Source organism: Pseudomonas massiliensis (assembly GCF_000826105.1).
In the GTDB taxonomy this organism is placed as follows: domain Bacteria; phylum Pseudomonadota; class Gammaproteobacteria; order Pseudomonadales; family Pseudomonadaceae; genus Aquipseudomonas; species Aquipseudomonas massiliensis.
This window is the reverse complement of record NZ_CCYK01000006.1, coordinates 169,987-627,628: the sequence shown is the minus strand read 5'-3', so window position 1 is coordinate 627,628 and position 457,642 is coordinate 169,987. Positions and strand designations below refer to the sequence as shown.

The following is a 457,642-nucleotide window of genomic DNA, read 5'->3' as shown; positions in this document are numbered from 1 at the left end:
GTATTGCCCGAAAGGGTGCGCAGCGCAGCCAGTGGCTGATTCAACTCGTGGGCGATGCTGGTGGACATTTGTCCAATGGTCGCCAGCTTTTCGGCACGAACCAGTTCATCCTGGGCCTTGCGCAGCGTTTGCTCGGCTTGGCGCCGCTCGCGGATCTGGCTTTTCAATCGCTCGTTGCTGTTGCGAAGTGCCTTGGTACGGTCAGCGATGCGCTTCTCGAGCAGGTCATTGGCCGTTTCCAGGGCCTCTCGCGCCGCCAGGCGGGTAGCGACCACTTTGCGCCGCTCATTGCGGGCGATAAGCAAGAAAACCAGCAACGCGAATCCGAAGGCAACCAGCACCCCATGCACGATGGATTCCCTGCGTTGGTCCTTGAGCGGGGTGAGCAGTGTCAGATGCCAGGGCGTATCTGTCACCGCGAGGCTCTGGGCAAGGTAGCGAGCGGGGCGCCGATCGCCGTAGCCATCATCCTGGCCAAGGATAAGGCGTTCCGCCCCAGGCCCGACGGATTCACGCTGCGAAAATTGCAGCTCATCCAGGGGAAAGCCGTAGTACTGAAGGCTGCGAGCAAGGCGCGCACGGCTCTCTTCATCCAGTGGTTCGACGGATTTGAGGCGACGAGTCGCATCGCTGGAAAGAATGATGATGCCGTTCTCGTCCGAGACAAAGGCCTCCAGCCGTGCCTTCTGCCAACGAGCTTCCAGAGCGTCCAGGCGGACCTTGACCACCGCGACTCCGACTATCCTGCCTTCGGCTCGCAAACCGTGGGCCAGGAAGTAGCCGGCCTCGCCGGTGGTAGTGCCCAGGCCATAGAAGCGTCCCGGCCGCCCTAGCAGGGCATCCTTGAAATAGGGCCTGAAGGCCAGGTCTTCGCCAATGAAGCTGTCAGGGTCTCGCCAGTTACTGCTGGCAAGCACATGACCGTTTACATCCATCAGGAAAATGGCGCGGCTGCCGCTGCGCTCGCGCAGGCCTTCCAAGTACTGGTTCACCGCGGCGATGGGCGCATCGCCCACGCCGGACAGCAACGTCTGCACGCTGCGTTCCAGTTCCAGCACGCTTGGCAGATAGGTGTACTTGTCCAGCTCGCTTTCCACTGCCCGGGTATGGAGTTCGAGCTGACGGGCTCCTGCGTCGGCTTGCGCTTTCAAGCCCAGGCGCTCGCTCAATGTATAGCCGACCAGCCCCAGGGCGAGTGTGACGCACAGTAGTAGGGCCGCGAGCAACCATTGACGCAGGGAGGGAGTGTTCACGGCGGGACGGGAAGGTTCGAAGCGCTAAGTGGGCACTATTTCAACACAGCGCTCGCGCTCGCCACAACCGCTACGACCGCCCGCCGGCGGTGCCGCTCAGGCCGCCTGTACCTTGCCCTTCTGTACGGTCTGACTTGGCAGGTAAGCCTCCAGCGCGCGTTGGCCCTCGCTGTCCAGGAACAGGCCCAGCTTGGTTCGGCGCCAGAGGACATCTTCGGCCGAGGCCACCCATTCGTTGTCGCGCAGGTAGTCGACTTCTCGCGCATAGAGGCCCGCGCCAAAATGCTGGCCAAGGTCTGCCAACTGTTGGCAACCTTCCAGCAGGCGCCATGCGCGGCTGCCATAGGTGACTGACCAACGCGTGGCCACCTCGGCTGGAAGCCAGGCAGCCCTGGCGACAAGCGCCTCGGCCAGCACCTTGGGCGTGGTCATGTCCTCGCCGCCAGGTAATGGCTGCTTCGCCGTCCAGCTCGGGCCCATGGCAGGGAAGAAGGGCGCCAGCTGACCCATGGCGGATTCCGCCAGCTTGCGGTAAGTGGTCAGCTTGCCCCCGAACACCGACAGCAGGGGCGCCTGGCCGGGCTCCTGGCTGAGTGCCAGGGTGTAGTCGCGGGTGATAGCCGACGGGTTATCCGATTCGTCGTTGCACAGCGGGCGCACACCAGAGTAGGTACGCAGTACATCCGCGCGGGTCAGTTGATGCTTGAAATGATCATTGACCACCTTGAGGATGTAATCTGTCTCCTGCTCAGTGATCGCCACCTTCGATGGGTCACCGGTATATTCCCGGTCCGTCGTCCCGATAATGGTGAACCGGTCAAGATAGGGAATGGCGAAGACGATGCGCTGGTCGGTGTTCTGCAGGATATAGGCGTGCTCGCCATCGTACAGGCGCGGCACGATCAAATGGCTGCCCTGGATCAGGCGAATGCCATAGGGTGACTGCAGCTTGAGGTCTTCACGGATGAACCTTGCCACCCACGGCCCCGCCGCGTTGACCAAGGCTTTTGCACGGATGCTGTATGGCTGGCCCTCGGCGTTCTCCAGGCTCAGCGTCCACACCCCCTCGGTACGCTCGGCGTGAACGCAACGGGTACGAGTGCGGATCTGAGCGCCATGTTCCCGGGCTGCCATGGCATTGAGCGCGACCAGTCGAGCATCGTCCACCCAGCAATCGGAATATTCGAAACCGCGCTTGAGCTCGGCCTTGAGCGGGTTGCGTGGGCCGAAGCGCAGGCTGCGCGAGGCAGGGAGCTTCTCGCGCTTGCCCAGGTGGTCATACAGGAACAGCCCGGCGCGAATCATCCAGGCCGGACGCAGGTGCGGCTGGTGGGGCAATACGAAGCGCATGGGCTTGACGATATGAGGCGCCTTGGCAAGCAGTACCTCGCGCTCGGCCAGGGCTTCGCGAACCAGGCGAAACTCGTAATGCTCAAGGTAACGCAGGCCGCCATGGATCAGCTTGCTGCTGGCTGAAGACGTGTGGCTGGCCAGGTCATCCTTTTCACAAAGGAACACCGACAGCCCACGCCCGGCGGCATCGGCCGCGATCCCCACGCCATTGATGCCACCACCGATGACTGCGATGTCATAGAGGGTATCGGGCGACTCTGGGATAGCGGGCATGTTGGCCTCCAATCGAACTCGAAAATGATTTCGAACATAGAATGTTCATTTTCGAAAATGGTAGCTCAACATCCCTAGCCATGCCAGCACGCTTCGATTGAATTTCTTCATCGAATGAACCGAAAAGAACAATTATGAAAATGCGCGGAACCTTTCAGCTTTCATATGGCCGCTTCAAACCACTTCCAGGCGTACCTTGTGCTGGTTCAGCTGTTGAATCAGCATCGGATCAGGCCCACGGTCGGTAACCAGGCAATCGATCAGCGCGATCGAACCCAGGCGGACCATGGCATTGCGGCCGAACTTGCTGGAGTCGGCAGCCAGTATCACCTGTCGCGCATTAGCGATGATGGCTTGGGAAACGCGCACTTCCTGATAGTCGAAATCGAGCAGGCTGCCGTCTTCCTCGTCGATACCGCTGATGCCCACCAGGGCGTAGTCCACCTTGAACTGGTTGATGAAGTCCACACAGGCCTGTCCGACCACGCCGCCGTCCCGGCGTACGTTGCCACCTGCCAGAAGCACTTCGAAATCTTCCTTGCCGCTCAGGATAGAGGCCACGTGCAGGTTGTTGGTGATGATCTTCAACTGGTTGTGGCCCAGCAGCGCACGAGCGATGGACTCGGTAGTAGTGCCGATATTTATGAATAGCGAGGCGTGGTCGGGGATCTGCGCGGCGATGGCTTCGGCGATGCGCTGTTTCTCATCGCGCATCTGGTCGGCGCGCATGGCGTACGCCGTGTTTTCAATGCTCGAGTCGTACGCGGCCCCGCCATGGTAGCGGCGTAGCAGGCCGCCTTCGGCAAGCTGATTGATGTCCCGGCGAATGGTCTGTGGCGTGACCACGAACAGCTGGGCCATTTCCTCGATACTGACGTAGCCTCGTTCACGCACCAGGTCGAGGATCTGCTGCTGACGGGGGGGCAGGTTCATTGGGCGTCCTTTGATGCTTTTATCAAGTTTTTCCCATGATGCCGCACCGATGCCGAGATTTGCTAGGTTCGAAGGGAAAAGCCGGGCATCATCGGCGGGTGGAGCGCGCCAAGGCGCCCCAGGCCGAGCATGCTCGGCGAGGCACCTGGGCACGGCGATTTACTGCGACCAGCCCCGGGTGCGCTCCACGGCCTTCTGCCATCCGGCGTAGGCCGCCTGGCGCTGCGCTTCATCGACCTGGGGCGTGAACTGCCGCTCGATTACCGCCTTGTCGCGCAGTTCGTCCAGGCTGCTCCAGAAACCGCTGGCAAGGCCGGCTAGGTAGGCAGCACCCAGGGCAGTGGTTTCACGCATCTGCGGGCGTTCCACAGGGGTGCCGAGGATGTCTGCCTGGAATTGCATGAGGAAGTTGTTGGCCACCGCCCCGCCATCCACTCGCAGGGTGCACAGGCGCTCGCCGGCGTCCTGTTGCATGGCATCGAGTACGTCGCGGGTCTGGTAGGCAATCGATTCCAGCGCTGCGCGGATGATATGGTCCACCTTGACGCCGCGGGTCAGTCCGAACAGGGCGCCACGGGCGTAAGGGTCCCAGTAGGGCGCGCCAAGGCCGGTGAAGGCCGGCACCAGGTAGACGCCGTTGCTGTCCTTCACCTTGTTGGCGAAGTACTCGGTATCCAGGGCATCGTTGACCACCTTGAGCTCGTCCCGCAGCCATTGCACGGTGGAGCCGCCATTGAACACCGCGCCTTCCAGCGCATAGGCGACTTCGCCGCGCGGCCCGCAGGCCAGCGTGGTCAGCAAGCCGTGACTGGAGGCTACGGCCTTGTCACCGGTGTTCATGAGCAGGAAGCAGCCGGTGCCGTAGGTGTTCTTGGCCTGGCCGGGAGCTACGCACATCTGGCCGAACAGGGCAGCCTGCTGGTCTCCGGCGATACCGGCAATGTCGATCCCGCTCTTGGTCTGGCCGTAGACCTCGGAGGAAGGGCGCACCTGGGGCAGCATCTGCTCGGGAATGTCGAGCACTTCCAGCATGCGCTTGTCCCACTGCAGGGTGTGGATGTTGAACAACAGGGTGCGCGAGGCGTTGGTGTAGTCGGTGACATGCACCTTGCCGCCGGTGAATTTCCAGATCAGCCAGCTATCGACCGTTCCGAACAGCAGCTCCCCGCGGCGGGCGCGTTCACGGCTCCCTTCGACGTGGTCGAGAATCCACTTCACCTTGGTGCCGGAGAAGTAGGGGTCGATGACCAGGCCGGTGGTTTCTCGAATGTAGTCCTCGAAACCGTCGCGCTTGAGCTGTTCGCAGATTTCCGTACTGCGTCGGCATTGCCAGACCACCGCGTTGTGGATGGGACGGCCGGAAGTCTTGTCCCAGACCACCACGGTTTCCCGTTGGTTGGTAATGCCGATGGCGGCCACCTGGGCATGGCTCAGGCCAGCCTGGGCCAAGGCCTCGACCATGGTTGCGCTCTGGGTCGCGAAGATCTCCATGGGGTCATGCTCGACCCAGCCCGGTTGCGGGTAGTGCTGGGCGAATTCGCGCTGTGCGGAACAGACCACGTTGGCGTCCCGGTCGAAAATGATGGCGCGGGAGCTGGTGGTGCCTTGGTCAAGGGCGATGATGTAATTTTTGTCGGTCATGGCGGCTGCCTTGAAGGTAGTGGTGGGGCAATGTCACGGGCGTTCAGGACGCACGCGCATCGGCCTCTTTATCAGGTGCTGCGTTTGAAGCTTGGGTATCCGCCAGGGGCAAGTGCCGGGCCAGCAGCAGGCGGTAGCTCGCCGCGCCGAAACAGGCGCCCAGGATAGGCGCGGCGATGGGGATAAGGAAATACGGTAGCTCACGCCCGCCGGTGAAGGCGACCTCGCCCCAGCCTGCGATGAAGGTCATCAGTTTGGGGCCAAAATCCCGCGCGGGGTTCATGGCGAATCCGGTGAGCGGGCCCATGGCGCTACCGATCACCGCGATCAGCAGGCCAATGAGCAACGGCGCCAGCGGGCCGCGAGGCAAGCCGTTGTTGTCATCGGTCAGCGCCATGATCACGGCCATGAGAATGGCGGTGATGACCGCTTCTACCAGAAAGGCCTGGCCGTCGCTCAAGGCGGCGTTCGGATAGGTAGAGAAGACGCTGGCAAGCTCCAGGCTGGCTTCGCTGCCACGGACCATCTGATGAAGCTGTTCGTATCCGAAAAACAGCGATGAATAGAGGGTGTAGACCAAGGCCGCGCCACAACAGGCGCCCGCCACCTGGGCAACGATATAGAAGGGCAGCTTGCGCCGCTCGAAACCGGCGAACAGCCACAACGCGATGCTGACAGCCGGATTCAGGTGCGCGCCGGAAATGCCTGCCGTGAGGTAGATGGCCATGCTGACCCCTACGCCCCAGATGATGCTGATTTCCCATAAGCCGAAGCTGGCGCCCGCGACCTTGAGAGCGGCGACGCAACCTGTACCGAAGAAGATGAAGAGGGCAGTCCCCAGGAACTCGGCCATGCACTGGCCGGACAACGTGGGTTTGCTCAAACCGTTTGACATCCTGTACCTCGTTTTTTTGTTGTTGTGCAGCGTGCCACCCTGCCACCGCTCAAGGCCCATGCAGCAGGGCGATTACGGACGCAATAGACGAATTTTTCAGGGAAAGGTTCGCCGGTGTATTCGCAAACGAAAAAATATAACCGCCAAACGCTGATGTAAAGATCGATTTCGAACGTTTTATTGCATAAGTACGCCAGCTTGACCCTTTTTGTCCTGTCCGGGTTGTCTTGGGTTCTTGCCCATGGCACATAGGCTGTGGTCCTGTTCTCAAAGAGGCTGTATAGCCGCCATGACGCCCGCTATCGATCTTCTGAAGAAACATCGTGCTCACTTCCAGGTGCATGCCTACGAGCACGATCCAAAGGCACCTTCCTATGGGATGGAGGCTGCCGAGAAGCTGAGCCTGCCAGCGGAGCGGGTATTCAAGACCCTGCTTGCGGCGACGGATAAACAGGAACTGCTGGTTGCCGTGGTACCGGTCATTGGAAGCCTGGACCTCAAGGCGCTGGCCCAGGCCGCAAAGGCTAAGCGATGCGAGATGGCAGACCCTGCGGCCGCGCAGCGAGCCACGGGTTATCTGCTTGGCGGCATCAGCCCCCTGGGGCAGAAACGGCGTCTGCGCACCTTTATCGACGAGTGTGCGCTGGGTTTTGAAACCATCTACGTAAGCGGCGGCCGACGCGGCCTCGAGGTGGAATTGTCCGCCAGGGTCCTGGCGGAGCTGGTCCAAGGGAGCTTTGCCGGGTTGGCCAAGGTCTGATGGGCAAAGGGGCACCATCGGATGCACGAGAGAGGGCCGGCCATGCAACTGGATTACCACCAGGTCGATGCGTTTTCAGATCGCCCTTTCGGCGGCAACCCCACCATCGTCTATCGACTCGAACGCTGGCTGCCCGATGATCTGCTCCAGCAGATCGCTACCGAACATAACCTTTCGCAGACGGTATTCATCGTCAAGGAAGGACCACGCTGGCGGATCCGCTGGTTCGCGCCTCGAGCAGAGGTGCCGCTCTGCGGGCACGGCACCCTGGCGGCCGCCCATGTACTGCAGCAGGTCTTTGCCGAGACCGCCGATACCGTAGAATTCATCAGTCGTGGCGGCCTGTTGACCGTCATGCGCGACCGAGAGCGCTTGTGGCTGAACCTGCCAGCCCAATACCCGGATGAGGAAGGGGTCAGTCTGGAGATCCAGCGCGCGCTCAATGTCGACATCATCGACGTGCTTGGGGCCAACGAGCTGTTCGTGGTAGTGGCGTCCGAGCAAGCGCTGCGGCAGTGTCAGCCAGACCCGCTGGCACTCGGGCGCTTGCTGTGGAGTGGGGTGGTGGTTACCGCGCGAGGCGAGCGCCATGATTTCGTTTCGCGGTTCTTCGCCCCTGGCCTCGGTATACCCGAAGATGGCGTGACGGCTTCGACCCATGCCAGCCTGGTACCCTACTGGGCGCGGCGTCTGGGCAAGACCAGCCTTAGCGCCTATCAATGTTCTGCCCGCGGCGGTGAACTGGCCTGTCGCCTGGTAGGGGACAGCGTACAGGTGGGTGGGCACATGACGCTGGTGGCTTCCGGGCGCCTGCTGGTCGGCCTGTAACGCCATCGCCATGAGGCGTTATGGTAGCTGCGCCGCCACGCTGCCGCTGGCTTCGAACAGCACCAGGTGCTCGGCCGCTACCGCGATGCCTACTTCTTCCCCCAGTGGGTAATCGCAATGGCTGGGAAATACGGCTTCAACCTGGCTTCCGGTGGCCAGCCGCAGTTGATACAGCGTAGAGGCACCTAGAAAGCTTTTGCCAATGATCCCCGCGCGCAGGGTGCTGGCCGGGGCCAGCACGATATCATCCGGGCGCAGCAGCACGTCCACGGCGGCCCCGTTGGGCCAGGGGTAAGTACCCTTGCCACGCAGTTCGCCCAGTTCGGTATGCACCGTGTTCGCGCCGGTCAATTCGCCGCGGATGAAATATCCCTGGCCGATGAAGCTGGCCACGAAAGGGGTGCGCGGTTGGTGATACAGGTTATAGGGGGTATCCCATTGTTCGAGCCGCCCTTGGCGGAACACGCCAACCTTGTCGCTGACCGCGAACGCCTCCTCCTGGTCGTGAGTTACCAGGATCGCGCTGATGCCTCGCCCCTTCAGGATGTCGCGCACCTCTCGACTCAAGCGGCGTCGCAGTTCCACGTCCAGGTTGGAGAAAGGCTCGTCCAGCAGTAGCAGCTGCGGCTCCGGGGCCAACGCCCGCGCCAGCGCCACCCGCTGTTGCTGTCCGCCGGACAGCTCATGGGGGTAGCGCTCGCCCAGCCCTTGCAGGTTCACCAACGCGAGCATTTCATCAACCACCCGAGCGGCATCGGCCCGTTTGCCCAGGCCGAAGGCCACGTTGCGCGCCACCGTCAGGTGAGGAAAAAGGGCATAGTCCTGGAAGACCATGCCAATGCGGCGCTTCTCCGGGGCCAGGGTGTAGCCGGGGCGGGAGATCACCTCCGCGTCCAGCTGGATTTTCCCCTCATGTACTGGCTCGAAGCCCGCGATGGCCCGCAGGGTGGTCGTCTTGCCACAGCCGGATGCGCCCAGAAGACAGCCGATTTCCCCAGGGGCCAGCTGCAGGTGAAGGTCGTGCACGACGCGCTGGTGGGCATAGCCACAACCCAGCGCTTTCAAACTTAGAAGTGCGGAAGAATTCATTCGGCTCGGTAGGCAGGTTTGACGAGGTATTCAAGCAGCGCCTTTTGCGCATGCAAGCGGTTTTCCGCCTGGGCCCAGGCCACGGATCGCGGGTCGTCGAGCAAGTCGTGGCTGATCTCTTCGCCGCGGTGGGCGGGCAGGCAGTGCATGAATACCACGTCCGGGGCCGCGAGATCGAGAAGTTCGCGCGTGACCTGGAAGGGCGCGAAGCGGGCCAGGCGCTGTTCGGCTTCGTCTTCCTGGCCCATGGACGTCCATACGTCGGTGCTGACCAGGTGCGCGCCCCGTACCGCCTCTCGTGGGTCGCGCAGCAGATGGACGCGATCGCCGGCCATGGCAAGGAAGCGGGCATCCGGCTCGTAACCCTCCGGGCAGGCCACCCGCAACTGGAAGTCGAACTGGATCGCCGCTTCCACGTAGCTGTTGCACATGTTGTTGCCGTCACCTATCCAGGCGACCGTCTTGCCGCGGATAGTGCCTCGGGTTTCCTCGTAGGTCTGCATGTCGGCCAACAGCTGGCAGGGGTGCAGGTCATCCGAAAGTCCGTTGATCACCGGCACCCGGGAATGAGCGGCGAACCGGGTCAGAGTATTGTGGGCGAACGTGCGGATCATCACCGCGTCGAGCATGCCGGACATCACCCGCGCGGCATCCTCGATGGGTTCGCCGCGCCCGAGCTGGGTATCCCTGGAAGAAAGGAAAACGGCCTGGCCACCGAGCTGGATCATGCCCGCCTCGAAGGACAGCCGCGTGCGGGTAGATGACTTCTCGAAGATCATGCCCAACACCCGGTTCTTCAGAGGCTCATGCAAGACCCCGCGATCACGCAGGCCCTTGAGCTCCATCCCTCGGCGGATCACCCCGCGCAACTCCTCAGGGGTCAGATCCATCAGGGAAAGAAAGTGCCTGGCATTCATTGTGGCTACCTTTGCAACGGGACGAAAAAGATCTGGGCCTTGCGGTCAGGCAAGGCATGTCCAGGGTAAAGGCCGCTTTGACGCGGCGAAACGAAGCGGAAAGACGCGATGTTATAAAAAAATGTCGCCTATTACCAATGCCTGTCAGAGATTTTGAACAGGGTCTGCCGGGCTGTTCCAGCGAGTGCCTTTCTTCGCCGCTCGGGTGAACCCGAGCAGCGGCGCGCAGTCCGTTTCTTGAAAGGCGTCACAGCAATGCCCGGCATTGCCGTAACGGCATTCCACAACGCTCTGCCGTGGGTGATAATGTGTCCCACGCGACACAGGGAGTCCCGAATGGAAGCGAAGGAAAAACAGCTGATGGAACTGCTCGGGTTGACTGCCCGGACACTGACCCATCTCACCGCGTCTATCACTACCATGTCGTTCGAGCTGCTGCGCAGCGAAGACAAGGTCGCCCGCGAAGCCGGCCGGCACATGATAGATCGCATGGCCACGATCAGCTCGGAACTCGACGCCCACTGGCAGATCATCGGTGAAATGACAGGTGTGCATGTGCCTCAGGACGAGGTGGAAACCATCACCGAGATCGAGATGCTCAGCCCACCCTCGGGCAACGCCATGCAGTGAGCGGGGAGGTCAAGCCCGAGCGCGCTGCTCGGCTTTCCGTTACAATGCACCCCACGTGTCGACACGCAGGTGTCGAGTAGCCAAAGCCTGAGGTGCCCATGGATATCATCGAAACCATCAAAGACCAGATCGCCAACAATACCGTTCTGCTGTACATGAAGGGTTCGCCCAATGCGCCGCAGTGCGGCTTCTCCGCCCGCGCCGTGCAGGCGATCATGGGCTGCGGCGAGAAGTTCGCCTACGTGGATATCCTGCAGAACCCGGAAATCCGCGCCAACCTGCCCAAGTACGCCAACTGGCCTACCTTCCCGCAGTTGTGGGTAGATGGCGAGCTGGTCGGCGGCAGTGACATCGTGCTGGAGATGTTTGAAAAGGGTGAGTTGCAAACCCTGATCAAGGGCGCCGTGGCCAAGACCGCGCAAGCTCAACCGGGCGCCTGAAGCACCGAGGGCCAGCGCGCTGCGCCACGGTACATAAGGCCAGGTCCTGTCAGGGGCCTGGCTTTTTTCATCCGTCGACAAGCTACGCCGACGTTCAATGAAGCACCCCGACCCACGTATTTCAGGCCAGGGTCTCGCTCAGTAGGCGCGAAGCCAGAGGCTCAGGCGTCTTCTTCACCCATGCCGGACTGCAGGTAGTTCTCGATCCCGATCTTGTCGATCAGCCCCAGTTGGGTCTCCAGCCAGTCGATATGTTCTTCCTCGGACTCAAGAATGTCTTCGAGCAGGTCTCGGCTGCCGTAGTCGCCCACCGACTCACAATGAGCGATGGCCGCGCGTAGATCCATCACACCTTTATGTTCCAGCTTGAGATCGCATTCGAGCATTTCCCGGGTGTGCTCGCCGATCAGCAGCTTGCCCAGCTCCTGCACGTTCGGGATGCCTTCCAGGAACAGGATGCGCTTGATCAGCTTGTCGGCGTGTTTCATCTCATCGATGGACTCGTCGTACTCATGCTTGCCAAGCCGGTTTAGCCCCCAGTCCTCGTACATGCGCGCATGGAGGAAATACTGGTTGATGGCGATGAGCTCGTTACCGAGAACACGGTTGAGATGCTGAATGACGCTGACGTCACCTTTCATGATAATGGCCTGTGCATGCTGCGGATGGCCAAAAGTGTGCGCGTGGGAAAAGGCACTGTCAAACAGGCATTTGCACGCGCCATCCATTGAAAATGGTAACGCGTACGGTTCAATCCAAGTAGACGGGGGAGATGCAGGTACGAATGCCTCTCAGGCCCATTCCTAAGCGGGAACGAACTCCACCGGGAAGGCTGCCGCTGCCTGGGCTCCGCGCAATTCAGCCAGGGTATCCCTGACCACTTCCTTGGCCAGGCAGGCGCATTTGCCGCATTGTGTGCCTACGCCAGTGGCCTGACGGACCTCCCGATAGCTGCAGCAGCCTTCATAGATGGCTTCACGGATCTGGCCGTCGGTAACACCTTGGCAAAGGCAGACATACATAAGGCGGGCACCCACTGCGGTAAGGCTGGAATGCCCGGATCTTAATGTTAATGAGAATGCTTGTCAAAACGCCGGCAAGAACCCTGTCAGGCAACCGATGAAAGGTCGGCTCGTTCGCTCAATCCGAGAAGTCGCGCCAGCCGCCCATCTGCTTCCAGCGGTTGACGATCCCGCAGAACAGCTCTGCGGTTTTCTCGGTGTCATAGCGGGCCGAATGTGCCTCGCGGCCATCGAAGTCGATATCGGCGCTCTGGCAGGCCTTGGCCAATACGGTCTGCCCATAGGCGAGGCCAGCCAGGGTAGCGGTGTCGAAGCTTGAGAAAGGATGGAAGGGGTTGCGTTTGAGGTCGTTGCGGGCAACAGCCGCATTAAGAAAGCCCAGGTCGAAACTGCTGTTGTGGCCGACCAGGATGGCGCGTTTGCAGCCATTGGCTTTAAGGGCCTTGCGTACGCCACGGAAGATATCTGTCAATGCGCTTTCTTCGCTGACCGCCATGCGTAACGGATGGTTGAGCTTGATCCCGGTGAACTCCAGCGCCGCCGGTTCGATATTGGCACCCTCGAAAGGCTCGATGCGGAAGAACCAGGTATGGTCCGGGAACACGAAGCCCTTTTCATCCATGCCGATAGTGGTCGCGGCAATTTCCAGCAAGGCGTCGGTGGCACTGTTGAAACCGCCGGTTTCAACATCCACCACTACTGGCAGATAGCCGCGGAACCGGGTAGCCATGGGATGGCGGCTGGCGGAAGAGGAGGGGCTGTCCAGCTCGTCGTCGAATTGATCGTCGCTCACGCCTGCTCCTCCAGCAAACGCCATTGCAGGCTTTCACCCGCGCGCAGGGGCGCGACCTCATGGTCGCCGAACGGCAGGGAGGCGGGGGCTAGCCAGGGGTCACGCACCAGGGTGACCTTTTCAGTATTGGTCGGCAAACCATAGAAACGAGGGCCATGCAGGCTGGCGAAGCCCTCGAGCCGATCCAGCGCCCCGGCGCGATCAAAGGCTTCGGCGTACAGCTCCAGCGCGGCGTAGGCCGTATAGCAGCCCGCGCAACCACAAGCCGCTTCCTTGGCATGCCGAGCATGGGGCGCGGAGTCGGTACCGAGGAAGAAACGCTCATTGCCGCTGATGGCCGCTTCGATCAAGGCATCCTGGTGAATGTTGCGCTTGAGGATGGGCAGGCAATAGAAGTGTGGGCGGATACCGCCTACCAACATGTGATTGCGGTTATAGAGCAGATGATGCGCCGTGATGGTGGCGCCCAGGTTACTGCCCGCGCTTTTGACGAAGGCCACCGCGTCGGCGGTGGTGATATGCTCGAACACCCCTTTCAGTGAGGGGAAGCGCGCCACGATCCGGCTCATGTGCTGGTCTATGAAGGCTTTCTCCCGGTCGAAGACATCCACCTCGGAATGGGTGACTTCACCATGAACCAGCAGCGGCAGGCCTACTTCGGCCATGACCTCCAGCACCGGGAACAGGTTGTCGATGGACGTTACGCCGGAGTCGGAGTTGGTGGTCGCGCCGGCAGGGTAGAGCTTGGCTGCGTGTACGAAGCCGCTGGCCCGAGCGACGCGAATGTCTTCAGCGGAAGTGCGGTCGGTCAGGTAGAGCACCATCAGCGGTTCGAAACGGCTGCCAGCCGGGCGGGCGGCAAGGATTCGCTGGCGGTAGGCATCGGCCTGTTCGGCATTGCGTACCGGTGGGACCAGGTTCGGCATGACGATCGCGCGCGCGAACGTGCGCGAAACATCGGCGACGGTTTGCGTCAGGGCAGCGCCATCGCGCAGGTGAATGTGCCAGTCGTCTGGGCGGAGCAGGGTAATGCGGTTGGACATGGAGAGTACCAGGCGGGTAGAACTCAAGGGGCGCCGGCAGCGAAGCGGGTTCTGCCGAACCGTGGCCCGGAGCCTGCGCAACGGCGTGCCGCGCGCTGGAAGACCCTGCCCACTGCCTGGTGACGGGCTAGGGCGAATCCTACCGGAAAAGGCGCTCGGCATCATCCGCTATCAAGTTTGCCGAGACGCGACCGATACGCCTTGGGTACGCTGACATCTTCGCCGGAGCTTGCCGTGGGCCTTCGTTATCTTGCCTGTCTTTCATTGGTTGCCTGCAGTCTGGCTGCGCTGCCGGCCATGGCGCTCACTTTTCAGACGCCACTGGAGGCCGTGCAGTGGAAGGTAGAGGGTGACGTCTTCGAATGCCGCCTGAGCCAGCCAATTGCGAATTTCGGGGAAGGCCAGTTCGTGCGCCGCGCCGGGGAAAAGCCGGTGTTTCGGCTTACGGCGCCTGGCGCCGCGCTCGGAACCGGCAGCGCCAACCTGTATGCCGCCGCCGCGCCCTGGCAGCCAGGCCGCGCGGATGTCAGCCTCGGCGCGGTCCGCCTGGGCGCGGGGCCAGTAGTGATGATCTCGAGCCAAGGGCAGGCCAGCGGCTTGCTCGGCGGTCTCCTGGAAGGCCGCAGTAGCGTTGTGCGCACCGTGTCGAGCGAGACCGGGCGAGGCCTGGAAGTGCGTGTACTGCCAATCAACTTCAACAAGGCCTGGGCCGAGTATCAGGCCTGCGCGGCCAGGCTGCTGCCGATGAACTACGACCAGGCGCGTCTGAGCCAGATTCCATTCCCCGGCGCGGGCATGGACCTGAGCAGCGCGGCGAAGGCTCGCTTGGATGCCCTGTTGGCCTTCATGAAGGCAGATCCTACCGTGAACCATATCGAACTGGACGGACACTCTGACAACAGCGGCAATCGTCTGACCAACAGGGAACTGTCACGCCGACGCGCGTTGGCCGTAGCGGACTATCTCAAGGCTCGCGGTGTTCCGGAAAACCAGATCGAAGTTCGCTTCCATGGGGAGCAGTATCCAGTGGTGCCCAATACATCCGCGGCCAATCGTGCCCGCAATCGCCGGGTGAACGTGGAGCTGGATCGCCGCCCCGGCAGCCCCGCGCCAGAGGCTCAACAGGTTACCTCTGAGCCGTCCGCTTCCGCTGCCAGTACCGCCGCGCCTGGCCCGGCCCCGGCGGCTACGCCACCGTCAGCACCGGTTGCCGCTCCGGCCGCAAGCCCGACGCCAGGCAAAAAGGAGGGCTGAAAACTGTCGCTTCACGGACAGTGGTTGTCGCGCTACTGTAAATCCTCGCTGGGCGGCGTTAGAATCTGCGGCTTTCAGTAAAACCCGTGGAGTGATGGCATGGCGGACGTAAAAAAGGTCGTTCTGGCATATTCCGGCGGCCTGGACACCTCGGTGATCCTCAAGTGGCTGCAGGATACCTACAATTGCGAAGTGGTGACCTTCACCGCTGACCTGGGCCAGGGCGAGGAAGTAGAACCGGCGCGCGCCAAGGCCCAGGCCATGGGCGTCAAGGAAGTCTATATCGACGACCTTCGCGAAGAATTCGTCCGTGATTTCGTATTCCCCATGTTCCGCGCCAACACCGTGTATGAAGGCGAGTACCTGTTGGGTACGTCCATCGCCCGGCCGCTGATCGCCAAAAGGCTGATCGAGATCGCCAATGAAACCGGTGCCGACGCCATCAGCCACGGCGCTACCGGCAAAGGTAATGACCAGGTGCGCTTCGAACTCGGCGCCTACGCGCTCAAGCCCGGCGTCAAGGTGATCGCTCCCTGGCGGGAATGGGACCTGCTCTCCCGCGAGAAACTCATGGACTATGCCGAGAAGCATGGCATTCCCATCGAGCGCCACGGCAAGAAGAAATCGCCCTATTCCATGGACGCCAATCTGCTGCACATCTCCTACGAGGGTGGCGTGCTCGAAGATACCTGGACCGAGCATGAAGAAGACATGTGGCGCTGGACGGTTTCGCCGGAAAAGGCGCCGGACACGCCTCGCTATATCGAGCTTACCTACCGTAACGGGGACATCGTCGCCATCGACGGTCTGGAAATGACTCCGGCCAACGTCCTGGCCGAGCTCAACCGCATCGGCGGCGAGAATGGCATCGGTCGTCTCGATATCGTGGAAAACCGCTATGTAGGCATGAAGTCCCGGGGCTGCTACGAAACTCCCGGCGGCACCATCATGCTCAAGGCTCACCGTGCCATCGAATCCATCACCCTGGACCGCGAAGTTGCGCATCTGAAAGACGAACTGATGCCACGCTACGCCAGCCTGATCTACACCGGCTACTGGTGGAGCCCGGAGCGCCTGATGTTGCAACAAATGATCGACGCTTCCCAGGTTCACGTTAATGGAGTGGTGCGCCTGAAGCTGTACAAGGGCAACGTGATCGTAGTGGGGCGCAAGTCCGACGATTCGCTGTTCGACGCGACCATCGCCACCTTCGAAGAAGACGGCGGCGCCTATAACCAGGCCGATGCCGCAGGCTTCATCAAGCTCAATGCATTGCGGATGCGTATTGCCGCCAACAAGGGGCGGCAGCTGGGGTGATCGCGTCCTGATAAGGCGACAGTCCTGTCGAACTAAACCGCGGCGAGCGCCGCGGTTTTTTTACGTCCGAGAAGCCTGCGGGGGGCAGTGCAGCATCGGGTGCGGCCTGCATCGCCTTTAGGCGCTCCCCGCGGACTCAAGTCTTGCGTCGTACCAGCAGCACATGGGTCGCGGGCCCGCCTTCGCTATGACATAGGGTCCGGGTGTGCTCGGCCCAGGCCTGGATCTGATCTTCGAAGCGGCCTGCTCCCTGGGCCGGCGGATAATCCAGCACATGGCAGTGAGCGCCGAGTGCCGTTGCCCTTGATAGCATGGCACATGGATCCGGCGAGGCGGCCAGTTGCTCTTCGGGCTTCGGGGCAGGCGTTCCAGCGTCGACGCGCGTGGCTTGCGACAGCGTCTGGCGAGCCGGACGGCAGCGCCGCTCTCGACCTTTCTGGACAGAGAAGGCTTGCCGGTTGAAGTTCAAGGTAATGAAGAACAACGCCGTCAGGAACGGCGGGAAGCCCACCAAAAACCAGACAAACACTGATTGGTTTTTAGGGTCCAGCAGGGGCAGGCTGGCCAGGGCTGAAGCTTCCGTGGTCGCCGCCAGGACGGCGATCAGGGCCAGTGGATTATTGATTGAGCGGTGACTAATGCTCATGTTCACTCCTCGTCGCACGCACGACTTGAACGGTGTCCGTCCAGAGCCTAGGAGGATGGCCTCCGACCACGGCACTAGATAACGCTGGCGCGCGTCTGAACGAAGTTAAACGCCTGTTTCCGAAGGAAGAATCTGTAACAGGTTGGCGAGCCAAGGAGGGTTACTTGTATTTGATGTTAAAGTCTCAGGCGTGTAACGTTCGTTCGATCTGTTGCATTAAGGCAATGCTTGCTCAGCTGCCCGAGGAGGTTTGTAGGATATTTCACTCAGATATGTAAGGAGAATCTTAGTCTGCACTTACCTGGAACTCCGGTAACACCTGCCGCCGGAAACTGGGCTATGTTCCTCGCTCTACAATAAATAGCAACAATCGGATTAGCTCATGAACAAAGTGCTCATCGTGGATGATCATCCCGTGATACGCCTGGCGGTACGTATGCTGATGGAGCGCCATGGTTATGATGTGGTCGGCGAAACCGACAACGGCGCGGATGCGCTGCAGCTGGCCCGCGAATCCACGCCCGATATTGTCATCCTTGACATCGGCATTCCCAAGCTGGACGGCCTCGAGGTCATCGCCCGGCTGACCGCGGGGTCCATTGCCCAGATGCGCGTGCTGGTATTGACGTCCCAGGCGCCCGGCCACTTTTCCATGCGCTGCATGCAGGCCGGTGCAGCGGGATATGTATGCAAGCAGCAGGATCTGACGGAGTTACTCAGTGCCATCAAGGCGGTACTTTCCGGCTACAGTTACTTTCCCAACCAGGCACTGCATCCTGTTCGCTCCCATATGGGCAATGTCAGCGAAAGGGAGCTGGTGGAACGGTTGTCCAGCCGCGAGATGATGGTGTTACAGCAGCTTGCGCTGGGTCGAACGAACAAGCAGATCGCCGAGGAAATGCTTCTCAGCAACAAGACGGTGAGTACGTACAAGACCCGCTTGTTGGCCAAGCTCAATGCCAAGTCGCTGGTAGACCTGGTCGAGGTTGCCCAGCGTAACGGCATCATCTGAGAGGAATACCCGGTATCGCAAGTCAGCCAGTTGGCGCTTTGCGCTATGGCCGGATTCTTTGGTCCTACGGGGGCCTACTGGGACCTACCGGGACCTACCGGAACCTACCGGGACCTACCGGAACCTACAAATCAAAGTCATAGTCCGCCAACTGCTTTTGCAATCGACGCTCCTCCAGGAGATTGTCGATGGTGCGTCGCTTGCTCAGGTTGCTTTTGGTCACCTCGATCACGGGCTCGACCTCATCACCCTCGATCGGGGCAAAATCCTCGTCCACTTCCAGTTCTTCTTTCTCGGTCGTCATTCATCCACTCCGGCCACCAGGGCCTCCACGGGGTGCTCTTCGCGCACCTTATATCGGCAAATCCCAGAGCGGTAAAAGAGATTTTTTCAATCAGGCAAATAAAGCCGTTACGCTTCTTCAATCGTCCGAGGTCTTGGCCTCATACTCGCAAAGGTCTTCGATACGGCAACTGCCACAGCGAGGTTTGCGAGCCTGGCATACGTAGCGACCGTGAAGGATAAGCCAATGGTGAGCGTCGAGCAGATAGGGCTTGGGTATATGCTTCAGCAACCCCTTTTCAACTTCGACGACATTCTTGCCTGGAGCGATGCGGGTACGGTTGCTGACCCTGAAGATGTGGGTGTCTACGGCCATGGTGAGCTGTCGAAACGCGGTGTTGAGCACCACATTGGCGGTTTTGCGTCCCACCCCTGGCAACGCCTCGAGTGCTTCACGGGTTTGCGGGACCACCCCGCCATGCTGCTCTACGAGACGGCGACAGGTCTCAATGACGTTCTTTGCCTTGCTGTTGTAGAGTCCAATGGTCTTGATGTATTCCGATAGGCCTTCCACCCCGAGCGCAAGGATGGCTTGCGGAGTGTTCGCCACCGGAAAAAGCCTGGCCGTGGCCTTGTTGACACCCACATCCGTGGACTGAGCGGAAAGGATTACCGCGATGAGCAATTCGAAGGCGTTGCTGTAGACCAGCTCTGTCTTCGGCTCCGGATTGTCTTCGTGGAAGCGGCGGAAGATTTCGAGACGCTTGGCTGCGTTCATGGTGATGCTCCTGGTGAAAGGCCGGCGAACCCTGCCGCGCTGGCTCAAGTCACCTCCAGGCCCTGACCCGGGCTTCGAGCGCCCGGGCCTGGACGGCCTGACGAGATTGCGCGGCCGTAGCCGCCTTACTTGATACGCTGGCCTGGACGAGCGCCCGCGTCCGGGCTGAGGAGGAAGATCTCCGAACCACCGGGCCCGGCGGCCAGGACCATGCCCTCGGATACGCCGAAACGCATCTTTCGTGGCTTGAGGTTGGCGATCATCATGGTCAGCCGACCTTCCAGCGCGGCGGGGTCGGGATAGGCGCTCTTGATGCCGGAGAAAACATTGCGTTGCTCGTCGCCCAGGTCCAGGGTCAGGCGCAGCAACTTGTCAGCGCCTTCCACAGCCTCGGCCCTGATGATCCGGGCCACCCGCAGGTCCATCGCGGCGAAGGCGTCGAAATCGATCTCCGCGGCCAGCGGGTCGGCCACCAGCTCGCCATTGCCGGCAGGCGCGGCGGGCGTGGCAGGAGCCAGGCTTTCCCGTGAGGCTTGCACCATGGCCTCGACATGGGCCGGATCGATACGGGTCATCAATGGCTTGAAGGGGTTGAGGCCGTGGTCCGCCAGTAGGGTCTTGTGATCGTCCCATTCCAGCGGAGGGACATTCAGGAAGGCTTCGGCATCGGCGGCCAGGTTCGGCAGTACCGGCTTGAGGAAAATGACCAGCAGGCGGAACAGGTTGACGCCCATCGCGCATACCGCCTGTACTTCTTCCTGCTTGCCGTCCTGCTTGGCCAGGGCCCAGGGCGCCTTGTCCGCTATCCAGGCGTTGGCGCGATCGGCCAGGGCCATGATCTCTCGCATCGCCTTGGCGAAATCGCGCTGCTCATACGCCTCGGCGATGCCTGGGGCAGCGGCCAGGAAGGCATCGGTCAGCTCCGGCGCGGCGTTGCCATTCACCAGTCGACCACCGTTGCCCTTGTGGATGAACCCGGCGCAGCGGCTGGCAATGTTGACGACCTTGCCGATCAGGTCCGAATTGACCTTTTGCACGAAGTCTTCGAGGTTCATGTCCAGATCATCGACGCCACGGCCGAGCTTGGATGCATAGTAGTAGCGCAGGTATTCCGGCGACAGGTGCTCCAGGTAAGTCCGTGCCTTGATGAAGGTGCCGCGCGATTTGGACATCTTCTGGCCGTTGACCGTGAGGTAGCCGTGGACGTTGATGGCGGTAGGCTTGCGCAGCCCGGCGCCTTCGAGCATGGCCGGCCAGAACAGCGCATGGAAGTTGACGATGTCCTTGCCGATGAAGTGATACAGCTCGGCGGTGGAATCCTTGGCCCAGAACGCGTCGAAGTCCAGCTCCGGCCGGCGGGCGCAGAGGTTCTTGAAGCTGGCCATGTAGCCGATGGGGGCGTCCAGCCAGACATAGAAATACTTGCCTGGCTCGTCCGGGATCTCGAAGCCGAAATAGGGCGCGTCGCGGGAAATGTCCCACTCCTGCAAGCCCGAGTCCAGCCATTCGGCCAGCTTGTTGGCCACCGGCTCCTGCAGGGTGCCGCTGCGGGTCCAACCCTTGAGCATGGTCTGGAAGTCGGGCAGCTTGAAGAAGAAGTGCTTGGAGTCGCGCAGTACCGGAGTGGCCCCGGAAATCGCCGATTTCGGGTCTTTCAGGTCAGTGGGGTCATAGGTGGCGCCGCACTTTTCGCAATTGTCGCCGTACTGATCCGGCGTGCCGCATTTCGGGCAGGTGCCCTTGATGAAGCGGTCGGCCAGGAACATCTGCTTTTCAAGGTCGAAGTACTGGGTCACCGAGCGGGTGGAGATATGGCCCGCCTCGCGCAGGCGCAGGTAGATTTCCCGGGACAGCTCGCGGTTCTCTTGCGAATGGGTGGAGTGGAAGTTGTCGAACGCAACCAGGAAATCGGCGAAGTCGGTGCTGTGCTCGGCCTTGACCGTGTCGATCAGCTGTTCGTTGGTGACCCCTTCCTTTTCCGCGCGCAACATGATCGCCGAGCCGTGGGCGTCGTCCGCGCATACATAGATGCATTGGTTGCCGCGCAGCTTCTGGAAACGCACCCAGATGTCGGTCTGGATGTACTCGACCATGTGGCCCAGGTGGATGGAACCGTTGGCATAGGGCAGGGCGCTGGTGACGAGAATCTTGCGGGGCTCGGACATGGGGCTCGGCTACTTGGTGTGGAACGAAGACCGACCACTATAAAGCGCCACGGTTTTTTTTTCATCAGCCTCGCCGAACGGGTAGCATAGCGGGCTAAACACCGAAGCCTTGGTCCCTGGAGTTGTCATGAGCCTTGTCACCCGCGCAGCCATTGAACACGTGCTGCGCCAGTACACCGACCCCTATCTCGAGCAGGATCCGGTCAGTGCCGGCTGCGTGGAAGCGATACATATCGACAGCGGGAAGGTCCAAGTGGACCTGTGCCTGGGGTATGCCGCCGACCTGTTCCGTGGTGGCTGGGCGCAGACCCTGCAGATGGGCTTGCAGGGCCTGGCCAGTGTCGAGGCGGCCAGCGTCCGGGTGCGCTCCGAAGTGCGGCCGTACAAGGCGCAGGCGCAGGTGCAAGCCCTGGCCAATGTGAAGAACATCATCGCCGTGGCCTCGGGCAAGGGCGGCGTGGGCAAGTCCACCACCGCTGCCAACCTGGCCCTGGCGCTGGCCAGGGAGGGGGCTCGAGTAGGGATACTCGATGCTGATATCTACGGTCCGAGCCAGGGGGTGATGTTCGGGATCGCCGAAGGCACCCGGCCCCAGGTGCGTGAGCAGAAGTGGTTCGTGCCCTTGCAGGCGCACGGCGTGGAAGTCATGTCCATGGCGTTCCTGACCGACGACAATACCCCGGTTGTGTGGCGTGGGCCCATGGTGTCCGGAGCGCTGATGCAACTGATCAACCAGACCGCCTGGAATGACCTGGACTACCTGGTCATCGACATGCCGCCCGGCACGGGCGATATCCAGCTGACCCTGGCGCAGAAGGTTCCGGTGGCCGGTTCGGTGATCGTCACCACCCCGCAGGACCTGGCGCTGCTGGACGCGAAGAAAGGCGTGGAGATGTTCCGCAAGGTACAGATCCCGGTGCTCGGCGTCGTGGAGAACATGGCCGTGCACCTGTGCTCCAATTGCGGCCATGCCGAGCATCTGTTCGGGGAGGGCGGCGGCGCGCGCCTGGCCGCGCAATATGGCGTGGAATTGCTCGCCTCACTGCCCTTGGCCATGGCAATCCGCGAACAGGCCGACAGTGGTCGCCCAACCGCCATCGCCGAGCCTGATAGCCCGATCGCGCTGATGTACCAGGAGCTGGCGCGCCGGGTGGGTGCGCGTATCGCCGTGGAAGCCGCCAGGGCGCAGCCGGTCCCCAGCATCACGGTCTCCGATGACTGATATCGAGCCTTAGGGTCTGGGGAGGCAGCGAAGCTGCCGAATGGCCTTGGGTTACGGATTCGCCAGCTTCGCTGGCTCCCACCGAAACTCCTGATAGCCGTTTACCGCTTGCGGACGACCGATCTCGGGGCTCAGGGCTGGTGGGAGGCAGCGAAGCTGCCGAATGGCCTTGGGTTACGGATTCGCCAGCTTCGCTGGCTCCCACCGAAACTCCTGATAGCCGTTTACCGCTTGCGGACGACCGCTCCCCGTGGCTCAGGGTCGGTGGGAGGCAGCGAAGCTGCCGAGGCCCTGGGTGGGTTGTGAGGTGCACCGCAAATCCTGACAGCTTTACCGCTCTACAGACGAAAAAAACCCCGCCGATGCGGGGTTCTTCCAAGCAGGCCTCGCCGAGGCGAGGGCCGGCTCAAGGCGTCATTCAGGCAATCTGAACTTCTTCAGCCTGCATGCCTTTCTGGCCGCGGGTAGCGACGAAAGTCACAGCCTGGCCTTCTTTCAGCGACTTGAAGCCGTCAGCCTGGATGGCCTTGAAGTGTACGAACAGGTCGTCACCCGACTGAGGGGTGATGAAGCCGTAACCTTTCTCGTCGTTGAACCACTTGACGGTACCGCTTTGACGATTGGACATGGAATGTCTCCTTGGACAAAGTTAACTGCGGCGCGGGAACAGCCCCGGCCGGAACTGAGTGCAAAGAGCATGAAAATTCTTCTTGATGTTGGACATCGTGCAGTAATTCTCGGTGACAAAAGCAGCACAGTGGCGCCACCTTAAACCTTTTTCATCAAGCTGCCAATGGCCTTTTCATCCCCGCTGTCAGGCGAGGCACCCGGTGACCCATCGGGCGCTGACCGCCGCCCCGCTTTGAACGTAAGCCGCTGGCCCGGTAAGATGCGCGCCATCTGTATCTTTCACCTCCAGGACGTCCCCATGAGCATCAAATCAGACAAGTGGATCCGCCGCATGGCGCAGGACCACGGCATGATCGAACCTTTCGTAGAGCGCCAGGTGCGCGGCGAAGGCGCCGACCGGGTGATTTCCTTCGGGGTATCGAGCTACGGCTACGACGTACGCTGCGCGGACGAATTCAAGGTATTCACCAATATCAACTCGGCCACGGTGGACCCCAAGAACTTCGATGCCAAGAGCTTTGTGGACATCAAGAGCGACGTCTGCATCATTCCACCGAATTCATTCGCCCTGGCGCGCACGGTCGAGTATTTCCGCATCCCGCGCAACGTGCTGACCATCTGCCTGGGCAAGAGTACCTACGCCCGCTGCGGGATCATCGTCAACGTCACCCCGCTAGAGCCTGAGTGGGAAGGTCATGTGACCCTCGAGTTTTCCAATACCACCACGCTGCCCGCGAAGATCTACGCCAACGAAGGGGTGGCGCAGATGCTGTTCCTGGAATCCGATGAGGAGTGCGAAGTGTCCTACAAGGACCGTGGCGGCAAGTACCAGGGCCAGCGTGGCGTGACCTTGCCGCGTACATGAAACCTGCTTCGGGCCGACGAACCGAGGGAATTTGCCTCGGTTCTGCCACTCTACCGTCAGAACTCCCCGATTCTGTATTTCGAAACGGGCCAACGCTCAGGAGTGCCTATGAAGATCGACCCGACCATCAGCGCAAAGCTGGCCTCGCTGCGACCGAATCACATCGGTATGCTTGCCTGGTCACTGCTCGCCAACCCGGCCGCCTTTCAGGCCGGCGGCGTGCCGGGACAGCCGGACCCTGACACACCCAATCAACCGACCGAGCCCGGTGAGCCGACGATCCCCGATCAGCCACCACCTACCCCCATGGCCTAGCCAAGCGGCATAAGCCCGACGCATGCGGCCAGGCGGGCCGCCATTTGTGAAACAAAGGCTGTGTCAGTCAGTTAATCTGCAAGGGCTTCCCATCGTTTCTCTGGTGGGAAGCCCTTCCAACATTCTGACAATAAAGGCCTGCCATGCGTGCTCAGCTTTCGCTCAAGCGGTTACTCGCCACCTGTGTCTTCGCCCTTGCGCTTTCCCCTTCTGCCTACGCCGAAGCCCCGGTGCCCAACCATCTCCAGGCTGTGCTCGACCGCGGCGTGCTGCGGGTGGGCACCACGGGGGACTATAAGCCCTTCAGTTACAAGACCAGGGACGGTGGCCAGTACATTGGCCTGGACCTGGAAATTGCCAAGGGCTTGGCCGATGCCCTGGGCGTGAAGCTGGAAGTGGTGCCGACCAGTTGGCCTAGCTTGATGGCTGACCTGGCTGCGGACAAGTACGATCTGGCGCTCTCCGGCGTTTCGGTGAACCTGGAGCGACAGAAGAAGGCGTTCTTCTCGGTGCCCTATCAGCGCGATGGCAAGACGCCTATCACCTTGTGCAAGAATCAGGAGCGCTTCCAGACGCTCGCGCAGATCGATCAGCCGCAGGTCAAGGCCATCGTCAACCCGGGCGGGACCAACGAGAAGTTCGCCCGCGCCAACCTCAAACAGGCTCAGATCGTCATGCATCAGGATAACGTGACGATCTTCGACCAGATCGTACAAGGCAAGGCTGACCTGATGATGACCGATGCCGTGGAAACGCGCCTGCAGCAGAAGCTCCACCCCGAGCTGTGCGCGGTGCATCCGGACGCGCCCTTCGATTTCTCCGAGAAGGCCGCGCTACTGCCCCAGGATGTTGCCCTGAAGGCCTACGTGGATCAATGGCTGCACCTGGACATGGCCAGCGGTCGCTTCGAGCAACGCATGCAGCACTGGCTGGACTATCCGTGGCAGCCCCGCTAGGGCTTGCTCTGGCTCAACAGCAGCGTCACCTAGCCTTCACTGGCCCCGACCGGCCATACCTGGTTGTCACCGACGACGAACAGCCGTACTCCAGGTTTGCGTTTGACAGCGAAGCCGCCAGTGAAAGCGCCGAACGCCGGTAGCACGGTAACTTGTCGACCCACGTGGAAACAGGGCAGGCGCAGCCGCTGGTGACCGCGGCCCTTGAGCAGGAATACCGGATGTAGATGGCCAGCCAGCACATGCCGTTCGGGGTGCGGATGCGGCTCGTGCTGCAGCGAGAAGGGGCCAAGCAGCCAGGGTTCAGGCACGACCTCGAAGCCCAGGTCGGCCGGCGGGTCCCCGGCGCGGTGATCGTGGTTCCCTCGGATCAGCAGGATACGCAGGTGCGGACGCGTGCGCCGCCACCCTCGCAGTTGATCCAGGGTTCCACTGGCATGGGAGCCGGGGCCATGGAGGAAGTCGCCTAGAAAGATCAACTGCTCGGCGGGATGACGCTCCAGTAGCTGCTCGAGACCTTCCAGGTTGGCCTGGGTAGTGCCATGGGGCACTGGCTGTCCCAGGCTTCGATAGGCCGCGGCCTTGCCAAAGTGTGCATCGGCGACCAACAAGGCTGCCTGGGCGGGCCACCAGATGGCTTTCTCGGCCAGCAGCCAAAGGCGTTCGCCGGCCAGTTCCAACTCATGCGCGCCCATCAGACCGTCGCCTCGGGCCCGGCGGCTTTTTCCAGGTCACTGACCATGCGGGCGATGCGGTCGGCCAGTTTCTCCGAACTCATGCTTTCGCGCATGCGCTCCACCAACAAGGGAAAGCTCAGTGGGGTGGGGCGCTTGACTTCGTGCATGTCCAGCTCACGCTCGCCTATCTGGATAAGCGTCTGTTCCAGGCGGGTGACGTCCAGCTCCTGGCGAAGCACCTCTTCCTGGGCCTGGGTCAACAGCAGATTGCCCGCGTCATACTGTTTGAAAACTTCGAAAAACAGACCGCTGGAAGCCTGCACCTGGCGCGTGCTCTTTTGCGCCCCTGGGTAACCGCCGAAGACCAGCCCTGAAATGCGAGCGATTTCCCGAAAGCGCCGCAAGGCCAGTTCGCCCGCGTTGAGGCTAGCCAGGATGTCTTCAAGCAGGCCGGTAGGAGACAGGGCGCCGTTGTTCAGGGCTTGAGGCCAATCGACTTCGGTGGGGCTCAGCAATTCCAGACCATAATCGTTGACCGCGATGGAAAAGCTGGTAGGGCGCTGTTGGCCCAACCGCCACGCCAGCAGGCTGGCCAGCCCCAGATGCACCAGCCGTCCAGCGAAGGGGAAAAGAAACAGGTGCCAGCCTTCCCGGGACTTGAGGCACTCGGCAAGCACCGTATGCCGGGTCGGCAGGGCAGACCACTGCTCCTGTACCTCCAGCAGCGGCTTCACTGCCCGCATGGGCGCACTGATGTAAAGGCCGTGGCTCGCTTCGTCCAGCCTGGCAACCAAGGCATCAGCCAGTTCGCTGGAAAGCGGCATGCGCCCACCGTTCCAGCGAGGCACTGAGGGCTTCTTGCCGCTGCCTCGCTTGACATAGGCAGTCATGTTCTCCACGCGCACCAGTTCCAGCACCTTGCCAGCGAACAGGAAAGCTTCGCCAGGGCGCAGGCGGGCGATGAACCCTTCTTCCACGCTGCCCAGGGAGCGCCCACCGCCGCCCTTGCTCCAGTATTTGAGGTGCAGGCTGGCGTCGCTGACGATCGTGCCGATGCTCATGCGGTGGCGTCGGCCCAGGCGGGCGTCCGGCACCCGCCACACGCCCTCGACGTCGGGCTCGACCCGACGGTAATCCGGATAGGCAGTAAGGCTGGCGCCGCCATGGCGAACGAATGCCAGGGCCCAGGCCCATTCATCTTCCGTCAGGTACCTGTAGGCCCAGGCGCTGCGTACCTCATGTAGCAGCGCGTCCGGAACAAAGCCACCGCCCAGCGCGATGGTCACCAGATGCTGCACCAGCACATCCAGCGGTTTCTCGGGGGACTGACGAGGCTCGACTCGCCGCGCGGCCAGGGCTTCCTGGGCCGCTGCCGCCTCCACCAACTCCAGGCTATGGGTAGGCACCAGCGTCACTCTGGAGGGTCGCCCTGGCGCATGGCCGGAGCGCCCCGCGCGCTGGATCAACCGGGCAATGCCCTTGGCCGAACCGATCTGCAGAACTCGCTCCACTGGCAGGAAATCCACGCCCAGGTCAAGACTGGACGTGCAGACCACGGCCTTGAGATGGCCTTCCTTCAGGGCCAGCTCAACCCACTCACGCACCTCCCTGGACAATGAACCGTGGTGCAGGGCAATAAGCCCGGCCCATTCCGGCCGTGCGTCCAGTATTGCCTGATACCACACCTCAGACTGCGCCCGGGTATTGGTAAACACAAGGCTGCTCTGGCTGCTGGCCAGTTGCGCGACTACCTGGTCCAGCATGCGCAAGCCCATATGGCCGGCCCAGGGAAAACGTTCGATGGCTTCAGGCAGCAGGGTGTCCACGGCGATCACCTTGTCGCCGCCGCCTTCGATGCGCACGCCGTCACCGTCAGGCAGCAGCACGCGCTGGGCATGCTCCAGGTTGCCAAGGGTGGCAGAGATGCCCCAAACGCGCAGCCCGGGATGCCATTGGCGCAGCCTGGCCAGGGCCAGTTGCAGTTGCACGCCGCGCTTGTTGCCCAACAGTTCGTGCCACTCGTCCACTACCACCATGCCAAGGTGACCGAGTTCTTCCCTGGACTGTTCCCGGGCCAGCATCAGGGTGAGGCTTTCCGGGGTGGTCACTAGCGCGCTAGGCAAGCGACGGCCCTGGCGTGCACGCTCCGCGCTGCTGGTATCGCCGGTTCGCAAGCCGACCGTCCAATTGATATCCAAAGCCTCGACGGGCGCCAGCAAGGCTCGCTGTGTATCCGCCGCCAGGGCGCGCATGGGTGTGATCCACAGCACGGTCAGCGGCGCGGCGGCCTTGCGCCTGGCACCCTTGGGAGGGGCTTTGGCGGCGAAGGCCTGGAGGGCGGCGAACCAGACGGCATAGGTTTTGCCAGCCCCTGTGCTGGCGTGAAGCAGGCCGGATTCACCTTTCGCGCTGGCAGCCCACAAGGCTTTCTGAAAGGGAAAGGGCTTCCAGCCGCGAGCGGTGAACCAGGCTTTGGCGTAGTCGGGAGGACGAGGCATGGGCGACGGCGGGGTTCCTATGGCTTTCTTCAGTGACCACGCCGATTGCCGATTCGTTTAGCCCTTACTTGAGGTTGCCGCTCAAAAACTGCTTGAGCCGTTCGCTTTTGGGCGAGCCCAGCACCTCGGCCGGCGCTCCGGCTTCCTCCACCAAGCCCTGATGAAGGAACATTACCTGGCTCGACACTTGGCGAGCGAAGGCCATTTCATGGGTCACCATGATCATGGTGCGACCTTCCTCGGCCAAGCCCTGGATCACTTTCAATACCTCGCCTACCAGTTCCGGGTCCAGTGCCGAGGTAGGCTCGTCGAACAGCATGACCTCCGGTTCCATGGCCAGGGCGCGGGCAATGGCCACGCGTTGTTGCTGGCCGCCGGACAGGAACGCCGGGTATTGGTCCGCGACCCTGGTCGGCAAGCCAACCTTGTCGAGATAGACCCGGGCGCGTGTTTCGGCATCCTGCTTGCTGACACCCAGCACCCGGCGCGGCGCCAGGGTGATGTTTTCCAGTACGGTCATGTGACTCCACAGGTTGAAATGCTGGAATACCATGGCCAGCCGGGTGCGCAGGCGCTGCAGTTCGGCGGGGTCGGCTACCTGTAGTCCCTGGCTGGTTTCATGCAGGCGTACGTCCTGGCCGTCCAGGGTCATGGTCCCGGCGTTCGGGGTTTCAAGGAAATTGATGCAGCGCAGGAAAGTGCTCTTGCCCGAGCCGCTGGCGCCGATCAGGCAAATCACATCGCCCGTCTTGGCCTTGAGCGAAACGCCTTTGAGCACTTCGTTGTCGCCGTAGCGCTTGTGCAGGCCGTCGATGGTCAGTTTGTACATGCGCATGGCGCCTCAAGGAGAAAGAAGATAGCCGCTGCGGTAGGCTTCGGCACCAGCGATCCTGGCGACCACCATGCCGGCGGTCGCCATGCGCCGCAGCGAGCGGGCATACACCAGGCCCGGCTTTTGGTTATGGATAGGGGTGACCTGATCGGTCAGCGGATCGATCACTTCGGCCACCAGTTGCCCCGCTTCCAGGTACTCGCCCGGCATGCAGCAGAACACCAGGATACCGCCCACCGGTGTGCTCACCGGCTCCACGCCAGCCAATGGAGTAGCAGGATAAAGCAGCTCTGGCTGGTCAGGCGGCGTGCTGTCGATAGCGCCGTACTGTTCCAGGTAGCTGATGATCGCCTGGGCGTCGCGGCTGGCCAGGGCATGGTTGACGTCCCCCTGACCACGCAGCTCAATGGTTACCGAGAAGCTGCCCATGGGAATCGGATAGCGCTCAGCGAAGCGCAGGCCCAGCTTGTGCCAGACCAGGCTGAAGCACTCGTCGAAGGATTGGCCGCCGGAATCGGTGGCCAGCAGGTTGGCCTGGGAGCCCAGGTAGCGCGCCAGGGGTTCGACCTTCGGCCAGGCGTCGGGTGTGGTGTACAGGTGTTCCACTGCTTCGAAGTCGCAGTGCAGGTCCAGTACCATCTCGGCATCGGCGGCGAGGCGCTGCAGCGTCAGCCGCTGGGATTGCAGCTGGGTAGTCGGGACCTGGGCGGCCAGGGCACGGCTCAGCGCTTCGCGGATCAATGCTGTGTTGCGCTCAGGGTCCTGGCTCAACGCGGCTTCGATGTCATCGCCCACCTGCTGGCTCAGGTCCACGAACCGACGATTGAAGTTCTCGCCGCTCTCCAGCTCGTAGCGCCCCAGCGGGGTGTCCATCAGTACCTGCTCCAGCCCTACCGGGTTGGCGACTGGCACCAACACCACCTGCAAGCGCAGGCGCCCGGCCTGCTCCAGCTCGGCCAGGCGCTGCTTGAGGTACCAGGCCACCAGCATGCCGGGAATTTCATCGGCGTGCAGCGAGGCCTGGATATAGACCTTGCCAGCGCCTTCGGGGCCGTAGTGGAAACTCTCGACAGCCCGGGCGGTGCCAGGTAGCGGCGCAAGCAATTCGTGGCGTTGTCGTTTCATCGAAGCTCCTTAACGTGCCGGGCCGAGGAAGGCCAGCCAGCGGCGTTCGGCGAGGCGGAACAGGCCGACAAGGGTGAAGGTGATGATCAGGTAAAGCAGCGCGGCGATGCCGAAGGACTCGAACGTCATGTAGGTCGCCGAGTTCGCGTCGCGGGCCACCTTGAGAATGTCCGGCACGGTAGCGGTGAAGGCCACCGTGGTGGAGTGCAGCATCAGGATCACTTCATTGCTGTAGAAGGGTAGTGATCGGCGCAATACCGATGGCATTATCACGTGGGCGTAGAGCTTGAAGCCGCTGAGGCCATAGGCCTTGGCCGCCTCGATCTCACCGTGGGCCATGCTGCGGATGGCACCGGCGAAAATCTCGGTGGTGTAGGCGCAGGTATTGAGCGCGAAGGCCAGGATGGTGCAGTTCATGGCATCGCGGAAGAAGGCGTTGAGCAGAGGCTGCTCACGCACGCCCTCCAGGCTGTAGATACCGGTGTAGCAGACCAGCAACTGGATATACAGCGGCGTACCACGGAAGACATAGGTATAGAACTGCACGGGCCAACGCACCCAGCGATGTGGCGATACCCGGGCGATGGACAGCGGTATGGATACCACGAAGCCGATGGCGATGGACGCGCTCAGCAGCCACAGGGTCATGGCCAGGCCGGTGACATTGACGCCGTCGCTGTAGAGGAAGGGACGCCAATATTCGCTCAGTAACTCGCCCAGGGGGCCAAGGGCTTCCAGCACATGCTCGATCATCGGATGGCCTCACGGGTGCCTGCGCTGAACCGCCGTTCCAGGCGACGCAACACGAAGTTCGACGCGCTGGTGATCAGCAGGTAGATGAACCCGGCCAACATCAGGAAATAGAACAGCTGGTAGGTGCTTTTGCCAGCATCCTGAGCTGCCTTGACCAGGTCCGCCAGCCCGATGATGGACACCAGCGCGGTGGCCTTCAGCATCACCATCCAGTTATTGCCGATGCCTGGCAAGGCGTAGCGCATCATCTGCGGAAACACGACGTAGCGGAAGCGCTGGCCGCGGCTCAGGCCATAGGCGGTGGCGGCTTCCTGCTGGCCCCGGGGAACCGCGAGTATGGCGCCGCGGAAGGTTTCGGTGAAATACGCGCCATAGATGAAGCCAAGGGTGATGACTCCGGCGGCGAAGGGGTCGATCTCGATGTAGTCCCACTCCATGGCGTCGGTGAACAGGGTGAGCCAGATCTGCAGGCTATAGAAAATCAATAGCATCAGCACCAGGTCCGGCACGCCGCGAATCAGTGTGGTGTACAGCTGGGCGCACCACCTAAAGGCAGTGATCCGGGAAAGTTTGGCGCTGGCCCCAAGCAGGCCAAGCAATACCGCCACCAGCAACGACAGCAGCGAGAGCTTGGCTGTCATCCAGGTGCCTTCGAGCAGCACGGGGCCGAAGCCCTTGAGGCTGAATGCCGAGAGCCCAAGGCTCTGCAACAGGTGTTCGAGCATGTAGCAACCCTTACAGTCGATAAAGGCGCCCGCCGCGCACCAGCACCCGGCATGAGGCCTGGGTGTCGGGCGCGGTCGGGAGTGTTACTTGCCGCTGTACAGGTTCAGGTCGCCGAAGTGTTTCTTCTGGATTTCAGCGTAGGTACCGTCTTTGTGCAGCGCTTCGATGCCCTTGTTGAGCAGGGCTTGCAGCTCCTTGTTGCCTTTTTTGATGCCGATGGCGGTCTTGGCCGGCAGGTATTCGCTATCGACCGGTTCGCTGATGGCGTAGCCAGCGCCCTGGGGCGACTTCAGGAAGCCCAGTTCGGCTTGCAGCATGTCCTGGATGGACGCATCCAGACGACCGGAGACCAGGTCCGCGTAAACCTGGTCCTGGTTCTGGTAGGCCTGGGTCTTCACGCCGGCCTTGTCCAGCACGGCCTTGGCATAGGCCTCCTGGATGGTGCCTTGTTCATAGCCGACAGTCTTGCCCTTGAGCGCTTCCAGGGTCAGGGTGGTGCCCTTCTTGCCCACGTAGGCGGTGGGGCCGGAGAAGAGTTCGTTGGAGAAATCGATGGCCTTTTCCCGCGCCGGAGTAACCGTCATGGAAGAGATGACACCGTCGAACTTGTTGGCCTTCAAGCCTGGGATCATTCCGTCGAAGTCACTTTCCACCCACTTGCAGGTGACCTTCAGTTCCTTGCAGATGGCGTTGCCCAGGTCGATGTCGAAGCCCACCAGGTTGCCGTCGGCGGCCTTGGATTCAAAGGGCGCGTAGGAAGGATCAACGCCGAAACGCAGCTCTTTGTAATCTTTGGCCAGGGCGCCGCCAGCCGAGAGGCAAAGCGCCAGGGCGGAAAGGGTCAGCCATGCTTTTTTCATTGTGCGGTCCTTAAAAGACGAAGGTTCTTGCCCGGTTGCGAGCGCAGGGTAGCCCACGGCGCCAGCCGTGGCGTCGCGGTCTGACCGCGTCGCAGCGGCCGGGGCCGTACAGCGTTACCGGCGGGTGCCAGACATCATTCTGATAGCAAACTTCGCACCATAGTGCCGGGAAGGTACCCCAGCGAGGCGCATGGTGATCCCTTTGCGTCGCAGATCTGACCGAAGCGGCGCCTCGGTACCCGGGTCAGCCCTGCTCCATAACGAGGCAGGCCATATGAATGGCGCTATTGTGGTGCGTGATGGGGTTCAACTCAACAGGTCCTGCAGGGTCGCGAGACTATCCGCCTCCTCGACCGGCTTGTCATGACGCCAGCGCAATATGCGCGGAAACCGCACTGCAATGCCGCTCTTGTGGCGTTTTGACAGGGCGATACCCTCGAAACCCAGCTCGAATACCAAGGTAGGGGTAACACTGCGCACAGGTCCGAATTTTTCCACGGTAGTGCGACGAATGATCGCATCCACCTGGCGCATTTCAGCATCGGTCAGCCCGGAATAGGCCTTGGCAAAGGGCACCAGCGTGCGCTCGCTACCGGGTGGGCCGTCCCAGACGGCGAAGGTGTAGTCGGTATACAGGCTGGCGCGCCGGCCATGGCCAGCCTGGGCATAGATCAGTACCGCGTCGACGCTGAACGGGTCTACCTTCCACTTCCACCACACGCCCATGTCCTTGGTGCGGCCCACGCCATAGAGCGCGTTGCGTGCCTTGAGCATCATGCCTTCCACGCCAAGGCGTCGGGACTGCTCGCGTTGCTGGGCCAAATCCGCCCAGCTGTTACCTTCCAGCACCGGTGACAACCGTAACACTGGGCTGTCCGCCTGGGCCGCTACCTGTTCCAGTTGCGCGCGGCGCTGGTCCTGCGGGCGATTGCGCCAGTCCTGGCCCCGCCATTCCAGCAGGTCGTACCCGAGCAGCACCACCGGGATGTCGTCCAGCAGTTTGCGGCTCAGCGTCTTGCGGCCAATGCGCTGTTGCAGCAAGGCGAAGGGTTGTACACCAGCGCCTTGGTCAGGATGCTCCTCGCTGGCTTTCCAGACCACGATCTCCCCATCGATCACGGTGCCGTCGGGCAGCGTGGCCAGGGCCTGTAACTCGGGAAAGCGATCCGTTACCAGCTCCTCTCCCCGAGACCAGACCCAGAGGTGACCGTCGCGCTTGACCACCTGAGCGCGGATGCCATCCCATTTCCACTCCACCTGCCATTGCTCGCACGGCCCCAGCAACGTGTCGAACTGTTCCACCGGCTGCTGCAGCGCGTGAGCCAGGAAGAACGGGTAGGGCTGGCCGCCGCGCTGGGCATGCTCATCATCACTTTCAGGGGTGATCAATTTCAGATAGCTGTCTGCCGTCGGCCGATGGGACAGGTCGGTATAGCCGACCAGGCGCTGTGCGACGCGTTTGCTGTCCAGCTCGGCAAGCTGCGCCAAGGCTCGGGTGACCAGCAACTTGGAAACACCCACCCGGAAGCTGCCGGTGATCAGTTTCAGGCATACCATCAGGCTTTGCCGGTCCAGCTTCAGCCATAACGGGGGCAGCCGTTGTGCCAGTACCTCCGGGGCAAGCCCGCGCAAGGGCAGCAGTTCGTGTTCCATCCACCAGGCCAGGCCGGCATCGCTGCTGTGCTCGGATTCAGGCAGCACCAAGGCAACGGTTTCCGCCAGGTCGCCTACGGCCTGGTAACTCTCTTCGAACAGCCATTCAGGCAACCCTGACAAGGCAATGGTCAGGTCTCGCAGCAGGCGGGTCGGAATCAGCTGGCGCGGCCTGCCGCCGGATAGAAAGTACACCGCCCAGGCGGCGTCCTCTGGGGCGGCCTGACTGAAATAACTCTGCAGCGCCGCCAGCTTGGCATTGCTTGAGGTGGTGGCGTCGAGTTCAGTGTAGAGATTGGCGAAGGCTTTCATTGCGACGCCTCCTGGGAGGCGGCTTCGTCCTCATCGCCGTATTCAGTGGTGAAACCCTGAGCGTCCAGGCCTTGCTCGCGCAGATAGCGTACCAGCACGTTGACCGAACCATGGGTGACCATCACCCGTTCGGCGCCCGTCTGGGCAATGGCCCAGAGCAGCCCGGGCCAGTCGGCATGGTCTGACAGCACGAAGCCCCGATCCACGCCGCGGCGTCGTCGGGTGCCGCGAAGGCGCATCCAGCCGCTGGCGAAGGCATCGCTGTACTCGCCGAAGCGGCGCATCCAGGTGCTGCCACCGGCTGAAGGCGGGGCGATGATCAAGGCCGAGCGCAGGGCCGGGTCGGTTTTCTTGAAATCCCCAGCGTATTGGGTAGCAGGGATGCGCACGCCGGCTTCCCGATACACTCGGTTAAGCGGTTCCACCGAGCCGTGGCTGAGAATCGGCCCGATGCTGTCGTCGATTCCATGCAGCAGGCGCTGCGCCTTGCCGAATGCGTAACTGAACAGCACGCTGGCCTTGCCGGCCGCTACGTTCTCCCGCCACCACTGATTGACCTCGGCGAAAATCTCCGCCTGCGGTTGCCAGCGGTAGATGGGCAAGCCGAAGGTGGACTCAGTGATGAAGGTGTGGCAACGCACGGGCTCGAAGGGCGCGCAGGTGCCGTCGGGCTCGACCTTGTAGTCTCCCGAGGCGACCCAGACTTGCCCCTGGTATTCCAGGCGTACCTGGGCCGAGCCCAGTACATGTCCAGCAGGATGGAAGCTCAAGGTTACCCCGTTGTGCACCAGGCGCTCTCCATAAGGCAACGTCTGTAGCTGGATATCCGCGCCCAGGCGTGCCCTGAGGATGCCTTCACTCAGGTTCGTGGCCAGGTAGTGACCATTGCCGGTGCGGGCATGGTCGCCATGGCCATGGGTAATGACCGACCGATGCACCGGACGCCAGGGGTCGATGTAGAAGTCCCCGGCGGTGCAGTACAGGCCTTCGGGGCGGGCAATGACAAGGTCCATGGGCGGCTACGCTGACAAGGGCTTGCTTGTTCAGAGCCGCCGGCTTCGCTGGAAGTTCTGTGCGCGCCGGCACCGGCCATGGAGCACCGGCGCCGGTCATGGAGGTCTACTTCTGCGGTGTCAGGGTCAGGCGTTGGGTGCCGTAGGCTTTGTCCAGGTTCTGCGGCTGCAGGGGGAAGGTCATGTATTGCCCCTTGAGCCAGTTCTGGATGCCATCGGCATAGTGGGGGCTGGCCGGGTTGCCAGACTGGCCCGTGCTGTTGAGGCCGATCATCGGCTCGGGCTGGCCGAAGTCCACCACGATACGCATGGCTGGAACCAGCCAGGCATCGAAGCTGCTGCCCCAATGCCAGGCCGCGGCGTTGAGCGTGCTGTGGTCGCCCCCGGCGGGGACCGGGCCGCGGTTGAGGTAACTGTCCAGGGCTGCCAGGCCGGCACGCTGGGTGGTGTCCAGCCAAGGCGCCAGCCTGCTGCCTTCGGTCGTCCAGCGGTACTGGTGCAAGGCGCCCCACTGCCACGGCTTGTGGTCCGCGCCGAGCAAGCGTTCGCCCGTGCTTACGGCCTCGGCCAGGCTGCGGGCCAGGATGGCGGGTTTGTCTTCCTGTTGGGGTGTGCGGACGTCATCCCAGAAGGGGCTGTCGTCGCGGCCCAGCAAGTGGTCCGCCTGAGCGGAATAGGACTGGTCCGCATTGGCGACCAGGGCCTTCCACGCTGGGCTGTCTTCCGGGCCCAGCTCGTCGAGGAAGGTCTGTCGCGTGCTCTGGTCAAGGAACAGCTCGTACAGCGCCGCGTCAGCGGAACCGGCGGACAGCTGGCCATTGAACGCCATGAGCCTGGCCAGGGCTTCCCGCGCCTTGGCGCGGTCCGATTCGGGCAAGGCATCGATGGCCTTTTTCAACGGCTGTGCCATGCCGGGCGCTTCGAACATGGCCTTTAGCTTGGCCGCGAAGGGGGTGGTCTGGTCGTATTGCCAGGCGATCATCGAGCGCGTGTCCTGCCTGCCGGTGGCGGCCAGCTGAGCGAGGCGCTCACTGCGCTCAGGGTAATACCAGGAGCTGGACAGCTGCATGCCATAGCCAGGCCGGGCGGTACGCTGGTTGGCGGTGCCTAGCCAGCCGCTGGCGGGCGCCTGGTCGTAAGGGTGCAGCATGGGGTCGGCATAGCCGTCCCAGTCATAGCGACTTTCCCAGCCGGGGGAGGGAACCAGGCCTTTGCCATCCTTGCGGTTGGGATAGCGCCCGGTCACTTGCCAGCCGATGTCGCCCGCGTCGGCGAAGACCATGTTCAGCGCAATGGCGCGAATGTCGCGGGCATAGTCGAAGGCCCGTTCCACGCTTGGCGCCCGGGACAGGTTGAAGAAAGCGTCCAGGGATCGGTCATCCTTCAAGTCCGGTGTTTGCAAGGCCAGACCGTAGCCGCTGGCGAAGGGGGCAGGCTGTATGCCGAGCTTGCGCTCGCCCAGTGCCGTGTTCAGCAGCGGCCCGTGACGGGTCTCATAGATGACCTCACGCACGGGACGCTGGCCCTTGACGAAGAAGGTCTCGTTTCGGGCAGTGGCACGCACCCACTTGCCGTCGGCCTGGTAGAGAAGCACGCCATTTTCTTTCTTGACACGCTCCAGGAACACATCCTGGTTGTCGCCCATGACCATGGTCATGCCCCAGGCCAGTTTACCGTTGAAGCCAGCGACGATAGCGGGCACGCCAGCCAGGGAAACCCCGGCGGCCTGGAACCTGGGCGCGCGGATCTGCACGAAATTCCAGGCGCTGGGCAAGGCCAGCGGCAGGTGCGTGTCGTTGGCGAACAGGCTCTTGCCGCTGCGGCTACGTTCAGGCGCCAGGGCCCAGTTGTTGGACGCGGCTACGCCCAGTTGCCCGAAGGCGCCGAGCTGTTCGTTGACCTTGGCCAGCCCTGGATATTGGCCAGCCAGAGCCAGGCCCTTGAGCTTAGCGGCCTCGTCGAAGGGCAGGGGTTCATCCGGGTAGATAGGCAACAGCCAGGCGAGTTTGTCTGCGCCCACTTTTTGCGCCAATACCAGGCTGTTGATTTCCTCCTGCAGGTTCATCTGCAGGCTGAAGTTCATGAGGCAGAACACCAGGGCCGAGTCTTCCCCTGTCCAGTATTCCGGCTTATAGCCTGATTGAGCCAGGTCCATGGGCAGCTTGTTCTGGTACCGGAACAGCCAGGCGTTGACGCCCCGGGCGTAGATCTCGAAAAAGTTGCGCAGGCGCGGCGAGGCGGCCGTGTAGAGGTCGTGGGCCTTGCGCTTGAGGTCCAGGGTACGCATCAGCCGGTCGCCGTCCAGTACCGCGGGCCCGACCATTTCCGCCAGTCGGCCCTGGGCCAGCAGGCGCATGCTGACCATCTGGCTGATACGGTCGCTGGCATGCACGTAGCCCAGCGCGAACAGCGCATCATGGAAGTTGCTGCTTTCGATCAGCGGCATGCCCAGGGTATTGCGCCGCACCGATACGTTCTGGCCCAGGCCTTTGAGGGCCTGGACCCCCATGGTTGGCGGCAGGCTTTCGCTGTTGCGGTCGTCCACCCAGGTCTGGCAACCGGCTAGCCCAAGTGCGCCGGCGATGGCCGTGGCAAGGCTGAAACGAGGCAAACGGTGGCGGAATGCAGACAACGCCATGGACAGGCTCCTGGGCAAGCATCGGAAAGGCGCTAAAGGTAGTGAGGGTTCGCACGCTCCGCAAGACAGCCCATCGGCTTTATTCCGGGCTGCTTTTTCACAGTGGGGCGCTTGGCTCGAAAACAGTCGGAACAACCCCGCCCGTAGCTCGGTCCATTATGGGCAGGCAAGCTGCCTGACATTCATCCATGGCCTGAGGGAGATACCGATGAAAAACTGGGAAATCACCTTCGTTGACCAGAAGGGTGTCCCGACCCGTTTGTCCTTGGCCTGTGCCGACCGGCCCAGTGACGAGGAGGCCGCCCGCGCCATTCGCGCCCATCTGTTCCCGGTCATTGAAAAGGTAGACCTGAACGACTTCCAGGATCGCGCCGAGGCGCCAACGGCCAAATGGCTGGAGGAGCAGAACGGCGTGAAGATCACCGCCATCGACGAGGTGGCTTGAGCGCGGACCTGGCTCCGGCAGATTCTCAAGCAAGCGTTCAGCAGGCGTCATGCAAGGGGCCGGCATCGCCGGCACCACGGAAAGTCTATCCATCGCTGTGAGGAGGACCCGCCATGAGCAATGCCCATCAGGAAGACATCAGCACCCTGCTACTGCGCAAGATGAAAGAGGGCGGTTTCGATTTCGCCAGCATTCACCCTATCGAGTTCTATGCCGTGTTCCCAGACGAAGACCGCGCTCGGGCAGCCGCCGGGCACTTTCGCGGCGAATCACTCAATGCCCAGATAAAGGAGCGGGAAGACGGGGCCTGGGACCTGGAATTGTCCAAACTGATGTATGCCACCCGGTTCGGTATCGGCGAATTCGAGCAGAATTTCGAGTCTGTCGTAGAACCCTTGGGCGGGGAAATCGAAGGCTGGGGCGTCAAGCACCGGCTGCCTCGCCACCAGGCCTGAGCCGCTCTCCAAAAAAAAGGCCACCGAAACGGTGGCCGAATGGGAAGCAGAGCGTCGGCACCCTGTGCCGTCATGGGAGTAGTTTGCCTGGGACGGCAGATGTGAAGAAATCGAGATTGACTATTCCCTTGATAGCGGCGTCCTAACTGGCCAGGCACTGCAGCGCCTTGCGGATGTGGCTGTTCCCCGGGCGAAGCGGGAAGCGCACCCTTCGAACGATACGGGCCCTCGAGCGAAGGCAACTGCGATCGTCAGCCGAACAAACGCCCCAGGTTCGGCAAGATCAATAACAGGGTGGTAGCCAGGACGATCAAGCTCGCCTGGCGAATCTTGGGATGTCTAAACATGAACAGTGCCTTTCTTCTTGTTGACCAGCGCCACCCCGCTGCCTGGGGCGGCTTCACTGCCTGTTGGCTGGTCGCGGTGCGCGGGCGAGCGGCCGGCGCGACCGGAACACTTGCTTAACTGTAGAAGCGAGGACGGCGGTGTCCAGCGCGAAATGTTTTAATCATCGAGAGTTTTACACCAAAAAGATCTGAAACTCTCTGCCGTATCGTTTCAGTGCGCTGACCTAGACAGCTTGCAGGGTCGTTTTATGCCAAACGACCGTTCGTCTGTCGACGCTATTGCTTTGCAAGGCATTAGGATGCACGCTGCGAGCAAGCAATCCCGCTTGTTTCGACCCGAGACCGATACCCATGTCGTTGCGCATCTGCATCCTCGAAACCGACCACATTCGCCCTGAGCTGGTCGAGCAGTTCACCGGTTATGGCGCGATGTTCAAAGAGCTGTTCAAGCGTCAGCCAGTGGCCGCGGAATTCGAGGTGTTCAATGTGGTGGAGGGTCACTATCCGCCTGAAGATGCAGCCTATGATGCTTACCTGGTGACCGGCAGCAAGGCGGATTCCTTCGGAAATGATCCATGGATTGAAACCTTGAAAGCGTTCCTGCTGGATCGCTACAAACGGGGCGACAAGTTGCTGGGTGTCTGCTTCGGCCATCAACTGCTGGCATTGCTGCTCGGTGGCCGGGCTCAGCGTGCCGAGCAAGGCTGGGGCCTGGGCAACCACAGTTATCAACTGCATGCCAAGGCGCCCTGGATGACCGCGCACGAAGGCGACCTTACCTTGCTGATCAGCCATCAGGATCAGGTCACCGAACTGCCGGAAGGGGCCACCGTGGTCGCCTCCAGCGAGTTCTGTCCTTATGCCGCATACCAGATCAACGACCAGGTGCTTTGCTTCCAAGGCCATCCCGAATTCGTTCATGACTATTCACGGGCGCTGCTGGACCTTCGCCAGCAGCATCTGGGTGAAGATGTGCGGCAGGCAGCGCTGGCCAGCCTGGCCCGGGACCATGATGGCGCGACTGTCGCCGAGTGGATGATGCGTTTCGTAGCCACGCCCCGCAGCTGATTCGTGCAGAAGCCCGGCGGAGCCGCGGGCGTACCGTCCGGGATCCAGCGTCAGCTGGAGAATAGGCATTGTAAACCTTGCGGTCGGGTCGCTTCGCTGCGTCCCGTCGGCCTGTATCAGAGCCAGCCCGAGCGCTTGAAGCTGGCGAAAAGCCCGGCGCAGCCAAGGCCAATGACCCCCAGCACGATGTAGTAGCCGTAATGCCAGGTCAGCTCGGGCATGTTTTCGAAATTCATACCGTAGATGCCTGCCACCGCCGTCGGAAAGGCCAGGATAGCGGCCCAGGCGGCGAATTTGCGCTGGGTGACGCTTTGCCGCGCCGATTCGAGGAGCATCCCGATCTCGATGGTCTGGCTGGCGATGTCGCGGATGCCGGTGAGGTCTTCCATCTGCCGGTTGACGTGAATCTGGACGTCTCTGAAATACGGCCGCATGTTCCGGTCGATGAAGGGGAAGTCTAGCCGCTGTAGTTCTTCGCTAATCTCCACCATAGGGGCGAGGTAGCGTCGCATCCTCAGCAGATCACGGCGCAGCCCGTGCAGGCAGTGGATGTCGCTTTCGTTCAACGCCTGGCTGAGCACGTTATGCTCCAGAGCCTCGATTTCCTGGTGAATGCTCTCTGTCACGGGCTGATAACACTCGGTGACGAAATCCAGGATGGCATAGAGCACGAAATCCTCGCCATGCTCCAGAAGAAGAGGGCGCGCCTCACAGCGCTGGCGCACCAGGGCGTAGGAAGCCGAATGCCCGTTACGGCAGGTGATGACATAGCCTTTGCCAGCGAAAATATGGGTTTCGATGAACTCCAGCTTGCCGTCCCGGCGAACCGGGGAGTAAGTGACGATGAAAAGCGCGTCGCCAAAGGTTTCCAGCTTGGGACGGCTGTGTCGTTCCAGCGCATCTTCCACGGCCAGGTCATGCAGCCCGAATTGCTCCTGGAGCAGCTTGAGCGTGGCGGCATCCGGTTCTTCCAGGCCGATCCAGACGAAATGCCCAGGCTGGCAGGCCCATTGGCGTCCTGCCTGCAACTCGATGTCGGTCACTTTCTTGCCTGCGCTGTAGACTGCCGCGGCTACCACTCGCCCCATGGTGTTTGGCTCTCTGCTGATCTCGCTGTTCAGAGTGACGCTTGCGCTTGCAGTTCAGTGCTGGCGGACAGTTCATCGATGCATGTCTGCATGGCGCCGTGACAGCGGGCCATCAGGTCAGGGATGTCCTTCGCGGTAAGCCCTGCGGTTGGAATCGGGGCCAGCGAACGAACCCGCAGCTCGCCGCTGTGGCGGCGATTGAAGTCCAACGACCCAAGGTAACGGTTGACGCATACAGGCACTATGGGCACCCCCGCGTCTACGGCCATCATGAACGCGCCTTTCTTGAAGGGCAGCAGGCGTTCGCCTGAGTTGCGGGTGCCTTCGGGAAAAATCCAGATGGAGGTTCGCTGGTCGCGCAGCACTCGGCTGGTCGTCTGCAGTGCGCGGCGCGCCTGGTAGGCATTGTCGCGGTTGAGCAGTACATTGCCTCCCAGCCAGAAGAGTTGGCCGAACAAAGGCACCCAGCCCAGGCTCTTCTTGCCGATGCAGGCCATGCGCCGTGGCACGATGGACGCCAGGAAGAACACATCGAAGTTGGATTGGTGGTTGGCGATGATCACGAAACCCGGCGGTTGGTCCTGAAGACTCTGGACCTCTGCCTCCACACGCAATCCCATGAGTGGCACGGCGGGCCAGCTGTACAGCCGCGCGAACAGGCGGTTGTTATCCGGGTTGAACGGCCGCACCACGCCCACGCACAGGCCCACCACGGCACCCAGAAGGAAGTTCAGGCCCAGCAAGGCCATGCGGACGAAATAGAGCATGCTGGCGACTCTCGTTGCGAAGGCCACGCAGTGTAAGGTCGCGGCCTTCCAGCGGCAAATGACATCGTGTCCGCGGCGAGCCGGCCTCAGGCGATCTTGAACTGGGCTCGATCTTCGGCGATGGCGGCATCCAGGGCCGACAGCAAGCCCTGGCGCACCTTCAGCTTGGTGTTGCGATGGGCCGAGGGGTTCAGGGACTTCAAGCGCTGCGCCGCGCGTTCCACCGCCTCGGGGAAACCTTGGGCAGGCACCACCTCGTCCAGGAAGCCCGCGCTCAGCGCACCTTGCGGATCGAACATTTCGGCGCAGATCACTGCCCGGTGGAAGGCCGAACGACGCAGGCGGTCGCGTGCGAGCTCGATGCCGGCCTGGTGCATGGTCATGCCGATCATTACCTCGTTGAGACCGATATGGAACGGCCCTTCGACACCGATGCGGTAATCGGCGGCCAATAGCAGGAACGCGCCCTTGGCCACCGCATGCCCGCTGCAAGCGACGATCACAGGCTGCGGATGCGACAGCAAACGGCGCGTCAGGGTAGAGCCGGCGGTGACCAGCTCCACCGCCTCCAGTGGGCCGGCTGTCATCACCTTGAGGTCATACCCCCCTGACAGAATGCCGGGCTGGCCGGCGATCACCACTAGGGCGCGATCCTGCTCGGCCTGGTCCAGCGCCCGGTTGAATGCTTCTATCATGGCCGGAGAGATAGCGTTGACCTTGCCATTGTTCAGGGTCAAGGTGGCTACGCCTTCTTCGAGGCGGTAGTCGATCAGGTCGGACATAAGCTGGCTCCATGAGGTTTGAGCGCAAACGTTACCTGGCACCATGGTTCCGGTAAAGCACGGCGGCTGACCTATGGGTCACGTCTGGATAGGCTTTCAAATCCAGAACGGCCGCGGCTCGCTGGAGCCAGAAAGGCCTGCGTTAAAGCGTGTTTCGCTTAACCGCATGAAAAGCATAAAAAAACGTTGCCATGGAAAAGGCTTTCGACTACATTAGCGCGCCTCGACACACTGAGCGTGTGAAGAGCTTCGGTGAGGTGTCCGAGTGGTTGAAGGAGCACGCCTGGAAAGTGTGTATACAGGAAACTGTATCAAGGGTTCGAATCCCTTCCTCACCGCCACACAAAGAAAGCCCTGCAGGCATCGCTTGCGGGGCTTTTTGCCGTGGGTCTTGCGCAGGCGTCAGCTTGTGCATCCGGTGTCGTCTCGGCTGAAAGCCATCGCCTAGCAGGCCCGCACAATCCGATAGCGCTGCAGCCGGCCGGCGACCTGTACGTCGATCTCTTCGCCTTCCGCCTGGCGCAATAGTGCCCGCCCCAGTGGGGCATTGTGTGTGATCACGGTGATCGACCTCTCCTGGTCCCGGACGCTCAGCCCCGCTGCGTCAGGGGCCAGGAACAGGCAGCGAAGGCTTCCGTCGGGTGTCTCCAGCTCTACATAGTCGCCGACCTGTATTCCCAGGTCTGACTGATGATCCCGAACAGGCATGTCCTTCAGGCGCGTCAACGCCTGCCTGATTTCGGCCATGCGCCGGGCCTGGCCTGTGGCCAGATAGGAGGCTTCGAGCCCGAGCGTGTCGTATTTGTTCTCGGCAATGTTTTCCTCATGGGTCGCCGCTTCGTAGGCTGTTTGCGCGGCCCGTTCCGCGATGGCCAGATCCCGTGCCAAGGCGGTGACTATGCAGGCCACCAGTTGTTCTTTGTTCATGGTGCGCAGAACCTTGCAATATTTTCCTGATTGTTGGGTGCCGGCGCGGTACGCGCTTGCTCGAGCCAGAATTGACATTTGGGGTTGTTAAGATTCGCCGGATTCGCCCGCGCGGCTTCCTCCAACTGACGAAGGTTCAATGCTTCAAGGTTGCGCTGGTATTGGTCAAACATTCCGTCGGGGCTCGGCGCCGCCGCGGGCATGGCACTGCTCGGTGCTGGAGGGGAGGCCGCAGGCCGCTGGCCAGCGGGCGCTGCCAGGTTGGCGGGTGGCGCAGCCGTAGCCACGACGGCCAGCGGGCCGACATCGGCCCAGCGGAGTATCAACCAGCCAGTCAGGCCGGCCATCAGCAAGCCCAGCCAAACGCCCAGGGCGATCAACAAGGTCAGGCGCAGGCCTGAGGCAGGTGCTCGGGATGGTGGATGCGAAGGCGGGGCAGGCATGGCCAGGCTCCTGTGATGACAAGACAACAGTGTGGCACAGGCGACAGGCTTTACGAGGATTGCAGCGGCCGCCACAATCGGCGGCTTTGTCTAGCGAGCGGAAGCGTCATGGCCCATCGATGGGATATTTTCTGCAAGGTCGTGGACAACTTCGGCGATGCTGGAGTGACCTGGCGCCTAGCCCGCCAATTGGTTCAGGAGCACGGTATCGAGGTGCGTCTGTGGATCGACGACCTCGCCGCGCTCGCCAGGCTATGTCCGGAACTCCGGCTCGGCCTCCCTGAGCAGACCATCGCTGGGGTTCACGTTTGCCATTGGCGCGAACCTTGGCCCGATACGTCAGTCGCCGAGGTCGTAATTGAAGCGTTCGGTTGCAAGCTGCCTACAGTCTATGAGCAGCGGCTCATGGGGCAGCGACCGGTGCCGGTGTGGGTAAACCTGGATTATCTGAGCGCCGAATCCTGGGTGGGCGGCTGTCATGGGCTGCCGTCGATGAAATCCGGCGGCGTGCGCAAGTTCTTCTTCTTTCCAGGGTTTCGGGAGGACACCGGGGGCCTGCTGCGTGAGGCGGGCCTGCTGGAGCGGCGTGTGGCATTCCAGGAAAGCGAGCCCGAGCGTCAGGCGTTCCTGGGCAGCCTGGGGATCAAGCCGGCCGAGGGCACAATGCTGCTTTCGCTCTTCGCCTACGAAAATCCGGGTATTGCCGGCTGGTTCGAACAGTTGGCGATTGGGCCTGGCCGCATCCAGGTAGTGGTTCCGGAGGGGCGCGCTCTGGCTGACGTACAGGCCTGGGCAGGCGAACCGTTGGCGGTCGGCAGCCTGTTGCAGCGAGGTCAGCTTAGCATCCAGGTGCTGCCATTCCTGTCTCAGCCTGACTATGACCGGCTACTCTGGGCCTGCGATTTCAACGCCGTGCGAGGCGAGGACTCTTTCGTGCGCGCCCAATGGGCCAGCCGGCCCATGCTGTGGCACATCTATCATCAGGATGATTACGCTCACTGGGAAAAGCTCGAAGCCTTCCTGAGCCTCTACACCGCGGCGATGCCTGAAGCGGCAGCCGATGCCTTGCGCACTGTATGGCGAGCCTGGAACATGGACGGGGACATGGCCAGTGGCTGGGCCGCGCTGGCGGCACACTGGCCGACATTGCGTCGTTATGCGCGACAGTGGTGCGAGGAGTTGGCCACCCGGCCGGACCTTGCCACGGCGCTGGTGCAGTTTTGCCGAAATTCGCTATGATACGCGGCTACGACACGTCTCCACCTTATTCGGAATTGCGTAATGAAAACTGGTAAAGAGCTCAAACCCGGTACCGTACTGCGGATCGACAACGATCCCTGGCTGGTGCAGAAGGCCGAATTCACCAAGTCCGGCCGTAACAGCGCGATCATGAAGACCAAGCTGAAGAATCTGCTGACCGGCTACAAGACCGAGACCGTGTACTTCGCCGATGACAAGCTGGATGACGTGATTCTCGATCGCAAGGAAGCCACGCTGTCCTACATCAGTGGCGACACCTACACCTTCATGGACACCACCGACTACACCATGTACGAGCTGAACGCCGAAGACATCGAGGCCGTTCTGCCCTACATCGAAGAAGGCATGGAAGACATCTGTGAAGCGGTATTCTTCGAAGGCCGCCTGGTGTCCGTCGAGCTGCCGACCACCATCAGCCGTCAGGTGGACTACACCGAGAACGCTGCCCGTGGCGATACCTCCGGCAAGGTCATGAAAACCGCCAAGCTGAAGAACGGCACCGAAATCCAGGTCGCGGATTTCGTGAACATCGACGACTTCATCGATATCGATACCCGCGACGGTTCCTTCAAGGGCCGCAGCAAGAAGTAAGGGCTTGGCCCATAAAAAAACCCGGCAATTTTTGTGCCGGGTTTTTTTATGGGCCGGTTTCTTACACCGCGACGTGCAAGCGAACGTCCACATTGCCCCGCGTTGCGTTGGAGTAGGGGCAGACCTGATGCGCCTTGGCCACCAGCGCCTCGGCATCGCTCTGATCCAGGCCAGGCAGGCTGATGCGCAGGTCGATGTCCAGGCCAAAACCACCTTCGATCTGTCCAATGCCTACTTCAGCGGTGATCGAGGTATTGGCTGGAAGAGTGCGCTTCTGCTGACCAGCCACGAACTTCAACGCGCCGATGAAGCACGCTGAATAACCTGCGGCGAACAGTTGTTCCGGATTGGTGCCGGTGCCCTCAGCGCCGCCCAGGGCCTTGGGCGTGGCGAGGGAAACGTCAAGGGCCCCATCGCTGGAGACTGAGCGGCCGTCACGGCCCCCGGTGGAAGTGGCGGAAGCGGTGTAGAGAGTTTGCATGGGAAGCTCCTTGTATTGTGCAGCGTTATTTTGCGTGCAAGATAATATGGAAGTGACATTAACTCGCTCGTGTCGGCTACGCAAGGAGGATGTTGGATAATTCGAGCCTGTGGAGACGGGCGGTAGAGCTACCGCCCGACGGGGATCAGACGTTGTCCTGTAGACGACCACGCAATTCCAGCAAGCGCTCCTGAAGGGCGCGTAGCTCCGGCGGGCTCAGCGCGACCGCGCCAAAAACGCAGGCCGGTATCTGCAAGGCGTCATCGCGTAGCTGCCGTCCGGCTTGAGTGAGGTTGACGATCACGACGCGCTCGTCTTCCTTGCTTCGGGTTCTGCTAAGAAGGCCCAGGCTTTCAAGTCTCTTGAGCAGCGGGGTCAAGGAACCGGGATCCGTCAACAGGCGAGTGCTGATCTCGCCCACCGTCATGCCGTCGCGCTCCCATAGCACCAGCATGGCCAAGTACTGAGGGTAGGTAAGGCCCAGCTTGCTGAGCAGCGGCTTGTAGACCTTGGTCATGAGCAATGAAGTGGAATAAAGGGCAAAGCAAAGCTGGTTATCCAGCAGCAAGTGATCGCCGGAGTCGGCCGCCTGTTTGGAAGAATGTTCGGCTTTCATGCTGATCCTTGATGTCGAATGACGATAAATTTGCGCTCGGTTATTTAGTGTGCCATTCAATCCCTGTCGGCTCTATCGCTACCGCGGCAAGCAACCTGAAAATTTCGAACCATGAAGCCAATCAGAAGTTCGTTAAATGTTCATTTGCCGTACGATGCGTTTTTTCGCGGAGGGTGGTCATGCTGGAGTGGGTAGGCTACGGGTTGTTCGGGGCGGTATTGGGTACGCTGGGTGGGCTGTTCGGCATTGGCGGCGGCTTGATCGCCATCCCCGCCCTGGGTCTGCTGTTCGGGCTTGACCAGCAACTGGCGCAGGGTACCGCCCTGGTGATGGTGGTGCCCAACGTTCTGCTGGCGCTATGGCGTTATCACCAGCGTAACCGCATCGATCCTCGAGATGCCTTGGCCCTTGGCTTGGCCGGGCTGGTATGTGCCTGGCTCGGGTCACTGTCGGCGGTCGGCCTGGATGCCGGCCTCATGCGCAAAGGTTTTATCGGGTTTCTGCTTTTCCTGGCACTGATGAACCTGGCTCGACTGTTCTGGCGACAAGCGACGCCGACGCAGCGCCGCGAGCATGGATGGCCAGCCCTGGGCCTGCTGGGCGGCGTGGCGGGCTTCATGGGCGGCCTGTTCGGGGTGGGTGGGGCGGTGGTCGTTACCCCTGCGCTGACTGCCGTGTTCGGCGCCTCCCAGGTCGTTGCCCAAGGGCTCTCCCTTGCACTGGCTGCGCCCAGCACCGGCATTACTTTGGTGACCTATGCACTTCATGACCATGTGAACTGGCCCATGGGCCTGGCCATGGCTGCGGGCGGGCTGCTGAGCATCAGTTGGGGCGTGCGTATTGCCTATGCGCTCCCGGAGCGCGCGTTGCGAGGGGCCTTCTGTGGCTTCCTGGTGGTCTGCGCGGTCATGCTGGCCCTGAAGGCCTGATCATAGGCGGAAACCCTCGACAATGAAGTCGGCGAGCGATTCGGTCATGGGTGATTGGGCATGGTTGGCCCGCAAGAGCATCACGTTGGCCAAGGGCAATTCCGGTAGGCCGTCGGCCTCGCCGAGGATGCGCATGTCCGCCGGGATCAGGCTGCGCAACTGGGCGGTGACGGCCAGGCCGGCGGTCACCACCGCCATGATGGCCGCCAGGCTCGGGCTGCTGTAGGCGATCCTGTAGGCTCTGCCTTGGGTATCCAAGGCGTTGCAGGCCCAGGCTCGACAGAAACAGTCGGTATTGAACATGGCCAGGGGGATAGGGTCCTTCTCGTGAGGCGAGTAACCGCTCGCTTCAGCCCAGACGAAGCGTTCCTGCCTGAGCAACTGCCCCAGTTCATGGCCGGGCTCACGAGTAATGATGGTCAGGTCCAGATCCTGCCGAGTGAGCAATTGTCGAGACGTCTCGCAGTGCACCTCCACTTGCACCAAGGGGTAAGCCTCGGCGAAGCGCGACAGGATGCCGGGCAGGAAACGCATGGCGTAGTCATCCGGCGTGCCTATCTTCACGGTGCCGACCATGTGCGGGGCGCGCAAGGTGTTGAATACTTCGCTATGCAGCTTGAGGATCCGCCGCGCGTATCCCAGCAACACCTGGCCTTCGGCCGTTAGCCGTACCTGCCGGCCGTCCCGTTCGAACAGCCGACGTTGCAGGATATCTTCCTCCAGGCGTTTCATCTGCATGCTCACCGCCGACTGGGTGCGATTGACCTGCTCGCCGGCTCGAGTGAAGCCGCCTTGGTCAGCGATGGCTACGAAGGTGCGCAGTACGTCCGAATCGATGCTGGGATAGGTCGCCATTCATCAAGCCCGCAGATGCCAGGGATAAGAAACATTCGTTAGATTGATCCTAACGCCAGGTAGACACTTTGCCTATCCAAAACGGAGGGTAACGTGATGAAAGGTCAGCGAGGATTCTTGCAGGTGTTTCCCCAGGCGTATCGCCCAAGGATTGAGACCGGCATGGCCAAGGGCATTCTGGCTCGTCTGGCCCGCTGGCGGGAGCTGGCGTGCCAGAGACGCCAGCTGGCCGCGCTCAGCGATAGTACGCTGCATGACCTGGGCCTGAGCCGAGCCGACGTGGCCGCCGAGGCGGAGCGTCCTTTCTGGGACGACCCCCTCGGCAAAGGCCGCTGAAGCTGGAAGCCTCAGTGGGTAGCGGGCCGTGGTGCCGGCTAGCGAGGGCTACGCAGGTGAGTGACAGGTGTCAGCCGCGCTGGCTTCCCCGGACCGCCTTCATGGTTTCAGCGATCATGAAGGCCAGCTCCAGCGATTGATCGGCATTGAGGCGAGGGTCGCAATGGGTATGGTAGCGGTCCGAGAGGCCATCTTCGGTGATGGGGCGTGAACCGCCGATGCATTCGGTGACATTCTGCCCGGTCATCTCGATATGAATACCACCGGCATAGGTGCCTTCGGCCTGGTGCACGGCGAAGAAATCCTTCACCTCGCCCAGGATCTGAGCGAAGTCCCGGGTCTTGTAGCCGCTACTGGCCTTGATGGTATTGCCATGCATGGGGTCGCAGCTCCATAGCACTTGCCGGCCCTCGTCCCGTACGGCACGCAGCAGGCGCGGCAGATGCTCGCCCACCTTGCCAGCGCCCATGCGGACGATCAGGTTCAATCGCCCTGGGTCATTGTCCGGATTGAGGATGTCGATCAGGCGCAGCAGGTCCTCGCTGTCCATGCTGGGCCCTACCTTGACGCCGATGGGGTTGTTCACGCCACGCAGGAATTCCACATGGGCGCCGTCTACCTGACGGGTGCGATCGCCGATCCAGAGCATGTGAGCCGAACAGTCGTACCAGTCGTTGGTCAGGCTGTCGCGCCGCACGAAGGCTTGCTCGTAATTGAGCAGCAAGGCCTCGTGAGCGGTGAAAAAACTGGTTTCCCGCAATTGCGGAAGGTTGTCCAGCCCGCAGGCGCGCATGAACCCCAGGGTCTCATCGATGCGGTCGGCCAGCCGGTGGTACTTGTCGGCCAGGGCAGAGTTGGCGATGAAATCCAGGTTCCAGCGATGTACCTGGTGCAGGTCGGCGAAGCCGCCCTGGGCGAAAGCGCGTAGCAGGTTCAGGCTGGCGGTGGATTGATGGTAGGCCTGCAGCAGCCGCTCCGGGTCCGGCGTGCGGCTGTGCTCGTCGAAACCGATGCCATTGACGATGTCGCCCCGGTAGGCAGGCAGCGTAACCTGGCCCTGGGTTTCGGTGTCGCCGGAGCGTGGCTTGGCGAACTGGCCGGCCATGCGGCCGATCTTGACCACGGGGCAACCGGCGGCGAAGGTCATTACCACTGCCATCTGCAACAGCACCTTGAAGGTGTCGCGGATCTTGGCGGCGGAAAATTCGGCGAAGCTTTCGGCGCAATCGCCGCCCTGGAGCAGAAACGCCCGGCCCTGGGTAACCTCGGCGAACTGGCGCCGCAGTTCCCGGGCCTCGCCAGCGAAGACCAGCGGCGGGAAGCTCCCCAGGGTTGCTTCGACCTTGGCCAGGTGGGCGGCATCGGGATAGCCGGGTTGTTGGCGGATGGGCAGTGTGCGCCAGCTGTCGGGACTCCAGGGGGCAGGCATGGGTGACCTCAGGTGTGGAGAAGCGGGGCAGGGATGTTACCAGATCGTCCAGGTGGGGTAGCGCTGGCGGTTCCGGTCGGGGTGGGGGACAATGGCGCTTTCCAGCCCGATGAACGAACCGCCGTGGATACGCCCGCTCCGCCCGCGTCCGAAGAACGCCTGCTTGCCGAAGTCCACGACCCGCACGGCATCATCAAGGTCTGGGAAGTAGGGGATTACCGCTTCCTGGAATTTGGCGAGGCCATTGAGCAGAGCTGCGTTTTCATGCCCGATCCCGCCTGGCTTGAATACGACTATACCCGCGCAATGCTGTTGGGGGCGCTTTGCCATGAGCGCCCTGAAACAGCCCTGTTCCTGGGCCTGGGGGGCGGGACCCTGACCCAGGCCTGTCTGGCCTTCCTGCCGCTCGAGGACGTGGAGTGCATCGAACTTCGCGAGGCGGTGCCGCGCCTGGCCATGGACTACCTGGGGCTGGCCGATGACCCACGGCTGTACATTCGGGTGGGCGACGCCCTGGAGTTGCTGCCAAGCGCCGAGCAGGCCGACCTGGTGTTCGTTGATCTCTACACTGACCAGGGGCCGGGTGTCGCGCACCTGGCCTGGCGGTTCCTGGAACAATGCCAGCAGCGGCTCAACCCGGGTGGCTGGCTGATCATCAACCAGTGGGCCACCGACGAAGGCAGGCCCTTGGGCGCGGCCTTGCTGCGCGGCTTGTACCATCGGCACTACTGGGAGCTGCCGGTCAAGGAAGGAAACGTCATTCTGATCGTGCCAGCGACGCTGGACCAGACCCTGGATGCCGCTTCCCTGCGCCTGCGCTGCGAGGCCCTGGCGCCGCGCCTGGGTTATCGGCTCGACGGGTTGCTCGACGCGCTGCGGCCAGCCTCCTGAGCCAAGCCTCGAGCAGACAGCGGGGCAGCGCTGTCTTGCCGACGAAAAAACTCACCCCGTGGCCAGCTTTTCGGGTATGATGCGCGCCGGCCTTTCAACGGGGCCACGTTTAGGTAGTTTCTCCGAAGACAGCTTCGGCTGACGTCCGCGCTAGCGGGCTCTCCCTGACGATTCATTCATCAATCGTTTTCGCAAATCCCCGCCGCCAAAGTTGCCAGGGTGACTCTCGAAGTCTTACGGCATGTGCAACTTTGGAGCATGGGTCTTTGCGGATGCACTTAGAGGCAGACCCATGACCCAGGAAACCGGCGGCTTCGCCGCGCTCGAACTCCATCCAAGCATCGTTGCCGCAGTCATCGCCACGGGGTATGAAGAACCCTCCGCGATCCAGCAGCAGTCGATTCCGATCATCCTCGCCGGTCACGACATGATCGGCCAGGCGCAGACCGGCACCGGCAAGACCGCCGCGTTCGCTCTGCCGATCCTGCACCGTATCGACCCGAGCAAGCGCGAGCCGCAAGCCCTGATCCTGGCGCCAACCCGCGAGTTGGCGCTGCAAGTGGCTACCGCGTTCGAAACCTATGCCAAGCAGATGCCTGGCGTGAACGTCGTAGCCGTATACGGCGGTGCCCCGATGGGCCCGCAACTCAAGGCCATTCGCAACGGCGCGCAGATCGTCGTGGCAACCCCCGGCCGGCTCTGCGACCACCTGCGTCGCGACGAGAAGGTACTGGCGACCGTCAACCACCTGGTGCTCGACGAAGCCGACGAAATGCTCAAGCTGGGCTTCATGGACGACCTCGAAGTGATCTTCGACGCCATGCCGGAAAGCCGCCAGACGGTATTGTTCTCGGCCACGCTGCCGGCGTCCATCCGTGCGATCGCCGAGCGTCACCTCAAAGAACCCAAGCACGTCAAGATCCAGAGCAAGACCCAGACCGTATCGGCCATCGACCAGGCTTACCTGCTGGTGCACGCCGACCAGAAGGTGCCGGCGGTGCTGCGCCTGCTGGAAGTCGAGGAATTCGACGCCCTGATCGCGTTCGTGCGCACCAAGCAGGCTACCCTGGACCTGGCCAGCGCCCTGGAAGCCAAGGGCTACAAGGCCGCGGCCCTGAACGGCGACATCGCGCAGAACCAGCGCGAGCGTGTCATCGACTCGCTCAAGGACGGCCGCCTGGATATCGTGGTAGCTACGGACGTTGCCGCCCGTGGCCTGGACGTACCGCGTATCACCCACGTGTTCAACGTGGATATGCCGTACGATCCGGAATCCTACGTGCACCGCATCGGCCGTACCGGCCGTGCCGGTCGCGATGGTCGTGCCCTGCTGCTGGTCACGCCACGTGAGCGCCGCATGCTTCAGGTGATCGAGCGCGTTACCGGCCAGAAAGTTGCCGAGGTACGCCTGCCCACGGCCCAGGCCGTGCTGGATGCGCGCATCAAGAAGTTGACCAACAGCCTGGCGCCACTGGTGGCCGATGCCGAGGCCAGCCATGGCGAGCTGCTCGACCGCCTGACCGCGGATATCGGTTGCAGCCCCCGCGCTCTGGCGGCCGCCCTGCTGAGCAAGGCGACCAACGGACAATCGCTGGACCTGGCCACGGTCGAGCGTGAGCAGCCGCTGGTGCCGACCGCCTCCGCCCAGCGCGAGCGTAGCGGTGAGCGCCACGAGCGCCGCGCCCCGATGCCACTGGCTGAAGGTCGCGTGCGTTGCCGCACCGCCCTGGGGGCCCGCGACGGTATCGCCGCCAAGAACCTGTTGGGTGCCATCCTCAACGAAGGCGGCCTGGTGCGTGAATCCATCGGGCGTATCCAGGTGCGTGACAGCTTCAGCCTGGTCGAGCTGCCGGAAGACGGTCTGGACCGTCTGCTGGCCAAGCTCAAGGACACACGAGTTGCCGGCAAGCAGCTGAAGCTGCGCCGTTACCGCGAAGACTAAGGCCGGACGCCTTCAAGAACCCTTGCTCTCGAGCAGGGGTTTTTGTTTTCAGGGGTAGCGCTTTTTTCGCACCTCAATCGAACCGGTACACGTCCATGCCCAAGGCACCCAGGGTGAACCCTTGATGGGCGATGCTGAAGACGCCGCCCGCACCCAGGGCAAAGTACAGGGGCAGCAGGTGCTCGTCGCTGGGGTGATTGCGCACTGCGTGGGGCGCAAGCTTTCGGTAATCCAGAAGGCTGTCCATGTCACCGGCGGCCAACCGCGCCACCATCCAGTCTCTGAAGGCCAGGGCCCAAGGCGTGGCTTGCTCGGCCTTAGCGGTTCGATCCAGCTCTCTGAGATTATGAGTGATGCTACCGGAACCGATCAAAAGTATGCCGTCGTCACGCAAGCCACCCAGCGCCCGGCCTACCGCGACCTGGAAAGCGGGGCCGTAGCTGCTGGGAAGCGAGATTTGCACAACCGGGATCCGGGCCTGCGGGTACATCAGCATCAGGGGCACCCAGGCGCCATGGTCCAGGGGACGTTGAGGGTCCGGTCGCGCGGGTAACCCATGTTCGACCAGGCGGTTGGCGATGGCCTCCGCCAGTTCAGGGGCGCCGGGCGCCGGATAGCGTTGAGCGTAGAGCTCGGCGGGAAAGCCGCTGAAATCGTGCCAGGTGGGCGGGGCCGGATGAGCCCCCACGGCCAGGTCGCCACTTTCCCAATGGGCAGACATCAGCACGATGGCGCTTGGCTGCGGCAAGGACGTGGCCAGCGCGCGTAGGGCAGGCCCGCTGGCGCCCGGCTCGAGCGCCAGCATGGGTGAACCATGAGAGATGAACAAGGAAGGGAGCATGAGGGGCCTCGAAACCGGACAGGCCTTTATCTTCGATGAGCCGGCGCGTACTGGTCCAACCGATTTTTTTGAGGACAATCATCGAAGCGACCAATGCCGATCAGAGGCCCTTTCCGCCTTCGCTAACGAAAACCCCCGCGAGTGCGGGGGCTTCTGGGCGACTGGCCGGGTTCAACCGCGCTGGCGCAGGGCGTCGATACGCTCTTCCAGCGGCGGGTGGCTCATGAACAGGCCAGCCAGGCCATGCTTGAGGCCACTGTTGATGCCGAAGGCATGCAAGGTGTCCGGCATGGTCACCGGTACGCCCTGTTCGGCACGCAGGCGTTGCAGGGCATTGATCATGGCGCCGGTGCCGGCCAGGCGTGCGCCGGCATCATCGGCCCGGAACTCACGACGACGGGAGAACCACATCACGATGATGCTGGCCAGGATGCCCAGCACCAGCTCGGCGAAGATGGTCGCGATGTAGTAGGCCATGCCCTGGCCTTCCTCGTTCTTGAAGATCACCTTGTCGACGAAGTTGCCGATGATCCGGGCGAAGAACATCACGAAGGTGTTCACCACGCCCTGGACCAGCGCCAGCGTGACCATGTCGCCGTTGGCCACGTGGCCGATCTCATGGGCCAGTACCGCGCGCACTTCGTCCGGCGAAAATCGCTCCAGAAGGCCCTGACTCACGGCGACCAGGGCGTCGTTGCGGTTCCAGCCGGTGGCGAAGGCGTTGGCCTCGTAGGCCGGGAAGATGCCCACCTCGGGCATCTTGATACCGGCTTCCCGAGACAACTGCTCGACGGTTTGCAACAGCCATTGCTCATGGCGGGTGCGCGGTTGGGTGATGATCTGGGTGCCAGTGCTCATCTTGGCCATCCATTTGGAAATGAACAGCGAGAACAGCGAGCCGGCGAAGCCGAAGACAGCGCAGAAGATCAGCAGCTGTTTGAGGTTGAGGTCCACCCCGTTTGCCGCCATGAAGCCGTTGAAGCCAAAGAGGCTCAGGGTAATGCTGGCTATCAGCACGACCGCAAGGTTGGTGGCCACGAACAGCAGAATGCGCATCATGGTGTCGAGTTACTCCTGACGAATAGATGTGAAGCGTTGTCGGGTATATAAGGCCCCGACCTCGGGGATTCAACAAGGCGACTATTTCAAACTATGTCGTCAGAAGTTTCCTACGTGCTGCGTCGAAGTCTTCGACACAGCACTTTAGCGCTACGGGCCGCGCTCCAGACACCTCGGTGCGGTGCTGGCTCGGCCCTCGGCCCGGTCACTGCCGGTAGCTGCGAAGGAAGCTGCCAATTCGGCCGATGGCCTGCTCCAGGTCATCTACCCGAGGCAGGGTCACCACGCGGAAGTGGTCAGGCCATGGCCAGTTGAACGCCGTGCCCTGAACGACCAGCAGCTTTTCCGAGAGCAGCAGGTCGAGCACGAACTTCTCGTCGTTGTAGATCGGGCAGACCTTCGGGTCGATCCGGGGGAAGGCATAGAGCGCGCCCATGGGTTTGACACAGCTCACCCCGGGAATGTCATTGAGCAGTTCCCAGGTGCGGTTGCGCTGTTCGAGCAGGCGCCCCGGTGGCAGTACCAGGTCGTTGATGCTCTGGTAGCCGCCCAGGGCGGTCTGGATGGCGTGCTGGCTCGGTACGTTGGCGCACAGGCGCATGTTAGCCAGGATGTCCAGGCCTTCGATATAGCTCTGGGCATGCTGCTTGGGACCGGAAATGGCCAGCCAGCCGGAACGGAAGCCAGCGACTCGATAGGACTTGGACAGCCCGTTGAAGGTCAGGCACAGCAGGTCGGGCGCCAGGGCCGCGCTGCTGATATGCACGGCTTCGTCGTAGAGGATCTTGTCGTAGATCTCGTCGGAGAACACCACCAGATTATGCTGGCGAGCCAACTCCAGCATGCCCAGCAGCACTTCCCGGGAGTACACCGCGCCGGTGGGGTTGTTCGGGTTGATGATGACCATGGCCTTGGTATTGGGCGTGATCTTGGCCTTCATGTCCTCGAGGTCGGGCCACCAGTTGGCCTGCTCGTCGCACAGGTAGTGCACCGCATGGCCGCCAGCCAGGCTTACCGCGGCCGTCCACAATGGGTAGTCCGGCGCCGGGATCAGCACCTCGTCGCCATTGTTGAGCAGCGCCTGCATGGACATGACGATAAGCTCGGAAACGCCGTTGCCCAGGTAGATGTCTTCGATGCCGACGCCTTCGACCTGCTTTTGCTGGTAGTACTGCATCACCGCCTTGCGCGCGCTGAAAAGGCCTTTCGAATCGCTATAGCCCTGGGCAGTGGGCAGGTTGCGGATCACGTCCTGGAGGATTTCCTCCGGCGCTTCGAAACCGAACGGCGCCGGGTTGCCGATGTTCAGCTTGAGGATGCGGTGACCTTCCTCTTCCAGGCGCTTGGCGTGTTTGAGTACCGGGCCGCGAATGTCATAGCAGACATTGGCGAGCTTGTTCGATTTGCTGAACTGCATGGTGAGGTCCCGAAGGGCGGCCGACAGACGCCGAAATTGGATTTGAACGAGCGATGCGCGGGTGACAGACTGGCAACGATTGATGGCGCAATCATACGTGCCACTCCCATGACGGAAAAGCCACTAGCCGGCGATTTTCCGTAGCCGAGGTGAAGCCATGCAGAAAATCGAAAAAACCCTTGAACAATGGCGCGAGATGCTCGACCCAGAGCAGTACCAGGTATGCCGTCTGGCCGGTACCGAGCGGCCGTTCACGGGCAAATACAACACGGTCAAGGCCGCGGGCATCTACCACTGCATCTGCTGCGACGCCCCGCTGTTCGATGCCAAGACCAAGTTCGATTCCGGCTGCGGCTGGCCCAGCTTCTACGAACCCATCGGCGAGCAGGCCATGGTCGAGCTGCGCGACACTACCCATGGCATGATTCGCACCGAAGTGCGCTGCGCCCAGTGCGACGCCCACCTGGGGCATGTATTTCCCGATGGCCCGCCGCCTACCGGCTTGCGGTATTGCATCAATTCGGTATGCCTGCAGCTGGTGACGCCCGAAGGGGAGCGCATCTGATGGCTGCCTCGCTGCTGGAGATCCGCTGCAGGCGGATCGACGGTAACGAAACGAGCCTGGCACAGATGCCGGCCCGAGCCTGGCTGGTGGTCAATACCGCCAGCAAGTGCGGGTTCACGCCCCAGTACCAGGGCCTGGAAACCCTCTGGCGGCGGTACCGCGATCAAGGATTGGTGGTGTTGGGTTTTCCCTGCAATCAGTTTGGCGGCCAGGAGCCGGGGGAAGAACAGGACATCGCGCATTTCTGCGAGCGGGATTTCGGGGTGAGTTTCCCGTTGTTCGCCAAGGTCAGGGTCAACGGGCCAGAGGCTCATCCCTTGTTCGCTGCTCTCAAGCAACGAGCACCTGGCCTGCTGGGAAGCCAGGGCATCAAGTGGAATTTCACCAAGTTTCTGGTGGATGCTTCTGGCCAGCGCGTAGAGCGTTTCGCGCCGACGACCCGTCCCCAGCAGCTGGAAGAGCGCATCGAGGCCCTGCTGCGCTGACTGGACTCCTCATTCAGGTGAGTGGGGCCGTCGGCGGATCGCCCGCTGTCCATTGGTCGATCAGGCCAATCAGCTCTTCCCGGCGGAACGGCTTGGCGAGGTAGTCACTCATGCCGGCGGCCTTGCAGCGCTCCCGCTCTTCGGGCATGGCATTGGCCGTAAGCGCGATGATAGGCAAGTGAGGCCAACGCCCGCTCTCACGGATGCGGCGGCTGGCCTCGTAGCCATCCATCACTGGCATGTTGCAGTCCATCAGAACCAGGTCAAAAGCCTCGCGCTCGAGAGCGGCGATACCTTCGGCACCATTGGTGGCCACCTCGACCTGGCAGCCGAGCTTGCCCAGCATGCCCTTGGCTACCAACTGGTTGACCGGGTTGTCCTCCACCAGAAGGATGCGGACGTGGCGGGCCGGAGGTACCTCCACCGGCGCTGGCTGCGGGATTGCGGGCTCCTGCTCATTGAGATGGTCGCGCAGGATGTCCACCAGCGCCGAGCGAGACAGCGGGCGCGCCACCTGCCGGACAGGCGCGAGGGCCTTGGCCTGCTCCGGAGACAGGAAGTTGCCGTAGGCAGTGACCAGCACCAGTGGTGCCGCGGTCAGGCCCCGGAGTGCTTCCAGGCAGGAGGGGCAGTCTGTGATCAGCAGCTCGGCGACCGGTAGGCCCTCGGCGGGAATGGTCTCCAGGTGCTGATAGGTCAGGCCCCAGCGAGACAGGTACTGATCCAGCAGCTCCGTCAATCCGCTTTGCGCCGCGCTGACTGCCAGAACCTTGCCTTGCAGGTGCGGAGGTGGAAGCGCCTCGCTGTGGACCGGCAAGGGCAGGTCGGCGTAGAAACGGCTGCCTTGGCCGGAGCGTGAACTGATGCTCAGACGTCCCTGCATTGCCGTGCACAGGTTGCTGGTCAGTGCCAACCCCAGTCCGGTGCCGCCGAATTGCCGGCTGATGTTGGCGCCGGCCTGGGTGAACGGCCTGAATATCTTGCTCTGGGCATCGGCGGGGATGCCGATGCCGGTATCGCTCACTTCGATGCGCACCCGCTCGCCAACCTTGAGCAGGCGCAAGTCAACCCGACCCTGGCGGGTGAACTTGAGCGCGTTGGACAGCAGGTTGCTGACGATCTGGCGCACACGCATGGGGTCGCCTACCACCTCGGCAGGGAAGCCGGGCTCGACCAGGCAGGTCAGCTCAACGTCCGGCGCGGCATTCTGGGAAAACAGGCTCGCCGTTTCCTCGGCCAGCGCCGCCAGGTCAAAGGGCACCTGCTCCAGCTCGAGCTGGCCAGCATCGAACTTGGACAGGTCCAGGATATCGTTCAGCAGTTCAACCAGCACTTTGCCTGAATCATGGGCAATGGTCAGTTGCTGGCGCTGCTCATTGCTCAGGGGAGTATCCAGGGTCAGGCCGATCATGCCGAGCAGGCCGTTGAGGGGCGTGCGGATCTCATGGCTCATGTTGGCCAGAAACGCCGAGCGCGCCTGAGCCATGTCCAGGGCAGTGCGCCTGGCCTTGTCCAGCTCACGGTTGGATTGGCTCAGCCGCTGGTTGCTGGCCTCCAGCTCTTCGGTGCGGGCCGAGACGACGCCCTCGAGTTCGTCCAGGTAGGCGGTGAGGCGATCCTCGGCCGCCTGGCGCTGGTGGATCTCCGCGGCGGTTCGCTCAAGCTGCTCATTGGCAACATGTACCAGGACGCCGATCTCATCTTTCTCATGCCCCTTGGGGCAGGGCAGGTGGCGAGGGTCGGCCACGTCCAGGCTGACCCTACTCAGATGGCCCACCACGGTTACCAAGGGTTTGGTAAGCATGAAATAGAACATTACCAGCAGTATGGCGGTAAACACAGTGGTGCGCAGGAAGCCGCTGACCAAGGTAACCTCGCCCCGCTCGATGAAGCGCCCACCAACCGCCGCGGTGTCTACGGAGACGCTCAAGGTACCCAGCTTTTCTTCGGGAAGATGCGCGAGGAACAGCGTTATATCGACTTCAAGGCTGCGCCCGAACAGGAAATTGCTCAGGAATCGGTGAGGGGTTTCATTGCGCGGCCGCTCCACTTCGGCCAGGACCGTGCCCTCATTGTCGATCAGGCGGGCCCCGATGATGGATTCGGAGCGAAGCAACCCGCGGGTCAGCTCAAGGGCCAGCTCGCGGTCAATGTTGTAGGCGATGCGCGAGGCGGGGTTCTGGCTGATTTCCAGTAGCGAGGCGATCTGGCTTTTGAGCAGGTCACGGCTGCTGGCATAATCCAGGGAAATTTGCATCAGGCTCAGCAAGGTGCCCAGGATCAGGCCCAACACTACGGTCAGTCGTGCCTGTTTATACGACAACCGCTGGTTGAACTTGATGCCCATGGCCCTGGCGCTGTTTCGCTCGATGATGCACCCCCAGCTTAGACAGTGAGCCGCGCGGCGGCCTGACGCCCCCAAGGGCTCATCCTGCATCCTGTATAGCCCTTGCGCGGCCAGAGGTGAAGTTTTGGACACTCAATTGCAGCGATTTCTCGAACGGGCCGAAGCCGTACTGGCGCGTATCGAACCCATGTTGCCCGCACCAGTACCGGACATAGACTGGAATGACAGCCTGGCGGCCCGCTGGCAGCGGGGGCAGCACGGCGCTTACCTGCTGCCCCTGGAAGTGCGGCTGGACATTCACCTGCAAGACCTGCGCGGCATCGACAACCAGCGCCAGCAGCTGGAGCGCAATACCCGGCAATTCCTCGACGGCCTGCCTGCCAACCATGCCTTGCTCTGGGGCGCGCGCGGTACGGGCAAGTCCTCTCTGGTCCGGGCCCTGTTGGCTGGCTTCCATCGCCAGGGCCTGCGCCTGATCGAGATCGAGCGAGACCACCTGGCGGATCTGCCCCGGGTAGTGGAGCAATTGCGCCTGCTACCGCAGCGTTTCGTGCTGTTCTGCGATGACCTGTCCTTCGAGGCGGGGGAGGGGGACTACCGGGTGCTCAAGAGCGTGCTGGATGGCTCACTGGAGCAGGCGCCTGAGAATGTCCTGCTATATGCCACCTCCAATCGGCGTCACCTGGTACCGGAGAAACAGAGCGATAACGACAACTGGACCCACGTGGAAGGCGAGCTCCATCCCAGCGAGGCGGTGGAAGACAAGATCGCTTTGTCCGACCGGTTTGGCTTGTGGCTATCGTTCTACCCCTTCAGCCAGGCCCATTATCTGGATGTGGTGGAACACTGGGTCGGGCAACTGGCACGCAAGGCCGGGCTCGACTGGCAGCGCAATACTGAACTCGAGGTCATGGCGGTACGCTTTGCAACCTCGCGGGGCAACCGCAACGGGCGCTGCGCCTATCAATTCGCCCGCCAATGGGTGGGACTCAAAATGCTGGAGATTTCTCAATGATCGATCTGCAAGCCACGGGCGATGGCCTGGAGGGCTACGCTCTATTGGCCGCTCAATTGCAAGCCCTGCTGGCCGGCGAGCGTGATTTCATCGCCAATGCCGCCCAGCTGTCGGCATTCCTCTACAGCGAAGTGCCTGACCTGAACTGGGCCGGGTTCTACCTCAACCGCAACGAGGAGCTGGTGCTAGGCCCGTTCCAGGGCAAGGTCGCCTGCGTGCGTATCCCGTTCGGCAAGGGCGTGTGTGGCGCCGCGGCGCGCAGCCGGTCGACCCAGCGTGTAGAGGACGTACACGCCTTTGCGGGCCATATCGCCTGTGACAGCGCCTCGAACAGCGAGCTGGTGGTGCCTCTGGTCAAGGACGGGCGCCTGGTGGGGGTGCTGGACCTGGACAGTCCGCTGACAGGCCGCTTCACTGCCGAAGATCAGGTCGGCATCGAACAGCTGGTAGCAATATTCCTCGCCGCCACCGACCTTTGAACGAGCCGGGCCATCTCAGTCGTAGATGGCCTTTTTCTTCCACTCGGTTTCTTCTTCGGTTTCCTTCAGGCCGGCAGTCAACTCATTCACGTCATCGTCGTGGGCCTGGATCTTGTTCAACACCAACGCGTCCGCTCGCGCGACCATCTTCTGCGCGTAGGCCAGTTCCTCAGAATAGAGATTAGGGTCCGGCTGTTTTTTCAGGTACTGGACCGCGCGCTCATAAGCCAGGCGCGCATGGCCCGGGTCGCCATCCTGGAAGGCCTGCTGTCCCAGGTTGTTGAAAAACTCCAGATGCAACTTTACCAGCAAGCCGCGGATGACGTTGTTCCAGTGACGAGATTCGCCTGGCTTGAACAGGTTTTCCTGAGCGGCGCGCTGGATCTGGTGGTGCAGGCCCTCGATCAGGAAGCTTACTTCCTTGGCCTGGGCTTCGGTGGTGATAGGCGTGGAAGGGTTCTTGACTTCCACCTCTTCCTTGGCCATGTCCAGTTCCAGCTCGGCCAGGCGTTCCTTGAGTTCAGGGCTGGCCTTGTTGAGCGCCAATGCGCGCTTGACCACATTGTGCTCGAGTCGATGCATGAGCATCTTCACTTCCGGCGTCGTCAACTGCCCAGGGAAGCGCTCGTTGAGTTCGGCGCAGCGGCGCAGACGATCCTTGAGTTCATGACCCAGGCGGATCTTCTCTGCCTTGTTGGCTTCCACGGCGTTATTCAGAAAGCCAATGGCGATCAATATGGCTACACCCGCTATCACTATCGCGGCAATCATCATATGTGTCACGGGGCTAACCTCGTCCGTACCAATAGCTTGAGTGTAGTGGCTGACTTGCCAGGGGCATAGCACAGCCCATCGAGCCGCGTAATGCGGCGGCGGCCGATTATGCCCCTGGCCCGATGGCCGGCATAGCCCCAGGTGAGGCCTGCAAGACGGCGGTACGCTCGCTTCAAGATCGAAAGCCATTGATTTCAATAATTTTTGGCAGGGGGTTGACGGCCTCGGAAACCGCCCCTAGAATGCGCGCCACTTGCAGCGTAAAGCACTTCGCAAAGCGCAGCAGGGAGTGAATGTTGTAGCGTGTCCCCTTCGTCTAGTGGCCTAGGACACCGCCCTTTCACGGCGGTAACAGGGGTTCGAGTCCCCTAGGGGACGCCAATAAGCGGGAATAGCTCAGTTGGTAGAGCACGACCTTGCCAAGGTCGGGGTCGCGAGTTCGAGTCTCGTTTCCCGCTCCAGTTACTCAGGCTTCGCCTTTGGCGGTGCCAGTAAACCCGAGGCCTTCGTGGTCGCGGTTGCTGAAATGGCCGAGGTCATTTCGGGCAGTTGTCCCCTTCGTCTAGTGGCCTAGGACACCGCCCTTTCACGGCGGTAACAGGGGTTCGAGTCCCCTAGGGGACGCCATCAAGCGGGAATAGCTCAGTTGGTAGAGCACGACCTTGCCAAGGTCGGGGTCGCGAGTTCGAGTCTCGTTTCCCGCTCCAAATTGCAGGTTCGAGCGTGTATAACTCGCTTGGACCAAAAGAAGAAAGGACCTTCGGGTCCTTTTTCCGTTTTTGCCTCCCATGCACTTCAGGCCTTGCACAGGTCCCGCCCTTCGGTTCGCATCATTCCCGTGGGACCCAGCGTCAGCTGGGGAAGGCCACTGGAAATCTCTCCATCTGGTTACGGCCCTGGCGCAACCTTGTCAGTGCCTGGCATCGCTGTCGGGCAGGGCCAGCAATTGCTTTTCCCGAGTCCAATCGAACGGCTCGCCGTTCATTTCGGCTTCGTGCCGACGCTCTTCCAACTGTTGGTAGAGGTCGATCTCATCATCGGGCATGTAGTGCAAGCAGTCGCCGCCGAAGAACCAGAGCAGGTCCCGTGGCACCAGGTGAGCGATCTGGGGGTAGCGGGTAAATACCTGGCAAAGCAGGTCCTGGCCCAGATAGAAATTCTCCGGCGCTTCATCGGCCAGGGCAGCGATCAGCTCATCGAAACGCTCGACGAACAGATCATGGCTTTCCTCGGGCACTTGCTCGGCTTCGCCCAGGGCCACGAGGATCCCGCGCAGATGGCGCAGCAGCGCCAGATGATGCTCGATGATGGGGTTGGCCATGGAGTTCTCCTGATGAAAAAGCGCGGCAGTATAAGCGCCGCCGGGCCAATTGTCCCGGCCTGGGTCAACGCACCTGCCTATCGGCGCGGGCGAACCCTCCCGGAGCAGGTCATCGACGTCGATTCCCCTCGGCGCTGGCGCGGGACAGCCCAGCCTGGCGCGCCAATCCCGGCATCCGTTGAACGGTCCAGGTCCTACTGGGTAGGACAGGGGCATAGCGTGCCCTTGAGACGCCGGGGAAACTTAGCCCGCTGCTTTCCGGTCGGTGCTTAGGCAGCCCAGGCGCGCGCAATGGCCTGGGGCTGATAGTGACTATCGACACCCTCGACTGTACGCGCGCGTCTGGCCTGGTCAGCATCGGGCTCAGAGAAGCATTGAATTTCACCCTGGCGAGCCTTAAGTTTCCGGCCACCTTCTTATCGGTAATCAATCTGTGACCAATTCCGCACTGTCTATCCGGCAGCTAACCAAGACCTACGGCAACGGTTTCCAGGCGCTCAAGGGCATCGACCTCGATGTGGCCGAAGGCGATTTCTTTGCCCTGCTCGGCCCCAATGGGGCAGGCAAATCCACCACCATCGGCATCCTCTCTACCTTGGTGAACAAGACCAGCGGCAGTGTGAATGTGTTCGGCCATGATCTGGACCGTGACCCCGCGCGGCTGAAGCGTTCCATCGGCGTAGTGCCTCAGGAGTTCAACTTCAACCAGTTCGAGAAGACCTTCGACATCGTCGTCACCCAGGCCGGTTACTACGGCATACCTCCGAAGATCGCCAAGGCGCGCGCCGAGCAATACCTCACCCAGCTCGGCCTGTGGGAAAAACGTGACGTGCCGTCGCGGTCCTTGAGCGGCGGCATGAAGCGTCGCCTGATGATCGCCCGCGCACTGATCCACGAGCCGCGCCTGCTGATTCTCGATGAGCCCACCGCTGGCGTGGACATCGAGTTGCGCCGCTCGATGTGGTCGTTCCTGACGGAGCTGAACCGCAAGGGCATCACCATCATCCTGACCACTCACTACCTCGAGGAAGCCGAGCAGTTGTGCCGCAACATCGGCATCATCGATCACGGCACCATCGCCGAGAACACCAGCATGCGCGAGCTGCTGGGCAAGCTGAACGTGGAAACCTTCGTGCTCGACCTGCGCCAGGACCTGGCCTGCGCGCCGGAGCTGGCCGGGTACCCGTGCCGCCTGCTCGACCCCCACACCCTCGAGGTGCAGGTAGGCAAGCAGGCCGGTATCACCGAGCTGTTCGGCCAGCTGGCCGCCAGGAATATCGAGGTGCTGAGCCTGCGAAACAAAACCAACCGCCTGGAGGAGCTGTTCGTGTCCCTGGTTGAAAAGAACCTTTCGAAGGTGGCCCTATGAGCACGGAGTTTTCCCATAACCTGGTAGCGCTCAGGACCATCGTGTACCGCGAGATCCGGCGCTTCATGCGCATCTGGCCGCAAACCCTGTTGCCCCCGGCCATCACCATGGTCCTGTATTTCGTGATCTTCGGTAACCTGATCGGTCGCCAGATCGGCGACATGGGTGGCTTCAGCTACATGCAGTACATCGTACCCGGGCTGATCATGATGTCGGTGATCACCAACTCGTACGGCAACGTGGTTTCCAGTTTCTTCGGCGCCAAGTTCCAGCGTTCCATCGAAGAGTTGATGGTATCGCCGGTATCGGCGCACACCATCCTTATCGGCTATACCCTCGGCGGCGTGCTCCGTGGCCTGGCGGTCGGCGTCATCGTGACCTTGCTGTCGCTGTTCTTCACCCATCTGCAGGTCCATCATCTGGGCGTGACCCTGGTGGTGGTGTTGTTGACGGCGACCATTTTCTCCCTGCTGGGCTTCGTCAACGCTGTGTTCGCACGTAATTTCGACGATATCTCCATCATTCCGACCTTCGTGTTGACGCCCCTGACTTACCTGGGCGGGGTGTTCTATTCCATCAACCTGCTCCCGCCAATCTGGCAGACCATCTCCCTGGCCAACCCCGTGCTGCACATGGTCAACTCGTTCCGCTATGGCATCCTGGGTGTGTCCGATATCCGGATCGGCACCGCCCTGACCTTCATGGCCGTGGCTACGGTAGTGCTGTACTTCGTCTGCGCGCGCTTGCTGGTCAGCGGCCGCGGCATGCGCACCTGAGTTCCGTCGGCCTCATAGTCGGTAACAGGGCTACGCTTCCTCGGCGCTGCGCTCACCCTTAGGCTACCTAGGTAGTCATGGCTCACGGACGAGTCGAGGAGGGGAAGAGGTGGTTCGGGCGCTGCTGGCCTTGGCCTGTGGGATCCTCGCGGCACGTGCCTGGCCGGGGCCGCCATCGTCCTGGGTGGTCGCCTTGCTAGCCAGCGCTGCCCTGGCACTGTTGGCGCTAGCCTGGCGTCCGGCCCTGTGGCTTGGCCTGGGCTTGGCGGGCCTGGCCTGGGCCTTGGCCGCGGCCCTTCAGGTACAGGCTGACCAGTTGGCCGCCAGCCTGGAGAACAGAACCCTGTGGTTGGAAGGGCGAGTCGCCGGCTTGCCCAGCCGTGCCGGAGGGGTGACCCATTTCGAACTGGTACAGGCCCGATCCCGGCGCGCAGCGTTGCCTTCCCGCGTGCGGCTGCGCTGGCACGGTGCGCCCACCCTGCGCGAAGGCGAGCGCTGGCGTCTGGCAGCCACCCTTGCCCGGCCCCGGGGCCAGGTCAACCCCGGCGGGCTGGACTATGAAGCCTGGCTGCTCGTGGCATTGGGGCAACAGGCAGTGTGAAAGATGGCCATCGCCTCGAAACCCGTGCAAGCAGCCTGCGCGAACGGCTTCGCCAACGCTTGCTGGAGACTCAGGCGCATCCTTTGCTGTTGCCCCTGGTACTGGGCGATGGCTCCGGTCTGACCGAGCGACACTGGCGTGTGCTCCAGTCCACCGGCACGGTGCATCTGTTCGTGGTCTCCGGCCAGCATGTGGGCCTGGCCGCAGGGCTGGCCTACGGGCTGATCGCCGGGCTGTGGCGCCTGGGGCTGTGGCCCCGGCGCTGGCCGTGGCTGCCATGGGCGTGCGGTTGTGCGCTGCTGTTCGCCCTTGGCTACGGCCACATGGCCGGGTTCGGGGTGCCTGTCCAGCGTGCTTGCCTGATGATCGCCGTCGTCCTGCTCTGGCGCTTGCGCTTGCGTCAGCCAGGCGTGTTCACCCCGCTGCTGTTGGCCCTGGTCGCTGTTCTGGTGGCCAGCCCGCTGGTCATGCTCATGCCGGGTTTCTGGCTTTCCTTCACTGCCGTGGGCGTATTGCTTTTCGGCTTCGCCGGCCGACTCGGGCCCTGGCCCAGGTGGCGAGCCTGGGCGCGCGCGCAATGGCTGGTCGCCCTTGGACTGGCTCCCGTGCTGGCGCTGCTGGCCCTGCCCATCAGCCTGAGCGGGCCCTGGGTGAACCTGTTCGCCGGGCCCTGGATCAGCTTCATAGTGCTGCCCCTGGCTCTCCTGGGCAGCGTGGCGCTGGCGCTTTTGCCCTGGGGCGGGGAAGCGCTACTCTGGTTGGCTGGGCAAGGGCTGGAGGCATTATTGAAGGTGGCGGCGCCCATCGCCGACCTGGCGCCTGCCTGGCTGAGCCCGGACCTGCCCCTGTGGGGCGCCGTGCTCGCGCTGCTGGGCGCCTTGCTGCTGTTGCTGCCGATGGGCCTGCCGCTGCGCGTGCTGGGGCTGCCCTTGCTGCTTCAGCTCGGCTTTCCAAGCCTTGCGCGGCCACCCTGGGGCCAGGCCCAGGTAATGCAGCTGGACGTTGGCCAGGGCTTGGCAGTACTGGTACGCACGCGAGACCATGTCTTGCTGTTCGATGCCGGGCCACGTTATTCCAGCAATGACGCCGGAGAGCGTATCGTAGTGCCGAGCCTTCGCCGTCTGGGTATCTCACGTCTGGATACACTGATCATCAGTCATGACCATGCCGACCACAGCGGCGGCGCCCGGGCGGTACTGGAGTTCCTCAAACCAGCCCGGGTACTGGCAGGTGAGCCCTCGGCCGCCCCGGATGCATGGCGCGCGCAGCCCTGTGAAAACGCTGCCGGTTGGGAATGGAATGGCGTGCGCTTCCAGCCCTGGCGTTGGAGCGCGGCACAAGACAGCAACCCGTCTTCGTGCGTACTTCTAGTGGAAGCCGAAGGCGAACGCCTGCTATTGACTGGCGACATCGACGCCCGCGCCGAACGAGCCCTGGTATCAGCCTGGCCTGGCCTGCAAGCGCGCTGGCTGCAGGCGCCCCATCACGGCAGTCGCACCTCCAGCTCCGCGCTGTTGCTCGATAGCCTGCAGCCAGAGGCGGCGCTGATTTCCCGCGGCTGGAACAGCCGGTTCGGCCATCCCCACCCTGAGGTAGTCCGACGCCTGGACGAGCGGGGCATTGCCCGCTGGGACAGCGCATTGCACGGAGCGGTGGAACTGCGCCTGGGCGCGAGCCAGCCTGCCCAGGGCTGGCGGCAGCGGGCCAGGTTGTGGCGAGCGATGGCCGCCGACGAGGCGCAATAGGCGGCGGGCTCGCCTGTAGACGGTTGTGATAGAGTGGCGCAATTTGCTGGAGAGGGACTTCATTGTGTGGGAACTGGTCAAAGCCGGCGGTTGGATGATGCTGCCGATCATCATGAGCTCCATCGCAGCCCTTGCCATTGTGGCCGAGCGCTTGTGGAGCCTGCGAGCGAGCCGGGTCACTCCGCCAAACCTGGTCGCCCAGGTATGGAAATGGATCAAGGACAAGCAGCTCAACAATGAGAAGCTGAAGGAGCTGCGGGCCAATTCGCCCCTGGGGCAGATACTGGCGGCGGGCCTGGCCAACTCGCGTCATGGCCGCGACATCATGAAAGAGTGCATCGAGGAGTCGGCCAGCAGTGTCATCCATGAGCTGGAGCGCTATGTGGGCGCCCTGGGGACCATTGCCGCCATGGCGCCCCTGCTCGGCCTGCTGGGTACGGTGCTGGGCATGATCGATATCTTCAGCGCCTTCAATGCCAGCGGCAACACCACCAATGCGGCGATTCTCGCCGGCGGTATCTCCAAGGCACTCATCACCACGGCCTCCGGCCTGATCGTGGCGATCCCCGCCGTGTTCTTCCACCGCCTGCTGCAACGGCGCATCGACGAACTGGTCGTGCGCATGGAGCAGGACGCCGTCAAGCTCGTCGAAGTCGTGCACGGTGACCGCGAAGTGGATATCGAGGGAGGCCGAGCGTGAAGTTCCGCCGCAGCCGTCGCCGGCGCGAAGACATCGAGATCAACCTGACGTCCCTGATCGACGTCGTGTTCATCCTGCTGTTGTTCTTCGTGGTCACCACCACCTTCAAGCGGGAAAGCCAGCTGCAGGTCGACCTCCCCGAGGCGGTGAGCGGCGCGCCCGAAGACCACCCGCCCAAGCGGTTGGACATCGCCATCAGCGCCGATGGTGACTATGCCATCAATGACCATCGCTTGCCCAAGAGCGACCTGGATACGCTGCTCAGTGCCTTGCGTGCCGAATCCGGCGGCGATACCAGCCTGCCACTGTCGATCAGCGCCGATGGCAAGACGCCTCACCAGGCGGTGATCACGGCCATGGACGCGGCGGGCAAGCTGGGCTTCAGCCGCCTGAGCATGACTACGGTCGAGGCCCAGGGGACGCCCTGATGGGACTATCCGATCGTCTGCTGGCCGCCTGGTACCAGGGCCATCCAGCCCTGACCTTGTTGCGCCCGCTCGAGACGCTGTACAAAGGGGTCGCGCTAGGCCGCCGACGTGCCTTCCTGGAAGGGCGAAAGCCTGGCTGGAAAGCTCCCGTGCCGGTAATAGTGGTGGGCAATATCACTATTGGCGGCACCGGCAAGACCCCGACCATTCTTTGGCTGATCGAGCATTGTCGTCGTGCGGGCCTGCGCGTGGGGGTCATCAGCCGCGGCTATGGCGCCCGGCCGCCGCGCTTTCCCTGGCTGGTCAACGCTCAGGACGGTGCCAGCGTGGCGGGGGACGAGCCCCTGTTGCTGGTCCGTCGCTCCGGTGTGCCCCTGGCCATCGATCCTGACCGCGCCCAGGCCGCCCGGGCCTTGCTGGCGGCGCATCCCCTGGACCTGATCCTCTGCGACGATGGCCTGCAGCATTACCGGCTCGCCCGCGACCTGGAACTGGTGCTGATCGACGCGACCCGTGGCCTCGGCAACGGCCGTTGCCTACCGGCCGGTCCCCTGCGCGAACCGCCGCAGCGCCTGGCGGCGGTGGACGCAGTGCTTTGCAATGGCCAGTCAGGCGATACCGCTCTGGGCTATGGGATGACCCTGGCACCGGTGGCCCTCGTCAATCTGGTATCAGGCGAGCGCGTCGGCCTGGACCATTTCCCGGCCGGCCAGGCCCTGCACGCAGTGGCCGGCATCGGCAACCCGCAGCGTTTCTTCTCCACCTTGCAGGGGTTAAACTGGCGGCCGACCGAGCATGCCTTTGCCGACCATGCCCTGTACAGCGAAGCGCAATTGGCCTTCGAGCCCCCGCTGCCGTTGGTGATGACCGAAAAAGACGCGGTCAAGTGTCAGGCCTTCGCTGGTCCTGACTGGTGGTACCTGGCAGTGGACGCCCAACCGTCTCCCGCTTTCGTGGCCTGGTTCGACGCCCGCCTCGCACAATTGATGGCCGGCGCGCCTCCAGCCACCGGTTCTCCCTGACCCAAGGATTCCTATGGACACCAAACTGCTCGACATTCTCGCCTGCCCCATCTGCAAGGGCCCGCTCAAGCTCAGCGAAGACAAGACCGAACTGATCAGCAAGGGTGCTGGCCTGGCATACCCCATCCGCGATGGCATTCCGGTGATGCTGGAAAGCGAAGCCCGCACCCTCACCGATGACGAGCGCCTGGAAAAATGACTGTCGCGTTCACTGTGGTGATACCTGCCCGGTATGGCTCGACCCGCTTCCCGGGCAAGCCGCTGCAGGCCATTGCGGGCAAACCGATGATCCGCCACGTCTGGGAGCAGGCCCAGCGCAGCGCGGCCGCTCGGGTCGTGGTCGCGACCGATGATGAACGTATCGCCCAGGCCTGCCGGGAATTCGGCGCGGAGGTAGTAATGACCCGCGCGGACCATGAATCCGGGACCGATCGCCTGGCCGAGGTGGCGGCGGTCCTGGGCCTAGCCGACGATGCCATCGTGGTCAACGTTCAAGGCGACGAGCCTTTGATCCCGCCAGCGGTGATCGACCAGGTAGCCGCCAACCTGGCTGCCAATATCGAGGCCCGCATGGCCACCCTGAGCGAGCCGTTGCTCGAGGCCCGGCAACTGTTCAACCCTAACGTGGTGAAGGTGGCCACCGACATGGCCGGCCTGGCGCTGACCTTCAGCCGGGCGCCCTTGCCCTGGGCTCGTGACGCGTTCGCCCAGCGGCCCGGCGAGCTGCCCGAGGATGTGCCCTACCGTCGGCATATCGGCATCTACGCATACCGCGCCGGCTTCCTTGGCGATTTCGTGGCCTGGGGGCCGTGCTGGCTGGAGAAAACCGAGTCCCTGGAGCAGCTCCGCGCGCTTTGGCATGGGGTACGTATCCATGTGGCCGACGCCGTGGTAGCGCCTCCGCCAGGGGTGGACACGCCCGAAGACCTGGAGCGCGTGCGGCGCCTGCTGGAGGCCGAATGACCCTGGCGATCGGCCGGGGCGTGTCGCTCAAGCCCTACAACACGTTCGGCGTCGACGGGCAGGCGGAGTATTTCGCTGAGGTGGCCGATGAGCAGGCGCTGCGCGAAGCGCTCGCGTTCGCCGAGGCGAACCGGCTGGACGTCTCCCTGCTTGGCGGGGGCAGTAACCTGCTGCTGCTCGGTGATGTGCCCGGCCTGGTGATCCGCATGGTGGGGCAGGGCCGGCGCCTGCTGCGCGAGGAAGGCAGCAGGGTGCTGGTAGAGGCGGAGGCGGGCGAGCCCTGGCATCCTTTCGTCACCTGGACCCTCGGGCAAGGCTTGGGTGGGCTGGAAAACCTCAGTCTGATCCCCGGCACTGTTGGGGCGTCACCCATGCAGAACGTGGGTGCCTATGGGGTTGAGGTGAAAGACCTCTTCGCCGGCCTGACCGCGCTGGATCGCCAGACCGGCGAACTCTGTGAATTCGGCCTGGTCGATTGCCGTTTCGGCTATCGTGACAGCCTGTTCAAGCAGACCCCCGGTCGCTGGGTCATTCTGCGCGTGCGTTTCTGGCTGGACCGCCATGGCCCGCTGCGTCTGGACTATGGCCCTGTGCGCGATCGCCTGCGCGAGCAAGGGGTGACGGAGCCAACCTTCGCGACGGTAAGCGCAGCCATCACTTCCATCCGCCAGGAAAAGCTGCCTGATCCGGCCCGTCTGGGCAATGCCGGCAGTTTCTTCAAGAACCCGATCGTGGACGGCGCCATGGCGGCTGCCATCAAGGCGCGCTGGCCCGGTGTGGTGGTTTATCCGCAGCCGGGCGGGCAGGCCAAGCTCGCCGCCGGTTGGCTCATCGAACAAGCCGGCTGGAAGGGCTACCGCCGCGGTGATGTCGGCGTGCACAAGGACCAGGCCTTGGTGCTGGTCAACCACGGCAACGCTACGGGCGCCGAATTGCTGGCGCTGGCCCGAGACATTCAGGGCTCTGTCGAAGCACGTTTCGGTGTAGCGCTGGAAATGGAGCCCAACCTGCTGCCACGTCCCTGAACCCCAGCGCTTCGTTGCCGTCCGATGCTTGGAATTCCTGGCTGGCGAGACATGAAGGGGCAAGGGCATGAATAGCGTCGACCTCGGCGTTTTACAGGATGTGCGAACCTGGGCAGACGAGGGCCGACAGGTTGTCCTCTACACGGTAGTGCAGACCTGGGGCAGCGCGCCTCGTCCGCCTGGGGCCATGCTGGCCTTGCGCGACGATGGGGTGGTCAGCGGATCGGTGTCAGGTGGGTGTATCGAGGATGACCTGATTGCACGCCTGCACGATGGTCGTCTGCGCCAGGAAAAGGAGCGCGTGTCCATGGTCACCTACGGGCTGACGCTGGAGGAGGCCGCTCGTTTCGGCTTGCCCTGTGGCGGTACCCTGCGCCTGACCCAGGAACGAATCGAGGACGCGGCCTGGGTGGACGAACTGCTGCTTCGCTGCGCCAACCATCAGGTGGTGGTACGTGAGCTGGACCTGGCCACCGGAGCGGTACGTTTGGTCACCGCCGGTCGAGAAGCGATACATGAGTTCGACGGCCAATACCTGCGGACCGTTCATGGTCCCCGCTGGCGCCTGATGCTGATCGGGGCGGGGCAATTGTCCCGGTATGTGGCGGACCTGGCGACCATGCTCGATTTCGAGGTTCTGGTGTGCGACCCGCGCGATGAGTTCAGCCAAGGCTGGGAGAGCAACCACGGCCGTTTCGTCACTGGCATGCCCGATGATGCCGTGCTATCCATCGAACCGGACGAGCGCACCGCCATCGTGGCCTTGACCCATGATCCTCGTCTGGATGACATGGCCTTGCTCACCGCCCTGACTTCCCGCGCCTTCTATGTTGGCGCCCTCGGGTCGCGGATCAACAGTGAAAAGCGCCGCGCCAACCTCGCTACCCTGGGGCTTGCCCCGGAAACGCTGGCCCGGCTTCACGGCCCTGTTGGCTTGCCTATCGGTAGCCATACGCCCGCCGAGATCGCGCTTTCCTTGATGGCGGAAATCGTCGCCGTGAAGAACCGAGTTGCATGAAGTACCCCTGCGCTGTGGTACTGGCCGCTGGTTATGGTCGGCGCTTCCGAGCGCAGGGCGGCGCGGGGCCTCACAAGCTCCTCATGCCGTGCACCGGCCTGGATGGCAGCCTTCGTCCTGTCGTGGAACATGCCCTGGCGCCCTTGGACGACTGGCCTGGCGAGCGGTTGCTGATTATCCGTCAGGGAAGCGATGAGCGGGAGCGGTTAAGCGAGCTGGCTCGCCGGCACGGCGTCGAAACCCTCGCAGTGCCCTCCGCTGGCATGGGCGATAGCCTGAGCGCGGCCGTACGCGCCCGGGCGCAAGCCTGCGGCTGGCTGGTGCTGCTCGGCGACATGCCTTGGATCCGCCCGCAAACCCTGCACCAGGTGGTTGCTGCCCTGGCTCAGCATTCCCTCGCTGCGCCCCTGTACCAAGGCCGACGAGGACATCCGGTGGGTTTCGCAGCGGACCAGCGAGCCGGGCTGGAACAGCTTAGTGGGGACGTTGGCGCCCGTCAGTTGCTGTCTCAACCGGATGTAGCCTGGGTAGAGGTTAGCGACCCCGGCGTGGTGCATGATGTCGACATACCTGCCGACCTGGAGGGTGCGGGCCGGCGCTGATGCCCACGCTGAATCGCGACCAAGAAAAAGCCCCTGTCATCTTACGATGGCAGGGGCTTTTCTACGTCAGGCGCTTATGCCAGAGGCTTGGGCGTCTTGTTGGCTTCTTCGGCCTGCTCGGTCCCGGCAGCAGCTTCCTCGGCGGTCTTGACGTTTTCGTCAAGCGCCTGGGAAGGCTCGGCCTGTGCAGCTTCACCCTGCACAGCTTCGGCTTTTTCAACTTCGGCTTCTACCGCTTCGGCCTGGGTTGGCGCAGCCTGGGCGGGAGAGACCTCGATCGGCGCCTGCTGCACGGGCTCGGCCTGTGCATGTTCAGCTGCGGCGCGATGCTCGGCTGCTGCGCTCAGGGCCTCGGCGGCAGCCTCAGTGGCGACAGCCTGGTTAGGTTCAACCTCGACCGGGGCGGCCACTTCCGCCTGCACCGGTGCTTCGGCTTCGGCCAGGGCGGTGGCGCCGGCCAGGCGAGCGGCTTCCTCGGCTTCCCGCGCGGCAGCGGCGGCCAACTCGGCTTCACGCTTGCGGCGGCGGACTTCCCGCGGATCGTTCGGTGCGCGGCCGTTGCTGAGCATCACCGGCGCCGGAGCTGGCGCCTCGACGACAGGCGCCTCGGCGGCCGGGGTGGCTTCGGTGAAGCCTTCCTGCGGGGCTGGCGCGGCGGTTTCGCCTAGGCTGGCGGCTACAGGCGAGTCTGCCACCGGAGCAACGGGCTGTTCGGCGGCCGCGGTCGCGGCAGGCACTTCTACCTGTTGTACCGGCTGCTCCACTACTGGCGCTACGGCCACTTCGGGCAGAGGCTCAGGCGCAGGCTCGGCGGCTGCCGGGGCTTCGACCAGGCGCTCCAGAGGCGCTGGCACGATGGCGTGCGCCTGTTCGGCAGGGGTGGCCACGATCTCCGGCGCGGCGGTAACCTCGTCGGCGGGCTTGGTGGCTTGCTCAGCGGCAGGCAGGCTGGCGGTGGCGGCCTCGGCACGTTCGTGAGCCTGGGCTTCAGCGGCGGGGCTGATAGCGCCTTCCGCGGCCGCGGCGGTAGCGGCAAGGGCGGACAGCTCGGTGCCTTCCGCTTCCTCGCCTTCACCACCGATCAACTCGCCATTGGCGTCACGCTGACGCTCGCGGCGGTTGCTGCGGCGACGCTGGCCACGAGAGCGGCGGCGTGGACGTTCGCCTTCCTGACCTTCCTGGTTGTCGTGATTGTCGTCCAGCAACTCTTCATTGAGCGCGGCTTCCTCAGCGGTGGCCGACTCGGAGCTGGCAGCCTCCTCGCGGGCGGGACGCAGCTGGCGTTCCTCGCGTGGAGCGCGTTCCTCACGGGGGGCGCGCTCTTCACGCGGGGCCCGCTCTTCACGACCTTCCCGTGGAGCACGCTCTTCACGCAGCTCGCGCGGGGCACGCTCTTCACGAGTAGGGCGTTCGCTGCGCTCGGCACGGGCCGGGGCCTCGTCACGCGCCGGGGTGGCCGGAGCGTCCAAAGGTTCACGCAGCTCACGCACGGGGCGGTCTTCACGACCACGGCGGTCCTCACGGGGTGCGCGGCCTTCACGCGCCGGGCGGGGCGCGCGTTCCTCGCGAGCGACTGGCGCTTCCTCGCGGCCGACACGCTCTTCACGCGGAGCGCGGTCCTCACGCGGCGCACGCTCTTCACGCGGGGCACGTTCCTCACGCGGTGCGCGCTCCTCACGGCCTGCGCGCTCTTCGCGTGGCTTGCGCTCTTCGTCGCGACGGCCGTTGCGGTTGCGGCTCTGCTGGCGGCCGTTGCGGCGCTCTTCGTTGCGGCTGCTCCGCTCACTGGTCGGCTTGGGCGTGGCGGCGGTGGCCACGGGCGCCGGGGCGGCAGGGGTTTCCTTGCCGGCGAACAGGCTGACCAGCGACTTCACCAGGCCCTTGAACAGGCTAGGCTCGGCGGTAGCCGGCGCGGTGCTCGGCACTGGCTCAGGCTGGGCCTCTTCAGTCGCGGGCATCGGCGCGTTGGCGCGGGCCGGGGCGGTCTTGACCGCGGCTTCCTGGCGGACCAGGGTGCGGGTAGCGGCCACTGGCTGGACCTCCTCGGCCTCGGCCGCGGCGATTTCGTAGCTGGATTGGGCGTTCAGTACTTCGGGATTGTCGTCGCGCAGGCGCTGGACTTCGAAATGGGGGGTTTCCAGGTGGTCGTTGGGCAGGATGATGATGCGGGCCCGGGTGCGCAGTTCGATCTTGGTGATGGAGTTACGCTTTTCGTTGAGCAGGAAAGCAGCCACCGGGATAGGTACCTGGGCGCGTACTTCGGCGGTACGGTCCTTCAGGGCTTCTTCCTCGATCAGACGCAGGATGGCCAGGGACAGGGATTCCACGTCGCGGATGATCCCGGTACCGCTGCAGCGCGGGCAGACGATGCCGCTGCTTTCGCCCAGGGAGGGGCGCAGGCGCTGGCGGGACATTTCAAGCAGGCCGAAGCGGGAGATGCGTCCCACTTGCACGCGGGCACGATCAGCCTCCAGGCACTCACGCACACGCTCTTCCACGGCACGCTGGTTCTTGGCTGGGGTCATGTCGATGAAGTCAATGACGATCAGGCCGCCGATGTCGCGCAGGCGCAGCTGGCGGGCGATTTCCTCGGCCGCTTCCAGGTTGGTCTGCAAGGCGGTTTCTTCGATGTCGCTGCCTTTGGTGGCGCGCGCCGAGTTGATGTCGATGGACACCAGGGCTTCGGTCGGGTCGATCACGATGGAGCCGCCGGACGGTAGCTCGACCACGCGCTGGAAGGCGGTTTCGATCTGGCTTTCGATCTGGAAGCGGTTGAAGAGGGGGACGCTGTCTTCGTAGAGCTTGATCTTGCTGGCGTACTGCGGCATCACCTGGCGAATGAAGGTCAGGGCTTCTTCCTGGGCCTCCACGCTGTCGATCAGTACCTCGCCGATGTCCTGGCGCAGGTAGTCGCGGATGGCGCGGATGATGACGTTGCTTTCCTGATAGATCAGGAAAGGCGCAGCGCGGCCCACGGAGGCTTCCTTGATGGCCGTCCACAGCTGCAGAAGGTAGTCCAGGTCCCACTGCATCTCTTCGCTGCTGCGACCCAGGCCGGCGGTGCGAACGATCAGGCCCATGTCGGCCGGGGCGACCAGGCCGTTCAGGGCCTCGCGCAGTTCGTTGCGTTCCTCGCCTTCGATACGGCGTGAAATGCCCCCGGCGCGTGGGTTGTTCGGCATCAGCACCAGGTAGCGGCCAGCCAGGCTGATGAAGGTGGTCAGGGCGGCGCCCTTGTTGCCACGCTCTTCCTTCTCGACCTGAACGATGACTTCCTGGCCTTCGCTCAGTACTTCCTTGATGTTGACCCGGCCTTCCGGAGTCTTCTTGAAGTATTCGCGGGAAATTTCCTTCAACGGCAGGAAGCCGTGGCGCTCGGAGCCGAAGTCCACGAAGGCGGCTTCGAGGCTGGGCTCGATACGGGTGATGCGGCCCTTGTAGATGTTGGCTTTCTTCTGCTCGCGTGCGCCGGATTCGATATCCAGGTCATAGAGCCGCTGGCCATCTACCAGGGCGACACGCAACTCTTCGGGTTGAGTTGCGTTAATCAACATTCTTTTCATGTAGTACCGTCGGTTTCCGGGCTGCCGGAAACGGCGTTCGGCACACACGACTTCTCACGGTCGGTGTTCAGGTGCGAGGAAGGTAGCTCGCCTTCCTGCCAGGAACCAGGCTCTTTCCGGGCCCTACCTGGCGACGCGTCCTGCCTTTGTGTGGTGTCAAAAGCACTCAGTCAGGAGGAGGAATCAGACAGCGCGCCGCGGAAGCCTTCGAAGGCGTCTGTGCGGGGCCGGCCGTGCCGTGGTTCGATTGCTGGGGTGGCCGGAAGTACTTCGTTCGGTAAGGCCGGGTTGAACACAGGCCGCCAAACCACTCCATCTCCACCCAGGTCGATCCTGGCAGGGCTCGGTGCCACACGGCACGTTACCTGTGCATCTCCACCCTACACGTATCCCTGATAATTCGGGTGCTGCCGCGCGCTGAATCCGCAACGGGTTGGCATTTATCACGGCGCCGGTGGGCTGCCGCACGTAAAAAATCAAGGCTTGTATTTCCGAAGCCAACAGCTTGGGCCGGGCATGAACGGCTGGGCTCTTGTCATAGCCACAGGTTCGAACACCCAGGGCTGATAAGGCTACCCTGCTGGTATCGACTCGTTCTGCCAGGCCGCGCCCTTGGTGCGCCCCAGGGGGCACCGCGCGCTGAAAGCCCCGTCGGACGGCCTCGCGTCCTGTTTGACCAACTGGGTAAGCGGCGGTCGTTTACCGTCTGTCACTCCCCAGCCGCTTATGGCGGCGTTCGGGACTATAGCAGCAAACATTAAGTGCTTCAAATGGCTCAAAAATTGATATTATCCGCGCCATGACCACGACCTCTCCTCCAACTTCAGGCGTCCAGATGCTTGAAGTTGCGCCGGAACTTGCCGGCCAACGCATCGACAATTTCCTTATCACCGCGCTCAAGGGCATTCCCCGGACGCTGGTATATCGCATCCTGCGCAAGGGCGAGGTGCGGGTGAACAAGGGGCGGATCAAGCCCGAATACAAGTTGCAGGCTGGCGATATCATCCGCGTGCCGCCGATACGCCTGCCTGAGCGCGACGCGCCGGTCCCGGTCGCCCAGGGCCTGCTCGAACGGCTGGAGGCGGCCATCGTCCATGAAGACAAGGCGCTGATCATCCTCAACAAGCCCGCGGGCATCGCCGTTCACGGCGGCAGTGGCCTGAGCTTCGGGGTGATCGAGGCGTTCCGTCAACTGCGTCCCGATGCCAAGGAGCTGGAACTGGTCCATCGCCTGGACCGCGATACCTCCGGGCTGCTGATGATCGCCAAGAAGCGCAGCATGCTGCGGCATCTGCACGAGGCCCTGCGCGGGGATGGCGTGGACAAGCGCTACATGGCCCTGGTGAGAGGGCACTGGCCCACCGGCAAGAAACAGGTCAGCGCGTCCTTGCTCAAGAGCAACCTGCGCTCGGGCGAGCGGATGGTCGAGGTGAATCCGGAAGGCAAGGAGGCGTTGACACTGTTCAAGGTACTGCGCCGCTTCGGCGATTTCGCCACGCTGGTGGAGGCGCGCCCGGTCACCGGGCGCACTCATCAGATCCGCGTCCATGCCCTGCATGCCGGCCATTGCATCGCCGGCGATCCAAAATACGGCGACGAAGCCTTTACCCGCGAGCTTCGTGAGCTGGGTGGCAAGCGTCTGTTCCTGCACGCCTACGCTTTGTCGCTGACCCTGCCCGATGGCAGTCGGCTGGAAGTCAAGGCGCCGGTCGATGATACCTGGGCCTCGGCCGTGGAGCGCCTGGCCAGTGCCTGACTATGACCTGCTTGTCTTCGACTGGGACGGCACCCTGGCCGATTCCATCGCCCGCATCGTCGATGCCATGCAGCATGGCGCGCGGGCCATGGGCCTGGCGCCCAGGGATGCGACACAGATCAAGGGCATCATCGGGCTTGGCCTGCCCGAGGCCATCCAGGCCCTGTATCCTCTGCTGGACGAAGCGTCCATCCCCTTGTTCCGCGAACATTACGCCGAACGCTACATAGCGCTGGAGGCCACGCCCTCGCCCCTGTTCGAGGGCGTGGCCGAAGGGCTGGTCGCCTTTCGGCGGGCCGGTTACCAGCTGGCGGTCGCCACCGGCAAGGCGAGGCGCGGGCTTGACCGAGTACTTAAAGGCCACGACCTGGCCGATTTCTTCGATGTCACCCGCGCCGCGGATGAAACCCGCAGCAAGCCGGACCCTCTGATGCTCGAGCAGATCCTGGCCCATTGTGGCGTGCGTCCGCAGCGGGCCCTGATGATCGGTGACTCGGCCTTCGACCTGCAGATGGCGCGCAATGTCGGCATGCCGTGCGTGGCGGTAGGTTACGGCGCCATGGAATTGAGCGCGCTGATGGCCTACGAGCCGGTGCTGGCAATCGAGCATTTCTCCCAATTGACCGCCTGGTTGCAGCCGGGCGAACCCTTATCAGCCAAAGGTGAGTAGACGGATGTCGGATGAATGGAAAGCGCCTCCCGCCGCGGATGAGTCCGGTCGTGCAGGCGATGAACGCAGCTGGAAGCTGCTGGAGAAAACCCTTCTGGCCAGCGTGCAGGAACAGCGCCGCGCCCGTCGATGGGGAATCTTCTTCAAAAGCCTTACCTTCCTTTACCTGCTGGGCATGCTCTTCCTCTTTTCCCCCATTGGGAAGCTGGAAAAAAGCGCTGGCAAGGGCGACAGCTATACTGCGCTGATCGATGTGAAAGGTGTGATCGCCGACAAGGAAGATGCCAGCGCCGACAACATCGTGACCAGCCTGCGCCGGGCCTTCGATGATCCTCGGGTCAAGGGTGTGGTGCTGCGCATCAATAGTCCGGGCGGCAGTCCGGTGCAGTCCGGCTATGTGTATGACGAGATCAAACGTCTGCGCGCGTTGCATCCGGATATCAAGCTTTACGCGGTCATCGCGGACCTGGGCGCTTCGGGGGCTTACTACATCGCCAGCGCGGCGGACGAAATCTACGCCGACAAGGCCAGCCTGGTGGGGTCCATTGGCGTGACCGCCGCAGGCTATGGTTTCGTCGGCGCCATGGAAAAGCTTGGGGTCGAGCGTCGGCCCTACAGTTCAGGCGAGCACAAGGCCTTCCTCGATCCGTTCCAGCCAGTCAAGGAATCGGAAACCCGCTTCTGGCAGGGTGTGCTGGACACCACCCACAGGCAGTTCATTGCTCAGGTCAAGGCGGGCCGTGGCGAGCGCCTGAAGGACAAGGACCACCCCGAGCTGTTCTCCGGGTTGGTCTGGTCGGGCGAGCAGGCGCTTGCCCTGGGGCTGATCGACGGGCTCGGCAGCAGTAGCTACGTGGCCCGGGAACTGGTCGGTGCCAAGGATCTCGTCGACTTCACGGTCGAAGAATCCCCGCTCGATCGCTTCTCCAAGAAGCTGGGCGCCAGCGTTGCCAGCGAAATGGCCATGTGGCTTGGCTTCAATGGTCCCTCGCTGCGCTGAAGCCGGTCAGGGCACGGCGATACCTGCCGCGCCCAGCATCCCGACCAGGCGGATGAGTGGCAGGCCTACCAGGCTGGTGGCGTCCGCCCCCTCGGTGCGCTCGAACAGGCTCACCCCAAGGCCCTCGGCCTTGAAGCTGCCGGCGCAGTCATAGGGTTGCTCGGCCCTCAGGTAGCGCGCCAGGACGTTTTCCGGTAGCTGGCGCATGTGTACGGTGAACGGCACCACATCTACCTGGCATTGGCCGCTGTGGCTGTCCAGCAGGGCCAGGCCGGTGAGAAAGGTCACCACGCGTCCGCTGGCGGCGGTCAGTTGTTCCAGGGCCTTTTCGAAGCCGCCGGGCTTGCCCAGTACCTGGTCGCCCAGCACTGCCACTTGGTCTGAGCCGATGATCAGGTGGTTCGGGTAGCGCTTGGCCAATGCCCTGGCCTTGGTTTCAGCCAGGCGTGTGACCAGGGTGCTGGGCGTCTCGCCTGATTCGCGCCGTTCGTCCACGTCGGGCGCCTCGGCCTGGAAGGGCAGGCCCAGGCGGCTCAGCAGGGCGTGACGGTAGGCTGAGCTGGAAGCCAGAATCAATGGCCGCATCGGGGTCTCTCCTTGTAAGGGGGGCTTGATTCTACCCGGCCACCGTCGGGCTGCCGATGGCCGAATTTCCTTTGACACAGCCAGGGGGCATCCCTAGAATGTCGCGCCTATGTTGAATGACCCGATTCCACCTCACGTTGACCCGCGCAAACTGGCCGATCGTGGCGCTACCCTTGAAGGGAGCCTGCCGCTCGCCCAGTTGCAGAGACTTTGCGACCTGCTTTCCGATGATGTCGGTACAGTCCAGGGTAAATTCATCTTCGAACGAGACGAAGACCACACCGTGGTGATCCACAGTGATCTCGACGTCGAAGTGAAGATGGTTTGCCAGCGTTGTCTTGAGCTGGTCACCCTTCCCATCCACAGCGAATGTACATACGCGGTGGTGAAGGAGGGTGCGAATACCCAATCGTTGCCGAAAGGTTATGACGTGCTGGAACTGGGCGAGGATCCCTTGGATCTGCGGGCGATGGTCGAAGACGAGCTCCTGCTCGCGCTGCCGATCATCCCTGCTCATCATCCGGAAGAATGCCAGCAGCCGGCGGGCCTTCAAGAGCCCGAGCCGAGCGAGGACGAGGTAACGCGGTCCAACCCGTTCAGTGTATTGGCGCAGTTAAAGCGTGACCCAAACGTTTAGGAGTTAATCAGTTATGGCTGTTCAGCAGAACAAAAAATCCCGCTCTGCCCGCGACATGCGCCGTTCCCACGACGCCCTCGAGGCCAATGCGCTGTCCGTTGAAAAGAGCACCGGTGAAGTTCACCTGCGCCACCACGTTTCGCCAGAAGGCGTTTACCGTGGCCGTAAAGTGATCGACAAGGGCGCTGACGAGTAATCCTTGTCCGCTCAGATCATCGCGATCGACGCAATGGGCGGGGACTTCGGTCCCCGCGGCATTGTCCAGGCCTGTGTGGCCTGCCTGTCCGAACACCCCTCGCTGTACCTGGCCCTGGTCGGCCAACCTCAACTCCTTGAAAGCCTGCTTGCCGCCTACCCTGGCGTCGATCGCGCGCGCCTGCAGATTCTTCCCGCCAGCGAAGTCATCGCCATGACCGACAAGCCGTCCCAGGCCTTGCGAGGCAAGCCGGACGCCTCCATGCGCGTCGCGCTGCAAGCCCTGCGTGACGACAGGGTGCAGGCCGTGGTAAGCGCGGGCAACACCGGGGCGTTGATGGCGTTGTCGCGCCATGTGCTCAAGACGCTTCCGGGAGTGGATCGTCCCGCCATGGTGGCGGCCATACCGACCCGCTCCGGCCATTGCCAGTTGCTGGACCTTGGCGCCAACGTGGATTGCGACGCCGAGCATCTGCACCAGTTCGCCCGGATGGGTGCGGTGTTGGCCCAGGCCCAGGGCGTGGAACGACCACGGGTGGCCCTGCTCAACGTGGGCACCGAAGACATCAAGGGCAACCAGCAGGTTCGTGCCGCTGCGGCCTTGCTGCAGGACAGCGGGCTCAACTATGTGGGTTTCGTGGAAGGCGACGGGCTTTATCGCGGCGAAGCTGACGTGGTGGTATGCGATGGCTTCGTGGGCAATGTGCTGCTCAAGGCCAGCGAAGGGTTGGCCAGCATGATCGGCGAGCGCATCGAGGCCCAGTTCAACGCTAGCTGGGCTACGCGCCTCGCGGGCGCCGTGGCCTTGCCCTTGCTGAGGCGGCTGCGTGAAGAGTTGGTGCCGGCCCGTCACAACGGCGCAAGCTTCCTGGGCCTGCAAGGGATAGTGGTGAAAAGCCATGGCGCCGCGGGGGTCGAGGGCTTACGCGCGGCCATCGAGCGTGCCCGTCAGCAGGTGCAGGATGATCTGCCACGCCAGCTGGCCAAAGGGTTGGCGGCCTGGGGTGCGCCGGGGCAGGCTGGCGAGGGTAGAATGTGACCGGCCGGTTCCCACTATCATCCAACTCTGGGTTTATCGTTCCATGCCGTGGCCTGGAACATTTTCGACCACAGCATCAATAAGGGCGCATCAATGTCTGCATCCCTCGCATTCGTCTTTCCGGGGCAAGGCTCCCAGGCGGTTGGCATGTTGGCCGACCAGGCTGCGCAACACCCGCTGATCGGCGAGACCTTCAAGGAAGCGTCCGACGCGCTGGGTTATGACCTCTGGGCCTTGACCCAGCAAGGGCCGGCCGAAACGCTGAATCGCACCGACAAGACTCAGCCCGCCATTCTTACAGCCTCCGTTGCCTTGTGGCGCCTGTGGCAGGCCGAAGGCGGCGCCACGCCAGCCTATGTGGCGGGGCATAGCCTGGGTGAATACAGCGCGCTGGTCGCGGCCGGTAGCGTCGGTTTGGCCGACGCGGTTCGCCTGGTCGAGCGTCGTGGCCAACTCATGCAGGAAGCCGTGCCGGCAGGGCAGGGCGGCATGGCGGCCATTCTTGGTCTCAAGGATGAAGACGTGATCGCGGCTTGCGCCGAGGCAGCCGCGGGTGAAGTGGTGAGCGCGGTGAACTTCAATTCCCCGGGGCAAGTGGTCATCGCCGGCAGCGCCGAGGCAGTCAACCGCGCCATCGAAGCCTGCAAGGCCCGTGGTGCCAAGCGCGCCCTGCCATTGCCGGTCAGCGTGCCATCCCACTGCGCGCTGATGAAGCCGGCGGCCGAGCGTTTCGCCCAGTCCATCGAGGCCATTGACTGGCAACTGCCGAGCATTGCTCTGGTGCAGAACGTCACCGCCACGGTGCCGGCCAACCTGCAGGACCTGAAACAGAACCTGCTGGCGCAGTTGTACATGCCGGTGCGCTGGGTCGAATCCGTTGCCCTGCTGGCACAGCAAGGCGCGCGGCAGTTGGTGGAGTGCGGCCCGGGCAAGGTGCTGTCGGGGCTGAACAAGCGCTGCGCCGACGGCATCGAAACCTTCAATCTGGATACCCCCGATGCCATTGCCGCCGCTCGCGCGGCCCTGGCTTGATACAGGAGAAGCTGGCATGAGCCTGCAAGGTAAAGTGGCACTGGTGACCGGTGCGAGTCGTGGCATCGGCCAGGCGATTGCCCTGGAACTGGGCCGCCAGGGCGCGGTTGTGGTCGGTACCGCAACCAGCGCTTCCGGGGCCGAGCGCATCAGCGCCACCCTCAAGGAGCACGGCATCGAAGGTATCGGCCTTGAGCTGAACGTCTGCGATGACGCGTCCGTGGCCGCGGCCTTGGCCAGCATCACCGAGCGCTTCGGCGCGCCGGCGATTCTGGTCAACAACGCCGGTATCACCCGTGACAACCTGATGCTGCGCATGAAGGACGATGAATGGTTCGATGTCATCGACACCAACCTGAACAGCCTGTACCGGCTGTCCAAGGCGGTTCTGCGGGGCATGACCAAGGCGCGCTGGGGCCGTATCATCAGTATCGGCTCGGTGGTGGGTGCCATGGGCAACGCCGGCCAAGTAAACTACGCCGCGGCCAAGGCTGGCCTGGAAGGGTTCAGCCGCGCCCTGGCGCGTGAAGTGGGCTCGCGTGGGATCACCGTCAACTCGGTGACCCCAGGGTTCATCGACACGGACATGACCCGCGAGCTGCCGGAAGCGCAGCGCGAGGGGCTGTTGAGCCAGATCCCTCTGGGCCGCCTGGGCCAGGCCGAGGAAATCGCCAAGGTGGTGGGTTTCCTGGCTTCCGAGGGCGCCGCTTATGTCACCGGCGCGACCGTTCCGGTCAACGGCGGCATGTACATGTGATCCAGCTCAATCGGGCGTGGCGGAAAAAATGTCATACATAGCGCCCGAAAATCCGTTATAAAGCTGCATCCGATTATCGAGGTCGCTGGCCGGTGTTCAGCGGGGGCGCATTCAGCTTGAAATGCGGTCCCCTTCCTATAAACTTACACACCGGCCAGTTGCCAGACTATCCACTAGGAGTGAAAACTAGGTATGAGCACCATCGAAGAACGCGTCAAGAAAATCGTTGCCGAGCAACTGGGCGTCAAGGAAGAGGAAGTTGTCAACTCCGCCAGCTTCGTCGAAGACCTGGGTGCCGATTCTCTTGACACCGTCGAGCTGGTAATGGCCCTCGAAGAAGAATTCGAAACCGAAATTCCAGACGAAGAAGCCGAGAAGATCACCACCGTTCAGGCAGCCATCGACTACGTCAACGCCCATCAGGGCTGATTGTCGCACTCGACGCTTCTTGTCTTGGGAAAACCGCACTGCCTTCGTGGGCGTGCGGTTTTTTCATTAAATGAGGCAAGAAGGTGAAACAAAGTATTGAAGGAGAACCCTGTGTCGCGTAGACGCGTCGTGGTCACTGGAATGGGCATGCTGTCGCCATTGGGCGTCGACGTGCCAAGCACCTGGCAAGGCATTCTGGCCGGCCAAAGCGGCATCGGTCCTATCGAGCATACGGACCTCTCAGCGTTTTCCACCCGTTTTGGCGGTTCGGTCAAGGGTTTCGACGTTGCTCAATACCTTGCACCGAAAGAAGCGCGCAAGCTCGATCTCTTCATCCAGTACGGCCTCGCCGCCGGCTTTCAGGCCGTGCGCGATGCCGGGCTGGACATCACCGACGACAACCGTGAACGCATCGGCGTGGCCATGGGTTCCGGCATCGGTGGCCTGACCAACATCGAAGACACCAGCCGCACCTTGCATGATCAGGGGCCACGGCGGATATCGCCCTTCTTCGTGCCGGGCTCGATCATCAACATGATCTCAGGCTTCCTGTCCATCCACCTGGGTATCCAGGGGCCGAACTATGCCATCTCCACGGCATGCACCACGGGCACCCATTGCATTGGCATGGCCGCGCGCAACATCGCCTATGGCGAAGCGGACGTGATGATCGCCGGCGGTGCCGAGATGGCCGCCTGTGGCCTTGGCATGGGTGGCTTCGGCGCGGCACGGGCATTGTCCACGCGCAACGACGAGCCTACCCGGGCCAGCCGACCCTGGGACAAGGGCCGCGATGGCTTCGTGCTGTCCGATGGCGCAGGCGCCCTGGTGCTCGAGGAACTGGAACACGCCCGGGCCCGTGGCGCACGGATCTATGCCGAGTTGGTGGGCTTCGGTACCAGTGGCGATGCCTTCCACATGACCTCGCCGCCCGAGGATGGCGCCGGCGCTGCCCGCTGCATGGCCAATGCCCTGAAGGATGCCGGCCTGGCGCCGGAAGCCGTTCAGTACATCAATGCCCACGGAACCTCGACCTCGGCGGGTGACCTGGCCGAAGTACGCGCGATCAAGACAGTCTTCGGGGAGCATGCCCACAGGCTGGCGGTGAGCTCCACCAAATCCATGGTTGGCCATCTGCTGGGGGCCGCGGGCGCGGTGGAAGCCATCTTCAGCGTCCTGGCGATCCGCGATCAGGTGGCGCCACCCACCATCAACCTGGACGAGCCCGACGAAGACTGTGACCTGGACTTTGTGCCCCATGAGGCACGCAAGATGCCGATCGATGTGGTGTTGTCGAACTCGTTCGGCTTTGGTGGTACCAACGGCTCCCTGGTATTCCGCCGGTTCGTCGAGTGATGGAACCCTGGGTCGATGGCCAGCCGGCGTCCGACATAAACCTGGCCAATCGCGGCCTGGCCTATGGTGACGGACTGTTCGAAACCATCGGTGTGCGTGGCGGCCGGCCTAGCCTGCTGGAGCGCCACCTGGCTCGCCTGGCCCTGGGATGCCAGCGGCTGGGGTTGGCTTTCCACGAAGCGCTTATCCGCGCTGAGCTGCGGGCCTATGCTCTGAGGCTGGGGGAGGGTGTGCTCAAGCTTATCCTCACCCGGGGCGACAGCCCGCGTGGCTATGCGGCGGATGGCGCCGCCGCGCCCAGGCGCATCCTCCAGGGGGCGCCCTGGCCAGAGTATCCGGCGCAGCGGCAGCAGGAGGGCGTCGCGATCTTCCCGTGTCGCACACCGCTGGCGCTGCAACCGGCCCTAGCGGGCCTCAAGCATCTGAACCGGCTGGAACAGGTGTTGGCCCGCGCCGAGTGGCAGAGCCCGGACTACGCCGAGGGCCTGATGCTCGATACCGAGGGTCGGGTTATCGAAGGTGTGTTCAGCAACCTGTTTCTAGTGCATGAAAAGCGCTTGCTCACCCCGGACCTGCGCCGTTGTGGAGTGGCGGGTACACTGCGTGCCGAGCTGCTGGCCCTGTGCGCTGGCGAGGGCGAGCCTGTCGCGGTCGAGGACGTGTCCCTGACAAGACTCGGCGAGGCCAGTGAAGTGTTCATGTGCAATAGCCTCTATGGTATCTGGCCGGTGCGCCGTTGCGGCGGGCTGAGCTGGCCGGTAGGGCCGCGCACCCGTAAACTCCAGCAGATCGCCCGCGAACTTGTGGATACCTGATAGTGCTACGCAAACTTCTGCTGCTACTTGAAACCCTGGTGGTCATCGCGGGCATTGCCATCGGCCTGGCCGTCTGGCGGGTACAGGCAGTGTTGGACCAGTCACTGACCCTGCCTGGCGAGCAGTTGATCGATGTGCCCCAGGGCGCATCGCCGGGAGGCATGCTCAATCGGCTGGAAGAGCAGGGCGCACTCAGTGGCGCGTTCTGGGCGCGGCTGTACTGGCGCTTCAATCTGGATGGCCAGCCGCTGCATACCGGGGAATACCGGGTCGGCCCCGATACCCGGGTACATGAACTGCTCGGCCTGTGGCAGCGTGGCGAGGTGGTCCAGTACAGCCTGACCCTGGTGGAGGGCTGGACGTTCCATCAGGCACGCGCGTTGCTGGCGCGCCAGGAAAAGCTCAAGCAAACCCTCACCGGGCTCAGCGACGAACAGGTGATGGAAAAGCTGGGCCATCCCGGTGTGGTGCCGGAAGGGCGGTTTTTCCCGGATACCTATCGCTACGTCAAGGGGATGACCGATGCGCAACTCCTGGAGCTGGCGTTTACCCGCCTGGAGACGGTGCTCGCCCAGGAATGGCAGAACCGAGCGCAAGGCCTGCCCTACGGCGACCCATATCAGGCGCTGATCATGGCCTCGCTGGTGGAGAAGGAAACCGGCGTACCCCAGGAGCGCGGGGAGATCGCCGGTGTCTTCGTACGCCGCCTCGCCGCCGGCATGTTGCTGCAAACGGACCCGACCGTGATCTACGGCATGGGCGAGCGTTACACCGGTCGTATCACTCGCGCCGACTTGCGCGAGCCCAGCCCGTACAACACTTACCTGAATCCCGGCCTGCCGCCGACGCCGATTGCCCTGGCCGGGCGTGAGGCGATCCATGCCGCGCTCAATCCGACCGAAGGCAGCAGCTTGTATTTCGTCGCCAAGGGCGATGGCAGCCATGTGTTCTCCGATGACATCGAGGCGCACAACCAGGCCGTGCGCCAGTATCAGCTCAAGCGCCGAGCCGATTACCGCTCCAGCCCAGCGCCATTGCCTTCGACCAATTCCGACAGCCAGGGGCAGCCGGCCCCGGAGACGCCTGCCGAGGCGCCGTCACAACCATGAGGAATGTCTGCTTGAGCGGTTTGTTCATCACCCTGGAAGGCCCGGAAGGGGCCGGAAAAAGCACCAACCGCGAGTTCCTGGCCGCGCACTTGCGTGCCGCCGGGCTGGAAGTCCAGCTCACCCGCGAACCAGGTGGCACGCCCTTGGCCGAACGGATCCGCGAGCTATTGCTGGCACCGAGCGACGAGTCCATGGCCGTGGATACCGAATTGTTGCTGATGTTCGCCGCCCGCGCCCAGCACTTGGAGCAGGTGATACGGCCTGCCCTGGAGCGCGGCGCCATCGTGTTGTGCGATCGTTTTACCGATGCTACCTACGCCTACCAGGGCGGCGGCCGTGGCGTACCGCTGTCTCGCATCGCAGAGCTGGAAGCCTTCGTCCAAGGGCCGTTGCGCCCTGACCTGACCCTGGTGTTCGACCTGCCGGTTGAAGTGGGCCTGGCCAGGGCGGCGGCACGCGGGCAGCTGGATCGCTTCGAGCGCGAGGGGCAGGGCTTTTTCGAAGCAGTGCGTCAGGCCTACCTGGCCCGAGCCAAGGCTGACCCACAGCGTTATGAAGTCATCGACGCCAGCCAGTCCCTGGCCGAGGTTCAAAATCGCCTGCTGGCAGGCTTGCCGCGTTGGCTGGAGCGCGCCCGTGGCTGAACTCTACGCCTGGCAGGCTGCGCTCTGGGCTCAGCTCAGCGGCCGTCGGGAACACGCCCACGCGTATTTGTTGCAAGGGCCTTCCGGCATTGGCAAGCGCGCCCTGGCCGAACGTCTTGGGTCCTTGCTGCTGTGCCATTCACCGAAGGATGGGCAGGCGCGCAGCGCCTGTGGTGAGTGCAAAGGCTGCCGCTTGTTGGCCGCCGGGAGCCATCCCGACAGCTTCCTGCTTCAGCCCGAGGAAGCAGACAAGGCGATTCTTGTCGACCAGGTAAGGCGCCTGGTGGATTTCGTCGCCCAGACCGCCCAGCTAGGAGGGCGGAAGGTGGTACTGGTGGAGCCGGTGGAGGCCTTGAATCTGAACGCGGCCAACGCGCTGCTCAAGAGCCTCGAAGAGCCGTCTGGCGATACGGTAATGTTGCTGGTCAGCCATCAGCCCAGCCGCTTGCTACCGACCATTCGCAGCCGTTGCGTCCAGCAGGCCTGCCCATTGCCGAGCCCGAGCCAGGCCAATGAGTGGCTTGCCGATCGCTTGCCGGATGTAAGTGCGCAAGCGCGCCAGCAGTTGCTTGCCTTGGCGGCGGGCTCGCCCCTGGCCGCCTTCCAGTTGCAGGAGCAGTCCGTGCTCGACCAGCGCGCCCTGGTGGTAGAAGGGATAAAGCGTTTGCTCAAGCAGCAGCAAAGCCCTACGCAGTTGGCCGAAAGCTGGAATGGGGTGCCTCTGATCTGGCTGCTCGACTGGTTCTGTGACTGGTCCCAGCGTATCCTGCGCTATCAGCTGACCCAGGATCCGGAAGGCCTGGGCTTGAGCGACATGCACAAGGTACTGCAATATCTCGCCCAGAAAGCGCCAACTGGCAAAGTAGTGGCCATTCAGGATTGGTTGCTTCAACATCGCCAGAAGGTGTTGACCAAGGCGAACCTCAACCGTGTATTGCTACTCGAAACCTTACTCGTCTCCTGGCTGGGCTTGACCGGCCAGGCGTGAGCGCAGGTTTCCTCGTAGTAAGGAATCACCATGAACCAGCCCACCGCTTCCGGGCCGCGCAGCGGCATACTTTCTTTGACGATCAAGGACAAGGCGGTGCTGTATGCCGCGTACATGCCGTTCATCAAGAACGGCGGCCTGTTCATTCCCACGGCTAAAAGCTATCACCTGGGCGATGAGCTGTTCATGTTGCTCAACCTGATGGACGAACCGGAAAAGATCCCGGTCGCTGGCAAGGTCGTCTGGATCACTCCCCGTGGCGCTCAGGGAAACCGAGCGGCCGGGGTAGGTGTACAGTTCAACGAGGGAGACGATACCGCGCGCAACAAGATCGAAACCTACCTTGCCGGCGCGCTCAAGTCAGACCGCCCCACCCACACCATGTAGATGCCCATGACTGCCTGTGTTCCCATGCTTGTCGATTCCCACTGCCACCTTGACCGTCTTGACCTCAGTGCCCACAACGGCTCGCTGGAGGCCGCCCTCGATGCCGCCCGCTCGCGCGGCGTGGGGCACTTCCTCTGCATTGGCGTGAGCGCCGAGAATGCCGAGGCGGTGCGCAACCTGGCCGGACGCTACCCGGACGTGGACTGCTCGGTGGGCATTCATCCGCTGGACGTCGCGCCTACGGGAGTTCCAGACTTGCAGTGGCTGCTTGCCGAGCTGGACCATCCTCATGTGGTAGCCATTGGTGAAACCGGGCTGGATTATCACTACGAACCGGAAACCGCCGAGGTTCAGAAGGCTTCCTTCCAGTTGCATCTGGACGCTGCCAAGGTCACGGGCAAGCCGGTGATCGTACACACGCGCGCGGCCCAGGCGGACACTCTGGCCCTGCTAAAGGCTGCGGCGTTGCCCCAGGCCGGCGTGCTGCACTGCTTCACGGAAGACTGGGCAATGGCCGAGGCGGCCCTTGACCTGGGCTTCTACATTTCCCTGTCCGGCATCGTGACCTTCCGCAATGCGGAGGCGTTGCGAGAGGTGGCTCGCAAGGTTCCGGCGGATCGGCTGCTGGTGGAAACGGACTCGCCTTACCTGGCGCCCATTCCCTACCGGGGCAAGCCCAACCTTCCCCAGTATGTGTATGAAGTAGCCGCCTTCCTGGCGGATCTGCGCGGCGTGCCTTTCACGGAACTGGCCGCTCAGACCACCGAAAACTTCCGTCGGCTGTTTCCACTCTCCCGAGCGCGCTCAGCGTAACGGCGCCAGCCCGGCAAAAAAAACCCGGGTTCTGGGGGGGAATCCGGGTCAAGACCATTAGGAGTAAAACAAAGGTGCGCGGTCCGTCGACACCTTTATCGGCGTACCCTATGGGGGGTAGGGGTCGCCAACATCTTTAGTATCGGCGAGCTTTAGCCTTCGTCCACCGGCTAGTGATCATTTTTTAAACAGATTTGGAATGAAAAGCCGCGGTTTTGACACCTCAAGCGCTCAAACGACGCACTATCGACAGGGCCCGGTCGACCGTTTGCTCACTGGTATAGAAATGGGGCGAGAAGCGTACTCCTTTTCCGCGAGGAATACAGATTACGCCCTCGGCCATGAGTCGCTGCTGCAGGGCAATGCTGTCCTTGCCTTCCACGTTGAATGAAAAGATGCCAGCCCGCCGCTGCACGGCGAGAGGTGAGTGAATGCGTGCGCCCGGCAGGGCTTCGATGCCGGTGATCAGCTGATCGATCCGTTGTTGAATGGCGGACTGCACGTTTTCCATTCCGACTTCTTCCAGCAGGCCAAGGCTTGCCTCCAGCGCCATGGTGCCAAGGATGTTCGGGCTGCCGCATTCGAAGCGCCGGGCGCTCTCGGCTGGCGCCCAGCTGTCACGGCTGTAGTCGCCCATATGCTGCACCATGTGCCAGCCATACTCCTGCAGGCGCAAGCGCGGGCGTAGCTCGGCCCGGCAATAGAAAACCCCAAGGCCTTCAGGGCCAAGCATCCATTTATGGCCATCGGCCATGGCGAAATCGCACTCGTAGGCCTGCACGTCGAAAGGTGCGGCTCCAAGCTGCTGGATGGCATCGACGCAAAAGAGCACATCCAGTTCCTGGCAGCCACGGCCGAGCCGCGGCAGGTCCATTTTCAGGCCGCTGGCATATTGCACGGCGCTGATCGCCAGCAGGCGGGTGCGCGGACCACAGGCCGCGAGCAAGGCAGCTTCCGGATCAGGCTGGTTAAGGTCGACCTTGACCACCCGTACGCCCTGGGGCGCTAGCGCCTCCCAGACGATGCGGTTGGAAGGAAACTCCTCGGCACTGATGACAACCTCGTCGCCGTCCGCCCAATCCAGCCCGAACGCCACGAAGGACAGCGCCTCGGACGTATTCTTCACCAGTGCTATGTCATCGGTGGAAGGGGCGTTGAGCAGCCGAGACAAACGTTCGCGCAGGCGTTGCTCGACGGTGAGCCAGGCAGGGTAGTGGCGGGCGCCCTGTTGGACGTTTTCCTGGGCGAAACGGGCAACCGCCTCGGCGCTGCGACGGGGCCAGGGCGAAACTGCCGCATGGTTGAGATAAACAAGGCCCTCGGCCTGGGGAAATTCGTCGCTGAACCTGGACATAAATGGATGATCCGTGCAATTTGACGCCATATAGGCATAATACCCGCTTCGATTCAGCCCCGGTCCGTGTATGCAGAAAGAACCTCGAAAGGTCCGCGAATTCCGCCGAAGGGAACAGGAAATCCTCGACACGGCGCTCAAGCTGTTCCTTGAACAGGGCGAGGACAGCGTTACGGTGGAGATGATCGCCGATGCGGTGGGCATCGGCAAAGGGACCATCTACAAGCATTTCAAATCCAAGGCCGAGATCTACTTGCGGTTGATGCTCGACTACGAGCGCGACCTCAATAGCCTGCTCCAGTCAGCGGACGTGGATCGTGACAAGGAAGCCTTGTCCCGGGCGTATTTCGAGTTCCGCATGCGCGACCCGCAGCGCTACCGCCTGTTCGACCGGCTCGAGGAGAAGGTGGTCAAGGGCAGCCAGGTGCCCGACATGGTCAGCGAGCTGCACAGCATCCGTGCCTCGAACTTCGATCGCCTCACTCAGCTGATCAAGGGGCGCATCGATGAGGGCAAGCTCGAAAACGTGCCTCCCTATTTCCACTACTGTGCCTCATGGGCGCTTGTCCACGGCGCTGTGGCCCTCTATCACTCGCCGTTCTGGAGCAGTGTGCTGGAAGATCAGGAAGGCTTCTTCCAGTTTCTGATGGACATCGGCGTGCGCATGGGCAACAAGCGCAAGCGCGAGGGTGATACCGGCGGCGCCTGATCTTTCTCCGGGCGCCTATGCCGACGTGCTGATCCCCAGGGCAGTGCCCAGGGCCAACAGTGCCGCCGCGACGGACAACTGCCAGCGCATGGTCCGCGTATGGCCGGGCCTTGTGGCAACCTGAGCGTTGGCTATTTCCGGCAATCGCGCGAGGGTCACCCGGGCCCAGAGCGCGCCCGCGCCCAGGGTGGCGCCCAGTTGCCAATGAACGGGACGCGGCGCGGTTTCCAGGCCGGGAAAACGGGCGCGGAACCAGATCACCAGACACGCGACGGTCAAGGCCAGCGCGAGTCCTGCCAGGATGCAACCGCGACGAAGGGCCGCTTCGTGGCCCGAGCGGCAGGCGGCATACAGCAGCGCCGCGCAGCAAAGGGCGCTTGCCACGGCCAGGGCGATCTGGCTGTTGAAAAGAAAAGTTGTGGAGTTCATCGGGGTTTGGGTCGGCGGCCTGGGCAATAGCGGGTATGATAGCCTCCTTCCTCGAAATACTGATAATCCATACAGCCCTTCGGGCCGCACGTACCCATGCTCAGTACTGAATTGAAATCCACCATCCAGGGCGCCTACAGCCGCTTTCTCGAGGCCAAGGGCCTGAAGGCTCGCTATGGCCAGCGGCTGATGATCGCCGAAGTGGCCAAGGCCCTCGGGGCCGTGCCCGTGGATGAAGAAGGGCGTCGCGTGGGCGAGCCCGCCGTGGTCGCCGTGGAAGCAGGCACCGGTACCGGCAAGACGGTCGCCTACAGCCTGGCCGCCATCCCCGCCGCCAAGGCCGCTGGCAAACGCTTGGTCATCGCTACGGCCACCGTTGCCCTGCAAGAGCAGATCGTCCATAAAGACCTGCCCGATATCATGCGCAACGCCGGGCTGAACTTCAGCTTCGCCCTGGCCAAGGGACGCGGCCGTTATCTGTGCCTGTCCAAGCTCGACGCTCTGCTGCAGGAGGGCCAGGCGCAGAACGCCACCGCCCAGCTGTTCGAGGACGAAGGCTTTTCCATCGACGTGGACGAGGCCAGCCTCAAGCTGTTCACCAAAATGATAGAAAAGCTGGCGGGCAACCGTTGGGACGGTGACCGGGACAGCTGGCCGGAAGCCCTGGAGGATCCGGTATGGGCGCGCCTGACCACTGATCATAGCCAGTGCACCAACCGGCACTGCCCCAATTTCCAGCAGTGCACCTTCTTCAAGGCGCGGGAAGGCATGGGCAAGGTAGACGTGATCGTTACCAACCACGACATGGTCCTGGCAGACCTGGCCCTTGGCGGCGGCGCGGTATTGCCAGACCCGAAGGACACGCTCTACGTGTTCGACGAGGGCCATCACCTTCCCGACAAAGCCATCGGCCATTTCGCCCATTTCACCCGACTGCGCTCCACCGCCGACTGGCTGGAGCAGACGGCGCGCAACCTGACCAAGTTGCTGGCGCAACATCCTTTGCCTGGAGACCTGGGCAAACTCATCGAGCAGGTGCCTGAGCTGGCCCGCGAGCTCAAGGCGCAACTGCAGTTCATGTTCGGCGCGTGCGAGCAGCTGGCGGACTTTCGCCCCGGTGAAGACATGGAAGGCCGCGAACGCCCGCGCCATCGATTTGTCGGCGGGTTGGTGCCCGAGCATATACGGGAAATGGGGCTGGAACTGAAAAAAGGCTTCGCCCGCCTGACGGACCTGTACACCCGGCTGGCGGAATTGCTCAAGGAAGGGATGGAAGGCGAGGTGAATATCGGCATCGCCAGCCATCAGGCGGAGGAGTGGTACCCCTTGTTCGGCAGCCTGCTGGCCAGGGCCCAGGGCAGTTGGGAGCTTTGGGTGGCCTTCACCGCCGAAGATCCGGAAGGCAGCCCACCCATGGCCCGTTGGCTGACCCTGGTGGAAGCCGGCTCGTTCCATGACCTGGAGGTGAACGCCAGCCCCATCCTGGCGGCGGAAATGCTACGTCGCAACCTGTGGAACGTCGCCTTCGGCGCCCTGGTGACATCCGCCACCCTGACGGCCCTGGGGCGTTTCGATCGCTTCCGCATGCGCGCGGGCCTGCCACGGGACGCGGTCACCGCCGTGGTACCGAGCCCCTTCCACCATGCCGACGCCGGGCTGCTTCGCGTGCCGGACCTACGGGCGGACCCGCGAGATGCGGCGGCGCATACCGCCGCGATCATCCGGGAACTGCCCGGACTGGTGGAAGGCTCCCGGGGCTCGCTCGTGCTCTTTTCCTCGCGGCGGCAAATGCAGGACGTGTTCGACGGCCTGGACCGGGAGTGGCGGCGCCAGGTGTTCATCCAAGGCAACCTGTCAAAGCAGGAAACCTTGAACAAGCACAAGGCGCGGGTGGACGGCGGCGAAAGCAGCGTGCTTTTCGGCCTTGCCAGTTTCGCCGAAGGGGTGGATTTGCCCGGCGCCTACTGCGAGCACGTGGTCATCGCCAAGATTCCCTTCGCGGTACCCGACGACCCGGTAGAGGCGGCCCTGGCCGAATGGATCGAGGCGCGCGGCGGCAACCCCTTCATGGAGATCGCCGTGCCCGATGCTTCTCTGCGCCTGATCCAGGCCTGCGGCCGGTTGCTGCGAACCGAACAGGACCGGGGCATGATCACCCTGCTGGATCGCCGCGTAGTCACTCAACGGTATGGCAAGGCCATTCTCGATGCATTGCCGCCATTCCGCCGGGAGATAGCCTAGTGTTGGCTCGAGGGCGCTTCCCAAAGGCTTGAATCGCTGAAACAATGCGCAGCATTCAAATTCCTGCCTTTCCCGGAGCCTCCCGTGCTGATCAACGGCCATTATTCGCTGGAGTTCGAGCCCGTGCGCGAAGCCTTCGCCGCGCTGTTCGAAGACCATCAGGAGCGTGGGGCCGCGCTTTGCGTTCAAGTGAACGGCGAAACCGTGATCGACCTCTGGGCCGGCACCAGCGACAAGGACCGCGGCGAGGCTTGGCATAGCGATACCCTGGTCAACCTCTTTTCCTGTACCAAGACATTCACCGCGGTGGCAGTGCTTCAATTGGCCGCCGAAGGCAAGCTTGGCCTGGACAAGCCAGTAGCCGACTATTGGCCGGAGTTCGCCAGCAATGGAAAAGGTGCCATCACGGTGCGTCAGTTGCTCTGCCATCGTGCCGGCTTGCCGGCGCTGCGTGAACTGCTGCCAGCCGAGGCATTGTACGATTGGAACGCCATGACTCGCGCCCTGGCTGCCGAAGCGCCCTGGTGGGAGCCTGGCACCGCCCATGGCTACGCTGCCATTACCTATGGCTGGCTGCTGGGTGAGCTGATCCGCCGAGTGGACGGGCGTAGCCCTGGCCGCGCCATTGTCGAGCGGGTCGCGCGGCCCTTGCAGCTGGATTTCCATATCGGACTGGCTGATAGCGAATTTTACCGCGTGGCCCATGTAGCCCGAGGCAAAGGCAACCCTGGTGACGCGGCCGCCCAGCGGCTGTTGCAGGTCACTCTGCGTGAGCCCGAAGCCATGCCGACCCGAGCTTTCACCAATCCGCCGTCCATCCTCACCAGCACCAACAAGCCGGAATGGCGGCGGATGGAACAGCCCGCCGCCAATGGTCACGGCAATGCACGCAGCCTGGCCGGCTTCTATCAGGGGCTGCTCGAAGGCAGCCTGCTCGACAGCGAGTGGCTTGCCGAACTTACCCGGGAGCATAGCCAGGGTGAGGACCTGACCCTGCTGACGCCGACACGCTTCGGCCTGGGCTGCATGCTCGATCAACCGGGCCTGGCCAACGCTACCTTCGGCCTGGGTCCCTATGCCTTTGGCCATCCCGGAGCGGGCGGTTCTGTAGGCTTCGCCGACCCGCAACGGGGTGTGGCCTTCGGCTTCGTTACTCATACACTGGGGCCGTATATTCTCATGGACCCTCGTGCCCAGCGCCTTGCCCAGGCAGTGGCGCAGTGCCTGTGAATGCCATGCGACCGACGGTATTCCACCAGGCGCGGAATGTTCTACCATCCAATCAACGATTTATGTGGGTTTCTTAACCCAGTTTATTGACACCAAATTTCCGGACCGATCATGTACGCCAAGAAGACTCTCGCTTTTGCCCTGTGCCTGGCCATCACCGGGTGCGCCCATACCTCGCAGGACAACACTGGCGACGCTGGTGCGAGCTGGTGGCCCTTCGGTAAGGGGAAGGACGCTACCGCCGAAGTGGTCAAGGACGACAGCGTAGAGAAAGCCGTGCAGGATCGTGTCGCCAAGGCTGAAGCAGCCTCGGAGGCCAAGGCCGCCAGCGAAGGGCACTGGTGGTGGCCGTTCGGGGGCGACAGCAAGGCGGTGCCTGCCCAGGCTGCCGCTGGCAAGGGCGCGCCACCCGCGGCGATCGCCGCCGCCGCCAAGGTAGACCCGCAGGTGACCAAGGCCTGGCTGGATGCCTATGAGCCCAAGCTGCGTGAGGCGATCAAGGGCAGCAAGTTCCAGCTGGAGCGTCACGAAGACATGCTGGTGGTCACCGCTCCGGTCGATGGTTCCTTCAACCCGGACCGTCCCGCCATGTTGCTGCCCGTGTCCCTGGCACCGATCACCAACGTGGCCAAGGCCCTGGAAAACGATTCGAAGACCTCCGTGCTGATTCTCGGCCACGCCGACAGCTCGGGCACGGCGGATGTGAACAAGAAGGTGAGCCTGGAACGTGCCCAGTCCATCGCGGCCATTTTCCGTCTCAGCGGCCTGCAGCGTAACCGCCTGAGCACCCGTGGCCTGGGCGCGGTGGTGCCGCGCGCGGCCAATGACAGCCCGGCGGGCCGCGCCCTCAACCGTCGCGTGGAAATGCTGGTCACGCCTGAGAGCGGCATGGCCACGCTGATGGCCAAGTATGACCAGCCGACGCCCGTCGCAGCCGCCATAGTCGCGCTGCAGGACGTGAAAGCTGTGCCGGACGCGCCAAAGGCCGCGCCAGCCGCTCCGGCCAAGAAAGCCGCCAGCGGCAAGAAGGGCAGCGCCAAGCCTGCCGCGACCGCTGCCAAGAAAAAGGCTACCCCGGCCAAGAAAGTGACCACGGCGAAGAAAGCCGTCGCCGACCAGCAGGCGAAGAACTGAGCGAGCCGCGGCCATGAGCAAATCCCTGGCGGACATGCGCCGCGACTACACCCGCGACGGCCTGAGTGAAAGTCAGGCTCCCGCGAGCCCTTTCGAACTGTTCCGGCAATGGTTCAGCGAAGCTGTTGAAACCGAGCAATTGCCGGTCGAGGCCAATGCCATGTCCCTGGCCACGGTAGACAGCGAAGGCCGGCCCCATTGTCGGGTGTTGCTGCTCAAGGGCATGGATGAGCAGGGCTTCACCTTTTTCACCAACTACGAGAGCGCCAAGGGCCAGCACCTGGCCCTCAATGCGTTCGCGGCCATGACGTTCTTCTGGCCTACCCTCGAACGCCAGGTGCGGATCGAAGGGCGCGCCCTGAAGGTCAGCGCGGCAGAATCAGAGGCCTATTACCAGGTGCGACCGCTTGGTAGCCGTATCGGTGCGTGGGCGTCTCCGCAGAGCAGGCCGATCGCTGATCGCGCAGAGCTGGAGGCACTGCTGGCGGCTACGCATGAACGTTTTGGCGACACGCCTCCCAGTTGCCCGGACCACTGGGGCGGGTATCGCCTGGTGCCTGACCGTATCGAGTTCTGGCAAGGGCGTTCCAGCCGCCTGCACGACCGTTTGGACTACCGGCTGCATCAAGGCCGCTGGGAGCGCTGCCGCCTGGCCCCCTGATCGGCCCTTGCCTGGGAATACTTCAAAATCGCGCGGTTTCGTGACACCCTTCCGGTGACGGCGTCTAATTGCTGTCTGTCCTACGGAGCTAGATTCATGCGCAATTCTGTTGTTCTTGCCAGTTGTTTCACTGCCCTTACCGTATTGCTCAGCGGCTGTGCATCCAGCCTTACCGGCGATACCTATTCCCGTGACGAAGCTCGCCGTGTCCAGACCGTACGCATGGGCACCATCGAATCCCTGCGCCCGGTAAAAATCGAAGGCACCAAGACGCCTATCGGTGCCGGTGCTGGCGCTGTGGTAGGCGGTGTGGCCGGCAGCTCCGTGGGCGGCGGCCGTGGCAGCCTGGTGGCGGCGGTCATCGGTGCCGTCGCTGGCGGCTTGCTGGGCTCGGCGACTGAAGAGGGCATCACTCGCGCCCAGGGCGTGGAGATCACCGTTCGCGAAGACGACGGCAGCACTCGTGCCTACGTTCAGCAGGTACAGGAAAACGAAGTGTTCCGTGTCGGCGAGCGTGTACGCATCATGACCGTCGACGGCACCAGCCGCGTCAGTCACTAAGCCAGGGAAGGGCGGTTCGATCTCGACAACCCGACCCCTTCAGTAGGGCGCGGCGCCAGGAAAGGGGTGCTAGCAGGAGCTAGCGAATGGCAGTGAGCTGACCATTCGCCAGCTCCGCTGGCTCGATCCACTCCTCCAGCGTGGGCTAGTCCCTAGGCGACGCGATCTTCATGATCAGATAACCGATGATCGCCGCGAGGAAAGACCCCACCAGAATGCCCATGCGATCCTGGCCCGCATAAGGGCTGCTCCCCGCGTCGAAGGCCAGCGAGCCCACGAAGATGCTCATGGTGAAGCCAATGCCACAAAGCACCGCGACCCCCAGCAGCTGACCCCAGTTTGCTCCTGTCGGAAGGGCGGCAAGCCCGCATTTGACCGCTAGCCAGGTCAATCCGAACACGCCCAGCGTCTTGCCCGCCAACAACCCCAGGGTGATACCCAGCGGCACCGAGTGGGTGAAGCTGTCCAGGCTCATGCCGGTCAAGGGCACCCCTGCGTTGGCGAAAGCGAACAAAGGCACGATGCAGAACGCGACCCACGGGTGGAGTGCATGCTCCAGGCGCAACAGTGGGGGAGTGGCCGGCGCAGCGCCTGCCCGCAACGGAATGAACATGGCCAGGGCCACCCCTGCAAGGGTGGCATGCACACCGCTTTTGAGAACGCAGACCCAGAGCACCACGCCGATGATCAAGTAGGGCGCCAGATGGCGCACGCCGCCGCGGTTGAGCCCCAGCAATGCGACCAGGCAGGCGAGGGCGCCAGCCAGGGCCGCGCCGGACAAAGCACCAGAATAGAAGAGCGCTATGATCACGATAGCGCCCAGGTCATCGATGATCGCCAACGTCATCAGGAACAGCTTCAGCGAAGCAGGTACTCGCTTGCCCAGCAAGGCCAGTACACCGAGCGCGAATGCGATATCCGTGGCCGTGGGAATGGCCCATCCGCTCACCGCCGCTGGGTCGTGACGGTTCAAGCTCCAGTAGATCAGCGCCGGCAAGACCATGCCGCCCACTGCCGCCGCGCCAGGTAAGATCACTTGCGCGGGCTTGGCCAGGTGCCCCTGTAGCATTTCACGCTTCACCTCCAGGCCGATGAGCAGGAAGAACAGGGCCATGAGGCCGTCGTTTATCCAGAGCAACAGGGGCTTGGCCAGCTCCAGCGAGCCGATGCGCAACCACACCGGTGTGTCCAGGAATCCCTGATACCAGGACGATGCCCCGGAGTTGTTGACCATCAACGCGATCACCGCCGCCAGTATCAATAGCAGGCCGCCCGTGGCCTCCATGGCGAAGAACTTGCGCAGTGACAGGCGTACGGACATGGGCCCTCCGAGCTAGAAAATGAAGGAGGCGGTACCCTAACCCGTGCTGGCCGCCAGACAAACAAAAAGTATAAGCTCATAACCCTTTGGAAAACGGCCAAGCCCGCGCCAGCCGGGCGTTTCCAGAATCTTCACCATTCAATTTCCGAATATGTCCGAGCGCAGCCCCAAGGCCGCGGCTCCGCTTTTGAAGGGCTCAGCATGACCGACCGCCATTGGGCACTGGACGCCATCCGCCTGATCGAGGCTGATTTCCAACGCAGCGCCGACACCCACCTGATCCCCTTCGCCTTGCCAGGTTTCCCGGGTATCGACCTGTATTTCAAGGATGAGTCCAGCCACCCTACCGGTAGCCTGAAGCACCGGCTCGCCCGCTCGCTGTTCCTTTACGCGCTCTGTAATGGTTGGCTCAAGCCAGGCAAGCCTGTCATCGAGGCGTCGAGCGGTTCTACCGCGATTTCCGAGGCCTACTTCGCTCGCTTGCTGGGTCTGCCTTTCATCGCGGTCATGCCCGCGTCCACGTCCCAGGTGAAGATAGAACAGATCGCCTTCTATGGCGGGCAGAGCCATCTGGTGGACGATCCCACGCAGATCCATGCCGCCTCGCTGGCCCTGGCCGAGCGCACCGGCGGACATTTCATGGACCAGTTTCTCTATGCCGAACGGGCGACGGATTGGCGGGCGAACAACAATATTGCCGAGTCCATCTTTCAGCAGATGCGACTGGAGCGGCATCCCGAGCCGGATTGGCTGGTCTCCAGTCCTGGAACGGGCGGAACGGTCGCTACCCTTGGGCGCTACGTGCGCTACCGCCAGCACCGCAGCCGCGTGCTCTGCGCCGATGCCGAGCGCTCAGTGTTCTTCGATGCCTACCGCGGTGGGGACCGCGGGCTTACCCTGGCCCATGGCTCGCGTATCGAGGGGATCGGCCGGCCGCGTGTGGAGCCCTCGTTCATGCCGGGGGTGATCGACGCCATGATCAAGGTGCCAGACGCCCTGTCATTGGCTGCCATGCATTATGTCAGCGGCCGCCTCGGCCGCCGGGTTGGAGCGTCCAGCGGGACCAATCTGGTCGGTGCCCTGGCCGCCGCGACCACCATGCGCGAGGAAGGCCGCCACGGTTCGATCGTGACCTTGCTGTGCGACAGCGGCGAGCGTTACCTGAGCACCTACTATGACCCGCAGTGGCTCCAGACCAATGGCTTCGATCTCGAGCCCTCGCTGTCGGACATTCGCCGCTGTGTCGAACAGGGCGTCGAACTACCGGCCTCTGTGCTGTCGCATCGTGGTTGAGGCCTTAGAGCCCTAGCAGGCTCTTGGCCACGGCCTCGGCCACGCGGATGCCATCCACGCCAGCGGAAAGAATGCCGCCAGCATAGCCAGCGCCTTCCCCCGCCGGGAAAAGGCCTTTGAGGTTCAAGCTCTGGAAGCTGTCGTCCCGGGTGATACGCAGCGGTGAGGATGTTCGAGTCTCGATGCCCGTGAGCACCGCGTCGTGCATGCTGTAGCCCTTGATCTGGCGGTCGAAGGCCGGTAGCGCTTCACGGATGGCTTCGATGGCGAAGGCGGGCAGGGAAGGCGCCAGGTCCACCAGGGTAACGCCAGGCTTATAGGACGGTTCTACCGAGCCCAGGGCAGTGGTGGCGCGTCCGGCGATGAAATCGCCCACCAACTGCCCGGGTGCCTGATAATTGCTGCCACCCAGAAGGTAGGCGGCCGATTCGAGCTTTTCCTGCAGTTCGATACCCGCCAGCGGGCCGCCAGGGTAGTCCTGTTCCGGCGAGATGCCGACCACCAGGCCCGAGTTGGCGTTGCGCTCGTTGCGCGAATACTGGCTCATGCCATTGGTGACCACGCGCCCGGGTTCGCTGGTGGCGGCGACCACGGTGCCGCCCGGGCACATACAGAAGCTGTATACGGAGCGGCCGTTGCTGGCGTGATAGACCAGCTTGTAGTCCGCCGCGCCCAGTTTTGGATGCCCGGCGTACTTGCCCAGGCGGGCCTTGTCGATCACCGACTGGGGATGTTCGATACGGAAACCGATGGAAAATGGCTTGGCTTCCATGAACACGCCGCGGGCGTGCAGCATGCGGAAGGTGTCCCGAGCGCTGTGCCCCAGGGCCAGTACCACATGCCGGGACATGAGTTGTTCGCCACTGGCCAGCTGCACGCCTTGCAGCTGGCCATCCTCCATCAGCAGGTCCGTTACCTTGGACTCGAAACGAATTTCCCCACCTAGGGCGATGATTTCCTGCCGCATGTTTTCCACCATTCCGGTAAGGCGGAACGTACCAATGTGGGGTTTATTCACGTACAGGATTTCTTCAGGCGCGCCGGCCTTGACGAACTCTTCCAATACCTTGCGGCCGTGATGCTGTGGGTCGCGGATCTGGCTGTAGAGCTTGCCGTCCGAGAACGTGCCCGCACCGCCTTCGCCGAACTGCACGTTGGAATCGGGGTTGAGCTGCGCCTTGCGCCACAAGCCCCAGGTATCCTTGGTGCGCTGGCGAACTTCCTTGCCACGTTCCAGCACGACCGGGCGGAAACCCATCTGTGCCAGTACCAGCGCGGCGAAGATGCCGCAGGGGCCGAAGCCGACCACCAAGGGGCGCGATCGGACCTCGCTGGGTGCCTGTCCCACGAAGCGATAGGCCATGTCTGGCGTAGGCCCGAGGTTATGGTCATCGGCAAACCGCTCGAGCACCACGGCCTCGTTGGCCAGGGTGACGTCCACGGCGTAGATGAACAGTAGCTCGGTATTCTTTTTCCGGGCATCGTAGCTGCGTTTGAAAATGCTGAAATTCAGCAGGTCTTGGTCGCTGATGCCCAGGCGCTGGACGATGGCCTGGCGCAAGGCCTCGTCGGCGTGATCCAGGGGAAGCTTGAGTTCGGTAATTCGTAGCATGGGGGGTCCAATGGTCGGCCGCGATGCTGCGGCGCAGATGCAAGCCGGCCATTATACCCGCTCCCGGAGCGCCCGGCAGTGGCCCTCCGACGGCCTCAGTTTCCCTGGGTGCCGCCCGGATAGCCACAGCCGCGCTGCACCTTGTCCGCTATACGCAATTCGGCGCTAAGGAAGCTGACCCGGGACTCCTCAATGCAACGCTGGGGGGCAAGCCAGACTTCGATGCGCTGGTGATCCACTTCACTGCTCAGGCTTGTCCCGCCGCCAGGGAGTTGCTCTTGCACATAAGGCACGGCCAGGTCGGGCTGGCCTTCGCGCTCGAGCCTCATTCCCTGTGCATTGGAGCGCAGGCTCCAGCCCGGCCCCTGGGCCACGTAGCCGCTGAGCTTGAAGTTGGGGTCTGCGCAGGCACCGGTGCCCCGCTCGAGTCGGTAGAGGGTTTGCAGGTTCAGTGTGCCTGCCTTGCCTTCGACGCTGTTACCGTCGAAACGGCCTTTCAGGTCGGCGAACAGGGGGCTGGCATCCGTCGCCAGGCCGGCGGCTTCCTGGGCGATGCCCGTTTGGCCTTGGTCGTCCACGACGAAAGTGCGCGGCGAATCACAGGGGGTAAATACCCATTGGCCAGCATTCTGGCTGAGCGTGCCCTGCATGCGGCTCTGCCCGGAAAGGGTTGGCGGGGTATCGCTGCCAAGGCCGTCAAGTAGCTGACAACCGGCGAACAGTGGCAGGAAAGTGGCGAGCGATAACGTGCGAACCAGGTGCATCGTGGGCCTCCAACACAGGGGAGGGCCACGTTACCACGGCCAGGGCAGTGAATGGGTGACATTGCCGCCGGTCAGCCCCGGTCGCCCGGGGCCGCTGGGTCAGCCCCCCAGGTAGGCGTCGCGCACCTTGGGGTCGGTAAGCAGGTCATGGCCGCTGCCGGTCATGACCACCCGGCCGTTTTCCAGGACATAAGCCCGGTCGGCTACCTTCAAAGCCTGGTTGGCGTTCTGCTCAACCAGAAAGACGGTCACCCCATCGCGACGCAGTTGCTCGATGATGTCGAAGATCTGCTGGATGATGATAGGCGCCAGGCCCAGGGAAGGTTCGTCCAGCAACAGCAGCTTGGGCTTGCTCATCAGGGCGCGGCCGATGGCGAGCATTTGCTGTTCCCCCCCGGACATGGTGCCGCCTCGCTGGCTGAAGCGCTCCTTGAGCCGGGGAAACAGCTCGAGTACCTTCTCCAACTGGGCCTGGTAATCCTCCTTCTCGGTGAAGAAGCCCCCCATGGCAAGGTTTTCCTCTACCGTGAGCCGGGCGAAAACCCGACGCCCTTCCGGCACGACGGCGATGCTCTTGCGCATGATCTGGGCCGGTTCCAGGCCCACCAGCTCCTCGCCCAGGTAGCGAATGCTGCCGGATTGCGCACGGGGCGCCCCGCACAAAGTCATGAGCAGCGTGGACTTCCCGGCGCCATTGGCGCCGATCAGGGTGACGATCTCACCCTGCCGGATCTCCACGTTCACACCATGCAGCGCCTGGATCTTGCCGTAGAAGGTCGATACGTTTTCGAACTGCAGCATCTCAGGCTTCCCCCAGGTAGGCTTTGATCACGTCGGGGTTGTCCCGGATCTGTTCGGGCGTACCGTCGGCCAGTGGCGTGCCCTGGTTGATCACCACGATATGGTCGGAGATGGTCATCACCAGCTTCATGTCATGCTCGATCAACAGCACGGTGGCGTTGTACTGCTCGCGCAGCACGCCGATCAAGGCCTTGAGTTCCTCGGTTTCCCGTGGGTTCAGGCCGGCCGCGGGCTCGTCCAGCATGAGGATGCGTGGGCGCGTCATCATGCAGCGAGCGATCTCGAGTCGACGTTGCTGGCCATAGGCGAGCGTGCCCGCCGGGCGGTTGGCCACGTCACGCAGGTTCACCCGCTCCAGCCAGTGCTCGGCGTATTCCATGGCCTCGCGCTCGCTCCGGCGGAAGGCCGGGGTCTTGAACAGGCCGGCCAGGAAGTTCGTGTTCAGGTGACGATGCTGGGCGATCAGCAGGTTCTCGATGGCGGTCATGTCCTTGAACAGGCGCACGTTCTGGAAGGTGCGTACCACGCCCTTGCGGGCGATCTTGTGGCCGGGAAGCCCTTGCACCTGCTCGCCATCGAGCATGATGGTACCGCCGGTCGGGCGATAGAAGCCGGTCAGGCAATTGAACACGGTGGTCTTGCCGGCGCCATTGGGGCCGATCAGCGACACCACCTGTTTTTCCTTGACGGTCAGGGCCACGCCATTGACCGCCAGCAGGCCGCCGAAACGCATCGACAGGTCCTTGACTTGCAGAATTTCGCGGCTCATCGACGCAGCTCCATGTGGGGACGTTGCATGGGCAGCAGGCCCTGCGGGCGCCACACCATCATCAGCACCATCAAGGCACCGAACATCAACATGCGGTAGTCACTGAACTCGCGCATCAATTCAGGCAGCAGGATCATCACGATCGCCGCCAGGATCACGCCCAGCTGCGAGCCCATGCCCCCCAGCACCACGATGGCGAGAATGATCGCCGACTCGATGAAGGTGAAAGACTCAGGAGTCACCAGGCCCTGGCGGGCGGCGAAGAAGCTGCCGGCGAAGCCCGCGAAGGCTGCGCCCAGGGTGAAGGCCGAGAGTTTGATGACCGTAGGGTTCAGGCCAAGTGCGCGGCAGGCGATTTCATCCTCGCGCAGGGCTTCCCACGCGCGGCCGATAGGCATGCGCAGCAAGCGGTTGATGACGAACAGGGCCACCAGGGCCAGCAGCAGGGCGATCAAGTAGAGGAAGATCACCTTGTCGGCGGCGTTGTAGTCCAGGCCGAAGAACTGGTGGAAGGTCTGCGCGCCCTCGGCAGCGCGGCGTTCGAAGCTGAGCCCGAACAGCGTCGGCTTATCGATGTTGCCGATACCGTTGGGCCCACCGGTGATGCTGGTGAGGTTGCGCAGGAAGATGCGGATGATCTCGCCGAAGCCCAGGGTAACGATGGCCAGATAGTCTCCACGCAGGCGCAGCACCGGGAAACCCAGCACGAAGCCGAAGAGCGCGGCCAGCAGGCCCGCCAGCGGCAGGCATTCCCAGAAGCTCAGCCCCAGGTAGTGGGAAAGCAGGGCATAGCTGTAGGCACCGACGGCATAGAAACCAACGTAGCCCAGGTCCAGCAGGCCGGCCAGGCCGACCACGATATTGAGCCCCAGCCCGAGCATGACGTAGATCAGCACCAGAGTGGCGATATCCACCGCGCCCCGGGAGCCGAAGAAGGGCCAGATGAACGCCAGCACAATCAAGGCGGCCAGCCCCCAGCGTTGGGTGCCCGGCAGGGTAAGCCAGTTGCTGAAGCTTGCAGGCACCCAGGCCCGGCGTTCAACGGGCTGTCCGCCGCGCCTGCTGGCGACCCATACCCGTACGAACATCGCAATGGAGCACAACGCAATGATAAGGATAGTCGTGGTGTCGGCGCCCTGCACTTGCAGGTTGACCCCGGCGAACACTAATTTCAGGCCAAAGACCGGGTAGGCCACGGCCCACACCAGCAGCGCGCTGAAGAGCGCGGTCTTGATCGACTTGCTCATACCTTTTCAACCTCAGGACGGCCCAGGATCCCGGTGGGGCGGAACAGCAGCACCAACACCAGCAGGCCAAACGCGACCACGTCCTTGTATTGATCACCGAAAATGTCAGCGCCGAAGGCTTCGGCTACGCCCAGCACGAGGCCGCCCAGCATGGCGCCCGGGATGCTGCCGATGCCGCCCAGCACGGCCGAGGTGAAGGCCTTGAGGCCGACCAGGAAGCCGGCGCTGGGGTTGATGACGCCGTATTGCATGCTCAGCAACATGGCTGCCACCGCTGCCAGGGCTGCACCGATCACGAACGTCAGCGCAATCACGCCGTTGGTATTGATGCCCAGCAGGCTGGCCATTTTCATGTCTTCGGCGCAGGCGCGGCAGGCGCGACCCATGCGGGAGCGGGAAATGAACAGGGTCAGCCCATACATGGTGGCCACGGTGACCACGAATACCAGGATCTGCATGTAGGAAATCAGGACTTCCTCAGCGCCGCCGGGGCCGAAGCTAATGCTGCCCGGTAGCAGGTTCGGAATGGCGAAGTTGCCGGAGCCTTGGGAAAGCTGCACGGCGTTCTGCAGGAAAATCGACATGCCGATGGCGGAAATCAGCGGTATGAGCCGGTTGCTGTTACGCAACGGTCGGTAAGCCACACGCTCGATGCTGTAGCCATAGGCACTGGTGACCAGGATAGCCGCGGCGAAACCGGCGATCATCAGTACGGGCAGGCTGTGGATGCCCATCATGGCAAGGCCCGCCAGCACCATGAAGGCTACGTAGGAACCGATCATGTAAACCTCGCCGTGGGCGAAGTTGATCATGCCGATGATGCCGTACACCATGGTGTAGCCAATGGCGATCAAGGCATAGGTGCTGCCAACGGTCAGGCCGTTAACCAGCTGTTGCAGGTAGTGAAAAATCTCGGGCATTTTTGCCGCGCTCCTAAAAACCTGTCTGCATTTCTCCGGCGAGCCGGGCGGGGTGGGCGCTCTCGGGGCGCCTTGGGCCTGGGCGGGTCCGGTGAACCGCGTGTAACGGTTTTAAGATTTTCAGGGAAAGCCGTCGCCGGATCGCGGCTTGGGCTCGTACTTTCTTAAGACAAAGCCCACTGCAAAAGCGCAGTGGGCTTCGAAGGACCAGTACTCGATGATTACTTCGCTTCGGTCTTGGGCTTGCCGAAGTGCCATTCGTAGACCACGAACTGGAAGTTCTTCAGGTCACCCTTCTCGTCGTAGCTCAGCTCGCCCATGGGGGTCTTGAAGGTGCCAGCGTGAATGGCGGTGGCGACCTTTTCGGCGTCCTCGCTCTTCGCGGCCTGGATGCCATCGGTGATGATCTGCACGGCGGTGTAGGACGGGTACACGAACGGGCCGCTCGGGTCTTCCTTCTTGTCCTTGAAGGCCTGGGTCAGGGCCTGGTTGGCCGGATCCTGGTCGAAGGACTTGGGCAGGGTCACCAGCAAGCCTTCGGAGGCTTCGCCTGCGATCTGGGAAATGGAGTCGTTGCCTACGCCCTCGGGCCCCATGAACCTGGCGTTCAGGCCCTTCTCCTTGGACTGCCGCAGGATCTGGCCCAGCTCCGGGTGGTAGCCGCCGTAGTAGACGAAGTCCACATTGGCCTGCTTGAGCTTGGCGATCAGGGAAGAGAAGTCCTTGTCACCGGCATTGATGCCTTCGAACACGGCAACCTTGACACCCTTGCCTTCGAGGGTCTGCTTGACGGCGGTGGCGATGCCTTCGCCGTACTGCTGCTTGTCGTGAACGACCGCGACGATCTTGGGCTTGATGTGGTCGGCGATGAAGTTGCCCGCCGCCGGGCCCTGGGCACTGTCGAGACCGATGGTGCGGAACACCAGCTTGTAGCCGCGGCTGGTGATGTCCGGGCTGGTGGCCGCTGGGGTGATCATCAGGACGCCTTCGTCTTCGTAGATGTCGGAAGCAGGCTGGGTGGAGCTGGAGCAGAGGTGGCCGACCACGAACTTCACGCCATCGTTGACCACCTTGTTGGCCACGGCAACGGCTTGCTTGGGATCGCAGGCGTCGTCGTACTCGACGGCTTCAAGCTTCTTGCCGTCGACTCCGCCCTTGGCGTTGATCTGTTCGATGGCCATCTTGGCGCCGCGGAACTGCATGGCGCCGTATTCGGCGACAGGGCCGGTTTTCGGGCCGGCGATACCGATCCTGATGGTGTCGGCTGCGAAGGAGTAGCTGGTGGCTCCAGCCAGTACCATGGCGGCGAACAGCTTGGACAGCTTGATAGCGTTGTGCATAGTGCTCCACTCTCGTGTTTTAGTTTTTATAGTCCGTGCGGCTGGGGCCGTTGGACCGGTATCGCTGCCTGCTCCGGCAGGCTGCACCAGAATCGAGCCGCTGCCCAGCCCTCCGCGGTATCACTGGCGCAGTGTAGATTGCCCCTCGATCCGTTGAAAAGCTGGCCAGTTGCCGACTATTGATGCTGTGTCGCTTTTATGAAAGTTTCTTATAGATACGAGGCCATGGCTTGCCATTCATCGCTGCCAGGGCCCGTGATTGCGGGCTTTTCAGACGCGGCGCACATATTGAAACCGGGTTTTGCAAGCACGGCGGCCTCGTTATCATCACCGCCTTTCATTTGGACAGGTTCATCATGACCCAACAGACAAGCACCCTCTATGCCAAATTGCTTGGGGAAACGGCAAGAATTCATTGGGAAGAGTTGCAGCCATTCTTCGCCCGAGGCGCACTGTTGTGGGTCGCCGAAGAACTCGACCTGATAGCCGTGGCCGAGGCCATGGCCAGCAACGATACCGAGCGTGTAAGGGCTTGGCTTGAGGGCGGAGAGGTAGCGAAGGTAGGCGAGGCGAAGGCAGCCGATCTGGTCGAGCGTAAGCCTGAACTCTGGGCTGTAGTGGTTTCTCCCTGGGTTTTGTTCCAGGAGAGGGCAAGCAATTGAGGTGCCGCGCCAATTCGGTGCGGTATCGAGGGTGATAGGCGGCGAGCAGCCTCGATGGCTCGCCGCCTGTTGTCAACCGGCTACCAGTACTCTGATCGCTTCCAACCGCAGCGCGGCCTTGGCGAGCATGGCCAAGCCCTGCTCTCGCTGGTCGCGTAGGGCCTGGATCTCGCTCTCCCGCACACTGGGGTTGATGGCGCGCAAGGCAGTGAGGCGGGCGACCTCTTCGTCCAACTCAGCGGCAAGGCGCTGCTGGGCTTGCGCGACCCGCTCGGCATGGCGGGGCGCCACCTTGGCTTCGGCACCGTTGATCCTCGGTGCCAAGGCGTCACGCTGGGCCTGGATAAACTTGTTGGCGCTGCCCTTGGGCACGCTTTCGAGTTGCTCGTTGAGGGTTTCGAACGCCACGCGAGGCGCCAGGTCGTTACCGTTTCCGTCCAACAGGCAGCGCAGCGCCATGGGTGGAAGGAACCGGCCCAGTTGCAGGGCGCGAGGCGCCACGGCTTCGCTCACGTACAGCAATTCAAGCAGCACGGTGCCCGGCTTGAGCGCCTTGTTCTTGATCAGGGCAACCGCGGTGTTGCCCATGGAGCCGGAGAGCACCAGGTCCATGCCACCCTGCACCATGGGATGTTCCCAGGTCAGAAACTGCATGTCCTCGCGAGACAAGGCCTGCTGACGGTCGTAGGTGATGGTCACGCCTTCGTCGTCGCCCAGGGGGAAGCTGGCGTCGAGCATCTTTTCGCTGGGCTTGAGTACCAGCGCGTTCTCGGAGTGATCTTCGCTGTCGATGCCAAAGGCATCGAACAGGGTTTCCATATAGATAGGCAAGGCGAACTGGTCGTCCTGCTCCTCGATGGCCTCCACCAGCGCCTGGCCTTCCCCGGCGCCGCCGGAGTTCAGTTCCAGCAGTCGATCGCGGCCGGCATGCAGCTCCGCTTCCAGCCGCTCGCGCTCGGCCCTGGCCTCCAGGATCAGTGCTTCGAAGGCTTCGTCATCTCTTTCCTCCAGTTGCGCCTGCAAGCGTTCGGCGAAACGCTGCTGAAGGGTATTGCCCGTGGGGCAGGTATTGAGGAAGGCATTGAGCGCTTCGTGGTACCAGCGGAAAAGGCGTTGTTGCGCCGTTTCGGCCAGGTAGGGCACGTGCAGCTGGATGACGTGCTTCTGACCGATGCGGTCCAGGCGGCCGATGCGCTGTTCGAGCAGATCAGGGTGAGCGGGCAGGTCGAACAGTACCAGATGGTGGGCGAACTGGAAGTTGCGCCCTTCGGAACCGATTTCGGAGCAGATGAGCACCTGCGCGCCGTATTCTTCATCCGCGAAATAGGCCGCCGCGCGGTCCCGCTCGAGGATGCTCATGCCCTCATGAAAGGTCGTGGCGGCGATACCGGAACGCACCCGCAGGGCGTCTTCCAGGTCCATGGCGGTTTCGGCCTTGGCGCAGATCACCAGCACCTTGACCTTCTTCAAGGCCTTGAGTGTGTCGATCAGCCAGCCTACCCGTGGGTCGAAGCGCCACCAGCGGTTTTCGTCGTCTGCGGTCTGGCTGCGTTGAAGGCTGGTTTCAGGCTGCAGGGCCTCGCTGGCACCGAGGCCGGCGTATTGCTCGGGCGTAGGCAGGGCATAGTCATGCAGCTCGCGCTCGGGGAAGCCCTGGATGGCCGCCCGGGTGTTGCGGAACAGCACGCGGCCGGTGCCGTGGCGGTCCAGCAGCTCACGGATAAGGCGAGCGCTGGCCTGGGTGTCGCCGTCTTGTACCGCCCCCAGCAGCGCCTCGCCTTCGGCGCCGAGGAAGTCATGGATGGTCTTGTGGGCCGCTTCGGAGAGCCGGCCCTGGTCGAGCAACTCCTGCACGGCTTCCGCCACTGGCCGGTAATGCTCGCTTTCCTGGCGGAACGCCTGCAAGTCATGGAAGCGGTTCGGGTCCAGCAGGCGCAGGCGGGCGAAGTGGCTGTCAAGGCCCAGTTGCTCTGGGGTGGCGGTCAGCAGCAGCACGCCCGGTATCACCTGGGCCAGCTGTTCGACCAGCGCGTATTCAGCGCTGACCCGGTCCGGATGCCAGACCAGATGATGAGCCTCGTCCACCACCAGCAGGTCCCAGCCGGCGGCAAAGAGCGCGTCCTGAGCCTTTTCCGAGTGGGTCAGCCACTCCAGGGAGACCAGGGCCAGTTGAGCGTCGTCGAAGGGGTTGCTGGCGTCACTTTCCAGGAAGCGCTCGGCGTCGAACAGGGCAACCTCGAGGTTGAAGCGACGGCGCATTTCCACGAGCCACTGGTGCTGCAGGTTCTCCGGCACAAGGATCAGCACGCGACTGGCCCGGCCGCTGAGCAGCTGACGGTGAATCACCAGGCCCGCTTCGATGGTCTTGCCCAGGCCCACTTCGTCCGCCAGCAGAACACGGGGCGCGATCCGGTCAGCCACTTCCCGGGCGATATGCAATTGGTGTGCGATGGGTTGGGCACGTACCCCGCCCAGGCCCCACAGGGGCGACTGGATGACACGGCTGCTGTGCTGCAGGGTGTTGTAGCGCAGGGAGAACCATTGGAGAGGGTCGATCTGCCCGGCGAACAGGCGGTCGCTGGGCAGGCGGAACTGGATGAAATTGGACAGTTGGGTTTCCGGCAGAGTACGCGGCTGGTGCTGAGCATCGAAGCCGTGGTACACCAGCAGGCCGTCGACGTCTTCAACCTCGCGTACCGTGAGCTTCCACCCTTCGAAATGCGTGATGCTGTCACCAGGGGAGAAGCGCACCCGCGTCAATGGCGCGTTACGCAAGGCGTATTGCCGGGTATCCCCGGTGGAGGGGTAGAGCACCGTCAGCAGGCGACCGTCCTGGGCAATGATGGTACCCAGGCCAAGCTCCGCTTCGCTGTCGCTGATCCAGCGTTGTCCTGGTTGATACTGCTGCGCCATGCCTTACTCCGCCTGCAAAAACCGGGGATTCTAACGGATCGTCTGGAGAGAACCAAAGTCGGTGACATCTTTGGCCGCTGCCCTATGTCGCATCCGCCCGACGAATAGCCTCAAGTCTAGCACCGGCTGGCCGATGACCCGGTCAGCCAGTACTTCGCCTGCCGATCAGGTAGGCGCACCCTCCATCATGCTGGCCGGAGGCGAAACATGATTCCACCCGTGACACTGCAACCTTTCGTGCCGGTGAACCCACAATTGGACCCGGTCAAACCAACGCCCGAGATACCGCCCGTGGCCGCGCCCCAGGCGCCCTCCGCCGATACAGACATCGACCTGCGCAATCGCGAACGGGAAGAAGCTGCGTTGCTGCTGCGCGAGCATGAGCAACGGCGACAACGCCAGCGCCGGGAAGGCGAGCCGGAAGAAGCTCTGGTAGTACCGGGTGATGTGCTCAACGCCGATAACACCGTGCCGGCGGTGCCTTTGATGGATGCCCCGCCGCGCCGGGGATTATGGGTAGATCTGGAAGTGTGACTGGCAAGCGGCCTGGAGGCAGGCCATGATAGTCTTTCTCTTTTCATAGACCGGCCTGATCATGAGCCAAGACGACAACCTATTCGACTTCGCCGCTGAACGCGCCCGCCGCCAACACGACCTCAACGACAAGCGTCTGGCTGACATGCGCCGCGCGTTCGAGCAGGCCATGCCCATGGCGGGCAAGAAAAAAACGAAGAAAAAACCGAAGAAGCGTTGATCTCGGTCAGTACAGTACGTCTCGCCACGCGGGATGATCGGCTCGCGAGGCAGTGGTACCCCTACTGTCCTCGGGCACGCAAGGCATATTCAGGCGACTTCGGTCGCCTTTTTTTCGTTCCGGGGAACCTGCGACAGGGCGCGCGGCATGAGCAGGTCTTGCTTGAAGCCGCGGCCAGCATCCTGCTCCTCTCAACCGATGGCTATGTCCGGCAGAGTGGCCAGGGTGACGCTCTGGGATTTGCGCGGGGCGAGGATTTCAGCTTCGCCATCGACTACCAGCTCATCGGCCTGATTGAAGACCCGTGTGGCAATGCGCACCTTGAACTTGGGCAGCTTCTCGAGGATTTCCAGGCGCACGGTCAGGGTGTCGCCAGGCTTGACCGGCTTGACGAAGCTCATCTGCTGGCCCAGGTAGATGGTGCCGGGGCCGGGCAACTCGCACGCCACCGCCGCGCTGATCAGCGCGCCGGTGATCATGCCGTGGGCGATGCGCTCGCGGAAGATGGTCTTGGCGGCGAATTCGTCATCCAGGTGAACCGGGTTGCGATCACCGGACAGCGCGGCGAACAGCTGGATCTCCCGGTCGGTGACCTGCCGGGTGTAGCTGGCGGTCTGGCCGACTTCGAGCGTTTCATAAGGGGTGTTGGTGCTTTGGGTCATGCGGGATGTCCGGTTCGCGAGAAAGCCTCTAGTGTATCGTCATGTGGCTTCGGCCAATCAATTCAGGATGTAAATAACGCCCCCTTTGCGGATGCCTCCCAGGGAAGCAACTGCTACTTTCGGCTCAAGGCTGCGTGAGCATGAAGCCCGCGCTTCAAGCAGGGGAAAACAACAATGCAACCCGACTTCTGGCAGGACAAGCGCCCCCAGGGCGTACCTTCGGTAATCGACTTCAACGCCTGGCAATCAGTGGTTGACGTCTTCCAGCACGCCTGTCGCCGCTTCGCCGACAAGCCCGCCTTCAGCAACATGGGCCGCACCCTGACCTATGCAGAGCTGGAGCGAGAGGCGCTGGGCTTCGCTTCATGGTTGCAGCAGCACACGAACCTGCTGCCTGGCGACCGCATCGCGGTGCAACTGCCCAATGTTTCCCAATACCCTATCGCCGTGTTCGGCGCCCTGTGCGCCGGCTTGATCGTGGTGAACACCAATCCCTTGTACACCGTTCGGGAAATGCGCCATCAGTTCAAGGATTCCGGCGCGCGGGCGCTGGTGTACCTGAATCTCTTCGGCGACCGGGTGCAAGAGGTGGTCAAGGACACGCCCATCGATTACCTGATCGAGGCGCGCATGGGCGACCTGCTGCCTCCCGCCAAGGGCTGGCTGGTCAACCTGGCGGTAGCGCGCTTCAAGAAAATGGTGCCCGAATATCGCCTCCCGCGGGCGGTCCGCTTCAACGAGGCCTTGCGTGTCGGGCGCAAGGGCGCCGTCACGCCGGTACCCTTGCAGCGCGGCGACATCGCCGTGCTGCAGTACACCGGCGGCACCACAGGGCAGGCCAAGGGCGCCATGCTGACCCACGGCAACCTGTTGGCGAACATGCAGCAGATGCACGCATGGTTTCGCCAGCTGGGGCCCGACGGGCGCCCCCTGGTGGGCGAGGGAGAGGAAATCGCCATCGCACCCTTGCCGCTCTATCACATCTATGCGTTCACCGCCCACTGCCTGTGCATGATGGTGGCTGGCAACCATAACGTCCTCGTCACCAATCCACGAGACATTCCGGCCTTCATCAAGGAACTGGGGCGTTGGCGCTTCACGTCCTTCGTGGGCCTCAATACGCTGTTCGTGGCCCTTATGGATCATCCCGGGTTTGCCAGCCTCGATTTTTCCGGGCTCAAGGTGACCAATTCAGGCGGCACCGCGCTGGTCAGGGCCACCGCCGAGCGCTGGGAAGCCCTGACCGGTTGCCGCATCGCCGAGGGCTATGGCCTGACCGAAACCTCGCCAGTGGTATGCACTAACCCTTATGGCGCGGCCGCTCGCCTTGGCACGGTGGGCTTGCCCCTGGTCGGCACGGCTCTGAAAGTGGTGGACGAGCAGGGCAATGAATTGCCTCTTGGTGAGTCTGGCGAGCTTTGTGTGCAAGGCCCCCAGGTCATGAAAGGCTATTGGCAGCAGCCTGAGGCCACGGCTCAGGCGCTGGACGCGGACGGCTGGCTGCGCACCGGCGATATGGCGGTGATCGAAGCCGATGGTTTCGTGCGCATCGTCGATCGCAAGAAAGACATGATCATCGTTTCCGGCTTCAACGTTTATCCCAATGAGGTGGAAGACGTGGTGATGGCGCATCCTCAGGTACTCAACTGCGCTGCCATTGGCGTTCCGGATCCGCGTACGGGTGAAGCCGTACGGCTGTACGTCGTGCCCCGCGAAGGCGGCTGCGACGAAGCCAGCCTTCAGGCCTGGTGCAGGGAAAACCTGGCCGCCTACAAAGTGCCCCGTCAGGTGATAGTCCGCCAGAGCCTACCCATGACACCGGTAGGCAAGATCCTTCGACGTGCCCTGCGCGACGAAGCTCTCGCCGCGGAAGTCTCGAACCAGGCGGCCGGCAAGGTTTAGAGCAATTACTCTAAACGTGACCAAAGCTTCGCGGTGGGTTTTCAATATGACTTGATAGCCTGCCGTGGCTCTAGGCGGTATCTGGCAAAACTGCTAATCTCGGCGCGCTTTTGACATATCTATAAAAACCGCATCGAATGCGCTGATCTCGCTGCACGAGGAGCAGGGTTCCATGGCCGACAATTTCTGGACAGACAAGTACCCTCAAGGCATTCCGGCCGAGATCGATCCAGACGCCTATCCCAACATCCAGGCGGTGCTGCGAGCGTCGTGCCAGCGCTTCGCCGACAAGCCAGCTTTCAGCAACCTGGGCAAGACACTGACCTATGGCGAGCTGTATGAACTGTCCGGGGCATTCGCGGCCTGGCTGCAGCGACATACGGACCTGGTTCCTGGCGACCGCATCGCCGTACAGCTGCCCAACGTCCTTCAATACCCGGTGGCGGTGTTTGGTGCCATCCGCGCCGGCTTGATCGTGGTCAACACCAATCCCCTGTACACCGCGCGGGAAATGGAGCACCAGTTCAAGGATTCGGGCGCCAAGGCCCTCGTATGCCTGGCCAACATGGCTCACCTGGCGCAGGCCGTGGTTCCGCGTACTTCGGTGCGCCATGTGATCATCACCGAGGTGGCCGACCTGCTGCCGCCGGTCAAGCGCCTGCTGGTGAACAGCGTGGTGCGCTATGTTAAAAAGATGGTGCCGCCTTACCACATCCCGGATGCCGTGCCTTTCAACCAGGCCCTGGCCCTGGGGCGCGGCATTGCGGTAACCGAAGCCAACCCGCCCTCCGGGGATGTGGCCGTGCTGCAGTACACTGGCGGCACCACCGGGGTTGCCAAGGGCGCGATGCTGACCCATCGCAACCTGGTAGCCAACATGTTGCAGTGCAAGGCGCTGATGGGTTCCAACCTGGCCGAGGGATGCGAGATCCTCATCACCCCGCTGCCGCTCTACCATATCTACGCCTTTACCTTCCATTGCATGGCCATGATGCTCATGGGCAACCACAACGTGCTCATCAGTAACCCCCGCGACCTGTCGGCCATGGTCAAAGAGTTGGGCAAGTGGAAATTCACCGGTTTCGTAGGCCTCAATACGCTGTTCGTGGCCTTGTGCAATAACGCCGAATTCCGCCGACTGGACTTCTCGCCCCTCAAGCTCACGCTTTCGGGCGGCATGGCCCTGCAGGTGGCAGTGGCCGACCGTTGGCAGGAAGTCACTGGCTGCTCCATCTGCGAAGGCTACGGGATGACCGAAACCAGCCCGGTCGCTACCGTAAACCCCAAGCAGGCGGTGCAAATCGGCACCATCGGCATTCCAGTGCCTTCCACCTTGTGCCGGGTCATCGATGACACTGGCCGTGAACTCGGCCTTGGTGAAACAGGCGAACTCTGCGTAAAGGGCCCGCAGGTAATGAAAGGCTACTGGGAACGCCCGGACGCTACCGCTGAAATGCTCGATGAAGCCGGCTGGCTCAAGACCGGCGATATTGCGATCATTCAACCGGATGGCTATATCCGCATCGTCGACCGCAAGAAGGATATGATCCTGGTCTCCGGTTTCAACGTCTATCCCAACGAGCTGGAAGATGTCCTGGTAACCCTGCCAGGCGTGTTCCAGTGCGCGGCCATCGGCATCCCCGATGAAAAATCCGGCGAGGCCATCAAGGTATTCGTGGTGATCAAGCCGGGCATGAGCCTGACCAAGGATCAGGTTCTGGACCACATGCGCGCCAATGTCACTGGCTACAAGGTGCCGAAGGCCGTGGAGTTCCGTGACAGCCTGCCCACTACCAACGTAGGGAAGATCCTGCGCCGCGAACTGCGTGACGCAGAGCTCAAGAAGCTGGGCCTGAAGAAAACCGCCTGAGCTCCCGCAGCAGCGATTCCCCAGCTTGCGCTGGGTCCCACAGGTTTCCGGTTGGCTTAGGGTTCAGTTCATCCTGTGGGAGGCAGCGGCAGCTGCCGAATGATCGCAAGGGTCTGGCAGCGATTCCCCAGCTGGCGCTGGGTCCTACAGGTTTCCGGTTGGCTCAGGGGTTCAGTTCATCCTGTGGGAGGCAGCGGCAGCTGCCGAATGATCGCGCAGGTTTTGCAGCGGTTCCCCACCTGCCGCTGGGTCCAGCAGGTTTCGGGCTAGCGCAGCTTTTCCAGCATCTGGTAATACCACATGCCTGCCGCGAGCAAGGGATTGCCCAGCAGCCTCCCGGCCGGTACCCGGACGTGACGGCACTGGGCAAAGGTGTCGAAGCGGTTGAGGGTACCGCTGACCGCTTCGGCCATGATTTCTCCCATGATGTGACTGGTAGCGATGCCGTGGCCCGAATAGCCTTGGCAATACCAGACATTCTCGGACAGCTTGCCCAATTGCGGAATCCGGTTGACCACGATGCCCATGGCGCAGCTCCACTGGAAGTCGATGGGCACGCCCTTGAGGCGGGGGAAGGTGCGCTCGATGCAGGGCCTCAGTTCCCCGGCGATATCCCGCGAATCCCTGCCTGAATAGTTGGCACCACCGCCGAACAGTAGGCGGCCGTCGGCGGTGAACCGGTAATAGTCCAGCACGAAGCGGCAGTCGTATACCGCCAGGTTCTGGGGATTGAGCTCCCGGGCCAGCTCGCCCAGCGGCGCCGTGGCGACGATGCTGCCCATGGCCGGGAAGATCTTGCCGCCCAGCCGGGCGGGCTCCAGCCGATGATAAACGTCACCGGCCAGCACCACCTGGGCTGCGTCGATGCGCCCATGGGCGGTCACCAGGGCCGGGCGTGGGCCGTGAACGATCTCCACGACCTCGCTGTTCTCGAACACCCGTGCGCCCAGGCCATGGGCGGCCCGGGCTTCGCCCAGGCACAGGTTCAAGGGATGCAGGTGCAGGTTGCGGGTATTTTTCAGCGCGCCTATGTAAAGGTCGCTTTGCAGGTGGTCCCGCACGCCGGCGCGGTCCAGTAACGTGACCCTGTCGCCCATGCCGCGGGTTTGGGCTTCGCTCAGGCTGGCGCGCAATTCGTCCATATGGGCCGGCTTGAGGGCGGCATGCAGGTGGCCATGGCGCAGGTCGCAGTCGATGGCATAACGCGTCACCCTTTGCTCGATGATGTCGTGACCGCGCCAGCGCAACGCCCAGATGAAGTCATCCACCTGTCCGCCCAGGCGGACGCGCATCTGCTTGCGCATCGCCTGATCTCCGGAGAGGCTGCCGGTGACCTGGCCACCGTTGCGCCCGCTGGCGCCCCAGCCGACCTTGTTCTGCTCGACGATGGCCACGCGGTAGCCGCGCTCGGCCAGTTCCACGGCCGTGGCGACGCCGGTGAAGCCGCCGCCGATGATGGCCACGTCCACTTCATAGGTGCCTTGGCAGACGGGGTAATCGCTCTCCTGGCCAATGGTCGCGGTGTAATAGGAAGGGCTACGAGGGGTCATGCTCTTTACTCCGGATGCAGGCTCAGGCTTGGGTCAGATACCAGCGCCAGTCTTGCTCGCTGACTTCGGCCATGAATTGTCGATATTCGGCGCGCTTTACCGCCAGGTACACCCGCCGGAAGCCATCGCCGAACGCCTCACGCACCCACGGCGACGCCTCGAAGGCGTTCAAGGCGCTCAGCCAGTCCGTGGGCAGGAAGGTGGTGGCCTGGGCATAGCCGTTGCCTTGCACGGGCGCACCAGGGTCGAGCTGGCGGCGGATGCCATCTTCGATAGCGGCCAGTATTGCCGCTGCCGCGAGGTAAGGGTTGGCATCAGCGCCACAGACGCGGTGTTCAATATGCCGGCTGGAAGCGGGGCCGCCCGGTACGCGCAGGCTGACGGTGCGGTTGTCCACGCCCCAGGTGGGCGCCAGGGGGGCATAGCTGTTGGCCTGGAAGCGGCGATAGGAGTTGGCGTTGGGGCAGAACAGCAACAGGCTGTCGAGCAGGTGTTCGAGCATGCCGCCGACCGCCTGGCCTAGCAGAGGCGTGCCGGCTTTGTCTTCGCTGGCGAACAGGTTGCGGCCTCGGTCATCCGCCAGGCTTACATGCATGTGCATCCCCGTGCCGGCCAGGTGGCCGAAGGGTTTGGCCATGAAGCAGGCTTGCATGCCATGACGGTGGGCCACGCCCCTGACCAGGCGCTTGTAGCGCACGGCCTGGTCCATGGCCTGCAAGGCCGGACCATGCTCCAGGGTGATCTCTACCTGACCAGGCGCGTATTCGGAGATGGCCGTGCGCGCCGGTATCCCCTGCAGCCTGCAGGCGCTGTACAGGTCGGCCAGGAAGGGCTCGATCTGTTCCAGCTCGCGCAGGCCATAGACCTGGGTGGCTCGAGGCCGGCCGCCATCGGCATCCAGTGCCGGTTGCGGTCGGCCCTGGCCGTCGCGTTGCTGGTCGAGCAGGTAGAATTCCAGCTCGCATGCCATCACCGGATGTAAGCCGATGGCTTCCAGCCGCTGGATCGCCCCGGCCAGAAGGTGGCGAGGGTCGGCGACCGTGGCAGGCATGCCCTCTACCGGGTGCATGCTTACCTGCAGCGCTGCCGTGGGAATCTGTCGCCAGGGCAGCGGAACCAGACTTCCCGGCAGGGGATAGGCGCGGCAGTCGATATCGCCCACGTCCCAGACGAGGCCGGAGCCTTCCACATCTTCGCCCTGCAGCGTCAGGCCCAGCATGGTGCTGGGCAACGGCCGGCCGCTACGGTAGGTGTCCAGCAATTCCTCCCGGTGCAGCAGCTTGCCCCGGGGCACGCCACTGGCGTCGAGAATGAAAAGCTCGAACAGCTCGATGTCGGGCTGTTCCTGCAGGAACAGCCGCGCTTCTACTTCGTTGGCAAACATGGCTCACTCGCTCGCGCCGTCCAGGCGCACGGTTTCACAGCCGTGCCGCGGCGGCACGGGTTATGGGGAAGCCTTAAGCGAGGGTGTCCGGCGGGCGAGCATGGCGGCAATGCCACAGGGCCCAGAAGGCGAGAATGACGTTGAACAGTGGATTCTGCCCAGGATGCTCGCCGCGCTTCGCGAAGGAAGGGCCGGTAGCGTTGCGCGAGAGGAGGGCAGTAGCGGTCATGCCCGGATACTCACACGGCTTCGTTGTCCACTTCAACGGGCATTCGACGATCTTCACTGAGCTGCCGACTAAACATCGAGCGGCCCTTGAGAGCCCCTAAGGGGGCGCAAATCTGCGACAATCGGCCCTACTTTTTCCTGCCGTGCCCCTTCGGGCCTGACTGATGACCGAATCGACGCCTTCCTTCGATACCCTGCTGCGCAACCTCGACCAAGCCCAGACCGCCGACCGCCACCGCCTGCGCCGCCAGCTCCAGGAGCTGCGCAAGACACCTGACGAAGCCAAGCTGGCGCGTTGGCTGGAGCGCTATCGTGCTTCCTGCGCGGCCGTGGAGGCGCGTCGCGCGAGCGTGCCGCGCATCGCTTATGACGACCAACTGCCCATCGCCGCCAAGCGGGACGAGATCAAGGCCCTGATCGCCGAACACCAGGTGGTGGTGATCGCCGGCGAGACGGGCTCGGGCAAGACCACCCAGTTGCCCAAGATCTGCCTTGAGCTGGGCCGCGGCCAGGCGGGCTTGATCGCCCATACCCAGCCCCGGCGGATCGCCGCCCGCAGCGTGGCCACCCGGGTGGCCGAGGAGCTGGGCACGCCCCTGGGTGGCCTGGTCGGCTACCAGGTGCGTTTCGAGGATCAGACCGGCCCCAGCAGCCTGGTCAAGCTGATGACCGACGGTATCCTGCTGGCGGAAACCCAGCATGACCGCTTCCTCGAACGCTACGACACCATCATCGTCGACGAAGCCCACGAGCGCAGCCTGAACATCGATTTCCTGCTGGGCTACCTGAAAACCCTGCTGCCACGCCGGCCAGACCTCAAGGTCATCATCACCTCGGCGACCATCGACCTGGAGCGGTTCTCCAAGCATTTCGATGGCGCGCCCGTAATCGAGGTGTCCGGGCGTACTTACCCGGTGGACCTCTGGTACCGCCCCTTGGTGGGCGAGCAGGACGAAGACGGCAATCCGGTGGAGGAGGACCTCACCGTGGATCAGGGCATCCTGGCCGCGCTTGAGGAACTGGCCGAGCTGGAGCGCCGCGAACGCAAGACCCCCGGCGATGTGCTGGTGTTCCTGCCGGGCGAGCGCGAGATCCGCGATGCCGCGGACTATCTGCGCAAGGCCCAGCTACGCCATACGGAAATCCTGCCACTGTATGCGCGCTTGTCGCCCGCCGAGCAGCAGCGCATCTTCCAGGCCCATCCCGGCCGCCGGGTGGTGCTGGCTACCAACGTGGCGGAAACCTCACTGACGGTACCGGGCATTCGCTATGTGATCGACACCGGCACCGCGCGGGTCAGCCGCTACAGCTACCGGGCCAAGGTCCAGCGCCTTCCGATCGAGGCGGTGTCCCAGGCCAGCGCCAACCAGCGCAAGGGGCGCTGTGGTCGGGTCGAGCCCGGGCTGTGCATCCGCCTCTACAGCGAAGAAGACTTCAACGCTCGCCCTGCATTCACCGACCCGGAAATCCTGCGCACCAACCTGGCGGCGGTGATCCTGCAGATGCTGCATCTGCGCCTGGGTGCCATCGATGCCTTCCCGTTCATCGAGCCGCCGGACGGCAAGGCGGTGAGCGATGGCTTCAATTTGTTGCAGGAACTGCGCGCCGTTGACCGGGACAACCGGCTCACGCCGCTGGGGCGGCAGTTGGCCAGGCTGCCCGTAGACCCGCGCCTGGGGCGGATGTTGCTGGAGGGCGCGGAGCAGGGCAGCCTCGCCGAGGTGCTGATCGTGGCCAGCGCCCTGTCCGTGCAGGACCCGCGCGAGCGGCCGCCTGAGCGGCAGCAGGCTGCCGACCAGGCCCACGCCCAATGGAAGGACGTGGACTCGGACTTCACCGCCCTGGTCAACCTGTGGAACGGCTTCGAGGCCCAGCGCCAGGCGTTGGGCTCCAACCCGCTGCGCAACTGGTGTCGCAAGCAATTCCTCAACTATCTGCGCTTGCGCGAATGGCGAGACGCTCACCGCCAGCTCGCTTTGATCTGTCGGGAGCTGCAACTGCCGGTCAACCCTGAACCCTGCGACTACGCCAAGCTGCACAAGGCCATTCTGTCCGGGCTGCTCAGCCAGATCGGGCAGAAATCCGAGGAAGGGGACTACCTGGGGGCTCGGCAGCGGCGATTCTGGGTTCACCCTTCCAGCGGAATCGGCCGCAAGCGGCCTCAATGGCTGATGGCCGCCGAGCTGGTGGAAACCACCAAGCTGTATGCCCGCATGGTGGCCAAGATCGACAATCAGTGGCTCGAGCCCCTGGCCGAGCATTTGACCAAGCGCAACCACTTCGAACCCCATTGGGAAAAGAAGCGCGGCCAGGTGGTGGCCTACGAGCAGGTCACGCTCTATGGTCTGATCATCGTCGGCCGCCGGCCGGTGCATTTCGGCCCCATCGACCCGGTGGCCTCGCGGGAGCTGTTCATTCGCGAAGGCCTGGTGCGTGGCGAGATCCAGTCCAAGGCCCGCTGCCTGGGTGCCAATCGCGCTCTGCTGGAGCGGCTCGACGAACTGGAGGCCAAGGCCCGCCGACGGGATATCCTGGCCGATGAAGAAACCCTGTACGCCTTCTACGAAGCGCGGCTTCCTGAACACATTTACCAGACCGCCACCTTCGACAGCTGGTATCGCGCCCAGAGCCAGAAAGACCCCGACCTGCTGATCATGCGCGAGGAGGACGTGCTGGCCCGGGAGGCCACCGAGGTCACCGCCGCGCTCTATCCCGACACCCTCAGGCTGGGCGAATTGGCGTTGCCGTTGACCTACCACTTCGAACCTGGCGACCCGCGCGATGGCGTTACTGTTCGGGTACCGGCACCGCTGCTCCCAAGCCTGCCCGCCGAGCGCCTGGCCTGGCTGGTGCCAGGGTTGATCGAAGCCCGCTGCGTCGCCTTGATCCGCAACCTGCCCAAGGCCGTGCGCAAGAACTTCGTGCCCGTGCCTGACTTCGTCAAGGCGGCCCTGGCGCGAATGGTCTTTGGTCAGGGCGCGCTGCCCCAGGCTCTGGGGGCCGAGCTGACCCGCATGACGGGCGCCCGGGTAAGCGACGAGGAGTGGGGCGAAGCGGAGCGTGCCCTGGAAGGGCACTTGAGGATGAACATCGAGGTGGTGGATGCCAGCGGCAAGTTCCTTGGCGAGGGGCGTGACCTGGATACCCTGGCGGCCCGCTTCTCCGAAGCCGGACAGGCCGCCCTGGCCTTGCCGACTGCCAGCAAGGCGCCGGAGCCTGTGCAGTCCAAGGGGTTCTCCGCCGTAGCCCAGACGGCGCGGCAAAACGTGGCCGGGCTGCAGCTCACGGTGTACCCGGCCTTGGTGGAAGAGCAGGGCGAAGTCCGCGAAGGCCGTTTCTCAACCGCCGCCGAAGCGGATTACCAGCACCGTCGCGCCTTGCAGCGCCTGTTGCTGCAACAGCTGGCCGAGCCCGCCCGCTTCCTGCGCGGCAAGCTCCCGGGGCAGACCCAGATGGGCCTCTTGTACCGCGAATTGGGCCGCATCGAGGCGCTGGTCGAAGACATCCTGCTGGCCAGCCTGGACGCCTGCATACTCGAAGGCGAAGCCAGCCTGCCCCGTGATGGCGCCGGCCTGGCCAGCCTGGCCGAGCGCAAGCGTGGCGCCTGGGCCGAGCACGCCGAACGCCTGGCGCGGCTGGTACTGGAAATCCTGACCCTTTGGCATGGCCTGCAGAAGCGCTTCAAGGGCCGTATCGACCTTGCCCAGGCGGTATCGCTCAATGATGTCAAGCAGCAGCTGGCCGCCCTGATCTATGCTGGTTTCGTACGGGAAACCCCCGTCCACTGGCTCAAGGAGCTACCACGCTACCTCAGAGCAGTGGAGTTGCGGCTCGACAAGCTGGGTGCCCAGGTCCAGCGTGACCGGGTGTGGAGCGCGGAGCTGGGCGGGCTGTGGGCCCAATACCAGGCGCGGGCGACCAAGCACGCCCAGGAGGGCAGGCGCGACCCCGAACTGGTCACTTACCGCTGGTGGCTGGAGGAATACCGGGTATCGCTTTTCGCCCAGCAGCTGGGCACCCGCGTGCCCATTTCGGACAAGCGTCTGGCCAAGCAGTGGGCGCTGGTCGAACCCTGATAGCGCCCCTGGGACACTGGGCAAAACCAGCACGTTCGTCCCAGGTGTGGCAAAATCCGCCTCCGTCGCCTGCGAGGCGCTCCAACATTCAGAGGAACGAGCGTGTATAACGTCGTGATAAGTGGCACCGGGCTGTTCACGCCGCCCTACAGCATCAGCAACGAAGAGCTGGTGGAGTCGTTCAATACCTGGGTACAGCAGGAAAACGCCGCCCATGCCGAGGCTATCGCCCGCGGCGAACGCGAGCCGCTGCCCGAGTCCAACGCCGCCTTCATCGAAAAGGCCAGCGGCATCAAGAGCCGCTACGTGATGGACAAGGCCGGCATTCTCGACCCCCTGCGCATGGTGCCGCGCCTGCCGGAGCGCAGTAACGACGAGCCTTCCATCCTGTGCGAGATGGCGGTGGCCGCCGCGCGCCAGGCCCTGGAACGCGCCGGCCGCACGGCCGCCGACGTGGACGCGGTGATCGTCGCCTGCTCCAACCTGCAGCGGCCCTACCCGGCGGTGGCCATCGAAGTGCAACAGGCCCTGGGTATCCAGGGGTTCGGCTTCGACATGAACGTGGCCTGTTCCTCGGCCACCTTCGGCATCCAGATGGCCTGCAACGCGGTGCAGCTGGGGCAGGCCCGGGCTGTGCTGGTGGTGGACCCGGAAATCTGCACCGGGCACCTGAATTTCCGTGACCGCGACAGCCACTTCATTTTCGGTGACGCGGCAACCGCCGTGCTGCTCGAGCGTGCCGACCTGGCCAGCTCGCCTTACCAGTTCGAGGTACTCAGTACCAAGCTGCTCACTCAGTTCTCCAACAACATTCGCAACAACTTCGGCTTCCTCAATCGGGCGGCGGAAGAGGGCGTCGGTGGCGATGACAAGCTGTTCGTGCAGGAAGGGCGCAAGGTCTTCCGTGAGGTCTGCCCCATGGTGGCCGAGCTTATCGGCAAGCATCTGGAAGAGAACGATATCCAGGTCAGTCGGGTTTCGCGCTTCTGGCTGCACCAGGCCAACCTGAGCATGAACCAGCTGATCGTGAAGAAGCTTCTGGGTCGCGATGCCAGCGCCGAGGAAGCACCGGTAATCCTCGATACCTATGCCAATACCAGTTCCGCGGGTTCGGTGATTGCCCTGCACAAGCACCAGGACGACTTGCCCAGTGGCGCTCTCGGGGTGCTGAGTTCGTTTGGCGCGGGCTACTCGATCGGCAGTGTGATTCTGCGCAAGCGGTAAGCGCCAGCACGGCTTCCCCAGCTGGCGCTGGGTCCCACCGAGGTCCAGCCAGTGAAGGCTTAGCTCAGGTTAGCCCGGTAGGAGGCAGCGAAGCTGCCGAATAGGCGGATCTCGGAGGGTAGATTCCCCAGCTGGCGCTGGGTCCCACCGGGGTCCAGCCAGTGAAGGCTTAGCTCAGGTTCGCCCGGTAGGAGGCAGCGAAGCTGCCGAATAGGCGGATCTCGGAGGGTACATTCCCCGGCTGGTGCTGGGTCCCACCGAGTGGTCGAACAGATGGGGTTCGGTTCAGGTTGAACGAAGCCGCGCCGACGCCTGCCAGGGGTGGATGAGGTCCCTGAGAGGCGCCGGCGCGGCTGGCGAACGGTATTGCCGGTGAATCAGAACTTCGCTTCCACGTCCACCTGCAGGGTGTCTACGTCGGCGTTGGTCTTGTTGGTCACGTAGGTATCAGACTCGGCCATGAAGTAGGTCGCGCCCAGAGCAAAGTTCTTGTCGATGTCGTAGGACACCTTCAGCTTGTGCCCGCGAGCGCCGGTGTAGCCGCCGCCGAAGTCCGAATCGGTGAAGGCACCGACCACCGCGTTACGCTGCACGTCACGATAGTTGTAGTCCAGGCCCCACTTGTCGAATACCTTGGTCTTGGCGCCTACCAGCCAGGCGGTGTCGTGGTCGTCGCTGGCGTCGGCGTTCTTCACGAACTGACCATAAACGGCGAGAGGGATGGCCAGACCGCTAACGTCCATCTGGGCGAAGCCTTCATACAACTTGAATTCTTCGTTGCGGGTGTTGCCGTTGATCGACAGGGTGGTCGCGGTATCTTCGCCTTCGCCGTCGAACCCGTACACGCTGCCGCCCACGGTCAGCTTCAGATTGTCGGTCAGACCGAAGCGGCCACCGAGTTGGCCAGCGTACATCTTCATATCGTGGCGGAACTGCACGCCTTCGCCGTCGACGTTGTCCTTGAGGTTGTAATAGCCAGCGCTGCCGAACAGTTCGTTCTTGCCGCCAAGGGAGTGCTTGTAGGTCGCGGTCAGGCCTTCGGGGTTGATGTCCCCGTCCCAGATCACGTCGCCCATGTTTACCCACGGTTGCAGCATCTTGCCACCGATCAGATGCAGGTTAGGCAAGGCGGTAGGATGGTAGTCCAGGTAGGCCAGGTCGACCCAGGAACTCTTCTTGACGAAGTAGTTGTCCAGGTTTTCGTTGGTGGAACGGGCGTCGCTGCTGCTGCCAGTGGCCAGGCGGATGCCGGCGTCCACTTGCGGGTTGATCTCGCTGTACACACCGAAACGGGCGCGAACCCGTTGGCGGTCGGTGTCACGAGCAGCACCGCCATCGGCGTTCTGGTCTTCGTAACGAAGACGAACGTCACCTTTGATCTGGGTCTTGGCGGCCCAGGCCACCTTTTGCTCGAAGGCAGACAGTTCCTGCTTTTTCGCTTCCTGCGCTGCAGCGATCTGTTGCGCCTGCGCTTGCTTGTCACGCGCCAGCTCGCCTTGGAGTTCGGCGTATTGGCCGGCGCTGATCGAACCGTTGGCGCGGAGCATTTCCAGCAGTTTTTCGTCCACGGCAGCGTGGGCAGGCACGGTGGCAGCCAGCAGCATGGCGGCGCAAACACCCGCTCCGGTTCGTGTTGAAACAAGACGCATAAGGTTCTCCCTGGTTATTAAAGCGGGATGAATTCACCCCAAGGACAGGTCCGGAAGGACGGCATCGCGGGGTTGCGCCTGGGCTGCCCCGTCTTCGAAATCTGGCGCAAGTATTGCGGCGGCCTATGACAGGTTAGTGGCGAAAAGATGGCAGTTTCATGACAAGCGAAGCGGTACAAATAGCTCTGGCCCAAGGATTTTTCGCAATATATAGGCAAAGTGCCTTTATCTGGCGGTTCGGCATCCAGATAGGCTCGATCTATTGATAAAGAAACCGCGCGCCGCGGGTGAGATGAATGCTCCTCTCAGACCATCGGTATTGAAACCGAGAACTGCCGCAGGCTTTTACGCGATACTGCCTCTACGTCGAACTGAGGGGCGCATGATGAACATGCAGATCGTGAATCGCCTGGCCGAGGTGCCTGCCGCCTGCTGGGATGCCTTGTTGCCCCACGAGCAGCCCTTCCTGCGCCACGCCTTCCTGAGCAGTCTGGAAGACAGTGGCAGCCTTGGACCTGGTAGCGGTTGGCGGGCTGAACACTTGCTGGCCTGGGAGGGCGATGAGTTACGCGCCGCGCTGCCGGCCTACCGCAAGCGGCATTCGTATGGAGAGTATGTGTTCGATCACGGTTGGGCGGATGCCTGCCGGCGCGCGGGGCTGCGGTATTACCCAAAGTTGTTGTGCGCCGTGCCGTTCAGCCCGGTGACCGGGCCGCGGTTACTGGCGCCGGACCTGGAGCATGGCATGGACCTGATCCGGGCCCTGCCTGAACACTTGCTCGCTCAAGGGTACTCGGGAGCACATATCAATTTCACCGAGCCCGACCTGAACGAAAAAATGGCCACCGAGGCGCACTGGCTGGAGCGCTGGGGCTGCCAGTACCACTGGCATAACCGTGATTATCGGGATTTTCAGGATTTCCTCGACACCTTGAGCTCGCGCAAGCGCAAGCAGATGCGCAAGGAGCGTGAGCAGGTAGCGGCCCAGGGTTTCGAGTTCGAATGGATGTGCGGCGCAGAGCTGAGCGAGGCCCATTGGGACTTCGTCTATGCCTGTTATGCCAATACCTATGAGGTGCGCGGCCAGGCGCCTTACCTGGAACGTGCCTTCTTCAGCCTGCTGGCCGAGCGCATGCCCGAGGCGCTACGCGTGGTGTTCGCCCGTCAGCGGGGGCGGCCGGTAGCCATGGCGTTCTGCCTGATGGACAAGGGCACCCTGTATGGGCGCTACTGGGGGGGGCTGGCCGAATTCGATCGGCTGCACTTTGAAACCTGCTTCTACCAGGGCATGGACCAGGCCATCACCCTGGGGCTGACTCGGTTCGACGCAGGCGCCCAGGGCGAGCATAAACTGATTCGAGGATTCGAACCGGTGATCACCCGTTCCTGGCATTACCTGGCGCACCCTGGCCTGAGGGCGGCGGTGGCGGAGTTCCTCGAGCAGGAGCGCGCCGGCATTGCCCAATACGCGCTCGAAGCACGGCAAGCGCTGCCCTACCGACAAGGGTAGGGCAGGGCCGTCACTGACCCAGCTGGTTGGCGAACTGGCCGACCGCGCTGACCACTTTCTGCGCGCCGTCCTGGATCTCCACGATCACATCCCCGGCTTGCCCCGCCAGTTCCAGACCACTCTCAGCCTGCTGCTTGCCGGTAGCGATGACCGTCACCGCATCGGATGCCAGCTTCTGGTTCTGCTGCACCACGCCAGCGATCTCAGCGGTTGCCTGGGTGGTGCGGGAAGCCAATTGACGCACCTCGTCGGCAACCACGGCGAACCCACGACCCTGCTCGCCGGCCCGGGCCGCTTCGATGGCCGCGTTGAGCGCCAGCAGGTTGGTTTGCTCGGCGATGCCACTGATGGTCTTGATGATGGTGCTGATGACCTGGCTTTGCTGATCCAGTGCCTCGATGCCCTCGGCGGCGTCCTGCATGTGCTTGGCCAGGTCGCGCATCACCGCCACGGTTTCCTGGACCACATTGGCGCCGCGCTGCGCGCTGCTGTCCGTTTGCACCGAAGTGCTATAGGCAATGGTCGCGGCTTCCGCCACAGCCTGCTCACGATTTACCTGGTCGGTGATGACGGTCGCGAACTTCACTACCTTGATCAGCCGGTCGTTGGCGTCCAGCACCGGGTTATAGGAAGCTTCCAGCCATACCGGACGCCCATGGGCATCGACGCGTTCGAAACGTTGGGCCACGTATTCGCCACGGCGCAGACGCTCCCAGAAAGCCTGGTATTCAGACGAATTGTATTCATCGGGTCGGCAGAACAGGCGGTGATGCTTGCCTTTGATCTGCTCCAGGCGATAGCCCATGCCGTGCAGGAATTGCTCGTTGGCCGTGAGCACATGGCCTTGCAGGTCGAACTCGATGAAGGCCGTCGAGCGCATCAAGGCCTTGATCAGGCCTTCCTGTTCACGGGACGTTTCGATGGTACGGGTCAGATCGCTGGCATAGATGCAAAACTCATCGATTACCCCGTTCGGGTTGCGCATCGGCACCATCAGGCCACGAAGCCAGGCTTCCTTGCCGTTGCCGCGCGACAGGCGCAAGGCGCCGGCGAACGATTCACCTTTGTCGCAAGCATTGCGCACGCGCTGATGGAAAGGGTCATTCTTCACATGGGCGGGCACGATGTCATCGAGACGGCGGCCGATTAGATCCTGGCGGCGGTAGCACATCTCCTGCTCGAAGTTGGCGTTTACATCCAGAATGTGGCCCTGGGTATCCAGGCGCAGGACGATCATGTCCGCATTGAGTCCGTCACGGATCTGTTTAACGGCGGCCAGCTCTTCCCGGAGCGCGGCTAATTCAGCTTTGAGTTTGTTGTTGAACACGGCGGCACCCGACAAGAACAGAGGGAGGTTGCCATATCATCGGCCGGGAATGACTGACCTTTAACGGCTTTGTACCTAACCTCTACAAAAGTGCCATGGCTGGCCGACAGGCTGAATCGATTACCCCTGCACAGCGAAGCGGCGCGGCGCGTCCGTTGGTCGGCGAGCCCCCCATGGCTGTGTCCCAAGGGTTGATAAAAGCTGTACAGCTCAGCTTTCCCTGGTCGGCTGGAACAGCGCAGGGGACTCGGCCGTCGCCAGCAACTGTTCCAGGGATGCCTGGTCCACGGGCCGGCTCAGGAAATAGCCTTGCACTTCATGGCACTGATCGATGGTCAGGGCGCTGAGCTGCTGCTCGGTTTCCACGCCTTCGGCAGTCACCGTCATGCCCATGGCTTTGCCCAGGCTGATGATCGCCCTCACCACCGCCCGGTCGCCTTCCGAGGCGGTGCTGCCATTGAGCGCCGCGATGAAGCGGCGGTCGATCTTGATGCTGTCGAAGGGGTAGGCGCGCAGGTAGCCGAGGGACGAATAGCCCGTGCCAAAGTCGTCCATATTCAGGCGCACTCCCAGCTCCTTGAGGGCGATCATGGTAGCCAGGGCATTGTCGATAGCCGTGAGCATCACGTTCTCGGTGATCTCCAGTTCCAGTCGCTGCGCGGGCAGGCCGCTGGCGATCAGGGCGTCCCGCACATCCTTGACCACGTCGCTGCGAGCGAACTGAGCGGGCGAAAGGTTGACCGACACCATCAAGGGCGCAGGCCACTGACAGGCCGTGCGGCAGGCTTCGTACAGCACCCAGCGCCCCAAGGGCACGATCAGCTCCGATTGCTCGGCCAAGGGAATAAAGGTGTCCGGGCCGATCAGGCCTTCGATAGGGTGGTTCCAGCGCACCAGGGCCTCCACCGAGACAATGCTCAGCCCATTCACCTGATACCGGGGCTGATAGTGCAGCACCAGTTCTTCGTTGCGGATGGCCAGGCGCAGCTCACTTTCCAGGCGCCGACGATGCTGGATCTGCTCACTCATTTGTTCGGAGAAGTAACGCCAGGTGTTCTTGCCGCCGGCCTTGGCCTCGTACAGCGCAATATCCGCGCAGCGGATCAATTCATGGCCGTCATACCCCTGCAGGCGACTCTGAGCAATACCCAGGCTGGCCCCCACATGCAGGCTGTGTTCGCCATGCACAACTGGATGTTGCAGGCTGTCGATCAGGCGCTGGCAGAAGCGATCGATCTCGAAACGGTTTTCCGGGCCACACAGGATCAGCACGAACTCGTCGCCGCCCAGCCGGGCCACCAGGTCGAGGTCGCGGGTACTGGCCTTCAGACGCTTGGCGATTTCCCGCAACACGACGTCGCCCGCCGGATGTCCAAGGCTGTCGTTGATCGGCTTGAAGTTGCCCAGGTCGATGAGGATCAGTGTCAGGGGTGGCCCTTCCCCTCGAGTTGTCAGGGCTTCCTCCAGGTAACGTCCCAGCAGGTTACGGTTCGGCAGGCCGGTCAGCGGGTCGTGCAAGGACAGATGCTGGATCTGGGCCTGGGCCGCGACTTCGTCGGTAATGTCGGTGGCGGTGCCCCTGAAGCCGACGGCCTGGCCGCTGTCCATGATAGGGCGCGCGGAAACGCGACAGTGGCGGCGGTCGCCATTGTTGTCCCGGTAACCGCAGCGCAGTGTCGAGGTCGCGTTGGGGTGTTCCGGAAGCGAGGCCAGCCAGGGCGCGATGGGGGTGGTCTCGCAGCTGAGCAACTGGTCGACGGAAACGCCCATCAGGCTCTGGATGTCATAACCGGTCACCTGGGCGAAACGGGCCGAAAGATAGGTGAGGCGACCGCGGCCGTCGGTTTCCCAGATCCAGTCCGAGGCGGCTTCAGCCACGGCACGGAAGCGCTCTTCACTGGCTTCCAGGGCCCGGTTGCTGGCCTTGAGCACTTGCAGATGCTCATCGATGCGGCGTGATGCACGCATGGCGAAATAGAAGAAATAGGCCAACAGCAAGGCCAGAATGACCCCGATGGTGACCAGGGCTGGCAATACACTCCATAACAGCTCGCGCCCGGGCTGGGCCTGGTTCCAGGTGAGTTCGAAGCTGGTGCCATCCAGGGGCATGTGGGCCCTTGGCCCGGGCTGCCGGTCCACGCTAAGGTTTTTCAGGCCGAAGCTTTCGCCCATCAGCGCGAGTTTTTCAGGAGTCAGTTGATCGACGAAAACCAGCACGGGCAGCGTCTGGATCTCCTGCGCCGGCAGCGGCCGTTCAGGCTGAAGGACAGCGGCCACCAGCAGGGCGGGCCAACCGTTGAACAGCACATAGCGGCTGATGCCACGCTTTTGCGCGCCGGCTTCCCTGGCCGCGTCGACGATCTGCGCCTGGCCATGGTCGATGAACGAAGCGAAGGGCGCGTCGCTCAGCTGCCCTTTGTAAAGGGCGTAGCGGGTCTGTCGGCGATCAATGACGAACACCGCTTCGTAACCGGTGGTGGTATAGAGGGTGCTGCCCATATTGCGTTCTTCGAAGGCCCAGTGCCGGTTCAAGGGCTGGGCGGCCAAGGCATTGTAGGCTTCGTCCCACACGGCGTTGGTCAGCAACATGGCCATGTTGCCGGCGATCCTGGCGTCCAGAGCTCGCTGGGTGAAGAAACGGCTTTGCTCGATCTCAGTGCTGTCCAGCCGGTTGGCCAGGGCGAAGAGCGTCGCCAGCGCAGCGGCGAACGTAATGGCGAACAAGGCACCGACGATCAGCAAGAACCTGCGGGTGCGCAGGAATTGGGGCTTGCTGCCTGACGCGGACACGTTCGTTTCCATTGATCGGCAGGTTCCTTGTGCAAGGCCGCGGAGTTCGCCACGCTCTGCCTGACGCGAGCGGCGACGTGGCCTCCTTGCAAGCCACGGGTCCTGCGCGCCAGGGCTTATGATATCTCGACGAACCAGGGCGGCGGAGGTTCCAGAAAGCGTAGACCGACCGTCAGCGGCCCGGCGCTGTCTTCATGCAAGAGCAGGGCGGCCTCTGTATGCTGAACGGCCACAGCCCCCTTGCCACACGCGCTGGAGGTCAAGTGAAACTAAATGTTGCGATGGGAGTGATGTTACTGATGGCTTCGCCTGTCTTGCACGCTGACCAGCAGCCCACGGACCTGCCTCATTCTCGCCAGGAGGATGGGCGTTACCAGAACCTCACCGCGCTTCCCAAGGACGGGGTATGGAAGAAGCTGCGCATCGGTTTCAAGTACCTTTTGTTGCGCAAGCCTCCCCAGACGCGCCCCGGCGCGCCCTTGCCTGTTCAGCAGCTCTCTACCCAGGCGCTACTTGAAGCGCCTGACAACAGCCTGTGGCGGCTGGGGCATTCCACCGTGCTGATCAAGACGGCTGGCCGTTTCTTCCTTACCGACCCGGTATTCTCCGAGCGCGCCTCCCCGGTGCAATGGGCGGGGCCACGACGCTTCCATGCGCCTCCCATAGCCCTGGCCGACCTGCCGCCCTTGGCGGCGGTGGTGCTATCGCATGATCACTACGATCACCTGGACCATGACAGTGTCATGGCCCTGGCGGCACGTACCGAGCTGTTCCTGGCGCCGCTGGGGGTGGGGGATATCCTGGTGAAGTGGGGCATCGCTCCAGACAAGGTTCGCCAGCTGGACTGGTGGCAGGAAACCGAAGCCGCGGGGGCGCGCTTCGCCGCCACGCCCACGCAGCATTTTTCCGGGCGAGGGCTGTTCGACAGCAACCATACGCTATGGGCCTCCTGGGTGATGATCACGCCCGGCTGGCGACTGTTCTTCAGCGGAGACTCCGGTTACTTCGACGGCTTCAAGCGCATCGGTGAACGCTACGGCCCGTTCGACCTGGCCATGGTGGAGACCGGCGCCTACAACCTGGCCTGGCCCAACGTGCACATGCAGCCCGAGCAGAGCCTCAAGGCCGCCCAGGACGTTGGCGCCCGCTGGATGCTGCCGATCCACAATGGCACCTTCGACCTGTCCATCCACGCCTGGCAGGAGCCGTTCGAACGCATCACCCGGCTGGCCCAGGCAGCGGGCATGCCTCTGGCCACGCCTCGCCTGGGAGAGCGCCTGGACCTGCTGTCGCCCAAGCCTGGCGACCAGTGGTGGCGTGAGCTGGCCGACGGGCAGTCGGCAACCGGCGAGAGCGAGGTAGCCTACCGGCCCTGATCAGGGCCGGGGTGGGTAGAGGCGTCGCTGCGAATCTGCGCGTGGCTGATCAGCGCGAAGATGCAGCTGCCGCCGATGATATTGCCCGCCAGGGTCGGGCCGGCGAAGCCCAGCCAGAAGTCATGCCAGGACAACTCGCCTGCCCAGACCAGGTAAGAAGTTTCCGCCGCGCCTACCACGATATGGGTGAAATCCCCCAGGGCCATCAGGTAGGTGACCATGATGATCATCCAGATCCGGGCATTGTCCAGGCCGGCGATCATCCAGACCAGGGTCGCGATCATCCAGCCCGAGACGATCCCCTTGGAGAACATTTGGGTGGTGCTGTTTTCCATCACCTTGCGGCCGATCTCCAGGAAGGCGGCGTCAGTGGGTGCGTTGAAAATAGGCAGGCGCAGCATTACCCAGGACACCAGCAGGGTGCCGACCAGGTTACCGCCCAGCACCACACCCCATAGCCGCAGCAGGCGACCGAAGTTCGCCAGGGTAGGGTGTGTCATCACCGGTAATACTGCCGTAATGGTGTTTTCGGTGAACAGCTGCTGACGGGCCAGGATCACCGCGAGGAACCCTGCGGAGTAGCCGAAGCTGGCGATCACGTGGCTGGCCTCTCCTTGGGGCAGGCGCGCGTTGAGCAGCCCCATGGCCATCAGTGACAGGCCCATGGTCAGGCCGGCGGCCAGGGCTGACCAGAACAGCGCCGCCACGCTGCGCTCCAGTTCATGGTCGCCCTGGCTGCGGATGATCTCGTGCAGCACCGCCGGCCGGGGCGGCGCCTTTTCATCCACCTCCTGACGTTCATCGCTGGACAGGCCAGGGGTTTCTTGGTGATGGGAGTGATTGGGCTCGGTCATGGTGTTCGCTCCGGAAGATGAGCTACTGACTACGGGCCGCTGCGTTAGGTTCTGTATGAAAATTTACAATCTGAGGCTTACCGGGTCGCGTTGGCAGGGCGCCAGCTCGGCCATCGATTCCGAACAGCTTCTGCAACGCCTGCGCATATTGCTGGCTGCCCAGGGTCATGGCGTTGAGGTGAGTGGCGCCAGGCACCAGCAATAGCCGCTTGGGCTCGGCGGCGGCGGCATACAGCTGACGACTGAAGCGGTCTGGCACGTATTTGTCCGCGGTGCCGTGCACAATCAGGACTGGCACCTTGATCTTGCCGATCTTGTCGATGGAAGCGAACTTCTCGGACAGCACCCAGCGCAGCGGCAGCGAGGTATCCATCACCGCCTGGGCAGCGTCCGCCATGTCAGTGAAGGTGGACTCGACGATCAGCCCCGCCGCCGCTGGCACTTCACCCTCGGCGGCGCGCTTGGCCAACTCCACGGCAATGGCACCGCCCAGGGAGTGACCATAGATGAAGCGCTGGCTGGGTTCGGGCTGCAGGTCCGCCAGGCGAGCCCAGCCGGCCTGGGCGTCCTCGTACACGCTGCGCTCGGAAGGAAGCGCGCCAGGGCTTTGCCCAAAGCCCCGATAATCGATAGCCAGCACGGAAAAGCCCAGCGCTCGCAGTTGGGTGATTCGCCGGACCTGAGCGGTGAGGTTCCAGCGAGTACCGTGTAGGTAGAGCGCGGCTGGCGCACCTTTGCGAGCCGCTGGCCACCACCAGGCATGCACGTACTGACGCGGACTCGCCGGGTTCGCCGCCAGCGGGATGTCCATCTCCGCGACACCGGCCGGCAGCCCGCCGAACCAGCTCGCCGGGCCCGGCTCGATGTTGAAGATCAGCTCCCGTTCCTTATAGGCCAGGCGAGAGCAGCCATAAGGCAGCGCCACCCCCAGCAGGAGGAAGACGGCCGCCAGGAAGAGCCAGCGGCGATGAGGTAGATGGGGCAGTGGCATGGGTGGGCCTGGGTTGCGCGTCGGCAGCGCGTACAGAGGCTAGGACAGCCGAGCATTGCCTGGGTTGCAGCCTCGTCCGGGTTGCCACCCGCTGGCCTGAGGCATCAGCGCCGGCCTGCAACCCACTACCTCAAAGCGCAAACCGCCCCATCATGCGCTTCAGTTCGCCAGCCAGGTCTTCCAGGGATTCGCTGGCGGCGCGGGTATTGGAGGCGCCGCTGGCGGTTTGCAGGGAGAGGTCACGGATGCGCACCAGGGTACTGTCGACGCTGCGCGAGGCTTGCGCCTGCTCGGCGGCGGCGCGGGCGATGACCTGGTTGCGGCTGTCGATCCCGGCGACCGACTCGTAGATGGTGCCAAGGGTGTTGCGGGCGGTTTGAGCTCGTACGCGGGTACGCCCGGCCTGAGTGGCGCTTTCGCTGAGGGCGCTCACGGCCAGGTCGGTGCCGCTGCGGATTTCGCTCATCATCTGCTCGATTTCGCGCGTGGAAGCGCCAGTGCGATGTGCCAAGCCACGGACTTCATCGGCCACGACCGCGAACCCTCTGCCCACTTCACCCGCGCGCGCCGCTTCGATGGCGGCGTTGAGGGCCAGCAGGTTGGTTTGTTCTGCAACGTTACGGATCACGTCCAGTACCTTGTGGATGTTCTGGGTCTGGCTGGCCAGCTGTCGCGCCTGGCTGGCGGCGCTTTCCACCTGGCTGGCCAGTTGGTCGATATCACCCATGGCGGCGTCCAGTTGGGCTTGTCCATCGTGGGCGGCGCTGGCCGAATCCCGCGACGCGTCGGAAGTGGAGAGCGCGTTGGCGGCCACGGCTTCTACCGCGCTGCTCATCTGACTCACCGCGGTGGCGGCCTGCTCGATTTCGTTGTATTGAACGCGCAGGTCCTCGGCACTGCCTTGCATCACGCTACCCATGTCATGAGCCGCGGCATTGAGGCGGTCCACGCTGGCGCCCAGTTGGCTGAGCAGGCCGTGCAACTGGTCGCGCATATGACCCAGCATGGTCAGCAATTGCGCGCTTTCGTCCTTGCCTTCGCTTTGTACAGACTCGCGCAGGTCGCCATTGGCCACGGCCCGGGCAACCTGCACGGCCTGGCGCAGGGGCGTGGTGATGCTGATGGTCAGGCGCCATGCAAGCACCAGCATCACCAGCAGGGCCGCGCCTATGGCGGCGGGGACAATCAATTGCGTTTGCCGCGCGGCGGCGGCCGCCTGTTGCACGGCTTCGGCGGAGCGCTGCTTGTTCAACTCGCGTAGCAGCTGCACTTGCATGTCCATCAGGCCACCTTGAAGCCCCAGGGCGTCGCTGGCCTTTTGCACCCCTTCGGCCGGGCGCTGCTGGTCGATCAGGGCCACGGCCTCCTTGAGCGAGGCCAGGAAAGGATCGTAGGCGGCGCGCAGTAGCTGTACGGATTCCTGTTCGGTGCCAGGCTGCAGGCTGGCCAGGTAGGCGTCGAAACCCGGTTGCAGGCTGCTGGCCAGCTGTTCGATGGCGATGCGACGGTTGACCATCTCGCCAGGGTCATTGGCGGAGCTCATCAACAAGGCGGCCTCGGTACGCAGCTTGCCCAGGTCCAGGGCAATGGCATCGGCTTGAGCGATGCTGCTCAAGGGGCCGCGCTCGATCACTTCCGCCTGGTGGCGAACCGCGTGTATCTCTACCAAGGAAAACGCCCCGACGCCCGCCAGAAGTAGCGCGCACAGGCTGAAACCCGCGAATAGACGCAGGCCGATGCTGAGCCTGCGCAATATCAAGGGAAAGCGGAAAGACCGGAAACGACGAAGGATCGACACGAGAAACAGCCTGCGCAAGGAAAAGACAGGCGGGTTGTAGCAGAGCAAGATGATGGCTTTATGACAGCCTCGCAGGTAGCAGGTTTACAGCAATAGATATTGACAGGCGTTCGAATGTGCGTAGAATGCCGCGCCACAGCAGGCACATAGCTCAGTTGGTTAGAGCACCACCTTGACATGGTGGGGGTCGTTGGTTCGAGTCCAATTGTGCCTACCAAACCAAGCCCCGGACATCCGGGCACAGAAAAGGCGATCCGCAAGGGTCGCCTTTTTTCGTTCCTGGCGGGGTGTTGCGCCGGCGTCAGCTGGCCAATGGTCTCGAAGCCTCCATTCGCCAGCCTCCCAGGGCCTACGCCTACTTGCCGAGAATACGTTGCACCATGGCGTCGTGACCGCTGCGGTCGGCTTCGCGGGAGATGACCTGTACCACCGCCATTCGCTTGCCTTCGGCGACGATGAAATAAGTGGTCAGGGTTTTGCCGCCACCGATGCTGGCGGTAGCGTCCAGACGCTGGGCGGGCAGGCCGTTGAGAATCACCTGAGCTTCTCCCGTCTTGTGAAAGTCTGGCAATGCCTGCGCCTGTTGCGTAACGAACCCTTCGCTGATACCCGCCAGGAACACCTCGTCGGCACCCGCCGCGCCGGCATCGTTCTGTAGCGGGAGTTGGGTTGCGACCACGATGCGCTTCTGGCTGTCATTCATATAAAGCGTGCCCTCGGCGTCAGCAGTGCCCTTGGCGGCGTCGCCATGAGGCAGGGGCGCGGCCTGGTAGCCTGCGGGCAAAATGAAGTGAAGCTTGCCGCCCAACAGTGAAACGGCTGTGCCGGTGCTCAGCGTGCTGGCGGCCGCGGCGGGACGAGCGGCCTGGGCCTGGCCCAGAGGCAGGGCGGCGCAGAGTACGGCCAGGCAGAGCGCGGGCGCGAACAGACGGGGCAGGGGCATCGGGACTCCAGCGATGGCTTCGAGAAAGAAACCGGATTCTCTCACATAAGAAGCACCGTGGTTGTCCAGCCAGGGACAGCTTCCTTGGTCAAGGTAGATCAATGCGCTTTTAGTCAATACACAAGCATTTAGCGCCATCCGTCCCCCTGCTCAGGGTGCTCCTGAACTGGCCCAATGCAGTCCTGTTCAACATTCCTGTAACAGGGCGCTAGCTCGGTTTGCTTTACCTTGCCGCTGGGAGAGCCGTTAGTCATGACAACACATATCGTCCACTTCACCTCGTCTATCAACTCCACTTCAACCGGCGAGCTGATTGAAAAGTGTTCCCAGGCCGTGCACAAAGGCGCCTCGGAAATCATCATCAAGATCGCCACCATGGGCGGCGAGTGCAGCTACGGTTTCTCTCTCTACAACTTCCTGATCGCCCTGCCCATCCCCGTGCATACCCACAACCTGGGCACGGTGGAATCCATGGGCAACATCATTTTCCTGGCTGGTGACCGCCGTACCGCCTGCAAGCACAGCAAGTTCCTGTTCCACCCCTTCCATTGGAACCTCCACGGGTCGGTGGACCACGCGCGCATGTCCGAGTACGCCATGAGTCTGGACTACGACCTGGAACTGTACTCGCGCATCGTCGACGAGCGCACCTATGGCGCCGCCGTGCCTCTGGATGTCTCTCGCTGCCTGATCGCTTCGCCGCGTATTCTCAACGCCGAAGAGGCACTGGCCGCCTCGGTGATCCATGCCGTGGATGAAGTGCCGATGCCCGCTGATGCGGTGTGCTACAGCGTGCACGGTTAGCTGCCCCGGTCGACCAGGCGCAGCTGCATATGGGTGGTTTGCCAGACGGGGTCCGGATCGACCTGAAGCAACTCGAAGCCTTGTCGTTGCCAGAAGTCGATAGCGCCTGCCAGGAAGGGATGGGTATGCAGGTACAGCACCTGCTGGCCGTTGGCCTTGGCGTGTTCCAGCAGGGCCAGCCAGAGTGAGCGGGCCACGCCCCCACGCCTGTGCCCGGGCGCGACGAACAGGCGGACCACTTCCACAGTCCGCAAACCTGGATAAGCAATGTTGGCGAAGCGCCCATCGTAGGGAAGATATCCGATGGTGCCGACGAGCTTGCCGTCCTGGCGCGCCAGCAACAGACAACTTGAGTTCTGTTGGTAAACGCTTTGTAGCTGTGCAAGGTCCGTGGGCAGGGGGCTGCCTTCCAGCTTGGGGAACATCATCCCGCGCGCGCCCATTAGAAAGGGCAGAACGTCAACCAGATCAGTGTATTGCAGCGGGGCGATGTGCAGAGGGGGCATGGGGCCTCGGTTGGTCAGGCGGGGCTGCCTTGGGTCAGCCAGTCGATGAACAGAGCGAACAGCTCGGCCTGTGAGCTGATCGCCAGCTTGGTGTAGAGGTTCTTGCGGTGCATGCGCACCGTCTCCGGAGAAATGCTCAGCGCCTTGGCGGTGGATTTCACCGAGTGGCCACGCAGGATCAACTGGCTGATTTCCCGCTCGCGCTCGGTCAGGGCGTCGCTACCGAAACGCTCGAATGCCCGAGTCAGGTCCTGATGAAGCGGTGAGGAAAACGGGCTCTTCATCCTCAGGGCGCCGAAGCCGGCCAGGCCACCCTGGCGGGAGAACTGGCGAAACAGCTCCAGCACCAACGGCGCCACCGCCCGGAACAGCGCTTGCTGGGCGGGGCTGACGCTTCCCTGGCTAAGACCCTGGAACAGGCACAGCGATACCTTTGTGCTGGCGTCGATGTCGATGATGAAGTAGCAGTCATCGGTGACGCCGCACTTGAGGTAGTAGGTCTTGTAGTACTCGCTGCTGAAGAAATCGTCCGGGGCGATTTCGGAAAGATGGTAGAAGCCTTCGCTCAGGCCACTCTCCACCGCAAGGCAGAACGGGTCCAGCAGGTAGCCCGCGGTGAAGTAGCGATTGACGATCTCGTCGCGAAACGGCGCTAGCAAGCCTTGGGCGTGAATCAGTTCCGGCGCCTGGCTTTTGCGTTCCAGGCACACCACCAGGGTTTCCGCGCCAAGGGCTACCAAGGCATCGCACAGACGAGGAACGAAGGTTTCATCCCCCACGGCCGCCAATGCACGGGCCAATCGGGCGTGCCACTGGCAAAGCATGGGCGTGGGGGGCAAGACGGGCTCGGGTATCATGGCCGTCAGTCTAACCGGACCGGCATGTAAAGTCCTCAGGCGCCGGTATAGTGGCCACTGGCGGTAAGTGCCGTGGCGGCGTCCAGGATAGCCTCGCGCAGGGTCGTCACCACCTCGTCCACTTGGGCCCTGGTGATTACCAGGGGTGGAGACATGATGTTCAAGTGCGCGATGGGGCGAACGAGCAAGCCCTTGGCCTGGGCGCGGCTGTGGATCTGCTCGGCGATGTTCACTTCGTCGGGGAACAGGGCCTTGCTGCGTTTATCGGCCACGAATTCAATACAGGCCATCAACCGCTTGCAGCGGACTTCCCCGACCAGGGGCAGCTCGGCCAGGGTCGCCAGCCGGGCTTCAAGGTAGCGGCCTACATCCTCCACGTGGGCCAGCAAGCCTTCGCGTTCGATGATCTCGATGTTCTTGAGGGCCGCCACGCAACTGACCGGATGCCCGCTGTAGGTAAAGCCGTGGGCGAAGCAGCGACCCTGCCCAGGCTCGCTGATCAGGTTCCAGATGCGCGAAGAAAAGATGCAGGCACCCAGCGGCAAGTAGCCGGAGGTCAGCCCCTTGGCGGTGGTGATGATGTCTGGCTGGACATCGAACACGTCGGCAGAGGCGAAGAAGTGGCCGAGACGACCGAAGGAGGTGACCACTTCATCGGCCACATAAAGAATGTCGTAGCGCTGGCACAGCTCCCACAGGCGACGATGGTAGCCAGCTGGCGGAATGATCACCCCGCCGGAGCCCATGATGGGTTCGGCGAAAAAGGCGGCGACCCGTTCCGGCCCCAGTTCGAGCACCTTGGCCTCGAACTCGCTGACCAGATGCTCGAGAAAATCCGCTTCGGTCATCCCCGCCGGCGCCCTGTAGTAGCCGGGGCAGGAGAGATGATGGAACAGGTCGTTCTGGAAATCAAACTCCGGTGCGCGGTCACCGGCCTTGTTACCGATGTTCATCGTCAGGGTGGTAGAGCCATGGTACGAGTTGATGCGTGAGAGGATGTGCTTCTTTTCCGGTTTGCCGCGGGCGTTCTGGTAGAACTGCACCAGCCGGTAGGCCGTGTCCACGGCGGTGGAGCCGCCTGTGGTAAGGAATACATGGTTGAGGTCGCCTGGCGCCAGGCTGGCCAGTTTTTCGCACAGCTCGATGGCTGGCACGTTGGCCATGTCCGCGAAGGGGTTGGCATAGGCCAGGGCGCGTACCTGGGCAGCGATGGCATCGGCCATTTCCTCGCGGCCTAAACCGATGTTGGTGCACCACATGCCGCCCACCGCGTCCAGGTAGCGGTTGCCCAGGGTGTCGTAGATATAGGCGCCCTGGCCAGCGGCAATGTTCAGGGAGCCCTGTTCGCGGTGCTCGTCGAACATATGAAAGCCGTGAAGGTAATGGGCCTTGTCGGCGGCCACCAGTTTGGCCTGGTCGAAGGTATCGAAGAACGTGGGGGCGAGGGTGGTCATGGCAGCCTTCCTGGTGCGAAATGGAAACGTCGGCGCGCACTGTCGCCCGACGATGCCACTCAGACCATTCCCCGAATGGGTAGGTAGGCCAGCGCGCCGATAGCCCAACGTAAAAAAGAAGCGATGCCGTTCGTAAGCAGCGTACGGCATGGGCTTGTACAAAGCCGGTACTGGCGCCATGCTGGCGCGCCTTCGGGTGCAAGCCAGCCTTCCGAACCACCTCCCTGTCGTTTAGAGATTTCGACCATGCCGAGCCTTCGATATCCACTGCTATGCCGAGGTGGCCGTTGAGCGTGCCAAGCATTGAAGCGCTGCAAGCTGAGAACACCCGGCTGCGCGGCATGCTCACCTCCGCCGGGCTGGACCCCGATGCGCCGACCTGCCCGCCAGCGCCCCTCGATCGAGGCATGGGTGGGCAGCCCTGGCGCGCGCTGACCGCCCATCCTTTCAGTGAAGCCGTGCGCGCCAGCAGTGATGTGGTATGGAACTGGGACATCCTCAGTGGCCATGTGCTGCGCAGCCAGGCCCTGGAGATCAGCTATGGCTACGCCCCCGCCGAGATCGACAGCACGGCGGCCTGGTGGCTGGCGCACATTCACCCGGCCGACCGCGACCGCGTCTGGGCCTCGGTAGAAGCAGCGGTGAAGGGCGCGGAGCGGGCCTGGGTGCAGGAATACCGTTTTCGTCGAGCTGACGGCTCTTACGCCGAAGTGCTCGATCGAGGCCATTTGTCTCGTGACGCAACGGGTAGGCCGGTACAGATGATCGGCGCCATGCTGGACCTGACCCGCATCCGCATTGCCGAGACGGCCCTGCGCCAGAGCGAGGAGCGTTTCAGGACCATCCTGGAAACCGTCGACGCCGCTTTCGCCATCGTTCAGGTGATCTTCGACGAGCAGGACGAACCCATCGACTACCGTTTCCTGGAGGCGAATCCGGCGTTCGAGCGCCAGGCCGGGGTCGACCTGCGCGGCAAGCGAGTCAAGGAATTCGCGCCGGAACTGGAGCGCTTCTGGTTCGAAACCTATGGCCACGTAGCCAAGACCGGCGAGCCGGCCACTTTCGAGAATTACGCCAATACCTTCGAACGCTGGTTCGACGTGCGTGCCGTACGCGTGGGCAACCCGGCGCAGCGGCAGATCGCCATTCTGTTCAGTGATGTCACGGAGCGACGCGCGGCACAGGAGCGACTGCGTGTCAGCGAAGCCCTGGCGCGGGAAAACGTGGAGCGAGTACAGCTGGCCCTGGCCGCCGGGGCAATCATCGGCACCTGGCATTGGGACCTGCCCACGGATCGCTTTTCCGTGGATGAGGCCTTCGCCCGCGCGTTCGGGCTCGACCCGGCCCTCGGCCTGAAGGGGCTGAGCCTGAGCCAGGTGACCGCCACTGTTCATCCGGATGATCGCGCCTCGCTGAGCGCGGCGATCAACCAGGTGATCGCCCAAGGCGGTGCCTACGCGCACCAGTACCGGGTACGCCGCGCCGACGGCAACTATTACTGGCTCGAAGCCAACGGCCGGGTGGATCGGGGTGAAGATGGCACCCCGTTGAGCTTCCCCGGCGTGTTGATCGACGTGCAGGAGCGACGGGCGATCGAAGCCGAGCGTGACCGTGCCCTGGCCGCCTTGCGGGCGCTCAATGAAACCCTCGAGCAACGAGTCGCGGAACGCAGCACTGAACTGATGCATGCTGAAGAGAAGCTGCGCCAGTCCCAGAAAATGGAAGCCGTGGGCCAGCTCACCGGCGGCCTGGCCCACGACTTCAATAACCTGCTGGCCGGGATCTCCGGTGCCCTGGAGTTGCTTGGGTCGCGGATCGCTCAAGGTCGCGCGGCCGAGGCCGGCAGGTACATCGAGGCGGCTCAGGGCGCTACCCGTCGCGCCGCGGCCTTGACCCACCGCCTGCTGGCCTTTTCCCGGCGGCAGACGTTGGATCCGCGCCCCACCGACGTCCGCGCGCTGATCGAGGGCATGATCGATTTGGTGCAGCGCACCGTGGGCCCCGGTATTGTGGTTCAAGCCAGCGGAGCGCCGGATCTGTGGCCGGCCCTGGTGGATGCCAGTCAGCTGGAAAACGCACTGCTGAACCTGTGCCTGAATGCGCGGGATGCCATGCCCGACGGTGGGCGCATCGTCATCGAAACCGCCAATGTCTGCCTCGATACCCAGACGGCTCGGGGGCTCGATACCCCCGAAGGGCAATACCTTAGCCTATGTGTGACCGACAATGGGGCCGGCATGACACCGGGGGTAATGGCCAAGGCGTTCGACCCTTTCTTCACCACCAAGCCCATCGGCCAGGGCACCGGGCTGGGCCTGTCGATGATCTACGGCTTCGCCCGGCAGTCCGGGGGGCAGGTGCGCATCTATTCCAACCTGGGCGAAGGCACGCGCGTGCAGATCCACTTGCCGCGCTACCAGGGCCAGACGGGCCCTACCTTGACCAGGGTCGAGCCTGTCCCGCGAGTGGGCGACCAGCCCGGGCACAGCATTCTGATCGTGGACGACGAACCCACGGTCCGTCTGTTGCTGGCAGACCTGCTGGGCGAACTGGGCTACAGCCTGCTGGAAGCCGCGGACAGCGCGGCCGGCCTGTCGCTGTTGCGCTCTTCGGCGCGGATTGACCTGCTGATCACCGACGTCGGCCTGCCCGGTGGCATGAACGGTCGCCAGATGGCCGACGCCGGACGGGAACTGCGGCCAGGGCTCAGAACGCTGTTCATCACCGGCTATGCGGAAAATGCCGCCATGGCAGGCGCGAGCCTGGGAGCAGGCATGGCGGTACTGACCAAACCGTTCACGGTGGAGCAGTTGACCACCAGGGTGCGGGAGCTGCTGGCCAGCTAGCCCAGGCACGGTTGGCGCGGCATCGGCGATTTGCGTACCCTTGGTGCCCCGTCGCCCTGCGGGCGCCCGTCCGTCGTTGGAAGCCTCCATGCTGCTTGCTCTCTATCTCGTTGCGATCACCGCCGAAGCCATGACTGGCGCCCTGTCCGCAGGGCGCCGGGGCATGGACTGGTTCGGCGTGGTGTTCGTGGCCTGCGCCACAGCCTTGGGTGGAGGGTCCGTCCGGGATATGCTACTGGGCCATTACCCCCTGGCCTGGGTGAAGCATCCGGAATACCTGATGCTGACTACGTCGGCTGCCATCCTTACCATCTTCATCGCCCCTCTGATGCGGCGGCTGCGCCAGCTATTTCTGGTACTCGATGCGCTGGGGCTGATGGCGTTCACCCTGATCGGCTGCATGACGGCGCGGGAGATGGGCCTGGGCTGGCTGGTGGTAGCGGTGAGTGGGGTGATCACCGGAGTATTCGGCGGCATCCTGCGGGACATCTTCTGCAATGACATCCCCTTGGTGTTCCGCCGCGAAATCTATGCCAGCGCCTCGTTGGCAGCGGCCCTGTGCTTTCTGCTATGCCTGGAGCTGGGGATGCCGGTGGAGCAGGCCACCTTGCTGACGCTGTCCGCCGGGCTGCTACTGCGGCTGCTGGCGATCAGGTACCACTGGAGCATGCCCAAGTTCGTCTACCAGGAGCGACAGTAGCTTCAGGGCCCAACACGCGGACGCGTCAGGCTTGTGATTGAAGTAGCGCGAGGATAGGGCGACGGACCTCCCGCTCGCTGATCTCCTCCGGGCGGAACCACTGGCAGGCCTCGATTTCATTGCAGGGGCGCGGGACGGCCTGTTCCTTGAACTCGGCCTCGAACACGTAATGAATGACCCCCATTTCGTAGTGATGAGTGACGAAGCGCAGGTTGGCCAAGGCCAGGCCGGTTTCCTCGGCCATTTCCCGCAGCGCCGCCTGCAGGGGCGTTTCATGGGCTTCTACCCGCCCGCCAGGCAGGTTCCACTTGGCGTTGCGCTTGCGTACGAACAACACTTCGCCGTTCTGGCGATACACCACGGTAGCGCGGTGCTTGACGCCTTTGGGTTTGCGCTCAGGAGGGGTAGGTACGTTCATGACATGCAGGACCTTGACGACAGTGAGCCAGCGCGCGCTGTGCCGAAGCTGGCGCCTACCTTCCTTATCGGCGGCGCCGCGCATTGCATGAGAGCGGCTCGTCGGGAGCCCGCAGTTCCCTACGGACCTAGCGCAGGGGCAAAGCGCTGGCGCGCTCGTCGGCTACCTTGGCGGCCGTGCCGCTGCCAGGCATTTTGCTGTACCCGGTGGGGTTGGCCCGTTGCCAATGCCAGGCGTCGCGCAACATGGTATCCAGGTCGCGCCGGGCCACCCAGCCTAGCTCTTCCCTGGCCCGGGTTGCGTCGGCCCAGCACTTGGCTACATCGCCAGGACGGCGTTCGCGCATGTCCAGCGGCACGCTGATGCCGCTTATGCGTTCGAAGGCGTGCACCAGTTCCAGTACCGAATAGCCCAGGCCGGTGCCCAGGTTCCAGGCGCGAATGCCGCTGCTGCGACGCAGGTAGGCGAGGGTATCCAGATGACCGGCAACCAGGTCCAGCACATGGATGTAGTCCCGTACGCCGGTCCCGTCCGGGGTGGGATAGTCGTTGCCGAACACCGGAAGCGCTGGCAATTGCCCTCCAGCCACCCGCAGCAGGTAGGGCAACAGATTGCTGGGGACGGCTTTGGGTGATTCGCCCAACAGGCCCGACGGGTGCGCGCCAACCGGATTGAAGTAGCGCAGCACGCCGATGCTCCAACGGTCGTCCGCCTGGGCCAGGCTGGCCAGTACCTGTTCGGTCATCAGCTTGGACTGGCCATAGGGGTTGGTCGGGTGACCGCAGGCGGTCTGCTCATCGATGGGCATTCGCTGGCAATCCCCATAGACCGTCGCCGAAGAGCTGAACACCAGGGTGAACACGCCGGCATAGGCCATCGCCTGGCACAGGTTGATGCTGCCGCCGACGTTGGTATCGTAATAGCGCAACGGTTGTCGCACGCTTTCACCCACGGCCTTCAGACCCGCGAAGTGCATCACTGCATCGACAGGAAAGCGCTTGAACAGGTCATCGAGCACCGACCGGTTGCGGACATCGCCTACCACCAAAGCTGGCTTGCGCCGGCTGATGCGCCTTACCCGTCTGAGCGCTTCAGGACTGCTATTGGCGAAGTTGTCCAGCACTACCACCTCTTCACCCGCTTCCAGCAGCGCAAGTACTGCGTGCGCCCCGAGATACCCCGCTCCACCTGTTACCAGAATCATCGGCCGTCCCTTTCCCAAGCGTTCGTGATCGGTGGCCGGGCGTGCCAATGAGCACACGCACAGCTTGCGTATTGAATTACGGAAGCGAGACAGGGCAAGACAGTTCAACCTAAAACGCGAGCGGTCGTGTCGTTCGTCGCTTCGCATGACGGCGGTGCTGAACGACGAAGGGGAGCAGGGCATCCATACCTGTGCTTACGTCGGCTCGAGATCCTTCGGGAACGTAGTGGAGTCGCCCTACCTGCTGACAACACAAGGAAGCTCTGGTCATGAACGTCCCGTCCCAGCAACCTTTAGCCGCGGTCGCCGAAACACGCGCCCCTGGTCTGGCTCCGAACCCCACCGCGCGACCGCTGCTGGTCTGCCTTTCCCATCTACGTTGGGGATTCGTGTATCAACGGCCCCAGCACCTGATGTCGCGCATGGCCCGTCGCTTCGACGTGCTGTTCTTCGAAGAGCCCATACCCGTCGACACCGATACGCCGTACCTGGAGGTCTATCCACAGGGCAACGGTGTGACCGTAGTCACGCCTCGGGTACCGCATGGGCTGGACTTTGCCGCCACCGAGGCCGCGCTGCGCGAGGTGCTCGATGGCTACCTGCGGGACAACCCTCACCCTGAGTTGCTGCTGTGGTATTTCACCCCCATGAGCCTGGGTTTCAGCGACCATCTGCGGCCCAAGGTCACCATCTACGACTGCATGGACGAGTTGTCTGCGTTCAAGGGCGCGCCGCCCGAGTTGCTGGAGCGCGAAAAGCAACTGCTGGCCCGCGCAGGCGTGGTCTTCACCGGGGGCGTGAGCATCTGGGAAGCCAAGCGCAGCCAGCATGCCAATGCCCACGCCATGCCTAGCAGCGTGGACATCGCACACTTCGGCGCGGCCCGTGAGGGTCTGGCCGAGCCGGCGGACCAGGCTGGCATTGCCCGCCCGCGCCTGGGCTTTTTCGGGGTCATCGACGAACGCTTCGATGTGCCTCTGGTGGAAGCCGTGGCACGTCAGCGCCCCGACTGGCAGATCGTGCTGGTGGGGCCGGTGGTGAAGATCGACCCCGCCAGCCTGCCGCGCTTGCCCAATATCCACTACCTGGGTGGCAAGGGGTATGACGAGCTGCCGGCCTACCTGGCTGGCTGGGACGTGGCGCTGATGCCCTTCGCGCGGAACGAGGCCACCCGTTTCATCAGCCCCACTAAGACCCCCGAATACCTGGCCGGCGGTTGCCCGGTGGTGTCCACCCCCATCACCGATGTGGTGCGTACCTACGGTGAGAGTGCCGTGGTGCATATCGCCGAAACGCCAGAACAGTTCATCGCGGCCGTGGAGCGCGCCCTGGTCCAGGGTCAGGATCGCGCCGAACTGCTACGCCACGCCGACCAAGCCCTGCGGGGCATGTCCTGGGACAACACCTGGAATGCCATGATGGAGCAGATCCAATGCCTGCGATAAGCCTGGAACAAGCGCTTGAGCGTGCCAACACGCCGGCCATTCATGGGGGCGCCCATGGTGAGCCGCAAGGCACCCCTTTCTACGACTACCTGATCGTGGGAGCGGGCTTCGCCGGTAGCGTACTGGCCGAGCGGTTGGCCGCCGGGCTGGGCAAGCGTGTGCTGTTGGTCGACCGCCGCGCGCATATCGGTGGCAACGCCTACGATCATCTGGACGAGAGCGGCGTGCTGGTGCATCGCTATGGCCCCCACATCTTCCATACCAACGCCCAACGCATCGTCGACTACCTCTCTCGCTTCACCGAGTGGCGGCCTTATGAGCACCGGGTGCTGGCCGAGGTGCGCGGCCAGCAAGTGCCGGTGCCCATCAACCTCACTACCCTGAACACGCTCTACGGCCTGGAGCTGGACGAAGCCGGCGCCCAGGCCTTCCTGGCCGAGCGCGCCGAGCCGGTGGACCCTGTCCGCACTTCCGAAGATGTGGTGGTCAGCCAGGTAGGCCGTGAGCTGTATGAGCTGTTCTTCCGCGGCTACACCCGCAAGCAATGGGGGCGGGACCCTTCCGAACTGGATCGCTCCGTGACGGCGCGGGTGCCTACCCGCACCAACACGGACGACCGCTATTTCGGGGATACCTTCCAGATCATGCCGAAGAACGGCTACAGCGCGATGTTCGAACGCATGCTCGACCATCCCAATATCGACATCCTGCTGGGCACCGACTTCGCCGTGGTCGACCAGCGCCTGCCCCGTGGGCACCTGGTGTACTGCGGGCCGGTGGATGAGTATTTCGGCTTCAAGCTGGGCAAGCTGCCTTACCGTTCCCTGCGCTTCGAGCACCGCAGCCTGCCCCAGGCTCGGTTCCAGGCTGTGTCGGTGGTCAACTACCCCAGCGAGGAAGTGCCCTATACGCGGATCACCGAGTATAAGCACCTTACCGGCCAGGAACATCCTCATACCAGCATCACCTACGAATACCCCAGCGCTGAAGGGGACCCTTACTACCCCGTGCCTGCCGCCGAGAACGCCGAGCTGTATCAGCGCTATAAGGCGCTGGCTGATCGCACCCCGGGGGTGACCTTCCTCGGCAGGCTGGGCACCTACAAGTACTACAACATGGACCAGGTCGTAGGGCAGGCATTGGCGCTGTACCAGCGCATCGAAGAAGCGGAGCAGGGCGGTTCGGCGGAGGCCCCCTATGCACAGGCCTGAGCTGCTGGCCAGCTTCGTCATGGGCGGGTTCGAGTGCTCCAGTTGCCGCCGCGCCGATGGGCGCAGGCTCGACCTGCTGGCCAGTACCGGCCATGCCCGGCACGCTGAGGCGGACTACCTGGCTCTGCGGACGGAAGGCATCGCCACGGTGCGTGACGGCCTGCGCTGGCACCTGATCGAACAGCGCCCCGGCCTGTACGACTGGAGCAGTTTCGACCTGTTGCTCGACGCGGCCGAGCGTACGGGCACCCAGGTGATCTGGGACATCTGCCACTACGGCTACCCTGATGACCTGGACATCTGGCAGCCGGCCTTCGTCGAACGCTTCGCCCGTTTTGCCGGCGCGGCTGCCCAGCATGTGCGCGAGCGTAGCGATAGCGTGCCGTTCTACTGCCCGATCAACGAAATCTCTTTCTGGGCCTGGGCCGGGGGCGACGTCTCGTACTTCAACCCCAGCCGCGAGCGGCGCGGCATGGAGCTCAAGCATCAGCTCGTGCGCGCCAGCATCGCGGCCATCGAAGCGATTCGCGCCGTGGACCCTCGGGCGCGCTTTGTTCAGGCCGACCCGCTGATCAACGTGGTGCCTGCGCCTGATCGACCGCAGGATGGCGAGGGTGCGGAAAACTATCGCCAGGCGCAGTTCGAGGCCTGGGATCTACTCAGCGGTCGCGCATGGCCAGGCCTGGGCGGGCGCGAAGAGTACTTGGATATCCTCGGGCTGAATTTCTACCCGCATAACCAGTGGTACCTGGGTGGAGCACAGATCCCGCGCGGACACCCGGACTACCGACCCTTTCTGGCAATGCTCAAGGAAGCGCACTTGCGCTATGGTCGGCCCATGATCATCACCGAAACCGGGGCCGAAGGCGACGGCCGTGAACCCTGGCTGGACTACATGGGCGAGCAGGTGGACCAGGCCTTGGCCGCCGGGGTGCCGCTGGAGGGGCTGTGTCTTTATCCGGTACTAGATTACCCCGGCTGGGACGACGACCGCCATTGCCACACCGGTTTGCTGGGCTTCCCTGACGCCCAGGGCTGCCGCCCGGTCCATGCCGGCACGCGGCAAGCCCTGAAACGGTTGGCCGAACGTATCGGGGACCGCCTGCCAGCCGGGCTGCACGGTCAGCGGGTATCGGCATGAAATCGGCGGGTGGCAGTACAACGCCCCCGCCCACCGCCGCCGGCTTCCTCTGGTCTTATGTGCGAAGACGCCCTGGCGCCTATGCCGGAGTAGCCAGCTTTATCATCGGCGGGGCCAGCTGCGCGGTGGCTGTGCAATACGGCATGAAGCTGCTGGTGGACAGCATGAACGACAATCACCGTGGCGATGCTGGTGTGTGGCTGCCGTTCTTCCTGTTCATTGCCTTGATCGCCGTGGAAAACGTGTTCTGGCGCCTGGGCGGCTGGCTGGGTTGCCGCACGGTGGTAGCCAGTTGCGCGGACATGCGGGTGGACCTGTTCAGCCACCTGACCGGCCACCCCATGCGCTATTTCACGGAGCACTATGCTGGCGCCCTCGGAGCACGGATCTCGGCCACAGGCTCGGCCGCCGGTGCCGTGTACGGCGCGCTGATCTGGAAGATCACGCCACCGTGCGTGGACTTCATCGGCGCGGTGGTGGTGCTGGCCACGGTGCGCCTGGAAATGGCCGCGGCGCTGGTGGTTTCGGTGGCAATGGTGGCAGCCATCATCACTTTCTTCGGTATCCGCGGGCGTAGCAAGCACCAGCACTTCGCGGCCCAGGCCGCCGTGGTTGGCGGCGAACTGGTGGATCTGGTCAACAATGTCTGGACCATCAAGGCATTTTCCGCCAGGGAGCGTGAGCGACGCCGGCTGGATGAAAAAATTCAGGCCGAAGCCCAGGCCCAGCGGCGCAGCTGGCTGTACCTGGAAAAAGCCAGGGTGTTGCATGACCTTTGCCTGGCGCTGATGGCCGGCGGCATGCTCGCATGGGCCATCGCCTTGTGGACCCAGGGTGGCGTAACTGCGGGCGATGTGGTCATGGTCAGCGCGCTGACTTTCCGTATTCTGCACGGCTCTCGCGACCTGGCCCTGGCATTGGTCGACACCAGCCAGCACATGGGGGCCATCGGTGAAACCCTGCAGATCATCGCTCAGCCTCACGCCTTGCCTGACCATGACGCGGACTGGCCTGTGCAACAGGGTGCCATCGAGGTGTCCCAGGTCACCTACACCTATCAGGGCGGAGGGACGGTGCTGCGCCAGTTGGATCTACGCATCGAGCCTGGCCAGCGGGTAGGTATCGTCGGCCCCTCCGGAGCGGGCAAATCCACCTTGATCGGATTGCTGCAGCGGCTCGATGACGTAACCGAGGGCGCGATCCGCATTGACGGCCGAGACGTGCGCGAAATCAGCCAGGACAGCCTGCGCCGGCAGATCGCCGTGGTACCCCAGGAACCGGCGCTGTTCAATCGCACCATATACGAAAACATTCTTTACGGCCGTCCCGAGGCCACCCGCGAGGAAGTGATCGCCGCCGCGCGCAGCGCCTATTGCCATGATTTCATCGAACAGCTGCCCAAGGGCTATGACACTCAGGTAGGGGAACGGGGCGTGATGTTGTCTGGGGGGCAGCGCCAGCGCCTGGGCATCGCTCGGGCATTCTTGAAGAACGCCCGCATCCTGATTCTCGACGAAGCCACCGCCGCCCTGGATTCGCGCTCCGAAGCGGTGATCCAGGCCGCGTTGAACGACCTGATGCAAGGCCGGACCGTGCTCGCGGTCGCCCACCGCTTGGCCACCATCGCCAGTTTCGACCGTGTGCTGGTGATGCAGGACGGCAGCGTGGTCGAAGACGGCCCCCCGGATGAGCTACGCAGCGCTGGCGGCCTCTATGAAAGCCTGTGGCGCGCACAGGCGATGCCTCAGCTGTAGGCAGGGCGCATTCGTCGCCGTGGGGCCCAGCGCCAACCGGGGAACGGGCGTTTACAGACCCTGCCATTCGACAGCTTCGCTACCTCCAACGGGACTTTGCATGCCCTGTGGGACCCAGCGCCAGCTGGGGAACAGGCGTTATAGAGGCTGATAGTAGAAGGTCAGGGTTGCGGTACCGGGACTGTACGTAGCTGCAAGCTATGCTCGCTATCTATCAGGGTACGCGCCAGGCGTTGCAGGCTCGCCAGCGAAACATGCTCGCTCAAGGCCGTCTGCGTACTCAGGTAGCGCGGATCGCCGTACTGTCTTTCCGATAGCTGCAAGCGGGCCAGTTGGGTGGCGGGGTCAGCCCTGCGGGCTCGCTCATCCTGGGCCAACTGGGCGCGTAGGCGCCTGGCCGTCTCTTCTTCAAGGCTTAGTGGCAATTCCCGGAGGGTCTGTTCGGCCAGGGCCACCAGTTCGTCTAGTTGCTTGGGCGCGGTGCGCAGGCTGAGTTGGCTGTGCACGTGGTCCGCGCCTGGGGTCAGGGTGCTGGAAAACTCCACGCTATACACGCCCCGGGCTTCATCACGCAATCGTGACTTGAGCTGGCGGCGGGCCAGGTCGCTGAGCAGGGCGATCTGGGCGGCATCTTCGGGCGCCCAGCGCAGCGGATGGTAGCTGGCCCACTTCAGGTCCCCACGGGGCTCGATGCCGATGGGGAGCGTCTTCACAGCGCGGGCGGGCAGTGGGGACGCCGTGGCGCTGGCCAGGGCCTCGCCACGAGCCAGGCTGGCCAGCTCCTGGCGCACCAGTGCCTCCAGTTCGTGTTCAGGCAGCAGGCCCATGACATAGTAAGTGACCGGCACCGCGGCCTGTTGGCGCCAAGGGGTCACGATAGCGATGGGGGTCAGGTCCGCTGGCGCTGTTGGCCCGGTGGTGGCCTGTTCCAGGCTAAGCCAGGCTGCGGCCTGTTGGCGGCTCACGCTGTCCGGACGCTGCCCTTGGCGCTGCATGGCTTCGCGCGTGCTTTGTAGAAGTGCAGGGTGCAGATCCTGGTTGGCTTGCTGATGGTGATAGAACCTGAGCAGGTCGGCCACGTGGGCAACTGGCGCGCTGGCCTGGAACTCCATGCGCCCTGGCCCGACCAGCCAGCTCGATTGCAGCGCGCGTTTGGTTTTCCAGGCCTGAGTACGGGGTTCGTCCCAGCCTGGGAGCACGCGGCTCATCAGCTCTAGGCTCAGTTGCGCCGGCCTCGGGTTGGTGGCCATGGCGGCGCTGCTGGGGCTGTCTATCCGCAGTGCGATGCGTCCATCGGGGCCAGGTCGCTTGAGCCAGACCAGCCGGTCGCCATTGCTTAACCGCCAATGTTCAACCTGCTCCTTGGCGAAGGTCTGGCGCTCCACGATGCGGCCCTCGGTTGTGCTCGGTGTCAGATCCGGGTCTTCGGCCATGGCCGTTTCAGCGACAAGCTTCGTGGCCGACAGGGGACTGTCTCGCCACTGGGCGCGCCATTTGGCGATCCGCTCCGGGCTCGGCAGCGTTACGGCCAGGGCCGTTGGGGCGGTGATCTGCACGACCTGATCCTTTGCGTCGGTCCACGCCCGCAAGCGAGCCTGCAGGGTAGGCGGGTCGATGCTGTCCAGCGCTTGCAAGCTCAGCCGCGCGCGCTGTTCGCGAGTAGTCAGTGGCAAGTGCTGGCGCTCGGCTTCGTCCAACTGAATCAGCCATTCGCGAAGGTCCTTGTCCCTTTCGTTGCCTTGCATGGCCAAGGCTACCTGGCGGATGTCGCGCTTGAGTTCATCCACCAGCGCCTTGGGAAAACCATGACGCCTGATCCGCTCGATTTCCCCCAACAGCCGGCGCAAGGCCTCTGGGTGCTGTGCGCCACGAGGGGTGGCGGCAAAACCGACTACGGTACTGTCGCGGCCGATGCGCATCTTTTGCAGGCTGTAGGCGCTCAGATGTTCGCCGCGGGGTGCCTGTTGCAGCAGGCGAAGCGTGGCTTTGGCGGTCAGCCGGTCGATCAAGCGTTCACGCAGACCATCGGCAGTGGCTGCGCTACTGGCCGGGGTGCGCAAACGGTAGAGCAGCGTGACCTGGTTGCTGCCGCTTTGGCTGTCCTGCAGGCGGTAGACCTTGAGCTGGTCATCCAGGGCCAGTTCACGCTCGCCCTTCGCGGGTAGCGCAGCCCTGGGCAGTGCGCCGAAGTGCCGCTCGAAAGCGGCGATCGCTATCTCCGGGGATAGATCCCCCACGAGTGTGATGAGCATGTTATTGGGGTGGTACCAGCGTCGTTGATAGTCGTACAGCGAGGCCAGCCTGGCGGTCTGGATCGCCTTTTCGTTACCGATGGTGGGGTGGTGGGGATAAGCCGAGCCGCCGCGCTGGCTGGCGATGCGTTGATCGTTCATGCGTTGGAAGGTGCCCAGGCCTTCGCGCCACTCTGCCAGCACCACGGGGCGTTCGCTGGCCAGGTCCGTCTCGCTGAAGGTGGCGGGGCCGGCCAACTGCGCCAGAGTCTCCAGGGCCAGGTCCAGCTGAACATTGCCTTGGGGTGGGCTGAGGCGGTATTGGGTACGTTCGTAATTGGTCACGGCATTGAAGTGGCTGCCCTGTTTCCACCCCGCACCGAGCAGTCGCTCGCGTACAGTCTGCCCGCGCGAGTCGCGGTTGTAGAAGGCCAGGTGTTCGACCAGGTGCGCCACCCCGATTTCGCTTGCGGTTTCATCCAGGGAGCCGGCACGCACCGTCAGGTGCACCTCTATCCGGCCGCCGGCCTTGGGCAGTGGCACCAGACGGTACTGCAGGCCGTTGCTCAGTTCACCTGCGACTATGCGCTTGTCCCATTCCAGGGCCTGGCCGTGGGCAGAAAGACACAGGGCACCTGCTAGCGTGGCGAGCAGCCAGCAACTCATCATCTTCATCATGCCAGGGGTTCTCAGAAGCGGTAGCCGACTTCCAGCCAATATTGCCGGCCGGTTTCATAGGTGGTGGCGCCAGAGGTGGCGCTGACGATGCGGTTCACCTTGTCAGTGAGATTGGTGATGTCGAGGGTGACGAACACGGCTTCGTCCTTGCGCAAGGGCAGTTCCCAGGCCACTTGGGTATCCCAGGTGAAGGCACCCGGCACGCGGGCCTTCTCATAAAGGGCATACTCGATGCCGTCCAGGGCAATGTCATCGCCGGTGTCCACGATCTGGTCATAGCTGCCGCGATAGCGGAAGAAGTTGCTCCAGTCCAGGTTCAGCGCCGGGATATCGGTGATGGTGGTCAGGCGCAGTGTCCAAGGGCGATTGAAGTTGCGCGCCGGAAGCTCGCTCCAGCGGGTGAGCTTGCCGTCATAGACCACGTCACCATCGGCATACTCGTTGGCATCGAGCACGCTTTCGTAGTCGGTGTACGCGTCCTTCGTGCGGGTCCAGTTCGCCGCCAGCTGGGCGCTGGTCTGGGTGCCCAACCAGTCGAGACGCTGCCGGGGTGTCACGGTCAGGGTGAGGCTGTCCGTTTCGCTGCGGCCAGCGTTGGTCCAGGTGTAGTAGTTGGTAACGTAGCTACTGCCGTCGCCGCTTTCCAACTGCTGTGTCTTGGCGGTGCTGCGAGTGATCTTGTCACGGCCGAAGCGGTGTACGTACTTGAAGTCGACATCCGTGCCAAGCCATTGCTGCTGGATACCTGCCATCAGTTCATCGTCGTAGGGCACGTCCAGGCTGCTGTAGCGGGTCGTATTGACCTGGCGCGTGGCGGTCCAGGCGCCGTTGTAAGTGCGGCGAGTATAGGTAGTGTTCAATGCCTGGCGGCCATCGGACAGGGCGTATTTGTACAGGTTGCGGCCGTAATAGCGGTTCGCACCCGCCACTAGTACGGTTGAGCGATCGCCGAAGAGGTCATAGTCCATGGCCAGGCGCGGGGCCAGGGTGGTCTGGGTGGAATAGCTGTCGTAGTCCAGGCGCAGGCCCGGGCGTACGCTGTAGCGGCCCAATACGATCTGGTCTTCGAGAAAGACGCCCAACTGGTTCTGTTGGGTTTCCAGGCGCCCCGCGGCATAGCGCGTGTAGGTCGTCGCGTACTGGCGGTTGCTGCCGTTGAGCAGGGTGCCGTTGGAGCACAGGGCATCACCGCTCAGGCAGGCGCCGTTGTCTCGGCCCAGGCCAGTGGCCGCCTGGGCATCATCGGCCCGCTCCCAGGTGGCCCGAGTATGGGCCCATTCCAGGCCCGCGCCGACGCGGTGCTCGCTGGCGCCGAGCGATACGGGCAACCACTGCCCCTTGAGCTTGTAGCTGACGCCTCGCTGGGTTTGCTCCAGGTCGCCGAAACTGCCTTCGGCGCTGCGCGACGTGTTGCCGTTCAGGCGCCCCCAGTTCTTGGTGCTGGAATAATACCAGTTCACATAATCGTCGCTTTCCGCGTCCCTGGAGCTGTGCAGGTCGGTCAGCGCCAAGGTATGCGTCCAGGTTGTCCGGTCGGCGAGCCAGGTGGCCTTGATCGAGGCCTGGTAGCCACCATTCTGGGTGGTGAACCCGGAGTCCTTGCGGTTGGCCACGAAGTAGTAGCTGTCTTGGGGCGCGTAGGTAAAGGACGTGTCCAGCAACAGCTGCTCGTTGACCTGCCAGTAGGTCTTGAGCAGGTAATTGTCCAGTTCGCGAGTCTGGTCCTTGGTCTGGCTGCTGTAGCCATCGCTATAGGCATGCAGGGGAATGGTCGAACGCTTGCGGGAAAAATTGAGCAGGGCGCCAAAGTTTTCGGTGAGGTGGCCTTCGAGGGTTCCGCGTACGGTCGTCTTGACGAATTCAGGTTGGTATTGCTCGTCCGAGGCGGTTTCGAAGTCGCCGCGGTCTGCTTCGCTGATGTGGTAGCGGGTCCATTCCGAACGGGTCATGGCCGCGGACAGCTTGCCATGCAACGCCTGGCTGGGCGCGCGGGTGATGGCGTCGACCACGCCACCATTGAAGCCGCCATATTCGGCTGGCACGTTGCTGTCGTACACCCGTACTTCCTGCAGCAGGTCCGCGTCCAAGGCGATGCCGTGGGCACGGCTGGGAGTAGAGTCGAACTGACGTATCTCGTTGTAGCTGTTGGCCCCTGGGTCCAGGTCATTGTTGATTCCGACGCCGTCGATCATGAAGCTGTTCTGGTAGTACTTGGCGCCATTGATACTGATGTTGGCGGGCTCGATCTCGCCGGGGCTGTTGGACCCTTTCTGAGCATTGTCGAAGCTCACCAAGGGGTGCATCTGTAGCAGGGTGGTGATATCGCCATTGGCGCCAGGAAACGCTTGGATCGAACGGCGGTCGATGACAGTGGCACCTGCATAGGCATTCTCCACCTCGCCCAGCACCAGCGTGGGTGCCAGTTCCACCGGCGGCGCGGGTGTCTTCAGCAGGTTCAGGGCCGCACCGGTGACACCGCTTGGCGCCAGGCTGAAGGTCAGCATGTTGTGCGGGTCTACCGACCAGGCGATTCCTGAGTCGCGAAGCAGCTGGTCCAAGGCGGCCGCCTTGCTCATATGGCCCATGAGGGGGGCGGACCGGCGACCGGCCAGCAAGGCGTCATCAATGGTCAGTTGCAGGCCGCTTTGCTGAGCAAACGCTAACAGGGCCGCCCCCAAGGGCTGGGCAGGGACGTCGAAATCCTGGACCTGACCGGCATCGTACAAGGGGGCGGCCATCGATACTTGCCCGGGATGGGCAACGAACAGGCTTGCCAATAGGGCAGTGGCCAGCCATGAAGGTCGGCGCTCGCTGTGGATGAAGTAACGCATCTGTCTCCCGAGCAGGTTAAAACCTGCGAATGAGTCTCATTAGTCGGGGGAATGACGCGCTGCAGAAAGAAATCTTCAGAATTTGTGAAATTATTTTTCTTCGACGACGTAAATGTAGGGCGCAAGCTGGCGAAGCCGTGCTGACCATGGCTGTAGCACCGAGCGCAGGGCCTGCTCCGGCTGGTCAATGTCATATAGCCCGGTCACTTTGCGCTGGCCGAGCTCATCGTTCGGCATCAGCACCGTCCCGGGAAGGTAACGGTCTATTTCCCTGACCACTTCGGCCACGGACTGGCCGTTGACCGCCAGGCGTCCGTTTCGCCAGGGCGCTATTTGAACAGCGGTGAGGGGGGCCTTGTGCATGCCGCTGGCATCGGCGCGCAGGCTATCCCCGGCCTTGAGCACTTCGACCGATGCGTCAGGCATGGCGACCTGCACCGAGCCTTGCGCTACCTCTACGTGTGCGCCATCTGGGCCAGTCCCAACCTCGAAGGCTGTGCCGGTGACCGTGACGGTGATGGGACCAGCGTCCACCAGGAAGGGGCGACTGGCGTTGTGAGTGACCTTGAAGAAGGCCTGCCCGCGCAGCAATTCTACATGGCGCCCACCTACCTCGAAGCGCACCGTCACGGCACTGTCAGTATCCAGTTGCACCTGGCTGCCATCGGCCAGTTCAACGGTCTTGCGTTCGCCCACGCCGGTACGGTAGTCGGCACCTGGCAACCAGTGTTGATAAGCCCCTAGCGCAATCAGCACGGCCGCCGCCGCGCTGCTGAGCCAGGCCAGTCGGTGTCGCTGCCGAGGACGTGTCTGGGCACTTACGGGCAAAGCCCGCGCCTCTGCTGCCGCTGGTGCCGCTCGCGGGGCAAGACCCCCCGCCAGGGCCCAGGCTCTTTGAGCCTTGGCGTAGGCCTTGGGGTGGGATTCGTGCTCGTTCAGCCATTGGGCCAGTTGTTCGGGCAGGTCCACGTCTTCGGGGGAGGCCTGGATACGCAATAGCCAGTCCGCCGCCTGCCGGTTGGCGGAGCGGACCAGTGATTCCGGGGGAGCGCCGCCCGAAAGGGGATGCTCAGTCATCGTCCAACGCCTCCATGCAATGTACCAACGCCTCGCGAACCAATTGATGGGCCAGTCCCGCGGAGATTCCAAGGGCTTCGGCGATGGCCTGGTAGCTCAGGCCACCGAGCCGATGCAACTCGAATGCCCGACGGGTTCTGGCCGGCAGTTTACACAAGGCATGTTCCAGCTGACGCAACTCGTAATGACCGTGCAACTGACGTTCGGGTGAGGAGAGGTCGCAGCTGAGCCCGTCCAGGGCGTGTTCGTCACTTGCCCATGGCTGGCGTTCGTACCGCCTTTGCGTATCCAGGGCCAGGTTGCGCACGATGCGATAGAGATAGGGCAGGGGGCGCTCGATATCGCTGAGGCGCTCATTGGCGAAGCGCAGCCAGGCGTCCTGTACCACGTCCTCGGCCTGTGCCGTGCCTCCTACCATGGAGGCGACGTAGCGCACCAGCGAACGCCGGTGTTCCAGGTACAGCCTGAGTCTGCTGGCCGCGTCCATTGTGCTGCTCGGAACAGGAAAGGCGGCGAGGATACCGCTATTGAGAAGCGTTATCAATGACGGCCCGGGCTGCCTTTGGGACGCTGCTGCTCTGCTCGGAAACCATGGCGCGACATAAACAAGATTTCATCGAATTCCTTCCATAGGGCCGGGACTAATCATCATCCGAGCAAAACGCGCTGCGCCAAGGAGCAAGTCATGAGTACGTTGCACCACGCAACCAAGATCAACGCGCCACGGCAGCGCGTCTACAAAGCCTTGACCGAGCGGGACGAAATGGCGCGCTGGCACCTTGGAACGGTGGAAGGCAAGATCACTCCCGGAGCTGTGTTGACCCTCACTCCGAAACCAGGTTTGCGTTTCAGCTGGCGCACCGATTCCCTCGAGCCGGACGTGGGCATTCGTCAGACCTGCATTGAGGGCGCTGGCACCTCTCCTGGCAAGACCTTGTCGTTCAGGCTGGCCGACGCGGGGGATGGGCTTACCGTGGTAAGCCTACGTGATGATGGCTGGGCTGACGACGATCCCCATATGCCGTTTTGCAACACCCATTGGGGCGATGTGCTTAACCGTCTCAAACACTATGTGGAACAGCAGTGAGGAGTGGCTGAGCATGCCCCAGAAACGACCTTCCTCATACCAGGTCATAGAGCCCGGCCAGCCCCATCCCCAGGGGTGGAAGGTGCCAGCCGTGAACGACCTGCGTTCAGCCATCGAGTTGCTCAAGACGCTGCCGGGACAGTACATCGAGACCGACCGCGAAACCGACCCCAAGGATGAGCTGGCTGGCGTGTATCGCTACATAGGGGCGGGTGGCACTGTAATGCGGCCGACGCGCACTGGGCCGGCCATGACGTTCAACCGCATCAAGGGATTTCCCGACGCCCGCGTACTTGTCGGGTTGATGGCGAGTCGTGAGCGGGTCAGCGCGCTGCTGGGCGCACCGGTGCGGGAGTTGGGCGTGCAGATGGCCCAGGCACGCAGGAACGTGGTGCCGCCCGTTGTGGTCAGCGCGGACCAGGCGCCCTGCCAGGAAATAGTGCACCACGCCGATGATCCCGGGTTCGACCTCAGAACGCTGCTGCCGGCCCCTACCAACACGGCTGAAGATGCCGGGCCCTACTTCTGCCTGGGGCTGGTGTTGGGCAGCGACCCGGATGATCGCCACAATGTGGATGTGACCATTCACCGGCTCTGCGTGCAGAGCAGGAACGAGCTATCGATCTTCTTTGCGCCCGGGCGCCATATCGATGCATTTCGCCAGAAAGCGGAAGCCGCGGGAAATCCTTTGCCGGTATCGATCAACATGGGCCTGGACCCGGCCATTCCCATAGGCGCTACCTTTGAAGCACCCACCACTGCGTTTGGCTTCAACGAGCTGTGCGTGGCCGGCGGCCTACGTGGGCGCCCGGTAGAGCTGGTGGAATGTCTGAGCGTACCGCAGTACGCCATTGCCCGGGCCGAAATCGTGATCGAGGGAGAGATTCTGCCAAACGTGCGCGTAGCCGAGGACCAGAACACCCGTACCGGTAAAGCGATGCCGGAGTTCCCAGGCTATACCGGCGAGGCCAACCCGGCCCTGCCAGTGATCCGGGTCAAGGCAGTGACCACACGCACGCGGCCAATTCTGCAGACATTGGTCGGCCCAGGCGAAGAGCATGTCAGCCTCGCTGGCATCCCGACCGAAGCCAGCATTCACCTGGAATGCGAGGATGCCTTGCCCGGCCTGGTGAAGAACGTCTATGCGCACAGCGCCGGCGGCGGCAAGTTCCTGGCTATTGTGCAGGTGGCCAAGCGTAATGCCGGTGACGATGGCATGGCCAGGCAAGCCGCGGTGATTGCCCTAGGGGTGTACCGGGAACTCAAGAATGTGATTCTCGTGGACGAGGACGTGGACCTGTTCGATAGCGATGATGTGCTTTGGGCGATGCAGACCCGCTACAGCGGAGACCTGGATACCGTCTTCATCCCAGGGTTGGCCGGGCACGTGCTCGACCCTTCGCAAACCCCCGAATACGACCCGCGCGTCAATGCCAAGGGTACAACGACCAAGACCATCTTCGATTGCACGGTGCCTTTCAAGCTCAAGCCGCATTTCGTGCGGGCGCAATTCAAGGAAGTGGACCCGAGTCTGTGGGCGCCCGAGCTGTTTCCCAAATCGACCTGACGTGCTGGCGCAGTGAATGAACATTCGAGACGACAAGCCAGAGGTTAAGGACCACCTGGCACTCAGGAGCAGGATGATCGAGCGTTTCACCTGGCCCCGTTCGTAACGAAGGATGGCTACAAATGGAGATGCCCGGCTAGTGGCGGAGCTGCCTGCGCCTGAAGTCAGGGTCAGGGGGGCATTTCATGGCTTGGCAGCCCCTTTAAATAACGCTCCACAATCAGCCTCAGGCTACCGTCAGCACGAAGACGCTCCACTGCCTCCTTGAGTTTCAAGACCATCTGCGGATCGCAGCGTCTGGAACAGGCCAGGTACAGATCCGAACTCATGATCACGGGGCTCATGGTGAGCGGTCGATCCGACACCTCTTTCCAGATGTATCGGGTTTCGGCGATACCGTTGAACCAGGCGTCCACTCTGCCCAGGAGCAGCATTCTTGCAGGGTTTTCCCCAATCTTGAGGGAGTAGATCTGGCTGTCGCTGAAGCCTTCATCACGAAGTTTCTGCTCCTGGGCGCTACCCATGCCGACGGCGATCCGCCGATAGGTTTCGCGTGCCTGGGCAAAGGTCTCGACCCCTTTGCCGAGGGTGAAAAAGGCGCGATCCATCCTGATCACAGGCGCTATCCAGGTGTAACGCTCTTCCCGGTCCGGTGTACGAGACAAGGGTATGATCAGCAGATTTTCCCCCGTGGGTACGATGCGTTGCGAGCGGGGCCAGGGCAATGAAACGGGGCGTAGGCTGTAGCCCGCCAGGGCGGCGGCCTGCACCGTTACCTCACCGACGATCCCACCGACGCCTGTAGAATCCAGGGTGCTCAAGGGAGGCGCGGGAGCCAGGTAAAGCTCGACCATATTCAATGGCTCTGCATGACTCAGCCGGGCGAGGAGGGTGAAAAGCGCGGCACAAAGCGGTCGCAGCGCTTGTTTGCCGGGTTGGCCGGAAGGCCGCGGCGAGATGGGCATGGTGTGGAACCGAAGTGGCCTGAGCATGGGGTAAGTGAAACAAAAGCTACACAGGTAGCCAGCCCGCTTGGCGTGATTCGGACGATAGGTCTTGACGGTTCACGCTACCGCCCGACCGTAGAGTGGGGCTGGCCTGCTTGCCAACCCCAGGTCGCTGACCAGGCCCTATCACTCTCGATGAGGCAGGAACCAGTTCAGCAGCAACGCGCAGATACCACCGGTGGCAACCCCGGACTCCAGCACGCTGCGCAGGGCCGCAGGCATGTGGGCGAGGAACTCGGGCACCTGGGCCACGCCCAGGCCCAGCGCCAGGGAGACGGCGATGATCAGCAGGGCGCGTCGGTCCAGGTCGATGCCTGCCAGAATGTTGATGCCGCTGGCGGCAACCGCGCCGAACATCACCATGGCAGCACCGCCTAGCACAGGTTCCGGCACAGCCTGGATCACCCCGGCCACGGTCGGGAACAGGCCGAGCACGATCAGCATGAGCGCGATCCAGCCACCGATGCGGCGGCTGGCGATGCCGGTGAGCTGGATCACGCCGTTGTTCTGGGCAAAGATCGAGCTTGGGAAGGTGTTGAACACCCCGGCCAGCAGCGAGTTCACGCCGTTGACCAGTACGCCGCCCTTGATGCGCTGCATCCACAGCGGGCCTTCCACTGGCTGCTGCGATACTTTGCTGGTGGCGGTCACGTCACCGATGGCTTCAAGGGAGGTCACCAGGTAGATCACCAGCATGGGGATGAACAGGCTCCAGGAGAAGCCCAGGCCGAAGTGCAAGGGGGTCGGTACCTGGAACAGTGGGGCCTGGTGCATGCCGGTGAAGTCCAGCCGGCCAAGGTAGCCAGCCAGGGCATAACCCACCAGCAAGGCGATGACGATGGCGCAGCTGCGCATCCACACCAGCGGGATGCGGTTGAGCACCACGATCACCGCCAGCACCACGCCGGAAAGCAGCAGGTTTTCGCCGTTGGCGAAGGTGCCGTTGGCCATGGCGCCGAAGCCACCACCCATGCTCACCAGGCCGACCTTGATCAGGGTCAGGCCGATCATCAGCACCACGATGCCTGTGACCAGCGGGGTAATGAGCTTCTTCACGAAAGGCAGGATGCGCGAGATGCCGATCTCCACGAAGGAACCGGCGATCACTACGCCGAAGATCGCCGCCATCACGGCTTCTACCGGCGTGCCTTGCTTGACCATGACCGCGCCGCCGGCGATCAGCGGGCCGACGAAGTTGAAGCTGGTGCCCTGGACAATCAGCAACCCGGCTCCCAATGGGCCGAAGCGGCGGCACTGAACGTAGGTGGCGATACCCGACACGATCAGGCTCAGGGACACGATCAGGTTGGTATCTCTAGGTGATACCCCTAGCGCCTGGCAGATCAGCAGCGCCGGAGTGACGATGGGCACGATGATCGCCAACAGATGCTGGAGCGCGGCAAGGATTGCCACCATGGGCCGTGGCCGATCCTCGAGACCATAGATCAGCTCGCCAGGCGAGGCAGGCTTGGAAGGGGAATGTGCTGGTTGCATGGGAAAGGCCCCGGGCCGGAAAAAGGGCGGATTCTACAGAGGGGTTGGGAGAGTTCTCAAATTGAACGATCGGTGGCTTAGCCTAGCCCGCCTTCTGCAGAAGGTCGCCAGCCCTGTGGATGCGGCGAAACCTCCGAATGAGCTGGTGCCGGTATGCCGTCGAACGCCTTCGCGAGCTGCGGCTGCGCCCGGCTCCTACAATCGCAGCGGTGCCGAAGCCCTCACCACTTGTAATTGACACTCGCCAGCACGTTACGGCGGTCGCCGTAGTAGCAGTAGAACCCATCGCAGGTGGAGAGGTATTCCTTGTCGAACAGGTTGTTGGCGTCGACCAAGCTTTCCGAGCAATACCCCTAACAATGGTAATGCCGAAGTGCCACTATTCGGCTACAATGGGATCCGGCCGATAGACGGCCGAGCCAATGATGGCGATATGGAGCGGTAGCAGAATGAACGTTGGGAAGTTCGGGGCAGTAGCAGCCTTGGTAGCGACTTTGGGGCTGAGCGGTTGCGCCAGTATCTTGGGAGAATCGAAGTATCCCGTCACCGTAACCAGCGCGCCTCCTGGAGCTGCATTCGAGGTAACAGATAAGAACGGGCAAGTGGTCCATTCCGGAAACACACCAAGCACCGTGACATTGAAATCCGGCAAGGGATATTTCTCCGGTCAAACCTACACGCTCCGGTTCAAGAAACCAGGGTATGCGGATAAAACCGTTACGCTGGATTCCAGCCTCAGCGGCTGGTATTGGGGCAATATCCTGTTCGGCGGCTTGATCGGCATGCTGATCGTAGATCCTGCCACCGGCGCGATGTTCAAGCTTCCCGAATATGCGTCAGCTGACATGGGCGCACCCGTAGCTTCAGCGCAAGCTGGCGATTTGAAAATCGTTACTATCGACAACCTGAGCGACGCCCAGCGTGAGCGCCTGGTGCCTTTGAATTGATGTAAAGGCGTGGGCTGCGAACCTGGATTTTTCCTAGCGTGGCTTCCTCTGCAGGACAGAACTCTCTCTAGTGCAAGCCAGCTGAATGGCAGTCGGCCTAAAGGCCAGGCTGCCAGCGCTTAAAACCAAATGCCGCCAGAATTATTCTGGCGGCATTGGCGTTTCATCTGGCCGCTATTGAAGCGGCGCGGAAGTCCTCACCACTTGTAATTGACACTCGCCAGCACGTTACGACGGTCGCCGTAGTAGCAGTAGAACCCGTCGCAGGTGGAGAGGTATTCCTTGTCGAACAGGTTGTTGGCGTTGACCGAGACGCTGGCGCCCTTGAGGCTGGCGTTGAGCTTGCCCAGGTCATAGTGCACGGCGGCATCGTAGAGGGTGTAGTCGCTGGTATGGCCGTCGGATTCATCCCGGACATAAGCCAGGCTGCCAATGGCCACGTTGTCCGTGGCGCCTACGTAGCGCACGCCGAAGCCCAGGCCGAAGCCATCCAGCAAGCCCTGGTGCCAGGTGTAGTCAGCCCAGGCCGACGCCTGGTTTTCCGGAGTCAGCGGCAATGGGCGGTTCTTGTCCAGGGTGTTGGTGGTCTTGGTCATCTTGCTGTTGGCGTAGGTGTAGGAGGCCGTCAGCTTGAGGTTTTCGTTCACATTGCCAGTGGCTTCCAGCTCGAAGCCACGCACCTTGACTTCCCCCACGGGTGCGCTGATGCCGTTGTTGCTGGTGACCACGATGTTTTCCCGGGTCAGGTCGTAGGCCGCCGCGGTGAACAGCATGTCGCTGCCAGGCGGCTGGTACTTCACCCCGGCTTCGTATTGCTTGCCGGTGCTGGGCTTGTAGGCCGCGCCAGCCGCGCCGCCGGCTTCAGGCTGGAAAGACTCGGCATAGGAGAGGTAAGGCGTGATGCCGTTGTCGAACACATAGCTCAAGGCTGCGTTGCCGGTGAAGGCGTTGTCCCGGCGGGTGTCTTTGGCATTGCCAGCGTTATAGAACACCGAATCGACCCGGGAGAAGTCCTCTCGTCCGCCCAGGGTCAGACGCCAGTTGTCCAGGGCGATCTGGTCCTGCAGGTACACGCCCACGTCATCGGTTTTCTGGTTGTAGTCGTTGTAGGCGGTGTAAACCACATTGCTGAAGTCCTGCCCGTAGACCGGGCGGATGATATTGCTGGTAGGCGCATTGCCATACAGCCACTGGTAATTATGGTTGATATGCTGATAGTCCAGGCCCAACAGCAGGGTATGGTCCAGGTTCCCCGTGCTGAAGTCGCCTTGCAGGTTGTTGTCCACGGCGAATTGGCTGATGTCCTCGTTGACCACGTTGGCGCCTCGGGCCACGGTGCCGTCGTCCTGCACCGCGCCGTAATAACCACCGGCAGTAATGCTCTGGAACGACAGGTCGCTCTTGGTGTAGCGCAGGTTCTGGCGGAACTGCCAGGTATCGTTGAAACGGTGTTCGAAGGCATAGCCCAGGGCGTAATAGGTCTTGTCGTAGAACTCCCAGTCCGGGTCCCCGAGGTTTTCGTGGTACTTGACCGAGCCCGCCGCACTGGCCAGCTTGGTGCCCTGCAGCGGAAGGAATTGGCTGGTGATGCCGGTATCGTCCCGGGTGAACTGGCTGAGGAAGGTCAGCCGGGTGTCCGGCTCGATGTTCCAGGTCAGGCTGGGCGCCAGGTTATAGCGCTTGTCTTCGATGTGGTCTACCGAGGTATTGGCATCACGCACCACGCCGCTGACCCGGTAAAGGAAAGTCCCTTGCTCGTCGAGCGGGCCGGTACTGTCGAAGCTGACCTGCTTGCGCTCGTAGCTTCCCACCTGCACTTGCACTTCATGGCTGGGGCTTTCCTCAGGTCGCCGGCTTACCATGTCTAGCAATCCGCCGGGAGGGGTTTGCCCATACACGGAGGAGGCCGGGCCGCGCAGCAATGCGACGCGCTCCAGGTCCCAGGTCTCGGCCTTGGGCATCACATAGGCCCCCTTGGGGAGGGGCAGGCCGTCGAGGAACTGTGTCGGTTCGAAGCCACGGACTTTCAGCCAGTCAGCCCGAGAATCGCTGCCATAGCTGCTGGCGATCACGCCCGGCATGTAGCGCAGGGCATCGTCCAGGTTCTGCACGGCGCGGTCTGCCATCTGTGCGCGGGTGGCCACGGAGATCGAGCGCGGTACTTCTGCCAGGGCGGTGTCGGTCTTGGTCCCGGCCGCCGTGCGGTTGGCTCGGTAGCCGGACACCGCGCCCCAGGCGCTTTCACTGTCTGCCCTGGAGTTGACCTCGATGGCTGGCAGCGCCAGGGTACCTTCGGGGACCTGAGCCAAGGTATAGGTGCCACTGCCGCTCTGCTGGAGTTGCAGCCCGGTGCCGCTAAGCGCGGCGTCGAGGGCGCCGGTGCCGCTGTATTGGCCGTTCACGGGGGCAGACGTCTTGCCAGCCACCAGTGACGGGCTTACCGCCAGAGTAAGGCCCGCCTGGCTGGGGATCTGGTTGAGCGCGGCGGCCAGCGGAGAGGCAGGCACCTGATAAGCGCGCAAGGCGCTGGCCTGGTCGGCGGCAACCGCCGGGTTGACGGTTGGCGCGAGGGCCATGGCGATGGCGACAGCCACCAGGCTGGGGCGAAGCAGGGCGTTGAAGGGGCGGAACATGCGGGCTCTCCGGGAGGAAACGAGGCGTGGTTGCCTGAAAGCCGCATGAGTGCGAAAAAGTGATAGGGCTTGTGAAATATTTTTTTACGCTTGACCGGGCATCAGCCCTCCCGAGGCCCGATCCGCGTCCACCAGGGGCTGTGCTGCGTGAGGGTGATCGGCAGGATAGGCAGCATCGCGCGCAATGCCCGGTCCGTGTCGGTGAGCGGGAAACTGCCGGTGATGCGCAGGTTGGCGACCTCTGGGGTCACGCTCAGGTAACCGGGGCGGTAGCGATCAAGTTCGTTGACCAGATCGGCGAGGCGGGTGTTGTCAGCCACCAGCATGCCGTGGGTCCAGGCATCGGCGCTGGGAGGAAGGGCGCTGACGCTGGTGATGCCTTCGCTGTTCATCAGCAGCTGTTGGCCGTGTGACACGACGCGCTCATCCAAGGCTTGCCGGGGCTTGGCCGCCACCGACGCCTGTAGCACGCCCAGCAAGGTTCCCTGTGTAAGGCTTCGCACCATGAAGCGGGTACCCAGCGGGCGTAGCGTACCGTCGCGGGTTTGCACGATGAAGGGACGCGACTCGCCGGGGCGGTGCCCAGTGTCCACGAGGATTTCCCCCTCGCGCAACAGGATCAACCGCTGCCGGGTGTCGAAGCGGATGTCGATGGCGCTGTGGGTATTGAGGTTGATACGGGTACCGTCCGCCAGCTGAACCAGGCGCTGTTCACCGGTCTGGGTGCGTTCGTCGGCCAGCCAATAGTCCACCGGCAACACTTGCCGGCCAACCACGGCCAGGCCAATGGCCATGGCCACGCCCGCCAGGCCCCGGCCCAAGGTGCGCAGCTGGCGGCGCAGCCCGTCTCGCGGCGTGCGCAGCGCCGCGCGCGCCGGTACCGATGTGGCATTGATCCGCAAGTCGATGAGGTTGAGGCGATGCCAAGCCCGCGCATGTTCTTCATCTGCAGCCAGCCAGCGTTCGAATTCACGCCGCGCCTGCTCGTTGCCCTTGTCTTCGAGGGTAAGCTGCCAGGCAATGGCATCGTCCAGCGCCCGGGAGGAAACCGAAGGGTTCAAGCAGGCTCACCATAAAGGGCCACGTAGCATTGACGCATGCCTTGGGCCAGGTACTGGCGCACCCGCGGCACCGAGACACCCAGGCGCTCGGCGATTTCGGCGTGGCCCAGGCCATCGAGGCGGCTGTGCAGGAAGGCGGCGCGCGCCTTGGCGGAAAGCTTGCCTAGCAGGCGGTCGATCAATTGCAGCTCCTCGAGTATCAACTGCCGCTGTTCCGGCGATGGCTGTTCGCTTTCAGGCATGTCCTTCAATGCGTCCAGGTAGGCCCGTTCCAGGGCCGCCCGGCGGAAATGATCGAACAACAAGCCTTTGGCCACCGTCAGCAGAAATGCCCGAGGCTCGCGCGGTGGGGCCAGGCGTTCACGGCCGAGCAACCGTACGAAGGTATCCTGGCTCAGGTCTTCGGCCCGGTGGTGGCAGGCAATATTACGCCGCAACCAGGTCAATAGCCATGCGCGATGATCACGGTACAGCGCTCCAACGAGCTCGCCGTTTGGGCTGTGGACAGAAGGCAAGGGAATACCCCGAGAGGGCGAATAACGAGAATTATTCGCGATTGTGGCAGAGTCATATCACTGCCGCAATCACCCAGACAGGCTTACCCGATGCGCTGCTCTTTTCCGCGCTCAAGCCTCGAGGAAGTCACGTAGGCACTGCCTCATGGCGTCCAGCGCGAAGGGCTTGGTGAGGATCCGGGCGTTGCGCCCGAGCCGCTCGGGCAAGGTACTGGCCTGGTCTGTATAGCCGGTGATGAACAGTACCTTCAGGCCCTTGCGTTGGTCCTGGCACCGCGAAACCATATCCAGTCCGTTGCAGCCTCCAGGCAAGCCGATGTCGGTGATCAGCAGGTCGATAGGCACGTCCGACTCCAGGATGCGGGTACCGGCCACGCTATCGCTGGCCTCGATGACCGCGTATCCCAGGTCTTGGACAACTTCGGTCAGGAGCATGCGGGCCGCGGCGTCGTCTTCCACGATCAGCACGGTCACGTCCTTGCGGCTGGCCAGCAGTGGGCACAGTGCCGCGGTCACGGCCTCGGCGGGAGGAAGCTGACCTTCGTAGCGCGGCAGATAAAGGGAGACTCGGGTTCCGCGTCCCACTTCGGAGGCGATCTGGACCTGACCTCCGGACTGCCGGGCGAAGCCATACACCATGGACAATCCCAGGCCTGTGCCTTCCCCCAAGGGCTTGGTGGTAAAGAAGGGTTCGAATACCTTCTGCAGCAGTTCAGCGCTCATGCCCACCCCGGTGTCCTTCACGCTGATACGTAGATACTCGGCCGCAGGCAGGTCCAGTTGCCTGGCCTGGCCCTCGTCCACCGTCTCGTTGGCTGCTTCCAGCGTAATCCGCCCGCCATTGGGCATTGCATCCCGGGCATTGATGCACAGGTTCAGCAGCGCGTTCTCCAGCTGGCCGGGGTCGATCAAGGCCGGCCATAGCCCTGAAGCATTGCGGGTTTGCAGTTCTACACTGGGGCCGACGGCGCGGCGCACCAGTTCCTCCATCTCGATGATGAGGGCATTGACGTCCGTAGGCTTGGGGGCCAATACCTGCCGCCGGGAAAAGGCCAGCAGCCGATGGGTGAGAGAGGTACCGCGCTGCACCGCGCCCAGGGCCACGGTAAGGTAGCGCTCCAGTTCGTCGAAGCGGCCTTGCTCCATCCGGGCGCGCATCATTTCCAGGCAGCCGGAAATGCCTCCCAACAGGTTGTTGAAATCGTGGGCGATGCCGCCCGTGAGCTGGCCCACTGCTTCCATTTTCTGGGATTGCCGCAAGGCTTCCTGGGCCTGCTCCCGTTCCTGGATCACCTCACGTACCCGCTGTTCCAGGGTGGTATTGAGTTCCAGCACCGCCGCTTCAGCGTTCTTGCGGTCCGTCACGTCGATCGAGGAGCCGATCAGGCCGATCACCTGGCCGGCATCGTCGAACAGCGGGGCCTTGGTCGACAACCAGACGCTGACCGTGCCATCAGGCAGACTGACCTGTTCCTCGATGGTTTCGCCCACCCCGGCGTTCATGATGCGCTGGTCCGTCTCGGTGATGATCCGGGCCTGCTCCGCGTTCTGCAGAAACTCCTTGTCGGTTTTGCCCAGGTATTCTTCCGGCGGTTTGCCGATCAGCGCCGTGGTGCCGCGATTGGCCACCAGCATGCGACCTTGACGGTCCTTGGCGTAGACCACGCCAGGAACGGCCTCGGTGAACATACGCAACAGCGCGTTGGCCCGGTCGCGTTCCGTTTCAGCGGCTCGCCTGGCGTCGATGTCCAGCAGGATGCCCGGAAAGCGGACCGGGGTACCGTTGTCGTCCGTCTCCACCCGGCCGGACGCCTCGATCCAGCGGTAGTGACCATCGGTGCCGCGGATGCGGTATTCGCATCGGTACAGCCCACGACTATCCAGGGCCTGCTCGATGGTCTGGAACACTCGAGGCAAGTCTTCGGGATGAATGGAGCGGGTCGTCTGATTCAATGCCAGCCCAGCCTGGCACAGCTCGGCCGGTATGCCGAAGGAGCGGGAAAAGCGTTCGTCGGCGGTGACGCGGTCAGCCTGGATATCCCAGATCCAGGTGCCGATGATGGCTCCGGCGTCCAAGGCCAGGCGTAGCCTGTCGAAGGCCTCGTTGGTCAATGCGGTCGCCTTGTCTTCAGCGGACCCCAGGGGCGGGAAACTGCTCATTTACCGTTATCCAGGCGTAAGAAAAGTCCAGCGGAGCTTGCACGGAAACTGGCACAGTGCCGCTCGCCAGGTTCCGGCAAGCCGGTGCGCTGGAAGGTACAGGCTGCGGCTGGGTGCGTATAGATACCGTTTAGCAGCTTTCCACGGGTTTTGGGAAGCGGCGGCTTGCCTTCAGGCCACCACCGTCAATGGCGGGTAAGCCTGGTCACGCCCGGCGCGCTTGGCCTGATACAGGGCCTCGTCGGCGCTGCGCAGAAGCAGGGAGCCGGCGTTGTCAGCAATCGGCATCACCGCTGCCACACCGATGCTCAGGGTCACGCGACCCACTTCCGAGCCGGCATGGGCAATGGCCAAGCCTGCCACCGCTGTCCTGATATTGGCCGCCATCTGACAAGCGCCGTCGAGATCGGTGTCTGGCAACAAGGCCACGAATTCCTCGCCGCCGTAGCGGAAGGCGGCGTCCGCCGGCCGTTTCAGGCAGGAGGCAATGGCCTGGGCGACGTCCCTGAGGCAGAGGTCACCGGCCTGATGTCCGTAATGGTCGTTATATTTCTTGAAGTGATCGATGTCCATCATCAACACCGCCACGGCGGTGCGCTGGCGCCGCGCCCTGGCGGTTTCCCGGTGCAGGAGCGCATCCAGCTGGCGTCGGTTGGGTAGGCCGGTCAGAGCATCTTCCATGGCCAACCGCTCAAGCACGGCCTGGGTTTCCCTCAGTTCCTGCTCGATGCTGACGCCGAAGCGCAGCTGTCGCAGCAAGGCACAGCTCAGGAAAAGAATTACCGATACAATGGCCAGTACGAAAAGGGCAGCGCGGAACACCTCTTCCCGCCAGGGTTTGAGAATGGACTCCACTGATAGCCCCGCCTGGACCACCAGCGGGTAACGTTCCAGTTGCCGGTAACTGTTGATACGCTCCACGCTATCGACGATGGACGTGATGCGAGCGGTACCGATAGGCGCGTACGGCAGGTATTTGGTGTAGATCTCGCCCTTGGCCAGGCTGGAGCCGATGACCTGCTCATTGAAGGGCCGGCGGGCCAGCACGGTACCGTCGCGCAAGGCGACGACGAAAATGCCGTTGTGGTCCAGGTGGAAGCCGGCATAAAAATCGTTGAAATACTCGACGAAGATCGTGACCAGGAACACCCCCGCGAAGCTGCCGTCAGGGTTGTTCAGCCGACGGGAAAGCGGTATCACCCAATCGCCGGTGCTGCGGCTGCGTACGGCTGGCCCCAGGTGCATGCCGGTGTCCTCAGGATGCTGGCGGTGCCAGGCAAAATACTCTCGGTCAGCATTGTTCAGGTTGGCCGGGTAGTTGTCCTTGTCGGTAAGCAGCCAGTCGCCATCCTGGTCGTAGACGAACACACCATGGATCTGCCGCATCACCGCGCGCTGGTTTTTGAATATCTTGCGCAGGCGTTCTTTATTGGCTCCGGCGATACCGTCGTGCTGCACCCGCTCGACCATCCCGGCGGAAAAGGCGTCCAGCTCCTTGATAGCGTCATCGGCGTGCTGCGCAGCGGCTCGGGCCAGATTGGCCGAGTTGATCTCACCGCGATGCAGGTGTTCGAAATAGCCCTGGGTATTCTCTACCACGGCCATGCCCACGATGGCAGCGATCACCAGCACCACCAATAGCGAAGCGAGGCGGTGAATGAACCGATACTGGATCCTGGGCTTGTTGGTCGGGTTGGCCATGGCAGGCTTCAAATGGAAAAAAGTATTCCAGGCCATCGACCGCGGCGAGGGATTCTTGAGGCATTGTGGAAGGCGAAAGAGCGGGTGCACACCGTGTTTTGGCCACATCTGGCCTAACCTTGGAGTACCAGCCCGTTCAATCGGAACCTTGTAGGAAGCTTAGTGCCGACGCTATCGCCAGGTCACTTCTTAATATCCTTCGATGGCCGACTTCATGAACCTCGCAAAGTCTCCCCGTATCCCAGCGCGCCAAGAGCGCATGGGCATCGGCGATAGGGATTTCCTTGTCTTCTGGATCATGCAGAAGCAGGGCAGGGTGGTCGAATCCTACGCTGAGCGCATCCAGCTCCATGCTGTCCAGTGAGGCCTGGGCCTTGGCTTCGAAAGCGGCCTTCAGGTCAGCCAGGTCCTCAACGGAGAGGCCGGCGAGCGCGGCGGCTCGCTCGATCACTCCGACCAGGGACGCAGGCCCGGCGATGTGGACGCTAGTGGCGGCCCGTAGCCCATGGGCAAAGGCGTAGAGGCTTGCGGCAGACCCCATGGAGTGGCCGATCACGCTGTGAAACGGGCCCAGCTGACGGCCTAGCTCGAGCACGGCCCGTCCGGCCTGGACCACAGTGGTCGAATGGCCGCCTGAACGGCCATGGGCGGGAAGGTCCATAGAGGTGACCCGGTAGCCAGCCTGCAGCAAGGCATCGATCCAGCGATGCCAATGCGCGCTTTGGCTTTCCCAGCCATGGACGAGCAGTACCTGAGGGCCGCTAGCGTCCCATTGGTAGGTCATCAAGTGGCTACCTTCGAAAGCGCACGCCAGAGGCCGCGCGCGTTCGAACACTGGAGCGGCTGGCTCCCCTGCAGGCGCTGACCTGGGCAGGGTCAAGGCGCGAAACACCGAGTGCCATGGCCGACCGGCCTTTTCCGGACGCTGGGAGAAAGCTTCAGCCATTGATGGACCCCTCACACATGGAATGAAGCCAGGGCGCATGAAACCGCACTGAAACTGGCTTGGGTCGAATCATTGTATTACGAATGTAATTCAAAGCAAGCGCCCAGCGTATTCCTCTCCCGTGCCTGGCTTGAGCGGTAGCCAAAGGCCCATGTCTGGCCACAAAGGGTTCAGTCAGCCTGCGCCTGCTGTAGGGTGCCCAAGGCATCCGGCGTTCCGCCGAGAATCACCAGGTAGCGCCTCAAGGCTGGGGCCTCGTTCTGGACGATCTGGCGTAGCGGCCCGACGGCATTGACGATGGCCGACCCCGCCGGATTGGTCACGAATCCGGCAAGCGGCAGCAGCGCACCGCTGCCGTTGGGATGATCAGCCAGCGCCAGGGTATACGGCTGTTTGGGCGCCAGGCCGGTCACCGCGGCTTGAAGCACCTGGGTCAGGCCCTGGCTGAACAGAGTGACACTGGTGGCTGGCTGCGATGCGCCAGCGGCCTTCAGGACCAGGTGGCTGGCTTGCCCGGCAATCCCAAGGGGTTTCAGGTTGGCGGTGCCGTCGCCCTCGGCCACTGCCTGAGGTACATAGGCCACGGCCTGGGGCGCCTGGCCGATCGGAACAGTGGCGATCACAGCATTGGTCAGCGTGTCGATCACGGCGAAGGCATCGGCGTTCTCCAGGCCGACATATACTCGGCTGCCGTCACCGGAAGGCCATATGCCGTGAGGCAGCTTGCCCACCGCGATGGTGGCGACCTGCTCGAAGGTGTCAGTGCGGTAGACCTTCACTTCATTGCTGCCGCCTACGGTGATGTAGGCGAACAGGCCATGGGCGTTATGCACCAGGTTCACATGGTTGGCGATAGGCCCGACGTCCAGGGTTTTCAGCAGCCTGAACGGCGGAGTTGCCTCGAACACCTGCGCCTTGCCCACGTCCTTGAGGGTGAACCAGACCTGTTTGCCGTCCGGGGACGCCGCGATGTTGGGGCAGAAGGGGCTGGCCTGCGGCACATGCCCGACAACCGTGTGGGTGGCTACCGAGACCACTACGGTCTCGGGATTGAACGAAGAGCAGATGTAGCCGTACTGGCCATCGGGCGAGAAGATCTGCATGCCTGGGCCGCCTGGGGTCTTGATTCTGAGCTTCTCGGCAAAGGTAGTGGTGTCGATCACCGAAACATAGTCTTCGCCTCGCACGGTAACCCATACTTCCTTGCCGTCGGGTGTGTAGAAAGCTTCATGGGGTGCGCGGCCAACGTAGGTCTTGTGCTTGACGGTGTTGCTCTGGGTGTCGATGAAAGACACCGAGTTGGTACCGATGGAGACCACGGCCAAGGTCTTATGGTCTGGAGAGAAACCCATGCCATGCACCAGCACTTCGCCCTTGTACAGTGGGCTGAGGTTACCCGGCTGCGGGTCGCCCAGGGGAATGATACCCAGCAGGTGATTGTCGACCGGATCCGTTACCGACACAGTGTTGGAGAACTGTTCAGCGGCGTAGACCCGGTCTTGATGGGTAATGGGAATATCGGGTGCTGAAAGCTTGCCCGGGATCTGTCCGGCCCAACTGGTAACGGATGCGCTCAGGGTAGCCAAGGCCAGCGCTACCCTTGCCACGTAAGTGCTTTTCATAGGGTTTCCTCGAGACGTAGGGACGTGTCAGTTGCGCGATACCGGCATCTGGGTCGGTGCCTCGGTGCGGGGCGGCAGCGGTTGGCCCAACGCAAGACGCATGGCGGCGATCTCCTGTTGCTGGTCCACGATGATTTCCTGGGCGATGCGCTTGAGCTGTTCGTCGTGTCCGTACTTGAGCATGGCCACCGCCATGTCGATCGCACCCTGATGATGCGCGGTCATGGCCTGGACAAAGTCCTGATCAACGTTGCCCGTGGAAGGCGCGTCCATGCCCTGCATCATTCTGTCCATGGCCGCGGCGTTGTCATGGGTGTAAGCCGCGAGGGAGGCGGACGGTGCGGCCTCCGCCGCTGGCGCCCTGTCATGCATGGAGGCCATGCCAGTGTCGGCCAGGACGGGGCTCAACCAGGCCATGGCGATCGCCAAGACCAGTGTTCGCGCCTTGGGTGAAGCGTAACCTTTGCTCGCCATTGTGAGAGATCCTAAAGCGTGGGCACCTGAGGCAGACGCGTTGCAGCGGCGCTTATTCCCGGTCAGCCAGGAAGTGGCGCGGCGCTAAGGCTTGCGACTAGTGGCGAGGCCCAAGACCGCTCGCGTCCTTGAGCGCCTGGTCTGGCCTTTCGCAAGTTCGCCAGGACAGGCGCCTGGCGGTCAGTGATGTAGCCGCTCGAAGAGCCCACACCCCATCAGTTGAGGTGCGCTCGGAGTTCCGCTCCCGCTTGACGCATGGCGGCCTGGACCTCAGGCACCTGCGCCAGCGGGTTGAGCAGGCCGTAGTCATGGATCATGCCGTTGTAGCGCACGGCGGTGACCGGTACCCCCGCCGCGTCGAGTTTCCGAGCGTAGGCTTCTGCTTCGTCACGCAGCACATCCAGGCCCGCGGTTTGTACGAGCGCAGGAGGCAGGCCCTTGAGCTGCTCGGTGTCGGCTCTGAGGGGGGAGGCGTATATCTGCGCCCGCTCGGCCGGATTGGTGGTGTAGTTGTCCCAGAACCAGGTCATCATGTTTCGGGTAAGGAAGTGGCCTTCGGCGTACTGCTTGTAGGAATCGGTATCGAAACTGGCATCGGTGACAGGCCACAGCAGGAGCTGGAAGCGGAGCTTGGGCGCTGTCTTTTCCTTTGCCATCAGGCTGACTACAGCGGCCATGTTGCCGCCAACGCTGTTCCCTGCCACAGCGAGCCTTTGACCATCGACATTGATCTCCTGGCCATGTTTGGCCACCCATCGAGTGGCCGCGTACGCCTGGTTGATGGCCGTGGGGTAATGCGCTTCAGGCGAGGGGGTGTAGTCCACGTACACGGCTACGGCGCCAGAGGCTACCACCAGGTCACGGATCAGACGCGCATGGGTGGGGTAATCGCCCAGCACCCAACCGCCGCCGTGGAAGAACATGAAGGCCGGCAGTTCTCCCTTGGCCTTTTCCGGTCGCACTACCGTCAGCTTGATGGGCTTGCCCTCGACGGAGATGGTCCTGTGGCTCACTTCGATACCTGACATATCGACCTGGACCGACGTCTGGGCTCCCGTCAATACCGCACGCCCCTCGCGCGGGCTCAGTTGCTCCAAGGGCTTGCCGCCCCCGGCGGCGAGGGCATCGAGGAGCGCCTGGGTCTGATGTTCAGGCACGGGGCTACTTGCCATGGCGGAGCCTACGCAGAGTGCGATCATCGTTGGCACCGCCTTGATTACTGTGGTCATCTTCATTCCTTGCGGGTGATGTAGAGGGTGTTCATGAACGCTGGACGTACCCGGCGCTCACACCAGTGGCGAGCCGCCGTCCACATTGAGGGTGGCGCCATTCATGAAGCCGTTGCTCATCAGGAAAACCACCCCCGCGCCCACTTCTTCGGGACGACCGAGCCGATGCAGCGGTAGCTTCTGTTCAAGGGCGGCGACATAGCCGTCCCGGTCCTGGCCCAGGGTCTTGGCCAAGATCGGGGTATTGGTCGGCCCGGGGGAAAGCGCATTGACCCTGATGGGCGCCAGTTCCAGGGCCAGGCCGCGGGCCAGGGCCTCCATGGCCGCCGAGGCCGCCGCCAGTACCGAAGTTCCAAACGCGTTGGGCCTGTCAGCCAGGGCACCGGAGATCAAAGTCACGGAACCCTTGTTGGAGATGCGATTGCCAAGCGCCCTGAGGGCATGGATAGCGCCCCAGACACGTTCTTCGAACGCACGTTGCAGATAGGCAAGGTCCGCTTCGAGGGTTTTACCGGCGACGAAGGTGCCTGCCAAGAGCACCAAGTGATCGACCCGCTCCAGATCTTGCAAAGCAGCGTGCACCGACTCGCCTTTGGTGATGTCAGCTGCGCGCCAACCTGCAAAGCCCTGCTCGGCGGCAACCTGTTCAGCCCGGGCCGCTTCATATCCGACGACAATAACCTGGCCGCCGGCCTGTTTCGCCTGGATCGCCGCGGCCAGGCCAATGCCTGAAGTTCCACCGAAGATAACAATGGTCTTGCCTTCCAATGCAACCTCAATACTAGATGGTGATGTAATGCTCATGATTTTTCCTCGTTTGTTGTGGCGGAATGAACAAGCGTGCTCTGTCTGGAACATGGGTGACTAAGTTTCAGGCGGGTCGCGCAGCCATTCGGCGACGGCTATCGCGAAAGCGTCTACATCGGCGCCAGACCCGGTAATGATCCATTTAAGGGCTACAACGTCTTCGGGAACGAAGATCACCCCAAAACCCTTGAGACGCGGATGCAGATAGTCGGCATCTTTGGTTGCCGCCTCCTTGCCCAGCAATAACCCGGCGCGAGCAAGTGCCAAGTTCCCCAGGCCTATGCCTGATATAAGCTTGCGGGCCTCATCGAATGTTTGAAGGGTGGCGATGACATCAGCGTTTTCACCTATAAGGTCTATGCTTCCGTTACCGTCCATGACCGCGACCGCATCGAAGCAATGGCTGTCCAGGGCGCTCAATTGCTCGATACTGGTTGTGTCACCGCTTGCGGTAGTCTCCAGGCAAGGGCCTACGGAATAGACGCTTAGTTTTAGTTCCTTCCGCCATATCCGCATGCAGGACGATAGCGTGGCGGCGTTCAAACGCCGTGGCGGTATGATGATCGCCAGATTCTTCATAAATATGTCCTGGCCGCGTCGCCTGTTTCGGGCAGCGCTGATGAAAGAAGTTAACCCCGTCATTCATTGCCTGCAGGGTTTGAAATAGCATTGACGAGTAATTGCATCAGATACAGCCCGCAGGGGCATTAGCACCTGAACAGCAGCGATTTAGATGGCCCGAAGCCGCGTATGCATTGGCCTGAAGGTATTTACGCTCTATTTGTTCAGCTCTTGAGCTCTGGCAGGTACTTCTCTTCATCCGAGTAGGGAAATAGGATCTGCGCTGGATGAGCATCGATGTGTAGGCCTGTCCGGCTAGTCAATGCTCAAGCCCACAACGCGTTGCGAAGAACGGCCAAAGGCGTTACGTGAGGTAATGTATGAAAAGGGCAGTGAACAGTGTCGGGCAGCACGCCAGTTATAGTCAGATAGACGTTCGCTTTCGTGCCGCGCCGCCGTTAGTGTGCGAGGAAGTAAAGGGGATTATTGAACAGCTGGCATCGATGCCAGGATGTTCGGACTATGCGCTTACATCTATCGCTCATGGCGCTTTCCATTGGTCTGCGTTCGGCCTCTGGATCGACGACGAAGCGCGCGCTCGCCATTATGCTAGCGAGGCGCTACAGAGCCTTTTCGCCTGTCTTGTTCAGCGCCATGCGAGTTTTATCCTGTGTTCTGAAGGAGCCTGTCCAGCCACGCCTACAGCGACTTGGGCGTCGCGGCGGTAGCCACGATTTCGTCCCAGGGCGTGATTGCGGGAAACACCTCTTGCAGGAATTCCAGAAACGCCTTCACATTCGGGCTGCCTCGCCGGCTTTCGGGCCAAAGGGCAGTGATGACGAATCGGTCCACGGCATACTCAGGGAATACCGGCACCAATTCCCCTCGCTCTACATAGGGCGCGGCCACATAGGTGGGCGAAATGCCGATACCGCCGCCAGCGGCCAATACGGCCGCGACCGCGTCACTGACGTCTATGGTCATGCTGGCATTGGGCGTGATTTCCAACAGGCGATGACCCACCTGGAAGGGCCAGCGCAGCGCCTGCCCCGTGCTCTGGTAGCGAAAATTGATGCAGTCGTGCTCGGCGAGGTCCTCAAGGGTTTCCGGCTTTCCCCTCCGGGCCAGGTAATCGGGTGAGGCGAAAGTACAGATTCGGTGGGGCGCCAGGGGCCTGGAAACCAGGCGGGAATCGGCCAGGTTGCCAACGCGAATGGCTACGTCTATCCCTTGCTCGATGATGTCTGAAAATTGGTCTCCCAGGCGCAGATCCACCGTCAGCTTGGGGTAGCGTTGCCGGAAGGCCGGCAAGGCCTTCGCCAGGATATTCACCCCGATGGGCAAGGGGGCTGTCACTTTCAGGGTGCCTGAAGGCTCCCCGCGCGACGCCACGGCGGCTTGCTCGATCTCCTCCACCTCCCGAATCACTCGCAACGCCCGTTCGTAGATTTCCCGACCTTCCGGCGTGAGCGTCAGAGAACGCGTGGTTCGGCTGAAGAGACGCAAGCCGAAGTGTTCTTCCAGGCGCTGCACGCTTTTGCTGACTGCTGAAGGCGATACAGACAGGTCCCGGGCGGCGGCGGTATAGCTGCCGAGGGAGGCGGTGCGTGCGAAAGCAATGAGGCCCGTGAGCCGTTCCAGTCCAATTTGTTCTTTCATGGCACAAGAGTAACCACCTGGAGCCCTATTATCAACCCGGGGCTGTAGACGTACTCTGTTTTCACACCAGCCACTTCGGCCTTCAAGGAAATGACCATGAGCCAGCTTTCGCAAACTCCGCAGCAGACCCTGTCCTCGCTACAAGGCACCACCACCGTCGTGATTGGCGGTACCTCGGGAATCGGCCTGTCCGCCGCCGTCCAGGCCAAGGCCGCGGGTTCGCGGGTGATTGTCGTCGGCTCGAACGCGGACCGGGCACGGCAGGCAGCGGCAACCCATGGTCTGGATGGCTGGCGCGCGGCGGATGTCACCAAGCCCGCCGAGCTCTATAGCGCCCTGGAGGACATCCCTCAGGTGGATCACTTGGTACTGCTGGCTGGCACCTTCGTAGCGGGAAAAACCCTCGAAGCTGACCTTGGCTACCTCGCCCGGGCCTTCGATGAGCGCATCTGGGCGTCCATCCATGCTCTCAGGGCCCTGGGGAACAGGCTGTCCAGCACCGGCTCGGTGACCTTCATCTCGGGTTCCCTGGCAGACCGGCCCAATGCATACGGCACGGCGGTACTGGCCGCTGCCTCGGCGGCGATGGAAGCCCTCGCTCGCGGCCTGGCCCTGGAGCTGGCACCCGTTCGGGTCAACACCTTGTCCCCGGGGCCGATCGATACGCCCATCCTGGCCAAGGCGTTGGGTGACGCCAAGGATGGGTTCGTCGCGTCCGTCGAGGCCTCGCTTCCCCTGCATCGACTCGGCACGGCCGAGCAGGCCGGCGCCGCGGTGGTGTTCCTGATGAGCAACGGTTTCATGAATGGCGCCACCCTCAACGTGGACGGTGGCGCCCGCCTCGTATAACCCCCTCTCGCTTCGACGTCACTTCAAAGGAGTGCAAGACATGACAACGCTGTTCGACTCACTGCAACTCGGCAACCTGACGCTGCCCAACCGTATCCTGATGGCGCCGATGACCCGCGCCAGGGGCACCCGCGAGCACGTGCCAACGCCCATGATGGCGCAGTACTACGCCCAGCGGGCCTCGGCCGGCCTGATCATCAGCGAGGCCATTGGCATCACCCAGCAGGGGCTAGGATGGGCCTATGCGACGGGATTGTGGTCCGCGGAACAGATCCGCGGATGGAAGCAGGTCACCGATGCGGTGCATGCCGCGGGCGGGCGCATCATTGCTCAGCTATGGCACATGGGGCGCGTAGTGCATCCGAGCTTTCTCGATGGCGCCCAGCCTATCGGGCCATCGGTCACCACCGCCCCCGGCCTGGCGCATACCTATGCCGGCAAGCAACCCTATTCCCAGGCGCGCGCCCTGCCTATCGAGGAAATCCCGGCGCTGCTGGCGGATTTCAGGCAGGCGGCCCGCAACGCTCTGGAAGCCGGCTTCGATGGCGTGCAGGTTCATGCTGCCAATGGCTATCTGATTGACCAGTTTCTTCGCGACAGCGGCAATTTCCGCACCGACGCCTACGGGGGTTCCATAGAAAACCGGGTGCGGCTGTTGCGCGAAGTCACTGAAACCGTGGCCTCGGTGGTCGGCAAGGAGCGGGTAGGGGTCAGGCTGACGCCGAGCAGCCATGACCAAGGGGTGCGTGACAGTGATCCGCTGCCCCTGTTTACCCACGCCGCCGAGGTATTGTCCCAGATCGGCATCGCTCATCTGGAACTGCGCGAGCCTCCGGCCGATGGCACCTTCGGCGTCTCGGAGTATCCCCCCAGCGCGGCGCTTATGCGCGAAGCGTTCAAGGGCGTGCTGATTCTCAACTCCGACTATGACCTCGCCCGAGCCGAGGCCGCCCTGGCCAGCGGGCTGGCCGATGCCATTGCCTTTGGCCGGCCCTTTATCGCCAACCCTCAATTGCCTGCCGCGCTGCAACGGGGCTTGCCACTACGCCCCGAAGACAGGGCCACCTGGTTTACCCAGGGCGCGGAGGGGTACATCGATTACCCAGGGCTGTCTGCCTGAAGCGGGACCCCGAATGCCCTGGCTCGTAGCCTGCCAAATAGGGGCTCGCTGGCTAAGCTCGATTCATGCCATGCTGGCAGCAGTGTTTTTCCATTGGGCTATGTTTTGGCGGTCGGGGTTACACCCTAAGGTGGCGCTGCACGATCGCCGAAGGCCTCGACACCGGGGCCGTTTCAAGGGCAGGAATAAAAAGCGTCCTCTGCCGTTTTACATGGGCTGCTGCGTACAACCTTCGTGGATACCATGCAAAGGGTGCTTGGTGGATGATCAGAATCAACGACCTGGATATTTTTGTGCGCGTCGCAACCGTGGACAGCTTTTCTACCGTGGCGCGGGAGTTGGATCTGTTTCCAGCCCAGATCAGCGCCGCGATCAAGCGGTTGGAATGCGAGCTGGATACCCGTTTGTTTGCCCGCTCCACCAGGAGTCTGAGACTGACCGCCGAGGGCGAGCACTACCTGCCTTACGCCCGGGACGTGCTGAACACCCTCAGCGAGGGCAAGGCAGGCTTGCAGGCCAGCGACCCGACCTTGCGCGGCGTACTACAGGTGGCAAGCGCGTCCGACTTCGGCCGCAACGTTTTGCTTCCCTGGCTGATCGATTTCCGGCGCACGAACCCCGGCGTTACGCTCAGGGTCTCGCTTTCCGACCATGTTTCCGACATCTTCAAAGCGCCGGTAGACGTGGCGGTGCGCTATGGCACCGTTCAGAACGCCGACTTCGTTTCCTTGCCCCTGGTGCCGCTCAACCGACGGGTGCTGGCGGCTTCGCCTGCCTATCTGGAGCAGCATGGGCGGCCCACCTGCATCGAGGAGCTCTCCTTCCATGCTTGCCTGCGCTTCCACCTCAACGGAAAGCTTTATGATCGGTGGCTGTTTCCCAATGACAAGGAGCCGGACTGTGTGGTCGTGGACGGGCCAGTGCTCAGCGATGACGCCGACGTGATCCGGCGCTGTGCAATCGCTGGCGAGGGCATACTGTACAAATCCTGGCTGGATGTATGCCAGGACGTACGCGCGGGCCACTTGGAGGTGATATTGCCGGAGGTGACCGGCGAGCCGTACCCACTTAACTTCGTATGCCCCCATCGCAAGCAGTTCACGCCGGCGATACGGTCGCTGTACAGCTATCTGAAGATTCGCTGCGAAACCTTGCTGGCTGCGGACGTGGCTCAGGTACAGGCCTGTGCAGCTCCTTGCGCCAGCTGCGCAACCGAAACTGGAGAGGGTAATGTCTGAACTCAAAGTGGCTGTGGCGCAGTGGCCCGACGGATTGCGCCCCGGCGGCAGCACCTGGAAAAGCATTGCCGCCGAAGTGGCTGCCCAGGCTCCGGACGTGCTCGTCACCAACGAAATGCCCTTTGGACGCTGGCTGGCTGAAGCCGGGCGCTATGATCCTGAGCTGATTCCGGCAGGCTTGAAATAGCAAGGAAGTCAAAGGTAGGGCTGTGATGCCTTACCGGTTTCACTTCCAAGCTCGTTCAGGACCGGCAATAACCTTCCCCGGGCTGGACGATCAGGCAGGTTTTCTTGTCGGCCAACCATTTCAAGCCTGTGGCTTCGCCATCCCCCGCGCGCAATGAATGCGGCCCATCCTCGCGGTTGAACACGATGCCTTCAGGGCTTGCCTGCCCTTTGAATGTGCCAGCCTGGGCGGTGTTCAGGCCGTATTGCATGTGAAGGATATAGTGGCCGGGCCCCGAGGCTGGATCGGCGCTGATGGTCAGGTTCAACCCCTCGACACCGGTCCATTTCCCGAGCCACTGGTCCGTCGCCCCGAAGTCGACGGGTTGGGAGGCCGTCTCGACTTTCGGTACCGGTGTGCGAGGTGCCTTGGGGGATTGTTCCTTATCGCAGCCAGCGAGCAGGATGGCTGCGGTGGCGAGTACAGCGAGCGCTTTATTCATGGTTCATCACAGTGGCAGTGCTGGTCTAGGTTCATTTACGCCAGGAGCCGCGTTCAAGCAAGAAGAACCGAAGCGTCCTTGGTGCTGGCTATTTGCTGCTGTCAGCTCGCCAATCACTTTGATCTTGAAGTCAAACCCCGCTCGGCAGGTGATGCCAGCGCTGTAACGGAGAGTCCGACGCGCCCTTCGTCGCTGTAGTCAGGAAAACATTGGAGTTAGCGGCGGCCAGGCCGATAGAGCGTGCATTCCATTACTGTCTCACGCGCCACCCGAGGTAACCTGATGAATCCTTCCCCTTCATTACGCCTGCGCGACCTGTCCATCGCCAAGAAACTTGGCCTGGGCTTCGCCTTTGTCCTGGGCATGGTCGTCCTGGTGTCCATCCTGGGCTACCTTACGGCCAATACCTTTATCGGCCGGGTGAACAAAACAGCCTACAGCGGTAGCCTGCAGGCCGCGCTTATCGAACTTCGCCTCGGTGAAAGCGAATACATGCGCAGCCCCAGCTCGCAGGAAAGCGCCGAGCAGAACACTCGCCTGGCCAACCTGGACCGGGACGTTGAGAAGGGTCTGGCTCTGTTGTCCAAGCCTCGGAACGTGGTCAAGCTCAAGGAAATTCAGCAAGAGCTGCGCGTGCACAAAGCGGGCTTCGACACCCTGGTCAAGGCGAATGAAACCAGCGCTGCCACTCAGGGCCAGTTGAGCGCCGTATCGGACAGGGTCAGCAAGACCTTCGAGAAAATGTTCGAGACCGCCTTCAGCGACGGTGATCTGTCGGCTGCGCAGCTTAAGGCCGTAGCTGAACTGCGTGCCCAGATCGTCGCGGCGCGCCTGGCCAACCGGCGTTACCTGGGGCAGCCCGATGAAGAAAAGGGCGTCGCGGCCTTGAAGGCCATCGACACTCTGACTCAGATGCTGCAGGCCAGCCAACCTCATGAGGATGCCGAAATCGCGGCCCAGATGACCGGTGCCGCCCAGGATGTGGTCCAGTACCGCAACTTCTTCCAGGGTATCATCGAGCAGACCCGCGCTGCCCAGGATGCTGAGGCCAAGCTGGCCCAGCATAGCCAGAAACTGGCGCAACTGGTGAACGACCTGATCGAAGGGCAGGCGGTTACGGCCCTGGAGGAACGCAGCAGTGTGATGGTTCAACTGCTGGTAGCCGTGGCGTTCGCCCTCCTGATCGGCATCGCGGCCGCCATCGTCATCACCCGACAGGTCACGGTACCGCTGCGTGAAACCAGCGCTATCGTCAAGCGTGTGGCCGGTGGTGACCTGCAGGTAGAGGTCAAGGTCGATCGCCAGGATGAAATGGGCGAACTCCAGGCCACCATGCAGCAGATGGTCGGCAACCTGCGACAGCTGGTAGGCGGTGTGTCCAGCGGCATCACCCAGATCGCCACGGCTGCTGAAGAACTTTCCGCCGTAAGCGAGCAGACCAGTGCGGGCGTCAACGCGCAGCGCGCCGAGATCGACCAGGTTGCTACCGCCCTCAACGAGATGGCGGCCACCGTGCAGGACGTAGCCCGCAATACCGCCACGGCCTCCGGCTCGGCGAGCCTGGCCGAGAGCAAGGCCCAGCATGGCAGCGAAACCGTCAAGCGCGCCGCCGCGGAAATCACCCTGGCGGCCAGCGAAGTGGATGCACTCGGTGAAGCCATGGAGCGCCTTGGCCAGTCCAGCGCCCAGATCGGCAGCGTCATTGACGTGATCAAGGCGATCGCCGAGCAAACCAACCTGCTGGCCCTCAACGCGGCGATCGAAGCGGCGCGCGCCGGGGAACAAGGCCGCGGCTTCGCGGTGGTCGCCGACGAGGTGCGCTCGTTGGCTCAGCGCACACAGGAATCGACCAAGGAAATCAGCGCACTGATCACGGCATTGCAGGAGGGCACCCGCACCGCCAGCGACATGATGACGTCCAGCCGGGAACGCACCCTGGGTACGGTACGCCTGGCGCAGGAAGCGGAAACGGCCCTGGACGCCATCTACCAGGCCGTTGCCGACATTCAGCAGCTCAACCAGCAGATCGCTACCGCGGTGGAAGAGCAAAGCGCGGTGACCGACGAGGTGAACCGCAGCATCGTCAACGTGCGGGACGTGGCTGAGCAGTCCGCCTCAGCCTCCGAGGAGGCGTCCGCTTCCACGGCGGAGCTGGCCCGCCTGGGTAACGACCTGCAACGTACCATCGCCTCGTTCAGAGTATGAGGCAGCCGGGCGTGGGAGATCTCCTCTTCTACGCCCACGCTTTCTTGGGCGGCGCTGCCATAAGGTAGCGCTGCCAGGAGTAAGGTTCGGTTGCTGCCCTTCGATGAACCTCTGGATTGGCCGGCGCTTCGTCAATGGCGCCGTCCTTTTTGCTGGCTTGAACCATACTGGACGAATGGGCCGTAGAACCCTGGACAGGGTGTTCGAATTCGACGATAGCCATCGATTTTGCAGTCCAGTGGCCCTGAGCGCTGGCAGCCCGCTCGAATCCCGCGGTGCTGCGCACAGCTTCACGCCTGGACTGACCCGTGCCACCACTGGGTAAGCAGGCCAACCTGAGCATGCGGACCTTACCGATATGAGCATTTTGCGCGATACCCCGCTATCCCAACGGTTGCTGATGGCGTTTCTGGCCTGCGCTCTGATAACCCTGGCCGTTGGCCTTACTGGATGGTCAGGCATGGGTACCCTGGGTCGCAACCTGGACGCCATCGTCTCCAACAACCTCGTGTCCATCTACAAGGCCAGCAACGCGCGCGCCAATAGCGTGGCGCATTACCGCGACTTGCACCGCGCCCTGCTGTTCAAGTACATGGCGACAAGCGCCAACGGGTATAGCGAGGCAGTGGCATCCATGAAGGATAACCAGGCGGAGGTGGAGCAGCTCTTCAAGGAATATTTGCAAACGCCGCAAGCGGATGATGAGCGCCTGGCCAGCGAACAGTTCGAGAAGGCGTGGCCTGTCTACATCCGACTGGCCAATGAGGTGATCGCTCAGGTCGAGGCCGGCGACCTGAGCGGTGCCACCCGTTTGTTCGAACAGCAGGTGGCCCAAGCGTACAAAGCCGTCAACGATGCGCTCAAGATAATAGTGGCGTCCAATAATCGGCAAAGTGGTGAAGCGGCTCAACGTGCGGACTCGGATTCGTTCAACGCCAACCTGACCCTTATCTGCGGGGTGGTTATCGCATTCCTTGCCGCCATCGGACTGGGCCTGATCATTACCCGCTCGATCACCCGCCCGCTCGCCAGGGCGGTGGAGAGTGCCAACCGGGTGGCTGCCGGTGACCTTTCCCGGCCGATGGAAAGCGGCGGGAAGGATGAAATAGGTTCGCTGCTCAAGGCCATGGATGTCATGCAGAGTAATCTCAAGACCACGGTGCGAAACATTGCCCAGGCGGCTGACCAGTTGGCGTCTGCTTCAGAAGAGCTCAATGCGGTTACCGAGGAAAGCTCACGGGCACTGGTAAGACAGAATGACGAGATCCAACAGGCTGCCACGGCGGTCACTGAGATGACCTCGGCCGTGGAGGAAGTGGCACGTAATGCCGCCAGCACCTCGCAAGCTTCCGAGCAAACCAGCCGTAGCGCCGCCCAGGGCCGTGATCAGGTACGCAATGCGGTGGCCTCAGTAAGCGCCATGGCAGACGAGATCACCCAGTCCACCGACAAGGTGGAAGTGCTCGCGTCCAGGGTCGAGGACATCACCAAAACCCTTGAAGTGATCCGCGCGATTGCGGAGCAGACCAACCTGTTGGCCCTCAATGCCGCCATCGAGGCCGCGCGGGCCGGCGAGCAGGGGCGGGGCTTTGCTGTGGTGGCCGATGAAGTCAGGGCCCTTGCCCACCGCACCCAGGCCTCCACCGCCGAGATCGAAAACATGATGAACCTGATGCGCGCCGGCGCTGAGGAAGCCGTCACCGCGATGACCAGGAGTAGAAACCTGGCCTCCACGACTCGGGTGCAGGCCGTCCAGGCGGAGGAAGCCCTGGATGAAATCACCGAGGGGGTATCGGTCATCAATGAAAAGAACCTGGTGATCGCCTCGGCCGCTGAGGAACAGGCTCAGGTGACCCGTGAAGTGGACCGTAATCTGTCCACCATCCAGGAGCTTTCCTCACAGACCGCAACCGGGGCTCATCAGACCAACGCCTCCAGTACGGAGCTATCGAAGCTGGCGGCGTCTTTCAATGTCCTCGTGGCCAGGTTCAAGGTATGAACGGACCGGCAAGCGAGCGGCTTCAGTTTTTCTTGCGCAACAGCTTGTTCAGGTGGTAATTCAGGCTCAGCAAGTCCTTGGGCCGCGGCTTGTAGTGCGTCTTGTTTCTTTGCGACGGGTCTGCCGCGGTCATGCCCGAGGTGTAGTAATAGAGCGCGATAGACCTGCGGGTCACATGCTCGGGCGTGGTCAGGGGCTCCGGGTGCCCATGGTTGCTGTCTTTGTCGGTATTGAAAATGACGCAGCGGTTGTAGATCGGCAGGATCTTCTTCAGGCAGGTTTTCATGTCGGGGCTCCACAATTCCAGGTTGCCGCCGTATTCCTCCCGCCAGTCTTGATTGAGGTAGATGATGATGTTGATCCTGCGCTCGATCTTCAGCTTCTTGTTCAGCCTGAAATCCGAGTGCACGCCGAGGAAGCCACCGCTTTTGGTTTCATGCAGCCCACCGCCAGTGAAATAAGGGTCCGGGATCAACCCCTGGATGCCGGTGAGGCTTTCCAGGAAAAGCAGCATGGGGGCCGAATTGAACGCGTTGAACACGGCTTTCAGATGGGCATCGCATTCCAGCGGGCTGATCTGCCGCTTGCTTTGCCCTTTGTAGCCGCGCTCATAGAGCATCTCGTTGTGGGTAGGCTCTACCGGGAAGTGCGCACAGAGGCTGGCGATCAGATCCTCGTGCAGGAAGTTGTCCAACACGATATGCGGAAAGGGCGTTGCTTCGTTGTAGCGCTGGCTCAATGAATGGCCCCAGGCGGTGGCGGCGTTGTGATCGAAATCAAGCGCTGGGAGCGTGAGCGGTAAGGCTTGTTCGGTAGGCTGCATCGGGGCTCCGGTAGGCGGACTGAACGCCAACGGAGGAAGGCCGCCGTTGGGCCGTGGGCTGAGCAGGCGATTCTAGCGGTTGGCGTGAGGCGGGCTCAAGGTGTGGCTCTGGCGGCTCCGGCCAGTTTGAGGCGGCCAGGTGTCGAAGGCTGGTGCCCGGCCGTCCTCGGTGCCCTGGATGATATGCCTTCGCGGCGCTCCGGCTTCTGATCCCTGGCTGTCGCCGCTGTGGCGCCTACCACAACGGCTTCCGGAACCGGTCGTCTCAGGGTTTGGCGTTCAAGCCCAGGGTCGGGGTTTCATTGAAGAAGTTCCAGGGCTTGAGCAGCACGTGCACCCATTCCGTCGGCATGATGGGCCACTCCTCGGCACGCGCGACATGGGTGGTGCCAGTGGTCAGCCATACGACGTCATCAGCGTTTTCGATCGACTGATTGTCAGCCGTGTACAGCCCCAGGCCTGCGTCCTTGGCCGAACGGTTCGGGTATTGGCCTTCAGGGTAGCGCTCCTCGGGACTGTAGCGAGTCACCCAGATCTGTTTGTCCATGAAGTTGAGGCGGTGATACAGCCACTCATCGCTACCGAAGTTCGCTCCCTTGGCCACCGGATGGGTGCCTCCGGCATAGGGAATCAGTTGGTAGGAAACCGGGTAGCCCATCTTGTTTTCCTTGCCTGGGTTGCTGAGCAGCCGAATGGTCGAAGGGTCGAATTTCTGTGCGGCCTGGCGTTCGGTGCTCACGACCTGCTGATCGATCTGCATGGTGCTGGTACGGGGGCCTTCACGGTCGTTCTTGGCCACTATCGGGTTGAGTTCAACCAAAGAGTTGTTTTCGCCGTCCACGTCCATGTCCAGGCGGAAGTTGTAGATGTGTTGGTGGGTGGTGCCGACGATGTTGTGGTCGATCAGCGTGCCGTAGCGGGTATCCTCCTTGGCGGTAGCATCGTGGATGGTCGTGGACTTTACGCCCTTGACCGCTTCGATTCCGGTGGCGCCGGCATCGATGCCAATCACACCGTTTTCCTGGAAGACCCAGTCGAAGATGTAGTCATAGTTGCCTACCGTGCTGATCCAGCGCACCACGAGTTCCCGGCGCTCGGTGCTGATGTTGGGCCGGCCCATTTCCTGATGCTTGTATTCAGGCCCAGCGTAGCGCTCGAAGATGGCCATGGCGCGAGGAATCCGTGTCGGCGCCCCTGTGTAGTCGGCGATGGTGGCGTCCAGCAGCACGGCGTTCTGTGGCGCGTCCTTGCCCGGCTCGATGGGGGAGGTCAAGGTGCCCATGCCATAGTCGCCCGAGTCCAGGTAGGCCTTAAAATACCAGCCCACGTCCGGGTCGCCGTAGGGAACGATCATGCCGCCAAGGTTGCCTTCATACATGATCTTCCGTTTCTTGCCCAGGTCATTGTAGGTCACGGTCGAGATCATCGGGCCTACCCGGGAATCAAGGCGCAGATGCATGTCCCAGTTCCGCCAATGGATGCTATTGCCTGTAATGGTGTAGTTCTTTCCTTCCGGCTCGATGATCTCCAAGGGTTTGAGCGGGGTGCCCTTGCGGTTGCGACCGTCATAGGGAGTAGGCGTCATAGGAACGGGAAGGGTACCTGCGTCCTCGATCTTGAGAATTGACTTGGTCTCCAGGTCTACCACCGCTACCAGGTTTTCGATGGGGTGCGCCCAGTAGTTGCCATCGCCGACGTCCAGGTAACTCACGACCTTGAGCAGGCGCTTGTCCTGGGTCAGGCCATCCTTGCCATTGAAATAGCCCACCGTAAGGGGCGTGGCGATGACTTTCCCGGTGTCGGTGATGCCGCGCCTGGATAAAGCCTGGGCGTATTCCGGGCTGCGCTCGATCACGCTCTGCACGGTAGCGAAGTCGTCGAGCAAGACCATGCCATGGGCATCCTTGATGGGCTGCCAAGTCAGAACTTTTTTGCTTGCCAGGTCGACATCGGCTTCGATGACCTGCTTGCCATCCAGCATGACCACGGTCGCTTGTCGCGCCTGGCTAACGGCGTGGCCGGTATAGACGAAGTTCCAGACTTCGCTCTTGCTCGGCTCGCGCAGGGAAATCGCGGTGTAGCGCAGGTTTTTCTTGGCATGGTCCGAGGCCCGGATAGCGCTAACGGCTGCTGTTATCTCGTCCGCGCTCAGGGGGTTCAGCGGGTGTGGTCGCGTTTCGACCACGAAGGTCTTATCCAGCCCCGATTGGAAGACTTCGTTTATGAAGTCATGGGACATATAGGCAGTATGCTCCCTGAATACAACCGGCACACTCAATTCAAAGCGTTTTCCATTGAGTACCGCAGTCTTGCTGTCAGGCTTCACTCTGACATAGGCCCCATCCTTGGATATCACGAAGATGTTGGCGTATTCATCATACTTGACCGTAGCTCCGAAACTTTCCAAGGTACTCTGCAAGGGGACCATTTCAGCCGCGCCGCCGTGGGCCCGGGCCTGTGGCATGCCTGCCGCCAGCGTTAGCGCCAGGGCCAGGGGAGCAGTGACGAAGCGGGGGAATCTGCGAAGGTTACCCATGGTCGGTCCTCAAGTATCAAATCATTTGAAGTAATGTCTTTCCGGGCAATGTAGAAAGCGTCGCTGTTTCAACCCTGCCGAGAGATATGTCGTGCGTGCCAGTTTCCTTGCCTGGGCGCCGCGGCTGGAATGACTTTACGAGCCTGTCAACGCTGGGCATTAACACAAAGTGGCAATTGATGAAGGTGGAGATCGCATACCAGGCATCTGTCCCAGAGCGGTGCACGAAGTTGGTAAAAATGAGACAAAACAGGGCGTAACTACAACTAAGTGGGGCTTGAAGCACGCTGGAGTCTCCGGCACAGCAGTTGCAAAAGACTTTGGCTAGTTCCAGCGCGTTCCTAGCGCGCCTACATCGAGCCTTCTTATGCGCCTTTCGTTACACACCACCGATGTTTTCGAGCACGCCAATGCCTTGCCAGGTTGGCGCCAGCAATATGATCAGCTCAGCAGCGGGCCGCTCGAGGGTCGGCTGGAAGTCACGGACCTGACTGGCATCCAAGTGTTTCGTGAGCGCCTCAATCAGCAGGTCATTCAGCGCATAGGCTTTCCATGCGACGCCATCCATATACTGTTGACTCTGGCTTGGCCTCAGTTGGACAGCTCAGGTCTGATCGCAGAGCGCTGCGTCACGCTGCTGCCGGGCAGCGGCGAATGCGAATACCGAGTGGTGACGCCGGCTGGCATGGATGTACTGTGCCTGTCAGTGCCCAGGGCCAGCCTGTGCGGCTTGGTGGATGAAGAAATACTTGAGCGCCTGAGGACGACTGTTACCCCGGAGCGGCTACGCCTGCCAGCCGCCGTGTTAGCCGAGGATATCCGGCTGGTTCAACGACTCTTGAAAGAGGGTGGCAGCGAGCACGGCCTCGAGCTTCAACGCAGGCTGACCATGCGGGTCGCTGAATGGCTGGAGCAGACGATCGACGCCCGGTGCGATCTGCCCAGGCCGAGCACCCGCGAATATATCGTCGAGCGCTGCCACCAATGGTTAATCGAGGCGCCTGATGCGTCGCCCAGCGTCATTGAGCTGTGCAAGCGGTTGAAGGTGTCACGACGTACCTTGCAGTACAGCTTTCAGTCGGTCGCTGGCATGACACCCGTGCAGTATTTGCGGGCAGTGCGCTTGAATGGCGCGCGGCGCGCCTTGAAGCAGAACCCGGGCGCGAATATCGCCGAAGTGGCGGAGCGGTGGGGCATCGGGCATTCCAGTTATTTCTCCCTTGAATATCAGAAGCTGTTCGCCGAGTTACCGTCTGCCTTGTCCAGGAAGTTTAAATCGCTCCCGGTTTCCTAGCCGCTCTCAAAAAAGACACCGCGTACTTTGCCAAGGCGTGCGGCTGGTTTCAGTTTCCAGGTAGCGGCCTACGCTGCACGGTCGGGTGATCGATGACCCGGCCGGCGTCTACCTGGCGCAGCCTCACCGGAGCGCCTTTTGCTTATCCGTAGAGGTTCGAGTGAAGCTTCATTCACCATGTGGCTCAAGCTTGACGATGGAATCCCAAGCCGCCCGTGCAAGCAGGTCTCGATAGCGCTTCGGGCTGTTTTCCACTCGCTTCGACAGCCAGGCCCTCGAATAGCTTTCCGATTGACCGATTATCAAGGAAGGTAAAAGCTCTGTGGGAATATGAGCAAGTTCACTGGCCCCGCCCCGTTCGGTCATCCACATGAACAGCTTTTTGTTACGCTGCCTGTTCCTCAAGGCCAGCTCATCCTTGAGCGCCCCCGTGGACACCACGGACCGTGCTTGCAATACGAATTGGGCCCAGCCTGGTTGCTCATCCACCCAATCGACATAGCTGTGCACCAGGGCTATGACACCGGCCTCTACCGTCACTGCCTCGCTGAGGTATTCATCCCGAAGGCGTTCCTGATCATCCAGGGCGGCATAGAAAAGCGCCGCGACCAGTCCTTCCTTGCTTTGGAAGTGGTGATAGATCGCTCCTACACTCGCCCCGCATTCGGACCGAATGTCCTCGATCGTAGTGGCCTCGATGCCTGTCACGTTGAACGAATGCAAGGCTTGCCTAAGGATGGCTCGCTTCAAATCGCTGCGCCTACCAGGAAAAACGCGGTCAAGCAGGTCGGGAGAGTTCATCAGATCACGCCAAAAACTCACATAGTAGGCTTCGAATTCGGCGTGCGGAAGTGATTGACACCTGAACGTTTCCAGAATAATGTTCTTAAACCGAATGATATTCTGTTAACAATGGGAAGGTGATCGTATGAGTCAGGCTCTGAGCATGTTCCAAAGCGTGGGTTCTTCTGCCTTTAGCAATATGGTCTGCCAGATGGCGCCCTATTTCAGTACGATCGCGCCCGAGATCGTTGAGTTGAGGCCAACTCACGCGGTAGTGATGGTGCCCTTCCGTAAGGAGATCACGAATCATCTGGCGTCGGTACATGCCATAGCGCTATGCAACGCTGCTGAACTGGCCGGTGGAATGATGACCGATGCCTCGGTTCCAGAAGGCGCCAAGTGGATTCCGAAGGGAATGACAGTGGAATACTTGGCGAAGGCCAAGACCGGCATTCGCGCGGTTGCCAATGGCGGCGATATAGATTGGAGTACAACGGGAGACAAGATGGTTTCGGTAGATATCTACGATGAAAACGAAGTGAAAGTTTTCACGGCCAAAATCACGATGGCCGTGAGGCTTGGCTGACACGGCCTCAGGAGAGGCCGGCATACTCACGCGTGGATACGCTGAAATACCCGGCCAAAGGCCTTTAAAGCTTGAATTTCACCTGAATCGAGCTTGTCGGTGAAGTGCGATCAACGCGGATGGCGTCATTGCCGTAGCCTGAATAGCTTTTTACCAGGCGCATTCCAAGTCCGGTACCGCTAGGCTTCGGATAAGTATCAGGGAACCCGTCCCCCTCGTCGTTGACCGTGAGTAACGCATGGTCCGCGGCGGTTTCAAGGCTGACGGTAATGCCCCCCTTGCCATATTTCAGCGCATTGATGATCAGCTCGGAGATTACCAGGCCCAGCGGCGCGAGCCGATCAACGGGCAGCTCCACCGAGGCTACATGTAGGCGGATTGGACGGTCAGCAAAGGTGCTTCCAATGTCGTCGAGCAGAGCCTTGAGGTAGTCCTGGACGTTTACGGTTTCGCTTTCAGCCTTTTGGTAGAGCCGCTCATGGACCTTTGCAATGGTAACCACTCGGCCTGCAGCCGCCTGGAGCTGGTTCTTGACCGCTTCGTCCGATGCCAGATTGGCTTGCAGGAGCAACAGGGTATTAACCAGATGCAGGCTGTTGCTGACACGGTGATGCATCTCTTCGATGTGTAGACCGCTGTCGCTAAGCTGCTGGTTTTGCGCTTCGATGAGCGCAGCCAGCGCTACTTCATGGTTGTGACGCTCGGTGATGTCCCTGGACACTGCAATGATTTTAGCGATGGTTCCCGATTCACCTGGGATCGGCGCTGCCGTAACGTCCCACCACTTTGGCTCCCCCTTGGCGGTTGGACAGAAGGATTCAAACCGTACAGATTCCCCTTCGGCTACACGCGCTACCGCATCCAGAACTGTGCCTTTGGATGAATCGGGCCATAGCTCGACCCACGGTTTGCCATACACCTGGTGCGTGCTGTCGATCTGCATCAGGCACATGCCGGCCTGGTTGAAGAACTCGACTACGCCTTCAGGGGACAGGATTTTCACGCAGTCAGGGCTTGCATTGAGCACACTCTCGGAATACAGCTCGGGGACGTCGTGCTGCGGTTCCTTTTGTAGTGTCGAGCGCTCCAGGGCCATGGCAATGATGTTGGCAATGCCCTCCATGAACACGATATCGCTTTCGATGAAGTCTTCGTCGTCTCCACTGTCTGCCTCGAGTACGCCCAAGATGTGCGAAGCGCCCCGGATAGGCACATTGATCGCACGCTCAATGCCGTACTTCTTGAGCAATGAGGGGGTTCGGAACCGATGCTCCATGCCCAGGTGATTGGAGATGATGGGGCGGTTGTTGGCGAATGCGTAACCGGCGGGGCTTTCATCATCACTCCCCACCGTTGCAGTGCCAATGTCGGAAGCGTCCCAGCCGATGCCGTGCGTGAGGAGAAAGCATTTGCTTTCATTTTTAGGGCGAAGCACCTTGGCAAACCGCGTCTTCATGCCCCCGGTGACAACTTTGCAGGCAAGCGTCAGCAGGCTATCGATATCTGACTGCTTGAGCGACTGAACACCAAACTCGACGATCAGCTCATGCTGCCTGCGCAAGCGGGCATGGCAGAGCTGCAACGCTGAGCGGATCATTTCTTCAGGAGAGGTTTCAGTCATCGAGAGGCCAGGGTGCAAAATGAAAGAGAAAAGGGGTGGTGCTTGCTCACCCCGCCCCTCTGTTTTGATCAGCCGGCGGGTGAACGCATCGATGCGCTGCGGGAGGTTAGATCCTACGGCTCGGAATCTGGCTCACGTTTGAGGCTTTCGGCGCACGGTGCATCAAACCGCTGATGTTCGATGATTTTCCCATGGGCTGCCATCACTCGCTGCGGAGGTTGTGCAGGATGGGCCTCCTCGCTCATCAGTCGAAGCGTATCGGGACCAAACACCGGCGTATCACAGGGCTGCGCACCGTATAGCTTTGTGAAATCCTCATTGCCAGGAGGTAGGTATACGTATAGCTCTCCTGAAGCCATCTCCAACGCCACGACAAACAAGGAAGCAGTGCCAAATCCACGATCGTGCTCAAGGCGAAGCATGCGCAGTTCGCGCAACTCTTGGAACACAGCCGGGCTCTGTCCAATGCGTTTACGATGCCAAGTATTCATATAAATTGGAAATGCGCAGACACATCACTACGACAGGCTTCCGATGATGTGTAATGTCGGTAGCGTCGCCAAAATACCAGTGCGCTAATAAAAGCCAAGTACCGTCCGGCTAATGGCTTATCGAGCCCCTTACCTAGGAGGCCAGGGGCTTGAAAGGCCATGGTTGGCGCAGTTCCAGGCATGGAAGGCCTAGCACAGCCAGCGGGCCGCCTGGGGGGAGATGATAGGCCACTCGCCGTTCCGATCGAAGATAATGAGGCGGCCCATAGATCAGGAAACCGCGCATTGCGAGGGTTTCAGAACTCCAGCCGGACAACCTTCCTTTTTCTGATGACTAAACTCGAGCTCCGCGGTGTTTCTTTGGGGCGGGTACGATACCGACCTGCATGCCAAAAGGCTTGAATACGCTATTCAACGTCTGAAGCGTGGGGTTGGCCTGGTCGTGTTCAAGCTTGCGCAGTGCCCTGGTCGAAAGCTTGCACAGGCTGGCGAACCTCTCCTGGTCCAGGCCTGTGAACTCCTTGCGGAGTTTCTGGATGGCCTTTCCAATTGTCAGTTCGCCTGTCGCCAATTTTTCCTGCACTTCGGTGAGGAGCTTTGCGCGCTCTGCCATTTCCATCAGTTCAGGCCCCGGGCACTGAACCATTGCGGAAGGTTTCGCAAGGCTATCATTGGATGGTTCAGCGTGACCTCGGGCACACCGAAGCCGCTCAACAGATCAGGTAGCGCCAGCAGTCGCCGGGCGTTTGCCTTGAGCCGTTCGAACTGTTCGCCGGGATTCGTCCATTCGGCCAGCGCCTGACAGGCCTGCAGCCAGTCCACCTGGCCCAGGTGTTCGATAGGCGCAGCCCACTTCGTGGAGCGGGTAGCGCCCTCACTGTCCATGACCATGGGCGCCAGGTCATAGATAGGGGCGAGCTTGACCCCGGCGGGTGTACGCAGGATCGACATGTTTCGACAATGATTATCCGAATTACCCAGAATCTGGTTCAAAAGATCTCTCATCAGGTATTCGGCGATCAGATCATCCACCTGATCTGCCTGTCCGACGCTCTGCCACAATTCAACCAGGCACCTGATCACCTCGGTGTGTTCCATGTAGGCGCCGGGCTCGATAATACCGGCCAGGGAGTAGATGGACTCCACCGCGGTGCGCTCGATACCGGCGTCTGTCACCGCGCGGTCGAATCGCTGCATCCACAAGCTGGGTTTTGCCCCGGATTCGAGTGCCAGGCCCGCGACAGGAACAGTGTCGAGGCCGATGGCATGGGCAGCACGGTAGTAGCAGAACTCGCTGGTGAGTACGTCGAGATCACGCTGGAGGCCCTGATTGCGCGCGAACTTTCCCAGGCACCGGCCTGGTACGTCTGGATGGTCAGTCTATGTGGCGGGTGAGACATGCGGGAAACCCCAGAACACAGCGGAAATGCCTAGTAGGTATTTTAATGCCGAAAGGGCGCGGAGATTTATGGATTATAGGCACTTTAATACCGTTACGCCTCTCCTGCGGGGGCAGATCGGTAGTAAAGTGCCGAATAGGCTAGACGCAGCTTCACGCGATGCCGTGCCCTGTCAACCCCGCGTCTTTAAGCTAGGCTCAATGCAACAATCAGCGCAACGGCGGGCGGGCCTGTGGGCGAAGTGTTTGTACGATCATCGCGCAACCGTTTCATGGCAGGCTTCATCGGCTTGCTGCGGATGCCTTTCCTTCAGACGCTGGTGCTGGTTGTCGAGAGCGAAGGCGTGCACGTCAACCTGCCCGCTGGAGGAGCCGGTTCACCTGTTCAGCGAAGACGATGCCGCATTGCCGCATTTGCGGGATTACAGCCCAGGCGTTGTGGAAGCTGGACTGGCAGCGGCAGCGGCAGCGGGCTAGGGAGCGGGCAGTGCGCGAGCACGGCGGTGCTAGCGCTTGCCGGTATACGCTTGTCGTGTCTCGAGCGTTTGGCCGGTCAGGCAGCCATACGCTGAAATGACCTTCCAGGCAGGTTTCCAGCAAGCCTAAAGAACCCCGCTGGCCGCCGGCAACCCGCCGGTCACTCACTCAATCCCAACTCAAGGCCCCGCCGGTCTGATACTCGATCACGCGGGTCTCGAAGAAGTTCTTCTCTTTCTTCAAGTCCATGATCTCACTCATCCACGGGAAGGGATTGCTGGTGCCCGGGTATTCTTCCTTCAGGCCGATCTGGGACAGGCGGCGGTTGGCGATGAACTTGAGGTAGTCCTCCATCATGGCCGCGTTCATGCCCAGCACGCCGCGCGGCATGGTGTCGCGCGCATATTCGATTTCCAGCTGGGTACCCTGGAGAATCATCTGGGTGGCTTCTTCCTTGAGTTCGGCATCCCACAGGTGCGGGTTCTCGATCTTGATCTGGTTGATCACGTCGATACCGAAGTTCAGGTGCATGGATTCGTCGCGCAGGATGTACTGGAACTGCTCGGCCACGCCGGTCATCTTGTTGCGGCGGCCCATGGAAAGGATCTGGGTGAAGCCGCAGTAGAAGAAGATGCCTTCGAGCACGCAGTAATAGGCGATCAGGTTGCGCAGCAGTTCCTTGTCCGTTTCCGGGGTGCCGGTGTTGAACTGCGGGTCGGAGATGGCGCGGGTGTACTTCAGGCCCCAGGCGGCTTTCTTCGCCACCGAAGGGATCTCATGGTACATGTTGAAGATCTCGCCTTCGTCCATGCCCAGCGACTCGATGCAGTACTGGTAGGCGTGGGTGTGGATCGCTTCCTCGAAGGCCTGGCGCAGGATGTACTGGCGGCACTCGGGGTTGGTGATCAGGCGGTACACGGCCAGGGCCAGGTTGTTGGCCACCAGGGAATCGGCGGTGGAGAAGAAGCCCAGATTGCGCATCACGATGCGGCGCTCGTCGTCGGTCAGGCCTTCCGGGCTTTTCCAGAGGGCGATGTCCGCGGTCATGTTGACCTCTTGCGGCATCCAGTGGTTGGCGCAGCCGTCCAGGTATTTCTGCCAGGCCCAGTCGTATTTGAAAGGCACCAGCTGGTTGAGGTCGGCGCGGCAGTTGATCATGCGCTTCTCATCGACCTTCACCCGGGCGGCGGAACCTTCCAGCTCGGCCAGGCCCTCGGCGATGTCCAGGCTGTTGAGCGCGGCCTTGGCCCGGGCCACCGCCGCGCTGTCGTTGGCGCTCACTTCGCGGGCTTCATGGGCGGCGGCGTCACCGGCGCTGTCGAGTTTGTCCAGTGCGCTGGCGGTAGCGGTGGCAGTGCCGGCAGCCTGTGGCGCGTTGGCATCATCGTCTTTGTCGAATTCGTCCCAGCTCAGCATGGGGAAAGCTCCTGTTCAAGGCCGCGCGAAGCGGCGGTTGAAGTTGATAAAGCGGCAAGCCAGGCGTTGGGCCTGGCTCGCGGAATGGGTATGTCTGCCACGGTGGGCTATAGAACGCCTTCAGCCGGTGTGGTTAACCGCTGTCTCGGTGCGCATGGTCAGCTTGTTGGGAGCCGGGATTATACGGAAATGCATTCCCGAATGCGCGGCCCGAGAGCAGATTTGTGCGCTGGTCCAGCCCGGCGGAAGCGAACTATATACCCAATATCTAGTGCCAGATATTGAGGTATAGCACAGTATGATGTGTTTTTGCGCGGGGTGACGGGCGGGGCTTCGCTGCGATGGGGTTGTTGGCATAAGCCCTGGGAAGGCCGTTGGCCGCGAGCCGCTCGTCGAAATCTGCCCTTGGGCCGAGGCTGAGCCGAAGCCCTGTGGGCGCTAGCGGCAGCTGGGGAGCCGTTCGGCAGCTGACGCTGCCTCCCACAGGGTGAACTGAGCCCTATTCAATGGACAGTGAGGTAATCACGGTGGGAGCTAGCGGCAGCTAGCGAGAAAGGCTTTCTTATCGAGCACAACTCGCCAGCTTCGCTGGCTCCACAGGCTGAGCTGAGCCCCTGACGTTGGACACCAGCTTCTGCAGGCTAGAGCGTGACGGCCAGCTCGTGGTATGCCCGGTTGAAATAGATCAGGCTGCCAGCCGAGTCGCTCAGATGAATGGCCTGCACCTCGCAGAACATCACGTCATGGGTGCCTATTTCGGTGCGTTGCCGCAGCCGGCATTCGAAGGAAACACTGGCCCCTTCCAGCACCGGGCAGCCTGAGCTGCCCGTTGTCCAGTTCACCGCGGCGAACCGCTCGGCCATTGGAATCTTGCCACCGAAACAGTTGGAGACGTGCTGGTGCCCGGCCCCCAGCACGTTGACGCAGAGTACGGCGTTGTCCCGGAAAGCCCCGTACACGGACGCGCCACGGTTCAGACATACCAGCAGGGTAGGGGGCTCGTCGGTCACGCTGCATACCGCCGAGGCCGTGAAGCCTGCCAGGCCGCCGGGGCCGTCGGTGGTGACCACGTTCACCGCGGCCCCGAGCAGGGCCATGGCATTGCGAAACTCAGCCTTGTCGACCGCACAGATCACAGGCTCGCTGATGGATGCACACATTGGCTTTCTCCTTTCAAGACTGGATTTGGCGGGTCAGGAACCCCAGCAGCGCCTCGTTGAAGGCTTCAGGCGCAGTGACGTTATGGGCATGGCCGCCGTGGGGCTGGAGGTGTAGGAGGCTGCCCGCAATGGCCTTGGCCAGCCGTTCGGAGCAGGTTGCCGGCACCAGCACGTCGTCGAGCGCGCTGGACACCCATACCGGCAAGTCTATTTCGGCCAGGCGCTCGCTGACATCGAAGCGACGCAGTGCGCCGATGCGCGCCTTCATGATGTCCGCGCCAGGGAAGTGTTCCAGTGCATGCTCGACTTCCTCCTGAACGCGCTGAGCCTGGGCGGCTGCCCAGCTGGCCGGGTAGAGAAAGATTGGCTGCGCCTCCACGTAGGCGCGTGGACCGGCGTGGTCCAGCAAGGCCAGGCGCGCGTCGAAACAGCGGGCCGAGTGCGGGTTGGGCGCTGCCCAGGCATTGATCAGCGAAAGGCTGACCAAGCGCCCCGGCTGATCCAGCGCCAGTTGCAGCCCTACCAGCCCGCCGAGGGCATGGCCCACGAAGTGGCATCGGCTGACGTCCTCTGCCCGCAAAATCTCGAGCACATCCTCGGCCATGTGCTCGATGCGATAATCGGCGGGCAACGGCTGGCGGCTGCGGCCGGTGCCCCGTTGGTCATAGGTGATCACCCGATAGCCCGCTTCCAGCAGCGCGGGCAGCTGGGCGCCCCAGTAGCCGGCCGAGCCCCCCAGGCCTGAACAGAGCAACACCACTTCGGCGCCCGGCTGGCTCTGGGGCTTGACCTGAACCTGGGTGTGCAGCGCGGCCGTCATGACCGTTTTCCCGTATGGGCGATACTGGCGATTTCCACCAGGGCCTCAGGTTTCACCAGCCCCACCTGCACGCAATAGCGCGCCGGTTTCTCCCCCGGGAAATATTCGGCATAGACGGCGTTGATAGCCGCGTAGTCTTCCCAGCGCGTAAGGAATACGTGATTGAAGGTCACATCCTCCAAAGTGCCCCCGGCAGCTTCGATCACGCCCTTGATGGTTTCCAGTACATGGCGGGTTTGCGCCCCCGCGTCACCCACATGCACCACGTTATTGTCACTATCGAAGGGCAGCGTGCCGGCGACATAGACGATGCCGTCAGCCTGGGTACCTGGTACGAAGGGGCCGATAGGCGTGGCGGTACCTGGCGGGATGATGACTTGTTTTGGCATGGGGACCCCTTCTTAACGTTGAGTGCTCAGGAGGTTGACGAAGGCTTCGACATTGGAAACCCAGCCGAAGAAGGTTTCGATGTTGTAGACCGCCGCGGCCTGTATCGCCGGGCCGCCCAGCTCGTGGGTGGCGTCCTCGAGCAGCACGCCGAAATACTCTAGGTGGAAGGCATCGCGCAGGGTGGACTCGACGCATACATTGGTGGCGATGCCGCTGAATACCAGGTTGCGGATGCCGCGGGCGCGCAGGGTACTGTCCAGGGTGCTGTTGAAAAAACCGCTGTAGCGGGTTTTCGGCACCAGGATGTCCCCCGCTTGGGGGGCCAACGCCTCGACCAGCGCGTAGTCCCAGCCGCCCTTGGCCAGGAAGCGCCCTTGCAGTTCAGGAAACTTGCGCATGGTCTTGAGCGCGTTGGATTTGTGCCAATTCGGCGATCCCGGCCCGCCGGCTTCCACATACTGGCTATCCCAGCCGTTCTGCAGGTACACCACCGTCACGCCGGCGGCACGGGCGGCCTCGATGGCACTGGCGATACGGGCGATCACACCCTGGGCACCGGAAATGTCGAAGCCGGCCGAATCCACATAGCCGCCGACCGAAGCGTAGGCGTTCTGCATGTCCACCACCACGAGGGCGGTGTTCGAAGGGTGTAGGTACAGCGGCTCGGGGCGTGCCGGCAATGCCCAGGCAGCCTGGCCGTTCACCGCGGGGAGGCCGGCCGGCGTGGTGGCGCTGAGGGTAACCTTTTGTCCAACCTCCATACGTCAGGCCTCCAGCGCTTCAGGGGTGTCGCTGGCCACCGCGCTGCGGCGCGGACCTGCTTGGGAGGGAACGGGGGAGGCTACCTCGATACGGCTGTTCATCAGAGGCTGGATGCGCGTGCCGAAGGCTTCCACGCCTTCCACGAAATGGTCGAAGGTCAACAGCACGCCTTCGGTGCCTTCCACCTCGGCGACTTCATCGAGCATGCGAGCGATGGAAGCGTACGAGCCCACCAGCGTGCCCATGTTGATATTCACCGCCGAGGTGGGATCGGCCATCTGCCGCACGTTAGTGTCCGCCCCGGAGGTTTTGTCCGCCCCGCCTTGCACGCCCAGCCAAGCCACCGCTTGCTCATCGACCCCCGCCTTGTAGTGTTCCCACTTGGCCCAGGCGGCTTCGTCCGTTTCATCGGCGATCACCATCATCAGCACGTAGGTACTGACGTTGCGCCCAGTGACTTGCGTTGCTTCGATCAGCTTTTGCGAAGCCGGGGCGAACGCCTTGGGGGTGTTCACGCCCTTGCCGAAGCAGAAGTTGTAGTCGGCATACTGGGCCGAGAACGCCATGCCGGCGTCGCTCTGGCCAGCGCAGATGACTTTCATGTCCGCGCTGGGCCGCGGGCTCATGCGGCAGTCGTCCATGGTGAAGTGCGCGCCCTTGAAGTCCGAGCGGCCATGCTCCCAGAGGTCGCGCAGCACCTGGATGTACTCGGAAAGGTAGGCATAGCGGGTACTGAAGAATTCGTCACCGGGCCAGAGGCCCATCTGAGAATACTCGGGACGCTGCCAGCCCGTCACCAGGTTCACCCCGAAGCGGCCATTGGAAATGGAGTCGATGGTGGAGGCCATGCGCGCCACTATGGCGGGCGGCAAGGCCAGGGACGGCGCCGTGGCGAAGAGCTTGATCTTGCTGGTCACCGCAGCCAGACCCGCCATAAGGGTGAGGGATTCCAGGTTATGGTCCCAGAACTCGGTTTTGCCACCGAAGCCCCTGAGCTTGATCATCGACAGTAGAAAGTCCAGCCCATAGGTTTCGGCCCGTTGGGCGATCTGCTTGTTCAGCTCGAAGCTCGGCTTGTACTGGGGAGCGTTTTCCGAAATCAACCAGCCGTTGTTACCGATGGGGATAAAGATACCAACTTTCATGGGCGCCTCCGGTTGAATCGTCGACCTGGGTGGCGACGTTGGAAGGGCTTGAGCACGAGCTGTGCCAGCTTTCGTTTTTCCTGTTTTATCAATGGCCTACTTAAACTCCAAGATTTTGAGTAGACCAAATGGTCCAAAAAAGACCGTTTGGATGGGCTGTCGCTGCACAGTGGTGAAGCGGCACGGGCCGTTTCAGTGCACGGCTGCAACGGCATCCGTAGTGGCTGTTACAATGCGGGCCCCATTCCAGTTCGGAAAGCTTCGTGAACGATAAGACGTCAGAGGCCAGTTCTTCCCCAGGGCGACGCCCTGGGCGCACGATCAGCGAGAAGGCCCGAAACCGGCGTTCGCTGATGGTGGAGAACAAGCGTGCCTCGATCATCCAGGCCGCGCTCGGGCTGTTTTCTCAATATGGGCTGCACGGCACCAGCCTCGATCAGGTGGCCAGCAGCGCGGACGTTTCCAAGACCAACCTGCTGTATTACTTCGGCAGCAAGGAAGACCTCTACGTCAGCGTGCTCGAGCAGGTGCTCGATACCTGGCTGGCGCCGCTTCGGGGGTTCAGCGCGGATCAGGACCCTTTGCAGGCCATTGGCCAATACCTGCGGGCGAAGCTGGAATTGTCGCGGGACCACAGCGCCGAGTCGAAGCTGTTCTGCATGGAAATCATGCAGGGCGCACCCTTGATCGGCGGCCAGCTCAGTCAAGCCTTGCGCGAGTTGGTGGCGAGCAAGGTCGAGGTGATAGGGCAGTGGGTAGAGGCCGGCAGGTTGGCGCCGGTCGACCCCTACCATCTGATCTTCAGCTTGTGGAGCACTACTCAGCATTACGCCGATTTTGGTGCCCAGGTACGCGCCATCGCCGGCAAGGACCTGTCCGATCCGGCCTTCTTCGAGGCCACCTTGGCCAGCCTTCAGGCGCTGTTGCTCGATGGCCTCAAGCCCAGGCCCTGACCAGGGCGGCACCGAAGCTACCTCGGGGCTGCTTCCACGCTTAGCGCTGCGGGCTGGTCAAGCCTGCGCCGGTTGAGTAGCTGGTTAAGCAGGATGGCGCCGAAGGTGGCGGTTCCCAGCCCGCCCAGTGCAAAGCTGCCAAGATGCAGGGTGAAGTCACCCGTACCCAGCACGAGGGGAATGGCAGCGACCAACAGGTTGCGGCTATCGGAGAAATCCACCCGGTTCTCTACCCAGATGCGCGCGCCGGCGATGGCGATCAGGCCGAACACCACGATGGATACACCGCCCATCACCGGTACCGGAATGCAATGCACGACAGCGCCGAATTTCGGTGAAAGCCCAAGCAGTATCGCCACCACCCCCGCCACTATGAAGAGCGCAGTCGAATACACCTTGGTGGCCGCCATTACGCCGATGTTTTCCGCGTAGGTCGTCATCCCGGTGCCGCCCACGCTGCCGCTGAGCACGGTGGCGATGCCATCGCCGATGAAGGCGCGACCGATGGACTGGTCAAGGTTCTGTCCGGTGATCGAGGCGATCGCCTTGATGTGCCCAAGGTTCTCGGCGATCAGGATCACCACCACCGGGACGATCAGCAACGCCGCCGACACCGTGAACACCGGCGCCTGGAAGGCCGGCATGCCGAACCAGGGCGCGGCCGCGATGGGGCTCGGGTCGATGGCCTTGCCCAACCCAAGCAGGTTGGCCAGCACGAAGTAGATGACAGTCGCGGCAATCAGCCCCACCAGAAGCAACATGCGCCGCAACAGCCCGCCAGTGTAGACCGCGATACACGCAATGCAAACGAAGGTGACCAGTTGCATCCAGGTATCGAAACCGGAAGATGCCATGGTCTTGATAGGGACGCTGGCCAGGTTGAGGCCGATCACCGCTACCACGGTACCGGTGACTACCGGGGGCGTGATGCGCTCAATCCAGCCCACTCCCGCCGCCTGCACCACGATGCCGATGGCGACGTATACCAGCCCGCACAGCACCACTCCGCCCAAGGCCAAGGGGATGTTCAGGTTGGGGCCGCTTCCCGCATAGGCGGTGGCGGCGCTGACCGCGCCTATGAAGGCGAAGCTGGAGCCGAGAAAACTGGGGATCTTCCCGCGCGTGACCAGGAAGAAGATCAACGTCCCCAGGCCGCTCATCATGATCGCCACATTCGGATCGAAACCCATGAGCAAGGGCGCCAGCAAGGTCGCGCCAAACATGGCGAATACATGCTGTATGCCCAGGGCAAGGGTCTGCGGCCAGGGCAGGCGTTCATGGGGGGCAACGATATCGCCCAGATCGGCTTTTACAGACCAGGAAAACGGGTTGTTCATAGAGTCCGCCCTTCGTTGGTGGGAGTGTCCCAGTGGCTCGCCCCTGCATTCGCTTGATCATGAGGCGGTAGCGGGTCAGCGGAGCAGAATGCATGCCAGCGGGAAAATCCTGAGCACCAAGAACGCTTTAAGATAAAGCGAGAAGTGAATCCAGACCTTTTGGTCCACTTCGGAGCACTCGCTCAGTGCAAGGCTGTTCGGTACTGGTGCAGTCTGGCGGTGCGCAGACGAAAAAGCCCCCGCCTTTCAAGGGCGGGGGCTTTTTGCGGCCTGCGGCCTGGCGGCTACAGGCAGGGGCGGGGCATTACTGGCAGGCTTCGCAATCCGGCTCGTCAATCGCGCAAGCCTTGGGCACCGGTGCCGGGCCGGCCGGTGCCGACTCGGCAGCCTGGGGCGCGGCGTGCAGGGCGCCGTCGCCACCGCTGGACACCGCGTTGAGCTTGCCGGTGTTGATGGTGGACTTCTCGGTGCTGGTGGCGGCCAAGGCACGGAGATAGTAGGTGGTCTTCAGGCCACGGAACCACGCCATGCGGTAGGTCACGTCCAGCTTCTTGCCCGAGGCGCCGGCAATGTACAGGTTCAGGGACTGGGCCTGGTCGATCCACTTCTGGCGACGGCTGGCCGCCTCCACGATCCACTTGGTGTCCACTTCGAAGGCCGTGGCGTAGAGGTCCTTGAGCTCCTGAGGAATGCGCTCGATCTGCTGCACCGAACCGTCATAGTACTTGAGGTCGTTGATCATGACCGGGTCCCACAGGTCGCGCGCCTTGAGGTCGCGTACCAGGTAGGGGTTGATCACGGTGAACTCGCCCGACAGGTTCGATTTCACGTACAGGTTCTGGTAGGTCGGCTCGATGGACTGCGACACGCCGGTGATGTTGGCGATGGTCGCGGTCGGTGCGATGGCCATGATGTTCGAGTTGCGAATGCCTTTCTGAACCCGCGCGCGCACGGGTGCCCAGTCGAGGGTCTCGTTACGGTCGACTTCGATGTACTTGGCGCCACGCTGCTCGATCAGGGTTTCCAGCGAGTCCAGCGGTAGCACGCCCTTGGACCAGAGCGAGCCCTGGAAGGTCTCGTAGGCGCCACGCTCGTCCGCCAGGTCGCACGACGCCTGGATGGCATAGTAGCTCACAGCTTCCATGGACAGGTCGGCGAACTTGACCGCCTCGTCCGAGCCATAAGGGATGTGCTGCAGGTAGAGCGCATCCTGGAAGCCCATGATGCCCAGGCCCACCGGGCGGTGCTTGAGGTTGGAGTTGCGCGCCTGGGGCACCGAGTAGTAGTTGATGTCGATCACGTTGTCGAGCATGCGCACGGCCGTCTTGATGGTGCGCGACAGCTTCTCGGTGTCCAGCTTGCCGTCCACGATGTGGTTCGGCAGGTTGATCGAGCCCAGGTTGCAGACGGCGATCTCATCCTTGTTGGTGTTCAGGGTGATCTCGGTGCACAGGTTCGAGCTATGGACAACGCCCACGTGCTGCTGCGGGCTGCGCAGGTTGCACGGGTCCTTGAAGGTCAGCCACGGGTGACCAGTCTCGAACAGCATCGAGAGCATCTTGCGCCACAGGTCCTTGGCCTGCAGGGTTTTGTAGACCTTGATCTTGCCGTATTCGATCAGGGCTTCGTAGTACTCGTAGCGTTCCTCGAACGCCTTGCCGGTGAGGTCGTGCAGGTCCGGGGTTTCGGACGGGGAGAACAGGGTCCACTTGCCGTCTTCGAATACCCGCTTCATGAACAGGTCCGGAATCCAGTTGGCGGTGTTCATGTCGTGGGTGCGGCGACGGTCGTCACCGGTGTTCTTGCGCAGCTCGAGGAATTCCTCGATGTCCAGGTGCCAGGTTTCCAGGTAGGCGCAGACCGCGCCCTTGCGCTTGCCGCCCTGGTTGACCGCCACGGCGGTATCGTTGACCACCTTCAGGAAGGGAACGACCCCCTGGGACTTGCCGTTGGTGCCCTTGATGTACGAGCCCAGCGCCCGGACCGGCGTCCAGTCGTTGCCCAGGCCGCCCGCGAACTTGGACAGCATGGCGTTATCGTGGATGGCGCCGTAGATCCCGGAGAGGTCGTCCGGCACGGTGGTCAGGTAGCACGAGCTCAACTGCGGGCGCAGGGTGCCGGCGTTGAACAGGGTCGGGGTGGAGGCCATGTAGTCGAACGACGACAGCAGGCGGTAGAACTCGATGGCGCGCTCGTCACGGTTCTTCTCTTCGATGGCCAGGCCCATGGCCACGCGCATGAAGAATACCTGCGGCAGTTCGAAGCGCACGCCATCCTTGTGGATGAAGTAACGGTCGTACAGGGTTTGCAGGCCCAGGTAGGTGAACTGCTGGTCGCGCTCGTGATCGATGGCCGCGCCCAGCTTGGCCAGGTCGAAGCGGGCCAGTTCCGGGTTGAGCAGTTCGAATTCCACGCCCTTGGCCACGTAGGCCGGCAGGGCCTTGGCGTACAGCTCGGCCATCTCGTGGTGGGTGGCGCTTTCGGCGACGCCCAGGAACCCCAGGCCTTCGGCGCGCAGGGTATCCATCAGCAGGCGGGCGGTGACGAAGGAGTAGTTCGGCTCACGCTCCACCAGGGTACGGGCGGTCATCACCAGGGCGGTGTTCACATCCTTCAGGGCCACGCCGTCGTACAGGTTCTTCAGGGTTTCGCGCTGGATCAGCCCACCGTCCACTTCGGCCAGCCCTTCGCAGGCTTCGGAAATGATGGTGTTCAGGCGGCCCATGTCCAGCGGTTCGAGGGTACCGTCGGCGCGGGCCACGCGGATGCTCGGATGGGGCTGCGCGGGCTGGCTGGCGTCGTTACGGCTGGCGCGCTCCTTGGCCCGCTGGTCACGGTAGATCACGTAGTCGCGGGCAACCTTGTGCTCGCCGGCGCGCATCAGGGCCAGTTCGACCTGATCCTGGATCTCTTCGATGTGGATGGTGCCACCCGACGGCATGCGCCGACGGAAAGTGGCCGACACCTGCTCGGTCAGGCGCGCGACCGTATCGTGGATGCGCGAGGACGCGGCGGCGCTGCCGCCTTCCACTGCGAGGAACGCCTTGGTGATGGCCACGGTGATCTTGTCGTCGGTATAGGGAACGACAGTACCGTTACGCTTGATCACACGCAGTTGGCCGGGTGCGGTGGCGCTCAGCTCCTGGTTGGAGCCCGCGCCCTGAGGCGCCTGGCCTGTCGGGTTCTCGCGAGTGGTGTCGGTGTGCATGGGGGTCTCCACGATCTCTAATGTTTAGTTGGGCGCGGCAGGGGTGGCTGCCGTTCCATGTGAAGCACGACAACCGACGAGCGACCAGGGCCCATGAGGCACTCGCCAGCTTCGCCGGTATACAGCGACTTCTTGATCAAATAAGGGGCGCTTTTGACGCCTCCCTGGCAAAACGAAGCTTGCAGGCCCAGACAGTCTGGCAGGCATGCCAGCAGGCCTGTACCGCAACCGAAAAATCAGCCTTCAGGGGCTTGAATTCTTTTATAGCGTAGTGTTGACGCAGGACGCCAAAACCCAAGATGTAGTGGTCTGGCGCGAAGGGGATACAAGATAATGCGCTTGGGTAGCCTTTGCAACATCAGGAAATGTGGATAACTTGTGGGAAAAATGTGGGATAGCCGCTGCGCGCCCTTTGCCCCAAGGGCTGTAGGAAAACGCGTCGATAAACGCCATTCGTCACGTTAGGCCGGGACGCAAACAAGGCTAAGCAATCGCCCGTCTCGCAGGTTGAACTGGCCCGCCAGTTGCACGCCGGCGCGCCAGTCCGGGCTCAGGTCAGTGAGCAGGCTCAGGCGCGCCTGGCCGTCCTCGGACCAGTCCAGAAGTGACGCCGCCTCGAAATAGAAGCGCTGGCCGACGAGCGGGTAAAGCGCCTTGAACAGGCTTTCCTTGAGAGAGAAGGTCAGCGTCACGACCAGCGCGGCCTGTTGTGGATCTTCCGGCAGGCGCTCCAGCTCTGCCGCCGTAAGGATTTCGGCCGCCAGGCGCAGCGCGCGTTCCGGGGCCAGTAGGCTTTCCACGTCCAGGCCAAGCCCGCGGCAGCGATCGGTCGGGGCTGCGATAGCCGCCGCCCAACCGTCGCCATGAGTGATAGCACCACAGAATCCCGTAGGCCAGCCCGGGGCACGGTCTGTCCCGATGGGCAGGTCACAGCCTGGCAGGCCGAGCCGACCCAGTGCCGCTCGCGCGCACAGGCGCCCGGCCAGGAACTCGGCCTGGCGCTTGGCGACCGAGCGTTCGATGGACGGCGGGCGAATGATGCCGGCGCGCTGGAAGTCATCAGCGGCCAGATGCGACGGCTGGAAACCGCAGTTGGCGAACGCCGCGCCCGTCGGAACGGGCAGTGGACAATCCCAGGTCACAGGCGAACAACAGGCGGGCAGGGGAGCAGTCATGTTCATAAGCCAGATTGTGCCCCCTGTCGGTTGAAGCTGCCACTGGCGGGACCGATGGCCAAGGACGCGCCAGCGACTACGGGCTTCGCTCTTAGAAGAACACCTTCACCAGCAGGCTGGCAGTGTTCTGGTCGGTATCGAAGTAAGCGGTGTCCTTGATGCCGTACTTGTCTTTCCAGTAATCGTATTCGATCCCCACGTACAGCTGGCGCTCGGTCAGGCTCAGCGCCTTGCCCAGGTCGTACTTGATCTGCGGGTTGAAGTGCAGGTTGGCATGGTAGTCGCCGCGGTTGTTGCTGTCGTTACCGACCACCCAGTCTATGAAGCCGTCGATCAATACATCGGACTTGCCTACCGGAATCGTATAGGACCATACCGGCGTGATCTGCCACACATTATCGCCGGCGCGCGGGCCGTCAGTGACCCGCTTGTAGAAGTTGAGCTGGAAATAGTCGAAGCCGGGCACGTCAAAATCGAAGCCAGGGCCGAACAGGTAGGACTCGTTATCGCCCTCGCCGAACTCGTAGGTCAGTGCCAGCAGCACATCCTTGACCGGGCCGAAGGCCACCGGCTGGCCGAGGATCTTGCCAGCGGAAAGCCGTGGGCTGAACTCACCATACAGAGTGCTATTGCCAGCGCTGGATGAAGCCTTGCCGTTGTAGAAGATCTTGTCGACGAACAGGAAGTTATCGCCGTATTTCCAGGAGTCAGCGTGTTCGAAGGTAAAGGTTTGCTGGATCTGCGGGTCGACCGTGAAGTCCCGCCCGTTGAGGTAGGTCAGGCTGTTGCTCTGCCACTGTAGCCACTCGCCCGCGGCCTGGGCGTCACTGGCAGCCAAGGCGGTGCCAGCCAGCACTAGGCTGGAAAGAGTACGATTCATTGAAAGCTCCTTGGTGATAACGGCAGCGCTGCATTGGCGCTGCCTCGATAAGAGTCGTCTGATCAGCCGGCTTGTTTCGTTGCCATACACCCCTTGCAAGTGCCTTGCCAGACCATGGCCTTATCACGAAGCAAACTCGGCAGGGCGGTCAGGCTTGCGGGGCATTGCTCGAGGAGCGGCGGAAGAGGGCGCGCCAGCTAAAGGGCGCGCAGCATAATGAGGCATATTCTGAAAGGCAATCACCGGCGATAACCCGTGGTCCTGCCTCCGCCTCGGGTACGGCACGGGCGTAAGTATCTACTGCGTCACCACAGGTCCGTCTGCTCAGACTGCTGCTTTCCGCTAAGGAGTGCAGTCGTGAATCCCCTTGATAGCTTACTGGAGACCCCGGTCCAACCCTTGCTCCCATCGGTGGCAAGCCAGCAACGGGACGGAGCCCGAGGCATCCTGGCCGCCGGGCAGTTACTGGCTGACGCGCCGGTCGATTGGCTACATCGCGTCGCGGATACCTTGGCCGCCAAGGCCGCCGGCCAGGCTGACTGGTCCTCCAGCCTGCCGCAAGACCTGCGGGCCATGGCCTCGAGCATGGCCGAAGAGCAAGCGGCCGAGGCCTGGCAGGTAGCGGTGGACGAAGCCCTCAGGCAACAGGCAGACGCCTTTGTCTATCTGCTGGAGCTTGGGAGCCAGCCGGCCGATTATCCGCGCCTTCTCAACAGAAGCCGCCAAGCGGCGCACCGGGCCCGCCTGTTGGCCCGCTTCGGCGAGGAAGCGCCCGCCCTGGCGGACCTGTCGGCCTATCAGGCTGCGTTTCGAGCCCGCCATCAGGCCCAGGCGAAGTCCGCGGCGATCATGGGAACGGCCGCGGCGTTTTCCGCGCCGAACGACTTGAGCGCCGACCTGAGCCAGTTGCTGGAGCAGGCCATTGTCGCCGAGTTGCGTCTGCGGGCCGAGGAAGGAGCACTGGAACCTGGTATTGCGGCGATGCTCGATGCGCCTGACGGCCCCGGCGGTTGGCAGTGGCTGGCGGTCACCTGGAACGGCGCTACCCTGGCGGGGGCCTGGGTACTGACGCTGCCGCAGGCGTGGGGCTCGCGCGTCACTGGCCTGCCTTTGCTGCTATGGGTGCAAGGGGAAAGCGGGGGGCTCGCTCATTTCGAGGACCTGGCCTCTTTGTACCACGCCATCGCCGCGGACGTTCAGGCCCCATTGCCCACCGCCCTGGCCAGGCAGGCGCAGGACGCGCCAGCGCAAGGAGATGGAGCTGCCCTGGTGCCGCTGGCAGCAGGCGGGGCCACGGCCATCCAGGCATTGCTACAACCCTGGGTGCAACGGTTCGCCGCCTTGGCGGAAGGGAACTGGCCCTGGCCCGAGCTCGATCAGGCGCTTGCCCAAGAGCGGATGCTGGATGAAGCTCGCAGCGCCCTGGCGATTCCGATGGATAGCCAGCGCCGCCTGGCATTGACTGAGGTCGAACGTCAGTGGCAGGCCGACGCGCTGCTGGAGCACTTGCCCACCTGGTTGCTCAGCCGGCCCCTGGAACAGCGGGAGGGCTTCGCCCAGCGCCTGTTGGCCTACCATGAGGCCGCCAGCCAGCTGGAAGCCTGGCTCAGCGAGCAGGTGCCCGACTTCGCCGTGTTCGCCGGGCGCTTGCTGGCCGAGCGCATCGAGCATGACTTGGGCCTTGAAATCAAGCCCGACACCGTGGTGGCGAGCCGGCCGACGCATATGACCTTTGAGTGGTTCGGTAATGGCACGAACCTGGAACCACCGCCGGAGGGCCTGTTTCCACGCCCTCCGGTCAATGAGCATGGCCCCGGCGGCCTTCGCTGGGTCCCCAGCGATACATGGGAACAGGTGACATTGGCCGAACTGGCGATGGAAAACCTCGATGCCGACGAGGCGGCCGAAACCGAACGGCTCAAGGCCGCGCACTGGCTAGTTCCCGGCCTCACGGCCGGTTACCTGATAGAAATCCTGCCCGTACTGGACCCGCTGAAGCAGTACGATGCCCATGTGCGTCGTAGCCTGGACCCGGCTCGGGCGCCGATGCCTGAACGGCTGCGCCGACCGTTCGAGCTGGAACTCCAACTCTTGGCCCAGGTGATGCACTGGTCGCGTCGGCTGAGCACCCGCGGCCAGACAATGCTGCAAGCGGCCGCCACGGAACAGGATCCTGCTCGCCTGGCTGAGCAGGGGCTACGGCTCCACTGGCTGGTGATCCACATGGATCAGGAGCTGGGACAGACGGTTCAAGGCTGCTGCGCGCTGGTCCACGCGGAGGATGGCCATACCTTGCTGCACCTGCCAGGGGCGCCTGACGGATTCGAGCTGATCGAACATCGGAGCCTGAGCCATGCTTTGGATACGCTCCGACGGGGCATCGCCAGTCAATCAACACTGGCCGAATACGTAGCGCAGCGCCTGGGCGGCGATCCGAAGATATCGCTGGCTTACTTCCGGCAAGCCGCGCTACATCACTACGACGATTATCTTCGCGCCCCGGCATCCCTGGACCAGACCCTTGTCTGCCTACAGCTGGACGATCGCTGTTTCTGGCTACGAGCCAGAGCCGCGGCACAAGGGCGAAGCCAGCGCGGCATCCATGTTGCCCGCCACCTGGCGCTTCAGGAGCGTTATCTGGGTTACCTGCGCGCGGCCATGGCCATGATGCCCGGCGTGGGTACCCTGGTCGGCCTGCAGACCCTCTATGAAAGCGCCTCGATGGTGCGCTCCGGGTGGCGTCAGCAGGACGCCGACCTGGTCGGCGTGGGCGTGGTTGGGGTTCTGGGCGGGATTCTGGACGTGCTGCTCAGCAGCCTGCCCGTGGCTTCCAGCCTGGCCAGCGTGCGCCAGGCGGTGAGGGCCCAGGCTGTTCTGAGACAGGCGCGGCAGCCCTTGGCGGGCTACGAGGCCCGGCTCCGGCTGCCCGGCGCCACGGCGCTCGCAGGAGCGGACGCCGGTACCTGGCTGCACGATGGTCAACGCTATATCTGCCAGGATGGACGAGCCTATGCGGTCTACCGTCGCCCCGGTGAAACGACCCTGCGCTTGCGCGCCACGGCAACGCGCCGATATGAGGCGCCCGTTCGGCGTGAGGGCGAGCGTTGGGTCACCCATGCCGATGTGGGGCTGCGTGGCGGCGGGGGCAAGTTGACCCTGGCCGAGAATGTCTTCGCTACCTGGGGGCCTGGTAGCCGTCATGAACCCTTTACCGGCGCCACGCGGACAAGGGCGTTGGCCCAAGGCCGACGGCTATTGAATCAATACAGCTTTCCAAACGCGACCCTGGAGGCAGAATTCGCCTTTGCCTACCTGGCCGACGGAATCCCGCCCGCCTGGGCGCTGCGCTATCGGACAGGTCCAGGCGCCGCGGTTGTGGTCGCGCCAGTGACTGATGCGTGGCAGGCCGTGCGCTGGACCCCGGCGGGCAGTGATGACTTCACTCCTAGCGGCCGCGGCGGCCTGGTTCACCTTGCCCCGCGCGGTCAAGGCCAGCCGACGGAAATGGTAAGGTTGCGAGGCCATTATTATCCACTGCTGAGGGGGGGCGGCCAGGAAGCGGAGCGCTTCATTGCCCCAGCGGGCCCGGCGCCTGCCAGCCTGGCGGAACTCGACGAGCTGATTCTTCAAGGGCTGGGCCCGGTGCGAGTGCGTCTGGGCGCCACGCCTGCTGAGGCACCGACCCTCATCGGGCCTTATACACAAACATTCGCCGAACGTCTGGGCGAGCGCTTCCCTCACCTGGCTCCCGCTGCGCGACGGGCCTGGGCGGAGATAGTCTACCGCAGGGCATCGCAATCCGCGCAGGGGCTGACCCAGCAACGTTTGCGGGCTATCGAACGCCTGATCGCGGACGATACCGCGGAACCCCTCCGGGCGCTTTTCCCGAGGATGATCGACAGCCTGGTGACCGAGCTGGCGAGACGGGACCTGGCTGACAGCTTCTCCCAGGTACACTGGTCCCTTACGACGGCTGAGCGAACGGCCCTGCAACAGGCCCTGGCCGGGCAGGGCGCAGAAGAGCTTCGCATGATGATGAATGGCTTCCTGGTCGGACGAGGCTACAGCGTACTCTTCGATCATGCGATCGCGGGCCGCTACCTGAGCGTGTTCCGTCGCCCGGGCCGTCCGGAAATCTACGTGCTGGTGCAGCTGGACAGGCTTGGCGCGGTCAACCTGTATGGGAATCATGGCGCCAGCCTGCTGACCCAGCCCTGGCTGGATATGGTCATCCCGCGCATTTCCAATGTCGAGGCAGCTGCCGTGGTCCGCGCAGCCCGGTACCGCGGCGAACTGGTGCCAGTGCTGGGAGGCGCCACGGCGCCGAGCGCGGCATCCGTGGAAATCATCTGGGAGCGCGTATTCCTGCTTGCGGATATACCAGGAGCGCCGCTCGCGGTGCGTAGCTGGCGCAGCGCCCTGCGGCCGATCCAGCCTGGCGACGTGGAAAGCGCGCCCGGTTCAGGGATGTTTCGAAATGCTGACACTGGCTTGATCGAAGGCGCGCGCGTTCATGGGCAATGGTTGCCCGTGTTTCCGGTTGCCGATGACACGCGCCTGCTGCTCTCGCGCCCAGCCGACTTGCCCACGCCACTCACGTTCGATGCGTTGAACCGATGCATTCGCGAGCGGTTCGCCGAACAGCCCTGGCTGGTTGCACGCGAGGGCACCGAATGGTCGGTACGCCGTCATCTATTCCTAGCGCCCCTGGATCGGCAGCTTGGTCGGACGCGACCGGGCCTTACCCCTCCAAGCGCTTTCAGCGTTGCCGAGGCGGCCTTCGCTCGCGCGCAGGGCAGTGACCATGCCAGGCTTCTGCATCTGGAGCATGTATTGTCCAGTTGGGTGCACAATAGCCACGCTCAAGGCGACCTGGCTGACCCTCTGCTGCTGCTTTCAACGCTGAGTCCGGAGCGCTTGGAGGGAGGCCTGAACTGGCGGCTCGCGCTGCCGCCGGATATCGCAACCCCGGCGCCTGGCGTGCTGTATCTGCGGCCCGTGGAGCAATACACCCAGGGCCTGCTGGAAACCGTGCGGCGGCCCCGTATGCGCCATCATGCCTTCAATCTGGCCGATGATCTTCTGGTCCGCTATGGGCTTATCCAGGAGCATCGAGTGGGCCGCTTCGCCCAATACCGGCAACCCTCGACTGGCCGCGTCTACGTGGTCGCCGTCCAGATAGCCGAGGCCGATCAAGTGCTCGTGGCAGCGGATGAGGGCCTGGAGGCACTCTCTTCGACCTGGATCGCTCGTTGGCGGGAGCGCTTGGCGCCGCGCCAGGCCGAAGCCTTGGCGCAAGCCGTCGACCAAGGGCGCCTGGTCAGGTTGCTGGCTGCCCTGCGTCTGGATGCACCCGCGGAGCAAGGGGTACTGGCGCTGATTCGACTGAGCGAGTTCTGACTCAGCGCGACCCCCAGAGCGCGCCCGCGCCAGCGGCGGCGAACAGCGCGGCGCTGGCGCGATTGAACCAGCGCCGACCCTGGCCGCTTCGCAAGTAGCGGCCAGCCCCTTGGGCAAGCAGGCCATAGCCAAGCTTGCAACCCAGGTCGATCAGTGCCCAGCTCAGGCTCATGACCAGTAACTGCGGGCCCAGGGGGGCATCGGCCTGGATGAACTGCGGCAGAAAGGCTGCGAAGAACAGCAGGTCCTTTGGGTTGCTGGCGCCCAGGAGGAAGGCCTGGCGAAAGAGCGCTGGGACGCCGCGCTCCGACGCCAGCGTACCGCCCTCCTGCTCAGGCAACTGCCTGGCATGCCGCCAGCTATTCCAGGCCAGATAGAACAGATAGAGCGCTCCGGCCAGCTTCAGTGCCTCGAACCCCTGCGCCGAGGCCGTCAGAAGCGCGCCCAGGCCAAGGGCGGAGGCCATCAGCAAACACAGGGAAGCGCTCATTCCACCCAGGAAAGCCGGCCAGGATCGACGCACGCCCAGCTGCAAGCTATTGCTGACCATGAGCAGCGACAGCGGCCCCGGGATCACAATGACCACGAAGGCGGCGGCACAGAAAAGTATCCAGGTGTCCAGGGGCATGTTTTTCGCCAGGGTAGGAGAGAGGGGACGATTATCGCCCAGGCCAGGGCATCAGTCGCGGGCGAGCTCTGCTGCTGATGCCACGGCATCTCGTTGATGCACCTCTTGGCCCATGGCGAAGGTATGCGCGACCACCCTATCGTCGCCCAGGGTCATGAGCACGAACAGCGTTTCGGCGATGGAGCGGCTTTGGCTCAGGCGGTACTCCAGCAGGGGCGTGGCCTTGAGGTCGAGCACCACGAAATCCGCCTCATGGCCGGGCTGCAGGCTGCCGATACGGTCTGCCAGGTCCAGCGCCCGCGCGCCGCCGAGGGTGGCCAGGTACAAGGATTTGAAGGGGTTCAGGCGTGCCCCTTGCAGTTGCATGACCTTATAGGCCTCGTTGAGGGTCTGCAGGATGGAAAAACTGGTGCCAGCGCCCACGTCGGTACCCAGGCCCACCTTCACCTTGTGACGTTCGGCCATGGGCAGGTTGAACAGCCCGCTGCCGAGGAAAAGGTTGGAGGTGGGGCAGAACGCCACGGCGGCCCCCGCCTGACCCAGCCGGGCGCATTCGTCTTCACAAAGGTGCACGCCATGGGCGAACACCGACCGCGGCCCGACCAGCCCATGGTGGTCATACACATCCAGGTATCCCTCGCGCTCCGGAAACAACTGTTTGACCCACTGGATTTCCTCGCGGTTTTCACTCAGGTGAGTATGCAGGTAAAGCCCGTCGTGCTCTCGCAACAGGCGCCCGGCCGAGGCCAATTGCTCAGGCGTGCTGGTGGGGGCGAAGCGGGGTGTCACCGCATAGTGCAGCCGGCCCCGGCCGTGCCAGCGCTCGATCAGCGCCTTGCTCTGGGCGTAACCGCTCTGTGCAGTGTCGGTGAGGTAGTCGGGAGCGTTGCGGTCCATCATCACTTTGCCGGCGATCAAGCGAAGGTTCAGCCGTAGCGCGGCTTCGAACAGGGCATCGACAGACTCGGGATGAACGGAGCCGAACACCAGGGCGGTGGTGGTGCCATTGCGTAGCAGCTCGGCAAGGAAGCGGCCGGCCACGTCTTCGGCGTGTGTCGCGTCCTGGAACTGCCGCTCGCAGGGGAAGGTGTAGGTGTTCAACCAGTCGAGCAATTGCTCCCCGTAAGCGCCGATCATGCCGGTTTGCGGGTAATGGATATGGGTGTCGATGAAACCTGGGGTGATCAGGGTATCCTCGAAGTGCCGCACCGGCACCCCGGGGGCCAGGTCGGGCAGCAGCGCGCTGGCCGGGCCCATGGCCAGGATCTTCCCACCCTCTACAACGAGGAGTCCGTCGGCGATGTATTCATAGGAAGCGTGTTCGCCCAGTTCGGCAGGATCACCCAGGCTGTGCAAAAGACTGGCGCGGTAGGCTTTGCGGGTATCACTCATGAGCGGGCCTTCGAAGGTTCAGGTGCGGCGGTTGCTTGATAGCCAGTTTACCTTGCATCGCCGCCACGCCAACCCGGCAGGGCCTCGCTTGAGCCGAGACGACCGGTATCAGGGTGAGCTCCGTGGGGGCTTCGGATAGGACAAGCCTACAGCAAGCCTACAGCAAGCCTTCGCCCAAGGGTGGCCGCCTGCCTGCCATCTCCGCTTCAGCGCGCCAGCATTTGCGTTACAATCGCCGCCCCGCGCACCTATTGGAACTCCCATCAATCATGACCTTCAAGGCCCTGGACAGCCTCGCCGAGCAGATTGCCCGCCATCTGGCCGACCGTATCGTGAGAGGCGAAATACGCCCTGGTGAGCGGATCCAGGAGCAGAAGGTGACCCAGGCCCTGGACGTGAGCCGTGGCTCGGTGCGCGAAGCGTTGCTGATCCTCGAGCGCAGGCACCTGGTAGTGATTTCCCCGCGCCGCGGGGCCCAGGTGAGTGAACTCAACGCTCATCACGCGCGCAGCCTCTGCACCTTGATGAGCGAACTGTACATTCTGCTCGGCTGCGCCGTGGCGCAGCAATGGCGCGGCGAGGAAGACCTCGGTCCCTTTCTGGCCTTGCAGCAGCGTTTGCGCCAGAGCGCCGCGGCCAATGACATCCAGACGTTCGTCGATGACAGCTTCAATGTGATGCGCGCGGCCTATCCGTTCGCGGACAATCCCTACCTGAGCCAGACGGTGGAAAACCTGCAGCCGGCGATGAACCGCAATTACTATCTGGCACTGGAGCAGCGCAAGGCGGCGATGGCCGAGTACCTGGCCCTGTTCGACGGTTTGCTGACCGCCGTCAGGGATCGCGACCTGAACACCATTCGCACCCAGCTCAAGGCCTACGGCGAGTTGAGCTGCCAACTGGTGCTCGCCGCCCTGGGCGCTCGCTGAAGATGCGCCTCAAGTGCATCCGCCTGGCGGGATTCAAGTCCTTCGTCGATCCGACCACGGTCAACTTCCCCAGCAACATGGCGGCCGTGGTCGGGCCCAACGGCTGTGGCAAATCCAACATCATCGACGCGGTACGCTGGGTCATGGGCGAAAGTTCGGCCAAGAACCTGCGCGGCGAGTCCATGACGGACGTGATCTTCAATGGCTCTACCAGCCGCAAGCCGGTCAGCCAGGCCAGCATCGAGCTGGTGTTCGACAATAGCGAGACCACCCTGGTCGGAGAGTATGCCGCCTATGCGGAGATCTCCATTCGCCGCAAGGTGACCCGCGACGGCCAGAACACCTATTTCCTCAATGGCACCAAGTGCCGTCGGCGCGACATCACCGATATCTTCCTGGGCACCGGCCTGGGCGCGCGCAGCTACTCGATCATCGAGCAGGGCATGATCTCGCGCCTGATCGAAGCCCGGCCTGAAGAGCTGCGCAACTTCATCGAGGAAGCCGCGGGCATTTCCAAGTACAAGGAGCGGCGCCGGGAAACCGAAACCCGCATCCGCCGCACCCAGGAAAACCTCGAGCGCCTGACGGACCTGCGCGAAGAACTGGAGCGTCAGCTCGAACGCCTGCACCGACAGGCCCAGGCGGCAGAGAAATACCAGGAATACAAGGCTCAGGAGCGCCAGCTCAAGGCACAGCTGTCGGCCCTGCGTTGGCGCGCCCTGGACGAGCAGGTGGCGCAGCGCGAAGGCATCATCGGCGAGCAGGAAGTGGGCTTCGAGGCCCTGGTGGCCGATCAGCGCAACGCCGATGCCAGCATCGAGCGCCTGCGCGATGGCCATCATGAACTCTCCGAGCGCTTCAACCAGGTGCAGGCCCGCTTCTATGCGGTAGGCGGAGATATCGCCCGGGTCGAGCAAAGCATCCAGCACGGCCAGCAGCGGCTGCGCCAACTGCAGGACGACCTGCGCGAAGCGGAGCGCGCTCGCCTGGAGACCGAGTCCCATCTGGGGCACGACCAGACCCTGCTCGCCACCCTGGCCGAAGAACTGGCCATGCTCGAACCCGAGCATGAGATCGCCGCCGCCGCGGCCGAGGAAAGCGCCGCCGCCCTGGAAATCGCCGAGTCGGCCATGCAGGGGTGGCAGGAGCGCTGGGATACCTTCAATACCCGCTCCGCCGAGCCACGGCGCCAGGCGGAAGTGCAACAGGCGCGCCTGCAGCAGCTGGAGCAGTCCCTGGAACGCCTGGCCGAGCGCCAGCGGCGGCTGGCCGAAGAGCTGGCCGGCCTGGTGGCGGACCCGGAAAGCGCCGCTTTGCTGGAACTGGACGAGCAACTGGCCGCCGCGCAAACCCTCATTGAAGATCTTCAGGCCGAGGAGGCGGAGCAGGCCGAGCAGCTCGAAGCCCTGCGCGAAAGCTTGCAAGGCCTCGGTCAGCGCCAGCAGGCCGGGCAAGCCGAGCTGCAGCGCCTCGGTGGCCGCCTGGCCTCGCTGGAAGCGCTGCAGCAGGCTGCCTTGAATCCGGCCGGCGGAGCCAGCGACTGGCTCCAGGCACAAGGGCTGCAAGGCCGGCCGCGGCTGGCCGAGGGGCTGCGGGTCGAGCCGGGCTGGGAGCAGGCGGTCGAGGCTGTGCTAGGGGCGGACCTGCAGGCGGTGCTGCTCGATGATCTGGCCGCGCCAGGCTTGTCAGCCTTCGAAGGCGGCGAATTACGCCTGGCCCAGGCAGTTCCCGCGCCCAGCCTGGGCGACAGCCTGTTGAGCAAGGTCAGCGGCCCGCTGGACCTTTCCGCCTGGCTGGGGCAAGTGCGCCCGGTGGACACCCTCGAAGCGGCCCTGGCGCTGCGCGCCGAGCTGGGGCCTGGAGAAAGCCTGGCGACCCGTGATGGCTACTGGGTAGGACGGCACTTCCTCCGGGTACGTCGCGGCGACGATACCCAGAGCGGAGTACTGGCGCGGGCGCAGGAGCTGGAGGGCTTGAGCGCTACCCAAAAGGCGGCCGAGGCTGCCCAGCAAGAGCTCGAGCAAGCGTTGGAAGCAGCGCGCGAAGCCCAGCGCTCGGCAGAGCAGGCGCGTGAGCAGGTTCGCCGCCGCTTGCAGGAAGAGGCCCGCCAGTTGGGCGAACTCAAGGCCCAGCGCTCCGCCAGCCAGGCGCGCGCCGAACAGTTGAGCCTGCGGCGGCGGCGTCTGGAGGAAGAAACCCGGGAATTGAGCGAGCAGCGTGCTCTGGAAACCGAGGCCATAGGCGAATGCCGCCTGCTGCTGCAGGAAGCGCTCGACCTGATGGCCGATGACAGCGGCCAGCGTGAAGTGCTTGTAGAGGCTCGCGAGCAGTTGCGCCAGGCGGTGGAGCGAACTCGCCTGGAGGCTCGCCAGCACAAGGACAGCGCGCATCAATTGGCCTTGCGCCTGGGCTCGCTGCAGGCTCAGCACAAATCTACCGCCCAGGCCCTGGAGCGTCTGGAACTGCAATCGGCGCGACTGGCCGAGCGGCAGGAGCAGTTGACCCTGAACCTGGAAGAAGGCGAAGCGCCGCTCGAAGAGCTGCGGCTCAAGCTCGAGGCCCTGCTGGAGCAACGGCTGGCCGCCGACGAAGAAATGCGCATGGCCCGAGCCGCCCTGGACGACGCGGACCGTGAATTGCGTGAGGCCGAGAAGCGGCGCACCCAGGCCGAGCAGCAGTCGCAACTGCTGCGCGGGCAGATGGAACAGCATCGGCTGGAATGGCAGGCCCTGAACGTGCGTCGCAAGGCCTTGCAAGAGCAGCTACAGGCCGACGGCTATGATTTGCATGGGGTGCTGCAAACCCTGGAAGCCGACGCCAGCGAAGCGGCGGCCGAAGAAGCGTTGCAGTTGCTCGACGCACGCATCCAGCGCCTGGGCGCGATCAACCTGGCGGCCATCGAGGAATACCGCCAGCAGTCCGAGCGCAAGCGCTATCTGGACGCCCAGGATGCGGACCTGATGGAGGCGCTCGGCACGCTGGAAAGCGTCATCGGCAAGATCGACCGTGAGACCCGCAACCGTTTCAAGGACACCTTCGACCAGGTCAACAACGGGTTGCAGGCCCTGTTCCCGAAAGTCTTCGGTGGCGGTAGCGCTTATTTGGAACTGACTGGCGAAGATCTACTCGATACTGGGGTCACGATCATGGCCCGGCCGCCGGGCAAGAAGAACAGCACCATCCATTTGTTGTCCGGTGGTGAAAAGGCACTGACCGCGTTGGCACTGGTGTTTTCCATCTTCCAGCTCAACCCCGCGCCCTTCTGCATGCTCGATGAAGTGGACGCGCCGCTGGACGATGCCAACGTAGGACGTTACGCACGCTTGGTGAAGGAAATGTCGCAAACTGTGCAGTTCATTTATATCACTCACAACAAGATCGCCATGGAGATGGCCGACCAGTTGATGGGCGTTACCATGCATGAACCCGGGTGTTCGCGGCTGGTTGCCGTGGATGTGGAGGAAGCCCTGGCGATGGTCGATGCCTGAGGCGAACGCTTGCGTTCTGCCGTGAAACACATGCGGCGAACGGTGTAAAGTTGCCTTTGGTCATGCTAGTTTATCGTTCATATATTGTGTGCTTGAGAAAAGACCAGCCAGAACATAGGCTTGGGCTCACGTTTTAAAGGGTTTCTTGACCCATTTTAATTTTTCGACATTTTTTTCGAGGCACTGGACTCCATGGAAATCGGTCTGCGCGAGTGGCTGATCGTTATCGGCATCATCGTGATCGCCGGCATTCTCTTCGATGGCTGGCGCCGCATGCGTGGCGGCAAAGGCAAGCTCAAGTTCAGGCTGGATCGCAGCCTCTCCAATCTTCCCGATGAAGATGGGCCCACTGAAGTACTGGGTCCACCCCGGGTGCTGGATACCCATCAGGAACCGCAGCTGGATGAAGCCGACCTGCCGAGCATGACCGCGCCCAGCCGTGAAACCGCGCGCGAAGGCGGCCGGCGCAAGCGCCAGGAAACCCCTCGCGCGGTGGAGCTGGTGGTGGACGAGCCGCGCCTGTCCGGCCGGGACGAATTTGAAATGGACGACGAAGGGGCCGGCTCGCTGGACGACGGCACGCCTGTGGAAGAAGTACTGGTGATCAATGTGATTTCCCGCGATCCCTCAGGCTTCAAGGGCCCGGCGCTGCTGCAGAACATCCTCGAAAGCGGCCTGCGCTTCGGCGAAATGGACATCTTCCACCGCCATGAAAGCATGGCCGGCAATGGCGAGGTGCTGTTCTCCATGGCCAACGCGGTCAAGCCCGGCGTGTTCGACCTGGATGATATCGATCACTTCACCACCCGCGCGGTGAGCTTCTTCCTGGGCCTGCCTGGCCCGCGTCACCCCAAGCAGGCGTTCGAAGTGATGGTCGCCGCCGCGCGCAAGCTCGCCCACGAACTGGATGGCGAACTCAAGGATGATCAGCGCAGCGTATTGACTGCCCAGACCATCGAGCACTATCGCCAGCGGATCGTGGAATTCGAGCGCCGCGCGCTCACCCAGAAACGCTGAAGCGCCTGATGATGTCCAAAGCCAGCCCCGTTCATGGCGGGGCTGGCTTTTTACTTTATGTGATTGGTGCAGGCCCTGGCCTGCATGCCCGCCGGACCCGACTATGACCACTGCCTCGACCCGAATCCTGGAACTGCGCGCCGAACTGGACGAACACAACTACCGGTACTACGTGCTGGACGAGCCCAGCATTCCGGATGCCGAATATGACCGCCTTTTCCGCGAGCTCCAGGCGCTGGAGGGCGAGCATCCTGAACTGGTGACGGCGGATTCGCCTACCCAACGTGTCGGAGGCAGCGCCCAGACGGCGTTCAGCCAGGTCCGCCATGAGATTCCCATGCTCAGCCTGGGCAACGCCTTCGAGGAGAGCGACCTGCGGGATTTTGATCGTCGTGTGGCCGATGGCCTGGACCTGGCCCGAGGCGAAGTGATGGAGTACAGCTGCGAGCCCAAGCTCGACGGGCTGGCGGTGAGCCTGCTGTACGTGGACGGCCAGTTGCAGCGTGGCGCCACCCGGGGTGATGGCACTACGGGCGAGGACATCAGCGCCAACGTGCGTACCGTGCGCAATATCCCCCTCAAACTCAAGGGCAGCGGCTGGCCCGCCACTCTGGAGGTGCGCGGCGAGGTGTACATGAGCAAGGTCGGCTTCGAGCGCCTTAACGCCGCCCAGGCCGAGGCGGGTGGGAAAACCTTCGCCAATCCGCGCAACGCCGCCGCCGGGAGCCTCCGTCAACTGGATGCTCGCATCACCGCCAGCCGGCCCCTGGAATTTTGCTGCTATGGCATCGGCCAGGTCAGCCATGACATCGCCGACACTCACATCGGCAACCTGGAGCAGCTGCGGCAATGGGGCTTGCCGATCAGCCGGGAACTGAAGCTCGCCCGGGGCGCCGAAGCCTGTTTGGACTACTACCGGGACGTTGGCGAGCGGCGCAACAGCCTGGCCTATGAAATCGACGGGGTGGTGTTCAAGGTGAACAGCATCGCGGCGCAGCGTGAGCTGGGCTTCCGTTCGCGCGAGCCCCGATGGGCCCTGGCTCACAAGTTTCCAGCCTCCGAAGAGCTTACCGAGTTGCTGGACGTGGAATTCCAGGTAGGGCGCACAGGGGCGGTAACCCCGGTGGCCCGCCTCCGGCCGGTGAAGGTGGCCGGAGTGACGGTGGCCAACGCCACCTTGCACAACATGGACGAAGTGAACCGCCTGGGCGTGATGATCGGCGACACTGTGATCATTCGCCGCGCCGGGGACGTGATCCCGCAGGTGATGCAGGTGGTCAGCGAGCGGCGCCCGGCCGATGCCCGTCCGGTGATGGTGCCCACTCACTGCCCGGTGTGCGGTTCGGAGGTGGAGCGCACCCAATTGATCAAGCGTGGCAAGGGCAAGCAGACGGTCAGCGAGGGCGCGGTGTACCGCTGTGTAGGCCGCCTGGCCTGTGCCGCCCAGCTCAAGCAGGCGATCATCCATTTCGTATCCCGCCGCGCCATGGACATCGACGGGCTGGGCGACAAGATCGTCGAGCAATTGGTGGACACGGGCCTGGTGCGCTCGCCCGCCGACCTGTATCACCTGACCCAGGAGCAGGTATTGGGCCTGGAGGGCTTCGCCGAGGTTTCCAGCCGCAACCTCATCGCCGCCATCGACGCCAGCCGCACGCCCAGCCTGGCGCGCTTTATCTTCGCCCTCGGCATTCCCGACGTGGGCGAGGAGACCGCCAAGGGCCTGGCTCGTGCCCTTGGCAGCCTGGCGCGGATCATGGCCGCCCAGCCCAAGGTACTGACCTACCTGCCGGACATCGGCCACGAAGTGGCCTATGAGATCGCTCACTTCTTCGAGGAAGAACATAACCGCACGGTGATCGCTCAGTTGCTGGAGCGGGGCGTGGTGCTACAAGGGGAGGGGGAGGTGCATGCTGAATTCGCCGCCGTGGCCAGCTTTGAATCTTTGGTGGAGAAGCTGGGTATCCCCTATGTGGGCCCAGGCGCCGCGCAAAAACTGGCCCAGCGCTTCGGCTCCCTGGAAGCCCTCGCGGCCGCGGATTGGCTCGACCTGCGTCAGGTGGTGGCCGAGCGCACCGCCAAGGCCGTACGCGATTATTTCGATTTACCTGCCCAGCGCGCCGAGGCCCTGGCCGCCGAAGCCCAGCTACGGGACTTCGGCATGCACTGGACCAGTGTGCGCCGTGGCGATGGAGAGGGGCTGCCCCTGGCCGGGCAAACCTGGGTGCTGACCGGCACCCTGGAAAGCATGAGCCGGGACCAGGCCAAGGAAAAGCTCGAAGCCCTGGGCGCCAAGGTGGCCGGCTCGGTCTCCGCCAAGACCCACACCGTAGTGGCCGGGCCTGGGGCGGGGAGCAAGCTGGCCAAGGCCCAGCAGTTGGGGGTGGCGGTGATGGACGAAGCCCAGTGGCTAGCGTTTCTGGAGCGGCAGGTCGACGGGCGCTAAGACGCTGACGGCCTTGGTTTTTTTTGGAGCGGCAGGTTGTATCCCGCGGCCAAGCCTGTACAATGACGCACGCTTGCCGGGCAACCCGGCCAGCGTGCGTCATGGTGGCCCCACCGGTCCCCTCGCAATGATTACCCGTCAACCTGGTCAGATCCGGAAGGAAGCAGCCATAGCGGGAACATCGTGTGCCGGGGTGTGGCTGGTGGGGCTGCCACCTACCTATCCCTTCTTTGTCCCTTTGATTCCAGCTCTCGGCCACTGCTTCGGCGATCAGGCTTGCGCATGCCTGCATGGCACGCGCGTGCTCGTTACTGATAGGTCAAGGTGAATTCGAGCATGCCCTCGACGGTGCCGGCGGTGACCTGATCAGCGGGCGCGGTCTGGATGATCTGCGCGGCGAATGTCAGGTCCAGGTTGCCGCTTGGGGGCAGTTGGCTGACAGGGATGATGGTATTAAGCGGCATCGGACTCAGATCGGCCTTGAGCAAGCGTATCGCCACGCCCTTGGCGGTAGCGCCGTTACCGAGGGAGATCACACCCTCGGCCGGGTCACCCACTACCTGGCTGCCATCTTTCGGGGTGAAGTGGGCATGTACCGTGGCTACACCATTGTTGGGATCGTCGAGGCAATTGTGCAGCGCCAGGGTCACGGGGACAGCGGTGGTTACAGTGCCTGGGGCAGTGAAATGGCTCTGGTCCCAGCGCAGCAAGTCCACTTCCACCGGAGCGTTGGAGCCCACGGAGCACTGCGCCACAATGATCGTGCCTTCCGTGGCGAAGGTGAACGCATCGGGGATATCGGTGAAATTGCCGCGGTAGAGCGTCCGAGGCGTTACCTGAAGGGGGCCGGCCGGCAAGGCGCCAGTCTTCACCACGGTAAACCAAGCGTTTCCACCAGCGTATTCATGGAACGTCGGGGCATTGCCATAGCGCATCTCCCCATGCTGAGGGGCGATGGCGGGCCCTCCATCGGCACTACGAAGCCAGGTTCCGGCGCTATAGCCAATGGACTGGTCGTATTCGATCTGGACAGCGATCCCCGGCACGTTGGTTTCCAGCAAGCGCTGAGGGTCGTAGCTACCCCCAGGGTTGGCGGGTGGTGATGCCATGGGCACGACAGGCGTCGAGGTGAATTCCGGGGCCGGTTTCCCCCCGGCCTGGTCCCACCAGCACTGAACGGTCGCATTATTGCCTTCCCGATTAAGAAACGCACGGGACTTTTCAGTCCCTATCACGGCGCCGATGGGTGCATCCCTGGGTACATAGAGCGTGCCGAACCGGTGAATGAAGGTCATGGGGCCCGGCGCGAAACCGGGTTTCCATCTGCAGCCATGGTCGTCTGCCAGTGCGCCGCCGGAGAGGGGAAGCCACAGGGCCACCGCCAGGGGCGCCCAACGTCGAGCCTTGTTCATAGGAGCTCCTGGATAAGATAGGTTCAACCGCACTGGAATGTTCCCTGGCGCAGGCCGTCGCGTTCCGGCAAGTCATCAGGATCCAGCATGAGCTGGCAGCGGCCGTCGTCGGTATCGGCCCAGACCACCTCCAGCGACATGGGCGCCAGGTCCGTGGCCACCAGCAACTGACCGCCCTGGCCCAGGATGCCAAGCAATCGGCCTTGTGCGTCCCGGGCTTGCGCGCCGAAAGGCAGAGGGGTTCCGTCCCGCCGCTGCAGGGTCAGCACTAGGCGGGTAATACGTCGGGCGGCGTAGCGTGCCTTGACGATCGCGCCACGTTGCGGCACGACCTGCAGGGCACCGTTATCGAATTCCACCTCGGCGCCAAGTTGCTCGGTGGTCAGCTCGAGGGTATTGACCCGGTAGGGCTGCAGGTGAGGGGCCACCATATAGCCCTTGTGGTCGGTGCGGGCGGCGCCGCCGTTACGAAGCCCGACGCCTTCAATGTCAGGGACCTCCACCAGCGCTACGGTTTCACCCAGCATGGGGGAAAGGGTGATACCGCCTCCGTGGGCCAGCAGCGAGCCGTTAGCGCTGGCGTTGACGCTTCGGTAGTCACTGCCTTGGCTCAAACCCAGGCTGTAGCTACCGTAGGGCCCCTGCCAGGCACTACTGACCGTCCCGGTGCGGTTGCCAGTCGGCCCTTGGGCGAGTGCCGCGTAATAGCTCAGTCCCTTTTCCGAGGAGTAGCCGTTGACGCTTGCCTGCTGGCTCCAGCGGTTCTGGCTGCGGTGAGCGTCGAAACCGACTCGTGACCATCCCCCTATGTCCAGCGGCAACGAAACGCTCAGGCCCAACTGGCGGTCATGCTGGGCACCCATGCGATGTTCGGTGAGCGATTGTGAGGCGAAAAGGTTGAACTGCGCTTGTCGCCACCCTGTGCTCCAGTTCAGTTGGAACTGCCGCCGGGATGGGCGGGTGCCCCAGTAATCGTCTTGGGATAAGCGCAGGCTCAGGGATGAACCCCTTGGCAGGGTTTGACTGATAGAGGCCTCCAGGCGGCTACGACGGTTGCCGCTGAAGGCCGAGGGCTGGCTACGTTCGCGCAGGGCTTCGCCGAAGTCGCGATAGCCTTCGGTGGAATAGCGGTACCCCGCGAAACGCAGGTAGGTATTGGTGGCAAAGGCCTTGCCATAGCGCACGGCGTAGCTGTTGCCTTGATGCTCTCCGGTCAGGCCCCCGTCGCTGCGGGCATGGGTCAGGTCGGCAGCCGCCGCGCCGAGAATCCCCAAGTCTTTGCCGAGGCCGACGGTAGCAGCCTGGTAGTGCTCGGCGCTGCGGGCGCCCCCGTAGAGAGTCAGGCCTCCTGCGAGGCCGTGCGCCATGCTCGCCTGGGCGAGCAGCGGCTGTTCAGCCGCAGTCCACGCCGAATTGTAGCGCCCGACCGAGGCTTCGTAGCGCCAGACACCCTGACGTAGCAGGTTGCCCAGGGTGGCGAATGCTTGGGTAAAGCGGCGAACCTGGCCGTCGGCCTCGATGAGTGTGACTTCCAGCTCGCCCGTGCCACTGGCATTGAGGTCATCGATCACGAAGGGGCCAGGGCTGACATAACTGGTATGGAGCAGGTAGCCGTTCTGGCGGATTTCCAGCTTGGCCCGGCTGAGGGCCACGCCACTGACCACGGGCGCGTAGTTGAGCATCCCATCCGGAAACATGCCGGGGTCGCTGGCGAGCACCATTCCTGTGATGGGCTCGCTGCTGAACACTTCACCGCCGGTCCGGGTTTCGCCAAGGGTCAGGTTCGCTCGCCATGCGGGAAGGTCTCGCTGCACATAGGTTGCCTGACGCTGCCATTTGCGCTGGTATTGAGTGTGCTGAAAACTTTGCTGGCTACGTATCCGCCAGGGTCCGAGGTTGACGCCGGTGTTGAGCAGCAGATCGCCGCTCCCCTGGTGTCCCGTTCGGCCGCTGCCGTGCCCCAGGGTAGCCTGATAGTTGACGAACGCAGCCCGGATGCCAGGGTCCCAGCGAGAAGGGTCGACGTAGCCCAGGCGTGCCCGCTTGAGCGCGATCTGCGGCAAGGAGAGGATTACTTTCAGCGCCTTGGCGTCGAATTGTACCGCGGCGCCCTCCACCTTATTGACCAGGTCCAGGCAAGTTTCCCCAGACAGGTCTGGGTCGTTGAGGATGTTCCGACGCAAACCGATGCTTTCCAGCCAGCTTAGGGGCAGGCAGGGGCGCAGGTTGTCGGCGTCGTCAGCCTCGATTGCCAGGCTGTGTTGACCAATGTCCTCGTAATTCAGCATGACCTGTACAGGGTAACGGCCCGGAGCGAGGCTCTGGCCCTGTTCCAGATCGCGCAGCGCCTGTGCCGCCGCGCTGCCCGAGTGCAGGAAGGCCGGGTTGAAGACAACGGACGAGGCGACGGCGGGCAGGGCGGACACGCAGCCGCCTGCCAGCAGGAGCGCCCACACGCCCCTGCTCAGCGAAAAGGGATAAGTCATGAGGTTGCCGTATCAGGGTTAAGGTAAAGTCTGCGCCTTGAGCAGGGCACTTTTACCGCCGTAGTCGTTGATGGCGCTGAAGCTGACTGTCCAGGGGGTAGCCAGTGACTGGGGGAGGCTGTAGCGCTGTTCCGAAAAGGGCGCGACCATCGGCCGCTGGGTGATGCGCAGCGTGTCGCTCCCTGAGCTGGCCTCCAGATCGCTGAAGGTGAAGTGGTACGGGCTGGGGTTATTGACAACCAGGGTGCGCCCGTCGTCCTCGCTACGCCACCGTAGCTCGGTTAGGTGCCGATGGGGTTCGCCCGCGATGGCTTTGGGCCGGTAGAACAGCTTGATCCGAGTGCGCAGGGCCAGGGTCAAGCGGTTGCCGCCGCCGTCACTGTGCCTGACCTCCGGGATTTCCTGCACGTTGAAGAAGAACAGGCTTTCTCGATCCTGCGGCAGGTCATTAGGCAGGCCGGTAATGCGCACCAGCTGCTGCGCGCCAGGATCCAGCCGGAACAGGGGCGGGCCGGGAATGAATGGCACCGGTGTGGTGGTATCGTCCGCCTCGGTATTGACCCACGCCTGGGCGGCATAGGTGAGCTGAGAGGGGTTGCGCACCATCACGGTGGTGCTGCGGGCATCGCCCGCATACACGATGCGGGTGGCGCCGATGGTCAGGGCGCTGTGTGCGGGTTGGGTGATCAAGGCCACGACCATGCCGACGGCCAGAGCCCAGGATAAGGGACGTAACATCGGTCAACTCCTCAGGGGAAGGGGGGCGCCTTTGCAGGCGCCCCGGGCTCAAGGAATGTTGACGAGGAAAGAAACATCCGCCGCCACCGCCCCTGGCGTCACCGTTGCGTCGGTGCTGACCAGTGCGGCGTTGAAATTGATCTGAAGATCTGAGCTGGCGCCGACAGGGTAGGTGGGGCTCGGGACGCCGGGTTTGATCACCACCTGCTTTGGGTCTGTGATGGCCAAGGCTACCTTGGTGGCGGTGCCAGTGCCTTCCTTGATTAGGTAATTGGCAGCGTCCTCGCCGTCTTGCCCTTGGAAGGTCACGCTCACTGTGTCTCCTGCTGAGAGTCCGCAGGTTTTAATATCACGAATCCACAGCCCGAAAGGGCGTGTAGGGGTTCGCTGACCGGTCGCGGTGAAGTATTCGCTGTCGTAAGCCCCCAGGTTGATGACGGGGGTAGGCACGCCCGGGGCTACCGGGTCAACGATATCGACGCGGCAGGTAGCGCTGGTGATCTGGCCACGGAACTGGATGGTGCCTGTGTTGGCGAATGTCGAGCCGCTGGCCAAAACCAGCGCCGCAGTGGCGATAAGGCGTTTCATGGGGAACTCCTGTAAAGGCTGGCGCCACGCCACATGGACGGACGCAAGGTAAGCCCGCCAGCGCGGCTGGGGAAAGCCGACGGGGCGTGGCGGGCTTGAACTTATCGGTCTCTCGACTAAATGTTTAGGTTGAAGATTCTCAAATTCTCGCGCAACGCCTAATAGACCTGCCTATAGCCAGCCGGGTCTTTGACGCCTCGGATGCCTTGCAGGTATTTCGGCGGCATCACCGATGGCCATTTACCAACCGACGCGACTCCGACGTTAGGCGACTTGGGCGGAGCAGCACTGGCTGCCTGGCTAATCGGTGCCTCAGGCGGCGTGGGTGAAGGCCCGCGAGTCGAGGGCGGGCTTGGCCGCGGGGAAGCGGGCCTCAGAGGGTACGTGAAGTCCTCCTCGAACATTACGAATTTATTTGATTTAGCTAATCGAATGCTTGCTCTGGCTTGCGCATTGGATGCCTGCATATTGTCGTCCAATACTGAAAGATTGAACTTGGGCATCGGTAGTAACTTTGTGGTGGGGGTGACCCTAGCGGTCTGGGGTATGTTAAGGATCGACGTACTCGCCGCTTCACCCGTCGCGGCTTTGAGCCCTTTGGCCACTGCCTTGCGTCCCAGTGCTCCGGCCATGCCGCTGATCACCAAATCCCCGAGCATCAGCAGGGTCCCCACTATGCCGTCATCTTCCACGACGTCGGCCGCCACCAACAGGTTGTAGGTGAGCACGGCAGAGCTCGTCAAGGCAGAGACAATGAAGGCAGCTAGGCCAATCACCGATGGAGGTGCAATGACCATACCCACCACTAGCATCACGGCGGATATGGCGACCGGCAGCCAACGCTCCCAGAAGCCCCGTTGCGGTTGCTCGATGGGAGGGCGGTAGTCGGGGCCTATGATGGTACTGGTATAGTGCCCGGTGGGGTCTCGGTAGGTGACGGGGTTGCCGCTGGCATAGGCATAGGGATTCACGCCGCCGACCCCGAAGGGGCTTTCCGAGTCGGGCGCGTTGAAACGACCCAGATGCGGGAAATAGATGCGATAGCCTTGGCCCAGCGGGTACCCCGCCAACAACGCATCCCGCCGTTCCCCGTTGAAGCCCCGGCTGCCCAGCAAGGCGGGGTTGGCTTGGCCATAGGCGTCATAATGGATCGGCTGATAGTGCCCGGTCATTGACTCGCCCCGCACGGTTCCCGCCAGGTCGCTGCCCTGCCGGAGTACCCGGCCGTCCGGCAGTCTTTCCGCCACAGGCTCCCCGGTGATGTCCGTCAGGTACTGGCGGCTTCCTGTGGCATCCTGGCTATGATTCGGCGCCAAGCCCTCGTAAAACCAGCGAACCTGCTCGCCATGCTCATCGGAAGTCGCGACCAATGCATCGTGGGGGTCGTAATGATATTGCGTAGTCGCGCCTTGGCTGTCCGCGACCTTGACCAGGCGACGATACCCATCGTGGGTCAGGGTGCGGCCGCGCCCGTCGGTGAGCAGGCAGCCGTTGTCGTCATAGTCGAGGTGTTCCGCCGGTGCATAGTCTGCGGGGCTATAGGTGATGCCCATAAGCCGGCAAGGGTTGTCATCGGCGTAGCTATAGAGGGCGATCACGGCATCACCGTCGGCCACCTCGGTAACGGTCATGAGGACGTTGTCTAGCGCGTCGAACGAGAAGGACTGGCTAATGATAGGGCGGCCCAGCCGATCCTGCGGGAACCAGCCCGGCTCACCCTCATAGCGGCATTCGTACAGCCTGCCCCGCTCGTCATAGCGAAAATATTCCGAGAATACGAGCGCTCCGTCGACGTGGTAGTCACGCCGATAGGGCATGTCGTCGTCGCTCCACGACTGCTGGATAGAGATTGGCTTGCCACCTGGAAGAGACACGGTGCGCTTGCATTCGCGGCCATGGATATCGTACTCCCGGCTGCAATCCGACTGGCCATCGGGCCCTTGGGTCAGGGTTCGCTCCACTTGCCCCCACGCATCGTACTCACATTCGGTGGCCAGGCTGTCCTGGTTGATCGCCTTGGAGCGACCGAAACGATCATAGACATGCGTGCTGGCCTGCGCGCCATCATCTTCGCGCTTCGTGCGGCGGCCCTGCCGGCTATAGGACAGGTGGGTGGCATGCGCTTTTCCACCGGGAGGGGTCGATGCGATCGTGATCGCCTCGCCAAGCGCGTTATAAGTGAATTCGGTACGCTCGCCGCCCTCGCTCACCGCCGAGGTGACCGCCCCGGTGGCCGGGTCGTAGTCGAAATCGCGAACCTGGCTTGGGCTTTCGATCCGCGTAGGTGTGTCGGCCAACTCGGGCGCGTAGCTGTAAGTCCCCAGATAACCGGAGGGTTGTCGATACTGATAAGGCCGGCTTTCGCCGCCTCGATAGGAAAAGCTTTCTGTAAGAGTCCCGACTGAACGCTCGGTCAGCCGGCCCAGACCATCGAACGCTTGCTCACCCACCAAGACTTTAAGCTCTTGGTTAGGGTCGTAGACACCTTTGCTGACCGGTAACGTCGCTGCCGAATGCTCCGCGAACGTTTGGTAAATTTCGCTCTGGTCGTCGTAAGCGGTAGCGATCAGCCGGTCGAATGCATCGTAGCGATAGCTGACCACGCGGGTGAACGACGATTTCGAAGCCAGGGCTCGATCCGGTGGTTCTCGCAGTGTCTGTGTTTTGGAGATACAGCGGCCAAGGCCGTCATAGGCGTAGTCGATTCGACCGATCAAAGCAGGCGGTTGATTATCACCCGCGTCAGGGGCCTGCCTGGCTGCTTCCAGTCGCGCCTCGTAACCAGGCTTGCCGAAGGCGTTGAACCGAGTGACCCTCCACTGGCACCGCTGCCCGGGGTGGTCGGGATGCTCCAGCCAGGTTTGCAACTCGGCGGCACCGTGCTCAGGAATAGGGTCGATACGGGTCACACTGATCAGCCCGGAGGGATCTGTGGTGCTGTAGAGGTTACCCCAGGCATCGTAGCGGTAATGCGTGGTCAGCACCGACACCTTACACGCCTCGAAATCGTCGAAGGTTTGCGCCGATAGGCGCTGGCCGAGCCCATTGTATTGCGTGGCCGAGAGCTGGAGGGTAGCGCTGTCTTCGGTGAGCTGCCGCCACTGGGCTACCTCTCGGCCGAGACCATCCGTGACCTGGATGTGGCGCACACCCTTCACGTCGGTGAGTGTTTGTCTATTGCCCCGTTCACTGTCCTGCTGTGCGACAGCCTGCATCGAAGGAGGGCCAGCGAATTCATAGTTGAAGCGTCGGGTAGCGCGATGGGCTCCGTCGGCGCCCTCCACGGACTCCTCGATAACCCGTTGCAAGGCGTCATGGACGAAGCGCACCGTTACCCCGTCGGCATCGACGCTTGCCACTTCCAGGCCTGATAGCGTGGCGACCGAGCGCTTGGATCGGCTCTGGGTCTTGTCGAAGCCGGTAAGGGTGATGGTAGTGTCCAGCGTGCTGTCAGACAGCGACGTGCCGCCCTTGGCATATTGGAAGCTCATGCAGCTTCGCTTGCCGCCCAGAAGGTCCTCCTGCCGCTGAACGCGCCCGTGGGCCACGGGGTCGCTGGCCTGCCCACGCCCTCTGTTCGCCGCAGAGGAGGCCTGTGATTCGGGTACCGGTTCGGGTCCCGGTTCGGGCTCTCCATAGTAGTGATAGGTAGACACCCGCAGAGGATCCTCCTGGTTTTCCAGGCATAAGGCCTCTTCTTTTATCAGTACTTGGCCCGCGCCCTGGCTGCCGGCCAGGGCAGGAATCCCTACATAGCGATAACGCGTCACCCGGACAGGAGCGCCCGCCTCGTGCGTGCTGGCGGGCGTAACGGTTTTGCTCTTAATGTAGTGCGTAAAGCCGTAGGGGTCGGGCGGGCATTCACCCGCCACGCCTTCCGGGGGATAGTACTCATAGCTGAGCGTGACGCCGTCCGGGCCCGTTTCGCTCAGCGGGTTGCCCTGAAGATCGAACGTTTGCGTCAGGGTTTCCAGGCGGGTGCCGTGGCCATCGAGCTGCCAGCGTGTTTCGGTGGTCTTGGGCAACTGACAGTAGCGTGGCTGATCCTGGAAAGGTTTGCCCGCTTCCATATGGTACTCGACGGTGCGGATGAGTTTGTGGCCATCCTCATCCGTAGTCTCTTCCACCAGTTGATGGAAACGATTGTAACGGCGCTGGATGTCGCGTACTTGGGCCTGACCGTCATAAACCTTGGCGGTGCTACCATAGCGGAAGTTATCATCGGCAGCTTTATAGAGCTGATCGCTGCCATCGTTGGTCCAGCGGCTCAGGGCCCCATTGCCGAGATAATTCTGTGAGGTGTATTCCCAGCGCGTTTCGAGCAAGGGTTGTCCAAGCCCTGGGTCCTGTCTGTGCCGAGTGACGCGGGGTAGGGCAGGTGGCCTGTTGGCCAGGTCGTCGCTAGGCCAGGGGAATTGATGCCCCTGGTCGTTGTATTCCAGGTCTTCGACGCCACCCTGGGGCGTTTCGATGCGTTTAAGGCAAGCGTAACCGCGAATGGTCTGGTACTCGAGCGTCCATCGACCTCGTTCGACGTCTACCAAGGTCACGCTGTCCAATTGCCCGCCCGTTCGGGCGAAGGCCATGGACAGACCCGGTTGCGGGGCGTCAGGCGCCAGCGTGACCGTGGTCAGTTGGTCCTGATAGTCGATGCGCAATAAAACCGTTTGGCCGTCATGGTCCAGCACCTTGCTCAACACCGTGACATTACGGTAAGTCTCGTACTCGAGATGAAGGGTATGACCCAGCGGGCCGATCAGTCGGTCTGTCAGGGCGACCCTCCGGCCGTTCTCGTCATGCAGGCTCATTTCCTCGATCAGCCCTCCACGGTGGACCAATCGATAAGGACCCGTGCCGAGGTTGTCGGCGTAGAACCGAAACGCCTCCAGCTTCTGCTCGGGGATCGTGGCCGGTTTCTGCATGCCATTGGCGGCCGTGACCTTGAAGGTTTCACCGCTGGCGGTGCTCAGCATGCCCTGGTTGTCCGGGCTGAAGCGGGTCAGGTTCAGCATCCAGCCACGACCGAAGCCATGATCCAGCGGGTTGAGCAGGTTATAGCTCAGCGCCAGGGACGGGCTGGGCCCGGCCAGCTCGCCACTTTGAAAGCTCGGCAAGCGCAGGCTGACGGCAAAGTGTCCAGTACGCGGATCAACGCCTTGGGTAAAGAAGTCGCCAAAGTTGAAGGCATTGGATTGAACATTCGTCTCGACTGTCATGAGAAAGCTTCCTTATTGCTTTACCGTGGCGCAACGTACATGGCTCGGCAGCGGCGTGGAGGTAGGCCGCAGCCCGGCAATGGCCTTGCCGTCTAGGCAACTGGCGCTGCCCCCGCTTTCGGATCGCCAGTCGTCCTCGGGCTCCACGGCCAAAGGGGCCTTGCCAAGGCGGGGCTCAGCGCACTCGTAGGCGTCCTTGCTGGCGCCCGTAAGTACCTTGCCATGGGGGCACATCACCCATCTTCCGGTGCTGCCTTTCAGGGTTTCGGAGTTTTTCATCTGCAATTCAGCGGTTTTCGCACATTGGTATTCGTAGGCACCAGCGCGGTTTACGAAAGCGCTAAGCGCGCCCTCTGCGCAGGTGGCCTTGTCAGCGCCTGGGCGCTGGACCATGTCCGCCAGTGGAAGCGGCGTGTCGAACGCGGGTTCACCCGGCAAGCGCGACAATTGCACGCGCATGCAGGAAAGCGTCTTGCGAGTCGGGTTGCCGCGAAGCGCGTTCAGGCGCAATCCTTGCCCAACGGGAAAGCCTAGGTCGTTGGCGCCCAGGTCCGACAGGTTGACCCAGGGAAGGCTGGCACCTTCTTTCCAACTGGTAAGGGTAATGGCGTAGTTGCCCTGATCGGGGCGGCAAAGCTCATCGTCGGTCAGTACGATGCGCGTGGCTGAAGGAATGCCGCTTAAAGCGATCTTGGCAATCTGGTCGTTCGGCACAGGGCTGCCCCAGTTACGGAATTCGTAGCGCTGGTCGCTGCCGAATTGTCCAAGACCGATGCTGTAGTCTTTACCCTTGTCGTCCACGAAGTGAACCTGGCCGGTGGGGGCTAACGAAGCGGATTTCGCTGCCGAGGCGGATGGGTAGCCGTGGACCGTCCCGCACAGGTACCAGGTTTCTCCTTCGGGAAGATAGCCGCTGTATTTGCCTTTTCGTCCGATCAACACTTGACCATCCGGACAACTGAAGCGGCTGTCTCCCTCCTTGAAGGGCCCATGCCAGGTTGGCGAGGGAGTAATCACCAGTGGATTTTCGCGCTCATCCAGGAGCTGTCGGCACTCAAGCCGATACCAAGCTGCGGGCAGCGCTGCGGTTGAAGTAAAGGTCCAAACCGCGGTGTGGGCCGGGCAGATATCGTAGCCGTCCCTATAGGGAGTTTTGGGCCGCTCCGGCGCTTTCGGCCCGCCGCGCAAGCCCGCGGCCAGAGGTAGACAGCGATGCTCGTAAGTACCAGTTTCAGTGTCGACGGACCGGCCCGTGATCGCAGGCGCGCCTTCAGCGCATAAGTTCGTTTCGGTCCGGTCCCCGCTGCGCCATGTTCCAGGAGGAAGGGGCATCGGCACCATTGGCACGGCCTGGCCGGGCAGACGCGAGGTGGTCATGCGAACACAGGCCAAGCCCTCCAGGGAGGCGCCTGGCTTGCGATAGCTGGCTTTGACCCTGAAACCATTATGGATAGTGTCCTGCCCCAGGGACATCAACTGACTGATCGGCAGTACGCTCGCATCTCCGTCCCCGGTGGGGTAGGTAGCGTTTTCACGAACGCTGGTCAGTTCGATCCAGAAGTCTTGATCCTGGCTCTGTTCACAAAATTCACCGCTGCTCAGCACCAGGGTGCTGGCCGAAGGAATGTTGACGAACCGCAGGTAGCGGACCTTCCCGGCCTGCACGGGCCTATCGGCTGTCTTGAGCGTGTATTGATTGCTCCAACCCCAGGCCGGGTTGAGTTTAAGGTTATCGCCGTCGCCGGTGTGTTCGTTCCACAGAATGACGGTGCCGGGTGGGGATTGTATTGCCTTGGTCGGATTCTGCTGCGGCGCGCTAGTCGCCTGGGCCAACGCGGTCAGGCTACAGCCGAGCCCGAGCCACGCCAGCCACTGATGCGGGCGGCGAAGGAAAGAGAAAGTCATGGTCTGCTCCAGAAAAAGCAGGCACGCGCCGGATGCGTGCCCTTTGGACGGTCAGAAAAACAGTGCGCATTCCAGATAGGTCGGCCCGTTCTCATCCGCGAAATGTGCCCGTCCAACCACTGCCATAGGCTCTGGGCATTTCAGGTCGGATGAAGATTGGAAGCCAAGCATCAAGTGCCGCTGGCGAGGTACCATGTCCTTGCCCCAGGCATCGATCAAGGTCTGGCAGGTGTAGGTCGTGGGGCCATTTTCGTCGCCCTTGTGCGAGCGGGCGACAAGGACGCTGTTGTCCGGGCAGGCTACTTCGGCGATGCTTTCTTTATCCTCCGTAAGTCTGTAGCCCTGGGATTCATTCTCCTTTGTAATTGTCCAATTCTTCTGGTCTTCGCCGGAAAATACCAGCACATCACCGCCTTGCTTGAGCGTGGCGCAGCCGATAGTGGTGTCGGCATTCTCATCGCCGTCGTGGGTTTCACTGATGATGACGCCCGCCACCGCTTTTCCATCCTTTTGCGTGCAGTCGAACGAAGCCGCGCTTTCCTTCTGCGTGATGAACCATTGTTGGTCATAGACAGCCTGTTCGGCCTGCGCCGTAGCGCCGATAGCCGTCAGGCCTGCCGTTATCAGGAAAAGGCTGGTCAGTCGAAAGGGTTTCATTACGCCTCCAGTATCAATGCGTTGGGCATGTATTGATTACGTCGTTATGACGATCGGTGCCATTCAAGGAGCAAACGCCGACCCTGCCTAGCTGGCAGGTTTGTCAGTACCTTGCGTTGGTTCGAGAGGGTATGTAGCAGCATTCCCTACGTGCCTGAGGTGCCCATATGAAGCAGAAACTTTCCCCACCCAGCCGGGATGCGCTGGTGGCCTGGATGAAGACACATGACATGATGCTGGGATGGAATGCGGTGATTGCCTATGACCGCCTTATGGTGAACCGGCTGCTACGTCAGCAATGGCTGGAAAAATATGACAACGGCGAGCGCCTGCCCCCGGCCAAGGGCAGGTTCGAGGAGCAAGCCCCTGGTGAATACAGGTGGCTGGGGGGCGTTAGCTACGATCGTGTCCCGGGAAGTGGTGTAACTGAACCAGCCGAGAGCGCCCAAGGGCGAAAGAGGAGGGTCATCGTGGTTCTTGGCTAACGTTGAGTTTGCGAAGACCAAACGAGCACCAGGAAAACCACGATGACCAAGCCACTATCGCATTGACCGAGTTGGTTGAGAAAGGGGCAGACGCTGATCTGCTCAAGCAAATGATCCAGTTCGTTGCCCAGCGCATGATGGAGTTCGACGTCGAAGGCCTGTGCGGCGCCGGTTTCGACGTCAAAAGCCCAGACCGGACAAACAGTCGCAATGGCTACCGTGATCGCCTTTGGCAGACCCGCGCTGGCGATGTTGATCTGAAGATCCCCAAGCTGCGCCAGGGCAGCTATTTCCCGGGCTTTCTTGAGCCACGGCGCACCGCCGAAAAGGCCATGGCGGCGGTGATCCAGGAAGCCTATATCCAAGGTGTTTCTACGCGCTCGGTTGACGAGCTGGTCAAGGCCATGGGCATGACCGGGATCTCGAAAAGCCTGTTTCAAAACCAGGCGCCAGTAGCGCTGGAACAACTGAGCCTGGCCGGACCACTGGCATCGTTCGGCCAGGTCAGCCCAGGGAAAACACGTTACTGGATCAAGGTTCATCATCAAGGCAATGAAAGCGATGTAGTTGCAGCCGGCACCTGCATCGATCTCGCTATCATGGACGCTGACGCTGCGCTCAAAAGCGTGAGCTGGGAGATCGCCGGGCAGGGCGACTCCCATTGCCAGTCCAGCCTTGGCGTTGTCCACGGAAGTGGTACTCAATTCCGCTATCAAGCGCCTTCCGCCACGAGCTTGCATAGCCGTACCCTGCAGGTACGACTTACCGCTAGCGCGACCTTTTCCGATAGCACCAGCTGGCGTGGCCAGGTGCTGATTACGGTCCTTCGTGACGCGGTGCAAGTTTCGCCGCAGGTGTGCCTGCTGGAGCACGGGCAGCGGTTTCAGTTAACCGCGGATGCCGTGCAAGGCTCAGTCACGGCTTCGGTACAGGGAAGGGGGACGGTCGTCAACGAGCGTATTGAGCAGCGCCCGAGCGAAGACGGATATGACTGGGAGTACCAGGCGCCCAGTGGCACCGACGCGCTCGAGGGGAACGAGCCGGCCATTCCCGGCAAGCCCTTGCAGGGCTACGTAGTGGTGGAGGTTCGCGTGTTTCGAAGCGACCTTTCCCGGGCGATGATCACTGCGCCACCGAAACCCGCCGACTTCGTGGGCGTACGATTGTTCCCGGTTCCCTGGGTGGAAATAGACATGCCCGAATGATGTGTCCGCTGGGGTGATGTAGTGTTGTGATAGCGGTGCTACCTGACAGTTCTGCCAGTACCGCCGCTTGATTCGCAGACGTATAACTTGGCCATGGTTGTCCACTCGATGGAGTTTTCATGGTCCTGAATCACCCCCGGCGCGACCTTGTCTCGCCACGCTCCTCACTGCCTCCGGCGCCACAGGTTCCTGTCATGCGGGGGCAGGTCATCCTGCTCGAAGACGTCGGTAACGAGGGTCTGCAGACCTTTATCCGGCATCCCGATCTGAAAGTGGGCGATAGTCTTACGGTGCATTGGCGTGGGCGTACCCTGGACGGTATCCCTGTCGATGCTCCCGACAGTGAAGTCCCGGTGCTCGACCCGCCGCCAGACGACGGGTTGCGTATCGATATCCCGATCGAGTTCCTCACTCGGATCCGCGGCGGAGAGGCTTTCTATTCCTATGGCTGGATAGACGGTGCCTCTGGCCAGGAGATGGAGTCGGAGCGACTGATCTGTTACATCGACCGCTCTGCACAGGCTGCCCCTGAATTGCCGGTAGCCCAGATATTCGAAGCCCATGACCTGCATATCGACTATGCAAGCTTTCCCAGCAAGGGCAGCGTAATGATCGCGCCCTACGAGGCAATGGCCGTGGGCGACGTTGTCACCTATGCCTGGCAAGGCTATCGCGGTTCCCTCGCGCTGCCTGTCAGGAAGGGTTCCATTACCCTGGATGAAAGCCACCTGGGGAAAGCACTGACTCTAGACTTGGCAAGGTCCTCTTTGGCGGGGAACGATGCCGGAGAGCTCTCCTACACCGTAGCGTACAAGTCTACGAGTGTTACCAGCCAATCGCCGCTCCAATATTACAAGGTTGGCTCCTCCGCCAAGGTCGAACTGCCCCCGGTGACCATCGAAGGTCATTCGGGAGGGCCGCTGGATCCTGCTCAGTTTCCTGGTGGGATTCCGGTTCGCTGCCCTGTCTATCCCGGGATGCTGACCGGTGACCGACTGTGGGTACGTTGGCAGGGCGCAAAGGAAGCCGCCACGCTGCAGCGTTATGTAGACGTTTCGATCGCCGAGAGCCAGCGGCTGTTGTTCGTCATACCGTCCGACACGGCACGTCAGCTAGGCAGCGGTACCCTGACGTGGCATTTCAGCCGGCCGGGCAAGGCGTTGCGCAGCGAGCCGCTGCAAGTGGACCTTCAGGTGGCGTTGAATCTGCCCGCGCCGGTGGTCAGCGGCGTGACTCACGAGTCAGACGTAGATAACCGAGGCTATCTCCGACCTGAAGCGATCGCCAGCGCCGGCGGGGTGACTCTGACCATTCCGCCGACCGCGGAGTACCCGGGGGCGACCGTGGCCATGCACTGGGTCGGCCACGAACCAGAGGGTTCTACCATTATCAGCCGGCCGGTGTCGGAAACGACGCCCCGGGTATTCCAAGTGGGGCGCCAGTTCATCGCCGCCAACATGGGGGAAGATGAGGCCAAGCGCGTCCAGGTGTTTTACCGCGCCACGCTTGCCGGTCAGAGCCAGGATTCGGCCGTTTACCGGCTAAAGATCAAAGCGCCTGAGCTGGCTCACCTGAGCACGCTGATTTGCGAACCGGCGCAGGGCGGCACTTTGTCCAAAAAGGGGCTACCCAGCGACGTGAAGTTCACCTTGCCTGAATGGCTGTTCATGGCCGCCGGGCAAATCATCTATGTGACCGGCTATGGCACTGATCTGGACGGCTATCCCGTTGAGGGGCCGCTGACGCCTTCGAGCGGGTACCAGGTGACAGGGCCAGACGTAGCCAGCCAGGCCGCTTCGTTTTCCAAGGCACGCAGATGGTTTTCCGACCTCAAGGACGATTCGACGCTGGAGTGCGAGGTCAACGTCAGCTTCGACGGCGGGCGCACTCGAATTCCGTTCCCCACGCTCAGTTTGCACGTCATTGCCTGACGTTCATCATTAAGAGGATATTCTCATGCCAAGCACCACTGGCCAAGAAACCGTGGAAAAGCTCATCGAATGGATGAAGCAGCCTTCCACTAACTACACCCAGGATTGGAGCGCAGTCGCCGCTTATGATCGGGAAAAAGCCAATCTCCTGTTGCAGCAGGAATATATCGAGCGTTACGACAGCGGCGAATTCATCAAGCCCTCCACGGGTCGCTTCGAGGAAGTGGACCCTAACGAAAAAACCTATCTTTCCGGGGTAACCTTCGATCCACCGCGCTTGAGCTTTGAAAATTCTACGCTCCAGTCCAGCAGGGCCACCTTGACCTGGAAAGCGGTGGACGGTGCAACGGTCAATCTATCGAGCCTTGTGCATGGTGACTCCAGAACATGGAGGGTCGTTGAACTCAATTATCAAATAGGGTTGGCCAGCTCAAAGCTGATCCAGACAATCGAGCTTGAAACCACCAGCGGTGGAGCAGAGGGCGGTGAAGTCTACCTAGATATTCTCAAGTCCGGCTCATCGGTAGAGCCGCGCTATACCGCGGTGTCAATCCGCTCACGGCAGGTGAAGGCCGCCCGCGAGCTACATGCTTTGCTTGCCAATACGCCAGGGCAGCAGACGCGTTTTGTGTTGAATACGATCAAGTCTGACCCGCAGGCGTTTTTCGATCCCACGCGCTTTGGCGTGCGTGTGCATCCCAGCGAGGAAAGCACGAAGGATGCGTCAGGCGCGGCGCAGGGCGCTGTTCTGGTATTTATCAGCAGTCACAACCAGGACATCGGCAGCTTTCCTAACCCCGACAACTATAAGTTTATGATTCCGCAAGGCTATACGGCCACGCTCGCCGTGGCCAGGAAGTTCATGCTGCGTCGTTTCATAGAGCTTTTTCTCAAGGAGCTGGATTCCAATGCGGAAGTCACTTTTACCCCTCATACCGGTGTTCCTGAGCTAGCTGAAGTCAGAGCAGGCAAGCTTCCTACGGAAAATTTGACCTCGACAATGAACCTTGCCGGTCGCGAGATAGAGTTCAAGGTTTTGAAACGTCAGCTGGACTTCATGGGAACCGATCCGGTTTCGCAACCTTTGACCGTAAAATTCACCGAGCCTGACGATGGCGCTATCGGCTTGCAGGTCGCTTGGAAAGGTAGTCAAAGATTTGAATACTATAGTGGAACCAAGGGCTACGGCAGCAATTGGATGGATAGTGAATACCGTTGGGATTATACCTGGAACTATGCCATCGAACTGGTCGGCAACGATCTCGAAATCAAGGAATTGCCCCATTCTTCCCGCCACAAATTCGTGCCGAAGACGGTCGAGGTCTATTGGAAGGATCACGTAGCGGAAGTGGTCGCCCACTTGGAAAATGAGATATTCGACAAACAGGTGCGCGCGCTGGTCACCGATGCGTTGCGAGCGGGGTTGGGCCCGCTCAATACACTACGCCTCAATCAAATGCTGTTCCGCAGCGAGGCGCCAGTGGCACTGGAAGACCTGCACATGGCCCAGGCGCCTGTCGTATTCGGCCAGGTATCGCCGGCACGAACCCGCTTTTGGCTCAAGCTTGCAGGTTTTGGCGATGAGGGGGACGGCGTACAAGCGGGGAGCAGCCTGCCGCTGACGATCGAGGACGCCATGGGCGTGCCTACCTCGGTGACCTGGTCCATCGAAACCATCTTCGGCCTTTCCGAAACCAAGGGTGAGGTTACGGGCACAGGCCTTCAATATAGCTACAAGGCGCCTTCGCGCGAGAGCCTGGTGGGCGGGTATGCCATGGTACGGCTGAGCGCGACGGCGACGTTCCCCGGCGACGAAAAAAAATACACCTCCAGTACGCTTATAAAGGTGTACGCCAACCATCTGTACGTTTCTCCACAAGTTCGGCTATTGGCACCGAATCAGAGTATTGATTTGAAAGTGGAGGGCCTAGGTGGAGGTAAATACAACGGCCGCATCGACAAGGGCCCGGATGATGGCGCCAGCCAAACCGAGGTATTGGCCGAGCGTGATGACGGCGATGGCTACAACTTCAGATACACGAGCCCTAATACGACCACCGACAAGGAGCCCGGCAACAGTACCAAGCCCAAGACGATCGAATATCGTCGGCTTGCGTTCAGCCAAGAAGGAGCGGACGGCGAGAGTGATAGCTATGTGGTAGTCCCTTACCACGGCGAAGAGTTCGCCATCACGGTGCTGAAGGTGACGGAACAGGGTGGCAAGACCCAGGTTGAGCTGCGGGCCTATTGGAGTGATGGCGAAGCACTCGAATCCGGGTATGACCCCGTATGGTCGGTACCCATCGGGGTAGGCGAGATCGAGGGCAAACCCGACGGTACCGCCGTACTTACGCTTCCCACGGAACCCGTCCAGGGCTTTTCGGTGGTGGAGGTCAGAGTCCTCTACGAAAACACTTACGCCGTTTCCTCGGGCAAAAGCCGCCCGCCTGTGAACGAGGCGTCGAGCGATGTTCTCGCGCCGCCAAAAGCAAACCCGGATTACGTAGGCGTAAGAATTTTCCCCGCCCCATGGTTCGACGTTCCAGACCCGAAAAGTGGCAGCAAGAACGATGACGCGCCCGTGGTGCAGGGATGACCTGATCAGCGCGAACACCGTGCAGCGGGCGGGCTTGTTCCCGTCCGCCTGACGGCAAGACGCCTGGGAGTTAAAAAATGGCAATGACAACCGAAGACCTTACCCGCTACTTGCAACAAAATACCGTCACGCTTGGCTGGGCCAGCGTTACCGTAATTGAACTTGAAGCCGCCGCGACGAGGCTCAGCGAACTGTTCCGCTTGCGCCCCATGAGCCATTTGGCCTTCAAGCCGTTCGACATTCCGGCGTTCGACACGTCGCCCAACGAGACGGTGCGCTTGAAGGACGTGCGGCTAGGTACGCCGCGGCTCAGACCTGCGGTAGATACCAGTGGCGCGCTACCGGCGGGCGAGATGGTGCTGTTCATTCCCCTGGTGGGAGGTGTTTATAGCGTGACCGCCGTGGCGAATTCCGTAGAGTATCTCTATGAGCATATCGTGCTGGCTGAGCCTCTAGGCTATGGATTGAGCGTGCGTTTGCCCCTGGCTGCCGTGAAGGGCCGGGTGACGGAGGGACGGGTCCATTGGCAATGGTCATTCGATGATATCAAAGCCGTCGAGGGCAACTTGGGGACTGTCCCGGCGACGTGTCAAAAGATCGCCGATAAGCTGCTGCCCTACGCTCGAAAAATGGGCCTGCTAAGCAGCCCGGTTTACACCCATTCCCTGCCGGAGGGCGTCGAGGGGCCACTAAGCCCGGTCAGCGTGTTCATGAGCGTAACCCCCTCCGGCGAGGGCGATGATGTCTACGCTCTCAATCTGTTCGCCAGCACCACGCTCCAGCCGCAGGAAGGTTCCCTCCCGGGCCCGAGTTCTCCTTTTCTGCTTCCAAAGAAAGCGGCTGGCCAGGGTTATGAGGCCAATATCGGCGTATACGCCAAATCGGTACTTTCCCCTTTCCTGGAGCACCGTGCCCCGGGGGCGACCGACGCCCTGCTGAGCCTGATTACCTACGCCCCACTATTTGACCTGGCGAGCTCGAAGGAAGTCGAGCAGGCCCTCGATAAAGCTTACTGGGCCCAGCTGCCTACCCTCGAAGCTCAGCCGGAAACCGGGCAGCCGCGATTGGCGCCAGCCATCGCAACGCGCCTGCTTGGTTCGGCGGCCGATCCTGCCGCGGATCATGAGGCTACCCTTGTCGCAGCCGCACCTATCACCTTTCGAGCATGCGGGCTGGGTTCGCCCTTGACTTGGAATTTAAGCGTCTGGGCAGCTGAGCGGCAAGCTCCACACCCGGAGCCGATCGCCGAGCTGATACCTTCGGTCACCGGTACTAGCGCCACGTTGCAATTAGCTCAAGACGTAACGAGCGGCCATTTCCAGCTACGCATCCAGGCCAGGGATGCTCGTGGCGAAACAGCGCTAGCCGACCTGATCCTGCGGCCGGCCTCCCCAAGTGCACGGGTGGCGCCGCCCTTGGCATCCCTGAATGCCGATGGCCAGGCTTTCTTCGAGGTATTTTCCATTCTGCCCAATCTACAGGTGCTGGGCGGGGAAGCCCAAGGCCAGGCCGAGTTGACCGAAGAAGGATTTGTCTTCAGCGCGGCGGACGCGGCGGAGGAGGGCGCCGCCGTGGTGCTGGCCGATTCGGCTCGGTCGATGCCCGACCAGGCGCTGGCGCCAAGCACCCGTTATGGCCTAGGGGTAGTCGATTTGACGCCGCCGGCGCGCACGCGTTCGCGCTGGACCGAGCTGGACATGTTCGAACTGGAAGCGAGCCAGGGTGATCGTGTGTATGCCAACGGCCGTCAACAGTTGGAGGTGACCATCACCGTCGGAACCAAAGCCGTGAACGGGCGTTATGTCCCGCTCAGCCAAGCGGAGATGAACAGCCTGCAATTGTTCATCAAGGACACGTCAATCAGCCCTATCGAGTTTCTGCCACCAGGAGAGGAAGAGATCCGAGCGGAGATGGGTTTGAATTACGCCCAGACCCTTAAGCATAACGGTGCATACCGATTCTACCCTGGTGGCGCGGCCACACTGACGGATCCATCCGCTGACGATGGAAAGACCACGGCGCGCCTTTACCTGATGACGCGTACCGCGGGGAAACTGACCCTGATAGCACGATTTACGAGTGATACAGGTGAGGTGTTCAGCTCCAACGTCGTCGATGCCGATAAAGGGGAAATCAGCGTTCGAGGCGTGGCACCGCCTACGTTTACCGCCGGTACTTACAGGTTCCAGCCCGAGGTTGTCGGCTCACCTTTCCCAGGCACCTGTGTGGTGAACGGAAGCGATGTCGGCAACTGCTTGCGCTCGGTCACCTATTGGAAGTTGGCATACCAGGACAGTAGCGTTACCCAGGTGCCTTTCGTTCGTTTGATGTTCGATAAGAATCCTCCAGGCGATGCCGAGTCGCAGCTCTTTCCTACTCAGTCCCTGATGCGTTGGGAAAGCGATCGCATGGCCGAGGTAATGTTTAGCTATACCGGCTATGCCTTCGCGCCCCGCAGGGTGGATGGCGGGAAGGAAAGCGCGTTCGACCCGGCCACGATGTACTACGACCCGCTGCTGGAGTGGTTCATGGACCACCGCGACCCCGCCTCCCTCGACCATGGGGTGAAAACCGCCGCCGGCACGCCCACCCGAGTAGACGCGGGACAGCTCTGGATCGGCCTGTTCCGTACTGACAGCACTCTTTACTGGAGTGACATCGACAGCGAAACCGATGAGGACAAAGCCTTGAGGCGGCACCCGTTCGCGACATTCAGCGCGCATATGGACGGCGTGGGGCTGAACGTCAACCTCATCGACCAGGACGGCAATCTGCATCCTCTTTCAATCCAGTTCAATGGCGCCAAGGGCGTAGGAGGCCACCGCGATGCATTGCGCGTCGAGGTGCGTGGCCTGTCTGATAAGTGAGAAATCGGTAATGAACATGTCAAAGCTCGCAGCGGCTGACCGCTTGCATTCCAACGCCTTCAACTTCGCCAGCTTCGTGCAGGGAGGCATGGACCCACGTACTGGCCTGTACGGCATCATGGTTAGCTTGCCAGAGGTCAAGGCCAATGCCATGGCCGGTCCGGTGCTTCCGCTGCGCCTTAGCTACAGCCCCGCCAGTCGGGAGAACCATGGTTTTGGCGAAGGTTGGGCACTGAACCTTACCCGCTACCATGCAACTGCCGCAGGCAATTTCATATTGAGCTTGCATGGTGGGGAGAGTTATCGGGTCACTGGCAGCGGTACTGAACCCGATATTGAAGAGCGCAAGCTTGAGCATTTCCATTTCTATGCCGATGGAGACAACAAGTGGCGGGTAGTCCACCACGACGGCCTGGTGGAATACCTGCAACTATTTGGCGACGTCGCTTACCCTGTGCGCTGGGAAGCGCCCTCTGGGCACGGGGTCGACCTGAACTATGGGGAAAAGGATCGTCTCGAATCCCTGCGCGATGATCTTGGCAGCGAAATCCTGCGGATCACCTACACCGCTAACCTGGTCACGATCAGCGCCTACCCTACGACCTCGCTTCCAGCCAGTTTTGAAATGGACCTGGTCGCTAACGAGGTCCGGGAAATTCGCTTGCCGGTGGAGGAGAACGCTCGCTGGGCCTTCACCTATCAACAGCGCAACGGGTATCGTTTCGTTACCCAGGTGCGAACCCCACTGGGCGCGCTGGAACGGCTGGATTATGAGGACACCGGCCACCCGTTCCCGGACAACCGTGCTGCCCGGTTGCCTCGGGTGACCAGGCACCGTGTCGATCCGGGGCGCGGCCAGGCTGAAATGGATACCCATTACGAGTACACCGCTAACAACTTCCTCGGCGCCAATTCAAACATCTCTTGGGCCGATGATGGCCGGGACAACCTTTACAAGGCCTCCCCGGACTATACCTACGGCAGTACCGCCAGGCACTACCTGGATGGGCGCGAAGTGCGCACCGTGGAGCGACGCTATACCAGCTTCCATCTGCTTGCCAAGGAAATCACAACCCAGGGCAAAAGCGTCTTGGAGGTGACTACCGACTATCATGTGGAGCCGAACAAGCCTTTCGCCGACCAGCCGCCGTTTTGCCAGTTGCCCAAGCGTGAAGCGCGGCGTTGGCAGAATCAGGACGGGGCCACCCGTGTCGAGGTTCGCACCACCAAGTATGACCAGCATGGCCAGGTACGTGAAGAAGTGGACGCTGCCGGCATTCGTACAGTAACAGATTATTATCCCGCCGTCGGCGAGCCGGAGCGTTGCCCCGCCGACCCCTACGGTTTCGCCCGACACTTGGCAACCCGTACCGTATCACCGGCGTCCTCCGCTGCACCCGGCGCCCCCACTCTGGTCACGCGCTACACCTATAGGGCCCTGCCTGTTCTCGCGAGCGCCAGGGCTGGTGGTGAGTGGGTAACGGTCTGCACCGAGACTCTTGAGCACGAGAGCGCGCCTGACGTGTCTCTGCGAACCCTCAACCATAGTTGGCTGAATCAGCCCCACGACGTCTTGCAACATGGTCGCCTGCAAGAGCAAGTGACCAAGATGGGCGGCTTCGACACGGTTCAAAATTTTGCCTATGCCCTCAAAGACAGCGCCTGGCTGCCTCAGAGTGTGCTGCATACCACCATTACCTTCACCGGCGTAGCGGATGTCGAGGATCCGGACGGGCCGGAAGGGCCGGAAGGCGATGGCACCCTGGCAGGCGCCAAGGTGAGTCGTGTCATCAATCAGGAGCACTCGATCCTCACGGGCCAGGTGATGCTGGAGCGGGACGACAACGACGTGGAAATCCGCTACCACTATGATGCGCTGCAGCGGGTAACCCAGGAAACCATTGCCCCTGGCACTGAATATGAAGCCTCCAGGCACTTCAGCTATGGCCTGTCCGCGGGCGAAGGCAGCGCTGCCTGGCAGATCGAGGAAGACGTGCAAGGTGTGCAGATGCTTACCTACTCCGATGGGCTTGGCCGTGCCGTGGAGCAATGGCGTAGCGAACCCGGCGACGCGCACTTGCGCTCGCTTGGCCGGGTAACCGAACCCAGGGGTTTGAAAGTGTTTGCCGCGAACTTTGATGCGCTAGGTCAGCAGACCGATCAAACGGTCTTCGATGACAGTGGCGAAAAGGGCGCCTTGCAGGCGCTGACGACGACCTACCACTATGACGACTGGGGCCAGCGGTGCGCTGAGCAAGGCCCGGACGGGGTGTATCAGGCGCAGGTCACCGATCCGGTGGGGGATGGTCAGGGGCCGACCATCACCGAGTGGCAACGCAGCCAGGACCAAACCTTGGCCAGTGCCAAGAGAGTCACTCATCTGAACCTGTTCGACCAGCCCTGGAAAATTACCCGGTATCTGACGGAAACGGATAAGGACGGTAAGCCGGTCAGCTACGACGAGCTGCTTTGTGACTACGATGGGCTCGGGCGCAAGGTGTCCGAAGACCGGGCATGGGATGGAACCAGCCGACGCAGGACAGCCTTCGCTTACGATGCGTTCGACAGGGAAGTCACCCGCACCCTCGATGACGGCGCTGTGGTTACCCGCCGCTATTCCCCGCACAGCAGCGAAGACCTGCCCGTTCACATCGACCTGGACGGCCAGGTATTGGGCACCCAGGCCTTCGATGGCCTCGACCGAATGATTCGCGCGACCACAGGCGGTCGTCTGCGCAGCTTTTTCTATGAGGATAGCCAGACGCGCCCGAGCAAGGTCATTACGCCTAAGAAAGCGGAGATCCGGTATACCTACCAGCCTCGCCTGGGCGAAGCGCCCATCGAGCGCAGGGCACCGAACCAGGGGCAGGAGCGCTATGACTACGATGGCAGAACCGCGCGCTTGCTGGCGTGTCATCAAGCGGAAGAGGAGGTGCTGACCAGGACCTACTTCACCAACGGCCAGCTTAAGCATGAAAGCCGCCGGCTCGATGGTATTGGCTACTCGATGAGCTACGGCTATAGCGTGGGCGGTAGGCTACTCGGCTACACCGACGTCAACGGCGAGGAGCAGACTTACAGCTATGACGCTGCCGGACGCATGAGCCAAATGCTTGTGGGCTCGGCATTGAGCACGGACTTGACCTATGACGGACTGGGGCGCACAAAGTCCATCCTTACCAAGGACCTTGTCGAAGGAAGCAGCCTTACCACGACGCTCAGTTACGACGAACTGGGCCGAGAGATCAAACGCTGCTTTGACTATGGCGATAGCGTAGATACCTTGGAACAGACCTATGACGAAGCGGACTGCATCACGCAGAAAAAGTTGCTCACGGGCGAAACGCTCTTACGCAAGGAGACCTTCATCTATGACGAGCTAGGACATTTGGCCGAATATACCTGCGAGGGGCCGGAGTGCCCTGTGGATCCTTACGGCAACACCCTGTCCGGTCAGGTGTTCATCTGCGACGCGCTGGACAATCACGTCATGGTGATCAGCACCTTCAGCGAAGCGGCCACCCGTCGTGTCAGGGATGCTTATGGGCACTGGCGCCAGATGCGCTCCAGCTTGGCCGACCTGGCCAAGGCTTGCCTGGCCGAGGAAACCGACATCGCTGAGTATCGCTACGAAAACCCGGCGGACCCTGCCCAATTGACCTCTATCGTGCGCTCGAATCCGTTGCCGGGTTACCCCGCGGAAATCCTCCTGCCCTATGACGAAGACGGCAACCTGCTGAGCGATGACGCTGGTCGGGAATTCAACTACGACGCCTTGGGCCGGTTGGTGTCTGTTCGCGGCAAGGACGAAGAAGGTGGCAGCACTTACCGCTACGATCCTACCGATATCATCAGTGGGCGTAGCGAAGATAAGGGCACGGAGCATCGCTTCTACCGCGCTGGAGAGCTGACCACCTTGGTGCAAGGCGAACGAAGCACTCAGATCGTACGTGCCGGCGAGCACTTGGTGGCGGAACGAGAGGGCGAGGGAGGCTGGCATCGGCGCGCCGGCTGAACCGCGCCCGAAAGCGGACTGACGCTTGGGCTGCCGCGGTTTGAGCCCTGTACCCCGCAGGGCTCGAACCGTTGGGTTGCACGGCCAAGGCGTACTGCCATGGCCAGGCCGCATCTTCCTGAACTCAATGGATGCTACAAGCGTGACCGCGCATTTACAAACCACTGGAGCCTACTTCATATTTCAGCCTTGCTGATCATGTAGACGTAACGGAGTAGCCCCACGTGGAACAGTCGCTCAACCTGCCGTTGGAGACGGTGTATATCCAGCGCATAGATGGCACCCGCCTCGGCCCCTTCGAGGCGCGGCTGGAACCAAGCAAGGCGTTGATCTGGGAAGTGACCCTCAATGCCGGCGCCGGCGATACCCTGGAGCATCACCGGCCCGGGGGGGGCGTGGTTCGCCACCTACTCACCAATACCCATTTCCAGCCCCGGATGACGGGCGTCGAGGCGCACTACACCTTGCGCTGGCGTTCGGAGTAGGGCTCAGTCGGCCAAAGGATAGGCCGCGAGCCAATGTCCAACATCGAAGCACGGGCAGGCTTTGATGAATTCGTCGGGGGTAATGCGACCGTCGCCATTGCGATCCGGGGAGAAGTCCCGATGGCCTTGGATGCGTGCCTTAGGGTAACGGGCCTTGAGCTCACCGAGCAATGCGTGGAGGCTGGCGAACTGCGCTGTCGTGAAGTTGTTCTCTGGCCTGCCCTTGGCGTCGACCCCGCCAATCAGGCAAATGCCCAGGGAAACCTGGTTGAATCCGCGTACGTGGGCACCAACGGCCGCCTCGGGCCGGCCCGGTTCAACCACGCCATCGCGGCCGATCACATAGTGGTAGCCGATGTCCGACCAGCCCTTGGCCAGGTGCCAGCGCCTGATGTCAGAGGCGCGTACCTGCGCATCAGGGGAGGTGGCGGCGCAGTGCACGACCAGCCAGTCGGTACGGGATCGCTGCTTGAAAGTCACGTTCGTCATGGACTGCCTCCTTAGCAGTGCGTGAGGAGGCGTCCAGCAAAGCCTGTCGGCCGCCGGTGTTTAAGCCGGAAAGCCTGCCCTTCAACCGATGGGGTGCCACGACGGATGCTTTTTAAGCCCTGCTCGGCTACGATTGGCGGTCACTTGCTTCAGGTTGCGACGGTTTTCATGGGTTATCAGGTTCTTGCACGTAAATGGCGGCCGCGCTCGTTTCGCGAAATGGTCGGGCAGGGCCATGTGCTCAAGGCCCTGATCAATGCGCTGGACAACCAGCGCCTGCACCACGCCTACCTGTTCACCGGCACCCGCGGCGTGGGCAAGACCACCATCGCCCGAATCATTGCCAAGTGCCTGAATTGCGAAACGGGGATTACCTCGACGCCCTGTGGTACCTGTTCGGTGTGCCGCGAGGTAGACGAGGGCCGCTTCGTGGACCTGATCGAGATCGACGCCGCCAGCCGCACCAAGGTGGAGGACACCCGCGAACTGCTCGACAATGTGCAGTACGCGCCCAGCCGGGGCCGCTTCAAGGTCTACCTGATCGACGAAGTGCACATGCTGTCGTCGCATTCGTTCAACGCCCTGCTCAAGACCCTTGAAGAGCCACCGCCCTACGTCAAGTTCATCCTGGCCACCACGGATCCGCAGAAGCTGCCAGCGACCATCCTGTCCCGCTGCCTGCAGTTCGCCCTCAAGAACATGACCCCCGAGCGCGTGGTGGAGCACTTGAGCCACGTACTCGGTGCCGAGGGCATCCCTTTCGAGGAGGATGCGCTCTGGCTGCTCGGCCGCGCCGCCGACGGCTCCATGCGCGACGCCATGAGCCTGACCGACCAGGCCATCGCCTTTGGCGAGGGGCGCGTGCAGGCGGCGGACGTTCGCGCCATGCTCGGCACCCTGGATCACGGCCAGGTGTTCGACGTGCTTCAGGCCCTGCTCGAGGGTGACGCCAAGGGGTTGTTGGCGGCCGTTGGCCACTTGGCCGAGCAGGGGCCTGACTGGGGCGGTGTACTGGCCGAGATGCTCAACGTATTGCATCGGGTGGCCGTGGCCCAGGCGCTGCCCGAGGCCGTGGACAACGGCCATGGCGACCGCGAGCGGGTGCTGGCCCTGGCCCAGGCGCTGCCCGCCGAAGACGTGCAGTTCTATTATCAGATGGGCCTGATCGGCCGACGGGACCTACCCCTTGCGCCCGAGCCCCGTGGCGGCTTCGAGATGGTGCTGCTGCGCATGCTCGCTTTCCGCCCCGCGGGTGAAAGCGCGCCACCGGCGCAGCTAAAGCCGGCGGGGATCAGCCAGGCCACGGCTGATTCCCCCAAGGCGGTGGCCGATATCGTAGCCACAGCGCCTGTGGCCCCGTCTGTGCCAATCGGGTTGCCAGCGGTGCAAGCCAAGCCCATCTTCGCGCCAGCTGCCAAGTCTGAGCCGGAATCCAAGCCCGAGCCGCTGCCGGAGCGCACCTCGCAAACCCTGGCCGCCGATGACCCGGATCTGCCCTGGAACACGCCAGCGGCCCCGGAGCCGGAGGTGCCCGTGCAGGCACCGGCTCCCGCGCCTGAAGCCATTTTGGATACCCGTGCCGAGCCGCCGCCGCTGCCACCCATGCCAGGGCCGACCCCGGCCAGCGCCGTGCCGCCCGCGCCAGAGGTGGATACCGAGGTGGATGACAACGGCGGCGCACCCATCGAGTACCAGCCCGCTGGCATGCTACGCGACGACGACCCCCCGGCCGACGACGAGTATTATCCCGCGGAGGCGGATTCCAGTGGCTACGGCTTCCTGGATGATCTGGCCAGCCACGCCGCCGAGCCTGTGACCCCGGCGCCGCCGCGCTTGGCCGCCGAGCCGGCGACCGGGCTGGCCCTCCGGTGGCTGGAACTGTATCCCAAGTTGCCGGTGTCTGGCCTGACCGGCAGCATCGCCGCCAACTGTAGCCTGGTGGCGGTGGAGGACGGCACCTGGCTGCTGCACCTGGACCCGGACCAGGGCGCGCTCTTCAACGCGACTCAACAGCGGCGCCTGAACGAGGCGTTGAACCAACACCTGGGCGAAGCGATCACCTTGAAGATCGAGCTGATCCGCCCCAGCCAGGAAACCCCGGCCCAGGCTGCCGCCCGCCGCCGCGCCGAGCGCCAGCAGGATGCGGAGCAGGCCATTGCCCAGGACCCATTCATCCGCCAGTTGGCGGAGCGGTTTGGCGCCACGGTACGCAGCGATACCATCGAACCCTTGGACACCCTGGCCAACCAGGGTGAATGAAACAGAACGAATGTGGAGATTCGACCCATGATGAAAGGTGGAATGGCAGGCCTGATGAAGCAGGCCCAGCAAATGCAGGAAAAAATGGCCAAGATGCAGGAAGAGCTGGCCAACGCCGAGGTCACCGGCCAGTCCGGCGCGGGCCTGGTCAGCGTGGTGATGACCGGCCGTCACGACGTCAAGCGCATCACCCTGGACGACAGTCTGATGCAGGAAGACAAGGAAGTGCTCGAAGACCTGATCGCCGCCGCCGTCAATGACGCGGTCCGCAAGATCGAGCAGAACAGCCAGGACAAAATGTCGGGCATGACAGCCGGGATGCAGCTGCCGCCTGGTTTCAAGATGCCGTTCTGACAAGAACGCAGGCGGGCCGGCGCGGTCTTCCTTGAATCGTCCCTGATTGAAGGAGCTGCGCCCCATGGCCACCCCCGTCGAGAATCACCGCTTCGTTCTGGCGTCCCGCCCGAAGGGCAAGCCTGTCACTGAAAATTTCCGCTACGAAACTGAGCAATTGCCGCCGCTCGAGGAGGGGCAGTTGCTGTTGCGCACGCTCTGGCTGTCCCTTGACCCCTACATGCGAGGGCGGATGAGTGACGCGCCTTCGTATGCTCCTCCCGTGAATATTGACGAGGTGATGACCGGCGGCACGGTCAGCCGGGTCGAAGCCTCCCGCCATCCGAAATTCAACGAAGGCGATCTGGTGGTCGGTGTCACTGGCTGGCAGACCCACGCCATCTCCGATGGGACGGGCTTGCTGCCCCTGCCGGCGGGCATACCGCAACCGTCCATGGCTCTGGGTGTATTAGGGATGCCGGGAATGACCGCCTTCATGGGCCTGACCCATATTGGCCAACCCAAGGCGGGGGAGACCCTGGTGGTCGCCGCCGCGTCTGGCGCGGTGGGTTCGGTGGTGGGCCAGGTTGCCAAGCTCAAGGGCCTGAGGGTGGTAGGCGTGGCCGGCGGGTCGGAAAAATGCCGTTATGTGGTGGATGAGCTGGGTTTCGATGCCTGCCTGGATCATCGAGCCGACAGCTTCGCCGACGACCTGGCCAAGGCCTGCCCTGAAGGCATCGATGTCTATTTCGAGAACGTCGGCGGCAAGGTCTTCGACGCCGTCTTGCCGCTACTCAACCCTCATGCGCGGATTCCGCTCTGCGGCTTGATCGCCCATTACAACGCCGAAGACCTGCCCGAGGGCAAGGATCGTTTCAGCCTGCTACCCCGTGTATTGCTGACCAAGCGCGTGCGCATGCAAGGGTTTATCGTGATGGATGACTTCAAGGACCGCCACGCCGAGTTCTTCTCCGCCATGGTGCCCTGGGTGCGCGACGGCAAGGTCAAGTTCCGCGAGGACGTGGTCGAGGGGCTGGACAAAGCCCCTGAGGCATTCTTCGGACTGTTGGAGGGCAAGAACTTCGGCAAGCTGGTGGTCAAGGTCAGCGACTGACCGGCCGCCGTTGACCCAGCCCGGGGGCGCGGGTATAACCCGCGTCTTTCCGTTTCATGTCAGGTTGTATCTAAATGAGTTTCAGCCCACTGATCCGCCAACTGATCGACGCCCTGCGCATCCTCCCGGGCGTGGGCCAGAAAACCGCCCAGCGCATGGCCTTGCAGTTGTTGGAGCGAGACCGCAGCGGCGGCGCGCGTCTATCCCAGGCACTGGCTCACGCCATGGAGGGGGTAGGGCATTGCCGGCAATGTCGCACGCTGACCGAAGAACAGCTATGTCCTCAATGTGCCGACCCTCGGCGCGACGACAGCCTGCTGTGCGTCGTGGAAGGGCCGATGGACGTCTACGCTGTGGAGCAGACGGGCTACCGCGGCCGCTATTTCGTGCTCAAGGGCCACCTGTCACCCCTCGATGGTCTGGGGCCGGAGGCGATCGGCATTCCCCAGCTCATGAGCCGTATCGAGGCCGAGCCCGGCTTGGCCGAGGTGATCCTGGCCACCAACCCGACCGTCGAGGGCGAAGCCACGGCCCACTACATTGCGCAATTGCTGATGGAAAAGGGCCTGGTAGTGTCGCGCATCGCCCATGGCGTACCCCTGGGCGGCGAGCTGGAAATGGTCGACGGCGGCACCCTGGCCCATTCCTTCGCCGGCCGCAAGCCCATGGCGCTCTAGACGCTGGAAGGCAACCTCATGTAGGAGGTAGCAAAACTGCCGAATACCAGGCTATCGTTGATGCCCATTCCCCAGCTGGCGCTGGGTCCCACCGCCTGGAATGCAGCCTCCTGCACGGCCATGTCGCTTACGGCATCCGCCCATCAGGTGGGAGGTAGCGAAGCTGCCGAATACCAGGCTCTGGTTGATGCCCAGTCCTCAACTGGAGCTGGGTCCCACCGGCTGGGATGCAACCTCCCGGTGGTAGCCCCGCTGAATCACATTTCGTCGAGCGAGAAGGCGGTCAGGCTGAACACCGGTACGCCGGCTTCGGTCAGGCGCTGGCCGCCGCCGAGCTCAGGCAGGTCGATGATGGCCGCGGCCTCGTGCACATGGGCGCCCATGCGGCGGGTCAGGTTCACCGCGGCGAGCAGCGTGCCACCGGTGGCGATCAGGTCATCGAACAGCACCAGCGAATCACCTTCGCAGAGACTGTCGCTGTGCACTTCCAGGAAAGCTTCGCCGTATTCGGTCTGGTAGCCCTCGCTGATCACGTCAGCCGGAAGCTTGCCCTGTTTGCGGAACAGGATCAGCGGCTTGTTGAGCTCGTGGGCCACTACCGCGCCGATCAGGAACCCTCGGGCGTCCATGGCGCCGATGTGGGTGACGTTCTGCTCCACATAGCGTTCGACGAAATGATCGATCACCGTGCGCATGGCCTTGGGTGACTGGAACAGCGGAGTGATGTCGCGGAAGACCACGCCGGGCTTGGGGAAGTCCACCACCGGACGGATCAGGGACTTGAGGGCGGAATCGTCGAAAAGCATGGGGCATGTCTCGGCAGGCACAAAGGCGGTGATTATAACCGCCTCGGCGCCGTCGTGCTCAGTCCTGCATCGTCCCGCCCGCCAGGGCACACAGGCGCTCGGGCTGAAGGATGCACACTTCCTTGCCTTCGACCTTCACCAGGCCGCTTTGCTGGAAGCGGGTGAACACCCTGGACACGGTCTCTACCGCCAGACCGAGGAAGTTGCCGATGTCACTCCGGGACATGCTCAGACGGAACTGGTCCGGAGAGTAACCACGGGCTTCGAAACGCGCCGATAGGTTGATCAGAAAGGTGGCGATGCGCTCATCGGCGGTTTTCCTCGAGAGCAGCAACATCATTTGCTGATCCTCACGGATCTCTCGCCCCATGATTCGCAGCAGTTGGCGGCGCAGTTGCGGAAGCTGGCCGGCGAGGTCTTCCAAACGCTGGAAAGGAATTTCGCACACATTGGTGGTTTCCAGGGCCAAGGCCGATACGGGGTAGTGGTCGCTGTCCAAGGCGCAAAGCCCGATCACTTCGCTGGGCAAGTGGAAGCCGGTGATCTGTTCCTGGCCCTCATCGCTGAGGCTGAAGGTACGCACCGTGCCTGAGCGCACGGCGTAGAGCGCGCCGAACGGGTCACCCTGGCGGAACAGGAATTCCCCTTTTTTCAACGGGCGCCCGCGCTTGACGATGGCGTCCAGGGCGTCCATGTCTTGCAGGTCCAGCGACAACGGCAGGCAGAGCGGGGCCAGGCTGCAGTCCTTGCAGTTGGCCTGGTGGCGCGGCCCCGATTTGAGTGGCTCGGACATGAGGTCAGTTCCCTTGCGCATGAATTCACGGGCAAGGGTAACTGATTTTTTCACGGCGGGGCCAACCCGAGCCCTTGCCCCGCCTGGCTCTCAGCCGTCGCGCCGTGCCCGTGGGCGTGATGCAGGCCGGGCAAACCCTGGTGCGGTGTTGCCAGCAAGGTCCAGGCTGGATGCAGGATGCGGGGATGGCGCTTTCAAGTCCTCTGAGGCACAGTCCGGCTTTTGCCCGGAGGCAAACGATGGCAAGCGAATGGGCCGAACGCATGAAGGAAAACGGCTGGCTATGGGACAGTACCTCGGACCAGGCCGGCGATGAGGGCCGCACCTGCCTGATTCTGGCTCATGGCGCCGGCGCCCCGATGGACAGCCCCTTCATGAACAGCATCGCCAGCCTGATTGCCCGCGGCGGAGTGGACGTACTGCGGTTCGAGTTTCCGTACATGGCGCAGCGCCGGCTGGAGGGTGGCAGGCGGCCCCCCAACCCGCAGGCGCGCCTGTTGGAAAAGTGGCGGGAAGTCCATGCCCTGGCCCGGACCCAGGTCACGGGGAAGTTGGCCATCGGCGGCAAATCCATGGGCGGGCGCATGGCCAGCCTGCTGGCCAATGAGCTGGGGGCCGATGCCCTGGTCTGCCTGGGCTATCCCTTCCATGCCGCCGGCAAGCCGGAAAAGCCACGGGTCGAGCACTTGACGGAACTGCAAGTGCCTACCCTCATCATCCAGGGCGAGCGCGATGCCTTGGGAGACCGGGCCACCGTGGAGCGCTATACCCTGGCGGCGGCCGTGGAGCTGTACTGGATGCCGGCTGCGGACCACGATCTCAAACCGCTCAAGGTGTCAGGTTTCACCCATGACCAACATCTGGAGGCCGCCGCGGATCGCGTCTGTGCCTTCTTGCAATAGGAGCCTGCTGCGGATCAGCGGTTGAAGCGTTCCACCAGCGAGTACTGACTATCCGCCGTCTGGGTCAGGGCTTCGCTCAGCAGGGCGCTGCTCTGGGCCTTGCCGGCAGTCTGGTCAGCCAGTTCAGCGATGGTGGTGATATTGCGACTGACTTCTTCGGCCACCGAGCTTTGTTCTTCGGTGGCGGCGGCAATCTGGGTGGTCATGTCGGTGATGTTAGCCACCGCGTCGCTGATGCCGGCCAGGGCGTTGTCGGCCTCCAGTACTCGCGCCACACCTTCCTGGGCCTGACGATGGCCGGCTTCCATGGTCTGCACCGCCGCATTGGCGGTCTGCTGCAGCTTGGCAATCAGGCCGTGGATCTGTCCGGTGGATTCGGCGGTGCGCTGGGCCAGTTGGCGAACCTCGTCGGCCACCACGGCGAAGCCACGGCCCATTTCACCGGCACGGGCGGCTTCGATGGCCGCGTTCAGCGCCAGCAGGTTGGTCTGGTCAGCGATGCCCTTGATCACATCCACCACGCCGCCGATTTCATCACTGTCCTTGGCCAGGCGGGTAACCGTCTGCCCGGTCTCGCCCACCGAGGTGGACAGACGTTCGATCGCCTCGCGGGTTTCCCCGGCAATGTCACGCCCGCGACGGGTCAGTTGGTTGGCCTGCTGGGTAGCGTCGGCGGCGCGCTGTACATGGCTGGCCACTTCCTGAGTGGTGGCGGCCATCTCGTTCACGGCGGCGGCCACTTGCTCGGTTTCCGCTTTCTGCCGGTCCAGCCCCTCGGAGCTTTCATGGGCCAGGCGGTCTGCCTGCCGGGCCTGGCCGTTGAGCTGCTCGGCGGTATCCTGCAGGCGGGTCAGGCAGGTTTTCAGCCGGGCTTCCTGGCTGAGCATGGACATTTCCAGGCGGCCTTGCACGCCACGGCTGTCGGTAAACATCTGCGCGATCAGCGGGTCGGAGGTGGTTTGCTCGGCCAGGTGCAACAGGCGTTTCAGGCCGCGCTGCTGCCAGCTCAGGCCCAGCAGGCCCAGCGGAACCGAGAGCACGGCGGCAAAGATGAAGCCCCAGCCCGCGCTCAGCCATAAGGCAATGAGGAAGCCCACCTGGCTGACCAGGATGAAGGGCAGCCAATCCCGCATCACCGGCAGCCAACGCTCCAGCGCGGTGATTGGCGACTTCCCGGCGTTGAGCCGGGCATACAGGGCCTGGGCGCGGCGTACCTGTTCAGCAGTGGGCTTGACCCGCACCGATTCGTAGCCCACCACCTGGCCGCGCTCGAGCACGGGCGTGACGTAGGCGTTGACCCAATAGTAGTCACCGTTCTGGCAGCGGTTCTTGACGATACCCATCCAAGGCTTGCCGCCCTTGAGGGTTTCCCACATGTGGGCGAACACCGCCGCAGGGACATCCGGGTGGCGTACCAGGTTATGTGGGGCGCGAATCAGCTCTTCGCGGCTGTAGCCGCTGATGTCCACGAACGCGTCGTTGCAGTAGGTGATCATCCCCTTGGTGTCGGTGGTGGAGATCAACCGCTGCTGGTCGGGGAAGGTCCGTTCGCGTTGGGTGACGGGCTGATTGTTGCGCATGGTAAACAGGTTCCGCTGAGGGCTTTGGCAGGATGTCGGCGCCATGGGCGGATAGTTTAGTGAAAGCGGTAAGTTTTTCCCCTTGGAAGATAGAGGTTTACACCATTCCGGGGGTTGGCCCGGAGATCCCCGGGCACTGATCGCGCTCGCCAACCGTTGTTGGGCACACAAGGCTGGCGAATGCGCTAGGCGGAAATGGGTTGTCAGGCCGCGATCAGCTGCCTGAGCACGTAGTGCAAGATCCCCCCCGCCTTGAAGTATTCCACCTCGTTCAGGGTGTCGATCCGGCACAGCAGCACCACCTCCTCTCGCTCGCCGGTGGGCCGGGTAATGACCAGGGTCAGGCTCATATGAGGGCTAAGGGCGGTGCCATTCAAGCCGAGGATGTCGAAGCGTTCGCGCCCGGTCAGTCCCAGGGACTTGCGGTTCTGCCCGGCCTGGAACTGCAGCGGCAGCACGCCCATGCCCACCAGGTTGGAACGGTGGATACGCTCGAAGCTTTCCGCGATCACCGCCTTCACGCCGAGGAGGTTGGTCCCCTTGGCCGCCCAGTCACGGCTTGAGCCGGTGCCGTACTCTTGCCCGGCGATGATCACCAGGGGCGTGCCGCTTTCCTTGTAGCGCATGGCGGCGTCATAGATGGCGAGCCTGTCCCCGGTGGGAATGTGCAGGGTATTGCCACCTTCCTCGCCACCCAGCATTTCGTTGCGAATGCGGATGTTGGCGAAGGTGCCGCGCATCATCACTTCGTGGTTGCCGCGCCGGGAGCCGTAGGAATTGAAGTCCTTGGGCTCGACGCCTTGTTCGCGCAGGTAGCGTCCGGCGGGGCTGTCGGCCTTGATATTGCCGGCAGGGGAAATATGGTCCGTGGTGACCGAATCCCCCAGCAACGCCAGGGCATAGGCGCCTTTGACGTCAGCGACGGTGGGCAGTGGTCCGGCGATGCCTTCGAAGAACGGGGGGTGGCGGATATAGGTGGACTGGTCATCCCACACATAGGTCGCTGCCTCGGGCACTTGGATGGCCTGCCAGCTGGCATCGCCGGCGAACACTTCGGCATACTCCTTGTGGAACATGGCGGTATCCACCTGCGCCACGGCAGCGGCGATCTCACGCTGGCTGGGCCAGATGTCCCGCAGATACACCGGCTGGCCATCCGGGCCGGCGCCCAGGGGCTGGTTGGCGATGTCGATCCGCACGTTGCCGGCCAGGGCATAAGCCACCACCAGCGGCGGCGAGGCCAGCCAGTTGGTTTTTACCAGCGGGTGCACGCGGCCTTCGAAGTTGCGGTTGCCTGACAGCACCGAGGCGACGGTCAGGTCGGACTGCTGGATGGCCTGTTCAATAGGCGCATCCAACGGGCCGGAGTTGCCGATGCAGGTGGTGCAGCCATAGCCGACCAGGTCGAAACCGAGCTGTTCGAGATAAGGCAGCAGTCCAGGGGCCTTGTAGTAGTCGGTGACCACTTTCGAACCGGGAGCCAGGGACGTCTTTACCCAGGGCTTGCGTGTCAGGCCTTTTTCCACGGCTTTCTTGGCCAGCAGCCCGGCGGCCATCATGACGCTGGGGTTGGACGTATTGGTGCAGGAGGTAATGGCGGCGATCACCACCGCCCCATGCTTGAGGGTGTGGGTCTGGCCATCGAGCGTGTATTGGGCCTCGCCGGTCTGCTCACTGTTAGCCACCTCGGCCGCGGGGCTGGGCTGGCTATCGGAGTCCTGAGGCGCCGGCTTGAGCTGCAGGCCGATGAAATCGTTGAACGCCTGGCTCACCTGGCTTAGCGGTACCCGATCCTGGGGACGCTTGGGGCCGGCGAGACTCGATTCCACGCTGCCCATATCCAGTTCCAGGGTGGCGCTGAAGGCGGGCTCGTCTCCGGGCGAGCGCCACAGGCCCTGGGCCTTGCAGTAGGCTTCCACCAATTGCACCTGTTCCTCGGGGCGGCCGGACAGGCGCAGGTAGCCCAGGGTGATCTCGTCCACCGGGAAGAAGCCGCAAGTAGCGCCATATTCCGGCGCCATGTTGGCGATGGTGGCGCGGTCTGCCAGCGGCAGGTCGGCCAGGCCGTCGCCGTAGAATTCGACGAACTTGCCTACCACCCCCTTCTTGCGCAGCATCTGGGTAACGGTCAGTACCAGGTCGGTAGCGGTGATGCCTTCGCGCAGCTTGCCGGTGAGCTTGAAACCGACCACCTCGGGAATCAGCATCGACACCGGCTGCCCAAGCATGGCCGCCTCGGCTTCGATGCCGCCCACGCCCCAGCCCAGCACGCCCAGACCGTTGATCATGGTGGTGTGCGAGTCGGTACCGACGAGGGTGTCCGGGAAGGCGTAGGTACGCCCGTCTTCTTCCCGGGTCCAAACGGTGCGGCCCAGGTATTCCAGGTTTACCTGGTGGCAGATGCCCGTTCCCGGCGGCACCACGCTGAAGTTGTCGAAGGCGTTCTGGCCCCAGCGCAGGAAGGCGTAGCGCTCGCCGTTGCGCTGCATCTCGATGTCCACGTTCTGAGCGAAGGCCGCGTCAGTGCCGTAGCGGTCCACCATCACCGAATGGTCGATGACCAGGTCTACCGTGGAGAGCGGGTTGATCCGCTGAGGATCCCCACCGGCCTGGGCCACGGCGGCGCGCATGGCGGCCAGGTCGACCACCGCCGGTACGCCGGTGAAATCCTGCATCAGCACCCGGGCCGGGCGGTACTGGATTTCCCGGTCCGAGCGCCGCTGCTCCAGCCAGGCGGCCAGCGCCCTAAGGTCGGCCACTGTCACGGTGCCGCCGTCTTCCCAGCGCAGAAGATTTTCCAGCAGCACCTTCAAGGACATGGGCAGGACCTTGAGGTCGCCTAGCTGGTCAGCCGCAGCGGCCAGGCTGAAATAATGGTATTGGCGATCCGCCACGGTCAGCGTTCGCAGGGTTTTCAGGCTATCGAGGGAAGGCATGCGAGTTCTCCTGGGCGGCCCGCACGGTACGGGCCCACGGCTCACGTTCTCTGCACTGGACTTTCCTGGCGGGTACGCGGTTCCCGTTTTTTGCCTGTTTGGGCCAGGGTGCTCGGCCCACCGTACAGCTGCTGGCTGCTATCATGCGGCTTCTGGCGCGCGGGTATCGCGTCGTCCTGTGCCTGACAGCGCCAGTGCAACCCTTCGCGTGTAGAGGAAGCCCATGACTCAGCCCTCCGAACCCCATACGGCCGACGCCGTGCTCGATGCCAGCGGGCTCAACTGCCCGGAACCGGTGATGATGCTGCATCAGTATGTGCGAGACCTGGCGGCCGGCGGGCTCTTGAAGGTCATCGCCACCGACCCCTCCACCCGTCGCGACATCCCCAAGTTCTGTGCTTTCCTGGACCATCAGCTGGTCGACCAGCAGGAGCGGGAAGGCACCTACCTCTACTGGATTCGCAAGAAGGCGCAGTGAGCGCCCATAGGCTTAGTCATGCTGATCGTGGTCGATGAAAACATTCCCCTGGCCGAAGCGTTCTTCGAGGGCTTCGGTCAGGTGCGCCGCGTACCCGGCCGTACCCTGTCCGCCGAGGCCGTGCGTGACGCCGACGCGCTGCTGGTGCGCTCGGTGACCCGGGTCAACCCGGCCCTGCTCGAGGGTAGCGCGGTGCGCTTCGTCGGTACCTGCACCATCGGCACCGATCACCTGGACCTGCCCTGGCTGGAAAGCGCCGGCATCCGCTGGGCCAGCGCGCCAGGCTGCAATGCGCGCGGGGTGGTGGACTATGTCCTGGGGAGCCTGTTCACCCTGGCCGAACTGGACGGTGTCGCCCTGCCGGGCCGCCGCTACGGCATCGTCGGCGCGGGCCAGGTAGGTGGGCGGCTGGCCCGTGTACTTCGCGGGCTTGGCTGGGACGTACGGGTGTGCGACCCACCAAGGCAGGCGCTCGAGGAGGGCGACTATTGCAGCCTGGAAGAGATCATCGAGCAGTGTGACGTGATCAGCCTGCATACACCGCTCACCCGAACGGGCCCGCAGGCAACCTGGCACCTGTTCGACCGCCAGCGGCTGGAGCGCCTGCGGACAGGCGCCTGGCTCATCAACGCCGCCCGCGGGCCGGTGATCGACAACCAGGCGCTCAAGGCAGTACTCAACCAGCGCGACGACCTTCAGGCCGTGCTTGACGTCTGGGAGGAAGAGCCTCGCGTGGACCTGGACCTGGCCCGGCTGTGCGTGATCGCGACGCCACATATCGCCGGTTACAGCCTCGATGGTCGGCAACGGGGCACCGAGGCGATCTACCAGGCTTTCTGCGCCTGGCAGGGGCAACGCCCATCGCTGTCGCTGGAAACCCTGCTGCCGGCGCCCTGGCTGGCTCGGGTCGACATGCATGGCGATGCCGACCCGGCCTGGGCCCTGGCCATGCTGTGTCGTGGAGTCTATGACCCTCGTCGGGACGATGCCGACTTCAGGCGTAGCCTGGACGTTGACGAAACCCGGCAACGCGCCGCCTTTGATGCGCTGCGCAAGGCCTACCCGGTGCGCCGGGAAATCACTGGCCTGAAGGTAAGGGTCGAAGGGCAGGCACCGCTGCTGCGGCGCTATGTGCAGGGCCTTGGCGCCACCCTGCTCGATTGAGGCATGAGAACGGGGCAGGCGTCTGGCGCGCCTGCTCCCGTTTTAGCGGTATTCGCAGAGGTAGGCGGTTTCGCTGGCCACTTCCAGTTGGAACTTGCTGTTGGCAGGCACTTGGAACTGACTTCCGGCCTCGAAGGTTTCCCACTGGTCGCTTTCAGGCAGCTTCACTTTCAGCGCGCCCGAGACCACATGCATGATTTCCCGCTGCGCGGTGCCGAATTCATAATTGCCCGCAGCCATGACACCAATGGTGGCCGGGCCTTCGGCCGTTTCGAAGGCAATGGATTTGACGGTACCGTCGAAGTATTCGTTGACCTTGAACATTGCGATTCCTCTCGCTTGGGCTGAAAACGGTGTGCCAGTATGCCCAAGGGCGTAGGGGGCGTCATCCGCTTTTGTACTGTTCAGGTAATGCGAGGGGGAGCAGGCGCGCCGTATTGCGGGCATCTTCCAGCGCTCGATGCTGGTGTCCTTGAAAGTGCAGGCCAGCCAGCTGCAGGGCACCGTTGAGGCCGGCCGGGCGGGGCAACTGGCGTGCCTTGGCGAAGCGCTGCTTGAGGTTGACGTGAGGCAGTTCGGCCAGTTGGCTGCTCAAGCCATGCTCCCGCCACGCCAGCAGGAACTGCTGGCGATCATAATCGCCCCAGCTGACCCAGCCGGCCAGGGGGCTGGGCAGGTGCCCCAGCCAGCGTTCGAATTGTGCCCAAACCAGGGGCAGGGCTTGCGCGGCGTCGATGTCGGCCTGCCCGATATGGGTCAGGCTTTTGCAGAACGAGGTCAATAGCGGCCGCCGCTGGGGACGCACGAAGCGCTGGAAGTGATCCAGCTCACGGCCGTCGCGGTTGACCAGGCAGGCGCCGATCTCGATGATCTCCATTTCCTCGACCGGCCAGCCACCTTCGTCGGTAGTGGCTTCCAGATCGATGACCAGCCAGTTTGGCATTGTGTCTTCCTTGCGAATCCTGTCTGCTAGAGCCTAGCAAGCTTATAAGGTTCCAGCGCGGCCGCCTCGGCGTCGGCATGCGAGGTTGTTGGCTTGGGTAAAACCGCCTAGCTTAAAGAGCATGTTCAAGCGGAGCCTTTGCCTTGTCCTCCAAGCCCTCGCGCCTGGCCCTCGGGGTCGCCGTCACCGTCGCCATGCTGGGCAACCCGCGTCCTGCAGGGGCGCAGGAGCTGGTGCGGGTCGCGGCCGTGCATTTTCCGCCCTACGTACTAGAGCCAGAGGCGGGTGCCGACGCGGGCCTGCTGCCCGAGCTTCTGGCGGCCTTGAACCGGATGCAGGACCGCTATCAATTCAAGGTCGTCCCCACGTCCTTGCCCAGGCGGTTCCAAGACCTGCGTCAAGGTCGGGTGGACGTCGCCATGTTCGAAAATCCGCGTTGGGGATGGGATACGATTTCCTATACGGCCGTGGACATGGGGATCGAAGACGCGGAAGTGTTCGTGGCCAGGCACCTGGAAGGCCGGGACGAACGCTATTTCAGTCGGCTGACCGACAAACGCCTGGCCCTCTACAGCGGCTATCACTATGCCTTCGCGTCCTTCAACGCCGACCCGGCCTACCTGGCCAGCCACTACAAGGCTACCCTGACGTACTCCCATGATAGCAACCTGCTGATGGTGGCACGCAACCGGGCCGATCTGGCCTTGGTGACCCGGTCATACCTGAACCGCTTCTTCAAGGAAAACCCCGAGCTGAAGGATCGCCTCATGGTGTCCAGGCGAACCGACCAGCTTTATCATCACTACGCGATGGTGCGGCCCGATTCTCCCCTGGCCGGAAAGGCACTGGCGAGCCTGTTCGAGCAACTGCATGCCAACGGTGAGCTGAGCCGGATCTTCGCGCCCTACGGGATCACCGTTCTGCCCCAGGTGGATGGCACGGCCGTCATCGAGCACCGTGCCCCTTGATCCAGCCTCAGCCGAGTTCGAAAGCTTCCAGGCGCGCGCCCTGGCGGTCCCATTCCAGCACCCAGCCCTGGCGGTCCCAGTCACCCAGCACGATACGCCGCGCTGGCGCGGTACCCACTTCCAGCTTGTGCACGGCCGGGCGGTGGGTATGGCCATGGATAAGCGTCTGGACTCCGGCGCGGTCCATCACCTGAGGTACCTCCTCGGTGGTCACGTCCACGATGAAGCTGGCCTTGTTGCGCGTATGGGCGCGGCTCTCGTTGCGCAGGCGGCGTGCCAGGCGCTGGCGCCAGGCCACTGGCAGGTGCCTTAGCAGCCACAGCGTAGCCGGATGGCGCAGTACCCGCCTCAGCTTGAGGTAGCCCTCGTCCCGGGTGCACAGCAGGTCACCGTGCATAAGCAGTACCTGTTCACCGTCCAGGCTGATGACGCTCGGATCCGGTAGCAGGGTGCAGCCCGCAGCGCGACAGAAGGCCTGGCCGATGAGAAAGTCCCGGTTGCCATGCATCAGGAACACGTCGGTGCCGCTGTCGGCCAGCGCGCGCAGGGCCGAGCAGATGCTGGCCTGGTAGGCCGTCATGGCATCGTCGCCGATCCAGGCTTCGAAGAAGTCGCCCAGGATATACAGCGCCTTGGCGCTTCGGGCCCGCCCTTCAAGAAAGTGCAAAAACGCCCGGGTGATGTCCGGGCGCTCTTCTTGCAAGTGCAGATCGGAGATCAGCAGTATCACTCGATGATCTCGGCGTTCTCGATGATCACGTCTTCCTTGGGCACGTCCTGGTGGCCGGCCTTCGAGCCGGTGGCAACGCCCTTGATCTTGTCGACCACGTCCTGGCCTTCGAGTACTTCACCGAATACGGCGTAGCCCCAGCCCTGGGTGGTGGGCGAGGTATGGTTGAGGAAGCTGTTGTCCGCCACGTTGATGAAGAACTGGGCGGAGGCAGAGTGCGGGTCCATGGTGCGGGCCATGGCTACGCTGTATTTCTTGTTCGGCAGGCCGTTATTGGCTTCGTTCTTGATGGGCGCGCGCTTGTCGGTTTTTTCCTTCATGCCCGGCTCGAAACCACCGCCCTGGATCATGAAGTTGCCGATCACGCGATGGAAGATAGTGTTCTGGTAGTGGCCGGCCTTGACGTACTCGATGAAGTTGGCCACGGTGACCGGGGCCTTGTCGGCGTCGAGTTGCAGCACGATGTCGCCATGGTTGGTGGACAATTTGACCTTGGACATAGAATTCGCTCTTTTCAGACTTTCAAGTAACGCCACGGTTTTACGGTGACGGCCTGTCGGTGGGTTGACAGCTTCAGCTATGATACGGGCTTTGTTTTAGGCTTTGCACGAAAAGTGGCCGCGCTGCCGACCTTTACTGTAAACCCTAGCTGGCCTTATAGCGTATTTGAAGGATTCCATGACCAAGCCTACCGCCGATAATGCTCCGAACGCCGCCGCCAAGGCCGAGCCCGTGGTTCCGGCCAACTTCCTGCGACCGATCATGCGCGCCGACCTGGACGCCGGCAAGCACGCCGCCATTGTCACGCGCTTTCCGCCAGAGCCCAACGGTTACCTGCATATCGGCCATGCCAAGTCCATCTGCGTGAACTTCGGCCTGGCCGAAGAGTTCGGCGGTAGCTGCCACCTGCGTTTCGACGACACCAACCCGGCCAAGGAAGACCAGGAATACATCGACGCCATCATGGCCGACGTCAAGTGGCTGGGTTTCCAGTGGGCCGGCGAAGTGCGCTACGCCTCCCATTATTTCGACCAGTTGCATGACTGGGCGGTGGAGCTGATCAAGGCCGGCAAGGCCTATGTGGACGATCTCACTCCCGAGCAGGCCCGCGAATACCGCGGCAGTCTCACGGAGCCAGGCAAGAACAGCCCGTTCCGTGACCGTAGCGTCGAGGAAAACCTGGACCTGTTCGCGCGCATGAAAGCCGGCGAGTTCAAGGACGGCGAGCGCGTGCTGCGCGCCAGGATCGACATGGCATCGCCGAACATGAACCTGCGCGATCCCATCCTGTACCGCATTCGCCATGCCCATCACCATCAGACCGGCGATGCCTGGTGCATCTACCCCAACTACGACTTTACCCATGGCCAGTCCGATGCCATCGAAGGCATCACCCACTCCATCTGCACCCTGGAGTTCGAAGGCCATCGCCCACTGTACGAGTGGTTCCTCGACAACCTGCCGGTGCCTAGCAAGCCGCGCCAGTACGAGTTCTCGCGCCTGAACCTGAACTACACCATCACCAGCAAGCGCAAGCTCAAGCAGTTGGTGGACGAGCAGCACGTACGTGGCTGGGACGACCCGCGCATGTCCACGCTGCAGGGCTATCGCCGCCGCGGCTACACCCCGCGGGCCATTCGCAACTTCTGCGAGATGATTGGGACCAACCGTTCCGACGGCGTGGTGGACATGGGCATGCTCGAGTTCGCCATCCGTGAGGACCTGGATCGCACCGCGCCGCGGGCCATGTGCGTGCTGCGCCCGCTCAAGGTGACCATCACCAACTATCCGGAAAGCGAGCAGCAGGTGCTGGAACTGGCGCGCCATCCCAAGGAAGACATGGGCATGCGCCAGCTGCCCTTCGCCCGCGAGCTGTACATCGACCGTGACGATTTCATGGAGAACCCGCCCAAGGGCTACAAGCGCCTGGAGCCAGGCGGCGAGGTGCGCTTGCGCGGGGCCTACGTGATCCGTGCGGACGAAGCGATCAAGGATGCCGAAGGCAATGTCGTGGAGCTGCGCTGCTCCTACGACCCGGACACCCTGGGCAAGAACCCTGAGGGGCGCAAGGTCAAGGGCGTCGTCCACTGGGTGCCGGCCGAGGCCAGCGTGGAATGCGAGGTTCGCCTGTACGACCGGCTGTTCCGCTCGGCGAACCCCGAGAAATCGGAGGAGGGCGGCAGCTTCCTGGACAACATCAATCCGGATTCCCTGCAGGTGCTTACCGGCTGCCGCGCCGAGCCGTCCCTGGCCCAGGCCCAGCCCGAGGACCGCTTCCAGTTCGAGCGCGAGGGGTACTTCTGCGCGGACCTGAAAGATACCCGGCCAGGCAAGCCTGTGTTCAACCGTACCGTGACCCTGCGTGACTCCTGGAGCTGATGCCGCCGTGCTGACCATCTACAACACCCTGACCAAAGCCAAGGAACCCTTCAAGCCATTGGATGGCAACAAGGTGCGCATGTACGTCTGCGGCATGACGGTGTACGACTACTGCCACCTGGGCCACGGCCGCAGCATGGTCGCCTTCGACCTGATCACCCGCTGGTTGCGCCATAGCGGCTATGACCTGACCTATGTGCGCAACATCACGGATGTCGAGGACAAGATCATCAATCGCGCTCGCGAGAACGGCGAGCCCATCGACGCCCTCACCGCTCGCATGATCGATGCCATGCACGAGGACGAGCGACGGTTGAATATCCTGCCGCCGGACCAGGAACCGCGGGCCACCGATCATATCGCCGGCATGCAGGCGATGATCCAGCAACTGATCGACAAGGGCTATGCCTATGCGCCGGGCAATGGCGACGTGTATTACCGCGTCGGCAAGTTCCAGGGCTACGGCAAGCTGTCGCGCAAGCGTATCGAAGACCTGCGCATCGGCGCCCGCATCGAGGTGGAAGAAGCCAAGCAGGATCCGCTCGACTTCGTGTTGTGGAAGGCCGCCAAGCCGGGGGAGCCGAGCTGGGAGTCTCCGTGGGGGCCGGGTCGGCCGGGCTGGCACATCGAATGCTCGGTGATGTCCACCTGCTGCCTGGGCGAAACCTTCGACATCCATGGCGGCGGCAGCGACCTGGAATTCCCGCACCATGAGAACGAGATCGCCCAGAGCGAGGCGGCCACGGGCAAGCCCTACGCCAACGCCTGGATGCACTGCGGGATGATCCGCATCAATGGCGAGAAGATGTCCAAGTCGTTGAACAACTTCTTCACCATCCGCGATGTGCTGGAAAAGTACCATCCCGAGGTGGTTCGCTACCTGCTGGTGGCCAGCCATTACCGCAGCGCCATCAACTATTCCGAAGACAGCCTGCGTGATGCCAAGGGTGCCCTGGATCGTTTCTACCACGCGCTCAAGGGCCTGCCCCTGAGCGAACCGGCGGGCGGCGAAGCCTTCGTGGAGCGCTTCGCCGCGGCCATGAACGACGACTTCAACACCGCTGAAGCCTGCGCGGTGCTGTTCGACCTGGTGCGCGAGATCAACCGCCTGCGCGATACCGATGCCCAGGCGGCCGCTGGCCTGGCCGGGCGCTTGCGTGAACTGGGCGGCCTGCTCGGCGTTCTCCAGCTCGACGCCGAAGCTTTCCTGCGCGCCGGCGCCGAGCATCGGGTCAACGCTGGCGAGGTGGATGCACTCATTCAGGCACGTTTGCAGGCACGGTCAGACAAGGACTGGGCGGCATCCGATCGTATCCGCGATCAGCTGACCGCCATGGGCGTGGTGCTGGAGGATGGCAAAGGCGGCACCACCTGGCGCCTGGCGGACTAGCGGACAGCGGTTCCCCAGCTGGCGCTGGGTCCCACAGGTGGGAGGCAGCGCCAGCTGCCCAATGGCTCTCAAGGCCAGCGCGGCACTAGCTGGCGCCTGGCGGACTGGCGGACAGCCATTCCCCAGCTGGCGCTGGGTCCCACAAGTGGGAGGCAGTGCCAGCTGCCGAATGGTTCTCAAGGCCAGCGCGGCACCAGCTGGCGCCTGGCCGACTAGCGGACAGCCATTCCCCAGCTGGCGCTGGGTCCCACAAGTGGGAGGCAGTGCCAGCTGCCGAATGGTTCTCAAGGCCAGCGCGGCACTAGCTGGCGCCTGGCGGACTGGCGGACAGCGGTTCCCCAGCTGGCGCTGGGTTCCACAGGTGGGAGGCAGTGCCAGCTGCCGAATGGTTCTCAAGGCCAGCGCGGCACTAGCTGGCGCCTGGCGACTGGCGGACAGCGGTTCCCCAGCTGGCGCTGGGTCCTACAAGTGGGAGGCAGTGCCAGCTGCCCAATGGCTCTCAAGGCCAGCGCGGCACCAGCTGGCGCCTGGCGGACTGGCGGACAGCGGTTCCCCAGCTGGCGCTGGGTTCCACAGGTGGGAGGCAGCACCAGCTGCCGAATGGCTCTCAAGGCCAGCGCCTATTCGGCCGTTTCGCTGGCGCTTACCCGGCATTCATTTCCCGCAACCGCTTGTAGACCGTGTTGCGGCTTACGCCAAGCCGTCGGGCTACCTGGGAGATGTTGCCGTCCGTGGCGCGCAGCAGGGCGTTGATGTCCTGGGCAGGTACTTCCATCATCCGGGCAGGTAGCGCCTGTGGTGGCGACCAGGTCGCGCCAGGGTGGTCCGCGATTGCCAGCAGTTCTTCCGGCAAGTGCTCCAACTCGATCAGCGCGTCGTCCGCCAGGGCGAGGGCGACCTGGATCACGCTGTTGAGTTGACGCAGGTTGCCGGGCCAGGGATGAGTCATCAGAGCCTGGAGGGCCGCCTCGCTGAAACCTGCGTCCTGCTCCGGCTGGCGGTGTCGCTCCCATATGGCCTGGATCAGTTCACGGCGATCGCTGCGCGCTCTCAAGGGGGGCAAGGTCAGGGTGAAACCGGCGATTCGGTAGTACAGGTCTTCGCGGAATCGTCCCTCGGTCACGGCCTCGCGCAGGTCACGGTGAGTCGCGCAAAGGATCCGGACATCCACCGGCACCGGATCGCCGCTGCCCAATGGCTGGATCGCCCGTTCCTGCAATACCCGCAGCAGCCGGGCCTGGGTGCCTAACGGCATGTCGCCGATTTCATCGAAGAACAGCACGCCCTTGTCAGCCTTGCGGATCAAGCCGAGGTTGCCCTTCTGGTTGGCCCCGGTGAAGGCCCCGCGCTCGTAGCCGAAGAGCTCGGACTCGACCAGCTCCATCGGGATGGCTGCGCAGTTCACTGCAACCAGGGGCTGGTGGGCCCTTGAGCTGGCCGCATGCAGCGCCTTGACCAGAACCTCTTTGCCCGAGCCGGTCTCGCCGCGGATCAATACCGGGATATCCCGCTCCAGCAGGCGCAGGCCCTTATGCACAAGCGTCGCTTGTTCTCTTTGCCCGAGCCGGTCTCGCCGCGGATCAATACCGGGATATCCCGCTCCAGCAGGCGCAGGCCCTTATGCACAAGCGTCGCTTGTTCGTTGGGCAAGGGCACCTTGGCCTGGGCGGGGCGGGCGGGGGCCTGCAACAGGCATTGCAAGCGACTGCGTCCCGCCGCCAGCAAGGGGAAAGGTGGCTGACCGGCGCGCCCGAGCAACTCGGCCAGGCCGAGCTTGAACACGCTGTCCAGATTGGCGCCTCGTGGGTCCTTGCCCAACAGGGTGTCGGCGCGACGGTTCGCGGCAACGACCTGTCCGTCCGGGCGGAACACCACCACCCCAGCCCAGGGGCTGTCGAGGTTGTTATGCGCAGTGTTGAACACCAGCCGGTAGTGATGATCGCGCAGGCGTGCCTCCAGCAGCGCATTTTCCAAGGCCTGGGCCATCATCTTCACGGTGCCGAGGGTATGAGACGGCGGCAGGAAGCTGTCGCTGGACAAGGCGAGCGCGCCCACCAATCGACGATCGGCATCATGGACAGGGGCGGCCGAGCCGCTCATGAAGCGGTTGGCGGCGAGGAAGTGTTCGTCATGCTCCACATGGACCGCCTGGCCCGCGGCAAGCGCGGTGCCCAGGGCATTGCAACCGACCCGCGCCTCGCTCCAGTCGGCCCCTGGGAGGAAACCATGGGCCTGGCCAGGAGCGAAGCGCGGCGAGCCCCAGCTGCGCAGCAGCTTGCCGTGCTCATCGGCCAGCAACAACAGGGCCTGGATAGGGGCCAAGACCTGGGCGTACGTGGGCACCAGGCAGGTATCGGCAATGTGCAGCACCTCAGCGCGCCTTGCTTGCCAGTGGGCTACTGTGGAAGCCTCCGGCTTGCCATGGTCGGGCGCCGCCTGGGCATCGAGGCCTGCCGCTGTGGAACGTGCCCAGGCTTCGCGAATGGCCTGCTCATGAACGATGGCGCTGGTGCTCGCGGACATGCTGCTGCCCTTATGGTTATTTTTGTCCTCCCAGTGTTGTTCAAAGCTGAACATTGTCAACACTCGAAGTGTTCAATTGTTCAGCGCTCCGTGTTCATTTCTGTTCACTTCTGAATGCGTCGTGCCACCGACCCGCTCTGGCAACATGTTCTTCGCCGCTTGGCACGCTTGTGGCTATGCACTAGTCACTACAACAAGAAGGGCGCCGCCATGGCATTGGAACTGCGCAACGTGAGCCGGATCGTGGACGGGCAGCGCTGGGTCGACGCTGCCAACCTGCGCTTCGAAGCCGGCTCTTTCAACGTATTGCTCGGCCGGACCCTGGCCGGCAAGACCAGCCTCATGCGCTTGATGGCCGGGCTGGACCGTCCCGACGGCGGCCAGATACTGATGCACGGCAAGGACGTCACTGGAGTTCCCGTACGGGAGCGCAAGGTCTCGATGGTCTACCAGCAATTCATCAACTACCCCAACCTCACCGTCTACGAAAACATCGCTTCGCCCTTGCGTCAGGCGCGACTGGCGGCAGACGAAATCGATCATCGTGTACGCACCACGGCCCGGATGCTGCGCATCGAGCCCTTCCTGGGGCGGCATCCGCTGGCACTTTCCGGGGGGCAGCAACAGCGCACGGCCATGGCAAGGGCCTTGGTCAAGGACGCCGAGCTGGTACTGTTCGATGAGCCCCTGGTCAACCTGGACTACAAACTGCGCGAAGAACTGCGCCTGGAAATGCGTGAGCTGTTCGCCACTCGCCATACCATCGCCGTCTACGCCACCACCGAGCCCAACGAGGCCCTGGCCTTGGGCGGTACCACCACCCTGGTGCACGAGGGGCGGATCATCCAGAGCGGCGACACCGCCCAGGTGTACCAGCGGCCGAGTGAAGTGCTGGCGGCCGAGCTCTTCTCCGAGCCACCGCTGAACCTGCTGCCGGGCCGTATTCGGGGTGGGGAGACCAGCTTTGCCGACTTCGCTCATTTCCCCCTGAACGCCGACCTGCAAGGTCTCGGCGAGGGGGATTTCCGTTTCGGGGTGCGCCCCAGCCATATCAGCCTAGTGCCGTCGAATGATGACGACCTGGAGCTGGCGGTGACCGTGGAGCTGGCGGAAATCAGTGGCTCGGAAACCTTCCTGCATGTGCGCAACGATCAGTGGCGGCTGGTGGCGCACCTGCCCGGTGTTCACGAGTTTCCCGTGGATGCGCCTATCAAGGTGTACATCCCCACCCACAAACTGTTCGTGTTCGAGCCCCAGGGTCGCCTTGTCCAAGCGCCCGGCCGACGCATGGCGAGGGTCGCCTGATGGCTGAGATCCGTCTGCAACAATTGGCACATAGCTATGTTCGCGAGCCCGGCGCGCCTGAAGACTACGCGCTGCGCCAGCTGGACCACATCTGGGAGCAGGGTGGCGCCTATGCGCTGCTGGGGCCATCCGGATGTGGCAAGTCCACCTTGCTCAATATCATCTCCGGCTTGCTCAATCCCTCCGAGGGGCAGGTGCTGTTCGATGGCAGGCGCGTGAACGAGCTGACGCCGGAACAGCGCAACATTGCCCAGGTTTTTCAGTTTCCCGTGGTGTACGACACCATGACCGTGTTCGACAACCTGGCCTTTCCCCTGCGTAACCAGGGCATGGCTGCCGATCGGATACAGCGCAAGGTCGAGGAAATCGCCGAGGTGCTCGAGCTCACCCCGGTGCTGGGCAAGAAGGCTCGCAACCTGAGCGCCGATGAAAAGCAGAAGGTGTCCATGGGGCGCGGGCTGGTGCGCGATGACGTCTCGGCCATTCTCTTCGACGAGCCCCTGACCGTGATCGACCCGCACCTGAAGTGGAAGCTGCGGCGCAAGCTCAAGCAGATCCACGAGCAGTTCAACATCACCATGGTGTATGTCACCCACGACCAGCTCGAGGCCTCCACCTTCGCTGACAAAATCGCCGTGATGTATGGCGGGCAGATCGTCCAGTTCGGCACCCCGAGAGAGCTGTTCGAGCGGCCGCGCCACAGCTTCGTGGGCTACTTCATCGGTAGCCCGGGCATGAACCTGATAGACGTTACCGAGCAGGACGGTTTCCTGACCTTCGGCGACGTGCGTGTACCGGTGCCGGTGGGCTTGGAGAGCCAGCTCCCCAGGTTGGGCGGGCAGCGCCTGCAACTGGGTATCCGCCCAGAGTTCGTGCGCATCTGGGACACGCCTTCCGAGCACACCCTGGCGGCGCGTCTGCGTCATGTGGAAGACCTTGGTACCTACCGGATCATTACCCTGGAACTGGGCGGCAAGCGCCTCATGGCACGCCTGCCCGAAGACCGGCAATTGCCGGAGGGGGAGATCCCTGTCAGTTTCCCGGCCCCCTGGCTGATGCTCTATGCCGATGAAAAGCTGGTGGAGGCAGGCCAATGAACAAAGTCCCCAACAACAAGGCCTGGTGGCTGGTGATGCCAGTGTTCATCCTGGTGGCGTTCAGCGCTATCGTGCCGATGATGACGGTGGTCAACTATTCGGTGCAGGATATCTTCGACGTCAATAGTCGGTTCTTCGTCGGCGCCGATTGGTACCGGCAGGTGCTGCAGGATCCGCGTCTGCATGATTCCCTGCTGCGGCAGTTCATCTATTCGGCCTGTGTGCTGGCCATCGAGATCCCCCTGGGCATCGCCATCGCCCTGTGCATGCCGAGCAAGGGGCGTCGTGCCTCGCTCTGCCTGATCGTCATGGCGATTCCGCTGCTGATTCCGTGGAACGTGGTCGGCACCATCTGGCAGATCTTCGGCCGGGGCGACATCGGCCTGATGGGCTGGGCCCTCAATGCCATGGGCATGGACTACAACTACGCCGCCCATACCCGCGATGCCTGGGGTACGGTGCTGGTGATGGACGTGTGGCACTGGACGTCGCTCGTGGCCCTGCTGTGCTACTCGGGTCTGCGCGCCATCCCTGACGTGTACTACCAGGCCGCGCGCATTGACCGCGCTTCGCCTTGGGCGGTGTTTCGCTACATCCAGCTGCCCAAGCTGAAAAGCGTATTGCTGATCGCGGTCATGCTGCGGTTCATGGACAGCTTCATGATCTATACCGAGCCCTTCGTGCTCACGGGTGGCGGGCCCGGCAACGCCACCACCTTCCTGAGCCAGACCTTGACCCAGATGGCGGTGGGGCAGTTCGACCTGGGCCCGGCGGCCGCGTTTTCGCTGGTGTATTTCCTGATCATCCTGTTGGTGTCCTGGGTGTTCTACACCGCCATGACCCATTCGGACCGGGCTTGAGGGCCATGACCATGCGCAAACCCATCGCCTTGACCCTGTTTCTCACCTTCCTGCTGGTGCCTATCTACTGGTTGGTGAACATGTCGTTCAAGACCAATACCGAAATCCTCGGCGGCTTAACCCTCTGGCCCAAGGATTTCACCCTCGCCAACTATCAGGTGATCTTTACCGACCCAAGCTGGTACCAGGGTTACCTCAACTCCCTGACTTATGTAAGCCTCAACACCCTGATTTCGCTGCTGGTGGCGCTGCCGGCAGCCTATGCCTTCTCCCGCTACCGGTTCCTGGGCGACAAGCATCTGTTCTTCTGGCTGCTCACCAACCGCATGGCGCCCCCGGCGGTGTTCCTGCTGCCCTTCTTCCAGCTGTATTCCTCTATCGGCCTGTTCGATACCCCTTATGCCGTAGCCTTGGCTCATTGCCTGTTCAACGTGCCATTGGCGGTATGGATTCTCGAAGGGTTCATGTCGGGCGTGCCCAAGGAAATCGACGAAACCGCCTACATCGATGGCTATGGATTCTGGAAATTCTTCTTGCGCATCTTCATTCCTTTGATCGGCTCGGGCATCGGTGTCACCGCGTTCTTCTGCTTCATGTTCTCCTGGGTGGAACTGCTGCTGGCGCGCACCCTGACCAGCGTCAGCGCCAAGCCCATCGCCGCGGTCATGACCCGGACCGTCTCGGCGGCGGGAATCGACTGGGGTGTGCTGGCGGCTGCCGGCGTGCTGACCATCGTGCCGGGTGTGCTGGTGATCTGGTTCGTTCGCAACCATGTGGCCAAGGGCTTCGCCCTTGGGCGCGTCTAAGGAGGCGCCCATGAACTGGATGGCCTGGACTCTACCCACTGCCGTGTTCTTCATCACCATCGCGGTGCTGCTGGCCGGCATGACCACCTACGAGCTGCGGCGGCCCGGCGCCGAGCGGCGTGGTTTCCTGCCGATTGCGACGACCCGTGGTGATCGGCTGTTCATCGGCCTTCTCGGTAGCGCTTATCTTCACCTGCTGGTGATAGGCGTTACCGACTGGAGCATCTGGGTGGCCTCGGCGCTGGCCCTGGTGTGGTTGGCAGTAGTGATGCGCTGGGGCTGATCGCCCCTTGCTAGACGGGCGCTGGCCGCTGGGCGCGGCGCGTATATCCATTCGGGAGGTTCCCCATGCTGGACAACAAGAACAACAGGCGACAGGGCTTCACGCTGGCCGCGCTGCTGGTGCTCACCGCCTATGGCTCGCTGGCCCACGCCGACCAGTACGAAGACGCGGCGAAAAAGTGGATCGATAGCGAGTTCAAGCCCTCGACCCTAAGCTCCGAGCAGCAGATGGCCGAGCTCAAGTGGTTCATCGAAGCGGCCAAGCCGTTCCGTGGCATGAGCATCAAGGTGGTGTCTGAAACCCTGACCACCCATGAGTACGAGTCCAAGGTACTGGCCAAGGCTTTTACCGAAATCACCGGCATCAAGCTCACCCACGACCTGGTGCAGGAAGGCGATGTGGTAGAGAAGCTGCAGACCCAGATGCAGTCGGACGAAAACATCTATGACGGCTGGGTGAACGACTCCGACCTGATCGGCACTCACTTCCGTTACGGCAAGGCCGAATCGATCACCGATATGATGGCCAACGAAGGCAAGGCCTATACCTCGCCGACCCTCGACCTGCAAGACTTCATCGGCATCTCCTTTACCACTGCGCCCGATGGCAAGATCTACCAGCTGCCCGACCAGCAGTTCGCCAACCTGTACTGGTTCCGCGCCGACTGGTTCGAGCGGCCTGACCTGAAAGAGAAATTCAAGGCCAAATACGGCTACGAACTGGGCGTGCCGGTGAACTGGTCGGCTTATGAGGATATTGCCAAGTTCTTCAGCGAAGACGTCAAGGAAATCGACGGCAAGCGCGTCTATGGCCACATGGACTACGGCAAGAAAGACCCGTCCCTGGGATGGCGCTTCACCGATGCCTGGTTCTCCATGGCCGGTGGCGGTGACAAGGGGTTGCCTAACGGGCTACCGGTGGACGAGTGGGGGATCCGGGTGGAGGATTGCCGCCCGGTAGGTTCCAGCGTGACCCGTGGTGGGGATACCAACGGCCCGGCGGCCGTCTACGCGACACAAAAGTACATCGACTGGCTCAAGGCCTATGCGCCACCCCAGGCCGCGGGCATGACCTTCTCCGAGGCAGGCCCGGTGCCTGCGCAGGGCGCGGTCGCCCAGCAGATCTTCTGGTACACCGCCTTCACCGCGGACATGACCAAGCCGGGCCTGCCTGTGGTGAACAGCGATGGCACGCCCAAGTGGCGGATGGCACCGTCACCCAAGGGGCCGTACTGGGAAGAGGGTATGAAGCTGGGCTACCAGGACACCGGTTCCTGGACCTTCTTCAAGTCCACCCCGGAGAAACAGCGCCTGGCGGCCTGGCTGTACGCGCAATTCGTGACGGCCAAGTCGGTTTCGCTGAAGAAGACCATCGTGGGCCTGACGCCGATTCGTGAATCGGATATCAACTCCCAGGCCATGACCGACCTGGCGCCCAAGCTGGGCGGGTTGGTGGAGTTCTACCGCAGCCCGGCGCGAGTGCAGTGGACGCCGACCGGAACCAACGTGCCGGATTATCCGAAGCTGGCCCAGTTGTGGTGGAAGCACGTGTCGGACGCGGTCAGCGGCGAGAAAACCGCGCAGCAGGCGCTGGATGGGCTGGCGCTGGACCAGGACAACATGCTCAAGCGCCTGGAGCGGGCGCAGGCCAGCTCCAAGTGCGGGCCGAAGCTCAATGAAGAGAAGACTGCCCAGTACTGGTTCGACCAGCCCGGCGCACCCAAGCCGAAGCTGGCCAATGAGAAACCCCAGGGGCAGACCGTCAGCTACAACGAGCTGTTGAAGTCCTGGGAAGCGGCGAAGAAATAGCGGCTCGCCCGGCGCGGCTGGCGAATCTGGCCTGGAGCCCAGGCCTGTTCGCCAGCGGTAAAACCCCGGTTACGGGTGGAGTGTCTCCGCCGCGTAGAGGGTATTTTCCAGCAGGCAGGCCCGGGTCATCGGGCCGACGCCGCCTGGCACCGGGGTGATCCACCCGGCACGGGGCAGGGCGGTCTCATAGACCACATCCCCTACCAGCTTGCCGTCATCCTGACGGTTGATGCCAACGTCGATCACGATGGCGCCAGGCTTGATCCATTCCCCTTTCACCAGCCCCGGCTTGCCCGCCGCGACCACCAGCAGGTCGGCGCGAGCGACGTGATCGGCCAGGTCCCGGGTGAACCTGTGGGTCACGGTGACGGTGCAGCCACCGAGCAGCAACTCCATGGCCATGGGGCGGCCGACGATGTTCGAGGCCCCGACCACTACTGCGTTCATGCCGTACAGATCCTGCCCGGTACTTTCCAGCAGCGTCATGATGCCCTTGGGCGTGCAAGGACGCAGCAGCGGAATGCGCTGGGCCAGGCGGCCGACGTTGTAAGGGTGGAAGCCGTCCACGTCCTTGTCCGGGCGAATGCGCTCCAGCAGGCCGGAAGCATCCAGCCCCTGAGGCAGGGGCAGTTGCAGCAGGATGCCGTCGATGGCCGGGTCAGCGTTCAGCTCGTCGATGAGCGATTCCAGCTCCTGCTGGCGGGTACTGGCTGGAAGGTCGTAGGCCTGGGACAGGAAGCCGACTTCCTCGCAATCCTTGCGCTTGTGGGAAACGTAGACCTGCGAAGCCGGGTCGGTACCTACCAGGATGACGGCCAGGCCGGGTACGCGCAGCCCCTGCGCCTTGCGATCGGCCACGCGCTGGGCGATCCGTTGGCGCAGGTTGGCGGCAATAGCCTTGCCATCGATAAGTTGTGCTGTCATGACGCGCGATAAACCATGGAAGGTGAGAAAAAGGTGCTCGTATTCTCGCACGGTGGGCGGCCAGGTCAAAGGCGCGGCAAGCGGAGAAAACGCTAAGCCCTTTAAATCCATGAATTTTTTTCGAAAAAAGAGTTGACGCCCTTCAGGGCCATCTATAAGATTCGTCGCACTTGTCGGGCAGGGCCTAAACGCTGGCGCAAGTGACCGCTAAAACCTGTTTTGTTTCATGAAGTTGGCAGGCAGTTGGTGGTGGCGGCTTTTTCACTTCAGCCCTGAAGTTGAATACCGAGCGCCCGTAGCTCAGCTGGATAGAGCATCCGCCTTCTAAGCGGATGGTCGCAGGTTCGAGTCCTGCCGGGCGCGCCATTAGGCTGCGTTGGGACTCGCTTGGTTGGGCAAGTGATGCAATATGGTGGGCGTAGCTCAGTTGGTAGAGCGCTGGATTGTGATTCCAGTTGTCGTGGGTTCGATTCCCATCGTCCACCCCATATTCGTGGAAAGGCGCCTTACGAAAGTCTGGCGCATTTGCTTTAATAGCTTCAAGCGGACGTGGTGAAATTGGTAGACACACTGGATTTAGGTTCCAGCGGCGCAAGCTGTAAGAGTTCGAGTCTCTTCGTCCGCACCACTTAGTAGAAAAAGCCGCCCCTGGGGCGGCTTTTTCTTTTCCAGTAGCTCCTTCCAATATTTCTCCCACGTCAGCGGCCAGAGACCTACCAGGGTCGCAATAGGGCTGAGGAGGGGGTATGTGGCTGGATGATGTTGAGCGGTACCTGCAAGCCAGTCTCGAAGGGCTGATGGCGATCTATCTCTTCGGTAGCCACGCCAATGGAACCGCTGGGCCTGCAAGTGACGTTGATCTCGCCGTCCTGATCCAGGGCAAGCTCGAGCCATTGCGATTGTGGGCGTTGTCTGGCGAGTTGGCTGATATCACTGGCTGTCCCGTCGACCTTCTTGATCTGCGCCAAGCCAGCACCGTAATGCAGTACCAGATCATCACGCAAGGAAAGCGATTATGGGCAGGTGGAGTGGAAGCTGGGCTTTACGAAGCTTTCATTCTCCAGGAAAAGACGGAGCTCGATACTGCCCGAGCCAGGTTGCTGGAAGATATCGGTAAAACAGGAGTTATCCATGATCGATGACGTGCTCGTTAACAAGGCGGCGACCATCGAGCGATGCGTTGGCAGAGCCCGGGAAGAGTATGCCAAAGGGGCGAAGGACTTTCTGTCGGACTATACGCGACAAGACGCTGCCATTCTGAACGTCCAGCGAGCCTGCGAGGCCGCCTTGGATATGGGGCAGCACTTGGTGCGGCGAGAAAGGCTCGGTGTGCCGCAGAGTTCCCGAGATGTTTTCGAGTTGTTGCACCGAGGCGGCTGGTTGAGTGCCGGTCTAGCCTCTTCGATGAAGGCCATGGTCGGTTTTCGCAATATCGCTGTCCATGATTACCAGGCCATGCATATCCCCATCCTTGTCTCGATCATCACCAGCAACCTCGACGACATGATTGCCTTCAGTTCGGCCATCCTGCGGCGAGACGTCCAGCAGGCTGGCCCTATCACCTGAGGCGCCATTTTGTAGCCGGCCGGCTAGTGGATGTCGCGCATCCATCGCTCGAATGTCTGAAATCCTGCGCGAGCGGCCTGGGCCGCGGTGTCGATCGCTTCAGGCGTGGTCACGTCCGTGGCCAGGTGCGCCAGGAATGTCTTCCAGAGCGGGCCGGTCTGCGCGCCATAACCTCGCAGCCAGCGCAGCGGCATCGGCGCCAGGGCAGGGGAAAGGCGCTTGTAAAGGTAGGCGCCCCCCAGGGTTGCGCCCTCGCAGACGTAAGCCAGGCCGTAGGCTCCGGCCAGGTCTTGCGGTCGGGGTGTGTAAGGGCAGTCTGGCGGGCTTGCGTCGACGCCCAGGTCCTCGAGCAACCACCCGCTTTTGCTTGCGCGCGCATCCATGTGCAGGTCGGCGGGCCAAGGCAGGCCGGCTGCCTGGAGGTGCCGTTCCACTGGGCGCATCCAGCCCAGCACACGTCGGGCATAGGCCAGGTAGGCCTCGCCGTCGAAACCCGGCGTGGTCAGCGGTGAAGCGGCATCCAGGGCGGCGTGCAGATCCCGGGTAGCGTCGCGCAAGGCGGCGAGGGCGGGTGAGATGTCCGAGGCGATGACCAGGCACTCCAGAAATAAGGTGACGCCCTAGCGTACCAGTTGCAGTCCAGGCTCGCCTAACGGCGGTGATGGTTGGATCGCTCTGGCCTGGGGCGTCAAACGCTGCCGCCCGGCCCGGTGGTGGCTTCGCCTTTCGCCGCCGTTCGGGTGGCGTGACTTCTGCCAATCGAATCACTAGAATGCTTGCCCTTGATCTGGAGTCGGGAATCGCCGGCTATCGTCTGTGCAACGAGGAATATCCATGCAAGTTTCTGTTGAAAACACTTCGGCGCTCGAACGCCGCATGACCATCGGCGTGCCCGCCGAGCGCATCGAGACCGAAGTCAACAAGCGTCTGCAGCAGACTGCCCGTCGGGCCAAGGTGCCTGGCTTCCGTCCTGGCAAGGTGCCAATGAGCGTGATCCGCCAGCGTTACGAAGCCGCCGCGCGTCAGGAAGCCCTGGGCGACCTGATCCAGGCGACCTTCTACGAAGCCGTGATGGAGCAGAAGCTCAATCCCGCCGGCCAGCCTTCCGTCGAGCCCAAGGTGTTCGAAAAGGGCAAGGACCTGGAATACGTCGCTACCTTCGAAGTGTTCCCCGAATTCTCCGTGGCCGGCTTCGAATCCATCGCCGTCGAGCGCCAGAGCGCCGAGGTGACCGACGCCGACGTGGATAACATGCTCGACATCCTGCGCAAGCAGAACGTGCGCTACGAAGTCGCGGAGCGCGAAGCGCAGAACGAAGACCAGCTCAACATCGATTTCGCCGGCAAGATCGACGGCGAAGCCTTCGCGGGCGGCTCGGCCACCGGTACCCAGCTGGTGCTGGGCTCGGGGCGCATGATCCCCGGCTTCGAAGACGGCCTGGTCGGCGCCAAGGCCGGTGAAGAGCGCGTGCTGAACGTGACCTTCCCCGAGGACTACCAGAACCTGGACCTGGCCGGCAAGGCCGCCGAGTTCAGCGTCAAGGTCAACAGCGTTTCCGCGCCTACCCTGCCTGAGCTGAACGACGAATTCTTCGCCCAGTTCGGCATCAAGGAAGGCGGCCTGGAAGGCTTCCGCGCCGAAGTGCGCAAGAACATGGAGCGCGAGCTGCGCCAGGCGATCAAGGCCAAGGTCAAGAACCAGGTCATGGACGGCCTGCTGGCCAGCAACCCCATCGAAGCGCCGAAGGCCCTGCTGGCCAACGAAGTGGACCGCCTGCGCGTCCAGGCCGTCCAGCAGTTCGGTGGCAACATCAAGCCTGACCAGCTGCCGGCCGAGCTGTTCGAAGAACAAGCCAAGCGTCGCGTGGTTCTGGGCCTGATCGTCGCCGAAGTGGTCAAGCAGTTCGAACTCAAGCCGGACGACGCTCGCGTGCGTGAGCTGATCCAGGAAATGGCCTCGGCCTACCAGGAGCCGGAGCAGGTCGTGAGCTGGTACTACAAGAACGACCAGCAGATGAACGAAGTCCGTTCGGTTGTGCTGGAAGAGCAAGTTGTGGATACTGTCCTGCAGAAAGCTAGTGTGACTGATAAAGCGGTCTCGTACGAAGAAGCGGTAAAGCCGGCCCAGGCGGCGCCTGAAGCCGCGTAAACCGGCCCCGCTTCGGAAAAACCATAAGCCAGCCTTCGCGCTGGCTTATGCGTATCTAAGGCATGACTAATTGGGAGTGAGTGCAGGCATGTCCCGCAATTCTTATATTCAGAGCTCTGACATCCAGGCCGCTGGTGGCCTGGTCCCGATGGTTATCGAGCAGTCCGCGCGCGGCGAACGCGCCTATGACATCTACTCACGCCTGCTCAAGGAGCGAGTGATTTTCCTGATCGGCCCGGTCGAAGACTACATGGCCAACCTGGTAGCGGCGCAGCTGCTGTTCCTGGAAGCGGAGAATCCTGACAAGGACATCCACCTTTACATCAACTCTCCAGGCGGCTCGGTGACTGCGGGCATGTCCATCTACGACACCATGCAGTTCATCAAGCCGGATGTCTCCACCATCTGCATCGGCCAGGCCTGCAGCATGGGCGCCTTCCTGCTCGCCGGCGGGGCCAAGGGCAAGCGTTACTGCCTGCCCAACTCGCGGATGATGATCCACCAGCCCTTGGGCGGCTTCCAGGGCCAGGCGTCGGATATCGACATCCATGCCCGGGAGATCCTCTCGATCCGCGCGCGACTGAACGAACTGCTGGCTTTCCACACGGGTCAGAGTATCGAGACCATCGAGCAGGACACCAACCGCGACAACTTCATGAGCGCGGCTCGCGCTGCCGAGTATGGTCTGGTGGATTCGGTGCTCGACAAGCGGCAGATGCCGGCGTAATAGGCGTGAATCCTGTGCGGCGGGATTCTCCCGCCGTCCGCGGGCTTGAAAAAGCCTGCAATTGCCTTCATCTTGTGTTTCAAGCCTACAGGATTGGATAGATCGAATGACTGACACCCGCAACGGCGAGGACAACGGCAAACTGCTCTATTGCTCCTTCTGCGGCAAAAGCCAGCATGAAGTACGCAAATTGATTGCCGGCCCCTCTGTCTTCATCTGTGACGAGTGCGTCGACCTGTGCAACGACATCATCCGCGAGGAGGTGCAAGAGGCACAGGCCGAAAGCAGCGCTCACAAGTTGCCGTCACCCAAGGAAATCAGTGGCATCCTGGACCAGTACGTCATTGGTCAGCAGCGTGCCAAGAAGGTCCTTGCGGTCGCTGTGTACAACCACTACAAGCGGTTGAACCAGCGCGACAAGAAGAACGACGATGTCGAGCTGGGCAAGAGCAACATCCTGCTCATCGGGCCTACCGGCTCAGGCAAGACCCTGCTCGCCGAAACCCTTGCCCGCCTGCTGAACGTGCCTTTCACCATCGCCGACGCCACCACGCTGACCGAGGCGGGGTATGTGGGCGAGGACGTTGAGAACATCATTCAGAAGTTGTTGCAGAAGTGCGACTACGATGTCGAGAAAGCCCAGATGGGTATCGTCTACATCGACGAGATCGACAAGATTTCCCGCAAGTCCGACAACCCATCCATTACCCGAGATGTTTCGGGCGAGGGTGTGCAGCAGGCTTTGCTCAAGCTGATCGAAGGTACCGTTGCCTCGGTTCCGCCTCAGGGTGGCCGCAAGCATCCCCAGCAGGAGTTCCTGCAGGTGGACACGCGCAACATTCTCTTCATCTGTGGTGGCGCCTTCTCCGGTCTTGAAAAGGTCATCCAGAACCGCTCCACCAAGGGCGGCATTGGCTTCAACGCGGAAGTACGCAGCCGCGAGGAAGGCAAGAAAGTGGGCGAATCCCTGCGCGAGGTAGAGCCGGACGACCTGGTGAAATTCGGGCTGATCCCGGAATTCGTCGGCCGCTTACCGGTTTTGGCTACCCTGGACGAGCTCGACGAGGCGGCCCTGGTACAAATCCTGACCGAGCCGAAGAATGCGCTGTCCAAGCAGTATGGCAAGCTGTTCGAAATGGAAGGCGTGGATCTGGAATTCCGCAGCGAGGCCCTCAAGTCGGTCGCCCGCAAGGCGCTGGAACGCAAGACGGGCGCTCGTGGGTTGCGCTCCATCCTCGAAGGCGTGTTGCTCGACACCATGTACGAAATACCTTCCCAGAAGGACGTCAGCAAGGTGGTGATCGACGAAAGCGTGATCGAGGGAACATCCAAACCCCTGCTCATCTACGAGAACAGCGAGCCGCCTGCCAAGGCAGCACCCGATGCGTGATTGCGCATTGCCGGCTAATTGAGGCTGAGCGATAGCAGAAAGGGCCTTCGGGCCCTTTCTTTGTTCAGGCACTCTGCTTGTTTTTTTCCGAGGCTACCCCAAGATTAGCCTCAGGCTTATTTCATCTGTGAGCGGCGCCAGGCCGCTGAAGAGGCGAAACCATGAAGACGACCATCGAATTGCCTCTCCTGCCATTGCGTGACGTGGTGGTCTATCCGCATATGGTGATCCCACTGTTCGTGGGACGCGAGAAGTCCATCGAGGCCCTCGAGGCCGCGATGGCGGGCGAGAAGCAGATTCTTCTGCTGGCCCAACGTAATCCCGGCGACGACGACCCCGGCAAGGATGGGTTGTACCGGGTAGGTACCGTAGCCACCGTATTGCAATTGCTCAAGCTGCCCGACGGCACGGTCAAGGTGCTGGTCGAGGGCGAGCAGCGCGGCGCTGTCGAGCGTTTCACCGAGGTCGAGGGCCATGTTCGCGCCCAGGTCGGCCTGATCGACGAAAGCACTGTGGCCGATCGTGAAGCCGAGGTGTTCGTGCGTAGCCTGCTTTCCCAGTTCGAGCAGTATGTTCAGCTGGGCAAGAAGGTCCCGGCCGAGGTGTTGTCCTCGCTCAACAGCATCGATGAGCCAGGGCGCCTGGTCGACACCATGGCCGCGCATATGGCCCTGAAGATCGAGCAAAAGCAGGAGATCCTCGAAATTGTCGACCTGGGAACACGGGTCGAGCGTGTGCTGGCCCTGCTCGATGCGGAAATTGACCTGCTCCAGGTCGAGAAGCGCATCCGTGGCCGGGTCAAGAAGCAGATGGAGCGCAGCCAGCGCGAGTACTACCTCAACGAGCAGATGAAGGCCATCCAGAAAGAGCTGGGGGATGGCGACGAGGGGCATAACGAGGTCGAGGAGCTCAAGAAACGTATCGAGGCGGCGGGCCTGCCCAAGGAAGCCCTGGCCAAGGCCAATGCCGAGCTCAACAAGCTCAAGCAGATGTCGCCCATGTCCGCCGAAGCCACGGTGGTGCGCTCCTACATCGACTGGCTGGCCCAGGTGCCGTGGAAAGCCCAGAGCAAGGTTCGCCTGGACCTGGCCCGGGCCGAACAGATTCTCGATGCTGACCATTACGGGCTGGAAGAGGTCAAGGAACGTATCCTTGAATACCTCGCCGTGCAAAAGCGTGTGAAAAAGATTCGCGGGCCAGTGCTCTGCCTGGTTGGGCCGCCTGGCGTGGGCAAGACGTCCCTGGCCGAATCCATTGCCAATGCCACCAACCGCAAGTTCGTGCGCATGGCCCTGGGCGGTGTTCGCGATGAAGCGGAAATCCGTGGCCACCGGCGTACCTACATCGGCTCCATGCCGGGGCGCCTGATCCAGAAGATGACCAAGGTCGGCGTGCGCAACCCCCTGTTCCTGCTCGACGAAATCGACAAGATGGGCAGCGACATGCGTGGCGACCCAGCGTCGGCGCTGCTGGAGGTGCTCGACCCGGAGCAGAATCACAGCTTCAACGACCATTACCTGGAGGTCGACTACGATCTTTCCGACGTGATGTTCCTGTGCACGTCCAACTCGATGAACATCCCGCCGGCACTGCTTGACCGGATGGAAGTCATTCGGCTGCCCGGCTATACCGAGGACGAGAAGATCAACATCGCGACCCGCTACCTGATTCCCAAGCAGGTAACGGCCAACGGTTTGAAGGCGACCGAGCTGGAAATCGACACCCAGGCCATCCGCGACATCATCCGTTACTACACCCGGGAAGCCGGCGTGCGCAGTCTTGAGCGCCAGGTCGCCAAGATCTGCCGCAAGGTGGTCAAGGATCACGCCCAGGCCAGGAAGGTTGCGGTGAAGGTGACGCCCGAGTCGCTGGAAGCGCTGCTGGGCGTGCGCAAGTTCCGCTATGGCCTGGCGGAGCAGGAAGACCAGGTCGGCCAGGTCACCGGCCTCGCCTGGACCCAGGTCGGTGGTGAACTGCTGACTATCGAAGCCGCCGTGGTGCCCGGCAAGGGCCACCTGATCAAGACCGGGTCCCTGGGCGACGTGATGGGCGAGTCCATCACCGCCGCGCTCACCGTGGTGCGCAGCCGCGCCAAGAGCCTGGGCATAGCGCTGGACTTCCATGAGAAGCGCGATACCCATATCCACATGCCGGAAGGGGCTACCCCCAAGGACGGCCCAAGCGCGGGTATCGGCATGTGCACCGCCGTGGTGTCGGCGCTTACGGGAATTCCGGTACGTGCGGATGTGGCCATGACCGGGGAGATTACCCTGCGTGGCCAAGTGCTGGCCATTGGCGGGCTGAAGGAAAAACTGCTGGCCGCTCACCGGGGCGGAATCAAGACCGTGATCATTCCTGAGGAAAACGTGCGCGACCTCAAGGAAATTCCCGATAACATCAAGCAGGATCTGCAGATCAAGCCTGTCAAATGGATTGACGAGGTCCTCCAAATTGCGCTGCAATACGCCCCGGAGCCCTTGCCCGACGTGGCTCCCGAGATAGTTGCAAAGGATGACAAGCGCGACGCTGAGGCCAAGGAGCGCGTCAGCACGCATTAAGGCTTGTACAGGATTGCGGTAAGCTCGCTGGCCCACTCCAGGAAGCCGTGTTGGCCACTCGTGGGGTGAGGCTCATTGACAGGATTCCGGGCCGTTGGGGTCAACGGCTCTTTTTGGTCGGCGGCGTGTCCGGCACCCGTTTCAGCCCGGGTCTCGTTGGTACGAGACCCGGAAGAATTATTCAGAAATAACCAAAATAGACAGACATAAGGGGACTTAGATTGAACAAGTCGGAACTGATCGATGCCATCGCCGCATCCGCGGATATCCCGAAAGCCGTTGCAGGTCGCGCACTGGACGCTGTGATCGAGTCCGTCACTGGCGCTCTGAAGAATGGCGATCCCGTGGTGCTGGTAGGGTTCGGTACCTTCCAGGTCAAGGAGCGCGCCGAGCGTACCGGGCGCAACCCCCAGACTGGCAAGGCCATCAAGATCAGCGCGGCGAAAATCCCTGGCTTCAAGCCGGGCAAGAACCTCAAGGACGCGGTCAACTGACCGGCGTCAGGCAGGGCCGGGCCTGACCTGGGGTCTCGCCCGATCAGCACTGTTGTTGCGCAGGTAACGAGAAGGCGCATCCTCGGATGCGCCTTTTTCATATGGAGTTCTGGGCGGTCGAGTGGTAACTGGCCGTTGCTGGGGGAAGCATGCTTCAAAACATCAGGGACAATTCACAAGGGTGGATTGCCAAGACGATCATCGGCGTCATTGTCGTGCTCATGGCATTGACGGGGTTCGACGCGATCTTCCGCGCGACCAGCCATAGCCAGGATGCCGCCAAGGTCAACGGTGACACCATCACCCAGGCCGAGCTGGGTCAGGCCGTGGAAACGCAGCGCCGGCAGTTGATGGAGCAATTGGGGCGGGAATTCGACCCGTCGTTGCTCGATGAAAAGATGCTGCGCGAGGCTGCCCTCAAGGGCCTGGTCGACCGCAAGCTGCTTCTGCAGGGTGCCCGTGACGCGGGCTTCGCCTTCTCCGAGCAAGCAGTGGACCAGCAGATACTGCTCGCGCCTCAGTTCCAGCAGGACGGTAAGTTCAGCGCCGAACGTTTCGATCAGTACATCCGTCAGCTAGGCTTCTCCCGCCTGCAATTCCGCCAGGTGCTGGCAGAGGAAATGCTTATCACGCAGATGCGCGCCGGCCTGGCTGCCAGCAGCTTCGTCACTGACGACCAGGTGTCCGCCTATGCGCAGCTCACGAAGCAGACCCGGGATTTCGCCAGCCTCACGCTCAAGGCCGACCCAAGCGCCATCAAGGTCAGCGATGATGACGTGAAGGCTTACTACGATGCACATGCCAAGGAGTTCATGAGTCCCGACCAAGTGGTCATCGACTACATCGAGCTCAAGAAGTCGGCCTTCTTCGACCAGGTCAAGGTCAGCGATGCCGATCTCCAGGCCCAGTATCAGAGAGCGATCGGCAACCTGGCCGAGCAGCGTCGCGCTGCCCATATCCTGGTCGAGGTCAATGACAAGGTCAGTGACGAGCAGGCGAAGGCGCGCATCACCGAAATCCAGCAGCGCCTGGCCAAGGGCGAGGACTTCGCCAAGGTGGCCAAGGAAACGTCCCAGGACCCCGGTTCGGCTGCCAATGGCGGTGACCTGGGCTATGCTGGCAAGGGTGTCTACGACGAGGCCTTCGAGGGCGCGCTCTATGCACTCAAGCCTGATGAAGTCTCACAGCCGGTGCGCACCCAGTTCGGCTACCACCTGATCAAGCTGCTCGGTGTGGAAGCCCCGCAGGTGCCGACCTTCGCCAGCATGAAGGACAGGCTCACCCAGGAACTCAAGAGCAGTCAGGTCGAGCAGCGCTATGTGGAAGCCAGCAAGAAGCTGGAGGATTCCGCTTTCGAAGCGTCCGACCTTGGCCAGCCGGCCCAGGACCTTGGCCTGACCGTACAGACTTCCGAACCCTTCGGTCGCGAGGGCGGGCCACAGGGCATCACCGCCAACCGTGCGGTGGTCCAGGGGGCTTTCAGCCCGGAAGTGCTCGAGGAGGGCGCCAACAGCAGCGCTATCGAGCTGGATCCGGACACCACGGTGGTGGTTCGCGTCAAGGAACACCGCAAGCCCACCCAACTGGCCCTGGAGGCGGTAGCCAATCCCATTCGCCAGGAACTGGCCCGTGAGCGGGCGGCCGAAGCGGTGAAAACCCAGGGTGACGCGCTCGTCGCTAGCCTGCGTGATGGCAAGGCAGCCCCGACCGCGCCACAGAACGGCCAGACGTGGAAAACCGTCGAAGCGGCCAACCGTACCCAGGATGGCATCGACCCTACCGTGCTCAATGCGGTATTCCAGATGCCCAAGCCCGCGGACAAGGGCAAGCCGACCTTTGCTAGCGTCGCCTTGCGTGACGGTAGCCTGGTAGTACTGCGCCTCAATGGGGTGAACGAAGGCGCCGCGCCGACCGACGAGGAAAAGGCGACTTTCCGTCGCGCGCTGGCGTCTCGCCAGGGCCAGATGGACTTCGCGGCCTATCGGGCCTTGTTGCAGGAAAAGGCCGAGGTGAAGCGGTACTGAGCCAGGCGTCAGGGGTGACGCGCAGGCGTCACTCCATCGTTCCAGACGATGTCCGCCGCCTCAGAATGATCCGCTCTCGGTACAGTTGCAAAAAAGGCCGCTTTCGCGGCCTTTTTCGTGAGCGTCTGTCCGTTACTCGGTCAGGTCACCCATGGCTGTGGTGTTGAAGCCGCCGTCCACGTACATGATCTCGCCGCTGACGCCAGAGGCCAGGTCCGAGCAGAGGAAGGCGCCCGCGTTGCCCACTTCCTCGATGGTTACGTTGCGGCGCAGAGGGGTCTGGGCTTCGTTGGCATCGAGCATCTTGCGGAAGTTCTTGATGCCGGACGCGGCCAGGGTGCGGATAGGGCCGGCGGAGATGGCGTTGACGCGGATGCCTTCCGGGCCCAGGCTGCGCGCCAGATAGCGCACGCCCGCTTCCAGGCTGGCCTTGGCCATGCCCATCACGTTGTAGTTAGGCATCGTGCGCTCGGCGCCCAGGTACGACAGGGTCAGCAGGCTGCCGTTACGGCCTTGCATCATCTCCCGGCCAGCCTTGGCCAGCGCCACGAAGCTGTAGGCGGAAATGTCATGGGCGATCCGGAAGCCTTCGCGGGTGGTGGCGCTGGTGAAGTCGCCGTCCAGTTGGTCGCCGGGAGCGAAACCGACCGAATGCACGATGCAATCCAGGCCATCCCATTTCTGGGCCAGGGCTTCGAATACCTTGGCGATCTCTTCGTCGTTCGCCACGTCGCAAGGGAAGCACAGTTCAGGGTTGGAGCCCCAGCCCGTGGCGAATTCCTCGACGCGCCCCTTGAGCTTTTCATTCTGGTAGGTGAAAGCCAGCTCCGCACCTTCGCGGTGCATGGCTGCGGCAATGCCCGATGCGATGGACAACTTGCTCGCGACACCGACGATCAATACGCGCTTACCGGCGAGAAAACCCATGTGTTCGTTCCTCTTCTCATTAATCGACAGTCGCCGGGGCCAGGAAGGCTGCTTCCAGCAACTGTTGGGTATAGGGGTGTTTCGGCGCGGCGAAGATCGCCGCTGCCTCCCCTTGTTCTACGACCCGGCCCTGCTTCATGACCACCAACTGATGGCTCAGGGCCTTGACCACGGCCAGGTCGTGGCTGATGAACAAATACGTCAGGCCGTGCCTGGCCTGCAACGAACGTAGCAATTCCACAACCTGCCGCTGCACCGTACGGTCCAGCGCGGAGGTGGGCTCATCCAGCACGATGAGCGCCGGGTGCAACACCAGGGCCCGGGCAATGGCGATCCGCTGCCGTTGGCCCCCGGAAAACTCGTGAGGGTAACGGTGACGCGTTTCCGGGTCCAGGCCCACTTCCTTGAGCACGGCGATAATGGCTGCCTGCTGCTCCTCGGCCGTGCCGAGGCCGTGTATCCGCAGCCCCTCGCCGATGATCTGGCCGATGCTCATGCGCGGGCTGAGGCTGCCGAACGGATCCTGAAAGACCACTTGCAGCTCTCGCCGCAGCGGCCGTACCTCCCGGCGAGCCAGCCCTTGCAGCTCAGTGCCGTGAAAGCGAATGCTCCCCTGGCTCTGGATCAAGCGCAGTATCGCCAGGCCAAGAGTGGACTTGCCCGACCCACTTTCGCCTACCACCCCCAGGGTCTGCCCCTTGGGCAGGGAAAAGCCGATACCATCCACGGCCTTGATGTGGTCCGTGGTACGTTTGAGGATACCCTTTCGCACCGGGAACCAGACCTTAAGGTCACGAACTTCCAGCAAAGGCGTCGCCGCGAGGCTGTCAGCCGGGCGCCCCACAGGTTCCGCGGCGAGCAATTCCCGGGTATATGGGTGGCTCGGCTGTCGGAACAATTGCTCACACGTTGCCTGTTCGACGATCCGACCGCGCTGCATGACACATACCTGGGTGGCAATTCTTCTGACCAGGTTGAGGTCATGGCTGATAAGGAGCATGGCCATGCCCAATCGGGCCTGAAGGTCCTTCAGCAGATCGAGGATCTTCAATTGCACGGTGACATCCAGCGCCGTGGTGGGCTCGTCGGCAATCAGCAAGTCGGGCTCGTTGGCCAGAGCCATGGCGATCATCACTCGCTGTCGTTGGCCCCCCGAGAGCTCATGAGGCAGGGCGCGCAGACGCCGCGCCGGCTCTGGAATTCCCACCAGCGCAAGCAACTCCAGGATGCGTGACCGCGCCGCTTCGCCGACCAACCCTTTGTGCAGCGCCAGGACTTCAGCGATCTGCTTCTCGATAGGCTGCAAGGGGTTGAGGGACGTCATCGGCTCCTGGAAGATCATTGCGATACGGTTGCCTCGGATGCGCTGCAACTGGCGTTCCGAGCTATGAAGCAGGTCCTGCCCACGGTAGAGGATACGCCCCTGGGGGTGGCTGGCGATGGGATAGGGCAACAGGCGCAGGATCGAGTGTGCCGTGACCGACTTGCCGGAGCCGCTTTCCCCCACCAGGGCGAGGGTTTCACCAGGGGCGATCCTGAAGCTGACATCGCTGACGACGCGCTGCGACTGTTGACCATCGTGGAAATCCACCGCCAGGTCGCGAATTTCGAGAAGGGTAGGTGCGTCCATGCTATTTCCTTGGGTCGAACGCATCACGCGCCGCCTCACCGATGAACACCAGCAGGCTCAGCATCAGGGCCAGCACGGCGAACGCGCTAAGGCCCAGCCACGGTGCTTGCAGATTGGACTTGGCCTGGCCGACCAGTTCGCCTAGGGAAGGCGATCCGGCGGGCAGGCCAAAGCCGAGGAAATCCAGCGCGGTCAGTGTGCCAATCGCCCCGGTGAGAATGAACGGCAGGTAGGTCATGGTCGACACCATGGCGTTGGGCAGGATGTGGTGGAACATGATGGCGCCGTCTCCCATGCCCAGGGCGCGCGCGGCGCGAACGTATTCCAGGTTGCGTCCACGCAGGAACTCGGCACGTACCACGTCCACCAGACTCATCCAGGAAAACAGCAACATGATGCCCAGCAGCCACCAGAAGTTGGGCTGTACGAAGCTGGCCAGGATGATCAGCAGGTAGAGCACTGGCAATCCGGACCAGATCTCAATGAAACGCTGGCCGGCCAGATCGACCCAGCCCCCATAGAACCCTTGGAGCGCGCCGGCGAGTATGCCCACCACCGAGCTGAGCAGGGTAAGGGTAAGCGCGAAGAGCACGGAAATCCGGAAACCGTAGATGACCCTCGCCAACACATCGCGGCCCTGGTCGTCGGTACCCAGCCAGTTTTGTCGGGAAGGCGGCGCAGGGGCGGGGACCTTCAGATCATAGTTGATGCTCTGGTAGCTGAAGGGGATGGGCGCCCATAGGGCCCAGGCGTCCTGGCGCTCGAGCAGCTCACGCACATAGGGGCTCTTGTAGTTGGGCTCCAGGGGAAACTCGCCGCCGAATGCTGTTTCCGGATAGCGCTTGAAGGCGGGGAAGTACCAGGCGTCGTTCATATGAATGACCAGAGGCTTGTCGTTGGCGATGAATTCGGCGCCCAGGCTGAGCACGAACAGCGCGCTGAACAGCCACAGCGACCACCAGCCGCGCTTGTGCGCCTTGAAACGCTGCAGCCTTCGCCGGTTTAGGGGAGAGAGGGCCATCAGTGTTTCCTGCCTTCGAAGTCGATACGGGGGTCTACCAGGGTGTAGGTGAGGTCGCCGATGAGCTTCACTACCAGCCCTAGCAGGGTAAAGATGAACAGGGTGCCGAAGACCACCGGGTAGTCCCGGTTGATGGCCGCTTCGAAACTCATCAGGCCCAGGCCGTCCAGGGAGAAGATCACTTCGATCAACAGCGAGCCGGTGAAGAAGATGCCGATGAAGGCCGAAGGGAACCCGGCCACCACCAGCAGCATGGCATTGCGAAAGACATGCCCGTAGAGCACTCGACGCCGGCTCAGCCCCTTGGCCCGGGCAGTGACGACGTACTGCTTGCCGATTTCATCGAGGAAGCTGTTCTTGGTCAGCAGGGTCATGGTAGCGAAATGGCCAATGACCAGCGCGGTGATGGGTAGGGCCAGGTGCCAGAAATAGTCGAGTACCTTGCCGCCCAGGGTCAACTGGTCAAAGTCATTGGACGTAAGCCCGCGCAGTGGAAACCAATGGAAATAGCTGCCGCCGGCAAAGACCACGATCAGCAGGATGGCGAACAGGAATGCTGGCACGGCGTAACCGATCACAATGGCCGAGCTGGTCCACAGGTCGAAGGCCGAGCCGTGACGGGTGGCCTTGGCGATACCGAGCGGTATCGACACCAGGTACATGATCAGGGTGCTCCACAGGCCCAGCGAAATGGAGACGGGCATTTTCTCAAGGATCAGATCCGTGACCTTGGCGTCGCGGAAGAAGCTTTCGCCGAAATCCAGCCGGGCGTAGTTCTTGATCATGATCCACAGCCGCTCCGGCGCTGACTTGTCGAACCCATACATGCGCTGGATTTCGGCGATCAGTGCTGGGTCTAGCCCTTGAGCCCCCCGGTAATTGGAGCCGGCCACGGACACTTCGGCGCCGCCGCCAGCGACCCGGCTGGTGGCTCCGTCGAGGCCTTCAAGCTTGGCGATCATTTGCTCTACCGGACCTCCCGGCGCGGCCTGGATGATCACGAAATTGAGGATGAGAATGCCGAACAGGGTCGGCACGATGAGCAACAGCCGGCGCAGAACGTAGGCGAGCATCATTTGGCCCCCTCGGGCTTGGTCCACCAGGTATTAACCCCGATGTCATACCGTGGAGGCGTGGCCGGATGGGCAAAACGGTTCCAGTAAGCCACGCGCCAGGTATCGATGTACCAATTGGGGATCAGGATCGCGTTCCACTGCAGCACTCTATCCAGGGCGCGCGCGTGAGTCACCAGGCTGGCGCGCGAATCCGCGTTGATCAGGCCGTCCACCAGGCGATCGACAGCGGGGTCCCTGAGCCCCATGAAATTGCGGCTGCCCGGATTGTCCGCGGCCTCGCTGGTCCAGTAGCCTCGCTGCTCGTTACCTGGAGAGGGCGACTGTGGGAAACCCGCCACGATCATGTCGAAATCCCGGGAGCGCAGCCGATTGACATACTGGGACATGTCTACCCGACGCAGCACCAGGTCGATGCCCAAGTCCTTGAGGTTGCGCTTGTAAGGCAACAGTACTCGTTCGAAATCCGGTTGCACGATAAGGAACTCGATCTGCGCGGGCTTGCCTTCGGCATCGAGCATGCGGTCGCCTTCGATCCGCCATCCCGCCTCCTGAAGCAAGCGGTAGGCCTCACGCTGCTGGTCGCGAACCACGCCGCTGGCATCGGTGACCGGGTTGCGCCACTGCTCGGTGAACACCTGGACAGGGAGCTGGGCCCGTAGCGGTTCGAGTATCTTCAGCTCAGCGGCATCAGGCAGCCCCTGGGCAGCCATTTCCGAGTTTTCGAAGAAACTGGCGTTGCGCTTGTACGCCCCGTAGAACAACTGCTTGTTGGTCCATTCGAAGTCCAGCAGCAGCGAGAGCGCCCGACGCACCCGTACGTCCTGGAAAATGGAGCGCCGCTGGTTGAAGACAAAACCCTGCATGCCCGTGGGGCTGCCATTGGGGATTTCCTCGCGTACCAGACGGCCTTCTTTTACCGCGGGAATGTCATAGGCCGTGGCCCAGTTCTTGGCCACCATCTCCTGCCAGTAGTCGAATTGTCCCGCCTTGAAGGCTTCCAGGGCTACGGTTGAGTCCCGGTAGTAGTCATATACCAGATTGTCGAAATTGTACTGGCCCCGGTTCACGGGAAGGTCTTTTGCCCAATAGTCCGCGACACGCTCCAGGCGAACGGATCGTCCCGCCTGCACCGCGGCCACGCGGTACGGCCCGCTGCCCAATGGGATATCAAGGTTGCCGCGCTGGAAGTCCTTGCCCTCCCAGGCATGCTTGGGCAGTACCGGCAATTGCCCCAGGATCAAAGGCAACTCCCGGTTATCGCCATTCTTGAACCTGAACAGCACACGCAGGGGCGTTTCGACCACGACCTGGGCAACGTCGGCATAGTAGCTACGGTAGAAAGGCGCGCCCTGGTTAGTCAGGGTATCGAACGAAAACGCCACGTCTTCCGCACGCAGGGGATGGCCGTCGTGGAACTGGGCCTCGGGCCTGAGGTAAAAGCGAACCCAGGTATTGTCGGGTGCTTTCTCGATGCGCTCGGCTACCAGGCCGTATTCAGTCATGGGCTCGTCGAGGCTTTGCACCATCAGGGTGTCGTATATCTGCTCAAGGCCACTGGCGGGTACGCCCCTGTTTGTGGAGGGGGTTGGGGCTGTCAAACGCCGATGGCCGCGCGGCGGAAGGTACCGCCCTTGGGGGGTCCGGGTTGACGTACGGGAATGACTGGAAATTGCGGCGCGCAAGGTCGCGCGGGGAATGCCATCTCCGGAGGTCTGGGGTAGGCTGAAAGGCTCGCTGAAGAGTCCGGGTGGCAAGCGTTCCTGCCAAGGCGTCAGCAGCGCCCGCTCCATGGGAGCTGAGCGTCTGGGTGAGGGTCATCAGTACCATGTCGAAATCGAATTGATCCAGGCGCTGCTTGTACTGAGCACGGTCCACGGTTCGCAGGCGGGCATCGACGCCAATACGGACCAGTGTTTCCCTGTAGGGCTCAAGTATGCGTTCAAGGGCCGGGTTGACCAATAGCAGCTCCAGCTGCAATGGCTGGCCGGCATGGTTGCGTAACTGGCCGTCGCGGTAATCCCAGCCGGCTTCGGCCAGCAAGCCCATGGCGGCGCGCAAGGTCGCGCGGGGAATGCCATCTCCGGAGGTCTGGGGTAGGCTGAAAGGCTCGCTGAAGAGTCCGGGTGGCAAGCGTTCCTGCCAAGGCGTCAGCAGCGCCCGCTCCATGGGAGCAGGCAACCCGCTGGCGCTGAAGTCGCTGTTGGGAAAGTAGCTCAGGGCACGTCGATAGGCGCCACTGAACAGGGTGCGGTTGGTCCACTCAAAATCGAACAGCATGCCCAGGGCCTGGCGTACCCGTAAATCGCTGAAGCGCGCGCGGCGAGTATTGAAGAACAGGCCCTGGGTCTGCGTGGGGATCCGGTGGGCAATCTCCCGTTTGATCACGCGACCCTCGGCCACGGCGGGAAAATGGTAGCCGTTGCTCCAGTTCTTGGCCTGGTGCTCGATGTAGATGTCGAATTCACCTGCCTTGAAGGCTTCGAACGCGACCTTGCTGTCCCGGTAGAACTCTACCTCTACTCGATCGAAGTTGTATTTGCCACGGTTGACCGGCAAATCACGGCCCCACCACTGGCGTACGCGTTCGAATACCAGGCGGCGGCCCGGCACGACCTGGACGATCCTGTAGGGCCCGCTGGTGACCGGTGGGTCGAAGGTGGTGGCTTGGAAATCACGGTGGCGCCAATAGTGGCGGGCAAGCACCGGCATTTCACCCAGGCGCAGGATCAGCAGAGGATTACCCCGGCGTTTGAAGACGAAGCGTACGCGGTAGGGGCCAAGGCGGTCGACCCGTTGTACTTCCTGCAAGCTGGTGCGGTATTGCGGATGGCCCTGCCTGAGCAGCGTCTCGTAGGAAAAAATCACATCGCTTGCCGTGACAGGCTGGCCGTCACTGAACCGGGCTTCGGGCCGCAGGTTGAACACGACCCAACTGCGGTCGTCCGCATACTCCACGGAACGCGCGATCAAGCCGTAGCTGGAGGTGGGTTCGTCACCGGAAGGCGAGTAGGAACCGGTACCGACCATCAGCGGCTCGCTCAGCTCGCTGATGCCGTATTGCAGGAAGTTGCCGGTGGAAGCAGGGCTGGTGCCCTTCAGGGTATAGGGGTTAAGAGTGTCGAAGGTGCCCTCGGCCATGATGCGCAAGGTGCCCCCCTTCGGGGCTTCAGGGTTGGCCCAGTCGAAATGGGTGAAGCTGGGCGGATATTTCAATGCGCCGAATTGCGCGTAGCCATGGCTCTCTATACGCATGGCCAGGGCGGGGCCCGAGCAGGCCAGGCCAAGAAGAAGGAAGGGTAGGACGCGCATCAGGTCACGGGTTCACAAGTGGCCAGGCGGTACATTAACAGAGTCTGCAGAGCCTCGACAGAAATCGCTCGCTAGTGGTCAGCCGCTGCGATCAGGAGCGCCGGGGATCAGCGATCGACGTAGACGGTAAGCGTTTGCCCTGGACGCAGGGCCTTGCCCAGCCGAGGGTTCCAGCGCTTGAGGTGCTGGGGCTGTACCTTGAACCGCTTGGCGACCAGATAGTAGGAATCTCCCTTGCGCACCGTATAGCGGGTGCTACGACGGGATGCATCCCCACTGGTGGCGGAGTTGCCGCCAGCGCCGCCCTGCAGGACCAGCAGTTGCCCGGGCTTCAGATGCTTGCCGGTCAGCTTGTTCCAGCGCTGCAGGTCGCTCACGCTGACCTTGTTGGCCCTGGCGATGGTGCCGAGGTTGTCGCCGCGGCGCACCTTGTAACTGCGCCGCGGGCTGGGCGCCGCGCTCGCGACCTGTTCGAAGACCACTTGCCTGGGGCGCAGGCTGAGCAACTCTTCGGGTTTCATGGACGAAAGGCTGTCGGCCAGCAACTTGGCCTTGGCCGTGGGCACCAGTAGATGTTGCGGGCGATCGAGCGTGATGCGTTTCTTGAAGGCGGGATTGAGCTGATAGAGCTCGTCCTCGTCGATGTCGGCCAGGGCGGCGACCCGGGCCAGGTCGAGGCGCTGGTTGATTTCCACGATCTTGAAATAGGGCTGGTTCGCAATAGGCTCCAGCGCGACGCCATAGGCTTCGGGCGAGGAGACCACCTCCGACAGGGCCAGCAACTTGGGCACGTAATCCCGAGTTTCCTGGGGCAGCGGCAGGTTCCAGTAGTCGGTGGGCAGGCCCAGTCTTTCATTGCGTTCTATGGCGCGGCTGACCGTGCCTTCGCCCGCGTTGTAGGCAGCCAGGGCCAGTAGCCAGTCGCCGTTGAACATGTCATGGAGCTTGCCGAGATAGTCCAGCGCCGCATTGGTGGAGGCGGTGACATCCTGGCGACCGTCGTAGAGGTTGGTCTGCCGCAGGTTGAAGTAGCGCCCCGTGGAAGGGATGAACTGCCACAACCCGACCGCATTGGCTCGGGAAAGCGCCATGGGGTTGTACGCGCTTTCGATGACCGGCAGCAATGCCAGCTCCAGCGGCATGTTGCGCTCTTCCAGACGCTCGACGATGTAGTGCAGGTACAGGCTGCCCCGGTCGGCGGAAGTCAGCAGGAAATCCGGGTTGCTGACGAACCACAGCCGCTGCTGCTCCACCCGCGGGTTGACGTCGATCCCTTCCTGCAGCTGGAAGCCATCGCGCATGCGGGCCCAGAGGTCCTGGGGCTGGCGCTTGTCGTGCTCCACCTGGAAGATCGGCTTGGGCTTGGCTCGCTTCAAGGTTGCCGTGGCAGGAGCCGGCGCCGGGCCGCTGTCCACCTGTGCCGCGCTCTGGCAGCCCACCAGCGCGGCCGTCATGGCCAGGGCGATGGCCTGGCCCAATCGGGTAAGGGCGCGAGGGCGGAACGGGGTAGCGGGGCTGTAGGGCGACATTGGCGGCGAGGTTATCCGGGCAAAAATGTGCGGCGATTCTAGAAAGGGGGGGTAGGCCGGTCAACCTCTGTGAACATTCCATTACTGCAAGATCGTGCTCAGAAGTGATCCTTCCATGCCCTGATCGCCGCGAATACCGCGGTTTCGCTGTCTAACACGGCGCCAGCACGCTCCTGCATTTTTTCTTTAATTAATGTTTCACCGGCCCTTAGGAAGGGATTGGTTGCTCTCTCCATCGCCAGGTTGCTGGGCACGGTGATCGCGTTTCTATTGCGCAGCGCAGTGACTTCGGCGAAGCGGGTCGCCAGGGCGTCGTTGGTTGGTTCCACTTCCCGGGCGAAGCGCAGGTTGCTCAGGGTATATTCATGGGCGCAATAGACGAGGGTTTCGTCGGTCAGGGCGGCGAGCCGGGCCAGGGACCGGTGCATCTGCTCCGGCGTGCCTTCGAACAGGCGCCCGCAGCCCCCGGCGAACAGGGTATCGCCCGAGAACACCAGGGGCTGGTCAGGGGCGTCGTGAACATAGGCGATGTGCCCGGCTGTATGACCAGGCACCAGCAGCACACGCAGCTCCAGGCCCAGTACGTCGAGGCGGCTTTCGTCCTCGAGGGCGGTGTCCAGCGCCGGGATGGTTTCGGTGGCTGGGCCATATACCCTGGCCCCTGTCCTGGCCTTGAGCGCGGCCACGCCGCCTGTATGATCATGATGATGGTGGGTCACCAGGATATCGCTCAGGGTCCAGGCCGGGTTGGCGTCGAGCCAGCGCTCCACCGGGGCGGCATCGCCAGGGTCCACCACGGCGCAGCGGCGGTGTTGCTCGTCCCGCAGCAGCCAGATGTAGTTGTCGGAGAAGGCGGGAAGGGCGGTGATCTGTATCATGGGGTGTTCGCCAGGCGGTAAGTTGAACCCATAGTAGGCCCGGACAAGCCTGGTTGAAACCGGGAGGAGCGACAATGACAGACAAGCCGTTCGCGCAGGCGGATCAGCAATGGGTCGAACTTATCGCCCAGGCCCGGGAGTGGTTCGCCAGCCCGGTGGGGCAGTTGTTGCTGCGCGAGGAGCATGCCGTGCTCTGCGCCGAGCTGGAGAAGTTCTTCGGCGGCTACCTGGTGCATTATGGGCCGCATGCCGATGCGCCCCCGGTGGCGGCGCGAATCCAGCACCACGTCAGGCTGGGAGCACCCTTGCCAGGTGTGCAGATCGTCTGCGAGGAGCAAGCCTGGCCCCTGGGCGAACATGCCGCGGACCTGGTGGTGCTTCAACATGGGCTGGATTTCTGTCTGTCTCCCCATGGGCTCTTGCGCGAAGCGGCCCAGGCGGTACGGCCTGGGGGACATCTGGTCATTGTCGGCATCAACCCCTGGAGCCCCTGGGGCGCGCGCCGTCTGTTCGCCAAGGGGGCGTTGCGCAAGGCTCGTTGCATCTCTGCTTCTCGGGTTGGCGACTGGCTGAACCTGCTGGGCTTCGCGCTGGAGAAGAAGCGTTTCGGATGCTATTGTCCGCCGCTGGCCTCGCCAGCCTGGCAAGCGCGCATGGCCGGTTGGGAGCAGCTTGCCGGGCGCTGGCAAAGCGCGGGCGGTGGGTTCTACGTGCTGGTGGCGCGCAAGCTGGTGGTGGGCCTGCGACCGCTGCGCCAGGCGCGGCGCGAACCGATGGGCAAGCTGCTGCCGTTGCCGCTGGCCAAGCTCAATCGGCGTGACGGAGGCCAGTGAAGCTTCCCAAGTGAGTACAGGCTGAACAATGAACGATGTTGTCGAAGTGTTTACCGATGGTGCCTGCAAGGGTAACCCCGGCCCCGGCGGCTGGGGCGCCCTGCTGGTGTACAAAGGTGTCGAGAAAGAACTCTGGGGCGGTGAAACCGCAACGACCAACAACCGGATGGAGCTGACCGCGGCCATCCGTGCCTTGGAAGAGCTCAAGCGTGCCTGCCAGGTGACTCTGGTTACCGATTCGGAGTACGTGATGAAGGGGATCCAGCAGTGGATGCCCAACTGGAAGAAGCGCGGTTGGAAAACCGCGGCCAAGGAACCGGTGAAGAATGCCGACCTCTGGCAAGCGCTGGACGCCCAGGTGGCTCGGCACGTCGTGACCTGGCAATGGGTACGTGGGCACAACGGCCATCATGGCAACGAGCGCGCCGATGCCCTGGCCAACCGCGGCGTGGAGGACGTGCGCCGGCTCGCCCGGTGAACCCCTGGCTGTGTTACCTTGTGCCGCTGTAATTCCTGTAAAGATCAAGGCAAATGGCTGACGAAAGAGCTTCCAGCAGAATCGTGGTGCTCGACACCGAAACCACCGGCATGCCCGTGACCGATGGCCATCGGGTGCTGGAGATCGGCTGCGTCGAAGTAGTGGGGCGGCGGTTGACCGGACGCAATTTCCACATCTACCTGCAACCGGATCGCGAAAGCGACGAGGGGGCCATTGCCGTCCACGGCATCACTTCGGAATTCCTTCGGGACAAGCCACGTTTCGCCGACGTGGCGGACGAATTCTACGAATACATTCAGGGCGCGACCCTGGTCATCCATAACGCGGCCTTCGACGTCGGCTTCCTGAACAACGAGTTCGCGCTGCTTGGCCAGGCGGATCGCGCCGACCTCAGCCAGTACTGTACCATCGTCGACTCCCTCGGCCTGGCGCGAGCCCGCCATCCGGGACAGCGGAACAACCTGGACGCGCTCTGCAAGCGCTACGGGATCGACCTGAGCGAGCGTACGCTGCACGGCGCCTTGCTCGACGCCGAACTGCTGGCCGATGTGTACCTGGCCATGACGGGAGGGCAGACCAGCCTGTCCCTGGCGGGCAACGCTGATGACGGGGATGGTGGGCAAGCGCAGGGAAGCCCAGTCCGCCGCCTGTCGGCCAGTCGCGCACCAGGGAGGGTTATCCTGGCGACAGAAGCCGAACTGCAGGCGCACATGGCTCATCTGGAGCGGATCGCCAAGGCGGCTGGCGCGCCGGCGCTATGGCCTCAGGAGGCCTAGGAGGCCGCCCATGGAAGGCGGGCGAGCTAGGGAGGCGCCATGGAGGCGCCATGAAGGCCAGGCTGGAGTCTTCGGCTTCGCTATCCCGCCATGTGCGTTTCAGGGAATACGAACGATCTCGATGCCGCTCTGCACCAGCATGAAACGGTTATCGCCCAGGTAGTTGACCCGGTCTCCAATAGCGAGCCGGTAAGTTACCAGCGGGCCCTGTGCATGGCCATCGTTCGCCAGTACCGACGCTTCCTGAAATTCATGGACCGGATACACCCGCCCTTCGGCGTCCCGCGCGTGAAACTGGGCCACCAATTCTGCTGCCATGGTTACATCCTCCGAGCGGTGCGGCACAACTGAGTCAAGCATAGACCCTCGGAGTGCTTCCGAGTTTACATCCGGTAAAAATTTTGTAGTTCATCAAAGTGCCCGCACCTTGTGCGTCGGTCGTGTCGGCGCCCTGAGTCAGTGCATTGGCGCCGAGTTTTCGGTATTCTGCACGCCCTTTCCAGCTGCCCCACAAGGGCGGCTCGAAAGCATCTGCCATACCCGGTAGTTTCTTCCCCTCGACCCTGCGGGAATTCCCCTTCCTTCGTTCGTCTGCAGTATGGTCTCGCTAAATGAAAGTGCTTAAAAGCCAGGACATCCTGGCACTTGGTTTCATGACATTCGCACTCTTTGTGGGTGCTGGCAACATCATCTTCCCTCCCATTGTCGGCCTACAGTCCGGCCCGGACGTCTGGCTGGCGGCCCTGGGTTTCCTGGTTACCGCGGTAGGCCTTCCCGTACTGACCGTGATCGCCCTGGCGAAGGTCGGCGGCAGCATCGATGTGCTGAGCTCGCCTCTTGGGCGCGCCGCGGGCATTGCCCTGGCCGTGGTGTGCTACCTGGCCGTGGGGCCCCTGTTCGCAACGCCACGCACTGCCACGGTGTCCTTCACCGTCGGGTTGGCGCCGCTCACCGGAGACAGCCCCTGGGCGCTCTTCGTCTATAGCCTCGTCTATTTCGCCGTTGTCGCCCTGGTTTCGCTCTACCCGGGTCGCCTACTGGATACGGTCGGTCGATTCCTGGCGCCGCTGAAGATCATCGCCCTGGCCATCCTTGGCATCGCCGCCTTCGTGCTGCCGGCCGGGCCAGTGGGCGAGGCGACGGTCGAGTACCAGAACGCGCCCTTCTCCCTGGGCTTCATCAACGGCTACCTGACGATGGATACCCTTGGGGCGCTGGTGTTCGGCATCGTGATCGTCAATGCCATCCGTTCCCGGGGTATCGAGTCCCCGCGCCTGGTGACCCGCTACGCGGTCATTGCCGGCCTGATCGCCGGCCTGGGCCTGATCCTGGTCTACGTCAGTCTGTTCCGCCTGGGCGCAGGTAGCCATTCCATCGCCGCCGGCGCGAGCAACGGCGCGGTGGTGCTGCATGCCTATGTGCAGAACACCTTCGGCGATCTGGGCAGCCTGTTCCTGGCGGTACTGATCTCCCTGGCCTGCCTGGTCACGGCCGTGGGGCTGACTTGCGCCTGCGCCGAGTATTTCAGCGGCCTGCTGCCACTGTCCTATCGGACGCTGGTACTGCTGCTGGCGGCGTTCTCGCTCCTGGTTTCCAACCTCGGGCTGACCAAGCTGATCCAGGTGTCAATCCCGATTCTCACCGCCATCTATCCGCCTTGCATCGTGCTGGTGGTGCTCAGCTTCGTGCAGAATCTCTGGCGCTCGCCCATGGCGGTGGTCGCGCCCGTGACCCTGGTAGCGTTTTTGTTCGGTTGCATCGATGCCTTCAAAGCCACGCCCTGGGCTGCCCAGCTTCCGCCGGTGCTGGCTGACTTGCCCCTGAGCCAGCAGAACCTGGCCTGGCTGATCCCCTCGGTGGCAGTCCTGGCGATCGCCGTCGCTTGCGACCGCCTGTTCAATGGCGCCACGGTGCGCTCCGAGAGCTGAGCCCTGCGTCGGGGCCTTACCCCGGCACCGCGCGAGTGCTACCCTCCCTGGCAATCCGGCCATAGCCGGCGCCAGGGAGGTGCAATGCAAGACGCCATCGGTGGTTTTTTCCAGCTCGAAACCCCGCCACCCCGCGCGCTGTACGACGCGGCCCTCGGATATAACAGCGCCCGCTATGCTTTCGAGGCATTGTTGCGGCACGTCCATATTCGCCGCCTGCACCTGCCTTGGTACACCTGCGCAACCATGGTCGATGCCGCGCAGCGCAGCGGGGTGGAGCTGTATCGCTATGGCCTCGATGATCAACTGCAGCCTCGGGAGATACCGACGCTGGAGGCCGACGAGCGGCTGCTGTATGTCGACTATTTCGGCTACAAGGCGACCACCATGCATGCATTGGCCTCTACTCTGGGGGCCAGCCTGATCGCGGATCACGCCCAGGCCTTGTTCAGCTCCCCACTGGCGGGGGTGCCCACGCTCTATTCACCGCGCAAGTTTCTTGGCGTGCCCGATGGCGGCTGGCTGGTCAATCCGCCGTCGGGGTTGGCGCCGCTTCAGGCAGGTCGCAGCCAGGAACGCTTAAGAGCCTTGGCCGGACGTCTGGAAGATGGCCCGGAAGCCTGGTACAGCAGCTATGTAGAGGTTGAACGGGGCATTCGCGAAGAGGGGATGACCGGTATGTCGCCCTTGACCGAGCGTCTGCTCGGCGCGGTCGATTACGCGACGGTAGCCGATCGCCGACGGGCCAACCTGCGCCTGTTGCAGGCAGCCTTCGAGTCGTTGAACAGGTTCACAATTGCGCCGGATTTCGATGGCGCACCACTGTGCTACCCGCTATTGCTAGGCGACGCGGCGCAGACTGACGTTGTCCGGGCAAGGTTGGCGCGGCAGCGTATCTACGTCGCTACCTATTGGCGGGATGTACTGGAAGCCCAGGGAGCCTGCGCGACGGCTGTCGATTGGGCGCGCTGCCTTCTGCCATTGCCGCTGGACCAGCGCTACGGGGCAGAGGAGATGGGGCGGTTGATCGAGGCGGTGTACCTTGCTCTGGATTGACGCCCGGCCCAGGTAGGAACCTAGGAGCCGGGCGTGGCAGGGCAGGCCGGGGAAAAGCGGCTTATTGCTTTTGAGTCGCTTCAGGGGCTGGCGCGTTGCCGTTGGCCGGGGTGCTTTCCTGAATCGCTTTCTGCTGGGCTTCAGCGGCGTCCTGGTTGGCCTTGGCGTTTTCCTTGGCAGCGTCGTTAGCGTGCTCCTGAGCCTTTTCCATCTGCTGCTGAGCGTTCTCCTTATGCTCCTGGGCATCCTTGGCCTTGTCCGAAGCGTTGTCGCAGGCGGCCAGGCCGAGGGTGGCAGCCAGCATCAAGGCGTAGGCGAAAGTCTTTTGCATGGGGTGTTTCTCCTTATGGATGATCATCACGTGGCTTCGAGCGCAGCGGAACAGGTTAAGTTCCTCCGACGCTTGGGGAGGTCCTTTGCCGTCAAGGGTTTGCCGGAACCGGCTCGCTGACTTGAAATTCCTCGCGCTGCCCCCATCTGCTGCACATCCCGCCCGCTGGCTGGGCAGTTCGCGCCGCCTCGCGGCTTGTGCAACCCGTATCGGAGTTCGAATAGATGAGTGTGGAAACTCAAAAGGAAACCCTGGGCTTCCAGACCGAGGTGAAACAACTGTTGCACCTCATGATTCATTCCCTGTATTCCAACAAGGAAATCTTCCTGCGGGAACTGATTTCCAACGCGTCCGACGCCGCCGACAAGCTGCGTTTCGAAGCCCTGTCCAAGCCCGAGCTGCTGGAAGGCGGCGCGGACCTGCGCATTCGCGTGACCTTCGACAAGGACGCCAGGACCGTCACCATCGATGACAACGGCATCGGCATGAGCCGTGACGAAGTGATCGCTCACCTGGGTACCATTGCCAAGTCCGGTACCGCTGACTTCATGAAGAACCTGACCGGCGACCAGAAGAAGGACTCGCACCTGATCGGTCAGTTCGGTGTCGGTTTCTACTCGGCCTTCATCGTCGCTGACCAGGTCGAGGTATTTACCCGCCGCGCTGGCGTGCCCGCCAGCGAAGGCGTGCATTGGTCCTCTCGGGGCGAGGGTGAGTTCGAAGTCGCCACCGTGGAAAAAGCCGAGCGCGGAACCCGCATCGTGCTCCACCTGAAGGCTGACGAAAGCGACTTCGCCGACGGCTGGCGCCTGCGCAACGTGATCAAGAAATACTCCGATCACATTGCCCTGCCCATCGAGCTGCCTCAGGAGAAGGCCGCCGCCGAAGGCGAGGAGGCCTCCGAACCGGCCTGGGAAACGGTCAACCGCGCCAGCGCCCTGTGGACTCGTCCACGTACTGAGATCAAGGACGAGGAATACCAGGAGTTCTACAAGCACATCGCTCATGACTTCGAGAACCCGCTGAGCTGGAGCCACAACAAGGTCGAAGGCAAGCTGGAATACAACTCGCTGCTGTATGTGCCGGCCCGCGCCCCATTCGACCTTTACCACCGTGAGGCCCCGCGCGGCCTGAAGCTTTACGTGCAGCGTGTGTTCATCATGGACCAGGCGGAGTCCTTCCTGCCGCTGTACCTGCGCTTCATCAAGGGTGTGGTGGATTCCAATGACCTGTCCCTGAACGTCTCCCGGGAAATCCTGCAGAAAGACCCGGTAATCGATTCCATGAAGTCGGCCCTGACCAAACGCGTGTTGGACATGCTGGAGAAGCTGGCCAAGAACGAGCCTGAGCAGTACAAGGCCTTCTGGAAGAACTTTGGCCAGGTCCTCAAGGAAGGCCCGGCCGAAGACTTCGCCAACAAGGAAAAGATCGCCGGTCTGCTACGTTTCGCCTCTACCCACGACGACAGTGGCGAGCAGTCGGTTTCCCTGGCCGATTACCTGGCGCGGGCCAAGGAAGGGCAGGACAAGATCTACTACCTCACCGGCGAAAGCCATGCCCAGGTCAAGAACAGCCCGCACCTGGAGGTCTTCCGCAAGAAAGGCATCGAGGTCTTGTTGCTGACCGATCGCATCGACGAGTGGCTGATGAGCTACCTGACCGAGTTCGACGGCAAGGCCCTGGTAGACGTCGCCCGGGGCGACCTGGATCTTGGCAAGCTCGACAGCGAGGAAGACAAGCAGGCCCAGGAAGCCATCGCCAAGGACAAGGAGGGCCTGGTAGAGCGCCTGAAGACTGCCCTGGGTGATAGCGTCAGCGAGGTGCGTGTTTCCCATCGCCTGACCGACTCGCCGGCGATCCTGGCCATCGGCGAGAACGACATGGGCCTGCAGATGCGCCAGATTCTGGAGGCAAGCGGGCAGAAAGTACCGGATACCAAGCCGATCTTCGAGTTCAACCCCAGCCACCCGCTGGTGGACAAGCTCGACCACGAGCCGGACGAAGACCGCTTCGCCGACTTCGCGCATATTCTTTTCGACCAGGCCGCGCTGTCCGCTGGGGATAGCCTCAAGGATCCGGCTGCCTACGTGCGTCGTTTGAACAAGCTGCTGATCGAGTTGTCAGCTTAACGCTTGTATGTGTGAGGCCCGCCTACGGCGGGCTTCTTTTTTGGGGCAACCAGGAGCCATCCATGAGCAACATCACTGTTGAGTCGTTGGTTTACTCGATAGACAAGGTCGCCTTCGAAAGCCGCCTGGTTTTCGACGCCGATATCAAGTCCCCGCGTCCGGGCCTGGTCATGGCGCCGAACTGGATGGGCGTCAGCGAAGGCGCCGAACGTATTGCCCACGCTGTGGCGTCCCAGGGTTATGTCGTGCTGCTGGCCGACCTGTATGGCCAGGCGGTGCGTCCTCAGGACGCCGATCAGGCCCTTGCGGCCATGATGCCCTTGAAGAATGATCGCGGTCTGTTGCGTACACGTATGCAGGCGGCGCTCGAGCAACTGACCTCGCAAAGCTTCGCGACCGTGGACAAGGCGAGCCTGGCCAGCTTTGGCTTCTGCTTCGGCGGCTGCTGTGCACTGGAACTGGCCCGCGATGGCGCGCCGCTGAAAGCGGCAGTGTCCTTCCATGGCACCCTGGATACCCCGAACCCGGCGGACGCCAACGACATTCAGGGCGCGGTATTGGTCATGCACGGCGACGCCGACCCGCTGGTGCCCAAGGAACAGTTGCCAGCGTTCGTCGAAGAAATGAATGCGGCCAAGGTAGACTGGCAGTTGATCAGCTACGGCGGCGCGTACCATTCGTTCACTGACCCAGAGGCCAACAACCCGGGCAAGCAGATGTACGACAAGAAGATCTCCGACAGGGCCTTCCAGGCGATGTACAACCTGTTCGCCGAAGTCTTCCAGCCGCAGCTTTAATCGCGGCGGCCAGGGCCGGGCAGCTCGATGCGCCCGGCTTCTCCCGGTACCTGCGGCCAGTCTCCCACGGCCCAGCGAGCGCGTGCTTCCTCGATCAGGGTAGTGTCGCTGGCTACGAAATTCCAGTTCATCCGCCTTGGACCATCCAGCGGGGCGCCCCCAATCAGCGCGAGGCGTGCGCCAATCGGGCTGGCCAGGCTGCTCTCCACGCCTTCCTCCAGTACCGTCAGGCTATGGGCCTGCAACGGTTCACTGCCTAGACGAGCATCGCCCTCCAACAGGAAAACCGCGCGCTGGGCGTGTTCATCCGGTATCAGCAGCGTGCTTCCCGGCGCCATGTCGACAATGGCGTACAGGGTAGGGGAGAGCACGGGCACTGGAGAGATAAGCCGAAAACCGTGTCCAGCGACCATGGTCAGGCGCACGCCGTCTTCTTCCCGGCTGGGAAGTTCGTCCGCTTCGAAATAGTAATAGCTCGGCGTCCCTTTCTCCTTGGCCTTAGGCATTGCCAGCCATACTTGTAGACCGTGCAGGGTGCTTCCCGACTGGACCAGATCATCCGGGGTCCGCTCCACGTGGGCTATGCCCCTTCCGGCGGTCATCCAGCTGACCTCGCCGGGCCTGACGCGCTCCTCCGAGCCCAGGCTGTCCTTGTGCAACAACTCGCCTTCGAAAAGATAGGTGAGGGTGGACAGTCCGATATGTGGATGCTGGGCGATGTTCATCCCGCTTCCCGGTGCATAGGGGTGCGGCAGTATGTAGTCGAAGAATACGAATGGGCCGACGCTGCGGCACTGGGCAGAGGGCAGGGGGCGCAGAATCGGCTGGCCGCCGACGCTTTCCTGCCGAGGGGCGATTACCTGGGCGATGGACATACAGGCTCCACGGAGGTTCGAGGGGCCGTAGTGTAGCCTAAAAGACAAGCGGCGCCCCTCGGGGCGCCGCTGTCGTTTCCAGCCTGCAGGCGATGCTTGCGGCCTACTTGCCTTCCCAGCGCTTGAGCACCAGGGTAGCGTTGGTGCCACCGAAACCGAAGCTGTTGCTCATGACGGTGTTGATCTGCACGTTCTCGCGAGTTTCCCGCAGGATCGGCATGTCGGCTACTTCCGGGTCGAGCTCGTCGATATTGGCCGAGCCGGCGATGAAGTTGCCTTCCATCATCAGCATGCAGTAGATCGCCTCGTGCACGCCCGCCGCGCCCAGGGAGTGACCCGAAAGGCTCTTGGTGGAGCTGATGGCGGGCGCCTTGTCCTTGAACACTTCGCGAACGCCGCGGATCTCCGCCACGTCCCCCACTGGCGTGGAAGTGCCATGGGTGTTGAGGTAGTCGATGGGGGTATCGACCGTAGCCAAGGCCTGCTGCATGCAGCGGATGGCGCCTTCGCCGCTGGGGGCGACCATGTCGTAGCCGTCGGAGGTAGCGCCATAGCCGACGATCTCGGCGTAGATCTTGGCGCCACGGGCAAGGGCGTGTTCCAGCTCCTCGACCACCACCATCCCGCCGCCGCCGGCGATCACGAAGCCGTCGCGCTGGGCATCGTAGGCGCGCGAGGCTTTATCCGGCGTCTCGTTGTACTTGGACGAGAGCGCGCCCATGGCGTCGAAGAGGAACGACTGGGTCCAGTGTTCCTCTTCACCGCCGCCGGCGAAGACCACGTCCTGCTTGCCCAGCTGGATCTGCTCCATGGCCGCGCCGATGCAATGGGCGCTGGTGGCGCAGGCCGAGGCAATCGAGTAGTTCAGCCCCTTGATCTTGAAGGGGGTGGCCAGGCAGGCCGACACCGTGCTGCTCATGGTGCGCGTCACCCGGTAGGGTCCTACCCGCTTGACGCCCTTCTCGCGAAGGATGTCCAGGGCTTCCATCTGGTTCAGGGTGGAAGCGCCACCGGAGCCGGCGATCAGGCCGGTACGCGGATTGGAGACCTGTTCCTCGGACAGCCCGGAGTCCTTGATGGCCTGTTCCATGGCCAGGTAGGCGTAGGCCGCGGCGTGGCCGACGAAACGGAATACCTTGCGGTCGATCAGCTCTTCGAGGTTCAGATCGACCGAGCCGGAGACCTGGCTACGCAGCCCCATTTCGGCGTATTCCGGGTTGAAGCGGATGCCGGGGCGGTTTGCGCGCAGGTTGGCGGATACGGTGTCTTTGTCATTGCCCAGGCACGAAACGATGCCTAGACCCGTGATAACGACGCGGCGCATGCAAGTAACCCTTAGAAATTGTCAGTGGACGTGAAGACGCCGACCCGAAGGCCCTCGGCGGTGTAGATCTCGCGACCGTCGACGCTGACCGAACCGTCGGCGATGGCCATGTTCAGCTTGCCCTTGAGGACGCGTTTGATATGAATGTTATAGGTAACCTTGCTGGCGGTGGGCAGAACCTGACCGAAGAACTTCACTTCGCCCGAGCCCAGCGCGCGGCCACGGCCTTGCAGGCCTTGCCAGCCGAGGAAGAAACCGACCAGCTGCCACATGGCGTCCAGGCCCAGGCAGCCAGGCATCACCGGGTCGCCTTCGAAGTGGCAGGCAAAGAACCACAGGTCCGGATTGATGTCCAGCTCGGCGACCAATTCACCTTTGCCGTACTTGCCGCCTTCGTCGCTGATGTGGGTAATGCGGTCCACCATCAGCATGTTGGGGGCGGGCAATTGCGCGTTACCTGGGCCGAAGAGCTCGCCGCGACTGCAGCGCAGCAGATCTTCCCGGGTAAAGGCGTGTTGTTTGGTCATGCGAGCTCCTCAATGGTCCCTGCCGGGCAGGGGTAAATCGTCCCGGCCGGCGGTGAAGGGGCATGTTCCCCTGGCCGGCAGCCTAGTCATAGACTAAAGCGTCGTGGTTAAAGTCACAGGGGGCGACCCGATGTCGCCCTCCCGGTCGAATCCATGGCTGGCCATATAGACCGTTGCCCGCGTCCGTGGGCAGCCGGAAGGCGCCCGGGTGCCGCGAAGCTGGCGCACTGTACCACCGATGGGCACTGCTTTGCAGGGCAACCGGGCCGCGCCGCTCAGGCCAGCCAGCGCTGTAGCAGCTGCTGCAGGTCGGTGCGCTTGAACGGCTTGGCCAGGTAGTCGTCCATGCCGGCTTCCAGGCAGGCTTCGCGATCCCCCAGCAACGCATTGGCGGTCAGCGCAATGATGGGCAGGCCGTGCCGCTCTGGCAAGCGGCGGATGCGCCGCGTGCTTTCGTAGCCATCCACCACGGGCAGGCGGCAATCCATCAGTACGGCGTCGAATGTCTGGTCGCGCACCCGGTCGACCGCCTGTGCCCCATCGCCCACCACGCTCACTTCATAGCCGAGGCTACGCAGCATGGCCTCGATGACCGTCTGGTTGACCGGGTTGTCCTCGACGAGCAATACATGATGGTTCTGACCTTCGAGCGTGGCATTGGTTCGGCCCTCCGGGGCTTGCGCGCCCTTGGCCTGGGCCGGCTTGAGGTTCAACGCCAGTGGCATCTCCAGTGTGAACACTGAGCCCCTGCCATCGCCACTGCGGGCCTTTAGGGTGCCACCCATGCGCTCTGCCAGGTTGCGTGCTATCGGCAGGCCCAGGCCGGTTCCGCCGTAACGGCGCGAGATCGAACTGTCGGCTTGCTGGAAGGCCACGAACATACGCTCCAGCTCCTGAGGGTCTATGCCGATGCCGGTGTCCTTGACCTCGCAGGTAAGCCAGATCAGACGATCGTCCAGAACCTGGCACTGGGGCTCGATACGGACGCCGCCTTCCTCGGTGAACTTCAGGGCATTGCCGATCAGGTTCACCAGGATCTGGCGAATCCGGGTGGGGTCGCCCTGGACTTCCCAGCGCGCGAAGCCCTCCGGCGCCAGGAGTTCCAGGGACAGACCGCTGCTCACGGCGCTGTGCTGGAAGGAATGCACGCATTCGTTGAACAACTCGCCCAGGTTGAAGGGGATGTGTTCCAGTTCCAGTCCGGTGCGCTCGATCCGAGAGAAATCCAGGATGTCGTTGATCACCTTCAGCAGGTGCTCGGTGGACTGGGTCGCCAGAGCAGCATATTCACGCTGTTCTTCGCTCAGGGAGGTGGTTTCCAACAGCTGCAGCATGCCCAGGACACCGTTCATCGGCGTGCGCAGCTCGTGACTCATCATTGCCAGGAACTCAGTCTTGGCGCTGTTGGCGCGTTCAGCCTCTTCACGAGTCTGGATCAACTGCTGCATGGCCTCCCGCTGCTCGCGACTGGCTTGCTCCAGGCCTTGCGCCAGGTCATTGATATGTTGCGCCAGGGCTCCGAGCTCGCTGTCCCGCTCCACGGGCAGGGTGGCCTTGAAATCGCCCTGGCGGATAGCCTTGACCGCCGCGCCCATGTCACGAATGGGCTGCGAAAGACCCCGCGACAGTCGTCGCGCCATCAGGAAGGTGACGGCAAGGGTAAACAGGGCCAGTACCCCGGCCTTGACCACTATCTCCTGCTGGCGTTCGTTGAAGGCGTCGTCCGACATGCCCACCACGACGCGCCCCAGATACTCGTCTTCCGGTTCCCCGCCCACGCTGCGTTTGCGTTCGCCGCCTCCCGCGAAGCGCTGCAGGCGAATCGGCGCCTGGAACACCTGCACAGGCGTGGCTGAAGCGTTGCCCACGCTGGGCTGCTCCAGGTAGATAACGATGTTGTCATCACGGTCCTGCACTTCGAGGAAACGCACGTGAGGAATGCCCAGGGTGGCCCTTAGCAGCCCGTCGAGCACCTCGGTATTGTTCGCCAGTACCCCGTATTCAGCCGCCGGGGCCAGCTGATTGGCGATCAACTGCCCCGTGTGGGTCATTTCCTGGCGCAGATCCTGGATCCGCACGAAGGTGAAGAAACAGATCAGCAGCAGCGTTAGCAGAAGGGCGGGGCCCAGGCTGATGATCTGAGTTCTGGCATGGATGTCGCCGCTCCATCTAAGGTTCATGGGCGACTTGCTCGGCAGGAATACGACATGCTGATCGCTTTTTAATGGCATCGGCTCGGGAAGCGGGCATCTTACCCAGGATCCTGAACATTTCCAGGGCCGCGACATCCTTCCTGGCACGCGGCGATAGTCGGTGGTGCCTGAGGCACTGGGGCTGGTTCTGCAAGTATCGCTCCGTATAATGACGAACCGCCTAACAAGGTTCCAAGGAAGTCTTTATGTCTGAACAGCAACCGATCGCGGTCCTGGGCGGCGGCAGCTTCGGCACCGCGGTGGCGAACCTGCTTGGGGAAAACGGCCATCGGGTTCGCCAGTGGATGCGCGACGCGGCGCAGGCCGAGGCGATGCGCACGGAGCGCGAGAATCCCCGTTACCTGAAGGGCATAAAGTTGCACCCTGCCGTGGAGCCGACGGTCGACCTCGAGGCGGTATTGGCGGGCAGCGAGCTCTTGTTCGTGGCGTTGCCCTCGAGCGCACTGCGGGCGGTGCTCGCGCCGCACGCGCAAAAGCTGGCCGGAAAGATGCTGGTCAGCCTGACCAAAGGCATCGAGGCGGACACCTTTCTGCTGATGAGCGAGATCCTGGCCCAGATCGCACCGGCAGCGCGCCTCGGCGTGCTTTCAGGCCCCAACCTGGCGCGGGAGATCGCCGAGCACGAGCTTACCGCCACCGTGGTCGCCAGTAGTGATGCCGCGCTGTGCCAGGCGGTACAGGCGTCCCTGCATGGGCGCCGCTTCCGCGTCTACGCGAGCAGTGATCGCTTCGGCGTGGAGATGGGGGGCGCGCTCAAGAACGTCTATGCCATCATCGCCGGCCTGGCCGCCGCCTTGAACATGGGTGAAAACACCCGCAGCATGCTGATCACCCGCGCGCTGGCGGAAATGACCCGCTTCGCCGTGAGCCAGGGTGCCCGGCCCACGACCTTCCTTGGCCTGGCCGGGGTGGGAGATCTGCTGGTGACCTGCTCGTCGCCCAAGAGCCGCAACTACCAGGTCGGGTATGCGCTGGGCCAGGGGTTGAGCCTCGAGCAGGCGGTGACTCGCCTTGGCGAGGTGGCGGAAGGGGTGAATACCCTGAAGGTACTGAGGGCCCGTGCCCAGCAGTTGCAGGTTTACATGCCGCTGGTGGCGGGCCTGCATGCCATCCTCTTCGAGGGTCGGACGCTCGAGCAGGTCATCGAGCTGCTGATGCGCGCCGAACCCAAGACGGATGTCGATTTCATTCCCGATAGCGGCTTCAACGAGGAACTGCCATGAGCGCCCCCCGCTTCCAACCCGAGCAAGAGTCCATCGCCCTGCGTGTTGTCTGGATGCTGCTGTTCCTGCTGGTCTGGCAAGGGGCGCAGCTGTTGCTGGCCGCCGTGGTGCTGCTGCAGTTGTTGTGTCGGCTACTCAATGGCGTACCGCATGAAGGCCTGATGACCTTCGGTGACAGCCTGGGCCGCTACCTGGCGCAGATTGCGCGGTTCGGCAGCTTCCACAGCGAGCAGAAGCCCTGGCCCTTCGCCGACTGGCCAGCGGCACGGCCCGGAGACTTTCCGCCGGTGGTCACTACACCCGCCGCGCCAGCGCCGGCACCTTCGTCGGCGCAGGGCGAGGAGCCACCGCTATGAGCGAGCCTGTCCTGCGTACCCTATGGATACTGCGCCATGGCGAGGCCGTGGGTGCCGCCCGCGTGGATGCCGAGCGAGCGCTGACGTCGGCTGGTCGGGAAGAAGTGGCGCGCAGCGCGAGACACCTTCTGGGCGAGCCCTTGCAGCTTATTCTGGTCAGCCCTTACCTTCGCGCCCAGCAAACCGCCGAGGTGGTCTGCGCTGTGCTGGCTGAACCGCCGGCCCTGCGGACGGTGGACTGGCTCACGCCGGACAGCGACCCGGAACAGGTCATGGCGGAACTGGACAGGCTTGGGCTCGACCAGCTCTTATTGGTCAGCCACCAGCCCCTGGTCGGCACCCTGCTCGGTTTGTTGGACCGGGGCGAGCGCGCCAGCCCCCATGCCATGGGCACCGCCAGCCTGGCGCGGCTTGAAGGCGTCGCTCCCTTGCCGGGCCTGATGACCCTGCGCAGCCTGCGGCATTCCCATTGACAAGGCCCTCGGGCAAGGACAACCCCATGACCCTTTGGCATTCCACTCCCGACCTGGACGTCTTGAACGCTAGCCAGCGGGACACCATCGGCGGTTTGCTGGACATCCGCTTCGAGGCGGTCGGGGAGGATTTCCTCACCGCGAGCATGCCGGTGGACGCCCGTACACACCAGCCCTATGGCCTGCTTCACGGGGGCGCCTCGGTGGTGCTGGCCGAAAGCGTGGGGTCGGTGGCCAGCATGCTGTGCGTGGACCGTACCCGCTTCTATTGCGTTGGCCTGGAAGTCAACGCCAACCACCTCAGAGGCGTGCGCAGCGGCCGGGTAACCGCGACCGCGCGGCCAGTGCATATTGGCCGTAGCACCCATGTATGGGACATCCGCCTGGTCGATCAGCAAGGCAGGCCCAGCTGCATTTCGCGGCTGACGGTAGCGGTGATGCCTTTGGACAAATCCGCCGCCGCCGGCTGAGTTGCCCTGTCCGATGGCCGATTCGCGCGTTGTGGCCGCTCGGGCCGATGAGCACAATTCGAGTGTCGGTTTCACTGAGCTCGATACCATGTCGGACATTGTCTTCTTCGCCCATGCCAACGGTTTCCCGTCGGCCACCTATGGCAAGCTGTTCGCGGCCCTGGAGCCGGAGTTCGTCGTGCGCAGCCTGCCGCAGCATGGCCATGACCCTCGGTTCCCCGTGGAGGACAACTGGCAGTCTCTGGTCGATGAGCTGCTGCATCATGTGCGGGCGCAAGCCAGGCCTGTCTGGGGCGTTGGTCATTCACTGGGAGGCGTCCTGCACCTGCATGCCGCCTTGCGCCAGCCGGCACTCTACCGGGGCGTGATCATGCTCGATTCACCTCTACTGAGCAGCACCGACCGGTGGCTGATCCGCGCCGCCAAGCGCATGGGGTTAATCGACCGCCTCACGCCCGCTGGCCGAACCCTGGGGCGACGCGAGCGGTTCGCCGATCGGGCCAGTGCCCGCGAATATTTTCTGAGCAAGGCCCTGTTCAAGGACTTCGACCCCGATTGCCTCGAGGCCTATCTGGACCATGGTCTGAAGACGGACGAAGCGGCCGAGGCACGGGGCGGTGCAGGGCTGCGCCTGGCCTTCGATCCAGACACGGAGATCCGCATCTACCGCAGCGTTCCGCATGTCAGCCCCGGACGCCCTGCCGACCTGGCGCTGCCCGTGGCGGTCATCGGCGGCGAGCGCAGCCGGGTCGTGCTGCCGCATCATGGTCGTAACGCCCGGCGCCTGCCGCGTGGTGAGTTCCATCGCCTGCCTGGCGGCCATATGTTTCCCTTCGAACGTCCGCTGATGACCGCCCAGCTCGTGCGCGAACTGCTGCATCGCTGGCAACTCGAGGGCCAGGCGCGATGAATGACCCTGCGGAGCCGATTCGCTTCAGCTTGTCCCATATCGAGCTGGCCGGCCTGCGGCAGGGGCCGCGCGCCGCGCCGCCAGTGATCGCGCTGCATGGCTGGCTCGACAATGCCAATAGCTTCGCACGGCTACGACCGCGCTTGCCTGGCTTGCATCTGCTATGCCTCGACCTGGCCGGGCATGGGCTGTCGGGCCATCGCCCGCCGGGCAGTCTTTACCCCCATTGGGAATACACACGGGACATCCTCGAGGTGGCCGGGCAACTGCAATGGCCGAGGTTTTCCCTGGTCGGCCATTCCATGGGCGCGATCATTGCGGCGCAGTTGGCCGCCGCCATGCCCGAACGCATCGAGCGCCTGGTGCTCATCGAAGGCCTGGTACCGCCGGACGGCTCCCCGACGGACCCAGCCCAGCGCCTTGGGCAGGCCCTTCGCGAGCAGCTGGCCCATCCAGAGCGACGCAAGCCGCTTTATCCTGATCGGGCCCAGGCAGTGCGGGCCCGTTGCCTGAGCCGGCTGCCAGTGAGTGAAAGCGCGTCCAGCCTGCTGGCCGAGCGGGGGCTGATGGCGGTGGAAGGAGGTTTCACCTGGCGCAGCGACAATCGACTGACCCTGACCACCCCGGTGCGCATGGAGCCTGCCCAGGCCTGGGCCATGGTTCAGGCTATCCAGTGCCCGACCTTGCTGTTGCTGGGCAAGCAGGGCTTACTTGCGCAGCGCCAGGTGCCACTGGAATCGTTGCCCTTTAAGCGCAAGTGGCTGCCGGGCCGGCATCATCTGCATCTGGATGACGACGTGGGCGCTGAGCTTGTAGCAGGCTGTATCAATAGTTTCATTCTCGCGCCTTGACTTGACGGCGGTGACTGCCGACCCTTGATCGGTTCCGAGGGAGTCTGCCATGCCGTATCCGCTGCGCCGTTTTCGCCCGTGGCTTAGTGCCCGCCATTGCCCGCTGCCGTTGATACTGGCCCTTTCCCTGTCTGCTCCGGTTCTAGCTGCCAGCTCGCCCGAAGCCTTCCTGGAGAAGCTGGGCCCGGAGCAGGGCCGCTTGCTGGAGCAGCGCGGACTCCAGGTGGTGGAACGCCTGTATCCGTTGGGCAGCCTGCGGCGCATTGGCAGCACGCTGCGCATGGAGGGGCGCGTGGAGCAGCGTGGCGATCTCGCCTCGATGACCTGGGAGCTGCCGGCCGAGCACAGCGCGGCGCAGGCCTTCAAGGTCGCTCGCCAGGCCCTGCGCGCAAGGGGTGCCCAATTCGTGTTCTGGTGCGAGGGCAGGGAGTGCGGTGACAGCAACCTGTGGGCCAATGACATCTTCGCCAGCCGGTACCTGCTCGGTAACGATGATCAACAAGCCTTTCTGCTCGCCCGTGAAGCGGCAGGCGATCCGGGCCAACTGGTTGCGATCTACGCCGTGGTGCGGGGCAATCGAACCGCCGCGCTCCTGGCCGAAACCTTCCAGCCCGCCCAGCCGCTGGGGCCATTGCTGCCTACTCCCGGGACCTTGCTACGTGAATTGCGCGAGGCAGGGCGGCTGGGCTTGAGCGAGCTCTCCGGGCCCCCGAGCGAAGCCTGGGTTGCTCTGCTCGCCCGTACCCTGAACCTTGACAGCACCTTGCAGGTCCGACTGGTCGGCACCCAGGCGTTGGCCTGGCGGAGCGCGCTGGTCGTGTCCGGTGTTCGTGCCAGCCGGCTTGGTCTTGGCGAATCCGCGTCCGAAGGCCTGATCCTGGAGGTTGTGCGATGATCAGTACCGACCGCCTGCTCATGCAGATCGCGCTGCTCCTGCTGCTGGTCGCCTGTGTCTGGGTGATGCTGCCTTTCGTGTCGGCGTTGCTCTGGGGCGCGATCCTCGCTTACGCGAGCTGGCCGTTGATGCGGCGACTCACGGTATGGCTTGGGGGCCGCCCCACCCTTGCCGCTGCCCTCCTGACCGGCGGCTGGGTGTTGCTGGTGCTCCTGCCCCTGGTCTGGCTGGGCTTCAACCTGGCTGACCATGTCCGCGATGCGGTGGCTCTCGTGCGGGACGTCCAGGTCGAGGGCCTGCCGCCACCGCCAGGCTGGCTGGCCAACCTGCCGATGTTCGGCGATCGTCTCACACGCCTCTGGGCGTCCATGGATGCTCAGGGCGCGGCGCTTTTCCAAGGGCTCAAACCACATCTGGGACAGGTCGGCAACTGGCTGCTGGCACGCACCGCGCGGCTGGGCGGCGGGCTGGTCGAACTGACACTGGCACTGGTGTTCACCTTCTTCTTCTACCGGGACGGCCCGCGGATTTCCGCCTTCGTACTGCGCCTGCTCGAGCGGCTCATGGGCGAGCGCGGCAGCTATTACCTGACCCTGGTAGGCGATACGGTACAGCGTGTGGTGAACGGCGTGATCGGCACGGCCGCCGCCCAGGCCCTGCTGGCGCTCATCGGCTTCCTGATTGCCGGCATCCCGGGCGCGCTCGTCCTGTGCATCGTCACCTTCCTGCTGAGCCTGATCCCGATGGGGCCGCCGCTGGCCTGGGTGCCTGCGGTGGGCTGGCTGATCTGGCAGGAGCACTACGGCATGGCGGTGTTCCTCGGGCTATGGGGCACGTTCGTGATCAGTGGGGTTGATAACGTGCTCAAGCCTTACCTGATCAGTCGGGGCGGCGACCTGCCCCTGGTCATCGTGTTGCTGGGCGTATTCGGCGGGCTGCTGGCCTTCGGCTTCATCGGCCTGTTCCTCGGGCCGACGCTGCTGGCAGTGGGGTACCGGCTGGTCACCGACTGGGCGCGAGCGTCTTAGCTTTTCGCGCCCAGCGGCGGGCACCGGGCCAAGGAGCCCAGGCGCCGGTTCAGGCGGCGGTGCTCAGCGTGCTTCCCAGGCTGCTGCCGCTGTCCAGGCCGTACTGGCGGGCCAGGGTGGCGATCATCCGGTCGAGCGTCTCGGTGCTGTCGCTCGAAGCGCTCCCAGCGTTCTGGGTAGCGTCGCCGGCCTCGCTGCTCGTCCATTCTTGCGGGGGTGGAGGAGGCGTGAGGGCCGCGGTCATCTCGTCAGTATCCACCACGCCGTCGCCATCGCTGTCCAGCGCGGTGAAGAGCTGGCTGCCGTCGCTGTCGCTGTCCATGGCGGCGCTCAGCTCGTCGCTGCTCAGTACGCCGTCTTCATCGCTGTCCAGGCTGGAGATCAGGTCTTCAGCCTGCTCGCTGGGGTTCATGCTGGCAGGCGGTGGTGATGGCTTCAAGGTAGCAAGTTCGTCAAGGTCCAGGGCCTCATCGCTGTCGCTGTCCAGGTCGCCGAATGATTGGCTCAGGCTGACCAGCACACCTGCCTTGCCCGGATCATCGCTGGTTTGCGCGCTGGCGAGGGCTGATTGCAGTTCATCGCTGCTGACCTTGCCGTCTTCGTCGGCATCCAGGCTGGTAAGCAGGGCCTGTTGGAAACTGGTGTCTGTACTGCTGCTCTTGCGCGAGTTTGCCGTGTAATAGTAACTGGAACTACTGACGCCACTGATCATGGACATGCTCCGTTGAGTAAGGCCGGTGCGTTTCACCGGCGCTTACACAATTGCAACGGATGATGTCCAGGGTGTGTGGGCTCTGTATCGCCGCGGATTCATTCCCGCGGCAAGCGCACCACGGCTGTGAGGCCGCCCCCCGGGGTGTCCTCAAGGACCAGGCTGCCACCGAGGCGCAACGCCGCTTCCCGGGCGATGGTCATCCCCAGGCCCACGCCACCGGAGTTGCGATTGCGTGACCCTTCCAGGCGGAAGAAAGGTTCGAACACCGCCTCGCGCTTTTCGGCGCTGATGCCGGGACCATGGTCGATGACCCTGATGACCACGGCGGCCGGGCCGTCCACCATCTCGATGATCGTATGCCCGGCATAACGCAGTGCATTGTCCAGCAGGTTGCTCAGGCAGGAACGCAGCGCCATGGGCTGGGTCTTGATGGGCGCGCAGCTACCCCGGGACTCGGCGGGCAAGCTGTTGTCCTGGGCGTTCTCGCACAGAGATTCCACCAGCGCCTGCACGTCGTACCACTGCAAGGCCTCGCTGGTGCGTCTTTCGTGCAGGTAGGTCAGGGTCGCGTCGAGCATGCCGATCATGTCATCCAGGTCCTGGCGCATCTGGCCCTGCAACTTCTCATCGTCCACCTGCTCCAGGCGCAGCTTGAGGCGCGACAGTGGCGTGCGCAGGTCGTGGGATACCGCTCCCAGCATGCGCGCCCGCTGCTGGACTTGTTCACGAATCCGTTGCTGCATCTGGTTGAAGGTATGGGCGGCGGTGCGCGCTTCGATCGGGCCGGTTTCTTCCATGGGCGGGCTGTCGAGGTCTTCGCTCAAGCGTTCGGCCGCTTCGCTGAGGCGCCGGATCGGCCGGGAGAGGTAACGCGCGCCCCACCAGGCCGCGACTACCAGGGTGATGAGCTGGAACACCAGCGGTACCGTCGGCCCTTCGAAAAAGTGCCGCTCGTGCGGCGCCGGCCCCATCGGACCATGCGGCCCCGGTGGTCCCGGACGTTCGGCCGGTGCCCCAGCCGAAACGCCCCGGTCGTTCAGTCCTGGCGGGGGCGCCATGGGTTGTGCCATGGGCGCAGGAGGAGGGCCGGGCGGGCCCTCGGGGAAGCCATAGTAGTGGAACCACAGCAATGCCAGCAGGTGGGCCAGGACGATGGCGATCACCGAGACGCCGAACAGTCGGGCGAACAGCGTGTCGGCCTGGCGCATCAGCCGATGTCCCGCGCGTCGAACAGGTAGCCTTCACCGCGGACGGTCTTGATCAACTGCGGGGCCTTGGGATCGTCGCCGAGCTTCTGCCGCAGGCGTGACACCAGCAAGTCGATGCTGCGGTCGAACGCTTCTATGGAGCGGCCACGCGCGGCGTCGAGCAATTGCTCGCGGCTCAGTACCCGACGGGGCCGCTCCAGGAAGACCCAAAGCAGGCGAAACTCGGCATTGGACAATGGCACCACCAGACCTTCGGCCGAGGTCAACTGGCGCAGCACGCTGTTCAACCGCCAGTTATCGAAGCGCACATTGCCGCGTTGTTCTGTGCGGTCGTCGCGCACGCGGCGCAGGATGGTCTGGATGCGTGCCACCAGTTCACGCGGCTCGAACGGCTTGGCCATGTAGTCGTCAGCGCCCAGTTCAAGGCCGATGATCCGGTCAGTGGGCTCGCAGCGGGCGGTAAGCATGAGAATCGGGATGTCCGATTCGGCGCGCAGGTGGCGGCACAGGGAAAGGCCGTCTTCGCCAGGCAACATCAGGTCCAGCACCACCACGTCATAGGCGTCGTTTTTCATGGCCTGACGCATGGCCTCGCCGTCACTCACACCGTGGCCGAGAATGCCGAAACGAGCAAGATAATCGACCAGCAGTTCACGGATAGGCACGTCGTCATCGACGATAAGCGCGCGGGTATTCCAACGTTTGTCGTCTTCAACGGGCGAGCACTTGTCTCGATCCATCGCGGGGCTCAGGGGTGTATTCATGCTGGGGTCGTCTGCCTGGATAACTGCCCGGTAGGGCTGGCGGTCTAGCGGAAGGCCGCGCTCTTGTCGCGCAAGGGTAGCGGGCCACGCCGATACGGAGGCGGCCACCTTAGGGGGCACGCATGTCGTCACGGTTTCCTAAATGTATCGGCGCCGATACAAAGGGCTTGAGTGAGTCATTAGCCGACGGACGGCAGGCAGGGTAAGGGAGGCTTGGATCGCTGTCCACCGATTACCGGCCAGTAGTCATGGCGCCGTCGGGCCCCTATCCTTGCACCCCTGACTTATCTTTCACTCCGGTTACCCGAACCCTGCCATCATGCCCAACCCTGTTACCGTATTGATCGTGGATGACGAGCCACAGATACGCACTTTTCTGCGCATCAGCTTGCAGGCCCAAGGCTACCGTGTGCTAGAGGCTGCCACTGGCGCCACCGGCCTGGAGCAGGCGGCCCTGGGCCAACCGCAGTTGGTGGTGCTGGACCTGGGGCTGCCTGACATGGACGGCCACGCAGTGTTGGCCGGCCTTCGCGCCTGGTCGACCGTGCCGGTGCTGGTGTTGTCGGTCCGCGCGGATGAGGGAGAAAAGGTTCGTGCCCTGGACAGCGGTGCCAACGACTATGTCACCAAGCCCTTCGGCATCCAGGAGTTCCTGGCTCGCGTGCGGACGCTGCTGCGCCAACCCAGCCAGGCGTCTGCTGAGCCGGCGAGAGTTTGCCAGGGAGCGCTTACCGTAGACCTGGCCCGTCGCCAGGTATGGTTGGGCGAGGACCTGCTGGGCCTGACCCGCAAGGAATACGCCGTGCTGGCGGCGCTCGCCCGCCATCCAGGCCGGGTCGTCACCCAACGCCAGCTGCTTCTTGATATCTGGGGGCCTAGCCATGGCGAGGATACCCATTACTTGCGCGTGGTCATCGGCCATCTGCGGCAGAAGATGGCGGACGACCCTACAAACCCACGCTACATCCAGACCGAAGCGGGCGTGGGCTATCGGCTGCTTCAAGGGGAGCCTCAGCCGGGCCTGCCCTCGTAGCGGTCGAAGGCTTCGCGGGCGATCCGCCGTCCCAGGGCGATCAACTCGGGCGCCTTGTAGAACTCGAAGAAGCGGCACACTCGCTTGGGCACTTCGATCAGGACGTCCGGCGGATAGCCGGCAATCTTGTACTGGGCCAGGGAGGTCTGCATGACTTCAAAGCTTTGGTTGATCAGGTCCAACAGTGAGGCAGGTCCGACCGCGTCCACGACCACCGAACCGTTGGCCGAGGCGGGTGCCGTTTCGTCGGGATCGACGCGCCGCCGCTGCTTGGGCCGCACCCGCACCACTTCTTCCACGAATTCGCCAAAGCTTTCCCGCACCTGGGCCGCCCCTTCGGCAGGCGGCTCGCATAGGTCCTCAGGAAACCAGGCACCGGCGCCCCCGCTGGCGGGGCCGAGAATGTTGCGCTCCATCTGCAGGATGGCCTCGGCCTGCTTGCGCCTTTGCGGCATGCGCGAACCCAGCGCGTCGAGCAATCGATCGAAGCGGGCGCGGAAGGCGGCGGGTCGTGCCACCTCGGGCATTTCGTAAGGAAGGGTGCTGGTGCCGTTGAGGTTCACCGCCACTACCAGGTCGCAATGACTGGCCACGACCGGCACGATAGGCAAGGGGTTGAGCAGGCCACCATCGACCAGCACGCGATTGCCCTTCATCACGGGCGTGAACAGGCTTGGAATGGCCGCCGAGGCGCGCATGGCCTGGTGCAGGCAGCCTTCCTGGAACCAGACTTCTTTCTGGTGAGTCAGGTCAGCCGCCACGGCCGTGAACGGGATGGGAAGGTCCTCGATGTTGAGATCGCCGACCAGGCGCTGGATGTGCCCGAACACCTTGTCGCCGCGGATGGCGCCCATGCGAAAGCTGACGTCCACCAGACGCAGTACGTCCAGGTAATCCAGGCTTTCGATCCAGCGTCGGTAAGCGTCCAGCCTGCCGGCTGCATAGATGCCTCCGACCACCGCTCCCATGGAGCAGCCGGCGATACAGCCCACCTGATAACCGCGGCGCTCGATCTCCTCGATCGCGCCGATATGCGCATACCCGCGGGCGCCGCCTGAGCCAAGCACCAATGCCACGGTTTTCTTCATCGCCTGCCTCTACGTATTCTTATCGCCCAGGGTGTGTTAACAATGCGCCGTTCGTCGGGGGTGGGCAAGGCGCCAGGCGCGCCTGCGTCGGCACTTTTGTCACACCCCACCGTCTTATCTGCACAATGCAAGAATTCTGGAGTGTTCGAATCGATGAAAGCTTGGGTCTGCCTGCCGTTGCTGGCCGTATTACTGGCCGGGTGTGCCGGTAAAACCGCTTACCGTGATACCTGCGCCACCGAGCTGGACGCCGCCTGGCGTGAGCTGGATCTGGCCAAGGCCGAGGGGTTCGCCGGTACCGTAAGTTATTCAAAGGCGCTGTCGCTGTTGACCGGCGCCAAGACCCAGCAGCAGTTCGAAGCCTTCGAAGGGTGCACCACCAAGGCCCAGAAGGCGCGTTTCTACATCCGCGAGTCGCGGGCGGGGCGCTAGTCGAGCTTGGGCAGCCTGGCGCGGCTGCCTACCCAGAGGCCCGAGGCGCAGGGTGAAGCAAGTGGTCGCGGTGGCCATTAAAAGGAGGTTTTCATGGTCGATCCACTGCAGGCGTGCTTGGGCGCCATCAACCAGATACTCCTTGGCAAGCAGGTTCAGGTGCGTCTGGCGCTGGCCTGCCTGCTCGCCGATGGGCACCTGCTGATCGAAGACCTGCCAGGCATGGGCAAGACGACCCTGAGCCATACATTGGCCAAGGTCCTAGGGCTGGAGTTCCAGCGCATCCAGTTCACCTCCGACCTGCTGCCAGGAGACATTCTCGGTACCTCGGTGTTCGACAAGGACAGCGGCAGGTTCGTCTTTCATCCGGGGCCGATCTTCGCCGAGCTGGTCCTGGCCGACGAAATCAACCGAGCCACCCCCAAGAGCCAGAGCGCATTGCTCGAAGCCATGGAAGAAGGCCAGGTCACCATCGAGGGCGCCACTCGCCCCTTGCCCCAACCTTTCTTCGTAATCGCGACCCAGAATCCGACCACCCAGGGCGGTACCTTTCCTTTGCCGGAATCCCAACTGGATCGCTTCCTGATGCGACTCTCCCTCGGCTACCCCGCCCATGCGGCGGAGCGCGCGCTGCTGATGGGCGAGGCCCGACGGGACCTGCTGCCACGGCTGGCGCCGGTGCTCGATCATGGTCAGTTGGCCGCCGCCCAGGCCCGTGCCAAGGGGGTCAAGGTCAGCGAAGCGGTGGTCGATTATGTGCTGCGCCTGGTGGAAGCCACACGGACCCAGCCTCAGTTCGGCAGCGCGCTGTCTCCACGTGGCAGCCTGGCGCTGCTGGCGGCGGCCCGCGCCTGGGCCCTGCTGGACGCACGGGACTACGTAATCCCCGAAGACATCCAGGCGGTGTTGCCAGCGGTAGCGAGTCACCGGTTGCGCGAGCGCGCCGAGACAGCCGGGCAGGGCGGCGGGGCCTTGGTGCAGTGGCTGCTACGTGAGGTCCCTGTGCTGTGAACACCGCCTGGGGGCAGCGTGTGGCCGCCTGGCAGGCTCGGCGCGCGCCGCCTTCGCCACGGGTGCGCCTGGATCACCGCCGCATCTACATCCTGCCCAGCGCGGCCGGCTATGGGTTTCTGCTCACCGTGGTGCTGATTCTACTCGCTGCCATCAACTACCAGAACAGCATGGCCTATGCCCTGGCGTTCACCCTAGGCGCGCTGTTCGTGGTCGCCATATTGCACACCTATCGCAACCTGGGTGGACTGCTGATCCTCGCCGAGGCTCCAGCGCCTGTGTTCGCGGGCGAGCCGGCTTGCGTAGCGGTGGGTTTGCAAAGCCAAGGGCGTGAGTACCACGCGCTCCACCTGGGATGGTCCGCCGCAGAGCTGCAGCGGTTCGACCTGGAGGGCGACGGCGCCTTGCGTCAGGAGCTGCGTCTGGATACTCACCAGCGAGGCTGGCAGCGCGTACCGCGACTGCGCCTGGAAACCCGGTTTCCCCTGGGCCTGCTTCGCGCCTGGAGCTGGGTCGATCTCGGCCAGCGCGTGCTGGTGTACCCGCGGCCCCTGGCCGGCCCATTACCGGCTGGCAATGGCCAGGCGCGGGACGCCGAAGCCCATGATTGGCAGGTGCTCGGCACCGGTGTGGATGATTTCCAGGGGCTCCAGGAGTATCGCCCTGGCGATTCCTGGCGGCGCCTGCACTGGAAAGCCTTTTCCAAGGGCCAGGCCTTGCTGATCAAGGCCTTCGCCGAAGTCCACGGCCGTGATCCGGCACTGTCCCTGGAGCAGCTGGACGGCCCCTTGGAGACGCGGCTTTCGCTGCTTTGCTTCTGGGTACTGGAGCTGAGCCGCCAAGGCCAGGCTTTTTCCTTGCAGGTGCCCGGCGCGACCCTGGCCGCCGCCTCCGGCGATGACCACCGCCAAGCCTGCCTGCGCGCCTTGGCCCTGGTCGAGACATGGCCATGAAGGCCGCCACGACACCGCTGCCGGTCCGTACCCTGGCCTGGGCACTGGTCGCGCAGGCACTGACCCTGGTGCCGCTTTGCCTTGAAGTGCCGTCATGGCTCGTGGGCTTGTGGCTGGCTTGCATGGCGTGGCGTTGGCGGTTGGCCCGTTCTGGTCGCAGGGGGCCACGGCCATGGTTCAAAACGCTAGTGATGGCCGCCACCCTGGCAGGGCTGTATTTTTCGGTAGGCACGGTACTCGGGCTTGAATTCGCCGCCGCCCTGCTGGTAGCGGCTGCGGTGCTCAAGCTGCTGGAAGTGCAAGGGCCGCGGGATGTGCGCGTGCTGGTGATGCTGGGTTTCTTCTGCCTGGCGGTAGGCTACCTCTTCGATGCCAGCCTGGCCTGGGCACTCTATAGCCTCCTGCCCCTGGTAACGCTGCTGGCGACACTGATCGTCCTTGAGCTGCCGGCCGAGGCAGCCAGGAACTGGACGCCCTTGCGCCGGGCAGGGGCAATGCTCGGCCAGAGCCTCCCCTTGCTGGTGGTGCTGTTCGTGGCCTTCCCGCGCATGGGGCCCCTGTGGTCGTTGCCCATGCCTGGCAACCAGGCGCGAACCGGGCTGAGCGATACCGTGGCCCCGGGGGATATCGCCGAGCTGGCCCAGTCCGCCGATCTGGCCTTCCGCGTCGCCTTCCAGGGCGCCGCGCCGCCGCGCCAGGCGCTTTACTGGCGCGCCTTGACTCTGGACAGGTTCGACGGTCGGCGCTGGACCCAGAGCGATCCGGGCGCGGTACGCCAGGGTGCGAGCTGGCAACCCCAGGGCAACGCCTTTCGCTACCAGGTGATCCAGGAACCCTCCGGTCAGCCCTGGCTGTTCGTGCTCGACACCGGCAAGGTGGACAGCACCGTGGCCAGGCCGGGCTATGACCTGCGCTGGCAGCGCCCTCGGGTGATCGACCAGAGTCTGACCTATAGCGCGCAAAGCTGGCCGCAAGCCGTGCGCGAACCCACCCTTGGCGACGCCAGCCGGCGCCAGGCCCTGGCCTTGCCCAGCCAAGGCAACCCTCGCAGCCGTGCATTGGCCGCGCGTGTCGCCAGTGCTCACAGCGAACCGGCCAGCCGTGTCAACGCCTTGTTGCGCATGTTCAACGAGCAAGACTTTCACTACACCTTACGCCCGCCTGCGCTTGGCGCGGACAGCATCGACGGCTTTCTCCTCGACAGCCGGCGGGGGTTCTGCCTTCATTACGCAGGTGCGCTGACTTTCCTGCTCAGAGCCATGGACATTCCGGCACGGGTAGTCATCGGCTACCAGGGTGGGGAATTCAACCCCCGCGGCCAATACTGGAGCGTTCGCCAGTATGACGCTCACGCCTGGGTCGAATATTGGGTCGCCGGGCGTGGCTGGATCAGCGCCGACCCTACTGCCGCGGTGGCACCGCAACGAGTCGAGGCCGGGCTGGCGGAGGCGCTGGCGGCCGATGAGCCCTTCCTGGCGGGCTCTCCCTTCTCGGCGCTGCGTTACCGGCAGTTTTCGTGGCTCAATGATCTGCGCCTGGGCTGGGAAAACCTCAATTACGGCTGGGAGCGCTGGGTGCTTGGCTACCAGGAAAGCCAGCAGCGCCAATGGCTCAGCCGCTGGTTCGCTGATTACGCCGGGTGGGTCCTCCCGCTGGGCGGCCCCTTGGTACTGGTTGGCTTGGCCTTGTTCGTGCTGCGGCCATGGCGCCAGCGTCAGGCTGATCCACAGCTGCGCCAGTATGCCGCGTTCGAGCGGCTGCTGTTCCGGGAGGGCCTTATCCGCGCGCCGGGGGAGGGCGCACGCGATTTCGCCTTAAGAGCCAGCCAGGCGCTGCCCAGCGCGGCTGCTGAAATCGAAGCCTTCACCTGGGCTTTCAGCCGAGCGCGCTACGGCACCGACAGCGCGGCCCAGGGCGATATCGCGCCAGCGCTCAGGCGGCTCAGGCGCCAACTGCGCCCCCGGACCATGGCGGGCATGGCACGGAGGCATGGATGAGCGACACCCTGGATTCAGTGATCGAGCGCTTGATCCACATACAGGTGCGCTTGCTGCATTGCCAGGCCCGATTGGCCGCCGGAACGGATCAGCGCGCACTACAGGACGTGCATAGGGCCCTGCGTCGCCTGCGCAGCCTGTTGCGACCGCTACGAGGGCTGCCTGGTATCGAGCGCCTTGAGGATGCGGCTCGTGCCTTGCGACGCGCTGCGTCAATCGAGCATGACAAGGAGCGCTTGCCAGCCCCCTCGTGCGCGGCGCAGGTGGACCCATTGCACACCTATGCGCGCTTCGCCCAGAACGAGCCTTTTTTACAGTTGTTGCGCCTTTTGGACACCCTCGTACCCTTGCTGCGCACGAATGCCCACTATGGTGTCATGGGAAATTTGGACAGGCGCATCCGCAGAGTGCTGGACAGGCGAGCCCGCCACTTACGCCGAGCCCTGGCTTCGTCGGGCAGCGGGCGGCAGCGGCTACGCCTGCTTATCAGAGGCCTTCACTATGCGATAAAGGCTTATCCAAAGCAGGTTTCAAGGAGTCGCGAGCTGTCCCGGGCACTCAAGCGCGCTCAGGCTGCCCTTGCCCAGTGGCACGCTCGCCAGCAGAGAGTGAATCTGGCCAAGCGAGACCCGGCTCTTGCGGCGCAAGCTGGGCAATGGCAGGCAGAGCTGCAACAGGCCGAGCATTTGGCCGATCAGGCCCTTGCCCGGTTAAGGGCAGTCATGGGAAAACCCGGGTCACTCAACGCGCGGAAGCACTGACATGGATTTTCACACTCTGCTGGCGGCCCTGGGCAATGGTGACCAGCCCGTATCCATTTCCTCGGATTGGTCCCAGGGCCGTGCCGGCTTCGGTGGACTGATGGCTGCCTTACTCTATGAAGCCATGCGCCGTCGCCTGGCCGAGCAAGGCCTGGAAGGCCGGCCAGTCCGGTCGCTGGCGATCAGTTTCGTGGCGCCCGCGGCCCTTCAAGTGCCTACCCTTTTTGAAGTCGAGGTACTTCGGTCTGGCAAATCAGTAGTCTTGGTGCTCGGTCGCGCGCTCCAGAACGGCGAGGTCGTCACCCTGATGCAGGGGAGCTTCGGCGCGGCGCGCTCCTCGCGCGTCGGCTTGACGGCCATGCCGGCGCCTGAGGTGCAACCGCCCGGTCAGTGCTTCAAGGTCGGTTACCGCGAGGGCGTCACGCCAGAATACTTGCGACATCTGGCGCTGGCCTGGGGCATTGGCGGGTTGCCCTACAGCGATACTCCATCTCCAGCCATTGGCGGCTGGGTGCGCCTGGAGGGCGAGGGGCAGATAGCCGCGCTGGACGAAGCCCGGGTCCTGGCCCTGGTCGATGCGTGGCCACCGGCGCTGTTACCGCACCTGGCGGCACCCGCGGCGGGGAGTACCTTGAGCTGGACCATCGAGTTCGTGCAGCCAATGCCGACATTGCCAGGGGATGCCTGGTACAAGTACCGGGCAAGCATTGAGCACGCCGCCGACGGCTATGGGCATACCTCGGCGGCCTTATGGACCGCTGATGACCAACTGCTGGCCATCAGTCGACAAACCGTTACCGTGTTCGGCTAATGTTGCCTGCCTGGCTTGTAAACAGGGTTCAGCGTCAAAGGCCGCTGGGCTTGCTCAAGGCAGCGACCAGGCAGATGCCGCCTATCACGACTTCCAGGGCGTTGGCCGTGGCAACGCCCAGCCCGATCAGGGCAACCGCGATGCCCAGCAGTGGCAGGGTGAACATTGATGTCGAAGCCTCCCCCGTGGTGGGGAACCCCGCAGGCACGCGGCCCGCGGTACGACAAGCGAGGCGTCTAAGCATGATAGAAGCTCCAATGAGGATGCGAATGATTCATGGTTGAAGGTTAATCCAACCTCGCCTTCACGGCGAATCGTCCTTCCCTATTGGGCCCATAGCACCGGGCTAAGTTTCATCGGCATGGCTATGACCCGGTAGCATGCCAGTGTAGACGCTGGGCGGTACTCGCGCTTGCTGCAAGGTCAGCAAAGGGCAGCCGTACTGACAGACTGCCAGCTAGCGCCACGGGCCGCTTCCATGGCAATTCTAGCGTTTCGTCAACGGTCAAGAGGAGGCTGTGATGAATGCTGCGTCGGCGACAAGATTCATTCAGTCCGATATATCAGGCCGCTCGTTGAGATTCCTGGAAATTTATGGGTGGCCTGACAAGGAAGGCATATATTTTTCCGGCGTTCGATGGGAGGCGGGAACTGAATTATATCTGCTCGGAAACGGGCATCGGGCTTATTGCCCCTTGGTAAGAAAATTCATGCAACCTGATCCGCTCAGCCCTTTCGGAGAGGGCGGCTTGAACAGTCATGCCTATTGCTTGAATGACCCGATAAACATGCAGGATCCTTCAGGTGGCACGCCAAGATTGCTTAAGCTCATAGGAGTGGTCGGCAAGTCCGGGAACCGGGGAGTGCGGCAGCTTTTGGAATCAGTTAATCGGACGCTGATACCGACCATGCCTGCGCCCTCTTTGGTAAACAGCATGTCAAACAGATTGGCTAGGGAGCTCTCCTTGTATCAGTCTTCGCCCAAAGTTTTTGGCAAGATTGCCAGGTCCGCCGATTCTGGTTTCATGTCTAGATTGCATATGAAGCGAGACTATAAATTCATAATGGACGGGGGTGGCGAAATAATTGCCAGCCCTTGGATCAAAGAGCGTCATGTGCCTAGCCATGCCGTACTGGCTGACTTGACGCCGGTTGATCGTGTCATCGCGGCTGGCCATATCAGGAAGAACAAAGGGTTGATCGAGCTTACCAATCGATCGGGGCATTATATGCCTCCCGTGGAATCCCTGGCTGTGCCCGCGCTTTATTTTTCCAGTCGAGGTTATAGAGTCGATCTGGGCCGGTTGATGTGATCGCATGGCCGTCTGTCTTCTGCAAAAAGCTGATTGCTCCCTTACTCCTGGCGGTTTACAACACAGGCAAGCCAAAAAACGCCCGCGCGCAGGCCGTGGTATGCGCTGCCAGTTCCGGTTCCGTCTCGCCTCGATGTCGAGCGACTTCGCGTAGTACCTCGGTCAGGAACGCAGGTTCGTTGCGGCCGTTCTTCGGCCGTGGTCGAAGCGTGCGGGGGAGCAGCCAGGGCGCGTCGCTTTCCAGCATCAGGCGGCCTTGGGGAATGCTCGACATCAACGGATGCAGATGGCTGCCGCGGCGCTCGTCGCAGATCCAGCCCGTGATGCCGATATGCAGGTCCAGATCCAGATAGGCGAAAAGTTCGGTGCGGTCGGCGGTGAAGCAGTGGACCAGGCCGTGGCTGAGACGGTCGCGCCATTCCCGCAGGATCGCCAGCAAACGCGGGGCAGCGTCGCGTTCATGGAGAAATACCGGTAGCTGGTGCTCGGCCGCCAGGGCGAGTTGTTCTTCCAGCGCCCGCTCCTGGTCGGGGCGCGGTGAGAAGTCGCGGTTGAAATCCAGCCCGCATTCGCCCACCGCGCGTACACGGGCATGGCCGAGCAAGGCCTTGATGCGTCGCTGGCTGTCGTTGTTCCACTGGCTGGCTTCGTGGGGATGGACACCGGCCGTCGTGAACAGCCGCTCCCCGGCCGGGTCAAGGCGTTCAGCCAGGGCAAGCGCCTGTTCGCTCACCTCGCCGCTGGTGCCGGTCAGCACCAGTTGCACAACCCCTGCATCGAAGGCGCGCTGCAGAAGATCACCGTGCTGCTCGTCGAAAGCCGGGTTGGTCAGGTTGACGCCGATGTCGATGAGTTGCATGGTGGCTCCTTTCAGGCTGAGGCCGGAAAGCATACCAAAGCTTCACCCTTATAAATAAAACCCGACGCTCCCGTCATGAGCGCGGTTTTGGTAGCCCCTGGCAGTATGCCAGCGGGGCGGGCTTTTAACCTCGGAGCACAGATGAAAGGTCCCGTTGCTGGCCGGGGTTTGACCCTGGCTACACTCGCGCTTTTCGCCTTCACTTGTACCGTTGCGCTCGCTGAGCCTCGGATAGCCGAAACGCACCGGCCCGCCAAGGCCGCGCGCGACCTGAACCAGATTCGCCAGGCCAAGGTATTGCGCGTGGTGGTCAATCAGAGTCGCAACAGTTCCGCCACCCTGGGTGGCGCGCCCGTGGGCGCCGAAGACCGCCGCCTGAAGGCGTTTGAAGCCTTCCTCAATGCGCAGAAGGGCAGCCATGGGGCGATTCGCTTGCAAGCGGTGCCGCGACCCAAAGGCCAGTTGCTGGCCGCGCTGCAGCACGGGGAAGCGGACCTGGCTGCTCCAGGCGAGGCCCTGGCACCCGTGGGCAACCTGCGTTCGGTGGCGGCCACCGCCGCCGTGGCCAATAGCGACCTGGTACTGGTGCATCCGCGCAAGCACCGCGCCTTTGACAACCTGGATCAACTGGCTGGCAAGCACCTGGTGCTGGTGGCCGGCAGCGCGGCCGAGGAAGCGGTCAACCGCGCCAATGCACAGTTGATAGCGCGTCACAAGCGACCCATGGTGATCGAATGGGCAGATGCCAGCCTCGGTGTCGAGGATGTACTGGACATGGTCAGCGCCGGGGTGTACGCCATGACGCTGGTGGAGCAGCCCATCGCCGAGCGTTGGGTCAAGCTGATGCCAGACCTGCGGGTGGAGCGGCGGCTGGCCTTCCAGGCGCCAACGCCGATCAGCTGGTACGTTCGCCAGGACGCGCCACAGTTGAGCGAAAGCGTTCGCGCCTTCATCAGTCAGTACAAGCCCGCCGCCAATCAGGACAAGGCGTTGCTCGAGGGCTGCCGCGACCTCTACCAGACCCGAAACCCACTGGACCGCGACGACCGGGCACGCCTGGAGGCACTGCGCCCGGTATTGCAGCGCAACGCTCGGGAACAGGGCCTGGACTGGCTGGACCTGGCTGCGCTGGCGTACAAGGAGTCGGACCTGACACCTGATGCCCGGGGCGGCAGCGGTGCCAGCGGGCCCTTGCAGATCACACCGGCCGCCGCCCGGCGGGTCGGCGTCAGACAGATGGATGACGTGGATGACAGCGTTCGGGCGGCGGCGCGTTACCTGGCGTTGATTCGCCGTAACTTCTTCAACAGTAAGCACATGGATGAACGCGAGCGCATGGCCTTCGTGCTGGCGGCCTACAACCTAGGCCCTGAGCGCGTGCAGCGGTTGCGAGCCCAGGCGCGCCAGCGAGGGTTGGACCCCAATCGCTGGTTTTTCCAGGTAGAGCGGGTAGCCATGGAGAGCCTGGGCCTGGCCCCGGTACGCTACGTCAATAACGTGAACAAGTACTACCTGGCCTTCAATCGCGCCCGGGACAGCCTGGAACCTTGATCCGCTGGCGGGCTGGCCATCGGTTGACACTGCCTCCTGCCGCCACTAGGATCTTCATGCGCCGATTTAGACAGCTACTTGCGGGGCGCCAGGGCTCATTCCAGAGCCAGAAATACCGCTAAAACGCTGGCTCGGTGTTGCCTCACACCTGCCCGGCGCAAACCGTGAGGCAGAGCAGCAGCCATAAAGAGTACCGAGCCATGAGTTGTCCCCGCGCCCTTGTTTGCCTGGCCCCGCTGCCAGGGTCCGTTCTGAAATCCCATACTCCAAGCATTCTGCTGGTCGGTCGTCATCAGCCGGCCTTGCTGCGTTGCCTCGATGGCTGGCCGCGACGCAACGGCAAATCAGCGCCGTTTTCGGTCCAGTTCCTCAATCCCGGCCAGTCCCTGACGCACCTTCCGGACAACCGCTTCGACCTGGCCGTGGTCCAGAGCCCGAGCGCCGAAGAGGCACCGGCGCTGATCGCCCAGTTGACCCGGGTCGCGCGCCAGGGGTTGCTGACCCTTCGCTGAGAATGGCAGGCAGCGTGTCTGGCCTAGATGACCGGCGCGGTACTGAGAAACTGCTTGAACGCGGTGGCGGCCGGGCTGAAGTCTGCACCTGGTGCCCAGACCAGGCCTAGCTCCAGCGGCGGGATGCCTTCGGACAGTGGCCTTGCCTCGACCTTGCGACCCTCAAGGGACCAGGGGCGGTAGACCATGTCGGAGAGGATGGTCACGCCGAAGCCATGGGCTACCAGCCCGCGTACCGATTCGATGGACGAGGTCCGGAACACCACTCTGGGCGTCAGGCCTGCTGCGTTCCAGTAACGCAGCGTCGAGGCCTCGCCTTCATCGACGGTGGCGAGGATGTAGGGATGTTGGGCCACATCCGCCAGGCTCAGGCTTCGCATACCCAGCAAGGAATGCCCGCTGGGCAGCCAGAGTTGCCGAGGTGAACGCATCAGCAAGCGTCTTTCCAGCGGCAGGGCCGGGTCCAGGTTGGAAATGAGCGTCAGGCCTAGCTCGATCGAGCCGTCCAGCATGCCAGCCTCGAGACTGACACGGTCCATTTCGACCAGATCCACCTCAACGCTGGGGTAGCTGCGCTTGAACCTTGCCAGCAGGTTGGGCAGATAGTAGCCGAGTACCGTATAGGACGCGCCCACGCGCACGCTGCCAGTCAGGCCATGGCTATGGAACAGCGGCTGGCTCACTGCATCGTTCAAGGTGTCCAGGATATGCCGGGCATGGTGGTAGAACTGGTGTCCCTCGGCGGTCAGCTTCACCCCATGGGGAAGGCGCTCGAACAACCGGACTCCGAGCCGGTGCTCCAGCTGGCTCACCGCCGTGGTGATCGCCGACTGCGAAACATGTACAGCCGTGGCGGCAACGGAGAATTGATTGTGCTCTGCGGCGGCCACGAAATAGCGCAGCTGACGCATGGAAATATCGGTCCGGTGTGCCATTCGATTCTCAAATACCTGGGTTCTTATTTTATAAATTTACGATACCGCTTTTCTGCTCCTATGCTCCAGACAAACCGAGCCGTGCTCATGCTCGGCAGGGCTAAAGCCCCATGACATCACCATACCAATGACAATTACAGGTGGACCATGACGTATCCCAGCTTGAATTTCGCCCTTGGCGAAAGCCTCGACATATTGCGCGACCAGGTACACGCCCTGGTGGCCAGCGAACTCGCGCCACGGGCCAGCGAGATCGATCAGAGCAACAGCTTCCCGGCGGACATGTGGCGAAGGTTTGGTGAGATGGGCCTGCTGGGAATCACGGTCGAGGAAGAGTATGGCGGTGCCGGGATGGGGTACCTGGCCCACGTGATCGCGATGGAAGAGATCAGCCGGGGCTCCGGTTCGGTAGCGCTGTCCTATGGAGCGCACTCCAATCTGTGCGTCAATCAGATCAAGCGAAACGGTAGCGCGGCGCAGAAAGCGCGCTACCTGCCCAAGCTGGTCAGCGGCGAACATGTGGGCGCCCTGGCCATGAGCGAGCCCAATGCCGGTTCTGACGTAGTGTCCATGCGCCTGCGCGCCGAGCGCCAGGGTGACCGCTACCTGCTCAATGGCAGCAAGACCTGGATCACCAACGGCCCGGATGCCAATACCTATGTGATCTACGCCAAGACGGACCCTTCCCGGGCCGCCCATGGCATTACCGCGTTCATCGTAGAGCGAGACTGGAAAGGCTTCAGCCGTAGCCAGAAGTTCGACAAGCTGGGCATGCGCGGTTCCAATACTTGCGAATTGTTCTTCGACAACGTGGAAGTCCCGGAAGAAAACATCCTCGGGGTCGAAAACGATGGCGTGCGGGTGCTGATGAGCGGGCTGGACTACGAACGCGTAGTGCTCTCCGGCGGCCCGGTGGGCATCATGCAGGCGTGCATGGACGTGGTAGTCCCTTACATTCATGACCGCAAGCAGTTCGGCCAGAGCATTGGCGAGTTTCAGCTGGTGCAGGGCAAGGTCGCCGACATGTACACCCAGCTCAATGCCAGCCGCGCCTATCTCTACGCCGTGGCCCAGGCCTGTGACCGTGGGGAGACCACACGCAAGGACGCCGCCGGGGTGATCCTCTATACCGCCGAGCGCGCTACCCAGATGGCCTTGGACGCCATCCAGATCCTCGGTGGCAATGGCTACATCAACGAATTTCCCACCGGTCGCTTCCTGCGCGACGCCAAACTCTACGAAATCGGCGCCGGCACCAGCGAGATCCGTCGGATGCTCATTGGTCGCGAACTGTTCAACGAAACCCGTTGAAACCTGGGTCGCTGCCCTTGGCAATGGTGGGATTCAGAAAGGAGGCTCGTTGATGGCCAGGCTACACACACAGCTCAATACCAGATCGCCGGAATTCGCCCGTAATGCGGGAGCGATGGAGCAGCAGGTCGCCCGCCTGCGCGAACTGCTGGCCAGCATCGCTCAGGGGGGCGGTGTCACGGCGCAGCAACGCCACCTCGCGCGGGGCAAGCTGCTACCCCGGCAGCGCATCGACCAATTGCTGGACCTGGGTTCGCCGTTTCTTGAAGTAGGCCAATTGGCCGCCCACGAGGTGTATGACGAGGCTGTGCCCGCTGCCGGCGTCATCGCGGGCATCGGCTCGGTGGCGGGAGTGCAATGCATGATCGTGGCCAATGACGCCACGGTCAAAGGCGGAAGCTACTACCCGCTGACCGTGAAGAAGCACCTGCGTGCCCAGGCCATTGCCCAGCAGAACCGCCTGCCATGCATTTACCTGGTGGACTCTGGCGGTGCCAATCTGCCACGGCAGGAGGAGGTGTTCCCCGACCGTGAACATTTCGGTCGCATATTCTTCAACCAGGCCAACATGAGCGCTCAAGGCATTCCCCAGATCGCCGTGGTCATGGGTTCCTGTACCGCGGGTGGCGCCTATGTGCCGGCCATGAGCGACGAAACCATCATGGTGCGCAACCAGGCCACGGTCTTCCTGGCCGGCCCGCCCCTGGTCAAGGCGGCCACTGGCGAGGTGGTAAGCGCCGAGGAGCTTGGTGGCGCCGACGTCCATTGTCGTACGTCCGGGGTAGCCGACCATTACGCCGAGAACGACGAGCATGCCCTGGCCCTGGCGCGGCGCTGCATCGCCAACCTGAACTGGCGCAAGCAGGGCAGGCTGGAGCTGCGAACGCCACAACCGCCTCTGTACCCCGCGCAGGAACTCTATGGTGTGGTCCCGGCGGACCCCAAGCAGCCTTTCGACGTGCGGGAAATCATTGCCCGCCTGGTCGACGGCAGCGAGCTGGATGAGTTCAAGGCGCTGTTCGGCACCACCCTGGTGTGCGGCTTCGCTCATTTGCAGGGTCACCCGGTGGCGATACTGGCCAACAACGGCATTCTCTTTGCCGAAGCCGCCCAAAAGGGCGCCCACTTTATCGAACTGGCCTGCCAGCGGGGCATTCCCCTGGTGTTCTTGCAAAACATCACCGGCTTCATGGTGGGCAAGAAGTACGAAGAAGGCGGCATCGCCAAGCATGGGGCCAAGCTGGTCACCGCCGTGTCCTGCGCGCGCGTACCCAAGTTCACCGTAATCATCGGCGGCAGCTTCGGCGCGGGCAACTACGGCATGTGCGGTCGCGCCTTCGACCCGCGCTTCCTCTGGATGTGGCCGAACGCGCGCATAGGGGTGATGGGGGCCGAACAGGCGGCCGGGGTGTTGGTGCAGGTCAAGCGCGAGCAGGCCGCCCGGGCTGGCCAGCCCTTCGATGACGCCGAGGCCGAGCGGATCAAACAGCCCATAGTCGCGCAGTACGAGCAGCAGGCCCACGCCTTTTATTCCAGCGCAAGGCTGTGGGATGACGGCGTGATCGATCCGGCGCAGACCCGTGACCTGCTGACCCTGGCTCTTTCGGCCAGCCTCAATGCCCCTATCGAACCCAGCCAGTTTGGCGTCTTCCGGATGTGAGCCATGACCACTGTGCACAGCGTGAACATGGAGCGGGACCCACGCGGTTTCGCTACCCTCTGGCTCGACAGGGCCGAGAAAAACAATGCCTTCGATGCGCCGATGATCACCGAACTGACCCAGGCCGTTGCCCAGGTCGAGGCCGAGCCCGGCCTGCGCTTCATTTTGCTGCGTGGGCGCGGCAGGCACTTCAGCGCTGGTGCTGACCTGGCCTGGATGCGGGCCAGCGCTCAGCTAAGCCGCCAGGCCAACCTGGATGACGCCCAGGCGTTGGCCGAGCTGATGTACCGCTTCGCCGGGCTGCCCATTCCTACCCTGGCGGTGGTACAGGGCGCGGCCTTCGGTGGCGCGGTAGGGCTGGTCAGTTGCTGTGACATGGCCATAGGCGCCGAGGATGCGCTTTTCTCGCTCTCCGAGGTGCGCATCGGCCTGATTCCCGCCGTGATCAGCCCCTTCGTGGTCAAGGCCCTCGGCGAACGCCAGGCGCGCCGCTACATGCTCTCGGCCGAACGTTTTTCCGGCACCGACGCGCTGGCCCTGGGTTTGCTCCATGAGGTGGTGCCCGCCGCCGAGCTGGACGCCCTGGTCGAGCGCTGGGTGAGCAACCTGTTGCAGAACAGTCCAGCCGCCCTGCGTGCCTGCAAGGGGTTGCTGGCCGAGGTGGGCGGCGGGCTGCCCGCCGCGCAGGTGCGCTGCTACACCGAGGGCGCCATAGCAGACATCCGCATCAGTGCCGAAGGCCAGGAGGGGCTCGCTGCCTTCCTGGAAAAACGCAGCCCCGCCTGGCAGGAGACCACCCCATGACCCTGCATACCCTGCTCATCGCCAACCGTGGTGAGATTGCCTGCCGCATCATGCGCACCGCCCGAGCCCTGGGCATACGAACTGTCGCCGTGCACAGTGACATCGACGCCCGAGCCCGACACGTCCGGGAGGCCGACCTGGCTGTCAGCCTCGGCGGCGCCAAGCCGGCCCAGAGCTATCTGGTCATCGACAAGATCATGGCCGCCGCCAAGGCTAGCGGCGCGCAGGCCATTCACCCGGGATATGGATTTCTTTCGGAAAACGCCGCCTTCGCTAGGGCGGTGGAGGCGGCCGGCCTCCTGTTCATAGGCCCCCCCGCTGGCACCATCGAGGCCATGGGCAGCAAATCCGCAGCCAAGACGCTGATGGACGCGGCTGGGGTGCCTCTGGTACCTGGCTACCATGGGCAAGATCAAAGCCTGGCCACCTTTCAGAAAGCCGCTGCGGATATCGGCTATCCGGTATTACTCAAGGCGGCCGCGGGCGGGGGCGGCAAGGGCATGAAGGTGGTCGAGCACCAGGGTGAGCTGGAGCAGGCCCTGGCGTCGGCCCAACGCGAGGCGCAATCGGCCTTCGGTGATAGCCGCATGCTGCTGGAAAAGTACGTGCTGGAGCCACGTCACGTGGAAATCCAGGTGTTCGCCGACCGCCACGGACACTGCTTGTACCTCAACGAGCGGGACTGCTCCATCCAGCGCCGTCACCAGAAGGTGGTGGAAGAAGCACCGGCGCCCGGCCTGTCATCGGCGTTGCGCCAGGGCATGGGGGAAGCGGCGGTCAAGGCCGCGCAGGCCATCGGTTATGTCGGGGCCGGCACGGTGGAGTTTCTCCTGGATGCCCGGGGCGAGTTTTTCTTCATGGAGATGAACACGCGCTTGCAGGTGGAGCATCCGGTGACCGAGGCCATTACCGGTCTGGATCTGGTAGCCTGGCAACTGCGGGTCGCTGCCGGAGAGCCGTTACCCATCACCCAGGCCGAGGTGCCGCTCGAAGGCCATGCGATCGAGGTGCGCCTTTATGCTGAAGACACTGACAACGACTTCCTGCCCGCGGCCGGGCATCTGGCATTGTACAAGGAGGCGTCGGCCGGCGAGGGACGCCGGGTGGACAGCGGTGTAACCGAAGGGGATGACATCTCACCGTTCTACGACCCCATGCTGGCCAAGGTCATTGCCTGGGGCGAAACCCGTGAAGAGGCACGCAAGCGGTTGCTGGCCATGCTCGGAGAAACGGCCGTGGCAGGCTTTGCCACCAATCTGGGCTTCCTGCGTCGCCTACTGGCGCATCCCGCCTTCGCCCAGGCCCAGGTACATACCGGCTTTATCGCGCAGTATCAGGCTGAGCTGTTGCCCGCGGTGGAAAATCAGTTGCCTCCTGGGTTCTGGGTCGTGGCAGCCACAGCCTGGTGGGCCCTGAGTCCTGATTGTCAGCCGAAGGGCGGTGTCGAACCCTGGGCCAGCGGCAATGGCTGGCGCCTGGGCGGCCCCGCCGAGCGGTCGATCGACCTGCAATGTGGGCAGCAGCGCCAGCGGGTAAGCCCGGCGCCCTTGGACGCCGCCGTGCTCAGCGAAGGCCGGCTATGGTTGACCCAGGAGAGCTTGCGTCAGGGGCACGCGGTCTTCTGGCGTGAAAACAGGCTGTTCCTGGAATGGGAGGGTCGCTGGCTGGAAGTAGGGCGGGTGGATCCTCTGGCCCAGGCGCAAGGCCAACATGCTGCCAAGGGAGGGCTGACCGCGCCGATGAACGCCAGCGTGGTCGCCATCATGGCCAAGCCTGGCCAGGTCGTGGAGGCTGGCGAGACCTTGCTCGTGGTAGAGGCCATGAAGATGGAGCACAGCATCAAGGCACCTCATGGGGGGACTGTCCAGCAGCTGTTCTGCGCGGTAGGTGATCTGGTTGCCGAAGGCACTCCGCTCATCGAACTGCAGGCGCCAGAACCCTCCATGCCGAAGAGTCCCGAGGGAAGCGCGCCATGAACCATTATCCAGGACAGGTTCGCCTGGTCGAGGTGGGCCCTCGGGATGGATTACAGAACGAAAAACAGGCCATCAGTGTCGCCGACAGGATCGCCCTCTGCGATGCCCTGACCGATGCCGGCCTTCCTTATGTCGAGGTGGGCAGTTTCGTTTCTCCCAAGTGGGTACCCCAGATGGCCGGGACCGCCGAAGTCCTGGCCGGGATTCGGCAGAGGCCGGGAGTAACCTACGGTGTGCTCGTGCCCAACCTCCAGGGTTTCGAGGCCGCGGTCGCGACGGGAGCACGGGAGATTGCTGTGTTCGCCGCCGCGTCGGAAACCTTTTCCCAGCGCAATATCAACTGTTCCATCGGCCAGAGCCTGGAGCGCTTCGCGCCAGTGATCGAGGCCGCCCGGCTGCGGGGCGTGCAGGTGCGTGGTTATGTATCCTGCGTGCTCGGCTGCCCCTACGAAGGCGAGATCAGTCCGGACCAGGTCGCCCAGGTGGCCGAAGCGTTGAGTGACCTGGGCTGCTACGAAATTTCCCTTGGCGATACCATCGGCCGCGGTACCCCGGGCAAGGTCCGAGCGCTCTGGAATCGCCTGGCTCGACGCCTGCCCAGAAGCAGCCTGGCGGGCCATTTCCACGACACCTACGGCCAGGCCCTGGCTAACGTCTACGCCAGTCTGCAAGAGGGCATCGCCGTATTCGACAGCTCCGTGGCCGGGCTTGGGGGTTGCCCTTATGCCAAGGGCGCGTCGGGCAATGTCGCGACCGAGGATGTGCTGTACCTGCTTCATGGTATGGACATCGAGACGGGGGTAGACCTGGCGCGGGTGGCCGAGGCGGGCAATGGCATTTGCGCGGTGCTAGGCCGGGAAACCGGGTCCCGGGTAGGCAAGGCAATGGCCACAAGGGCTGCGCGAAGGGAATAACGCTGCCACTGAAGCGTCCTGCTGCTGACTCAATTCAGCCTGGAGCTTCCATGGCCACCCCCGCCCCACACTCGCTTCAACCACCGCCGCTGACCGCTGGCGCTACCCTGGTCCGGTTCGGCCTGATTGCCCTGCCGGTGGTGGCCCTGGCTGCCGGCATGGCCTATGTCCATGGCTGGCTGGACCCTGCCCGTCTGACGCCGGGCAGGATCGTCGATACGCTGCAGGCCAACGCTGGGGAGTATCCCGGTTACAGGCGCAACCATGCCAAGGGGGTCTGCGTCACCGGCTGGTTCGACAGCAACGGGCAATTGGCGCAGGCCTCGAGGGCCGCTGTGTTCGCCCCTGGACGAACCCCGGTGGTGGGCCGATTTGCCCTGCCCGGGGGTAACCCTTATGCGCCAGACAACAGCGTACCCATTCGCAGTCTGGCGCTGCGTTTTACCCAGGCCGACGGCCAGCAATGGCGAACCGGGATGAACAGCATGCCGGTGTTCCCGGTGGGTACGCCTGAGGCATTCTTCGACAGCTTGCAAGCCAGCCGCCCCGACCCTGTCACGGGCAAGCCGAACCCCGCCGCCCAGCAAGCGTTCTTTGCCAGCCATCCGGAAACCGCCGCTTTCCTGGCCTGGGTGAAAACAGCCAAGCCCTCGGCCAGCTATGCCACAGAGCGCTACGACGGTCTCAATGCGTTCTACCTGGTCGCCACGAACGGCAGCCGCCAGGCTGTGCGCTGGCATCTGCTGCCTGTGCAGACGAGCCGTACCGACAGCAACGGGGAAAGCGGCGACTATCTGATGCGTGACCTGCAACAGCGGCTGGCTGTCGGGCCTCTTCGCTGGACCCTCGAGATGACCTTTGCCAATCCCGATGACCCGGTAAACGATGCCAGCAAGGCCTGGCCCCAGGACAGGCGTACGGTGGCGGCCGGAACGCTGGTGCTCGACCGCGCCCTGGCACAGAACGCAGGTCCCTGCCGGGACATCAATTACGACCCCACCGTGCTGCCGGATGGTATTCAGATTTCGGCCGACCCCTTGCTACCCGCCCGGTCGGCGGCCTATGCCGATTCTTATCTGCGCCGTACCGGCGAGGTCCATCAACTATCCGCCGCGCAGGAGCCGCGCCCATGAGCGAGCTACGAAAGCATTTCGCGCCCCTGGCGCGCTGGTTGCACTGGAGCATGGCGCTGGGGCTGTTGGCCATGCTGTTCATCGGCGCCGGCATGGTCGCCTCGGTGTCGACCCGTCATGAGCAACTGATTCAGCTGCATAAGCCGCTGGGCATTGCACTACTGGCCCTGGCGGTGGTTCGCCTGGGTGTGCGTTTCGCCACTCGCCAACCGCCCTTGCCGGCAGACCTGCCCAGGGTCCAGGCCCTGGCGGCCAAAGTGTCCCATTGGCTGCTCTATGGGCTGATGCTGAGCCTGCCGTTGTTGGGGTGGGCCATGCTGTCCGCGGCCGGCAACCCTATCGATCTGGGCGCCGGGCTGCGCCTGCCGCCACTGCTGAACCCGGACGCGGCCACCTTCGCCCTGCTTCGCAGGGCCCATGGCTACCTGGCCTACCTGCTGTTCCTGACCGTTCTGGCGCACCTTGCGGCCGCGCTTTATCACGGCCTGATCCGCCGCGACGGAGTGCTGCGCAGCATGACGAGGGGAGGGTGAGCCGGGTGAAGGCTCAGGCGGGATCGTCGGTGCTCACCGCCTCGTCCGTAGCCAATACACCGAAATTCAGCAGATCGTGAAACACACCGTTTTTCAAGAAGGCCTGCCGGCTGCAGCCTTCGCTTTCGAACCCGGCGTTAAGTAGCACCCTGGCCGATGCCGCGTTGGTCGCCAGGCAGGAAGTATGAATGCGACGCAGCCCCAGGGTTTCTAAGCCATAGGTCATGACCCGCTTCACTGCCTCAGTCATATACCCCTGCCCGCGATAAGGCGCACCCATCCAGTAGCCCAGATGGCCGCTGTGGTGCCGTGGGTTCAGGCGCAGGTTGATGATGCCGGTCAAGGCTCCGGCGCGAAGGTGAATACCGAAGACAAGATCGTCTCCCTTCTCGCCAGCCTCGAGGGAGCGTTCAACGAAGGCTCGGGCATCTTTGAGCGTATAAGGTGAAGGCATGTTGGCGGTGAAGGCCGCGATTACCGGATCCGAGCCCAGCTCGGCGATTCGGGGTGCGTCGTCAGGGCAGAGGGGCAGCAAGCGTAAGCGAGGGGTGGAGAGTTCGGGTAGGTTCATAGGCCTTGCCTGGAAAAAGACTCATGCTGCCGCTGCGCTGTTGCAAGGGTATGAAAGCGTAACGGGCGTGACCTTTTCATCGCGTCAGCGCAGCGGGGCTGTTTCGCCCGCGAAAGTTCCATTGCGCGTGGCGACGACGATCGCCCCGACGGCCACCGCCAGCAAGGCCAGGGAAACCCAGAGCACCATCGACCATCCATACAGGCTCAGCAGGCCACCCGAGGAGAACGACCCCACCGCCATCAGGCTGAACACAATGAAATCATTGAGCGATTGCACCCTGTTTTTCTCTGCGGGGTCATGGCATTCCAGCACCAAGGCGGAAGCACCGAGGAAGCCAAGGTTCCAGCCCAGCCCTAGCAATACCAGGAGGCCATGGAAATGCGCGACGTCGCTGCCAGCCAGGCCCACCACGGCCGACAGTCCTGTCAACACCAGGCCCACCAGGGCAACCCGGCTAGCACCGAAGCGGGTGATCAGGTGGCCGGTGAAGAAGCTGGGCGCGTACATGGCGATGACATGCCATTGCAGGCCCCAGTTGGCCTGAGCCTGGGCGTGTCCGGCCATATGCATGGCCAGGGGCGCGGCCGTCATGAGGAAATTCATCAGCATATAGGCCACCGAGCCGGAGACCACTGCGGCGATGAAGCGCTTTTGCCGGATGATCTCCTTCAGGGCGCGGCCTTCATACCCCTGCCCGGCTTGCGGACGGGGTAGGCGCACGCCAAGCAGGATGAGCGCGGCGAACAGCGCTACCAGCGCTTGAGCCACAAAGGTATAGGTAAAGGCCGGCGCGGTGCCGAGATTCATGGTCAAGGTCACCAGCTGCGGGCCGACCACCCCGGCCGCGACGCCGCCGGCCATTACCAGCGAGAGCGCTCTGGCCCGCCGTTGCGGGGCTACGCCATCGGCGGCGGCGAAGCGGAAGGACAGCACGACGGCCGCGTAGGCGCCGCCAAAAGCCGTAGCCAGGCAAAACAGCCAGAACGAGCCCAGCGAGACCGCCAGCGCGGCCAACAGGCCGGCCAGCACGCCTGCGCCTGAGCCAAGCAGGAAGGCCGCGCGGCGTCCCTGACGCTGGGCATAGCTACCCATCGGCAGGATGCAAGCCGCCATGCCCATGACGAACAAGGAGATGGGCAGTGTCGCCAGTAGTGGGGAGGGGGCCAGGTGATCACCGACGAGAGCGCCGGTGGCATAGACTACGACACCGTTGGCGCCAGCGAGGGCCTGGGCCAGGGAAAGGCGCCAGATGTTCCCACGTTGGGCTGACTCGGGCAGTGGCTTGTGCGTAACGTCCATCGATGGCCCTTCAACGGATAGGGAGGCCTGAGCCGAGACGGCGCGGCATTCGAGCGTCTTTGCCTGGCCGGGGCTGGCAAGCTTTCAAAGGCCAGGCTCTGATGGTCGTTCGGATGGCGCACGCTGGCAAACGAGATAAAGTAATGGCGCGCCCGAGAAATGATTGATTGCCATGGCCGGATGTTCACCACTGTGGTCAGGATCAGCCACCGCTGGCCCGGCTCAAGCTCGCCTCCTGTTCCCTGGCCTCATGTGCCTGCACCGCCTGTGTCAAGTCTTCCGTCATGCGCAGCTCCACCCCCGTGGGGGAATACTGGGCCGCCGCCGCGAAGGGTGCCGAGGCCACGGGCACGGGATGGGCATGGCGTCGCCAGACGAAAAACATCACCAGGCCCAGGTTGAGCACGGCGAAGGCCCAGAACAGGCCGGATGGCCCGGCCCACCCCATGATGGGCGAAATGGCTAGCGGACTGATGGCCGACCCCAGGGAATTGATCAGCAAAAGGCCCTGGATCATGCGCACCAAGGCGCCGGACGGCGCGCTGTCGGCGGCATGGCTGACAGCCACTGGATAGATGGCGAACACGCCGCCCCCGAGCAGGAACATCACAGCGACCATCGGCCATCCTGACGGCGGCAACAGCAAGGCCAGTCCGGACAGGGCTGCACAGGCTGCCCCAAGGGCAATCAATACGGTTTGCCGATCCCGCCGGTCGGACCAGCGCCCCATGGGGTACTGCAGCACCATGGCACCGAAGATGACGGCCGCCATCATGTGACCCACTTCGCTTACGCTCAGCCCTACCCGCTGCAGGTAAAGCGGCAGCAAGGTATAGACCGCGGCGATGGCCAGGCCCGAGCCGAAGCAGCCCATCACCCCGGTGGGCGTGATGCGGATCAGCTCGCGGGCCGGCAAGGGTTCAGCCCGTTCCACCAGTGGTGTCACCTTGGGCAACATCACGATAGGCACCAGTGAGAAGGACGCCAGCATGGCTGCAAGGGTGAAGGGCACCGTGTCCCCGGCCGCGACTATCGCGCCCAGGCCTAGTTGGCCCAGCAGGCCGGCGCCGTAAAGCGCGATCATGTAGAGGGCCAGCAGGCGGCCCCGGATTTTTGGCTCAGCCACCAGCAGCAGCCAGCTTTCCACCACCAGGTACACACCAACGCTGGCCCAGCCACTGATCAGGCGCAAGCCGAACCAGACCCAGGGGTCGCTGCTGAGCCCTTGCAGGGAAATGCTTACCGCAATGAGCGCGGCGAAGGCGCTATAGGCCCGTATATGCCCGATACGGGCAATGATACGTTCGTTGAATACCGAGCCCAGAGCCAGGCCAATGAAATAGGCCGATGACACTACCCCGACCAAGGTAGCGGAAAAGCCCATGGCATCCAGGCGCAAGGTGGTGACCGAGGACATGAGCGCGCTGCCGATACTGATGATGAACAGGCCCATGAGCGGCGCCAGCGCCATGGCCAGCAATTGCACAGACATAAGGATCTCGGGAAAACGAAGGGGAGGGGGCGCTGATGCAGGCATGGAGAGCAGCGTCGGGCGCGCATGCTAGCGGCCCGGCGGCCGGACTTGAAGGGGGCGAGGCAAATTTTCTACAGGCGGCGGCGGTCAGCCCGTCGCCGGCAGCGAAGCTGTCGACTCAGCGCTGGCCGCAGCCTCTTTCGCCAGCATCGCCGTCTTCAGCAAGACGACCCTGGAAGCCGGAATGGCGGTTCAGCTTTCATATTGGACCTCGGCCACGTACCACATGGCCTCGCCCCTGGGCGTCTGTACCACCACTTCGTCGCCCTCTTGTTTCTTGAGCAGGGCCCGGGCCATGGGCGAGTCGATGGAAATGTAGTCGTTACGCCCGTAGATCTCGTCGTAACCGACGATGCGGAATCGCTTGCTCTGGCCTTCATCGTTCTCGATGGTCACCCAGGCGCCGAAGAACACCCTGCCTTCCTGTTCGGGCGCGTAATCGACCACCCGGATATCTTCCAGGCGCTTGCGCAGGTAGCGAACCCGCCGGTCGATCTCGCGCAGCAGTTTCTTGTTGTACTGGTAATCGGCGTTCTCGCTCCGGTCCCCCAGGGACGCGGCCCAGGCCACCTTCTGGGTGATCTCCGGACGGTGTCGGCTCCAGAGGTAGTCCAGCTCTTCCTTGAGCTTGTCGTGACCCTGGCGGGTAATGATGTTGGTGGGCATCGTCTATGAATCCTGCATATCCAGAAAGGCGTGTGCTCAGCCTTCGCGCAGTACCCGCAGCGGGCTGGCGCCGAGGGCCCGGCGGGTGCCGAAGACCCCGGCCATGCCCACGACCAGCGCGCCTATGATCGGCAACGCCAGCAACCATGGATGCGGATGCCAGGCCAGCTTGAGCGCGAAGCGATACAGGGCCCAGCTCGCGGCTTCGGCGGCCACGGCCGCCAGTACGCCGCTGGCGATGCCCAGTACCGCAAATTCGATCCGCCGGGCCTCGACCAGCAGCCGGCGACTGGCGCCAAGTGCCCGCAGCAGGGCGCCTTGATGTATGCGCTCGTCCAGCGTTGCCTGCAGCCCGGAAAACAACACCGCGAAACCCGCGGCCAGAACGAACAGGAGCACATACTGAACGGCCAGGGTCACTTGGGCCAGGATACTGCGCAGCTGTTCGAGCAAGGCCTGGACCTGTAGCAAGGTCATGGCCGGGAAGGCCCGGGCCAGGGTCACGATCTGGGCATCGTGGCCGGGTGGCAGATAGAAACTGGTGAGGTAGGTCACCGGAAAGTCCTTGAGCGTGCCCGGCTCGAAGATCATGAAGAAGTTTGGCTGGAAGTTGTCCCAGCTGACGCTGCGCAGGCTGGCGACCCGGGTATCTCGGGTCACTCCGCCCACGTTGAAGGTAAGGGTGTCGCCCACGACCACGCCCAGGCTTTCGGCCAGGCGTTGCTCCACTGATACGCCCGGAAGCTCGCCAGGGTTAGTGCCCCACCATTGCCCGGCCAGCAGGCGGTTGCCGTCGGGCAGTTGCGCCGCCCAGGTGAGGTTCAGGTCTCGCTGGGTAGCGCGCTGACCCTGGCTGTCCTCGGTGACCACTTCGCCCACCGGGTGGCCGTTGATGGCCGTCAGGCGCCCGGGCACGATGGGATAGAGGGGAGCCGTGGTGGCGCCGATGGCCTTGAGCTGTGCGGCGAAGGCATCCTGCTCGGCCGGCAGGATATTCAAGGCGAAATAGTTGGGCGCGTCGGCTGGCAGTTGCCGTTGCCAGGTATCCAGCAACTCGGTGCGCAGCAGCGCTACCAGGGCCATGGCGAAGAGAATGAGGCCGAAGGCCAGGGCCTGGCCGGCAGCGGCCAGCGGATGGCGCAGCAGCTGGCCCACGCCCAGGCGCCAGGGCAACGAGGCAGTTGCCAGCGCCTGACGCAGCCGATGCAGGGCCAGCACCAGAAGGCTCCCCAGCACCAACGCGGCGAGCAGGCCCGCACCCAACAGTGCGAGCGTGAGGATAGGGTCCAGGCTCAGCCGCCACATGATCAGGCCCAAGGCAACCAGCGCGCTGCCATAGAGTAGCCAGGTGGCGGTGGCTGGGGGCAGCAGGTCGCCGCGCAGCACCCGCAGGGGCGGCACTCGCCCGAGCGCGGCCAGTGGAGGGAGCGCGAAGCCGGCCAGCGCGACCATGCCGGTGGCCATGCCGGCGACGGCCGGCCAAGGGCCGCCTGGCGGCACAACGCCAGGCAGCAGCCCTTGCAGCAGGGCGAAGATGCCGAACTGGGCCAGCCAACCCAGCAGCGCGCCCAGGGCCGAGGCGGCCAGCCCCAGTAACACCAGCTGCAGGGTGAACACCCACAGCACTTCACGGCGGCTCAGGCCCAGGCAGCGCAGCAAGGCGCTGGCATCGTAGCGTCGACTGGCGAACCGGCTCGCCGAAAGCGCCACGGCGACACCCGCCAGGATGATAGCCACCAGGCTTGCCATGTTCAGGTAGCGCTCGGCCTTGCCCAGGGCGCCGCCGACCTGGCGATTGCTGTCACGGGCATCGCGCAGGCTCTGGTTGGCGTCCAGCCCCACCTCGATGAGTTCGCGGTATTGGCGCAATCGTTCCGGCGTACCGCGCCAAAGGTCCCGGAAGATTACCCGGCTGCCGGGTTGAACGACCCCGGTGGCGGGCAAATCGGCCAGGTTGATCATCACTCTGGGGGTGAGGCTGTAGAAGTTGCCGGCACGGTCTGGTTCGTAGGTCAGCACGCGGGCCAGTCGCAGGCGCTTGAGGCCGATGTCCACGCTGTCGCCGATGCGCAGGCTCAAGGCATTGAGCAGCCGGGCTTCCACCCAGGCTTCACCCGGGGCCGGGGCACCACCCTCGGTTTCTTCAGCGTAGGGCTGCGCGGCGCTGCGCAGTCGCCCGCGCAAGGGATAGGCGCTGTCCACCGCCTTGATGCTGGATAGCTCGATCGCCTGCTCGGTGGCCACCACGCTGCTGAATTCCACCACCTGCGCGTGATCCAGGCCCAGCTCCCGGCCTATGCGCAGTTGTTCCAGGCGAGCCGGCGTGCTGCCCTGCAAGACGAGGTCAGCCCCGAGGAACTCCGTGGCGCGCAGTTGCATGGCGCCGTTGAGGCGAGCGCCGAAGTAGCCGATGGCGGTACTGGCGACCACGGCGACCAGCAGGGAGAAGAAGAGTACCCGCAACTCGCCGGCATGGAATTCTCGCCCGAGTTGCCGTAGCGCCAGTTGCCAAAGGCGGGACAGGCCCCGCGCCGCTGCCATCAGTGAGTCCCCGAGGCGACCAGGTGCCCGGCCTCGAGGCGGATCCACCGGTGGCAACGCTCGGCCAGCCGCTGCTCATGGGTGACCAGGACCAGGGTAGTACCGCGCTCACGGTTCAATGTAAACAGAAGCTCGGTGATCTTCTCGCCGGTATGAGTATCCAGATTGCCAGTAGGCTCATCGGCGAAAAGCACGCTGGGCTCGGCGGCAAAGGCTCGGGCAATGGCCACCCGCTGCTGCTCGCCTCCCGATAGCTGGCGGGGCCAGTGCTTCAGGCGCGCGCCCAGGCCGACCCGGGCCAGCAGTTCCGTGGCCTGGGCACGAGCGTCGGCCCGGCCGTGCAGTTCCATGGGCAGCATCACGTTTTCCAGGGCGGTCAGGCTGTCGAGCAACTGAAAGGATTGGAACACGAAGCCTACATGGTCTGCCCTGACCTGGGCGCGCTGGTCTTCGTCGAGCTGCCCCAGGGCATGCCCGGCGAGGATGACTTCGCCGTCGCTGGGCTGGTCCAGGCCGGCGAGCAAGCCAAGCAGGGTGGATTTGCCGGAGCCTGACGCGCCGATGATGGCCAGACTGTCGCCGGCCTGTACATCCAGGGTCAGAGCCTGAAGAATGTGTAGATCGCCTTCCGTGCCGGAAACCACTTTGCTAAGGTTTCGCGCGGTGAGAATGCTTGCGCCCATGGAGAATCCGATGCGAATGTGGAAATGCGCCGCCGCGCTCTGGCTTGCCTGCATGGCTCAGACAGCGGGGGCCGGGACCTTGCTCGTGCTGGGCGATAGTATCAGCGCCGGTTTCGGCCTGGATACCTCCCGAGGCTGGGTCGCCCTGCTGCAACAACGTCTGCGCGCCGAGGGTTATGCCGACACGGTAGTGAACGCCTCCATCACCGGAGACACCAGCGCCAATGCCCGGGCCCGCCTGCAGCCGCTGCTGGCGCAGACCCGGCCGGACCTGGTCATCGTGGAACTGGGTGGCAATGATGGCCTGCGTGGCCAGCCACCGGCGCAATTGCAACAAAACCTTACGTGGATCATCGACCAGGCCAAGGGGCAGGGTGCCAAGGTCCTGTTGTTGGGGGTGCCTCTGCCGCCCAACTATGGCGCGCCTTACATCAATGCGTTCAGCCGCGTCTTCCAGGAGGTCGCCAGCGACCAACAGGTGCCGCTGGTGCCTTCGCTCTTGGAAGGTGTAGGGGGTGTCCCGGAGTTGATGCAGGCCGACGGCATCCACCCCAGGGTCGAGGCGCAGCCCCGCTTGCTGGAAAATGTGTGGCCGGCCCTGAAACCGCTGCTCTGACGCTTTTCTCCAGGCAGGCTTTGAGCTAAGGTTGCGCCCCCTTCCGGAGCCCCTGATGCCACGTCCTGCCTGGTCCCTGTTCGCCTACCAATTGATCGAGCCCGATGAACAGCTTGACCTGTTCGCTTGCCAGGAAGTGCGTGTGCATGTCGCAGCCCGGCAACTTGAGCTCGGCGGCTCGGTGGACCGTACCCTCTGCGGCGGCCTGCTGCCGGCTCAGCCTCGCTGGCAGACGGTGGGGCGGGAGATCTTCCGCGATACGCGTCTGTGCCCGTTATGCCGGGCCATACTGTTCGCTCAACGCAAAGGCACTCGGCCGGTGTGGCCGGGTCTACAGAATGAGTACGATTGAGCCCGTCGTTCGGGTGACGATGATTCCGGCGGCCCCAGCCCGGGTGTACACTTGCCGGTTTGTGCCTTGGTCCACTGCATTTAAGGATTGACCGGATGTTGCCGCGTTTCCCTGTCCTCAGTCGTTGCCTCGCCCTGGCCGCAGCGCTTGCTGCGGCGCCGGCCGTGGCGCTGGAGTTTCCGCTACCCCCGCCCGGGGAAGACATCGTTGGCCAGGTGCAGACCATCAGCGCCAAGTATGAAGACACCTTCGCCGATCTCGCCCAGGCCTATGATCTTGGCTACAACGAAATGCTGGCGGCCAACCCAGGTGTGGATGCCTGGCTGCCCAAGGCGGGCACGGAAATCGTGCTGCCCACGCGCTTCATCCTGCCCCCCGGCCCTCGGGAAGGTATCGTGATCAACCTCGCGGAGTATCGCCTGTACTACTACCCCAAGGGGCAGGACGTCGTGCGTACCTATCCGCTGGGGATCGGGCGAGAAGGCTGGGGCTCTCCGGTGGCCAACACCAAGATCATCGCCAAGACCGCCAACCCTTCCTGGACGCCCCCGGCTTCAGTGAAGGCTGAGCATGCCGCCGACGGTGATCCGCTGCCGAACGTGGTTCCGCCGGGGCCGGACAACCCCCTGGGGCCGTTCAAGTTCACCCTGGGCCTGCCTGGCTACCTGATCCATGGCTCGAACAAGAAATTCGGAATTGGCACGCGCACCAGTCATGGCTGCTTCCGCATGTACAACGAGAACGTTCTCGAGTTGTCGACCATGGTCCCGGTCGGCACGCCGGTGCGGATCATCAACGAGCCCTACAAGTTCGGGGTCGGCGGTGGCCAGGTGTACCTCGAGGCGCATACGCCCCTGGATGCCCAGGGCGACCCATCGATGGTGGACAAGCACACCGCGGTGATCAATGCGCTGCTCAGCCGCAAGGACCTGTCCGCGCAGATGACGGTGGACTGGGATAGGGTCCGGGACGTGATCGGGGCCGAAGACGGTATCCCGGTGGTGATCAACTCGGCCGGGACCGCCATGTCCGCGGCTCCTGAGGCTCCGCTCTGAGCGTGCCGCCTGCGCCAGGGTTTTTGCAGGCCCGACGCCCATAAAAAAGCCGGCCCCGTCAGGGGCCGGCTTTTTTGCGCCAGTGTCCCGAAGGATTACTTGCGGCTAGCCTTGTCGAGCATGCGCAGGGCGCGCTCATTGGCTTCGTCGGCGGTCTGCTGGGCTTTCTGAGCGGCGGCCAGAGCTTCGTCAGCCTTGCGATACGCTTCGTCGGCACGGGATTGCGCGCGAGCTGCAGCGTCTTCGGTAGCGGTCAGGCGAGCTTCGGATTCTTTGGACGCGCTGCTGCAGCCGGTAGCCAGAACGGCAGCCAGAGCCAGAGCAGAGAATTTCAGAACGTTGTTCATCGTGTTCCCCTTCAAAGGACTTTCTATTTAGTAGCCATCTCTCGAAGTGAGAAAATAGCCGGCGTACATAGTACTCATTACTTGTAGTAAGTAAACTGAGGTTGTGCAAGAACCGTTAAAAAATCTTCCTTCGCGAGGCGCATGGATAGCGACCTCCAGAGCGTTGGCAACAGAGTCAAGGGCGCGGCGATGTTGGGCTGGGCGGTGGTCAGTGCATAACTAAGCCCAAGTTGCTCTTAGTTGTGAACTTGCTGTGACTTCGATTGTCTTTGAGCGTCTACCCTGGCACGCCCGGCGGCGCGTTTCGCTACTTGGCCAGTCGCCAGCGAGACTTGCCGCCCTAAACGAAACTCCGCGCTTCGAGCGCGGATCCAACACAAGAGCATGCTGACGGAAGAGTTCCAACGGCGGTCAAACAGCGGTATGGTAGGGGTCTAATTCCAAGACCCGCGAGGATTCGATATGAGCGAGGCGTTGTCCATCCATCACGACCAGGCTGGTCACCAGTTCGAAACCAGCGTGGACGGTCATCGTGCCTACCTGACGTACATGGACCTGGGCAAGCAGACGCTGGATATCTACCGCACCTTCGTGCCCAATGCGCTCCGCGGGCGGGGGATTGCCGCCGCGTTGACTGAAAAGGCGCTGGAGTATGCCGACAGCATGGGCTACACGGTGATTCCGTCGTGTTCCTATGTAGAGCGCTACATGGAGCGCCACCAGCGTCGAATCCCCAAGGTCTGATACAACGGACAATGAAAAAACGCCGGGCTACCCCGGCGTTTTTTCAGTGCTGTACGGACTCAGGGGCGAACCCGGTTCGCCAGCAGTGGCTTGAGCTTGTCACGCATGGCGCGGATGCTGGCCTCGGTGGTTTCCCAGCCGATGCAGCCGTCGGTGACCGAAACGCCATACTGAAGCTCGGAAAGATCCTTGGGAATGGCCTGAGCGCCGCCATTGATATGGCTTTCCACCATCAGCCCGATGATCGACCGGTTGCCCTCTACGATCTGGTTCGCCACGTTCTCCATGACCAGAGGCTGCAAGGCCGGGTCCTTGTTGGAGTTGGCATGGCTGCAATCGATCATGATGTTCGGACGGATGCCGGCCTTTTCCAGGGCCTGCTCGCACAGAGCCACGCTGACCGAGTCATAGTTGGGTTTGCCATTGCCGCCACGCAGTACTACATGACCGTAGGCATTGCCCTTGGTGGTCACGATGGACACGCCGCCCTCGGGATTGATACCCAGGAAACGATGAGGCTTGGACACCGACTGCAAGGCATTGATGGCAACGGTGAGGCCGCCGTCGGTCCCGTTCTTGAAGCCTACGGCCGACGATAGGCCGGACGCCATTTCACGGTGGGTCTGGGACTCGGTAGTGCGCGCCCCGATGGCTGACCAGCTGATGAGGTCCTGCAGGTACTGTGGGGAAATAGGGTCCAGAGCCTCGGTGGCCGTGGGCAGGCCCATCTCGGCCAGATCCAGCAACAGCTGACGACCGATGTGCAGCCCGTCGGCGATCTTGAAAGAGTCATCCAGGTAAGGGTCGTTGATCAGGCCCTTCCAGCCTACAGTGGTGCGGGGCTTTTCGAAGTACACCCGCATCACCAGATAAAGGGTGTCGGACACTTCCTCGGCGAGTGCCTTGAGACGGCGGGCGTAGTCGTGGGCCGCGTCGATGTCATGGATGGAGCAGGGGCCGATGACCACGAACACACGGTGGTCCTTGCCGTCGAGAATGTTGCGGATCACTTCCCGGCCCTTGGCGACGGTTTCACCGGCCGCTTCGCTCAGAGGGATATCACGCTTGAGCTGGTCTGGGGTGATCAGGGTCTCGTTCGACGCGACGTTAAGGTCGTTGATCGGTAAATCGGCCATGGGGTACTCGTTCATCAGGCGGTTCGGCGCGACCGGGCGATGGTCAGCGCGGGGGTGCGGAACCTTAGCGCGTTCTGCGGTGGTTCGACAATGGTCCCGGCGGCTGCTGGTGCCTGGGCAGCGTCCGCGCTTTGCCGCGCCGCTGCTAGACTTTCCCTGTCGTCGTCGACTTGGGCGGCGCGGGAGTGCTAATGATCCGTTCGATGCTGTACGCCACCGACCTGGGCGCCTATGCGCCATTCGTCCTGCAGCATGCCTTGGTATTGGCGCGCAGGTTCAGCGCCGAGCTTCATGTCATCCATGCCGTGGAGCCGATGGGCAGTTTCGCTGAGTCTGTCCTGCAAAGCTACCTTGATGCTCCGGCGTTGGAAGAGCTTCACCTAAGCGGTGTCAGCACCATGATGGCCAGCATCGAGAAACGGGTGCTGGACACTTTCAGCGAAGAGTTGGCCGATGGTGAGGCAGACCTGGCCCTGATTCGCGCCGTAAGGGTTCGCCAAGGTGACCCGGCCGAGGTCATCCTGGATCAGGCGCGGCGGCTACGGGTGGACCTGGTAGTATTGGGCAGTCACAGTCGAGTCGGCGAAGCCGAGGTGCCGCTAGGCCGCACCGCCGCGCGAGTATTGCAGCTAGCGCAGGCGCCTGTGTATCTGGTACCGCTGACCCAGGCCCCGGGGCGGCGGAAATCCTGACCTATCTTGCAAAAAGTTCTAGATTCTGGCGAAAACCATCAATATAGTTATATCCGTTGCCGCTAGCCTGCCAGGCAAGAGCCGGCGCGGCGTTTTGACCTTGGGGGGTCGCAATGAAGCTTCAACAACTGCGCTATATCTGGGAAGTCGCTCACCATGACTTGAACGTTTCCGCCACTGCGCAGAGCCTTTACACCTCCCAACCCGGCATCAGCAAGCAGATCCGCCTGCTCGAGGACGAACTGGGCGTGGAGGTCTTCGCTCGCAGTGGCAAGCACCTGACCCGGGTCACTCCGGCGGGTGAGCGCATCATCACCACGGCCGGGGAAATCCTGCGCAAGGTCGAAAGCATCAAGCAGATCGCCCAGGAGTTCTCCAACGAGAAGAAGGGCACCCTGTCCATCGCGACCACGCACACCCAGGCTCGCTACGCCTTGCCTCCAGTGATCAGCGCGTTCATCAAGCAGTATCCGGAAGTAGCGCTGCACATGCATCAGGGTTCGCCCATGCAGATCGCCGAAATGGCCGCCGATGGCACTGTCGACTTCGCCATCGCCACCGAGGCCCTGGAGTTGTTCGGTGATCTGATCATGATGCCGTGCTACCGCTGGAATCGTTGCGTGGTAGTGCCCCAGGGGCACCCCCTGACCAAGCTGCCGAAGCTGACCCTGGAAGTGCTGGCCGAGCACCCTATTGTCACCTACGTGTTCGGTTTCACCGGCCGCTCGAAGCTGGACGAAGCCTTCAGCCACCGCGGCCTGACGCCCAAGGTGGTATTCACCGCCGCCGACGCCGACGTGATCAAGACCTATGTGCGCCTGGGCCTGGGCGTGGGCATCGTCGCCCACATGGCGGTAGACCCCAAGCTGGACAACGATCTGGTAGTGCTCGACGCCGACCACCTGTTCGAGGCGAGCGTGACCAAGATCGGCTTCCGTCGCGGCACCTTCCTGCGGGGGTTCATGTGCGACTTCATCGAGCGTTTCGCTCCGCACCTGACCCGGGACGTCATGACCCAGGCCATGGCTTGTCATAACAGGCAGGAGCTCGAAGAACTGTTCGACGGTGTCGAGCTGCCGGTGCACTGACAGGGTGGGAAGGGATGGCCTCAGGCCTTGGCGATCAGGTTGCCGGCGTGCAGGCCACACTCCTTCTGGGTCGCTTCCTCCCACCACCAGCGGCCTTCGCGTTCATGCTGATTCGGCAGCACCGGGCGCGTGCAGGGTTCGCAGCCAATGCTGATGAAGCCGCGTTCGTGGAGGCTGTTGTAGGGCAGCTCCAGCATGCGGATATATCCCCAGACTTCTTCGCTGGTCATCTGTGCCAGGGGGTTGAACTTGTACAGGGTGTGCTCGGGCGTGGAGAAAGCACTGTCGATCTCCATGGTGGCTACCTGGCTGCGGGTGCCGGGGCTCTGGTCGCGGCGCTGGCCTGTGGCCCACGCCTTGACCGTTGACAGCTTGCGCCGTAGCGGGGCGATCTTGCGGATGCCGCAGCATTCGCCATGGCCGTCCCGGTAGAAGCTGAACAGGCCCTTTTCCTTGACCATGGCTTCCAACGGTTCACGTTCAGGCGTCAGGATGTCGATGGCGATGCTGTAGTGATCCCGTACCTGCTCGATGAACCGGTAGGTTTCAGGGTGAAGCCGGCCGGTATCGAGGGTAAAGACCTTGACCTGTTTATTCAGCTTCCAGGCCATGTCCAGCAGTACAACATCCTCGGCGCCACTGAAGGACACCCAGAGGTCGTCGCCGAAGTGTTCAAAAGCGAACTTGAGGATCTCCTGGGGAGATTTGCTCGCATAGGTAGCCGCCGCTTCGGCGACATCAAAGAGGTGGTTCATCAGGCTAGTCCAATATGGCAGGCGCTTGTCACGCTCGAATGTCCACAGGTTACCAAATTGTGCCAAGTGATGCTGGCCCCAGGGCTCAAAGGGCTTCCAGGGTGCGCATCAGCGTATTCACCTTGATCAGTGACTCCTGGTATTCAGCCTCGGCCTCCGAATCCAGCACGACCGCGCCACCGCCCCAGCAGGCGATGCGGCCCTCTTGGACAAGCAGGGTGCGAATGGCGATGGAGCTGTCCATCCGTCCTCGCACGTCCAGGTAAAGCAGAGAGCCGCAGTAGATGTCCCGGCGGCTGCGTTCTAGTTCGTCGATGATTTGCATGGCGCGGATCTTGGGCGCGCCTGTCACCGAGCCCCCGGGAAAACTGCTGGCCAGCAGGTCCAGGGGGTCCTTGCCTGGCGCCAGCTGCCCGACCACGCGGCTGACCAGATGGTGGACGTTCGGATAGGACTCCAAGGCGAACAGCGCTGGCACCCGAACGCTGCCGAGGGCGCAAGCGCGGCCCAGGTCGTTGCGCAGCAGATCGACGATCATCAGGTTTTCGGCCCGGTCCTTGTCGCTGCTCAGGAGCTCGGCGGCCTGGGCGGCGTCTTCGCTGGGGTCTTCCCGCCGCGGCCGGGTGCCCTTGATGGGCCGGGTTTCCACCGCGCCGTCCGCGGCGTGAAGGAAGCGTTCAGGCGAATGGCTGAGAATGTGGGTGCGCGCGTCTACACGCAGGAACCCGGAGAAGGGCGTAGGGCAGGCGGCGCGCAGGGCAAGGTAAGCCGCCCAGGGGTCGCCTTCGCAACGCCCGGCGAACCGGCGCGTCAGGTTGATCTGGTAGGTGTCGCCAGCGCGGATATAGGCTTGTACCTGGTCGAAGGCGGCCTGGTAGGCGGGTGCCTCGACCTCATTGGCGAAAGGCTGGGTGATCTGGAAGCCTGGCGTTGACAGGGTCGACGGTCGCTCGAAGCGCTCAATCAGTTGCCGCTCTCGGATGGCGGGCACGCTGGGATGGAACATCAGCCAGCACCGCTCGGCCTGGTGGTCGCTGATCAGTGCCCAGTCGTACAGGCCCAGTTGTGCGTCAGGCAGGTGGAAATCGCTGCCTGGCCCGGTTGGCAGCCGTTCCAGGCGGCGGCCGAAATCATAGGCCAGGTAGCCGATGAGCCCGCCAGCGAAGGGCAAGTCGCTACCTTCGGGCAGTTGGGCAGTGCCCAGCCTGGCCAGCCCAGCTCGCAAGCGCGCAATGAACGTCTGGCCCGGCTCGCCGGCTTGTGGCGCGAGACTTTCCAGGGGCCAGGCGCTCAGCAGGTCGTAGCGCCCTCGGGTGGCCATTGGCCGTGCGCTGTCGAGCAAGACGGCACCGGGCGCGTCCTTTATCTGCGCAAAATAGGCAGTGGCGTCGGCCAGGTAGGGAAGGGGATGCAGGCGGCAGAGTGTCATGGGGCAGGGGCTGTGGTCACTGGGGGGCGAATTGTAGTGGCAAGCGGCGAAGCCCTCCAGGCGTCAGCGACCCACGTGCCCGAACGCCGCCTGAGCGAAGCTTGCCCGCTCGGCCGGGGTTTCGCTGCGGCCTTCCTCCGCCAGCCGCCGCAAGTGCGCCTCGATCGTCTCGGTGCGGTGGGCCAGGCCGCAGTTGTTGGCGATCTGGATGTTCAGGCCCGGACGGGCATTGAGCTCGAGGATCAGCGGGCCCTTGTCCTGGTCGAGCACCATGTCCACGCCGATGTAGCCTAGCCCGCACAATTCGTAGCAGCCCGCCGCGAGCTTCATGAAGCCGTCCCAGTACGGCAGTTGTACGTCCTGCACGTCATTGGTCGTATCCGGGTGCTTCTGGATGATGTTGTTCAGCCAGGTGCCCTGCAGGGTGATGCCGGTCGCCAGGTCCACGCCCACGCCGATGGCGCCCTGGTGCAGGTTCGCCTTGCCGCTCGACTGGCGCGTGGGCAGGCGCACCATCGCCATCACCGGATAGCCCATCAGCACGATGATGCGGATGTCCGGCACGCCTTCATAGCTGATGCTCTTGAAGATCGGGTCGGGCGTGACGCGGTATTCGATCAGCGCCCGATCACGGTGGCCCCCCAGGGAATACAGACCGGTCAGGATGCTGGAAATCTGGTATTCAATCTCCGCCCGGCTGACGATCTTGCCGGACACCGTGCGAAAACGATGTTCGAAGCGGTCGCTGATCACCAGGATGCCGTCGCCGCCGGCCCCCTGGGCCGGCTTGATGACGAAGTCGGCGCGCTCGCCGATGATGCGGTCCAGCTGCTCGATTTCCTTTTCGGTGGAGATGACCCCGTACAGTTCCGGCACCTGGATGCCCGCGGCAATGGCGCGCTCCTTGGTGATGATCTTGTCATCCACTACCGGATAGAGTCGCCGATCGTTGTACTTGAGCACGTAGTCGGCGTTGCGACGGTTGATGCCCATGATTCCCTGGGCCCTCAGGGCTTTCCAGGTCTTGATCAAGCCGAGCATCAGGCGCCTTTCTCCTGTTCCTTGACGAATGCCTTGAAGCGCAGCAGTTCGGTAAGGCGATAGCCGCGGTAGCGGCCCATGGCAAGCATGAAGGCCACCAATATGAAAAGCACGGCGGGGAAGGTGAAGACGAAGTACACCAGTTCCGGAACGGTCATCAGAATGTGTGCCAGGGAAGCGGCGAACAGAGTGCCGACCGCGACCTTCATGGCGTGGCCGCCACCGCGCTCTTCCCAGCTGATGGACAGCCGTTCGATGGTCATGGTCAGGATCACCATGGGGAACAGGGCTACTGAAAGCCCGCGCTCCAGGCCCAGCTTGTGACTGAGCAGGCTGATGGCGGCGATCAGCACCACCACGAAGGTGAGCACGACCGATAGCCGTGGCAGCATCTGCAGCTTCAGGTGCTCCAGGTAGGAGCGCAGCGACAAGCCCAGCGCGGTGATGAGGGTAAAGAGGACGATACCGTAGCCCAGCTGGGTTTCGCGGAACGCCAGGGCGATCAATACGGGCGTGAAGGTGCCGAGGGTCTGCAGGCCGATCAGGTTGCGCAGGATCAGGATCACCAGCACCCCGATCGGAATCATCACCATGACCATGAAGGTCTGCTGGGTTTGCAGGGGCAGGCCGTACAACGAATAGGCGAGGAAGTCCGCATCGGTGTTCTCGTCCGTCAGCTTGGCCAGGCGGATGGCGTTCATCTCGCTGTTGTTGAGGGTGAAGGTGACATTGATCTTCTTGCCGCCTTCGAGGGTGATCAGCGGCTCATCCCCGGTCCACCACAGCAGGCGGTCGGTCGGCAGGCCCTGCTCGCCGGTGTCGGGGTTGAAGTAAAGCCACTTGGTGCCGTTGAAGCTGCGCAACCAAAGCTCGGGCATCTGTGGCTGATCGGCCTCCAGGCGAAGGGTATGGGCCAGTTCCATGGGCACGTGGGCGATGGAAAGCAGCAGGTCCACTACCCGAGCCTTGTGCGGCGAGGAGGTGTCGCCCCCCAGGAGCAGCTTGACGTTGTCGTCGCCAAGGTTGTTGACCCGCTTGATGGTTTCGCTGATGAAGGTTTCCACGTCGGCCGAATGACGCCGGATGGGCGCAAGCAAGGCTTCGGCGGCGATCTTCTCCGGCCCTTCGAGCACCAGGCTGTCGCGGAATGTCGGGCCCTTGGGCTTGGGCTTGTCGTTGCTGTAGCGCTTGGTCAATACCAGGCGGTAGTACAGCGTCTGGTTGCCCGAGGCGCGGCGCGACGACCAGGTGACCTTGCGGTTGCCGTCGATGCGGTTGACGCTCACGCCGTAGTTGTTGGAAATGAAGCTCTCGTTGAGGCTGACATAATCGCTGGTCAGTGGCGGCACGAACATCTGCACCTTCACCGGGGTTTTCGGCGTGGGCACGAACTCGATCTTGGCGTCGATGTTCCAGAGGTCGTCGGTTTCGTCTTCGGTTACCGGAATGCCTAGCGCGAAGATCTGGTAGCCCGTGATACCGCCCCCCAGCAGTACGAGGGTCAGGATCAGCAACTTCAGGTGAAGGGTGAGGGAACGCATTCAGGCTACTCGGCGTTGGAAGCTTGGAGGCCGCAGGCAGGTTTGCCGGCGGTGTATTTCAGGGCAGGGTCCACCAGCGCATCGAACCGCTTCAAGGCCTCGGAGCCTACCAGCAGGGGATACTGAAAGGCACTGCGGTCGGTGAGGTTGACCTCGATGCGCCGACGCGCCTTACCCAGGCACACGTTCAAGGCTATCACCGGGCGGGCCGTGTAGCGCTCACCTGCTTCCGGATCATAGTCGCCGGCGCGGCGCTTGATCCGGCTGATCCGCTCCAGCGGGCGCTCGATGGGATGCTGGTGCGCCTCGTCGATAGCCAGATAGAAGCGCACCCAGGACTCTCCGTCGCGCTTGAAGCGCTTGATGTCCCGTGCGCTGAGCGAGGCAGTGATGGCGCCGGTATCCAGCTTGGCGGCGACTTCGAGGTCGAGCTCATCGAGCCGGGCGTATTCGTTCAGCCCGTAGACAGTCTTTTCGGCGGCCAGGCCCAGGCCGGGAACCAGCAGCAGGCCGAGCAGGGAAGGAAGGCTAGGTGTTCGCATGGGACCTGGGCTATGGCGGAAAGACGGAAGCGACATGGCCGCGGGAGCCAGAAAAGCGGCGCATTCTACCATGGTGGTTCGATGGCGCCAGCGCAAGCAGCTTGCCACTATGCGGCGAATCGTCAGGGATACTACCCGAACTGTCGACAATTATATTGACTGGGCAGGCGTAAGCCGGGTAGAACGTAGCCATAACGCCAAGAGTGTCGACAATATGCAAGAGGCCGCCTCGCTGCTTGAGCTTGATTCTGAAACCATCGCCGAGTCGGTTTTCCGCCGTATACAAGGGGCCATCGTGCGCGGCGAAATTGCCCCAGGCAGCAAGATCTCCGAGCCTGAACTGGCCCGTACCTATGGGGTAAGCCGAGGCCCGCTGCGCGAAGCCATTCATCGGCTGGAAGGGCAGCGCCTGCTGGTGCGGGTGCCTCATGTGGGCGCGCGGGTAGTATCCCTGAGCCAGGCGGAACTGATCGAGCTGTACGACATCCGCGAATCCCTCGAAGGCATGGCCTGCCGCCTCGCCGCGACACGCATGAGCGTTGCCGAGGTGGATGAACTGAGGCGCGTACTGGACACCCATGAGCGCGACCCAGGGTTCCAGGCCGGGGTGGGCTATTACCAGCAGGAAGGCGACTTCGACTTTCACTATCGGATCATCCAGGGCAGCGGTAACCGAACCCTGGCCCAACTGCTGTGCGGCGAGTTGTACCAGCTGGTGCGCATGTACCGTATCCGCTTCTCCACCACGCCCAACCGGCCGCGACATGCCTTCGCTGAACATCATCGGATTCTCGACGCCATCGCCGAGCGGGATGGCGAACTGGCCGAGCTGCTCATGCGCCGGCACATCGCCGGTTCCCGCCGCAATGTCGAGCGCCAACTCGCCCAAGCGGGCTGCGAACAATTCCAAAGAGGTGACTCATGACCGTGCATACCACTCCCGGCCAGCGCTTTCGCGATGCCGTCGCCAACGAGCGGCCCTTGCAGGTGGTTGGCGCCATCAATGCCAATCACGCGCTCCTGGCCCAGCGCGCCGGGTTCAAGGCCATCTACCTGTCCGGAGGCGGCGTGGCGGCGGGCTCCCTGGGCCTGCCTGACCTTGGCATCAGCAACCTGGACGACGTCCTGACCGATGTACGTCGCATCACGGACGTGTGCGACCTGCCGTTGCTGGTGGACGTGGATACCGGCTTCGGTGCCTCGGCTTTCAACGTCGCCCGCACCGTCCGCTCGATGATCAAGTTCGGCGCGGCCGCCATCCACATCGAAGACCAGGTCGGCGCAAAGCGTTGTGGGCATAGGCCAAACAAGGAAATCGTCTCCCTGGCTGAGATGGTCGACCGGATCAAGGCCGCGGTAGATGCCCGTACCGACCCCAGCTTCGTGATCATGGCGCGCACCGATGCCCTGGCAGTGGAAGGTCTGGAGGCGGCCCTGGAGCGGGCCCAGGCCTGTGTCGAGGCCGGCGCGGACATGGTGTTCCCCGAAGCCATTACCGAACTGGGCATGTACAAGACCTTTGCCGATCGGGTGCGAGCTCCCATTCTGGCCAATATCACCGAATTCGGCGCCACGCCGCTGTTCAGTACTGATGAACTCGGCAGCGTGGACGTTTCCCTGGTGTTGTATCCGCTGTCGGCCTTCCGGGCGATGAACAGGGCCGCGGAAAACGTCTACACCGCCATACGCCGGGACGGTACTCAGAAGAATGTGGTGGACAGCATGCAGACCCGCATGGAGCTGTATGACGCCATCGGCTACCACGATTACGAGCAGCGGCTCGATGCGCTTTTCGCACGCCAGCGCTGAGCCTGCTGGCCTATCTCAGAATAATTTCAAGAAGGAGAGAACCTCATGGCAGAAGCAAAGATACTCAGCGGCGCGGGATTGCGGGGCCAGGTCGCGGGGCAGACGGCCCTGTCCACCGTGGGCCAGGCCGGCGCCGGGCTTACCTACCGCGGCTATGACGTGCGCGAGCTGGCAGCCCATGCCGGGTTCGAGGAGGTCGCCTACCTGCTGCTCGAAGGCGAGCTACCCAACCGGGAACAGTTGGTGGTCTACCAGCAGCGGCTGGCGGGCATGCGCGACCTGCCCCAGCCGCTGAAGGACGTGCTCGAGCGCCTGCCGGCCAGTACTCACCCGATGGATGTGATGCGCACCGGGGCCTCCGTGCTGGGCACCCTGGAACCGGAACAGGATTTCGGCCAGCAGCGCCAGGTGACCGAGCGTTTGCTGGCTACCTTCCCGGCGATCATGTGCTACTGGTACCACTTCGCCCATGGCGGCAAGCGTATCGCCTGTACCAGTGATGAGCCCACCCTGGGCGGTCACTTCCTGCACCTGCTGCACGGCAAGGCGCCCAGTGAATTGCATCGCAAGGTCATGGACGTCTCGCTGATTCTCTACGCCGAACATGAGTTCAACGCCTCGACCTTTACCGCCCGGGTATGCGCCTCGACCCTGTCGGACCTGTATTCCTGCGTGACGGCGGCTATCGGCGCCTTGCGCGGGCCCCTGCACGGCGGCGCCAACGAGGCGGCCATGGCGATGATCGAGCGCTTCGACTCCCCCGACGTCGCCATGGCCGGGACCCTGGAGATGCTGGCGCGCAAGGACAAGATCATGGGCTTCGGTCATGCCATCTACAAAGAGTCCGATCCGCGCAACGAGGTGATCAAGCAGTGGTCGCGCAAGCTGGCCGATGAGGTGGGCGACCAAGTGCTTTACCCGGTGTCCGAAGCTATCGATAAGGTGATGTGGGAACAGAAGAAGCTCTTCCCCAACGCCGATTTCTATCACGCTTCGGCCTATCACTTCATGGGCATTCCCACGCCGCTGTTCACGCCCATCTTCGTCTGTTCGCGGGTGACCGGCTGGGCGGCCCATGTGTTCGAGCAGCGCGCCAACAACCGCATCATCCGCCCCAGCGCCGAATATATCGGCGTGGAAGAGCGCGCCTACATCCCTCTGGAACAGCGCTGACCGCAAGGAAGGGCCTGGCCCTTCCTTGGCCCCTGACCGTGATCGAGCCCGAGCCGCCATGAATACGAACCACCGCAAGCCCCTTCCCGGCACCGACCTGGATTATTACGACGCCCGCGCGGCCGTGGAGGCCATCGAGCCTGGCGCTTATGCACGCCTGCCGTACACTTCTCGGGTACTGGCGGAAAACCTGGTCCGCCGCTGCGACCCGGCCATGTTGCGGCCTTCCCTGGAGCAGTTGATCGAGCGCAAGCGCGACCTGGACTTCCCCTGGTTTCCCGCCCGAGTGGTCTGTCATGACATCCTCGGGCAAACGGCCCTGGTGGACCTGGCTGGCCTGCGCGACGCCATCGCCGAGCGCGGCGGCGACCCGGCCAAGGTGAACCCGGTGGTGCCCACCCAATTGATCGTCGATCATTCACTGGCGGTGGAATGCGGAGGCTACGACCCGGACGCCTTCGCCAAGAACCGCGCCATCGAAGATCGCCGGAACGAGGACCGCTTCCATTTCATCGACTGGACCAAGCGTGCGTTCAAGAATGTGGACGTCATCCCGCCGGGCAATGGCATCCTGCATCAGATCAACCTGGAGCGGATGTCGCCAGTGATCCAGGCAAGCGATGGAGTCGCGTTCCCGGATACCCTCGTAGGCACGGATTCGCACACGCCAATGGTGGATGCGCTTGGCGTGATCGCCATTGGCGTAGGTGGCCTGGAAGCGGAGAGCGTGATGCTGGGGCGAGCGTCCTGGATGCGCCTGCCGGAAATCGTTGGCGTCGAGCTCAGTGGCCGGCCGGGGCCGGGGATCACCGCTACCGACGTAGTCCTGAGCCTGACCGAATTCCTGCGCCAGCAAAAGGTGGTCGGCGCCTACCTGGAGTTCCATGGCGCCGGCGCGCGCAACCTGACCCTGGGCGACCGTGCCACCATCGCCAACATGGCACCTGAATACGGCGCCACTGCCGCCATGTTCGCCATCGACGAGCAGACCATCAGCTACCTGCGCCTGACCGGCCGGGAAGATGAGCAGGTTCGCCTGGTGGAAACCTATGCCCGTACCGCGGGACTCTGGGCCGATGACCTGGACAGCGCCGAATACGAGCGCGTGCTGCACTTTAACCTGGATTCGGTGGTGCGCACCCTGGCCGGGCCGTCCAACCCCCACCGCCGCCTGCCCGTCAGTGAACTGGCCAGCCAAGGCGTGGCTGGCGTCGTGGAAAACACGCCTGGCCAGTTGCCCGATGGCGCTGTGATCATTGCCGCCATCACCAGCTGTACCAATACCAACAACCCTCGCAACATGATCGCCGCTGGCCTGCTGGCCCGTAACGCCAACCGCCTGGGGCTGCGGCGCAAGCCCTGGGTCAAGACCTCCCTGGCGCCGGGGTCCAGGACGGTGGCGCTTTATCTGGAGGAAGGCGGGCTGTTGCCGGAGCTGGAACAGTTGGGCTTCGGAGTGGTGGCCTTCGCCTGCACCACCTGCAACGGCATGTCCGGTGCCCTGGATCCGGTGATCCAGCAGGAAATCATCGAGCGCGACCTGTATGCCACCGCCGTGCTGTCGGGCAACCGTAACTTCGACGGGCGCATTCACCCCTATGCTCGCCAAGCCTTCCTGGCATCGCCGCCTCTGGTGGTGGCCTACGCCATCGCCGGGACCATCCGCTTCGATATCGAGAAGGACATACTCGGATACGCGGCTGATGGCACCGCCATCCGGCTCAAGGATATCTGGCCCGGCGACGAAGAGATCGACGCCGTGGTGCAGGCGTCGGTCAAGCCGGAGCAGTTCCGCCGCGTCTATATCCCCATGTTCGCCGCCCAGCCGGGCAGCGCCGAAAGTGTCAGTCCGCTCTACCCGTGGCGGCCAGCCAGTACCTATATTCGCCGACCACCCTATTGGGAAGGTGCCCTGGCCGGTGAGCGCGGCCTTGCCGGCATGCGGCCGCTGGCGATCCTGGGCGATAACATCACCACGGATCACCTGTCGCCTTCCAACGCCATCCTGGCGGACTCGGCGGCCGGCGAATACCTGGCGCGCATGGGCTTGCCCGAAGAAGACTTCAACTCCTACGCGACCCACCGAGGCGATCATCTTACGGCCCAGCGGGCCACCTTCGCCAACCCCAAGCTGTTCAACGAGATGGTCCTGGACGCGACCGGCCAGTTGCGGCAAGGCTCGTTGGCGCGGGTAGAGCCTGAGGGGCGGGTGATGCGCATGTGGGAAGCCATTGAAACCTATATGCAGCGCAAGCAGCCGCTGATCATCATCGCCGGTGCCGACTATGGCCAGGGCTCGTCCCGGGACTGGGCGGCCAAGGGCGTGCGCCTGGCCGGTGTCGAGGTCATAGTCGCCGAAGGGTTCGAACGCATCCACCGTACCAACCTCATCGGCATGGGCGTATTACCGCTGGAGTTCCTCCGGGGTACAGACCGCAAAACCCTGGCGCTGGACGGTACTGAAACCTACGACGTGACCGGCGAGCGTACCCCACGGTCCATGCTGACCCTGGTCATCCACCGCCGTGATGGCGAGCGGCTGGAAGTGCCCGTGACCTGTCGCCTGGACACCGCCGAGGAAGTATCCATCTATGAAGCCGGTGGCGTACTGCAGCGCTTCGCCGACGATTTTCTCGATTCCAAGATCGCAGCCGCTTGAGGACACAGTCATGGCTCATCCAGGGCAACTCCGTATTCCTGCGACCTACATGCGTGGCGGCACCAGCAAAGGGGTGTTCTTTCGCCTGGAGGACCTGCCGCTGGCGGCCCAGGTGCCTGGCCCAGCCCGAGACGCCTTGCTGTTGCGGGTGATCGGCAGCCCCGACCCCTATGGAAAGCACACCGATGGCATGGGCGGCGCCACTTCCAGCACCAGCAAGGTCGTGATCCTGGCGCCCAGCAGTCGCCCTGACCACGACGTGGACTACCTGTTTGGCCAGGTGTCCATCGACGCTCCCTTCGTGGATTGGAGCGGCAACTGCGGCAACCTCTCCGCGGCCGTTGGTGCCTTCGCCATCAGCAGCGGCCTGGTTTCGACCGCGCGGGTACCTCGGGACGGTACTGCCGTGGTGCGGGTATGGCAGGCCAACATCGCCAAGACGATCATCAGTCACGTGCCCATGACCGCCGGCGCGGTACAGGAAACCGGTGACTTCGAACTCGACGGCGTGACCTTTCCCGCGGCCGAAGTGCGCCTGGAATTTCTTGACCCGGCAGACGAAGGGGAGGGGGAAGGCGGTGCCATGTTCCCCACCGGCCAACTGATCGACGAACTGGAGGTGCCTGGCGAAGGCAGCTTCAAGGCCACGTTGATCAACGCGGGTATCCCGACGATCTTCCTCGATGCCGCTGACCTGGGATATACCGGCACCGAGCTGCAGGAAGCGATCAATGGCGACCCGGCCGCCCTGGCGCGCTTCGAACGCATCCGCACCGCCGGCGCGCTGCGCATGGGCCTGATCCGCGAGGCGGCAGAGGCGGCGACCCGGCAGCATACCCCCAAGGTCGCGTTCGTGGCGCCGCCAGCCGCCTATACCGCGTCGAGCGGCAAGGCGATCGCCGCGACGGAGGTGGACCTGCTCGTACGCGCCCTGTCCATGGGCAAGCTGCACCACGCCATGATGGGTACCGCCGCGGTGGCCATCGCCACGGCTGCCGCGGTGCCGGGCACTCTGGTCAACCTGGCGGCCGGTGGCGGCGAGCGACAGTCGGTTCGCTTCGGCCATCCATCGGGTGTGTTGCGGGTCGGGGCCGAGGCACGCCAGGTGAACGGTGAATGGACAGTGACCCGGGCAATCATGAGTCGCAGCGCGCGGGTGTTGATGGAAGGATGGGTGAGGGTGCCGCCCATTGCCGGTCTGCCCGCCGGATAACTCCACGGCCAACTCCACGGCCACCCAGGCGGCGCTACTTGAAGCGCCGCTCCACGCCCATTTCCACCAGGATCTTGGCCGAGATCTCCTCTACTGAGAAATGGGTGGAATTGATGTGCGGGATGTTTTCCCGGCGGAACAGGTTTTCCACTTCCCGGACCTCGAACTCGCACTGCGCGAAGCTCGCATAGCGGCTGTTGGGCTTGCGCTCGTGGCGGATGGCGGTGAGCCGATCCGGGTCGATGGTCAGGCCGAACAGCTTGTGACTATGGGCACGCAAGGCGGCGGGCAGTTGCAGACGCTCCATGTCCTCTTCGGTGAGAGGGTAGTTGGCCGCGCGGATACCGAACTGCATCGCCATGTACAGGCACGTCGGCGTCTTGCCTGAGCGCGACACGCCTACCAGGATCAGGTCGGCCTTGTCGTAGTAATGGGTGCGCGCGCCGTCGTCGTTGTCCAGGGCGAAATTCACCGCTTCGATCCGGTCCATGTAGTTGGAGTTGCGCGCGATGGAATGGGATTTGCCGACCGAATAGGACGAATGTGAGCCCAGCTCCAGCTCCAGTGGGGCCAGGAACGTGGAAAAGATGTCGATCATGAAGCCATTGGACGTGGCCAGGATATCCCGGATGTCCTGGTTGACGATGGTGTCGAAGATGATCGGGCGTACCCCGTCGCGCTCGGCCGCGGCGTTGATCTGCTGCACCATGGCACGCGCTTTTTCCATGCTGTCGATATAGGGGCGCGTGAACTTGTTGAACGTTATGGTTTCGAATTGCGCGAGCAGACTCTGGCCGAGGGTTTCGGCCGTGATGCCGGTGCCGTCGGAAATGAAGAAAGCCGATCGTTTCATGTGCGCCCCGGGCCTTAGGCTTAAGGAAGGATCCTGAGATATGATAGGCCCGCTTCGCTGGCCGCCGAGTCTCGCATTCTCCTGCATTTCGAAGGCCTGAGCCACCCGTGCCCCCGGGGTCGCCGCCGCGCCCCGCCCTGAGCGTTCCAACCCTTTTGTGGAGAGATCACCTTGGTAGAGTACGTAGTTTCCCTCGATAAGCTCGGCGTCCACGATGTAGAGCACGTGGGGGGCAAAAACGCATCCCTGGGCGAGATGATCAGCAACCTCGCCGGTGCCGGTGTTTCGGTTCCGGGCGGCTTCGCCACTACGGCCCAGGCCTATCGGGACTTCCTCGAGCAGAGCGGCCTCAACGCGCAGATCCACGCCGCGCTGGATGCCCTGGACGTCGATGACGTGAACGCGCTGGCCCGTACCGGCGCCCAGATCCGCCAGTGGGTGATGGAGGCCGAATTCCCCGAAGCCCTGAATGCCCAGATCCGCGAACATTTCGCCCGACTCTCCGAGGGCAACCCGGACATCGCCGTGGCCGTGCGTTCCTCGGCCACTGCCGAAGACCTGCCCGATGCGTCCTTTGCCGGTCAGCAGGAGACCTTCCTGAACATCCGTGGCGTGGACAACGTGATCCGCGCCGCCAAGGAAGTGTTCGCCTCCCTGTTCAATGACCGCGCCATCGCCTATCGCGTTCACCAGGGTTTCGACCACAAGCTGGTGGCGCTGTCGGCGGGCGTGCAGCGCATGGTGCGCTCGGAAACGGGCACCGCCGGCGTAATGTTCACCCTGGATACCGAATCGGGCTTCCGCGACGTAGTGTTCATCACTGGTGCCTACGGCCTGGGCGAAACCGTTGTCCAGGGCGCGGTCAACCCGGACGAATTCTACGTCCACAAGGGCACTCTCGAAGCGGGGCGCCCGGCCATCCTGCGCCGTAACTTGGGGAGCAAGGCCATCAAGATGGTCTATGGCGACGAAGCCAAGGCGGGTCGCTCGGTGAAGACAGTCGAGGTGGACAAGGCCGAGCGGGCCCGCTTCTGCCTTACCGATGCCGAGGTCAGCGAGCTGGCCAAGCAGGCGATGATCATCGAGAACCACTATGGCCGCCCCATGGACATCGAATGGGCCAAGGACGGTGACGATGGCAAGCTGTACATCGTGCAGGCGCGTCCGGAAACGGTGAAAAGCCGCGCCAGCGCCAACGTGATGGAGCGCTACCTGCTCAAGGAAAAGGGCACGGTACTGGTCGAAGGCCGGGCCATCGGCCAGCGCATCGGCGCGGGCAAGGTGCGCATCATCCGCGACGTCAGCGAGATGGACCGCGTACAGCCTGGCGACGTATTGGTGTCGGACATGACCGATCCGGACTGGGAGCCGGTGATGAAGCGCGCCAGCGCTATCGTCACCAACCGTGGCGGGCGTACCTGCCATGCGGCGATCATCGCCCGTGAGCTCGGCATCCCGGCGGTCGTCGGCTGCGGCAACGCGACCCAGCTGCTCAAGGACGGCCAGGGCGTGACCGTGTCCTGCGCCGAAGGGGACACGGGTTACATCTTCGAAGGCGAGCTGGGCTTCGATGTGAAGCAGAACTCCGTGGACGCCATGCCCGAGCTTCCCTTCAAGATCATGATGAACGTGGGCAACCCGGACCGCGCCTTCGACTTTGCCCAGCTGCCCAATGCCGGCGTGGGCCTGGCCCGCCTGGAATTCATCATCAACCGCATGATCGGCGTACACCCCAAGGCCCTGCTCAACTATGCCGATCTGCCGGCCGAGCTCAAGGAAAGCGTGGACAAGCGCATCGCCGGCTATGATGATCCGGTCGGCTTCTACGTGGAGAAACTGGTCGAGGGCATCAGTACCCTGGCAGCGGCCTTCTACCCCAAGAAAGTCATCGTGCGCCTGTCGGACTTCAAGTCCAACGAATATGCCAACCTCATCGGCGGCAAGCTGTACGAGCCGGAGGAAGAGAACCCGATGCTGGGCTTCCGCGGCGCCTCGCGCTATATCAGCGAATCCTTCCGAGACTGTTTCGAGCTCGAGTGCCGTGCCCTCAAGCGGGTGCGCGAGGACATGGGTCTGGACAACGTCGAGATCATGGTGCCCTTCGTGCGCACCCTGGGCGAAGCCAGCCAGGTGGTGGACCTGCTCGCCAGCAATGGCCTCAAGCGCGGCGAGAACGGCCTGCGCGTGATCATGATGTGCGAGCTGCCGTCCAACGCGCTCCTGGCCGATGAGTTCCTGGAGTACTTCGATGGCTTCTCCATCGGTTCCAACGACCTGACCCAGCTTACCCTCGGGCTGGACCGGGACTCGGGCATCATCGCGCACCTGTTCGACGAGCGTAACCCCGCTGTCAAGAAGCTCCTGGCCAATGCCATCGCCGCCTGCAACAAGGCCGGCAAGTACATCGGCATTTGCGGCCAGGGCCCCTCGGACCACCCGGACCTGGCCAAGTGGCTGATGGAGCAGGGTATCGAGAGTGTCTCCCTGAACCCGGATTCCGTGCTGGAAACCTGGTTCTTCCTGGCCGAGACCGAGGCTTGAGGGGATAATCCCCGCCCCCCGGGCCCGTGGCCGGGGGGTGCCCCTTTCATTCAAAGCCTGGAATCATGCAAAGCAGCAGCCGTTTATTTCCTGTCGCATTGCTTCGCGCGGAGCGCTGCGGCGACCTCAGCGAAGACGTCTACCGTATCAAGGCCGGCAATAGCCCCGACCCCACCGTGGAGCTGGCCGTCACCCGGCTCGGCCTGGCCGATCGGACCCAGGATCAGGCCCGGCGTGGCGCGCCTGTGGTACTCCTGCATGGCAGCTTCTCCAATCGACGCTTCTGGTATTCGCCCAAGGGCGTAGGCCTGGGCGCTACCCTGGCACGCGCGGGTTTCGATGTGTGGATTCCCGAAATGCGCGGCCACGGGCTCTCGCCGCGCAACCAGCAGTACCGCCATAACGACGTGGCCGCCTACGCCCGTTACGACCTTCCAGTGATCAACGCTTTTGTCGCCGAGCTCAGCGGGCAGCGGCCGTACTGGCTCGGACACTCCCTGGGCGGCATCAGCCTGGCCGTCGCACTGGGCAGCGGTGCGCTGACCGCCGATAGCCTGGCTGGGCTGGCCCTGTTCGGCAGCCAGGTCAGCCGGGCGCCCTGGCCGTTGCGGGTTGCGCCCATGAACTGGGCAGCGCGGGGGGTGCTGCGTCGGCTCGGACATATTCCAGGCCCACGGCTCAAGCGTGGTCCTGAGGATGAACCGGCGGGAGTGGCATTGGAAATGCTCCGTTGGCATGGCTTGCGTCGACGGCTAGGGCGGGCCCGAGGCGACTGGCGTACTGGGCTGGCCCAGGCGCGCCTGCCACTGCTGGTGGTGGCCGGCGGCGGTGATCATCAGGATCCGCCCTGGGCTTGCGAACAGTTGTTCGAGCGCTTCGGCAGCGAGCACGGCCAGTTCCTGGTATTGGGGCAGGCCCAGGGGTTCAGCCAGGATTTCGGCCATGTGGACATGCTGGTCAGCAAGGCGGCCCAGAGCGAAGTGTGGCCGCTGGTCCAGCGCTGGCTGAGCGCGCCCGGTCGTGTCCTGCCCCAGGCGAGCCTGGGCGAGGGGCTGACGATGCCAGCGGAGCAGGTTAAGCTCTGAATCATCGGAAGAGGAGGGCCGCACGTGTTCATCAGCCTCGAGCGTCTGGTCAACCTGGATGAAGGCTACAAGCGTGCCTTCAGCGTGGCGGGGCGACAGCTGTTGCTGATCGTCGACCAGGGCCAGCACCTGCTGTTCGAAAACCGCTGCCCCCATCAGGGCGCGCCTCTGCACGACGGCACCCTGGCCAATGGGGTGCTGCGCTGCCGAAGACACGGCATCGAATTCGACGTGCACAGTGGCCGGCCCCGCCAGGGCCACTGTGGTTCACTGATCCGCTGGCCCGTGGCCTATGATGGGGACCGGCTGGGCCTCGATGTCTGACAAAGTGACGCTTCATCCACAACAGCCGCTTTCCGGAAAAAGGAGTTCATCATGCAGCACTACCTTACCCCCGACCTTTGCGACGCCTACCCTGAGCAGGTGCAGGTGCTCGAGCCGATGTTCAGCAATTTCGGCGGTCGTGATTCCTTTGGTGGGCAGATCGTCACCATCAAGTGCCATGAGGACAATTCCCTGGTCAAGGAGCAGCTGGATACCGACGGCACCGGCAAGGTGCTGGTGGTCGATGGCGGGGGGTCCCTGCGTCGGGCCTTGCTGGGCGACCAACTGGCCGAAAAGGCAGCGCGCAACGGCTGGGAAGGTGTGCTGGTATATGGCTGCATCCGTGATGTGGATGTCATCGCTCAGACCAACCTGGGTGTGCAAGCCCTGGCCACGCACCCGCTGAAAACCGAAAAGCGCGGCATTGGCGACCTGAATGTGCCAGTGACCTTCGCCGGCGTGACCTTGCGTCCCGGTGACTATCTGTACGCCGACAACAACGGCGTGCTGCTTTCCCACGTACCTTTGAGCATGCCTGAGTGACATTGGCTGAACGAACGCCGCTTCACCCGCCGCTGATGCTGGAAAACGACAATGCCGACTGGGGGCTGGTCCACGCCCTGGTTCTGGATGGCCAGGGCGGCGCCCGCGCTGTGGCCCGGGCCGACCTGGTCCACCTTCAACTGGCCGAGCATGAAAGCCTCTGGTTGCATTGGGATCGTGGCCAGGTGCGTACCCATGCCTGGCTCCGTGAAGAAAGCGGGCTGAACGCTTTCAGCTGCGACCTGTTGCTGGAAGAAAATACCCGTCCGCGGCTTGTGCCCCTGCCCAATGCCCGTTTTCTTCTCTTCCTGCGCGGGATCAATCTCAACCCCGGCGCCCAGCCCGAAGACATGGTGTCGGTGCGCATTTTCGCCGAGGAGCGCCGTGTCATCTCCTTGCGCCTGCGTTCGCTGCGCGCGACCGAGGACCTGGTCGCCCGCCTGGCCGCCGGCGAAGGGCCGCGCAACGCCGCCGACCTGGTGCTGTACCTGGCCGAGCGCCTGACCGAGCGCATCCAGGCGGTGGTCGACCAGCTGACCGAGACCCTGGATACCGAAGAAGAACGGGTCGACAGCGAGGATGGGTATGCCCCGGAGCATTCCAGCCTGTTGCACCTGCGTCGCCGCTCAGCGGGCCTGCGACGATTCCTCGCCCCCCAGCGGGACCTGTTCGCTCTGCTGGCGCGCAACTGTCCCGGCTGGTTTTCCAACGAGCACAGCCATTACTGGAACGAGTTGAACAACAGCCTTACCCGCTATCTCGAGGAGCTGGAACTGAACCGCGAACGGGTCGCGCTGTTGATCGAAGCCGAGCAGCGCCAGCTGAGCGAGCGCATGAACCGCACCATGTACCGCTTTGGCGTGGTCACGGGCATCTTCCTTCCGATCACTTTCATCACCGGGCTGCTGGGCATGAACGTGGGTGGTTTGCCCGGGGCCGACAACTCGGCGGGGTTCCTCATTACCTGCGGGGTCACCCTGGCCGTGGCGGTGGGGCAATGGCTGCTGTATCGGCAGCTGCGCTGGTTGTGAGTGCGGATGTGACCTGGTGTCGCGGGCTGTCGTCTTTGAGTCAATTTCGTGAGGTGATCATGCACGATCCATTCGAACAGTCCCTGCGGGACATGCTCAACGCCGCGCCGGCCGGGCGTGATGACGATGCCTGCCTGGACCGTGTCCTGAAGACCGCCAACCGCCAGGTAGGTGCTCAGGACCTGTTCGGCCTGATCGGCCGCTGTTTCCAGGCGGGCATGATCGCCGTAAGCAAGGGGGCGCCGCACCTGTCGCCGACGCCTCGCCCTACCCAGGCCGCGCAGCGCGCGGATAAGGCTGATTGAAAATGGAACTGGACCTGTGGACCCAAAGCCTGGTCACGGCGATGACCGCCTTGTGGACCAAAGTCGCTAACTTCATCCCCAATCTGTTCGGCGCGCTGGTTGTGGTCCTGCTGGGCTTCGTGGTGGCCAAGCTGCTTGATGCCCTGCTGTCGCGCCTGCTGGCCAAGCTCGGGCTGGATCGGCTCATGGCCGGCACCGGTCTGACCAAGCTGATGGGGCGGGCCGGTATCCGGGTGCCCATCTCCACGCTGGTGGGCAAGATCGTCTACTGGTTCGTGCTGTTGATCTTCCTGGTGTCCGCCGCCGAGTCCCTGGGGCTTCAGCGCGTCTCGGCGACCCTGGACGTGCTGGCGCTGTATCTGCCCAAGGTGTTCGGCGCCGTGCTGGTGTTGCTGGTGGGCGTACTGCTGGCGCAGCTGGTCAATGGCATCGTACGCGGCGCCGCCGAAGGGGTCGGCATCGAGTACGCCGGCGGCCTTGGACGAGTAGCCCAGTGGCTGGTCATCGTCATCTCCATTTCCGTGGCCATCAGCCAGCTGGAGATCAAGACAGACTTGCTCAACCATGTGATCGTGATCGCCCTGATTACCGTTGGTCTGGCCGTGGCCCTGGCCATGGGCCTGGGCAGTCGGGACATCGCCGGCCAGATTCTGGCTGGCATCTATGTACGTGAGCTCTACCAGGTGGGCCAGCATGTGCAAGTCGGCGAGGTAGAGGGGTACATAGAAGAAATTGGCACCGTGAAGACGACGGTGATGACTGACGAGGGTGAGCTTGTTTCGCTGTCGAACCGGGTCCTGCTCGCGGAGAAGGTCAGTAGTCGCTAGGCGTGCATATTCTGGTAGTATGCCCGCCGCGAAAAAGCCAGCCCCATCGGGGCGCTGGCGGAACTGACCTGACCTGCGGCCCGAACCGTTGACTAAAGTGCAAACGCCTTCATTGCGATACGACCCACGAGCACTGTCCGATGAGGAACTGGTTGCCCGTTCGCATGAGGAGCTGTTTCATGTTACACGCGCTTACGAAGAGCTGATGCGCCGCTACCAGCGCACGCTGTTCAACGTATGTTCAAGGTATCTGGGGAACGATCGCGACGCCGATGATGTCTGTCAGGAAGTGATGCTCAAGGTGCTGTACGGCCTGAAGAACTTCGAGGGAAAGTCCAAGTTCAAGACGTGGCTATATAGCATTACCTACAATGAATGTATCACGCAGTATAGAAAGGAGAGGCGCAAGCGCAGGTTGATGGATGCGCTGAGCCTCGACCCGGTTGAGGAGGCTTCGGAGGAAAAGGCGCCGAAGCCTGAGGAGCGCGGCGGTCTTGACCGCTGGCTGGTGCATGTGAACCCGATCGACCGCGAAATCCTGGTATTGCGCTTTGTCGCCGAACTGGAATTTCAGGAGATCGCTGACATCATGCATATGGGTCTGAGCGCGACCAAAATGCGCTACAAACGCGCGCTTGACAAGCTGCGCGAGAAATTCGCCAACGTTCTGGAAACTTAACGTCTAGCGAATCTCTCTAACTGGCGTGCAAGTTCTGCTAGAATTGCCGCCGAGTTGTCCCACGCATTCCTGGTGGGATCGCTTAACAATCACCAGATGGGGATTTAACGGATGAAACTGAAAAACACCTTGGGCCTGGCCATTGGCTCTCTTGTTGCCGCAACCTCTTTCGGCGTATTGGCACAAGGCCAAGGCGCAGTCGAGGGTGAGCTGTTCACCAAGAAGTACTACACCGACAGTTCTCGCGACCTGGACGACGCCAACCTGTACGGCGGTTCGATCGGTTACTTCCTGACTGACGACGTCGAGCTGCGCCTGGGCTACGACGGCATCCACAACATTCGTTCGAACAACGGTACCGGCAACCAGAAAATCCACGGTGGCAACGCTGCCCTGGACGCCGTCTACCACTTCGGCACCCCAGGTGTAGGCCTGCGTCCGTACGTCTCCGCCGGTTTCTCGCATCAGAGCATCAGCAACGTGGAAGCCAACGGCCACAGCGGTCGTGACCACTCCACCTTCTTCAATGCTGGTGGCGGCGCCAAGTACTACTTCACCGAAAACGTCTACGCCCGTGCCGGCGTGGAAGCCATGTACAACATCGACCGCGGCGAAACCGAGTGGGCTCCGAGCGTTGGTGTTGGCGTGAACTTCGGTGGCGGTGCCAAGCAGCAGGAACAAGTAGCTGCCGCCCCCGCGCCGGTTGCCGACGTCTGCTCCGATGCCGACAACGATGGCGTTTGCGACAACGTCGACAAGTGCCCGAATACCCCTGCCAACACCACCGTTGACGCCGATGGCTGCCCAGCCGTTGCTGAAACCGTACGTGTTGAGCTGGACGTGAAGTTCGACTTCAACAAGTCGGTCGTCAAGCCTAACAGCTACGCTGACATCAAGAACCTCGCTGACTTCATGAAGCAGTACCCATCCACCACCACTACCGTTGAAGGTCACACCGACTCCGTCGGTACCGACGCTTACAACCAGAAGCTGTCCGAGCGCCGCGCCGCTGCCGTTCGTAACGTTCTGGTCAACCAGTACGGTGTTGAAGGTACCCGCGTGAACTCCGTTGGTTACGGTGAAAGCCGTCCGGTTGCTGACAACGCTACCGACGCTGGCCGTGCGATCAACCGTCGCGTAGAAGCCGAAGTTGAAGCCCAGGCCAAGTAATTGAGCTGAGCTTCACGAAAGCCCGGGCATTGCCCGGGCTTTTTTTGTTCAGGATTCGGGACATCGGCCGGTGGGGCTATCCATGCAGCCAGGCCAGTATCATGGCCAGGTTGAGCGCCAGTGAGACCAGCGCCACCGCCCGCCAGGTCTTGAGCGGTTCGCGTTCGAAGAGTGGTCGGGGCGCACCCGCACCCTCTTCAAGCTCACCGCGGCGTACGCTCAAAAGCCATTGTTCCGCAGTCTCGAAACGCTTGGCCGGGTCGACCTCCAGGCTTTTCAACAGCAGGGCATCAAGCCAGTCAGGTACCTCCGGGCGATAGCGACTTGGCGGCGCGGGCGGCTGGAACCGTGGACGCTGGAAAGGCTCCGGTTCCCCATGTGGCAAGACGCCGGTAAGGGCCTGGTAGAGCAGGACGCCGGCTGCGAATAGGTCCTGGCTCGGCGTAGGCGGCGCACCCTGGTAAGCCTCGGGGGCGATGTAGCCTGGCGTGCCGGCTACCTGCTCCCCAGGCGGCTGGGACAGTCCCGGGCAGTAGGCCAGGCCAAAGTCCAGCACTTTCAGCTCCCCATCCACGCACAGCAGCAGGTTTTCCGGTTTCAAGTCTCGATGGACCATATGGCGGCGATGCAGAAGACCGAGTGCGATGAGCAGGCGCTCGGCCAGGTCTCGCCATGTCGCCAATGGCAACGGACCCTGCCGCAGGCGCTCGGCCAAGGTGACACCTTCGTAGCAGCGCATGGCGTAGTAGAGGAATTGACGCTGGCTGCCGCCGTGGACTTCCGGAAACGGCCTGGCGGCGACCCGACGGAGAAACCATTCTTCCATGAGCAGGCGTTGCTGCGCCTGCTCATCCTGGGCGTACGCCTTGGGCAATGTCTTGAGCAGCCAGGGCTCTCCGTCCGCATCCGTGGCCTGGTAGACCAGAGACTGGCGACTTTGCCCGACAAGGGTCCCAATTCGCCAGCCTTCGAAACGCTGGCCTGGCTTGAGGGCGGGTGGCAGCGGCCATTGGCGCCCTTGGGCGAAGCTATCGGCCAAAGAGGGAGAACCTGGGCTGTGCACCTGCACCAGCACCGCGCTGGCATTGTCTTCACCGCCAGCGATATGGGCCATGCGCACCAGGGTGTCTACCGCGACTTGAGCATCGACAGCCTCCGTCAGTACCCGACTGATTTCGGTTTCCTGTACCACGCCCCAGACACCGTCGCTGAGGATCAGGAAGATGTCCCCGGCGGCGAGGTCGCCCTCCTTGTAGTCCACCAGCAGGTGCTGGTCCAGGCCGAGCGCCCGCTTGAGCACGTGCCGCATCTGCGGCTGGTCCCATACATGGTCTTCGCTGAGCCGCTCCAGGCCAGACGCGCTCCAGCGGTATGTCCGGCAATCGCCTACATGAGCGAGGGTGAAGCGGCTGCCGCGTAGCACCAGCGCGCTCAGGGTCGTCAGCAGGGGCTGCCCTTGGCCGTTGGCTCTCAACCAGCGATTCTGGGCGCAAAGCAATGCATCGAGCGCGCGGGTCACCGGCCAGGTTTCCGGCGTGGCGTAGTAATCAAGCGCCAGGGCCTGCAAGCTGGCGCGGGCCGCCAGCCCGCCGTCCAGGCACTGGCTGACGCCATCGGCCAGGCCGAACAGGTAGCCTTTGCTGGCGGCCAATGCTGGCACTGGGGTGACCATGCGCACGGCGTCCTGGTTTTCCGGTCGAGGCCCGGCCGCGCTGGCGCAGGCCGCGGTAAGCTCCAGCCTGGCGTTCACACCCGTGCCGCGGTGACTGCCGCCGCGCCCCAGGTGGTGCGCCAGCGCCGCTTGACGCTATGCAGGCCAAACCAGGCCACGACGGCGAGCAAGGCGAACGTCCAGAGCGCCAGTTGGTAGCTGCCGGTCTGCTGCTTGATGGCGCCCAGGCCAGCTGCCAGGAGGAAGCCGCCAATGCCGCCTGCCATGCCGATAAGACCGGTCATGACGCCGATCTCCTGACGGAAGCGTTGGGGCACGAGCTGGAAGACAGCACCGTTGCCGGCGCCCAGGCCCAGCATGCACACCACGAACAGCGCCAGGGCCGCTACGGAACTGGGCAGGTTGAAACCCACGGCGGCAATGCACAAGGCCGCTACTGTGTACATGCACAGCAGGGCGCGGATCCCGCCGAAGCGGTCGGCAAGGGCACCGCCCAGGGGGCGCATCAGGCTTCCGCCAAAGACGCAGGCCGCAGTGTAGTAGCCGGCAGTGACCGGGCTGAGGCCGTATTGGTCGTTGAAATAACCGGGCAAGGCGCTGGCCAGGCCAATGAAGCCCCCGAAGGTAATGGCGTAGAAGAACATGAACCACCAGCTGTCCTTGTCTGCCAGGGCCTTGCTGTAGTCGGCCAGGGTCTTGGCCTTGGGGCGATTCGGTGCATTGCGCGCTGCCAGGGCGAAGATAGCCAGGGTAGCGACCAGCGGGATCAGGGCAAAGCCAAACACATTCACCCAGCCGAATCCCGCTGCCAGCGCGGGCGCGAAGAGCGCGGCGAACACCGTACCCGAATTCCCGGCCCCGGCGATGCCCATGGCCTTGCCTTGATGCTCGGCGGGATACCATTGCGACGCCAGGGGCAGGGATACCGCGAAGGATGCCCCGGCCACGCCTAGTCCTACGCCCAGCAATAGTGCCTGGGTAAAGCTATGGATGCCCAGCTGCCAGGCCAGCGCCAGGGAGATGATGACCACGCACTGACCGATGATGCCGGCGGTTTTCGGGGACAGGCGATCGGCCAGCCAGCCCATGACCACGCGGAACACCGCCCCGGCCAGGATGGGGGTGGCGACCAGCAGCCCGCGCTCTTGTGTGGTCAGGTGAAGGTCCGCGGCGATCTGAATGGCCAGCGGGCCAAGCAGGTACCAGACCATGAAACTCAGATCGAAATATAAAAAGGCCGCGAACAGGGTAGGGGCGTGGCCGGCTTTCCAGAAACTCGTATTCATCGAATACCTCAACGGGGAGTGGGCGCGTCGGCGCCCTGGCTTCGGGGAACTGAAACGCAAAAGACGCCGCTGCCCGACTCGCCTGAGCGAGCGGAAAGCGACGTCTTCGTCGTTGGCCCGGCAGCCGCCGTTGGCTGCCCGAGCAGGGTAGGTGTTACAAGTAGCAATGAGCTGATAGCAATTAGCGGGCCAGCCAGCGCCTGCTAGCCCAGCATCTCGCTCATGGCAATGATCTGCTCGGCGACCTGGATCAATTTCTGTTGACGGCTCATGGCCTGGCGCCGCATGAGGGAATAGGCGGCGGCTTCGTCGATGTTCTTGAGCTTCATCAGCAACCCCTTGGCCTGTTCGACGCGCTTGCGTTCGGCCAGTTGAAGGTCACGGGCGTTGAGCTCAGCGCGCAACGCCTGGTCGCTTTCGAAGCGGGCCATGGCCACATCCAGAATCGGCTGCAGGCGTTGGCCCTGTATGCCTTCGACAATATAGGCGCTGACCCCGGCACGGATGGCCTGGCGCATCACAGCGGGGTCGTGCTCGTCGGTGAACAGTACGATGGGGCTGGGACGGTCCCGGTTGACCAGGATCACTTGCTCCATGACATCACGGCCCGGGGAGTCGGTATCGATGAGAATGACATCCGGGCGCAGGCGTTCCACCTCGGCGGGCAGATCCACGGTCATTCCGCCAGCCTCCATCACCTCAAAGCCTGCCCCGGTCAGGGCGGCGCGTAGGCGACCGAGCTTCCTGGCGGTGTCGTCGATCAACAGGATTCTGAGCATGATTCAGGCGCTCCCAGGGCAGCCGATGGGGAAGCCCAAGGCATAGCTCTCGGGGTCCTGGCCATTCCAGCAAGTGCCATCGGCCAACTGACTGCTGCGATGGTCGGCCGGATCGCAGACGATGCCCAGCGCCTGTGCGGCTTCCCGATAGCGGTCGAGTTGCTGCACCTGGGTGGCGACAGCAAGGTAATCCGGCGCCTCGCGCAGCAGGCCCCAGCGGCGGAATTGGGTCATGAACCAGATACCGTCGGACAGATAGGGGAGGTTGACGCGACCTTCATCGAAGAAACGCAGCGGGTGCGGATCCAGCCAGGCGTGTCCGAGACCGTCTTCATAGCGGCCATGCAGACGGTGGGAAATGCGCTCTACCGGGGCGTTCAGGTACTGATGAGCACTGAGCAGGTGCGCCGTGGCGTCCAGGTCCTGCTCTACAAAACGGCTAGCTTCGATGATCGCCATGGTCAACGCCCTGGCGGTGTTGGGATAAGCCTCGACGAAAGCGCGGGTACAGGCCAGCACCTTCTCCGGATGGTCCGGCCAGATGGCTTGGCTGGTACTCAAGGTTACCGCCAGGCCTTCGGTCACCGCGCTGTCGGCCCAGGGCTCGCCCACACAGAAACCATCGATGCGGCCAGCACGCAGATGGTCAAGCATGGCAGGCGGCGGAACGACAACGCTCTGGACCTGGGTCAAGGGGTCGATCCCCAGGCTTGCCAGCCAGTAGTTGAGCCACATGGCATGGGTGCCGGTTGGAAAGGTCTGGGCCAGGGTGAGCCGTCTGCCGCCGGCCTTGACCCAGGCGGCCAGGCGCTGTGGCGAGTCGATGCCCTCGGCGGCGAGCGCACTGGAAAGGTTCAGGCTCTGCCCGTTGCGGTTGAGCCCCATGAGAACAGCCATGTCCTGGCGCGGCGCGGCGCTCAGGCCCAGCTGCACGGCATAGACTAGGCCATAGAGGGCATGGGCCGCATCCAGTTCTCCACTGGCCAGCTTGGCCTGCAGCCCTGCCCAGGAGTGCTGCCGATGGAGGTTGATGCGCAAGCCATAGGGCTGGGCGAAGCCCTGGGTGGCGGCGACCACCACCGAGGCGCAATCGGTCAGCGCCATGTAGCCCAGTTCAACGCAGGTTTTTTCCGGCCCATCGCTTCCCGCTACCCAGGCGGTACGGGGGTCCAGTGAGGTGTGGGTCATGATCACGCCTTGTCAGAGTCGCAGAAGTGTTCGCACCGTAAAGGGAGGCGACGACGTCACTGTCGACGGTTGTGCAGTCTCGGCGCGGTGGTCGCGCCTGGTTAAGGCAATGGTCAGCAATCGTTATGCCAGTGCCGACAAACCCAGGCAGGGCCTATATACTGCCCGCTGTTTTCGACCCATGCCGAGCAAGCCGACCATGTACGACCTGGCCCGCCAGTTCCTCTTCAAATTGTCCGCGGAAACTTCCCACGACCTGTCCCTGGACCTCATCGGTGCCGGTGGACGGCTGGGCCTGAATCGCCTTCTGGCCAAACCCGCGGCGCGCCTGCCGGTAAGCGTGATGGGCCTGACGTTCGACAACCCGGTAGGCCTGGCCGCGGGGCTGGACAAGAACGGCGCGGCCATCGATGGGTTCGCTCAGCTGGGTTTCGGTTTCGTCGAAATCGGCACGGTCACTCCCCGCGCGCAACCCGGCAACCCACGGCCGCGGCTGTTCCGCCTGCCCGAGGCCACGGCGATCATCAATCGCATGGGCTTCAACAACCTGGGCGTGGACCATCTGGTGCAGCGCGTGAAAGCCGCTCGTTATCGTGGCGTGCTGGGTATCAATATCGGCAAGAACTTCGATACGCCAGTGGAGCGGGCCCAGGATGACTACCTGTTGTGCCTGGAGAAGGTACATGCCCATGCCAGCTATGTGACCGTCAATGTAAGCTCGCCCAACACCCCGGGCCTGCGCAGCCTCCAGTTCGGGGACCAGCTCAAGACCTTGCTGGACGCCCTGGCGACGCGTCGCGAGGCACTGGCACTTGCCAGCGGCCGGCGAGTGCCGTTGGCCATAAAGATCGCGCCCGACATGACCGACGAGGAAACCGCTGAGGTAGCCGCGGCCCTTTTGGCCACGGGCATGGACGCGGTGATCGCCACCAACACCACGCTTTCCCGCGAGGGCGTTCAAGGCCTGCCTCATGGCGATGAAGCCGGCGGCCTGTCCGGCGCCCCCGTGCGGGAAAAAAGCACCCAGGTGGTACGAGTGCTGGCCGGCGAGCTGAAAGGGGCAATACCGATCATCGCGGCGGGGGGGATCACCGAGGGGCGGCATGCCGCCGAGAAAATCGAGGCAGGGGCCAGCTTGGTGCAGGTCTACTCCGGATTCATCTATCGGGGGCCGGCGCTGATTCGTGAGGCAGTGGATGCGATCGCAGCGCTGGAGCTTCAGCGTTCCGCCGGTTCGGCCACGACAGATTAGCGCCTCGCTGGCCCGGCCACCGAAGTGGCCCGGGCCGCCGCCGGGGATGGCGGCATTGGAAAGGTTTGAAGATTCGGGTCTAGCCGACCGCGTGAAGTTCGTTGAGCCTATGAAGCCCGGCCGCGCCGGTCATGCCATCCCAGTTGTCGCCGCGCCCCTCTCGCCAGCCATTGATCCAGGCTTGGCGCACCGAGGGCAGAGTGAAGGGGCAAAGCTCCCGGGATTTGCCGCTGAGGCCGTTTTGATAGCCGCGAAGAAATGCTCGTTCCAACGGATCACGCTTGAGTCTTCTCATAGGGTGTAGCCCTCGTTTGTTGACTGATGTCCCGTCGGCCACTGCTGGGCCGGGCAGAAAGCTGCCGGTGATAAGACCCGCTGCCGGCGTGGCGGGCCAGGAACCGTACCGTTGCGATACGCTTCACGGGGTTAGTTCTAAACAACCTGCGCGTCCGATGGAATGAACGATTTGTAATAAGATGTTCATGTTTAGTGCTTCGAGCCATAAGCCTTTACTACCGGCGTATGGAAAAAACAGGCTCAAGCCCCTGAAATAACGGGATTCAGCAGATTTCAACGGGGCATGGGCCGCTTCGGAAATATCGGTATCGCATTGTCATCGACGCGCGACGAGAGGTCGTGTCAGCGGCATGCCAACCGCTCTTCAACGCTGCCCGGGTGTCTTAACCTTTTTACGCAAGGGGCACTCCAGTGGCCGGCACAGGTGGTGCCAATCAGTGGCGCTGGCGGAAACAGCGCTCGATCAACCGACCCGGTGGATGCGTTCCCCGGGTACATGCAAAGGCGTGAATGATGTCTGATGTGTTCGATCTGTACCTGACCTGCCCCAAGGGCCTGGAAGGCCTGCTGGCCGAGGAAGCGCGCGGGCTGGGCCTGTTGGAGGTCCGTGAGCAAACCGCCGCGGTCCGCGGCCAGGCCACCCTTGAGACGGCTTACCGCTTGTGCTTGTGGTCTCGCTTGGCCAACCGGGTGTTGCTGGTGCTCAAGCGGTTTACCATGGCCAATGCCGATGACCTGTATCTAGGCGTGCGTGATCTGGATTGGGCGGAACATCTCGAGCCCACCGGCACCCTGGCGGTGGAGTTCAGTGGTCATGGTTCGGGCATCGACAATACCCACTTCGGCGCCCTCAAGGTCAAGGATGCCATCGTCGATAGCCTGCGCACGCCTGATGGGCAGCGTCCCGGCATCGATAAGCTTAACCCGGACCTACGCATCCATCTGCGCCTGGAGCGAGGCGAGGCCATTCTTTCGCTGGACCTGTCCGGGCACAGCCTGCACCAGCGTGGCTACCGCCTGCAGCAAGGCGCCGCGCCTTTGAAGGAGAACCTGGCGGCGGCGATCCTGCTGCGTGCCGGCTGGCCGCGGATCGCCGCCGAGGGCGGTGCCCTGGCGGACCCCATGTGCGGAGTCGGTACCTTCCTGGTGGAAGCGGCCATGATGGCGGCGGACCTGGCTCCCAATCTGCGTCGGGAGCGCTGGGGTTTCAGCGCCTGGCTGGGTCATGTGCCGGCCCTGTGGCGCAAGCTGCATGATGAGGCCAGCGAGCGTGCCCGCGTTGGGTTGGCGCGCAAGCCGGCCTGGATTCGCGGCTACGAGGCCGATCCTCGGCTTATCCAGCCGGCGCGCAATAACATCGAGCGGGCGGGCCTGAGCGACTGGGTGAAGATCTATCAGGGTGAACTGGCTACCTTCGAGCCACGCCCGGACCAGAACCAGAAGGGGCTGGTGGTGTGCAACCCGCCCTATGGCGAACGGCTGGGCGACGAGGCCAGCCTGGTCTATCTCTACCAGAACCTGGGGGAGCGCTTGCGCCAGGCCTGCCTGAATTGGCAGGCGGCGATCTTTACCGCCGCGCCGGACCTGGGCAAGCGCATGGGCATCCGCAGTCACAAACAGTATGCATTCTGGAACGGCGCCTTACCGTGCAAGCTGTTACTGCTGGATGTGCAACCACAGCAATTCGTAGTGGGCGAGCGTCGTCCGACGACGGCTGCTACCGTTTCCCAGGCCACCCCTGAGCTACCTGCCGCGCCGCAGGCCCTGGCCGAGGCGGCCCGGTTGAGCGAAGGCGGGCAGATGTTCGCCAATCGGCTACAGAAGAATCTGCGCCAGCTGGGTAAATGGGCTCGTCGTGACGGTGTATCCTGCTACCGGGTCTATGACGCGGACATGCCGGAATATGCTTTCGCCGTTGACCTGTACCAGGACTGGGTTCACGTGCAGGAGTACGCCGCGCCCAAGTCGGTGGATCCGCAGAAGGCCCAGGCTCGGCTGTTCGACGCCCTGGCGGCTATTCCGGTTGCGCTGCAGGCAGACCCGCGCAAGGTGGTGCTCAAGCGCCGCGAGCGCCAGACCGGTACGCGGCAGTATGAGCGGCAGGGGGCCGAGGGCGGCTTCATGGAGGTCAACGAGGCCGGGGTGCGCCTCCTGGTCAACCTTACCGATTACCTGGACACCGGGCTGTTCCTCGATCATCGCCCCATGCGCGCCCGCTTGCAGCGTGAGGCAGAGGGCAAGCGGTTCCTCAACCTGTTCTGCTACACCGCCACTGCCACGGTACATGCCGCCAAGGGTGGGGCCCGCGCGACCACCAGCGTGGACCTTTCGCGCACCTACCTGGACTGGGCCCGGCGCAACCTGGCGCTCAACGGTTTCTCCGAGCGGCACCAGCTGATGCACAGCGATGTCATGGCCTGGCTGGAGCAGGACCGGGGCGAATACGAACTCATCTTCATAGACCCGCCGACCTTCTCCAACTCAAAACGCATGGAAGGGGTGTTCGACGTCCAGCGCGACCACGTACGCTTGCTGGACCTGGCCATGGCCCGCCTGGCCGAGGGCGGGACCCTGTACTTCTCCAACAACTTCCGTCGCTTCCGCCTAGATGAAACTGTCGCGGCCCGCTATGCCGTCGAGGACATCACTCGCCAGACCCTGGACCCGGACTTCGCGCGTAATGAGAAGATCCACCAGGCCTGGCGCATTCAGGCCCGCTAAAGGGCGTCGAGGCCAGCACAGCTGCCCGGGTCAGGGCAGGGCGGCGGTGTTGGCGATGCGGGGCTGGTTGTAGAGGTCCAGCAGCACCTGGTCCAGCACCGAGCGGGCGCCCCAGGGCTTGGGATCGTTCAGGATGGCGACCACGGCCCAGGTATTGCCGTTCACATCCCGGCTGAACCCGGCGATCGCCCTGACGGTGTTCAGGGTCCCGGTCTTGATGTGCCCTTCGCCGGTCATGGCGGTGCGCTTCAGGCGCTTGCGCATGGTGCCGTCCATGCCCACCAGGGGCATGGAGCTCATGAATTCCGCAGCGTAGGGGCTGCGCCAGGCGGCTTGCAGCAGAGCCGCCATTTCCCGGGCGCTTACCCGTTCGGCCCGGGACAGGCCGCTGCCGTTTTCCATCACCAGATGGGGCGCTACCATGCCTTTCTTCGCCAGCCATTGCCGGATCACCCGCTGGGCCGCCTTGGCGTCGTCTTCATCCGCAGCGGTACGGTTCAAGGCGCCTATGGTCAGGAACAACTGCTGGGCCATGGTGTTGTTGCTGTATTTGTTGATGTCGCGGATGACCTCGACCAAGTCAGGCGAAAACGCCCGGGCCAGCAGGCGCGCATTGCGAGGCACACTGCCGTCACGGTCCACACCATTGATGGTGCCGCCCAATTCGCCCCAGATCGCCCGGATTGCCCCGGCCGAGTAAGCGAAGTGGTCAAGCAGTGAAAGGTATGTCTGGGAGTTGCATCCGTCTGCGAGTTGACCGCTGACAATGACATTGATGCCGTCTGGCTGGGGCACCGCGTTATAACGCACGTCGCCTACGCATTTGCTACCCGAAGCCGCCTTTACCTGATTGTCCAACCGGATGGTGCGGATCGGCGGTTCCGCGGCGACCGTGACCTTGCCACCATCGTTGCGCGCGACGAAACGCAGCGCCTTGAGGTTGATCATCAAGGCGTCCGGGCGCACCAGGAAAGGCGCGTTCTCGTCATTGCCGTCGTCATTGAATGCCGGCAACTGCGGTTGTTTGAAGAAACTGCGGTCCAGGATCAGGTCGCCAGTAACCTGTTGTACGCCGTTGGCGCGCAGGTCCCGCATCAGCAGCCAGAGCTTTTCCATGTTCAGCTTGGGGTCGCCTCCGCCTTTTACATAGAGGTTTCCATGCAGTACGCCGCCGCTCAAGGTGCCGTCCGTATAGAACTCGGTTTTCCACTGGAAGGTGGGGCCGAGCAGTTCCAGGGCGGCGAAGGTGGTGACCAGCTTCATGGTGGAGGCAGGATTGACCGACACATCCGCATTGAACAAGGTGCTGGAACCCTGGCCGTTGAGGGGTATCAGGGCGAGGGAAAGCGCGTTGTCGGTAAGCTTGCTGGCCTTGAGCGCCTGGGTCACCTTGGGAGTAAGGTCGCCTGGCGCGGCATGAAGGGAGGTAGCGGCGGCCATTAGCAGGCCAGTGATAAACAGCGAACGTAGTGGTTTGATCATGGAGACGAAGCTCTTTGGCGCGCGAAGACACGGGAGCGAGAAGAGATGAAGGCTCCCCCTGAAAGCGGCCATTATGCACAAGCCCACCTGCGCTGTGGGCGTCAGCTTCAGGAAGGAGGACATTTGCCTGATTGGCCACATGCCTGTTCAGCGCCAGGCGCGGCCGCTGCGGTATTGTCCGCGCGGCAGATGCCAGGCAAGAAAAAGCCACCTCAGGGGTGGCCTTTCCAGCGAGCGAGCCAGGCGACGGCCTGGCCGAGACCGCTTCAGCTAGGGCTGTTGATTGGCTTCTCGGGATACCAGGCGTCGACCAGTGGGCTGACTTCGACCTTGGTCAATTCACTGCGCCCCTTGAGCCAGGCTTCGACGGTGGCACGCTGCTCTTCGCTGACGGAGCCCCGCTTGGCCGAGCAAACCAGGCCGAAGTCATCGCCGCCTACGTAGTCCAGGCCATTGGCATCCATGGCCTGGGTAAGAAACGCGTCGAGGAACGCGTCTATGGCTTCCTCCGACAGGTCTTCCTTGAATTCCAGGTTGAGCTCGAAGCCCAGTTCCTGGAATTCGTCCACACAGAGTTTCTTGCGCAGACGGCGGGAGCGGTTGGTAGCCATGAAAAAATCCTCTTGGTGATTGCGGGCCGCAGTCTAGCAGCTTAACCATGACAGCGCTTGCTCGGCTGCAGAGCTTGTTCGGCGAAACCCGAGCCGTCATCAGACCAGGGCATTGCGCTTGGCGATTTCCAGGAGTTCGACCAGTGACCGCGCTTGGAGCTTCTGCATCAAGCGTTTCTTGTAGGTGCTGACCGTTTTGTTGCTAAGGAACATGCCTTCGGCGATTTCCCGGTTGGTGCGCCCTTGGGCGAATTGCTGCAGGACCATCAGCTCGCGGTCATTGACCTGCCCGAAGCGGCGCAGCTCCGCGCTGCGTTCAGGATCCTCAGGGTTGGCCAGGGCCTGGCTGGGGAAATAGTTATAGCCGGCGAATACGGCGCGTACCGCGCTGATCAGCTCGGTGAGCTCCTCGCGCTTGCACACATAGCCCGCGGCGCCTAGCTGCATGCAGCGCATCGCGAACAACTGGGCGGATTGAGCGGTGAACACCAGGACCCGATAGGGCATGCCCATGGCGTGCAGCCGGGCCAGGATCTCCAGGCCATCGAGACGAGGCAGGCTGATATCGAGCACCACCAGGTGCGGATCGTACTCGCGCAACAGGCGCATCCCGTCCACGCCATTGTCGGTTTCGCCAATGACCTCGTATCCCTCGTTCTCCAGCAACATTCGTATCGCCAGACGAATCACTGGATGATCTTCAATGATAAAAACCGAGCCCATGCCTGTTTCCTTACTGCGATCGGAGCGCGACCTTAGCTCAGTTGAGGGGCGTGAGGGCGGGCGCGATGGCCAACCGCGCCAATATCAGAGCTTTACCCGGATCGCTCAGAGCGGAATGGCGCGTCCAGTCATTTCGCTGGCCATTTCGGTGGCGTAGCTGTCGGTCATGCCGGCGATGAAGTCGATCATGCGCATGAAGGCCGTGTGCAAGGGCCACGACGGGTCAGGCGCGTTACTGCCCATCAGGTCCAGGATGCGCCGGTTCTTGAAGGACAGCCGCCGCCCGCCGTGCTGCTCCAGGGCAGCGCCACAGAAGGCGTTGAGCAAGACTTCCAGCGTGGTGTAGGCGCCTATTTCATGCAGGGTCTTGCGCTTGTCATGAAAGATCTTTTCCCGGGCGATATCCTTGGCACCTTGCACGCAGCGCTTGGCCGGGCCGGCCATGTGCTCCACAAGGTCATCGGCCAAGGCCCCCGCCAGCAGCGCGGGCTGTTGTTCGACGAAAGCCCTCGCCGCGGCATTGGTGAGGTGTTCGATGGCCTTACCACGCAAGATGGCCAGCTTGCGCCGCCTGGATGCGCCCGGCCCAAGCAGGCGGTAGGTTTCGGGCAGGTCGTCCCCGACCAGGTCCAGCAGCAAGCCCTCGACCTCGGCGTAGTCCAGCAGCTCCATCTCCAGGCCGTCTTCCAGATCGATCAGGGCATAGCAGATGTCGTCCGCCGCCTCCATGAGGTAGACCAGGGGATGACGTGCCCAGCGCTGGGTTTCCAGCAACGGCAGGCCTAGGCGCTGGGCAATCTGTTCCAGCAGTGGCAGCTCGCTCTGGTAGCAGCCGAACTTGTGTTTCTTGTAACCCAGGGAGTCGGCATGTCGGGCCGTCCAGGGGTACTTGAGGTAGGTACCCAGGGTGGCGTAGGTCAGGCGCATGCCGCCTTCGAACTGATGATATTCCAGTTGCGTCAGTACCCGCAGGCCCTGGGCGTTGCCCTCGAAATTGAGGAAGTCCAGCCGCTCGGCATCGCTCATGCTGTCGAGCCAGCCCCGGCCCGCGGCCTGCTGGAACCAATAGCGGATGGCGTCCTCTCCGGAATGCCCGAAGGGTGGGTTGCCGATGTCATGGGCCAGGCAGGCCGACTGCACCACCATGCCCAGGTCCGCGGCGTCGCACCAATCGGGCAGTTCCGCGCGCAGGGTTTCACCTACCCTCATCCCAAGGGAGCGACCCACGCAGCTGACTTCCAGGGAATGGGTAAGGCGGGTATGGATGTGATCGTTGCTGCTGACGGGGTGGACCTGGGTCTTGCGACCGAGTCGGCGAAACGCGCCGGAAAAAATGATCCGGTCATGATCCTTGTGAAAGGGCGTGCGGCCAAGCTCTTCGGAGCTTTGCAGCGGCTTGCCCAGGCGTTCGCGGTTAAGCAGAGTTTCCCAATCCAAAGCGCGTCTCCATGATCGAGCCAGATGCCACTCCGCCATTGGCCGCCACGAAGAAGGCTGCCGACTGGCGGCAGGGCCAGCCGGCCGGCCTGGCTCTGTCGCCAGCCGCGTCTCAGCGTCGGGACGCGCCTTGCAGGAGCTTGACCAGCGGTACCAGGCTGACCACCAGTTTGGTAAGACGTGTCGCAGCGGTCAGGCCACCCTTGCGGGCACCCTTGCCGGAGAGGAAGCCCAGCAAGCTTACCAGACCCACGCCCCAGAGCGGGGCATGCCTGACCTTCAGGCTTTTGTTCAACCCTTGCCCCATGTTGCGAAAGCGCGAGAGCGGGTTGACGAACTGGCGGGCTTCCTGGCGGATCTCCTGGCGATGCATCTCCATGCGCAGGCGAATCAACGCCTTGCGCATTTCCCGGCGGGTCGCGCCGTTGGGCACAGTGTGTCGGGTCATGGCAGCAAACGCTCCCGGTCATTGGCCAGTTCTTCGAGGGTCGCATGGAACGGGGAGGACTCGTCGAAGATCGCGGCTTTCAAGCGCAAGGCGCAGAAGGCACCGGCCAGTACATAGAAGGCGCAGAGCCCGATCATGCCTGGAATGCGATAGTTGTCCCACAGCAGGATCAGGATCAGGCCGGACAGTGCCACCAGGGCGAGCAGGGCGAACACCAGTGCCAGGCCCGCGAACAACAGCAGGCTCAGGGTACGTGCCTTCTGTTCCTGCAATTCGATGCCCAGCAGCTCGATATGGCTGTGCAGCCACCCAAGCAAGGCGCCACCGAGCCGCCGTCCATGAGAGCCGGTAGGTTCCCCGGTTGGCGGTGGCAGTGAGGATTCGCTGTCCCGGTTCATGATCAGCGCCTTGTAGCCAGCAGGCCTACCAGGAAGCCTACCCCGGCTGCGATACCGATGGCGGGCAATGGGTTGGCTTGAACGTAGTCTTCGGCGGCTACCAGGGCCGCGGCGCCCTGTTCGCGCAGCTGCAGTTCGGTTTCCTTCAGCGACACTCGCGCCTTGGCCAGGCTGTCCTTGATTTGCCGACGAAGTTCCTCGGCCTGTTCGCCAGCCAGGCCGGCGGTGTGCTCCAGCAGCTTCTCGGTGTCCCGGATCAGTGTCTGGAAGTCAGTGGTCAACACGTCTTGCGCGGTGTTCAGGGTATCGCGAGTCATGGCGTCCTCCTTATATGGCCTTGACGTTCGAGTGCCGTTTCGTCGCCAAGGTTCAGCGCCGTAGTGGTACATTTTTTGCTGCCCATTGGTGCGCACTGTTAGTCGGCTGCGCCGTTAGCGTGCGGTCGGGCTCAGGATGGGAGCCCCGCAGCGCTGACAAATCAAGGCGGCGCCTCACACCAGGCGACTCGGGTTCGGCTTCGTGCATCGCGCTGGTGCGTCCGTTGCGTCGATGAACCAGGAGGGGGCAGTTGGGAGTGTCCGCATGTTGTCTTGCTTAGTTTTTCAGGGCCTGCCTCTCGCTATGGATAATCTGCAAACCGCCGTGGATACCCTCGTCCACGGCTCCAATACGCTGTTCCTGCTCTGTGGCGCCGTCATGGTGCTAGCCATGCACGCCGGTTTCGCTTTCCTGGAGGTTGGCACAGTCAGGCAGAAAAACCAGGTTAACGCGCTATCGAAGATTCTCAGCGATTTCGCGGTGTCGACCCTGGCCTACTTTTTCGTAGGCTACTGGCTGGCCTACGGGGTGACTTTCCTGGCGCCCGCCTCGCAATTGGCAGCCGATCACGGCTATGGCCTGGTCAAGTTCTTCTTCCTGCTCACCTTCGCCGCCGCCATTCCAGCCATCATTTCCGGAGGCATCGCCGAACGCGCCCGCTTCGTACCGCAGTTGTGCGCCACGCTAATGATCGTGGCCTTCATCTACCCTTTCTTCGAAGGCCTGGCATGGAACGGCAACCTGGGCCTGCAGGCCTGGTTGCACAGCCGGTTCGGCGCACCCTTCCATGATTTCGCCGGATCCGTGGTGGTGCACGCCATGGGTGGCTGGATCGCCCTGGTCGCGGTACTGCTGCTCGGCGCTCGTCGTGGTCGATACCGGGACGGGCGGGTCGTGGCCATGGCTCCGTCCAACATTCCTTTCTTGGCCCTGGGCTCGTGGATCCTGATCGTCGGCTGGTTCGGTTTCAACGTCATGAGCGCTCAGACCTTGCAAGGCGCCAGTGGGCTGGTGGCGGTCAACTCCCTGATGGCCATGGTCGGCGGCACCATCGCCGCGCTCCTGATCGGACGCAATGACCCCGGCTTTCTACATAACGGCCCGCTGGCCGGGCTGGTGGCCGTCTGCGCAGGCTCAGACCTGATGCATCCGCTGGGGGCCTTGATCACGGGCGCGGTGGCTGGAGCGCTGTTCGTAGGTTGCTTCATCGCAGCTCAAGGCAAATGGAAGATCGACGACGTGCTCGGGGTCTGGCCTTTGCACGGTGTGTGCGGCGCCTGGGGCGGGTTGGCCTGTGGGTTGTTCGGGCAAACCTGGCTGGGCGGGCTGGGCGGCGTCTCGCTTGCCAGTCAGGCGCTGGGAACGGCCTTGGGCATCGGCGTGGCCCTGTTCGGGGGCGCTGTGGTCTACGGCGGGCTGCGCCGGGTGGTGGGCATCCGTCTGACCCCTGAGCAGGAGTTCGAAGGGGCCGACCTGGCATTGCACCGCATCGGCGCGGTCAATCCGGAGTAACGTGGCTGGTGTGCCGGGGCGGGTCTAGACTTTCAACTCTGTCACGCCTGGCGCCCTGAGTTCAGGCGCCATGCCGAAGGTGAGCCGGACCATGTGCCCCGAATGCCAGCTATTCGTGATCCTCAATTGTCCCCGCTGCGCCCTGGCCGAGGCGGCGCTGCTGCCCATGGTGGAGCACGGCCTTTGGGTGGAGTTGATCGACCTGCGGGAAGCGGGCGGCGTTCCGGCCAGCTACGAGGCGCGCGCGCCCCTGCTGCGTCGTGTCGATACAGGCGCTACCCTGGCCTGGCCGTTCAGCCAGGAGCAAATCGTTCATTTCCTGAAATAACCTGTTCGCTACCCTGGGTTCGGGGCTGTTGCACAATGCGACGCGAAAGGATTTGCGCTAGCCGGCCGGACGAGCGTTCGTTGCCTTCGAGGCCAGGTGTTTATATGCTGTATAAAAATACAGTGGGCCCAGGCTTGCGCCAGCACACAAGGATAGCGACGTGATCAATATTCAACAGCTCAAGAGCACCATCAACCAGATGGCGCCGGAAACCGTGTTCGAGGCCGTGCGGGACTTGCGCCTCGATGGCCTGGTCGTGGAAGGCAAGACGCCCTTTGGTCGCCTGCATTTCAATACCTGTTTTGCCGAGATCGAAGCCCTGTTCCAGCGCGCCGGTTACCACCAGCGCCTGGATGTGGTGGGTTTCCAGGGCCAGGCCTATGCATTGTTCGACCCGGCTCGCTGGGAGGCCGTGGATGTGCTGCGCTGGCTCCAGGCTGAGGCGAAGGCCGTCGCCGCTGACCACACGCAGAGCGTGGTGCTTTGATCCGCGAGCCATAGCGAAGATAATGCGGCCCCCCAAGCTGGAGCCCGCCAATGTCTTCGTCGACCTTCGACCCTGCCGTCACCCAGGCCAGCACCGTCTGCCTCCCGGCGGGGCATTGGGCCACCGTACTGGATTGCCTCGTCGAGCGCTTTCCAGGCGTGGGCCGAGTCGAGTGGGAAAGCCGCTTCGGCCGGCAGCGGGTGCTGGACGCGGCTGGTCAGCCTCTTTCGATATTCACCCCTTACCGGCCTGGCTTGCGTGTCCACTATTATCGGGAGGTGCAGGACGAACCTCTTATTCCGGTGACCGAGCAGGTGCTGTTCCAGGACGACCACCTTCTGGTCGCTGACAAGCCACATTTCCTGCCCGTAACCCCAGCGGGTGCCTTCGTTGAGCAAACCCTGCTGCGCCGGCTTATCCGCAGCACCGGCAACGCGGACCTGGTGCCCTTGCATCGCATTGACCGTCACACCGCCGGGTTGGTCCTGTTCTCCACCAATCCCGCCACTCGGGGTGCCTATCAGCAGCTCTTCCCGACACGCCGGATCGACAAGACCTACGAGGCACTGGCGCCAGCGCTCGAGGGCATGGCCTTTCCCTTGGTGCATACAAGCCGGATCGTGCGGGGCGAGCCTTTTTTCCGCCAGCAGGAGGTCGAAGGCGTACCTAATAGTGAAACCCGTATAGGGGTCATCGCACGCTCGGCTCACACCTGGCACTACCGGCTGTTTCCTGTTACGGGACGTACTCACCAGCTGCGTGTGCATATGGCGAGCCTGGGCGCGCCCATCTGCAATGACCCTTTCTACCCTCGGGTAACACCAGCCGACCAGCCGGATGACCTTGCAAGGCCCCTGCAACTGCTCGCCCGGGAACTGCGGTTCCATGATCCCCTTAGCGGTCGTCTACGGCACTTCGAAAGCGAGCTGCGGCTCCAAGCCTTGTAACCAGAGATTGGCACGACTGTACCGCTGGTCGTGATCGGGCATTTTCACCAGTACTCGCGCGCATAAAAGCGCGACGGGTATGGGTCCTAACCCTGTGTTGACGGTACGGCGTTGGCCAAGAGGAATACATGTTTGACGTTGATGACCTGTCTCACCTGTCGAGGGAAGCCTTGGAAGCCGAAGTGCTGCGCTGGCGTCGGTACGGCAATGCGGCTGGGAATGCCGGTAGCGAAGCTGTGTGGCAGCGGGCGATGTTCAGGAGTGCGCTGGACTTCGCAATGATCATTACGGACAGGGCGGGCATGGTCACCGACTGGAACCTGGGTGCTGAACGTATGCTGGGCTGGGCAGCCACACAGATGATAGGGCAGCCCGCGGAGCTGTTCTTTACCCCGGAAGATCGGGCCAATGGCCGAGTGGCCGAGGAAATGCGCGAAGCGCTGCGCGATGGCAAGGCCGCGGATGAGCGCTGGCATGTGCGCAAGAGCGGCCAGCGTTTCTGGGCGTCAGGGCAGATGTCCCCACTGTTCGGTGACGAAGGCGAGCACCTGGGGTATTTGAAGATCCTGCGTGATCGTACCGAGGAACACCTACAGGGTGAGGCGCTCAAGGACACCCAGGAGCGCTACCGCCTGGCCGCCAAGGCTACCACCGACGCAGTATGGGACTGGGACCTGCTCACCCAGCATGTGCTGTGGAACGATGCCCTGCGAGAGGCCTATGGCTACGCGCCCGAGGACGTACAGCCCACCGGTCACTGGTGGCTGGCACACATTCACCCGGATGATCGTTCCCGCATCGATGCGTCCATCCATGCCGTGATTGACAGTAGAGATACGGCCTGGGCGGACGAATACCGCTTCCTCCGGGCCGATGGCACGCACGCACAGGTGCTGGACCGCGGCCACGTGATCAGAGACGCCGACGGCAAGGCGCTGCGCATGATCGGCGCCATGCTCGATGTCAGCCAGATGCATGCGGCCCGGGAAGCGCTACGGGAAAGCGAAGAGCGGTTCAGAACCATCCTGGGTACGATCGAGGCAGCCTTCGCTATCGTCGAAGTGAAGTTCGACGAGCGGGATGAGCCTGTCGATTATCGTTTCCTTGAGGTCAACCCGGCCTTTGAGCGCCAGTCGGGAGTAGACCTCAAGGGCAAGTGGGTGACCGAGTTCGCCCCGGACCTGGAGCAGTTCTGGTTCCAGACCTATGGCCGAGTGGCCAAGACGGGCGAACCTGCTAATTTCGAAAGCTATGCGGCCGCCTTCAGCCGATGGTTCGACGTGCGTGCGGTGAAGGTGGGCAGCCCTCAGCAGCGACAGATCGCCATCCTGTTCAACGATGTGACGGAGCGTCGAACCGCCCAGGAGCGGTTACGTATCAGCGAAGCCCTGGCGCGCCAGAACATTGAACGCGTGCAGCTCGCCCTGGCGGCCGGCGCGATCGTGGGCACCTGGCACTGGGACTTGCTCACCGACGAGGTGACGGTGGACGATGCCTTCGCTGAAGTGTTCGGCCTTGATCCTGTCCTTGGCCAGGGCGGGCTGCGCCAGGAGCAGCTCCTGCGCCGGGTGCATCCTGACGACCGGGCCGGGCTGGAAGCCGCCCTCGCCGGTGTGATCCAGGGTGGGGCCACGTTCAGCCATCAGTACCGGGTCAGTCGGCCGGGCGGGGCATACGCCTGGATCGAAGCGAACGGTCGGGTCAACCGCGCTGACGACGGCACTGCGATGAGTCTGCCAGGTGTGCTTATCGACCTGGAGGAGCGCCGCTCGGTCGAAGCGGAGCGGGACCGCGCGACCGCCGCCTTACGGGCCTTGAACGAGACACTGGAACTGCGCGTGGAGCAGCGCACCACGGCACTGATGCAGGCCGAGGAAAAGCTGCGGCAGTCGCAGAAAATGGAAGCCGTGGGGCAGCTCACCGGAGGCCTGGCCCATGATTTCAACAACCTGCTGGCGGGGATCTCGGGCGCCCTGGAACTCATGAGCACGCGTATTTCACAAGGGCGGCTCAACGACCTGGGCAAGTACATGGCGGCCGCCCAGGGCGCTGCCAGGCGCGCGGCTGCCCTGACGCATCGCTTGCTGGCCTTCTCGCGGCGGCAGACCCTCGATCCGCGACCAACCGATGTGAACGGGCTGATCGATGGCATGGTGGAGCTCATCCAGCGTACCGTGGGGCCCAGCATTCGTGTAGAGATGCAAGGCGAAAGCAGCCTGTGGCCTGCCATGGTGGACCCGAGCCAGCTGGAAAACGGCCTGCTGAACCTGTGTATCAATGCGCGCGACGCCATGCCCGATGGTGGCCGCATCACCATTGCCACCGGCAACCATACTTTTGATCAGGCGACGGCCTCGGGGCAGGACCTGCAGCCTGGGGACTATCTTTCCCTTTGCGTCACCGATACGGGCACAGGCATGACCCCCGACGTGGTCGCCAATGCCTTCGACCTCTTCTTCACGACCAAGCCCATTGGCCAGGGTACCGGCCTGGGCCTGTCGATGATCTACGGCTTCGCCAAGCAGTCTGGCGGGCAGGTGCGGATCGATTCCAAGCTGGGAGAGGGCACCACCATCTGCATTCATCTGCCTCGTTATCGCGGCAGCGCCCACCAGGAAGCGGGCGTGTCCCAAGAGTCGGCGACGCCGGTGCCGGCCGGTGGAGAAACCCTGCTGATCGTGGAAGACGATGCCACTGTGCGCATGCTGCTCAAGGATGCCCTGGGAGACCTCGGCTACAACCTGATAGAAGCAGCCGATAGCGTCGCCGGCCTGAACGTGTTGCGATCCGACGCAGCGGTGCATTTGCTGATTACCGATGTCGGCCTGCCGGGTGGCATGAACGGTCGCCAGATGGCCGAGGCAGGGCTGGAACTGCGCCCAGAGCTGAAGGTGCTGTTCATTACCGGCTATGCCGAAAACGCAGCCTTTGGGCATCATTACCTCGGGCCGGGCATGCAGGTGCTGAGCAAGCCGTTCGTGATAGACAGCCTTTTGAGCCGGGTGCAGGCGCTGCTGGCTTAGCGCGGGTAGACACCGGTAGCTGTGGTCATTGGCAAGCTGCAGGCATCGCTGGCAGGAACACTCAGGATCACGTCGGCATGCTGTCATGGTACCGGTCGGCGTCCCTTGCGGTTCAATGCTGGAGCAACCTGAACTTTGTGACTGATAGCGACTCTGCTTGCCCTGGTTTGCCCACTCCGTTCAGCTTGCCGTCGAGCGGTTGCCCTTCGACTCCCGGCGTTCAAAGGAACGGTCTACCATGGCGACAATCTTCAATGTGCTTGACTTCGGCGCCAAGGGCGACGGCATCAATGACGACACTCATGCGATCCAACTAGCGATCAACGCAGCATTCAAGGCTGGAGGCGGCGAGGTTTACCTGCTCCAAGGTATCTTTATCATCAGTGGCGCCAGTGCTGACGGCGGCTGCCTCACTCTCAAGAGCAACGTCACCCTTGCCGGCGCAGGCCAGAACCTCACCACCTTGAAACTCAAGGACGGCAGTAGTGGTGATATCGACGGGATGGTGCGCACCTCTAGTGTTCACAATACCGACGGGGCCGCCCTCAACCGGCTCACGCTCGACGGTAACCAAGCCAATACAGATGGGACCGTGAACGGTTTCGTAACCGGGGCCGACGAAGGTTCGGCAGCCCATGCCAAGGACATCACCGTCAGCCAAGTGACCTTCACCAACCTGAGCGGCGATGGCGTGCACGCTTTGGCACAAACCGCCGGCTTGACCGTCCAGGACAGTCTCGCGGTCGACAACCTCGGAGACGGGTTCGCCACCCGCTTCGATGACAAGGGCTCTGCCAGCTTCTACGACAACGAAGCGGCCAATAATGATGGGGATGGCTTTGACCTGCAGTACTCGGCCTACAGCGCTGATACCGACCGCACCTACCTGAAGGATCTGGACCTGAACGCCAACGGGCACCGCTTCGAAATCGGGCTCAGTGGTAACCTGACCAATGCCATTGACGCGGGCAGTTTCGTATTCGCCGATGCGGCAGCACCTGAGGTGACCCTTCTGGCTGCGGCCCGCGGCGCGGATCACGCCATAGGGTAGACCACTATTATCAGAGTCCTTGCGCCTGCAAGGGTAAGGGGCAGTGGTCGGCAGGCTCGAGGCGGACACAAGAAAGAAGGAGATACGGCCAGAAACAGAAAAGCCCGCACGGGGCGGGCTTTCAGAGCGTTTCGTAGGCTGGTGGAGGCAGCTCGAACCAGCTCGAAACTGTGATTTGGTCGGAGAGACAGGATTCGAACCTGCGGCCTTCTCGTCCCGAACGAGACGCGCTACCTGGCTGCGCTACACTCCGATGGGGAAAGCATATCGCTGCTCAGCAGCCTCTGCAACCCCTTGAAACCGTACAAGTTACGCTTATCCCGCAGCCTGGTCACAGCTCCTTGACAGTGCGAACCTGGTCCTTGTTGATACGCGTCTGCTTGCCATCCAGCTGTTCGATTTCATAGAAGCCGGTGTCTTCGTCGAACTTGGGCGTATCCACGGCCTGGATCTCACGGCCATCGTTGAGTGTGATCACCGTGGGAGTGGAGCATCCCGCCAGCGCGGCCAGGCCGGCAGCGAGCATAAGGGCGGGGAAGATCCTTCTGGACATTGCAAGTCTCCGAAAAAAGGCTGGTTCACCCCTCAGACGCGGGACCGTTGCGCAAGTTCCTCAAACCGGTACGTCAGTTCCGGATTCGGGGGCGGGCTGGTTCTGAATCAGTTCGAGGGTGTTGAGGTTACCCAGGCGGGCATCGCCGGCAGGGCAATCCAGAGCGAGGGTTCCAAGCGCTTGAAGCACCCGTCGCGGGCTGCGCTCACCTTGTCTCCAGGCCATTTCGAATGCCTCCCGGGCAGAGCAGGGTAGCACGCACAGCAAGGGCTCCCAATGGCCGCCCTGACGTAGTGCCAGCGGTACCCCGGGCACCTGCGCCTGTTGGGCCAGCATCTGCAACACGAGTGCCTGGTCCATGCCCGGGACGTCGCAGGGCAGCACCAGTATCCGGCTATGTCGTGCCAGGGCCAACCCGGCGCACAGGCCAGCCATGGGGCCAGGGAAGCCGGGCTGTTCATCCGTGGCCAGGCGGTCGGCCCACCGAGTGTAGATTTCGGCGTTGCGGTTGCAGGAAATGATCAGATCGTCCGTCAGCGCGCGTACCTGCTGATGCAGATGCGCTACCATGGGACGGCCGCGCCAGGGCAGCAGGCCCTTGTCTTGTCCATTCACCCGCGCGCCCCTGCCTCCGGCGAGGATAAGCACCGAGGTGGACGGCAAAACGGACAAAGCGGTCATGGCGGCTCTACGGCAGGGAATAGGCCCTGTGATATAACATTCCGGTTTTCATTCAACAACTGGAACGCGCCATGTCATCCAAGGCCGATGCCCCCTTCGTCCCGCTCAACATCGCCGTGCTTACTGTCAGCGATACCCGTACCCGGGAAACCGATACTTCCGGCCAACTGTTCGTGGATCGGCTTACCGCGGCCGGCCATCGCCTGGCCACGCGCGTGTTGCTCAAGGACGACCTCTATAAGATCCGTGCCCAGGTCGCTGGATGGATCGCCGATGATGAAGTCCAGGTGGTGCTGATCACCGGCGGCACCGGCTTCACCGGGCGCGATAGCACGCCCGAAGCCGTGGCTTGCCTGCTGGACAAGCATATCGACGGTTTCGGCGAGCTGTTCCGGCAGCTATCCGTGGCTGATATCGGTACCTCCACCGTGCAGTCCAGGGCCTTGGCGGGGCTGGCCAACGGTACACTGGTGTGCTGCCTCCCCGGCTCGACCAATGCCTGCCGCACAGGCTGGGACGGCATCCTTGCGCAGCAGTTGGATAACCGCCATCGACCGTGCAACTTCGTTCCGCACCTGAAGAAGGCCGCGCCCTGTGAAAGCCGTGGATAAGGGTGGCAGCATGACGCTCATGCCGCTGGGTGAAGCGCTGCAACGCCTGCTGGCATTGGCTGAAGCCGAACCCCTCGATGGTGTCGAGACCCTGCTGCTGGAAGCACTCGATGGGCGGGTGCTGGCCGAGCCACTGCAAGCCGTCACCGATCTTCCCCCCTGGCCGAACAGCGCCATGGATGGTTACGCCCTGGCCAGCGCGGATTGGCAAGGGCAGCCCTTGGAGGTCACGCAGCGGATCTTCGCCGGGCATGCGCCTTCGGCCCTGGAGCCTGGTACCTGCGCTCGCATCTTTACCGGCGCGCCCTTGCCCCAGGGCGCTGACTGCGTGCAGATGCAGGAGAACGCGCACTTGGATGCCGAGGGCCGCGTGAGCTTTAGCGCGCCGCCACGCCCGGGCCTGAACGTCCGACCGCGTGCGCAGGAGTGTCATGCCGGGGAAGTGGTAATGCAAGCCGGGACGCGCCTGGGACCCATCGAGCTGGGCCTGGCCGCGACCCTGGGCATAGCCAGCCTGCCGGTGCGCCGCAAGGCCCGCGTGGCGGTATTGTCCACCGGCGACGAGTTGGTAGAGCCGGGCCAGCCACTGGGGCCTGGGCAGATCTACAACAGCAATCGACGATTACTCTGCAGCTGGCTGGAGCGTACCGGCTGCGAGGTCGTGGACGCCGGCATCGTCACCGATGACCTGGCCAGGACCCGCGAGGCGCTGGCCGCGCTGCACGGTCTGGATTTGATCCTGACCACCGGGGGGGTGTCCGTGGGCGACGCCGACTGCCTCGGCCAAGCGCTGCGCGAGGGGGGCGAACTGGCGCTGTGGAAACTGGCGATCAAGCCAGGCAAGCCACTGACCGTGGGACGTTACCAGGGCACCCTGGTGATCGGTCTGCCTGGGAACCCGGCCTCTACCCTGGTGACCTTCGCTCTGTTGGCGCGGCCTTATCTGCTGCGGCGAATGGGCGCGTCCCGGGTAACCCCTCGCGGGCACATGGCCGCCGCTGCGTTCGCCTGGCCAAGTGGCAGCCGGCGGGAATTTCTCAGGGCACGCATCGAAGACGGGCAGGCCGTGCTGTATCCCAACCAGAGCTCAGGCGTGCTGCGCAGCGCCGCCTGGGCCGACGGGCTGGTAGAAGTGCCCGAAGGGCACGCGGTAAGGCCGGGCGATCAGGTGCGCTTCATTCCCATGACAGAACTCTTGTCCTGATTCCCACGAAGCGTGGCGCCATTTTGCCCTGGCCGTGGTCATATGAACCTGAGTCGCTTGGGTTAGGGGAGCTAGGCACATGGGCAAGGCGTGGTTGATCCTGCATGGTAAGCAGGCGCTGAACGAAGATGTCCGCGCGGCGGTAATGGCGCGACGCAAATCCGGCTGGGACATTGCGGTACGCCTGACCTGGGAGGGTGGAGATGCCGCCAGGCTGGTAGAAGAGGGTCTCTGCGCGGGCTACCGTACCTTGATCGCGGGGGGCGGCGATGGCACCCTCCGTGACGTGGCCGAGGCCTTGGCGCTGCATCCGGCCGCCGGGGAGGCGAGCCTGGCATTGCTGCCACTGGGTACGGCCAACGACTTCGCCAGGGCAGCCGGCGTGCCGCTCGAACCCGCCGAAGCGCTTGCCTTGCTGGATACCCCGGCACGGCCCGTGGACTTGGGAGAAGTGGGTGGCCAGCTGTTCCTCAACATGGCGACCGGCGGTTTCGGCAGTCAGGTAACCGCCAACACGTCCGAAGACCTGAAGAAGGTATTGGGCGGGGCGGCCTATCTGTTCACTGGCCTGACCCGCTTCAGCGAATTGCGGGCTGCCTCCGGTGTGCTCAAGGGACCGGGCTTCGCCTGGGAAGGTGACCTCCTGGCCTTGGGCATCGGCAATGGCCGGCAGGCCGGTGGTGGGCATCTGTTGTGTCCCGAGGCAACGGTGGACGATGGCCTGCTGGACGTGAGCATCCTGCCGGCCCCGACCGAGGTGGTGTCCACGCTCAAGGACTTGTTGGCCGGTGGGCTGGGCCTGGATACGCTGTTCGTTCGCGCGCGTTTGCCATGGGTGGAAATCCAGGGCGCCCAGGGGCTGGATATCAACCTGGACGGCGAGCCGCTGCAAGGCACCGACCTGCGCTTTTGTGCACGGCCCGGCGCGGTGCGACTGCATTTGCCCCGGGGATGCCAACTGCTCAGTCGTCCAGGCTGATGATACGTTCGCGTACCGCATAAAGGACCAGGCCTGGAACATCGAAGATCTGCAGGCGCTTCATGATCTGAGCGCGGTGGGTTTCTACCGTCTTGATGCTCAGGCCCAGGCCCTCGGCGATGCCCCGGGTCGAAGTGCCGCGTACGATCAACCGCAGAATCTCCATCTGGCGGCCGGTCAGCGTTGGTGCCTCGATGGCAGGACGTGCCATGCGTTGGGCCAGTACGGCCTGATCGATGACCGCGTGGGTGACGCCCGGGCTGAGATAGCGTTCACCGTGGCGCAGTGCCTGCAAAGCCTGCTCTAGCTCGTTGGCCGTGGCATCCTTGAGAAGGTAGCCATCAGCCCCGGCTTGCAGGGCGTGGAGTATGGTTTCCGATTCATGGTGCATGGACAGTACCAGCACGCGGCAGGCCGGCCCCCCGCGACGCAACTGACGAAGGGCTTCCAGGCCCCCGGTGCCCTTCATGGCCAGGTCCAGGAGCACGATGTCCGCCCGGCTGCGCCGAACCAGCTCCGAAAGCTGCCAACCGTCGCCGGCTTCGCCTACCACGGTATAGCCTGGAATGTCCGCCACCAGCGCCTTGACCCCGGCGCGAATCAGCGCGTGGTCATCGACCAGCACCAGCCTGCAGGTCACGATCGGGCCTTGGCGGCCCGGCGGCTGGCCCGGCCGGGCCATGGCAGCAGCGCTTCGACCCGCGTGCCTTCGCCCGGCGCGCTATAGACCTTCAGGTGCCCGCGCAGGGCCTGGGTGCGTTCAGCCATGCCGGCCAGGCCCCGACCCGGCGGGACGGCGGCGGTATCGAAGCCTTCGCCATCGTCGGCGATGCGAATCCACAACCCCTGTTTTTCACGGGCGACTTCTACCCAGAGGTTTCGCGCTCGGGCGTGGCGCAGCAGGTTGGTCACGCCTTCCTGGATGATCCGAAAGGCCGCGACCTGAATGTCCGCCGGCAGGCCGTCCAGCCGCTGGCGACAGTCCAGGCTCCAGTCCAGGTCCGTCTCGGCCAGGGCTTTGCGCAGGTGGTTGCGCAGGCATAGTTCCAGGCCCAGGCTGGCCAGTTGATGGGGGCTGAGCAGCGTGGACATGTCGCGTACAGTACCCAGGCAGTCCGCCAAGGTCGCGCGCAGGGTGGCTACCGATTCTGCCAGTTCCGCGGGCAGTCGCCGGTCAAGCCAGTCCACTTGCAGACGGGCAGCGGTCAGCAGCTGGCCAATCTCGTCATGAAGGTCGCGGCCAAGACGTTCACGCTCGCCTTCACGGGCTCGGCTCATGTGCCCAGCCAGCTCCTCCGGGCGCAGTGCGATAGCCCCTTCCGGTGCCTGGCGCACATGGGCCAGCGCGAACAGCGCGATGATCAAGGCCGCGTTGGCGAACAACAGGGAACCGTTGAAGGGCGCCTGGTCGAGCCAGGCGAAACCGTCCAGGGCAAGGCAACCCAGGGTAACGCCAGCTACGGTCAGACGGCGGGCCAGGGGTTGGGTATATAGCCCGGACGAGAGTGCGGAGGTAGGCGTAGTGGCAGGCATCATCGCAGACGTAGTGCGCAAGAGGGCGTATGACGCCGCATGTTAGCACCTCGCATCCGATCGGTCGCTCGTTCTTCCTAGGCAGCGCCGGCGGTCGCCCCGTGGGGTATGCGCGCGCAGCATTCAGCCAGGCGTGCCAGGAGCTCGGCCTGTTCAGCATCGTCCATGTGGGGGTCGTTCAATTCCACCTGCCAGCCCAGCAGGTCAAGGCAGGCCTTGCATGCCATCAGCGCCGGTCCCTGCAAGCCTTGCTCGGCGTACAATAGTCGGCCGAGCGCCAGGGCCATGCGTTCGGCAAAGGTTGCAAGTGAACCGTCACCTTCCTGAAAAAGGGCAGCCAGGCGGAAAAGATTGTCGTGCAGCGCCTGGGATGCGTCCCGGTCGCTCTCGAGCAGGCTCAGATGCTCCATGCAGTCCAGGAGTCGGCCCATCAGCTTGGCGGACTCAGCCCCCTCACACATGACGAGTGCCTGGGCTGAGGGGGTACGGAGCAAGTGCAAGGTTCATGGTGGGGCTCCATTCTTCCGAGAATGAAGCCACGTTAAGGGTTGGCCAGTGTTTCGAACATCAGGCGTGCCCGCAGGGTTCCTAAGGGTTTCCCTGATGCTCCTTTTCAACGGCGCCGGGCATCGCATGTAACCGGGCGCCGCCAGCAGGCCGTATGCCTTGACCCCTTGTCGCCTCTGCTCAAGTTCACCCGGGCAGCGCCGATAGCCAGAACATGCTTCCATCTCACCGCCGGGGACTCTCATGGCTGGCATTCTCGATAGCGTCGATCAACGCACCCAACTAGTGGGTGAAAACCGCCTTGAAATCCTCATGTTTCGCCTGGCAGGCCGCCAGCTGTTCGCGATAAACGTGTTCAAGGTTCAAGAAGTCCTGCAACTGCCGAAGCTGACCCTGATGCCCCAGCGCCATGCTTTCGTCTGCGGCGTGGTCAACCTGCGCGGGCAAACGCTGCCGGTGATCGACCTTTCCCAGGCCATCGGCATGCGTCCGCTGCAGCCGGGGCCTGACAGTACGATCATCGTCACCGAATACAACCGTTCCGTACAGGCGTTCCTGGTGGGTGGGGTCGACCGGATCATCAACATGAACTGGGAGTCCATCCTGCCACCCCCGACAAGCGCCGGGCGCCAGCATTACCTGACGGCGATCACCCGTGTCGAAGACAAGCTGGTGGAAGTGATCGACGTGGAGAAGGTGCTTGCCGAGATCGTGCCCTACAATGCGCGGGTATCCAAGGAGAAACTCGAGGACGCGATGCTGGCCAATGCTCGCGGTCGTGAGATTCTCCTGGTGGATGACTCCACCGTGGCGCTGTCACAGTTGCGCGATACCTTGTCCCAGCTTGGCTGTGTATTGCATGTGGCCAGTGATGGCCTGAAGGCACTGCGCATGCTTCAAGGCTGGGCGAACGCGGGCGAGGACGTGTGCAGCAAGCTGCTCATGGTGTTCACCGATGCGGAAATGCCTGAAATGGATGGCTATCGTCTGACCACGGAAATACGCCAGGATCCGCGCCTGCGTGAACTCTATGTAGTGCTGCATACCTCGCTGTCGGGTAGCTTCAACGAGTCCATGGTCAAGAAGGTAGGCTGCGATAACTTCCTGTCCAAGTTCCAGCCCGACCGTTTGGTGGAAGTGGTACGTCAGCGCCTGGAAATGCAGCACGGCTGAGTCGAACCGCGGCTGGGCTTCGTTTATGCTAGGGCGCCTACCTTTTGGAGTCGCCGGATGCGCCTCAGTGCCCTGTACCGTTACGCGGTCAAGTCCGCCCAGGCCGAGCCCTTGCAGGCCAGCCCCGTGGGTGCCCTGGGGTTGCTCGGGGATCGACGCTGGATGCTGGTGGACGAAGCCAGCGGGCGTTTTCTGACTCAGCGTACGCTGCCAATCCTGGGGAGTCTGGTGGCTCGGTACCGAGACGACGGCGGCCTCGATTTGAACGCGCCTGGGCAAGCCCCGCTGACGGTGCCCCTTCCAGAACCGGATGGGAACCTGCGCGGCGTGGTGATCTGGAAGGATGCCTTGCGCGTGCCCGACGCCGGAGACGCCGCTGCCCATTGGGTAAGCGAGTTGATCGGCCAGTCAGCCCGCTTGGTGCAGGTCCCTGCCCATCGGGCCCGCCAGGTGGGCGACGGGCATGACCGCGTGGCGTTCGCCGATGGTTTCCCCCTTCTGTTGATCAATCAGGCATCGGTCGATGATCTGTCCACTCGAGTCGGTCGCAACATGGCCATGTTGCGCTTTCGCCCTAACCTGGTCATTGAAGGCGCGCCGGCCTATGCAGACGACGGATGGAAGCGATTGCGGATAGGAAACGTCGATTTCCGAATCGCCAGCCCCTGCGCCCGTTGCATCCTGACCACCATCGATCCGCGCACCCATCAGCGGGAAAGTGATCGGGAGCCTCTGAATACGCTCAAGGGCTATCGGATGGGGGAGGGCGGCATCATGTTCGGGCAGAACCTCATCGCCGAAGGGGAAGGCCTGCTCGAGGTAGGTATGGAAGTGACGGTGCTGGAGTAGCTGGCGCGAGGCTGGCGAAAGCGTGTCGCCAGCGCGCCGGGGGATGCCATTGGGGCCAGCTTCGCCAGCCCGTGCCTTCAGATATCGTCGAAGAAGCGTTCGTGCCAGTCCACTATGGGCTGAGGCGTGTTGAGCTTGGCCCCATAGATGACCGCGTACGACAGCACGTTCTGAACGTACTGTCGGGTTTCGTCGAAGGGAATCGACTCTACCCACACGTCGAAGCTCAGATGGTTGGCGCCGCGCAACCATTGCCGCACGCGCCCCGCCCCGGCGTTGTACGCGGCCGACGCCAGTACCCGGTTGCCGTTGAACTGCCCATGCACCACGCTCAGGTAAGCGGCGCCCAGCTGGATGTTCTTGTCCGGATCGAGCGCCTGCTGGGGCGTGGCCAGGGGGATGCTGAACTTTCGAGCCGTTTCCTTGGCGGTGGCGGGCATCAGTTGCATCAGCCCCATGGCCCCCACGGGGGAGCGGGCGTCTTCCATGAAGGCGCTCTCCTGCCGGGTGATCGCGAACACCCAGCTGGCATGCAGCCCACGCAGGCGCGCTTCGCGCAGCAGGGCGTCCCGGTGCGCCATGGGGAAGCGAATGTTCAGGTCATCCCAATACTGGGCCTGGCTGATGGTGCGAATGGCCGGGAAGTACCAGCCCATGTCATACGCCAGCCTGGCCTGGGCGACCATCTGGTCGCGGTCGAAATGCCGGGATACGTAGTACCACTCGCGACGCCCGTCCACTACCTCGCCACGCTGGTAGAACTCCAGTGCCCGGCGAATCCCGGGCGCGTTGCGCACGCTGTTCAACTGGGCCTGGGTCAAGGGCAGCGGGCGGTTGGTCAACTGGTAAGGCACCTGGGCCCGGTCGGCCGCCAGAAAGCCATAGAAATCACGCTCCTTGGCGACGTTCCTGTAGAGGGCGGGCACCTGGGGGTCGTTCGGTCGCGCCAGTTCCAGGGCCCGAGCTTCCCAGTATCTCCAGCGGTTGGTCTGCGCCAGGCTCGCTGGCAGGCGCCGGGTCAGTTCATAGGCATCCTGCCAGCGGCCCAGGCGCAGCAGCAGGCGCAGGCGCCACTCGCTTACAGTGTCATCGCGCAGGTCCGGATCGTAGCGAGTCATGAGGTCCAGCGCGCGGCCGTCATAACGACGGGCCAGGGCCAGGCCGATATCCTTGGCGATGGCCACTTTCTCGTCCGCGGAGAAGCGCATGCTCGCCGCATAGGTGTCCAGCAGGCCAAGGGCCTTTTCCGGATCCTGGCGGGCGAGCCGGCGCAGGCCCAGGCCGACCGCATCGGCCATGGCCTCGTCGGCGGGCTGGAACAGTTCCGGCTGGTCCAGCAGGTCCGGTTTCTGCGCCACGTCGATCAGGCGCTTGCCCTGCACTTGCATGGTGGGCAGCCCGTCGACCATGCGCCTGGCCAGGGCATAGTTGCGTGCCTGGGCCGCCAGCCTGGCCCGCTGCCAGCGCTTGTGTTCGGTCAACTGACCCTCGGCGGCCCAGCGGCCGAAGAGCGGGTCGCAGGCCGCCGGCCGGTCCTTGCCGCTGAGCCAGAGGCGCTCGGCATTGGCGTAACCTTCGGCGCGTAGATCCGGGCGGGTGAGCTGGTACTGGCCGTACAGGCAGTCGAGCTCGGTGAAGTTGAGCTTGCTGTCGTAGTAGCGGACAAAGGTGGCCCAGTCGCCGCGATCAGCCAGCATGCGCAGCCAGCGCAACTTGAGCCAGTTGATCTTCGGCAGATCGCCGTGGGCGGCGATGAAGGCCTCGATTTCCTCGTCGCTGGCGCCCGGTAGGCGAGCCGTAAGCTCGTCATAGGCCAGGTAGGGCTCCAGGGGGTAGTCGGCCAGCATCGACTTGTACTGGAAGTACGGCGCGCTGTTGCCCTTGGCCAGGGCTGCCTTGGCCTGGTTGTAATACTGCCTTTGCAGGGTAAGGTCACCGGCATGGGCCACGGAACTGATGGAAAGGACGCCGAGCAGCAAGGCGGGGACGAGGCGGGACAGTCGACTGCGCATGAGACTTCCGTAGAGCGTGCAGATTGGCGGCTAGCTTAGCTTGTTGGCCCCAGGCCCGAAAGCGCGCCGAGTGTTTCAAGGCGTGCCATCCGGCGCTTGCTGTACCAGGCTGGTACATAAGGTAGAATGCGCGCCGGCTTTTCCGGAGAATCCCATGACCCTGCTCAAACTGAGCGATGTTTCCCTCGCCTATGGCGCCATGCCCCTGCTCGACAAGGTTTCCTGGCAGATCGCCCGCGGTGAGCGGGTATGTATCATCGGCCGCAATGGCACTGGCAAGTCCAGCATGCTGCGCCTGGTGCGTGGCGACCAGAAGCCCGACGACGGCGACATCTGGCGCGCGCCGGGGTTGAAGATCGGCGAATTGCCGCAAGAATTGCCTCGGGCCGATGATCGCACCGTATTCGACGTGGTCGCCGAAGGGCTCTCTGGAGTCGGCGAGCTGCTGGCCCGGTTTCACCACCTCAGCCAGAACATCGTCACCGACGCGGATCTCGACGCGCTGACCGACGTCCAGCAGGAGCTCGAGGCCCGGGATGGCTGGCGACTGCAGCAGTTGGTCGAAAGTACCCTGAGCCGGCTGCAACTGCCAGCGGACAAGACCCTGGCCGAGCTGTCGGGCGGCTGGCGTCGGCGCGTGCTCCTGGCCCAGGCGCTGGTGTCGGAGCCGGACCTGCTGTTGCTGGACGAGCCCACCAACCACCTGGACATCGGCGCCATTGCCTGGCTGGAAGAAGCGTTGGCCGGGTTCGGCGGGGCGGTGCTGTTCATCACCCACGACCGCGCCTTCCTGCAGAACCTGGCAACCCGGATCCTCGAGCTGGACCGTGGCCGTTTGATCGACTGGAACGGCGACTACGCCAGCTTCCTGGTGCACAAGGAAGCGGAGCTGGCTGCTGAAGAGACCGCTAACGCGCTCTTCGACAAGCGACTGGCCCAGGAAGAGGTGTGGATTCGCCAGGGCATCAAGGCGCGGCGTACCCGCAATGAAGGTCGAGTGCGCGCCCTCAAGGCGCTGCGTGTTGAACGTGGTGAACGGCGCGAGCGCCAGGGCAAGGCCAATATCCAGCTGGACGTAGCCGACAAGTCGGGCAAGCAGGTGATCGTGTTGGAGAATGTCAGCTACGCGCATCCCGGCGGGCCCTTCCTGGTGAAGGACTTTTCCCTGGTATTGCAGCGTGAAGACCGTATCGGGCTGCTCGGTGCCAACGGCAGCGGCAAGACCACCTTGCTCAAGCTCATGCTCGGCGACCTGCAGCCCACCACCGGCACGGTGACACGCGGTACCAAGCTGGAGGTGGCCTACTTCGACCAGCTGCGCCTGCAACTGGACCTGGAAAAGACCGTGATCGACAACCTGGCCGAAGGCCGGGACTTCATCGAAATCGACGGCCAGAGCCGACATGTGCTCAGCTACCTGGGCGATTTCCTGTTCAGCCCTCAGCGGGCCCGGACACCGGTCAAGGCCCTGTCAGGGGGCGAGCGTGCCCGCCTGCTGCTGGCCAAGCTGTTCAGCAAGCCGGCCAATCTGCTAGTGCTGGACGAACCGACCAATGACCTGGACGTGGAAACCCTGGAGCTGCTCGAAGAAGTGCTTTCCAGCTTCAAGGGTACCGTACTGATGGTCAGCCACGACCGGGCCTTCCTCGATAACGTGGTCACCAGCACCCTGGTATTCGAGGGCGATGGCCTGGTACAGGAGTACGTCGGCGGCTACCAGGACTGGATTCGCCAAGGCGGCTCGGCAAAGTTGCTGGGTGTCAAGGAGGCCAGGCCGGCCAAGGCCGAACCGGCGGCGGTTACGGCCGCTCCCGCTCCCGTTACCAGCCCGACGGTGGCGGTGCCCAAGAAAAAGCTCAGCTACAAGTTGCAGCGCGAACTGGAAGCGTTGCCGGGGCAGATTGACGAGATGGAAGCGCAGATCGCCGCCCTTGAGCAGGAAATGGCCGCGCCTGGTTTCTACCAGCGCCCGGCCGCCGAAACGGCCACGGTGCTCGCTCAGTTGGAGTCCAGTCAGGCGCAGCTCGATACCCTCCTCGAGCGCTGGGCCGAGCTGGACGACTGAGCGCCAGCGAATCGGGGTTCGGCCTGGCCCGGATTCTACGGGTCAAGGCTTCGCCAGCTTCACTACAGCCTACAGGCCGGAATTCGGTCAGGCTGCGCAAGCGGGCGAGGCTGGCGGCTCTCCAGGGTGTCAGGCCTTCTCGGCCGGCTTGGCGCGCTCCAGGCGAACGGCAAGCACGTCGCATGGCGCGCCATGCAGTACATCATTGGAGGTCGAGCCCAGCAGCAGGCCCAGTCCGTGGCGGCCATGGCTGCCCACGATGATCAGGTCGTAACCTTTCTCCTTGGCCAGCTTGTGGATTTCCTGCCGTGGCTGGCCGTAGGTGAGATGGCAAAACTCTTCGGCGACGTCCGGAAACTTCACGCGAAGCGCGCGCATGCGCTCCTTGGCCTGGTCGAACTGCTGCTGTTGCAGCTGCGACAGGTCCATGGGCACATCGCCCCCGAAGGCCATGGCCATGGGCTCAACAATATGCACCAGCGACAGCGTGGCCCCTGTACCTTCGGCCAGGGCGCGAGCGCGTTTGATGACCGGGTCGCATTCCTCGGTCAAGTCCACTGCCGCGAGGATGTGTTGGTAGGTCATGGCGGGTTGCTCCAACGAAAGTGTTAGCTTGATTATGGCCCTTTCATGGAAAACTCGCAGGTAGCACGGTTCCCCAAGGGGTGGTTTGTCGTTCGCGGAAGAGTTCTATGACGGTCTGGATAGTGGTGTCAATCCTCTTGGTGGTTCTGAGTCCCTTGGCGTGGCTGCGCCCGTCGCGCCAGCAGAGTGGGCGCATGGCTTGTCGCATGCGGGCGCGCAGCCTTGGCCTGGGCATGCAGCTGGCCCCGCAGCAATGGCCGCATTGGATGCCGGCGGGCTTGCCCAGCACGGCCGCCGAATACCATCGGCCTTGCCTCGACGCCGAGGGGCCGGCCTGGGAGTGGTGGCAGCCCGCGCCTGGGCACTGGGTCAACCGCTGGCAGGAGCCCTGCGAGGATCCCGAACTCCTGGCCCGGCTCGTCCAGTTGCCTGGCGACGTCTGGGCGCTGCGAGCGGAGCGACGGATGGTCTGTGCAGTCTGGGGCGAGCGGAGCGGGGCGGAGCAGGCTGCGCTGGTCGATAGAATCCTGCGCGAACTGAGCGCCTGATCAACCGCCAATCCAGGCAGTGAATTCGGCTTCATTCATCCAGGCGTCTCTTGGTGACGGCATAATCGAGGCGGCATGTTTCGGTCAGGGCTGTCTACGCTGAGACAGCCGTTTGACGTGACTGATCGGTCGCAAACGGGTGCCTTTCGGGGACGATTGACAATCCCCGGCTTTTCGCTGAAGGTGTGCACACCCGAATCAAACGGGCGTATGAATCGAGCGTTTGGCGCGACCTTCATGCACTCGAACGCGTGCTGGCGGGTGGGCCTCAAGGCCGCTCCAGCACGTAACGTTCAGCTTCCATTCCTGGAGATCAGTTGATGATTTACGAAGGTAAAGCCATCACGGTTAAGGCTCTTGAAAGTGGCATCGTCGAACTGAATTTCGACCTCAAGGGTGAGTCCGTCAACAAGTTCAACCGTTTGACCCTCAGCGAGCTGCGCGAGGCGGTCGACGCGCTCAAGGCCGACGCCTCGGTCAAGGGGCTGGTAGTTACCAGTGGCAAGGACGTGTTCATCGTCGGTGCCGACATCACCGAGTTCGTCGATAACTTCAAGCTCCCGGATGCCGAACTGACCGCAGGCAACCTCGAAGCCAACCGTATCTTCAGTGATTTCGAAGACCTTCCCTTCCCGACAGTGGTCGCCATCAATGGCATTGCCCTAGGTGGCGGCCTGGAAATGGCCCTGGCAGCGGATTTCCGAGTCATGTCCACGGCCGCGAAGATCGGCCTGCCTGAAGTCAAGCTTGGTATCTATCCCGGCTTCGGTGGCACTGTCCGTCTGCCTCGATTGATCGGCGCCGACAACGCCATCGAGTGGATTGCCTCCGGCAAGGAGCAACGCCCCGACGACGCCCTGAAAGTCCGTGCCGTCGATGTGGTGGTGGCCCCTGAGCAACTGCGCGACGCCGCGCTGGATCTGGTCGCCCGCGCGGCCAGTGGCGAGATCGACCACCTGGCGCGACGCAAGCCCAAGCTGGAAAAGCTCAAGCTCAACGCTATCGAGCAGATGATGGCCTTCGAAACGGCCAAGGGCTTCGTTGCCGGCCAGGCGGGGCCGAACTATCCCGCCCCGGTGGAAGCTATCAAGTCCATCCAGAAGGCAGCCAATTTCGGTCGCGACAAGGCGCTGGAAATCGAGGCCGCCGGCTTCGTGAAGATGGCCAAGACCTCGGCCGCCGAAAGCCTGATCGGCCTGTTCCTCAATGACCAGGAGCTCAAGCGCAAGGCCAAGGTGTATGACCAGAAGGCTCACGAGGTCAAGCAGGCGGCCGTGCTGGGCGCTGGCATCATGGGTGGTGGCATTGCCTACCAGTCGGCCTACAAGGGCACCCCCATCCTAATGAAGGACATCAACGAGAAGGGTATCGAGCAGGGCCTGAATGAAGCGTCCAAGCTGCTGGGCAAGCAGGTGGAGAAAGGCCGTCTGACTCCGGCGAAGATGGCCGATGCGCTCAATGCCATCCGGCCGACGCTGTCCTATGGTGATTTTGGCCAGGTCGATATCGTGGTCGAAGCCGTGGTGGAAAATCCCAAGGTCAAGCAGGCCGTACTGGCCGAGGTGGAAAGCCAGGTCAGGGAAAACGCCATTCTTGCCTCCAACACCTCCACCATTTCCATCAGCCTGCTGGCCAAGGCGCTCAAGCGTCCCGAGAACTTCGTGGGCATGCATTTCTTCAACCCGGTGCACATGATGCCCCTGGTGGAAGTGATTCGCGGTGAAAAGTCCAGCGAAGAAGCCGTGGCGACCACGGTGGCCTACGCCAAGAAGATGGGCAAGAATCCAATCGTGGTCAATGACTGCCCGGGCTTCCTGGTCAACCGGGTGCTGTTCCCGTATTTCGGCGGTTTCGCCAACCTGGTCAGCGCCGGCGTGGATTTCGTCCGCATCGACAAGGTGATGGAAAAGTTCGGCTGGCCCATGGGCCCGGCCTACCTGATGGACGTTGTGGGCATCGATACCGGCCACCACGGCCGTGATGTCATGGCCGAAGGCTTCCCGGATCGCATGAAGGACGACCGCCGCACGGCCATCGACGCGCTGTACGATGCCAACCGCCTGGGCCAGAAGAATGGCAAGGGCTTCTACGCCTACGAAACCGACAAGCGCGGCAAGCCCAAGAAAGTGGCCGATGCCTCGGTGCTTGAAGTGCTCAAGCCGGTGATCTACGAACAGCGCGAGGTCAGCGACGAAGACATCATCAATTGGATGATGGTCCCGCTCTGCCTGGAAACCGTTCGCTGCCTTGAAGACGGTATCGTCGAGACCGCCGCCGAGGCCGACATGGGCCTGGTGTATGGCATCGGCTTCCCTCCCTTCCGCGGCGGCGCGCTGCGCTACATCGATTCGATCGGCGTGGCTGAGTTCGTGGCGATCGCTGACCGCTACGCCGAGCTGGGCCCGCTGTACCAGCCGACCGAGAAACTGCGTGAGATGGCCCGCGCCGGCCAGCGTTTCTTCGGTTGAGCCGCCCGACAACAGAGCGAGATTTGCACTTATGAGCCTGAATCCAAGAGATGTGGTGATTGTCGACTTCGGTCGTACTCCCATGGGCCGCTCCAAGGGCGGCATGCATCGCAACACCCGTGCCGAGAATATGTCGGCCTACCTGATCGACCAGCTGCTGGCGCGTAATCCTGGCGTGGACCCGAACGAAGTGGAGGACGTGATCTGGGGCTGCGTGAACCAGACCCTGGAGCAGGGCTGGAACATCGCCCGGATGGCCTCGCTGATGACGCGCATTCCGCATACCTCGGCGGCGCAGACAGTCAGTCGCCTGTGCGGCTCTTCCATGAGCGCGCTACATACCGCGGCACAGGCGATCCAGACCGGCAACGGCGATGTCTTCGTCATCGGTGGGGTAGAGCACATGGGCCACGTCAGCATGATGCATGGCGTGGACCCTAACCCGCAGATGTCGCTACATGCGGCCAAGGCTGCCGGCATGATGGGCCTGACTGCCGAGCTGCTGGGCAAGATGCACGGCATCACCCGTGAACAGCAGGACGCCTTTGGCGTGCGCTCCCACCAGCTGGCGCACAAGGCCACCGTGGAAGGGCTGTTCAAGGACGAAATCATCCCGATGGAAGGCTATGACGAGAACGGCTTCCTGAAGGTATTCGACTATGACGAGACCATCCGTCCCGATACCACCCTCGAAGGCCTGGCTTCCTTGAAGCCTGCGTTCAACCCCAAGGGCGGTACCGTAACCGCCGGCACCTCGTCGCAGATCACCGATGGCGCCTCCTGCATGATCGTGATGTCGGCGCAGCGGGCCAAGGACCTGGGCCTGCAGCCCATGGCCGTGATCCGCGCCATGGCCGTGGCCGGGGTAGACCCATCGATCATGGGCTACGGGCCGGTGCCCGCTACCCAGAAGGCACTCAAGCGCGCCGGCCTTACCGTGGCGGACATTGACTGCTTCGAACTTAACGAAGCCTTCGCCGCCCAGGCGCTGCCGGTGCTCAAGGACCTGAAGGTGCTGGACAAGATGGATGAAAAGGTCAACCTTCACGGTGGCGCGATCGCTTTGGGGCATCCTTTCGGTTGCTCAGGCGCGCGGATTTCCGGCACTCTGCTCAATGTCATGAAGCAAAAGGGTGCTACCCTCGGGGTCGCCACCATGTGCATCGGGCTTGGCCAAGGCATTACCACGGTGTTCGAGCGGGTCTGACGTCGCGTGTGGCAACGACCGGGGCCTGGTGCCCCGGTTTTTGTTTTTCAGGGTTTTAACAAGGGAGGCCGCAAATGCTGTTACAACCTGGTATCTACCGGCACTACAAAGGGCCGGAGTACCGTGTCCTGGGTGTCGCGCGCCATTCCGAAACCGAGCAGCAGGTGGTTTGCTACCAGGCCCTGTATGGGGAATTCGGCTTATGGGTGCGGCCACTCGAGATGTTCCTGGAGTCTGTCGTGGTTGACGGCGAGCAGGTCCCGCGCTTTGCTTTGGTGCGAGCCGAACCTGGCGTGTTCGAGCGCGGCGAGGAAGCAGGGCGATAGCCGCCACGCTTGACCTCGCCCAGTTGCCACTATATATAGCGGGGCCTCGAAAGGCGTCGTTGCCTTCTACACCTGTTTTTTAGGAATCTTCCGATCCATGGGAAAATCGCTGGTCATTGTGGAATCCCCGGCCAAGGCCAAGACGATCAACAAGTACCTGGGCAACCAGTACGTGGTGAAGTCCAGTATCGGCCATATCCGTGACCTGCCCACCAGCGGTTCGTCCACGCCCAAGGAACCCGCCGCTCGCAAGGGCAAGGCCGCGGGGGAAGCGCCAGCCCTGTCACCTCGCGAGAAAGCCCGGCGGCAGCTGGTAGCGCGCATGGGGGTGGACCCGGACCATGGATGGAAGGCCAAGTACGAGATCCTTCCTGGCAAGGAAAAGGTGATCGAGGAGCTGCGCAAGCTTGCCAAGGATGCCGACACCATCTATCTCGCAACCGACCTTGACAGGGAAGGGGAGGCCATCGCCTGGCATCTGCGCGAGGCCATCGGTGGAGACGAGTCCCGCTTCAAGCGCGTGGTGTTCAATGAAATCACCAAGAAAGCCATTCAGGAAGCCTTCTCGCAGCCAGGCGAGCTGGACATCGCCCGCGTCAATGCGCAACAGGCCCGACGCTTCCTTGATCGCGTCGTGGGCTACATGGTGTCGCCACTGCTTTGGCAGAAGATTGCCCGTGGACTGTCCGCTGGTCGCGTGCAATCCGTGGCGGTGAAGCTGGTAGCCGAGCGCGAGCGCGAGATCCGCGCGTTCATCCCCCAGGAGTACTGGGAGCTGCATGCGGACCTGGCCAGCGACAAGGCCAAGGTGCGCTTCGAGGTCGCCCGCGAGAACGGCGAAGCCTTCAAGCCGCTGAACGAAGTCCAGGCCATGGCCGCCGTGGAAAAACTCAAGGCCTCCAGCTACCGGGTAGCGAGGCGCGAGGACAAGCCTACCAGCAGCAAGCCCTCGGCCCCGTTCATCACGTCCACCCTGCAACAGGCGGCGAGCAACCGCCTGGGCTTCGGGGTCAAGAAAACCATGATGATGGCCCAGCGGTTGTACGAAGCGGGTTACATCACCTACATGCGTACGGACTCCACCAACCTGTCGGTGGATGCTCTGGACATGGCGCGCAGCTACATCGAAGGCAACTTCGGCAAGCAATACCTGCCCGCCACGCCTAATGTCTACGGCAGCAAGGAGGGCGCCCAGGAAGCCCACGAAGCCATTCGCCCATCGGACGTCAACCTCCATCCTTCCCAGCTCAATGGCATGGAGCGCGACGCCGAGCGACTGTACGAGCTGATCTGGCGGCAATTCCTGGCTTGCCAGATGCCACCGGCGCAATACCTGTCCACCACCCTGACCGTGGTGGCTGGTAGCTTCGAGTTGCGTGCCAAGGGCCGTATCCTCAAGTTCGACGGTTACACCCGTGTGCTGCCTCAGGTCAGCAAGCCCGGGGAAGACGATGTGCTTCCCGAGATGGCCGAAGGCCTGGCCCTGCGGTTGGTCGACCTGGACCCGACCCAGCACTTCACCAAGCCACCGGCCCGCTATTCCGAAGCCAGCCTGGTCAAGGAAATGGAGAAGCGCGGCATTGGCCGCCCATCCACTTACGCCGCGATCATTTCCACCATCCAGGATCGGGGTTACGTCACCCTGCACAACCGTCGCTTCTATTCCGAGAAGATGGGCGACATCGTGACCGAGCGCCTGGGCGAAAGCTTCGCCAACCTGATGGACTACGGCTTCACCGCCGGGATGGAAGAGCATCTGGACGACGTCGCCCACGGTGAACGTGACTGGAAGAACGTGCTGGACGAGTTCTATCAGGACTTCAAGGCCAAACTGGAGGCTGCCGAGGCTCCTGATCAGGGCATGCGGGCGAACCAGCCCACGCTGACGGACATTCCATGCAAGGAGTGCGGTCGGCCAATGATGATCCGCACGGCATCGACTGGCGTGTTCCTCGGTTGCTCGGGCTATAGCCTGCCGCCAAAGGAACGCTGCAAGGCGACCCTCAATCTGGTACCGGGCGATGAAATCGCCGCCGATGACGAGGGCGAGTCCGAGTCCCGTGTCCTGCTCAACAAGCATCGTTGCCGGGTCTGTGATACGGCAATGGATGCCTACCTGCTGGATGAAAAACGCAAGCTGCACATCTGCGGCAACAATCCGGATTGCCCTGGGTATGAGATCGAGGAAGGCAGCTTCCGCATCAAGGGGTATGAAGGGCCGAGTATCCAGTGCGACAAGTGCGGCAGCGAGATGCAGCTCAAGACCGGGCGCTTCGGCAAGTTCTTCGGCTGCACCAATTCCAGCTGCAAGAACACCCGCAAGCTGCTGAAGAACGGCGAAGCGGCGCCGCCCAAGATGGATGCGGTACCGATGCCCGAACTCAAATGCGAAAAGGTGGATGACACCTATGTGCTGCGCGACGGTGCGTCCGGGTTGTTCCTGGCGGCAAGCCAGTTCCCCAAGAATCGGGAAACACGGGCACCGCTGGTAAGCGAACTGCTTCCACACAAGCAAGAGATCGATCCCAAGTACCATTTCCTGTTCGATGCGCCGGTGAAGGATCCGGATGGGCGCCACGCGGTGATACGCTACAGCCGTAAGACCAAGGAGCAATACGTCCAGACCGAAGTCGATGGCAAGCCTACCGGCTGGCGTGCCTTCTTCGATGGCAAGGCCTGGAAGGTCGAAGACAAGCGTTGAAAGCAGGGAGCATAGTGCGGCAGCCAGCCAGTTGGTGAAGGGGCGCGAAGGCGCGGTACATTCGTCAGCTTGACTGGCTCCTGCATCCCATCAGGTTTCAGGAGGGTTGCCATGGCTCACGAACTCTACACACGTACGAACCAGAAGCTGTATTTTGCGGGCCTGGCCCTTGAAGCCCTGGGCAAGGCGGAGCGGGGCGGTGCCATGAATGCTGCAGCACTGGCGCAAGCGGAGCGCGAAGCAGTGCTGTTTCATCTTTACGGCGCTCTGTTGGGGCTTTGTCATGAAATAGCCGGCTACTACCGGCTAGCCAATCCCGAAGCCCCTGATGCCCAGGCGTTTCTCACGCCCGAAGCGCTGGCGGCCGCACCCAATCCGCAGCTCGGCGAGCTGGTCGAGCTGGCGAGCAATCCTGATACCTGGCTGTCTCAATTGTTACGGGAATATCGAGTGCTGTGGCTGCCGCCCCGGACGCCCCGCAAAGTCAAGCAAGACGTTACTCAGCCGTTGATCCAGGCGATATCCCTGGATGAAGAGGCGCCTGCCGTCCTTGGCTGTGACACCCTGGAAAGCTGGCGGCAAGCTCTCAAGACGTTGGCTATCCGGTTTCGCGACGGGCTTAGTGAGTGCTGAAGGAAACACTCGCTGTTACAATGCCCGCCTTTTCTGGAGAGTCACGCCTTTATGTCTACGTCTTTTCTTGAAATCGTCGAGCTGCCAGACGGTAGGATCGAGCTGCGCCGTGCCGAAGACGAAGGCTCCCTGGTAACGCTGAACTTTTCGGAAGATGCCAAGGCTTTTCTTCAGGGGCAACACGTGGAAGTCGCCAAGGCGATGCTGAGCGTGGGAGTGCAGATGGCAGGCAAATTGGTCGAAGGCGAATTCGAGCAGGACGAGGGAACGCGCGTCCTGCATTGAGCTGAGTTTCACCCCAAACGAATGTTCAGGCTCTGTGCCTCGCCCTGAAGGGCAGCGCTGATCAGCTGTTGACGTCCATGGCTGCTCAAGGGGTTCGCCCAGCTCACCACCGTATGGCTTCTGCCCAGGCGAAGTGCTTCGCACGCCAGCTGCAACGATGTCTGATTGGCCTTGGGTTGCAACAGAAGGATACGTTCGCGATTGAGACCTGCCTCACGCAACCAGCTTTGCGTCAGGCTGGCCGGGGGCGCCACCAGGGTCAGCCAACGCATGTGCTCAACGTCGCTGAGCTCTCTGAGCATGGGTGCAAGTAGGCTCAGGCAGTTCTCCGGGGCGCCCCTGAAGCTCAGTTCGCTGAATGCTTCCGGGGCCTCGGCACGCCAGGTATCGGCCGGGGGCTTTTGAAATACCTGGTTGACCGGCGCGATGAACGCCTCGAACAGCGACAGTTGGGGGTGCTGGACACTGCTCGCTGTAATCGGGGAAAACTGCATGGTCACCTCCTGTTTAGCGGCGGATAACGCCAACGCTGAGCCCTTCGATGACCAGATCCTGCTCCCTGAGGTCGACCTCTATGGGCGCGAAATCCGGATTTTCCGCTAGCAGTTGCACAATATGGCCTGAACGCTGGAAGCGCTTGACGGTGACTTCCTCACCGATTCGGGCGACCACGATCTGACCGTTACGGGCCTCACGGCATGTATGTACGGCCAGCAGGTCGCCATCCATGATGCCGGCGTTCTTCATGCTCATGCCGTGGACACGCAGTAGATAGTCCGCCTTTGGGTGGAAGAAGGCAGGGTTGATGTTGCAGGCGTCCTCGATGTGTTGCTCGGCCAGGATGGGAGCGCCCGCGGCGACGCGGCCGATGACGGGAAGGCTGCTGTCATCGTTGGCTCGAGGTTCGGCCCCGGGAATGCGAATACCGCGGGACGCACCTGGCGTCATCTCGATGGCGCCCTTGCGTGCGAGGGCCTTGAGATGTTCCTCGGCGGCATTGGGTGATTTGAAGCCCAGCTCCTGCGCGATCTCCGCGCGGGTAGGAGGGAAGCCGTTGTCGTCGAGGCAACGCTTGATGAAAGCGAGGATTTCGGCCTGGCGTGGCGTAAGTTTCTGCATGGCGTTGGCTCTGGCTTTTTATACAGTGACTGGGATTATATACAGTATCGCGAGCTTGGCAATCCCTCTTCGGCAAGCTCAGAGCTCTTGAAGCGGTAGCCGCCAGGCTGGAAAATGACCGGCCCGGCTTGACAAACGTCTGAATGCAAACGTATGTTTCAAACACTTGTTTGTCAGCTGGAGCAATCATGGCACAGTCGGAAACCGTTGAGCGTATCCTCGATGCCGCGGAACAATTGTTCGCGGAAAAGGGCTTCGCTGAAACGTCCCTGCGCCTGATCACTGGCAAGGCAGGTGTCAACCTGGCGGCGGTGAATTATCATTTCGGCTCCAAGAAGGCGCTGATCCAGGCAGTGTTTTCCCGCTTTCTTGGCCCTTTCTGCGCCAGCCTCGATCGTGAACTGGAGCGCCGCGCCGCCAATCCCGGCCATAAGGCCAGCCTGGAAGAGCTGCTGGAAATTCTCGTAGACCAGGCGCTTTCCGTTCAGCCGCGCAGCAACAACGACCTGTCCATCTTCATGCGCTTGCTGGGTCTGGCCTTCAGCGAGAGTCAGGGCCACCTGCGGCGCTACCTTGAAGACATGTATGGCAAGGTGTTCCGGCGCTATATGTTACTGCTTAACGAGGCCGCACCGCGCATTCCGGCGCTGGAATTGTTCTGGCGCGTGCATTTCATGCTAGGGGCGGCGGCTTTCAGCATGTCGGGGATCAAGGCCTTGCGCGCCATCGCCGAGAATGACTTCGGCGTCGATACCTCCATCGAGCAGGTGATGCGCCTGATGGTGCCTTTCCTGGCCGCGGGGATGCGTGCAGACAGCGGCGTCAGCGACCCGGCCATGTCCAGTGCTCAGTTGCGGCCTCGCATCAAGCAGCCGGTCAAGGCCTGAGCCGCCGAGACAGCCCCGCTGGTATTGGGTAAAGTAGCGCCCCCCGCTTGCTCCCAAGGATTTCCCATGAGCGCCAGCCTGCAAGGCTCTCTGATGGTCGATGTCGCCGGTACCTGGCTAACCGCCGAAGACCGTCACCTGCTCCGCCAACCTCAGGTCGGCGGGTTGATTCTCTTCGCTCGAAACATCGAGCATCCCCGTCAGGTCCGTGACCTGTGCAACAGTATCCGGGCACTACGCCCGGACATCATCCTGGCTGTGGATCAGGAAGGCGGTCGCGTCCAGCGTCTGCGCCAGGGGTTCGTGCGCCTGCCAGCCATGGGGCGGATCGTCGAGGCTGCGTCGGGCGCCGACGCCCAGGCACTGGCAAAGGCTTGTGGCTGGGTCATGGCCACGGAGGTCCTGGCTGCCGGGCTGGACCTGAGCTTCGCCCCCGTGCTGGACCTGAACTACGGACGCAGCGCGGTGATAGGCGCGCGCTCGTTCGGCGGTGAGCCTAATGTCGTCACCGAACTGGCTGGTGCCTTCATGGAGGGTATGAATCAGGCCGGCATGGCCGCCTGTGGCAAACATTTCCCCGGACACGGTTGGGCCGAAGCCGACTCCCATGTGGCCATTCCACTGGATGAGCGGGACCTGGCCACGTTGCGCGCGACGGACATGCAGCCCTTTATCCGCTTGGGTTCGCGGCTGGACGCGGTCATGCCGGCCCACGTGATCTATCCGGCCGTTGACACCCAGCCGGCAGGGTTTTCCCGGCGCTGGCTGCAAGACATCCTCCGTGGCGAGCTGGGCTTCGACGGGGTCATCTTCAGCGATGACCTGTCCATGGCTGGTGCTCACGTGGCCGGTGATGCGGCCGCCCGCATCGAGGCGGCCCTGAGCGCCGGCTGCGATATGGGCCTGGTATGCAACGACCGCGCTGCCGCCGAACTGGCCCTGAGCGCCGCCCAGCGCCTGGGTGTCATAGCGCCCGAGCGGCTGAAGCGCATGGCCCGCCGTAATTGCCCCACCCCCGAATACCGACAGCAACCTGTCTGGCTGGAGGCCCTTGGCGCCCTCCGCCAGGCCGGGTTGCTCGAAGCTGGAGCCTGATCATGACCATTCTTGCAATCATTGGCGGGACCGGCCTGACCCAACTCGAAGGCCTGGACATTCGCCGCTCCGTTGATGTCGAGACCCCTTATGGCACGCCTTCGGCACCAGTGCTGGTAGGCGACTATGCCGGGCGTGAAGTGTTGTTCCTGGCTCGTCACGGCCATCCACACCGCTACCCGCCACACAAGGTCAACTACCGGGCCAACCTGTGGGCCCTCAAGCAGGCGGGCGCCGAGGCAATCATTGCGGTGAACGCCGTTGGCGGCATCCATCCCGCCATGGGCACCGGGCACCTGTGCGTTCCGCATCAGTTGGTGGACTACACCAGTGGGCGTGACCACACCTTCTTCGCCGACGATCTGGAGCAAGTTACCCATATCGACTTCAGCTACCCCTACAGCGAGTCATTGCGGCAGCAGTTGATCTCGGCCCTCGCGGCCCAAGGAGAGGCCTACAGCGACTTCGGTGTCTACGGCTGCACCCAGGGTCCGCGTCTGGAAACCGTGGCGGAAATCGCGCGGCTGGAGCGTGACGGTTGCGACATCGTGGGCATGACCGGCATGCCGGAAGCCGCTCTGGCACGCGAGATCGACCTGGCCTACGCCTGCCTGGCCCTGGTAGTGAACCCAGCGGCTGGGAAGAGCGCTGACGTGATCACCATGGCGGAGATCGAAGCGGCGTTGCATGAAGGGATTGGCAGGGTGCGTGCCGTGCTGGCGAAGGTATTGGTGGGCTGATTCGTAAGCAAAAAAGCCAGGCGTTGCAGTGTCGGATGCTGTGGGGCTCGTTGATCCACGAGCCCTTTTTAGCGCCTACTATTAATATCGAAAACCAGACAAGATTTGTGGATGCGCCGGGGGTAGAGGCTACAAGCGCCCACTTGAACTGCCTTGCGCCGGTGGGTCAGCGCTCAATTAGCGTATGATAAACAACGACCACCGCTAGCAGTAATAGTATTTCTATGACGAAAAGACTAAGCAGGAGTCGCCTCGCCCGAGTGGGAAAGCGTTTGACCTCATCCAGGTCGATAATTCCTCGGCGTGTGAGTAGCTGTGGTACGGCTAACACCATAGTAATCATCCCTGTTCGCAACAGCTTGCCGGGAAGTCCTGCATGTGCGAGATTTTTTTTATTGTCCGTCACGAAGGTGCAATTTGGAAGAAATGATTCGAAATAATCGGTGTGCTTATGAGCAATATAGGTCTGTACAATCATCGCGATCCAGATAGATGCAATTATAAAGAATTCGATAAAAGCAATATGGAGGTTGTTCACTCGGACACGCCTTGGTAAATGATTTCCCCAAAATCCTCACCTACACCGCTAGCATAATCCCCAAATATCTTACCCGTTACTGCTCCTGTAACGACAGCGCATGCTAATCCTCCCGTCCCTGCTGTGCCCAACCCTATAGCAGCACAAACGGTTGGCGCTACCATACTGCCAATGTACCCTCCAGCGGCGCTACCTCCTAAGCCACCTATCAAAGCCGAGCCTTCAACGTACTTGGCACGGCGACATTCTTCTTCGCGGCCCGTTGCACAGGCGTTATAAATAGCCAGCCCCGCGGATGCCACATCCAGCGCTATACCAATGTACGCCCCTTTCTTAGCCAAGCTCGCGGCTCTGGCAACACCAAAAACCTTGTCGGCGTAGCCTGCTATTTCGCCGTGGTGGAGAAAGCTTCGAGTTGAAATGCCCAGCGCTCGCTTGATTTTTCCTTTTTTACGCAGGCCTGATCCGTAGGCTGCGATGCTGCTTAATTGCGCTTCCAGTTTCATGAACAGTGCCGTTCGTTTTGCATAGAACGCGTCGCGCCCAGTGCGGCCGGAACCCAGATAGTCGCGGTGCGCTTTCAGGATTTCCTCAAGGGTTGACTTGATATTGTTAAGGTGTCTGCTCCATCCATCACTGGCCGCGCCTGCGCCTATGGACGCGTGGGACAGCATATTCTGCAATAGCTCGAAGTTCTCCAGAAAGAAGTCATCGTCGTCCATCCCGCTGGCCAGCAGGCTGGAGCGCACGTAAGCCGCCTGGCCCATCAGGAAGGCTTCGTGGCTAGTGCAGGAGGGGGTGCTCGGGTCGCCGATGATTACCAGCTCCCCGGCCAAGGCCACCCTATTGACGATGTGGCCATTGAGAACATCGAACTTCCCTCGGGCATGTCCCGACATGGGTGTGCTGGCTTTCAAAGCGTGGTAGGACTGGGTTCTGGGGTTGATGAAGGTGCGTGGTCCGGGCATCGTCCTACCTCAGGCGTACTTCTTGTTGTTTATCCGGTCCCAGCCTCCGGTTACATTGCCGCCAGCGCTACCATCGGATCGCTTCTGCCGTATGTAGGTGGTCTTGATGCGTCCGTAGTTCAGCTGAACGGTTTCGATAGGCACCCCCGAGCTGGCGTTCTGCGCATAGTCGGCGATGATCACTTCTTCCAGTACAACTTCGTAATACTTTAGTTTGTCTGTGCCTGCGCGGCAAAGCGCGAGTTTTACCTCTTTCAGATGCTGGCCTGCGCAGCAGGCCTCCAACAACTTGCAACTGGCGTTGTCGAGAAATTTTGTAAAGGTAAAGTCTGTCAGGGTCGTACGGCCTGATGACGCCCCACCAGCGGAACTGGCGGTAGCAGACGTGCTTTGGTTAGCGCTGAAGTTGTAGCTCAGGATCTCGATCCAGTTGGTGTACTTTTCATCCAGCGCTTCGCCAGTAATATCGTCAATCAGCATGTAGGCATCGAAAGCCACTTCGCTACTCCTTGTAAGGCTGAGGTAATTCTCGGGGCCAGGAACCTTATCAATGAAACCTGTCCCAGACGTTGATCTCGGTCAAGATTAATTTCGAGGTCAGGTAAGTCTTCGTTCAGTTGGCCTGCGTAGCCGCGCTGACTCTCTTATATGTTCAAGGATTTCATCCTTGCATGAGGGAATGAAGGTGTCCATTGGGTGAGTGCGGTGGTTTGCAACTTGAAGTTTCGGTTGCCAGTGCAACCGTGCGTCAAGGCGTTAATATCAAAGGGCTCTTAAGTGTATGGTGAGCTGCCGTAACAACGTCTTTCAGGTGCCTGGCTTCAGCTCTCTGAAGCTGATGGTTGTCGATAACCGGTCCCAAGCTCGAGCCCATATAGACGCTTTAACAGTGTCTCATGAGCGCTTGGCAGGTAACGGCTCAAGGAGCGCCTCGATATCTTCCGGCGCCCAGCGCCAGTCCGCCGCGCGGCGGCCGTCCAGAACGCCCGAAGCCAGGGCGGTTTTTTCGCGCTGAAGCTGAGCGATTTTTTCCTCCACCGTGCCCTGGGTGATCAGTTTGAACACGAACACCGGCTTGTCCTGGCCGATGCGGTAGGCGCGGTCGGTCGCTTGCTGTTCGGCGGCCGGGTTCCACCAGGGATCGTAGTGGATCACGGTGTCGGCCGCGGTCAGGTTCAGGCCCACGCCCCCGGCCCTGAGGCTGATAAGGAAGATGCGCTTTCGGCCCTGCTGGAAGTCCTCCACCGGCGCCCGGCGATCGCGGCTGGCACCGGTCAGCAGCGCGTAGTCCAGGCCGCGCTGCGCCAGCTCGGCCTCGATCAGTTCCAGCATGGAGGTGAACTGGGAGAACACCAGCACACGGCGGTCTTCGCTCATCAAGCGATCCAGCATCTCCATCAGCGATTCCAGCTTGCCGGAGCTGCCGCCTGGGGCGTAGCTGCGGGTCGCGTCGACCAGGCGCAGATCGCAACAGACCTGACGCAGTTTGAGGAGCGCTTCGAGGATTATGATCTGGCTGCCAGCCATGCCCTTGCGGCTGATTTCCGCGCGAACCTTGCTGTCCATGGCCAAACGCACGGTTTCGTAGAGGTCACGCTGGGTATCGTTGAGTTCCACCCACTGGATGATGTCCGTCTTGGCGGGTAGCTCGGTCGCTACCTGCTCCTTGGTGCGACGCAGCAGGAAGGGCTTGATCCGGGCATTGAGGTGCTCGAGGCGCTCGTGATTGTCGTGCCGCTCGATGGGTATACGGTATTCGGCATTGAACGTCTTGCTGTCGCCCAGCCAGCCGGGCATCAGGAAGTGGAACAGTGACCACAGCTCCCCGAGGTGGTTCTCCAGAGGCGTTCCGCTCAGGCACAGACGCTGGCGTGCTTCGAACCGGCGAGCAGCCTGGGCGGCCTTGCTTCCTGGAGTCTTGATATATTGGGCTTCATCAAGAATCAGCAGGTGCAGCTTGAGGTGGCCGATACGCTCGACATCCTTTGGCAGCAGCGCGTAGGTGGTCAGTATCAGGTCGTAGTCCTGCAGGTGCTCGAAATGCTTCCGGCGCCCGACCCCTTGAAGCGTTAGCACCCGCAGGTCGGGAGTGAAGCGGTGAGCCTCATCCTGCCAGTTGGGAATCAAGCTGGTAGGCATCACTACCATTGCGGGGCGGTCCAGGCGCCCGGCGTTTTTCTCGGTCAGTACATGGGCGAGGGCCTGGAGGGTTTTGCCCAGCCCCATGTCATCAGCCAAAATGCCACCCACCTCCAGTTCGCGCAGGTTCTGCATCCAGCTCAGGCCTTCGAGTTGATAACCGCGAAGGCTGGCTTCAAGGCCGGCTGGGGCTTCGCTGGGGCCACTGTGCAAATCCCGCAGGCGCCCGGCCAGGTGACGCAGGCGCTCGCCTCCCTGCCAGCGCATGGGCAGGCCTTGCAGCGCGTTGAGCCGCGCCGCGTCGGGTGTAGCCAAGCGAAGGCGCGTGGCGCCTGCCTCATGCTGGTAGACATCGCCCAGGGTGGCCAGCACCGGCTTGAGGCGGCCGAAGGGGAGGGCGACCTGCAGGCTCTTGCGGGCAGGGCCACCGGCCGGTAGGTTCACCACCAGCAGTTCGTCGTCCCGACGTCGCGCCAGAGCACCGGGTCTGAGGGTTTCCGGATGCTGACGCACCAGGTTGATCAGGATCGGCAACAGGCTGCGGGCTTCGCCATTGACCACGATGCCCAGTTCCAGGTCGAACCAATCGTGGTCGGCGGTTTCTTCCACCAGGGCATACCAGTCGTCCACCGGAGTGAGCTGGAAGCTGAAGTGCTCGCCGTATTCTATCTCCCAGCCTTGCTCGCGCAGGCCCGGCAGGTCGTTGAGCACGAAACGCAACCAGGCGGCGTCCGACGACAGCTCATAGAGCTCACCGGCACTCTCAGGCAGGGCCTTGCTTTGTCGGGTAGCGATGCGAAAGCCCAGCTTGGACAAAAGCTCCCGCGCCTGGCGCTCGCTCGTCAGGTCCCGCGACAAGGGCGCGTCGCTGCCCCGCGGTGGGGCAGCTGGCGATACGTATCGTCCGGCATAAGCAAAGGCCAGCGCCGCCCGGTGCTGCACATGCCGCTGCATGCGGCCATTGCGGGGCTCGAAAGCGCTGAACTCGACGCTCCCCAGCCATAGCCTGGGCGTGGGCGCGGTCGGCGTGGCTAGTTCCGGACGCATGGCGGCCAGGCCAGGTAAACGCTAGCGCCTGCCATTGGCATCGCTGGCCTTGGCCAGCTGCTCCAGAAGGCTTTCGACAGTGTTGAATCGCTCATCAGGCCGCTCCATCGGAACCTGAAACTTGAACAGGGTGGCCCCTTCGAACTTATAGCGCTTGGGCTGGCTCTGGATCAGCTTGATCAGCACCAGTGGGTCTACCGGCGTTTCGGCAGCGAACTCGATACGCCCGCCCTGGGGCCCACCATCGATTTTCAGGATGCCCAGTTTTTCGGCCTGCAGCTTGAGCAGCGTCAGACGAATCAGGTTCTTGGTCGGCTCCGGCAGCAAGCCGAAACGGTCGATCATTTCCACCTGCAGGTCTTTCAGGCCCTCTTCGTCCACCGCCGAAGCGATGCGTTTGTAGAGAATCAGGCGAGCGTGCACGTCGGGCAGGTAGTCTTCTGGAATAAGTGCCGGAAGGCGCAGGTTGATTTCCGGACCGCCGCCCAAGGGTTTGTCCAGATCGGGTTGCTCGCCTTTCTGGATGGACTTGACCGCCCGCTCCAGCATCTCCATGTACAGGGTAAAGCCAACCGCCTGGATCTGGCCGCTCTGGCCTTCGCCGAGCAGTTCGCCCGCGCCGCGGATCTCCAGGTCATTGGTGGCCAGCACGAAGCCGGCGCCCAGGTCCTGGGTATTGGCGATGGCTTCCAGGCGCTTTTCCGCGTCCGGCGTGATTTGCTGACGCGAGGGGGTCAGCAGGTAGGCATAGGCCTGGTGATGGCTGCGGCCCACCCGGCCACGAAGCTGATGCAGCTGGGCCAGGCCGAACTTGTCCGCCCGCTCGATGATGATGGTGTTGGCGCTGGGCACGTCAATGCCGGTCTCGATGATGGTCGAGGCCACCAGCACATTGAAGCGTTTGTGGTAGAAATCGCTCATCACCTGCTCGAGCTCGCGCTCGCGCATCTGGCCATGGCCGATACCGATGCGGGCCTCGGGCACCAGCTCGGCCAGGTCCGCGGCGCACTTCTCGATGGTCTTGACGTCGTTGTGCAGGTAGTACACCTGGCCACCGCGCAGCAGTTCGCGCAGCAAGGCCTCCTTGACCGTGCTCTTGTTCTGCTCCATCACGAAGGTGCGTACTGACAGACGCCGGGCCGGTGGGGTGGCGATGATGGAGAGGTCGCGCATGCCGGACATGGCCATGTTCAGCGTGCGCGGGATAGGGGTGGCCGTGAGGGTGAGGATATCGACCTCGCTGCGAAGCGCCTTGAGCGCTTCCTTCTGGCGCACGCCGAAGCGGTGTTCCTCATCGATGATCACCAGCCCCAGGTTCTTGATCTTCACATCATCCTGCAGCAGCTTGTGGGTGCCGATGACGATATCGATCTTGCCTTCGGCCAGTTCGGCCACTGCCTGGGCCACATCCTTGGCGGACTTGAACCGGCTCATCACTTCCACGCGCACGGGCCAGTCGGCGAAGCGGTCCCGGAAGCTGTTGTAGTGCTGCTGAGCCAGCAAGGTAGTGGGCACCAGCAGCGCAACCTGACGGCCGCCATGGACGGCAATGAAGGCCGCGCGCATGGCCACCTCGGTCTTGCCGAAGCCTACGTCGCCGCAGACCAGGCGATCCATGGGGCGTGGCGCGAGCATGTCCGCGCGCACCGCCTCGATGGCCGACTGTTGATCCGGGGTCTCTTCGAACGGAAAGCCGGCGCTGAAGGTCTCGTAATCCAGCGCGGGGTCGCTGAAGGCATAGCCTTTGCGCGCGGCTCGTCGGGCATAGATGTCAAGCAGCTCGGCGGCCACGTCGCGCACCTGCTCGGCAGCCTTGCGCTTGGCTTTCTGCCAGGCTTCGGAGCCCAGTCGATGCAGGGGCGCCAGGGCATCGTCGCTACCGGTATAACGGGCGATCAGGTGCAGGTTGGCCACGGGCACGTATAGCTTGGCGTTCTCGGCGTATTCAAGCGTGAGGAATTCCGCCACCTGATTGTCGATTTCCAGGGTGGCAAGCCCCAGATAGCGCCCCACGCCGTGGTCGATATGAACCACGGGTGCGCCTTCGCGCAACTCAGTGAGGTTCTTGATCACCGCATCGCTGCTGCCTTCGCTGCGCTTGTCACGCCGCCGGCGCTGCATCACCCGCTGGCCGAACAGAGGGCTTTCGGCGATCAGCGCCAGGGCAGGGTCGTCCAGTTGCAGACCTTCATCCAGCGGAGCGATGGTGATGGCCAGGCGCGCGTCACTGGCAACGAAGCCTGGCCAGCCTTCCACTGCCTGAGGCCGTAGCTGGAAGCGCGCGAGCATGTCGAGCAACACTTCCCGGCGGCCGGCGGATTCTGCGGTGAACAGCACCCGGCCCGGGAAGCGATCCAGGTAGTCGGCGAGGGCCGCCATGGGTTGGCTGGCCTTGGCTTCGATGGCTAGGTTCGGCAGGGGGCTGGCGGGGAAACGCTCGCGTCCGGCGCCACTGCCCGGGTCTTCGCTGCCGGCCACTACCCGCGGCCAACTCTTGAGGCGAGCGAAGCAGTCCTCCACCGGCAGGAAGAGTTCGGCAGGCGGTAGCAAGGGCCGAAGCGGGTCGATGCGACGCTCCTCGTAGCGGTTGCGAACGTCGTTCCAGAATTGCTCGGCGGCTTGTTCGATGCCGGGCAGCGAGAATACCTGGGTGTCCTCGGGCAGATAGTCGAAGAGCGTGGAAGTGTCTTCGAAGAACAGCGGCAGGTAGTACTCGATGCCCGCCGGGGTAATGCCGCTGTTGAGATCCTGGAAAATGGGGCTGCGGCGGAAGTCCAGGTCGAAGCGCTCGCGGAAGCGGGCCTTGAAACGGACCACAGCCTCCTTTTGCAGCGGAAATTCCCGGGCCGGCAGCAGGCGTACCGACTCTACCTTGTCGATGGACCGCTGGGTCTCGGGGTCGAATGTGCGCAGGGTTTCGATTTCGTCATCGAACAGGTCGATCCGGTAAGGCAGCCTGCTGCCCATGGGGAAAAGGTCGATGAGCGCGCCGCGCACGGTGAATTCACCGTGTTCGTAGACCGTGTCCACATAACGGTACCCTGCCGCCTCCAGCCGGGTGCGAGTGGTTTCCACATCCAGGCGTTGGCCGATATCCAGCACCAGGCTGCTGCCCAGCAGGAACTTGGTGGGCGCCAGCCGGTGTAGGGCGGTGGTGATCGGCACTACCAGAATGCCGTGGTTGAGTTCGGGCAGACGGTAGAGACTGGCAATCCTCTGGGAAACGATGTCCTGATGAGGAGAGAACAGGTCGTAGGGGAGGGTTTCCCAATCGGGGAAATGCAGTACGGGCAAGTCCGGCGCGAAGAAGCGAAGTTCCTGTTCCAGACGGTCCGCGGCCTGGCTGTCAGGGGTCAGCAATAGCGTGAAGCGGCGCGCGGTGCTGGCGGCTTCGGCGATGGCCAGGCTCAAGGCGGCACCGGGCAGGTTGCCCCACGTCTGTTTGACCGGCGACGCTGAGCTCGCCATGGAGGGTAACGGCGGAAGGCGCAGGACTGGCACGTTTAGGCAAGGCTCCGAAAGCATGGGAAGGCCCTGATTGTAGCGGTGCAGCGGGGGGCTGTCAGTGCCACGGGGTGCAAAAGAAGCCGCTCGCCGGCCAGAACTTCGAATGCGCGAAAGTGTCTATGCAGCCGTTATGACGCGAGCGCATTGCTTTGCCGCAACGGCCGAAGCCATAATGTAGCTCCTTTTTTCTCCCCCTACATGTGGAAGGTTCCCGTGACTCAGAAGCCCGACCAGTGTCTTGGTGAATGGATCGATCGTGAAGCGCTTGCCGAGGCGATGATCCCGTTGATCGGTCAGCTTTACCGCAACAATAACGTGGTGACCTCGATCTATGGCCGTAGCCTGATCAACCGCTCCGTGATTGCGATCCTCAAGGCCCATCGCTTCGCCCGCCATCGCCAGGCGGATGAAAGCGAGCTGTCGGTCCACGAGACTTTCCCCCTGCTTCAGGCCATGAGCCAATTGAAGCTGGGCGCCGCTTCGGTCGATCTGGGCAAGCTGGCGGTCAAGTTCAAGGCCGAAGGCAATGGCCGTAGCGCCGAAGCTTTCGTGCGCGACGAACTGGCCGAAGTGGTCGGCAAGCAGACCACCGAAGCCGGCCATCGCAAGGGGCAGGACGTGGTGCTCTACGGGTTCGGCCGCATCGGCCGCCTGCTGGCGCGCATCATGATCGAGAAGACCGGTGGTGGCGATGGCCTGCGATTGCGTGCCATCGTGGTCCGCAAGGGCTCCAGCGACGATCTCAACAAGCGGGCCAGCCTGCTGCGTCGTGACTCGGTACATGGCTCGTTCGACGGCACCATCATGGTGGACGAAGAACACAATACCCTGAACATCAACGGCAACCTGGTCCAGGTCATCTACGCCAAGGCCCCCAACGAGGTCGACTACACCCAGTATGGCATCCAGAACGCCTTGCTGGTTGACAACACCGGTGTATGGCGCGACGCCGAGGGCCTGGGCCAGCACCTGGCATGCCCCGGCATCGACCGCGTGATCCTGACCGCGCCCGGCAAGGGCAAGCTGAAGAACATCGTGCACGGCATCAACCACGAGCTGATCACCCCGGAAGACAAGATCGTCTCGGCCGCGTCCTGCACCACCAACGCCATCGTGCCGGTGCTCAAGGCGATCAACGACAAGTTCGGCATTGCCAACGGGCATGTCGAAACGGTTCACTCGTACACCAACGACCAGAACCTGATCGATAACTTCCACAAGGGCGAGCGGCGGGGCCGCAGCGCCGCGCTGAACATGGTGATCACCGAGACCGGTGCCGCCACCGCCGCGGCCAAGGCCCTGCCGGAGCTGGCTGGCAAGCTCACCGGCAACGCCATTCGCGTGCCCACGCCGAACGTTTCCATGGCCATCCTGAACCTGAACCTGGAGAAGTCCACCAGCCGCGAGGAAGTGAACGAATACCTGCGCTACGTGGCGCTGCATTCGGACCTGTCCCGCCAGATCGACTTCGTCACTTCCACCGAAGTGGTGTCCACTGACTTCGTGGGCTCGCGCTATGCCGGTGTGGTCGATGCCGAAGCTACCATCTGCAACGACAACCGTGTGGTGCTCTACGTCTGGTACGACAACGAGTTCGGTTACAGCTGCCAGGTGATCCGCGTAATGGAAGACATGGCCGGGGTGAACCCGCCGGCTTTCCCGCACTGATCGCTGCTTGAAACGAAGAGCCCCGGCCCGAAAAGGTCGGGGCTTTTTGTTGCCTACCGTCTTGTTCGCACCAATGGCCGTGGTTCGGTTACGGCTGTCGCGCCCGGCCCAGGCTGGCTGGCATGGCCCGGTATCACATGCAGGGCAGATGATGACCCGCTATGCCGCCTCTGCCATCCGCAGCCGGGCGTCTTTGTTGCGGAACAGCACCAAGGTAGCGATCAATCCCATCGCCGCCGCGCCACTGAGCCACAGCCCAGGCGCTGCCTGGTTGCCCAGGGCATGGATGAGCCAGGTGCAGGCCGCTGGCGTAAAGCCGCCGAAGGTAGCCGTTGCTAGGCTATAGGCCAGGGAGAACCCGGTAGTGCGTACTTCCTTGGGCATGATTTCGGTCAGCGCCACGACCATGGCGCCGTTATAGGCGCCATAGAGGAACGACAGCCACAGGCCCACCAGCAGCAAGTGAGCGAAGCTTGGAGCGCTGACCAGCCAGGACAGCAAGGGGTAGGCCGTGAGCATGGCCAGCACGGTGGTAGATACCAGCAAGGGTTTGCGACCGAGGCGATCGGACAGCGCGCCCATCACAGGCAGCCAGATGAAGTTGGACAGGCCGATGCACATGGTGACAAGCAGGGCATCGAACTCGGACAGGTGCAGTTCGGCTTTGCCAAAGGTAGGCGTGTAGGCTGTGATCAGGTAGAAGGACACCGTGGTCATCACCACCATGGCCATGCCAGCGATGATCAGTCCGAAATTCTGGCCGATGGAAGTCAGCACCTGGCGCAGGTTCGGCCGGTGGGTGCGCGCTTGGAATTCGGGTGTTTCTTCCAGCGAGCGGCGGATAAGGAAGATCACCGGTACGATCAGGCAACCGATCAGGAAGGGCACTCGCCAGCCCCATTGGCTCATCTGTTCTGGCGAGAGCACCTGGTGCAGGATCACCCCGAGCAGCCCAGCGAAGATGACTGCCACTTGCTGGCTTGCCGACTGCCAACTGACGAAAAATCCCTTACGCCCGGGAGTTGCGATTTCCGCTAGGTAAACCGACACGCCGCCCAGTTCAACACCGGCGGAAAAGCCCTGGAGCAGGCGCCCGATAAGTACCAGCACAGGCGCCAGTACGCCGATGCTGGCATAACCGGGCACGAGCGCGATCAACAAGGTACCCATCGCCATCAATCCAAGCGTCACGATCAATCCCTGGCGACGGCCATGCCGATCAATGTAGGCGCCCAGCACAATAGCTCCAAGGGGCCGCATCAGGAAGCCGGCGCCAAAGGTGGCGAGCGAGAGCATCAGCGAGGCGAAGGCGCTGTCGGTGGGAAAGAAGGTGGCGGCAATGGCCGTGGCGTAGAAGCCGTACACCATGAAATCGAACATTTCGAGGAAATTGCCACTGACAACGCGAAAAATCGCCTTGCCCTTGCCAGGAGAAGAAGCCATGGAGGTACCCGATCATCGTTTGGTGTAAGGGGAATTCCTGATTCAGATAGGCGCATTACAGACGACCTATCCCTACTGTCATCCGTGGGCGGATTTGTAACCATATGTGTATCGAATGGACAGGGGCAAATGAAATCCGTTCGCCTGCTTCGATTCCTCATGCGGCAAGCCAAGGCGATTATTACGGTTCCAGTAACTACAATTGTCGTGCGGCCGAGATAGCCAAGTGTCCGACTAAGGGGTAATGTTCGCGCCGTGCAGGCTGGCTAGGCCTTGTACGAAAGACGGCAGCCATCGAAGCTGGCCGGCTTTCGTACAAAGCCTGGGTTGCATAACGATTCGATGCCGGACCGGGCATCCCGAGCCGTGGGCCGATCGCGCCGCGGCCTGTTCTAAAGGAGTACGCATGGCTGTCTACAACTACGATGTAGTGGTGCTGGGCTCGGGCCCGGCGGGCGAGGGGGCGGCCATGAACGCCGCCAAGGCGGGGCGCAAGGTAGCGATGGTGGACAACCGTCGGCAGGTGGGCGGTAACTGCACCCACCTGGGCACCATTCCATCCAAGGCGCTGAGGCACTCGGTCAAACAGATCATCCAGTTCAATACCAACGAAATGTTCCGGGCCATCGGCGAGCCGCGCTGGTTCTCCTTCCCGGACGTACTCAAGAGCGCCGAGCGGGTGATCGCCAAGCAGGTGGCCTCGCGCACCAGCTACTATGCACGCAACCGCGTCGACGTCTTCTTCGGTAGCGGCAGCTTCTCCGACGAGCAGACCATTCAGGTCATCTGCCCCAACGGCGCCCAGGAAAAGCTGGTGGCCAAGCAGGTGATCATCGCCACCGGGTCGCGGCCGTATCGTCCGGCGGACATCGATTTCAACCACCCACGTATCTACGATAGCGACACCATCCTCAGCCTCACGCACACGCCCCGCAAATTGATCATCTATGGCGCGGGCGTCATCGGTTGTGAATACGCGTCCATCTTCAGCGGCCTCGGCGTTCTGGTGGAGTTGGTGGACAACCGCCAACAGTTGCTGAGTTTCCTCGACTCGGAAATCTCCCAGGGCCTGAGCTATCACTTCAGCAACAACAATGTGATGGTGCGGCACCAGGAAGAATACGAACGGGTCGAAGGCATCGAAACCGGTGTGATCCTCCACTTGAAATCCGGCAAGAAGATCAAGGCCGACGCCTTGCTATGGTGCAACGGCCGAACCGGTAATACCGATCGCCTTGGCCTGGAAAATATCGGCATCAAGGTCAACAGCCGTGGCCAGATCGAGGTCGATGAGAACTATCGCACCAGCGTGCCGACCATCTACGGCGCCGGAGATGTGATCGGCTGGCCCAGCCTGGCCAGCGCGGCCTATGACCAGGGCCGCTCGGCGGCGGGAAGCATTGTGGAGAACGGCAGCTGGCGGTTCGTCAACGATGTGCCTACCGGGATCTACACCATCCCTGAAATCAGTTCCATCGGCCGTACCGAACAGGAGCTGACCGCCGAGAAGATCCCCTACGAGGTTGGCAAGGCGTTCTTCAAGGGCATGGCTCGGGCGCAGATCTCCGGTGAGCCAGTGGGCATGCTGAAGATCCTTTTCCACCGGGAAACCCTGGCCGTGCTGGGTGTGCATTGCTTCGGCGACCAGGCCTCGGAAATCGTCCATATCGGCCAGGCAATCATGAACCAACCCGGTGAAATGAATACGCTCAAGTATTTCGTCAACACCACCTTCAACTATCCGACCATGGCCGAAGCCTACCGGGTAGCGGCCTACGACGGGCTGAACCGGCTTTTTTGAGCGGCTCCGGCCGGTGGCCCGAGCCGGCCGGGGCGCAGGCCTTCAGCGATTCTCGAGGGTGGCGCTGGCCAAACCGGGAAAGTCTGTGATCAGGCTGTCCACGCCGAAGTCGGCGAGCCGACGCATCAGCGCCGGCTCGTTCACCGTCCATACCGACACATGCAACCCCTGGCGCTGCGCCTTGAGCAGGCGCTCCGGGGTGCACAGCGTCCAGTTCAGGGCCAGGAACCGGCAGCCGTAGTTCTGGGCCACCTTGAGCGGGTCCAGCCAGGCGTATTCGGCCACCAGCCCGCGCGAGATATCCGGCACCAGGTCCGTGGCCGCGCGCAGCACTTCCCGCGAGCTGGACGTGATGGTGATCCTGTCCAGCAACCCGTAGCGCTGGGCCAGCTCCCGGATGCCCAGGACCGTGGTCGCGGCGCGGGTGCGTGAAGCGCTTTTTACCTCCAGTTGCCAGTGCTCGAAAGGGCATTTCTCGAACAATGTTTCCAGCCGGGGGATGGGGCAGGGGCGTGGCCAGGCTGGGCCGCCACGTCGGGCATCGAGCGCGGTCAGCTCCTGGGCGCTGTAGTCCACTACCTTGCCGCGGCGATCCGTGGTGCGCTTCAAGGTGGGATCATGGATCACCATCAGTTCGCCGTCGCTGGACAGATGCAGGTCCAGCTCGCAGCGCTTGACGCCATGTTCGAGGCAGGCCTGGAAGCTGGCCAGGGTGTTTTCGGGGGCTTCGCCTTTAGCGCCGCGGTGGCCGTAGATCAGGGTCACAGCTGGTTCCTTGTAGAGAGAGGGTCAGACCGCGTCCAGAGCCTGGTCGCGGGCCTGGCGACGTTCCATCGCCTGCTTCTGCAGAACGTAACGGGCCAGCAACTGACGCTGGGCATCCGTGCTGCCTTCGAATTCCACGCCGATGGCGAAGCCGCCATCGGCCAGTGGATCGCAGTGCACCACCCGAGCGCGCAGCATCATGCCCAGCGCCTGGGGCATGAAGGCCATTTTCAGGTCCAGGCGGGTGCCTGGGGCGTAGGGGGTGTCATGCTGGAAGTCCAGCCCGGCTTCAGACATCACTACAGGGCGTGGCTCGCCCAGCGAGCCCATCAGCATCTGGGCGACCACCTGGCTGAGCAGGTCGATGCGTTTGTTCTGGGCCTTGAGGAAGCCGCCCAGAGCACGGTGGGTGTCGCCCAACTGGCGCAGCAGATGCTGGGATTCGAACTCGCTCAGGTGCAATTCGCTGAGCAGGTTGAACAGCGGGGAGCCCTCGTCGGCCGGGTCATCGCCAGCGTTCAAGGGGGTTATTTCAAGTGCGATGCGATCCTCGATACGGTAGTATTCGCGGCGCTCTGCTTCATCTGGTGTCGGCATGGCGAACCCAAGTTGGCGGTTGTGGTCCGAGTGTACGACCGCCAGGGCGGCCTCGCCACACGGATGTTCCTTTCACTCGAACAAGCACTTACATGTTCAGACCTCTTTTTGCCTTCATTGGCGCGCGCTATACACGCGCCAAGCGTCGGAATCACTTCGTTTCATTCATTTCCCTGACTTCCATGACCGGCCTGGCGCTCGGCGTGATCGTGATGATCGTAGTCTTGTCGGTGATGAACGGCTTCGATCGGGAAATGCGCAATCGCGTGCTGGGCATGGTGCCGCACGCGACCATCGAGGCAGGTCAGCCCATAGATGCCTGGCCGACCCTGGCCCGAAAGGCGGAACGCTTCCCGGGCGTGGCTGCCGTGGCGCCTTTCACTCAACTGCAAGGGTTGCTCACCCATGACGGCAAGGTGCAGAAGGTCTTGCTCAACGGTATCGACCCGGCTCAGGAAAACAAGGTTTCCATCATCGACGGCTTCCTGCGTCAGGGCCAGCTCAGCGACCTGGCCAGCGGCGGCTTCGGCGTGATGTTGGGGGACAAGGCGGCAGCCAGGCTAGGGGTGAAGGTGGGCGACAAAGTCACCTTCGTGGCCCCCGAAGTGACGGTCACCCCGGCAGGCATGTTCCCCCGGATGAAGCGGTTCACGGTCAGCGGTATTTTCCATGTCGGCGCCGGGGAAATCGACGGCTACCTCGGGCTGGCGAACCTCGAAGACCTCGGCCGCCTGCACCGTTGGAAGCCAGGGCAGGTACAGGGGTTGCGGTTGAAATTCGATGATCTGTTCGAGGCACCGCGCGGTGCCTACCAGCTGGCCCATGAGCTGGGAGACGACTACTACACCCGGGACTGGACCCGTACTCACGGCAACCTGTATCAGGCCATACGCATGGAAAAGAACATGATCGGCCTCCTGTTGCTGCTGATCGTGGCGGTGGCGGCGTTCAACATCATTTCGACCCTGGTCATGGTGGTCAACGACAAGCGCGGTGACATCGCCATCTTGCGTACCCTGGGCATGACACCACGGCAGATCATGGCTGTATTCATGGTCCAGGGCACCATCATCGGTGTGATCGGGACCTTGGTCGGCGGCGTGCTGGGCATGCTGGGCGCGCTCAACGTCAGCCGGGCCATCGCCGGGCTGGAAAGCCTGATCGGGCATAAATTCCTCAACCCGGACGTCTATTTCATCGATTACATCCCCTCCCAGTTGATGGCCGAGGACGTGGTGCTGGTCTGCGGCGCGGCCCTGGCCCTGAGCTTCCTTGCCACCTTGTACCCGGCCTGGCGCGCGGCGCGTACCCAGCCCGCGGAGGCGCTACGTTATGAGTGATCTGGCCATGAGTGATAAAGCCGTATTGAGCTGCCGCAACCTGGGCAAGGCCTATGAAGAAGGCCCGGAGTCCGTGGTGGTGCTTTCCAACCTGGAGCTGGAGCTGCATGCCGGCGAGCGGGTGGCCATCGTGGGCACCTCGGGGTCGGGCAAGAGCACTTTGCTCAACCTGCTCGGCGGCCTCGACACGCCCAGCCAAGGCAGTGTCTGGCTGGCCGGCGAGCAATTATCCGCGCTGAACGAGCGCGACCGCGGCCTGCTGCGCAATCGCGCCCTGGGCTTCGTGTATCAGTTCCATCACCTGTTGGCCGAATTCACCGCGCTGGAAAACGTGTGCATGCCATTGCTGATCGGCCGCACGCCGATTCCCGAAGCGCGCCAGCGCGCCACTGAATTGCTCGAGCGGGTCGGTCTCGGGCATCGCCTCGCGCACAAGCCCGCCGAATTGTCCGGTGGCGAACGTCAACGCGTGGCCATCGCCCGGGCGCTGGTCAATCGTCCGGGCCTGGTCATGCTCGACGAACCCACTGGCAACCTGGACCAGCACACTGCCCAGGGTATTCAGGACCTGATGCTCGAGTTGAGCCGTTCCCTGCGTACCGCGTTCCTGGTGGTCACCCATGATCCCAACCTGGCACGGCAGATGGACCGCGTACTCAAGCTGGACGGGGGCCGCCTGGTCCCTCTGTAACTCCCGGAGGCGCGCCGCGCCTCCTATTTCCTTGCATACGGTGCGCCCATGTTCAGACCCTTGCCCCTTTTTATCGGCGCTCGCTATACCCGGGCCAAGCGCCGCAACCATTTCATCTCCTTCATTTCCATGACCTCCATGATCGGCCTGGGCCTTGGGGTATTGGCCATGATCGTGGTGCTGTCGGTCATGAATGGCTTCCAGAGGGAAATGAGTAATCGCATTCTCGGCATGGTGCCCCACGCTACCGTGGTAGGTAATACGCCCATCGACGATTGGCGTCCGGTGGCCGAAGCGGCCTTGCGCAACCCGGAAGTGATGGCCGCCGCGCCCTTTACTGAACTCGACGGCATGCTTTCCTACAAAGGTGCGATGCAGCCCATTCAGTTGAGCGGGGTAGACCCGGCCGAAGAGGGCAAGGTATCCATAGTTGCCAGTCATGTTACCCAGGGCAGTCTGGGGGCGCTGGCGCCGGGCGAATTCGGGGTGGTGATCGGCGATATCACGGCTCGCCGTTTCCGCCTGGGAGTAGGGGACAAGCTTACGTTGATCGTGCCGGAGCTCAGCGGGGCCCCGGGAGGAATTACCCCGCGCATGCAGCGGTTGAAGGTCGTCGGTATCTTCAAGGTGGGGGCCGAGATCGATGGCTCGCTGGCGCTCATCCATATGGCCGACGCCGCGCAGTTGCAAAAGTGGTCGCCGGGCCAGGTGCAGAGCGTGCGCTTGAAAGTCCGTGACCTCTGGGCCGCGCCCCAGGTGGCAAGCGCCGTGGCCGGGTCGCTGGGGCAGGGCTACCATGCGGATGACTGGACCCACACCCAGGGCAGCCTGTTCAGCGCCATGAAGATGGAAAAGACCATGATCGGGCTATTGCTGCTGATGATCGTGGCGGTGGCCGCCTTCAACATCATCGCGACCCTGGTGATGGTGGTGAACGAGAAGGGTAACGACATCGCCATCCTGCGCACCATTGGCGCCACGCCCCGGCAGATCATGGGCACCTTCATGGTCCAGGGCAGCATCATCGGCGTGATTGGCACCCTGGTAGGCAGCGTGCTGGGGATCATCCTGGCCCTGAACGTCAGCCAGGTGGTGGGCTGGCTGGAGCGCCTGACCGGGCAGCATATCTTTACCTCGGACGTCTATTTCATCAGCAACCTGCCTTCACAGTTGCAATGGCAAGACGTACTGCTGGTGAGTGGCGCAGGCCTGGTGCTGAGCTTCCTGGCTACTCTCTACCCGGCATGGCGAGCGTCGCAGATCCAGCCTGCCATCGCGCTTCGGGAATAGGTGTCGGCTTCGCTGGCGCCCTCGGGGCGCAGGCATCATTCGCCCCGAATGTATTGCTCCAGCTGCCGGATCAGGCTGGCCTGCTCGGCGATGGCTTCCTTGACCAGGTCGCCGATGGACAGCAGGCCCAGTAGCTGGCCGTTTTCCACTACCGGCAAATGACGAAGATGGCTTTCGGTCATGATGCTCATGCAGGCTTCGATGCCTTCGCTCGGCCCCACCGTTACCACCGGAGCGCTCATGATGGCTCGCACAGGCGTGCCGGCGGAAGAACGCCCGGCCAGAACCATCTTGCGCGCATAGTCTCGCTCACTGACGACGCCAACCACGGTTCCGCCTTCAACCACGGGCAGGGCGCCGACGTTCTTTTCCGCCATCAGCTTCAAGGCATCGAGGACTATCTGGTCCGGGCCTATGGTGAACACGTCCTGGTGGGCTTTGAGCTTGAGCAATTGCGCTACGGTTTTCATGGTCGGCCTCGGTCGATCGGGTTGACTAATGTTGCACTGCAAGTCAGCAAGCATCGTTCACGAACCGTCAGGTCACAAGTCCAGAACCGACATGGCCTCGATGCAAAATCTCGATTGACGGCGGCCGACGTGGCTGGCGCAGCCATGTTCAGCGGGTAGAATGGTGGCTTCCCCGTTCTAAGGTTCTGTCGATGCACCCCGCTGCCGAAGATTCACCACTGGGCAAAGCCAGCCAGTACGTTTCGAGCTACACGCCCAGCCTGCTGTTTCCCATCCCCCGCGCTGCCAAGTGGGCCGAGCTGGGCCTCACCGCCAGCACCCTGCCTTATACAGGGGTGGATCTCTGGAACTGCTATGAGCTGTCCTGGCTGTTGCCGTCCGGCAAGCCCGTCGTGGCCATTGGTGAGTTCGCGATCCCGGCCGACTCGCCCAACATCATCGAGTCCAAGTCGTTCAAGCTTTATCTGAATTCCTTGAACCAGACCGTATTCGCTTCGGTGGACGCCTTGCAGGCTTGCCTGGAGGCCGACCTCTCCACGGCAGCCGGAAGGCCGGTGGGGGTACGCGTGCGGCCCTTGACCGAGATCGAGGCCGAAGGGCTGGGGGTCTTGCCGGGCCTGTGCGTGGACGGACTGGATATCTCAGTGCAGGACTACAGCCACCCGCGTCCCGAATTGTTGCGCTGCGAGCCTGGACGCATTGTCGAAGAAAGCCTGCATAGCCATTTGCTGAAGTCCAACTGCCCGGTCACGAGCCAGCCGGATTGGGGCAGCCTGGCCGTCACCTACAAGGGCCCCGCGCTCGACCACGCCAGTTTCCTGGCCTACGTCGTCAGTTTTCGCGAACATTCGGACTTCCACGAGCAGTGCGTCGAACGCATCTTCCTGGACCTTCTGCAGTTGCTGGAACCAGAGCGCCTGACGGTCTTCGCTCGCTATGTGCGCCGCGGCGGACTGGACATCAACCCTTACCGCAGCACCCATGAAACCGCGTTCGACAATCGCCGACTGGCGCGGCAGTAACTCGCGTTTCAGATCCCGATATTGCCAAGTGTTTGCATGATGTTGCGCAGCGCTCCGGCCAGGCCGGGGTGCTCCACTTCGAAACGCTCGGCGGCCAGGTTCACTCCGTCTACGAGACTGTCGCTTTGCGTGGCATCTTCGAGCTGCATGCGCGCCTCGATCTGCTGCATCAGGTCATTGAGCTCTGCGCGCTCCTCCAGCGTAGCGGGCGGGTTGCGCTCGAGTTCTTCGCGTAGCGCAGCCAGTTGATTCTGTAATTCGCGGGCTGGCATAGGGGGTCTCCTTTGAGGTCAGCACAGCCATTGACCGTGGCGAACGGTCAAAAATCCCCGTTGTCATCATAAGCTTAGGTCAGCGCCTTGCTCGCGCGCCTGCGCGGTGGCCGCTTAGGCCTTATACTGCTCGGGTTTTGCCATGGGCGGGCGCGGGTCGCACGCCTTTATCCATGAGGAATCGATTATGCGTGTCAAGGGTAGCGCCCTGCTTCACCGTTTCGCCGGCACTTGCCTCGCCGCCGGGCTGGCCATGGTGCCCGCCCTGGGCCTGGCTGCCGAGGAGGACCCTTGGGAAGGGGTCAACCGAGCCATCTTCCGTTTCAACGATACGCTGGACACCTACACCCTCAAGCCCCTCGCCAAGGGCTATCAGGCGGTGACTCCGCAGTTCCTCGAGGACGGCATCCACAACATGTTCAGCAACGTGGGTGATGTCACCAACCTGGTCAACAATGTGCTGCAGGCCAAGCCAGCGGACGCGGGCAAGGATACGGCGCGCATAATCTTCAATACCACCTTCGGCCTGCTGGGCTTTTTCGACGTGGGTACCCGCATGGGCCTGCAGCGCAGCGACGAGGACTTCGGGCAGACGCTGGGGTACTGGGGCGTGCCGAGCGGGCCCTATGTGATGCTGCCGTTCTTCGGCCCGAGCACGGTGCGTGATACTGTTGGCAAGTACCCTGATACCTACGCCCGGCCGTACCGCTACATCGATCACGTGCCGACCCGCAATACCCTGTTGGGGGTCGATATTGTCGATACCCGCGCCAGCCTGCTGTCTGCTGAAAAGCTGATCAACGGTGACAAGTACCTGTTCCTGCGCAATGCGTACCTGCAGAACCGGGAGTTCAAGGTCAAGGACGGGCAGGTCGAGGACGATTTCTGACCTGAATCAAAAAAGGGGCCGTTGCAGGCCCCTTCGTTTCAGTGCTTGATGACGCTCAACCCCAGTATCCGCTCGCCGTTGGGCAAGTCCTCTACGCGTACTACTTCGGTCATGGCGTCGTAGTCGGCCAGGTCCTTCGAGTGTGAGGGCAGGTGCACCTGCACGCGGTCGCCCAGTTGCCATTGGCATCGGGCCCGCAACTGGATGCCGTTGCCCGACAGGTCGTGGCATACCGCCTGGATGCGCTCACCGTGCGCCGTGGCCGTGACTTCCGCATCCACGGTCATGCGGATGAAATCCCGTTTCTCGCTGTACTGCTGGTCCAGCTGGCCCATGTTCTCTTCCTTCGATGGGGGGAAAAACTTTCACGGTTTTATAACGCTGCCTCAATTAAGGTGTAAAGGGGCCTTGCGACCATCGGTGCCCGCTTGAATCCCCAGGCGGATGGGAGTACCGTCTGCGCCTTACCAGGCACCTCCAATATTTGCCGTGCAGGTCAGTTTGGCCTACACCATAGCTGAGGGGCCAGAAAAGAAAACCAGTGATGCCGTTCTGCCCCGGCCGAGCCTTCCTGATGCCAACCCATTTCTGGCGCCGTTTGCCCAAATGCAAAACTCCAGTGCAACGCTGCTCATAATCGACGATGACGATGTAGTGCGGGCCAGCCTTGCCGCCTACCTCGAAGACAGCGGCTTCCACGTCCTGCAGGCGAACAATGGCCTGCGCGGCCTGGAGATGTTCGAGCAAGCCCAGCCGGATCTGGTCATCTGCGACCTGCGCATGCCCCAGGTCGGTGGCCTCGACATTATTCGCCAGATAGGCGAGCGCGGTGCCGGGGTGCCGGTGATCGTGGTCTCCGGGGCAGGGGTGATGAGCGATGCGGTGGAGGCCTTGCGCCTGGGTGCGGCGGATTATCTGATCAAGCCCCTGGAAGACCTGGCCGTGCTGGAGCATTCCGTGCATCGCGCCCTGGACCGGTCCCGGCTGATGCGGGAAAACCAGCGCTACCGCGAAAAGCTCGAAACCGCCAACCGCGAGCTGGAAGCGAGCCTGCATCTGCTCCAGGAGGACCAGAACGCCGGCCGCCAGGTGCAGATGAACATGTTGCCGGTCAACCCCTGGGTCACGGGGGCCTTTCGGTTCGAGCACCAGATCATCCCCTCGCTGTACCTCTCTGGGGACTTCGTTGATTGTTTCCGGGTCGATGAGCAACGGGTGGCCTTCTATCTGGCGGACGTATCCGGGCATGGCGCTTCGTCGGCTTTCGTTACGGTGCTCTTGAAATTCATGACCACGCGCCTGATGTTCGAATCCAGGCGCAACGGATTGATGCCGCAGTTTCGGCCTTCGGATGTGCTCTCGCATATCAACCGCGGGCTGATCAACTGCAAGCTGGGCAAGCATGTGACCATGGTCGGGGGGGTCATCGACGAACAGAGTGGCGCTCTGACCTACAGCATCGGCGGTCACTTGCCGCTCCCCGTGCTGTTCGATGGCACCCAGTCGCGTTACCTGGAAGGGCGTGGGCTGCCTGTGGGGCTGTTCGATGAGGCAAGCTACAGCAACCACGAAATCGCTCTTCCGGAGCGCTTCAGCCTTACCCTGTTCTCCGATGGCATTCTGGATCTTTTGCCTGGGGACACGCTCAAAGACAAAGAAGCTGCCTTGCCGGAAATCGTCAAGGCCGCGGGCGGGAGCCTGGACGGCTTGCGTCAGAAGTTCGGATTGGCCACCCTTGGAGAGATGCCGGACGACATCGCCATGTTGGTGCTTAGCAGGAATTTTGAATGAGTACCGGTAGAATCCAGTTCGCCGAACAGAGTGGCACCTTTGTCCTCAAGTTCGTCGGGGAAGTGCGCCTTACCCTTTGTTCGGCCCTGGATGCCACCATCGAGCGGATCTTCTCCGCCCTGGACTTCTCTGCCATCGTGATCGACCTCACCGAGACCCGGAGCATTGACAGCACCACGCTTGGCCTGCTGGCCAAGCTGTCCATTCTGTCACGGCAAAAGGTCGGGCTGTTGCCAACCGTGGTCACCACCCATGAGGACATCACGCGGCTGCTGAGCTCCATGGGTTTCGATCAGGTCTTCAATATCGTGGACCGGCCCATCCCCTGTCCGGAATGCCTGACCGACCTGCCATCGCAGGATCAATCCGAGGACGTCGTACGCTCCAAGGTGCTGGAAGCCCACAAGATCCTGATGGGCTTGAACGACTCCAACCGTGAAGCCTTCCATGACCTCGTCAACGCGCTGGAGCGTAGCTGACCTAAGCGTCAGGCCTTGGCGGTTTACTGGTAGGAACCAGCGCGGCTGGCGAATGGAGCATCAAGCCCATCCGCCGGCCGGCCCTTGTAGGCTTAGCCCTTGTATTCGCGAATGAGCGTCTCGAGCTTTTCCTGGTCGCGCGCAAACTGGCGGATGCCTTCGGCCAACTTTTCCGTGGCCATGGCGTCTTCGTTGGACAACCAGCGGAACTTGGCTTCGTCCAATTGCAGCTTGGCCTCACCGGTGTTGCCGGGGTTCAGCTTGCGTTCCAGGCTGCCTTGGTCCTGTTGGAGCTTGTCCAGCAGGTCAGGGCTGATGGTCAGCCGATCGCAACCCGCCAGCTGTTCGATCTGGCTGGTATTGCGGAAGCTGGCGCCCATGACCACGGTGTTGTAGCCATTGGCCTTGTAGTAGTTGTAGATGCGCGTCACAGACTGCACGCCCGGGTCTTCGGCACCGGTGTAGTCGGTGTTGTTCGCCTTCTTGTACCAATCGTAGATACGACCGACGAAGGGCGAGATCAGGAATACCCCGGCGTCAGCGCAAGCGGCCGCCTGGGCGAAAGAGAAGAGCAGGGTAAGGTTGCACTGGATACCCTCCTTCTCAAGCTGCTCGGCGGCGCGGATGCCTTCCCAGGTGGAAGCGAGCTTGATCAGAACGCGGTCCTTGCTTACGCCGGCCTTTTCATACAGTTCGATCAGGTGGTTGGCTTTGCTCAACATGGCCTGGGTGTCGAAGGACAGGCGCGCGTCCACTTCCGTGGAAATACGGCCCTCGATGGCCTTGAGGATTTCCCCGCCCACTGCCACGGAAAGCGCATCGGCGGCCACGCCTACATCACCCTTGGCTTCGCTGATGGTTTTCTTCAGCACTTCGGCATAGCCCGGCAGGCTCGCGGCCTTGAGCAGCAGAGAGGGGTTGGTGGTGGCGTCCTGGGGCTTGAGGCGCTTGATGGCGTCCAGGTCACCGGTATCAGCCACGATGGTGGTGAATTGTTTCAGTTGTTCCAGCTTGGAAGTCATGAGCGTTCTCTGTCCTTTAGGTTTGACGACATTACCCCAGCGCCGACGGCCTCTCAACGGGCCCAGGCACTAAAAGATACGACCCTTCGAGTGCGACCGCCGCCATGGGTTCCGGATCACCGTCCCTCGAGCAGGGCGGCGGCTTGATCCAGCAGCGCCAGCGGGTCGGCGGCCTTGTGGATGTCTACCGACAACAGCTGGCGGAAGCGCCGGGCACCCGGGAAGCCCTGGGCCAGACCCAGCATGTGTCGGGTCACGTGGTGCATGGCGCCGCCACTGCCGACATGGGCGGCAATGTAGGGCCGCATCCGCGCCAGTGCCTCGCTGCGGCTGATTACCGGTGCGTCCCTGCCGAACAGGCGCTGATCTACCTCGGCGAGCAGGTAAGGGTTATGGTACGCCTCCCGGCCCAGCATTACGCCGTCGAACGTCTGCAAATGCGTCGCGCACTCTTCCAGCGTCTTGATCCCGCCATTGAGGATGATCTCCAGTTGCGGAAAATCCCGCTTTAGCTGCGCGACCACTTCGTAGCGCAGCGGTGGAATGTCTCGGTTCTCCTTGGGGGATAATCCTTCGAGGATGGCGATGCGGGCATGCACGGTGAAACTGTTGCAGCCCGTTTGTGCAATCTTTCCAACGAAGTCACAGAGTTGCGGGTAACTGTCGCG

Annotated in this window: 394 protein-coding genes, 10 tRNA genes, 1 other RNA gene and 12 pseudogenes (2 of these 417 running past the window's edge); 218 read left to right on the top strand and 199 right to left on the bottom strand. The window is 62.8% G+C overall.

The window, feature by feature from the left end; all coding sequences use genetic code 11:
* From BN1188_RS08920 to BN1188_RS08900, 5 genes are all read right to left on the bottom strand, one after another.
* Window positions 1-1,253 carry the 5' portion of a sensor histidine kinase gene (locus BN1188_RS08920; protein ID WP_040261041.1) on the bottom strand. It extends 601 nt beyond the left edge of the window, so the window shows 1,253 of its 1,854 coding nt (coding positions 1-1,253); the start codon lies at window positions 1,251-1,253; its stop codon lies off the left edge, out of view.
* Window positions 1,254-1,349: 96 nt separating this feature from the next.
* Window positions 1,350-2,879, bottom strand: coding sequence for a glycerol-3-phosphate dehydrogenase (gene glpD, locus BN1188_RS08915; protein WP_040261040.1), 1,530 nt, complete (start codon window positions 2,877-2,879; stop codon window positions 1,350-1,352).
* A gap of 174 nt (window positions 2,880-3,053) precedes the next feature.
* Window positions 3,054-3,812 (bottom strand): DeoR family transcriptional regulator, encoded by a 759-nt coding sequence (locus BN1188_RS08910; protein ID WP_040261039.1) that lies wholly within the window; start codon window positions 3,810-3,812, stop codon window positions 3,054-3,056.
* Window positions 3,813-3,971: 159 nt separating this feature from the next.
* Window positions 3,972-5,453: a glycerol kinase GlpK gene (glpK, locus tag BN1188_RS08905; protein ID WP_040261038.1), complete on the bottom strand. Its 1,482-nt coding sequence runs from the start codon at window positions 5,451-5,453 to the stop codon at window positions 3,972-3,974.
* A gap of 43 nt (window positions 5,454-5,496) precedes the next feature.
* Entirely contained in the window at window positions 5,497-6,348 is an 852-nt protein-coding gene (locus BN1188_RS08900; protein WP_040261037.1) for an MIP/aquaporin family protein, read from the bottom strand.
* A gap of 289 nt (window positions 6,349-6,637) precedes the next feature.
* On the opposite strand from BN1188_RS08900, the gene ybaK reads away from it, so the two are divergent.
* Together ybaK and BN1188_RS08890 are read left to right on the top strand one after the other, a co-directional pair.
* Window positions 6,638-7,108, top strand: a complete 471-nt coding sequence (gene ybaK / locus BN1188_RS08895; RefSeq protein WP_040261036.1) for a Cys-tRNA(Pro) deacylase — start codon at window positions 6,638-6,640, stop codon at window positions 7,106-7,108.
* A gap of 42 nt (window positions 7,109-7,150) precedes the next feature.
* Window positions 7,151-7,936: a PhzF family phenazine biosynthesis protein gene (locus BN1188_RS08890; protein ID WP_040261035.1), complete on the top strand. Its 786-nt coding sequence runs from the start codon at window positions 7,151-7,153 to the stop codon at window positions 7,934-7,936.
* 18 nt (window positions 7,937-7,954) lie between these two features.
* Here BN1188_RS08890 and BN1188_RS08885 read toward each other — a convergent pair whose 3' ends face one another.
* Together BN1188_RS08885 and argF are read right to left on the bottom strand one after the other, a co-directional pair.
* A complete protein-coding gene (locus BN1188_RS08885; protein ID WP_040261442.1) occupies window positions 7,955-9,025 on the bottom strand; it encodes an ABC transporter ATP-binding protein in 1,071 nt (356 codons plus the stop codon).
* Window positions 9,022-9,942, bottom strand: a complete 921-nt coding sequence (gene argF / locus BN1188_RS08880) for an ornithine carbamoyltransferase (RefSeq protein ID WP_040261034.1) — start codon at window positions 9,940-9,942, stop codon at window positions 9,022-9,024. The genes BN1188_RS08885 and argF overlap by 4 nt, the downstream gene beginning before the upstream one ends.
* A gap of 336 nt (window positions 9,943-10,278) precedes the next feature.
* Here argF and BN1188_RS08875 point away from each other — a divergent pair, with 336 nt between their 5' ends.
* Window positions 10,279-10,572 carry a hypothetical protein gene (locus BN1188_RS08875; protein WP_040261033.1) on the top strand — a complete coding sequence of 98 codons (294 nt, stop codon included), beginning with the start codon at window positions 10,279-10,281 and terminating at the stop codon, window positions 10,570-10,572.
* A gap of 98 nt (window positions 10,573-10,670) precedes the next feature.
* Window positions 10,671-11,012, top strand: a complete 342-nt coding sequence (grxD, locus tag BN1188_RS08870) for a Grx4 family monothiol glutaredoxin (protein WP_040261032.1) — start codon at window positions 10,671-10,673, stop codon at window positions 11,010-11,012.
* Between the two features lie 161 nt (window positions 11,013-11,173).
* On the opposite strand, the gene bfr is transcribed toward grxD, so the two are convergent.
* The 4 genes from bfr to pyrC all read right to left on the bottom strand — a co-directional run bounded on the left by bfr (window position 11,174) and on the right by pyrC (window position 13,870).
* Window positions 11,174-11,653, bottom strand: a complete 480-nt coding sequence (gene bfr, locus BN1188_RS08865) for a bacterioferritin (protein WP_040261441.1) — start codon at window positions 11,651-11,653, stop codon at window positions 11,174-11,176.
* 162 nt (window positions 11,654-11,815) lie between these two features.
* A complete protein-coding gene (locus BN1188_RS08860) occupies window positions 11,816-12,034 on the bottom strand; it encodes a bacterioferritin-associated ferredoxin (RefSeq protein ID WP_040261031.1) in 219 nt (72 codons plus the stop codon).
* A gap of 118 nt (window positions 12,035-12,152) precedes the next feature.
* Window positions 12,153-12,827, bottom strand: coding sequence for a ribonuclease T (gene rnt, locus BN1188_RS08855; protein WP_040261030.1), 675 nt, complete (start codon window positions 12,825-12,827; stop codon window positions 12,153-12,155).
* Window positions 12,824-13,870 carry a dihydroorotase gene (gene pyrC, locus BN1188_RS08850; protein ID WP_040261029.1) on the bottom strand — a complete coding sequence of 349 codons (1,047 nt, stop codon included), beginning with the start codon at window positions 13,868-13,870 and terminating at the stop codon, window positions 12,824-12,826. The genes rnt and pyrC overlap by 4 nt, the downstream gene beginning before the upstream one ends.
* 234 nt (window positions 13,871-14,104) lie before the next feature.
* On the opposite strand from pyrC, the gene BN1188_RS08845 reads away from it, so the two are divergent.
* Complete coding sequence (locus tag BN1188_RS08845) at window positions 14,105-15,124, top strand: flagellar protein MotY (protein WP_040261028.1); 1,020 nt, start codon at window positions 14,105-14,107, stop codon at window positions 15,122-15,124.
* A gap of 99 nt (window positions 15,125-15,223) precedes the next feature.
* A complete protein-coding gene (locus BN1188_RS08840; protein WP_040261027.1) occupies window positions 15,224-16,441 on the top strand; it encodes an argininosuccinate synthase in 1,218 nt (405 codons plus the stop codon).
* 136 nt (window positions 16,442-16,577) lie between these two features.
* Here BN1188_RS08840 and BN1188_RS08835 read toward each other — a convergent pair whose 3' ends face one another.
* Window positions 16,578-17,087: a hypothetical protein gene (locus BN1188_RS08835; protein ID WP_052469216.1), complete on the bottom strand. Its 510-nt coding sequence runs from the start codon at window positions 17,085-17,087 to the stop codon at window positions 16,578-16,580.
* Window positions 17,088-17,469: 382 nt separating this feature from the next.
* Here BN1188_RS08835 and BN1188_RS08830 point away from each other — a divergent pair, with 382 nt between their 5' ends.
* Window positions 17,470-18,099: a response regulator transcription factor gene (locus BN1188_RS08830; protein WP_040261026.1), complete on the top strand. Its 630-nt coding sequence runs from the start codon at window positions 17,470-17,472 to the stop codon at window positions 18,097-18,099.
* A gap of 124 nt (window positions 18,100-18,223) precedes the next feature.
* Here BN1188_RS08830 and BN1188_RS08825 read toward each other — a convergent pair whose 3' ends face one another.
* The 3 genes from BN1188_RS08825 to metG all read right to left on the bottom strand — a co-directional run bounded on the left by BN1188_RS08825 (window position 18,224) and on the right by metG (window position 21,324).
* The gene (locus BN1188_RS08825) at window positions 18,224-18,403 is read right to left on the bottom strand and encodes a PA3496 family putative envelope integrity protein (protein WP_040261025.1); all 180 of its coding nucleotides are present in this window, start codon (window positions 18,401-18,403) and stop codon (window positions 18,224-18,226) included.
* A gap of 117 nt (window positions 18,404-18,520) precedes the next feature.
* The gene (nth, locus tag BN1188_RS08820; protein ID WP_040261024.1) at window positions 18,521-19,159 is read right to left on the bottom strand and encodes an endonuclease III; all 639 of its coding nucleotides are present in this window, start codon (window positions 19,157-19,159) and stop codon (window positions 18,521-18,523) included.
* 125 nt (window positions 19,160-19,284) lie between these two features.
* Window positions 19,285-21,324 (bottom strand): methionine--tRNA ligase, encoded by a 2,040-nt coding sequence (gene metG, locus BN1188_RS08815; RefSeq protein ID WP_040261023.1) that lies wholly within the window; start codon window positions 21,322-21,324, stop codon window positions 19,285-19,287.
* A 127-nt stretch (window positions 21,325-21,451) separates the two neighbouring features.
* Here metG and apbC point away from each other — a divergent pair, with 127 nt between their 5' ends.
* Complete coding sequence (apbC, locus tag BN1188_RS08810; protein WP_040261022.1) at window positions 21,452-22,546, top strand: iron-sulfur cluster carrier protein ApbC; 1,095 nt, start codon at window positions 21,452-21,454, stop codon at window positions 22,544-22,546.
* 418 nt (window positions 22,547-22,964) lie between these two features.
* On the opposite strand, the gene BN1188_RS08805 is transcribed toward apbC, so the two are convergent.
* Window positions 22,965-23,174: a cold-shock protein gene (locus BN1188_RS08805; protein WP_040261021.1), complete on the bottom strand. Its 210-nt coding sequence runs from the start codon at window positions 23,172-23,174 to the stop codon at window positions 22,965-22,967.
* A 300-nt stretch (window positions 23,175-23,474) separates the two neighbouring features.
* Here BN1188_RS08805 and dcd point away from each other — a divergent pair, with 300 nt between their 5' ends.
* The 3 genes from dcd (at window position 23,475) to BN1188_RS08790 (ending at window position 25,312) form a co-directional block, all read left to right on the top strand.
* Complete coding sequence (gene dcd, locus BN1188_RS08800; RefSeq protein WP_040261020.1) at window positions 23,475-24,041, top strand: dCTP deaminase; 567 nt, start codon at window positions 23,475-23,477, stop codon at window positions 24,039-24,041.
* A gap of 108 nt (window positions 24,042-24,149) precedes the next feature.
* On the top strand, window positions 24,150-24,356 hold the full coding sequence (locus BN1188_RS08795) for a hypothetical protein (RefSeq protein WP_040261018.1): 207 nt from the start codon (window positions 24,150-24,152) through the stop codon (window positions 24,354-24,356).
* Window positions 24,357-24,499: 143 nt separating this feature from the next.
* Window positions 24,500-25,312: a transporter substrate-binding domain-containing protein gene (locus BN1188_RS08790; protein WP_040261017.1), complete on the top strand. Its 813-nt coding sequence runs from the start codon at window positions 24,500-24,502 to the stop codon at window positions 25,310-25,312.
* 29 nt (window positions 25,313-25,341) lie between these two features.
* On the opposite strand, the gene pdeM is transcribed toward BN1188_RS08790, so the two are convergent.
* The 10 genes from pdeM to BN1188_RS08740 all read right to left on the bottom strand — a co-directional run bounded on the left by pdeM (window position 25,342) and on the right by BN1188_RS08740 (window position 38,399).
* Entirely contained in the window at window positions 25,342-26,007 is a 666-nt protein-coding gene (gene pdeM / locus BN1188_RS08785; RefSeq protein WP_040261016.1) for a ligase-associated DNA damage response endonuclease PdeM, read from the bottom strand.
* On the bottom strand, window positions 26,007-28,487 hold the full coding sequence (locus BN1188_RS08780; protein WP_040261014.1) for a ligase-associated DNA damage response DEXH box helicase: 2,481 nt from the start codon (window positions 28,485-28,487) through the stop codon (window positions 26,007-26,009). The genes pdeM and BN1188_RS08780 overlap by 1 nt, the downstream gene beginning before the upstream one ends.
* 64 nt (window positions 28,488-28,551) lie before the next feature.
* Window positions 28,552-29,316 carry an ABC transporter ATP-binding protein gene (locus BN1188_RS08775; protein WP_040261439.1) on the bottom strand — a complete coding sequence of 255 codons (765 nt, stop codon included), beginning with the start codon at window positions 29,314-29,316 and terminating at the stop codon, window positions 28,552-28,554.
* Between the two features lie 12 nt (window positions 29,317-29,328).
* Window positions 29,329-30,444 (bottom strand): succinylglutamate desuccinylase/aspartoacylase family protein, encoded by a 1,116-nt coding sequence (locus BN1188_RS08770; protein ID WP_040261013.1) that lies wholly within the window; start codon window positions 30,442-30,444, stop codon window positions 29,329-29,331.
* A gap of 9 nt (window positions 30,445-30,453) precedes the next feature.
* Window positions 30,454-31,164, bottom strand: a complete 711-nt coding sequence (locus BN1188_RS08765; protein WP_040261438.1) for an ABC transporter permease — start codon at window positions 31,162-31,164, stop codon at window positions 30,454-30,456.
* 29 nt (window positions 31,165-31,193) lie between these two features.
* Window positions 31,194-31,922, bottom strand: coding sequence for an ABC transporter permease (locus BN1188_RS08760; protein WP_040261012.1), 729 nt, complete (start codon window positions 31,920-31,922; stop codon window positions 31,194-31,196).
* Between the two features lie 84 nt (window positions 31,923-32,006).
* Window positions 32,007-32,783, bottom strand: coding sequence for a transporter substrate-binding domain-containing protein (locus BN1188_RS08755; RefSeq protein ID WP_040261011.1), 777 nt, complete (start codon window positions 32,781-32,783; stop codon window positions 32,007-32,009).
* Window positions 32,784-33,089: 306 nt separating this feature from the next.
* Window positions 33,090-34,748 (bottom strand): ATP-dependent DNA ligase, encoded by a 1,659-nt coding sequence (locus tag BN1188_RS08750; RefSeq protein ID WP_040261010.1) that lies wholly within the window; start codon window positions 34,746-34,748, stop codon window positions 33,090-33,092.
* The gene (locus BN1188_RS08745) at window positions 34,745-35,761 is read right to left on the bottom strand and encodes a ligase-associated DNA damage response exonuclease (protein ID WP_040261009.1); all 1,017 of its coding nucleotides are present in this window, start codon (window positions 35,759-35,761) and stop codon (window positions 34,745-34,747) included. Before BN1188_RS08745 ends, BN1188_RS08750 begins: the two co-directional genes overlap by 4 nt.
* Before the next feature lie 106 nt (window positions 35,762-35,867).
* On the bottom strand, window positions 35,868-38,399 hold the full coding sequence (locus tag BN1188_RS08740) for a penicillin acylase family protein (RefSeq protein WP_040261008.1): 2,532 nt from the start codon (window positions 38,397-38,399) through the stop codon (window positions 35,868-35,870).
* Between the two features lie 208 nt (window positions 38,400-38,607).
* Here BN1188_RS08740 and BN1188_RS08735 point away from each other — a divergent pair, with 208 nt between their 5' ends.
* From BN1188_RS08735 to BN1188_RS08725, 3 genes are all read left to right on the top strand, one after another.
* Complete coding sequence (locus tag BN1188_RS08735) at window positions 38,608-38,844, top strand: hypothetical protein (RefSeq protein WP_040261007.1); 237 nt, start codon at window positions 38,608-38,610, stop codon at window positions 38,842-38,844.
* 113 nt (window positions 38,845-38,957) lie between these two features.
* Complete coding sequence (locus BN1188_RS08730; RefSeq protein WP_040261006.1) at window positions 38,958-39,299, top strand: ribonuclease E inhibitor RraB; 342 nt, start codon at window positions 38,958-38,960, stop codon at window positions 39,297-39,299.
* A gap of 698 nt (window positions 39,300-39,997) precedes the next feature.
* Window positions 39,998-40,714, top strand: coding sequence for an amidotransferase (locus tag BN1188_RS08725; protein ID WP_040261005.1), 717 nt, complete (start codon window positions 39,998-40,000; stop codon window positions 40,712-40,714).
* A 116-nt stretch (window positions 40,715-40,830) separates the two neighbouring features.
* Here the strand turns inward: BN1188_RS08725 and BN1188_RS08720 are convergent, their stop codons facing one another.
* The 3 genes from BN1188_RS08720 to BN1188_RS08710 all read right to left on the bottom strand — a co-directional run bounded on the left by BN1188_RS08720 (window position 40,831) and on the right by BN1188_RS08710 (window position 43,351).
* Window positions 40,831-41,802, bottom strand: a complete 972-nt coding sequence (locus BN1188_RS08720) for a magnesium and cobalt transport protein CorA (protein ID WP_040261004.1) — start codon at window positions 41,800-41,802, stop codon at window positions 40,831-40,833.
* A gap of 29 nt (window positions 41,803-41,831) precedes the next feature.
* Window positions 41,832-42,569, bottom strand: a complete 738-nt coding sequence (locus BN1188_RS08715; protein ID WP_040261003.1) for a lysophospholipid acyltransferase family protein — start codon at window positions 42,567-42,569, stop codon at window positions 41,832-41,834.
* A gap of 86 nt (window positions 42,570-42,655) precedes the next feature.
* Window positions 42,656-43,351, bottom strand: a complete 696-nt coding sequence (locus BN1188_RS08710; RefSeq protein WP_040261002.1) for a crotonase/enoyl-CoA hydratase family protein — start codon at window positions 43,349-43,351, stop codon at window positions 42,656-42,658.
* A gap of 251 nt (window positions 43,352-43,602) precedes the next feature.
* On the opposite strand from BN1188_RS08710, the gene BN1188_RS08705 reads away from it, so the two are divergent.
* Window positions 43,603-43,692 (top strand) — tRNA-Ser (locus BN1188_RS08705).
* A gap of 103 nt (window positions 43,693-43,795) precedes the next feature.
* Here the strand turns inward: BN1188_RS08705 and BN1188_RS08700 are convergent.
* Together BN1188_RS08700 and BN1188_RS08695 are read right to left on the bottom strand one after the other, a co-directional pair.
* Entirely contained in the window at window positions 43,796-44,278 is a 483-nt protein-coding gene (locus BN1188_RS08700) for an elongation factor GreAB (RefSeq protein ID WP_040261001.1), read from the bottom strand.
* Complete coding sequence (locus tag BN1188_RS08695; protein WP_040261000.1) at window positions 44,275-44,721, bottom strand: hypothetical protein; 447 nt, start codon at window positions 44,719-44,721, stop codon at window positions 44,275-44,277. Before BN1188_RS08695 ends, BN1188_RS08700 begins: the two co-directional genes overlap by 4 nt.
* Window positions 44,722-44,829: 108 nt before the next feature.
* On the opposite strand from BN1188_RS08695, the gene earP reads away from it, so the two are divergent.
* Entirely contained in the window at window positions 44,830-45,960 is a 1,131-nt protein-coding gene (earP, locus tag BN1188_RS08690; protein ID WP_040260999.1) for an elongation factor P maturation arginine rhamnosyltransferase EarP, read from the top strand.
* Between the two features lie 42 nt (window positions 45,961-46,002).
* Window positions 46,003-46,572 carry an elongation factor P gene (efp, locus tag BN1188_RS08685; RefSeq protein WP_040260998.1) on the top strand — a complete coding sequence of 190 codons (570 nt, stop codon included), beginning with the start codon at window positions 46,003-46,005 and terminating at the stop codon, window positions 46,570-46,572.
* Window positions 46,573-46,633: 61 nt separating this feature from the next.
* On the opposite strand, the gene BN1188_RS08680 is transcribed toward efp, so the two are convergent.
* Together BN1188_RS08680 and BN1188_RS08675 are read right to left on the bottom strand one after the other, a co-directional pair.
* Window positions 46,634-47,053, bottom strand: a complete 420-nt coding sequence (locus BN1188_RS08680; RefSeq protein ID WP_040260997.1) for an organic hydroperoxide resistance protein — start codon at window positions 47,051-47,053, stop codon at window positions 46,634-46,636.
* 145 nt (window positions 47,054-47,198) lie between these two features.
* Complete coding sequence (locus BN1188_RS08675; protein ID WP_040260996.1) at window positions 47,199-47,669, bottom strand: MarR family winged helix-turn-helix transcriptional regulator; 471 nt, start codon at window positions 47,667-47,669, stop codon at window positions 47,199-47,201.
* 179 nt (window positions 47,670-47,848) lie between these two features.
* On the opposite strand from BN1188_RS08675, the gene BN1188_RS08670 reads away from it, so the two are divergent.
* Window positions 47,849-48,598, top strand: a complete 750-nt coding sequence (locus BN1188_RS08670; RefSeq protein ID WP_040260995.1) for a sulfite exporter TauE/SafE family protein — start codon at window positions 47,849-47,851, stop codon at window positions 48,596-48,598.
* Here BN1188_RS08670 and BN1188_RS08665 read toward each other — a convergent pair whose 3' ends face one another.
* Entirely contained in the window at window positions 48,599-49,453 is an 855-nt protein-coding gene (locus BN1188_RS08665; protein WP_040260994.1) for a LysR substrate-binding domain-containing protein, read from the bottom strand. It lies immediately after the preceding gene.
* A 96-nt stretch (window positions 49,454-49,549) separates the two neighbouring features.
* Here BN1188_RS08665 and BN1188_RS08660 point away from each other — a divergent pair, with 96 nt between their 5' ends.
* Window positions 49,550-49,789 carry a DUF1127 domain-containing protein gene (locus tag BN1188_RS08660; RefSeq protein WP_040260993.1) on the top strand — a complete coding sequence of 80 codons (240 nt, stop codon included), beginning with the start codon at window positions 49,550-49,552 and terminating at the stop codon, window positions 49,787-49,789.
* A gap of 70 nt (window positions 49,790-49,859) precedes the next feature.
* Here the strand turns inward: BN1188_RS08660 and BN1188_RS08655 are convergent, their stop codons facing one another.
* Entirely contained in the window at window positions 49,860-51,218 is a 1,359-nt protein-coding gene (locus BN1188_RS08655) for a class II 3-deoxy-7-phosphoheptulonate synthase (protein ID WP_040260992.1), read from the bottom strand.
* A gap of 33 nt (window positions 51,219-51,251) precedes the next feature.
* On the opposite strand from BN1188_RS08655, the gene BN1188_RS08650 reads away from it, so the two are divergent.
* Together BN1188_RS08650 and BN1188_RS08645 are read left to right on the top strand one after the other, a co-directional pair.
* Window positions 51,252-52,109 (top strand): spermidine synthase, encoded by an 858-nt coding sequence (locus tag BN1188_RS08650; protein WP_232430909.1) that lies wholly within the window; start codon window positions 51,252-51,254, stop codon window positions 52,107-52,109.
* Window positions 52,110-52,367: 258 nt separating this feature from the next.
* Window positions 52,368-54,051 (top strand): annotated as a pseudogene (locus BN1188_RS08645) (DEAD/DEAH box helicase).
* A gap of 73 nt (window positions 54,052-54,124) precedes the next feature.
* Here BN1188_RS08645 and BN1188_RS08640 read toward each other — a convergent pair.
* From BN1188_RS08640 to BN1188_RS08630, 3 genes are all read right to left on the bottom strand, one after another.
* The gene (locus BN1188_RS08640; protein ID WP_040260990.1) at window positions 54,125-54,892 is read right to left on the bottom strand and encodes a DODA-type extradiol aromatic ring-opening family dioxygenase; all 768 of its coding nucleotides are present in this window, start codon (window positions 54,890-54,892) and stop codon (window positions 54,125-54,127) included.
* Between the two features lie 171 nt (window positions 54,893-55,063).
* Window positions 55,064-55,951, bottom strand: a complete 888-nt coding sequence (htpX, locus tag BN1188_RS08635) for a protease HtpX (protein WP_040260989.1) — start codon at window positions 55,949-55,951, stop codon at window positions 55,064-55,066.
* Window positions 55,952-56,156: 205 nt separating this feature from the next.
* On the bottom strand, window positions 56,157-57,368 hold the full coding sequence (locus BN1188_RS08630) for a pyridoxal phosphate-dependent aminotransferase (protein ID WP_040260988.1): 1,212 nt from the start codon (window positions 57,366-57,368) through the stop codon (window positions 56,157-56,159).
* Between the two features lie 157 nt (window positions 57,369-57,525).
* On the opposite strand from BN1188_RS08630, the gene msrB reads away from it, so the two are divergent.
* Window positions 57,526-57,933 (top strand): peptide-methionine (R)-S-oxide reductase MsrB, encoded by a 408-nt coding sequence (gene msrB / locus BN1188_RS08625; protein WP_040260987.1) that lies wholly within the window; start codon window positions 57,526-57,528, stop codon window positions 57,931-57,933.
* Window positions 57,933-58,418 (top strand): glutathione peroxidase, encoded by a 486-nt coding sequence (locus BN1188_RS08620; RefSeq protein WP_040260986.1) that lies wholly within the window; start codon window positions 57,933-57,935, stop codon window positions 58,416-58,418. Before msrB ends, BN1188_RS08620 begins: the two co-directional genes overlap by 1 nt.
* A gap of 13 nt (window positions 58,419-58,431) precedes the next feature.
* Here the strand turns inward: BN1188_RS08620 and BN1188_RS08615 are convergent, their stop codons facing one another.
* Window positions 58,432-60,765, bottom strand: coding sequence for a response regulator (locus tag BN1188_RS08615; RefSeq protein WP_040260985.1), 2,334 nt, complete (start codon window positions 60,763-60,765; stop codon window positions 58,432-58,434).
* A 124-nt stretch (window positions 60,766-60,889) separates the two neighbouring features.
* Here BN1188_RS08615 and BN1188_RS08610 point away from each other — a divergent pair, with 124 nt between their 5' ends.
* Window positions 60,890-61,780, top strand: coding sequence for an ATP-binding protein (locus BN1188_RS08610; protein WP_040260984.1), 891 nt, complete (start codon window positions 60,890-60,892; stop codon window positions 61,778-61,780).
* On the top strand, window positions 61,777-62,259 hold the full coding sequence (locus BN1188_RS08605) for a GAF domain-containing protein (protein WP_040260983.1): 483 nt from the start codon (window positions 61,777-61,779) through the stop codon (window positions 62,257-62,259). The genes BN1188_RS08610 and BN1188_RS08605 overlap by 4 nt, the downstream gene beginning before the upstream one ends.
* A 15-nt stretch (window positions 62,260-62,274) precedes the next feature.
* On the opposite strand, the gene BN1188_RS08600 is transcribed toward BN1188_RS08605, so the two are convergent.
* A complete protein-coding gene (locus BN1188_RS08600) occupies window positions 62,275-63,042 on the bottom strand; it encodes a hypothetical protein (protein WP_040260982.1) in 768 nt (255 codons plus the stop codon).
* Window positions 63,043-63,338: 296 nt separating this feature from the next.
* On the opposite strand from BN1188_RS08600, the gene BN1188_RS08595 reads away from it, so the two are divergent.
* The 4 genes from BN1188_RS08595 (at window position 63,339) to BN1188_RS08580 (ending at window position 63,740) form a co-directional block, all read left to right on the top strand.
* Window positions 63,339-63,414, top strand: a tRNA-Glu gene (locus BN1188_RS08595).
* A gap of 4 nt (window positions 63,415-63,418) precedes the next feature.
* A tRNA-Gly gene (locus tag BN1188_RS08590) sits at window positions 63,419-63,494 on the top strand.
* Between the two features lie 90 nt (window positions 63,495-63,584).
* Window positions 63,585-63,660: transfer RNA gene (locus BN1188_RS08585), tRNA-Glu, on the top strand.
* 4 nt (window positions 63,661-63,664) lie between these two features.
* A tRNA-Gly gene (locus BN1188_RS08580) sits at window positions 63,665-63,740 on the top strand.
* A gap of 203 nt (window positions 63,741-63,943) precedes the next feature.
* Here the strand turns inward: BN1188_RS08580 and BN1188_RS08575 are convergent.
* On the bottom strand, window positions 63,944-64,354 hold the full coding sequence (locus BN1188_RS08575) for a PA2817 family protein (RefSeq protein ID WP_040260981.1): 411 nt from the start codon (window positions 64,352-64,354) through the stop codon (window positions 63,944-63,946).
* Window positions 64,355-64,787: 433 nt separating this feature from the next.
* Here BN1188_RS08575 and BN1188_RS08570 point away from each other — a divergent pair, with 433 nt between their 5' ends.
* From BN1188_RS08570 to BN1188_RS08520, 11 genes and pseudogenes are all read left to right on the top strand, one after another.
* A complete protein-coding gene (locus tag BN1188_RS08570) occupies window positions 64,788-65,723 on the top strand; it encodes an ABC transporter ATP-binding protein (RefSeq protein WP_040260980.1) in 936 nt (311 codons plus the stop codon).
* Window positions 65,720-66,499 carry an ABC transporter permease gene (locus BN1188_RS08565; RefSeq protein ID WP_040260979.1) on the top strand — a complete coding sequence of 260 codons (780 nt, stop codon included), beginning with the start codon at window positions 65,720-65,722 and terminating at the stop codon, window positions 66,497-66,499. Before BN1188_RS08570 ends, BN1188_RS08565 begins: the two co-directional genes overlap by 4 nt.
* Window positions 66,500-66,608: 109 nt before the next feature.
* Window positions 66,609-68,845: pseudogene (locus BN1188_RS08560) on the top strand (DNA internalization-related competence protein ComEC/Rec2).
* Between the two features lie 64 nt (window positions 68,846-68,909).
* A complete protein-coding gene (locus BN1188_RS08555) occupies window positions 68,910-69,545 on the top strand; it encodes a MotA/TolQ/ExbB proton channel family protein (RefSeq protein WP_040261436.1) in 636 nt (211 codons plus the stop codon).
* Window positions 69,542-69,973: an ExbD/TolR family protein gene (locus tag BN1188_RS08550; protein WP_040260978.1), complete on the top strand. Its 432-nt coding sequence runs from the start codon at window positions 69,542-69,544 to the stop codon at window positions 69,971-69,973. The genes BN1188_RS08555 and BN1188_RS08550 overlap by 4 nt, the downstream gene beginning before the upstream one ends.
* The gene (gene lpxK, locus BN1188_RS08545) at window positions 69,973-70,995 is read left to right on the top strand and encodes a tetraacyldisaccharide 4'-kinase (RefSeq protein ID WP_040260977.1); all 1,023 of its coding nucleotides are present in this window, start codon (window positions 69,973-69,975) and stop codon (window positions 70,993-70,995) included. Before BN1188_RS08550 ends, lpxK begins: the two co-directional genes overlap by 1 nt.
* Before the next feature lie 13 nt (window positions 70,996-71,008).
* Entirely contained in the window at window positions 71,009-71,194 is a 186-nt protein-coding gene (locus BN1188_RS08540) for a Trm112 family protein (RefSeq protein WP_040260976.1), read from the top strand.
* Window positions 71,191-71,958, top strand: a complete 768-nt coding sequence (gene kdsB, locus BN1188_RS08535) for a 3-deoxy-manno-octulosonate cytidylyltransferase (protein WP_040260975.1) — start codon at window positions 71,191-71,193, stop codon at window positions 71,956-71,958. Before BN1188_RS08540 ends, kdsB begins: the two co-directional genes overlap by 4 nt.
* Entirely contained in the window at window positions 71,955-72,983 is a 1,029-nt protein-coding gene (murB, locus tag BN1188_RS08530) for a UDP-N-acetylmuramate dehydrogenase (protein WP_040260974.1), read from the top strand. The genes kdsB and murB overlap by 4 nt, the downstream gene beginning before the upstream one ends.
* A gap of 67 nt (window positions 72,984-73,050) precedes the next feature.
* Window positions 73,051-74,001 (top strand): XdhC family protein, encoded by a 951-nt coding sequence (locus BN1188_RS08525; RefSeq protein ID WP_052469215.1) that lies wholly within the window; start codon window positions 73,051-73,053, stop codon window positions 73,999-74,001.
* Window positions 73,998-74,603: a nucleotidyltransferase family protein gene (locus tag BN1188_RS08520; protein ID WP_040260973.1), complete on the top strand. Its 606-nt coding sequence runs from the start codon at window positions 73,998-74,000 to the stop codon at window positions 74,601-74,603. The genes BN1188_RS08525 and BN1188_RS08520 overlap by 4 nt, the downstream gene beginning before the upstream one ends.
* Before the next feature lie 476 nt (window positions 74,604-75,079).
* On the opposite strand, the pseudogene rne reads toward BN1188_RS08520, so the two are convergent.
* Window positions 75,080-78,166: pseudogene (gene rne / locus BN1188_RS08515) on the bottom strand (ribonuclease E); the annotation flags it as partial.
* Window positions 78,167-78,965: 799 nt separating this feature from the next.
* Here rne and rluC point away from each other — a divergent pair.
* The 3 genes from rluC to BN1188_RS08495 are packed head-to-tail and all read left to right on the top strand — an operon-like array spanning window position 78,966 to window position 81,592.
* Window positions 78,966-79,922, top strand: coding sequence for a 23S rRNA pseudouridine(955/2504/2580) synthase RluC (rluC, locus tag BN1188_RS08505; protein ID WP_040260972.1), 957 nt, complete (start codon window positions 78,966-78,968; stop codon window positions 79,920-79,922).
* Window positions 79,915-80,592 (top strand): HAD-IA family hydrolase, encoded by a 678-nt coding sequence (locus BN1188_RS08500; protein WP_040260970.1) that lies wholly within the window; start codon window positions 79,915-79,917, stop codon window positions 80,590-80,592. The genes rluC and BN1188_RS08500 overlap by 8 nt, the downstream gene beginning before the upstream one ends.
* A gap of 4 nt (window positions 80,593-80,596) precedes the next feature.
* Window positions 80,597-81,592, top strand: coding sequence for a S49 family peptidase (locus BN1188_RS08495; RefSeq protein WP_040260969.1), 996 nt, complete (start codon window positions 80,597-80,599; stop codon window positions 81,590-81,592).
* A 6-nt stretch (window positions 81,593-81,598) separates the two neighbouring features.
* Here the strand turns inward: BN1188_RS08495 and BN1188_RS08490 are convergent, their stop codons facing one another.
* Window positions 81,599-82,177: a Maf family protein gene (locus BN1188_RS08490; protein WP_040260968.1), complete on the bottom strand. Its 579-nt coding sequence runs from the start codon at window positions 82,175-82,177 to the stop codon at window positions 81,599-81,601.
* Window positions 82,178-82,286: 109 nt separating this feature from the next.
* On the opposite strand from BN1188_RS08490, the gene BN1188_RS08485 reads away from it, so the two are divergent.
* The 13 genes from BN1188_RS08485 (at window position 82,287) to BN1188_RS08425 (ending at window position 92,378) form a co-directional block, all read left to right on the top strand.
* Entirely contained in the window at window positions 82,287-82,814 is a 528-nt protein-coding gene (locus tag BN1188_RS08485; RefSeq protein ID WP_084596183.1) for a YceD family protein, read from the top strand.
* A gap of 13 nt (window positions 82,815-82,827) precedes the next feature.
* Window positions 82,828-83,010, top strand: a complete 183-nt coding sequence (rpmF, locus tag BN1188_RS08480) for a 50S ribosomal protein L32 (RefSeq protein WP_013791824.1) — start codon at window positions 82,828-82,830, stop codon at window positions 83,008-83,010.
* Between the two features lie 3 nt (window positions 83,011-83,013).
* The gene (plsX, locus tag BN1188_RS08475) at window positions 83,014-84,048 is read left to right on the top strand and encodes a phosphate acyltransferase PlsX (protein WP_052469213.1); all 1,035 of its coding nucleotides are present in this window, start codon (window positions 83,014-83,016) and stop codon (window positions 84,046-84,048) included.
* A gap of 93 nt (window positions 84,049-84,141) precedes the next feature.
* Complete coding sequence (fabD, locus tag BN1188_RS08470; protein WP_040260967.1) at window positions 84,142-85,080, top strand: ACP S-malonyltransferase; 939 nt, start codon at window positions 84,142-84,144, stop codon at window positions 85,078-85,080.
* A 16-nt stretch (window positions 85,081-85,096) separates the two neighbouring features.
* A complete protein-coding gene (gene fabG, locus BN1188_RS08465; protein WP_040260966.1) occupies window positions 85,097-85,837 on the top strand; it encodes a 3-oxoacyl-ACP reductase FabG in 741 nt (246 codons plus the stop codon).
* Window positions 85,838-86,029: 192 nt separating this feature from the next.
* Window positions 86,030-86,266, top strand: a complete 237-nt coding sequence (gene acpP, locus BN1188_RS08460) for an acyl carrier protein (RefSeq protein WP_040260965.1) — start codon at window positions 86,030-86,032, stop codon at window positions 86,264-86,266.
* Window positions 86,267-86,377: 111 nt separating this feature from the next.
* Entirely contained in the window at window positions 86,378-87,622 is a 1,245-nt protein-coding gene (gene fabF, locus BN1188_RS08455) for a beta-ketoacyl-ACP synthase II (protein ID WP_040260964.1), read from the top strand.
* Window positions 87,622-88,437: an aminodeoxychorismate lyase gene (pabC, locus tag BN1188_RS08450; protein ID WP_040260963.1), complete on the top strand. Its 816-nt coding sequence runs from the start codon at window positions 87,622-87,624 to the stop codon at window positions 88,435-88,437. Before fabF ends, pabC begins: the two co-directional genes overlap by 1 nt.
* Before the next feature lie 2 nt (window positions 88,438-88,439).
* Complete coding sequence (mltG, locus tag BN1188_RS08445; RefSeq protein ID WP_040260962.1) at window positions 88,440-89,546, top strand: endolytic transglycosylase MltG; 1,107 nt, start codon at window positions 88,440-88,442, stop codon at window positions 89,544-89,546.
* Window positions 89,547-89,557: 11 nt separating this feature from the next.
* Window positions 89,558-90,190, top strand: coding sequence for a dTMP kinase (gene tmk / locus BN1188_RS08440; RefSeq protein WP_040260961.1), 633 nt, complete (start codon window positions 89,558-89,560; stop codon window positions 90,188-90,190).
* Complete coding sequence (locus tag BN1188_RS08435; RefSeq protein WP_040260960.1) at window positions 90,183-91,178, top strand: DNA polymerase III subunit delta'; 996 nt, start codon at window positions 90,183-90,185, stop codon at window positions 91,176-91,178. Before tmk ends, BN1188_RS08435 begins: the two co-directional genes overlap by 8 nt.
* Before the next feature lie 30 nt (window positions 91,179-91,208).
* A complete protein-coding gene (locus BN1188_RS08430) occupies window positions 91,209-91,565 on the top strand; it encodes a PilZ domain-containing protein (protein ID WP_040260959.1) in 357 nt (118 codons plus the stop codon).
* Between the two features lie 24 nt (window positions 91,566-91,589).
* Window positions 91,590-92,378, top strand: a complete 789-nt coding sequence (locus BN1188_RS08425; protein WP_040260958.1) for a TatD family hydrolase — start codon at window positions 91,590-91,592, stop codon at window positions 92,376-92,378.
* Window positions 92,379-92,601: 223 nt separating this feature from the next.
* Here BN1188_RS08425 and BN1188_RS08420 read toward each other — a convergent pair whose 3' ends face one another.
* Window positions 92,602-93,732 carry an aminotransferase class V-fold PLP-dependent enzyme gene (locus BN1188_RS08420; RefSeq protein ID WP_040260957.1) on the bottom strand — a complete coding sequence of 377 codons (1,131 nt, stop codon included), beginning with the start codon at window positions 93,730-93,732 and terminating at the stop codon, window positions 92,602-92,604.
* A gap of 70 nt (window positions 93,733-93,802) precedes the next feature.
* Between BN1188_RS08420 and BN1188_RS08415 the strand changes: the two genes are divergently transcribed.
* Window positions 93,803-94,441 (top strand): TetR/AcrR family transcriptional regulator, encoded by a 639-nt coding sequence (locus BN1188_RS08415; RefSeq protein WP_040260956.1) that lies wholly within the window; start codon window positions 93,803-93,805, stop codon window positions 94,439-94,441.
* Between the two features lie 15 nt (window positions 94,442-94,456).
* Here BN1188_RS08415 and BN1188_RS08410 read toward each other — a convergent pair whose 3' ends face one another.
* Window positions 94,457-94,870: a hypothetical protein gene (locus BN1188_RS08410; protein WP_040260955.1), complete on the bottom strand. Its 414-nt coding sequence runs from the start codon at window positions 94,868-94,870 to the stop codon at window positions 94,457-94,459.
* A 96-nt stretch (window positions 94,871-94,966) separates the two neighbouring features.
* On the opposite strand from BN1188_RS08410, the gene dinG reads away from it, so the two are divergent.
* The 5 genes from dinG to BN1188_RS08385 all read left to right on the top strand — a co-directional run bounded on the left by dinG (window position 94,967) and on the right by BN1188_RS08385 (window position 100,697).
* Window positions 94,967-97,111, top strand: a complete 2,145-nt coding sequence (dinG, locus tag BN1188_RS08405; protein WP_040260954.1) for an ATP-dependent DNA helicase DinG — start codon at window positions 94,967-94,969, stop codon at window positions 97,109-97,111.
* A gap of 84 nt (window positions 97,112-97,195) precedes the next feature.
* On the top strand, window positions 97,196-98,341 hold the full coding sequence (locus tag BN1188_RS08400) for an EstA family serine hydrolase (RefSeq protein WP_040260953.1): 1,146 nt from the start codon (window positions 97,196-97,198) through the stop codon (window positions 98,339-98,341).
* A gap of 111 nt (window positions 98,342-98,452) precedes the next feature.
* The gene (locus BN1188_RS08395; protein ID WP_040260952.1) at window positions 98,453-99,475 is read left to right on the top strand and encodes an OmpA family protein; all 1,023 of its coding nucleotides are present in this window, start codon (window positions 98,453-98,455) and stop codon (window positions 99,473-99,475) included.
* Between the two features lie 13 nt (window positions 99,476-99,488).
* Complete coding sequence (gene pdxH, locus BN1188_RS08390) at window positions 99,489-100,136, top strand: pyridoxamine 5'-phosphate oxidase (protein WP_040260951.1); 648 nt, start codon at window positions 99,489-99,491, stop codon at window positions 100,134-100,136.
* Window positions 100,137-100,232: 96 nt separating this feature from the next.
* Window positions 100,233-100,697, top strand: coding sequence for an outer membrane lipoprotein (locus BN1188_RS08385; RefSeq protein WP_040260950.1), 465 nt, complete (start codon window positions 100,233-100,235; stop codon window positions 100,695-100,697).
* Window positions 100,698-100,842: 145 nt separating this feature from the next.
* On the opposite strand, the gene nhaA is transcribed toward BN1188_RS08385, so the two are convergent.
* Entirely contained in the window at window positions 100,843-102,018 is a 1,176-nt protein-coding gene (nhaA, locus tag BN1188_RS08380; protein ID WP_040260949.1) for a Na+/H+ antiporter NhaA, read from the bottom strand.
* A 201-nt stretch (window positions 102,019-102,219) separates the two neighbouring features.
* On the opposite strand from nhaA, the gene BN1188_RS08375 reads away from it, so the two are divergent.
* The gene (locus tag BN1188_RS08375; protein WP_040260948.1) at window positions 102,220-103,311 is read left to right on the top strand and encodes a PLP-dependent cysteine synthase family protein; all 1,092 of its coding nucleotides are present in this window, start codon (window positions 102,220-102,222) and stop codon (window positions 103,309-103,311) included.
* Between the two features lie 4 nt (window positions 103,312-103,315).
* On the opposite strand, the gene BN1188_RS08370 is transcribed toward BN1188_RS08375, so the two are convergent.
* The 7 genes from BN1188_RS08370 to BN1188_RS08340 all read right to left on the bottom strand — a co-directional run bounded on the left by BN1188_RS08370 (window position 103,316) and on the right by BN1188_RS08340 (window position 110,764).
* Window positions 103,316-104,923 (bottom strand): NAD(P)/FAD-dependent oxidoreductase, encoded by a 1,608-nt coding sequence (locus BN1188_RS08370; protein WP_040260947.1) that lies wholly within the window; start codon window positions 104,921-104,923, stop codon window positions 103,316-103,318.
* Between the two features lie 95 nt (window positions 104,924-105,018).
* Entirely contained in the window at window positions 105,019-105,687 is a 669-nt protein-coding gene (locus tag BN1188_RS08365) for a hypothetical protein (RefSeq protein WP_040260946.1), read from the bottom strand.
* A 99-nt stretch (window positions 105,688-105,786) separates the two neighbouring features.
* On the bottom strand, window positions 105,787-106,488 hold the full coding sequence (locus BN1188_RS08360; protein ID WP_040260945.1) for an ABC transporter ATP-binding protein: 702 nt from the start codon (window positions 106,486-106,488) through the stop codon (window positions 105,787-105,789).
* Window position 106,489: 1 nt separating this feature from the next.
* On the bottom strand, window positions 106,490-107,257 hold the full coding sequence (gene livG / locus BN1188_RS08355) for a high-affinity branched-chain amino acid ABC transporter ATP-binding protein LivG (protein WP_040260944.1): 768 nt from the start codon (window positions 107,255-107,257) through the stop codon (window positions 106,490-106,492).
* Window positions 107,254-108,504, bottom strand: coding sequence for a high-affinity branched-chain amino acid ABC transporter permease LivM (locus BN1188_RS08350; protein ID WP_040260943.1), 1,251 nt, complete (start codon window positions 108,502-108,504; stop codon window positions 107,254-107,256). The genes livG and BN1188_RS08350 overlap by 4 nt, the downstream gene beginning before the upstream one ends.
* A complete protein-coding gene (gene livH, locus BN1188_RS08345) occupies window positions 108,501-109,424 on the bottom strand; it encodes a high-affinity branched-chain amino acid ABC transporter permease LivH (protein ID WP_040260942.1) in 924 nt (307 codons plus the stop codon). The genes BN1188_RS08350 and livH overlap by 4 nt, the downstream gene beginning before the upstream one ends.
* A gap of 221 nt (window positions 109,425-109,645) precedes the next feature.
* The gene (locus tag BN1188_RS08340) at window positions 109,646-110,764 is read right to left on the bottom strand and encodes a branched-chain amino acid ABC transporter substrate-binding protein (RefSeq protein WP_040260941.1); all 1,119 of its coding nucleotides are present in this window, start codon (window positions 110,762-110,764) and stop codon (window positions 109,646-109,648) included.
* Between the two features lie 356 nt (window positions 110,765-111,120).
* Between BN1188_RS08340 and BN1188_RS08335 the strand changes: the two genes are divergently transcribed.
* The gene (locus BN1188_RS08335) at window positions 111,121-111,426 is read left to right on the top strand and encodes a DUF2288 domain-containing protein (RefSeq protein ID WP_040261431.1); all 306 of its coding nucleotides are present in this window, start codon (window positions 111,121-111,123) and stop codon (window positions 111,424-111,426) included.
* A gap of 72 nt (window positions 111,427-111,498) precedes the next feature.
* On the opposite strand, the gene rapA is transcribed toward BN1188_RS08335, so the two are convergent.
* Window positions 111,499-114,339, bottom strand: coding sequence for an RNA polymerase-associated protein RapA (gene rapA, locus BN1188_RS08330; protein ID WP_040260940.1), 2,841 nt, complete (start codon window positions 114,337-114,339; stop codon window positions 111,499-111,501).
* A 207-nt stretch (window positions 114,340-114,546) separates the two neighbouring features.
* Here rapA and BN1188_RS08325 point away from each other — a divergent pair, with 207 nt between their 5' ends.
* On the top strand, window positions 114,547-114,873 hold the full coding sequence (locus tag BN1188_RS08325) for a hypothetical protein (RefSeq protein ID WP_040260939.1): 327 nt from the start codon (window positions 114,547-114,549) through the stop codon (window positions 114,871-114,873).
* Window positions 114,874-114,934: 61 nt separating this feature from the next.
* The gene (locus BN1188_RS21695; RefSeq protein ID WP_088776199.1) at window positions 114,935-115,093 is read left to right on the top strand and encodes a hypothetical protein; all 159 of its coding nucleotides are present in this window, start codon (window positions 114,935-114,937) and stop codon (window positions 115,091-115,093) included.
* A gap of 191 nt (window positions 115,094-115,284) precedes the next feature.
* Here the strand turns inward: BN1188_RS21695 and BN1188_RS08320 are convergent, their stop codons facing one another.
* Window positions 115,285-115,755: a MaoC family dehydratase gene (locus tag BN1188_RS08320; protein WP_040260938.1), complete on the bottom strand. Its 471-nt coding sequence runs from the start codon at window positions 115,753-115,755 to the stop codon at window positions 115,285-115,287.
* A 174-nt stretch (window positions 115,756-115,929) separates the two neighbouring features.
* Between BN1188_RS08320 and BN1188_RS08315 the strand changes: the two genes are divergently transcribed.
* Both BN1188_RS08315 and fadD1 read left to right on the top strand, forming a co-directional pair.
* A complete protein-coding gene (locus BN1188_RS08315; protein ID WP_052469212.1) occupies window positions 115,930-117,657 on the top strand; it encodes a long-chain-fatty-acid--CoA ligase in 1,728 nt (575 codons plus the stop codon).
* A gap of 172 nt (window positions 117,658-117,829) precedes the next feature.
* On the top strand, window positions 117,830-119,527 hold the full coding sequence (fadD1, locus tag BN1188_RS08310; RefSeq protein WP_040260937.1) for a long-chain-fatty-acid--CoA ligase FadD1: 1,698 nt from the start codon (window positions 117,830-117,832) through the stop codon (window positions 119,525-119,527).
* A 266-nt stretch (window positions 119,528-119,793) separates the two neighbouring features.
* Here fadD1 and BN1188_RS08305 read toward each other — a convergent pair whose 3' ends face one another.
* The 3 genes from BN1188_RS08305 to BN1188_RS21690 form a co-directional block, all read right to left on the bottom strand.
* Entirely contained in the window at window positions 119,794-121,077 is a 1,284-nt protein-coding gene (locus BN1188_RS08305; protein WP_040260936.1) for an NAD(P)/FAD-dependent oxidoreductase, read from the bottom strand.
* A 22-nt stretch (window positions 121,078-121,099) separates the two neighbouring features.
* The gene (locus tag BN1188_RS08300) at window positions 121,100-122,461 is read right to left on the bottom strand and encodes a glutamine synthetase family protein (RefSeq protein WP_040260935.1); all 1,362 of its coding nucleotides are present in this window, start codon (window positions 122,459-122,461) and stop codon (window positions 121,100-121,102) included.
* A gap of 73 nt (window positions 122,462-122,534) precedes the next feature.
* A complete protein-coding gene (locus BN1188_RS21690) occupies window positions 122,535-122,690 on the bottom strand; it encodes a hypothetical protein (protein ID WP_187375317.1) in 156 nt (51 codons plus the stop codon).
* 163 nt (window positions 122,691-122,853) lie between these two features.
* Between BN1188_RS21690 and hrpA the strand changes: the two genes are divergently transcribed.
* Both hrpA and BN1188_RS08290 read left to right on the top strand, forming a co-directional pair.
* The gene (hrpA, locus tag BN1188_RS08295; protein WP_040260934.1) at window positions 122,854-126,765 is read left to right on the top strand and encodes an ATP-dependent RNA helicase HrpA; all 3,912 of its coding nucleotides are present in this window, start codon (window positions 122,854-122,856) and stop codon (window positions 126,763-126,765) included.
* A gap of 102 nt (window positions 126,766-126,867) precedes the next feature.
* Complete coding sequence (locus BN1188_RS08290) at window positions 126,868-127,989, top strand: beta-ketoacyl-ACP synthase III (protein WP_040260933.1); 1,122 nt, start codon at window positions 126,868-126,870, stop codon at window positions 127,987-127,989.
* A gap of 377 nt (window positions 127,990-128,366) precedes the next feature.
* Here the strand turns inward: BN1188_RS08290 and BN1188_RS08285 are convergent, their stop codons facing one another.
* A complete protein-coding gene (locus tag BN1188_RS08285; RefSeq protein ID WP_040260932.1) occupies window positions 128,367-129,638 on the bottom strand; it encodes a putative porin in 1,272 nt (423 codons plus the stop codon).
* A gap of 385 nt (window positions 129,639-130,023) precedes the next feature.
* Here BN1188_RS08285 and BN1188_RS08280 point away from each other — a divergent pair, with 385 nt between their 5' ends.
* On the top strand, window positions 130,024-131,148 hold the full coding sequence (locus tag BN1188_RS08280; RefSeq protein WP_040261429.1) for a GNAT family N-acetyltransferase: 1,125 nt from the start codon (window positions 130,024-130,026) through the stop codon (window positions 131,146-131,148).
* A 10-nt stretch (window positions 131,149-131,158) separates the two neighbouring features.
* Here the strand turns inward: BN1188_RS08280 and BN1188_RS22290 are convergent.
* The 3 genes and pseudogenes from BN1188_RS22290 to BN1188_RS08270 form a co-directional block, all read right to left on the bottom strand.
* A pseudogene (locus BN1188_RS22290) lies at window positions 131,159-131,593 on the bottom strand (methyl-accepting chemotaxis protein); the annotation flags it as partial.
* A 105-nt stretch (window positions 131,594-131,698) separates the two neighbouring features.
* Window positions 131,699-132,385 (bottom strand): annotated as a pseudogene (locus tag BN1188_RS22285) (PAS domain-containing protein); the annotation flags it as partial.
* A 300-nt stretch (window positions 132,386-132,685) separates the two neighbouring features.
* Complete coding sequence (locus BN1188_RS08270; RefSeq protein ID WP_040260930.1) at window positions 132,686-135,277, bottom strand: bifunctional diguanylate cyclase/phosphodiesterase; 2,592 nt, start codon at window positions 135,275-135,277, stop codon at window positions 132,686-132,688.
* A gap of 278 nt (window positions 135,278-135,555) precedes the next feature.
* Between BN1188_RS08270 and BN1188_RS08265 the strand changes: the two genes are divergently transcribed.
* The gene (locus tag BN1188_RS08265; protein WP_084596182.1) at window positions 135,556-136,641 is read left to right on the top strand and encodes an MBL fold metallo-hydrolase; all 1,086 of its coding nucleotides are present in this window, start codon (window positions 135,556-135,558) and stop codon (window positions 136,639-136,641) included.
* On the opposite strand, the gene BN1188_RS08260 is transcribed toward BN1188_RS08265, so the two are convergent.
* From BN1188_RS08260 to BN1188_RS08250, 3 genes are all read right to left on the bottom strand, one after another.
* Window positions 136,629-137,495 (bottom strand): formate/nitrite transporter family protein, encoded by an 867-nt coding sequence (locus tag BN1188_RS08260; protein WP_040260929.1) that lies wholly within the window; start codon window positions 137,493-137,495, stop codon window positions 136,629-136,631. The two genes, BN1188_RS08265 and BN1188_RS08260, sit on opposite strands and share 13 nt — an antisense overlap.
* Window positions 137,496-137,517: 22 nt before the next feature.
* The gene (locus BN1188_RS08255) at window positions 137,518-138,486 is read right to left on the bottom strand and encodes an alpha/beta hydrolase (RefSeq protein WP_084596181.1); all 969 of its coding nucleotides are present in this window, start codon (window positions 138,484-138,486) and stop codon (window positions 137,518-137,520) included.
* Window positions 138,487-138,616: 130 nt separating this feature from the next.
* The gene (locus tag BN1188_RS08250; RefSeq protein ID WP_088776198.1) at window positions 138,617-140,284 is read right to left on the bottom strand and encodes a methyl-accepting chemotaxis protein; all 1,668 of its coding nucleotides are present in this window, start codon (window positions 140,282-140,284) and stop codon (window positions 138,617-138,619) included.
* Window positions 140,285-140,424: 140 nt separating this feature from the next.
* Here BN1188_RS08250 and BN1188_RS08245 point away from each other — a divergent pair.
* Window positions 140,425-140,501, top strand: a tRNA-Val gene (locus BN1188_RS08245).
* A gap of 138 nt (window positions 140,502-140,639) precedes the next feature.
* Here BN1188_RS08245 and BN1188_RS08240 read toward each other — a convergent pair.
* Window positions 140,640-141,227, bottom strand: a complete 588-nt coding sequence (locus tag BN1188_RS08240; RefSeq protein ID WP_040260927.1) for a DcrB/PsbP domain-containing protein — start codon at window positions 141,225-141,227, stop codon at window positions 140,640-140,642.
* Between the two features lie 252 nt (window positions 141,228-141,479).
* Here BN1188_RS08240 and BN1188_RS08235 point away from each other — a divergent pair, with 252 nt between their 5' ends.
* Window positions 141,480-142,031 (top strand): ATP-dependent Clp protease proteolytic subunit, encoded by a 552-nt coding sequence (locus BN1188_RS08235; RefSeq protein ID WP_040260926.1) that lies wholly within the window; start codon window positions 141,480-141,482, stop codon window positions 142,029-142,031.
* Here the strand turns inward: BN1188_RS08235 and BN1188_RS08230 are convergent.
* Genes BN1188_RS08230 through BN1188_RS08220 form a run of 3 tightly spaced genes read right to left on the bottom strand, consistent with a single transcriptional unit; the run spans window position 142,028 to window position 144,848 of the window.
* Window positions 142,028-142,537, bottom strand: a complete 510-nt coding sequence (locus tag BN1188_RS08230; RefSeq protein ID WP_040260925.1) for a GNAT family N-acetyltransferase — start codon at window positions 142,535-142,537, stop codon at window positions 142,028-142,030. The two genes, BN1188_RS08235 and BN1188_RS08230, sit on opposite strands and share 4 nt — an antisense overlap.
* A 14-nt stretch (window positions 142,538-142,551) precedes the next feature.
* A complete protein-coding gene (locus tag BN1188_RS08225) occupies window positions 142,552-143,394 on the bottom strand; it encodes a helix-turn-helix transcriptional regulator (protein WP_040260924.1) in 843 nt (280 codons plus the stop codon).
* A 35-nt stretch (window positions 143,395-143,429) separates the two neighbouring features.
* Window positions 143,430-144,848: an aminotransferase gene (locus BN1188_RS08220; RefSeq protein ID WP_040260923.1), complete on the bottom strand. Its 1,419-nt coding sequence runs from the start codon at window positions 144,846-144,848 to the stop codon at window positions 143,430-143,432.
* A gap of 341 nt (window positions 144,849-145,189) precedes the next feature.
* Between BN1188_RS08220 and BN1188_RS08215 the strand changes: the two genes are divergently transcribed.
* Window positions 145,190-147,694, top strand: a complete 2,505-nt coding sequence (locus BN1188_RS08215; protein WP_187375319.1) for a PAS domain-containing protein — start codon at window positions 145,190-145,192, stop codon at window positions 147,692-147,694.
* A gap of 88 nt (window positions 147,695-147,782) precedes the next feature.
* Complete coding sequence (locus BN1188_RS08210; protein WP_040260921.1) at window positions 147,783-148,394, top strand: trimeric intracellular cation channel family protein; 612 nt, start codon at window positions 147,783-147,785, stop codon at window positions 148,392-148,394.
* A gap of 25 nt (window positions 148,395-148,419) precedes the next feature.
* Here the strand turns inward: BN1188_RS08210 and BN1188_RS08205 are convergent, their stop codons facing one another.
* The gene (locus tag BN1188_RS08205; RefSeq protein ID WP_040261426.1) at window positions 148,420-148,812 is read right to left on the bottom strand and encodes an NUDIX domain-containing protein; all 393 of its coding nucleotides are present in this window, start codon (window positions 148,810-148,812) and stop codon (window positions 148,420-148,422) included.
* 127 nt (window positions 148,813-148,939) lie between these two features.
* Window positions 148,940-150,016 (bottom strand): UDP-glucose 4-epimerase GalE, encoded by a 1,077-nt coding sequence (gene galE / locus BN1188_RS08200; protein ID WP_040260920.1) that lies wholly within the window; start codon window positions 150,014-150,016, stop codon window positions 148,940-148,942.
* 269 nt (window positions 150,017-150,285) lie between these two features.
* On the opposite strand from galE, the gene BN1188_RS08195 reads away from it, so the two are divergent.
* Genes BN1188_RS08195 through BN1188_RS08180 form a run of 4 tightly spaced genes read left to right on the top strand, consistent with a single transcriptional unit; the run spans window position 150,286 to window position 155,567 of the window.
* Window positions 150,286-151,461, top strand: a complete 1,176-nt coding sequence (locus tag BN1188_RS08195) for a glycosyltransferase family 1 protein (protein WP_040260919.1) — start codon at window positions 150,286-150,288, stop codon at window positions 151,459-151,461.
* Window positions 151,449-152,672, top strand: coding sequence for a UDP-galactopyranose mutase (glf, locus tag BN1188_RS08190; protein WP_084596180.1), 1,224 nt, complete (start codon window positions 151,449-151,451; stop codon window positions 152,670-152,672). Before BN1188_RS08195 ends, glf begins: the two co-directional genes overlap by 13 nt.
* On the top strand, window positions 152,659-153,813 hold the full coding sequence (locus BN1188_RS08185) for a glycoside hydrolase family 1 protein (RefSeq protein WP_040260918.1): 1,155 nt from the start codon (window positions 152,659-152,661) through the stop codon (window positions 153,811-153,813). The genes glf and BN1188_RS08185 overlap by 14 nt, the downstream gene beginning before the upstream one ends.
* Window positions 153,810-155,567, top strand: a complete 1,758-nt coding sequence (locus BN1188_RS08180) for an ABC transporter ATP-binding protein (RefSeq protein ID WP_040260917.1) — start codon at window positions 153,810-153,812, stop codon at window positions 155,565-155,567. Before BN1188_RS08185 ends, BN1188_RS08180 begins: the two co-directional genes overlap by 4 nt.
* 161 nt (window positions 155,568-155,728) lie before the next feature.
* Here BN1188_RS08180 and BN1188_RS08175 read toward each other — a convergent pair whose 3' ends face one another.
* From BN1188_RS08175 to BN1188_RS08160, 4 genes are all read right to left on the bottom strand, one after another.
* Complete coding sequence (locus BN1188_RS08175) at window positions 155,729-158,476, bottom strand: M16 family metallopeptidase (protein ID WP_040260916.1); 2,748 nt, start codon at window positions 158,474-158,476, stop codon at window positions 155,729-155,731.
* Between the two features lie 11 nt (window positions 158,477-158,487).
* Window positions 158,488-161,307 carry a TonB-dependent receptor gene (locus BN1188_RS08170; protein ID WP_052469211.1) on the bottom strand — a complete coding sequence of 940 codons (2,820 nt, stop codon included), beginning with the start codon at window positions 161,305-161,307 and terminating at the stop codon, window positions 158,488-158,490.
* Between the two features lie 90 nt (window positions 161,308-161,397).
* Entirely contained in the window at window positions 161,398-162,384 is a 987-nt protein-coding gene (locus tag BN1188_RS08165; protein ID WP_052469210.1) for a FecR family protein, read from the bottom strand.
* Window positions 162,377-162,871: a sigma-70 family RNA polymerase sigma factor gene (locus tag BN1188_RS08160; protein WP_040260915.1), complete on the bottom strand. Its 495-nt coding sequence runs from the start codon at window positions 162,869-162,871 to the stop codon at window positions 162,377-162,379. The genes BN1188_RS08165 and BN1188_RS08160 overlap by 8 nt, the downstream gene beginning before the upstream one ends.
* 198 nt (window positions 162,872-163,069) lie before the next feature.
* Between BN1188_RS08160 and BN1188_RS08155 the strand changes: the two genes are divergently transcribed.
* Both BN1188_RS08155 and BN1188_RS08150 read left to right on the top strand, forming a co-directional pair.
* Entirely contained in the window at window positions 163,070-163,471 is a 402-nt protein-coding gene (locus BN1188_RS08155) for an SRPBCC family protein (RefSeq protein ID WP_040260914.1), read from the top strand.
* 13 nt (window positions 163,472-163,484) lie between these two features.
* Window positions 163,485-165,038 carry a UbiD family decarboxylase gene (locus tag BN1188_RS08150; protein ID WP_084596179.1) on the top strand — a complete coding sequence of 518 codons (1,554 nt, stop codon included), beginning with the start codon at window positions 163,485-163,487 and terminating at the stop codon, window positions 165,036-165,038.
* 170 nt (window positions 165,039-165,208) lie between these two features.
* Here the strand turns inward: BN1188_RS08150 and BN1188_RS08145 are convergent, their stop codons facing one another.
* The 3 genes and pseudogenes from BN1188_RS08145 to BN1188_RS22280 all read right to left on the bottom strand — a co-directional run.
* A complete protein-coding gene (locus BN1188_RS08145; protein ID WP_040260912.1) occupies window positions 165,209-166,003 on the bottom strand; it encodes a substrate-binding periplasmic protein in 795 nt (264 codons plus the stop codon).
* Between the two features lie 168 nt (window positions 166,004-166,171).
* The gene (locus BN1188_RS08140; RefSeq protein ID WP_040260911.1) at window positions 166,172-167,539 is read right to left on the bottom strand and encodes a uracil-xanthine permease family protein; all 1,368 of its coding nucleotides are present in this window, start codon (window positions 167,537-167,539) and stop codon (window positions 166,172-166,174) included.
* A gap of 221 nt (window positions 167,540-167,760) precedes the next feature.
* Window positions 167,761-167,871 (bottom strand): annotated as a pseudogene (locus BN1188_RS22280) (hypothetical protein); the annotation flags it as partial.
* A gap of 117 nt (window positions 167,872-167,988) precedes the next feature.
* On the opposite strand from BN1188_RS22280, the gene BN1188_RS08135 reads away from it, so the two are divergent.
* Complete coding sequence (locus BN1188_RS08135; protein ID WP_040260909.1) at window positions 167,989-168,486, top strand: peptidase associated/transthyretin-like domain-containing protein; 498 nt, start codon at window positions 167,989-167,991, stop codon at window positions 168,484-168,486.
* Window positions 168,487-168,683: 197 nt separating this feature from the next.
* Here BN1188_RS08135 and BN1188_RS08130 read toward each other — a convergent pair whose 3' ends face one another.
* From BN1188_RS08130 to BN1188_RS08075, 12 genes are all read right to left on the bottom strand, one after another.
* Complete coding sequence (locus tag BN1188_RS08130; protein ID WP_040260908.1) at window positions 168,684-171,119, bottom strand: TonB-dependent siderophore receptor; 2,436 nt, start codon at window positions 171,117-171,119, stop codon at window positions 168,684-168,686.
* Between the two features lie 101 nt (window positions 171,120-171,220).
* Window positions 171,221-172,180: a FecR domain-containing protein gene (locus BN1188_RS08125; protein ID WP_040260906.1), complete on the bottom strand. Its 960-nt coding sequence runs from the start codon at window positions 172,178-172,180 to the stop codon at window positions 171,221-171,223.
* Window positions 172,177-172,695 carry an RNA polymerase sigma factor gene (locus tag BN1188_RS08120; RefSeq protein ID WP_040260905.1) on the bottom strand — a complete coding sequence of 173 codons (519 nt, stop codon included), beginning with the start codon at window positions 172,693-172,695 and terminating at the stop codon, window positions 172,177-172,179. The genes BN1188_RS08125 and BN1188_RS08120 overlap by 4 nt, the downstream gene beginning before the upstream one ends.
* A 111-nt stretch (window positions 172,696-172,806) precedes the next feature.
* Window positions 172,807-174,855 (bottom strand): hybrid sensor histidine kinase/response regulator, encoded by a 2,049-nt coding sequence (locus BN1188_RS08115; protein WP_040260904.1) that lies wholly within the window; start codon window positions 174,853-174,855, stop codon window positions 172,807-172,809.
* Between the two features lie 171 nt (window positions 174,856-175,026).
* Entirely contained in the window at window positions 175,027-176,556 is a 1,530-nt protein-coding gene (locus BN1188_RS08110) for a sensor domain-containing diguanylate cyclase (protein ID WP_040261421.1), read from the bottom strand.
* Window positions 176,557-176,692: 136 nt separating this feature from the next.
* The gene (locus BN1188_RS08105; RefSeq protein WP_157395810.1) at window positions 176,693-177,502 is read right to left on the bottom strand and encodes an alpha/beta fold hydrolase; all 810 of its coding nucleotides are present in this window, start codon (window positions 177,500-177,502) and stop codon (window positions 176,693-176,695) included.
* 170 nt (window positions 177,503-177,672) lie between these two features.
* Window positions 177,673-179,124: a YncE family protein gene (locus tag BN1188_RS08100; protein WP_040260902.1), complete on the bottom strand. Its 1,452-nt coding sequence runs from the start codon at window positions 179,122-179,124 to the stop codon at window positions 177,673-177,675.
* 27 nt (window positions 179,125-179,151) lie between these two features.
* Complete coding sequence (locus BN1188_RS08095; protein ID WP_084596177.1) at window positions 179,152-179,598, bottom strand: DUF305 domain-containing protein; 447 nt, start codon at window positions 179,596-179,598, stop codon at window positions 179,152-179,154.
* A gap of 215 nt (window positions 179,599-179,813) precedes the next feature.
* A complete protein-coding gene (locus tag BN1188_RS08090) occupies window positions 179,814-180,827 on the bottom strand; it encodes an alpha/beta hydrolase (RefSeq protein WP_040260901.1) in 1,014 nt (337 codons plus the stop codon).
* A gap of 57 nt (window positions 180,828-180,884) precedes the next feature.
* Window positions 180,885-181,631, bottom strand: a complete 747-nt coding sequence (locus tag BN1188_RS08085) for an SDR family oxidoreductase (RefSeq protein WP_052469208.1) — start codon at window positions 181,629-181,631, stop codon at window positions 180,885-180,887.
* A gap of 60 nt (window positions 181,632-181,691) precedes the next feature.
* Window positions 181,692-182,213 carry a DJ-1/PfpI family protein gene (locus BN1188_RS08080; protein ID WP_040260900.1) on the bottom strand — a complete coding sequence of 174 codons (522 nt, stop codon included), beginning with the start codon at window positions 182,211-182,213 and terminating at the stop codon, window positions 181,692-181,694.
* A 681-nt stretch (window positions 182,214-182,894) separates the two neighbouring features.
* Window positions 182,895-183,854: a LysR family transcriptional regulator gene (locus BN1188_RS08075; protein ID WP_040260899.1), complete on the bottom strand. Its 960-nt coding sequence runs from the start codon at window positions 183,852-183,854 to the stop codon at window positions 182,895-182,897.
* A 96-nt stretch (window positions 183,855-183,950) separates the two neighbouring features.
* On the opposite strand from BN1188_RS08075, the gene BN1188_RS08070 reads away from it, so the two are divergent.
* The 4 genes from BN1188_RS08070 (at window position 183,951) to BN1188_RS08055 (ending at window position 187,248) form a co-directional block, all read left to right on the top strand.
* Window positions 183,951-184,703, top strand: coding sequence for an SDR family oxidoreductase (locus BN1188_RS08070; RefSeq protein WP_088776197.1), 753 nt, complete (start codon window positions 183,951-183,953; stop codon window positions 184,701-184,703).
* Window positions 184,704-184,743: 40 nt separating this feature from the next.
* Window positions 184,744-185,823, top strand: a complete 1,080-nt coding sequence (locus BN1188_RS08065) for an alkene reductase (RefSeq protein ID WP_040260898.1) — start codon at window positions 184,744-184,746, stop codon at window positions 185,821-185,823.
* 263 nt (window positions 185,824-186,086) lie between these two features.
* Window positions 186,087-187,061 (top strand): LysR family transcriptional regulator, encoded by a 975-nt coding sequence (locus tag BN1188_RS08060; RefSeq protein WP_052469206.1) that lies wholly within the window; start codon window positions 186,087-186,089, stop codon window positions 187,059-187,061.
* Window positions 187,054-187,248 (top strand): hypothetical protein, encoded by a 195-nt coding sequence (locus tag BN1188_RS08055; RefSeq protein WP_040260897.1) that lies wholly within the window; start codon window positions 187,054-187,056, stop codon window positions 187,246-187,248. The genes BN1188_RS08060 and BN1188_RS08055 overlap by 8 nt, the downstream gene beginning before the upstream one ends.
* 55 nt (window positions 187,249-187,303) lie before the next feature.
* On the opposite strand, the gene BN1188_RS08050 is transcribed toward BN1188_RS08055, so the two are convergent.
* A complete protein-coding gene (locus BN1188_RS08050) occupies window positions 187,304-187,729 on the bottom strand; it encodes a hypothetical protein (RefSeq protein WP_040260896.1) in 426 nt (141 codons plus the stop codon).
* Window positions 187,730-188,011: 282 nt separating this feature from the next.
* On the opposite strand from BN1188_RS08050, the pseudogene BN1188_RS22275 reads away from it, so the two are divergent.
* The 3 genes and pseudogenes from BN1188_RS22275 to BN1188_RS22445 form a co-directional block, all read left to right on the top strand.
* A pseudogene (locus tag BN1188_RS22275) lies at window positions 188,012-189,079 on the top strand (methyl-accepting chemotaxis protein); the annotation flags it as partial.
* A 306-nt stretch (window positions 189,080-189,385) separates the two neighbouring features.
* Window positions 189,386-189,934 (top strand): annotated as a pseudogene (locus tag BN1188_RS22270) (methyl-accepting chemotaxis protein); the annotation flags it as partial.
* Window positions 189,935-190,292: 358 nt separating this feature from the next.
* Entirely contained in the window at window positions 190,293-191,933 is a 1,641-nt protein-coding gene (locus BN1188_RS22445) for a methyl-accepting chemotaxis protein (protein WP_040260892.1), read from the top strand.
* A 22-nt stretch (window positions 191,934-191,955) separates the two neighbouring features.
* Here the strand turns inward: BN1188_RS22445 and BN1188_RS08030 are convergent, their stop codons facing one another.
* Together BN1188_RS08030 and tynA are read right to left on the bottom strand one after the other, a co-directional pair.
* Complete coding sequence (locus BN1188_RS08030; protein WP_040260891.1) at window positions 191,956-192,756, bottom strand: 2OG-Fe(II) oxygenase; 801 nt, start codon at window positions 192,754-192,756, stop codon at window positions 191,956-191,958.
* A 265-nt stretch (window positions 192,757-193,021) separates the two neighbouring features.
* A complete protein-coding gene (gene tynA, locus BN1188_RS08025; protein WP_040260890.1) occupies window positions 193,022-195,292 on the bottom strand; it encodes a primary-amine oxidase in 2,271 nt (756 codons plus the stop codon).
* A 367-nt stretch (window positions 195,293-195,659) separates the two neighbouring features.
* Between tynA and BN1188_RS08020 the strand changes: the two genes are divergently transcribed.
* Window positions 195,660-196,586, top strand: a complete 927-nt coding sequence (locus BN1188_RS08020; RefSeq protein ID WP_040260889.1) for a helix-turn-helix domain-containing protein — start codon at window positions 195,660-195,662, stop codon at window positions 196,584-196,586.
* A 168-nt stretch (window positions 196,587-196,754) separates the two neighbouring features.
* Here BN1188_RS08020 and BN1188_RS08015 read toward each other — a convergent pair whose 3' ends face one another.
* Window positions 196,755-197,387, bottom strand: a complete 633-nt coding sequence (locus tag BN1188_RS08015) for a TetR/AcrR family transcriptional regulator (RefSeq protein ID WP_040260888.1) — start codon at window positions 197,385-197,387, stop codon at window positions 196,755-196,757.
* Window positions 197,388-197,514: 127 nt separating this feature from the next.
* On the opposite strand from BN1188_RS08015, the gene BN1188_RS08010 reads away from it, so the two are divergent.
* Window positions 197,515-197,955 carry a hotdog fold domain-containing protein gene (locus tag BN1188_RS08010; protein ID WP_040260887.1) on the top strand — a complete coding sequence of 147 codons (441 nt, stop codon included), beginning with the start codon at window positions 197,515-197,517 and terminating at the stop codon, window positions 197,953-197,955.
* Between the two features lie 64 nt (window positions 197,956-198,019).
* Here the strand turns inward: BN1188_RS08010 and BN1188_RS08005 are convergent, their stop codons facing one another.
* From BN1188_RS08005 to rutA, 10 genes are all read right to left on the bottom strand, one after another.
* The gene (locus BN1188_RS08005) at window positions 198,020-199,576 is read right to left on the bottom strand and encodes a sensor histidine kinase (protein WP_040260886.1); all 1,557 of its coding nucleotides are present in this window, start codon (window positions 199,574-199,576) and stop codon (window positions 198,020-198,022) included.
* Between the two features lie 113 nt (window positions 199,577-199,689).
* Window positions 199,690-200,025, bottom strand: a complete 336-nt coding sequence (locus BN1188_RS08000) for a hypothetical protein (protein WP_040260885.1) — start codon at window positions 200,023-200,025, stop codon at window positions 199,690-199,692.
* A gap of 376 nt (window positions 200,026-200,401) precedes the next feature.
* Window positions 200,402-200,686: a helix-turn-helix domain-containing protein gene (locus BN1188_RS07995; RefSeq protein ID WP_040260884.1), complete on the bottom strand. Its 285-nt coding sequence runs from the start codon at window positions 200,684-200,686 to the stop codon at window positions 200,402-200,404.
* Window positions 200,686-201,417 carry a HipA domain-containing protein gene (locus BN1188_RS07990; RefSeq protein WP_084596175.1) on the bottom strand — a complete coding sequence of 244 codons (732 nt, stop codon included), beginning with the start codon at window positions 201,415-201,417 and terminating at the stop codon, window positions 200,686-200,688. Before BN1188_RS07990 ends, BN1188_RS07995 begins: the two co-directional genes overlap by 1 nt.
* Before the next feature lie 694 nt (window positions 201,418-202,111).
* On the bottom strand, window positions 202,112-203,359 hold the full coding sequence (locus BN1188_RS07985; RefSeq protein ID WP_040260883.1) for a ribonucleotide-diphosphate reductase subunit beta: 1,248 nt from the start codon (window positions 203,357-203,359) through the stop codon (window positions 202,112-202,114).
* 641 nt (window positions 203,360-204,000) lie between these two features.
* The gene (locus BN1188_RS07980) at window positions 204,001-204,519 is read right to left on the bottom strand and encodes a flavin reductase (RefSeq protein ID WP_040260882.1); all 519 of its coding nucleotides are present in this window, start codon (window positions 204,517-204,519) and stop codon (window positions 204,001-204,003) included.
* A 13-nt stretch (window positions 204,520-204,532) separates the two neighbouring features.
* A complete protein-coding gene (rutD, locus tag BN1188_RS07975) occupies window positions 204,533-205,339 on the bottom strand; it encodes a pyrimidine utilization protein D (RefSeq protein ID WP_040260881.1) in 807 nt (268 codons plus the stop codon).
* Entirely contained in the window at window positions 205,336-205,728 is a 393-nt protein-coding gene (gene rutC, locus BN1188_RS07970; RefSeq protein WP_040260880.1) for a pyrimidine utilization protein C, read from the bottom strand. The genes rutD and rutC overlap by 4 nt, the downstream gene beginning before the upstream one ends.
* A gap of 12 nt (window positions 205,729-205,740) precedes the next feature.
* Window positions 205,741-206,490 (bottom strand): pyrimidine utilization protein B, encoded by a 750-nt coding sequence (gene rutB, locus BN1188_RS07965; RefSeq protein ID WP_084596174.1) that lies wholly within the window; start codon window positions 206,488-206,490, stop codon window positions 205,741-205,743.
* A gap of 3 nt (window positions 206,491-206,493) precedes the next feature.
* Entirely contained in the window at window positions 206,494-207,636 is a 1,143-nt protein-coding gene (rutA, locus tag BN1188_RS07960; protein ID WP_040260879.1) for a pyrimidine utilization protein A, read from the bottom strand.
* 263 nt (window positions 207,637-207,899) lie between these two features.
* Between rutA and rutR the strand changes: the two genes are divergently transcribed.
* Entirely contained in the window at window positions 207,900-208,589 is a 690-nt protein-coding gene (gene rutR / locus BN1188_RS07955; protein ID WP_408633589.1) for an HTH-type transcriptional regulator RutR, read from the top strand.
* Between the two features lie 17 nt (window positions 208,590-208,606).
* Here the strand turns inward: rutR and BN1188_RS07950 are convergent, their stop codons facing one another.
* The 4 genes from BN1188_RS07950 to BN1188_RS07930 form a co-directional block, all read right to left on the bottom strand.
* Entirely contained in the window at window positions 208,607-209,926 is a 1,320-nt protein-coding gene (locus BN1188_RS07950) for a solute carrier family 23 protein (RefSeq protein ID WP_052469204.1), read from the bottom strand.
* Between the two features lie 304 nt (window positions 209,927-210,230).
* Complete coding sequence (locus BN1188_RS07945) at window positions 210,231-213,134, bottom strand: ribonucleoside-diphosphate reductase subunit alpha (protein ID WP_040260877.1); 2,904 nt, start codon at window positions 213,132-213,134, stop codon at window positions 210,231-210,233.
* Between the two features lie 461 nt (window positions 213,135-213,595).
* Window positions 213,596-214,315 (bottom strand): 4'-phosphopantetheinyl transferase family protein, encoded by a 720-nt coding sequence (locus tag BN1188_RS07935; protein WP_040260875.1) that lies wholly within the window; start codon window positions 214,313-214,315, stop codon window positions 213,596-213,598.
* A gap of 85 nt (window positions 214,316-214,400) precedes the next feature.
* A complete protein-coding gene (locus BN1188_RS07930) occupies window positions 214,401-215,189 on the bottom strand; it encodes an outer membrane protein OmpK (RefSeq protein ID WP_040260874.1) in 789 nt (262 codons plus the stop codon).
* Between the two features lie 357 nt (window positions 215,190-215,546).
* Between BN1188_RS07930 and BN1188_RS07925 the strand changes: the two genes are divergently transcribed.
* On the top strand, window positions 215,547-220,589 hold the full coding sequence (locus BN1188_RS07925) for a dermonecrotic toxin domain-containing protein (protein WP_052469203.1): 5,043 nt from the start codon (window positions 215,547-215,549) through the stop codon (window positions 220,587-220,589).
* A gap of 1 nt (window position 220,590) precedes the next feature.
* On the opposite strand, the gene BN1188_RS07920 is transcribed toward BN1188_RS07925, so the two are convergent.
* On the bottom strand, window positions 220,591-221,217 hold the full coding sequence (locus BN1188_RS07920) for a LysE family translocator (RefSeq protein ID WP_040260871.1): 627 nt from the start codon (window positions 221,215-221,217) through the stop codon (window positions 220,591-220,593).
* A gap of 51 nt (window positions 221,218-221,268) precedes the next feature.
* Window positions 221,269-222,609: a guanine deaminase gene (gene guaD / locus BN1188_RS07915; protein ID WP_052469202.1), complete on the bottom strand. Its 1,341-nt coding sequence runs from the start codon at window positions 222,607-222,609 to the stop codon at window positions 221,269-221,271.
* A 269-nt stretch (window positions 222,610-222,878) separates the two neighbouring features.
* On the opposite strand from guaD, the gene BN1188_RS07910 reads away from it, so the two are divergent.
* The 5 genes from BN1188_RS07910 (at window position 222,879) to ffs (ending at window position 230,697) form a co-directional block, all read left to right on the top strand.
* Window positions 222,879-223,538, top strand: coding sequence for a GntR family transcriptional regulator (locus tag BN1188_RS07910; RefSeq protein WP_040260870.1), 660 nt, complete (start codon window positions 222,879-222,881; stop codon window positions 223,536-223,538).
* Window positions 223,539-223,540: 2 nt separating this feature from the next.
* A complete protein-coding gene (smc, locus tag BN1188_RS07905; protein ID WP_040260869.1) occupies window positions 223,541-227,026 on the top strand; it encodes a chromosome segregation protein SMC in 3,486 nt (1,161 codons plus the stop codon).
* Between the two features lie 192 nt (window positions 227,027-227,218).
* Window positions 227,219-228,043, top strand: a complete 825-nt coding sequence (gene zipA, locus BN1188_RS07900) for a cell division protein ZipA (protein ID WP_040260868.1) — start codon at window positions 227,219-227,221, stop codon at window positions 228,041-228,043.
* A 103-nt stretch (window positions 228,044-228,146) separates the two neighbouring features.
* The gene (ligA, locus tag BN1188_RS07895; protein WP_040260867.1) at window positions 228,147-230,489 is read left to right on the top strand and encodes an NAD-dependent DNA ligase LigA; all 2,343 of its coding nucleotides are present in this window, start codon (window positions 228,147-228,149) and stop codon (window positions 230,487-230,489) included.
* A 111-nt stretch (window positions 230,490-230,600) separates the two neighbouring features.
* Window positions 230,601-230,697, top strand: an RNA gene (gene ffs / locus BN1188_RS07890) — signal recognition particle sRNA small type.
* A gap of 100 nt (window positions 230,698-230,797) precedes the next feature.
* Here the strand turns inward: ffs and BN1188_RS07885 are convergent.
* The 7 genes from BN1188_RS07885 to BN1188_RS07855 form a co-directional block, all read right to left on the bottom strand.
* A complete protein-coding gene (locus BN1188_RS07885) occupies window positions 230,798-231,901 on the bottom strand; it encodes a fimbrial protein (protein ID WP_052469201.1) in 1,104 nt (367 codons plus the stop codon).
* Window positions 231,902-231,924: 23 nt separating this feature from the next.
* Window positions 231,925-234,387, bottom strand: a complete 2,463-nt coding sequence (locus tag BN1188_RS07880) for a fimbria/pilus outer membrane usher protein (protein ID WP_040260866.1) — start codon at window positions 234,385-234,387, stop codon at window positions 231,925-231,927.
* Window positions 234,388-234,405: 18 nt separating this feature from the next.
* On the bottom strand, window positions 234,406-235,125 hold the full coding sequence (locus BN1188_RS07875) for a fimbrial biogenesis chaperone (RefSeq protein ID WP_040260865.1): 720 nt from the start codon (window positions 235,123-235,125) through the stop codon (window positions 234,406-234,408).
* A gap of 48 nt (window positions 235,126-235,173) precedes the next feature.
* Window positions 235,174-235,713 carry a fimbrial protein gene (locus BN1188_RS07870; protein WP_052469200.1) on the bottom strand — a complete coding sequence of 180 codons (540 nt, stop codon included), beginning with the start codon at window positions 235,711-235,713 and terminating at the stop codon, window positions 235,174-235,176.
* Window positions 235,714-235,871: 158 nt separating this feature from the next.
* A complete protein-coding gene (locus tag BN1188_RS07865) occupies window positions 235,872-240,929 on the bottom strand; it encodes an RHS repeat domain-containing protein (protein ID WP_040260864.1) in 5,058 nt (1,685 codons plus the stop codon).
* A 12-nt stretch (window positions 240,930-240,941) separates the two neighbouring features.
* Complete coding sequence (locus BN1188_RS07860) at window positions 240,942-242,834, bottom strand: hypothetical protein (RefSeq protein ID WP_040260863.1); 1,893 nt, start codon at window positions 242,832-242,834, stop codon at window positions 240,942-240,944.
* A 51-nt stretch (window positions 242,835-242,885) separates the two neighbouring features.
* Window positions 242,886-243,491 (bottom strand): hypothetical protein, encoded by a 606-nt coding sequence (locus BN1188_RS07855; protein WP_040260862.1) that lies wholly within the window; start codon window positions 243,489-243,491, stop codon window positions 242,886-242,888.
* A gap of 167 nt (window positions 243,492-243,658) precedes the next feature.
* On the opposite strand from BN1188_RS07855, the gene BN1188_RS07850 reads away from it, so the two are divergent.
* The 7 genes and pseudogenes from BN1188_RS07850 to BN1188_RS07820 all read left to right on the top strand — a co-directional run bounded on the left by BN1188_RS07850 (window position 243,659) and on the right by BN1188_RS07820 (window position 257,075).
* Window positions 243,659-243,976, top strand: coding sequence for a hypothetical protein (locus tag BN1188_RS07850; protein ID WP_040260861.1), 318 nt, complete (start codon window positions 243,659-243,661; stop codon window positions 243,974-243,976).
* A gap of 56 nt (window positions 243,977-244,032) precedes the next feature.
* Window positions 244,033-244,407 (top strand): annotated as a pseudogene (locus BN1188_RS07845) (IS256 family transposase); the annotation flags it as partial.
* An 893-nt stretch (window positions 244,408-245,300) separates the two neighbouring features.
* Window positions 245,301-247,112: a hypothetical protein gene (locus BN1188_RS07840; RefSeq protein ID WP_148485246.1), complete on the top strand. Its 1,812-nt coding sequence runs from the start codon at window positions 245,301-245,303 to the stop codon at window positions 247,110-247,112.
* A 25-nt stretch (window positions 247,113-247,137) separates the two neighbouring features.
* Window positions 247,138-249,708 (top strand): hypothetical protein, encoded by a 2,571-nt coding sequence (locus tag BN1188_RS07835; RefSeq protein WP_040260859.1) that lies wholly within the window; start codon window positions 247,138-247,140, stop codon window positions 249,706-249,708.
* 77 nt (window positions 249,709-249,785) lie between these two features.
* The gene (locus tag BN1188_RS07830; protein WP_040260858.1) at window positions 249,786-252,575 is read left to right on the top strand and encodes a hypothetical protein; all 2,790 of its coding nucleotides are present in this window, start codon (window positions 249,786-249,788) and stop codon (window positions 252,573-252,575) included.
* Window positions 252,576-252,591: 16 nt separating this feature from the next.
* Window positions 252,592-256,590, top strand: a complete 3,999-nt coding sequence (locus BN1188_RS07825; RefSeq protein ID WP_157395809.1) for an RHS repeat domain-containing protein — start codon at window positions 252,592-252,594, stop codon at window positions 256,588-256,590.
* A 224-nt stretch (window positions 256,591-256,814) separates the two neighbouring features.
* Complete coding sequence (locus BN1188_RS07820) at window positions 256,815-257,075, top strand: hypothetical protein (protein ID WP_040260857.1); 261 nt, start codon at window positions 256,815-256,817, stop codon at window positions 257,073-257,075.
* A 3-nt stretch (window positions 257,076-257,078) separates the two neighbouring features.
* On the opposite strand, the gene BN1188_RS07815 is transcribed toward BN1188_RS07820, so the two are convergent.
* Entirely contained in the window at window positions 257,079-257,564 is a 486-nt protein-coding gene (locus BN1188_RS07815) for an N-acetylmuramoyl-L-alanine amidase (RefSeq protein WP_040260856.1), read from the bottom strand.
* Between the two features lie 168 nt (window positions 257,565-257,732).
* Between BN1188_RS07815 and dnaX the strand changes: the two genes are divergently transcribed.
* The 4 genes from dnaX to recR all read left to right on the top strand — a co-directional run bounded on the left by dnaX (window position 257,733) and on the right by recR (window position 261,947).
* Complete coding sequence (gene dnaX / locus BN1188_RS07810; protein WP_040260855.1) at window positions 257,733-259,823, top strand: DNA polymerase III subunit gamma/tau; 2,091 nt, start codon at window positions 257,733-257,735, stop codon at window positions 259,821-259,823.
* Between the two features lie 27 nt (window positions 259,824-259,850).
* The gene (locus tag BN1188_RS07805; protein WP_040260854.1) at window positions 259,851-260,177 is read left to right on the top strand and encodes a YbaB/EbfC family nucleoid-associated protein; all 327 of its coding nucleotides are present in this window, start codon (window positions 259,851-259,853) and stop codon (window positions 260,175-260,177) included.
* A gap of 64 nt (window positions 260,178-260,241) precedes the next feature.
* Window positions 260,242-261,270, top strand: a complete 1,029-nt coding sequence (locus tag BN1188_RS07800; protein WP_040260853.1) for an NADP-dependent oxidoreductase — start codon at window positions 260,242-260,244, stop codon at window positions 261,268-261,270.
* Window positions 261,271-261,344: 74 nt separating this feature from the next.
* Window positions 261,345-261,947 carry a recombination mediator RecR gene (gene recR, locus BN1188_RS07795; protein ID WP_040260852.1) on the top strand — a complete coding sequence of 201 codons (603 nt, stop codon included), beginning with the start codon at window positions 261,345-261,347 and terminating at the stop codon, window positions 261,945-261,947.
* Between the two features lie 257 nt (window positions 261,948-262,204).
* Here the strand turns inward: recR and BN1188_RS07790 are convergent, their stop codons facing one another.
* Together BN1188_RS07790 and fnr are read right to left on the bottom strand one after the other, a co-directional pair.
* Window positions 262,205-262,753, bottom strand: coding sequence for an adenine phosphoribosyltransferase (locus BN1188_RS07790; protein WP_040260851.1), 549 nt, complete (start codon window positions 262,751-262,753; stop codon window positions 262,205-262,207).
* 58 nt (window positions 262,754-262,811) lie between these two features.
* Window positions 262,812-263,546: a fumarate/nitrate reduction transcriptional regulator Fnr gene (gene fnr / locus BN1188_RS07785; RefSeq protein WP_040260850.1), complete on the bottom strand. Its 735-nt coding sequence runs from the start codon at window positions 263,544-263,546 to the stop codon at window positions 262,812-262,814.
* Window positions 263,547-263,785: 239 nt separating this feature from the next.
* Between fnr and BN1188_RS07780 the strand changes: the two genes are divergently transcribed.
* Window positions 263,786-264,448 (top strand): alpha/beta family hydrolase, encoded by a 663-nt coding sequence (locus BN1188_RS07780; RefSeq protein WP_040260849.1) that lies wholly within the window; start codon window positions 263,786-263,788, stop codon window positions 264,446-264,448.
* A 14-nt stretch (window positions 264,449-264,462) separates the two neighbouring features.
* Here the strand turns inward: BN1188_RS07780 and BN1188_RS07775 are convergent, their stop codons facing one another.
* Entirely contained in the window at window positions 264,463-266,028 is a 1,566-nt protein-coding gene (locus BN1188_RS07775; RefSeq protein WP_040260848.1) for a methyl-accepting chemotaxis protein, read from the bottom strand.
* Between the two features lie 203 nt (window positions 266,029-266,231).
* On the bottom strand, window positions 266,232-268,964 hold the full coding sequence (acnA, locus tag BN1188_RS07770) for an aconitate hydratase AcnA (protein WP_040260847.1): 2,733 nt from the start codon (window positions 268,962-268,964) through the stop codon (window positions 266,232-266,234).
* A 223-nt stretch (window positions 268,965-269,187) separates the two neighbouring features.
* Here acnA and tusA point away from each other — a divergent pair, with 223 nt between their 5' ends.
* Both tusA and pdxB read left to right on the top strand, forming a co-directional pair.
* On the top strand, window positions 269,188-269,442 hold the full coding sequence (gene tusA / locus BN1188_RS07765) for a sulfurtransferase TusA (RefSeq protein ID WP_040260846.1): 255 nt from the start codon (window positions 269,188-269,190) through the stop codon (window positions 269,440-269,442).
* Window positions 269,443-269,460: 18 nt separating this feature from the next.
* Window positions 269,461-270,606, top strand: coding sequence for a 4-phosphoerythronate dehydrogenase PdxB (pdxB, locus tag BN1188_RS07760; protein WP_040260845.1), 1,146 nt, complete (start codon window positions 269,461-269,463; stop codon window positions 270,604-270,606).
* Between the two features lie 42 nt (window positions 270,607-270,648).
* On the opposite strand, the gene ppnP is transcribed toward pdxB, so the two are convergent.
* Window positions 270,649-270,930 carry a pyrimidine/purine nucleoside phosphorylase gene (gene ppnP, locus BN1188_RS07755; RefSeq protein ID WP_040260844.1) on the bottom strand — a complete coding sequence of 94 codons (282 nt, stop codon included), beginning with the start codon at window positions 270,928-270,930 and terminating at the stop codon, window positions 270,649-270,651.
* A 61-nt stretch (window positions 270,931-270,991) separates the two neighbouring features.
* Window positions 270,992-271,549 carry a 3'-5' exonuclease gene (locus BN1188_RS07750; RefSeq protein WP_040260843.1) on the bottom strand — a complete coding sequence of 186 codons (558 nt, stop codon included), beginning with the start codon at window positions 271,547-271,549 and terminating at the stop codon, window positions 270,992-270,994.
* Window positions 271,550-271,743: 194 nt separating this feature from the next.
* Between BN1188_RS07750 and BN1188_RS07745 the strand changes: the two genes are divergently transcribed.
* On the top strand, window positions 271,744-272,517 hold the full coding sequence (locus BN1188_RS07745) for a substrate-binding periplasmic protein (RefSeq protein WP_052469238.1): 774 nt from the start codon (window positions 271,744-271,746) through the stop codon (window positions 272,515-272,517).
* 7 nt (window positions 272,518-272,524) lie between these two features.
* On the opposite strand, the gene lpxH is transcribed toward BN1188_RS07745, so the two are convergent.
* Complete coding sequence (gene lpxH / locus BN1188_RS07740; RefSeq protein WP_040260842.1) at window positions 272,525-273,247, bottom strand: UDP-2,3-diacylglucosamine diphosphatase; 723 nt, start codon at window positions 273,245-273,247, stop codon at window positions 272,525-272,527.
* Window positions 273,244-273,747, bottom strand: a complete 504-nt coding sequence (locus BN1188_RS07735) for a peptidylprolyl isomerase (protein WP_040260841.1) — start codon at window positions 273,745-273,747, stop codon at window positions 273,244-273,246. Before BN1188_RS07735 ends, lpxH begins: the two co-directional genes overlap by 4 nt.
* A 178-nt stretch (window positions 273,748-273,925) precedes the next feature.
* Here BN1188_RS07735 and BN1188_RS07730 point away from each other — a divergent pair, with 178 nt between their 5' ends.
* Together BN1188_RS07730 and cysS are read left to right on the top strand one after the other, a co-directional pair.
* Complete coding sequence (locus BN1188_RS07730; RefSeq protein ID WP_040260840.1) at window positions 273,926-275,626, top strand: glutamine--tRNA ligase/YqeY domain fusion protein; 1,701 nt, start codon at window positions 273,926-273,928, stop codon at window positions 275,624-275,626.
* Window positions 275,627-275,633: 7 nt separating this feature from the next.
* Window positions 275,634-277,016, top strand: a complete 1,383-nt coding sequence (cysS, locus tag BN1188_RS07725) for a cysteine--tRNA ligase (RefSeq protein WP_040260839.1) — start codon at window positions 275,634-275,636, stop codon at window positions 277,014-277,016.
* A gap of 643 nt (window positions 277,017-277,659) precedes the next feature.
* Here cysS and BN1188_RS07720 read toward each other — a convergent pair.
* Window positions 277,660-279,539 (bottom strand): annotated as a pseudogene (locus tag BN1188_RS07720) (sigma-54-dependent Fis family transcriptional regulator).
* 210 nt (window positions 279,540-279,749) lie between these two features.
* Between BN1188_RS07720 and BN1188_RS07715 the strand changes: the two are divergent.
* From BN1188_RS07715 to BN1188_RS07690, 6 genes are all read left to right on the top strand, one after another.
* Window positions 279,750-280,844: an ABC transporter ATP-binding protein gene (locus BN1188_RS07715; RefSeq protein ID WP_040260838.1), complete on the top strand. Its 1,095-nt coding sequence runs from the start codon at window positions 279,750-279,752 to the stop codon at window positions 280,842-280,844.
* Window positions 280,844-281,941 carry an ABC transporter ATP-binding protein gene (locus BN1188_RS07710; RefSeq protein WP_040260837.1) on the top strand — a complete coding sequence of 366 codons (1,098 nt, stop codon included), beginning with the start codon at window positions 280,844-280,846 and terminating at the stop codon, window positions 281,939-281,941. The genes BN1188_RS07715 and BN1188_RS07710 overlap by 1 nt, the downstream gene beginning before the upstream one ends.
* Window positions 281,938-282,801, top strand: a complete 864-nt coding sequence (locus tag BN1188_RS07705; RefSeq protein WP_040260836.1) for a carbohydrate ABC transporter permease — start codon at window positions 281,938-281,940, stop codon at window positions 282,799-282,801. Before BN1188_RS07710 ends, BN1188_RS07705 begins: the two co-directional genes overlap by 4 nt.
* Window positions 282,802-282,806: 5 nt before the next feature.
* A complete protein-coding gene (locus tag BN1188_RS07700; protein WP_040260835.1) occupies window positions 282,807-283,607 on the top strand; it encodes a carbohydrate ABC transporter permease in 801 nt (266 codons plus the stop codon).
* Between the two features lie 10 nt (window positions 283,608-283,617).
* Entirely contained in the window at window positions 283,618-283,890 is a 273-nt protein-coding gene (locus BN1188_RS07695) for a DUF2160 domain-containing protein (RefSeq protein WP_040260834.1), read from the top strand.
* 65 nt (window positions 283,891-283,955) lie between these two features.
* Entirely contained in the window at window positions 283,956-285,698 is a 1,743-nt protein-coding gene (locus tag BN1188_RS07690; RefSeq protein ID WP_040260833.1) for an ABC transporter substrate-binding protein, read from the top strand.
* 69 nt (window positions 285,699-285,767) lie between these two features.
* Here the strand turns inward: BN1188_RS07690 and folD are convergent, their stop codons facing one another.
* Window positions 285,768-286,622, bottom strand: a complete 855-nt coding sequence (folD, locus tag BN1188_RS07685) for a bifunctional methylenetetrahydrofolate dehydrogenase/methenyltetrahydrofolate cyclohydrolase FolD (RefSeq protein WP_040260832.1) — start codon at window positions 286,620-286,622, stop codon at window positions 285,768-285,770.
* A gap of 289 nt (window positions 286,623-286,911) precedes the next feature.
* Between folD and BN1188_RS07680 the strand changes: the two genes are divergently transcribed.
* The 5 genes from BN1188_RS07680 (at window position 286,912) to hepT (ending at window position 288,188) form a co-directional block, all read left to right on the top strand.
* Window positions 286,912-286,988: transfer RNA gene (locus tag BN1188_RS07680), tRNA-Arg, on the top strand.
* Window positions 286,989-287,034: 46 nt separating this feature from the next.
* A tRNA-His gene (locus tag BN1188_RS07675) sits at window positions 287,035-287,110 on the top strand.
* Between the two features lie 55 nt (window positions 287,111-287,165).
* Window positions 287,166-287,250: transfer RNA gene (locus BN1188_RS07670), tRNA-Leu, on the top strand.
* A gap of 118 nt (window positions 287,251-287,368) precedes the next feature.
* Window positions 287,369-287,764, top strand: a complete 396-nt coding sequence (gene mntA / locus BN1188_RS07665) for a type VII toxin-antitoxin system MntA family adenylyltransferase antitoxin (RefSeq protein WP_040260831.1) — start codon at window positions 287,369-287,371, stop codon at window positions 287,762-287,764.
* Window positions 287,754-288,188: a type VII toxin-antitoxin system HepT family RNase toxin gene (gene hepT / locus BN1188_RS07660; protein WP_040260830.1), complete on the top strand. Its 435-nt coding sequence runs from the start codon at window positions 287,754-287,756 to the stop codon at window positions 288,186-288,188. Before mntA ends, hepT begins: the two co-directional genes overlap by 11 nt.
* Window positions 288,189-288,211: 23 nt before the next feature.
* Here hepT and BN1188_RS07655 read toward each other — a convergent pair whose 3' ends face one another.
* On the bottom strand, window positions 288,212-288,745 hold the full coding sequence (locus tag BN1188_RS07655; protein WP_325062736.1) for a biliverdin-producing heme oxygenase: 534 nt from the start codon (window positions 288,743-288,745) through the stop codon (window positions 288,212-288,214).
* Window positions 288,746-289,022: 277 nt separating this feature from the next.
* Here BN1188_RS07655 and tig point away from each other — a divergent pair, with 277 nt between their 5' ends.
* The 6 genes from tig (at window position 289,023) to BN1188_RS07625 (ending at window position 297,529) form a co-directional block, all read left to right on the top strand.
* On the top strand, window positions 289,023-290,336 hold the full coding sequence (gene tig / locus BN1188_RS07650) for a trigger factor (RefSeq protein ID WP_040260828.1): 1,314 nt from the start codon (window positions 289,023-289,025) through the stop codon (window positions 290,334-290,336).
* Window positions 290,337-290,424: 88 nt separating this feature from the next.
* Window positions 290,425-291,063 carry an ATP-dependent Clp endopeptidase proteolytic subunit ClpP gene (gene clpP, locus BN1188_RS07645; RefSeq protein ID WP_040260827.1) on the top strand — a complete coding sequence of 213 codons (639 nt, stop codon included), beginning with the start codon at window positions 290,425-290,427 and terminating at the stop codon, window positions 291,061-291,063.
* Window positions 291,064-291,169: 106 nt separating this feature from the next.
* On the top strand, window positions 291,170-292,453 hold the full coding sequence (gene clpX, locus BN1188_RS07640; protein ID WP_040260826.1) for an ATP-dependent Clp protease ATP-binding subunit ClpX: 1,284 nt from the start codon (window positions 291,170-291,172) through the stop codon (window positions 292,451-292,453).
* Between the two features lie 161 nt (window positions 292,454-292,614).
* A complete protein-coding gene (lon, locus tag BN1188_RS07635) occupies window positions 292,615-295,011 on the top strand; it encodes an endopeptidase La (protein ID WP_040260825.1) in 2,397 nt (798 codons plus the stop codon).
* Window positions 295,012-295,232: 221 nt separating this feature from the next.
* Window positions 295,233-295,505: an HU family DNA-binding protein gene (locus BN1188_RS07630; RefSeq protein ID WP_040260824.1), complete on the top strand. Its 273-nt coding sequence runs from the start codon at window positions 295,233-295,235 to the stop codon at window positions 295,503-295,505.
* A gap of 149 nt (window positions 295,506-295,654) precedes the next feature.
* The gene (locus BN1188_RS07625; protein ID WP_040260823.1) at window positions 295,655-297,529 is read left to right on the top strand and encodes a SurA N-terminal domain-containing protein; all 1,875 of its coding nucleotides are present in this window, start codon (window positions 295,655-295,657) and stop codon (window positions 297,527-297,529) included.
* A 132-nt stretch (window positions 297,530-297,661) separates the two neighbouring features.
* Here the strand turns inward: BN1188_RS07625 and fabI are convergent, their stop codons facing one another.
* The 8 genes and pseudogenes from fabI to gloB form a co-directional block, all read right to left on the bottom strand.
* On the bottom strand, window positions 297,662-298,456 hold the full coding sequence (fabI, locus tag BN1188_RS07620; protein ID WP_040260822.1) for an enoyl-ACP reductase FabI: 795 nt from the start codon (window positions 298,454-298,456) through the stop codon (window positions 297,662-297,664).
* A gap of 19 nt (window positions 298,457-298,475) precedes the next feature.
* Window positions 298,476-300,086: an ABC transporter ATP-binding protein gene (locus BN1188_RS07615; RefSeq protein WP_040260821.1), complete on the bottom strand. Its 1,611-nt coding sequence runs from the start codon at window positions 300,084-300,086 to the stop codon at window positions 298,476-298,478.
* A gap of 1 nt (window position 300,087) precedes the next feature.
* Window positions 300,088-301,107: an ABC transporter permease gene (locus tag BN1188_RS07610; RefSeq protein WP_040260820.1), complete on the bottom strand. Its 1,020-nt coding sequence runs from the start codon at window positions 301,105-301,107 to the stop codon at window positions 300,088-300,090.
* The gene (locus BN1188_RS07605; RefSeq protein WP_040261406.1) at window positions 301,107-302,180 is read right to left on the bottom strand and encodes a microcin C ABC transporter permease YejB; all 1,074 of its coding nucleotides are present in this window, start codon (window positions 302,178-302,180) and stop codon (window positions 301,107-301,109) included. The genes BN1188_RS07610 and BN1188_RS07605 overlap by 1 nt, the downstream gene beginning before the upstream one ends.
* Window positions 302,180-303,854: pseudogene (locus BN1188_RS07600) on the bottom strand (extracellular solute-binding protein); the annotation flags it as partial. The gene BN1188_RS07605 and the pseudogene BN1188_RS07600, both read right to left, overlap by 1 nt.
* A 123-nt stretch (window positions 303,855-303,977) precedes the next feature.
* A pseudogene (locus BN1188_RS07595) lies at window positions 303,978-305,492 on the bottom strand (extracellular solute-binding protein); the annotation flags it as partial.
* A 107-nt stretch (window positions 305,493-305,599) separates the two neighbouring features.
* The gene (locus BN1188_RS07590; protein WP_040260819.1) at window positions 305,600-307,021 is read right to left on the bottom strand and encodes a lytic transglycosylase domain-containing protein; all 1,422 of its coding nucleotides are present in this window, start codon (window positions 307,019-307,021) and stop codon (window positions 305,600-305,602) included.
* Window positions 307,022-307,119: 98 nt separating this feature from the next.
* Window positions 307,120-307,899 carry a hydroxyacylglutathione hydrolase gene (gloB, locus tag BN1188_RS07585; RefSeq protein WP_040260818.1) on the bottom strand — a complete coding sequence of 260 codons (780 nt, stop codon included), beginning with the start codon at window positions 307,897-307,899 and terminating at the stop codon, window positions 307,120-307,122.
* Between the two features lie 74 nt (window positions 307,900-307,973).
* Here gloB and BN1188_RS07580 point away from each other — a divergent pair, with 74 nt between their 5' ends.
* From BN1188_RS07580 to dnaQ, 3 genes are read left to right on the top strand one after another with little or no spacing between them, the layout of a single operon-like run.
* Window positions 307,974-308,732, top strand: coding sequence for a class I SAM-dependent methyltransferase (locus BN1188_RS07580; protein ID WP_040260817.1), 759 nt, complete (start codon window positions 307,974-307,976; stop codon window positions 308,730-308,732).
* A gap of 28 nt (window positions 308,733-308,760) precedes the next feature.
* Window positions 308,761-309,210, top strand: a complete 450-nt coding sequence (gene rnhA, locus BN1188_RS07575) for a ribonuclease HI (RefSeq protein ID WP_040260816.1) — start codon at window positions 308,761-308,763, stop codon at window positions 309,208-309,210.
* A 53-nt stretch (window positions 309,211-309,263) separates the two neighbouring features.
* Window positions 309,264-310,007 (top strand): DNA polymerase III subunit epsilon, encoded by a 744-nt coding sequence (gene dnaQ, locus BN1188_RS07570; protein WP_040260815.1) that lies wholly within the window; start codon window positions 309,264-309,266, stop codon window positions 310,005-310,007.
* Between the two features lie 99 nt (window positions 310,008-310,106).
* On the opposite strand, the gene BN1188_RS07565 is transcribed toward dnaQ, so the two are convergent.
* The gene (locus BN1188_RS07565) at window positions 310,107-310,325 is read right to left on the bottom strand and encodes a hypothetical protein (RefSeq protein ID WP_040260814.1); all 219 of its coding nucleotides are present in this window, start codon (window positions 310,323-310,325) and stop codon (window positions 310,107-310,109) included.
* 293 nt (window positions 310,326-310,618) lie between these two features.
* On the opposite strand from BN1188_RS07565, the gene brnQ reads away from it, so the two are divergent.
* Together brnQ and BN1188_RS07555 are read left to right on the top strand one after the other, a co-directional pair.
* Window positions 310,619-311,935 (top strand): branched-chain amino acid transport system II carrier protein, encoded by a 1,317-nt coding sequence (gene brnQ / locus BN1188_RS07560; protein WP_040260813.1) that lies wholly within the window; start codon window positions 310,619-310,621, stop codon window positions 311,933-311,935.
* 84 nt (window positions 311,936-312,019) lie between these two features.
* A complete protein-coding gene (locus BN1188_RS07555; protein WP_040260812.1) occupies window positions 312,020-312,991 on the top strand; it encodes an aspartate aminotransferase family protein in 972 nt (323 codons plus the stop codon).
* A 61-nt stretch (window positions 312,992-313,052) separates the two neighbouring features.
* Here the strand turns inward: BN1188_RS07555 and BN1188_RS07550 are convergent, their stop codons facing one another.
* On the bottom strand, window positions 313,053-313,322 hold the full coding sequence (locus tag BN1188_RS07550) for a hypothetical protein (RefSeq protein WP_040260811.1): 270 nt from the start codon (window positions 313,320-313,322) through the stop codon (window positions 313,053-313,055).
* 224 nt (window positions 313,323-313,546) lie between these two features.
* Here BN1188_RS07550 and htpG point away from each other — a divergent pair, with 224 nt between their 5' ends.
* Both htpG and BN1188_RS07540 read left to right on the top strand, forming a co-directional pair.
* Window positions 313,547-315,451, top strand: coding sequence for a molecular chaperone HtpG (gene htpG / locus BN1188_RS07545; protein WP_040260810.1), 1,905 nt, complete (start codon window positions 313,547-313,549; stop codon window positions 315,449-315,451).
* Between the two features lie 62 nt (window positions 315,452-315,513).
* Window positions 315,514-316,248: a dienelactone hydrolase family protein gene (locus BN1188_RS07540; RefSeq protein WP_040260809.1), complete on the top strand. Its 735-nt coding sequence runs from the start codon at window positions 315,514-315,516 to the stop codon at window positions 316,246-316,248.
* On the opposite strand, the gene BN1188_RS07535 is transcribed toward BN1188_RS07540, so the two are convergent.
* From BN1188_RS07535 to BN1188_RS07520, 4 genes are all read right to left on the bottom strand, one after another.
* Window positions 316,245-317,123: a pirin family protein gene (locus BN1188_RS07535; RefSeq protein ID WP_040260808.1), complete on the bottom strand. Its 879-nt coding sequence runs from the start codon at window positions 317,121-317,123 to the stop codon at window positions 316,245-316,247. The two genes, BN1188_RS07540 and BN1188_RS07535, sit on opposite strands and share 4 nt — an antisense overlap.
* A 103-nt stretch (window positions 317,124-317,226) precedes the next feature.
* Window positions 317,227-318,447, bottom strand: coding sequence for a beta-ketoacyl-ACP synthase I (gene fabB, locus BN1188_RS07530; RefSeq protein WP_040260807.1), 1,221 nt, complete (start codon window positions 318,445-318,447; stop codon window positions 317,227-317,229).
* Window positions 318,448-318,458: 11 nt separating this feature from the next.
* On the bottom strand, window positions 318,459-318,974 hold the full coding sequence (fabA, locus tag BN1188_RS07525; protein ID WP_040260806.1) for a 3-hydroxyacyl-[acyl-carrier-protein] dehydratase FabA: 516 nt from the start codon (window positions 318,972-318,974) through the stop codon (window positions 318,459-318,461).
* Window positions 318,975-319,249: 275 nt separating this feature from the next.
* On the bottom strand, window positions 319,250-321,154 hold the full coding sequence (locus BN1188_RS07520; RefSeq protein WP_040261404.1) for a response regulator: 1,905 nt from the start codon (window positions 321,152-321,154) through the stop codon (window positions 319,250-319,252).
* Between the two features lie 218 nt (window positions 321,155-321,372).
* On the opposite strand from BN1188_RS07520, the gene BN1188_RS07515 reads away from it, so the two are divergent.
* The 8 genes from BN1188_RS07515 to BN1188_RS07480 all read left to right on the top strand — a co-directional run bounded on the left by BN1188_RS07515 (window position 321,373) and on the right by BN1188_RS07480 (window position 327,393).
* Window positions 321,373-322,410 (top strand): NAD(P)H-dependent glycerol-3-phosphate dehydrogenase, encoded by a 1,038-nt coding sequence (locus tag BN1188_RS07515; protein ID WP_040260805.1) that lies wholly within the window; start codon window positions 321,373-321,375, stop codon window positions 322,408-322,410.
* Entirely contained in the window at window positions 322,407-322,766 is a 360-nt protein-coding gene (locus BN1188_RS07510; RefSeq protein WP_040260804.1) for a DUF4389 domain-containing protein, read from the top strand. The genes BN1188_RS07515 and BN1188_RS07510 overlap by 4 nt, the downstream gene beginning before the upstream one ends.
* A complete protein-coding gene (gene sixA / locus BN1188_RS07505) occupies window positions 322,763-323,239 on the top strand; it encodes a phosphohistidine phosphatase SixA (RefSeq protein WP_040260803.1) in 477 nt (158 codons plus the stop codon). The genes BN1188_RS07510 and sixA overlap by 4 nt, the downstream gene beginning before the upstream one ends.
* Window positions 323,240-323,265: 26 nt before the next feature.
* Entirely contained in the window at window positions 323,266-323,709 is a 444-nt protein-coding gene (locus BN1188_RS07500; protein ID WP_040260802.1) for a hotdog fold thioesterase, read from the top strand.
* 88 nt (window positions 323,710-323,797) lie between these two features.
* The gene (locus BN1188_RS07495) at window positions 323,798-324,619 is read left to right on the top strand and encodes an alpha/beta fold hydrolase (RefSeq protein ID WP_040261403.1); all 822 of its coding nucleotides are present in this window, start codon (window positions 323,798-323,800) and stop codon (window positions 324,617-324,619) included.
* Window positions 324,616-325,470, top strand: coding sequence for an alpha/beta fold hydrolase (locus BN1188_RS07490; RefSeq protein WP_040260801.1), 855 nt, complete (start codon window positions 324,616-324,618; stop codon window positions 325,468-325,470). The genes BN1188_RS07495 and BN1188_RS07490 overlap by 4 nt, the downstream gene beginning before the upstream one ends.
* 49 nt (window positions 325,471-325,519) lie before the next feature.
* A complete protein-coding gene (locus BN1188_RS07485; RefSeq protein ID WP_052469198.1) occupies window positions 325,520-326,365 on the top strand; it encodes a DUF4892 domain-containing protein in 846 nt (281 codons plus the stop codon).
* Window positions 326,362-327,393: an AI-2E family transporter gene (locus tag BN1188_RS07480; protein WP_040260800.1), complete on the top strand. Its 1,032-nt coding sequence runs from the start codon at window positions 326,362-326,364 to the stop codon at window positions 327,391-327,393. The genes BN1188_RS07485 and BN1188_RS07480 overlap by 4 nt, the downstream gene beginning before the upstream one ends.
* 49 nt (window positions 327,394-327,442) lie before the next feature.
* Here BN1188_RS07480 and xopAW read toward each other — a convergent pair whose 3' ends face one another.
* The 3 genes from xopAW to BN1188_RS07465 form a co-directional block, all read right to left on the bottom strand.
* Window positions 327,443-328,105 (bottom strand): XopAW family type III secretion system calcium-binding effector, encoded by a 663-nt coding sequence (xopAW, locus tag BN1188_RS07475; protein ID WP_040260799.1) that lies wholly within the window; start codon window positions 328,103-328,105, stop codon window positions 327,443-327,445.
* 98 nt (window positions 328,106-328,203) lie between these two features.
* Window positions 328,204-329,319: an ATP-binding protein gene (locus BN1188_RS07470; protein WP_088776196.1), complete on the bottom strand. Its 1,116-nt coding sequence runs from the start codon at window positions 329,317-329,319 to the stop codon at window positions 328,204-328,206.
* Window positions 329,316-330,080: a response regulator gene (locus BN1188_RS07465; RefSeq protein WP_040260797.1), complete on the bottom strand. Its 765-nt coding sequence runs from the start codon at window positions 330,078-330,080 to the stop codon at window positions 329,316-329,318. The genes BN1188_RS07470 and BN1188_RS07465 overlap by 4 nt, the downstream gene beginning before the upstream one ends.
* A 319-nt stretch (window positions 330,081-330,399) precedes the next feature.
* On the opposite strand from BN1188_RS07465, the gene BN1188_RS07460 reads away from it, so the two are divergent.
* Window positions 330,400-331,113 carry a response regulator gene (locus tag BN1188_RS07460; protein WP_040260796.1) on the top strand — a complete coding sequence of 238 codons (714 nt, stop codon included), beginning with the start codon at window positions 330,400-330,402 and terminating at the stop codon, window positions 331,111-331,113.
* Here BN1188_RS07460 and BN1188_RS07455 read toward each other — a convergent pair.
* Window positions 331,092-332,201 (bottom strand): patatin-like phospholipase family protein, encoded by a 1,110-nt coding sequence (locus BN1188_RS07455; protein WP_040260795.1) that lies wholly within the window; start codon window positions 332,199-332,201, stop codon window positions 331,092-331,094. The two genes, BN1188_RS07460 and BN1188_RS07455, sit on opposite strands and share 22 nt — an antisense overlap.
* A gap of 153 nt (window positions 332,202-332,354) precedes the next feature.
* On the opposite strand from BN1188_RS07455, the gene BN1188_RS07450 reads away from it, so the two are divergent.
* The 6 genes from BN1188_RS07450 to BN1188_RS07425 all read left to right on the top strand — a co-directional run bounded on the left by BN1188_RS07450 (window position 332,355) and on the right by BN1188_RS07425 (window position 338,166).
* A complete protein-coding gene (locus BN1188_RS07450) occupies window positions 332,355-332,633 on the top strand; it encodes a hypothetical protein (RefSeq protein WP_040260794.1) in 279 nt (92 codons plus the stop codon).
* A gap of 93 nt (window positions 332,634-332,726) precedes the next feature.
* Complete coding sequence (locus BN1188_RS07445; RefSeq protein ID WP_040260793.1) at window positions 332,727-333,644, top strand: AAA family ATPase; 918 nt, start codon at window positions 332,727-332,729, stop codon at window positions 333,642-333,644.
* A complete protein-coding gene (locus BN1188_RS07440; RefSeq protein ID WP_040260792.1) occupies window positions 333,641-334,597 on the top strand; it encodes a DUF58 domain-containing protein in 957 nt (318 codons plus the stop codon). Before BN1188_RS07445 ends, BN1188_RS07440 begins: the two co-directional genes overlap by 4 nt.
* A complete protein-coding gene (locus BN1188_RS07435) occupies window positions 334,594-336,594 on the top strand; it encodes a transglutaminase TgpA family protein (RefSeq protein ID WP_040261401.1) in 2,001 nt (666 codons plus the stop codon). Before BN1188_RS07440 ends, BN1188_RS07435 begins: the two co-directional genes overlap by 4 nt.
* Window positions 336,591-337,355, top strand: a complete 765-nt coding sequence (locus tag BN1188_RS07430) for a hypothetical protein (protein WP_040260791.1) — start codon at window positions 336,591-336,593, stop codon at window positions 337,353-337,355. Before BN1188_RS07435 ends, BN1188_RS07430 begins: the two co-directional genes overlap by 4 nt.
* 1 nt (window position 337,356) lies before the next feature.
* On the top strand, window positions 337,357-338,166 hold the full coding sequence (locus BN1188_RS07425; protein WP_040260790.1) for an acyl-CoA thioesterase: 810 nt from the start codon (window positions 337,357-337,359) through the stop codon (window positions 338,164-338,166).
* 34 nt (window positions 338,167-338,200) lie between these two features.
* On the opposite strand, the gene BN1188_RS21585 is transcribed toward BN1188_RS07425, so the two are convergent.
* On the bottom strand, window positions 338,201-338,410 hold the full coding sequence (locus BN1188_RS21585) for a hypothetical protein (RefSeq protein ID WP_148485245.1): 210 nt from the start codon (window positions 338,408-338,410) through the stop codon (window positions 338,201-338,203).
* A gap of 277 nt (window positions 338,411-338,687) precedes the next feature.
* Between BN1188_RS21585 and BN1188_RS07420 the strand changes: the two genes are divergently transcribed.
* A complete protein-coding gene (locus BN1188_RS07420) occupies window positions 338,688-339,479 on the top strand; it encodes an RHS repeat-associated core domain-containing protein (protein WP_052469197.1) in 792 nt (263 codons plus the stop codon).
* A gap of 55 nt (window positions 339,480-339,534) precedes the next feature.
* On the opposite strand, the gene BN1188_RS07415 is transcribed toward BN1188_RS07420, so the two are convergent.
* Window positions 339,535-340,338 carry a TatD family hydrolase gene (locus BN1188_RS07415; RefSeq protein WP_040260789.1) on the bottom strand — a complete coding sequence of 268 codons (804 nt, stop codon included), beginning with the start codon at window positions 340,336-340,338 and terminating at the stop codon, window positions 339,535-339,537.
* A gap of 141 nt (window positions 340,339-340,479) precedes the next feature.
* Between BN1188_RS07415 and BN1188_RS07410 the strand changes: the two genes are divergently transcribed.
* Together BN1188_RS07410 and BN1188_RS07405 are read left to right on the top strand one after the other, a co-directional pair.
* On the top strand, window positions 340,480-341,889 hold the full coding sequence (locus tag BN1188_RS07410) for an MltF family protein (protein ID WP_040260788.1): 1,410 nt from the start codon (window positions 340,480-340,482) through the stop codon (window positions 341,887-341,889).
* A gap of 200 nt (window positions 341,890-342,089) precedes the next feature.
* Window positions 342,090-342,401, top strand: a complete 312-nt coding sequence (locus tag BN1188_RS07405) for a hypothetical protein (protein ID WP_040260787.1) — start codon at window positions 342,090-342,092, stop codon at window positions 342,399-342,401.
* Window positions 342,402-342,424: 23 nt separating this feature from the next.
* On the opposite strand, the gene BN1188_RS07400 is transcribed toward BN1188_RS07405, so the two are convergent.
* On the bottom strand, window positions 342,425-343,336 hold the full coding sequence (locus BN1188_RS07400; protein WP_040260786.1) for a LysR family transcriptional regulator: 912 nt from the start codon (window positions 343,334-343,336) through the stop codon (window positions 342,425-342,427).
* Window positions 343,337-343,483: 147 nt separating this feature from the next.
* Between BN1188_RS07400 and BN1188_RS07395 the strand changes: the two genes are divergently transcribed.
* From BN1188_RS07395 to BN1188_RS07365, 7 genes are read left to right on the top strand one after another with little or no spacing between them, the layout of a single operon-like run.
* Window positions 343,484-344,647, top strand: a complete 1,164-nt coding sequence (locus BN1188_RS07395) for an isovaleryl-CoA dehydrogenase (protein ID WP_040260785.1) — start codon at window positions 343,484-343,486, stop codon at window positions 344,645-344,647.
* A gap of 52 nt (window positions 344,648-344,699) precedes the next feature.
* Window positions 344,700-346,307: a carboxyl transferase domain-containing protein gene (locus BN1188_RS07390; RefSeq protein WP_040260784.1), complete on the top strand. Its 1,608-nt coding sequence runs from the start codon at window positions 344,700-344,702 to the stop codon at window positions 346,305-346,307.
* Window positions 346,308-346,310: 3 nt separating this feature from the next.
* Entirely contained in the window at window positions 346,311-347,111 is an 801-nt protein-coding gene (locus BN1188_RS07385) for a gamma-carboxygeranoyl-CoA hydratase (protein ID WP_040260783.1), read from the top strand.
* Window positions 347,108-349,087: an acetyl/propionyl/methylcrotonyl-CoA carboxylase subunit alpha gene (locus BN1188_RS07380; RefSeq protein ID WP_052469196.1), complete on the top strand. Its 1,980-nt coding sequence runs from the start codon at window positions 347,108-347,110 to the stop codon at window positions 349,085-349,087. The genes BN1188_RS07385 and BN1188_RS07380 overlap by 4 nt, the downstream gene beginning before the upstream one ends.
* Complete coding sequence (locus BN1188_RS07375) at window positions 349,084-350,001, top strand: hydroxymethylglutaryl-CoA lyase (protein ID WP_040260782.1); 918 nt, start codon at window positions 349,084-349,086, stop codon at window positions 349,999-350,001. Before BN1188_RS07380 ends, BN1188_RS07375 begins: the two co-directional genes overlap by 4 nt.
* Before the next feature lie 50 nt (window positions 350,002-350,051).
* Window positions 350,052-351,134: a catalase family peroxidase gene (locus BN1188_RS07370; protein WP_040260781.1), complete on the top strand. Its 1,083-nt coding sequence runs from the start codon at window positions 350,052-350,054 to the stop codon at window positions 351,132-351,134.
* Window positions 351,131-351,667 (top strand): cytochrome b, encoded by a 537-nt coding sequence (locus BN1188_RS07365; protein ID WP_040260780.1) that lies wholly within the window; start codon window positions 351,131-351,133, stop codon window positions 351,665-351,667. The genes BN1188_RS07370 and BN1188_RS07365 overlap by 4 nt, the downstream gene beginning before the upstream one ends.
* A 13-nt stretch (window positions 351,668-351,680) precedes the next feature.
* On the opposite strand, the gene BN1188_RS07360 is transcribed toward BN1188_RS07365, so the two are convergent.
* The 6 genes from BN1188_RS07360 to BN1188_RS07335 all read right to left on the bottom strand — a co-directional run bounded on the left by BN1188_RS07360 (window position 351,681) and on the right by BN1188_RS07335 (window position 358,964).
* The gene (locus BN1188_RS07360) at window positions 351,681-352,238 is read right to left on the bottom strand and encodes a GNAT family N-acetyltransferase (RefSeq protein ID WP_040260779.1); all 558 of its coding nucleotides are present in this window, start codon (window positions 352,236-352,238) and stop codon (window positions 351,681-351,683) included.
* An 84-nt stretch (window positions 352,239-352,322) separates the two neighbouring features.
* Window positions 352,323-353,540, bottom strand: coding sequence for an MFS transporter (locus tag BN1188_RS07355; RefSeq protein ID WP_052469195.1), 1,218 nt, complete (start codon window positions 353,538-353,540; stop codon window positions 352,323-352,325).
* 202 nt (window positions 353,541-353,742) lie between these two features.
* The gene (locus BN1188_RS07350; protein WP_040260778.1) at window positions 353,743-355,032 is read right to left on the bottom strand and encodes an MFS transporter; all 1,290 of its coding nucleotides are present in this window, start codon (window positions 355,030-355,032) and stop codon (window positions 353,743-353,745) included.
* A gap of 234 nt (window positions 355,033-355,266) precedes the next feature.
* Window positions 355,267-355,740, bottom strand: coding sequence for a transcription elongation factor GreB (gene greB / locus BN1188_RS07345; protein ID WP_040260777.1), 474 nt, complete (start codon window positions 355,738-355,740; stop codon window positions 355,267-355,269).
* Window positions 355,741-355,776: 36 nt separating this feature from the next.
* Complete coding sequence (locus BN1188_RS07340; RefSeq protein ID WP_040260776.1) at window positions 355,777-358,281, bottom strand: ABC transporter permease; 2,505 nt, start codon at window positions 358,279-358,281, stop codon at window positions 355,777-355,779.
* Entirely contained in the window at window positions 358,281-358,964 is a 684-nt protein-coding gene (locus BN1188_RS07335) for an ABC transporter ATP-binding protein (RefSeq protein ID WP_040260775.1), read from the bottom strand. Before BN1188_RS07335 ends, BN1188_RS07340 begins: the two co-directional genes overlap by 1 nt.
* Window positions 358,965-358,974: 10 nt before the next feature.
* Here BN1188_RS07335 and BN1188_RS07330 point away from each other — a divergent pair, with 10 nt between their 5' ends.
* The 3 genes from BN1188_RS07330 to BN1188_RS07320 all read left to right on the top strand — a co-directional run bounded on the left by BN1188_RS07330 (window position 358,975) and on the right by BN1188_RS07320 (window position 360,987).
* A complete protein-coding gene (locus tag BN1188_RS07330) occupies window positions 358,975-359,580 on the top strand; it encodes an arylesterase (protein WP_040260774.1) in 606 nt (201 codons plus the stop codon).
* 55 nt (window positions 359,581-359,635) lie between these two features.
* A complete protein-coding gene (locus BN1188_RS07325; protein ID WP_040260773.1) occupies window positions 359,636-359,932 on the top strand; it encodes a hypothetical protein in 297 nt (98 codons plus the stop codon).
* A gap of 95 nt (window positions 359,933-360,027) precedes the next feature.
* Window positions 360,028-360,987 carry a L,D-transpeptidase family protein gene (locus BN1188_RS07320; RefSeq protein ID WP_040260772.1) on the top strand — a complete coding sequence of 320 codons (960 nt, stop codon included), beginning with the start codon at window positions 360,028-360,030 and terminating at the stop codon, window positions 360,985-360,987.
* Window positions 360,988-361,082: 95 nt separating this feature from the next.
* Here BN1188_RS07320 and BN1188_RS07315 read toward each other — a convergent pair whose 3' ends face one another.
* Window positions 361,083-361,334 (bottom strand): Lpp/OprI family alanine-zipper lipoprotein, encoded by a 252-nt coding sequence (locus tag BN1188_RS07315; protein WP_040260771.1) that lies wholly within the window; start codon window positions 361,332-361,334, stop codon window positions 361,083-361,085.
* Window positions 361,335-361,796: 462 nt separating this feature from the next.
* Between BN1188_RS07315 and BN1188_RS07310 the strand changes: the two genes are divergently transcribed.
* Entirely contained in the window at window positions 361,797-362,078 is a 282-nt protein-coding gene (locus BN1188_RS07310) for a GNAT family N-acetyltransferase (RefSeq protein WP_040260770.1), read from the top strand.
* Between the two features lie 59 nt (window positions 362,079-362,137).
* Here BN1188_RS07310 and BN1188_RS07305 read toward each other — a convergent pair whose 3' ends face one another.
* Complete coding sequence (locus tag BN1188_RS07305; protein ID WP_040260769.1) at window positions 362,138-363,214, bottom strand: 3-deoxy-7-phosphoheptulonate synthase; 1,077 nt, start codon at window positions 363,212-363,214, stop codon at window positions 362,138-362,140.
* Between the two features lie 191 nt (window positions 363,215-363,405).
* Here BN1188_RS07305 and BN1188_RS07300 point away from each other — a divergent pair, with 191 nt between their 5' ends.
* On the top strand, window positions 363,406-363,906 hold the full coding sequence (locus BN1188_RS07300; protein WP_040260768.1) for a universal stress protein: 501 nt from the start codon (window positions 363,406-363,408) through the stop codon (window positions 363,904-363,906).
* A gap of 113 nt (window positions 363,907-364,019) precedes the next feature.
* Window positions 364,020-364,994 (top strand): HTH-type transcriptional regulator CysB, encoded by a 975-nt coding sequence (gene cysB, locus BN1188_RS07295; protein WP_040260767.1) that lies wholly within the window; start codon window positions 364,020-364,022, stop codon window positions 364,992-364,994.
* 20 nt (window positions 364,995-365,014) lie between these two features.
* On the opposite strand, the gene BN1188_RS07290 is transcribed toward cysB, so the two are convergent.
* From BN1188_RS07290 to rloA, 5 genes are all read right to left on the bottom strand, one after another.
* Complete coding sequence (locus BN1188_RS07290; RefSeq protein ID WP_040260766.1) at window positions 365,015-365,749, bottom strand: phosphoadenylyl-sulfate reductase; 735 nt, start codon at window positions 365,747-365,749, stop codon at window positions 365,015-365,017.
* A gap of 85 nt (window positions 365,750-365,834) precedes the next feature.
* Window positions 365,835-367,178, bottom strand: coding sequence for an aminodeoxychorismate synthase component I (pabB, locus tag BN1188_RS07285; RefSeq protein ID WP_040260765.1), 1,344 nt, complete (start codon window positions 367,176-367,178; stop codon window positions 365,835-365,837).
* 63 nt (window positions 367,179-367,241) lie between these two features.
* Complete coding sequence (locus BN1188_RS07280; RefSeq protein WP_040260764.1) at window positions 367,242-368,219, bottom strand: alpha-L-glutamate ligase-like protein; 978 nt, start codon at window positions 368,217-368,219, stop codon at window positions 367,242-367,244.
* A complete protein-coding gene (rloB, locus tag BN1188_RS07275; RefSeq protein WP_040260763.1) occupies window positions 368,219-369,760 on the bottom strand; it encodes an osmotic stress tolerance membrane protein RloB in 1,542 nt (513 codons plus the stop codon). Before rloB ends, BN1188_RS07280 begins: the two co-directional genes overlap by 1 nt.
* Window positions 369,761-369,765: 5 nt before the next feature.
* Complete coding sequence (gene rloA, locus BN1188_RS07270; protein WP_040260762.1) at window positions 369,766-370,302, bottom strand: retropepsin-like aspartic peptidase RloA; 537 nt, start codon at window positions 370,300-370,302, stop codon at window positions 369,766-369,768.
* A gap of 214 nt (window positions 370,303-370,516) precedes the next feature.
* On the opposite strand from rloA, the gene BN1188_RS07265 reads away from it, so the two are divergent.
* From BN1188_RS07265 to prpF, 5 genes are read left to right on the top strand one after another with little or no spacing between them, the layout of a single operon-like run.
* The gene (locus BN1188_RS07265; RefSeq protein WP_040261397.1) at window positions 370,517-371,227 is read left to right on the top strand and encodes a GntR family transcriptional regulator; all 711 of its coding nucleotides are present in this window, start codon (window positions 370,517-370,519) and stop codon (window positions 371,225-371,227) included.
* A complete protein-coding gene (prpB, locus tag BN1188_RS07260) occupies window positions 371,224-372,111 on the top strand; it encodes a methylisocitrate lyase (RefSeq protein WP_040260761.1) in 888 nt (295 codons plus the stop codon). The genes BN1188_RS07265 and prpB overlap by 4 nt, the downstream gene beginning before the upstream one ends.
* Window positions 372,112-372,156: 45 nt before the next feature.
* Window positions 372,157-373,284, top strand: a complete 1,128-nt coding sequence (gene prpC / locus BN1188_RS07255; protein WP_040260760.1) for a bifunctional 2-methylcitrate synthase/citrate synthase — start codon at window positions 372,157-372,159, stop codon at window positions 373,282-373,284.
* 58 nt (window positions 373,285-373,342) lie between these two features.
* Window positions 373,343-375,943 carry a Fe/S-dependent 2-methylisocitrate dehydratase AcnD gene (acnD, locus tag BN1188_RS07250; protein WP_040260759.1) on the top strand — a complete coding sequence of 867 codons (2,601 nt, stop codon included), beginning with the start codon at window positions 373,343-373,345 and terminating at the stop codon, window positions 375,941-375,943.
* 10 nt (window positions 375,944-375,953) lie between these two features.
* Window positions 375,954-377,156, top strand: coding sequence for a 2-methylaconitate cis-trans isomerase PrpF (gene prpF, locus BN1188_RS07245; RefSeq protein ID WP_040260758.1), 1,203 nt, complete (start codon window positions 375,954-375,956; stop codon window positions 377,154-377,156).
* 34 nt (window positions 377,157-377,190) lie between these two features.
* Here the strand turns inward: prpF and ppsR are convergent, their stop codons facing one another.
* Window positions 377,191-378,009 carry a posphoenolpyruvate synthetase regulatory kinase/phosphorylase PpsR gene (ppsR, locus tag BN1188_RS07240; RefSeq protein ID WP_040260757.1) on the bottom strand — a complete coding sequence of 273 codons (819 nt, stop codon included), beginning with the start codon at window positions 378,007-378,009 and terminating at the stop codon, window positions 377,191-377,193.
* 171 nt (window positions 378,010-378,180) lie between these two features.
* On the opposite strand from ppsR, the gene ppsA reads away from it, so the two are divergent.
* The 9 genes from ppsA (at window position 378,181) to BN1188_RS07195 (ending at window position 386,514) form a co-directional block, all read left to right on the top strand.
* Entirely contained in the window at window positions 378,181-380,550 is a 2,370-nt protein-coding gene (gene ppsA / locus BN1188_RS07235; RefSeq protein WP_040260756.1) for a phosphoenolpyruvate synthase, read from the top strand.
* 65 nt (window positions 380,551-380,615) lie between these two features.
* Window positions 380,616-381,635: an alpha/beta fold hydrolase gene (locus BN1188_RS07230; protein ID WP_052469194.1), complete on the top strand. Its 1,020-nt coding sequence runs from the start codon at window positions 380,616-380,618 to the stop codon at window positions 381,633-381,635.
* Window positions 381,636-381,659: 24 nt separating this feature from the next.
* Complete coding sequence (locus BN1188_RS07225; RefSeq protein WP_040260755.1) at window positions 381,660-381,959, top strand: Rieske (2Fe-2S) protein; 300 nt, start codon at window positions 381,660-381,662, stop codon at window positions 381,957-381,959.
* Between the two features lie 51 nt (window positions 381,960-382,010).
* Complete coding sequence (rraA, locus tag BN1188_RS07220; RefSeq protein WP_040260754.1) at window positions 382,011-382,502, top strand: ribonuclease E activity regulator RraA; 492 nt, start codon at window positions 382,011-382,013, stop codon at window positions 382,500-382,502.
* Window positions 382,503-382,537: 35 nt separating this feature from the next.
* Window positions 382,538-383,533, top strand: coding sequence for a zinc transporter ZntB (locus tag BN1188_RS07215; RefSeq protein WP_040261395.1), 996 nt, complete (start codon window positions 382,538-382,540; stop codon window positions 383,531-383,533).
* 59 nt (window positions 383,534-383,592) lie between these two features.
* Window positions 383,593-383,838 carry a hypothetical protein gene (locus tag BN1188_RS07210; protein ID WP_040260753.1) on the top strand — a complete coding sequence of 82 codons (246 nt, stop codon included), beginning with the start codon at window positions 383,593-383,595 and terminating at the stop codon, window positions 383,836-383,838.
* Between the two features lie 2 nt (window positions 383,839-383,840).
* Window positions 383,841-384,665, top strand: a complete 825-nt coding sequence (locus BN1188_RS07205; RefSeq protein ID WP_040260752.1) for a mechanosensitive ion channel family protein — start codon at window positions 383,841-383,843, stop codon at window positions 384,663-384,665.
* A gap of 112 nt (window positions 384,666-384,777) precedes the next feature.
* On the top strand, window positions 384,778-385,344 hold the full coding sequence (sigX, locus tag BN1188_RS07200) for an RNA polymerase sigma factor SigX (protein WP_456300028.1): 567 nt from the start codon (window positions 384,778-384,780) through the stop codon (window positions 385,342-385,344).
* A gap of 111 nt (window positions 385,345-385,455) precedes the next feature.
* Window positions 385,456-386,514, top strand: a complete 1,059-nt coding sequence (locus BN1188_RS07195; protein ID WP_040260750.1) for an OmpA family protein — start codon at window positions 385,456-385,458, stop codon at window positions 386,512-386,514.
* Between the two features lie 76 nt (window positions 386,515-386,590).
* Here BN1188_RS07195 and BN1188_RS07190 read toward each other — a convergent pair whose 3' ends face one another.
* From BN1188_RS07190 to BN1188_RS07175, 4 genes are all read right to left on the bottom strand, one after another.
* Window positions 386,591-388,186: a bifunctional protein-serine/threonine kinase/phosphatase gene (locus BN1188_RS07190; RefSeq protein ID WP_084596202.1), complete on the bottom strand. Its 1,596-nt coding sequence runs from the start codon at window positions 388,184-388,186 to the stop codon at window positions 386,591-386,593.
* A gap of 74 nt (window positions 388,187-388,260) precedes the next feature.
* Entirely contained in the window at window positions 388,261-389,472 is a 1,212-nt protein-coding gene (locus BN1188_RS07185; protein ID WP_040260748.1) for a nitrate/nitrite transporter, read from the bottom strand.
* A gap of 203 nt (window positions 389,473-389,675) precedes the next feature.
* Window positions 389,676-390,251, bottom strand: a complete 576-nt coding sequence (locus BN1188_RS07180) for an ANTAR domain-containing response regulator (protein WP_040260747.1) — start codon at window positions 390,249-390,251, stop codon at window positions 389,676-389,678.
* Between the two features lie 3 nt (window positions 390,252-390,254).
* A complete protein-coding gene (locus BN1188_RS07175; protein ID WP_040260746.1) occupies window positions 390,255-391,439 on the bottom strand; it encodes a CmpA/NrtA family ABC transporter substrate-binding protein in 1,185 nt (394 codons plus the stop codon).
* A gap of 199 nt (window positions 391,440-391,638) precedes the next feature.
* On the opposite strand from BN1188_RS07175, the gene BN1188_RS07170 reads away from it, so the two are divergent.
* Complete coding sequence (locus BN1188_RS07170; RefSeq protein WP_040261394.1) at window positions 391,639-392,691, top strand: quinone-dependent dihydroorotate dehydrogenase; 1,053 nt, start codon at window positions 391,639-391,641, stop codon at window positions 392,689-392,691.
* A gap of 79 nt (window positions 392,692-392,770) precedes the next feature.
* On the opposite strand, the gene rmf is transcribed toward BN1188_RS07170, so the two are convergent.
* Window positions 392,771-392,986, bottom strand: coding sequence for a ribosome modulation factor (gene rmf, locus BN1188_RS07165; protein WP_040260745.1), 216 nt, complete (start codon window positions 392,984-392,986; stop codon window positions 392,771-392,773).
* Between the two features lie 515 nt (window positions 392,987-393,501).
* Between rmf and rlmKL the strand changes: the two genes are divergently transcribed.
* On the top strand, window positions 393,502-395,709 hold the full coding sequence (rlmKL, locus tag BN1188_RS07160; protein WP_040260744.1) for a bifunctional 23S rRNA (guanine(2069)-N(7))-methyltransferase RlmK/23S rRNA (guanine(2445)-N(2))-methyltransferase RlmL: 2,208 nt from the start codon (window positions 393,502-393,504) through the stop codon (window positions 395,707-395,709).
* A 30-nt stretch (window positions 395,710-395,739) separates the two neighbouring features.
* Here the strand turns inward: rlmKL and dacB are convergent, their stop codons facing one another.
* The 7 genes from dacB to BN1188_RS07125 form a co-directional block, all read right to left on the bottom strand.
* The gene (dacB, locus tag BN1188_RS07155; protein ID WP_040260743.1) at window positions 395,740-397,191 is read right to left on the bottom strand and encodes a D-alanyl-D-alanine carboxypeptidase/D-alanyl-D-alanine endopeptidase; all 1,452 of its coding nucleotides are present in this window, start codon (window positions 397,189-397,191) and stop codon (window positions 395,740-395,742) included.
* Window positions 397,192-397,457: 266 nt separating this feature from the next.
* Window positions 397,458-397,802, bottom strand: a complete 345-nt coding sequence (locus BN1188_RS07150; protein WP_040260742.1) for a YggL family protein — start codon at window positions 397,800-397,802, stop codon at window positions 397,458-397,460.
* 99 nt (window positions 397,803-397,901) lie between these two features.
* Window positions 397,902-398,525, bottom strand: coding sequence for a response regulator transcription factor (locus BN1188_RS07145; RefSeq protein WP_040260741.1), 624 nt, complete (start codon window positions 398,523-398,525; stop codon window positions 397,902-397,904).
* A 105-nt stretch (window positions 398,526-398,630) separates the two neighbouring features.
* Complete coding sequence (locus BN1188_RS07140; RefSeq protein WP_040260740.1) at window positions 398,631-399,962, bottom strand: deoxyguanosinetriphosphate triphosphohydrolase; 1,332 nt, start codon at window positions 399,960-399,962, stop codon at window positions 398,631-398,633.
* 112 nt (window positions 399,963-400,074) lie between these two features.
* Complete coding sequence (locus BN1188_RS07135) at window positions 400,075-400,410, bottom strand: hypothetical protein (protein ID WP_040260739.1); 336 nt, start codon at window positions 400,408-400,410, stop codon at window positions 400,075-400,077.
* Window positions 400,407-400,808: a phage holin family protein gene (locus tag BN1188_RS07130; RefSeq protein ID WP_040260738.1), complete on the bottom strand. Its 402-nt coding sequence runs from the start codon at window positions 400,806-400,808 to the stop codon at window positions 400,407-400,409. Before BN1188_RS07130 ends, BN1188_RS07135 begins: the two co-directional genes overlap by 4 nt.
* A gap of 2 nt (window positions 400,809-400,810) precedes the next feature.
* Complete coding sequence (locus tag BN1188_RS07125; protein WP_040260737.1) at window positions 400,811-401,125, bottom strand: ElaB/YgaM/YqjD family protein; 315 nt, start codon at window positions 401,123-401,125, stop codon at window positions 400,811-400,813.
* 304 nt (window positions 401,126-401,429) lie between these two features.
* Here BN1188_RS07125 and BN1188_RS07120 point away from each other — a divergent pair, with 304 nt between their 5' ends.
* The 6 genes from BN1188_RS07120 to BN1188_RS07095 all read left to right on the top strand — a co-directional run bounded on the left by BN1188_RS07120 (window position 401,430) and on the right by BN1188_RS07095 (window position 408,474).
* Window positions 401,430-402,638: an ammonium transporter gene (locus BN1188_RS07120; protein WP_040261393.1), complete on the top strand. Its 1,209-nt coding sequence runs from the start codon at window positions 401,430-401,432 to the stop codon at window positions 402,636-402,638.
* Window positions 402,639-402,729: 91 nt separating this feature from the next.
* Window positions 402,730-402,966 carry a glutaredoxin family protein gene (locus tag BN1188_RS07115; protein WP_040260736.1) on the top strand — a complete coding sequence of 79 codons (237 nt, stop codon included), beginning with the start codon at window positions 402,730-402,732 and terminating at the stop codon, window positions 402,964-402,966.
* 160 nt (window positions 402,967-403,126) lie between these two features.
* Window positions 403,127-403,453: a hypothetical protein gene (locus BN1188_RS07110; RefSeq protein ID WP_040260735.1), complete on the top strand. Its 327-nt coding sequence runs from the start codon at window positions 403,127-403,129 to the stop codon at window positions 403,451-403,453.
* A gap of 50 nt (window positions 403,454-403,503) precedes the next feature.
* Window positions 403,504-404,400, top strand: a complete 897-nt coding sequence (locus BN1188_RS07105) for a pseudouridine synthase (protein WP_040260734.1) — start codon at window positions 403,504-403,506, stop codon at window positions 404,398-404,400.
* Between the two features lie 128 nt (window positions 404,401-404,528).
* Window positions 404,529-407,423, top strand: a complete 2,895-nt coding sequence (locus tag BN1188_RS07100; RefSeq protein ID WP_084596171.1) for a PAS domain-containing hybrid sensor histidine kinase/response regulator — start codon at window positions 404,529-404,531, stop codon at window positions 407,421-407,423.
* Window positions 407,424-407,661: 238 nt separating this feature from the next.
* Window positions 407,662-408,474 (top strand): glycosyl hydrolase family 28-related protein, encoded by an 813-nt coding sequence (locus tag BN1188_RS07095; protein ID WP_052469193.1) that lies wholly within the window; start codon window positions 407,662-407,664, stop codon window positions 408,472-408,474.
* Window positions 408,475-408,650: 176 nt separating this feature from the next.
* Here BN1188_RS07095 and BN1188_RS07090 read toward each other — a convergent pair.
* The 3 genes from BN1188_RS07090 to mobA all read right to left on the bottom strand — a co-directional run bounded on the left by BN1188_RS07090 (window position 408,651) and on the right by mobA (window position 409,708).
* Window positions 408,651-408,727: transfer RNA gene (locus tag BN1188_RS07090), tRNA-Pro, on the bottom strand.
* A 78-nt stretch (window positions 408,728-408,805) separates the two neighbouring features.
* Window positions 408,806-409,027, bottom strand: a complete 222-nt coding sequence (locus tag BN1188_RS07085; protein WP_040260733.1) for a YgdI/YgdR family lipoprotein — start codon at window positions 409,025-409,027, stop codon at window positions 408,806-408,808.
* A 60-nt stretch (window positions 409,028-409,087) separates the two neighbouring features.
* Window positions 409,088-409,708 carry a molybdenum cofactor guanylyltransferase MobA gene (gene mobA / locus BN1188_RS07080; RefSeq protein WP_040260732.1) on the bottom strand — a complete coding sequence of 207 codons (621 nt, stop codon included), beginning with the start codon at window positions 409,706-409,708 and terminating at the stop codon, window positions 409,088-409,090.
* A 71-nt stretch (window positions 409,709-409,779) separates the two neighbouring features.
* Here mobA and moaB point away from each other — a divergent pair, with 71 nt between their 5' ends.
* From moaB to yegS, 3 genes are all read left to right on the top strand, one after another.
* On the top strand, window positions 409,780-410,319 hold the full coding sequence (gene moaB, locus BN1188_RS07075; RefSeq protein ID WP_040260731.1) for a molybdenum cofactor biosynthesis protein B: 540 nt from the start codon (window positions 409,780-409,782) through the stop codon (window positions 410,317-410,319).
* 10 nt (window positions 410,320-410,329) lie between these two features.
* Window positions 410,330-411,523: a molybdopterin molybdotransferase MoeA gene (locus tag BN1188_RS07070; protein ID WP_040260730.1), complete on the top strand. Its 1,194-nt coding sequence runs from the start codon at window positions 410,330-410,332 to the stop codon at window positions 411,521-411,523.
* 79 nt (window positions 411,524-411,602) lie between these two features.
* Window positions 411,603-412,502, top strand: coding sequence for a lipid kinase YegS (gene yegS / locus BN1188_RS07065; protein WP_040260729.1), 900 nt, complete (start codon window positions 411,603-411,605; stop codon window positions 412,500-412,502).
* Here yegS and BN1188_RS07060 read toward each other — a convergent pair.
* The 3 genes from BN1188_RS07060 to BN1188_RS07050 all read right to left on the bottom strand — a co-directional run bounded on the left by BN1188_RS07060 (window position 412,486) and on the right by BN1188_RS07050 (window position 414,496).
* Window positions 412,486-413,142, bottom strand: a complete 657-nt coding sequence (locus BN1188_RS07060) for a response regulator (protein WP_040261390.1) — start codon at window positions 413,140-413,142, stop codon at window positions 412,486-412,488. The two genes, yegS and BN1188_RS07060, sit on opposite strands and share 17 nt — an antisense overlap.
* Window positions 413,139-414,035 (bottom strand): sensor histidine kinase, encoded by an 897-nt coding sequence (locus tag BN1188_RS07055; RefSeq protein ID WP_040261389.1) that lies wholly within the window; start codon window positions 414,033-414,035, stop codon window positions 413,139-413,141. Before BN1188_RS07055 ends, BN1188_RS07060 begins: the two co-directional genes overlap by 4 nt.
* Window positions 414,036-414,112: 77 nt before the next feature.
* Complete coding sequence (locus tag BN1188_RS07050; protein ID WP_040260728.1) at window positions 414,113-414,496, bottom strand: hypothetical protein; 384 nt, start codon at window positions 414,494-414,496, stop codon at window positions 414,113-414,115.
* A gap of 289 nt (window positions 414,497-414,785) precedes the next feature.
* Between BN1188_RS07050 and BN1188_RS07045 the strand changes: the two genes are divergently transcribed.
* Together BN1188_RS07045 and BN1188_RS07040 are read left to right on the top strand one after the other, a co-directional pair.
* Entirely contained in the window at window positions 414,786-415,715 is a 930-nt protein-coding gene (locus BN1188_RS07045; protein WP_040260727.1) for a chemotaxis protein CheV, read from the top strand.
* A gap of 57 nt (window positions 415,716-415,772) precedes the next feature.
* Window positions 415,773-416,564 (top strand): MOSC domain-containing protein, encoded by a 792-nt coding sequence (locus tag BN1188_RS07040; protein WP_040260726.1) that lies wholly within the window; start codon window positions 415,773-415,775, stop codon window positions 416,562-416,564.
* A 77-nt stretch (window positions 416,565-416,641) separates the two neighbouring features.
* On the opposite strand, the gene BN1188_RS07035 is transcribed toward BN1188_RS07040, so the two are convergent.
* Window positions 416,642-418,576, bottom strand: coding sequence for a transglycosylase SLT domain-containing protein (locus tag BN1188_RS07035; protein ID WP_040260725.1), 1,935 nt, complete (start codon window positions 418,574-418,576; stop codon window positions 416,642-416,644).
* Window positions 418,577-418,730: 154 nt separating this feature from the next.
* On the opposite strand from BN1188_RS07035, the gene BN1188_RS07030 reads away from it, so the two are divergent.
* Window positions 418,731-420,641 (top strand): ATP-binding cassette domain-containing protein, encoded by a 1,911-nt coding sequence (locus BN1188_RS07030; RefSeq protein ID WP_040260724.1) that lies wholly within the window; start codon window positions 418,731-418,733, stop codon window positions 420,639-420,641.
* Window positions 420,642-420,770: 129 nt separating this feature from the next.
* Here BN1188_RS07030 and BN1188_RS07025 read toward each other — a convergent pair whose 3' ends face one another.
* Entirely contained in the window at window positions 420,771-421,226 is a 456-nt protein-coding gene (locus BN1188_RS07025) for a universal stress protein (RefSeq protein ID WP_040260723.1), read from the bottom strand.
* A gap of 107 nt (window positions 421,227-421,333) precedes the next feature.
* On the opposite strand from BN1188_RS07025, the gene BN1188_RS07020 reads away from it, so the two are divergent.
* The 7 genes from BN1188_RS07020 to BN1188_RS06990 all read left to right on the top strand — a co-directional run bounded on the left by BN1188_RS07020 (window position 421,334) and on the right by BN1188_RS06990 (window position 429,394).
* Window positions 421,334-421,774, top strand: a complete 441-nt coding sequence (locus tag BN1188_RS07020; protein WP_040260722.1) for a hypothetical protein — start codon at window positions 421,334-421,336, stop codon at window positions 421,772-421,774.
* Between the two features lie 320 nt (window positions 421,775-422,094).
* Window positions 422,095-424,242: a fatty acid oxidation complex subunit alpha FadB gene (gene fadB / locus BN1188_RS07015; RefSeq protein ID WP_040260721.1), complete on the top strand. Its 2,148-nt coding sequence runs from the start codon at window positions 422,095-422,097 to the stop codon at window positions 424,240-424,242.
* 31 nt (window positions 424,243-424,273) lie between these two features.
* Complete coding sequence (gene fadA, locus BN1188_RS07010; protein WP_040260720.1) at window positions 424,274-425,449, top strand: acetyl-CoA C-acyltransferase FadA; 1,176 nt, start codon at window positions 424,274-424,276, stop codon at window positions 425,447-425,449.
* A gap of 74 nt (window positions 425,450-425,523) precedes the next feature.
* On the top strand, window positions 425,524-425,775 hold the full coding sequence (locus BN1188_RS07005; RefSeq protein WP_040260719.1) for a DUF1653 domain-containing protein: 252 nt from the start codon (window positions 425,524-425,526) through the stop codon (window positions 425,773-425,775).
* Between the two features lie 97 nt (window positions 425,776-425,872).
* The gene (topA, locus tag BN1188_RS07000) at window positions 425,873-428,476 is read left to right on the top strand and encodes a type I DNA topoisomerase (protein WP_040260718.1); all 2,604 of its coding nucleotides are present in this window, start codon (window positions 425,873-425,875) and stop codon (window positions 428,474-428,476) included.
* Window positions 428,477-428,587: 111 nt separating this feature from the next.
* The gene (locus BN1188_RS06995; RefSeq protein WP_040260717.1) at window positions 428,588-429,109 is read left to right on the top strand and encodes a DUF6586 family protein; all 522 of its coding nucleotides are present in this window, start codon (window positions 428,588-428,590) and stop codon (window positions 429,107-429,109) included.
* Window positions 429,110-429,160: 51 nt separating this feature from the next.
* Window positions 429,161-429,394, top strand: coding sequence for a hypothetical protein (locus tag BN1188_RS06990; RefSeq protein WP_040260716.1), 234 nt, complete (start codon window positions 429,161-429,163; stop codon window positions 429,392-429,394).
* An 8-nt stretch (window positions 429,395-429,402) separates the two neighbouring features.
* On the opposite strand, the gene sulA is transcribed toward BN1188_RS06990, so the two are convergent.
* Both sulA and lexA read right to left on the bottom strand, forming a co-directional pair.
* A complete protein-coding gene (sulA, locus tag BN1188_RS06985) occupies window positions 429,403-429,888 on the bottom strand; it encodes an SOS-induced cell division inhibitor SulA (RefSeq protein ID WP_040260715.1) in 486 nt (161 codons plus the stop codon).
* A gap of 13 nt (window positions 429,889-429,901) precedes the next feature.
* A complete protein-coding gene (gene lexA, locus BN1188_RS06980) occupies window positions 429,902-430,513 on the bottom strand; it encodes a transcriptional repressor LexA (RefSeq protein ID WP_040260714.1) in 612 nt (203 codons plus the stop codon).
* 188 nt (window positions 430,514-430,701) lie between these two features.
* Between lexA and BN1188_RS06975 the strand changes: the two genes are divergently transcribed.
* From BN1188_RS06975 to BN1188_RS06965, 3 genes are all read left to right on the top strand, one after another.
* Entirely contained in the window at window positions 430,702-431,400 is a 699-nt protein-coding gene (locus tag BN1188_RS06975; protein ID WP_040260713.1) for a TetR/AcrR family transcriptional regulator, read from the top strand.
* 66 nt (window positions 431,401-431,466) lie between these two features.
* On the top strand, window positions 431,467-432,495 hold the full coding sequence (gene nagZ, locus BN1188_RS06970; RefSeq protein WP_040260712.1) for a beta-N-acetylhexosaminidase: 1,029 nt from the start codon (window positions 431,467-431,469) through the stop codon (window positions 432,493-432,495).
* Between the two features lie 2 nt (window positions 432,496-432,497).
* Window positions 432,498-433,235: an S-methyl-5'-thioinosine phosphorylase gene (locus tag BN1188_RS06965; RefSeq protein ID WP_040260711.1), complete on the top strand. Its 738-nt coding sequence runs from the start codon at window positions 432,498-432,500 to the stop codon at window positions 433,233-433,235.
* Between the two features lie 166 nt (window positions 433,236-433,401).
* Here the strand turns inward: BN1188_RS06965 and BN1188_RS06960 are convergent, their stop codons facing one another.
* From BN1188_RS06960 to mfd, 5 genes are all read right to left on the bottom strand, one after another.
* The gene (locus BN1188_RS06960) at window positions 433,402-433,773 is read right to left on the bottom strand and encodes a hypothetical protein (RefSeq protein ID WP_232430907.1); all 372 of its coding nucleotides are present in this window, start codon (window positions 433,771-433,773) and stop codon (window positions 433,402-433,404) included.
* A complete protein-coding gene (locus BN1188_RS06955; protein WP_040260710.1) occupies window positions 433,770-434,741 on the bottom strand; it encodes a hypothetical protein in 972 nt (323 codons plus the stop codon). The genes BN1188_RS06960 and BN1188_RS06955 overlap by 4 nt, the downstream gene beginning before the upstream one ends.
* Before the next feature lie 9 nt (window positions 434,742-434,750).
* Entirely contained in the window at window positions 434,751-435,239 is a 489-nt protein-coding gene (locus BN1188_RS06950) for an Hcp family type VI secretion system effector (protein ID WP_040260709.1), read from the bottom strand.
* A gap of 396 nt (window positions 435,240-435,635) precedes the next feature.
* Window positions 435,636-437,927: a DEAD/DEAH box helicase gene (locus BN1188_RS06945; RefSeq protein WP_040260708.1), complete on the bottom strand. Its 2,292-nt coding sequence runs from the start codon at window positions 437,925-437,927 to the stop codon at window positions 435,636-435,638.
* 21 nt (window positions 437,928-437,948) lie between these two features.
* Window positions 437,949-441,428: a transcription-repair coupling factor gene (gene mfd, locus BN1188_RS06940; protein WP_040261387.1), complete on the bottom strand. Its 3,480-nt coding sequence runs from the start codon at window positions 441,426-441,428 to the stop codon at window positions 437,949-437,951.
* Between the two features lie 204 nt (window positions 441,429-441,632).
* Between mfd and BN1188_RS06935 the strand changes: the two genes are divergently transcribed.
* Window positions 441,633-443,102, top strand: a complete 1,470-nt coding sequence (locus BN1188_RS06935; protein WP_040260707.1) for a glyceraldehyde-3-phosphate dehydrogenase — start codon at window positions 441,633-441,635, stop codon at window positions 443,100-443,102.
* 159 nt (window positions 443,103-443,261) lie between these two features.
* On the opposite strand, the gene tcuC is transcribed toward BN1188_RS06935, so the two are convergent.
* Window positions 443,262-444,545 carry an MFS transporter gene (tcuC, locus tag BN1188_RS06930; protein ID WP_040260706.1) on the bottom strand — a complete coding sequence of 428 codons (1,284 nt, stop codon included), beginning with the start codon at window positions 444,543-444,545 and terminating at the stop codon, window positions 443,262-443,264.
* A 406-nt stretch (window positions 444,546-444,951) separates the two neighbouring features.
* Between tcuC and sthA the strand changes: the two genes are divergently transcribed.
* Window positions 444,952-446,346, top strand: coding sequence for a Si-specific NAD(P)(+) transhydrogenase (gene sthA, locus BN1188_RS06925; protein WP_040260705.1), 1,395 nt, complete (start codon window positions 444,952-444,954; stop codon window positions 446,344-446,346).
* 42 nt (window positions 446,347-446,388) lie between these two features.
* Here sthA and BN1188_RS06920 read toward each other — a convergent pair whose 3' ends face one another.
* Entirely contained in the window at window positions 446,389-447,111 is a 723-nt protein-coding gene (locus BN1188_RS06920; RefSeq protein WP_040260704.1) for a glycerophosphodiester phosphodiesterase, read from the bottom strand.
* A gap of 24 nt (window positions 447,112-447,135) precedes the next feature.
* A complete protein-coding gene (locus BN1188_RS06915) occupies window positions 447,136-447,708 on the bottom strand; it encodes a PilZ domain-containing protein (RefSeq protein WP_040260703.1) in 573 nt (190 codons plus the stop codon).
* A 92-nt stretch (window positions 447,709-447,800) separates the two neighbouring features.
* Between BN1188_RS06915 and BN1188_RS06910 the strand changes: the two genes are divergently transcribed.
* The 3 genes from BN1188_RS06910 to BN1188_RS06900 are packed head-to-tail and all read left to right on the top strand — an operon-like array spanning window position 447,801 to window position 451,029.
* Window positions 447,801-449,048 (top strand): lipoprotein-releasing ABC transporter permease subunit, encoded by a 1,248-nt coding sequence (locus BN1188_RS06910; protein ID WP_040260702.1) that lies wholly within the window; start codon window positions 447,801-447,803, stop codon window positions 449,046-449,048.
* A gap of 7 nt (window positions 449,049-449,055) precedes the next feature.
* Entirely contained in the window at window positions 449,056-449,739 is a 684-nt protein-coding gene (lolD, locus tag BN1188_RS06905) for a lipoprotein-releasing ABC transporter ATP-binding protein LolD (protein ID WP_187375316.1), read from the top strand.
* A 48-nt stretch (window positions 449,740-449,787) separates the two neighbouring features.
* Window positions 449,788-451,029, top strand: coding sequence for a lipoprotein-releasing ABC transporter permease subunit (locus BN1188_RS06900; RefSeq protein ID WP_040260700.1), 1,242 nt, complete (start codon window positions 449,788-449,790; stop codon window positions 451,027-451,029).
* A 35-nt stretch (window positions 451,030-451,064) separates the two neighbouring features.
* On the opposite strand, the gene BN1188_RS06895 is transcribed toward BN1188_RS06900, so the two are convergent.
* Window positions 451,065-451,499 (bottom strand): CBS domain-containing protein, encoded by a 435-nt coding sequence (locus BN1188_RS06895; protein ID WP_040260699.1) that lies wholly within the window; start codon window positions 451,497-451,499, stop codon window positions 451,065-451,067.
* A 191-nt stretch (window positions 451,500-451,690) separates the two neighbouring features.
* Here BN1188_RS06895 and queF point away from each other — a divergent pair, with 191 nt between their 5' ends.
* Entirely contained in the window at window positions 451,691-452,521 is an 831-nt protein-coding gene (gene queF / locus BN1188_RS06890; protein ID WP_040260698.1) for an NADPH-dependent 7-cyano-7-deazaguanine reductase QueF, read from the top strand.
* Window positions 452,522-452,529: 8 nt separating this feature from the next.
* On the opposite strand, the gene BN1188_RS06885 is transcribed toward queF, so the two are convergent.
* Window positions 452,530-452,793, bottom strand: coding sequence for a DUF4404 family protein (locus BN1188_RS06885; protein WP_040260697.1), 264 nt, complete (start codon window positions 452,791-452,793; stop codon window positions 452,530-452,532).
* A gap of 187 nt (window positions 452,794-452,980) precedes the next feature.
* On the opposite strand from BN1188_RS06885, the gene BN1188_RS06880 reads away from it, so the two are divergent.
* Entirely contained in the window at window positions 452,981-453,682 is a 702-nt protein-coding gene (locus BN1188_RS06880) for an MlaA family lipoprotein (RefSeq protein WP_040260696.1), read from the top strand.
* Window positions 453,683-453,720: 38 nt separating this feature from the next.
* Here BN1188_RS06880 and BN1188_RS06875 read toward each other — a convergent pair whose 3' ends face one another.
* Window positions 453,721-454,017 carry a PilZ domain-containing protein gene (locus BN1188_RS06875; RefSeq protein ID WP_040260695.1) on the bottom strand — a complete coding sequence of 99 codons (297 nt, stop codon included), beginning with the start codon at window positions 454,015-454,017 and terminating at the stop codon, window positions 453,721-453,723.
* A gap of 271 nt (window positions 454,018-454,288) precedes the next feature.
* Here BN1188_RS06875 and rssB point away from each other — a divergent pair, with 271 nt between their 5' ends.
* A complete protein-coding gene (gene rssB, locus BN1188_RS06870) occupies window positions 454,289-455,473 on the top strand; it encodes a two-component system response regulator RssB (RefSeq protein WP_040261386.1) in 1,185 nt (394 codons plus the stop codon).
* Window positions 455,470-455,952, top strand: coding sequence for an anti-sigma factor antagonist RssC (gene rssC / locus BN1188_RS06865; protein ID WP_040260694.1), 483 nt, complete (start codon window positions 455,470-455,472; stop codon window positions 455,950-455,952). Before rssB ends, rssC begins: the two co-directional genes overlap by 4 nt.
* A gap of 92 nt (window positions 455,953-456,044) precedes the next feature.
* Here rssC and tal read toward each other — a convergent pair whose 3' ends face one another.
* On the bottom strand, window positions 456,045-456,974 hold the full coding sequence (tal, locus tag BN1188_RS06860) for a transaldolase (protein WP_040260693.1): 930 nt from the start codon (window positions 456,972-456,974) through the stop codon (window positions 456,045-456,047).
* A 116-nt stretch (window positions 456,975-457,090) separates the two neighbouring features.
* Window positions 457,091-457,642: the 3' portion of a tRNA dihydrouridine(20/20a) synthase DusA gene (gene dusA, locus BN1188_RS06855; protein ID WP_040260692.1), read on the bottom strand. It continues 459 nt past the right edge of the window; only the last 552 of its 1,011 coding nucleotides appear in the window; its start codon lies beyond the right edge, outside the window — the gene reads right to left on this strand; it ends in the stop codon at window positions 457,091-457,093.

Bases quoted from the DNA above. Each gene is read 5' to 3' on its own strand.
- glpD (WP_040261040.1), bottom strand. From the start codon at position 2,879: ATGCCCGCTATCCCAGAGTCGCCCGATACCCTCTATGACATCGCAGTC.
- BN1188_RS08910 (WP_040261039.1), bottom strand. From the start codon at position 3,812: ATGAACCTGCCCCCCCGTCAGCAGCAGATCCTCGACCTGGTGCGTGAA.
- glpK (WP_040261038.1), bottom strand. From the start codon at position 5,453: ATGACCGACAAAAATTACATCATCGCCCTTGACCAAGGCACCACCAGC.
- BN1188_RS08900 (WP_040261037.1), bottom strand. From the start codon at position 6,348: ATGTCAAACGGTTTGAGCAAACCCACGTTGTCCGGCCAGTGCATGGCC.
- ybaK (WP_040261036.1), top strand. From the start codon at position 6,638: ATGACGCCCGCTATCGATCTTCTGAAGAAACATCGTGCTCACTTCCAG.
- BN1188_RS08890 (WP_040261035.1), top strand. From the start codon at position 7,151: ATGCAACTGGATTACCACCAGGTCGATGCGTTTTCAGATCGCCCTTTC.
- BN1188_RS08885 (WP_040261442.1), bottom strand. From the start codon at position 9,025: ATGAATTCTTCCGCACTTCTAAGTTTGAAAGCGCTGGGTTGTGGCTAT.
- argF (WP_040261034.1), bottom strand. From the start codon at position 9,942: ATGAATGCCAGGCACTTTCTTTCCCTGATGGATCTGACCCCTGAGGAG.
- BN1188_RS08875 (WP_040261033.1), top strand. From the start codon at position 10,279: ATGGAAGCGAAGGAAAAACAGCTGATGGAACTGCTCGGGTTGACTGCC.
- grxD (WP_040261032.1), top strand. From the start codon at position 10,671: ATGGATATCATCGAAACCATCAAAGACCAGATCGCCAACAATACCGTT.
- bfr (WP_040261441.1), bottom strand. From the start codon at position 11,653: ATGAAAGGTGACGTCAGCGTCATTCAGCATCTCAACCGTGTTCTCGGT.
- BN1188_RS08860 (WP_040261031.1), bottom strand. From the start codon at position 12,034: ATGTATGTCTGCCTTTGCCAAGGTGTTACCGACGGCCAGATCCGTGAA.
- pyrC (WP_040261029.1), bottom strand. From the start codon at position 13,870: ATGTCCAACCGCATTACCCTGCTCCGCCCAGACGACTGGCACATTCAC.
- BN1188_RS08840 (WP_040261027.1), top strand. From the start codon at position 15,224: ATGGCGGACGTAAAAAAGGTCGTTCTGGCATATTCCGGCGGCCTGGAC.
- BN1188_RS08835 (WP_052469216.1), bottom strand. From the start codon at position 17,087: ATGAGCATTAGTCACCGCTCAATCAATAATCCACTGGCCCTGATCGCC.
- BN1188_RS08830 (WP_040261026.1), top strand. From the start codon at position 17,470: ATGAACAAAGTGCTCATCGTGGATGATCATCCCGTGATACGCCTGGCG.
- BN1188_RS08825 (WP_040261025.1), bottom strand. From the start codon at position 18,403: ATGACGACCGAGAAAGAAGAACTGGAAGTGGACGAGGATTTTGCCCCG.
- nth (WP_040261024.1), bottom strand. From the start codon at position 19,159: ATGAACGCAGCCAAGCGTCTCGAAATCTTCCGCCGCTTCCACGAAGAC.
- metG (WP_040261023.1), bottom strand. From the start codon at position 21,324: ATGTCCGAGCCCCGCAAGATTCTCGTCACCAGCGCCCTGCCCTATGCC.
- apbC (WP_040261022.1), top strand. From the start codon at position 21,452: ATGAGCCTTGTCACCCGCGCAGCCATTGAACACGTGCTGCGCCAGTAC.
- BN1188_RS08805 (WP_040261021.1), bottom strand. From the start codon at position 23,174: ATGTCCAATCGTCAAAGCGGTACCGTCAAGTGGTTCAACGACGAGAAA.
- dcd (WP_040261020.1), top strand. From the start codon at position 23,475: ATGAGCATCAAATCAGACAAGTGGATCCGCCGCATGGCGCAGGACCAC.
- BN1188_RS08795 (WP_040261018.1), top strand. From the start codon at position 24,150: ATGAAGATCGACCCGACCATCAGCGCAAAGCTGGCCTCGCTGCGACCG.
- BN1188_RS08790 (WP_040261017.1), top strand. From the start codon at position 24,500: ATGCGTGCTCAGCTTTCGCTCAAGCGGTTACTCGCCACCTGTGTCTTC.
- pdeM (WP_040261016.1), bottom strand. From the start codon at position 26,007: ATGGGCGCGCATGAGTTGGAACTGGCCGGCGAACGCCTTTGGCTGCTG.
- BN1188_RS08780 (WP_040261014.1), bottom strand. From the start codon at position 28,487: ATGCCTCGTCCTCCCGACTACGCCAAAGCCTGGTTCACCGCTCGCGGC.
- BN1188_RS08775 (WP_040261439.1), bottom strand. From the start codon at position 29,316: ATGTACAAACTGACCATCGACGGCCTGCACAAGCGCTACGGCGACAAC.
- BN1188_RS08770 (WP_040261013.1), bottom strand. From the start codon at position 30,444: ATGAAACGACAACGCCACGAATTGCTTGCGCCGCTACCTGGCACCGCC.
- BN1188_RS08760 (WP_040261012.1), bottom strand. From the start codon at position 31,922: ATGCTCGAACACCTGTTGCAGAGCCTTGGGCTCTCGGCATTCAGCCTC.
- BN1188_RS08755 (WP_040261011.1), bottom strand. From the start codon at position 32,783: ATGAAAAAAGCATGGCTGACCCTTTCCGCCCTGGCGCTTTGCCTCTCG.
- BN1188_RS08750 (WP_040261010.1), bottom strand. From the start codon at position 34,748: ATGAAAGCCTTCGCCAATCTCTACACTGAACTCGACGCCACCACCTCA.
- BN1188_RS08745 (WP_040261009.1), bottom strand. From the start codon at position 35,761: ATGGACCTTGTCATTGCCCGCCCCGAAGGCCTGTACTGCACCGCCGGG.
- BN1188_RS08740 (WP_040261008.1), bottom strand. From the start codon at position 38,399: ATGGCGTTGTCTGCATTCCGCCACCGTTTGCCTCGTTTCAGCCTTGCC.
- BN1188_RS08735 (WP_040261007.1), top strand. From the start codon at position 38,608: ATGAAAAACTGGGAAATCACCTTCGTTGACCAGAAGGGTGTCCCGACC.
- BN1188_RS08730 (WP_040261006.1), top strand. From the start codon at position 38,958: ATGAGCAATGCCCATCAGGAAGACATCAGCACCCTGCTACTGCGCAAG.
- BN1188_RS08725 (WP_040261005.1), top strand. From the start codon at position 39,998: ATGTCGTTGCGCATCTGCATCCTCGAAACCGACCACATTCGCCCTGAG.
- BN1188_RS08720 (WP_040261004.1), bottom strand. From the start codon at position 41,802: ATGGGGCGAGTGGTAGCCGCGGCAGTCTACAGCGCAGGCAAGAAAGTG.
- BN1188_RS08715 (WP_040261003.1), bottom strand. From the start codon at position 42,569: ATGCTCTATTTCGTCCGCATGGCCTTGCTGGGCCTGAACTTCCTTCTG.
- BN1188_RS08710 (WP_040261002.1), bottom strand. From the start codon at position 43,351: ATGTCCGACCTGATCGACTACCGCCTCGAAGAAGGCGTAGCCACCTTG.
- BN1188_RS08700 (WP_040261001.1), bottom strand. From the start codon at position 44,278: ATGAACAAAGAACAACTGGTGGCCTGCATAGTCACCGCCTTGGCACGG.
- BN1188_RS08695 (WP_040261000.1), bottom strand. From the start codon at position 44,721: ATGCCTGCCCCGCCTTCGCATCCACCATCCCGAGCACCTGCCTCAGGC.
- earP (WP_040260999.1), top strand. From the start codon at position 44,830: ATGGCCCATCGATGGGATATTTTCTGCAAGGTCGTGGACAACTTCGGC.
- efp (WP_040260998.1), top strand. From the start codon at position 46,003: ATGAAAACTGGTAAAGAGCTCAAACCCGGTACCGTACTGCGGATCGAC.
- BN1188_RS08680 (WP_040260997.1), bottom strand. From the start codon at position 47,053: ATGCAAACTCTCTACACCGCTTCCGCCACTTCCACCGGGGGCCGTGAC.
- BN1188_RS08675 (WP_040260996.1), bottom strand. From the start codon at position 47,669: ATGAAAGCCGAACATTCTTCCAAACAGGCGGCCGACTCCGGCGATCAC.
- BN1188_RS08670 (WP_040260995.1), top strand. From the start codon at position 47,849: ATGCTGGAGTGGGTAGGCTACGGGTTGTTCGGGGCGGTATTGGGTACG.
- BN1188_RS08665 (WP_040260994.1), bottom strand. From the start codon at position 49,453: ATGGCGACCTATCCCAGCATCGATTCGGACGTACTGCGCACCTTCGTA.
- BN1188_RS08660 (WP_040260993.1), top strand. From the start codon at position 49,550: ATGAAAGGTCAGCGAGGATTCTTGCAGGTGTTTCCCCAGGCGTATCGC.
- BN1188_RS08655 (WP_040260992.1), bottom strand. From the start codon at position 51,218: ATGCCTGCCCCCTGGAGTCCCGACAGCTGGCGCACACTGCCCATCCGC.
- BN1188_RS08650 (WP_232430909.1), top strand. From the start codon at position 51,252: ATGTTACCAGATCGTCCAGGTGGGGTAGCGCTGGCGGTTCCGGTCGGG.
- BN1188_RS08640 (WP_040260990.1), bottom strand. From the start codon at position 54,892: ATGCTCCCTTCCTTGTTCATCTCTCATGGTTCACCCATGCTGGCGCTC.
- htpX (WP_040260989.1), bottom strand. From the start codon at position 55,951: ATGATGCGCATTCTGCTGTTCGTGGCCACCAACCTTGCGGTCGTGCTG.
- BN1188_RS08630 (WP_040260988.1), bottom strand. From the start codon at position 57,368: ATGCAGTTCAGCAAATCGAACAAGCTCGCCAATGTCTGCTATGACATT.
- msrB (WP_040260987.1), top strand. From the start codon at position 57,526: ATGCAGAAAATCGAAAAAACCCTTGAACAATGGCGCGAGATGCTCGAC.
- BN1188_RS08620 (WP_040260986.1), top strand. From the start codon at position 57,933: ATGGCTGCCTCGCTGCTGGAGATCCGCTGCAGGCGGATCGACGGTAAC.
- BN1188_RS08615 (WP_040260985.1), bottom strand. From the start codon at position 60,765: ATGGGCATCAAGTTCAACCAGCGGTTGTCGTATAAACAGGCACGACTG.
- BN1188_RS08605 (WP_040260983.1), top strand. From the start codon at position 61,777: ATGATCGATCTGCAAGCCACGGGCGATGGCCTGGAGGGCTACGCTCTA.
- BN1188_RS08575 (WP_040260981.1), bottom strand. From the start codon at position 64,354: ATGGCCAACCCCATCATCGAGCATCATCTGGCGCTGCTGCGCCATCTG.
- BN1188_RS08565 (WP_040260979.1), top strand. From the start codon at position 65,720: ATGAGCACGGAGTTTTCCCATAACCTGGTAGCGCTCAGGACCATCGTG.
- lpxK (WP_040260977.1), top strand. From the start codon at position 69,973: ATGGGACTATCCGATCGTCTGCTGGCCGCCTGGTACCAGGGCCATCCA.
- BN1188_RS08540 (WP_040260976.1), top strand. From the start codon at position 71,009: ATGGACACCAAACTGCTCGACATTCTCGCCTGCCCCATCTGCAAGGGC.
- kdsB (WP_040260975.1), top strand. From the start codon at position 71,191: ATGACTGTCGCGTTCACTGTGGTGATACCTGCCCGGTATGGCTCGACC.
- murB (WP_040260974.1), top strand. From the start codon at position 71,955: ATGACCCTGGCGATCGGCCGGGGCGTGTCGCTCAAGCCCTACAACACG.
- BN1188_RS08525 (WP_052469215.1), top strand. From the start codon at position 73,051: ATGAATAGCGTCGACCTCGGCGTTTTACAGGATGTGCGAACCTGGGCA.
- BN1188_RS08520 (WP_040260973.1), top strand. From the start codon at position 73,998: ATGAAGTACCCCTGCGCTGTGGTACTGGCCGCTGGTTATGGTCGGCGC.
- rluC (WP_040260972.1), top strand. From the start codon at position 78,966: ATGACCACGACCTCTCCTCCAACTTCAGGCGTCCAGATGCTTGAAGTT.
- BN1188_RS08495 (WP_040260969.1), top strand. From the start codon at position 80,597: ATGTCGGATGAATGGAAAGCGCCTCCCGCCGCGGATGAGTCCGGTCGT.
- BN1188_RS08490 (WP_040260968.1), bottom strand. From the start codon at position 82,177: ATGCGGCCATTGATTCTGGCTTCCAGCTCAGCCTACCGTCACGCCCTG.
- BN1188_RS08485 (WP_084596183.1), top strand. From the start codon at position 82,287: ATGTTGAATGACCCGATTCCACCTCACGTTGACCCGCGCAAACTGGCC.
- rpmF (WP_013791824.1), top strand. From the start codon at position 82,828: ATGGCTGTTCAGCAGAACAAAAAATCCCGCTCTGCCCGCGACATGCGC.
- fabD (WP_040260967.1), top strand. From the start codon at position 84,142: ATGTCTGCATCCCTCGCATTCGTCTTTCCGGGGCAAGGCTCCCAGGCG.
- fabG (WP_040260966.1), top strand. From the start codon at position 85,097: ATGAGCCTGCAAGGTAAAGTGGCACTGGTGACCGGTGCGAGTCGTGGC.
- acpP (WP_040260965.1), top strand. From the start codon at position 86,030: ATGAGCACCATCGAAGAACGCGTCAAGAAAATCGTTGCCGAGCAACTG.
- pabC (WP_040260963.1), top strand. From the start codon at position 87,622: ATGGAACCCTGGGTCGATGGCCAGCCGGCGTCCGACATAAACCTGGCC.
- BN1188_RS08430 (WP_040260959.1), top strand. From the start codon at position 91,209: ATGAACCAGCCCACCGCTTCCGGGCCGCGCAGCGGCATACTTTCTTTG.
- BN1188_RS08425 (WP_040260958.1), top strand. From the start codon at position 91,590: ATGCTTGTCGATTCCCACTGCCACCTTGACCGTCTTGACCTCAGTGCC.
- BN1188_RS08420 (WP_040260957.1), bottom strand. From the start codon at position 93,732: ATGTCCAGGTTCAGCGACGAATTTCCCCAGGCCGAGGGCCTTGTTTAT.
- BN1188_RS08415 (WP_040260956.1), top strand. From the start codon at position 93,803: ATGCAGAAAGAACCTCGAAAGGTCCGCGAATTCCGCCGAAGGGAACAG.
- BN1188_RS08410 (WP_040260955.1), bottom strand. From the start codon at position 94,870: ATGAACTCCACAACTTTTCTTTTCAACAGCCAGATCGCCCTGGCCGTG.
- dinG (WP_040260954.1), top strand. From the start codon at position 94,967: ATGCTCAGTACTGAATTGAAATCCACCATCCAGGGCGCCTACAGCCGC.
- BN1188_RS08395 (WP_040260952.1), top strand. From the start codon at position 98,453: ATGTACGCCAAGAAGACTCTCGCTTTTGCCCTGTGCCTGGCCATCACC.
- pdxH (WP_040260951.1), top strand. From the start codon at position 99,489: ATGAGCAAATCCCTGGCGGACATGCGCCGCGACTACACCCGCGACGGC.
- BN1188_RS08385 (WP_040260950.1), top strand. From the start codon at position 100,233: ATGCGCAATTCTGTTGTTCTTGCCAGTTGTTTCACTGCCCTTACCGTA.
- nhaA (WP_040260949.1), bottom strand. From the start codon at position 102,018: ATGTCCGTACGCCTGTCACTGCGCAAGTTCTTCGCCATGGAGGCCACG.
- BN1188_RS08375 (WP_040260948.1), top strand. From the start codon at position 102,220: ATGACCGACCGCCATTGGGCACTGGACGCCATCCGCCTGATCGAGGCT.
- BN1188_RS08370 (WP_040260947.1), bottom strand. From the start codon at position 104,923: ATGCTACGAATTACCGAACTCAAGCTTCCCCTGGATCACGCCGACGAG.
- BN1188_RS08365 (WP_040260946.1), bottom strand. From the start codon at position 105,687: ATGCACCTGGTTCGCACGTTATCGCTCGCCACTTTCCTGCCACTGTTC.
- BN1188_RS08360 (WP_040260945.1), bottom strand. From the start codon at position 106,488: ATGCTGCAGTTCGAAAACGTATCGACCTTCTACGGCAAGATCCAGGCG.
- livG (WP_040260944.1), bottom strand. From the start codon at position 107,257: ATGAGCCGCGAAATTCTGCAAGTCAAGGACCTGTCGATGCGTTTCGGC.
- BN1188_RS08350 (WP_040260943.1), bottom strand. From the start codon at position 108,504: ATGAGCAAGTCGATCAAGACCGCGCTCTTCAGCGCGCTGCTGGTGTGG.
- livH (WP_040260942.1), bottom strand. From the start codon at position 109,424: ATGCCCGAGATTTTTCACTACCTGCAACAGCTGGTTAACGGCCTGACC.
- BN1188_RS08340 (WP_040260941.1), bottom strand. From the start codon at position 110,764: ATGCACAACGCTATCAAGCTGTCCAAGCTGTTCGCCGCCATGGTACTG.
- BN1188_RS08335 (WP_040261431.1), top strand. From the start codon at position 111,121: ATGACCCAACAGACAAGCACCCTCTATGCCAAATTGCTTGGGGAAACG.
- rapA (WP_040260940.1), bottom strand. From the start codon at position 114,339: ATGGCGCAGCAGTATCAACCAGGACAACGCTGGATCAGCGACAGCGAA.
- BN1188_RS08325 (WP_040260939.1), top strand. From the start codon at position 114,547: ATGATTCCACCCGTGACACTGCAACCTTTCGTGCCGGTGAACCCACAA.
- BN1188_RS21695 (WP_088776199.1), top strand. From the start codon at position 114,935: ATGAGCCAAGACGACAACCTATTCGACTTCGCCGCTGAACGCGCCCGC.
- BN1188_RS08320 (WP_040260938.1), bottom strand. From the start codon at position 115,755: ATGACCCAAAGCACCAACACCCCTTATGAAACGCTCGAAGTCGGCCAG.
- BN1188_RS08315 (WP_052469212.1), top strand. From the start codon at position 115,930: ATGCAACCCGACTTCTGGCAGGACAAGCGCCCCCAGGGCGTACCTTCG.
- fadD1 (WP_040260937.1), top strand. From the start codon at position 117,830: ATGGCCGACAATTTCTGGACAGACAAGTACCCTCAAGGCATTCCGGCC.
- BN1188_RS08305 (WP_040260936.1), bottom strand. From the start codon at position 121,077: ATGACCCCTCGTAGCCCTTCCTATTACACCGCGACCATTGGCCAGGAG.
- BN1188_RS08300 (WP_040260935.1), bottom strand. From the start codon at position 122,461: ATGTTTGCCAACGAAGTAGAAGCGCGGCTGTTCCTGCAGGAACAGCCC.
- BN1188_RS21690 (WP_187375317.1), bottom strand. From the start codon at position 122,690: ATGACCGCTACTGCCCTCCTCTCGCGCAACGCTACCGGCCCTTCCTTC.
- hrpA (WP_040260934.1), top strand. From the start codon at position 122,854: ATGACCGAATCGACGCCTTCCTTCGATACCCTGCTGCGCAACCTCGAC.
- BN1188_RS08285 (WP_040260932.1), bottom strand. From the start codon at position 129,638: ATGCGTCTTGTTTCAACACGAACCGGAGCGGGTGTTTGCGCCGCCATG.
- BN1188_RS08280 (WP_040261429.1), top strand. From the start codon at position 130,024: ATGAACATGCAGATCGTGAATCGCCTGGCCGAGGTGCCTGCCGCCTGC.
- BN1188_RS08270 (WP_040260930.1), bottom strand. From the start codon at position 135,277: ATGGAAACGAACGTGTCCGCGTCAGGCAGCAAGCCCCAATTCCTGCGC.
- BN1188_RS08265 (WP_084596182.1), top strand. From the start codon at position 135,556: ATGTTACTGATGGCTTCGCCTGTCTTGCACGCTGACCAGCAGCCCACG.
- BN1188_RS08260 (WP_040260929.1), bottom strand. From the start codon at position 137,495: ATGACCGAGCCCAATCACTCCCATCACCAAGAAACCCCTGGCCTGTCC.
- BN1188_RS08255 (WP_084596181.1), bottom strand. From the start codon at position 138,486: ATGCCACTGCCCCATCTACCTCATCGCCGCTGGCTCTTCCTGGCGGCC.
- BN1188_RS08240 (WP_040260927.1), bottom strand. From the start codon at position 141,227: ATGCCCCTGCCCCGTCTGTTCGCGCCCGCGCTCTGCCTGGCCGTACTC.
- BN1188_RS08235 (WP_040260926.1), top strand. From the start codon at position 141,480: ATGACAACACATATCGTCCACTTCACCTCGTCTATCAACTCCACTTCA.
- BN1188_RS08230 (WP_040260925.1), bottom strand. From the start codon at position 142,537: ATGCCCCCTCTGCACATCGCCCCGCTGCAATACACTGATCTGGTTGAC.
- BN1188_RS08225 (WP_040260924.1), bottom strand. From the start codon at position 143,394: ATGATACCCGAGCCCGTCTTGCCCCCCACGCCCATGCTTTGCCAGTGG.
- BN1188_RS08220 (WP_040260923.1), bottom strand. From the start codon at position 144,848: ATGACCACCCTCGCCCCCACGTTCTTCGATACCTTCGACCAGGCCAAA.
- BN1188_RS08215 (WP_187375319.1), top strand. From the start codon at position 145,190: ATGCTCACCTCCGCCGGGCTGGACCCCGATGCGCCGACCTGCCCGCCA.
- BN1188_RS08210 (WP_040260921.1), top strand. From the start codon at position 147,783: ATGCTGCTTGCTCTCTATCTCGTTGCGATCACCGCCGAAGCCATGACT.
- BN1188_RS08205 (WP_040261426.1), bottom strand. From the start codon at position 148,812: ATGAACGTACCTACCCCTCCTGAGCGCAAACCCAAAGGCGTCAAGCAC.
- galE (WP_040260920.1), bottom strand. From the start codon at position 150,016: ATGATTCTGGTAACAGGTGGAGCGGGGTATCTCGGGGCGCACGCAGTA.
- BN1188_RS08195 (WP_040260919.1), top strand. From the start codon at position 150,286: ATGAACGTCCCGTCCCAGCAACCTTTAGCCGCGGTCGCCGAAACACGC.
- glf (WP_084596180.1), top strand. From the start codon at position 151,449: ATGCCTGCGATAAGCCTGGAACAAGCGCTTGAGCGTGCCAACACGCCG.
- BN1188_RS08185 (WP_040260918.1), top strand. From the start codon at position 152,659: ATGCACAGGCCTGAGCTGCTGGCCAGCTTCGTCATGGGCGGGTTCGAG.
- BN1188_RS08180 (WP_040260917.1), top strand. From the start codon at position 153,810: ATGAAATCGGCGGGTGGCAGTACAACGCCCCCGCCCACCGCCGCCGGC.
- BN1188_RS08175 (WP_040260916.1), bottom strand. From the start codon at position 158,476: ATGATGAAGATGATGAGTTGCTGGCTGCTCGCCACGCTAGCAGGTGCC.
- BN1188_RS08170 (WP_052469211.1), bottom strand. From the start codon at position 161,307: ATGCGTTACTTCATCCACAGCGAGCGCCGACCTTCATGGCTGGCCACT.
- BN1188_RS08165 (WP_052469210.1), bottom strand. From the start codon at position 162,384: ATGACTGAGCATCCCCTTTCGGGCGGCGCTCCCCCGGAATCACTGGTC.
- BN1188_RS08160 (WP_040260915.1), bottom strand. From the start codon at position 162,871: ATGGACGCGGCCAGCAGACTCAGGCTGTACCTGGAACACCGGCGTTCG.
- BN1188_RS08155 (WP_040260914.1), top strand. From the start codon at position 163,070: ATGAGTACGTTGCACCACGCAACCAAGATCAACGCGCCACGGCAGCGC.
- BN1188_RS08150 (WP_084596179.1), top strand. From the start codon at position 163,485: ATGCCCCAGAAACGACCTTCCTCATACCAGGTCATAGAGCCCGGCCAG.
- BN1188_RS08145 (WP_040260912.1), bottom strand. From the start codon at position 166,003: ATGCCCATCTCGCCGCGGCCTTCCGGCCAACCCGGCAAACAAGCGCTG.
- BN1188_RS08140 (WP_040260911.1), bottom strand. From the start codon at position 167,539: ATGCAACCAGCACATTCCCCTTCCAAGCCTGCCTCGCCTGGCGAGCTG.
- BN1188_RS08135 (WP_040260909.1), top strand. From the start codon at position 167,989: ATGAACGTTGGGAAGTTCGGGGCAGTAGCAGCCTTGGTAGCGACTTTG.
- BN1188_RS08130 (WP_040260908.1), bottom strand. From the start codon at position 171,119: ATGTTCCGCCCCTTCAACGCCCTGCTTCGCCCCAGCCTGGTGGCTGTC.
- BN1188_RS08115 (WP_040260904.1), bottom strand. From the start codon at position 174,855: ATGAGCAGTTTCCCGCCCCTGGGGTCCGCTGAAGACAAGGCGACCGCA.
- BN1188_RS08110 (WP_040261421.1), bottom strand. From the start codon at position 176,556: ATGGCCAACCCGACCAACAAGCCCAGGATCCAGTATCGGTTCATTCAC.
- BN1188_RS08105 (WP_157395810.1), bottom strand. From the start codon at position 177,502: ATGGCTGAAGCTTTCTCCCAGCGTCCGGAAAAGGCCGGTCGGCCATGG.
- BN1188_RS08100 (WP_040260902.1), bottom strand. From the start codon at position 179,124: ATGAAAAGCACTTACGTGGCAAGGGTAGCGCTGGCCTTGGCTACCCTG.
- BN1188_RS08095 (WP_084596177.1), bottom strand. From the start codon at position 179,598: ATGGCGAGCAAAGGTTACGCTTCACCCAAGGCGCGAACACTGGTCTTG.
- BN1188_RS08090 (WP_040260901.1), bottom strand. From the start codon at position 180,827: ATGACCACAGTAATCAAGGCGGTGCCAACGATGATCGCACTCTGCGTA.
- BN1188_RS08085 (WP_052469208.1), bottom strand. From the start codon at position 181,631: ATGAGCATTACATCACCATCTAGTATTGAGGTTGCATTGGAAGGCAAG.
- BN1188_RS08080 (WP_040260900.1), bottom strand. From the start codon at position 182,213: ATGAAGAATCTGGCGATCATCATACCGCCACGGCGTTTGAACGCCGCC.
- BN1188_RS08075 (WP_040260899.1), bottom strand. From the start codon at position 183,854: ATGAAAGAACAAATTGGACTGGAACGGCTCACGGGCCTCATTGCTTTC.
- BN1188_RS08070 (WP_088776197.1), top strand. From the start codon at position 183,951: ATGAGCCAGCTTTCGCAAACTCCGCAGCAGACCCTGTCCTCGCTACAA.
- BN1188_RS08065 (WP_040260898.1), top strand. From the start codon at position 184,744: ATGACAACGCTGTTCGACTCACTGCAACTCGGCAACCTGACGCTGCCC.
- BN1188_RS08060 (WP_052469206.1), top strand. From the start codon at position 186,087: ATGATCAGAATCAACGACCTGGATATTTTTGTGCGCGTCGCAACCGTG.
- BN1188_RS08055 (WP_040260897.1), top strand. From the start codon at position 187,054: ATGTCTGAACTCAAAGTGGCTGTGGCGCAGTGGCCCGACGGATTGCGC.
- BN1188_RS08050 (WP_040260896.1), bottom strand. From the start codon at position 187,729: ATGAATAAAGCGCTCGCTGTACTCGCCACCGCAGCCATCCTGCTCGCT.
- BN1188_RS22445 (WP_040260892.1), top strand. From the start codon at position 190,293: ATGAGCATTTTGCGCGATACCCCGCTATCCCAACGGTTGCTGATGGCG.
- BN1188_RS08030 (WP_040260891.1), bottom strand. From the start codon at position 192,756: ATGCAGCCTACCGAACAAGCCTTACCGCTCACGCTCCCAGCGCTTGAT.
- tynA (WP_040260890.1), bottom strand. From the start codon at position 195,292: ATGGGTAACCTTCGCAGATTCCCCCGCTTCGTCACTGCTCCCCTGGCC.
- BN1188_RS08020 (WP_040260889.1), top strand. From the start codon at position 195,660: ATGCGCCTTTCGTTACACACCACCGATGTTTTCGAGCACGCCAATGCC.
- BN1188_RS08015 (WP_040260888.1), bottom strand. From the start codon at position 197,387: ATGAACTCTCCCGACCTGCTTGACCGCGTTTTTCCTGGTAGGCGCAGC.
- BN1188_RS08010 (WP_040260887.1), top strand. From the start codon at position 197,515: ATGAGTCAGGCTCTGAGCATGTTCCAAAGCGTGGGTTCTTCTGCCTTT.
- BN1188_RS08005 (WP_040260886.1), bottom strand. From the start codon at position 199,576: ATGACTGAAACCTCTCCTGAAGAAATGATCCGCTCAGCGTTGCAGCTC.
- BN1188_RS07995 (WP_040260884.1), bottom strand. From the start codon at position 200,686: ATGGAAATGGCAGAGCGCGCAAAGCTCCTCACCGAAGTGCAGGAAAAA.
- BN1188_RS07985 (WP_040260883.1), bottom strand. From the start codon at position 203,359: ATGCTGAGCTGGGACGAATTCGACAAAGACGATGATGCCAACGCGCCA.
- BN1188_RS07980 (WP_040260882.1), bottom strand. From the start codon at position 204,519: ATGTGTGCATCCATCAGCGAGCCTGTGATCTGTGCGGTCGACAAGGCT.
- rutD (WP_040260881.1), bottom strand. From the start codon at position 205,339: ATGACGGCCGCGCTGCACACCCAGGTTCAGGTCAAGCCCCAGAGCCAG.
- rutC (WP_040260880.1), bottom strand. From the start codon at position 205,728: ATGCCAAAACAAGTCATCATCCCGCCAGGTACCGCCACGCCTATCGGC.
- rutB (WP_084596174.1), bottom strand. From the start codon at position 206,490: ATGGAGGTTGGACAAAAGGTTACCCTCAGCGCCACCACGCCGGCCGGC.
- rutA (WP_040260879.1), bottom strand. From the start codon at position 207,636: ATGAAAGTTGGTATCTTTATCCCCATCGGTAACAACGGCTGGTTGATT.
- BN1188_RS07950 (WP_052469204.1), bottom strand. From the start codon at position 209,926: ATGAACAACCCGTTTTCCTGGTCTGTAAAAGCCGATCTGGGCGATATC.
- BN1188_RS07945 (WP_040260877.1), bottom strand. From the start codon at position 213,134: ATGCACACCGACACCACTCGCGAGAACCCGACAGGCCAGGCGCCTCAG.
- BN1188_RS07935 (WP_040260875.1), bottom strand. From the start codon at position 214,315: ATGAACATGACTGCTCCCCTGCCCGCCTGTTGTTCGCCTGTGACCTGG.
- BN1188_RS07930 (WP_040260874.1), bottom strand. From the start codon at position 215,189: ATGAATCGTACTCTTTCCAGCCTAGTGCTGGCTGGCACCGCCTTGGCT.
- BN1188_RS07920 (WP_040260871.1), bottom strand. From the start codon at position 221,217: ATGCCCCTGGACACCTGGATACTTTTCTGTGCCGCCGCCTTCGTGGTC.
- guaD (WP_052469202.1), bottom strand. From the start codon at position 222,609: ATGAGTGATACCCGCAAAGCCTACCGCGCCAGTCTTTTGCACAGCCTG.
- BN1188_RS07910 (WP_040260870.1), top strand. From the start codon at position 222,879: ATGACCTTCAAGGCCCTGGACAGCCTCGCCGAGCAGATTGCCCGCCAT.
- smc (WP_040260869.1), top strand. From the start codon at position 223,541: ATGCGCCTCAAGTGCATCCGCCTGGCGGGATTCAAGTCCTTCGTCGAT.
- zipA (WP_040260868.1), top strand. From the start codon at position 227,219: ATGGAAATCGGTCTGCGCGAGTGGCTGATCGTTATCGGCATCATCGTG.
- ligA (WP_040260867.1), top strand. From the start codon at position 228,147: ATGACCACTGCCTCGACCCGAATCCTGGAACTGCGCGCCGAACTGGAC.
- BN1188_RS07885 (WP_052469201.1), bottom strand. From the start codon at position 231,901: ATGAACAAGGCTCGACGTTGGGCGCCCCTGGCGGTGGCCCTGTGGCTT.
- BN1188_RS07880 (WP_040260866.1), bottom strand. From the start codon at position 234,387: ATGACTTATCCCTTTTCGCTGAGCAGGGGCGTGTGGGCGCTCCTGCTG.
- BN1188_RS07875 (WP_040260865.1), bottom strand. From the start codon at position 235,125: ATGTTACGTCCCTTATCCTGGGCTCTGGCCGTCGGCATGGTCGTGGCC.
- BN1188_RS07870 (WP_052469200.1), bottom strand. From the start codon at position 235,713: ATGAAACGCCTTATCGCCACTGCGGCGCTGGTTTTGGCCAGCGGCTCG.
- BN1188_RS07865 (WP_040260864.1), bottom strand. From the start codon at position 240,929: ATGACAGTCGAGACGAATGTTCAATCCAATGCCTTCAACTTTGGCGAC.
- BN1188_RS07860 (WP_040260863.1), bottom strand. From the start codon at position 242,834: ATGACTTTCTCTTTCCTTCGCCGCCCGCATCAGTGGCTGGCGTGGCTC.
- BN1188_RS07855 (WP_040260862.1), bottom strand. From the start codon at position 243,491: ATGAAACCCTTTCGACTGACCAGCCTTTTCCTGATAACGGCAGGCCTG.
- BN1188_RS07850 (WP_040260861.1), top strand. From the start codon at position 243,659: ATGAAGCAGAAACTTTCCCCACCCAGCCGGGATGCGCTGGTGGCCTGG.
- BN1188_RS07840 (WP_148485246.1), top strand. From the start codon at position 245,301: ATGGTCCTGAATCACCCCCGGCGCGACCTTGTCTCGCCACGCTCCTCA.
- BN1188_RS07835 (WP_040260859.1), top strand. From the start codon at position 247,138: ATGCCAAGCACCACTGGCCAAGAAACCGTGGAAAAGCTCATCGAATGG.
- BN1188_RS07830 (WP_040260858.1), top strand. From the start codon at position 249,786: ATGGCAATGACAACCGAAGACCTTACCCGCTACTTGCAACAAAATACC.
- BN1188_RS07825 (WP_157395809.1), top strand. From the start codon at position 252,592: ATGTCAAAGCTCGCAGCGGCTGACCGCTTGCATTCCAACGCCTTCAAC.
- BN1188_RS07815 (WP_040260856.1), bottom strand. From the start codon at position 257,564: ATGACGAACGTGACTTTCAAGCAGCGATCCCGTACCGACTGGCTGGTC.
- dnaX (WP_040260855.1), top strand. From the start codon at position 257,733: ATGGGTTATCAGGTTCTTGCACGTAAATGGCGGCCGCGCTCGTTTCGC.
- BN1188_RS07805 (WP_040260854.1), top strand. From the start codon at position 259,851: ATGATGAAAGGTGGAATGGCAGGCCTGATGAAGCAGGCCCAGCAAATG.
- BN1188_RS07800 (WP_040260853.1), top strand. From the start codon at position 260,242: ATGGCCACCCCCGTCGAGAATCACCGCTTCGTTCTGGCGTCCCGCCCG.
- recR (WP_040260852.1), top strand. From the start codon at position 261,345: ATGAGTTTCAGCCCACTGATCCGCCAACTGATCGACGCCCTGCGCATC.
- BN1188_RS07790 (WP_040260851.1), bottom strand. From the start codon at position 262,753: ATGCTTTTCGACGATTCCGCCCTCAAGTCCCTGATCCGTCCGGTGGTG.
- fnr (WP_040260850.1), bottom strand. From the start codon at position 263,546: ATGTCCGAGCCACTCAAATCGGGGCCGCGCCACCAGGCCAACTGCAAG.
- BN1188_RS07780 (WP_040260849.1), top strand. From the start codon at position 263,786: ATGGCAAGCGAATGGGCCGAACGCATGAAGGAAAACGGCTGGCTATGG.
- BN1188_RS07775 (WP_040260848.1), bottom strand. From the start codon at position 266,028: ATGCGCAACAATCAGCCCGTCACCCAACGCGAACGGACCTTCCCCGAC.
- acnA (WP_040260847.1), bottom strand. From the start codon at position 268,964: ATGCCTTCCCTCGATAGCCTGAAAACCCTGCGAACGCTGACCGTGGCG.
- tusA (WP_040260846.1), top strand. From the start codon at position 269,188: ATGACTCAGCCCTCCGAACCCCATACGGCCGACGCCGTGCTCGATGCC.
- pdxB (WP_040260845.1), top strand. From the start codon at position 269,461: ATGCTGATCGTGGTCGATGAAAACATTCCCCTGGCCGAAGCGTTCTTC.
- ppnP (WP_040260844.1), bottom strand. From the start codon at position 270,930: ATGTTCAAGGTCAACGAATACTTCGACGGTACCGTCAAATCCATTGCC.
- BN1188_RS07750 (WP_040260843.1), bottom strand. From the start codon at position 271,549: ATGCCAAACTGGCTGGTCATCGATCTGGAAGCCACTACCGACGAAGGT.
- BN1188_RS07745 (WP_052469238.1), top strand. From the start codon at position 271,744: ATGCTGGGCAACCCGCGTCCTGCAGGGGCGCAGGAGCTGGTGCGGGTC.
- BN1188_RS07735 (WP_040260841.1), bottom strand. From the start codon at position 273,747: ATGTCCAAGGTCAAATTGTCCACCAACCATGGCGACATCGTGCTGCAA.
- BN1188_RS07730 (WP_040260840.1), top strand. From the start codon at position 273,926: ATGACCAAGCCTACCGCCGATAATGCTCCGAACGCCGCCGCCAAGGCC.
- BN1188_RS07715 (WP_040260838.1), top strand. From the start codon at position 279,750: ATGGCATTGGAACTGCGCAACGTGAGCCGGATCGTGGACGGGCAGCGC.
- BN1188_RS07710 (WP_040260837.1), top strand. From the start codon at position 280,844: ATGGCTGAGATCCGTCTGCAACAATTGGCACATAGCTATGTTCGCGAG.
- BN1188_RS07705 (WP_040260836.1), top strand. From the start codon at position 281,938: ATGAACAAAGTCCCCAACAACAAGGCCTGGTGGCTGGTGATGCCAGTG.
- BN1188_RS07700 (WP_040260835.1), top strand. From the start codon at position 282,807: ATGACCATGCGCAAACCCATCGCCTTGACCCTGTTTCTCACCTTCCTG.
- BN1188_RS07695 (WP_040260834.1), top strand. From the start codon at position 283,618: ATGAACTGGATGGCCTGGACTCTACCCACTGCCGTGTTCTTCATCACC.
- BN1188_RS07690 (WP_040260833.1), top strand. From the start codon at position 283,956: ATGCTGGACAACAAGAACAACAGGCGACAGGGCTTCACGCTGGCCGCG.
- folD (WP_040260832.1), bottom strand. From the start codon at position 286,622: ATGACAGCACAACTTATCGATGGCAAGGCTATTGCCGCCAACCTGCGC.
- mntA (WP_040260831.1), top strand. From the start codon at position 287,369: ATGTGGCTGGATGATGTTGAGCGGTACCTGCAAGCCAGTCTCGAAGGG.
- hepT (WP_040260830.1), top strand. From the start codon at position 287,754: ATGATCGATGACGTGCTCGTTAACAAGGCGGCGACCATCGAGCGATGC.
- tig (WP_040260828.1), top strand. From the start codon at position 289,023: ATGCAAGTTTCTGTTGAAAACACTTCGGCGCTCGAACGCCGCATGACC.
- clpP (WP_040260827.1), top strand. From the start codon at position 290,425: ATGTCCCGCAATTCTTATATTCAGAGCTCTGACATCCAGGCCGCTGGT.
- clpX (WP_040260826.1), top strand. From the start codon at position 291,170: ATGACTGACACCCGCAACGGCGAGGACAACGGCAAACTGCTCTATTGC.
- lon (WP_040260825.1), top strand. From the start codon at position 292,615: ATGAAGACGACCATCGAATTGCCTCTCCTGCCATTGCGTGACGTGGTG.
- BN1188_RS07625 (WP_040260823.1), top strand. From the start codon at position 295,655: ATGCTTCAAAACATCAGGGACAATTCACAAGGGTGGATTGCCAAGACG.
- fabI (WP_040260822.1), bottom strand. From the start codon at position 298,456: ATGGGTTTTCTCGCCGGTAAGCGCGTATTGATCGTCGGTGTCGCGAGC.
- BN1188_RS07615 (WP_040260821.1), bottom strand. From the start codon at position 300,086: ATGGACGCACCTACCCTTCTCGAAATTCGCGACCTGGCGGTGGATTTC.
- BN1188_RS07610 (WP_040260820.1), bottom strand. From the start codon at position 301,107: ATGGCCCTCTCTCCCCTAAACCGGCGAAGGCTGCAGCGTTTCAAGGCG.
- BN1188_RS07605 (WP_040261406.1), bottom strand. From the start codon at position 302,180: ATGCTCGCCTACGTTCTGCGCCGGCTGTTGCTCATCGTGCCGACCCTG.
- BN1188_RS07590 (WP_040260819.1), bottom strand. From the start codon at position 307,021: ATGTCGCCCTACAGCCCCGCTACCCCGTTCCGCCCTCGCGCCCTTACC.
- gloB (WP_040260818.1), bottom strand. From the start codon at position 307,899: ATGATACAGATCACCGCCCTTCCCGCCTTCTCCGACAACTACATCTGG.
- BN1188_RS07580 (WP_040260817.1), top strand. From the start codon at position 307,974: ATGACAGACAAGCCGTTCGCGCAGGCGGATCAGCAATGGGTCGAACTT.
- rnhA (WP_040260816.1), top strand. From the start codon at position 308,761: ATGAACGATGTTGTCGAAGTGTTTACCGATGGTGCCTGCAAGGGTAAC.
- dnaQ (WP_040260815.1), top strand. From the start codon at position 309,264: ATGGCTGACGAAAGAGCTTCCAGCAGAATCGTGGTGCTCGACACCGAA.
- BN1188_RS07565 (WP_040260814.1), bottom strand. From the start codon at position 310,325: ATGGCAGCAGAATTGGTGGCCCAGTTTCACGCGCGGGACGCCGAAGGG.
- brnQ (WP_040260813.1), top strand. From the start codon at position 310,619: ATGAAAGTGCTTAAAAGCCAGGACATCCTGGCACTTGGTTTCATGACA.
- BN1188_RS07555 (WP_040260812.1), top strand. From the start codon at position 312,020: ATGCAAGACGCCATCGGTGGTTTTTTCCAGCTCGAAACCCCGCCACCC.
- BN1188_RS07550 (WP_040260811.1), bottom strand. From the start codon at position 313,322: ATGCAAAAGACTTTCGCCTACGCCTTGATGCTGGCTGCCACCCTCGGC.
- htpG (WP_040260810.1), top strand. From the start codon at position 313,547: ATGAGTGTGGAAACTCAAAAGGAAACCCTGGGCTTCCAGACCGAGGTG.
- BN1188_RS07540 (WP_040260809.1), top strand. From the start codon at position 315,514: ATGAGCAACATCACTGTTGAGTCGTTGGTTTACTCGATAGACAAGGTC.
- BN1188_RS07535 (WP_040260808.1), bottom strand. From the start codon at position 317,123: ATGTCCATCGCCCAGGTAATCGCCCCTCGGCAGGAAAGCGTCGGCGGC.
- fabB (WP_040260807.1), bottom strand. From the start codon at position 318,447: ATGCGCCGCGTCGTTATCACGGGTCTAGGCATCGTTTCGTGCCTGGGC.
- fabA (WP_040260806.1), bottom strand. From the start codon at position 318,974: ATGACCAAACAACACGCCTTTACCCGGGAAGATCTGCTGCGCTGCAGT.
- BN1188_RS07520 (WP_040261404.1), bottom strand. From the start codon at position 321,154: ATGAACCTTAGATGGAGCGGCGACATCCATGCCAGAACTCAGATCATC.
- BN1188_RS07515 (WP_040260805.1), top strand. From the start codon at position 321,373: ATGTCTGAACAGCAACCGATCGCGGTCCTGGGCGGCGGCAGCTTCGGC.
- BN1188_RS07510 (WP_040260804.1), top strand. From the start codon at position 322,407: ATGAGCGCCCCCCGCTTCCAACCCGAGCAAGAGTCCATCGCCCTGCGT.
- sixA (WP_040260803.1), top strand. From the start codon at position 322,763: ATGAGCGAGCCTGTCCTGCGTACCCTATGGATACTGCGCCATGGCGAG.
- BN1188_RS07500 (WP_040260802.1), top strand. From the start codon at position 323,266: ATGACCCTTTGGCATTCCACTCCCGACCTGGACGTCTTGAACGCTAGC.
- BN1188_RS07495 (WP_040261403.1), top strand. From the start codon at position 323,798: ATGTCGGACATTGTCTTCTTCGCCCATGCCAACGGTTTCCCGTCGGCC.
- BN1188_RS07490 (WP_040260801.1), top strand. From the start codon at position 324,616: ATGAATGACCCTGCGGAGCCGATTCGCTTCAGCTTGTCCCATATCGAG.
- BN1188_RS07485 (WP_052469198.1), top strand. From the start codon at position 325,520: ATGCCGTATCCGCTGCGCCGTTTTCGCCCGTGGCTTAGTGCCCGCCAT.
- BN1188_RS07480 (WP_040260800.1), top strand. From the start codon at position 326,362: ATGATCAGTACCGACCGCCTGCTCATGCAGATCGCGCTGCTCCTGCTG.
- xopAW (WP_040260799.1), bottom strand. From the start codon at position 328,105: ATGATCAGTGGCGTCAGTAGTTCCAGTTACTATTACACGGCAAACTCG.
- BN1188_RS07465 (WP_040260797.1), bottom strand. From the start codon at position 330,080: ATGAATACACCCCTGAGCCCCGCGATGGATCGAGACAAGTGCTCGCCC.
- BN1188_RS07460 (WP_040260796.1), top strand. From the start codon at position 330,400: ATGCCCAACCCTGTTACCGTATTGATCGTGGATGACGAGCCACAGATA.
- BN1188_RS07455 (WP_040260795.1), bottom strand. From the start codon at position 332,201: ATGAAGAAAACCGTGGCATTGGTGCTTGGCTCAGGCGGCGCCCGCGGG.
- BN1188_RS07450 (WP_040260794.1), top strand. From the start codon at position 332,355: ATGAAAGCTTGGGTCTGCCTGCCGTTGCTGGCCGTATTACTGGCCGGG.
- BN1188_RS07445 (WP_040260793.1), top strand. From the start codon at position 332,727: ATGGTCGATCCACTGCAGGCGTGCTTGGGCGCCATCAACCAGATACTC.
- BN1188_RS07435 (WP_040261401.1), top strand. From the start codon at position 334,594: ATGAAGGCCGCCACGACACCGCTGCCGGTCCGTACCCTGGCCTGGGCA.
- BN1188_RS07430 (WP_040260791.1), top strand. From the start codon at position 336,591: ATGAGCGACACCCTGGATTCAGTGATCGAGCGCTTGATCCACATACAG.
- BN1188_RS07425 (WP_040260790.1), top strand. From the start codon at position 337,357: ATGGATTTTCACACTCTGCTGGCGGCCCTGGGCAATGGTGACCAGCCC.
- BN1188_RS21585 (WP_148485245.1), bottom strand. From the start codon at position 338,410: ATGCTTAGACGCCTCGCTTGTCGTACCGCGGGCCGCGTGCCTGCGGGG.
- BN1188_RS07420 (WP_052469197.1), top strand. From the start codon at position 338,688: ATGAATGCTGCGTCGGCGACAAGATTCATTCAGTCCGATATATCAGGC.
- BN1188_RS07415 (WP_040260789.1), bottom strand. From the start codon at position 340,338: ATGCAACTCATCGACATCGGCGTCAACCTGACCAACCCGGCTTTCGAC.
- BN1188_RS07410 (WP_040260788.1), top strand. From the start codon at position 340,480: ATGAAAGGTCCCGTTGCTGGCCGGGGTTTGACCCTGGCTACACTCGCG.
- BN1188_RS07405 (WP_040260787.1), top strand. From the start codon at position 342,090: ATGAGTTGTCCCCGCGCCCTTGTTTGCCTGGCCCCGCTGCCAGGGTCC.
- BN1188_RS07400 (WP_040260786.1), bottom strand. From the start codon at position 343,336: ATGGCACACCGGACCGATATTTCCATGCGTCAGCTGCGCTATTTCGTG.
- BN1188_RS07395 (WP_040260785.1), top strand. From the start codon at position 343,484: ATGACGTATCCCAGCTTGAATTTCGCCCTTGGCGAAAGCCTCGACATA.
- BN1188_RS07390 (WP_040260784.1), top strand. From the start codon at position 344,700: ATGGCCAGGCTACACACACAGCTCAATACCAGATCGCCGGAATTCGCC.
- BN1188_RS07385 (WP_040260783.1), top strand. From the start codon at position 346,311: ATGACCACTGTGCACAGCGTGAACATGGAGCGGGACCCACGCGGTTTC.
- BN1188_RS07380 (WP_052469196.1), top strand. From the start codon at position 347,108: ATGACCCTGCATACCCTGCTCATCGCCAACCGTGGTGAGATTGCCTGC.
- BN1188_RS07375 (WP_040260782.1), top strand. From the start codon at position 349,084: ATGAACCATTATCCAGGACAGGTTCGCCTGGTCGAGGTGGGCCCTCGG.
- BN1188_RS07370 (WP_040260781.1), top strand. From the start codon at position 350,052: ATGGCCACCCCCGCCCCACACTCGCTTCAACCACCGCCGCTGACCGCT.
- BN1188_RS07365 (WP_040260780.1), top strand. From the start codon at position 351,131: ATGAGCGAGCTACGAAAGCATTTCGCGCCCCTGGCGCGCTGGTTGCAC.
- BN1188_RS07360 (WP_040260779.1), bottom strand. From the start codon at position 352,238: ATGAACCTACCCGAACTCTCCACCCCTCGCTTACGCTTGCTGCCCCTC.
- BN1188_RS07355 (WP_052469195.1), bottom strand. From the start codon at position 353,540: ATGGACGTTACGCACAAGCCACTGCCCGAGTCAGCCCAACGTGGGAAC.
- BN1188_RS07350 (WP_040260778.1), bottom strand. From the start codon at position 355,032: ATGTCTGTGCAATTGCTGGCCATGGCGCTGGCGCCGCTCATGGGCCTG.
- greB (WP_040260777.1), bottom strand. From the start codon at position 355,740: ATGCCCACCAACATCATTACCCGCCAGGGTCACGACAAGCTCAAGGAA.
- BN1188_RS07340 (WP_040260776.1), bottom strand. From the start codon at position 358,281: ATGGCAGCGGCGCGGGGCCTGTCCCGCCTTTGGCAACTGGCGCTACGG.
- BN1188_RS07335 (WP_040260775.1), bottom strand. From the start codon at position 358,964: ATGGGCGCAAGCATTCTCACCGCGCGAAACCTTAGCAAAGTGGTTTCC.
- BN1188_RS07330 (WP_040260774.1), top strand. From the start codon at position 358,975: ATGCGAATGTGGAAATGCGCCGCCGCGCTCTGGCTTGCCTGCATGGCT.
- BN1188_RS07325 (WP_040260773.1), top strand. From the start codon at position 359,636: ATGCCACGTCCTGCCTGGTCCCTGTTCGCCTACCAATTGATCGAGCCC.
- BN1188_RS07320 (WP_040260772.1), top strand. From the start codon at position 360,028: ATGTTGCCGCGTTTCCCTGTCCTCAGTCGTTGCCTCGCCCTGGCCGCA.
- BN1188_RS07315 (WP_040260771.1), bottom strand. From the start codon at position 361,334: ATGAACAACGTTCTGAAATTCTCTGCTCTGGCTCTGGCTGCCGTTCTG.
- BN1188_RS07310 (WP_040260770.1), top strand. From the start codon at position 361,797: ATGAGCGAGGCGTTGTCCATCCATCACGACCAGGCTGGTCACCAGTTC.
- BN1188_RS07305 (WP_040260769.1), bottom strand. From the start codon at position 363,214: ATGGCCGATTTACCGATCAACGACCTTAACGTCGCGTCGAACGAGACC.
- BN1188_RS07300 (WP_040260768.1), top strand. From the start codon at position 363,406: ATGATCCGTTCGATGCTGTACGCCACCGACCTGGGCGCCTATGCGCCA.
- cysB (WP_040260767.1), top strand. From the start codon at position 364,020: ATGAAGCTTCAACAACTGCGCTATATCTGGGAAGTCGCTCACCATGAC.
- BN1188_RS07290 (WP_040260766.1), bottom strand. From the start codon at position 365,749: ATGAACCACCTCTTTGATGTCGCCGAAGCGGCGGCTACCTATGCGAGC.
- pabB (WP_040260765.1), bottom strand. From the start codon at position 367,178: ATGACACTCTGCCGCCTGCATCCCCTTCCCTACCTGGCCGACGCCACT.
- BN1188_RS07280 (WP_040260764.1), bottom strand. From the start codon at position 368,219: ATGCTCGGCTTGATCAAGACCTGGAAAGCCCTGAGGGCCCAGGGAATC.
- rloB (WP_040260763.1), bottom strand. From the start codon at position 369,760: ATGCGTTCCCTCACCCTTCACCTGAAGTTGCTGATCCTGACCCTCGTA.
- rloA (WP_040260762.1), bottom strand. From the start codon at position 370,302: ATGCGAACACCTAGCCTTCCTTCCCTGCTCGGCCTGCTGCTGGTTCCC.
- BN1188_RS07265 (WP_040261397.1), top strand. From the start codon at position 370,517: ATGCAAGAGGCCGCCTCGCTGCTTGAGCTTGATTCTGAAACCATCGCC.
- prpB (WP_040260761.1), top strand. From the start codon at position 371,224: ATGACCGTGCATACCACTCCCGGCCAGCGCTTTCGCGATGCCGTCGCC.
- prpC (WP_040260760.1), top strand. From the start codon at position 372,157: ATGGCAGAAGCAAAGATACTCAGCGGCGCGGGATTGCGGGGCCAGGTC.
- acnD (WP_040260759.1), top strand. From the start codon at position 373,343: ATGAATACGAACCACCGCAAGCCCCTTCCCGGCACCGACCTGGATTAT.
- prpF (WP_040260758.1), top strand. From the start codon at position 375,954: ATGGCTCATCCAGGGCAACTCCGTATTCCTGCGACCTACATGCGTGGC.
- ppsR (WP_040260757.1), bottom strand. From the start codon at position 378,009: ATGAAACGATCGGCTTTCTTCATTTCCGACGGCACCGGCATCACGGCC.
- BN1188_RS07230 (WP_052469194.1), top strand. From the start codon at position 380,616: ATGCAAAGCAGCAGCCGTTTATTTCCTGTCGCATTGCTTCGCGCGGAG.
- rraA (WP_040260754.1), top strand. From the start codon at position 382,011: ATGCAGCACTACCTTACCCCCGACCTTTGCGACGCCTACCCTGAGCAG.
- BN1188_RS07215 (WP_040261395.1), top strand. From the start codon at position 382,538: ATGCTGGAAAACGACAATGCCGACTGGGGGCTGGTCCACGCCCTGGTT.
- BN1188_RS07210 (WP_040260753.1), top strand. From the start codon at position 383,593: ATGCACGATCCATTCGAACAGTCCCTGCGGGACATGCTCAACGCCGCG.
- BN1188_RS07205 (WP_040260752.1), top strand. From the start codon at position 383,841: ATGGAACTGGACCTGTGGACCCAAAGCCTGGTCACGGCGATGACCGCC.
- BN1188_RS07195 (WP_040260750.1), top strand. From the start codon at position 385,456: ATGAAACTGAAAAACACCTTGGGCCTGGCCATTGGCTCTCTTGTTGCC.
- BN1188_RS07190 (WP_084596202.1), bottom strand. From the start codon at position 388,186: ATGGTCACCCCAGTGCCAGCATTGGCCGCCAGCAAAGGCTACCTGTTC.
- BN1188_RS07185 (WP_040260748.1), bottom strand. From the start codon at position 389,472: ATGAATACGAGTTTCTGGAAAGCCGGCCACGCCCCTACCCTGTTCGCG.
- BN1188_RS07180 (WP_040260747.1), bottom strand. From the start codon at position 390,251: ATGCTCAGAATCCTGTTGATCGACGACACCGCCAGGAAGCTCGGTCGC.
- BN1188_RS07175 (WP_040260746.1), bottom strand. From the start codon at position 391,439: ATGACCCACACCTCACTGGACCCCCGTACCGCCTGGGTAGCGGGAAGC.
- BN1188_RS07170 (WP_040261394.1), top strand. From the start codon at position 391,639: ATGTACGACCTGGCCCGCCAGTTCCTCTTCAAATTGTCCGCGGAAACT.
- rmf (WP_040260745.1), bottom strand. From the start codon at position 392,986: ATGAGAAGACTCAAGCGTGATCCGTTGGAACGAGCATTTCTTCGCGGC.
- rlmKL (WP_040260744.1), top strand. From the start codon at position 393,502: ATGTCTGATGTGTTCGATCTGTACCTGACCTGCCCCAAGGGCCTGGAA.
- dacB (WP_040260743.1), bottom strand. From the start codon at position 397,191: ATGATCAAACCACTACGTTCGCTGTTTATCACTGGCCTGCTAATGGCC.
- BN1188_RS07150 (WP_040260742.1), bottom strand. From the start codon at position 397,802: ATGGCTACCAACCGCTCCCGCCGTCTGCGCAAGAAACTCTGTGTGGAC.
- BN1188_RS07145 (WP_040260741.1), bottom strand. From the start codon at position 398,525: ATGGGCTCGGTTTTTATCATTGAAGATCATCCAGTGATTCGTCTGGCG.
- BN1188_RS07135 (WP_040260739.1), bottom strand. From the start codon at position 400,410: ATGACCCGACACACTGTGCCCAACGGCGCGACCCGCCGGGAAATGCGC.
- BN1188_RS07130 (WP_040260738.1), bottom strand. From the start codon at position 400,808: ATGAACCGGGACAGCGAATCCTCACTGCCACCGCCAACCGGGGAACCT.
- BN1188_RS07125 (WP_040260737.1), bottom strand. From the start codon at position 401,125: ATGACTCGCGATACCCTGAACACCGCGCAAGACGTGTTGACCACTGAC.
- BN1188_RS07120 (WP_040261393.1), top strand. From the start codon at position 401,430: ATGGATAATCTGCAAACCGCCGTGGATACCCTCGTCCACGGCTCCAAT.
- BN1188_RS07115 (WP_040260736.1), top strand. From the start codon at position 402,730: ATGTGCCCCGAATGCCAGCTATTCGTGATCCTCAATTGTCCCCGCTGC.
- BN1188_RS07105 (WP_040260734.1), top strand. From the start codon at position 403,504: ATGTCTTCGTCGACCTTCGACCCTGCCGTCACCCAGGCCAGCACCGTC.
- BN1188_RS07100 (WP_084596171.1), top strand. From the start codon at position 404,529: ATGTTTGACGTTGATGACCTGTCTCACCTGTCGAGGGAAGCCTTGGAA.
- BN1188_RS07095 (WP_052469193.1), top strand. From the start codon at position 407,662: ATGGCGACAATCTTCAATGTGCTTGACTTCGGCGCCAAGGGCGACGGC.
- BN1188_RS07085 (WP_040260733.1), bottom strand. From the start codon at position 409,027: ATGTCCAGAAGGATCTTCCCCGCCCTTATGCTCGCTGCCGGCCTGGCC.
- mobA (WP_040260732.1), bottom strand. From the start codon at position 409,708: ATGACCGCTTTGTCCGTTTTGCCGTCCACCTCGGTGCTTATCCTCGCC.
- moaB (WP_040260731.1), top strand. From the start codon at position 409,780: ATGTCATCCAAGGCCGATGCCCCCTTCGTCCCGCTCAACATCGCCGTG.
- BN1188_RS07070 (WP_040260730.1), top strand. From the start codon at position 410,330: ATGACGCTCATGCCGCTGGGTGAAGCGCTGCAACGCCTGCTGGCATTG.
- yegS (WP_040260729.1), top strand. From the start codon at position 411,603: ATGGGCAAGGCGTGGTTGATCCTGCATGGTAAGCAGGCGCTGAACGAA.
- BN1188_RS07055 (WP_040261389.1), bottom strand. From the start codon at position 414,035: ATGCCTGCCACTACGCCTACCTCCGCACTCTCGTCCGGGCTATATACC.
- BN1188_RS07050 (WP_040260728.1), bottom strand. From the start codon at position 414,496: ATGTGTGAGGGGGCTGAGTCCGCCAAGCTGATGGGCCGACTCCTGGAC.
- BN1188_RS07045 (WP_040260727.1), top strand. From the start codon at position 414,786: ATGGCTGGCATTCTCGATAGCGTCGATCAACGCACCCAACTAGTGGGT.
- BN1188_RS07040 (WP_040260726.1), top strand. From the start codon at position 415,773: ATGCGCCTCAGTGCCCTGTACCGTTACGCGGTCAAGTCCGCCCAGGCC.
- BN1188_RS07035 (WP_040260725.1), bottom strand. From the start codon at position 418,576: ATGCGCAGTCGACTGTCCCGCCTCGTCCCCGCCTTGCTGCTCGGCGTC.
- BN1188_RS07030 (WP_040260724.1), top strand. From the start codon at position 418,731: ATGACCCTGCTCAAACTGAGCGATGTTTCCCTCGCCTATGGCGCCATG.
- BN1188_RS07025 (WP_040260723.1), bottom strand. From the start codon at position 421,226: ATGACCTACCAACACATCCTCGCGGCAGTGGACTTGACCGAGGAATGC.
- BN1188_RS07020 (WP_040260722.1), top strand. From the start codon at position 421,334: ATGACGGTCTGGATAGTGGTGTCAATCCTCTTGGTGGTTCTGAGTCCC.
- fadB (WP_040260721.1), top strand. From the start codon at position 422,095: ATGATTTACGAAGGTAAAGCCATCACGGTTAAGGCTCTTGAAAGTGGC.
- fadA (WP_040260720.1), top strand. From the start codon at position 424,274: ATGAGCCTGAATCCAAGAGATGTGGTGATTGTCGACTTCGGTCGTACT.
- BN1188_RS07005 (WP_040260719.1), top strand. From the start codon at position 425,524: ATGCTGTTACAACCTGGTATCTACCGGCACTACAAAGGGCCGGAGTAC.
- topA (WP_040260718.1), top strand. From the start codon at position 425,873: ATGGGAAAATCGCTGGTCATTGTGGAATCCCCGGCCAAGGCCAAGACG.
- BN1188_RS06995 (WP_040260717.1), top strand. From the start codon at position 428,588: ATGGCTCACGAACTCTACACACGTACGAACCAGAAGCTGTATTTTGCG.
- BN1188_RS06990 (WP_040260716.1), top strand. From the start codon at position 429,161: ATGTCTACGTCTTTTCTTGAAATCGTCGAGCTGCCAGACGGTAGGATC.
- sulA (WP_040260715.1), bottom strand. From the start codon at position 429,888: ATGCAGTTTTCCCCGATTACAGCGAGCAGTGTCCAGCACCCCCAACTG.
- lexA (WP_040260714.1), bottom strand. From the start codon at position 430,513: ATGCAGAAACTTACGCCACGCCAGGCCGAAATCCTCGCTTTCATCAAG.
- BN1188_RS06975 (WP_040260713.1), top strand. From the start codon at position 430,702: ATGGCACAGTCGGAAACCGTTGAGCGTATCCTCGATGCCGCGGAACAA.
- nagZ (WP_040260712.1), top strand. From the start codon at position 431,467: ATGAGCGCCAGCCTGCAAGGCTCTCTGATGGTCGATGTCGCCGGTACC.
- BN1188_RS06965 (WP_040260711.1), top strand. From the start codon at position 432,498: ATGACCATTCTTGCAATCATTGGCGGGACCGGCCTGACCCAACTCGAA.
- BN1188_RS06955 (WP_040260710.1), bottom strand. From the start codon at position 434,741: ATGCCCGGACCACGCACCTTCATCAACCCCAGAACCCAGTCCTACCAC.
- BN1188_RS06945 (WP_040260708.1), bottom strand. From the start codon at position 437,927: ATGCGTCCGGAACTAGCCACGCCGACCGCGCCCACGCCCAGGCTATGG.
- BN1188_RS06935 (WP_040260707.1), top strand. From the start codon at position 441,633: ATGTGGAAGGTTCCCGTGACTCAGAAGCCCGACCAGTGTCTTGGTGAA.
- tcuC (WP_040260706.1), bottom strand. From the start codon at position 444,545: ATGGCTTCTTCTCCTGGCAAGGGCAAGGCGATTTTTCGCGTTGTCAGT.
- sthA (WP_040260705.1), top strand. From the start codon at position 444,952: ATGGCTGTCTACAACTACGATGTAGTGGTGCTGGGCTCGGGCCCGGCG.
- BN1188_RS06915 (WP_040260703.1), bottom strand. From the start codon at position 447,708: ATGCCGACACCAGATGAAGCAGAGCGCCGCGAATACTACCGTATCGAG.
- BN1188_RS06910 (WP_040260702.1), top strand. From the start codon at position 447,801: ATGTTCAGACCTCTTTTTGCCTTCATTGGCGCGCGCTATACACGCGCC.
- lolD (WP_187375316.1), top strand. From the start codon at position 449,056: ATGAGTGATAAAGCCGTATTGAGCTGCCGCAACCTGGGCAAGGCCTAT.
- BN1188_RS06900 (WP_040260700.1), top strand. From the start codon at position 449,788: ATGTTCAGACCCTTGCCCCTTTTTATCGGCGCTCGCTATACCCGGGCC.
- BN1188_RS06895 (WP_040260699.1), bottom strand. From the start codon at position 451,499: ATGAAAACCGTAGCGCAATTGCTCAAGCTCAAAGCCCACCAGGACGTG.
- queF (WP_040260698.1), top strand. From the start codon at position 451,691: ATGCACCCCGCTGCCGAAGATTCACCACTGGGCAAAGCCAGCCAGTAC.
- BN1188_RS06885 (WP_040260697.1), bottom strand. From the start codon at position 452,793: ATGCCAGCCCGCGAATTACAGAATCAACTGGCTGCGCTACGCGAAGAA.
- BN1188_RS06880 (WP_040260696.1), top strand. From the start codon at position 452,981: ATGCGTGTCAAGGGTAGCGCCCTGCTTCACCGTTTCGCCGGCACTTGC.
- BN1188_RS06875 (WP_040260695.1), bottom strand. From the start codon at position 454,017: ATGGGCCAGCTGGACCAGCAGTACAGCGAGAAACGGGATTTCATCCGC.
- rssB (WP_040261386.1), top strand. From the start codon at position 454,289: ATGCAAAACTCCAGTGCAACGCTGCTCATAATCGACGATGACGATGTA.
- rssC (WP_040260694.1), top strand. From the start codon at position 455,470: ATGAGTACCGGTAGAATCCAGTTCGCCGAACAGAGTGGCACCTTTGTC.
- tal (WP_040260693.1), bottom strand. From the start codon at position 456,974: ATGACTTCCAAGCTGGAACAACTGAAACAATTCACCACCATCGTGGCT.